Raw genomic sequence first — 461,373 nt, forward strand, 5'->3', positions numbered from 1 at the left:
TGATCCCTTCCCGAACTCAGAAGTGAAACATCGTAGCGCCAATGGTAGTGTGGTTCGCCCATGTGAGAGTAGGTCATCGTCAGCTCTCTATTCTAGATAAAGCCCCCAACGCTAACGCGTTGGGGGCTTTTCTTTGTGCGTAGTTTATTATTCCTGATGACCTACGTAGTAAATCCTATTTAAAGGTGAGTAAAGAGTAATGACTGTCTGGGAGACAGTCGTCCGTAGCGCAAGGCCTCAACGGCGCTCTTCTCGTTCGTCAGCTCTCTATACTTAGATAAAGCCCCCAACGCTCAAGCAAAGGGGGCTTTTCTTTGGCTAACATTAAGAATTATTTTGCCAATGCTACAACGTATATGCGAACCTTACTACTTACAGAATCACAGATATTTTCATTACGTATGTACTATTTTAAAGTTAAACCCGTGCCCTAAGACAAAAGGAATATCTATCATCAGGCAAGACTATGCTGTTGAATCTAACCAAATGTATTAGATTATACCTAGCCAGTAGAGTTTATAAGCGATAAACGACACCACAATATCCGTTTCTACCTTTTAGTATGATAAAGGAGAGAGTCGTGAGGTATTAGGCATTGATATTGGGAAAAGTACCCTTTACTGCGAGTGATGCGGTATCTTAATTATTTAGCTGAGTGATAGTGTCATCTTTTGAGTAACTCAAATGGAATGAGAAAACTCGCTAAAGATTGAATGGAGGTCTATATCAAGGATGAATCTTGTAGCTTACTTAATCGTATGCTATCTAACGAGCGTAAGCGAATCGAGGGCTTAATCATTTTCTAATGAAGCTGAAATGGAAGAGCTATATTGGTAGTAAATCTATAAGCCATAGCAGTTTCTAGAATGAGCGTAAACCCATTCTAGAAACTATTTACTAACTATTAACTGTCTGTTGTGCTACTCAAAATTTACCTTAGAGTTTTTATTCTTCTTTGAATTTTGGCACACCTTTTTCCCAGACATCCCAGTTATCAACGATGTGATCGACAGTTTTCGATCCTACTAGCACGATATTTTCTACTGTTTCTGCAAAGCCACCAGCTGTTTCTCCTGGCGCTGGATCTAGATGTTGAAGCGTAGTCTCATTTGGATTACCTTGGTCAAAATTCACTGCACCACGTAAGCTCATTATGCGTTCAATACCTACCGTTCTGTTAAGTACTTGTGCTATTGCAGCGGCTTCCATTTCAGTGATAATGTAATCATCTGCATTATATAGTTCAGCTATATATTGAGCTTGTTTTGACAATCCTGGACCATGAAAGAAGGTATCTCCTGTCATATGAGTACCTACGGTGATAGTTGGGCTCCGTCGTGCTGCTGCATCAGGGTATTTCATTCGATATGCGCTGGCTTCTTTTGAATCTTTTAAAGCAACTGATTGGCTTAGATGTAGATTCCATTTTAGCAGTTCAGAGTTAAGTTGATAGCGGCGAATATCTTCATAGCCTTTGCGGGGTGTAAACGTAGGTGCGCCTTTTTCACCTTCTTCAGCTTTCCAGCGGTGACCTAAGTCGTAATCTACGAGCCAAGACGCCAAGCTCACATCACCTATCGTACCTTTACTCGGTGGTGTTCCTGCGACACCGCTTAGAACGAAGTAGCTTTTGCTAAAGTCAAATTTGGGAGAAAGTGTGATTGCTTGCATGGATGCTGAAGACCCTACTTTACCCATGCCTAATACTGAACCACAGACACCTTCGGAGTTACAATAAACTGGGCTATGAGCACCTTCTACTTTTATAGGCTTACTATCTGTAAAGTATTGATTATACCAATGCTGAAATTCGCCTGCTTTATCTCCACTATTTTCACCAATTTCAAACATCGCTGCGATAAATACCTTTACTTGGATTTTATCTTGATGAGTTTCAGCTTGCGCATTACTACAAAACATGAATATCATGGTAAAAATAGATAAATGAAAAAAATGTTTTTTTATAAACATATGGGACGCCTATTTAAAGTATTTGAGTCTGTATTTATAATTTAATTAGCAATAACTAAAAAATTTGCTAAAACTAAATAAATGCTTATATATATCCAATATAGAATAGCATAATCTGTAGATAGGCTGGAGCGTTCGGCCAGTGTAGAGGGTAGGTCAAAAGGTTTTGGTTGGAACAGATTTTCCTTTTTTACTGATTTTATTTAACAATTTATGCCGTGCAGTTAGTTTTCTAATAAAGCAATTCAGGTATAGTTTTATCTATGCATTACCAAATCTAAATGTTATTTGACTATACCTCGAACAGTAAAGTATTTGTCAGAAAGTAGCGTATATATTGAAATGAGGCTATAACATTCTTTCTAATAACCGACACACTTTAAAAGAAAGTTTGTCAGCTACCTAATACACTTAAATTAGTGTTAGGCTTAATAAAAAGGTGTTGTAAATGCTTGACAAAAAATTGACTATGACCTTGATTTTCCTTACGTTGATATCTTTGGCTATCGGAATGAAAACTGTAGATAGTAACGGCTATGGAAGTATGATTAACTCTTTGAGTGTAGGCTTCGTAGTTAGTTCTATATTTTATTTTCTTGTAGTATATATGCCTGAATACAAGCGTAGGAATATGGCTCGTGAGCGCCTTGAAGACGAATACATACGTTTTAAAATGTCGTGTATTAATACTTTTCTAATACTTAGTGATTCTCAAGAGTATTCTAATAAAGAAAAACTCCTTAATTTATCTGAATTTCGTTGTTATTTTAAAATGGAGAATAGACGAGGAGAGAAACGCTGGGATGCTATAGCTAATTCTCTTGAGGGTAATGAGTATTATCTCAAAGAGGTTATCTACCATCTTCGAATGTTGAATGAAGAAATAAGATATACTCGTAATGCTACGAACCTAAATGATCCAGAAGTGTTTGATTTTCTTAATCGACTTTCACAGATTATTGTAAGAATGGAACTAACAGAAAAAGAGTATGACGATGTAAAATCGCTATGCAGATTTCTTTGGGCAATTTTTACAGGGTGGGACTTGGCTAAAGGTTACAGTGATTCTGATATAGTAAAAGATATGATAGGGCGTACTAATAAAACGTAATAGATTATTCAAAAAAGAGAACCCTCATGACCACATCAAAAGTAACCTACCAAGGTGATTTACGCACCCAAGCCATTCATTTGCAGTCGAATAATCAAATCATCACTGATGCGCCAACGGACAATCATGGTAAGGGCGAAGCGTTTTCTCCGACGGATTTGCTAGCGACCAGTTTGGGCAGTTGTATCTTAACGATTATCGGTATCAAAGCCGAAGCGATGGACATCGATATCTCAGGTACGACCGCAGAAGTTACCAAAGTCATGGCTGCCAAACCAAGGCGTGTGAGTGAAATACATGTCGTGGTCAATTTTTCAAAAGCATTGGATGAGAGTACCTTAAAGCGATTTTATAAAACTGCGTTGACCTGTCCAGTAGGCAATAGCTTGGATCCTGCTATCACTCAAAACTTAGTGTTTAACAATGGTACAGAAGCCTAGTATGTCTACTAAGACTTTACTCATCGTCGCTCATGCGCCATCGCCTAATACTCAGAAATTGGCGCAGGCAGCTTATGACGGTGCCAATCATCCTGATATAGATATCACTGTCATTTTGAAATCACCGCAGGATACGCAGTCTGAGGATGTATTGGCTGCTGATGCGTTACTGCTAGGTACGACTGAAAATCTAGCGTATATGGCAGGGCTGACCAAGGACTTTTTTGATCGTTGCTATTATCCCGTGCTAGAAGAAAAGCAAGGCATGCCATTTGCGGTATATATACGCGCAGGGCATGATGGTACAGGTACCAAGCTTGCGCTCAAAACGATTACGACGGGGCTACGTTGGTCATGGATTCAAGAGGCGCTGTTACTACAAGGCGATTGGCAAGATAGCTTTGCTGAGCAAGTAGAAGAGTTTGCTATGACATTGGCTGCTGGAGTAGAGGCAGGGATTTACTAGTAGTCAGTTGTTTGGTGGCCACTAAGGTAGTATTAGACAGTGCTTGTTAATCTACTGCTATTAATACTGAGAGCATAACAAACGGTCTGGGAGGATGGTGATGCATGACGATAATCTGGATAGTGATAATCCAAATAATAAAGTAGATATTTCTGCATTGCCGTTTTCTCAAGCGTGTGAAAATAATAAGCAGCCTATTCTAGAAATACTTCAAACAGAGCTACAAGGCTTTAGTCATGTATTAGAGATTGGCTCTGGGACAGGTCAGCATAGTGTTTATTTTGCGCCTAACTTACCTGAGATACAGTGGCAAACTAGCGATGTCACTAGTAATCATCGCCATATAATCGCTTGGCACAATGCGTATTCTGCATCTAACCTATATTTGCCATTAGCGTTTGATTTGGCGCAAGACTCTGTACCTGTTGGTGGTCATTTAGATAGTGATCATTTAAATAGCAGTGATATAGCCAAACCTTATGATGTGATATTTACAGCCAATACTTTGCACATCATTAGCTGGGCTCTAGTTGAGCGGTTATTTACATTGGCTAGTGAGGCATTACCTGTTGACGGTAAGCTGATTATATATGGCCCATTTAACGAGAATGGTAACTATACCAGTGAGGGGAATCAGCGATTTGATGTGATGTTGAGAGCAAGTAATTCTGACAGCGGCATTCGTGATAAAGAAGATGTCGTTAGTTTAGCAAATGCTCACCATCTACAACTCTCTAAAACGTATGCAATGCCTGCTAATAATCAGCTATTGGTATTTCAAAAAATATAAATGTTTAAGGTTGTATAAAAAAGACACCTTAATGGATCATTATCAGATCTTAATTGAGGTGTCTTTTTATTTGGGTTTGCTTAAATTGTTGCTGATATTGTTATTTGTACTGTTTCTCTACCACTAGTCTATTTATATTCTTCTGCTAAAAAATCTAAGTAGCGTTTCCAAGAGCGCTCATCGGCGCGGGCATCATATCTATCGCTGCCAAATACGCTAAAGGCATGTGGCGCGCCGCTATAGGTAACCATCTCGTGAGGGATTTTGGCTGCTTCTAATGTCTTGCCCAAAGTGGCAAAGCTCTCTAAAGAGACAGATTCATCAGCAGAGCCATGGAATACTAGGATTTCTCCCGTAGTTTTGTCATAGCTTTGACCAGTTGGAATATCGAAGGCGCCGTGGAAGGGTACAAAGGCTTTTTGTTCAAAGCCTGAACGTGCTAGCTCTAACGCGACCGTACCACCGAAACAGTAGCCCATAGTCGTGCCTTTACGCACATCATTGCCTTGTAGTTGTCCTGCCGTTAATGCCCCTGCCAATATGCGACGCATTTTATTACGGTCATCATATAGCTCCCCAGTTAGGCGTTTATTTTCTTCGATAGAAGTAGGGCGAATGCCTTGTCCAAACATATCGGCCGCCAATACGTTGTAGCCTTCAGCCGCTAACATATCAGCACGTTTGCGCTCATAGTCAGTTAGACCATCCCAATCATGAATCAATAAGATAAAAGGTGCATTAGCTTTGTCCGCCTTGGCGTAATAGCCTTCGTACGCTTGGTCATCGACCGTGTAGGTCACGTTTTTGGTCGTGATAGCAGCAGCCGTTTGACTGAACGTTAATGCCATTAGACCCATTGACGCGCCTACTAGCAATGAGTGATAAGGTTTTTTAGTCGGGGAGCTTAGAGTTGGTAACATGGTAGGTAGCCTTATAGTTATATAAAAAATAGTCGCATCGTCAAGTCCACATAAACCCGCTACATCGTCATCCTCGCTAACCATACCAATGTATAGCTTACGCTCGGTTCTCTTGTAACGAAATTATCTGAATTCAATAATATAAAAAAGATAAATATAAGGCTAAAACCCTGCCAATTTATTTATCAATAGTCTCTAGTACTGCATAAAAAGCATACCTTAAAGAATAACTACATTACAAGATTCTATTGTTAACGTTTATGCGCCTTTAAGACCATCTAAAGTAGTCGCTTTATAGCATCTATAAACGTTAACTAAATATCAACAAGGTTTACTATATACGCAACTATATTTGACTTATTTTTTGGGTAGTATAACTCCTAAGCCTATTATTCCTTTACGAATTTTAGTGCGGTATCAATTTAACGCTCGGCAATGCTGGAAACACAGACAAATAAATGACAGATGAAGTCACCACGATCTCAAAGGATATCAAACCTGTGTAGGCACTCTTTTAATGATTTAAAAGAGCACTCTCAATCTATTAGCTAGGACTTTTTATGAATAATAATATCGATCATACGGACCCCGCCAAAGACATGAATACGGAACGTGGCAATGGTGGCGAAACCCATCAGCGTGCAGGCGACGACACTAAAGTATTAACCACGCAACAAGGTGTGGCCATCGCTGATAATCAAAACTCTCTAAAAGCAGGCTCACGTGGGCCGACGCTATTAGAGGATTTTGTATTACGTGAAAAAATCAATCATTTTGACCATGAGCGTATCCCTGAGCGTATCGTCCATGCTCGTGGTAGCGCAGCACACGGTTATTTTGAGCTGACAGAGTCATTAGAAGAATATACGACTGCCAAAGTATTGACCGAAACAGGTAAGCAAACGCCATTGTTTACGCGTTTCTCAACAGTAGCGGGTAACAAAGGCTCAAAAGATACGCCACGTGATGTGCGCGGTTTTGCTGTGAAAATATATACAGAAGAAGGTAACTGGGACATTGTTGGTAACAACATGCCTATCTTCTTTATTCAAGACGCGATGAAGTTTCCAGATTTGATTCATGCGGTAAAACCAGAACCAGATCGTGGTTTCCCGCAAGCGGCATCTGCTCATGATACGTTTTGGGATTTTGTCTCACTAAGTCCTGAAACCATGCACAATCTAATTTGGCTGATGAGTGATCGCGGTCTGCCACGTAGCCTACGCATGATGGAAGGCTTCGGTATTCATAGCTATCGCTTAATCAATAAAGAAGGCAAGAGTACCTTTGTACGTTTCCATTGGAAGCCAGTATTGGGCGTACAGTCAACCACATGGGATGAGGCAGTGAAAATCTCAGGTGCGGATCCTGATTATCATCGTCGTGACTTATTTGAGTCAATCAACAACGGTGACTATCCTGAATGGGAGTTTGGCGTACAGTTATTTACTGAAGAAGAAGCCAACCAATTCCCATTTGATCATCTCGATGCGACCAAGCTGATTCCAGAAGAATTGGTACCAGTAAAAGTCGTGGGTAAGATGGTATTGAACCGCTATCCAGATAATTTCTTTGCAGAGACTGAGCAGGTAGCATTCTGCCCATCGCATCTGCCACCGGGTGTTGACTTTAGTAACGACCCACTATTACAAGGTCGTCTGTTCAGCTATCTAGACACGCAGCTATCACGTTTAGGGTCGCCAAACTTTGCTCAGATTCCTATCAATGCGCCAAAATGTCCGTTTGCCAACAATCAGCAAGATGGTCATATGCAAATGCAAGTGCCTAAGACGCGTGTACTTTATGAGCCACAAAGCCTAGATCCAACTCGTCCTCGTGAAAGCGCTAAACGTGGATTCAATTCATTCCATGAGCAGCTAGATGATGGCGTAAAAGGTCGCGTACGTGACGAGAGCTTTGCCGATCATTATAGCCAGCCACGTATGTTCTACCGTAGTCAGACAGCAACTGAACAAGCACATATCGCAACCGCTTATGCGTTTGAGCTAGGTAAAGTAGATACAGCCCATGTGCGTACGCGTATGCTTAGCCATTTGATTCATATTGACGAAGACTTGGCCAATCGCGTAGCAACGGCACTGGGTATGGAACTACCAGAGCCAGCGGATGCGGCAGCACCTGTCCAAGACTTGGGAACATCTAAAGCGGTACAAACTATTGGCTTAACGCCTGATAGCCTAAAAGGTCGCATGATTGGTATCTTAGTCGCAGAAGGCTCTAATAGTAGTGAAGTTAAAAAGTTCGAAGATGCTGCCAAAGCGCAGGGTGCTAGCGTCAAAATCGTAGCGCCTAATAAAGAAGTCGTATTGGATGATGGTACACGCATACAAGCTGATGAGCGCCTCGCTGGTGGTCCGTCAGTGATGTTTGATGCCGTCGTTAGTATCATCATGCCTGACCAAGCTAAAAAGCTGGCCATGGACAGCTCTGCGTTAGATTGGTTCAATGATGCGTACAATCATTGCAAAGCCATCGCATATTGCGGCGCGACTGATGAATTTATCCTAAGTAAACTACCAGTTGAAAAAGATAAATTTGTCACGCCTTTGGCTGAGTTAGATGCCTTTATTAGTAATGCTAAGTCTCGTCTATGGGAACGTGAGCCAAAGGTTCGTGACCTTGCATAGTCGATAAGTAGGTAATTTACAAATTATCTAAGATAGCAAATAAGATATTAAGCGTTTCCTTAAACCCAGCCTAAGTGCTGGGTTTTTGCTTTTTATTAATAAGGTGAGAATTGCCACGTATAAAACTATGTATACAGGTTCTAATCATTCTTTATTAATAATTATTAGTTGCACCGTCTGTGTGTGTTGCATCGCTTCTATATATAGTCACAGGCGTTCACTCAAAGTCGTTTTATTTGTGGTGACGGGCGCTATACTAAAGATTGGCTATAAAACTGAACAAAAGCCTCACAATAATAACGACGAATGAGGTAGGGAACACCAATGAGTCTATGTGAAATTGTACGTTTAGAAGGATATATCCAGAGTAGCTATCTGGCAGTATATCCAGAGAAAATAATGCTGTTAGATGGCTGTTGCCGTGCTGATGTGCCGATGGTGCTCAACTATATCAAGTCGACGTTAAAACGACCCGTCACCGACCTAAAAGTAGTGGTGGTCACGCATATGCATCCGGATCATGCAGGCGGCGCGCATAAGTTTCGAGAAAAGACGGGCTGTCTAATTGTCTCAGCTGATAAAAAAAAGCAGTGGTATAGCGGTATTGGCGGGCGCACGATGCACTTCGTAGATATACATCTAGGATATTATGTGGCCAGACGTCAAGGCCGCCCATTTAAAAACCTATACTATTCGGCAAGTCTGAAACCGGACATCACCGTCACAGATGGTGAGCTTGTGCCACACTTTGATGAATGGCAAGTACTAGAGACACCAGGTCATACGGATCGTGATTTGTCTTTGTTTCACCTGCCCAGTCGCGAAGTATACACTGCTGATTTAATCATTAAGTTGCGCCATAAGTTCGTAGCGCCATTTCCTGTCTATTACCCTAAAGCTTATGTTCAATCGTTAAAAAAAATCAGGGCATTGCAACCGTCAATGGTGATGATGGCACATGGTCGAGAGCTAGCGATGAGTGAGGCAGAGTTTGATGAGTTTATCGCTCATGCGCCTAAGCATCCACGTACCATCAAAGATACGATCAGACATAAACTACTATGGCGCAAGAGAGATAACTTTAGACTGTTTAAACGCAAGCATAATAAATAGAGGTATATAAAAGCTAAGAAACTAATAGCTAAAAAACAACATTTAATTTAAAAAGCCCAGACGAAAAAAAGCCCAGTTACTAAGATAGTAACTGGGCTTTCTAAATATGGTGGGCTGTCCGCGACTCGAACGCGGGACCAATTGATTAAAAGTCAACTGCTCTACCAACTGAGCTAACAGCCCTGAAGAGTATATAAAAAAGCGATACTTTTTAACTCTGCAAGAGAAAATTCTAACTAAAGAACTTTCTAAAACTAAACATCTTAACGATGTCTTTTAAACTTATCTTTATTAGTCTACTACCGGATAGGGCAGAACGATTAATAAAGATTAAACTAAATATGGTGGGCTGTCCGCGACTCGAACGCGGGACCAATTGATTAAAAGTCAACTGCTCTACCAACTGAGCTAACAGCCCTAACGTTTAAAGTGTTTGTATCCCTAAACGTGAGAGCACATTATATATATTATTATGACAATTACAACCCCACATGATAAAAAAAGTGTAATTCTCTTATAAAATTACCAATTTATTCCAGTTTCTTTAATTTTTTGCCATTATATTGATATTGACTGCTCTATTTTTGGCTAAAGCGAGTCAATAATCGGTTATTAGTCTCGAGAAAGTGCTTCAACAGGATCTAATTTGGCAGCATTACGCGCTGGCAAGAATCCAAATACTACGCCAATTAACGTCGAACAAACAAAAGCGGCAATAATAGAGGTTGATGAATAGATAACTTTGAAATTATCACCGCCCACGCTATTAATCAGCTCACCAATGGCAAAGGCCAGTCCAATACCAATCAGCCCCCCTAAGATACAGACCAGAACGGCCTCAATGAGGAACTGCTGCATGATATCGCTCTGACGCGCGCCCACTGCCATACGTACGCCAATCTCGTTGGTACGTTCGGTGACAGAGACTAGCATGATGTTCATCACCCCAATACCGCCGACGATCAATGAAATGACCGCGACTGATGAAATAAGCAGGGTCATCGTACCTGTCGTCGATTCGATCGTTTGACGAATAGAGTCTGAATTGCGCAGCTCAAAGTCATCTTTACCATGGCGACTCTCTATTAAATCAGAGATGGCCGTCTCTGCGGCACTAGAAGATATACTGTCATCTAACAACGCTACAAAGCGGTCGATATTGGTACTACCAGTGACGCGCGACATCACCGTTGTATAAGGCATATAGATGGTAGGCGTCGTCACACTGGGACCAAAGCCACCATCGCTCTCTTCGAGTACGCCAATCACGCGTCCAGGCACACTACCAACCAATATCACTTCGCCAACAGGATTATCAATATCTGAGAAAAAGGTCTGCTTAGCATTGTCATCAATGATGATATCTTGACTACGTAATGTGACGCTTTTTGCATCAAACCCTTGACCCAATGCTAATGTCTCACCAGTAACGGTTAGATAGTCTTCGCCAACACCGTTGACGGTAGCGTCCTCCTGTATACTACGATAGCGCACGCTAGAGTTGGCATTCACTTGAGGGCTAACGCTGATAATATAGGGCTGATTGCCGACCGCTTCGGCGTCTTCTGGCGTCAAGTTGTCATCATTATAGCGGCGTCTAGGGTCGCCTCTAGGGTAGCCATCATTGACGGTAATGGTATTAGTACCTAACGAGCTGATATTAGCGAGGATTTGCTGCTGAGAGCCTTGTCCAAGACCTACGATAGATACAACCGCAGCGATACCGATGATAATGCCGAGCATAGTCAGTAGGGTACGCATCTTATGCGCGCGCATGGCAAGCAAAGACATTTTAAATGCTTCAAGCAGTCGATCAATAAAGCTACCAAAAGCACTTTTTCGATGTTCACCAAGGATAGACTCTGGTTTTTTGTCGGTGTGCTTATAATGCTCAGTTTGATAGTCAGCGATGACATAGCCATCTTTTAGCTCAATCACACGCTCCGCTTGTGCCGCTAGCTTTGGGTCATGAGTGACCATGATAATGGTATGACCTTGTGCGCTGAGGTCATGCAAAATTGCCATGACGTCTTCGCCAGACTTGCTGTCTAGAGCACCAGTTGGCTCATCTGCCAAGATCACGTCACCACCATTCATCAGTGCACGAGCAACAGAAACACGCTGCTGCTGTCCACCTGAGAGCTGATTGGGACGGTTATTGACCTTATTGCCAAGGCCCAAATCCGTTAATAGCTTCTCAGCACGATTGGTACGTGCCTCGGTATCCATGCCCGCATACACGGCGGGGACGGCGACGTTGTCTTTGGCACTGATATCCCCAAGCAAATGGTAGCGCTGAAAAATAAAACCAAAGTGCTCACGGCGCAGTTCGGCCAATTGATCGGCATCAAGCTTACGAGCGGATTGACCATAAATCTTATAATCGCCAGCCGTGGCTTGATCTAAACAACCTAAGATATTCATCAAGGTGGACTTACCAGAGCCTGACTGTCCAATGATAGCAACCATCTCACCTTGATTGATAGTTAGATTGATATCATGCAAGACGCGAATGGTTTGCTCACCAGCAGGGAACTCTCTGATAATGCCAGACAACTCCATAATAGGCTTGCCTGGTGCAGGGTGATTAACGGTATTGGTTTTTGCTGAATTATTTAAGTTATCTGAGCTGTCTAAGTTATTTAAGTTATTCAAATTGTCTGAGTTGTTTGAAGGGTTAGCAGAAGTGTGTGACCCTAAGTTTTGAGCCGTGCTACTTTCAGAGCTATCTTCAGTCGACGGTTTAGGAGATTGAGATATAGTCATAGCAGTGTCTTTAATAAAGGCTAATAAGCGTTATAGTGTTGTTATGAAAGGGCTGATATGTTTAACAAGCCCTTTTTTATTCAACATAGTCAAAGAACAAGTTACATTCGAGGTCCACCAGGGATACGGCCGCTACCTGATTTCTTACCGCTCTCTTCACTGATAATTACTTCTTCCCCTTCTTTCAAACCGCTTAAGATTTGCGCGTTTACTCGGTTATCGATACCGACTTCTACAGTACGCTCTTCTACGGTTCCGTCCTCTTTTAATACACGTACAAACTTGCCAGTGGCCGCTTTGCCTTTTTCTTTACCTTTAGAGCGTTTTTCTTGTATCACTGTTGACGGTACTAACAGGGCGTTTTTGGCTTCGTTAACAATAATATAAATCTGCGCTGTCATATCAATGCGGAATAAGCGGTCAGGGTTTGGTACTTCTACGTAGCCGACATAATAGATAGCAGCGTCTGTTGAGCTGGTACTACTAATTTGCTCTGGGGCAGGCTCGATAGCAGTCAACGTCGCATCATACTGCTGATCTGGATTACCAATGATATTGAAATAAGCGGGCATACCAGCATTAACATTGATAACGTCAGCTTCCGAGATTTGCGCGTTGATACGTACGGTCGATAAATCCGCTAACGTCACCAATGTGGGCGCTGTTTGGTTGGCGTTGACCGTAGTGCCTTGCTCAGTGGTAATAGAAACAACGGTACCTGATATCGGGGCGCGAATCGTGGTATAGCTCAAATCTTCTTCAGCAGTACTCACATTGGTTCGTGATTTGCGTAGCGCCGCTTGCTGACTGTTGATATTGGCTTCGGTGGTTGCAATCGCGGCTTTTGCTGTATCGATAGCCGCACGTGCATTGGCAACGGCTGCTTTTGCGGTCTCGACACTGGTCGCTTGCGTATCATATTCTTGTTGCGAGATAGCATCGATAGCGACTAAGTCTTGCAAACGCGCAAAATCAGACTGTGCTTGTTTGAGCTCAGACTGACGGCTGGCAAGATCGGCATAGGCACTTTTTAGGCTGGCTTGTTTGCTCAACGATTCTGCTTGCGCACTTTGTAGCGCGGCTTCGCTTTGTTCAAGACTGGCTTGTTCATTGCTCAGGCTGTTCTTCTGAGTCACTTGATCAATCTGCGCAATCAAATCGCCTTGCTTGACTTCGTCGCCGACTTCAACGTATAGGCGTTTTACCTCACCAGATACCTGTGCCCCTACATCGACGGTATTCAACGCTTTTACTTTACCAGACGCCATGACATTGTTTTCAATATCACCGACTTCAACGGTTGCGGTTAAATAGTTAGGTGTGGTTTCTTCTGGTTTTAAAAAAGTATAGGCCAAAGCCCCTAATGCTACGATAATTAAGGCAATAACACCCCATTTTATAGCAGACTTTTTGCTTATTTTGCGCATGACAACAATCCAATCACAATTAAATCAAGTGTAGATATAGTAGAGACTTCACCTACAAAAGGGAATGGAAATTAGTTTACGAAAGGTTAAGGTAGTCAGGAATAGAGATAGGTACAGAAAAGAAACGCTTACTAAAAATCAATAAAACGGAGATTATAGGAGAACAAGATAGGGTAGTAGAATCTGGATTTACAGCGTTTAAATGTATAAATCAGTAAGAGAAGAGATGGATAACTTGTTAATAGTAGAAACAATAAAAGGTGGTGACAAGCGGATCAGTCTTAGCGCATAGCAAATAAACGCTTACCTGCTAGCTCCAGTGCCGCTTGCAATAATAATTCCCATGCTGGCTGACGAATAAGACCTTTGATAGCTTGGTCACAGCGGTAAAGCAGGGCAGGCCATTCGCTCGTTTGTTGTTTTGACTGACGACGGCAGGCTTGTTGGTATAACCCTTGCTTACTACGCCAAATGCCTAATGCTTGAGGGTCTTGACCGTCCATAAGCTGGATAATTTGACGCATGTCTTTGCTAATAGCCCAGAGTACTAAAGTAGTGGGCTCATCGGTCGACTTTAGCTGAAACATGATCTTGGCAACCTGCGTACTATTACCCGCGAGCATCGCATCAGACAAATCAAACACACTAAACTGAGCGTCGCTCACTAACGCTGCTTGTAGGTCTGCAATATCCAATGCCACATTATTCGCAGGTTGTGAAAAGCTATTAGATAGCTCGGCAATTGTGTCAGTAGCACTATTTTCACTAGTACTGTTATTAATAACTAGCTGCGGTGCAAACAAATAGGACAGTCGCCATAGGGTTTGATAAGCACTTAGCAAATGATGCTCAGTGTGTGACATGAGTAGCTGCCATGCTTCTTGAGACAGTCGTAAGCCAAACTTCTGAGCTTGTATTTGTAGTAGCTGTTGGCGCTGCTGCTCATTGTATAAATTGCAATCAATGACATTGCCATATTGCGCAAAAGGAGCAAACCATTTGCTGCTCTGGCTGCGTTTGTCTTGCTTAGGTGTGAGCCACAACACACTATGACCATGTGTGCCCGCTTGCGCCTCGACCGCAAAACGTTCCAATTCAGCGATAACTGCTTTGTCGGGTTTATGGTTGCCCGTCACGATTAAGGCACTGGCGTCATCAAATAAAGACTGGCTGCCAAGCTCGGACAGTACTTCTTGCCAACTCTTGACAGAAATCAGCTCTATACGTTTGATTGCATAGTTCTGCGCGCGCCAATGTGGACGCAGCGCATCTATCAACCATTGACTCAGTAGTGGCTCGTCACCGTGCGCCAGCCACAAACCCGCTACCGCAACGGAAGGCTGCAGTAGTTTTGGATAGGCTTTTATGAAAGTATCTTGCATAGCGTGGTGTTACACAGGTTGATGAGCAGGTAATACCAATTCCAAAAATATGCTTAACAGTATTAATCTAGCTCAGCCTACTTAAAGTAGTACTTACGCTCGCTTAGTTTGCTACTCATATTTCTAGAAATGGTAACGTTTGATAATCAGAACGACTAACTATTCCGGTTGTGGTACGACGACAACGGTTGGTGTCACACCTTTATTCATTTGCAAAGACTGCTTGGCAGCAGGTGCGACTTTTGGAAGCGAGATAGCAACGTACTGGTCAGTGATACGGCGAGCTAAAGTATCATAGAGCCAATCACGAGTCTGATCGCCTTGTTGATCGTCAGTACTAACAGACGCTTCGTTGTACTGGTAGCTTCGCTCGACCTGAATGGGGTTGCTTAGTGTTACAGGCTTACCATTTTCCATCGTTTGATAGCTGACATCTGCTGATAGTACTAAGCGAATCTCTGTTAATACCCCAACCAATTCGTAACGCTTAAAACGTACATTACGGATATCGATAGCGGCAATAGACTCAGCCCCTGCTTGTTGGTTATTACGAGCAACTTCTTCTGAGCGCATATTATCAATAACATCGACACCTAATGTCTTTAGGCGACGCGTCAATGGCAGTTTCAGCGGGAATGAGGTGCGATTGTCTTCGATAATGACCGCTGTTTTTTCGACGTCAAGCAGCATCGCTGAGTCGTAGCCACGTAGCTGGAAGCCACAGCCGCTAAGAGCCGCCGCTGCACCTACCACGGCAAACATTGGCAGCGTAGCAAGTAAGACTGCTCCGAGCTTTTGGCCATGGGACTTTTTGTTAGCTAGGCTGTGTGCGCTTAATTCTGGCTGCGCCTGCTCAGCTCGATGCTTGTACGACATAAACGCTATCCTCATATGATAAGAAGGCTTAGAGCACTAAGCCTAAAATACTTAGCTCAAGATACCTCAGCCTACAACCACGATGTTAACCAGTTTGTTAGGAACGACGATTTCTTTTTTGATCTCGCCCGTGATGAATTTTGCCACACTTTCCATAGTACGAGCTTGCTCTTTTAGCTGCTCAGGATCGCTGTTTGGTGCGACATCCATCTTACCACGCATCTTACCATTGACCTGTACCACCATCGTGATCATGTCCTGTACCAGCGCACTTTCGTCCACGGTTGGGTAGTCTAAGGTTAAGGTGTCAAGACCTAACTGCTCAAGCAGATGCTCGCCAACGTGCGGCGCATATACAGATAGCATAATCAGCAGATTGGTCAATGCTTCGTGTTTGACGTGCAGCTCTTGCTCATTACTCGCGTTAAAGCCAGTCAGCTCATTAGCAAGTTCCATCAGGCTTGATACTGGCGTGTTCAATGCCAGACGATCACCCAAGTCACTGTCGATCTTAGCAATCGTTTCGTGCGTTTTACGGCGTAAGTTTTTGGCTTCTTTGCTTAGACCGTCTGTGTTCAAGGTAGCACTGTTAAGCGTAACAATGCTGATATTGGCGGCCGTTAGCGCTTGCATATGGTCGGTTGCAATACGCCATACTTTTTTCACAAAGTTATAAGGGCCTTTTAGCGCGTCGTCTGACCATTCAAGCGTTTGATCCGCAGGCGCAGTAAATAGCGTATATAGACGAACCGTATCAGCACCATATTTATCAATGGTTAGCTGTGGATCTACGCCATTGTTTTTTGACTTAGACATTTTTTCGATTTTACCAATCGTCACTGGCTGGCCGTCTGACTTCAAGATAGCTTTGATTGGTTGACCGCGTTCGTTGAAGTCAATATCGATATCTTCTGCAAAATAGTAAGTCGTACTGCCATCAGCGTTGACGCGGTAGAATGTACCAGCAAGCACCATGCCTTGGGTCATTAGATTGGCAAATGGCTCGTCGCCTGTGACTAAGTTTTCGTCACGCATCAGCTTGTGGAAGAAACGCGCATACAACAGATGCATTACCGCATGCTCGACACCGCCAACGTATTGATCGACTGGCAACCATTTATTGGCAGCAGACTTGTTGACCATGTTTTGCGCGTCATTTGGGCTAGCAAAGCGTGCATAGTACCAGCTAGATTCGACAAAAGTATCAAAGGTATCCGTCTCACGCTCAGCAGGATTACCACACTTAGGACAAGTGGTATTGACAAATTCTGGGATGTTCTTGAGTGGGTTACCGCGACCATCAGGTACAACGTCGGTTGGCAATACAACTGGTAGGTCTTGCTCTTCAACAGGTACCGTACCACAATGCTCACAGTTGATCATTGGGATAGGGCAACCCCAATAGCGCTGGCGAGAGACACCCCAATCACGTAGGCGATACTGGATCTTTTTCTTAGCAAGCTCTTTTGGCTCAAGTTTAGCAAGCATTGCTTCAAACGCTTGCTCAAAGTCTAGACCATCAAACTCACCTGAGTTGACCAAAGTGTTGCGCTCGGTATAGGCAAGATTGACCTCAGTATTAACATCAGTATCGTTCGCTTTGGCATCTGCTTTTAGCTCATCAAAATAGCCATTAGGCACATTGATGACTTGCTTGATTGGTAGGTCGTACTTAACCGCAAACTCATAATCACGCTCATCATGAGCAGGTACTGCCATGACTGCGCCTGAGCCGTAGCTCATCAGTACGTAGTTGGCAACCCACACTGGGACTTCTTCACCAGTCAGAGGATGCGTTACAGTGAGACCTGTATCCATACCGATTTTTTCGGCTTTGGCCAAATCTGCTTCAGCGACAGAGCCTTTTTTACAAAGCGCACAGAATTGAGCGATTGCGTCATCTTGCTCAGAGGCGTACTGTGCAAGTGGATGCTCTGCGGCAACAGCGACATAAGTCACACCCATCAACGTATCAGGACGAGTGGTGAACACATCTAAGGTGTTTTCTTCACCAGCAAGCTCATAAGGGAAGTGCACTTCCATACCAGCACTACGACCAATCCAGTTACGCTGCATGGTTAGTACTTCAGATGGCCAATGACCTTCTAGCTGATCCAAATCATCTAATAGCTCATCAGCATAGTCAGTGATGTTGAAGTAATACATTGGGATGTCGCGTTTTTCGACCGCAGCACCACTACGCCAACCTTTGCCATCAATGACTTGTTCGTTTGCTAAGACAGTGTTGTCAACAGGATCCCAATTGACCGTCGATAGCTTTTTGTAGACTAGGCCTTTTTTGTATAATTGCAAAAATAACCACTGCTCCCACTGATAATACTCAGGGCTACAAGTGGCAAACTCACGCGACCAGTCAATAGACAGGCCTAGCAATTTAAGCTGCGCGCGCATGCTGTCAATATTGGCAAATGTCCATGCAGCGGGTGGAGTCTGGTTAGCAATTGCTGCGTTTTCAGCTGGCAAGCCAAAACCATCCCAGCCCATTGGCTGCATGACTTCATAGCCTTTTAGACGATAATAACGGCTCAATACGTCAGAAATCGTGTAGTTACGGACGTGGCCCATATGCAGCTTGCCACTTGGATAAGGGAACATCGACAGCATGTAACGACTTGGCTTGTCGCTTGGCTCATTGCTTACTTCAAAGCGCTTGTCAGTTGCCCATTTGGTCTGCTGCGCGGCTTCTATCGCTTGTGGGTTATAATAGTTGTTTTCTGCTTGGTCTGCTGTCACGGCGTTGCTCATAGTCGGCTCGAAATTGGTTGATACTGATTTATTTAATACGGATTTGTTTAATACTGATCAAAATAGGTGGAATTTGACAATGCCATAGCATAGCGTAATTTGGCGAAAATTGCGACGATATGATGCAGTTGCTTACTAGGTTTGACGATTAAAAGTAATGCATTCTCTATATCCAGTCGGCCTTAGGTATAATAGATAAGTTAATACATATTTATGAGGATTTATCATGACCATCACCATTTACGGTATCAAGTCTTGTAGCACGATGAAAAAAGCGTTTACTAAGCTAGACGAATTAGATATCAGCTACGATTTTCACGATTATAAGAAACAAGGTATTGATAAAGAAACGGTACAGCGCTGGGTAAATGAGCTAGGTATCGACAAAGTGCTCAATAAGCGTGGTACGACATGGCGTAAGCTAGATGATAGTCAAAAGCACGCAGCTGATGCTAGTGTAGACAACGCGATAGATTTACTCGTGGAAAATACCAGTATGATTAAACGTCCGATTGTAGAAGGTCAGTTAGCAAATAAAGATCAAGCAGTATTACTATGCGGCTTCGATGAAGCGGAGTTTGATAAATTTTTTTCGTAAAATTAATTTATAAAAATTAAGCCAGTTTCATTATTAAAGATAAAGCTGCACAAAAAAGCCCGAGCATTTATATCAGCTCGGGCTTTTCTACATTTAGCTTTTTCACATTTAGCATCGCTATATTTTGCTAGCTCAATGATGAATCTATTTCTCGACTGATGAGCGTACCAACCCCTTCGTTGGTAAAAATCTCAAGTAAGGTCGCATGAGGGACACGGCCATCAACGATTACCGCACTTTTGACGCCGCTACGTACCGCATCAAGCGCACATTGAATTTTAGGAATCATACCGCCTGAAATAGTGCCATCTTCGATTAAGCTATCGACTTTCTTTGGCGTGAGTCCAGTTACCACTTCGCCATCACGGCCCAATACGCCTTTGATGTTGGTTAATAGCATCAGTTTCTCTGCTTGTAAAAACTCTGCCACTTTACCTGCGACCAAATCCGCATTAATGTTATAAGTATTGCCTTCAGCGTCAACGCCAAGTGGCGCGATTACAGGGATAAAATCTGAGGCAATTAACATGTTGATCACGTCTTTATTGACGCTTACCACATCACCGACGAATCCTAAATCAACTGGTACAGCGATACCATCTGCGCCAATTTTTTCCATCATCAGTTTTTTGGCTTGAATCAAGTTGGCATCTTTACCTGTAAGACCAATCGCGCGACCGCCATGTTTATTAATCAGGCTAACAATCGATTTGTTGACGCTACCGCCCAAGACCATCTCTACGATATCCATGGTGCTTTTGTCAGTGACGCGCATGCCATCGATACGGTCTGATTGACGGCCAAGCTCTTTTAGGAGATTGTCAACTTGCGGGCCACCACCATGTACGACTACTGGATGCATACCGACTGTCTTTAACAAAACGATATCGCGAGCAAATGAGCTCTCAAGCTCAGGGTCGGTCATGGCGTTGCCGCCGTATTTTACGACGATGAGTTTATCAACAAAACGCTGGATATAAGGCAGAGCAGTGGTCAATACTTCAGCGGTGTTTTTGGCATCATCTAAATTAAGCGTCATTACAAACTCCTAAGGGCCGGGTTTAAATTGGTTGTTTTTCTATTATGTTTAATGAGACAGCTATATGTTTTATGAGGCTACTCCACAGGAATAGCAAGAATCTGTTCAGCTAGCGCTGCGTTAAATGGTCGGCATAAAGCGGCAAATGTCGCCTGAATATTTTTTAGGTCATCTATACTGTCACCCGCAAAGCGCGCGGTCAGGCTATTGCTGGTATTTGATTGGCGCAGTACCCCAAAACCATGCGCAAAATCCAAGCGCACACCATCGATACAGCTCAGTTTAGTTCCCATAGGTAATAATTCATGCGTCTGTTTTAATGCTATTTGCGTCTTCGCAGTAGCGCAAGTACACGCTGATGACTTGCATGTCGTAGCGGGCAAGCAAGTATCTTTTAACTGCTGACTAGATGAAGAATCAGTATGAGTAGACATATCTACTAGATACTGCAAGTAATGACAAAATCTCGTTAATTGTTCTACGAGAGAGCAGTCGTTAGTAGCGGTCTGCGGCATTGGCAAGTAATGGTCAGCAGTACTGACTATAATGGGCAAGCTTTGGATAATATCTGCTAGTGGTTTATTATTAATACCATCATGAACTTGGTCAAGCCAATGCAGCAACCGTAATGCGGCATACATCGCATCATCATAAGGGATAAAGCGGCTGTCATTAAAGATAAAATGCCCTGATAATTCACCAGCAAAGACAATCTGATTGTCAGGATGCTGTACCTGTTGGCGCATAAAGCTGCTGCCAGTCTTGCTAATCACAGGTGTAGCGCCCAGCTCAGACAAGAGTGTCGGTAAGTGATGAGAGCATTTGATATCAAACAGGACTTGAGATGGTACTCGCGATTCTAGGGGCTCTGTAGGGTGTAAAGTGGCAGGGTGTTCGGTCAGCGCTACTTGTGCTAATAAATAGAGCAAATGATCGGGCGTAACTATTTTGCCGTTATTATCAACGATCATCAAACGATCGCCATCGCCATCAAACGCCAAGCCTATATCTGCTGCGTGCAAAACAATGGCTTGTTGCAATTCGTTTAGGCGATTTGGTTCGGTAGGGTCTGGATTACCAAGGGGAAAGTTGCCATCAGGTATATCATTAAGAAAAATGACCTGTTGGCAAAAACGTTCGAACAAGCGTTGAGCAATGCTACCAGTTGCACCGTGCATACAGTCAATAACCACGATCAAATCAAGTTTATAAGCGCTTTTCTGATTGGCTTCAGTCGTGGGTTGATTACGCTGAAATAACTGTTCAAATACCTGCGCAATAGCATCTATATAGACGTTTGCTACCTGATGAGTAGGTAGTTGCTCAAGCAAATCAATTGGTAATTCTGAATCGTGGCTACTCTTAATATTTTTAATGCCTTCTGAAAACCAGATAGGATTGTTAGCTTGATTATCGGGATAGATGTGACAATTATGATGCTCGGTTAGTTGATGATAGAGCGTCTGTATCTCGGAGCTACTAGGGGACTTGTTATTCACCAACCATTTTATACCTAATATGTCTTTGGCAGAGTGGCTAGCAGTTACGACAATGCCATGACCTTGATATTGCATTGCCCAAAATGCCATCATCGGCGTAGTAACCAGACCTAACTGGATTACGCGTAAACCCTGCTGAGCTAGTACAGTAGAGAGCGTACGTGCAATAGCCTCACTACCAATGCGCATATCACAACCAATAACGACAACATTCTGCTTAGTCTCAACAGAGGTACTAGCATTGATATTTCGAGACGGTTGGCTGTTCTGCGCATTATAGAGAGTAGCAAAAGCATCGCCTAACGCGTGTATAAAACTGCTAGTAAAATACTGGTTGGCACCGCGAATATCATAAGCACGGAATAAGGATTGCTGCGCCGCAAAAGGTGGCATTGCTTATTCTCCTTATAACCGTAATAGATGTTCAATGATAAATAAAAATGAGTAGCGAAAGGTTTTAGATATAGCTTAAGCAAAATCTTAAACGCTATCTAAAAATTACTAGCAAGATTGACCGTCAAAATAGCTACTACTGACGACCTGAATGTCCAAACCCGCCTGCACCGCGTACGCTTTCATCACTGAATTCTGCAACCACTTCAAACTCAGGACGCGCAACAGGTACCACGATGTACTGTGCCATACGCTCAGCTGGATTAAGAACAAAGTCATCCCCACTGCGGTTCCAAATACTAACCATCAGCTCGCCCTGATAGTCGGCATCGATTAGCCCAACTAAGTTACCCAAGACGATACCGTGCTTATGGCCAAGACCTGAACGCGGTAAAATCATACCTGCATAGTTAGGGTCTTGAATATAAACCGCAAGGCCTGTGCCAATTAAATGGGTTTCACCTGCTTTAATCGTTAATGGCTCATCGATGCAAGCACGCAAATCAATACCTGCACTGCCATCGGTGGCACGAGTTGGTAGAGAAAATGCTTCGTCTTCAGTAATTTTAGGGTTTACCACTTTAACTTGTACAGCTTGCATAACACACTCACTTAACGATTTGATGGTTTTTAAATTATGATTTAAAACTAGGGCCTTGAACTAAGGCCTAAATAAATCTTATTCGAAATTTTTATATAAATAACAATTCTATATTTTAATTATTCAGCAATTCAGCAATTCAGCAATTCAGCAATTCAGCAATTCAGCAATTCAGCAATTCAGCAATTCAGCAATTCAGCAATTCAGCAATCAGCTAGAGTATCAATACGCTGGCCAATCCTAAAAATGACATAAAGCCGACGATATCCGTGACGGTCGTTAGGATAACCGAAGCAGATAGAGCAGGGTCGATATTCATGCGCTTTAGCATCAGCGGTATACTGATACCAGAGACATTAGCTGCCGTCATGTTGATGGCAATGGCAAAGCCAATGACGGCGCTGATCTTAATGTCATGAAACCATAACTGAGCAATAAACGCCATAATTATCGCCCAGATGATACCGTTTATCGCACCTACCCACAGCTCTTTATTCAACAACCAGACACGGTTAGAACCACCGATTTGACCCATCGCCATCCCGCGAATCACGACTGTCAATGTCTGAGAGCCAGCAATACCGCCCATACTCGCGACCACAGGCATGAGTATCGCGAGCGCCACGACTTGTGCTAGTACTTCCTCAAACTGCCCAATCACCGCAGCGGCCAACAGCGCGGTACATAAATTGATACCCAACCAAACACTACGGCTTTTGGCACTGGTCAGGATGGGGGCAAACAGTTCTTCATCTTGACTGACACCAGCTAGGTTTTTCATGGTGCTGTCGACATCGTCTTGGATAATCTCCATGATGTCCTCGCCATTTAGCTGACCGACCAGCTCGCCGTGGCTATTGATAACAGGGGCAAAGCGAATGTCTTCTGAACGAAAAATCGCCGCCGCATCTTGGATATCCAAGCGATCATTAATCGTAATGGCGGTGTCAATCAGCTCTGACACTAATGTATTCTGTTTATGCTTAATTAAGTCTACTAGACTCAATAGACCGAGTAGTTGCTGGCTTTGATCAACAACTAATAGCTCTTGGCTCTCGTCATCGAGCAGGTCGTCGTTTTCACGCAGCCAGTTTTGTACCTCAGCCAGATGGATGTCATCTCTTATTTGGATGATATCGGGATCCATATAGCTGCCCACTTCCCAATCCTCATAAGTATCAAGCTTATTAACCTGTACGCGGGTCTCTTCGTCTAGCGTTGCCATGACAGAGGTACGGACGCTCTCAGTCACAGTATCCAAAATCTCAGAGATGTCTTGAGCATCGAGGTCTTGGGTAAACAAGGAAATCTCTTGAGAGGAGATATTCTCCATTAATGGCTGGCGTGTATCAACATCTAGCTCAGCCAGCACCTCACCCTTGAGGTTCTCTGGTACTTGCTCCCAAATCAGTAAGCGGTTTTGAGTCGGGAAAGACTCTAATAGGTTGGCAATCTCATATTCTGACTGCTTTTCTAAAAACTCAGTAATGGCCTCATAGGCTTTATCAGCAACCAAACCTTGCAAGTACAGCAGTTTATACTCGGCATTATATTCAGCCGGATTATACTCTCCTGGTAGCACAGATGGTCGTTCCTGATTGGGCGTGGAGGTAGACATAAAAATTCCAAGTTTCTTATAAATTATAAACAACAGTGATGTCAAAGTTGCTGAGTTATTGCTAGCTCAGCAAATGCTTCTTTGCAACCATCAATTTTGTCGCCATCAGTGCTATATCGTTAGCGCTTACCTAGCAACGCCCGAATATTGGCCAGATATTCATCAGCAACAGCTTCTGGGTCTTTGGTCGCTTTTTTCTTTTTCGCTTTGGCAGGCCAGTCAATATGATCTTCAGGCAGCTCATCCAAAAATCTTGATTCTGAGGTAACGCGCATCTGACCACCGGCACGGCGCTGGGTCGCGAGCGTCAATGTCAGCTCACGGCGCGCACGGGTAATGCCCACGTACATCAGACGGCGCTCTTCTTCGACCGTCTCACTCATGATAGAGTTGCGATGCGGTAACATCTCTTCCTCAAGACCCATAATATAAACAAAATCAAACTCCAAACCTTTTGCCGCATGTAAGGTCATCAAGTTGACTTTGTTAGTGTTCTCTTCTTCTTGTTGCTGTTCGAGCATATCAAGCAAAACCAGTTTACGAATGATGGTATCAATCGTCCGATCTTCGTCTTCTTCAGCACGATTAATCAACGACTGAATACTGGTGTAGAGCATATCGATATTATCAATACGGTTTTTTTCTTGTTGTGGCGTTTTGGCATCGCTACGTACAAAGTCAATATAACCTGTCTCATCAATCATCTGGCGTACGATAGGTACAGGGTCTGGGTGTTGATCCAGCTCACGCGTATAGTGCTCAATGAATTCACCAAACTCTTTTATCGTACCATAAGCCTTTGATGGCAATACATGAGTCAGACCAGCGTGGGTACAAGAGGCCAGTAGCGATATGCTGTGCTCTTGCGCAAACAAACCGAGTTTTTCTAGCGTTGCTGGTCCCATACCGCGCTTAGGTGTATTGATAATACGTAAAAACGCGCTGTCATCTTCAGGGTTCAAAATCAGGCGTAGATAGCCCATGATGTCTTTGATTTCACTACGCGCAAAGAATGATTGACCACCCGATAACTTATAAGGTACTTGCAACTGGCGTAATTGTGCCTCTAGCATACGTGCCTGAAAGTTACTGCGGTACAGTACGGCATACTGTTCCCACTCATTGCCGAAACGCAGCTTATGCGTGACAATTTCTTTGGCCACACGCTCTGATTCATCATCGTCATTACGGCAGTTAATGATGCGGATTTTTTCGCCTTGGCCTTTATCTGACCACAGTTTCTTTTCGAATAAATGCTCGTTATTTAGAATGACGGCGTTGGCAGAGGTCAAGATACGTGTGGTTGAGCGGTAATTTTGCTCAAGCATAACGATTTTTAGTTTTGGAAAATCTTCTTTTAGCAGTGCCATGTTTTCGGGCTTTGCCCCGCGCCATGCATAGATAGATTGGTCATCATCACCTACCACGGTGAAGCGACCTTGTGGACCAACCAAGTATTTAATCATCTCATACTGGGCAGTGTTGGTATCTTGATACTCATCGACCAATAGATAGCGAATACGGTTTTGCCATTTGTCCCGCAGCTCTCTATTTTCGCGCAATATCTTGGTTGGCAAGACAATCAAGTCATCAAAATCGACGGCATTATAAGCGCGCAAGTTACGCTCATAAAGCGCATATAACGTGGCAAAAATCATGTCTTCTGGATCGTCTAGCGTTTCCATCGCCTTATCAGGCTCGACCAAGTCATTTTTCCAATCAGAAATCATTTTGATGGCTTTACCGACCAACTCACGGCTTTCAGCGCCACTCAAGTTGTCGCGCATCATCAGCTCCATCAGCAAGCGCTTACTGTCATCGCTGTCCATGATGGAAAAGTTGCCTTTTAGCGGAGTATGAATCAGCTCATAGCGCAAAAACTGTAGACCAAATTGGTGAAATGTCGACACCGTCAGCCCGCGCATTTTTTCGCTTGGTAGCAGTTTACTGACACGTGCTTTCATTTCACGTGCTGCTTTATTGGTAAAGGTTACGGCGGTGATACGCTCAGCTGGCATGTCGCATTCTTGGATTAGGTAAGCAATCTTACGCGTGATCACAGAGGTCTTGCCGGAGCCAGCACCTGCAAGTACAAGTAAGGGACCAGATACGTAGAGCATGGCTTCTTGTTGTTTGGGATTGAGTTGACTCATAACGTGACCTGTAAGACAAAAGCAAAAAAGAGGGTAGCGCTGATATGACAAAGATAGATAAACGCAGCGCGCATCATCAAAATTCGTATCGTTGCGATATTTTAATAATCTTTATTATAAGAATAATAGAATTTAAGGTTTGATGATGGCATATCATAAAAATCTGGTGGGTCATTATAAAGCAAAAATGCTCACTTTGGGGGAGGACTTGGGTGATGAAAGTGGGGTATTCGGACACTTGATTTTTGACAAATAGCGTGGCAGTGTTTGCTCATAGCCAAAAGTACGGATTTGGGGTTAATATAAGGTAAGGTCTATATCATAATTCATAGTAAAAAAAACACATTTTTTTTACACAGAAAGTGACCGTTCAATACAGTTAAAAACTAGCTTTTAGGCACTGATATGCGTATAGTACGTAAATAATTTATGCCAGTTGTCACGTCATTGTTGACCACGTGTAATGAGCTATTAAATCAATTAAGTAAGCAGTCAGATATGATATTGATTTAATACGTTGATCTTACGTTGTTAGAAGATGCGTTGGGCGACCAGCCTTTATCCGCGCGCATACCGGAATCTCTACAGTTGGTCACGTCTGACATCGTCGTCAATAAGCTTGATAATTGGTTGTTACCAGCAAAATACCTAACATGTGACTCAATGACAGTTACTTAAACACAGTGACAGTTACTGAAGTGCAGTGACAATTACTTAAATAAAGTCACTTTGTGTTTTCGTCTGCGTTATACCTGTCGCAACATGGCCTGAGTGGGTCAGTGCTTGCGCTGTGTCTAACACTCGATTGGGTGAGGAGCACGTATTATCATGTCTGCTTTTAATTGGTCAGCCATTGCTTTTATCTTAGCCGCCATTGGGCTAGTTGTCTTTATGCTGGTCGTACCGCGCTTACTTGGCGGTCGCTCTCAAGGCTCACAAAAGGAAGAAGTATTTGAAGCGGGTGTTGTCGGATCTGGCAACGCCCGTATTCGTTTGTCTGCCAAATTTTATTTGGTCGCAATCTTCTTTGTGATTTTTGATTTAGAGGCGCTATATCTCTACGCTTATGCTGTGTCAGTACGCGAGGCGGGTTGGCTTGGCTTTGCCGCCGCTGGCACGTTTATCACTATTCTGATTATCGGTTTGATTTATGAGCTGAGCTTGGGTGCGATGAACTGGGCACCTGCTGACAAGCTACGCAAAAAAGCACGCTTATATGCGGCGCCTGCAGGCTTTAATTTGGCAGACATCACCAAGTTTGATGGTGCTCATGAGCTAATGGTCGATCCGACAGGTAAAGTACCCGCGCAGTCATCCGGTCAAATCAATGTCTCAAACAATATTGAGACCAATCGTCGTCATCTACAAAACATCGATCATATTAATACCACGGGTAACGTTACTTCTGTGGATTTTGCGACGTCTGCTCAGCAGGACAAAACTGAACGTTAATAGCAGTTGATGCTCAGCTTATAGCGTTTGCAAAAACGAGCAGCAAAGCATGAAAGCGTCAGTTCTGTTTGTATTAATGATCGCTGATGATTAGCCACTTATTTATCATAAAAGTTATGGTGACAGCGCGAGCAAGATGATTGCCACGCCAAGCCTAATATGAAGGTTGTATGTTATGAAATACACATTAACAAAAGCCAACCCCGATGCAGATACCTATCCTGCACAGACCAGTCAAACGGTCAACGATCCTATCGAAGATGAAGTGAATAAAAATGTCTTTATGGGTCGTCTCGAAGACCTCGTTCATTCAACAGCAAACTGGGGGCGTAAGAACTCACTTTGGCCATTTAACTTTGGTACCTCTTGCTGTTATGTCGAATACGCTACTACCTTAACCGCCGTTCATGATTTGTCACGTTTTGGGGCAGAGGTTATTCGTGCCTCGCCTCGTCAGGCGGACGTCATGATCGTCGCGGGTACTTGTTTTGTCAAAATGGCCCCTGTTATCCAGCGTCTTTATGAGCAAATGCTTGAGCCAAAATGGGTCATCTCAATGGGTGCCTGTGCCAACTCAGGCGGCATGTATGATATTTATTCTGTCGTACAAGGCGTCGATAAGATTATCCCTGTTGATGTCTATGTGCCAGGTTGTCCGCCGCGTCCAGAAGCGCTTATTCAGGGTTTGATGTTGTTACAAGAGTCTATTACTAAAGAGCGTCGTCCGCTGGGTATCCATGTCAATGAGCAGGGTATCTATCAGCCGCAAATGACGCCTGAGCGTGACCGCAAGCAGGCAGATCGTATCGCTGTCAAAAACTTGCGTAGCCCAGACAGTATTTAAGTTTCAAACAGCATTTAGACTTGTAGCAACAGTTTCAATATTTTATGCGCTTATCATAGTTCGGTTATGATTAACATAACTCAGTTATGGTTGACATAGTTCGGTTATGACTAACATAGTTCAGTTATGATTAATGAAGGAATACATCATTCATGGTCACGGTAGTCGAAAACATAGATCCTAAGATCAAGCCCGTCCCAGCAGTCATCACAGAGCTGGAGCAAAAGTATGCTGGTAAATTTGTCGTGCAGCAGACTGTGGATGAGATTCCAACGGTTTGGGTGGCGCGTGCCGATTTATTAGATATTCTTTTATTCTTGCGCAAACTGCCTAAGCCTTATGTCATGCTATTTGACTTGTCAGCGATAGATGAGCGTTTACGCCAGCATCGCGCAGGGTTACCTGACAGTGACTTTACGGTGTTTTATCACCTAATGTCGCTTGAGCGCAATAGCGATGTACGTATCAAAGTCGCGCTGAGCGAAGACGATGTCAATGTACCGAGCGCCACCAATATTTGGCCAAATGCCAACTGGTATGAGCGTGAAGTATGGGACATGTTCGGTATTGTCTTTACTGGACATCCGCATTTGACCCGTATTTTATTACCGAAATACTGGGAAGGTCATCCACTGCGTAAAGAGTACCATGCGCGTGCGACGGAATTTACTCCATACTTCTTGAATACGGCCAAGCAACAGTACGAGCAAGAGAACCTGCGTTTTGTCCCAGAAGAATGGGGCATGAAGCGTTCAGGTCGTGACGAAGACTTTATGTTCTTGAACATCGGTCCTAACCATCCCTCTGCTCATGGTGCGTTCCGTTTGGTATTACAGCTAGATGGTGAAGAAGTCGTCGACTGTATCCCTGATATCGGCTATCACCATCGCGGCGCAGAAAAAATGGCTGAGCGTCAAACATGGCACTCATTTATTCCTTATACCGACCGTATTGATTATCTCGGCGGTGTGATGAATGAGCTGCCGTACATCATGTCGGTCGAAAAGCTTGCAGGAATTACTATTCCTCCACGCGCTGAAACCATTCGCGTGATGATGAGTGAGTTTTTCCGTATTACCAATAACTTACTATTCGTCGGTACGTTCATTCAGGATGCGGGTGGTATGACCCCTGTATTCTATATGTTTACCGATCGCCAAAAAGCCTATGATGTCATCGAAGCCGTGACTGGCTATCGTATGCATCCTGCTTGGTTCCGTATTGGCGGTACAGCTGCTGATCTACCACGTGGTTGGCAGCGTCTGGTTCGTGAGTTCTTAGATTGGATGCCAAAACGCTTGGACGAATATGTCAAAGCAGCATTACAAAACAGCGTGCTCAAAGGCCGTACTCAAGGGGTTGCTCAGTATAATGCTAAGCAAGCACTTGCTTGGGGCGTCACGGGTGCAGGTCTGCGTGCGACTGGCGTTGACTTTGATTTACGTAAAGCACGTCCATACATGGGCTATGAGAATTACGACTTTGAAGTGCCAGTCGGTTACAACGGTGATGCTTATGACCGCTGTATGGTAAAAGTCGAAGAGATGCGTCAGTCATTGCGTATTATTCGCCAGTGCATGGACAATATGCCACAAGGCCCTTATAAAGCGGATCATCCACTGGCTGTACCACCGCCAAAAGACCGTACATTAAATGATATCGAAACGCTTATTAATCACTTTATCTCGGTATCTTGGGGTCCTGTGATGCCAGCGGGCGAATGTACGACGATCGTTGAGGCGACTAAAGGTCTGAACAGTTATTACATTACCTCAGACAAGGCCACGATGAGCTATCGTACCCGTATCCGTACACCGACATTTGCGCATTTACAGCAGATGCCATCGGTCATCAATGGCTCGCTGGTTTCTGATGCCATTATGTACCTAGCATCGATTGATATTGTGATGGCGGATTGTGATCGTTAGAGCCGCTGCTTCAAAAGTATTTGTTCATCAATATATTATTGCCTGATGGCACACCAAAATGCTGTCACTTGTCGATATAACCACAGTTTCAATCAGACTGATATTGGCTTGTGATAGAGCAGGATGAGTGAGGAAAGACAGAAGATTATGAAAATTGTTTCCGACAAAATGCCAAAAGTAGATGTGGAAAGCATTCTCACTAGTGATGAAATTGCTGCCATTCATGAGTTTATGCACCATTACCCACAGGCGCGTGCTGCCTCATTAGATGCGCTAAAAATCGTGCAAAAGCGTAACGGCTGGGTCGATGATGCGCAAGCAAATGCCATTGCCAACATCCTAGATATCCCGATGTCAGACATGGACGGAGTTGCGACTTTCTTTAACCGTATTTATCGCCAGCCTGTCGGTCGCCATGTGATTCTCATATGTGACTCCGTGGCTTGTTATTTGACAGGTTATGAAGCGCTGTCAGCTGAGATTAGATCACAGCTGGGTATTGAGTATGGTCAGACAACTGCTGACGGACGTTTTACCCTATTGCCAATTTGCTGCTTGGGCAACTGTGATAAGGGACCAGCGGTACTGATTGATGAAGACACTTACGGCCCTGTCCAGCCATCTGAGGTCGCGCAATTATTGGAGCTATACGCATGAGTTTAACGATTTCAGAGCAAATTGCTCGTCGCGGTCAAGGCCAAGCGCCAAGCCAGCTAAATGCACAGCGTGTTCCAATTTATGGTGATAAAGCGACAGCCACTAGCGAAACCAAGCCTTTGACTTGGCGTTTGGCGCATCATGATGCTGTGCTTGATTTAGCCACTTATGAGTCTCTAAAAGGCTTTACTGGTCTAAAAGAAGCGCTATCCAAATCGCCTAAAGACGTTGGTAATATGATTAAAGCGGCCAATGTTCGAGGTCGCGGTGGTGCAGGTTTTAACGCTGGTCTTAAATGGTCGTTTATGTCGCCGCCGGATGGTTTGCCGCGTTATCTGATCTGTAACGCTGATGAAATGGAGCCGGGCACATTCAAAGACCGTTTGCTCATGGAGCGTCTACCGTTTCAACTAATCGAAGGTATGCTAATTACCGCTCATGCGATTGGCGCCACTGACGGTTATATCTTTATCCGCGGTGAGTATATCTTGGCCGCTGAGCGTTTGGTCGCTGCTATCGAAGAGTGCTTGGCAAATAATCTCATGGGCGACAATATTTTAGGCTCAGATTTTAGTTTTAATCTGCATGTGCATACGGGCGCTGGACGTTATATCTGCGGTGAAGAAACAGCGCTAATTAACTGTCTAGAAGGTCGCCGTGCTAACCCACGTACTAAGCCGCCGTTTCCGCAAATCTCTGGTGCATGGGGTCGTCCAACCGTTGTTAATAACGTTGAGACTTTGTGTAATATGCCAGCGATTTTGAATCATGGTGTTGAATGGTATCAGTCGTTATCTGAAATTAAAGGCAAAAGTAAAACGCCAGGCACCAAACTATTCGGCTGCTCAGGATTGGTCAATGATCCAGGCCTTTGGGAATTACCGTTTGGTTATACAGCTCGCGAAATCATTGAAGATTTAGCCGGTGGTATGAAAGATGGTAAAACGCTGAAAGCATGGTTACCGGGCGGCGCCTCGACTGACTTTTTGACCGCAGAACATTTGGATGTGGTGGTAGATTTTGACACCATTCAAAACGCTGGTAGCCGTATGGGTACTGGTCTAATTATGGTCGTCGATGAATCACAAGACATGGTGCCATTACTGCGCAACCTTGAGATTTTCTTTCAGCGCGAGTCATGTGGTTGGTGTACACCATGCCGTGATGGTCTGCCATGGGGCGTTAAACTGCTTACCGCCATCAATGATGGTGAAGGGCAAGTGGGCGATGTAGAAAAACTAGAAGGCCTGACGCGTGACTTATGGATTGGTAAAACATTCTGTGCGCATGCTCCAGGTGCGATGGAACCACTAATGAGTGCGATTAAATATTTCCGTCCAGAGTTTGATCAAAAAATCGCGCAGGCGGTTGGTGTCGATGTTATTGATGCTGCAGCCAACCAACAGCCAGTAGTGAAATAAGGAGAGCGGCATGGCAGTCATACATATTGATGGAACCACTGTCGAAGTAGATAGCGCAGATAACTTGCTACAAGCCTGCTTATCACTCGGCATTGATGTGCCGTATTTTTGTTATCATCCAGCCCTTGGCTCAGTAGGCTCATGCCGTCAGTGCGCGGTCAAGCAATTCCAAAATAAAGAAGATATGGAAGCGGGTCGCGGTCGCCTTGTGATGTCTTGTATGGTCGCTCCTGGCGATGATATGTACATCTCGGTCACTGACGATGAAGCCAAAGCATTCCGCAAGTCGATGGTTGAGCTACTCATGACCAACCATCCACATGACTGTCCAACTTGTGAAGAAGGTGGACATTGTCATTTGCAGGACATGACATATATGTCAGGTCACAGCCGCCGTCGCTATCGCTTTACCAAACGCACGCATCATAACCAAGAGCTTGGTCCATTCATCGCGCATGAAATGAACCGTTGTATCGCTTGCTATCGCTGTGTACGTTTCTATAAAGACTATGCGGGCGGTGAAGATTTGGGTGTTTATGGCTCAAACAATCGCGTTTACTTTGGCCGTGATAAAGATGGTCAGTTTGAAAGCGAATTCTCAGGCAACTTAACTGAAGTATGCCCAACCGGTGTATTTACTGACAAAACACATTCTGAACGTTATAACCGTAAATGGGACATGCAGTATGCGCCAAGCATCTGTCATGGCTGCTCGGCTGGTTGTAATATCTCACCGGGCGAGCGTTATGGTGAATTACGTCGTATCGAAAACCGCTATAACGGCGAAGTAAACCGCTATTTCTTATGTGACCGTGGCCGTTTTGGTTATGGCTATGTGAATCGTGATGATCGTCCAACTCAAGCGCTTGAACGTATCAATGATAAGCATGTCAAAATCAATATTGACTATGCACTTGATGAAACCATTAAGCGTATCAAAGATAAAAAAGTCATCGGGATTGGCTCACCGCGTGCCAGTTTAGAGACCAACTTTGCGCTAAAAAATCTCGTTGGCTTTGATAACTTTTCAACAGGTCTGAATCATCAGCAGCAAGCACTGGTCAATAAATGCATCGAAGTGCTTAGCACGGAAGGCATTTATAACCCTAGCATGACCGATATCGAAACGCATGATGCAGTGTTGGTATTAGGTGAAGACATCACGCAAACTTCATCACGTGTCGCCCTGTCAGTACGTCAAGCGGCAAAAAATGAAGGCTTGAAAATGGCGGCGGCGCTGCAAACACAACCTTGGCTTGCTGAACCAGTTAAGCGTATCGCTCAAGATGCGCTAAGCCCAATCTATGTCATTGATGTAACGCAAACTAAGTTAGAAGATATCAGTAAAGTGAGCGTAGTGGCGACCCCTGAAGACATCACTAAACTTGGCTTCAAGGTGGCTGATGAGATTGCTAATTTCGCTGATGATTTAGCAGACATAGCAGATCCACAAGCAGCTGATGCCAGTACTGAAACTGATGGTATGCAAGCATTGGCACAGCAAATCGCTTATGACTTGATTCAAGCTGATAAGCCTTTAGTTGTTTCGGGTAGTAGCTTATCTTCTACCGCATTGATAGAAGCAGCGGCGCAGATTACCCAGGCATTGACCCAAAAACGCGCGGCTATTAAAGCGACTGAGCAACAGCAGGTCGAGGCACATAATGCCAAAGTACAGGCAGCGCAAGCAAAAGCGGCTAATGATCAGCCTGAAGAAGACCAAGATTTATCTGCTAAGCCAAACAAACCTGAAACAGGTGTAAATACAGAAGCTCAGGATGATGTCGAGCGTGAGCCTGCTGAAAAACTTGAACTAAAAGGAATTAATGATAAATATCAAGCACAAGCAGGTATCTATCTAACGGTTCCTGATGCCAATAGCATAGGCGTTTGTATGCTTAGCGGTCAGTCAGTTGAAGAACTGCTAGCGACTGATTACGATGTGGTTGTGGTTGCAGAAAACCAGCTAACAGATGCGATTGATGCCAATAAATTGACGCAGCTACTGACTGATAAAACGGTCATTGCGTTAGATCATCAGCTCCTTGATTGGCACAAAGATGTCGATATCGTATTGCCAGCGGCTAGCTTTGCAGAAGCAGATGGTACATTGATATCAGCTGAAGGCCGTGCGCAGCGTTTCTTCCAAGTTTACGATAACGAATACTACCATCCGATGAGCAGTATCAAAGAAGGTTGGCGCTGGATACATGCTGTGCATAGCAGCATTGAAGGTCGTGATGTCGACTGGACGCAGTTGGATGATGTCATCAATGCATTGATTGCCACCCATCCTAAACTTTCGGGTATTAAAGGCGCTGCACCTGATGCTGATTACCGTATAACGGGTCTGAAAATCGCGCGTCAACCGCGTCGTTATTCAGGTCGTACTGCTATGCGTGCGCCAATCTCAGTGCACGAGCCAATGCAGCCAAAAGATTTGGACACTGGTCTAACTTTCTCAATGGAAGGTTATAGCGGTAAAGAAACGCCAAGCTCGATGATTCCTTTTGCCAATGCGGCAGGTTGGAACTCACCGCAAGCGTGGAATAAATACCAAGACAAAGTCGGCGGTCATCTGAAAAATGGTGATCCAGGTGTGCGTTTGTTCGATCAGCTAGAGCGCCTAGCCACTCGTCAATATGTGGCGCCAGAAGCGATGTCTTCGAATACAACTGACTTGCAGCAAGGCCAAGCGAAACTGGTACCGATTCATAATATCTATGCCAGCTCAATGATGGCATCACGTAGCCCAATTGTCGCAGAGCAACTACCCGTTGCTGCATGGCGTATCGGTATAGACGATGCCAAAGACTGGAATATTGCTGCTGGTGACTACTTGGCGGTTGAAATTGACAAGCAACAAATCACCTTGCCCGTACAGCTGGTCGGTTATTTGGCAGAAGGCTGTATCGGTTACCCCGTTGGGCAGGTGAGTATCATTCACCCATCAATGCCAGCATCGGTACGTAAAGTGGATGCACCAGTGACGATGATGGGTAGCATGGCTAATGACATGATTAATGATAATGACACAGCGCAAATAAACGCAGCGCCGACTACCACACAGGAGGTGTAATATGCAAGTTACCCGTATTATCCCTGATGTGCCAAGCTTTTTGGCCAATAGCATGAGCTTTGATACTTGGTCTATTCTGTTTTTGGTGGGTCAATCACTAGTCATCTTTTTAGTCGTGGTATTGGTTGCCGCAATGATGATTATCTATGAGCGCCGTATGCTGGCCTTGTGGCAAGATCGTTATGGTCCAAACCGCGTCGGGCCTTTTGGTTCATTGCAGTTGGTCGCCGATATGCTAAAAATCTTCTTTAAAGAAGATTGGACACCAAACTTTACCGATAAGTTTATGTTCACGTTGGCACCTGCGGTCGCAATGTTTACTGCCTTAGCTTCATTTGCCATTATTCCTATCTCGCCAACGCTTGGCGTGGTTGATTGGGATATTGGTATTCTGTTCTTCTTTGCCATGGCTGGTATTGCTGTTTACGCGGTGATGTTCGGTGGTTGGGCATCTGCTAATAAGTTCTCGCTACTTGGTGGTTTGCGTTCAGCTGCACAGACGATCAGTTACGAAGTGTTTTTGGGTTTGTCGTTGATGGGCGTTGTTGCCTTGACCGGCTCATTTAACTTGCGCGCTATTGTTGAAGCGCAAGCGGATGGCTGGTATATCATTCCGCAGTTTTTTGGCTTTTTGACTTTTGTGGTGGCTGGTGTTGCCGTTACGCATAGACATCCATTTGACCAACCAGAAGCAGAGCAAGAACTGGCTGAAGGTTATCATGTCGAATATTCTGGCATGAAGTTCGGTATGTTCTTCATTGGTGAGTATGTCAACGTTGTCTTAATTTCTGCCTTGATGACTTGCTTGTTCTTTGGTGGTTGGCTGGCACCTTTTAATTTAGATATTCCATTTATTCCACCAGCTTTTTGGTTCATGATTAAAACGCTGTTCTTTATGACCATGTTTGTTTTGGCTCGAGGCTCACTCATGCGTCCGCGTTATGATCAGGTGATGAACTTTGGCTGGAAAGTATGTCTGCCCGTAACCTTGATCAATTTGTTGATTACTGCTGCGGTCATTTTGATCTTTTCCCCAACGTTATAGTCATTACTAGCCATCACTGATGAACTAGGGTAAAGCTGATAAGGATAATAATCCCATGTTTACTACCATAAAAAAGACCGTCATTGGTATATTTACCATTGTCCGCAGCATGTGGATGGTCAATAGTCATGCGCTCAGACCGCGTGACACCATCCTTTATCCTGAAGAGCCGGTACCTGTACCGCCGCGTTTTCGTGGACGTATTGTCCTAACGCGTGATCCTGATGGAGACGAGCGCTGTGTCGCTTGTAACTTGTGTGCGGTGGCCTGTCCGGTAGGGTGTATCTCATTACAAAAAGCCGAGCGTGAAGATGGTCGCTGGTATCCAGAGTTTTTTAGAATTAACTTCTCACGCTGTATCTTTTGCGGTTTGTGTGAAGAGGCCTGTCCAACGACAGCGATTCAAATGACCCCAGATTTTGAATTGGGTGAATATAAGCGCCAAGATTTGGTCTATGAAAAAGAGCATTTGCTCATTTCAGGACCAGGTAAATACCCTGATTATAACTATTATCGTGTGACAGGTATGGCGGTAGCAGATAAACCAAAAGGCGCAGCACAAAATGAGTCTGCACCGATTGATCTAAGGAGCTTGCTACCATGATGAATATTTTGAACCATCCTGAATTGGCTGGGTTTTATTCGCTGGCGGCAGTGGCAATATTTGCCAGTCTGCGCGTAGTGACTCAGGCCAATCCAGTGCATGCTATCTTATCGATGATTGTATCGTTGCTAGCAATTGCTGGGATATTTTTTGTATTAGGAGCGCCGTTTGCGGGTGCGCTAGAGATTGTTGTCTATGCCGGTGCCATCATGGTGCTATTCGTTTTCGTTATCATGATGCTTAATTTGGGCATGAGTAATGACGAGCGCGAAGAGCGTTGGCTCGATGCAGGCACTTGGGCAATACCAACAGGATTGACGATAATCATTGCCGTTGTGCTTTACGCGATGATTGGTCTTAATCACGATGAAGCTGTCATGATGGGTGGCACGACTATCTCTGCCAAAGCAGTCGGTACGGTGCTATTTACCAAATACATTATGCTGGTTGAAGTAGCAGCATTGCTATTATTAGCAGCCTTGGTCGCCGCTTATCATTTAGGTAAGGAGACAGTCGACGATGAGGTTGTCGGTAACGATAGCCAAAATTTCAAGCCAAGCGTAGGTAGTATCAAACAATACGACAATGATAGTACGCTTACACAGCATGATGGCGTAGAAATGGCTAAGCCTTACGAATATAAAGATGTTGATCCGCATGACTATGTTGGTATGAAGGTAGGTACGAGGGCAGGCAGTCAAGTAGGTGCGAATAAAGTTACGCGCAAGGAGTCAGACTAATGGTACTAGCAGCAAGCGTGGCACAAGATGTGTCAAACGTGCCGTTTGCCCACGAGGTGGCAGGCTTAGTACAGCCAGTTGCTGAGGCGCAAAATGTACTGGGTATGATACCCATGAGCCATGGACTGATTTTGGCAGGTATTTTATTTGCTATCGGTCTGTGCGGCGTCATGGTACGACGTAACTTCTTATTTATGCTAATGAGTCTTGAGATCATGATGAACGCGGCAGCACTAGCATTTGTAGTAGCAGGCAGTCGCTGGGTCGATCCAGACGGACAGATTATGTTTATCTTTATTTTGACCTTGGCCGCGGCTGAAGCGTCAATTGGTCTGGCAATATTATTGCGTTTTTATCATCAGCGTGGGCATCTCGATGTCGATAGCGCCAATGAGATGAAAGGATGATGTCATGAGTTTATTACCATTAACCTTTATATTCCCGCTCATTGGCTTTTTGATTTTAGCCTTTATGCGCGACAAATTATCAGAAACGGTCGCGGCGATTGTTGGCGTGGGTAGCATGCTGCTCTCAGCATTATGCACGCTAGTGGTTAGCTATACCTTTTTGACCACCAACCCAGCTGGAACGGTAATTGAAGTTCCGCTGTGGACTTGGTTCCAAGTTGGCGATTTTGCCCCACATTTCGGTTTGAGCTTTGATGGTCTTGCATTGACCATGACAGGTGTTATCACTGGGATTGGCTTTTTAATTCATCTGTTTGCCTCTTGGTATATGAAAGGCGACACTGGCTTTGCTCGTTTTTTTAGCTATATGAACTTGTTTGTGGCCAGTATGTTGTTACTGGTACTCGCAGATGATTTGTTCTTGCTATATCTCGGTTGGGAAGGCGTAGGTATCTGTTCGTACCTATTGATTGGTTATTATTACCATGATAGAGCCAACGGCCGTGCCGCGATGAAAGCCTTTACCGTCACACGTGTCGGCGATGTGTTCTTAGCCTTTGGTTTGTTTTTATTATTCCGCGAGTTCGGTACGCTTAATATTCAAGAGATTATTACGCGTGCGCCAGAAGTATTCGATGTTAATAACCCAACGATGATGCTAACGACTATGATGTTGGTCGGCGGCGCGATGGGTAAGTCAGCCCAGTTGCCACTACATACATGGCTTGCTGATGCGATGGCAGGCCCAACACCAGTATCGGCATTGATTCACGCCGCGACGATGGTGACGGCAGGGGTTTATTTGATTGCTCGTTTACATCCATTGTTTGAGCTGACTCCAGGTATCTTATTGTATTGGGTTGGCGGCGTAGGGGCGTTGACATTGGTCGTTGCTGGATTCTGTGCACTCGCGCAAACAGACATCAAACGTATTCTTGCGTATTCGACCATGAGTCAAATTGGCTATATGTTCTTAGCGCTTGGCGTGGGCGCGTGGCAAGGGGCAATCTTCCATTTGATGACGCACGCTTTCTTTAAAGCCTTGCTGTTCTTATCATCAGGTGCGGTTATCCTTGCGGTACATCACGAGCAAGACATCTTTAAAATGGGTGGTCTGCGCAAAAAGATCCCATTGGTATTTTGGTGTTATATCGTCGGTGGCGGTGCACTCGCTGCCATACCTTGGGTTACCGTTGGTTTCTATTCTAAAGAAGCAATTCTTTGGGAGACCTATGCAACAGGCCACTTAGTACTATTCTATATGGGTGTATTCGGTGCATTCTTAACCGCGATTTATACATTCCGTATGATTTGGATCATATTCTTTGGCGAAGAAAAAACGCATGCGCACAAGCTATCAGGCGTGTCGTATTGGTTGCCTTTGACCGTGTTACTAGTACTATCTACTGCCGTTGGTGCTTGGATTACGCCACCATTAGATGGTGTATTACCAGAGAGCGTTGGCCATCTATTAGAAGTTGCTGGTCAAGCGCATGCTAAGCACACCGCAGAGTATATCGCGATGGGTGCAATGGCAGCAGGTTTGATATTGGCCGCACTGTTGTATGTCGTCAACAAAGGTCGCTTGCTTACTAGCTTTAAGCGCTCACGTATTGGTGGGGCGCTATATCACTGGTGCTATCATGGCCTAGGTTTCGACGCGCTATATGATGTAATTTTTGTGAAACCCTTTTTATTCATCGGCCGCTTACTTAAAGCCGACCCTATCGATAAAACGTGGTTGCTGTTACCTAAGCTGGCCTCAGCAGGTAATAAAGTATTGTCTGCGACGCAAACAGGGTCTCTTCGAGGTTATGCCACAAGCTTTGGCTTGGGTATGGCTGTATTGCTGGTGCTGGTAATGATGACGGTGGTGTAAAAGATGATTGAGTTACAACAAACGTGGATGCTACCAGCATTAATCGCAATTCCTTTTATTGCAGGATTGCTATGCTGGGTGGTAGAGCGATTTAATAAACGTCTGCCGCGCTGGATTGCCTTGATCGGTATGACGTTGACCTTTGCTTTGTCGTTGGTACTTTGGCAGCAAGGTGATTTTAGCGGTATGAGTAAGCAGGTCATTGCACCAGATGCTGCAGTGCCTTGGGTAGCAGAATTTAGTGTGCCGTGGATACCAAGTTTTGGTATTAGCTTTCACTTAGCACTAGATGGTTTGTCATTGATGATGGTAGCTCTCACAGGCTTACTTGGTGTGGCAGCTGTTGCTTGTTCGTGGAATGAGATTCAGCGCCGCGTTGGTTTCTTCCACCTGAACTTGCTATGGAGTTTGGGCGGCGTCATCGGTGTTTTCTTATCGATTGATTTGTTCTTATTCTTCTTCTTTTGGGAGATGATGCTGGTTCCTATCTACTTCTTGATCGCGATTTGGGGTCATGATGTGGTTGGCAAAACCAAAGAATACGCGGCCACCAAGTTCTTTATTTATACCCAAGCGTCTGGGCTTATCATGCTCATCGGTATTTTGGTATTGGTCATTATCAGCTACGCCCAAAAAGGGGTAGTGAGCTTTAACTATAATGACCTGCTCGGTACGTCACTTGGCGGCTGGGAATATCCAATCATGCTGTGCTTCTTCATTGGTTTTGCGGTGAAGTTGCCAATCATTCCTTTCCACGGCTGGTTGCCAGATGCGCATGCGCAGGCACCAACGGCAGGTTCGGTGGATTTGGCGGGTGTACTAATTAAGACTGCTGCATATGGCTTGATTCGTTTTGTGTTGCCGCTATTTCCAGCAGCGTCACAAGAGTTTGCGCCGATAGCGATTACCCTAGGTACGATTGGTATCTTCTACGGTGCATGGCTAGCGTTTATGCAAACCGACATGAAGCGTTTGCTGGCGTATACCAGTATCTCGCACATGGGTTTTGTGGTACTAGCAATTTATGCTGGAACATTACTCAGCTTGCAAGGTCTGATGATTCAGATGCTTGCTCATGGTTTGAGTTCAGCAGCACTATTCATTATGGCAGGACAGCTATATGAGCGTCTGCATACACGCGATTTGACCTTGATGGGTGGTATGTGGGGGCAGTTCCGCTATTACGCACCGATATTGATGTTCTTCTGTGCCGCGCTGCTAGGTATTCCTGGTACGGGTAACTTCATTGGCGAGTTCATGATTTTATTTGGCTCATTTGCTCAGTATCCAGTATTCGTTATTTTTGCAACATTCAGTTTGGTATTAGCAGGTCTTTATTCGTTGATTTTGATTCATCGCGCACTATTTGGTGAAAACAATATCGCCGCATTAGCAGAGCGAGAGACTAAGTCACATGGCTTACCTGCACGTAAATTAAAAGACTTGGGCAAGCGCGAGCTGTCATTACTACTGATGTTAGCCGCTGGTTTGGTATGGCTAGGACTTTACCCACAGCCATTTCTTGATACCTCAAGTCACGCTATGCAGTGGATCAATAACGCATATATATACAGTCAAGTGACACAGGTAGATGCGTCGCAGCTACTTGATGTAATGGAGGCACGTTAAGTCATGAATGATATTACGATGAATGATTTGATAGGATTGTTGCCTTACGCGCCGATTATCGCCGTAGTGATTACGGTACTGACGGTTATGATCGCGATTACCTTTAAACGCTCGCACATGGTCACTGGTACGATTACGGTGGCAGGCTTAAATATTGGTCTATTTACCCTTATCGGGCAAATGATCGGTGTGATTGACAGCGGATCTATCGCACCAAACGCTGAGCAGTTATTTGTTATTGATAACTTTGCTCAGTTTAATATGGTGGTGATTTTTATCTGTGCCTTGGCTTGCTGTACGCTGTCTTATGCGTATTTAGCTAACCTCAAAGACAATAAAGAAGAGCTGTATTTGCTCATGCTGCTATCGACCATTGGTGCATTACTCATGGTAAGCGCGCAGCATATGGCGTCATTCTTTTTGAGCCTAGAGATGCTGTCAGTACCACTATATGGTTTGCTCGCTTATACTTATATGCGCAACCAGTCACTTGAGTCGGGATTGAAGTATTTGGTATTGTCGGCGACTGCATCAGCGACGTTGCTGATGGGTATGGCTTTTATCTATGCAGAAGTAGGCTCACTAGCATTTAAGCCAATCAGCATGGTGCTAGGCAATATCTTTGAGTCGCCATTACTGATATTGGGCGCGGCAATGATGATGTTTGGTATCGCCTTTAAACTCTCGGCTGCTCCTTTCCACATGTGGACGCCAGATGTTTACGAAGGTGCACCAGCGCCTATCGCTACCTTTTTAGCATCAGTATCAAAAGTGGCGATGATGGCACTGGCCGTGCGCTTCTTAATCGATACTGCTTTGCTGGCATTGCCATCAGTGCAAATGCTATTGATGGTCATGGCAACGTTATCTATCTTGGTAGGTAACTTGTTGGCAGTACGTCAAACCAGTCTCAAGCGTCTACTCGGTTACTCATCTATTGCCCATATGGGTTATGTGATGATCGTGATTGTCAGCATTGGCTCGGCCGCTGATAGTATCTCTAGTATGTATATGGCAGTCTATGCCTTTACTTCTATCGGTGCCTTTGGCGTAGTAACGTTGATGTCGAGTCCGTATCGCTTATCTGGTGAAGCCGATGAGTTGACGCATTATCAAGGGCTATTCTGGCGTCGTCCAGTATTGACTGCTGTCATGACTATCATGATGTTGTCATTGGCTGGTATTCCGTTGACGGCAGGCTTTATCACTAAGCTATTTGCTATCTTAGCTGCGGTACAAGGCACCAACTGGTTCTTGGCTGCGATGATTATCTTAGGTAGTGCGATAGGTCTATTCTACTACTTACGTGTTTTACTCACGCTGTTCAAACGTCCTAAGCAGTTCATCGAGTTTGACGTGTCTGGGCAGTGGGGTATTCGTACCGGCGGTATCATGGTCATTGCTGTGACTGCGATTATTCTATTCTTTGGTATCTTGCCAAATAGTATGATTGAGTGGGCAAGTTTGGCTCGCATTTGGTAATGTCGCTGAGTCAATACGGCAGATAAGTCGCTACGATCTATCTGTTGTTACGGTTAAAAAACCAAGATGCGCCAGCTTTATGATAAGCTTGGCGCATCTTTTTTTATGCTTACCTTTTTGGCATTTATCTTCTTTTGCCTATCAAAGATATCTTATAAAAATACAGTTTAATAAAGTATAAGTGACGAATAATTATGAGTGATAATATTCAAACCGTAACGGTGCTCAGCAAAACCACATGGACGCCAAATTTATTTAGCTTTACCGTCGGCCGTCCCGATAGTTTTAAGTTTACAGCGGGGCAGTTTGTACGCTTGGGCGTCAATCCTAGTCAATTAAAATATTATCAACAGACTGAGATAAGTGATGACACTGCTGATACCGCATTGAATGAATATGTTTTTCGCGCGTATTCGATAGTCTCTTCGCCATTTGATGAGGTGATAGAGTTTTTCTCTATCGTGATTCCTGACGGTGCATTTACCTCGCAATTACAGCATTTACAAGTGGGCGATGAGCTACTGCTTAATACCATACCATTTGGGTTTTTGACGTTAGCACGCTACCAAAAACCATTGCCAAAAGACTTATGGCTGCTAGCAACAGGCACTGGCTTAGCACCGTTTTTGTCGATGCTGCAAGATTTAAAGACATGGGAAGATTACGAGCACATTGTACTGGCTTATAGTGCCCGTTCGACGGAAGAACTTGCGTACGTTGAAAAAATCGAGAGCCTACAAGAAGACTTCGGTACGCTGGTTGATAATCCAGCAAAGCTTATCTTTATCCCAATCGTCACTCGTGAGCCTGTCGAAGGCACGTTGTCAGAGCGTCTGCCGAAGCTACTGCTAGAGGGTACGTTACAAGCGCGCGCGGGTATCGAATTAGATATTGATACTACGCATGTCATGCTATGCGGTAATCCAGATATGGTAGAAGATACCAAAGAGGCGTTAAAGACGTTGGGACTGGTAATGAATCGTCGCGGTGAAGGTAATATTGCTGTAGAGAACTACTGGTAGTTATCGACTTTCATAAAAAAACGCTGCATTTATAAGGCGATAACCTTTAAGATGCAGCGTTTTTTATAAGATAAAGCATTAGAGAGCTATTCTTGGCTTGGCTCAGTCGCATCGTCTATAGGGTTAATAGGGCCTTGCATCAATTCAGGATCGTCATCATCACCAATGATATCTTCGTTACTGCTGGCCGCCAGTAAATCACGATAGTTGATTTGAGCCTTCAAAATCATTTGCTCTTCTTCTAGCTCGCCATAATTTATCTGCACCTTATGCAAAGTACTCATGATTTTCTTGTTGTTTTTTAACCAACGATGGATATCGAGATAAATCACTTCATCTTTTGCGCGAGCAATATTGACGTACGACAGAATAAATCCTAAAGGGTCTTTTTTGAGGACGCTATGATAAAACCAAATCGCCATTTTGACACCTTGACGTTTGATAAAAGATTCGCAGCGCAGATTTAATATATCGGTATAAGTTTGCTGACCAAATACAAAGCGTTGCACATTGCGATCGAGTTGGACGTGAACTAAGCTAAAGTTACTTGCCACCTCAGCATAGATGCCGCCTGCATTGACAGTGCAGTACAAACGAAACCAATCATCATGCATCTCGACGCGTAGCTCTAAAATGGCTTTTACATTGTCGGTGACGAATGTTTGTAGTGCATCATTAACGTAAGTCTGTGCCACTGGCAATGACAACTCATCTTCGAACTTGTCCGTCGTCTTATTATAGATATCTTTAACCGATTGGGCGATACGCTCCCAACCACTGCCGAATGACTCGTCAAAACGATAGCCAATACTCTCGAAGAACTCATCAAAATTGTCTGAATTATTCACGTTATCAAAGTCACTCAAACTTATTATCCTTATAGGGCGCGTCATTCAATCGGTGACGTAAAAATGGCTAAACAAACTTTGCAGGCTATCATTAATTTAAACGAACGCTAATCATCTATAATTTCTGAATATCTACGACCATTAGTAATTTTTATACTGATAGGTAGCAAAAGCGAAAAACTGACCTCTGATACTAGTGAACAGTAAATCCGCACTTACTGTGCTGCTTGATCATCTACTATGCCTAATTAAGACGATGCACAGTTCTAATTGTTGCAAAGTATCGTGCTACTAATTCTATTGTGCTAAAGCAGTATATAACAAATACAGTGGCTTCAAAATGAACACATGCGTTTTATAGCAATTCATTTGGTATAAGCAGTGTTTCGTCTACCTTATATATTCTCAAATGTATGTTTTTCAATCAGCGGATAAGGTTACCAATACTGTATGGCAGATGTCAAAATGCCGTCTCAGTGCTTATACTGGCGACATAATTCTATGTCATGTTATGATAGCGCCAGTATAAATCATGCCTATCGTTACAACACTTATTAAATAGTGCTTTGTACTGATGTGCTCACAAGCTGAGATTCATTGTGGCCTATATAAAAGACTCACAGAGCTATCATTTTTCCGCGCAAGCGCCCAAGCGCGATATAAGTTTGCCTGTCGCTATTGTTATTGCGGTGGCTGTTCATGTGCTGATTATTTTCGGGATTAGCTTTTCTATGGGAAAAGACCCAGCTGCTATGATGCAAGATGTGGCAAAGGCGCTGACCGACAATATGCAGCCCAATGAAGATGCGCACTTTATTGCCAATGCTTCACAAGAGGGCGGCGGTACAATAGAAGAGCAGCTCAGACAAGAGAACAATCAGCTAAGTGCAATGTCTGCTGAGCAAATGAGTGAGACTCAAGACATCGTTAACTTACAGCGCAAAGTGCGTCAGCAGCGCTATCAAGAAAGCTACCTACGCACGACGTTAAGTTGGCGTCAGGCCACTGTAGAGTCGGATAATGATAGCGAGCAAGCGCAAGATGATGCGATGGCACAAGAAGAGCGGCTACGTAAGCAGATTGCAACCTTAGAAGCTCAGCTATCTCAGCGTCAGCAGGTCTACGCGACCAAATCCAAAGTCGTGACGATGGATAGTAATTCGACCACACGGGGTGCGGCAGCAGACTATATCAATACATTCCGTGAGCATGTCGAGCGAGTGGGTAACTTGCATTATCCCGTGCAAGCGCGTGCTCAAGGCATTACGGGTGAAGTACGGCTTATGGTTATCATCAGTAACGACGGCAATATCAAGGCCATACGTTTGCTTGAAAGCTCGAACTCTACGATATTGGATGAAGCGGCCAAGCAGTCGGTACGACAAGCTGCACCCTTTGGTAAGTTCACCGAAGACATGAGCGATATCGTCGAGCTGCGCTTGATACGTACTTACCGCTATAGTGATACAGTCGAAGTAACGTACTAAGGTTAACGTATTCATGCACTAAGAAGATAGGTGCTAAGAAGACAAGCACTAAGAAAAAAGCTACTGAAAATAAAGTTGCTGAAAAAAATGTCACTGAAGACACAACTGCTAAGAATAACGTTCAACGCACTATTTTTTATCATTAAAGATACGCAAGTTCATAACACACAGCTATAAAATAAAGAGTCAGTATGGAATTTTTAGGTTTTACCGTCGATGTCGCTACCTTAACGAGCAACGCCCTAGAGCTGGTCATTAAGGTCGCTTTAGCAATACTTATATTTATCGTTGGACGTTGGCTTGCCAAAAAGGCAGTCGCTTTTTCCGATCGCCTGATGACGCGTAGCCATCTGGACGAGACAGTTGCTAGTTTTTTAAGTCGTCTATTGTATGGCGTGCTACTGGTCGTAGTGATTTTAGCTGCACTTAGCAAAGTCGGTGTACAGACTACGTCTGTCGTCGCGATCTTAGGTGGTGCCGCTGTTGCCGTTGGTTTGTCACTAAAAGACCAGCTATCAAATTTTGCCGCTGGTATTATGATTGTGACATTTCGCCCGTTTGTACGCGGTGATTACGTACAGATTAGTAGCTACACAGGTACGGTGACTGAGATTACTTTGGTTAATACCCATCTGACGACCATTAACAATCACGATATCATCATTCCTAATAGCGATATCACGACTTCACCTGTGGTCAATTATACAGCGCTACCCAATCGGCGCGTCGATATCACTGTCGGTATTGGCTATGATGCTGATATCAAAACGGCTAAAGACGTGATGTTAAGTCTGGCAAGAAATAACCCATTGGCTTTTACTGATCCTGAGCCTATCGTACGAGTGACCAATCTAGGCGATAACTCAGTAGATCTTACCCTAAACGTTTGGACAACCAATGCCGACTGGTGGTCGATGCAATGCGAGCTACTAGAGCAATTCAAGCAAGCTCTAGATGATGAGAAAATCGAGATTCCATTCCCGCAGCGCAGTGTCCATGTTAAAGGCTTAGACCATATGATCAACCAAATGGGTCAAGCGCAAAAGCTACCATTAACTAAAGATTAATGAGTAGCTGTCTAAGAGTTAAAAGACTGTTTAATAAAGCAGTGCTAGTTTAAATATAAGGATTTGGTAGGTTTAGACATGCCAAAATCTCAATTTCAAAGTACTCCATCTCATCTTGCTCAGCTTGTCCGAGCTCATGATCAAAACCTAGTAGGTGTAGCACGCCATGCACTAGCAAATGGCTGATGTGCTGCGCCACGGTTTTGTCCTGTTCAGCCGCTTCACGTACCATCACTTCATGACAGATAATCAGCTCTCCAAGAGGCAATGTTGGCATCAGCTCAATGACGGCTGCAGGTAATTCGCTTGGATAAGACAAAATATTGGTCGCATAGTCTTTACCACGTGCTTCTAGATTTAGAGCACGGCCTTCGACGTCATCAGTGATATATATATCTAGAGTTTTAGATTTTTCCTGCCATAGCTCAGGATCGATATCTGCAAAATAGGGTAGGGTCAGACCATTATTAATACGACCATCTATATAATCTAAAGTCGCCATCATGACTGATAGTAAATCCTCGCGATTATAAAAAGTATCTAATATTTCATCATCAATACTGTCGGTCGCACTGATATCAAGTGCTGCTAAGCTAGCATGGTTGCTAGCAATCTTGTCATCGAAATTAGTATTGTCAGGTTGGCTCATATTGCTATCCTTTTTATTATAAATAAATGCGTTTCTAATGCTGCAGTGTCTAGGTTTTTTATTTGCCAGTTTTTTACCGTAAAAGTAGTTCAATCACTGTTTATCTCATCGCTAAATTTTTGGCTAATAAAGAGAGGCCAATGTATAGAATATATAGAGGCTACTATAGCTAAGTTACTGGTAAGCGACTAGTAGCGAAAGAGCTAAATTCAATAAACTGTCGGTAAGAAAAAACCGGACTACTTTTAGTAATCCGGTTTTCTTATGCAAGATAAATGCTTATAGCAAATGATTGCAATTCAGTGATTAGCTTGATTATTACAGATTGGCTGCTGCATTAGCGACGGCTTGTCTACGCTCTTGTTCTTTAATACGTTCAAACTTACGTTTTTCTTCTAAAGCCATTTGCTCTTCATCAAATACGTCATAGGCTTCAACAATTTGCTGTACCAATTGATGTCGTACGACGTCTTTTGAATCAAACTTTGTGATATGAATCTCTTCAATATCTTTTAGAATATCCATCGCTTGTGCCAAGCCTGACTTATGACCACGTGGCAAATCGACCTGAGTAATATCCCCAGTAATGACGGCACGTGAGCCAAAGCCCAAGCGGGTTAAAAACATTTTCATCTGTTCAGGCGTGGTATTTTGCGCTTCATCGAGAATGACAAACGAGTTATTCAAAGTACGACCACGCATATAGGCCAGCGGCGCCACTTCAATAATCTGACGCTCAATCATTTTACCGACTTTTTCAAAGCCTATCATCTCATAGAGTGCGTCATATAGCGGGCGTAAGTACGGATCGATTTTTTGGGTCAAATCACCTGGCAAGAAGCCCAGTTTTTCGCCAGCTTCTACCGCTGGACGCACTAGCAAAATACGCTCAATCTCATTACGCTCAAGCATATCGACGGCACATGCCACTGCTAGATACGTTTTACCCGTACCAGCTGGCCCAATACCAAACGATACATCAGAGCTCAGGACGTTTTTTACGTAGCGCTGTTGGTTGCCACCACGCGGAACGATGCGGCCTTTACGTGTACGTAAACTGATGGGCGTAAACTCGCTAGCCTCATCCAAATCTTCATCATATTCCATGTCATCATGGTCTTGTTCGTCTTCTTCGATGTCTTCATCACGAGAGAGGCTAGATTGGATGATAAGGTGCAGCTCTTCTGCACTGATGTCTTTGGTGTTCTGTGCTTCATCTACCATTTTGTAGATAATACGTTCACCGCGTTCGACATTGGTCACATCGCCACTCAGGCAAAAATCACCTTGGCGCTGCATGATTTTAATATCGAGGCGTTCTTGAATATATTTCATGTGATTGTTGTATTCACCAAGCACGGTCTTTAGCTGTGCTGGGGTCAATGATTCAAACTTTATACGGCGGCTCATGGAATCAGTCAAGCGATTATCCTTTTATTGTGTACCCGACGCTATGATTTGGTTTTAATTGCGTGACGGGTTGCAGAAATAAAATAGTTAGTGGTGTTACAGTGTTTAGGTGATAAAAAGATTATAGATGATAAAAATGACGGCGATATTATTGTTGTTTTTGTGGAAGGTGGTAAATGAAAGTAATGAAAAGTCTTGCCTTCATTATGGTAGAGAATTTTTAAATTTCAAGCCATACATCAGATAGATAACGCTGTTTTTGTATGCGGATTGCAAATACTTCAGCGATTTTCTATAGATTGATTCGATGTTGCTATCAGTTCTATATAATTCATCGCTACCCACCATATGATAATGCTTTAATAAGATTAAGATATTTGAGTTTTATAAATATAAACCTCGTTTATGATGAGAGTAAAGAAACGATTTGTCTACGGTTAAGACCACGGCATAATAGACAATTTGTGGTAATCTATGGGCGATACCATAGGTTGCTGCAACCTATCTAATAACAGCAGCGACATGATAAAAATTATAAAATAACGTTAGTGACGAGCGGCTATCTATCATTAATAAATAGCTTGTCCAAAAGATTATACTAGGAAAATAACGATGCAAGATACTGATTCACATTTATCCAATGCTAACAGCATACCTAAAAAGTTCGACAGCATCTCTAAAAACAAAGAAGCGATAACTGACCAGCAAGTACTTATCGCAGGTGGTGGTCATGTTGGTTTGTCTTTTGCATTGCTATTGGCCCATCACGGTATTGCGAGCACCTTATTAGAAAAAAACAGCTATCCAACCATCAGTCCAACGGATGACAGTACTCGCAGCCATTATTTAGACAGTCGCAATACGGCGTTATCACGGCGCACGGTACAGATCTATCAAGAGGTTGGACTGTGGGATGAATTACAGAGCCATGCCTGCCGTATCGACACTGTACAGATTAGTGAGCAAGGCAGCTTTGGGCGTGCGCAGCTGAATAAAGCAGAGGAAAAGGTCGAATCATTTGGACAAGTTATCGAAAATGCTTGGCTGGGTCGTAAGCTTTTATTAGCCGCACAGCAAGAGCCACTAATTACCTTGATAGATAATGCCAATGTGACGACTGTCCAGCAGCAGGCCGATAGTGTGACACTTAGCTTTAATTATAACGATGAAGCCGAAAACGAGCAGCAGCTACAAGCTAGCGTATTAGTTGCCTGTGATGGGCGCGACTCTACGGTACGACAATTGCTAGATATCGGTACAACTACGTATGACTATCAGCAAACGGCCATCGTCGGCGTAGTAGAGACAGATACACCACACGAGCATGCAGCGATTGAGCGTTTTAGTCCAGCAGGCCCACTTGCTGTGCTCCCACTGACTGATCCAAAGGGCGATGGCAATGATGAGTATCAACAAGGCTACAGACGCTCTGTCGTGTGGGTATGCCCAACAGGTGAAGAAACCAGATACTTAGAAGACGATGCCCATTTCTTGCAAACGCTACAACAAGCCTTTGGTCAACGCGCTGGCAAGTTCACCACTGCGGGTCGCCGCGGCGCCTATCCATTGACCCGCGTACTAGCAGATAAGCAAGTAGAAGGGCGCTGCGTTATTATGGGCAATGCCGCTCATACCTTACACCCTGTCGCCGGTCAAGGCTTTAATCTCTGTATGCGAGATGCACATGTGCTGGCACAAATGCTAAATGCACAAGTGCTCAAAGGCGCAGATATCGGTGATGCAAACCTATTAAAGCGTTATGAAAAAGCACGTCAAACTGACCAGAAGCGAGTGATTCGTTTCTGTGATGCGGTAGTACACGGCTTCACGCATCCTAACCCAGCGATTAAGCTGGCACGAAATATGGCGTTGTTGGCCTTTGATAAATTGCCAAATATCAAGCCACTAGTCGCCACTTATGCGATGGGTCTAAAATCATAGCGCTATAGTTAAATCCTCTTTAAAAGAGTGACAGCGTTAACCTCGCTTGAAGTATTGCCTATACAATCTGCACTCGGTTGCCTTGTCTTTCTTTTAAACTGAATCAACTAACTGTAATTAAGATTGATAATCATCATTCTAATATTGAGCAATATTGAGAGACACCTTATGAAAAACAACCATACGTTGATTATCGGTAGCGGTATCGTTGGGGCAACGCTTGCTCTAAAGTTGGCGCAAGATAAAATGCCAGTGACGTTGATTGATGCCCGTCCTGAGCGTGATGAGTCAGTTTGGCAACATGTACTTAGCAAACGTGATGCACGTGTCTATGCACTCAGTATGGCCAGTATTAATCTGCTCAATGACATTGGCGCGTGGCAAAAGATTGCCGCCTCTAAACGCAAAGCAGACTACTCGCAAATGCAGGTATGGCAGCTAAATGGGATGGGTGAGTTATTATTTGGCGAAAGTGAAGGTATTGGCGCCGAGGATAATAGTAGTAAAACTAATGAGCCTACATTATTAGGCAGTATGGTCGAGCCTGCTGTTATCGAGCACGCACTATGGCAACGCTTGCATGAAGCTGATGTCAGTGACTATCTGACCCTTATCGCTGGTCATAAAGTTGTCAATATGGATTGGCTAGGTGCACAGCAAGGCTACCGTGTAACTCTGGACAATGGCGAAGCGATTGATGCGCGTCTATTAGTTGGCGCTGATGGGCGCGGTTCATTTGTCCGTCAGCAAGTAGGGATTGGCGTAGATACGCTTGACTATAATCAAACGGCGATTTGCTGTGCGATTCAGACTGAGAAACCGCATCAGGCAACGGCACGCCAAGCTATGCTACCGACGGGTACGTTGGCACTATTGCCGCTAGCTGATATAACCGATGTTGATAAGACAAATCCGCAGCATTGGCAGTCGATCGTATGGACATTGCCGCGCAATCAAGCATTAGCATTGATAGAGGAAGAAGATCGTTTTATCGCTTATAAGTTAGCAGCTGCTAGCAATTACGAGCTGGGTGCGATTAATCAGATTGAGTCTATCGCTAGTTTTCCATTAGCGGCACAGCAAGCGAAAAGCTACGTCGCTGATAACTTGGTACTTATTGGCGATGCAGCTCATGGCGTACATCCGCTGGCGGGTCAAGGGTTGAACCTCGGTATGCTGGACGTGCAAGTATTATGTGAGCAGCTAAAGCATGACTTTACCCGTAGTGGCGGTACGCTTTGGGGAAGTAATCAAACGCTACGTCATTATGAGCGTTCGCGCCGTCCGCATAATAGCCTAATGATGCATAGCTTTTCTGCGCTTAACTGGTTATTTGCAGGGTCGCTTGCACAAATGCGTCCTGTGCAGCAAATCCGTAATGAAGGTATGTACCGAGTCAGCAAAATCAAGCCATTGATGCGCTTATTTGCTAAGCAGGCGAGTGGGGTTTAGACGACTACCCAAGCGCCGAAAAGAACACCATAAGTACTGGTGAGACAATATTAATAAGGAAGCCAAAGCTAATCGCTAGTGGCACGACTTTTAGACCACCTGACTGCTGAATGATAGGCAAGGTAAAGTCTAAGCTGGTCGCGCCGCCAAGCCCAACCGCGGCAGAAGGGTATTTGCGCATAAATACTGGAATAAAGATTAATGCAAAGAACTCACGTACCAAGTCATTAAACAACGCGACACTGCCCCAAACCGCGCCATAAGCATCGGTCATGACAATCGCTGACAGCGAGTACCAACCAAACCCTGACGATAATGCTAAGCCTTTCGTCCATGACACATCCGTAAATAGTAGCGCGAAAATAAGCCCGCCTGCCAATACCGCTAGCGTAAAGATGACACTCATTTCTACGCCGCGTTTATTCAGTAATACTTCTTTTAAGGTGATGCCCGAGCCTTTTAAGCCTATACCGACCAGTAATATCAAAATCATTAGCATGACGGTCATAGAGTTTTCAGGCGGCATATAACCAGCAGGCAAGAAATAGCCAATCACCATCCCAATCACCACACAAACCACTTGTGCCAAGCTACCGCGAATGCTCACCCGATGCTCTTTAGATTTTACGCTTGGTTTTTTGGCATGCCACGGACGCAGATGGTCAAACAGCATAAGCGCAAACAATCCCGTACCAATTGTCAGTATTGATAATACAGTGACATAAAGCGCAATTTCACCCAGCTGATTACCTAGACCTTCTACCTGAGACAGCTCAATGCCGATCAACGCTAGGATGACAAATACCAGGTATGATAGACCTTTGTCGGCCACTTTTGTCATAGTAGGGTTAGAAGGAATGGCAAAGCCAATAAACATTGGCATTAATACCAGAACAAGGGTGACTAGGCTTTGCATGATGACGGGCTCGCAGCATTTTTAATAAGGCGTTTTTAAGAAGCTGAAGATTGTACCATATCAGGCTAGCAATACTGATACTGATATGAGTCACTGAGATTCATTGCAAATCATCGCTCATTGTTGACTAAAATGGAAAAAACTGGGCGATTATAATGATGTTAATAAATATCTTTTTCAAAATATTTGAACGTTTTTGAGCGCTTTGTAATTCTTTACCTTATAAACTTTTGTTGCTACATTAAAGTACTGAAAACATTTGGCTAGACTCATGTCGCTATATCAGCTCAAAACTCAGTTTCAAAATCAACTACGCCCGATGAGTAATGCGCTGGTTGAGCAAAATGTTACCGCTAATCAAGTGACAGTATCCGCTGTTTTATTAAGTATCGGTACTGCCTATATCATTGCCAAACCAGCGGCTGAACAGCAGCGGCTGTGGCTTTTACTGCCTTCATCATTGTTTGTACGTATGGCACTCAATGCCATCGATGGCATGATGGCGCGTGAGCATGGACAGGCCTCAAGGCTAGGAGCCGTATTAAACGAGGTAGGTGATATGGTTGCCGATACGGCGCTATTAGCGAGCCTGGCCCCTCATATTCTGACCCATCATATCAATGATAAAGAGCGGCAGACGTTAATAGCCAATTTGCCAACGAACATATCAATTTATCAGTATCATATCACTGCTCTGATCGCGCTTAGTATTGGCACCGAGCTGTTAGGTGTTACTAGTAATACCATGTTAGGTGTTCGTTCTAATCAAGGGCCTTTGGGTAAAAGCGATCGTGCCTTCTTATTAGGTATGCTTGGTGCGTTTATGGGCATTAGAGCCAAAGCGCCAGTAAGTACTAAAACGCAGGTGGCTTTACCTGCTATCAAAATGGGTCAATTATTTATACTAACAGAGATAATGCTATTAAAGACTTGTCTTAATCGACTACGTTATATGACAGAGTTATACTTAATGCGTAACCCACCTGAGCTGCGATCCGTACTGGGTGAGTCAACAAACAACTCACTATCTCTTACTGTTGTTTTGCCAAATACTTCTACTGATAACGCTCGCCCATTGGAGTTCAAAGAAATGCCAACCACAACCGTTGATAGTCAAAAATTCGAAGAACAGGCCAGTGTTGGTTTTGACTTGTCTGCATCTACAATCATCAATGGTGAAAGCTGTTATAACGCTTACGACGGCACGGCTATTTATTATCGCTATTGGCTAACGATGCCTTTAAACGATATTAAGCAAGCCAACCAAACGTTGTGCCAAGTTATCTTATTACATCGAGGTCATGAGCATTCGGGACGATTGGCAGAGCTAGGAGAGCAGTTTGCAACAGCTGGCTATCAGGTGTTTGCTTGGGATGCGCGCGGTAATGGGCGCTCAGGGGGTATAAAAGATCATGCAGAGAGCGTCACGGAGCTTGAGCGAGATTTAGAGGGTTTCGTCCAGTTGGTGATTGGGCAAACAGGCATTGCTATCGAGGATACATTGATTGTCGCCAGTAGTATCGGCGCGGTATTGGCAGCAGCATGGGTACACGATTATGCGCCTAATATTCGCGGCATGATACTTGGCACGCCTGCGCTCAGTATTCGTCTATATCTGCCCTTTGCTATACCATCGCTAAAGGTGGCGCGTACGCTAGGTCTGATGTCACGTGTCAGCAGCTATGTCAAAGCACAAGTTTTGACCCATGATAAAGACGCGCAGCAAGCCTACAATGCTGATCCGTTAATCTCCAACAGTATCTCGACCGACTTACTCATCGACACTCATGCAACGGGTCAGCGTTTACTTGATGATGCAGGTGCCATTACCGTACCGACGTTCGTCTTGTGTGCGGGCAAGGATTATGTGGTCGATAAGCAGGCTGAGCGCACGTTTTATGAAGCGATTAACACACCGATCAAACGCTGGCAGTTGTATCCAGACAGCTATCATGCAATCTTTCATGAGACCAATAAAACCGATGTATTCGCGGACTGTATTGAGTTTGCTGAGCAAGTATTTAGCGCACCAGTCCAAGCACCTGATTTGAGTACCGCTCACTTAAACAGTGCTAGTAAGGATAAAGTGGATCGTTTGGCGATTAAACCATTCAATCCAAACTTTGCAATTACCCGTTTTGCGATGCAAAAGTTCGGTCATGTCAGCGATGCGATTGCCACAGGGCTGGAGCATGGATTTGATTCAGGTCATTCGCTAGATCATGTCTATTACAACAAGCCCAGCGGTCAGAATAAATTTGGACAGGCAGTCGATAAGTTTTATTTAAATAATATTGGCTGGCAAGGTATTCGTATTCGCCGCGAGCACATATTGGAATTGGCACGCTTAGCACTCGCAGATATCGAAGATAAAAATCAAAGCAGCAATAAATCATACCAACCAAAACTGTTAGATATCGCTAGTGGACATGGTTTTTATGCGTTTGATCTGCTGACAGAATTTACAGAATTACATGCTGAGCTACGTGATTATGAAATGCATAATATTCAAGCAATGCAAGCAAAGGCGGAGCATTTGGCCATAAGCAGTCGAGTCGTGACCAGTCAAAAGGACGCCTTTGATCCTACTAGTTATATTAATGCACATACGAATGACACTAGTACCGATACTAAAAAATCAAATCTTGCTATTGCTTCAGGGTTGTTTGAGTTGTTCTCTGATAATGCGCTACCAGCGACAGCCTTAGCGGGTATTTATGACAGTTTAAAATCGGGCGGTTATCTGATTTATACCAACCAACCTTGGCACCCTGAGCAGGAGTTTATCAGTAAAACATTGAACAATCACCGCGGTAGCAGTTGGGTGATGCGCTGTCGCTCGCAAGCGGAGATGGATCAACTGGTTGAGCGTGCAGGCTTTAAGAAAGTCACGATGCGTATCGATCGCTTTGGTATTTTTACCGTGTCATTAGCGATTAAAACTGCACAAACTGATGATGAGTGATAGATGAACAATGAGCAGGTTAAACCTTATGAACGTGTTCAGCTGTTTTCAGGGGGAGGGTCACGTTTCGGTTACTATTTGGGCAGTTATGCAGCCTTAGTGTCTCATGATTTAGCGCCAGATATTATCGTCGGTACTTGCGGTGGTAGTTTGTCTGCTTACTTAGTACAACTTGCGCCTGACCCCAAGGATTTGCAAGCGCTGATGTGTAGTCGTGAGTTGTATCGTGTCATCACTGCCATCAGACATGTCGCGCCAGAGGAAGCTAATAAACGTCTAAAGCTGCGCTATATGACCCATGCACTCAAACGTTGGCGGTTATCAAAGCAAAAGGATAATGGACAAAGACAACGTCAAGCAGACAGCTACGAGCGACTGTTAAATGAGTTACAGCAGTTAGCGATGTTTCGTATCGATAACGAACAGTATTGGCTAGATGAGCTGTCGCGGTTCGCTGCTAGTAATCATGATATTAGCAATACTGATAAAGCAACGCCAGAGATAGCCATCATTGCCAGTCGGTTGTATCAAGCACCTGCTAAGGGTTTGTATAATGAAAAAATCGCACTGCAAGAGTTGTTATTTGCGCCGACGTGCTTAGCAAATTTACCAAATTTCGTATCAGGTCTGGCTGACGAACAAATAACGTCACCAGCGTATACGTTAGCTAATGGGCGCATCCATCCATCTGTAAAGGTGCAGACGGCATGGGATTTTGCCCCAGTGATTCGCGCTTCTATGGCAGACATGTACTATCTACCGCCCACACATATCACAGAGCTTGGCTGGTGCTTGGGAGGTGTGATCAATCTGACACCGATTGAGCTAGCCTGTCAGTTAGGTGAGACGGTATTTGCAGAGACTAAGGCAGGCTACGATTCATGGCTGGCTGCTCCAGCGATTCAGCGCGTCTTTGGTTTTGATCCCAATGAGCGTTTAGCAGCAGTACACGGTTATCAACCAATCAGCGTGTCGCCGGCCACTGAAACCACTAATAAAAACCGTCAGCTACATTGGTTACCATTTGCAGACAACGAGCAGCAACTGAGAGGGCAAAATGTGCAAAAGCGTTTTAACCTAAGGCAAATGACCGTTGAGCTAATACATAGCGACTATGACGGTTTTGTGCAGCAAATGCAGGCGCAATGGCAATATGGCTATCAGCGTACGGCCAGTTATATACAGCAGCATAACTTATGAAGGCTCTCGTAGAAGACACTACTAGAAACTATGCACCGCATATTATTATTGTTGGTGGTACGAGTGGCCTTGGCTTGGCATTGGCGTTGCATCATAAGACGCTTGGCTGGCAGGTGAGCGTTGTTGGTAGTAGCATAGAAAAGATAGCTGATATCAACAGACAGCATCCTGCTATCGTGGCTTATGTGTGTGATTTAACTGACTCAAGTCAAACGCAGACGCTATTAGACAATTTATCAGGTATTCCATTTCAAAGGCTGATCTATAGTGCTGGTAGCTATACCAATGAGCGTATCCATCACTTAAATCAAGCAGATAGCGACCAAATGCTAGCGATTAACTTGCAGGCGTTTGAGCAAGTTTTTAGATGGGCAAGTAGTCAGTTAAAGCAGCAGTTAAAACAATCCCATCAGGCGTTAGATATGACTGGAGGTGACAGACCAAGCCTCATCTGTATTGCCTCTATCGCAGGTACGATAGATTATCCTTATGCCAGCCTTTATGCCAAAAGCAAGCGCGCAATGATTGCGACTGCCAGCGCGTATCGAGCAGCACTTATACCTTATGATATCCAAGTGAACTGTATTGCCTCAGGCTATATTGATACTCAAGCGTTACGTGATTTAAACGATGGCGATGCTAGCCATAAGCCATTTATCATGAGCACGCAAGCCGCGGTTGATCATATTATGCAAGCGATTGACGATGACGTAGAACTGGCGATATTTCCACGCTCGATGCGCTATATCACGAGTGCTTTAAATCATTTACCAAAGCTTGTGCTCAATTGGATATTGCGCAGTAAACTAGATAAAGCCAAATGATTTTGCCATCTGTGTTTTTACTAGGTTTAACCAAATAACCAGTACAGTAGGGTAAATACTGGCACTCCAATCAGCAAACTGTCTATCCGATCTAATACCCCACCATGACCAGCGAGCATCGTTCCGGTGTCTTTCACCCCATGTTGACGCTTAAATGCTGATTCCAACAAGTCTCCAAATATACCGCTTACAGCCAAGCCATAGGCAGCTAATAGACAGACCCACCAATCAAAAGGGGTGAGCCAAAGACCTAGTGCTGTTGCCAAGATTGCCGCAACGAAACTGCCAAAGATAGCACCTTCAATGCTTTTATTCGGGCTAATAGTCGGCGCTAGACCTCGTTTAAACAGCTTACGTCCAAGCAGTCTTCCGCATAGATATTGGGTAATATCATTAAACTGACTGGCAAATAATACGAAGAGTAAAACACCATATTGTTCGCGTTGCCAGGTCAATTGCTGTAAGGCGACAAGGCTAATGATGAGTGAGATGAATACAATACTCAGTAGCAGGTCTAAGTAATTAAGCCGTGTATAGTGTTGAGTCAGATTGAGAGAGGTCTTCGGTAGTAGGAGCGTACTTGGCTGTAAGCCTTGCGCTTGGAGTTTATGAATGAGTACGGCTTTACTGCGCAAACACCATAGGCGTTTAATCTCGTAGCTGCCGCGTAGACCAATTAATATAAAAAATAAAATGAGCAGCCATTGATAGGCATATACTTGCAAATGAGAACCTTGCGTATCGTTTGCTATTTTTGCAATCACATAGCAAGTGCAGAGCGCGGCGAGCATCAACCACCACGAGCGGGCTATTAGGTAGATTTTTGGCAAACGTTTGCGCAGACGAGGTACGGCAAGTACACTCCAAGCCAAACTGACGATTATCATCAGGGCAATCACAAACACAATATCAGAAGCCATACCATGGACACTCAAAGAAGAGGTAATATTTTAAGCCTATCCATAATGATAGCTTAAATGCTTCTTTAACTATAGTGTTAGATATCCTCTTGATGGGTTTGGCTATTATCTGTCGTAGGCTTAAATATGGTCAGTAATAGGTATCGGATAACGCTCGTCTTCTATAACGTGCGAAAAGGAGTTAAGCGTAGTTTTTCTTAATGGCAAAATGATACTGGTCAAAGACGTTTCAGCTAAGTTAGGATAATCCTCGCGATAATGCCCACCGCGACTCTCAAAACGTTGATAAGCCGATTGGACAATTATCGTTGCTAACGCTAATTGCCTCGCCAATTGAAAAATGGCAAGCTCACTGTCAGTAGTAGGGGCTTTACTGCTCATATCAGATAGCATGGTTTTATTATATTCGATTGACTCTTGCCACTGCTCAACTTGTCGCAATGCTTGCTCTAATTGTTTGGCACTACGTGTAATGCCCATATTTGCTGTCAAAAGAGCTTTCAATGCTATAGTTATCTCTGCACTATCTACGTCAGAATGAAACGCTTTATCAGCCTTATAAGTTGGGAATGATGACTGCTTGGAAGAGGGCAAGATAACAAATTGTGTGTTTTGTAGTGTCGGAGATTGCCACATATCGGCAGCTAACTGATGCAGTTCATAATAGGCAGTCGTGTGTGGCTGCGCCATTTTTTCTAAAGCTTCAGCCGTTTTCTCTAAAGCCTCTAAGTTCTTTAAGCGATCCAATTTTGTTAAGTAACGTGGCAAATTAGCGGCAATGTTGCGACCAACCACCACACACTCCAACAATGAATTACTTGCTAAACGATTGGCTCCATGTAGCCCTGTATAAGCAACTTCGCCTGCTGCATATAGGCCTGCGACGTCGGTCAAACCATTGGCGCAAGTCACCACGCCACCACAACTATAGTGGGCAGTCGGAGCGACCGGAATAGGGTCTGTGGTCATATCGATGCCGAGTGTTAGCAGCGTCTGATAAATCTGCGGGAAATGCGCCTTTATAAATGCGGCTGGCAAGTGACTGACATCAAGATGTACGTAGCCAAGTCCGTTACTACTAATCTGATTGGCTATTGCCCGAGCGACGATATCGCGTGGCGCTAATTCAGCGCGCTCATCAACGTCTAGCATAAAGCGCGTACCAGTCTGTGGGCAATAGAGTCGTCCCCCTTCACCGCGTAACGCTTCAGATATCAGAAAGCTGCTGTCATCTAATGCCAGACCCGTTGGGTGAAATTGCACAAATTCTAAATTTGCCAAACGACAGCCTGCTTGCCAAGCCATCATGACACCATCACCAACACAGACGTTAGGCGCGCTGGCACGCTTAAATAACTGACCTAAGCCACCACTAGCGAGTACAACAGCCGCACTATGAATGGTGAGTTGGCGCTCATTGATATGATCAAAGACCAGCGCCCCTCGGCAATGTTTAATCTCGCTATCGTTCATGCTAAAAGAGGAGCTGCTAATCATAGGTGAAGTTAGTAATTCCAATGCTTCATGATACGGTAATATCGCGATATTACTTGCAGCATGTGCCTTTATAATCAAGGCTTCCATCACATGTCGACCCGTTGCGTCATCAGCATGGGCCACTCGTCTGCAGCCATGGCCACCTTCTTTAGTCAAATGTAAGTCACTGGTTTTTAAGACTGCAAAATCAGGTGTATTATCATTTTCTTTAGTTAAGGTAGATTGAGTAAATGGCACACCTTGTTCGCATAGCCACTGCACCGCTTGCTGTCCAGCACCCAAGATACGAGCAGTATTGTCCGTCGCACACAATCCTGCACCAGCAATTAAGGTGTCAGCGACATGATCAGTCACAGAGTCCGCCGTGTCTAAGCTGGCTGCGATACCACCTTGAGCGTAGTGACTTGAGCAAACCTCAAGTGCCGCTTTGCTTAAAACAGTGATATTCAGCGATTTTGGCAGAGATAGCGCGGTGCTCAAGCCTGCCAGACCAGCCCCAATGATAAGAACATCAGTTTTTATAATATTACTCATATCACTGCTGCTCCTGTTATTTATATAGCTAGTGGTGCTGGAACGATCAACTGAATGCGACTGACTCATGCTAGGCTGCACCAACGTTAGCGAACAGCGTACGGTCTTTTACTATGTCGCCACTGGCGGCCACGCGTTGCTTTTGTGCTTCAGCAAAATCGAGCATCCGTTGTAAAGGTTTCTTTGCTGCAGTCGCTAGCTCAGGTGTCATTAGCACTTCACCGCTTTGATTGGTTAAGCACTGTTCAATCCCTTTTAAACCGTTCATTGCCATCCAAGGACAAAACGCACAGCTTTTACAGCTTGCACTCTCACCAGCAGTTGGTGCGGCCAAGAATCGCTTGTTTGGTGAGCGTTTTTGCATCTCGTGCAATATACCCAAATCAGTAGCGACGATAAAGGTATCAGCATCCATCTCATACGTTGATTGCAAAAGTTTGCTAGTCGAGCCGACCACATCAGCGAGTGCCACCACGCTATCAGGTGACTCAGGATGTACCAAGACTTTGGCCTCTGGGTGCTCCTCTTTCAGTTGCAGGAGTTCAGTGGCTTTAAATTCGTTATGTACCAAACAAGACCCTTGCCAGAGCAACATGTCTGCGCCAGTCTCACGAGCGATATATTTACCCAAATGACGGTCAGGCCCCCAAATAATCGGCTCACCTTGGGCATGTAAATGACGAACGATGTCGATACCGACAGATGAGGTCACTACCCAATCAGCTCTCGCTTTTACTGCGGCGCTGGTATTGGCGTAGACGACAACAGTACGCTCAGGATGGGCATCACAAAATGCTGAAAACTCGTCAGCAGGACAGCCTAAATCGAGCGAGCATTCGGCTTCTAAATCTGGCATTAGGACGGTCTTTTCCATGCTCAGTATCTTTGCTGATTCACCCATGAAGCGCACACCAGCGACGACCAATGTTTGGGCGCTATGAGCTTGTCCAAACCGAGCCATTTCAAGTGAGTCACCGACACAGCCACCGGTTGCCAATGCCAAGTCTTGGATAAAAGGGTCGACATAGTAGTGTGCTACTAGTACGGCATTATTCTCTTTCAGTAGCTTCTTGATATTTTCTTCGACCACGATGCGTTCAGCGCGAGGCAAATCTGCTGGCATTTTAGCCTTGGCGTATTCAATGTTCATCTGAGTGGCGATGCGATTGTCCGTACTCATGATAGGTGCGTCGTAAGGATATTTTTTCATAATGGCAGCCTTTGTTGGTGCGATAACGATAAATGTATGAGCTAAAAATAGGTAGTTGGACATAACAAATTTATAAGTTGTCTTAATTATGCTCATTTTGAGCATAATTACAAGTGGTTTTTTATGCCTAAGAAGTCAAAAGATTAGGTTTTAGTGCCCAAAGTGATGTGCAGTTAAGTCGTACTAAGCTTAAGAATGGTGCGAATTTATGCCTCTTATGACTATTTATCGCCATTGATTTTTCATACTTACAACCACAGACTATGATAGTTTTAGATTCGAGCTATACTAAGCCATACAACGGCTATTAGTCCCAATAGCCTTTTACATTTAAGAGAAAAAGGATAATTCCCAAAGCCATGACGTTGTCTTATTCACACGCGCACCAGCAAGGTAGCGGCACGACAGAAGTGGTCGCCGTATTGGTCGCTATCACAGATCATATTGCGCGCGTTCTAACCGTTGACCAAGGCAAGCTGTTGCCAAATGGGCCACTTATGCCGTTACATCGCTCGTTGCAAGCGGGCGTACGCCAATGGGTAGAGGAGCAGACGCAGCAACCGCTCGGATATTTGGAGCAGTTATATACCTTTGTCGATACCAACAGACGCAACATCGATGGACATGCGTTGGTGTATGTGAGTTATTTGGGTTTGGTGCAAGAGACGCAAACGCAGGCACTCCAAAGCAAAGCACTCTGGCGAGATTGGTATGATTATTTCCCGTGGGAAAATCATTTGGACGGTATGCCTAGTATTATTATGGACTTCATTGTGCCTGCGCTACTTGAATGGGCCAATACTGCCAATGACTCAATCGTTCAACAGCGCAGGCGTCAGCGCATTGGCTTATGTTGGGGGCTGGACGAAGCGTTTTTAGCAAGTGGTAAACTCACTGACAGTCAATCCGTCAACGAACACGATAATGAAAGTAGAGAATGGATTGCAGAGCATGTATTACTACGTTATGAAATGCTTTATGAAGCAGGTCTGATACCCGAAGCCCCTAATTATCCGCCCAATTATCAGGCTGTTGCCTTGCCAGAGGACTGGTCACAACGCATAGGTGTACCCATGTATTACGATCACCGTCGCGTGATTGCTACTGCTATCTCAAGACTGCGCGCGAAGATTGAATATAGACCGCTTATTTTTGGTCTGATGCCAGACGTCTTCACTTTATCGCAGTTGCAGCAAAGTGTTGAGGCGTTATCAGGAGTGCGCTTGCACAAGCAAAACTTCCGTCGGTTGCTTGATTCACAAAACTTAGTAATGGAGACAGGAGAGAGTAGTACTGCTCAGCGCGGTCGTCCTGCCAAGCTATATCGCTTCCGTCATGACATTGAATTACAAAGTTTATTGATGGATAGTAAGCTTCCTAAGCGCAAATAGTCATTTCAAGCCAGTCTGTTTTACCTCTAAATCGGTTTGTAAGACGAAAAATTTGTCACCTTTCCTTGCAGGGCCGCTAACTTTGCGCTATATTTATGCTCATTTTGAGTTTAAATAACGAGCAGTTTCTATCAATATCATGCCTAGATAAGGGTCAAAGATGACAATTGAAAAAGAGCCAGCATTAGATGACGTATTGCTCAAGCCATTGGTTGAGAATGCACTAACTGAAGATTTGGGTAGGCGTGGTGATGTAACCTCACAAGCGACTATCCCAGCCGATATGCAAGCGCAGCTACAGATCAAGGCGCGCCAAACAGGCGTAATATGTGGTATTGATTTGGCACGTTTGTCTTTTGCCTTAGTCGATGCGCAAATTGAGTTTATTGCACAAGTACAGGATGGCGAAACAGTAGAGGCTGGCGCAGTGTTAGCGACCGTAAAAGGTAACGCGCGTCACTTATTGACAGCAGAACGCACGGCACTGAACTTTATGACCCATCTTAGTGGTATTGCGACAGCGACCCGTCAGATAGTCGATAGTGTGGCGCAATATCCTGCGCAAATTACTTGTACACGCAAGACCATTCCAGGCTTACGTATCGTACAAAAATACGCCGTACGCTGCGGCGGCGGACGTAATCATCGCTTGGGGTTGGATGATGCGATTTTAATTAAAGACAATCATATCGCCATTGCGGGTGACATCAAAACGGCCATTCAGCAAGCACAGAAGTTTGCTGGGCATCTGATTCCGATTGAGGTCGAAGTCGATACGCTAGAGCAATTAGAGCAAGCACTCGATGCAGGTGTGAGTTTAGTGCTATTAGACAATATGTCGCCTGAAACATTGTCGCAAGCGGTTACTATGTGTCAGGGCCGAGCAAAGACTGAAGCCTCAGGTGGTATTACGCCTGAAACGGTACAAGCGGCAGCAAGTACGGGAGTTGATTTTATCGCCATGGGTTATTTGACGCACAGTACGACAGCCTTGGATATTGGGCTAGATTTTAGTGCATAAGTGCAGACGTAACAAAGGCTAGTAGCACTACATGCGCTTGATTTTATGACCAGGGTTATCACAGAGTTAGTAAAATGGTAATTTATACTGATAGCTTGTACTGATTATCTGTTAAATGTTTGTTTTTACACTGAAGCTTTACTAAGGTGACATGTAGGCGTAACGGCGCAAAGTTAATGATTTTATTAGCTTATCTGCCTATGCTACAATGCTATTTTTAGTTGCCTATTGGGTCATCGTTGCACTCGCACGATGACCTTATCTTTTTGCACAAGCGGTATCAATAGACAAGCGAGCGCTCAGTGAATACTGAAATTATCAAGATAATCCTAGCCTTTATGGTATTGATCAATCCATTCAGCGCATTGACGTTATTTTTAGATTTGACTCGCGGCTATTCGATGAACAATCGACGTAAGGTCGCACGCGTTGCTTGTTTGACCATTTTTATCACCATCAGCTTTTTCACGATTGCAGGTGAGACGCTACTAAAAACCCTTGGTATTTCTATCGGCTCGTTCCAATTGGCAGGCGGCATATTGGTGTTTTTAATTGCGCTAAATATGATGAATGGAGAGGGTAACCCTGTTAAACCTGATCAAGAGAACTTCGATGTTGATCATGTGAAAGACGCGCCAGTCTCGATGGCAGCTGCCGTGGTTCCCCTCGCGATTCCAATGATGATTGGGCCTGGTGGTATCTCCACGGTTATCATTTACTCTTCACAAGTATCAGGTATTTTGCAGGTATCCGCTATTTTGATTGCTGGCTTATTCATCAGTCTGTTTTGCTATTTGGCATTGATGGCGGCAGGTCGTATCAGTCGCTTACTAGGCGATACTGGCTTGAACATCATGAGTCGAATCATGGGTATGCTATTGGCAGCCGTTTCTATCGAAATTATCGTTAATGGACTGCGTACGCTCTTTCCTAGCTTGATGTAAATGATCAATACAATATTATCGCTAACCATATATATTTATACAGTGGTTAGCGGATATCGACCTGATTCAGTATTATCCAATACGTCGTTTACTTAATATTCAGTTTATTCAACACTCAGCTTATCTATCATTTCCTAGTTATATTTCTATCAGCTTTGATACAAATGCCACGCCAGATACAGCATTAACAACCCTACCAAAGCATCTAGTATGTTCCATGCCTTAGGCTTTTCAAATAGAGGCCTGAGTAATCGCGCACCATACCCAAGCGCAAAGAAGAAGAAGAACGAAGCACTAATTGCACCTGCGGCAAATGTCAATTTACTGCTTGCACCCGTAGAAACCATGCCGACGAGTACCAATGTGTCTAGATAGACGTGCGGGTTTAACCAAGTAAAGCCAAAGCATAGTAATAAGGCTTTTTTTAAGCTAGTCACGACTTGTCCTTCGACAGTCAAAGCATGTGACACGCGTACGCTGGCATACAAACTCTGTAAGCCATATCCTAATAAAAATATAACGCCTGCTATTTTTGCGATATCTATAACGTGAGGATAGCGGGCCGTAACTGCACCAAAACCACCAACACCTGCTGAGATTAAAAACGCATCGCTCACCGCACAAAATAAACAAACAAAAAATATGTGTTCGCGTTTGAGACCTTGTTTGAGTACAAAGGCGTTTTGGGAACCAATAGCAATGATGAGAGATAGCCCAAGTAGGAAACCAGAAATATAATCAGGAGCATTCATAATACGGTGCTTAACGGTTGGAGTGTAGGAATGGTGACATTTTGCTTACTGGCAGGCCAGCAAAAACCTGCTAAGATACGCTATTGAATGAATGTATGCAATATACGCGCAATGTGAGTGTAATAGACGAGGGGCAGAGCAAGTCATGGTAGTCAGTTTGACAAGAATGCTACAGTCATTTGGGCAAGCTCAAGATGACCTACCGACATTGGCAGCAAAGAATGCTCAGGAGATGAGCGTCAATCATGAACAGGATGCTGCTGCCAATATTGATAGCAATCACGCAGTACATGAGCGTTCTACACTAACTCCGCCTGAACGTGTAAACCGTATATGTGATGCGTTGGCACAAGTCAGTGATAGCCAATCATCCACGCCTTTGACTGATCGCTATCTGAGTAATCGTGCTCAAATGCGCCCAACCAATAGACCGCCTTTTGACCCAGATACTTTGTGGTATCTCAAACATGGACGTTGTCCGATTATGACTGAGCTTGTTGATGTGGTCGATGAGGCCACCCTAAATGCCATGCCTATCGAGGCCGTTGCGATATTAGATCGTATCAACGGTAAGCTAAAGCGTTACCGTGAGTGGAGTAGTGAGCTGAACGAGCAGCAACAGCAGCAGCATAATGAGCGTCAGTTCGTCATCGATAAATTAGTGTCCGAAAGTATCCCTGAAGCATTACATCATTATGAGCAGCTACAACGCTTTAGTCCGCATCGCACCAAAAATAATATGGTGCAGGGCAAGATGACGGCTGGTGATATGCTCACAGATTTGTTTTTAGAGATTGATTATGAGCTTGACGAATTATTAGATGAATTGCATCAGACAGTTTTGAACCGCCTTGCCTCAACCCACCGCTATGTTAAGAGCCGTACGCAAAGTTAAATGTTCTTTGATGACACTTTCTCTCGTACATTTGCAAAGGTTAAGTATTATCAAAAAACACAATCGACCCAGTGCATAACAATATAGGGCTTTAATAGAGCCTTATTTTTTTGTTTAATGATATCAACCATAAAAAATCAGCCACGACATTCTGATAAGTAATAAGGACAATATAATGACCCAAATGACTGCGATGTTCGTAATGTTTGTTTTGTATGGGCTGTTGCCAGCGGCTGGGTTATATCTAGGTTATCGTGGCATTAAAAAAGTCACAGCGCCCAAAATGCTCGAATATAAGGCGATGCCGCAACTGGGTTATATACCTGAAAAAAGCCTACCCGTCGACGTTAAAACTGCTTTGGAGCAAATTAATACAAAGGGTGAAAAGCTGCGTGTCATGTATGGCGATACCAATAATGATGGCAAGATTGATGATAAAGATACCGTCAATGAAACTTATATTATGATTCAAAACTTAATGGATAGGCACGTGCCACAAGCAGTCGCTGACTATCGCCGCTTGCATGATTTAGATGTGACGGATAGTGCGCTTGCTGATACTACCAAAATTAAGCATTCTAATGCCACTGGCAAAGAAGCCTTGTTAGATGTGCTTAAGACAATTAACACACAGTTCGATGATCTGCTCAACGCGTCATATCATCAAGACGGTCAAAAACTACTCGCGACCAATCGCTATCTCCAAAAACGTTTTGACAATCCTGCTAGCAATACAGAGTTTCAAAAGCCTGATAGCAATGTCAGTAGTGATGCCAATAATAATGCTAGCAGTGAGGTAAATATCCAAGCGATTGAAAGCCCAACTGGTGAAAATGTGAGTGCTAAAGACATTAAGTTATAAACACAAAGTGGAACGGTGAAAGGATAAAGAGCAAGCGTATATGAGTATCTTAATAGGCATCGGTATTGTAACGACCGTCACTACCTTTTATCTAGGTAGAAAAGGCTGGCAGGCTTTTCATAAAGCCGTCGGTATCTCACCTGGCGTACTCATTTATCAGGATTACGATGCGCCTTTGTCATTAGCCACATTAAGCTTGCAGCAGTTAACGTTAAATAAACAGCACTTAAAAAACTTGTCTGAGCAGCAACTGCGTCAGCTAAAACGTATCGATGAAAAAGTAAGTAGCTATCAAACCTATCAAGCAGCTCAACATGCTCAATATAAGACGACAGCTATAACAGAAGCACAGTTTGTATTGAATAAAATGCTGCAAACACGGTTACCTGAAATGCTAGCCACTCATTACCAATTAACAAATATAAACGTCACTAATGAGAATAGCGAAAAGAGGTTAGAGGCTAGTGAGTTATTGCAGAGTGTTTTAGATAATATCGAACAGCGTTTGGATAGACTCCTGGCACAAATGGACGAGGAGCAGCTAAAAGAGCTGCGAGTCATGAAACACTATATTAATAGCCATGATAGCTGAGCCGCTATATCTATACTGAGCAACTGTGACTTCTGTAAACTGTGACGCCTGTAAAAAGGCACAAAAAAGCGGTCAATGACTATTTATCATTGACCGCTTTTTTATGTTTATCCCAAATCTGTTTAAGACTTAGGGTAATGTTAAACCAACTTAACTAGCGCTTGTCATTGCGATCACGGGTGTTACGTGTACCGCGGCTAGCAGGGCTAGCACTACTTTTAGGTTTCGCGCTGCTGTTACGGTTATCGCTACGAGTATCAGTGCGACGCGCTTTAAGCGGCTTGTTTCTGATACGCTCTTGTTTTTCTTTGGCTGCGCCATGTAGACCCGTGCCATAACGTGGGCGTAAGCTGACCAAATCCGTCAACGTGTTGATTTCTTTTTTATCAAGCTCTAAGAAACGACCAGTACGTAGCTCTTTTGGTAGAACAATCGTGCCATAGCGTGTACGTAGTAGACGACTAACTTTTAGACCTTGTGATTCAAACAAACGACGTACTTCGCGGTTACGGCCTTCTTTTAGCTGGACGTGATACCACTTGTTGACGCCTTCGCCGCCGCCTTCTTTGATGTCTTCAAATTTTGCAAGGCCATCTTCTAGCATGACACCAGCGGTCAATGCACGAGCGATATCAGGCGTTACTTCACCCAATACACGTACGGCATATTCACGAGTAACTTCACCAGATGGATGCATCAAGCGATGCGCCATTTCGCCATCATTAGTAAATAACAATAGGCCAGTTGAGTTAATGTCCAAACGTCCAACCATTACCCAGCGGTCATGCGTTAGCTTTGGCAAACGTTCAAAGACAGTTGGGCGACCTTCTGGATCTTTAGCCGAGCAAACTTCGCCTTCAGGCTTGTAGTAAGCGATAACACGGCGACGCTTCTCGTTTTCAGAAGTGTATTTGATTTGACGGCCATCAACGCGAATCTCATCACCTTGCGAGACGCGATCACCGATGGTCGCAGGACTGTTGTTAACCGTTACGCGACCAGATTTGATAACTTCTTCCATTTGACGGCGTGAACCAAGTCCCATACGGGCGAGTGCTTTCTGTAATTTTTCGTCTTTCATCATAATATCCTTGAGTCGGTGGGTTTACATTTCTCAATGTAAAAAATTGGATTGACTATTCTACGCTATTTTAACAAATTTAGCACGTAAACCAATACCTTACTGGTTATTAATGTATAAACAAATATAGTGCTAATCAATAAAAGTTTATTAGTCGTATGCAAAATATAGACTCGAAGACTCTCAGTGAGTAACTATATAAGTTAATACATAGATACAAACACTTACACTACTTCGGCATTAGAAGGATAGTTCCAATCATAAATGCAATCGAAACAAGCCTTCATTAAGTTAGATTTCTTCAAATTAAAAATAAAAATTTTATTTATGATGAAGCTGTTTTCACTTGCATTTTTTTATCGCTAAATAATCTAAAAGTTGATATCAATTTTCGTAATTAGCCGTAAATAAAGGGCTTGATAAGCAATTGCAAAATAATAACTTAATTATTTTATGACAGATTATATTTATTGCACTGAATATAATTTAGGTGTATATTTATTAAATATATTCTTTTTTACGAATATAAATGCTGTGGTGAGGTTTCTTGGTTTGATTCACAAATATAAATATGAGTAACTGTTATGGTTAATAAATATTTCATTTTTGTACACAAACGATTCTTGGTAATGAGTATATTTTGCTTATTTCTAATGGGGTTGTTTAGTGGCTGTACGATCAACTCAGGACTTCAGTCAGGAAATCTTCCTGAATCTGGCACCTTTACTGCAGAAAACGGTCTTCAATTTCATATTCAGCCTTTAAGTCTGGCAACTTTACCGCGTACAGCGCCGCCTACTGTGACTCAAGATCTCTCTCATTTGATCAAAACCTCTGGACGCGTCAATTACGGCATTGCGAAAGGGGACATGCTGAATATCATCCTTACCAATTATCCGGATATTAATGCGTCAACTGCTAGCTTAACGGTAGATCAACAAGGGTATATACAGTTTCCATTGATAGGTAGAGTTCAAGCCAGTGGGCTGAGCGTGCCGCAGTTCACCGCTACGTTGCAAAGCAAATTACAGCGATATCTCAAGTACTCAGATCCTCAAGTCAAAATCATCAATTACCGTGGTAGCAAGTTTTTCGTAGATGGTGCGGTGAAGCAGTCTGGCGAGTTTGCTATAGCTGATGTGCCAGTGTCGGTATATGGGGCTATCTCTATGGCAGGTGGTACCACTGAGACTGGCGATTCAAATAACATTGTGCTAAATCGTCAGGGCAACAGCTATCGCTTAGGAGTGCAGTCACTACAAAGAATGGGGCTGTCTGCCAATCAAATCTATCTGCGGGATGGTGACTCTATCCACGTCAATAGCCAAAGCCGCAATAAGGTCTACGTATTGGGTGAATTTGGCAAGATTGAGCCAGTGGCGATTCCAGAACAGGGGCTGAGCTTAGCGCATGTATTGGGCGAGTCAAATGGGCTAAATTCCAATACGGCTAACGCAGCCAAAGTATATATCGTGCGCGACAACCCTCAGTACCAGTACACCAATATCTATTACGTCGACATGCAGAGCATCACAAGCTTGGCATTAGCCAGTCGCTTTGACATGCAAGCCAATGACATTCTTTATGTGGATCCAACAGGCTTGGCCCGCTGGAATCGTGTGATTAGTGCGATATTACCGTCAACCTCTGCCATCAACGTGATATCAGGGTTATAAATGATAGCTAGTGAAAATACTGGATGTGCTTTGAATTTTGATACTGAGATTAAGTGAGATAAGACTAGGAATTAGAGTGATAGATTTTATAAGGTGCGATGAGGCAGAGAGCAATCTAACTGCAATCTAACTGCATTCAAGGGCAGTCAAGGGCAGTCAGGGTCTTGGAGCTAAGCGAAAGCTATTAAGCGATTAACATTGAATAATGGGTATATGGTTATGAATAATATAGATTCAAAAGACCTATCGACACCTAAGGGTGACAACGACAATGACAACATCGACTTAACGGCGCTGGTTTTGGTTTTGTTGCGTGGCTGGAAAGTCATAGCGCTCATGGCAGCAGTCGGACTCTTAATAGGATTTTTCTATACGCGCTATATTAATCCAACCTTCAAGTCTGATGCGCTGATCCAAATTGAAGAAAACTCCCAAGGAGTCGATGCGCTTGGGGCAAACATCTCAGAGTTGGTCGGAGAAGAAGTGAGCAAGGCTGAGGCAGAAGCCGAGCTCATACGGTCTCGGATGATACTAGAGCCAGTCGTCGATATGCTACATCTAGACATCAAACTAACCGATCCTAATATTGGCTATCTCGATAAAATAACAAACGACCGCATTAACACTCAGTTGAACACGAATGATGGTGTGTCTTTGAGCACAAAAAACGGGATCGTACAAATTAATCAGTTCGATGTGTCACCAGCATATTTAAACCAGTCTTTTACGCTATCACAGTCTGACACAGGATTTGTCTTAAGCAATGGATTAGATGATTTCAAAGGACAATTGGGGCAGCCGCATCAGTTTAATGGGGTAAACGGTGAGATTAATATTACAGTGACTGAGCTACCTACAGACGGTTACCCCATTGGTATCACTAAGCAGACCTTAAAGACCACGACAGATGCGATTAACAGCGCATTGTCTGTGGAAGAAAAAGGCGATAAAACCAATATTATTCAGCTGTCGATGACAGGCACAAACCAACAGCAAATCACGACCACACTTGATCAGATAGTCCAATCTTATATCGATCAAAACCAATCTCGGGGTACGGAAGAAACCACCAAAACATTGGCTTTCATGGAAACGCAGATTCCAGCGTTAAAAGAAAAATTAGACGCCTCTGAAGCTCAGTTCAATGAATTTCGTAAAAAGCACGGCACCATCGATGTAGGTAAAGAAGCTGAGCTATTACTAAATGAAAAGTCTCGAATCGATGAGCAGCTCAATGATCTCAAATTAAAGAGAGCAGATCTAACGACTTACTATACCAATGAGCACCCACTCGTTATCCAGATAAATGAGCAACTAAAAGTCCTCAACAGTCGAATAGGAGCGATAGGTAGCACCGTTGCAGGACTGCCTGAAATACAGCGAGAGTTCTTAAAGCTATCAGAAGATACAGCTATTAATAGAGAGATTTACCTCACACTGCTCAAAAATTATGAACAATTAAAAATCGTTAGAGCTGGTCAGGTTGGTTATGCCCGTATTCTAGATAGACCGACCAGTACCTTCGATGCCATTGCACCAAACAAATTCCAAATTATGCTGCTGGCGCTACTCGTAGGTACTGTACTTGGGGTAATGCTGGTTTTAATCAGAAACTTAATTAGAAATGTCGTAAAAGATCCAGAGCATCTAGAATCTAAAACAGGAATCCCTGTTATTGCAACGATTCCACGTTCGACCTCGATATCTAAGCTAGGTAGGAACAAAAAAAATACTGGTCGAATGCTTGCGCACGTTGATCACAATGGCTTGAGCTATGAAGCAATTAAAAATTTACGGACAAACCTTTTATTTGGTAAGACAACGAAGACAGTAGATGAAAAGTCTGCTCAGACCATATTAATCACTGGAGAAAGCCCAGGTGTCGGTAAGTCTTTTATTACGGCCAATTTATCCGAAGTATTTGCACAGCTTGACAAAAAAGTACTGATTATCGATGGAGATATGCGTTTAGGGGAGCTGCATAAAATGTTTGGTATGAATCCAGACAGTGGTCTCACAGACTACTTACTGCAAGATAAAGATAGCTCTCTAACAGATAATGAGCCTCGATTAGATAGTGACATGGCTAAGTTAAATCTTGAAAGTTTTATCCAGCCGACTGGTATGGAGTATATCGACCTTATATCACGGGGACAACCGTCGCATAATCCGACTTCGTTATTGATAGGAGAGAGGTTTAATCATTTGATGGCAGCGCTCAAAACGAAGTACGACTATATCGTTATCGATGCGCCTCCTATATTGGCTGCATCAGACGCCATGGTATTGGCACAACACGCAGACAAAGTACTGATCGTTACCAAATTTGATCATTCAGTAGAAGGCCAGTTGGTCTATGCCATCAAACAGATGAGTAAAGCCAACGTACAAGTCGATGGCATCATCTTAAATGACATACAGCAAAGTATTCTGAATAGGTACAGCTATCACTACCATTATGCTTATGGACACAATTCGTAGTTAGCTACTGTCCATGGCAAACGAGCGACATAACTTAAGTAGGTGGATCTTATGTTTATAAAAACAGAGTCTAACAATGCTTATCAAACGCCAAGCGATATCAATCGATGGTCGAAGCGTATGACGCTGTTTTTATTAGCCTTACCACGCTTTGCGAAATGCTCTATCTTATTTGGTATAGATTTTTCGGTTGCTGTCCTTTGCTTGGTAGTGGCATTGGCACTGCGTCAAGGTTATGTCGATGATCAAATCGGCCTTACGGTATTAGCTTTTTATGCATTGATACCTGTCGTCAGCTTATATCTGATTGGCTTTTATAGAGGCGCCTCTAGAGGTTTTTTCGATGCTGCGATGGGTCGAGTATTACAGTCATTTTTATTACTTATTATCGTTTATCAGTTCATCATTTATGTGAACCCAGTATCAATGATGCCGCGCTCAGCGCCAATTATATTCCTATTCTTATTCTTTATTTGGTTGTGGAACAGTCGGCTAATGATTCGCGGGTTGCTGAATCGATTACAGAAACCAGACAATCAAGGTCGCCTAGATAGTTGCTGCGATAACGTGATTATTTATGGCGCAGGATCGGCTGGTAGAGAGCTATTAGAGAGCTTGAGACATTCTCATAAATACAATGTAGTGGCATATATCGATGATGATCCGCAGCTGATAGGGGCTTATCTACATGGTAAAAAAACATATGCTGCTCATGCGTTACCTTGGTTAATAGAAAAATTAAATGTCGCGCAAGTGATTTTGGCAATGCCTTCTATGAGCCGTGGTCGTAAAAAACAGATTATGGATAGCCTGTCAGGCGTTTCTGTCAAATTAAAAGATTTACCGAGCTTACGAGAGCTTGCTGATGAGATCGTAACAGTCAGCCATATACGGCCAGTCGATATATTAGATGTGCTGGAAAGAGAGACTGTCGAACCAGTTGCTGAGCTCCTCCAAAAAAATATTACGGGTAAAAACGTACTCGTGACAGGCGCAGGTGGCTCTATTGGGAGTGAGCTGTGTAGACAAATCATGAAAAACAAACCTGCATGTTTGGTGTTATACGAGCAGTCTGAATATGCTTTGTACACAATCGATCAGGAACTTAGAAGCCTTGTCGCTAGTAATGTCATTAGCAATATTGAATATCAAAGTATCGAGATTGTTAGCATCATTGGAAGCGTGGGCAACGAAAAAAAATTAATCAATATATTCGAAAAACACCATATAAAAACGATTTATCACGCTGCAGCGTATAAACATGTACCGATTGTCGAGTCCAATCCATTTGAAGGCACGATTAACAACACTAAAGGCACCTACCATTGTGCTTGTGCCGCAATAAAAGCTCATGTTGATACGTTTGTACTGATCTCTACTGACAAAGCAGTGCGACCGACCAACGTGATGGGAGCCTCCAAACGCTTGGCTGAAATCGTCTGCCAAGGACTGAGCCAAAGCAACAGTCATACGTGTTTTAGTATGGTGCGTTTCGGCAACGTTTTGGGTTCATCGGGCTCTGTAGTGCCACTTTTTACCAGACAAATTGAGCAGGGTGGTCCGATTACCATCACCCATCCAGACATCACGCGCTACTTTATGACCATACCAGAAGCGGCCAGTTTGGTTATCCAAGCAGGGGCTATGGCGTTCGGTGGTGAAGTATTTGTACTTGATATGGGTGCACCCGTCAAAATCGTGGATCTCGCCAAACGTATGATTCGTCTGACAGGGTGTGAGCTAAAAGATGCGAGCAATCCTAATGGTGATATCGAGATTGTGTTTACTGGATTGAGACCAGGTGAAAAACTCTATGAAGAGTTAATCATTGGTGCCGACAACATAGAGACCACGTTTCATCCACTCATTATGCAAGCAATGGAGCATAGTTTTCCATTGGAAGATATCGAAGCTATCTTGTTTGAGTTTATTGAAAGATCAAAGCGGCACGATACTGAATGGTTGAAAGCACAGTTTAGGACCTTCGTTGAAGGCTACCGAGAAGGCGATGAAACTGATGTCGAAAAGATAGATGTAGAACTGATGGACGTAGTGAGTTAATAGAATAAAAAATTGAAGTAAGTAAACTAATAGAGTGGTTAAAAGTATGCTGCGATTAGCCAAAGAATTGTTTGCCCTGTTAACTGTAGATCAGCGACGACGTTATTTGTCTTTGCAGATCATGATGGTGTTCATGGCATTTATGGAGTTGCTAGGAATTGCTTCTATAGGGCCCTTTATGGCCTTAGTGGCTGATATGCAGCTGCTTGAAACCAATGCAATTCTTAATCGTATATATGTAGCTAGCGGTGTGAGTACACATACAGATTTTTTATTTATAACGGGTCTGTTTGTACTGTTGATGCTTAGTTTAGCGTCTATTTTGTCGATGATTACGACATGGCGTTTGTCTTTATTTGCTTATTCTGTTGGTACAGAGATTAGTGATCGTTTGTATCATTATTATTTGCAAAAAGACTGGTTGTTCCATGCCAGTGGAAGCAGCGCTCAATTGACGAAGCAAATTGCAACTGAGGCATTAAGAGTAACAAACTTTATCATTTTACCGTTTATACAGATGAATGCTCGTCTAGTATTAGCAGTATTTATCTCAGTTAGTATCTTTATTTATAACCCATTGATAGCAACCGTAGGGGTTGTATTGTTTGCTAGCGGTTACGTAATTATATACAGAATGATTCGTAAGCGTATCGCCTTGTATGGAGAGTACGTTTCTACTACCTCAACTAATCGATTTCGTTTAATGAATGAGGGCTTTGGGGGGATCAAAGATGTACTACTCTACAATCGTAGACATGATTTTGTACATCAGTTTGAGACAAGTGGAAAGTTATTTGCGCATGCTCAAGGAGTAAATACAGCATTAAGCCAAGCACCTAGATATTTAATGGAGTTATTAGCTTTTGGTGCAATGATTGGGCTAGTTTTAGTTTTGCTGACAACACGCGAAAGGAATTTGAGCCAAGTATTACCTATATTAACCGTTTATGCTCTTGCTGGTTTTAAGTTATTACCTGCTTTGCAGCAAATATACCATAGCGTTGCTACGATTAGAGGTAATACGGCTGCTTTTGATTCTATAAAAGAAGACTTGCTAGCATCATTGACCGTAGATAGTGTGCAGGGTGCTGCTTCAGATATTGCGAGCGGTCAAACAATTGATTTAGCAAAAATCGAGACTATACGACTGAATAGGGTTAGCTTCACCTATCCTAATAAAGTAATGCCAGCATTAGATAATATAAATCTAAATATACCTATCAATTCTACAGTTGGTTTTGTCGGTGAGTCGGGGTCTGGTAAATCTACAGCTATCGATCTATTACTAGGTCTTATTGCACCAACTACCGGACAGCTAATGCTTGATGACTTAATTATCGATGAAAAAAACAAGCAGGCTTGGCAGCAATACATAGGTTTCGTACCGCAGAGTATATTTTTGAGTGAAGGTAGTATCGCTGAAAACGTCGCTTTTGGCATATGTCGTAAAGATATTGACTTAGTAAGAGTAAAACAGGCAATTAAGCTTGCCCATCTAGAGTTCTTAGTAGACAGTTTATCTGAAGGTTTAAATACTAAAGTCGGTGAACGAGGCGTACAACTATCTGGAGGACAGCGACAGCGTATTGGCATAGCTAGAGCTTTATACAATCAAGCTGATGTATTGGTGTTTGATGAAGCAACAAGTGCCTTAGACGGTATTACTGAAAAAGTCATAATGGACGCTATTCAAGAGCTAAGTGGGCAGAAGACCATCGTAATGATAGCCCATCGTCTAAAAACAGTAAAAAATTGCGATATTATTTATTTTATGGAAAAAGGTAAAGTGATTGAACAAGGCACTTATCAACAGTTAATAAATAATAACCCAACGTTCGAAAAAATGGCTATGTATTCATAGTTAAAATAATAAAAAGTTATTTTTATAAATCACCATTTTCTATGGTAAGTAACGATTATGAAGTTTTAATAATGAACGCAATAGGATGCATGGGTTTATTTGAGAGATAAAAATATGAAAAATATATGCTTTCTTATAGGTAATCTTAATCACGCTGGCGGTACTGAAAGAGTAACCAGTTTAATTGCGAATGGGTTTGCCGAAAGAAGTTATAACATCTCAATTTTAAGCCTTGTAGGAGGCGACAATCCTTTTTTTAATCTAAATGATAATATAGAAAATCACTTTTTATACTCTAAGAGTGTGTCTTTTAAAAAGAGAATTTTGCAAGCAATTTATAAGTTACGTCAATTTGTAAAAAAACAAAAAATTGATACGCTCGTTGTGGTTGATAGTATTTCATGCATATTTACAGTACCTGCGCTAGTGGGTTTAAAGGTCAATCATGTTTGCTGGGAGCATTTTAATTTTAAAAATGACTTAGGAAAACCTGTTAGAAGGTTAGCTCGTCAATTAGCCGCACGATATTGTGATGCAGTAGTGACTTTGACAGAAAGAGATAAGCAGTACTGGTTAGATGGCACATATCATAGGTCTCAAATAGTAGCAATACCTAACCCTTGCCCATTTCCACCGCAGACATATATCAAAAAAGAAAACACCAAAATCGTATTGGCAGTTGGTGGGTTGACTCAAATAAAAGGCTTTGACATGTTACTTGAGGCTTGGGTGCAGATAAATAGCTCTATGCCTGATTGGAAGCTAGTCATAGTTGGGGAGGGAGAAGATAGAAAAAAAATAACAGGGTTTATCGAAAGAGCCAAGTTGACAGAAAGCGTGTGCCTAGTAGGTAATACCTCTCATATAAGTAGATATTATGAACAAGCGGAAATATTTTGCTTAAGCTCTCGTTTTGAAGGTTTTCCAATGGTATTGCTAGAGACGCTGGCTTTTGGACTACCTGTTGTTAGCTTTGATTGTGATACAGGCCCTGCAGAAATATTAAAAGGTACGGGTTCTCTCTTAGTGCCAAAAAATAATACTAAGCAACTGGCTTCAGCATTGATAAAGCTCATGAATAATAAAGAAGATCGAAAAATAATTGGCATAAAAAGCAGGGGTAAATCTGAAAAATATCAACCTAAAGAAATAATAAACCAGTGGGTTCTTTTATTGGAAGGTTTAAAAAAATAAAATTATTTTTTATATGTTTATATTAATTCAGATAAGAAATCAAGTATTTTTTGTGCGGGTAATAATTATCAAATATAGTTTTAGTATAAACAGTAATAGTATGAGATATGATCAATATTTAGCTTGCGCATATTCATAAAAGCTACTTATATGAAATCCATTTATGTTATAGCCTTTAGAGATAAATAATAAGGAGAGCGACATGAAAGTTCTAATAGTAATTAGTAGTGTCAATAGCTCGGGCGGTACTGAGCGAGTAGGATGTATGCTTGCGAATAGCTTATCTGAAGTAGGGTATGAAGTAATGCTAGCTAGCATATCCTATGGAGATAAACCTTTTTTTCCTATAAATAAAGAAATAAAACTAGTTTCTCTAATGAGTTTTTCAGACCATAGGTTGCTCCGTATTCCTAATACTATTTATAAATTAAGGAAGCTACTAAAAGAAGAGGGGATTGATGCATTGATAGTAGTAGAGACGTTATGCTCTCAATTTACTATACCTGCCACCATTGGCTTACCGGTCAAGCATATATGTTGGGAGCACTTGAATTTTAATCACGATTTAGGAGTTAGAAGTAGAAGAGTCGCTCGTCAACTAGCAGCACGATATTGTGATTCAGTAGTGACTTTAACGGAAAGAGATAAGCAGTATTGGTTAGACGGCACGCATCATAAATCACAAATCTTAGCAATAGAAAATGCTTGTCCATTCCCACCACAAGACTATATCAAGCGAGAAAACACAAAAACCGTATTGGCAGTAGGTAGGTTGATTCAGGTGAAAGGTTTCGACATGTTGCTTGAGGCTTGGGTTAAGGTAAGTGACTTTATGCCAGACTGGAAACTAGTCATAGTTGGCGAAGGCAAAGAGAGAAACAAACTCACAAAATTTATTGAAAAGAATGAGTTAACTGAAAAAGTGAGCTTGGTGGGTAAGACTTCGGATGTAAGTAAATACTATAAAGAAGCAGAAATATTTTGTTTAAGCTCTCGTTTTGAAGGTTTTCCAATGGTGCTGCTTGAGGCGTTAGCTTTTGGACTACCTATTGTTAGTTTTGATTGTGATACAGGCCCTGCAGAAATATTAAAAGGTACAGGTTCAATTTTAGTACCGAAAAACAATATCGATGAGCTTGCTTCAGCCTTGATAGAACTGATGGATAATAAAGAAGATCGAAAAATAATTGGCTTACGAGGAAAAGAGAAATCTAAAAAATATCAACCTAAAGAAATAATAGGGCAGTGGATTGAACTATTAGAAAAGAGTGACTAATTATAGAATAAAAATAATAAAAATAATGGATGTATGCCTACTCATATAACAATTTTATAGCTATAGGATAACAATGAAAATACTATATGTTATTACAGGCTTAGGACAAGGAGGCGCTGAACGAGTTGTTTGTGACTTGGCGGATGCCATGGTCCAAAAAGGGCATCAAGTTAGAATTGTGTATTTTGTAGGTGAGGTACTTACTAGACCAACATGTGAAGGTATTGAGTTAGTGAAAGTTAGCTTGACCACTCTAATCTCTCTACCTGCTGCATATATTTTGCTATCAAAAATAATTAAAAGTTATCAGCCTGACGTTGTGCACTCGCATATGGTCCATGCAAACATTTTGACGCGCTTAGTTAAAATAGTAACTCCAATAAATAGATTGATATCCACCGCCCACAGTAGCAATGAGGGCGGTGCACTACGTATGCTAGCTTATCGACTGACCAACCGCTTGGCCGATGTAAGCACCAATGTCAGCAACACGGCAGTTGCCTCTTTTGAATCAAGATATGCAGTACCAAAAAAAGGAATGAAAGCTATATATAACGGAGTGAATTTTGATGACTTTAGTTATAGTACGCAGGCAAAAATTGCAATAAAGGATGAGCTCGGGCTAGATAAGAACTGCAAGGTAATCTTAGCAGTTGGTAGGTTTAATAAAGCGAAGAACTACCTTAATCTCTTGAGGTCCATAAGATTTTTAAAAAACGCTAATTCTATTCCTTTTGTACTGATTATTGCAGGTGATGGTGAATTAAGGACAGAAATCGAAAGGCATATTATAGAGTTAGAGTTAGATAAAGAAGTTATTTTGTTAGGTAGAAGGAGTGATATATCAACGTTGATGAGTGCTTGTGATACGTTCGTTTTATCATCTGATTATGAGGGGCTGCCGACAGTATTGATTGAAGCTTTAGCTTGTCAAGCAAACGTCGTTTCTACTGATGTTAGCGGCGCCCGTGAGATATTAGACGGTTATGGAAGTATCGTACCTATTCGTAAGCCTGAAGCTTTAGCAAAGGCCATCGAAGCTAATTTATTAATTGAACAGAAGAACATTCTAGGTCGACAATATGCCAAAGAAAAATTTGATATAAAGATTATTTCTGATGAATGGGTGGAAATATACTATGAGAAATAATCGGCAATTATTTGAGAGATTTTCTAACTCTAATATATTTTTATTAGTTACTGCTATCTTTTTCTCAAAAATAATTGCATTTGTACTGATGGAATACGATATTTTAATAATAAACTTGGGCGGTGGCAGCGATGCTAATTACTATAACTCTTATGCTGAAGGCTTTACAGATACCGCAGTAAATATTTGGCCAGTATTACTAAGGTGGTTAAACGATTATGGCTTGTATTCGCGTGATTTGACTACTTATTTCTTATTTTTTTTAAGTTTAATAGCCATTCCTATTATGGTAGTTAGACTTTCAGGCATAACGTTCAAAAGAAATCAAAAATACTATTTATACGCTCTTTTAGTTTGCTTAATTCATCCAACGATATTCTTTTTTTCAACAGATATATTTCGCGATATATTTATGGCTTTTAGTTTTCTATTAGGATGTCTGACAGTAAAGTGGTTTTTAAATAGTCATAGTGTTTTTGGTGCTGTCTGTTATTTTTTATTATCTGTGGCAATTGGATTTTTCTTAATAGAGATAAGACCTTATTTAGGGTATGCATACTTGCTTAGTCTACTTTTCTTAAAAATAAAATTTACTAAAAGTAGAGCTTTTTATTTAGGTCTTCTCTATCTTGGACTTCTGTTTGCAGTAAACTATTTAGGCGTTTTGGACTTGCTAACTGAGTATCGGTCTGGATTTGAAGAGTCGGAAGGTGGCTCAACTCTAGGTCTCAGCTTTTCTAATCCTATACTATTTATACCTAATTTTATAATTAGCTTTTTGGGGCAGATGCTGGGCTTGTACATTACTAACCCGCTAGCGCTTGTATTATTTGTACTCGAAACCGTTCCTTTCTTTTTCATGCTCATATATGTATTAAAGAATATTAAGTTAGCAGACAGCTTTGTACGTTTTCTCATTATATTTTTCGTGTTCTACGGCAGTGTTTGGTTGATCGGAAACGATAATTTAGGCACCGCAGTACGTCTAAGGATATACAACTATTTGGCTATATATATCAGTTTTTTTTATATCTTAAGGCTTAAAAGATCGTCTTTTAGAAAGTCCTCCTCAAATAGAGTATAGGTGGTGAATGGATGAAAATAATTATTTTAGGCACCATTGCTTATAGTTTTTATGGCTTTCGCGCTGACCTTATTCAGGAGCTGGTCAAACAGCAGCATACTGTCTATGCGTTTACTTCTGAATATACTCAAGATGAGCTAAAGAAAATAGAGAGGTTGGGTGCCATACCTGTAACCTATAGTCTAAATCGAGGGGGCTTAAATCCTTTAGCGGATATCACAGCAGCTTATCATCTGTCCAAAGTTATTAAGAAAATAGCGCCAGATGTTGTGTTCTCTTACTTTTCTAAACCCGTCATCTTTGGCACGTTAGCAGCAAAAATAGCAAAGGTTCCACAGGTTGTAGGTATGCTCGAAGGATTGGGTTATTGTTTTACAGATCAACCTGAAGGCCTCAGCAAGAAGGTAAAAGTGATTAAAGGTATCCAGGTCTTATTGTATAAAATTGCTTTGCCACGGTTAAATCGTCTTATATTTTTAAATACTGATGATCCTAATGATTTATTGAAGCGGTATAAAATACAAGTGAAACAGGTAAATGTGCTAGGTGGTATTGGTTTAAATCTAAGCCAGTACAAATATCAGTCCATAGTGAATATCGAAGAACCTATCAAATTTTTATTTATTGGTCGCTTATTGAAAGAAAAAGGTATCCATGATCTTATTTCGGCTATAAAAATAGTAAAGAAAATATATCCTGAAGCATATTTTACTATTTTAGGAGAGATAGATGCTTCTAATATGGGTGCATTGCAGAAATCAGAGTTAGATGAGTTGATTGCATTGAACATCGTAAACTATCCTGGTCATGTTGATAATGTAAAAGACTGGATTGCAAATCATCACGTATTTGTACTGCCGTCTTATCGTGAAGGTGTGCCGCGCAGCACTCAAGAAGCGATGGCAATTGGAAGACCTATTATCACTACTGATGTACCTGGTTGCCGTGAAACGGTTGTTGATGGAGTAAATGGGTTTTTAGTAGAGAAATGGAATCCGAAAGCTTTGGCAGAGAAAATGATTTACTTTATAGAACATCCTGAAAAAATTGAAAAGATGGGTGATGAAAGCTACAAGCTAGCACAAAAGAAATTTGATGCAGATAAAGTCAATAAACGACTAATAAATATGTTGGGCTTATAAATGATAAAACGACTATTTGACATTGTAGGTGCAACGACAGCATTAGTAGTGCTATCTCCTGTCTACATTGCAACTGCATACAAGGTGAGTAAGAATCTTGGCGCGCCTGTTCTATTTCGTCAGATTCGTCCAGGTCTGTATGGCAAGCCATTTGAAATGATAAAGTTTCGCTCAATGAAGAATGATATAGACGCAGATGGCAACCCTTTGGAAGATGGCGAGCGATTGACATCGTTTGGTAAAGCGCTGCGTAACACCAGCCTTGATGAGCTACCTGAGCTTTGGAATGTCATAAAAGGCGATATGAGTCTAGTGGGCCCGCGACCATTATTAATGGAATATCTACCATTATATAATGATGAGCAAGCGCGCCGACACGACGTCCGCCCAGGTATTACAGGTTATGCTCAAGTTAATGGTCGCAACGCTATCGGGTGGGACGAGAGGTTTGCACTGGATACATGGTATGTTGACAATCAGTCGCTGTGGCTGGATATCAAGATTTTATTTAAAACAGTGAAAAAAGTTATTGTTAAAGATGGTATCAGTGCTGAGGGCGAAGCAACTATGAGTAAATTCATGGGCAATAGTATTAATGAAGAAATGCTTTAAAAAAAGTGCTTTTCTGATAGCAATACAGTTAATCAAAAGACATTAAGTATTAGAAAAATCATAAGATATAAAAGGTTAATAACATAGTGAGCAGTTTATCGTAGAGCGTGACACAATATTAGACATAAGTACCATAGAGGAACATATGCTAAATACCCCTTTTTCACCTTGGCCAAAATTCACGCAACATGAGGCTGATGCTGTCAGTCGAGTGCTACTATCTAATAAAGTCAATTATTGGACAGGCGAAGAATGTCGTCAGTTTGAGCGAGAGTTTGCTGACTGGGTAGGTAGTAAGTACGCAATAGCATTGGGTAATGGCACCTTGGCATTGGATGTCGCGTTACAAGCACTCGATATAGGTGCAGGTGATGAGGTCATTGTCACACCGCGTACCTTTATCGCTAGTATCTCATCAATTGTCAATGCAGGTGCGATCCCCATCTTTGCAGACGTTGATAAAGCAACTGGCAATATTACCGCTGAGACTATCACAGCTGTACTAAGCGACAAGACGAAAAGTATCGTGTGCGTCCATCTGGCTGGCTGGCCATGTGATATGGACAGCATTATGGCATTGGCAGATGAGCATGGCCTATATGTCATTGAAGATTGCGCACAAGCTCATGGCGCACGATATAAAGGGCGAAGTGTTGGCAGTATTGGTCATGTTGGGGCATGGAGTTTTTGCCAAGATAAAATTATGACCACAGGAGGTGAGGGCGGTATGGTCACCACCGATAGCGAACTGCTATGGCGAAAAATGTGGGCGTATAAGGATCATGGTAAGAGCTATGCGGCAGTCTATGAAACGGAGCAATCACCTGGCTACAACTGGCTGCATGAAAGCTTTGGCACCAATTGGCGTATGACTGAGATGCAAGGCGTTTTGGGGCGTATTCAACTGGAAAAAATGAGTGAGTGGACAGCCAAACGGACTACTAATGCGCAAGCCATACTAGAGGCCTGTAGCAAATGGGAGTCCAAAGGTTATCTTCTCGTGCCGAGACTAGAGCATTTAGCGGAGTTCTCAAATACGAACCACGCCTACTACAAAGTATATGTCTATATACAGTCCGATAATCTACCTGATGGCTGGACACGTGACCGCATTATTGAAGCAATTAATAATCAAGGTGTGCCTTGCTTCTCTGGATCTGCGTCAGAAGTCTATTTGGAGAAGGCCTTTGATAACACTGGATTGCGTCCAAGGATTAGATTACCAATGGCAAAGCAGCTAGGAGAGAGTAGTCTCATGTTTCTAGTGCATCCTACGCTGACGGCGGCTGAAATTAAACTGACGATACAGGCGATCGATAGCGTATTTGGTTCGATGGTCGAATAAGACGATAATTAATGATTATTTTTAGAAATTCATCCCTCAGTCGACGCTATTCTTGATGAAAGCACAAGATGCATTTGCCTATATATAAGCAATACTCTTTAATTAACTTATTATAAAAAATTATCAGTGCGCAGGCTTTATCTTACGCTAGGATTTTGTAGCGTACACAGGTACAATAATACTCTTAGTCAAAGATTGACGAACCAAAGGACAGGCATGCAAAGTATTTGCGCGCGCTGTCTTTATTTTTTATATCGTACCCTCTATTGGAGTTACTATGTCTACTGCCCAAGAATCCGCCACCGTTTTGGACGGCAAAGCACTTGCCAAACAAATAGAACAGGATCTGCGCACGCGCGTAGATACGATTAAGGAAAAGACTGGCCGCACCCCAAGCTTAGCGACGATATTGGTTGGTGATGATCCGGCCTCTGCCACTTATGTTCGTATGAAAGGCAACGCTTGTAAGCGTGTTGGTATGGACTCTATACGCGTTGAGATGCCGAGTGTCACGACCACTGAGCAGCTCATGGCAAAGATAGATGAGTTAAATAGCAATCCAGATGTACACGGCATTTTGCTACAGCATCCTGTTCCTGAGCATATTGATGAGCGTGCTTGTTTTGAGCAGATTGACTTAGCAAAAGACGTCGATGGTGTGACTTGCCTTGGTTTTGGTCGTATGGCGATGCAGCAGTCAGCTTATGGCTCATGCACACCGCAGGGCATCATGCATTTGTTAGAGCATTATGATATCGAGCTATCGGGTAAAGAAGCAGTGGTCGTAGGGCGTAGTGCTATCTTAGGTAAGCCAATGGCGATGATGCTATTGAATGCTAACTGTACGGTGACAATCTGCCATTCAAGAACTCAAGATTTGGCGGCGCATATTAAGCGTGCAGATATTGTGGTTGGTGCAGTAGGTGTACCTGAGCTGATTAAAGCGGAGTGGATCAAAGCAGGAGCGGTTGTCGTTGATGCAGGCTTCCATCCTACAGATGATGGCGGTGTTGGTGATATCGAAATGAAAGGCATGGAAAACATTGCCAGCGCTTATACGCCAGTACCAGGCGGCGTTGGACCGATGACTATCAACACGCTTATTCGCCAAACGGTCGATGCTGCTGAAAAGTCAGCAGGTTTGAATAACGGCTAAAAAAATAGTCATACGAATACTGATTGCCGATATATAAGGGGCCTGAGGTAACATAGACTCAGGCTAAATCAACCACATTTCAGTTGATAGGACCTAAACATGGCTAAAAAAAACGTAGGTGTCCATGAGCGACTACAAAGTATTGGTAGAGAGTTTGTCGATGTCTGTCATTACGTTATTTTATTTCTAATCAGTGTGGTTGTCGTTTGGACTGCAGGTAAGGAGTTTATTTATATTGTCCAAAAGGGTTCAGCGGATCTAAAAGACATATTGATGTTATTTATTTACCTTGAGCTACTGGCTATGATAGGTATCTACTTTAAAACCCACCGACTGCCAGTACAGTTTTTGATATTTATTGCCATAACAGCATTGTCACGACATTTGGTGGTTGATGTACAGGCAGTTTCAGACTATTTCCATTTATGGCTGCTAGCGACAATTTCCGTGGCCATCATGTTATTGAGCGGCTCTATTGTAATCCTGACTTGGACAGCAAAAACGTTTGGTCGCCCAGAGGATAATCTTGATAAGCAGCATGCAAACCTAACGGTTAAAGCGCTATTGCCTGATAATGCTCAAGCGCCCGATAGCCATACTAAGCATCGCCGTGAATAATTAGATAGCAACAAAAAAAAGAGCGACCAGTGGTTGCTCTTTTTTTATGCCTAGCGTTTGGTATTACAACCATTTCAATCTTTTAAAATTGTAGTACAGATAGCTACATAAGGCGATAATTATGGCCATAATAACAAGGTAAGAATACTTCCAATGTAGCTCAGGCATAAAGTCAAAGTTCATGCCATAAATACCAGCGATAGCTGTCGGCACTGCCAGAATACCTGCCCATGCAGCGAGCTTACGCACCACTTCATTCTGACCCATATTGACCATCGCCATATAGGTATTCATCACCACGCTCAGCATTTCATTAAGACCATTAATAGCATCTAGTGAGTGTAAGAGGTGATCGTTAACATCGCGAAAATACGGCTTAGCGGCTTGAGAAAACCCAGAGACAATCTCACTTTTTTTATGATTGATAAAAAAGCTACAGATATCTTGCACAGGTAAGATAATGGCACGCATATGTACCAGTTGCGATTTAAGCTCGTAGAGATTTTTTAGCGTGCCCTTATCAAACTCAGAAGTAAATACGTAGCGCTCTTGCTCGCGCAAGTAACGGCCCAATCGATCGGTAATCGGCATATAGTTATCAACGATAAAATCGAGGATAGCATGCAGTACAAATATAGGACCCATACGCAGCTTTTCGGGACGACGATGACAATGCTCACGTACTGGCGCATAAGAGTTTGACGGACCATTGCGAATCGTAATGAGGTAGTTTTTACCCATAAATATCGCAGTAGTACCATAACGAATGACATTGTCTTCGAGCTTGGCCGTACGTAGCACCACAAAGACCATATCATTATCATAGTTTTCGACCTTGGCACGTTGATGATCAGCAAAGGCGTCTTCAATCGCTAGCTCATGCAAGTCAAAGGCTTCTTTTACTTTGACCATGGTTTCTAAGCTTGGATCATATAGCCCAAGCCAAATAAATTGACCGTTGTTCCCTAGCGTACGACTCACATCATTGAGCGCCACTCTATTAAGGTTCTCACCTGTTTTACGTGAGTAAGCGTAGCAATTGACCACTTCGCCTGCACTTGATGAATCAATATCTTCATAGCGTTCAGAGTCAGGATCGTAGACCGTCATGGTCTCAATAGTATCTTCAGTAGTGGCGTCCACATCACCATAGATATAACTATCATCATCGTCTAAATAGAGATGCTTGTCATTCATATTGGCGTAGATATGATTCATATTGGAATCAGGCGCAATATGAGCTGTTTTTTTAATCAATTGATTATTATCATTTTCCATATACTTTCCTGTCATATAATAAAAAACTTCAATAATCCAAATATACTGTGAACGCTGCTATGGTTTTATCGTATGCCAATACTATCTATAGGGCATAGCTTTTTAGCGTATCGATATCTACCAATGCCAATAGACTCTCGTGACACGCTTCTAGTTTAATTTGCGGTGCGATATCAAAGTCCAATGCTTCAACCCAACGTAGCGCGCAGATGCACCAGTAGTCACCAGGTTTGAGACCAGGAAAGTTGTATTCAGGTAGCGGGGTAATCAGGTCGTTACCGCGACTGGCAGAGAAGTTTAAAAACTCGCTGGTCATCTTGGCGCAGACGGTATGTTGACCAACATCATGGTTGCCAGTATGGCAAAAACCATTGCGATAATAGCCAGTGATTGGATCGAAACAACAGCTGGCAAGTGCGGTGCCTAAGACATTGGTTTGGTTGATGGCAGGGTTTGGGTGGTAATCAGATGACATAAGGCTTCCGAGATAAAAATATGTGTTAGTGTATCATGAGTCGGTGTTGATGACGCTGCCGTAATCGCGCTCATTATCTTATGGTTAACAAAAAATAAACCTCTCTGCTATTCGCCCAATATTGAGCCAAATACATCAATGATGACTGTTACATCTGCTAAGCTAATAAGCAGCAATTGAACTGTAATTAGATAGTGATTGTAGCTAATTGTCACTAGGCGAACCTTGAGTGCTATGCTAAACTAAAGCATAAAGTGCCTTGATTATTTGTCGCAATTTTTTAGCGCATAAAGATACTCGTCTTATCATTCTAAATTATACTTATTATTCACCCTTTTGCGGTTACCTGGTTTGTTTATAAATAATTGGGTCAATGATGTTGCGCGTTAAAAATAAATACACACAGCGTCAATACCCGGCAAATCACCCTTTAAGTACCGCATCAGTACCGCGTTTTTGGTAAGCGATACGCCAAACAAGGATTTATTGTGTCTGTTAGTTCTGATTCTGCAAAACCTGCCCAGCCAAATTCTACCAATGAAACAGTGTCTCAGCCTGCCGAAAACAGTGCTGCACCCAATCGTATGCCATATTTGAGTAACTTTGGCAGTGATGTTGCCAATAGTTGGCTATTGCCTGATGGGGTGGTTGATGTCCTGTTTGAAGATGCGCATAAGCAAGAAGTGCTTAGACATCAGTTAATTGAGCAGCTTATTACTCATGGTTATCAGCTGGTTTGCCCACCGATGATCGAGTTTACTGAGTCTTTGCTAAGTGATGCGTCAGAAGATCTGAAACGTCAAACCTTTAAGATTATCGATCAGTTGACCGGTCGCCTAATGGGCGTACGCGCTGATATCACCCCGCAGATTTTGCGTATAGATGCGCATCATGGCGGTACGGGTATTGCACGTTATTGCTATGTGGGTGATGTGATCCATACCTTGCCATCAGGTCTGTTTGGTTCACGTACGCCGCTACAGTTAGGTGCTGAGATATTTGGCTGTGCGTCACTAGCGGCAGATATTGAGCTGATAGACGTGCTGTTTACGATGGTAAATAAACTCAATATGAGTGCAGCGCTCCATATCGATTTGGGTCACGTAGCGATATTCAAACGTTTGGCTGAATTGGCTGAATTGTCAGACAGTGATACTGAGCAATTGATGTACTTATATGCCAATAAAAACCTACCAGAGCTCAAGCGTGTTTGCCGTGCTTTGCCAATGGGTGATGATTTTTATGTATTGGCACGCTTTGGTCATGATATTGCAAACCTATTAGCCAAATTATCAGATACGGCGCAGCAAGACAGCCAAATCGCAACGGCGATCGATGAGCTACAGCGTCTGAAAAACTATCTACAAGACCAATGGCAGTGCCCAGTCAGTATCGATGTGACTGAGCTATCAGGTTATCACTATCATACTGGCATCGTCTTCAATGGTTATATCAATAGTGAAACGCAGCCACTAGTACGTGGTGGCCGTTTTGATGGTATGCAAAGCCAGACGCAAGCGTTACGTGCAGCCACGGGGTTTAGTATGGATGTCAGCCGATTGCTGGCTCATACACAGTTAGATGCGCCAACCGTTGTCTTGGTTGATTTTGCCGCTTTGACCAATGCAAATACAGATGAGATGCAGACGCTACTGCAGCAAGTAGAGAGTCTACGTCAGCAAGGCTATCGCGTCACTATGCCGTTAGATGCACAGGACAGTCCAGATGATGTGACGCATCGTTTGAGCATGTCTGATGACAGTCAATGGCAGCTACAGACTGTTTAACTGTTTGACAGTAGGCTATTGAATGGCGCACGCAGCCAAAATTATTCAGTACAGATTACGAGAACGTAAAATTATTTGTTAGATATCTCAGTGTTTCTATTTCATGAAGCACTGAGATAAAAAGATATAGCTAAGAAAATCATTTTAATTTTCAGCTTTTATTGCACACACCTCAATACATAAAGGTAAGGATTGATCATGGGTAAGAATGTTGTAGTTTTGGGTAGCCAATGGGGCGACGAAGGTAAGGGTAAAATCGTTGATTTACTTACCGAAAAAGCCTCAGCAGTAGCCCGCTTCCAAGGCGGTCATAATGCTGGTCACACGTTGGTTGTCGATGGCAAAACCACTGTCTTGCATTTGATTCCATCAGGTATCTTGCGTGAAGGCGTTACTTGCTTTATCGGTAATGGCGTGGTGTTAGCACCTGACGCATTACTAAAAGAGATGAAAGAGTTAGAAGACAACAACGTACCAGTACGTGAGCGTCTACGTATCTCTCCTAACTGCCCACTTATCATGCCTTACCATGTGGCACTTGACCAAGCGCGTGAAGCCAAGCGTGGCAGCGGCAAAATCGGTACAACAGGTCGCGGCATTGGTCCTGCCTACGAAGACAAAGTCGCTCGCCGTGCGATCAAGCTTGCTGACTTGTTCCGTGAAGATCTAGAAGAAAAACTACGTAACTTAATCGAATATCACAACTTCCAACTGACTGAGTATTATAAAGTTGAAGCGATTGATTTTGATGAAACGTACAAGCTTTGCCAAGAGTGGAAAGAAGAGATTAAAGGCATGGTTACTGATGTAACTGAAGACCTAAATCAATTGCGTTTGGCTGGCAAAAACCTCATGTTTGAAGGTGCTCAAGGTACACTACTTGACATCGACCATGGTACTTATCCGTTTGTGACCAGCTCAAGCGTAACTGCTGGTGGCGTATCAACGGGTACCGGTATCGGTCCATTGTATTTAGACTACGTACTTGGTATCACTAAAGCATACACCACGCGCGTTGGTAGTGGTCCATTCCCAACTGAATTGTTCGATGATGTTGGTGCTCACTTAGCCAAAGTCGGCCATGAGTTTGGTGCAACGACTGGTCGTGCGCGCCGCTGTGGTTGGTTCGATGCTGAAGCATTACGCCGTGCAGTGGTACTCAACTCTATGTCAGGTATCTGCTTAACTAAGCTTGACGTACTAGATGGTCTTGAAGAGTTGCTAATCGGTGTGGGTTACAACCTACCTGAGACTGAGTGTGCAGGCGCACATGATGCTGAATTCTATGAGTCAGTAACGCCTAAGTACGAAACGATGCAAGGCTGGAGCGAGTCTACCGTTGGTATTACTAATTATGATGACTTACCAGAGAATGCGAAAAAATATATCAAACGTATCGAAGATTTGATTGGCTGTCCTGTTGACATCATCTCAACTGGTCCTGATCGTGAAGAGACTATCGTATTGCGTGATCCGTACGACGCTTAATTTGTACTACAAACTTGATTAAATAGTTTTGAGTATTAATAAAAAACCCCGATGCTGAGCGTTGGGGTTTTTGCTTTTGTTAGAACTTATAGCATTATCAACGACTAATGCACAATAAATTTACTTTTATGCAAGGTATGGTCATAAATTAACCCTATCATTTATGGTCTTAATCATTATAATAGGCAGCAATCCGATGTTGGCGCTTATGGTTATACACTGATATACCATGAGTTGTGTAAAACAGTCCAAGTCAACATTGTGGCTAAAGCTAAAACAACGCATTAATTTTTCATATTTTATTGAATTTATCATTTATTAGGAGCTTCTCATGGCTAACGAACGTACTTTATCTATCATCAAACCTGACGCAGTTGCTGGCAACCACATCGGCGCTATCTATAGCCGTTTCGAACAAGCTGGTCTAAAAATTGTTGCAGCCAAAATGCTACAACTTGATGATGAAAAAGCAGGCGGTTTTTATGCTGAGCACGCTGAGCGTCCATTTTACAACGACCTAAAATCTTTCATGATGTCAGGTCCAGTATTGGTATCAGTACTAGAAGGCGAAAACGCTATCGCTCAGCATCGTGAAATCATGGGTGCAACTAACCCAAAAGAAGCTGCTGAAGGCACTATCCGTGCTGACTTCGCTAGCAGCATCGACGAAAACGCAGTACATGGTTCAGATTCAGCTGAATCAGCAGCACGTGAAATCAGCTACTTCTTCAGCGATGATGAAGTTTGTGCACGTACACGCTAATATAGTAAATCAGCGATAAGCTTTTACGGCATTCGATTTGTTTGAGGTAACTGTTATAATAAGACGGCTACGATTTAGACTGATCTTACCTGTATGAGTTTTATACTTGATTGACTATAGACAAATTATTTACAACATTGATTGTTTATAATTGGTTTGCGAGACGGCTTATATCTTATGGGTATAGGCCGTTTTAGCTATTATAATAATCCTATAGTCCAAGAATTACTAAACTGCTAGGGTGTTACCCTCCTTAGATGTACTACTTGTACAATATGCAGTCGGCTGCCTTGTATCTGCTTTAGAGTTCTGTGATTATATTATTCATTGAAATTCTTAGTAACTTGCCTCATTATTAATTTTACTTAGCGTTATCAATCCCTTATCAGCATGTTTTCATTAATTCGAAAAACTGCGCTCATAGCGGATTGCTCATGCACTCACGTATGTATGGCAAAACCCATATAAATAATTGCACCGCTTATCTAAGCTCCTGCAAAAAGGTTACCTATTATGTCAACTGTTCAAGCACCTACTCAGCACGTACCTGCTAAGATTACTGATAGCATTAAGCTAGTAGATGAGGCACATGCCAAAACCAATTTATTGGGTATGACGCAAGCGCAACTGGCTGATTACTTCAAGAGTATTGGCGAAAAGCCATTTCGATCTACTCAGGTGATTAAGTGGATTTATCAGCATGGCGTGACCGATTTTGAGCAAATGACCAATTTGAGTAAGTCATTACGAGATAAATTATCGCTTAATGCTTGTGTGGTACCGCCCAAAGTGATTCATCGTCAATATAGTGATGATGGTACGCGTAAGTGGGTATTTGAAGTCACTGGTGGCTCGTTAGTTGAGACAGTGCTTATCCCTGCAGATGATAGCAAGTTAAATGGCCGTAAGACATTATGCGTGTCTTCGCAAGTAGGCTGTGCACTAGATTGTAGCTTCTGTAGTACGGGCAAACAAGGGTTTGAGCGTGACTTGAGCGCGGCTGAAATTATCGGTCAGTTATGGGTCGCTAATGCGTCATATATGACAGATGAAAATGAAAGTTTAGAAAACGTCGATCATAGTCTATGGGAAAATAACGTCACCAACGTGGTGATGATGGGCATGGGTGAGCCGCTATTGAACTATAAACCTGTAGTAGGTTCAATGGAGTTGATGCTAAGCGATCATGCTTATGGATTGTCAAAGCGTCGCGTCACGTTATCGACTTCTGGTGTCGTCCCGAAAATGTATCAGCTAGCGCAAGACATTGATGTGGCATTGGCTATTTCACTGCATGCGCCAAATGATGAGCTGCGTAATGAGTTGGTACCAATTAACAAAAAATATCCATTAGAAGAGCTGATTGCAGCGGCAAAAAACTATGTTTATGATGTCAATCCACGTCATAAGAAGCACGTTACAATCGAGTATGTGATGCTTGATGGCGTCAATGACAGTAATGAGCATGCCCATCAGTTGGTTGCGCTATTAGAAGGGTTACCAAGTAAGATTAACCTTATTCCGTTCAACCCATTCCCACATGCACCGTATGATAAATCAAGCAATAACCGTATTCATGCGTTTAGTAATATATTGAGCGAAGCAGGTTTTGTTTGTACGATTCGTCAAACACGTGGTGATGACATCGATGCCGCTTGTGGTCAGTTGGTTGGACAAGTTGCCGATCGTACCAGACGCTCAGCCGCGTGGCAACAGAGCATTAAAGATCGTGAAAGCGTTTAGTAGTCTTTGAGAAGATAAACGTTATATTCGACTGGTATAGCGCTTTAGCTGTCTTTTGTCTGTCGGAATGGTAAGAAAATGTAGCAATGACTGTCAAGATTGCAGAACGTGGCAATTAATAACAACTAAATTGTACTTATAGGGGTTAAATCTATTAAACTGAGGCCTCGAAGATCGAACGCATTGAATCCCAGTTTTATGATGGCGGCTATGATGACTTCTAAAAATTCTTGTCAGTTTAAATATCAAAAATCATTTTCTAAACTTTATCAGCAATTGAGTATCAGTGCTGCGCAAACAGCTTTGCCAAAGCGTGCAGTGCTGTCGGCAGTGTTTGGCGTCCTTATATTAAGTGGCTGTCAGACCACACCGACTAATGATTTGCTAGGCAACTCTCCTTATCAAACATCTACGCGTGCTAGCAGCGATCGAAATTTAGATCAGCAGGAAATCGCCCGTGTGCGTACCTCACTTGCCGCGCAATACATCCGAAAAAATGAGCTTGATACTGCGCAGCAGCAGCTCGAAAAAGCCTTTGCTGCCGATAGCCGTTATGCGCCAGCCTATGATATGATGGGCGTTTTGTTGCAGCAAGAAGGCAGCCGTATCAATCTAGCCAAAGCTGATGAGTACTTCAAAAAAGCAATCGCGCTAGATAAAGATTTTGTACAAGCGCACAATAATTATGGCGTGTATCTGTCACAGACAAAGCGTTACCGTGAAGCAGCAGAACAGTTTGAGATTGCAGGGGCGTCGCTAGGCTATGAAGGCCGTATTGGCGCGCTAGAAAACCTAGGTCGTACTTATCTACAGTTAGGCGATAATAGTGCCGCTTCAAAAGCATTTTTACGGGCACTCGATGGCAATCGTAATAGTATTATTGCTCATATCGAATTGGTAGATTTATTGCTCGACCAACAGCGTGTACCGCAGGCACAGAGACTGTATGATGAGACGCTGATATTGGTGCAGGGGCAGGGTATTAGCCCGCGCTTGCTCTTACAAGGTATCAAGCTTGCAGCAGCACAAAATAATATAACAACGCGCCAGCAATTGGCACAGCAGCTTTTATCCGCTTATCCGCTAAGTGATGAAGCAAAACAACTTAAGACTTGGCTTAACAATCCAGAGGCACCATGGAAATGATCACCCCATCATCTAACACTCAATCTAACGCTCAGGGATCATTTGGTGCCGTGTTGCAGCAAGCCCGTAAAAATAAGCAAGTAACTTTAGAAGCAGCGGCGGCTGAGCTGTTCATTCTAAAGCGTCATCTAGAAGCGCTAGAAAGCGAAAACTTCGCTGAGCTACCACAGGCTGCGTTTGCTCGTGGTTTTGCGATTAACTATGCTAAATATTTGGGCTTAGATTCAGCAAAAATCGCTAGTAGCTTCGATGCCGCTTATCCCAATGAGCTAAAGGCCAAATCAGCCAGCAATATCGATACGCCACTGCGCCCAATGGGGACTTTGCAGCGTGATACTCATAACCGCATCCGCTTTAACCCGCTATTGATCATAGGCGTTATCGGATTGATTATCTTGGCGGTGTTCCTATTCCGTATGGTGAGTAACGCTAGCAAAGAAAACACCCAAGAGCCTGTATCAGCTGTTGAAGACATGTCAGCGATAGAGCAAGCCCAAGGTGCCGCCATCAATAGTGACGCGAGTGGCGTTGGTGCTTCTGGCTCTGCATTGAATCTAGGTGATGCTGCAGCAACGGCTAACCTAAACCTTGTATTGACAAGCGACGCTGTGGTTAGTATCACGGATGCTTCTGGAAACAGTCTGATAAATGGTTCTCAGTCTGCAGGTAACTATGACTTGTCAGGTATGCCACCGTTTAATGTGCAAATTGATAATATCGATAATGTTAGCTTGATGCTCAATCAACAACCAGTTGCGTTAGATACGTATGCAACAGATAAGCAAGCTACTTTTGAATTGACACCATAGTCAGTTGCATAAGCACCAAATTTGAATAAAGCACTCATATGTTTGGATGAAGCAGCCATGTGTTTGAATAAAGCGAATATGTGTTTGTCGATTTAGCTGGTTTATATTATATGTACAAAGGCCTAGGGCTTTTCTATTTTTGATTCAAGGATTTATGTATGTCAATGCCATCGCCTATTAATCGTCGTCTGACCAAAAAAATCTATGTCGGTGATGTCGCGGTTGGTGGTGATGCACCAATTAGCGTACAGAGCATGACCAACACTGACACCTGTGATGTAGCAGCGACTGTTGCCCAAATCGAGCGTTGTGTCGAAGCAGGTGCTGATTTGATGCGCGTATCAACGCCAACAATGGATACGGTCAAAGCTTTTGGCGAAATTCGTAAACTGGTAAGCGTGCCTTTGATCGCTGATGTGCATTTTGATCATAAAATCGCTTTGGCAGTCGCTGAAGCGGGCGCTGACTGTTTACGTATCAATCCTGGTAACATTGGTAGCGATGCCAAAGTACGTGAAGTGGTCGCTTGTGCCAAATATCATAACATCCCGATTCGTATTGGCGTCAACGCTGGCTCTTTAGAAAAAGACATCCAGCGTAAGTATACTGAGCCAACTGGCGAGGCAATGCTAGAGTCGGCAATGCGCCATATTGATATTTTAGAGCGTCTTAATTTTGACCAGTACAAAGTATCTGTCAAAGCCAGTAACGTGTTTTTGACATTGGATGCTTATCGTTTAATATCAGCGCAAATTGATAATCCATTACATTTGGGCGTGACGGAAGCGGGTGTCTACCGTACGGGCGCTGTCAAATCTGCCATTGCGCTAGGTGGATTATTGCTAGATGGTATTGGTGATACTATTCGTATCTCGTTAGCCGCCGAGCCTGAAGAAGAGATTAAGATCGGTTTTGATATCTTAAAATCGCTTAATATTCGTTCGAACGGTGTAAATTTTATCGCCTGTCCAAGCTGCTCGCGTCAAGAGTTTGATGTAATTAAAGTAATGACAGCGTTAGAGTCTCGCTTAGAAGATATTCGTGAACCGATGAACCTATCTGTGATTGGGTGCAAGGTGAATGGTCCAGGAGAAGCAAAAGAGGCCGATATCGGTATCGTTGGTGCTGCCCCTAGATCACTGGTCTATCGTATGGGTGAAAAAAGCCACCTTATCGATACAGGCAATCTGGTTGATGAGATCGAAGGTATGGTTCGCGCCCATGCAGAAGACTTGGCGAAAAAACGTGAAAATGAAATCATTCGCGTAAAGTAAGTCATAGAATAGATTGATACGCTAGGCTATACCGTCACAGTATCAATCACATATAGCGCTTATTTGAATATATAGAAAACAATAATAGAATACTTGTTAAACATTTAAGGATACGACCGTACCATGATCAAAGCTATCAAAGGTTTTAATGATATTTTGCCTGACCAATCAGCAAAGTGGTTGCATTTAGAAGCGATATTGGCTGATGTACTTGGTAGGTACGGTTACGAGCATATTCGCTTGCCTATCGTTGAACAAACGGATCTGTTTGCCCGTGCTATTGGCGGCGCGACTGACATCGTCGAAAAAGAAATGTACAGCTTTACGGATAAATCTGAGCCACCAACGCCATTGGCGTTACGTCCTGAAGGAACGGCTGGAGCAGTACGCGCAGTTATCGAGCATAACTTGCTACGTGGTGACACGCCCAAGCTTTGGTACATCGGCCCAATGTTCCGCTACGAGCGTCCGCAAAAAGGCCGCTATCGCCAGTTTCATCAGTTAGGTGTCGAGAGCTTCGGTAGCGCACTACCGGATGCTGATGCTGAGCTGATTGCGATGACTCATTTGATGTGGCAAGAGCTAGGTCTCAACAATGAGATGCGTTTGCAACTAAACAGTTTGGGTGAGCTAGATGAGCGCTATGCTTATCGCGAAGCATTGGTTGCCTATTTGACTGATAAAAAAGATCAGCTAGACGAAGACAGCAAACGTCGCCTAACGACTAACCCTTTACGTATCTTGGATAGTAAAGAGGCGAGCACGCAAGCAGTATTGGCAAATGCGCCAAAGCTTGCTGACTTCTTGGGTGAAGAGAGTGTGGCGCATTTTGAGCAGGTCAAAGCCTATCTGACTGCGCTTAATATCGATTTTGAAATCAATCCGCACTTAGTACGTGGCCTTGATTATTATAATAAAACGGTATTTGAGTGGGTAACAGATAAGCTTGGAAGCCAAGCTACCGTTTGTGCTGGTGGTCGTTATGACGGGCTAGTAGGGCAATTAAAATCAATCGGTACAGATGGCAGTAAACCAGTAAAATCTGAGCCTGGTGTTGGTTTTGCAATGGGGCTTGAGCGTTTATTGCTACTCATAGAAGCGGTTGCGCCGATTGCTGACATACCTGCTTGTGATGTATTCGTGGTGGCCCATCCTGAGGTATATAGTGCTGGTATAAGCTATGCACAGAACTTGCGTCACAGTCGTCCAGATGTACGAGTAAAGATGGCCAGTGCCACGAGTCTAAAAGCGCAAATGAAAAAGGCGGACAAGTCAGGCGCGGCATTGACAGTCATCATCGCACAGCAAGAGTTGGATGATAATACGATTAGTATTAAAGATATGCAGACAGGTGAGCAAAAGACGGTCGCACAAGATTGGCTATCAAATAAAGATAACTTCTCTCGTCGCTAATCGACTTTGACTAATCAGATTTGTTTGTCGCACCAGCAATTTAATGTAAATTTTATCAGGTAAATATATATGGCTCTGACACCTAATTCGCCGAATGCAGATAACTCCATGCAAGCGTTAAAGCAATATGGTAGTTATATCGTCACTGCGATTTTGTTAGCACTGGCCGCCTATTTTGGTTGGACGTACTGGCAAAACAACCATGCGCGAGTAGATACCGTCGCCGCCGATCAATATGCTGATATTCAGCAGCTAAACGAAGAGGTCAAACTGGCCTCGCAAAACCCAGATTTAGAAGCAGAAGCTCAAGAAGCACTTACCCAAAGTCGTAGCCAACTAGACAAAGATATTGATACTTTGGTCAGCACGCACGGTGAGTCGGTTTATGCATGGCAAGCGCTAATGATAAAGGCACGTCAACAAGTAGACAGTGATGACTTTGCAGCAGCGACTGAGACATTCAAAAAAGCATTGGCCATCGATTTAGGTGATGCTGGTCTAGAGGCGATTACTCGTTTACGCTATGCAAAAACGCTGTTGGCCGCAGGTGATACAGATGCTGCACTGTCAGAAGCAAACAATGACATGCCAAGCTCGTTTGAAGCAAGTCAGCAGGAGCTACTAGGGGATATTTACTTAGCGCAAGACAATAAAGATTCAGCGATTAAATCTTATAGCAATGCGTGGGAGCTATTACGTAGCCGTCAAGAAACGCGTGCAGTATTGGCATTAAAGATGGAAAGCTTAGGTATCACGGCTGAGCCGATTGCTGAGCAAACCAGTCTTATTCAAGAGCCATCTGCTCCTGAGCCATCGCTAGTGATGGATACCTCGAATGAAGTCGCTGTCGAAGCAGGGCAGTAAGTCAGTAGGATAGTATTGAGAGTTGGTAATCAGCCAAAGCTCTTTTTTAATATAACCTAATGATTACTAATTTGCCGTTGGCCAATTTACCAATTAATAATAATTTATCTGTAGTGAGAACATACAATGACTCAATCTATTCGCTCTAGCAAAATGTTAAACACCAAGACTATCAAAAAGACAGTCATGCATGTGGCCGTACTGGCAGTAATGAGCACGGCAGTGATTGGATGTAATCGCGGTATTAAGCCTGTGGTTAATGATCCGGTAAAATTGGTACAAATCGCTCAGCCGATTAGCGTACTACAGCCTGTTTTTAGTACCGATGTTGGCAACAAAAAGGCCAGCAAAAAAGATCCGCTAGATTTGCAAGTTGGCTATGCCAATGGTCAAACCGTTACTGCATCACGCGGTGGTGAGCTGTCAGGGTTTAATAGTGCAGGCGAGCGCGTATGGTCAATCAATGTTGACGACCAAATCACCGGCGGTGTTGCAGTAGATGCATTGAGCCAGACAGCTATTGTTAGTACTCGTGGTGGCAAGGTCATGGCGTTTGATAGCACGACTGGTGCAAAGCGTTGGCAGCAGCAGTTGTCAGGTTCGGTTTTGACGCCAGCACTGATTACCAATAATCGTGTGGTATTGTCAGCGAATGATGGTTTCTTACATGGTCTATCGCTGCAAACTGGACAATCAGTATGGCAGTTCGCAACTCAAGTACCTGCTATCAGCGTTCGCGGTAGCGCTGCGCCAACTTTATTAGACAATGAGACGGCACTTTTGGCGACAGCTGATGGTCGTTTGCACGCAATTACTGTCGATAATGGTCTTCCGCTATGGTCAAGACGTGTTGGTGTAGGCGCTGGTAGTAGTGAAGTTGAGCGCATGAGCGATGTCGATGGTAAACCTATCGTAGATAAAAATCAGTTGTTTGCGATCAGCTATAGTGGTCAGCTATTAGGTATTGATTTGGCCTCGCGTCAGGTGATGTTCGTCAATGAAATTGCGAGTCTCAAATCACTGGCGGTAAATACTCAGCAAGTCATCGCTACCAGTCTAGATGGCAAAGTAGTTGCTTATGATCGCAACAGTGGCGAGACACTCTGGGAAAGTGATGAATTGGCTTATCGTGATCTCACCAATCCTGTGATGATTGGCAACTATATTGCCATTGGTGATTTCGATGGCGTAGTGCATTTGTTTAACCCTGCTACGGGTAGCATCGTTAGTCGTGTAGAGACAAAAGGGGCGTTGACCAACTTGCAAGTCCAAGGTAGCCGTTTAATGACTCAAAGTACGTCAGGACAAGTTGCTATTTGGCAATTAGTGCGCTAATAGCTATACGGATAGCTGCTTATCGGTGATTAACGAAGTGTAATATTTTACTATAGCCCTTAAGCCTATTCTTGATTATCATTTATAAAACACAAACGCTGCTTAGTCAGCGTTTAGTGCTTTGTGTAAATTGCTTGTTTAAACACAGGCTTTCGCGTACTCTATGCGACCGATGTGCTATCCATATATACTACTTATTTATGTATAATAGGTATAATGAAGCCATCCTATATACTATTTTTAATCGTAAAATAGCCATCTATTATTTTTGCTATTGTTCTATCATTCATTTTAATTCACGGTCAATTGCAGCATATCTATTACTATTTTTATGTCACTGGTTATAAGAATAACTGTACTGCCCGTCATTGTGCCTTTCACTGAGAGTAACCCATGAGTATCAAGCCTGTGGTCGCCTTAATTGGTCGTCCAAACGTCGGTAAATCCACCTTATTTAATCAGTTCACAAAAAGTCGGCAGGCATTAGTCGCTGACCTTTCAGGATTGACTCGTGACCGTCAGTACGGTGATGCAACTTATGAAGATAAATCTTTTATCGTTGTAGATACGGGTGGTATCGGTGAAGCTGATGACGGTAGCGGTAATATTGATGACTATATGTCTGAGCAGTCTCATACAGCAATTCATGAAGCAGACATCATCGTATTCGTCGTTGACGCTCGTGCCGGTATGATTGGCGCTGATGCTGAAATTGGCAAGTTTTTGCATACATTAGGCAAGCCTGTCTATGTTGTTGCCAATAAAGTCGACGGTGTACATGATGCAGCGCCTGCTGAGTTTTATGCACTAGGCTTGGGTGAGCCGTATCCGATGGCAGCCAGTCATGGTCGCGGTGTGGGTAACTTGCTTGAAGTGCTAACAGCTGATATGCCTGAGCAAGAAAACATAGTAGAGCCAAGAGGCTTGAAGCTTGCCATTATCGGCCGTCCAAACGTTGGTAAATCGACGCTCGTAAACCGCCTGCTTGGCGAAGACCGAGTAGTAGTATTTGATATGCCAGGCACGACGCGTGATAGTATTTATATTCCTTATCAGCGTGAAGGTCGAGACTATGTCTTAATCGACACCGCTGGTGTACGTCGCCGTGGTAAAATCGATGAAAAAGTAGAAAAATTCTCTGTCATCAAGACCTTGCAAGCGATTGAAGACTCTAATGTAACTGTGATTGTCATTGATGCTCACGAAGGTATCGTGGATCAAGATTTGCATATGATTGGTTATGCACTTGACGCTGGACGAGCGTTAGTCGTTGCGATCAACAAATGGGATGGTCTAACGCAAGATCAAAGAGACTATATCAAGCTTGAAATGGATCGCCGTTTTAGCTTTATTCCTTATGTAAAAATACATTTGATTTCAGCACTGCATGGCACAGGTGTCGGTAATTTATATCCGTCTATCTTACGTGCGTACAAATCTTCGATGTTTGAAGTATCGACCAACCGTTTGACCCAGATTTTGCAAGATGCGGTGACGGCAAATCCACCACCAACCGTTGCTGGTCGTCGTATCAAGTTGCGTTATGCGCATATTGGTGGCCACAATCCACCCGTTATTGTTATTCATGGTAACCAAACCAGTGCGCTTCCTAAGAGCTATCAGCGTTATCTAGAGAATCAATTCCGTCAAGTGTTTAAGCTAGAAGGCACACCGCTTAACGTTATCTTGAAGCAAAACGATAACCCATATGCGAATAAGAGCGACACACCGACTAAGGCAAAAGCCCAGCAATTGCGTCAACGTGAGCGTAATAGATCACAGAAATTTACTACCAAAGATAAAAAGCCTCGTTAATCCTCGTATTTTAGGCTTTATATCTTTAGCTTTATGATTAATGTCATCGCGTTCGATAGCGCGATGACATTTTTCTATTAATACGCTATAGTTTGAGCTCATAAATAGCTATCTTAATGCGTCAAAAAATACTCAAATGTTTTACTTATCACATCTTTAAAATACCTGTACTATAAATGAAAGCTGCCCGCGACTCAGTAGAGTGATATGAACAACCGTTCGTCTCAAACCATTCCCGTACTTATCTGGCGTTCTGTCATACAAGCTGTCGTATTGGCAGTGTTGGCAGGTTTTTTATTGCCTTTTATTTATGGCTTAGTGCATCACTATCAAGAAAAAGAACAGCATATTCAACAACTGGCATCGCTACTAACGATTAGTGCATCGACCGCAGATGGCGCTGATGTTGTGGCTGAACAAGTTAATATCTTGTTAGAAAATGAGCCGACTATTCAAAGTATTGTTTTCTATTCCACCTCTGAGCCAATTGAAGATATAGACCAGTCGCTTGCTGATTGGAAAAATGCGTTATTTGCGCATACGGTCAGTTTCAACTATCCAGTGATTAGTAAAGACCTTGATGCCAGTAGTATCGCGTCCAATAAGTCCGATTCCAATCAACAGTTAGCACTGACTTTATCAAACATTATGAGCGAATCGTCAGCGCCAGATGAGGCGACTGATACAGTTACCGAAAATAGCACATTGATTGGTTATATCAATATTACGATGGACGTAGAGTTGCTACGGTTACATTGGTTCCAAAATATCCTGTGGTTATGGCTAACAACAGTGGTACTGATTGTTATGTTTGCCTTATACATTTTTAGGAAGCTTAATTGGCCAGTCAAAGATATCGAAGCATTGACCGATGTTTGTGACATTGTCATAGACAACGCAAATCTAGAGCAACTGCCAGTCATTCCGCAGCAATTTAATTTCCAAGAACTGACCCAAATCAAAAAAGCATTAATTGTGCTATTTAATCGTTTACAAGAAGCACGGCAAGGTTATGAAACCCTTGCGGCCTTTGAACAGCAATTGCACAATAAAGATGTGTCACTTGATGTACAGTTGCATAATTTTCAAAGCATGATTTCTCATGAGTTAAAAACGTCATTGAATGCAATTGTAGGTGGTTTACAACTATTGGATCATGAGGCGCTCAACAGAGAGCAAAAAGACGCGGTAGAGATTATCAGTAGTGGTAGTGATAAATTGGTATTGTCGTTAGATCATATTATACAGTTGAACCAAATCCAAAAGGGCCAGATAAGAATTCATAAAAATGAGTTTAACCCATTACAGCTAATCGCCGATTTGCTTGCCAAGTTTGAAAATACGGCTACTCAAAAAGGGCTAGAGCTGATTAGTAATATTCATCATATAGACTATAGCCTATACGGTGATTCAGAAAAAATACATCAGATACTATCGATACTACTCAATAACGCAATTAAGTTCACGCCTGTCGGAAAAATCACGATTACGTCGCAACTGACACATTTTAATAAAAGTAATCGTTGGCAGATTAGCGTGAAAGATACGGGTATTGGTATCGATAATGAGCACCTAGACGATATATTTAATCCGTTCTTTCAGGTAGATTCTTCGCAAACTCGCCAGTACGAAGGCTCAGGGGTTGGCTTACCGATTGTTAGACAAATGGCGCAGCTTATGGGTGCTACTATAGATGTAGATAGTGTACTTGGCGTAGGTACACAGTTTACGCTGACCATAGCGATGCCCAATCAACAGCAATCAAAACAGCAGCGCTTATTGTCTGGCCTAACGATTATTTATTATTACTATCATGAGACAGGCTCCTTGTTAGAGGAACTGGAATACCTAGGTGCTACGATTATTTGTCGCCAAGGTAACCAACTCGTCATAGAGGAGATGCGTAAGCAGAAAATTGACATGGTGATGTTTGGTGAAGATGTTTTCCCAGAAAAAGCTGCGATGCTAGCCAAACGTATCCGTCAGTATGAAAGCGATGAGGGTAGTAAGAGCGAGCATCGTGCGTTATTGGTATATTGGTATCCGCAGCATCGGGCGCGCTATGTAGGCAGTTTTGAGTATGGTTTAAAAGCAGCTGGCATTGACTATTGTCATATTGCTACTTATAAGGACAAAGCGTTAAGCGACCTATTAAAACAATGGTTGGTTTAGACGTAGTACTGTCTTACTAAATCCGTGTTCCTAGTTAGGTTTATTTTATTAGGTAGCATTTTTCGACTTTTCAGTATCAAAGCATTTCTAAATTACAGTAGGTATAAAAAAAGACGCCCATTTTAAGGCGTCTTTTTTTAAACAGTTTTTAGCTAGAATTGCTTTCTAAAATTTTCTATTAGAGAAGATTCTTTACCCAGCGTACGATATGTTCCCACGTACGGCTCATGAAGCCTGACTGTTCGATATCATTGGTTGCGATAATTGGAACTGAGGCTACCGCTTTACCATCGATGACAGCCATCATTTTACCAACTTCCTGACCTTTCTTGATCGGTGCTTCTAAACTCTCAGGAATATCGACCACTGTGGTGATTTTGTTTTTCTGTGTTTTGCTGGTTAGAATTTGCAAGTTGTCGCCAGTTGCCAGTTCTACCTCGTCAGCTTCTCCAAACCATACTGGAAGCTTACTAACGAACTGTCCAGCAGGCGCCTTGGTAACCGTTGTAAAGTGACCGAAACCCCAGTTAAGTAGTTCGCGTGACTGATCAGCGCGAGCTTGTTGGCTCTTGGTACCCATAATGACAGAGATTAGGCGCATGCCTTCACGGTTGCTTGATGCAACCAAGCAGTAGCCTGCTGCATCAGTGTGGCCCGTTTTTAGGCCATCAACGGTTGGGTCAGTAATCAGCAGAGCATTACGGTTACCTTGGGTAATACCGTTATAAGTAAACTCTTTTTCTGCGTAGATACTATAGTAGTCGCCGCTGTTTTTGATAATAGCGCGAGCAAGTTTAGACAAATCCAAAGCAGATGCTAAATGACCTTCATCAGGCATACCCGTGGCATTGACAAAGTTAGAGTTCTCCATGCCAATCTTTTGTGCTTGTTCGTTCATCAATATTGCAAACGAGGCTTCACTGCCAGCAATATGTTCAGCCATGGCTTTTGACGCATCATTACCTGATTGAATGATAATACCACGTAGCATATCGATGACGCTGGCGGTTTTGTTCACAGGCACATACATACAAGATTGGCTGCTACTACCACGGCACCACGCGTTTGGACTCATCAATACCTGTTCATCTTCTTTCAGGTCACCTGATGCTAAGCGTTGCTCAATGATATAACTGGTCATCATCTTAGTCAGAGATGCTGGCGGCAGCGCCTCATTGGCGTTTTTTTGAGCCAAAATTTCGCCAGTGTTATAGTCCATCAACACATAGGCAGTATTGTCCATTTCAGGTGGTTGAATGGCTGCGTTTGCCACTACTGCACTCATCGAGATACTTACACCAACTACCAGCTGCACCAGCTGATTTTTTACACGCTTTACTGTCATATATCATTACACCGCATCATGGAACCAAATGTATCTATCGCTTATGTTTGTACCTATTTCCATACATTATTTTAAGCAGCATGTCTTAAATGCAGTGTTTAAAATAATGTATCGACGGAAATAGTAACGCCTACACAATAGACATAAAATTAACGCCTTATCTTAGCAAAATGACTACCGATGGGGAATCAATAAATGCAAAAATAAGGCAAGTTTGAAAAGAAAAATGAAGGCCTATCATATATTTGTTCTGACTATCATCTGACCAGTCTCTGTAATAAAAATTTAACGCTCACAAAAAAGCCTGCTGCACTGCTTGTGAATAACAAGTAAAGTGACAGCAAGCTTTGATGCTACAGATACCTAAACAATCAGTTGATAATATTTGCTTAACCGATGTTATAAAGAGTACATAGCTTTTATTTTATTATCATTGATACCAATACTATTAACAAGTTAAGTAGATGACGTTAGTCGTTGAGTCAAACTAACGAGTCTTCTAGTAATCTGCATTTGCCAAATCTTCACATAGTGCTTTGTTTTCTTGCTTTGAGAATCCCATCGTCCAACTACGAATACCTTGTAGTATCTGGCGATAGTCTTGCTGTGTAGATAAGTATTGAATAGCCGCTTTTGGATCTTCTAGAGAAGGCATTAGCTCATGCAGCTGTACAGTGTACGACTTATAGAACCGCTGCTTTTGCTTACCATTAAGCATTGGTGGGCATATCTCTGATAGTACTTGCATCACCGCAATTTCGTGCTTAGTAATGTTGATGCCAGACATGTCTAGCGGAATGGTAGTGCCAGAGTTATTCGCAGCATTAGAAGCTTGAGACAGCATAGCAACAGACGTTATCAGTCCTGCAATCCCAACTTTTGAGGCAGTATTTGCTATCACAGAAGCTATAGATAATATCGATTGTTTATTCATTCAGTATTACACTCGCTCGTCTTTATTTAATGGTCATATGTTAATCGGTAAAAAAACAAAAGTCACATAAAATATTGATTTATGTGTAGATATCTTGTGAGCCAAAACCATTTTTTAGCAACATATCAGTAGCATACCCTAATGACGTTACTTCAGTATCAGTACATCGGTTTGTATTGTTGTGGGGTGTTGCGTATTGTAACGCGATGCTTAATCGACTGGTTATCATTCGTTTGATACAGATCTTGTTACGCTATTTTTCTCATATAATCATTAGTATGAGATGAGAGTGATACTTTGCTAAAGACAGGGTTCGTGTCTTTATATTATTCAGTTATAATCGCCCATGCTATTAAAACGATACTTTTTCGTTAGACTGAGACGTCATATCATTGAAGAATTAGAGTATCATGTTTTCATTTTAAATATGAGCATCGTATTTTTATGCCATATCTTGAACAGACATGGCACGACAGCAGAATTATCAAGTAGAGATGTAGAAAAATCGGCAATAAAATATTAACCATATACTGAGCAGAAATGAGATTTTTAATTAGTAATGATGACGGTGTGTATGCGCCAGGATTATTGGCACTATCTCAGGCATTATCGACTATCGGAGAAGTGGTCGTCGTTGCTCCCAATGATGAACAAAGCGGCTATGCCAGCGCGCTGAGTGTTTCAAGACCATTGCATACGCATCAGCTGCCTTCTGGATTTATAGCGGTAAATGGCTCACCAGCTGATTGTGTATATCTAGCAATCCATGAATTATATCGTGATAGTGACTTTGATTGCGTGATTACAGGCATTAACTCAGGGGCTAACCTTGGACAGGATGTGATGTTCTCTGGTACGTTCGGTGCTGCATTGACCGCGCAACTATCTGGTATTCCTGCTATAGCAACGTCTTTGGTAGGCGGGGGTGTCAAAAACGGCGGGCAAGAATCAGCCAGTGATTATCAAGTGGCCGCACATGAAATCGTCAAACTGCTTACTGAGACTTCGATTTTAGAGATGCTCAAAAGTTTGCCCTATCATGTATTAAACGTTAATATTCCTGATGTGCAGCATGCCGATGATATCAATGGTCGAAAAATAACCTCACTAGGCCATAAGCAGGCTGCTCAGCCAGTACGTCATATGATAGACCCACGCGGCCGAGATGCATATTGGTTGTCTCTACGAAAAGGTAAAAATGAGCGACCATCAGAGACGTCAATCGATGCGTTACAAGCGAAGCAGGATATGATGACAGATTATCAAGCCGTAGCAGCAGGGTATGTCAGTTTATCACCAGTACGCCTGCATCATACGCCAACGGCAGCGCTGGATAGATTATCAACACTCACGCTATAAATTCTATAAGATATAACCCATACCGGCTTATTAAACACTGACGTGTTATGAGAATATCAGAGGACTCTTGTATGGCATTGAGAGCTTTTGAATGATTAAACAATGAATGAGCAACACAAAGAATAGGAACCTTGTATGAAAAAAATCATAGCTGGATCGCACCTTGTTAAAGCCGCGTTGATTGGTACTATGGCAGTCGCTACTCTATCTGTCGTTGGCTGTGCAACTAAACCTACCTATCAGTCAGCAAACCAAGCAGGTCCTAAGATTATTACTAACGCGCAAGGCGTCCCTAACTATCACCGTGTACAACGCGGCGATACGGTTAGCCAGATTGCAGCGCGCTATCGTCTGAACTACCGCCAAATCGGAGCGATGAACAATCTAGATAGTAAATACACCATCTATAGTGGGCAATGGCTCAAGCTATGGCAAGGCAATGCGGTAACCACTGCAAGTAACAATAGCTATAGTGCTCCAGTTCAAACGCAACCAACTTATACGCCACCTGTGACCCAATCTCAAACACCAGCTTATGAAGCCACTGCCAACTCTACCTCTGGTTATGATTATCCTACGCGCAACCCAGTAACTCGTAATATTGACCCTGCTGCGGGCAATATGGGAATGTGGTTTGCAGGCAAAGTTGGTGATCCAGTACTTGCCAGCCAATCAGGAACTGTGCTTTACTCAGGCAACGGTCTGCCAGAGTATGGCAATCTAATTATGATTCGTCATAGTGATAACTACATCACAGCCTACGCTCACAATAGCCAGTTGTTGGTGCAAGAGGGTGATACAGTACAGCGTGGCCAACGTATTGCTAGTATGGGCAGTAGTGGTCAGACCAATGAGATAGGCTTAGAGTTTCAAGTTCGCTTAAATGGTAATCCTATTGACCCACGTAGCGTACTTGGGCGTTAGACTTAAATAATAGCTACGGATAGCTTGGCCACTGTGAGCCATTTTATTTATTCATGTTTGAGATTTTTTATGAGATTAAAAAAGCAATACCTCACCCTTATGCCAGCATTAGTGATGGTCGGGTGTACAAGCCAGCAGGCAATGCAAAGTAAGCCTGTTCGTCAAGGCGGCGTTGAGATTACTCAAACCCAAACCGTTCAGGTCAAACCAACACCTGCACCAGTCGTAAAACCGCAGCCTGCGCCCAAGCCTAGCTATAGTAGCTTTTCTGATTGGAAGTCAGACTTTTCTATGCGGGCCATATCGTCAGGCTATGATGCCCAAGTTATTGGTCGATTGCTTGACTCTGCTTACCTAAATCAGCAAGTCATCTCATTAGATTCAGGTCAGCCTGAGTTTTCTAAGATGCCGTGGGAATACGTAGATTCTGCGGTATCAAGTGGACGTGTCAGTGTAGGGAAGCGCAAATTTGCTGAGCAGCGTGCTTATTTGTCTCAGCTAGAGTCTCAGTATGGGGTTAATGCAGAGATTATCGCTGCGATATGGGGTATGGAGTCATCGTATGGCGCTGTGACTGGTAATAGTGATTTGCCAAGTTCGCTTGCCAGCCTTGCTTATGATGGTCGTCGTCAAGAATTCGCTGAAACGCAGTTGCTATCGTTAGCGACCTTGCTACAACGCGGTGACGTATCATGGTCACAGTTGGACGGTTCTTGGGCAGGTGGTATGGGACAAACCCAGTTTATCCCTGAGACTTGGCTCAAACAAGGGGTTGATGGTGATGGTAATGGACATCGTAATCCTTGGGCGACTGGTGATGCGCTAGCCTCGACGGCCAACTATCTTAGTAACTCAGGTTGGGTTCGTGGCTTAGCACCGTTTTATGAAGCAACGGTGCCAGCATCGTTTGATTACTCAGTGGTTGGTAGCAAACAACCTGCCGCTAGATGGGCTGCGATGGGTGTCGATACGATAGCGGACGTTTACTTAGATGCCAATACTCAGATGGAGCTATGGTTACCCGCTGGTAAAGACGGTCCAGTATTATTGCTGAGCCCAAACTTCGATGTGATTAAAGTCTATAACAACTCATCAAGTTATGCATTGGGCGTTAGTCTGCTAGGCAAAACGATTAATGGACAAAGCGGTTTGCAAAAATCTTGGCCTCGTTATGAGCGTCCATTATCGACCACGCAAGTGACTAACCTACAGCGTCGGTTGACTAGTATGGGTTATGATACCAAAGGTGCTGATGGTATCGTGGGTACCAATACTCGTATGGCATTCCAGCGCTGGCAAGCAGATAACGGCCAAACACCAGATGGCTTCATTACTCAAAACAGTGCGTCTTCATTGGCTGGATGGTGAGGTAAACTGACGGTATTTATACACTGTATAAAAGTGGCTCTTTTTAATCGTACTTAGCCATTATGAATTAGTCACTAGTCATCAAACGATAATTTACTTTGTTCTACAAAAAGCACCTTGCCAAGGTGCTTTTTTTGTCTCAATCTATGTCTGATTTTGCTGACATCTTTAACACCACGGACAATGCAATAAATATCAAATATTAAGACCAGTGTAATCTGGCTTTATTCAAAACTTATCAGGACAAGGTTAATACAAGAAAGTTGATACTTTGAATGATAGACTCTAGATAATGTGTTTTTTAACGATGACTTTTACTCATAGTTTTAAGTGACAGTTTTCAATGACCATTTTTAATAACAGTTTCGATTACAAACAATTAGAACGACAGTAATTAGAACGACAGAAAGAGCGTGACCTTATGATTACCATGGAAGAATTACAAGCTGCGATACAGCAACGGATAGATAATTATCATATTACTGACTTTCCGCTACAAAAAAGAGCCGTTAACACTCTAGAGTTGCTAGACAGTCTAAACCATATACTGGCTCAAGATATAGGTTCGCCCTTTGATGTACCGCGGCAAAATCTATCTGCAATGGATGGTTATGCGATTGCCAAAGGTAGTGAGTTATCAGAAAACAGTACTATCGAGATCGTTGGTGAGTCGCAAGCTGGCAGTGCTTATACTGGTAAGACAGCAGCAGGGCAAGGGGCGCGGATTTTTACGGGTGCAGTCGTACCAGATTGCTGTGATACGGTCATTATGCAAGAGAATACAAACTTTGCAGATATCAAAGCGACCGTTGATAAATCTCGACCTTATAACATTACGCTCACGCAAACCGCCAAAGTTGACGATAATATCCGCTCACAAGGCGAAGAGATTGAGTCTGGCGAAGCCGTTTTGAAAATCGGTAAACGACTCAATTCTGCAGATATTAGCTTACTCGCCAACCTTGGTATTAGCCAAGTGAACGTGTTCCAGCCGCTTGTCGTAGGCGTGTTGGCAACAGGTGATGAGCTCGTGGCTATTGGCAATGAGCTACAAAGCCTAGCCCAAATATATAATTCTAATACTCCAACGCTCAAAAGCTTGCTATCAGATCTGCCTATCACTATTCGTGATTATGGCATTATTCCTGATAACCTAGAGCAGACGACTATCGCAGTCAATGAGGCCATGCAGGACTGTGATGTACTGATATCGACAGCAGGTGTCTCAGTTGGTGACTATGATTTTTTGACCACTGTGATCGAAACATTAGGTCAGATTAACCATTATAAAGTGGCGATGAAGCCTGGTAAGCCTTTTGTATTTGGTGAATTGAATAAAAATCTCGATAAGCCAGTACTGTATTTTGGCCTACCGGGCAATCCGCTCTCTACGGTTGTGGGGACGCTACAGTTTGTGATACCTGCGTTGTGGCAAATGTCAGGTGCTAGCGTATTAGAGCAGCCGATGCCGCTAACTATCAAAGCCAAACTGATCAGTGACATCAGAAAATCCCCCGGCCGCAAAGACTTTCAGCGTGGCGTATTGTCACGAGATGAGACAGGTCATTATCAAGTTGAGTGCTTTTCAAGACAGCAGTCACATAGAATCAAACAGCTGAGCCGCGCCAATTGCTTTATTGTATTGGACAAAGACAGTGGGAACGTAGCAGCTGGTAATGACGTCGTTGTACAACCGTTTCCTTGGCTACATCGCTAATTCATCGTTTGCCAATTTATTGTAAGGTGGTCGCACAGAGCTAGAGAGCAACCTTACACTGGTATGCTAAACACGAATAATAAAGTAGTGCTTATAGTAAGCAGTACTGATGGCAGTAACATATGATTGATGACAACATAGATGACAAACACAAAATAGACAGCTCGCAACTGTATTCGTCGAGCTTGGCACCGGCAATGTCTGATGGCTACATAGAGCCTGCTTTAGTCATGCCCACTGAGCAGATGAGTGACTATCACCAGCCACTAACCGATGGGTTTGCACGGCGTCTGACTTACTTGCGTCTGTCTATTACTGACTTTTGTAATTTTCGCTGTGAGTATTGCTTGCCAAATGGCTATCAAGGTAAGCGCCCTGATGATGAGCTGAGTATCTCTGAAATTGCGACCTTGGTGCGCGGCTTTGCTCAAGTAGGTACCAAAAAAGTTAGAATTACAGGTGGTGAGCCTTCTATTCGTCGTGATGTTGTCGAAATCATCGAAACGATCAAGCAAACTGACGGTATTGAGACAGTTGCGATGACCAGTAACGGTTATAAATTGGGTAAACATATAGCCAACTGGCAAGCTGCTGGACTTGACCAGCTCAATATCAGTATGGACAGTTTTGATGCCGCTACCTTTCATAAAATGACAGGCTTTGATACCTTGCCGCAGATATTGGCTGACATGGATATATTGTTAGAAACGACTGATATCAAACTGAAAATAAATAGTGTCTTGATGGCAGAGACTGCTTTTGAGAATTTAATCACGGCGATCGACTATGTCAAAGATAGACAAGTGACTTATCGCTTTATTGAATTTATGCAGACCAGTGATAATAGCGATTTGTTTTTTGCTCAGCATGCTCAGTCTGATATTATCACTGATTACTTGTTAGAAAATGGCTGGCAGCCGCATGAGCGCGGTAGTGCCGATGGTCCAGCAGTAGAATACAGCCACCCTGATTATGTTGGTCGTATCGGTATGATTGCCCCATATGCGGCGCACTTCTGTGATACCTGTAACCGCTTGCGTGTAAGCAGCCAAGGCAAGGTGCATTTGTGTCTGTTTGATCAAGGCAACTATGATATCCGTCCATACTTACAGCAAGACGATATCCAAGGACTGGTGAACACTTTACATAGCTTTATGCCGATTAAGCCTGAGCATCATCATCTGCATGACTCTAACAGTGGCATCATGCACAATCTATCGATAATCGGCGGATAGAAGTTTTTGAACCTGTAATTATGACGCTGATAGAGACTGTTTTCCAACGCAATCGTTTTTCAATATAGTTTTTTTTGATACAACGGATATTTAATACAATTATAAAATGACATCTATAAAGGATTATTTATGAGTAAGCCTGCTGCACAATTTACACCGCTTAATATTGCTGTATTGACCGTTTCTGATAGCCGTACGCTAGCAGAGGATACGTCAGGCCAGTACTTAGTAGATAGTTTGACCGAAGCAGGGCATCATTTAGCAGATCGTCAATTAATCACCGACGATATTTACCAGATTCGCGCAGTCATCAGTGGTTGGATTGCTAGTCCAGACGTTCATGCGGTTATTACAACTGGCGGTACAGGGTTCTTCATTAGAGATAGCATGCCAGAAGCTGTGAGTGTGCTGTTTGATAAATCAATCGATGGTTTTGGTGAAATGTTCCGTTTGATCTCAAAAGATGAAATTGGTATGTCTACCGTACAATCACGAGCAGTTGCTGGCATGGCCAATGGTACGGGTATATTCTGTCTACCAGGATCTTCTGGTGCTTGCCGTACGGGTTGGGAAAATATCTTAAAGGATCAGTTTGATAGCCGTACTCGTCCATGCAATTTTGTGCCGCATTTTTTGGCACAAAACCCTAGCCATGATTGAGTTATAAATAATTGAGCTATGAGTGATATACAATCAAATCTGAAAGGTAATAGCGTAATAACAGATTGCTCAAATAATCTGGATGGTTTGGCAGGTGTGGTTATCTTGGCAGGCGGGGCATCCAAGCGCATGGGAACGGCTAAAGCGATGCTGACACTACCGTCAGGTGAGCAGCTGCTAGACTATCACGTTCGTCATGCGAGCAAGTTACAGGTTCCTATATTGATTGCAGATAATGGTCGCGGCTTTCAAGCTGGTTTAGATGTCCATTCAGAAAAACCTAATGCGCCTGTTATTCACATTGCTGATTATGGTACTGATGTTGACTCTAATAAACATGATGAGCAGATCAAGACTGGCGGCGCTTTGGTCGCTATCGAATCAGCCTTACAAACATTGAACGATTTGAATGATTCAGGCGTATCAAAAAACGTACAAGCATCGTGGTTACTGGTTATCAGCTGTGATAGCTTAATACCAGCAACTGACTTGTGGCAGAAATTACAATGTGAAATAAGCCTTGCTGCCGATAAAAAAGTAATTTGCTTAAAAGATGACAGTCACCTATATCCATTGTTAGGGCTGTATCAGTTAAGCATCGAGCCTAATTTGAAAAGCTATATAGATAGCAGACAGCGTAGAGTGATGCAGTTTATTGAGCCATTAGTGCAAGCTGTACCATTTAGCAAAGAGTGGCAAAAGTTGACCAACTTTAATACGCCTGAAGATTTTAAGCAGGCATGTGCTGCTCTATCAAAATAATAAAAATATCACATAAGAAAGGTTATATAAATGAGTGACAGCGTTCAGATAAATCAGCAATCTACTTTATCTCACTTGGATAGTGATGGTGATATTACCATGGTCGATGTTAGTGGTAAGACAGCAACGACGCGAGAAGCCAATGCCTCTGGGCAAGTTCGTTTTCCCAGTGAAATTTATACGCAGATTAAAGCGGCTGATGGGATGACCAAAAAAGGCAGCATCACGCAAACGGCTCATATCGCTGGTATCATGGCGGCCAAACGTACTCATGATCTGATACCGCTTTGTCATCCACTACCGCTAGACAAGATAGGCTTAAGCTTTGAGTACAACGACGCGCTCAACAGTATCACGGTTAGTGCTGTAGTCAAGGTTACGCATAAGACAGGGGTTGAGATGGAGGCACTAACAGCGGTCAGCGTTGCTTGCTTGACTATCTATGATATGACTAAAGCACTATCGCATGACATCGTTATAGATGATATTCATCTGGTTAAAAAGACAGGTGGCAAGTCAGATTACAGTCATGCTTAAAGTGACGAAATTGCAGAGTACGTCATCAATTAATTAATAAAGATATGCTAAATGCCAAGCAAGGAAGCTTGCATAAGAGGGAGAGGTTTATGAGTGCTATCGATATGACAACTGATATCGAATTAACGATGAATATTAATGTCATGTATTTTGCCAGTTTGGCTGACGAGGCCAATTGTCAGCAAGAGACAGTAAGCGTACAGCAGGGTACGTCATTAACTGAACTATATGAACAGCTTAGTCAAAAGCATCGTTTTAGCCGTCCGCAGTCGGAGCTACGCGTTGCAGTAAATGACTACTTTGCTAAATGGACTGACCAGATAGACGATGGTGATAGCGTAGTTTTCATCACGCCAGTCGCTGGTGGTTAGACAAGCATTTACTAATGTCCATTTTATCAGTGGCTATTCAGTGGTTACAAAGAAAAAATAATAAATAGAGAAGAAAAATGACTGATAACGTCCACGATCATTCAATGAGCATCAAACGTAGTGCTGATGAGGCTTACCTTATCGCTGAGCGTGATGGTTTTGCGCTACTAGATATTGCGATTGACGAAGATAGGCTAAAAAGTACGTTAGATAATGACAGCTGCGGCGCGTTTGTTTGTTTTGAAGGGCGAGTGCGCAACCATAATAATGCCACGAGCGTTGATCGTCTTACCTATTATGGTTATGAGGATTTGGCAATCAATCAAGGTCGCGTCATTATAGAAGAAGCCAAAAAGCGTTTTGAAATTACGCATGCTATTGCGATACATCGTATCGGTGCGTTAGAAATTGGTGATGTTGCCGTATGGGTTGGGGTAGTGTCAGCGCATCGTTATCCAGCATTTGATGCGTGTCGCTGGATATTAGATACCATCAAAGCAGACATTCCTGTGTGGAAGCAAGAATACTACGAAGACGACTCGTCTAAATGGCTTAGCAATAATGGGTAAGTTAACAGCTATTGTTGGTGTGTCTGGGTGTTTGCTATTGTCACTGAATGCTTGTACGCAAGACAAAGACGCTAATACGACGCTTGCTGCTGATACCACTGAACCAGCCCAGACTTTGCGTATTGCTGCAGCTGCTAACTTATCTGATGTACTCCCTCATATTATTGATAGCTATCAGGCTGATAACAACTCATCTGTCCAAAATGTTTCAAGTATCTCAGATATTGAAGTTACTTATGCCTCTTCTGGCAAATTATATGCGCAAATCAAAGCAGGGGCACCGTATGATATATTCTTGTCTGCCAATCAAGATTTCCCTGCTAAATTGGCTGATGAAAATTCAGCTAGTGTTATTAACGAAGATAATAAGCTAACCAAGCCTTTTACGTATACGAGAGGTCAATTAGCGCTCTATAGTATCGCTAAACCTTTACATGGTTTTACGCCAACGTCGCTGGATGATGTGTTTACCAATGCTGACTTTACTCAGGACAGCAAGGTAGCTATCGCTAACCCTGACCTTGCTCCCTATGGTGCCTCTGCAAAAGCCTATCTGCAATCACAAAATATGTATGATAAGTTAAATGCTCAGAAAAGCTTGATACAGTCAGAGAATATCGGTCAAGCGTTTCAATATGCACATACGGGTAGTGTGGACTATGGTTTTGTAGCACAGTCTCAGCTTGTTGCGATTAAAGCCAAGCCTGAGCAGTTTATTACCTTGTTGCCAGCATCTTATCCAGCTATATTACAAGATGGCATAATTATCAATAACACCGCCCCAGCAGCAGACTTCACCGACTACCTGCGCTCAAAAGCAGGGCAGCAACACTTCTTGCAAGCAGGCTATCTGGCCGTCCAGTAATACGTTAGACTAACCCCTCTCATCATAGAACGAGCAGTGACATTATATGATCGACCAGTCTCTTATGTCAGATATGCTCAGTCCATTTTGGGTGAGCATCAAGCTCGCTTGCGTGACTACCTTATGTCTATTGCTATTTGCAACGCCTATCGCTTACTGGTTGGCTAAGCCGAGCCGTATAAAAGTAATAGGACGTCTTAAGGTACTGCTCATGGGCATCATTGCGATGCCTCTGGTGCTACCACCTACCGTGATTGGTTTTTATCTATTGTTACTGCTCAGTCCTAGTGTGGGTATCGGTAAATGGTTGAGCGAACATAATATTAGCCCGTTGATTTTTACCTTTGAAGGTCTGGTCATTGGTTCCATTATTTACTCATTACCGTTCTATATACAGCCAGTTTACGCACAGTTTTTGCGTATTCCACAAAGTGTCACAGAAGTTGCTCATCTCTTAGAACCAAGTCGTATGCGACGGTTTATGAAAGTGGCTTTACCGCAAGCGCGGGTGGGTATTATTTTGGGTAGTTTGGTAAGCTTTGCTCATACCATTGGGGAGTTTGGGGTTGTACTGATGATAGGGGGTAGCATCTCAGGCGAAACTAAAGTGGTATCGATTGCTATATATGAGCAGGTAGAAGCACTCAATTATGAGGCGGCTCATATGATGTCTGGTATTTTAATTATCATGGGTGTAGTGATGGTAGCGTTAATCGCTAGCGTAAGCCGAATAAGTCAACGTCCATAGCACTGGAACATTTGTATGCGAGTTAAGGAGTGTTAGGTAGCATAGTAGCTATATAAACAATGTCTAAACAAAATCTACAGACACAAAAAAACCTCAAACAATCTAATGCTTGAGGCGAAACTTGCTTAAACTCAAAGGTTTAAATTCGTTTTAAATATGGCGCAGCGGACGGGACTCGAACCCGCGACCCCCGGCGTGACAGGCCGGTATTCTAACCAACTGAACTACCGCTGCTTAGGTCTTTTAGCTTGTTTAGCCACTTGCTAAGAAGTGGTGGGTGATGACGGATTCGAACCGCCGACATTCTGCGTGTAAGGCAGACGCTCTACCAACTGAGCTAATCACCCTTCGAACAATTGCTAGGCAATTTATTCAACATCAACTGAGCCCTACGTTTGTCACTAAGCTCCGTTGCTGTGGGTGTGTATTATATAGATTTACTGTTGGGTGTCAAATATTATTTTAATGTTTTTAGAAAATAATTATAAATCGGACTTGTAGTCTATCAAAAATAGCACTCAAAGCCATGTATTATATAGCATTTCTAAAAATTTACTTATTATCATTATTTGTTGTTTGGCGGTGAAAAGCTACTATACTATGGATGCTTTATTCGTTGAACACGGTTGATGGAGGCCAATATAAACACTTTTACTATTAAAGATACTTTTACCAGCTGGACTTGGGGAGACTTAGCGGGTCTGGGTTTGGTGCTGCATATTGTACTTATGATAGTAATGACGCTGCGAGTGGTTTCTGTGCAGCGAAATATTGGTGTGTCTATTGCTTGGGTTGCTGTGCTTTACACATTGCCAGTATTTGGTTTTGTGGCGTACATCCTGCTCGGTGAGCCGATGATTGGACGGCGCTATCGTGAACGCGTAGATCAAGCCAGCATCTTGATGAATGATATGGCAAGGCGTGAGCATCTGATTTTTGACAAAGGGCAGGACTTATTGCCAGCTAACTACCGCGGTGTTAGCCAAATAGGAACGCGCTGGACCGGGTTTGGTGTATTTCCTAACCATCAAATGCAGCTGTTGACGGATCCTGCTTCGATTTTTCAGCGTTTGATTGAAGATATCCATGCCGCCCAGCGTATTGTCCTCATGGAATTTTATATTGTCTATCCAAAAGGACAGGTGTTAGAGGTTATAGAAGCGCTATCTGTAGCGGCTCAGCGCGGCGTAGAGTGTCATATATTGGCTGATAGTGTGGGCAGCTTTAGCTTTGTTAATAGTATCGTGCACCGTAAATTAGAAAAAGCAGGAGTTTATGTCCATCAGTCATTGCCAGTAGGACTATTTAAGACATTATTTAAACGCTCTGATTTGCGTAATCATCGTAAAATGGTGGTTATTGATGAACATATCGGCTATATCGGCAGCTTCAATCTGGTTGATCCAAGGTTTTTTAAGCAAAATAAAAACGTTGGTCAATGGATTGATGTGGCGCTACGAACGACTAGCCAGCACTCGATTAGTATCAATACAGCGATGGCCAAGGTAATTGTTACCGACATCGGTGCTGAAAGTAATGACAATCTTGCTGAGCTGCATCAACGGGTTAACAACTACACCCGTAAGTTATATGTGATGCATCCGACCATCAATGATCTAAATAGCCGGGTGAAGGTATTGGCGGATACGGTTGATGATCATGAGCAGCCAGATATAGGCGCCACCTCGATTGTCGTACCAAAGATGCCTGTCGTGGACAAAGTCTTAGCGCAGCTAATACCTTCAGCACCGCAGCTAACGGCTCATGTGATTTATAATACGTTAGTTACCGTGATTCATCGCGCTAATAAGCGCATCCGTATTACCACGCCTTATTTTGTCCCTGATGAGTCCCTATCGGGTGCGCTAACGATAGCGGCTAAGCGCGGCGTTGATGTGACGATTATTGTTCCTGAAAAGGTGGATTCGTTTCTGGTACAGCATGCCTCTCAAGCTTATTATCAAGAGTTATTGGATGCTGGAGTGACGATTGCCTTGTTTAGAGGTGGTTTGCTACACGCAAAAACAGTGGTTATCGATGATGACTACTGTCTATTTGGCACCGTCAATATTGATATGCGCAGCTTTTATTTAAATATGGAAGTCAGTTTGGCGATTTATACGCCAGAAATGGTCGCCCAAGTAGCGGACTGTCAGGAAGTCTATTTAGAAAACTGCCGAATCCTAGATAGTGATGAGTGGCAACAGCGTCACGGATCAAAACGCTTGTTTGACAATGTCGTGCGCTTGTTCAGTCCTTTATTGTAGCACTCGAACTTTTAAGGTAAGGTAATCTACCAGTATCGCTCTATTATTTTAGTAGTATTAGCACTTTTATAGCCTATGCTTTTTTGGTTTATCTATCTGCAAAGAGGTCACTTCCGTCTATGTCTGCATCACCTTTAACACCACTGGACTATATTGCAGAAGGCTACTGGCAAGATTTCTTAGCTGGGCGTCCTATTGCGGGCGGTATCGCCTACGAAACTGAGCTGCGCGCTTGTATGCTAGACGAGTCGCTTGAGAGTTTACAGCGTATCGATACGCTATTGTCCCAAGTACGCCGAGATATGATCAAGAGCGGTATATGGGATGAGACGACACTGCTGGTCGATGAACGCTATCGTAATTTTATGATGTTTTTGGCGTTTTATGCCGGTCGTGTATTGGCGCAGCAGTGGCAAAGCAAGCCACATTGGTACGGTCAGTTTGAGCTGCGTAAACGTTACCCTGAGCTAGCATTGGTCACCGATGATTTTTATCAGCATATGGCAGTCGGTTATGATGATAGCGTAGGTAAAGAGCGTCTATTTTTTGCACTAGAGCCAATAGGTTTACGTCTGTTTGGTCATATTGATCGGCAGTTTGACGCGGTACAAGGCGGGCAAGTAGAGAGCGGGTTATATCAAGCGGTTAGCCTTAAACTACCAACTATTCTAAGTAACGATGTTCATTCAGTGTCCGAATTAACAGCGCATAAAGTAACAACACATAAAGCAACCACTCATCAAGTCACTGAAAGTATCGCTCCGAGCGCAGATTTAAATACGCATGTTGGTACTAGTCAATTAAATGTTCCTCTTAACAAGCCAGAGGAAGTATCGATAGGAGCTGAGCATAACCAAGCAAACGTAGTACCTCCTGAGTCTGAGAGCTCGATAAAGCCTGAGCTGACTAAAGTAGCGCAACCAACGGCTAAGCCTACGTCACCTGTAAAAAACACATCAACGCCAGAGATGTTTACGCAGCTGCTCGTAGAGTTAGATGAGATAACGGTGCCACAACCAACGGGTGATATGCAATATCAGCAAGCGCGCAAAGTATTAGATCAGTTCGAGCAGCATATTGCCAAGCAGAACAAATCTCGTCGCCAAGTTATATTTTCAGATGATCATATTGCGGCAAAAAACAAAGCGCTGCTATTACTACAAGCGGCTGCTGAAGATGGTAATACGGCTGCAATGTTACGTTTGGCCATGTATGAATTGTTAGGTGAAGGTTTGACAGCGGACAGTGACAATCAAAAAAAATCGGGCGTAGAATGGGTTAATCAAGCCGCTAGTAAAAACGACAGCCGTGCTCAGCGTCTACTCAGTAAAATGTATTACCAAGGAGTAGGGGTATCCCAAGATATAGATAGCGGTAAATACTGGTTAGAGCAGGCAGCGGATAATGGTCATACAGAAGCGGCCAATCTGGTTCAGCAATGGCAGCAAGCAGAAATGCTGCTGACCACACAGAAGCAAGAGCAGCATAGCACCAAGCGTTATCAGCTGTTAATTGGCGCAATCATCGCAGTCGCTTTATTGATAATAATCATTATCTAACAATCGTTATCTAATAACTATTTACTCAGTAACTTTTTAAAAGCTTATTGTTACAGCTTAAATTCAGGTAGAATTGGCGCGCTCTACATTTACCCTTTTATTGTTTGATTCATAACTAATTTGGGCTGTTCCATGCCATCATCTAATACCCCGTCTGACCACTCTGCAAATCCAATTAACCCTGTATCATCACCTAATCGTGAGGTACACGAGACACCTTTATATTATCAGTCTCTTATTGGGCTGCTAAAGCCACTATATCGTCTGCAAGTATGGCGTCGATCTCATAAAAACGATAACTATCAACAAGAAATCGATCAGCGTTTTGGTAAGCAGTACCCACCGCGCCCAACGGTCGATGCTAATAGCAATAAAGGGGTGATTTGGTGCCACGCAGTCTCATTAGGTGAGACCAATACGGTCGCGCCTTTATTAGATATGTTATTGGCTAATGGCTACCAGATATGGTTGACCAATACGACTCAGACAGGTTTTGCTCGTGGTGCCAGTCGTTTTGCAGAACAGATAGCTCAGGGTCAGATGAGTCATAGCTATGTGCCAGTCGACAGCCCTGCTGTAATCGAGACTTTCTTAACGCATGTACATCCGATCGCTGCACTGTTTGTAGAAACAGAGCTGTGGGCAAATATCTTGACCAAACTATCTCAGCACCGTATTCCAAGTATTCTAGTCAACGGTCGATTATCGGCTTCTTCTTTTCAGAGCTATCAAAAAATTGGTGCAGTCAGTGCCAGTATGATGAAAAACCTCTCCTTAATTATTGCGCAAGACAGTGACTCTGCTAAACGCTTTAGGCAACTAGGGGCTAGTAGCGCCCAAATTCGTGTGGCAGGCTCATTAAAGTGGGTAATTAATGCGTCCAAAGCTGATGACAAAGCGGTAGAAGATAACCGTATTTATAATAAGAAAGCTGATCTGCGAGCAGATTTTGGTATAGCAGATCGTCCTGTGTGGGTAGCTGCGAGTACTCATGATGGCGAAGAGGCAGCAGCGTTGTCATTGCAGCAGCAACTACTGTCTCAAGCCACATTAGCAGATACATTGCTTGTTATTGTCCCTAGACATCCTGAGCGTTTTGACGCAGTAGCAGAACTCATTCAGAAAACTGGGTTAAATATGGCTCGGCGCAGTGATGGAGACGTGCTTGATGCAGATACGCAAGTCTATCTAGCAGATAGCATGGGTGAGATGATGACTTGGTATACATTGGCAAATGTAGCATTTGTGGGCGGCTCACTGGTAGATATTGGCGGGCATAATCCAGTGGAGCCTGCTAGTGTGGCCACGCCTGTACTGATGGGACGTTATACTCAGTCTTGTCAAAGCGTGATAGACAAACTGGCTAGCGTAGGCGCTGTATATCAGCCAAGTAATGATTTTTATTGTCCAGTCGAGTCAAATAACTCAAGTAGTTGGGATGCACAGATAGTTAGTGATGATCAGTTAAAGGCGAACAAAAAATCCTCTCGCAAGAAAACAGCTTATAATCGTGAAGAGGCTGTTAGCATTTATACGCAGCTAGAGACTTGGCTGCGCAATTTGCCATTGGCCGCGCAGGCAGGGCAAGCTGGCGAGCAAATGACGATACAGCAGCAAGCGGTATTGACCCGCCAATTTACTATGATTGAAGACGCAATCGAGATGTCTTCTAACCAAGATAGCTTATGAACTGTATATTATTGCCCGCTGAAAATTTCTCAGCAAACGCAGCAAAAATCGATGCCTTGTCTCAAGTCAGCCATGTGACTAAAGTGCTAGACGCAAAAGTCGGTGATACGCTTAAAATTGGCCAAATAGGCGGTAACCTTGGTACGGCTGTTATCGAAGATATTACCTCTGACAGCATTCAGCTAGGTAACGTCCAGCTGAATACTGTGCCGCCTGCCAAATTGGATCTGACTGTTATTTTGGCGTTACCGCGTCCTAAAGTGCTACGGCGATTGATCATGGATATGACGGCGCTTGGTGTACGCGATATCATTCTTATCAATAGCTACCGTACTCAAAAAAGCTATTGGCAAAGTCCCATGCTTGAGCGGATTGACGAGTTTGTATTAGAAGGTCTGCAGCAAAGCATCGATACGATCGCTCCTAGTATTACGCTACAAAAACGTTTTAAGCCATTTGTTGAAGATTCACTTGCAAGCCTAATAAGCAATCGAGCGATTGTCGCGCATCCTTATAGTCAGCAGTCATTTTCTGAGTTTTTACCACAGCAACCATCACGAGAGCTACCGAGTATAGTCTGCATAGGCGCTGAAGGTGGCTGGATCGACTATGAAATAGAGCTGTTGTCAGCACAAGGCTGCACACCTGTACATATAGGTTCTCGTATCTTGCGAACGGAAGCTGCGGTCAATGCAATCTTAGGGCAATGGTTGCTTTAGATGGACACTAAAACGCGTCGCTAGACCAAACTATTGAAAGAGCTGGTGAAAAATAGTTCTTAAAAATCAATGCTAAAGACTCATCACAGGTATATTTGCCAGTTAAACAAATGTATTGATAATTAATCTCACTTCCATTAGTATGTTGCTTTGATATATTATGGCCTGATTACTGCTAACGCTTAGCAAGTCATCGTTATAATCACTGTTATTTTGTCTCACCATCCGTCTTACTTTTTTTATAGCATTACTATGGGGAAAACCATGTCATTGAACGCTATCAGCGCTAACCTAACCTCTACGAAGCTTATCCTACCTGCAGCCGTATTTGGCATGATGTTGGGTTTGGCAGGTTGTAGTAATTCTTCAACCACAGAAGAAAGCGTAGAAGTAGAGTCAACAGAAACAGGTGCTGAGCAGCAAGCAGCAACTGACGAAGCTACGACTGCTGATGGTCAGACGATTACTATCTACTCATCACGTAATGAGCAGCTGATTAAGCCATTGTTAGATCGCTATACTGAGCAAACAGGCGTAAAAGTTGAACTGGTTACAGACCAAACTGGGCCTTTGATGGCGCGTCTAAAAGCTGAAGGTCAGAATACTCCAGCTGATATGCTATTGACGGTTGATGCTGGTAACTTATGGCAGGCTGCAGAGCAAGGACTATTACAGCCAGTATCGTCTACTGTGTTAGAGGCCAACGTCCCTGCAAAATACCGTGATCCAAAAGGTCAGTGGACAGGTCTGTCACTACGTGCACGTACTATCTTTTATGATCCAAGCAAAGTCACTGCCGACCAGTTGTCTACTTATGCAGATTTGGCCGATCCAAAATGGAAAGGCAAACTATGCTTACGCACCTCTAAAAAGGTCTATAACCAATCGCTTGTAGCTAGCATGATGGAGCATTTGGGCGAAGAGAAGACCGAAGCGGTTATCAAAGGGTGGGTTGATAACCTAGCGACTGATGTGTTCAGTGATGACGTTGCGATGTTAGAAGCTATCGCTGCTGGTCAGTGTGAAGTGGGTATCGCTAATAGCTACTACTATGGTCGTCTATTGGACGAAAAACCAAACTTCCCTGTGAAGATATTCTGGGCAAACCAAGATACGACTGGTACGCACGTAAACATCTCAGGCGCTGGTGTGGTTGCAGGTTCAGACAATCCAGATGGCACGCTTAAACTGATAGAGTGGTTGTCATCTGATGAGGCACAAGGTCTTTATGCCAGCTCTGACAAAGAATTCCCAGTAAAAGTAGGTATCGATGAGTCAGACATGCTCAGATCATGGGGCGAGTTCAAAAAAGACGATATCAATGTACAGAAATTCGGTGAACTACAAACTCAAGCTATCCAAATGATGGATAAAGCGGGTTATAAATAAGGGATCGCCAATAATACTGATACCAATCTTAAAACCATAACTTTTAGACAATAGTTCTCAAAACAGTAGCTTTTAAACAACAGCTTTTAAAGAATGGGTTCAAAGGTTAGTCGTTACAGATGAGTTATTCAAGTAACGACGATTTTGAGGTTGGTATAAGCTTACAAGGTCTCTATACGTATGACACGGTAATGATAATATGATCACAACGCCAGATGCGTCTGTTAGTCAAAATGATACTGTCAATGATACTGTCAATGACGGTGTTAATGACCAGCAGACTGTCAGCCAAGACCACGCCCTTCGTAAACGTATTATCTCGAAATCAGTCTTAGGGCTGATTTCGTTGTTTATGCTAGTACCGATTTTAATCGTGCTGCTGTCGTGGACTCAGCCAGTGGCAGAGATTTGGACACACATGGCAGACTATGTACTGCCGCAAGTGCTCAAAAACACGGCGATTTTACTGCTAATGGTGACTGTCGTTTCAGGTACTATTGGTACTGCTCTGGCTTGGGTTACTAGTATGTATCGTTTCCCTGGTCAGCGTTTCTTTTCATGGGCGTTGATGTTGCCACTTGCCATCCCTGCTTATGTATTGGCATTTGTCACTATCGGCATTGTTGATTTCAGTGGGCCGTTACAGACAGCTTTACGCGATTCCGGTATTAGTACTGCCATACCATCGATAAGGAATGTATGGGGTGCAGGCTTGGTATTATCGCTAGCGTTTTATCCTTATGTATATTTGCTAGCGCGTCAGGCATTTTTGTCACAAGGCAGGCGAGCGATAGAAGCGGGGCAGATGCTTGGTTTGAGTCGTAGCCGTGTGTTCTTTCGACTGGCTCTACCACAAGCACTGCCGTGGATCATTGGCGGCTTGTTGCTAGCCAGTATGGAAGCCTTAGCGGATTTTGGTGCAGTATCCGTATTCAATGTCGATACTTTTACTACCGCCATTTATAAGGCGTGGTTTGGTTTCTTTAGTTTGACCACAGCGGCTCAGTTAGCGGCCTTGCTCATTGGTGTGATATTTATCGTGGTATTGTTTGAGCAGTATTGGCAAGCTAAGCGTGGTAGTTCACTTACCCAAGGTAGTAGTCAACGTTTTGATGCTAGCAAACCTGCCAAACTCGCCATGACACTGCTGTGTATGCTGATCTTTTTAGTTGCCTTTTTAATTCCTTTCTTACAGCTCATCTATTGGACAGCACTGAATTTTCGCCAAGATTTTGATGCGCGTTACATTGATTTTGTCATCAACAGCCTCATGATTGCTAGTATGACCACGCTATTTATTGCCTTTTTGGCCATTATTATTGCGTGGATCAAACGGCAGTATCCTGATAAATCGACTAAGCTAATGACCACTTTAGCCAATTTAGGCTATGTCGTACCGGGGACTGTGTTGGCGGTAGGGATATTTATACCTATTGCGTGGCTTGATAATCAAATGATTGCGTTTGGTATTACCTCACAGCAAGTGCTCTCTGGCAGTGTTATTGTTATGTTACTGGCGTTATCGACGCGTTTTATGACGGTGAGTTTTCAGCCAGTTGATAGACAGTTGCAACGATTGACTGTCAATCAAGAGGCTGCTGCAAAATTACTTAGCGACAGTCCTTATCAGCGCTGGCGTCATGTGATGCTGCCTGTACTTAGCCCTGGCGTATTGACTGCATTATTGATGGGTTTTGTCGAAGTGATGAAAGAGATGCCCATTACGCTGATGACACGGCGTCAAGGCTGGGATACGCTTGCAGTACGAGTATTTGAAATGACGAGCGAAGGTATGTGGGGACGAGCCGCATTACCGAGTTTGCTAATCGTGCTGGTTGGCTTGCTCCCTGTTTGGATATTACTGCGTCAAAGTGACAAACATAGCTAATAGCAACAAAGTTAATAGCAATAATTTGACATAGGTTAAACAGCACACTCGTAGTGTCAGCTATATTATAATTTGCCCTGTTTTATCGATGGTTTTACTTACTAATAGCGAACTGGTACCGTTTATGTACACTGATTCAATGAACGACTCTACAAATTCTAAGTCAGAAAAGGCTCGGGCTAGCCATACGCCTGTAGCAAAATCACCACTGTCACAAAATAGAATTAATCCAGTTCAGCCGAATAAAACTGTAGAACAAAGCAATACCTCACAACAAAATACTGAGAAATATATCGCGACAGATCCTTACTTTAGTGTGCAAAATCTCATTGTAGGCTATGACGATACTATCGTCGTTAATGGTCTATCGTTGATGTTGGATCAAGGCGAGATTGGTTGCTTCTTAGGTTATAGCGGCTGCGGGAAGACCACAGCGCTTCGAGCAATCGCGGGACTGGAGCAAAGTCGCGGCGGTACTATCTATCTAAATAATCAGCGCCTAACTGAAAAAAATGCTCGCCAATCATTTGCAGTGGCGCCAGCCAAGCGTGGTATGGGCATGGTGTTTCAAGACTATGCTCTGTTTGGTCATTTAAGCGTGGCAAAGAATATTGCCTTTGGTCTTAATAAATGGTCATCTGCTGACAAAAAAGCTCGAGTGGCTGAGATGCTAAGCTTAGTTGAATTGACTGAGCATGCAGACAAACGTCCTAATGAACTCTCTGGTGGTCAACAGCAGCGTGTAGCTCTCGCAAGAGCACTAGCCCCCAAACCAAAACTACTATTACTTGATGAGCCCTTCTCTAATCTAGATGTGGTGCTGCGTGAGTCATTGGCAATGAATGTCCGTGATATCCTCAAACGTACTAATACCACAGCGATTTTGGTCACTCATGATCAAAATGAAGCGTTTGCGTTAGCGGATAAAGTAGGGGTAATGGATAAAGGGCGATTGGTACAGTGGGCGCGACCAAGCGAGCTGTATCATGAGCCTGTCAGTCCTTTTGTCGCTGAATTCGTAGGCGAAGGCGCGATGATAGACGGCATTATCAAAGAAGGTCATGTTGAGACGGCACTGGGGAATATCTATCGCCGTATGGAAGTCTATGATGAATCAGGACAACCACAGTACTGCGAATATGATTATCCAAATGGTACACCGATCAAAGTACTTGTGCGCCCTGATGATATTATTCATGATGATGACAGTACGCAGACAGCTTTGGTTATCGGGCGTGTGTTTCGCGGTGCTAACTACTTGTACCGTCTGCAGTTAGATGACGGACAAACTGTCTTATCCTTGGTTGCGAGCCATCATAATCATGCAATCGGCTCGCATATTGGCATTCTGCCTTTGCTAGAGCATGTCGTAGTCTTCGATGAAAAAGACATCAATGCCACTACTTGGTCAGAATACGATAGGTCATCGAGAATGGATGAAGAGGTTTAGTAGCTTTCATCATTCTTGGGCAATCGTCTAAATTTACCGTTTAGCTAGAATATGTAAATAACGGCCAAGCCATTTGTACGGCTCTAATTGTGAGTAGCGTAACTCCATTCTGATCACTGCATCTGGGTCGTTGTGACCGCCACGTTTGAGCGGTGCATAATCATGAAACACTCGTAAACCACTGCTACGTACCGTCTGATAATCATGCGCTTTGAGCCAAGACTCAACTTCTTCTTTGGCCACGGGATGGTTGGGGGTTAGACTTTTCTTATTGTCTGCCTTATAGTTTGTATTATCGAGTAGATTAAAATTTCCCATGATAAGGTTACGATAATCAAAGCTTGCAGGATTATAGAAGCAGACGGATAGCGCGCCACCATCTATTAAGTGCTTATCAAAAAAGTCCATGACGGCAGCGGGCTCTGCCAACCATTCGAGTAGCGCGTGCGACATAATCAAATCAAATTTTTCTGTCTCTGTCTGAGCCAGTTTTTCTTCAAGCGCTTGATAAGGGCAAACATACCAAGTGATGTCTAGCTTTTTATCAACTTTTTCTGCGCTCGCTTTTGCCTTCTCAAGCATATTCGCTGATATGTCATTGATGACTACGCTGTGACCTTGAGCAGCCAGTTCTATCGCAATTTGCGCAAGCCCTGCACCCACATCCAAGATACGTAAAGGTCGCCCAAGCGCCTCACTCATTTGTGCGCTATATTCGAAAATATCACGGCGTAATACGGCCAATCGAATCTCGCCTTTTAAACCACCATACACTTTCTTTTCAAAATGATCGGCGATAGCATCGAAGCTACGATCTGCTCGCTCGTTTTCTGCTGGTATAGAAAGGTTTGAGTCAGGCTGGCTATCTTGATGTTTAATTGTCATAAGGTATTTAGATCAATAAGTAAGAGGGTCAAATTAATAAAACTATTCAGTATTAACTAGCGTTTCAAACGTCTGTTAATTACCCATTTAAAAACGACCTTCGCTAATACAATAACGACAAATACCACGATAACAAACACCCACATACCATTGCCTTGTAGATTTTCTTGATAGGCTTTTGACAAGTATGCTGATAAAGCCATCGCGGCTAAAAGTGCTCCCCAACGGACATAAGGGACAGCGCGATTGTTATGGTTAGGAAAGCTAGCAACATAATCGCTCGAAAAGCTGTATAGCACCATTGCTAAAATCCAAACAATTGCAAGAATGATATCCATAATAAAAGTAGCCTGTTAGGTCGTTATGTAAGTGCTATAAAAGATGAGGTAGTGTAGCGTTTAGAAATTTTTTGTCCAGTATCACTAAAAAATAACCGCATCAAAGTGGTTTAAATCACCATGTGCTCATTAAAATAATATGATTTTGAAAGCTATTAGCTCATGACAAAGCAAGTTGTATGCATCGTTGGACTAGCTAAATATTCTAAGCATCTTAGTTGTTTGCCAATAGAGCTTATATGCAAACCACGTATGAGCTCTATGCTCAAGATTTTAGCGTTAAATTAAATGTCGTGTTGAACTGTAGATAGAAATATAAGTATTCACTCAATTAGTCAAAATAAATCTTGTCGAGCTGTAGCTAATGAGTATAGTATTTTTCTATTTAATATCCATCAGATATGGAGAATAAACAATGAAATCAATCAGCACAGCGCTACTCGCCCTAGTATTTGCCTTCACATCTATGAGCCAAGCCCAAGCTCGAAATACGCCTTGTTCGGGTAAAATGGGCGGGGTGTCTCATTGCTCAGCAGGTGGTAAGTTCGTCTGTAAAAATGGCAAAATCAGCCAATCAAAAAAAACCTGTCATTAGAATTATTTTAGCGTGTACGGGTAATTCAAAATATCACTGCAAATGAACCGCCTAGCTTGATTTTAATGGTACTCAGAACCCCCTAAATCAGCAAATTTGTGCTAAAATAGCTTCTTTTATTAAACATTAAAACTATCGCTATTTTCCTATTGTTTTGCACGTGTAGCAGTGTTTTTTTATGGTGTCTATTTTGGTCATGACTGCCCATTTATGTGGCAGTATTTTTATATGATCTATGGGTGCCATAAGCGATGTGTCAACGTTAGAAAAAAATGTGAGTGAAGGAGTGTATATGAGCGAATCGGTCAGTCCTATTGGCATCGTAGATGAACTAAAGCAGTCGTATTTGGATTATGCGATGAGCGTGATCGTCTCGCGTGCGCTGCCTGATGTGCGTGATGGGTTCAAACCTGTACACCGCCGCGTGATGTATGCCATGCACGTGCTATCAAACGATTATAATAAACCGTATAAAAAATCAGCACGTGTGGTCGGTGATGTTATCGGTAAGTACCATCCACATGGCGATAGTGCCGTCTATGATGCCATCGTACGTATGGCGCAGGATTTCAGCTTGCGCTATCCAATGGTTGACGGTCAAGGTAACTTTGGCTCGATCGATGATGATCCTCCGGCAGCGATGCGTTATACCGAAGTACGTATGACCAAGCTGACCCACCAAATGCTTGCTGATTTGGACAAAGATACGGTCGATTGGGAAGACAACTACGACGGCTCTGAGCGCATGCCAAGCGTGATGCCAGCGCGTATTCCTAACCTATTGGTCAATGGTGCGACGGGTATTGCTGTTGGTATGGCGACCAATATGGCCCCGCATAATCTGACCGAAGTGATCAATGCTTGTCTGGCCTATGCTGAAAACCCACAAGTTTCAGCCGAAGAGCTAATGTCGCATATCTCAGGTCCTGATTTCCCTACAGGTGGTATTATCTATGGTCGCGCGGGCATTTTAGATGCTTATCGTACGGGTAAAGGCCGTTTGCATATTCGTGGTCGTTATCATATCGAGCCGATGAGCAATTCTGGCGTTAACCGTGATCGTGAGCGCATCGTATTTACCGAAGTACCTTATCAGGCTAACAAAGCCAAGCTGATCGAGCGTATCGCAGAGCTGGTTCGTGATAAAAAAATCGAAGGCATTAGCGAGATTCGTGATGAGTCTGATAAAGACGGTATGCGTATCGCTATTGATTTGCGTCGCGGTGAGACGGCTGAAGTTATCGTTAATAACCTATTTCTACAAACGCCACTAGAGTCTAGCTTTAGTATCAATATGGTGGCGTTAGATAATGGTCAGCCAAAACTATTGACCTTGCGTCAGCTTATCGCTGCATTTGTTCGTCATCGTCAAGAGGTGGTGACGCGCCGTACGATTTATGAGTTGAACAAAGCCCGCGTTCGTGGTCATTTGCTAGAAGGTCTAACGGTCGCTCTAGCCAATATCGATGAGATTATTGCGACGATTAAAGCCTCTGCAAACCGTGGCCTAGCACGCGAAAGCCTGTTAAACAACACATGGGGTTCAGGTAGCGTCGTTGCGATGCTTACAGCTGCTGGTAGTCAGTCAGTGCGTCCTGAGTTTATCGATGGCGAAGATCCTAAAGCGCCGTTTGGTCTGATCGAAGGTGAAGAGCGTTATCGCTTGTCACTTGAGCAGGTCAATGCGATTTTAGATATGCAATTGCATCGTTTGACGGGTCTTGAGCAAGATAAATTGACCGAAGAATACCAAGACTTACTGCGTGAAATCGCACACTTAGAGTCTATTCTTGGCGATTTTGATAAGCTGATGGCGATTATCTCTAATGAAATGATCGAGATTCGTGATAACTTTGGTGATGAGCGCCGTACCGATATCATCGATTCACGTATGGACTTTAGTCGCGAAGATCTTATCCCTGAGCAAACGGTCGTCATGACAGTATCGCGTACTGGCTACGCCAAAACTCAGCCGATTGATGATTATGTTGCACAAAAACGTGGCGGTAAAGGTAAGTCTGCTACGGCAATGAAAGAAGACGATGTAATCGATCATTTAGTCGTGACATCAACGCATTCTACGGTACTGTGTTTCACTGATAGTGGACGTGTCTTTAGCTTACGTGGTTTTGAAGTACCAATTGCCAGTCGCGGTGCTCGTGGTCGTCCATTGGTCAATCTAATTGGTCTAAATAGCGACGAAACTGTTACAACCATACTACCAATTCCAAAAATTGTGGAAGATACATCAATAGTAAGTGAAGTGTCAGAAGTAAGCAATGATGACGATTCGGTAGAAGATAGCAACCAAGCAGAGCCACCTTTTGTATTCTTTGCTACTGCCAATGGTACAGTGAAGCGGGTAGAGCTGAAGCAGTTTGCCAATATTCGCTCGAACGGTTTGATTGCAGTTGGATTAGAAGACGGTGATAAATTGGTCAGCGCTCGTATTACTAATGGTAGCCAAGAAGTGATGTTGTTCGCTTCAAGTGGTAAAGCGATTCGTTTTGATGAGAATGATGCACGTGCGATGGGTCGTACGGCTAAAGGCGTCCGCGGTATGCGTCTGGCTACTGACGAATTTATCAAGTCATTAGTCGTTATCGAAGATGATGTACGTGAAATTCTGATTGCTTGTGAAAACGGCTTTGGTAAACGTACCTTCATTGATGAGTTCAATACACAAAATCGTGGCGGTGGCGGTGTGATCGCTATCAAGACTAGTGAACGTAATGGCGCACTAGTACGAGCGACCAAGGTTGACTCTACCGATGATATTATTCTAATCTCTGATAAAGGCACATTGGTTCGTACCCCAGTTGAGCATGTCGCTAGCTCTGGTCGTAATACGCAAGGCGTAACATTGATTCGTCTGTCAAAAGATGAAAAACTGGTTGCTATGGCGCGTGTTGAGCACGAAGAGAGCGATGATGAGCTTATCGATGCCATGAGAGAAGACGGTACGTTTGAGGTAGAAGGTCAAGAGCAGATAGATATTGATGCGACAACTGACAATGCTGCAACTACTGACGTCGATGATGTGATTGATATTGCAAACGATCATAAACCAAATGACAATCTATAATAGACTAACTATGCATAAGACGATGACGAGTAATAGTCTTGGTAGTTAGCTTTTCAGTCTAGTCTCTTAGCATTTTTCTAGAAAAAAGCCTCTGACGTTATCGTCGGAGGCTTTTGTTTTTTAATTATCATTTTTTCAATACTGTAAATAAGGTTCTATTTTTTAAGGCTGTTGTTATGCTTACGACCAATCAAACTTTTCAGGGAACTGTTGCTTCGGTATCATCGAGCTTTTTATTCTCGATGATGTTTTTGTTTGGACTGTTTATGCTGCCCTTAACAGGGACGCAGGTAGCATCATGGCGTGTGCTCATGATGTTGCTCAGTTTGGTGATATTGGTCAGTTTGACTAAGCAGTGGCAACGTGTTTTTGATTATATAAAGACGCTAAAGACAATCAAGGAGTGGCTAATATTTATACTGCCAGCGCCAATCCTAGGTGGGCAGATTTGGTTATTTATGTGGGCACCGGTCAATGGGTTTGGTCTCGATGTTACCTTGGGTTATTTCTTATTGCCGCTAGTGATGATTGTGCTTGGTCGATTCTTTTACCATGAGTATATGAGCATCTTGCAATGGGTTGCCGCGATATTTGCAGCACTCGGTATCGGTTACGATATTGTGCAATATGGATCGGTATCTTGGGTGACACTGTTTGTATGCTTGGGTTATCCACCGTATTATCTGCTACGGCGCACCCTTTCTGTACCGCCCATTACGGGGTTGTTGTTTGATTTGACGCTGTTGACACCAGTCGTGCTCATCGTGCTCTACATGACAGGCGGTTTTGATGTTGCGGCGCAAGACATGAAGTTTTGGTATCTGTTGCCGCTGCTTGGTGCTTTTAGTGCGCTTGCGATGTCGCTGACGATGATTGCCAGTAGCAAGTTGCCAGTATCACTATTTGGGGCGCTAAGTTATATCGAGCCGATGCTGTTATTCGTATTGTCTATTACTATTTTGAGTCAAAGCCTTGAAGAAGGTGGTTCACTCTTTATGTACGGCATGATTACGCTTGCGCTACTGGTCATGATGGCTGATAGCGTAAAAGGCTATCTCGTTCGTCAGCGTAATGACCGCTTGCACGGCTATAGAGAGCTTCAAATTGGCGGCTTTCCACCGCGTCGTCATTTTATCAATCAGCGTATCGATGGCGTGCTAAAAGCCCATCGTTTTCGTAAGATTCGTCGTTATCAAAAGAAGATGGATAAGATACAGCAAAAAATCCAACAACTTGATGCAAAATAAGCACTTACCTGTATTAAATTTACTCAATTTAAAAGTTTAGACACTAGATGAACAGTGGCATTGCTTATTCATTCTGACTTTGACATAATGCCGACCATGATGTAAGCCTAATACATCAAAAGCGTTCAACTTAGATTGCGCGACGACCTTATATGCAAAAGCCTCAGACGTTCTCGTCTGAGGCTTTTGTTTTTTTTAAAAATTGCCATGGATGTGCCCCAATCTTTAAAGGCTGTTGTGATGCTGACTACTAACCAAACCTCGCAGGGTACAATCACTGCTGTCGCTGCAAATTTTTTATACTCATTGCTGTTCTTATTTGGTCTACTGCTGCAACCATTATCAGGTACGCAAGTCGCTTCGTGGCGCGTGCTGACAATGTTTTTTAGTCTAGTACTGCTGGTCAGCGTACTAAAGCAGTGGCAGCACATTTTTGATTATCTAAAAACACTAAAGAACGCAAAAGAATGGTTTTTATTTATACTACCCACACCGATTTTGGGCGCGCAAATCTGGATATTTATGTGGGCGCCAGTCAATGGCTTAGGGCTTGAGGTAACGTTGGGTTATTTCCTATATCCGATGATTATGATCGTTGTTGGCAGGTTCTTTTACAACGAAGACATGAGCTTACTTCAGTGGGCTGCTATCGTATGTGCAGGTCTTGGTATCGCTTACGATATTTTTGAGTATGGTGCTATTTCTTGGGCGACTTTATTTGTTTGCTTGGGTTATCCTCCTTATTATCTACTACGCCGTAAGCTTGCAGTACCGCCTATTACTGGTTTGATTTCAGACCTTGTATTGTTATTGCCAGTGGTATTGGTCGCGCTGTATATGAATGGCGGTTTTGAAGTAGCACTCACCAACCACAAGCTTTGGTATCTGCTGCCGTTATTAGGCATTATCAGTACCGCTGCGATGTCATTGACGATGGTAGCGAGTCAGAAGCTGCCTGTCTCACTATTTGGGACTTTATGCTACCTTGAGCCAATATTCTTGTTCATATTCTCAATCGCAATTTTAGATCGTAACTTACATGATGGTGGCTCCATGCTGATGTACAGCATGATCTTTATCGCACTGCTGATTATGATTGCTGATAGCGCGCTGGGCTATATGGCGCGTAAACGTGAAGACCGCTTACATGGCTACAATGAGCCACAAGTAGGCAGTTTTCCACCACGTCGCCGCCTGAAAAATCGCCGTATCAAAGGCGTGCTAATCGCGCATCGATTTCGTCAGATCAAAAAATATCAGCAAAAGATAGATAAAATGACGCGCAAGATTGAAGCATTGCATTTAGATTGATGCCAAAGAGTACACCGTCTGAGATAGTATCTATTCGGTAGGCATTGTTTTCCAGTATGTCTGCCAACTCACAGTATTAAAGAAGTACAAATTACGCTATTATCGAGAGCAGTAGTGCCACGATCGAGTGAACGTATGGCGCTATATCTGAGATATTATGGCTGATTTACTACAATATATAACTAGGACGGTTTATGTTACATCTTCATCATTTAGCAAACTCGCGCTCGTTTCGTATTATCTGGCTGTTAGAAGAGCTCGGCGCCGATTATAAACTGACTTGCTATGAGCGCAACAAGGCATACCGTGCTCCTGATAGCTTAAAGCAAGTGCATCCAATTGGTAATGCACCGATATTAGAAGCGGACGATCGTGTGCTGATTGAATCAGGATTCATTATTGAATATCTGATTAAGCATTACGACAAAGAAAAGCAGTTCAAACCTGATGATAATAACGAAGCAGCGTGGGAAGCCTATACGTTTTGGTTACACTTTGCAGAGGCTTCATTGATGCCATTGTTGGTCATGCGCTTGGTATTCACAAAAGTGGTGTCTCAGTCGCCAATGCTAATCAAACCTATCAGCAAAAAAATCCAAGGTCAGATTGAAAAAAACATGATCAGTAGCGGTTTGGAGAAGATGCTAGATATGATGGAGCGTCATCTACATGAAAATCACTGGTTTGCAGGTAGTGAATTTAGCGCCGCTGATATTCAAATGCATCTTGCGGTCCTGGGTGCCAATGCTGGTGCAGGTTTAGATCAGAGTAAATATACCAATCTTTTGAACTGGCTCAAACGCTGCGAAGAAAGAGATGCCTTTAAGCGAGCAGAAAAAAAGGGCGGCCGTCTGAATTTTTAGAGGATACTGTTATAATCATCTCTCAACGCTTAAGTAGCCATGTAGACCAAAGGCTTTGTTTATGAATAAACAAAGCCTTTTTTAGGATAATGTTATGACAGATCTAAACACCTCGAATAAAGACCATCTGAAGCAAGATAGCCTAGATAAAGATGACAATCGGTCAGTAACTCAAACGTCACTTAATAAGCAAGATACCAGTATGCAAGAAAATAATAGACAACAGATTAATAGTCAGCAAGTCTCTATCAAGTCGTGGTCACAGAAAATTCTAGTGGTCATTCTGTGTGCAGCGAGCTTTTATGGTGGCTGGAAATCTTACGAATCAAATATGGTAAATGAGTGCACCGCCAATGGTGGACAAATGGTTGAAGGTCAAAAGACCATGATATGCCAACTGTCATAGCTAGGACATACTCTTCGTTTATTTTATTTCTGTTATTGATTTAGGATGAAGAGATGCTCTCGTACCTCTGAGCCAGTACTCCTGATAAATAAAAGGCAACATTATGCTAAAGCTAACCTTTTTGGGTACGTCCGCGGGTGTACCGACCAAACAGCGTAATGTGACTGCACTGGCAATAGAGTGTCTGAATCCGCATACCTCTGGCGTACAGCAAGGAAGTCGTCAACAGAACACTCAGAGTAAGAAGTCGCGTCCATGGGTGCTGATTGATTGTGGTGAAGGCACACAGCAGCAATTGCTACATACCAAGCTCTCCTTACATCAATTGGCTGCTATTTGCATCACCCATGTGCATGGTGACCATTGCTACGGTCTGCCAGGGCTATTAGCAAGCGCTGCTATGTCAGGACGTCGTGAGCCATTAACTTTGATTGCCCCAAAAGCGATTGCTACTTTGCTTGATGCCATTACCGCCACTACAGAGCTGTATCTACCTTTTGCTCTCGATTTTATAGCGATTGAAGAGGTGTTAGCTGAGCAAGGTGATACGAACAAGGTTAACATTAGCTTAAGCGACCAACATCAGCTTGATATTGATATCACGCTGCTCTCACATCGGGTTGCTTCTCATGCCTTTGGTATTACTCAGACTATTAGCCACCGCATCCTTAATACAGATAAGCTTGTGGCAGATGGTATTCCAGCAAGTGCACTATGGGGCAAGTTACAGCAAGGCGAAGATGTCACGACTGAGGATAATAGACAATTGTACTCAGTAGATTATGTTGACAATGAGATACAGCGGACGCGAATAGTGGTGGCAGGAGACAATGATACGCCAAATTTGTTAAGCGAAGCCGTTGTCGATGCGGATTTATTGGTGCATGAAGCCACTTATACGCATGAGGTCATGATGGCTATTCAAGCCAGAAACCCTGACTATGACCCAATGCATAGCAGTGCGCATGTGGTGGGCATATTCGCGCAAAAGATGAAACTGAAAAACATCATTTTGACCCACTTTAGCGCTCGCTATCAGAACTTTGATAATACAGATAGCGAAACGCCAAATATGGCATATATTCGCTTAGATACGCAAAGTGTCTATCAAGGCAATCTATGGCTGGCAGAAGATTTTGACCAATATATGGTCAATGGTGCTGTTGAATTGGCAGATAATCAAAAGGACTGTCAAGAAGAGAATCGCGTGCAGTATATAGGCTCTGCACGCAGTGATTAGACATGGCTAAGCTTAGATATGATTTAGCGTTAAATATGACCTAGCGCTTACTGTCTTCGATAGCCAATTGTGTTTTACCACTCCAAAAGCGGCTGAACTGGTAAGCGACTCGTCCTGAGCGACCACCACGTTCTGAGGCCCAACGTAGCGCATCCTTTCTGATCTTATCAGGCATAGACTGACTTTCCAAAATGTCCTTAGCATCACTATCCATATCAGCTGAGATTTTTTGCTGCTCTAAATTTAGATAGTGCTGAACAATATGCAGATAAGTCTGCTGATCCATAGGATGGAAGGTGAGGGACAAACCGAACCGATCTGACAATGATACGGTCTCATCAATGGCCTCATAAGGATTGACTTCATCCGTCTGCCCATTGTAGATATCGACATTGTCTTTCATCATCTGCGGTAGCAAGCGACGGCGATTACTGGTGGCGTAGACCAGTAGTTTGTCTTGCTCAGAGTCTAGCGAGCCATCGAGCACGCTCTTTAGCGCACGATAGCTTTCGTCTTGACCATTAAAAGCGAGGTCATCACAGTATACGATATAGCGGCAATGACAATCTGCTGGTAGGGCATTAATGGCAGCACGAATCTTATCCAATACTTGCAGATCATCGCGGGCAACCTCAATAATACGCAAGCCTTCACTATGGTGAGCTTGTAGCAAAGCGCGAATCAATGATGATTTACCGGCACCGCGTGTACCTGACATCAATACATGGTTGGCAGGGTAACCTTTAATAAACTGACGGGTGTTCTGTACCAACTTTGATTTTTGCGTATCGATACCATGCAAGTCATCTAAGCTCAAAAACAGGTTGACTGATAAAGCTTGCAGGTGACCAGTGCGTCCACCAACCCAGCGATAAGCAAGCTGGCTCGGATCGATTTCAATAGTTGGTGTGACTCGCTCTTGTATGTACTGACTGAGTAAGTCTAACAAAGGTGCGGGTAGGGCATAAGTGGGTTGATCAGATGGCGTGGTTGGGATAGTTGGTTGTGACATAGTGGCTCTAGCATTAAGGTTGTCTTTAATACCATACCCAAAAATACAATCAACGCTGCTGAAATTTCAGTGCCTACAATCTTAGTACCTATTAATCGTAGTACTTGTAATCATTATTCGCGTTATTATTATCTTTGGAAATGATACGAATGAGAAGGCTGTAATCTCACTATATTATGAGAAACAATACCATGGAAAATAGTGCCAGTAATCCGTCTATTACGCAAGCCTTGCAAGCGCAGGCGATGCAGCTATTGCCCATTATTACCCAAGAACTGGACGCACAATATTTTAGGGAGATAGTGCATCAACGTATTGCTCAGCAAAGCACAGAACAAACGCAAGATATCAAAACGCAACATATCGATAAGACTTACTTCCAAGGGCTAACACGTGCCCAGCATCCGCAATTTGGTAGCGTGATGATTAAATGGCAGTTGAGTGATGGCGCTTATCCTATCGCTTCTGATTTAACTCATGAAGCGGATGTTTTAGCTGCTGTAAATGCTTCATTAAAAATCAAAGATAATGCTATCGCACCGCCGCTATTGGCGCATCATTGTCTAAAAGTCCAAATACTAGAGAAGTTGCAACACCTAGTTATAGTGGTCATGCCTTATTATACTAATGGTAGCTTGGCGAGTCAGCTGACCGCTTCAAAACACCTGTCATTGATAACGTCACAAAAGCATCATTTCATCACTCGGGCTGCATACTTGATAGCCAATTTGCATCAGGCTGGCTGGCTACATAATGATATTAAACCTAGTAATATTTTGCTTGAAGGTTTTGACGATGAGTGGCCAGCAGATACTATGAGTAACGATCTGGCCCCTAGATTATTACTTACTGATTTTGCTTTATCACAATGTATGACGGTGGCTAATAGCCAACCAAATCCTGCTGGCACACCAGCGTATCTTGCACCTGAGCGTTGGCAAGGTCAGAGTGCAACTATACAGAGTGATATCTACGCGTTTGGCGTAATGATGGTTGAGATACTAACAGGCAAGCGCCCGTTTCAGCTAAGCGCCAATAGCAATGATAAATTAAGAGTGTGGGCGATTCAGCATTGCCAACAACCTATTCCAACGTTGTCAGCAGAATATAGTCACTATCAATGTATTGTTGACAAAGTATTGACGAAGCGGGAAGAGAGACGATATCAGGACATAGATAAGATATTGATAGATTTGAAGTTATTAGACAACAGCTGAATTTATTATTTTATTTTAAAAAGTGATTGTTTGTAGTATTCACATATTACCTAGTCGTTGTTTTTTATGTTTGAATGGATATTCAGGCTCATTTTAAGCGAAGTCGCTATAAACTAATTTGGGTTCCCATATTTCATTACAATACAGTGAGAATATCATGGCTAAAGTACTTATCATTACCGGTGATTTTGTTGAAGACTATGAAAACATGGTTCCGTTCCAAGCACTACTAGCAATGGGGCATGAGGTTGATGCGGTATGCCCAGATAAAGTGGCAGGTGATAGCATTGCTACCTCAATACACGACTTCGAAGGTGATCAAACTTATACCGAAAAACGCGGTCATAATTTTGTCCTTAATGCATCTTTTGCCGATATCAATGTAGAAGACTACGATGCTTTGTATTTACCAGGTGGACGTGCACCAGAATACTTGCGCTTGAATGCTAAGGTCATTGCAATGATTCAGCATTTCGCAAATACTGATAAACCGATTGCCTCAGTTTGCCATGGGCCACAAATGCTGACGGCTGCTGGCGTATTGAAGGGTAAAAAAGTATCTGCTTATCCTGCGTGTCAGCCAGAAATAGAAATGGCTGGCGCTGAGTATATCGAGTTACCTATGGATGGCGCTATTACAGATGGCCAACTGGTAACGGCACCTGCATGGCCCGCCCACCCAGCGATGCTAAAGCAGTTTGTTGCCTTGCTATAAGCGTTAATTCGGGTCTGTTGAACGTTCAATAGACCCTAGTATCGAGAGAGGATGTATATATGTGCCAACTTTTTATTAGTGCTGACGACAGCTTGTGGAGCTCTAAAACCAAATCACTTCGAATTCAGGGCGTTGTCACTTCAATTCGTTTAGAAATGTTTTTTTGGGATATATTAGAAGAGTTGTCATTTCGCGATCAAATGACAGTCAATCAGCTGATTACCAAGCTATACCTTGAATCTCTCGATGCTGATCATGACATTGGCAATTTCACCTCTTTTTTAAGAGTTTGTTGTTCTCGTTATTTATCTTTAATAGCAGATGGCGATCTTTCCCGCGAAACAAGATTACCTTTAGAAAAAGTCGATGCGAAAAATATCATTGAACGTGAAACCCTTCGTAAAAATCAACGTAGTGCTTTATTCAATGATAGTGAGGAAAACCTTTCTATTAATTAGTTCTGTCTATGGCAAGTACATTAAAGCATTGATGCAGCGGGTAAGTAAGTGCCATCAGAGTATGGAGGAAGTGTTAAAGGATTTAGAAAAGAAGATTAATGCTCTTGATGAGGTATTTTATAGTTTTAATACCAAATTCCAGACACAAAAAAACCTGCTAAAAGCAGGTTTTGATATTTGGTCTAAGATGTACTATCCGAAAATGGTGGGGCTGGAGAGACTCGAACTCTCACACCTTGCGGCGCCAGAACCTAAATCTGGTGCGTCTACCAATTCCGCCACAGCCCCATTTTCGTTACTCTATCATCAAAAGCTATGTAGATAGTTAACTGATTCGGTAGTGCGTCTCAGTGGTTGGCTATTATATAGAGTTTTAATTGTTTGGCAACCCCTATTTGCAATTATTTTTAATTATTTATCATTTATTTTCGATATTAATTTTAAGTAATTGATATTAATAATAATTTATTATCGTGTTTTATGCGTTTCTTTATTCTTTAGTTGGTACTCTAGGGGCAGAAATATCCAACTGCTGCAATTTGCGCGTCAGAGTATTGCGTCCCCAACCAAGTAAGCTCGCTGCCTCTATCTTTTTGCCGCCGCTATGATTGAGTGCTGCTGTTAATAAAACGCGCTCAAACTCAGGGGTTGCTGTTTGCAAAATATCAGTTTCACCCATGCTTAACGACTGCTCAGCCCAATCAGCCAATGCTTGCTGCCAACTTTGGTTTTTAGGCAACGGGCTACTTTGCCCATTTTGATGACTGTTTAACGAACTGCCATTTAATACATCGCCATTTTGTACCAAATGCTTTTGAGCCTCTTCTTCTGCTGCGACGTGCTCTTCATAAAGCACCGTATTAGGTGAGATGTTTTCAAGTAGCTCTGGTGGCAAGTCTGTCGCCATCACCGTATCACCAGTGGCCATCACCGTGAGCCACAAGCAGACGTTTTCTAATTGACGTACATTACCGCGCCAGTCGAATGTCTGCATGATTTGCAATGCGGCAGGATGGAGATGCTTCGGGGTGGTACTCATTTGCTCTGCGGCAGACTGCATAAAGTAAAGGGCTAATGCAGGAATGTCTTCGGGGCGTGTACGTAGTGGTGGTAGGGGTAACCGAATAACATTGAGGCGATAAAACAAATCTTCGCGGAATCGGCTCTGTTTTACCAGCTCTTCTAAGTTTTGGTGGGTGGCTGCGATGATACGCACGTCGACCTTGATTGGCTGCTGACCACCAACACGATAAAACTCACCATTGGCCAGTACGCGTAACAGCCGTGTCTGAGTGCTAAAAGGCATGTCACCGATTTCATCTAGAAATAGAGTACCGCCGTCTGCCTGCTCAAAACGGCCTTGACGCATCGTTGTTGCACCAGTGAACGCGCCTTTTTCATGACCGAATAGCTCAGACTCGATCAAGTCATGTGGTATGGCTGCCATATTGAGGGCAATAAACGGTTGCTGTTTACGCGGGGAGTGTTGATGTAAAGCACTGGCCACCAACTCTTTACCTGTTCCAGACTCTCCAGTGATTAAGACGGAAATGGGAGATTGTGCCAACCTGCCAATAGCACGAAACACCGTTTGCATGGCTGGAGACTGTCCAATGATGCCGCTAGGGTTCCCATTATCTTTGGTTACGCCGGCGCCTTTGTTCTTATTTTCTTTAGTTGTCTTACTAGAAGATGCTGCTTTAGGTTTTATCAGGTCTTCGGTAGACGTGTCAGACGTTGTATTGGTATTGGGTTTCTCTGAAAAGGGAACAGAAGTTGTTTCTAAATTGGGCTGATAATTGATGGCTTTATAAATCGTTGCAACCGCATCATCTAAGTCAAAAGGCTTGGGTAGGTATTCAAAAGCACCAGTCTGATAGCTATTGATAGCAGAGGTCAGGTCTGAATGTGCCGTCATAATTACGATTGGCATTTTAGGGAAATGCTGATGGACCCAGTCGCTAAAAGACAATCCATCCATCATTGGCATACGAATATCGGTCAATATGACGTCTGGTAATTGCTCGGCTGACTCTTGCTGTTTTAAAACATCATTAAGGCGAGTCCATGCTGCTTGTGCTTGAGTAAAACTGATAACGGTCAATCCAGCATCTTCAAACGTGTCGGCCAACACCATACGTAGGGCTGCATCGTCATCGATTAACCACAATGTTGCAGGGTGGTCGCTGGGTGCATTATTCACAGTTACTATTTGTGATTGTGTTGATTGATCATCGCTTTTAGGTTGGAGGTCGTCGCTATATTCAGTCATGTATTGGGCCTAATCAGCAATTATTGATGGTAAGTTGGGGATTGGGAGTTGAGTGTTATGAAATTTAGCAGCTTTTAATTCATAAATTCATAATTTGTTTTATGTCTCAGTGATGGGTTGAGTAAATGGTAGGTATAACGTAAATCGGGTTTGCTTATCTTCTTGCTCTTTTGTCGAGCTCACATCAATCATACCATGATGATGACTGATAATATCTTGGACGATGGATAATCCAAGACCTGTACCGGCTGCACGGCTAGTGACCATCGGGAAAAATATCTGACCAATCAGGGCTGGGTCAATACCTGAGCCATTATCAGTAATAGTGATTTGCATCACTTGCTTGTGCTGCTGTCCGACGATTGTATGCTGAAAGGCAACCCGCGTTTGGATATGCAATGTCGGTTGATAGTCAGAATTGCTCTCAGTTTGCATAGTAGCTTGTGCTGATTCTTGAGACTCTGAGATTTTATTCTGTTGTAGTGTTTGTTCGAACTCAGTCATCGACTCACAGGCATTATTAATAAGGTTTAAAAACACTTGAATCAGCTGATCTTTGTCAGCGCACAACTCTGGCAATGATAAATCATAATCACGCTGTAACACTACCTGTGGATACTGATTGGTCACTAAGGTTAAGACATGCTCTAGGGGCTCGTGGATATTAAGCGTTTGCCAGTTTGGTAGTTGATTGGAACCCAGAAGCTGCCCAATAAGATGGGTCAATCGATCAGTTTCTGAAATAATAATGTCCGTATAGTTGCGCAGCTTTTGATTCATTTTTTGCAAATCATGCTGCGTATCAATGTTAGTAGTTGTCAAAGCATTATCAACACTAGAGGTGCTAGTAGTAGATGCGTCACTGAATTTAATAAACTGCCGTTGCAACAGCTGTGCTGCCCCGCGAATACCAGCAAGAGGGTTTTTTATTTCATGTGCCACCGATCGCAGCATATGACGGGCCACTGTATACTGCTGTTGCTGGCGCTGCTCCTCAGAGATACGACTTTGACGATCTTTGCCCCACATCTCGATAATAAAATAAGGCTGCTGTTCATAGATGACTGGCGTGACGCTATAGTCGACTGACAATGATAAATTACCGTTTAGCGGTGTTTTTATGATGTGGTCATGATCGATAAAAGGCTGTTGGTAGTTCTGCGCTTGCACAAAACGCTCGGTCAAAGAGTAAGCTGGCTCGCTTAAAGGCTCATTTTCATTTATATCACCACTATCATTATTGAGAGATGCAATATCTTTAGTCTTCAATTCATCGGGTGCTAGCAGTGTCAAGATTGATTGATTGATTAGTCTACCGCTACTAATGGCAAGTAGCTGCTCGGCTTGAGCATTCAACCGTGTGATTGATAGCTCATCGTTGACCCATAAAATAGCGGTGAATAAATGCTGAGATATAAATGCGAGGTCGGGGGTTGTTTTGGCGGTTATAAAATCAGCGTTCATCAGTAGGGCCCAAAAAAGTCAGATGCTTGAGATAATATTTAACCACAAATCAAGACTATAGAGCGGCAAAACTGGTGATTTTTGCAAAAAAAACGTACAATGCGCTCAGCCAATTTATCTCTAGCAAGGTCAGCCATGTCCAAAACTTCTACCGAGTCAGTGAATACGACAGCAACAGCTCCTCTATCTGCCGTAAAAGACACTGCCACTATCTTCAATCCTGCCGCGCCTACCATAGTACAAGCGCAGAGTCAGGCAGATGCCAGTCAAACAGATACTAAACAACCTTACCATCATAAAGCCAACCACAACCAAAACCGTAGTGTAGCCCAAAGCAGCGATGTTACGACTGCCAATGCGACTGCTACGATGCCAGTTAGTGCAGCGCCAAAGATTGGTTTTGTGTCACTAGGTTGTCCAAAAGCATTGGTGGATAGTGAGCGTATTATCACTGAGCTAAGCCGTGACGGCTATCAAGTAGCCAGCGATTATGACGGTGCTGACCTGGTCGTGGTAAACACTTGCGGCTTTATTGAGTCAGCGGTACAAGAGTCGCTCGATGCGATCGGCGAGGCCATTAGCAAAAACGGTAAAGTGATTGTCACTGGCTGCTTAGGTAAAGAAGCGGACAAAATCCGCGAGATGCATCCAGCTGTATTAGCAGTGACGGGCGCGCATGCCTATGACGAAGTGATTACCGCAGTATCGCAGCACGTGCCTAAGCCAAATCGCAGTCAGGACGCCAACTATGATCCAAAAATAGATTTGATTAATGAAGCGGGTATCAAACTGACCCCAAGTCATTATGCTTATCTAAAGATATCAGAAGGCTGTAATCACCGTTGTACGTTTTGCATTATCCCAAGCTTGCGCGGTGATTTGGTATCGCGCCCGATTGATAATGTGATGAACGAAGCACTGGCACTCAAAAAAGCTGGCGTGAAAGAATTACTTATCATCTCGCAAGATACCTCGGCATATGGTCTTGACCTAAAGTATAAAACCAGTTTTTGGAATGGCATGCCGCTCAAGTCTAAGTTTTATGACTTATGCCAAGCATTGAACGATTTGGGCATTTGGGTTCGCTTGCATTATGTCTATCCGTATCCACATGTAGACAAAGTCGTTGAGTTGATGGGTGAGAAGAAACTGCTTCCTTATCTAGATATTCCGTTCCAGCATGCTAGTCATCGTATCCTAAAAGCGATGAAACGTCCTGCGCATAGCGAAAACACTTTGGCCCGTATCAAAGCGTGGCGTGATATCTGTCCTGATATCGTGATTCGTTCGACCTTTGTGGTTGGCTTCCCTGGCGAGACAGAAGAAGATTTTCAGTGCTTGCTTGATTGGTTAGTTGAAGCACGTCTCGATCGCGTGGGCGCATTTACTTATTCAGAAGTAGAAGGCGCAGTGGCCAACGACTTGCCTGATCATGTGCCTGAAGACGTCAAGCAGTCTCGCTATGAGCGACTAATGGCGCTACAGCAAGATATTTCAGCGCAAAAGCTACAAGAAAAAGTCGGTAAAACCTTAACGGTATTGGTCGATGAAATTGATAGCGATGAAAATATTGCTATCTGCCGTAGTTATGCTGATGCACCTGAAATTGATGGTCATGTCTATGTTGATGACATCAACGCTCAAGTTAAAGTAGGGCAGTTCTTAACCGTGACTATCGATGATGCTAGCGAATACGATCTATTCGCCAGTTATCAAGGCTAGATATCCAATAAGATATGCGAGTGAAAATTGCCCAATGGCGGGCAGTTTTTGCTACAATTAGCGCAATTTAGCCTTTTTAATACGCTTAGCTGTAAGTGTGGCGTTGTGGGCAAACTCGATTTGTATTTTACCGATAATTTTCTTTATAATTTCATGATAACAAGGTGACCTCATGTCTGACAAAAACCCGCGTTACGCTCGTATCTTGCTGAAACTCTCCGGTGAAGCCTTAGCTGGTAGTAAAGACATGGGTATTGATACCGAAGTGCTTGATAAAATGAGCTTGTCTATCGCTCACTTGCGTGGACTTGGTGTCCAAGTTGGTATCGTGGTCGGCGGTGGTAACTTATATCGCGGTGCGCAGTTGCAAAAAGAAGGTCTGGTTGGCCGTGTTACTGGTGATCAGATGGGCATGTTAGCAACCGTTATGAACGGACTGGCAATGCGTGATGCGCTTGAGCGTCGCAACATAAAAACGCGCTTGATGTCTGCATTGCCAATTGGTGAAGTCACCGAAAGCTATAGCAGTCGTAATGCCATTCGTTATCTAAAAAACGGCGAAGTTTGTATCTTTGTCGCAGGTACGGGTAACCCATTCTTCACCACTGACACCGCTGCATGTTTGCGCGGTATCGAAATCGAAGCTGGTTTGATTTTAAAAGCAACTAAGGTCGATGGCGTTTATGACAAAGACCCAAGTCTACACGATGATGCAGTCAAGTATGACGGTCTGACTTTTGATGAAGTACTAGAGCAAAAGCTAGGCGTCATGGATCTAACGGCTATCGCTTTATGCCGTGAGCATAACGTACCGCTACAAGTATTTGACATGACTAAGCCTAATGCATTGTTGAATGTCATTATGGGTGAAAATGAAGGAACACGAGTTTTTCATTAATTGATGCAATACTGGCAACTAACGTCAGTAAATAGCTAACGATTAGCAACACATAATTAATATCCCAATAGCAAATAAAAGATTTGTCGGTAACGATAAATAAGGATACACAATGATTAAAGAGATTAAGCAAGACGGCGAAGCACGCATGCAAAAAACGTTGGAAGCGCTTGAAAGCACTTTCAGTAAAGTTCGTACTGGCCGTGCGCATCCAGGTATGTTGTCAGGTGTGATGGTCAGCTACTACGGTTCTGATACACCATTGAACCAAGTGGCAAGCGTGAACGTTGAAGACTCACGTACCTTATTGGTTCAACCGTTTGACCGTACAATGGTACAAGCAGTAGATAAAGCCATTCGGGAAGCAGATTTGGGTCTAAACCCAATGTCTGCTGATGTGATTCGCGTGCCGATGCCAGCATTAACAGAAGATACCCGTCGCGATATGCAAAAACTTGCACGTGGTGAAGCTGAGAGCAGCCGAGTTTCTATCCGTAATATTCGTCGTGACATGATGAACGATATCAAAGACTTGGCAAAAGAAAAAGAAATCTCAGAAGATGACGAGCGCCGCGCTAGTGATGATATTCAAAAAATCACTGACAAGTATATCGAAACAATCGATGCTCGCTTGAGTAAGAAAGAAAGCGATTTGATGGAAGTTTAGTACTGATATACTTGCCATTTATAGCAAGAATTAGTTCGGAAGATTATCTGTAATTGAGCAGCCAATACTTTATAGCTATTGGCTGTTTATCATTATGTAGACTGATATAGTCAATCCTTTATAAAAGAGCTACAGAGTTAACCTCGCTTGAAGTATCACAGTTACATCTGCACTCGGTTGGCCTGTCTCTCTTTTAAACTGAATCAACTATATCAAGCCATATCTAAAGCAGGCCAAAGGTGTGGTTGATTGAACTGGATTCATCGCATTCTGAACGCTAAAAACTAACGACACAATTGTGATAAGTTAGTGAATTATATAAATGACGCTTTTTAATCGCCGTTGCACACGTTATTATTATTTTACCTCAACAATAAGCAAGTCCGCCTATGTCCATTTCAGCCGTTTTGGCGCCCGCTATTCTTCCTCGTCATATCGCCATCATTATGGATGGTAACAATCGCTATGGTAAGGCCAATGATTTGGGCCACGGTCAAGGACATGTGGCTGGCAAAAATGCGCTTGATCCTATCGTTGAGTATTGTGTCAATACAGGCATTGAAGTGCTGACCGTCTTTGCGTTTTCTAGCGAAAATTGGCAGAGACCGCCTAGTGAGGTAGCATTGTTGATGCAGCTACTCACATCGACGATTCATGAGCAAATGCCGCGCATGAATGAGTATCGTATTCGCTTGCGTTTCATCGGTGATCGCAGCCAGCTTAGTGAGTCATTACAAACGCTCATGGCTGACGCAGAAGAAAAAACGGCAAAGTTTGATGCGATGACGCTGGTGATTGCGATTAGTTACGGTGGGCAGTGGGATATCGCAAACGCAGCACAACAGCTGGCTCAGCAAGTGCAAGCTGGCGAATTAAAAGCTGAAGATGTCAGCGAAGAGTTGTTAGGTAACTACGTGCAATTAGCTGACACACCAGCAGTAGATATGCTGGTACGTACGGGCGGCGAGTATCGTATTTCTAATTTCTTATTGTGGCAATCTGCTTATGCTGAGCTGTTTTTCACTCCTACATTATGGCCAAATTTTGCAGCAGAAGAGCTGGCTTCGATGATCGCAGAGTTTGCTAAACGTCAACGTCGCTTTGGCAAAACCAGCGAGCAGGTAGTGATAGAGCAGCAAGGTCACTGAGCAGTGAGCTGATAGATAAGTTTAGTCGGCTCAGTTCAGTTAGTATTGTATAACTGGTCAATAGGGTCGGTTTATGCAATGATAAACGGCTTGAATTAGTATTGAATGCTATCACTAGGCCATCGTTAGTTAGCTGCTATAATGCATTGTTTGACCATCTGTTCTTCATTATTATAAGGCTCGATAAGTATGTGGCAACGAATTAAGACGGCAATTATTCTCGTTATTATCGTTGGTATTGCAATGTTTGCGAGCCAAACACCTATTTTATTTGCACCACTGTTGGCCATTGGGGTCATTATCGCCGCTCATGAGTGGGCTAAATTGATGCCTAAATGGCGCCAGCCTGTGGTATTCGTTCTATTGATTTTAGCGCTTACTATATTCTCACTGATGTTCAAGGTAACTTGGTTTTTTTGGTGGGTGGCGTCACTCATTATATGGCTGATGGCGCTGTCTTGGGTTCGAGTCTTCCCAACACAAACAAGGTGGTACGGCAACCAATTGGCAATGATGGGCGCGGTTATTTTGACGGCGTCTATTACGGCGATGTTCTATCTCTGGCAATTGTCGGCGTGGTGGCTGCTGTATGTGTTCTTATTAGTATGGTGTGCAGATAGTGGCGCATATTTCGTTGGACGCAAGCTTGGTCGCCGAAAAATGGCACCCAATGTTTCGCCCAATAAGAGCATGGAAGGGTTGGCTGGTGGCCTCGTTACAGGGCTGTTAGTTGTGGTGGCTATTAGCGTCTTTAAATTACAGTTGACCGGTGTACCGTTAATCGCATTTGTAGCGTTATCGGCCATCACTATTCTTGCCTCTGTACTTGGAGACTTGTTTGAGTCAATGCTCAAGCGCCGTGCTGATGTAAAAGATTCAGGCACTATCTTGCCAGGTCACGGTGGTATCCTTGACCGTATCGATTCTCTGTTGTCTGCTACACCGATATTTGCACTGGGTTTTTGGGCGATACAGCAGCTTGGCTTGATAGTGGTGTAAGATTATATAGCAGCACTTTTCTATTTGAACCTGTTCTGTAGTCAGTTCACCATAATATTGGTATAAGTCAGCCGAGAGCGAACAATGCATTGGTATGGCAAGCGTGGCTACTAGCATGACAATTTTATAGTTAACAGACAATATTCTATTTTTATTACTTTTAAGTATTATGGGCATTGATGGTTATGACGCAACGCATCGCCGTACTAGGCGCGACAGGCTCGATTGGCGATAGCACCTTAGCAATATTAGCGGCGCAACCGCACACTTATGAAGTCTATGCTTTATCAGGCTATCATCGCTTAGATAAGCTATTTGCACTTTGTCAGCAGTTTTTGCCGAAACGCGTCAGTGTGCCAATGTCAGCCATGGATGATTTTGCTAACAGGCTCAAAGCCGCAGGGATTGATAGTGATGTCGTAGGGGGCGAGGCAGGATTGGTAGATATCGCCACTGACTCACAGACTGATACGGTTGTAGCGGCGATTGTAGGGGCGGCAGGGTTGCCGTCTACATTGGCAGCAGCACGTGCAGGTAAGCGTATCTTATTGGCCAACAAAGAAGCTTTAGTTATGGCAGGTAAGGTCATGATTGATGCGGTCAAGACGCACAAAGCTACTTTGCTGCCGCTGGACTCTGAACACAATGCCATTTTTCAATGCTTGCCACTCGCTATTCAGCAAGACAATACACAAATTCATCAGCCAAATCATGGTGTCCGTAAACTATGGTTGACAGCCTCTGGCGGGCCATTTTTGCAGCAGTCGTTTGAGCAAATGCAGCAGGCAAGCGTCGCAGAAGCGGTCAAACACCCGAATTGGTCAATGGGTCAAAAAATATCTGTCGATTCGGCGACGATGATGAACAAGGGGCTTGAGCTGATAGAAGCCTGTCACTTATTTGATTTGCCTGAAGATAAGATAAATGTGGTCATTCATCCACAAAGTATCATTCACTCAATGGTAGAATATAGCGATGGCAGCTTTTTAGCGCAGCTGGGCAGTCCCGATATGAAAACGCCCATTGCGCACGCGCTTAGCTACCCTGATCGGATTGATAGTGGCTCGCAGCCGTTAGATTTATTTGCACTTAGTGGTTTGGAGTTTATTGAGCCAGATCTACAAAAATTCGCCTGTTTGCGTTTGGCTCGCCAAGCCATGCAAGCCGGAACGCAAGCCACAATTGTGCTTAATGCGGCAAATGAAATTGCAGTGGCGGCGTTCCTCGATGGTAAAATTCGTTTGACGGACATTGCTAATATTAATGAACAGGCTTTAAATGACATACAGCTGCCACCATTGAACGAAACTGCTGACATAGAAGATATCTTGGCAATCGATAAGATTGCACGCCACTTGACTGATAAGTTGGTAGCAAAGCTGACATAATCGTAGCAAGCGTCTCTGAGCTGATATATGACATTAATAAACGATATTAGCGAAAATGTTAATAAAAATGCTGAGAGACAATACTGAGAAAAAATCATGACGTTTTTACTAACACTTCTTGCCGCCATATTTGTCTTAGGCCCGCTTATTGCCTTACACGAATGGGGGCATTATATTGTGGCGCGGCTTTGCGGTGTCAAAGTGCTAACGTACTCTATCGGTTTTGGCCCTAAAGTTTTTGGTTGGACTAGCAAAAAGAGCGGTATCGACTATCGTATCTCAGCATTGCCACTCGGCGGTTATGTAAAGATGCTAGATGAGCGTGAAGGTAATGTCGCAAAAGATGAGCAGCCTCTTGCATTTAATCGGCAACATCCGCTTAAGAAAATTGCTATCGTTGCAGCTGGCCCTATCATGAATTTTGTTATCGCTATCGCGCTATTTTGGGTACTATTTATGACCCCATCTGAGCAGTTGGCGACTAAGATTGGACAGGTATTACCAGAAACACCTGCTGCAATAGCACAGCTGCCAGTCGGTGACAAAATCGTTGCGATTGATGGACATGATGTGCAGACATGGGAAGGTATTAACTATCGCCTTGCAGGACGTATGGGTGAGACGGATAATGTTAGCATTACCTTGCAGTCAGACGCCCAAACCGATCAGTCGACTAAGACCTATCAAGCACCAGTTACGCAGTTTATGCAAGGTGAGGCTCAAGGCAAAGACGCATTGACCAGCTTTGGTATGTTGCCATGGCAACCGCAGATTGCGCCGATTGTAGGCGGTTTGGCTCCCGATGGTGCCGCTAGCCGACAAGGGCTGAAAGTTGGCGATCGCATTACCGCTATTAATGATACAGCGATCGAAGATTGGATTACTGCCACGCGTATCATTCGTGATAATCCTGAAACGCTATTGAACTTTACGGTGTTGCGTGATGATAAGTCTGTACAGTTGCAGATTATGCCTCAAGGTAAAAAAGATAACTTGGGTAATGATTACGGACAGATTGGTGCAATGGTGGATCAGACTGAGATTGTTATCCCTGACGATTACAAGACCACTGTGGTCTACGGTCCTAGTGAGTCGTTAGTTAAGTCATTTGAAAAGACTGAGCAGCTAGCAGTAATGACCGTAAGCTCGATGGGAAAAATGCTATCAGGTATGATTGGCTTAGACAATTTATCAGGGCCAATTACCATTGCCAAAGTCGCCAAACAAAGCTTTGATATCAGTTGGCAGATGGTATTGTCGACAGCGGCGCTTATTAGCCTGAGTCTTGCTGTCTTAAACCTTTTGCCGATTCCAGTATTAGACGGTGGTCATATTGTCTATCATTTTATCGAGCTGATTCGTGGTAAGCCACTGTCTGAAGGTGTGCAAATGGTCGGTCTAAATATCGGTTTACTCTTGCTGGCAGGTTTCATGGTGTTAGCAATTGGTAATGACATCAGCCGGCTATTTTGATCGGCGGATGAGCAATATGGCTGATAAAGCACGATATACTAATGGTTTTACGCCTATTATTGGCTGATTATTGTTATGATAGGCATGCTACTCTATGTCGCAGCCTCTGTACTAATCGTAATTTTTAGTTTATTTTGTGATGCAATTTATATAAAGTGTTCTGAGTTACCCTTGCATGGGTTTATAACCTTATGCGCACGGGTTAGACAATACGTGCCTTTTAACTTAACTTAAGCAATTTTTTTATTGACGGATAGTGTTTATGCGTACGCCTTTAATTATGAGCGCGGCTGGGTTGCCGTTAGTTGTAGCGATGATGAGTATGCCAGTACAGGCTGCAGAATTTGTAGTAACTGACATCGGTTTTAATGGCTTACAACGCCTAACCCCTGATAGCCTCTATCCGGTCTTACCTGTTACGGTAGGCGATACGGTGAATGATAGTAGCTTAGCTGCCAGTATTAAGGCGCTATATGCAACTGAGAACTTTGCTGATATTCAAAGCCGTGTCGAAGGTGGCAAGCTAAGATTTGACGTCATTGAGCGTCCAACGATCGCTGAAGTTACCTTTGAAGGTAACAAGCTCATTCCAAAAGAAGGACTTGAGCAGGGACTGAAGAATGCTGGTCTTTCTGCTGGTGACGTGCTTAAGCAGTCTACTTTGCAAGGTGTGGCCAATGAGCTACAACAGCAATATATTAGCCAAGGTTACTACAATAGTAATATCGAAGTAGATCAAAAGGTCCTTGATGGTAACCGCGTAAAACTTGACGTGCGCTTTGTAGAAGGCAAGCCTGCAAAAGTTGTTGATATCAATATCATTGGTAACAAGCATTTTAGTGATGAAGAGATCAAAGACGTTTTTGCGGTAAAAGAATCTTCATGGACGCGTCTACTGTCTAAGTCTGATCGTTACGCTCAAGAAAAACTGGCCGCCAGTTTAGAGAGTTTAAAGGCGCTATACCAGAACGATGGTTATGTGCGTTTTTCAGTCGATAATGCTGTATTGAACATCAGCGAAGACAAGAGTAGCGTGTTTATCGAAGTTAGCCTAAGCGAAGGCGAGCAATACCAGTTTGGCGAAGTGAACTTTTTAGGTAAACCTACCTTTGAGAACAGTGAGCTAAAAGAGCTGGTGAGCTTTGCATCTAATGAGAAATACTCGCAAGCAAAACTGGACGAAACCACTGCTTCTCTTAAAAGACGCTATGGTAACGAAGGCTACTACTTAGCTCAAATCAGACCAGTACCACGTATCAATGACGATACTAAAACGGTCGATGTTGATTACTATATCGACCCTGCACGTCCTATCTACGTTCGCCGTATTAACTTTACGGGTAATATCAAAACGCAAGACGAAGTGTTACGTCGTGAGATGCGTCAGTTAGAAGGTACGCTGTCGTCCAATGACAAAATTCAGCTGTCACGCACGCGTTTGATGCGTACTGGCTTCTTTAAAAATGTCACTGTCGATGTTAAGCCCGTACCTAACCAGCCGGATCAAGTCGATGTGAACTATGTGGTTGAAGAGCAGCCTTCTGGTAGCTCAACGATTGCAGCGGGTTACTCACAAAGTGGTGGTGTGACTTTCCAGTTGGATTTGACTCAAAACAACTTTATGGGTACCGGTAACCGCGTCAAGGCTGCGCTTTCTCGTTCAGAGACACGTGATTCTTATAGCCTAGGTTATACCGATCCGTACTTTACAGAAAATGGTGTTTCTCAAGGTATCAGCGGTTATTATCGCAAAACCAAATATGACGACGACAACGTTAGTAACTATGTGACCGATTCATATGGTGCAACGCTGAACTATAGTTATCCTATTGATGAAACCAAACGCCTGAGTGCTGGTCTGAATGTAGACAACACAAAGGTTCGTGGTGGTCGTTACCTAGGTATATCTAATGTTCAGGAAATTCTAGACGAGGGCGGTACGAAAACGCCTGAAGTTGATACTGATGGTGTTGCCACCTTCAAGAATGATTATCAGACTTACAATCTATTATTTGGTTGGGACTACAGTACTTTAGACCGTCCAGTATTCCCTACCAAAGGGATGAGCCATGCGATTGATGCAACCATCGGTCTTGGCGATGCCAATTACCAAAAGCTAACTTATAGCGGCAATATATATTACCCTATTTATAAAGACGTGATCGCGCGTGGTTATACCAAGCTTGGTTATGGTAATGATTTACCGTTCTATGAAAACTTCTATGCTGGTGGTTATGGCTCAGTACGTGGTTATGAATCATCTACTCTAGGACCTAAATCACAAGTTTATCTTGATGCAGTCAATGATCCAGACAACCAAACCTTTACCGCAGAAGAGGTTGGTGGTAATGCACTAGCAACGTTTGGTGCTGAATTGATTTTGCCAATGCCGTTTAAAGGCGATTGGGCAGATCAGGTACGTCCAGTATTGTTTGCTGAAGGTGGTCAGGTCTTTGACACGTCTGATAAAGAAGATCGCACTTTTAACGATTCAGATGTTCCATTACTGACCCAAGATAATGACTTCCGCTACAGTGCGGGTGCTGGTATCACTTGGTATACACCAATTGGTCCAATCTCACTTAGCTATGCGGTGCCATTTGGTGACAAAGAAGGTGATGAGACTGAAAAAGTCCAGTTCCAGATTGGTAATACATTCTAAATTAATGACATTACTCTCATCTATTTGAGCAGTTTCAAAGATTGTCTCAAATAGACGGAAATATCATTAGAGCTTAGTAGGTCGTCAAAACGCATTGTTATTTTGGCGACCGTTTCATTTATAACCATATTTTATTAATAGTCATTATGATAACGATTGAGCAACTCATTACTCGAATTGAGCAGCGTCAGCCTATTATTAATAAGGCTGAGATTGATACTGAGCAATTGTGTCAACCATTCAGTAGCGTCGGTAGTTTGACGACGGCCAGTCAGCAGCAGTTAAGCTTTTTGGCAGATCCTCACTATATCTCTAGCTTGGCTAGCAGTGACGCAGGCGCGTTGTTGGTGACGGAAGCATATCGTGACCAAGTGCCTACCTCAGCGATAGCGCTAGTCGTCTCAAATCCATATTTGGCTTATGCCAGTGCCAGTCAGCTGTTTGCACGTCATTCTTTATCTAACGGGATTCATCCTAGCGCTGTGATTGCAGACAGTGCTGTTATTGGTGAGCAAGTCAATATTGGCCCTTTTTGCGTGATTGGTGACAATGTGCAAATAGGGGCGCGTAGCTCTCTCGATGCTCATGTCGTGGTTGAGGCCAATACTAGTATCGGTACCGACTGTGTGATTAAGTCGCAAGTCGTTGTCGGGCCTGAGTGTGTCATTGGCAATCACGTCAGATTGCATGCAGGGGTAAGCATCGGATCTGAAGGGTTCGGGTTTGCGCCTACTAAAGATCCTAGTAACGCAGGTTGGGAGCGCATTGCTCAGTTAGGTCGTGTCATTATTGGTGATCATGTACGAGTTGGTAGCCAGACGTGTATCGATCGTGGCGCTATCGATGATACCGTTATTGGCAATCACGTGATTATTGATAATCTGGTACAAGTTGCCCACAACGTTCGTATTGGTGACGGTACTGCTATTGCTGCTCAAACGGGTATTGCGGGTAGTACTACGATAGGTAAGCGCTGTATAATAGGCGGCGCTGTCGGTATCACAGGTCATATTGAGATTACAGACGATGTTGTTTTATCTGGTATGACCATGGTAACCAAATCCATTAAAACCGCTGGCTCATATTCATCTGGTACGGCTGCAATGCCAACTGCTAATTGGCGACGTGCTGCTGTACGTTTTCGTCAGCTAGGCAATAACTAATGCAAACACAAACAAATAATAGATATTCAAAACACAGCAAGGAAGCGTCATTATGAGCAATAACAATATAGATATCCCAACTGATGAAGACGTTAAAAGCTTAGCTGAGCAAGGTCTTACGCTACCATTGACGTATCATACGATTAAGCATTACTTACCGCATCGTTATCCTTTTATGCTGGTAGATCGTATTGTAGCTTGTACGCCAGGCGAGTGTATTACTGGTATCAAAAACGTGACTATTAATGAAGAGTTTTTTAATGGTCACTTTCCTGATGAGCCGATTATGCCAGGGGTATTGATGGTGGAGTCAATGGCACAGGTGTCAGGTGTGCTTGGTTTTATCAGTGCAGGGCTGACGGCAGAAGACGGTTACCTCTATCTATTTGCAGGTGTGGATAAAGTCCGTTTTAAACGCCGTGTGATTCCTGGTGATCAGCTTATCATTCGTGCAAAAACCGTGATGCAAAGACATGGCATCTATAAATTTGATTGTACTGTCCATGTCGAAGATGAACTGGCGGCTAGTGCGCAAATTATGATTGCACGCCAAGAGCAGCAAAAACCTGCTAATGTGAAGGGTGCTTAAGTTTTCAATAAGCCATACTGTACAAAGGGCGATATTAATTCGCTCACTATAACTGAAACAAATATCTATATGTAAACTCAACAACGCAACTGGTATTAGCTTCGTTAGTAACACTGAAATAGCGATACTTTTTTATTATTTACTCGCATCAAATGATACAAGGGCCCATCTTATGAGTCAGATTCATCCTACAGCACTCATCTCACCGTCTGCGCAGATTGACGAGACTGCTATCATCGGGCCCTACTGTATCGTTGGTGATGAAGTATCAATTGGTGCGCATACGGTTTTGCATAGACATGTCGTTGTGACTAAGCTGACTCGCATTGGCCAACATAATGAGTTTTATCAGTTTGCGAGTATTGGTGAAGATCCTCAAGATTTGAAATATGCAGGTGAGCGCACTTGGCTTGAAATCGGCGATCATAATACGATTCGTGAAGCCTGTAGCTTACATCGCGGTACAGCGCAAGATGGCGAGCTGACTAAAATTGGTAGTCATAATCTACTGATGGTAAACACCCATGTCGCACACGACTGTGTCATTGGCGATCATAACGTACTGGCTAACAATGTCGGTGTGGCGGGGCATGTGACTATTGGCGACCATACCATCATCGGTGGTAACTCAGGCATACATCAGTTTTGTACAGTAGATGACTATAGCTTGATTGGCGGAGCCAGCCTTATTCTAAAAGATGTGGCTGCGTTTACGATGGTATCTGGCAATCCAGCAAAGGCTCATGGACTCAATATCGAAGGTATGCGCCGTAAAGGTTGGTCAAAAGAAACTATTAATGTTTTACGTCAAGCGTATCGTACGATTTTCAGATCAGGTTTGACCACTGCACAAGCGTTGGAAGTCTTACATAATGAGCTATTGGCTAAAGAGCCAAAAATTCAGCTACTTATTGATTCCTTACAAAATAGCAGCCGCGGTGTTGTACGCTAAAGAAAGCATAACACGATTAAAGCATAACTCGATTAATGATTAGTTTGATACTTTTAATAAGCTAAATTCTTATGGAATGAAGGCGAATTAGATGAAAGCCATAACTATTTGTTATGGCTTTTTATATTTATGAGCACTTGACTTTTTTGGTCGCTTAGCAGAAACTGAGCGTTTACGATATTGTAATCAATTCTTTCTTAATGTTGCTGGGCGTTTTACATCGAAGCGTTTACTAAATAGCTCAACGGTAAGGCCGACTATTTATGTTGATCAAGGAAGATTATCAGTAACGTTAATTGAAGCACGAGGACGGAAAAAATGGCTATCAATAAACAAGAACATGCCCAATGGAGCTCAAGCTTTGGCTTCGTATTGGCAGCAGTAGGCTCAGCAGTTGGTTTAGGAAACATATGGAAATTTCCATACATGGTTGGCGAAAGCGGTGGTTCGGCTTTCGTTATTGCTTATTTGTTCTGTATCGCGCTGGTCGGTTTTCCGATATTAGTTGCTGAATGGTTAATTGGTCGACGTGGTCAAAAAAATCCAGTCAATACTTTTTCAGACGTAGCAGCGACTGAAGGTAAGTCACGTAGCTGGAGCATCGTTGGGGCTACTGGTATCTTAGGTGGCTTCTTAATTCTATCGTTCTATAGTGTGATCGGTGGTTGGGCGCTTAATTATATCACTAAAGTTGCAACAGGTAGTTTTGCTGGTCAAGACAGTGATTCTGTTGCGGCAACCTTTGATGCTATGCTTGCATCAGCTGGTACATTGACGATCTGGCATACGGTATTTATGATTTTAACCGCTGTCATCGTTGGTATTGGTGTGACAAGTGGTATCGAAAAAACAGCTAAGATTTTGATGCCATTATTGGGTGTGATTCTGTTCGTTATCGTTGGTTATAACGTGATGAACGGTGGATTTGGTGAAGCAGTTGCTTACCTATTTACGCCAGATCTTAGCAAACTAACGGCTGATGTTATGCTTGCAGCATTAGGTCATGCATTCTTCACCCTATCAATTGGTATGGGTATCATGGTCGCTTATGGTTCGTATTTGGGCCGTGAAGTGAACTTGCTAAAAACAGCACGTACCGTTGTTATTTTGGATACGGTTATTGCGTTGGCTGCTGGTCTTGCCATCTTCCCAATTATCTTCAGCAATGGTCTAGATCCTGCATCAGGTCCTGGTCTTATCTTTGTAAGTTTACCAATTGCTTTCGGTAGCATGGGTGCGGGTACTATCATTGGCGCATTGTTCTTCTTACTTATTACTTTTGCCGCTATTACCTCATCTATCTCGTTACTTGAGCCAACCGTTGAGTTGTTAGAAGAGCGTACGTCGATGAGTCGTACTGTATCGACTATCGTGGCAAGTACAGTAATCTGGTTGTTAGGTATTGCAGCATTGCTATCGTTCAATCTATGGTCTGACTTTACTATCATGGGTAACGGTATCTTTGATGCATTAGATAAGCTTACTAGTAAGTTCCTATTGCCTCTAACAGGTCTGGCTGCGATTGTATTTGTTGGTTGGAAAATGGATCAACGTAACATTCAGCAAGAGCTGGGTTTATCTAATGGTACATGGCAGCTGTGGCAAATTGTTGCAAAATTCATCGCACCAATCGCTGTTATTGTAGTATTTGTGACATCATTGATGGGATAGTAGTCAAAATGGACACTATTCGAATCATTAGGTGATAAAAGCAGCATAGAAAAAGGGCTTAAGATTATTCTTAAGCCCTTTTTTATTTAAACAGATTTAGATAACAAGTAGTAAATATTAAACAGGATTAACGCAAGTTTAACTCAGGAACCGTTTGACCGCGTTTGGCATAAAACTCACTGACAAACTCATCAAATTTATCTTGTTCGATAGCATCTCTGATACCTTGCATCAAACGTTGGTAATAGCGCAAATTATGAATGGTGGCTAACTGAGCACCTAGCATCTCTTTGCACTTATTAAGATGGTACAGATAAGCACGGCTAAAGTTTTGGCAAGTATAGCAGTCACATTCAGGATCTAATGGGCCTTCATCATTGCGATATTGGCTATTACGGATACGTACCACACCAGCATTGTCTGCATCGCCCGTCACAAAGTAATGGCCGTTACGCGCGTTACGCGTTGGCATCACACAGTCGAACATATCTACACCGCGGCGTACACCTTCAACTAAATCCTCAGGCTTACCAACACCCATAAGATAGCGTGGCTTATCTGCTGGCATATCATCAGGCAGGTAGTCTAGGACGTCTATCATCTCTTCTTTAGGCTCGCCAACTGATAGACCGCCAATAGCATAACCATCGAAGCCAATCTCTAACAGGCCTTCAAGTGATTGCTGACGCAAATCAGGATACATGCTGCCTTGTACAATACCGAATAATGCGTTGGTACTGCCCAGTCTGTTGTGCTCATCGATACAGCGCTGTCCCCAACGTAACGATAGCTCTAACGACTTTTTCGCTTCATCATGAGTGGCTGGATAAGGCGTACACTCATCGAACTGCATGACGATGTCTGAGTTCAAGCTGTACTGAATTTGCATGGATTTTTCTGGTGAGAGAAATACCTTTGCGCCATCGATAGGAGATTTAAAATTTACGCCTTCTTCGGTAATTTTACGCATTGCGCCGAGGCTGAATACTTGGAAACCGCCTGAATCGGTCAAGATAGGCTTGTCCCAATGCATAAACTTATGTAAGCCACCAAATTTATCAATGACTTCAGTACCCGGACGTAACCAGAGATGGAAGGTATTGCCCAAAATAATATCAGCACCAATGGCTTCGATATCACGTGGCAGCATGCCTTTGACCGTACCATAAGTACCAACAGGCATAAAAGCAGGCGTTTGCACGTCGCCATGATTGAGATGAACCGTACCACGGCGTGCACGCGTTGCACCGCTGGCCGTTTTATGTAAGACAAATTGCATATGATAACCGCTATTTAAGCTATGAAAATGACGCTAATTATAGCATTGTTAGCGGTTTTTTGGACATATAGTCAGAGAATCACTGAACTACTACGGCGTTACTCTCCCTAAATATACTACTTGTATAATTTTTAGTCGGCTACCTTGTACCCGTTTTAGCGTTCTCTAACTATAAATACTAGGTGTTATCGATATACGCGCAATATACACTTTGGTCAATATTGATTTACCATAACCAAAAAACACAGATAGCACGCCAAAAGACACAGACAGTGCTAGAGGTCTATTGATACAGTAGAAGTTATACAGGTGAGGTAGTAATCATTGCCACACCATGCTTTTAGATGCTGGAGACATGATATGAAAAAGACAGGTTATTTATTATTAATGGGCGGATTATTGTTGATATCAGGAGGGGCTATGGCTACCGAAGAGCCGAAATATACGGTGTTGACCCAAGTAGATGACTTTGAGCTGCGTCGCTATGATGAGCAGCTAGTAGCGCAAACGTGGGTGAGTGGTGACCAAGACTCAGCAAGTCGCGAAGGATTTAAGATCTTAGCGGACTATATTTTTGGTAATAACACAGCACCAAGTGGAGACAGTAGTAAAATCAGTATGACGGCACCTGTTACGATGCAAGCTGATAATAAAGAAAGTGATAATGAGTCACAGAAAATTGCCATGACAGCACCAGTCAGTATGCAACAAGACGATGGTAAGTGGCGCGTACAATTTACGATGCCTAGTAAATATACGATGCAAACACTGCCTAAGCCAAATAATCCAAACGTTGAGATTATAGAAATGCCTGCACAGACGTACGGTGTGATTAAGTTCTCTTGGCTCGCAGGAGAAGATAAAGTAGCGGAAAAAACCGAAGCGTTGCAAACATGGATGCAAGACCAAAATTTGACGCCTACAGGCGAGCCTGAATTGGCCCGTTATAACCCACCTTGGACGCTACCATTTTTACGTCGTAATGAGGTGATGATTGCTTATCGATCTAAATAGTAATCAGCACATAAAAAAAGACAGCAATCGCTGTCTTTTTCGTGCTTTATTTAAGGTATCTGAGTTAGACGTTTTGCTCACGGATGATATTAAGCATACGACGTAATGGCTCTGCTGCGCCCCATAACAACTGATCACCAACGGTAAATGCGCCTAGATACTCAGGGCCCATATTAAGCTTACGCAAGCGACCTAGCGCAACAGTTAAGGTGCCAGTCACTGCCACTGGCGTTAGGCGATTCATAGTAGCTTCTTTATCATCTTCGACCAAGTCCAACCACTCGTTGCCACTGTTTTTGAGTGCAGCTTCGATTTCTTCTAGAGGAATGTCTTTTTTCAGTTTGATCGTTAGGCCTTGAGCATGACAACGCATAGCGCCGACACGTACACACATCCCATCAATAGGAATCGTACTGGCTTCATCGTTACCCAAGATCTTATTGGTCTCGACGCCGCCTTTCCATTCCTCTTTTGACTGTTTGTTTTCTAGCTGCGCATCGATATAAGGAATCAAGCTACCTGCCAGTGGTACACCGAAGTATTGTGTAGGGAAGTCTGCTGAGCGCTGAGTCTGAGCGATTTTTTTATCAATCTCAAGAATAGCACTAGCAGGGTCAGCCAATTCGTCTTGGACGGCATCACGTAACACACCCATACCGTTGATGAGCTCGCGCATGTTGTTTGCGCCAGAGCCACTAGCAGCTTGATATGTCATCGCGCTGACCCATTCGACCCAACCTTTATTAAACAGCTCACCGATAGCCATCAGCATCAATGATACGGTACAGTTGCCACCGATAAAGTCTTTTTTGCCGTTGGCTAGGGCACTATCAATAACGTTACGGTTGACTGGATCAAGAATGATGATGCTGTCATCTTTCATTCGCAGCGTACTTGCCGCATCAACCCAATAGCCGTTCCAACCACTATCACGCAATGGTTGATGGACTTTTGACGTATAGTCACCACCTTGGCAAGTAATAACGACATCACAGGCAGCAAGTGCTTCAATATCATGAGCGTCTTTTAGTTGGCCGGTTTCAATACCATCGAATTTTGGTGCATCACCACCAGCATTACTGGTAGAAAAAAACACCGGTGTAATACCGTTGAAGTCATTTTCTTCCTGCATACGTTGTATTAATACTGACCCTACCATACCGCGCCAGCCTACCAAACCTACTGTTAAATCACTCATGAAGTTCAATCCTATTTACAATTATTTGTTGCATCGTCAACCGATAACAATGCCGTGAATGGCGCGAAAAAGCAAGGCGTTTTGGCTATTATTTGGCCGTTTTCCATACACTATTAACTATGTCGACTATAACTTTAAGTTATTACTATTGAAGAGGTACTTGGCTATCTTGCGACCTCAAAAATATAGTGTTTAATAAATCATGCATTACATTGAATGAGCCAATATTGTAACGTTTTATGATAGTTGTCGCATAATTGAGACTCACCAGTAGGCGAGAATCTTCTGAAATGCTAAAGTAAGTCTCAAACACAATTACTCGACGTTAGTTATTTGATGTCAGGTGAGTTACAACCACGATATTTCTTATCAAATAAAAGCTTAACCAATATACATCATCGGCTCTATCAAAATTTCAATCAACGGTTAGTACCTACTTATGGATCTCTCACTATTATATTACGCCTTACAAGGTCTAGCAGGATTCATCGCCTTTGTCACAATCTGGGGCTGGTTGCCGCTGGATAACTGGTGGGTGCGCGGTGTTGAGTTTCCACGTATTCAAATAATGGTGCTTGGTATTATCGCTTGGTTTGGCATGTTAGTGTTTTTCTCAGAGTGGGAGTTATGGCAGTGGATATTGTTTGTTGTATTGAGCGGTACGTTAGCATTTCAGCTGAGAATGGTACTGCCGTATACTAAGCTGTGGAAAAAAGAAGTTCAAAAGGCAAAAGATAAGCCAGAAGGGCAAGCGCATCAGATAAAAATCATGGTATCAAACGTATTGACACCCAATGACGAAACGCAAAAACTGGTCGATTTGGTTAAGCAAAAGCAGCCTGATATCTTAATTACATTAGAGAGTGACAAGAAATGGGAGCAAGCCTTACAGCAAGTCGAGTCTGACTATCCCTACACCGTGAAAGTGCCACTAGATAATCTATATGGCATGCACTTGTATTCTAAGCTTGAGCTGATTGATCCTGAAGTTAAGTACTTGATGATTGATGATATACCGTCTATTCATACTCAATTGCGTTTGCAAGGAGGCCGCGTCATTTGGTTATATTGCTTGCATCCCATGCCGCCTAGCCCAACCGAAGCTGATAAATCCACCACGCGTGATGCTGAGCTACTCATGGTAGGTAAACACATAAAAGAAAACGATCAAACGGCGATACTGGCAGGTGATCTTAATGATGTCGCATGGTCAAAAACCACGCGCCGTTTCCAACGTATCTCTGGTCTGCTAGATCCTCGTATTGGTCGACATTTCATTAATACCTTTCATGTTAAATATCCATTTCTGCGATGGGCTTTAGATCATATCTTTCATAGTGCCTGTTTTACAGTAGTTGATATTCAGCGTATGCCATCCGTAGGATCTGACCACTTTCCTGTGATGACTACCTTGCAATATGAGCCAGAAGAGGCAAGCAAGCAAGAAGGCAATGCGCCTACTGCACAAGCAGAAGATATCCAAGAAACTGATAACAAAATCGAAGAAGGCAAGAAAGAAGGCGAAAAAGTGTCAGAAGAGCATAGACAAGAGCAGCGCAGTTTTAATTAATAAAATAGGCTGTTTATTAGCTGTAATACATAGAGATAATGTAAGCATATGCTTACGCAAAATAGAGTCTTTAGCTTCTATCGGCACCAAATCCATTGGCCTATAATACATCCATCAACACAAGGATACGCATGGATGTAGTGTTGAGACAGTATCAATAAAAGCACAGGTCAGCCCGCTGTCTTATATAATACTGTTAAATGACTTAGGATGAGTCAGCACGGAAGAGAGATAATAACAATAACACGAAGTATTGAAACCCTGAACCAATCGCCCTAGGTTCGGGGTTTTTCTTTGCATATAGATTTTGGTTTATCAAGATTTAAACTATTTAACTTTGATATCTCTTTTAAAGCTTCCAGTTAAATGTTTAATTGCGCACACAAAGAAGGGTATATGCCATTGCATATACCCTTTTTTATTTAAATCGTTTCAATATTCTAGCTAACTTAATACTATTAGCTTATTACAACATATTAGCCAAGTATCTGAATATAAGCGCCAGCACGTAGCTCTTGTAACCAGTCTTCTTGAGCTTGTGGTGCTAGGCGTTGATACAGTGCTTGACGTGCCATATTGCGACGATATTGCTCGCTAATATCTTGATCGCGCTTACCATCAACTTTTAGGATATGCCAACCAAACTGTGTCTTAAATGGCGCAGAGTAGTCGCCAACTGCCGTATTTTTCATTGTGGCTTCAAATGGACCAACCATATCTTCTTCGCTAACCCAATCAAGATCACCGCCACGTCCCGCAGAACCTGGATCATCTGAATACGTTGAGGCCAGGCTAGCAAAGTCAGCGCCGCCACGAAGTTGCTCGTATAGATCATTGATTTTCTGTTCAGCAAGCGCGTCAGTCTGTAAATCATCGACTTTAACTAGGATATGGCGAGTATGCCACTGTGGTATCAGCATCGTATTGCTGGCTTTTTTATCAGCAAGCTTTATGATGTCAATCCCTTCAGGAGTCAATAATGGCTCGCTTACGGTACCAACGTCTAACTTGGTAATTTTGCTAGACAGCTCTGTCGGTAAAGAAGCTGCCTTGTGAAAGCCCATATCTCCACCTTGCAATGGAATCGGATAGCTACCTTGGCTAGCAGCAACGGCTTCAGCGACGTTGACATTTGGCTCAAGCAAACGCGTACGTAATGCTTGCGCCACTTTTAATGCTTCTTCACGTTGAGCGGCTGATAGGCGACTATAGTCATCTATATAAGGCACACGTACGTGAATGGTTTGATATTCGCTTTGATTCAGACGTTTGGCTTCAGGGGAGGCCAAAAATGCATCAATGTCTTGCTCGCTAATACGTACTCGGCGAGTAATTTGACGCTGCTGAAGCGCTTGGATAGAAGCCTCTTCGATCAGTTTGGCGCGTAGATTGGCATAACTACCAGGTTGCGCTGCATCTAGACGTTGCTGCAATGCTGCGATGCTATTAAGGCCTTCAGCTTGAGCGATTTGACCAAGACGTTGATTAATCTCTGCTTCATCGGCAGACAGTCCCGCGCGTTTGACCATAGACAGTTGCAGTTCACGCAAAATAAGTGCGTTTAGCACTTCAGACTGTAGTTGTGCTGAGTTTGCAATAGGCTCACCAGCAGCTTTGGCACGTGCTTGAGTTTGCTCGATAGCATCAACCAGTTCGCTTTTTAAGATAGCATTTTCATTGACTAGGGCAATAATACCGTCTGTGCTGTTGGCTGGCGTCAAGCGATCAACTGAGCTTTGCGCAGCAGAAGTGGAAGCTTGAGCCGTTGCAGGTTTGACAGTAGCAGCGTTGGCACTTAACGTAAGCGTAAGGCCTGCCATAGATAGCAATACTGCTCTGCTAGTCTGACGTAAAGAAAAAAATCTCATGATGCTCCTCATCAATGTCATTGCATCGGATGGTAGTCGGTCAACTCTATCCAATACTCTTAATAATAAAATATTCGACAGCGTTTCCCATAATAGGGGTTCAAATAGTGTCTTATAAATATTTACGTAAATAACTCTAATCTAGCAAAAAACTGGTTAGTCTTTCCATGCCGTCTGTACAGGTTCGAAGCCCAAAATCTTATCAGCAAGTAATCGTGTCAAGCGGCTACTACCACTGCCAAGACCGTTTAATCTAACTTCTGCCATAATAGCTTGTGTTGGCTCGTCTTTTACGTTTAGGTCATTGTAATAGCGGCGTCCATAAACAGCAAAGCCGAAACAGCAATCTTCGTAATCAACACCGATGAGTGAATCAAGCATCTTGTTACGATTATAATCGTACTGACCCTGAGCCAATATACGCCAGCTGTTATTGATAGGGAAAACAGCAGAAGCGGTAAATGCAGATAATGGCAACTGATCGGTATTATCATCACGCTGACGCTTAACATAACCCACATTAAATAAGCTGTTGTCTGACGGCTGATAACGCAGCTCAGTCGTAATGTAGTTCAAATCATAATTACTGGTTAGTGCACCGCTAACATCAACCCAAAAATTATTGTAAGGTTGAGTGCTGGTATCCCATACCATACCTGAAGAAGACGAGGTAAATACTGGCTGATCGTCGTCAAGTGTTACACGTCCATCATCTAGATAGAATTGTTCTGCAATGCTACCATCAAAACGTGTCACACCCGTTGCATCGATGTAACGATAATTGACGCCAGGTGTAATAGAGTGCAAATCCTGCAAACGATCATGACCTAGAAACCAACTGTCCGAAAACAGCTGCTCATAGTTAATAGAGGCAATACGCGTATTAAAGTTAGGAATGTCGTTTTGGTTCTTATACGGTGAATACGTATATTTTACGCGTGGGCTAAGTAAACGATAGCCACCCATCGTATCGTCAAACGCACCAAATGGTGAGCCCGCTTGATAGAAGTGTAGACCTGCATCGATACTGGCTTGTGGGACAAACACGGACTGACTGCCATCTTCTTCACTAAGCTGATTATCTTCTAAACTATCTTCATCATATGACGTATATAGATGCTGCAAGCTAAGCTTAGGTTTGACATAACCCCAAGAGGTCTCCATCGGATAGGCGGCGCTCAGTTTATTATAAATACGTGCGCCACTTTTTTCGTTTTCAGAACCATCATCGATAGATTTTTTGAAGTATGCAGAATCATGAATACCAGTGATATCGAAGCGCTCAGCCCAAGGCAGGCGATAATTTAATTTGAGCTGTGGCAAGCGTGAGTACGGCTTGTCTTTGTCTTCTAACGCCTCACCACTATCAGTGAAAGCATCTAAAGTCTGGAAGGTTTCGACTTTTAGTTCACCATCGACATAATCATTGTAGTAATTGACGCGGGCACGACGTGGCAAGTTTATAGTGCTATCTGACAAGCCCAACGTATCAAAATCATTCAGGTAATCGGCATCTGATACATAGTTGTATTCGGCGTCAGCGCTTAATCGTGGAATGCTTTTCGACGACCAAGTGTGGTCATAAAACAAGCTGGTACGATCTTCGTCGTCATACTCTTTGTCGTTAGGTAAGTATGAACCGTTTAAAATACCTTCCCCATAATTCTCAGTCAGATAGCGGAACTCACCTGATAGCATAGGGTTACGGTCAGTATAAATATGCGTGTTAAGGGTGGCATCATAGTTAGGTGCTAAGTTGAAATAATACGGGATATCAACTTCAAGACCGCTTTCACTACTGACGCTGGCACTTGGTAATAAAAACCCACTACTACGGCGACTGTCTATCGGGAAGTTAAAGTAGGGGAGATAAAATACAGGTATGTCAGCAACACGGAAAGTGGTGTTATACGCTTCGCCGCGCCCTGTATCAGTATTTAGATCGATACTTTTGGCTTCAAACTGCCATTTGCGGTTGGTAGGTGGACAGGTACTAAACATAACCTGATCCAGCTCGTATTCACTCTCATTAGGTTTGTTTAAGCGTTTGGCATAGCCGTGCGCTTGTAGTCCAACACTAGCAAATGCCACATCATTGGCCGTTGATTGACCAGTCTCAGTATTGTAATTCAAGCTATCTGCAACGCCAATTAGGCCGCCTTGTGCCGCTCTATCATTAAAGCTGGCTTGGCCGCTCTTTGTAGAGACGTTGTTTGTAGCGGCATTGCTTGTACCCTGTCCAGTCGCATTATCTGTAAACATGACTCTACCTTGAGCCGCCGCAACGCCATTGCTCAAGTCAATCATGACTTTTTCTGCTTCGATATGCTGAGTGCCTTGGTCAATTTTTACATTGCCAGATAGCTCAGCGTAATTCACGTTATTGTAATAACCGTAATCAGACTCGGTAAATAAAGGGGCTTGATTGTTCGGAACGCTAGCCACATTTGGTACTGGTTGTCCGTTTGCTGTACCAGCTTCATTCACAGCGCGTTGATAGTTGGGGTTACTCTGCGGATATACCCATTGACCTTCGCAGCGTTGAGCACTGTCCACAGCATTTGGCAGTAGACGTAAATCTCTACCGACCTTTGGAATCGTCTGTGCGGCAGGCATCGCATTATTATGAGAATTGTCCGCCTCAGTGCTGATAGCCTCATTATTTAATGTTGAAGCATCGGTATCTGGCGTTAGCTCATAAAACTCTGCTAAGCGCATTAAGCTGGCTTGAATACTCTCATCATTAAGATCTAGCTTGCCATTATCTGTTGTTATCGCTTTAGGGACAAAGGCATTGCTATCTGGTGTATTACTGCTTGGTTGGTTGCTGGTTTCTGTATTTAGATTAGCAGCATTAGAAACTTCATTGCTAAAAGCTTCAGAGTCAGCAGCCTCATTAATCTCTGTAATATCTAGGTCATTGTTTTCAGAGAATCTGCTATTTAACGCAGTATCATTCGATAAAGTAGCGTTATTCGTATTAGCAGAATTAGTATTCTCTGGATAGCTGTCATTTAGAATATCTGCTTCTTGATAGCCATCATTACTTTGAGTACGACTAATACTATTGGCGTCAGTCGCCACACTATTAGAAGCATAGCTGCCTGTACTATCCGTAGTGAGTGGTTCAGTTTTTTGCGTATTGGCATCACCAATGGCAGCACTGACAGTTAGGCTAGACAAGCCTAAGGCACCAAATAAGATCAAGCGGATGCTTTGGTAAAGCGGAGAATATAACAAGGGCACACCTATGATTGCAGAGCTTATTGGATTGCATGACTGAGTTTAGTAGCGGTTTCACTGAACGACACAAAGCAGTGAACGTGCGACTAAAATATGACTAATGTATTCTCAAAAATTTGGATGTTTTACATATAATGACGACTAATCATAGTCAAAAAAAACCAAATCAGCTACACTATTTACCAAAATTTATAATATAGCCATGCTGATTTTTAAGTAGCGATAGCGATTCTATCTGACATCAAGTATTGAATGATATAGCAATACGTCTGTGGCAGCTTGTATAGCACCGACACGTAACGCTATTTTAGCAAGTATTTGTCCGACTTATCACTACTTTAATTATTTATGACTTATATTTAACCAGCGATGCCCAATATGACTGACAAAACGACTTTAGAGACTGATATGATCGATGAAAATAACAACCGCCAACAGCAATTAGAACAATGGTTACAGCAAGTATTTTTAGGTCAAACCTTTAGTCTAGACAGCTTACCTGGTGACGCTAGTGCCCGCCGATATCATCGTATCGAACTATCAGAGACAGACAATAGCGCCAATAAACATTATATCGTCATGGACTCCGCTGACGAGCAAGATGCGATGCTGCAGTTTATCAATGTCGCTAAGCTGATGGCACCTGCTGTCAACGTGCCGACTCTGACTGCACAAAATGTAGAAAAAGGATTCTTGGTATTACAAGATTTTGGCACAGTAGAATTTGCTCATTTGCTTGTCGATGCCACCGCAGACCAAATCAATGACTACTATCAACTAGCAATGCAGACACTAGTCGCGCTACAAACGGTACCAGTAGAAACGGCAAAGTCGCAACACCAGCTGCCAGATTATGACACAGCACTATTAGACCGCGAGATGGATTTATTTAGCGAATGGTTTATGCCTTATATTGGTGTCGCGCTAAATGATCAGGTCTGGGGAAACCTAAAAACAGCACTAATGAATGAGATTTTACGACAGCCACAAGTGGTGGTTCATCGTGATTATCACAGCCGCAACCTCATGCAAGATCAAGCAGATAAATCAAAGTTGGGCGTGATTGACTTTCAAGATGCCGTCATTGGTTCGTATGCTTATGACTTAGTGTCGTTAGTACGCGATGCTTATGTTGAATGGTCAGAGAACCATATATCTGCATGGATTAATGACTTTTGGCAGCTACAAAAACAAAAATCACTAACCAGTGCTGATAGCGCGGTGCAGTTTGAAAACGATGTAAATGTCATAGGCGTACAACGTCACCTAAAGGTATTAGGGATTTTTATTCGTTTGTCTGAGCGTGATGGCAAAGACCGCTATTTGGCGGATATCCCTAAAGTTATGCGTGATTTGATTATTGAATTAAACTGGCTTGCCGAACATGGCAACGATGAACTAAAGCAATCAGTTATACTGTTTAATCAATGGCTACAAGAGGCAGTGCTACCTGCTTATAAAGAGAAGTTTGCTTCAGCGTAGATGACGCTCAGCTAAATTAATTTAAATAATAAAGATAGGAGCGCAGATGTCTACCTCTACGATTACACAAGCCATGATTTTGGCAGCGGGCAAGGGCACACGCCTACGTCCATTAACGCTTGAGACGCCCAAGCCTTTGGTTGAAGTCGCAGGTCAACCACTTATTGTATGGCATATTAAAGCACTACAAGCAGCAGGCATCACCGATATCACGGTCAATGCCTCATGGTTAGCGGACAAGCTAATGGACGCATTAGGTGACGGTTCACAGTATGGCGTAAATCTGCATTGGTCAGTAGAAGACGATGAACCACTTGAGACCGCAGGTGGCATTTTTCAGGCATTACAATCAGGTAAACTAAAGGATGAACCGTTTATTCTGGTCAATTCTGACGTCTGGACTACCTATGATTTCTCTCAATTAACAGACTATACATTGGGAGCGGATCAGCGCGCCCATTTATTATTGATTGATAATCCAGAACACAATAATGGCGGCGATTTCGCTATTAATAACGGCCTTGCTAGTGAACAGCCGGTGGGCGATGCAGATAAGTATACCTTCGCGGGTATTAGCGTAATGTCACCCAAATTGGTAGAAGGGTTGGTATCAGGACAGCCTGCTGCATTAGCACCACTACTAAAGCAAGCAATGATAAAGTTTCAGATTACCGCTGAAGTGACGACAGATAATTGGATAGACGTGGGGACACCAGAGCGTCTAACACAGGTTAATGAGTTTATCGAACAGCATGATATCGAGCATGCAGGTAAGCCAAGCTGATAAATTTAAGACAAATAAAAAGCAGCGTCGATTATTCAACGCTGCTTTTTTTATGCATATAGAAATATTTTTTACGACATGTCTACAGGGTATATAGGCAAGACAAAAATGCAAATGTAGCATCTAGCAAGCTACTCATTAGCTAACTAGCACTCAATCGTATGATTAGGCAATGATACTAAACACCCATGGCCAGTTTAATTAGCTGAGCAATGGTAAATACCACTAAAAACCCTGCCAAATATAGACCCACGAACCATGCCCATTGCGATTGTTTTTTACTGAACTTTTTCATAGAGATCTCCTGATTAGCGTATGAAGTGTGACTACCATCTGTAAACGATGATAGACATCCTCTTTAGCTGATCCGTTGCCCGCCGCGATTAGCGACTAGTACATCGGATTGTGATCAGATTTACCTTTGAAGGTGTAGTAAGCAAATGCTGTATAGCTCAAGATAATCGGTAACATGATACAGGCGCCAATCAGCATAAATGATAACGAAGTATCGGCAGCCGCCGCTTCATAAATCGTCATTTGATACGGTACGATATAAGGGAATAGGGCGAAACAAACGCCGATGTAACCCATTAAAAATAAGGCAACCGTTAGTAAAAATGGACGATACTCACGCTCAGTTTTTAAATCTTTACGCATGATAAAGAATAAGAGCATGACAATGATAGGCATAGGAGCAAGGTATAATAAATCTGGGAAACTAAACCAGCCTTCTAATGCGTCGATGTCTGAGAAGTACATAAACGCTGTGACCACAACCATCGCCACTAGTAATGCAGTAAGCATCCATCTAGAAACTTGGCGCGCCCACACTTGCAACGTGTGTTCTGTTTTTATGATGAGCCACGTTGAACCAAGTAAGGCATAGCCGATAATCATGGCAAATCCGCACACAATTGAGAAAGGCGTGAGCCAATCAAATGGGCCACCAGTATATAGACGGTTACTGGCTTCTAACCCTTGTACTAACGCCCCAAGCATAATGCCTTGAGAGAAAGTGGCGACGACTGAACCGACAAAGAAAAAGGTATCCCATACATGTCGGCGCGAAGACGATTTGAAGCGAAATTCAAACGCCACGCCGCGCATGATAAGACCGAACAACATGGCAGTCACGGGCAAATATAGACCTGTCATGATGATGCCATAAGCAACAGGGAATGCTGCGAATAAACCACCACCACCTAGCACTAGCCATGTCTCGTTACCGTCCCAAAATGGGGCGATAGAGTTCATCATGCGGCTACGGTTTTTATCTGATCCTGCAAATGGGAACAAAATACCGCAGCCCAAATCAAAGCCATCAAGCAGTACATAGACAAAGACAGACAAAGCAATCAAACCGCCCCAAATGAGAGGTAAATCTAATACATCACCGAAGTTAAACATTAGCGTAATCCTCCATCATCGACATCGTTTGCAGGCTCATCCAAGCCTTCTTCAGTACCTTTGGCAGGATTATTATCACCACTTAACGCGCGGCCTTGACTCTCGGTCACTGAGTGCTCATAGAAGTTATCTTCTGCAGGATCTGTATAAGGTTTCGGCCCTTGAGCAATCAAGCGCAAGATATAAAAACTGCCTGCACCAAAGACAAATATGTACAGTACGATAAAGCCAATCAATGTAGTCGCTACTTGCTGTGCTGCAAGCGGAGACATACTTTCAGCAGTACGAATGACCCCATAAACCGTCCAAGGCTGACGTCCTGTCTCGGTTACGAACCAACCTGATAATAAGGCGATAAAACCAAGCGGAGTCATCATCATCCAAGCACGGTGGAACCACACACTGTCAGTATTGAACTGCTGTTTTTTGAAGTATTTGTATAGACTGAATAGGCCGACCAGTACCATAAGCATGCCAATACCAACCATGATACGAAACGCCCAAAACACGATAATGACGGGTGGTTGATCTTCAGGTGCCCAGTTTTTGAGCCCTTTAACTTCACCATCTAACGAGTGGGTTAGGATTAAACCGGTCACATAAGGAATTTTTACTTCGTACTTATTGGTCTGGTTTTCTTGGTCAGGAATCGCAAAGAGACGTAGTGCGGCACCGCGCTCATCTTCCCAGAGCCCTTCCATCGCAGCCACTTTAGCAGGTTGATGCTCAAGAGTATTTAGACCATGCTCATCACCAATCAATACCTGCGCTGGCGCAACAAAGATGGCCATAATCATCGCCATACCTAGCATCACACGACCATGCGCGCGGTGTTCGACGTGCTTTTTAGATTGAATATAATATGCGCCGATACCACCAATGACAAAGGCAGTAGTCAGAAATGCTGCAGTCATCATATGAGCATAACGGTAAGGGAACGAGGGGTTGAAAATAATTTCAAGCCAGTCAGTAGGATAGAGTAGGCCATCTGCACCCATCATAAAACCTTGAGGAGTCTGCATAAAGCTGTTGGCGGCCAATATCCAAAAACCTGAAATCAAGGTACCGATAGCAACAATGGCGGTTGAAGCAAAATGCATGCGTTTGCTCACGCGACCCCACCCAAATAGCATAATACCTAAGAAAGACGCCTCTAAAAAGAACGCTGTCAATACTTCGTAGGCAAGTAATGGGCCTAGAACGTTACCAGCCTTATCAGAGAATACTGCCCAGTTGGTACCAAACTGGTAGGACATCACCACGCCTGATACCACGCCTAAACCAAAGACGACAGCAAATATTTTGACCCAATGCTTGTAGACTTCAGCATAGATAGGTTCACCAGTTCTTAACCAGCGGAATTCAAGCACCGCAAGCCAGCTGGCAAGACCGATAGAAAAGGCGGGAAAGACGATATGAAACGAGATAACAAAAGCGAATTGGATACGCGCAAGCATCAGCGCATCGAGCTGGTCAATCATAAATGTAGCGAACATAAACGGTTACTCTCATCTGTTAGCTGAATAGCGCTGACTTCCATACAACGCTCAAGTAACTGTCCGTAACTATCCATTGATAAAAGTGGCAAGCATTACGGGCAATAGCTCAGTGACGTGGACTTAGCTCCATTAGACATAAATTGTGGCTAAGTTTGCGACTCACTGTTTAGCTGAATTGAATAATTTATGTCCTTATAAATTTACATATTACTGTCATGTGCTATAGATATATTATGCGCTCACCTAGATATACACGCAAGCAACCCAGTCTGTCTGTTGCAGACCTAAGAGTCATCAAAATAACATAATTCAAACATTGAAAAATAAAATTAATATTATTAAAAACAAAGTAGTATGCGTGAACATACTGCTTATTTGAAACCTATGACTGATATTTAAAGGTTGCGATTTATGCGCCAAAAACTTTGTAAAATAACAAAAATCTACATCATTCTTGTAGCTGCTTATGCAAAATTCTTCGCAATGTCAAAATGGTCTGCGGATTGCTCTGAATACTATGACCGCCATTGATAATTGTCTCAGACGCGGCGCCGTCGAGATGGGCACTGTTATAAGGAACGATACCATCTGACAAACGCTCGGTCAGTGCTTGACTGATATCATCATTGACTGTCACAGCAGCAACAAGCGGCTCAGGTGGTAACTGTGATGTCTCAGTATTGTCGCTGACATCAACACTCGCCGATTCACCTCTAGAATTATCTTCTACGGCTTGTGACAAATCAATCTTGGCACCGTTTGGTTGCGTTTGTGCCAGTCCTTTAGTGATATCGGCATCATTATTGGCAATGATTGAATGGTAAGTAATACGCTCATTAATAGTGATGTCTTTGGTTAATTCTATAAAAGAAGACTTATCACTTAACTGGCTGGCACCGTTCTGCAAATATAACGCGCCTAGTGGGTTTTGTGCCAAGTCGCCTTGTGTGGCAATGGTCGCTAAGTTATCCGTGAATGTCTTGACCAAACCTACAGGTAAGTAAACGATGCGGCGTAGCGCACGGGTGAACCAGCGATCTGCATAATCGGTACCACGGAAAGGTGCAGATAGAAAAACAGCGGTGTCTACTTGCGGCAATGCCTGTAGCTCAAAACGCTTCTTTAACTCATCTTCATCAAAAGAAGTCTTGAGCGCGTTACGGATTTGCTGCTTTTCATTGCTAGAGAGGATATCTTTGTCATTAAGCTTATCTAAATCATCGACTAAATTTTCATCAGATAGCATCATACGAGCGATAATGGCACCCATACTATGACTGATAATCACACTGTTTTGACTGGCACGATTTTGTCCATTGGGATCAGTCTGCTGGTAGGTGCTGTTGATTAACTGCTGAATCTGGTAGCGATTTTCTAAAATAGGCAGATTGGTTGGATAGAATATTTGCCAAACTTGGTAATTATCACGCAGCTTGTCATCATTAAGAATATCGTTGGTCAGATTGACCCATGTGGCCGGACTAGAAGCTAGCCCGTGCAACATAATCAACACGCGTTTATCAGGATCATAAGGTTCAAGCATGAAGAGTTTGGGTAGCTGAGCATCTGGTTGGCGAGTAATCAAGTTTAAATAACCCACACCATCTAACTGGTTCTCTGATAACCATAAACCATATCCCGCCGAAAAGTTGGCTGCCAGTGGGTAGTCATTATTGAGAATATTAACGGATTCGGTTTGGTACGGGTTGTATAAATGAATATCAAGCTTACGACTGCCTAGCGCATCTAATACGCTATTGCCATCTGGCTTAATCAATCCAGTTAGTAAAAGATGTCCCGTCGGATAAATACGTGAGCTTGGCTCGCTGTCGTCCGTATTTTTATCCTCATTTGTTAGACGACCAGATAAGGAGGCGACCAATAATTGACGGATTGTGGTTGTATAGCGATCATCCAACGATGCTACCAAACTGATACCTAATCCAGGGCGTTTGCTCACAGAATTGAGACCAGTTAGTCGCAGCTCATAAGTAGATGATAAGTCTGCTAAAGCAGACGTTTGTTTATGAGCGTTTTGCAGATAGTTGTTTTCGTTGGGCAAATAAATATCAAGATTGTAGTTATCTACGGTCACTTTCATGACTTTAACTTGGTCTGTTGCTTTGCCCTTTAGCGGTGGTCGATTGGCAACCGCTGCTTCATCCGTGTTATCACGCTTGGTAGAGGTTATTGGCAAATACTCTACTGTCGTATCACCCATCAATTTATTGGCATTTTCAGTCGACTGATAAATTTGAGTAATAACGTCGTTACTGGCAGCGTTATAAATATCTTGGGTTTGGATGTCATTGTCATTTGGAATACGGTTTTGCGCACGAGTGCTATTGCTGTTTTGCTCTGCACCTTCAAAGTCATGGGTCAAGCTGTCATAAAATAGGTAGGTATAGCTGTATTTGACGGCATCAAACAACCTTGATTGATAATCGGTCAAACACAGGTCGGTTTCTTTTTGCTGTGTTTTTGCATCATTATCACTTAATGGCGCGTTGGCGTAATACGGATCAAGTGGCGGGCGTGCAAGCGCATTACGACAGTTTTTTGAGTCAGATAGTTGACGCGCTTTTGCATAGTGCAGTTCTGCAAAAATAGCTAAGGCAGGGCGATAGTGCCTGTTAAGCATACTATCAGAGAGCTGAGTCAAGCATAAGTCGAATTGCTGCATACAGGCTTGCTCATTCAGTCCTGCTGATAACAAAGCAGATGCTGTGTCGCTGCTTAGCGCGTTGTCAGTGACGATGTTGCCGCGCTGTGCTGAGATGGTCTTGGCCGAGGCTTGTTTATCGACCGTCACCGTACTACATGCTGGTAGCAATACTGCTGCCGCCAAAAGCATAAGTGACGTAATGGGCAGGTTTTTTTTATTCATATGCATTACTGTCTGTTTGCTAAAGCCAGCGAAAGTCATAAGTCAGTCCAATAAACGGTAGTTATGAGAGATGAGTAATGAAGGTAGCAATTGATAATGAGTGTAGCGCAACTTTTGACGTTAGACTATTTATTTGCAATTCTACAAAAGCGTGTTTTAAAACGAATGGGTTTCTACCAGTCGAAAAAAAGCGCTTTTGTCTTATAGATATAAAACAAAAGCGCTTGGTATTTGAAGCTTAGATTATTTATTAGAGATTTGACCTAGTGAAGGTCTTATTAAACAAATATCTTATGAATCAAACCCTCAATAGCTAATCTCAACAAGTATAAAATTTCTAGGCACCTGGTTTTACACTGATGTCAGGGGCAGGAATATCCCAAATGTAGAATTTGCCTTCTTCAACGAGTTTGATTTGTTGAGGAATAACAGTATTGTTAGGGTATTGCCCTTCAAGACGACGTAGGCGTTCTAACGCATTAGCACGGCGGTCACTAAGTAGATCTGACTGTGCCAAGCTTTGTTCTGCTTCGGTGTACCCTAAAGCGACAGCGCGATCTAGATACTTCTGACCTTCTTTGAAACCGCCACCTTCTGATAGCATCATACCGTATAAAAAGTTAGCCTCACCACTATCAGGTTGCAGCTTGATAGCGCGATCGACATACTGGCCACCACGTACCGTGTAGTCTGAACCCAAGTCTAGGTTACGACCCATGCCGTTTAGCTTAGCGGCACGAAGCAATACATCAAAAGACGCGTCTGGCGACTTGGCGTACGGTTCGATCCAATCCGCTAATACTTTGATTTTTTCACGTGTGTAATGGCGCTGTGAGCGGTTAGGGAAGTTTGGTGGATAGTGACGCGCGTTAGGGGACACGTCAGCGATGAAATCATCTAATAAACTGACATCAAGTTTATCAGTACCTAGCCCTTTTTGTTGCGGAATCAATACGGTTTTGACAAAGCTCATGTCTGATAGTTGTACTTGCGGTGTAGGAATATTCGGAAGTTGTCCGCTACGCAGGTCGATACCAGTAGCTGTCATTGGACCAGGCTCATAGACACGAGTAGTGCCATTCATGACAGGTGCAGCAGCAGGCGACATCATTTGCGGTGTTTGAGGTTGAGCAGTGCTAACAGATGCATTGTTTTGCAGAGTGCCGCTTAGTTGCATGTTAGTTGTTTGCGCATTAGTCGGCTGGCTGTTGCTCGCAGGTGTTGCTGGCGAGCTTGTTTGAGCGGCATTGGCTTGAGCAGGACTGATAGCTGCATTAGGACGAGCAAGACGAATCACACGTTTGCTTGAGTCCATTGCACTAGGTACAGCCGTTGAGGTAGCATCAGTTTCTGCAGCGTTCACAGGTGCAGATAACAGCATGGCACAGGTTGCAGCCATGACGGTCAACGTCGCAAACTTTGGTGACTTAATAGAGTGGCTATTAGAGAAAATCGCTTTCATAAAAATCGTTACCTTGTTTAATTTATTTGGTTGTTATTCATTGATTGGACGGTAATATAAATAGCGCATTGCTGCAAAATCGTACAAATTTTTAATACCGTAGCAAATTAAGCTTCACGCTATCTGTGGTAGGATTGTTAATCACTAGAATTAAGCAAACCTACGTAAATCTGTGCAGACGTTGATAAGTAAGAAAATCGACAACAACAGCTAATAACAGTATCTGTAACCATAAGCTATAAGTGATAAGCGGTATCTTTCATGCGATTTGCCATCCATCGCATGGTCCGACGTACTGCAGGAGATAAAGCAGCGCCGCCACTTGCAAGTGCTAGCTCGCGATGATGCAGCTCCTCTTTATCCATTTGTGCCAGTATTTCTTTGGAACGCTGATCATGTTCAGGTAATTGCTTGATATGATCCTGTAGATGCTCGCTGACCTGCGCTTCTGTCTCCGCTACAAACCCTAGACTAAACTCATTTGAGATCGCGCCTGCGACTGCACCGAGTCCAAAAGACATACCGTACCAAAGCGGCGTAAATACGCTGGCATGGCTACCAAGCTCGCTTAGACGAGTCTCGCACCAGACCAAGTGATCGACTTCTTCTTCGGCGGATTGTTGCATGGCTTGTTTGACACCACTATCTTTTGCGGCAAACGCTTGGCCATGGTATAGACCTTGCGCACATACTTCACCTGTATGATTGATACGCATAAGACCTGAAACGTGCCGCGCCTCTGTGATGGTCAGCTCAGGAATCTCATCGCTACTGACGGGCAACGGACGCGTGCTTGGATTGGAATGTGGCACGACAGCTCGTAATGCCTTATCTACCCCAAGTAACAACTGGTCAATTTTAGATAAAGGACGCAGGGTCATAACTCACTCCTGATGGTGTTAAAAACTGTCAATAAAATAAAATGTATTACCGTTTAAACGCAACGGCATAATGCGTATTACTATAGCAAACAATCTAAATTATCGGCTCGAATATTACTGTCTAGGTAGCTCATAAATAACTTGTAGATAGTTCGTAGGTTGCTATAGCAATAAAAGCAACGAAGTCATCAGCCCAACATTAGACTACATCTATGGAGCCAAACTTATTTAAGGCGCTATACCATCGTTGGTTTGGATAACGGCATGCTTAATATGTTTATTGAGTTTGATGTATAAAAACGCACCAAAAACTATATTCAATAGCCCTGTCACCAAAAATAGCTGCGGTAGCGTAAACCCTAAAACATTTAAGATAACAATCGCAAAAATCGCTGAAGTAACCATAAATATCGCGTTAAAAATGTTATTTGCGCCGACGATGCGTGCTCGATGACTCTTAGGGGCGTAGGCTTGCATAGAAGCATATAGCGGTACGATATACAAACCACCACTGAACCCTAATAAGAATAAATCTGCAAATACCCGCCAGCTACCACTTATATTAAACAAATCACCAATGCCAAGTAATGTGTCATTATTCACATTTATATCTAAACCTGAAAGTGAAAAATACAAATCAATAGCAAAGATACTTAATCCAGCAATACCAAAAGGCAATAGACGCAAGCTGACTTTATTTTTGGTCAACGTTTTGCACAGCACTGAACCGATCGACACACCAACAGAAAACAATGTGAGTAAGAAAATAACGACTGACTCATCACCAAGCAAAATCACCTTGCTGAACTCTGGAACTTGGGTCAAAAACGTCGCCCCATAAAACCAAAACCAGCTGTTACCAAGAATGATAAAGAATAAAAAAGGCAGAGAGTATAAGTAACGAACCGTGGCTAAGCTGGTTGTAATAATATTCCAGTTAATCTTCAGGTCAGGCTGCATCGCTGGCATATTAGGGATATAGCGCGCAGCTAGATATCCTAAAACAGCGACAACCAACACTGTGGCACTAATCCAATATAATGATTGTGATAGCTGAGTCAAAATACCAGCGACAATCATCCCGACCAAAATAGCCAGCGAAGTACCCATCTGAAAAAGGCCGTTGGCGCCGACCAGTTCATCCTCTTTCATCGCTTGTGGCAGATAAGCGTATTTAATCGGTCCAAAGAAGGTCGAATGTGTGCCCATCAAAAACAACGCGACAAATAGTAGTGCATACCATTCAAAGACAAAGCCTACCGCGGCAACCGCCATAATGACCAGCTCAAGGAGTTTAATAAACTGCGTGAGCTTTGACTTTTCATACTTATCAGCAATCTGGCCTGCCAAAGCAGAAAACAAAAAGTAGGGCAGGATGAATAACATGGCTGCCAAGTTATTAAGGATGCTGACCTCTACGCCCAATTTACTGGCGGCAGTATAAGTCAGCACCAGTATGAGCGCCTGCTTAAAAATATTGTCATTGAATGCGCCCAAAAACTGGGTGAAAAACATAGCGCTAAAACGACGACGCTTGAATAACTGAAACTGGTTGGACATGGACATTCCTACAGATAAATCGCGACTGATAGAGAAAAGAGCGGCGCTGAACGACAATTTTTTTATGATAATAATCGTAAATTTTATTAAAAACTATATCAAGATATAGCATAGGTTTTATCAATATTAAGCCGTATAATAGCAAGGCTTCGGTGAAAATACATGTAGTCAATGCTATGATTCGATATTTAACTAAGTTATGATTTATAAATTTTATGTGATTGCATTTTAGGGTATAAATAGTAGTGAAAACAAAGGCTGCTACCCATCAATGCTATCTATAAGCTAGTAGTCTTTTCTAAGCTAGTAGACCTATAAGGCTGTAGACACAGAGTGCTAAAGCCGACACTATAGATAACCAGTCATAAAATTAAAGTAGTAAACCATTAATTGCAGATAACTGCTATAAGTTTATTCACCGGTCAGACTTGACGATCGTTATCGTTGATAAGATTGTGCCGCGTGAGCTGATAGGACGTAAAGATGATAAAGCAGCCTTCAACTCGAGCATTCAAGGGTCTCATGATGCAGCGTGACACAGCCATAATCCAAAACGATAGTAATAACCCAAGTACATATCCAGCAACGCCGCGTAAAAATTTTAGACGTTCAGCACTGTGCACTGCGCTTGCGACCAGTTTGTTCGGTATGGCACCTGCGGCAATGGCAGATACCATTAATAATGTAAACGATACGGCTGTCACCAACTCATCTGCTACTGAGCAAACTGACGGTAATCAAACGCTTAGTAACCAGACTAACAATAGTCAAACTGCGAATGATCAGGCATCTATCAAGCAGTCAGCTACATTGTCCGATGACGACACTCAGCTAGATATGGCTTTAGATGCGCTACGTCTAAAAAAAGCAGTAGAGCAAGGCATCATCGATCAGTCAGTATTGGACGACTATAGCGAACAGAGCTTGGGCATTAAAAAGCCTAACTCGACAAAATCGGGCTCTCAAAACGCAACTTCTCAAAACAAAAATACTCAAAATCTAGAGAGTTTCCCTGATAGTCCAAGTACTTCATATAATCCAAATAACGCTCAATCAATCGCTTCCAATGATGACCTGTTGCAACAAGCAACCGAGATACAGCAGCAAGGCTATCAAATGATGACGCCTGAGCAGATCGATCGTGAGCTAGCGGCAATGGATGCGCAGAATGCTCAAGATATTGATAGTATCAATATTAGCAATAATGACAGTGACTTTGATGCGCCAATCGCTACGTTAGATGACACAACATCACCAATTGGTCTCGATGTAGAGCTAGATGCGACAAACTTGCCCGCGCCTAGCAATCTTGATACGTTGGGTAGAAATGAAACAACGCAAGAACAGGCGAGCACAGCTGAAGGGATGTCACGTCCGATTGAGGTAAGTGGCGCTGTTAGCAATGAAGATGTCGCTAGGAATGAAGCTACTGTTAAGAATGAAAATAGCCTGACGACTGACGATAGTAGTGATGAGGTGATAGCTGGTACGAATGCGCCTGCCAATATAGAAGGTGCGACAACAGATATTATCAATCCTAATGACTATCTACCAGGTTATCAGAATGATACTCAGGCCGTCGATCAAAGTATCGAACAAGCCAATAGACCACGGCCACGCGCGCGCAATAGAGGTAATATCGTGACGCGTCTTTACAATCGTTTTTTCAACGACGGTGGCGTGGTTGCTTTGCCAAATGTAGAAACAACTATTTATCTAGAGCAAGTATCCGCTGAAGACTCTCCTAACGGTAAGGCTCAACTGATTGAAGCTGATAATGATATTCAGCCGATGAAAAACATCAAAGCAGCACTGGATGATACTTCCGTTCAGTCGGTTATTGACTTTACTGCGGCATTGCCACGTTTGCGCGAAACAGCACAGAATGCTGCTAAAGCCGTTGGTTACTATGAGGTCGAGCTGCGTTTGACCCAGCCTGATCGCGATACAGTCAATGTGGTGATTGAAGAGCTAGGCGAGCCGGTACTGGTAGATAGCCGTATTATTGAGATTCGCGGTGAGGGCAGTGAGCAGGAAGAGTTTGCATCGCTTGAGGCAGACTTGCTGCCGCAAGAAGGTGATATTTTTAATCACCGTGTCTACAAGAGCAGTAAAGCGGCTTTAGAGGCCTTGAGTAATACCTACGGCTACTTTGACCAGTATTGGCTGAACAAATCTGTTGATATCATCTTGCCGGACAATAAAGCAGATGTCTCGTTGGTTTATAACACGGGTGATCGTTACGAGTTTGACGATGTGGTGTTTTTTACCTACGACAAAGAAACCAATACGCTGACCCAAGACCCCGACAAGCTACCAGTAGAGCTTTCATTATTACAACAGCTCTATGGCTTTACGCCGGGTGAGCCGTTTTATCGTCCAGCAGTTACGAAGTTTAGTAACGACTTATCGGCAACTCGTTACTTTAATACGGTCAACGTCGAGTCGATACTACCACCAACTGATAGTAGTGAAGCTGGCACCTTAGCGTTTGACAATGCTGCTACCGAGGGTAACGACACATTAGATGACGACATTAACAATGTAGACAATGATAGCGTCGCAGATCTGAGTAGCAATGATGGCGCAGCTGCCTTAAATGTAACTGCTAGCACTGAAGATACGGTCAATGATAATAGCGACATAGGTGCAGAGAGCGATAATGCTCTGACTGCTAATAGTGGCGAGACGGTCAATGAAGCGGATATCGCTGCTATTGATTTCGAAGCTGATGAAGCCACCCTTGATAAGCTGCAAGCTATCAGACAAAAAGCAGAACGACTAAGTCGCTTGCCAAATGATCGCGTGCTCGATGAAAAAGATCAGGAAGCTGATAATTTATTGGGCAAAATTAGTGATTCAATTAGCAATGTTGCACAAAAGATATTCCCCGACGAAAAGAGTCTGATTGCTGATGAAAACTTTGTACCGCCAACGCTAGCAGGACGTAAAACGCCGCAAGACGTTGCAGAAAGCAAAAAAGTACCTTTATATGTGTTTGTATACGCGGATAAACCACGTGATGCTCAAGTTGGTCTGGGTTATGGAACAGATACAGGCGTTCGCGCCACCGCAAAAATAGACTATAACTTGCTCAATCGCCAAGGCTACCAAGCAGGGGCAGAAACAGAAGTATCGAGAATCAGCAAAAACGTGGCTGTGTATGCCAGTCGACCATGGAATCATCCGCTCAATGATAAATTAGATGCACGTCTTACTTATGAAGAGGAAGTGATTGACCAAGGCGAAGGCAACTTTGATCTGTCGACCACAACGCTAAAAGCGGCTTTGGCACGTAACATTCGTAGTGACACTGGTTGGAATCGCAGCTACTCTGTGCGTTACCGCTTGGATGAGCTTGAGACGGGGGTTGATGGAGCAGCACTAGATGATCTGCCTATCCGCTTTACCTCTTCAAGTCCGAAACAGCGCGCGCTATTGTTTGGCTATGGTATGAATAAAACAGATACTGACAATGCTACCAATCCAACGCAAGGTATGCGCCAGTACTACTCAATCGAGGCTGGCACTGATAGCGCATTCAGTGATACCGATATGGCGATTATTCGCGCAGGCGTTAGTGGTATCTATAGCTTTGGCGAAGACAAAAAACATCAAGTCTTAGGTAGTGCCAATGCAGGTTATATCTGGGCGGATGATTTTTACGATGTGCCTTATAAGTTGCGTTTCTTTGCAGGTGGCGATCAGAGTATCCGCGGTTATGACTACGAGAGCTTGTCACCATTAGACAAAGGCTATCTAACGGGCGGGCAGGTGCTAGCGGTCGGTAGTGCTGAGTATAACTATGAATTTAAACCAGGTTTCCGTGGCGCATTCTTCACTGATGTCGGTAATGCCTATGACAAAGATTTTGATACTGAGACAAAAGTCGGCGTTGGTGTCGGTATCCGCTGGGCATCGCCTGTAGGAATGGTGCGCGTCGATGTGGCTGCTGGCGTAACCGAGGAAAGCATTCCAGTACGACTACACTTCTTTATTGGTTCACCGTTATAATCGCTTAATGTAGTAGTTCCAAATGTTTAGTAGCTCCAAATGTTCTAATTATCACTTATCGTACCGATTGCTGGTCTTCATTTTTTAACGTAGTTGAGTGTCATGCTGACAGAAAATACCCCGCCTAATAATGCCCCAGATGAAGATCCAGCACAGCGTGATGCCCGTGCCGTTAGGCGTTGGTATCCGTTGTCATTTCTGCTCAAACTGCTGGTGTTGGTGCTTATCGTACTAGCAATTATGTTTGCCATATTCTTTTATGCAGCAGGGACTGACGCTGGTACGAAGTTTATATTAGAAAAAATCAGTGTTGAGACAGGTATTGATTTCAAATACGGACGCGGTAACTTGCGCGATGGTATTTGGGTCACTGATATCGATATTGAAGCGACTGAAGATCTTGAAATATTGGTAGATAAAGCCTATGTAAAAATAGGCTGGCGTGCAGTATTTGCAAAAGAAGTGCATTTAAGCGATGCAGACATTCAAACCATAGAGATCATCAATAAAAAACCGCCTACTGGTGAACCGTTTGATTATAAAACTTTAAAGTTGCCAGTAAACTTGCGTTTTGATCAAGCAAAAATTAAGAAAATTACTTATAAGCAAGTAACCAAAGATCCTATCGTTATTCAAGATATAACGGCACGTGATCTAACGTGGGTAGGTAGTACGGTAACCGTTGGCCGTGGTGACTTGCAGTATGCTGATATCGTGAAAGTCAGTGCCTTACAAGGAGAGATTGACCTACAGGGCGACTATCCATTAGATTTGAGTGCGATTGCGGAAGTCAGCGCCCTTGAAAAAGCCTATATCGACCCGTTGAATATCTCTGCAACGGGAACGCTTAAACGTACTGTTGGTAAAGTACGCAGTCGTTATAACGATAGCGATGTGAGAGGCGACTTTGTAGTGCAAGGGTTGGATGCGGGTGCGCCGTTTGATGCAAAGCTACAGTGGGATGATATTCTTATCCCTTACGCTGATAGTCAAAACATTCGCCTACAAAGCGGTACAGCCACAGCTTCTGGTGTCATCTCTGAGATACGGCTGCGTATCAATACTGAATTGACCGCCAAAGATATTCCATCAGGTCATTACCAAGGCCGCGCTGTTATCGCCAACAGTCAGCTACGTATAGATCGCCTAGATGCTGACGTGCCAGCGGGACGTTTGGCATTACAAGGTATTTTAGATTGGAAAGACAGCTTTGAGGCCACAGTGCGTGCGACGGGTAGCAACTTTAATATTCGCCAAGCTATTCCGGCTGAGTATACTGACTTTAAAGCTTATGCCCCGCAAACTCTAAACGGTAGGCTGTCATTGCGTTATCAGCAGCAGAATGCTACTGGTAATACGCAGATCGATGCAGATTTGCGTCAGCGCGATGGTGAGCATATCAATGCCAATATGGTCCGTGGTAAAACCTCTGCTAAATCTAAGCAAGTCGCGCCTTGGTATATCGATACTAACTGGAAAAACTTAACCCGCCGCAACGTACCCAATATTGGCAATATCGACAGTCCTAGTGGGCAGGCAGACGTTATCGTTCGTGGTTCGACCTTATCAGTCGATGCCAATGCCGTTATTAATGAGCTAAATGCTGCCCCCAAGGGCAACTATGATCTACGTATACGTAAGGCTGGTGATGTCATAGATATCAATCGTCTTAATTATAACGGCATTGTAGGAGACTTATCCGGCACAGGACAGATTCAGTTAGCGAGCAAACAGCGTCCACTGACATGGCAGATTGATGCCAGTACCAAAGGTCTACTCCCTAAGAAATATCGTAGCGATTTACCGCTTGAGCGCCTAACAGGTAGTATAAGTGCGCGTGGTCGACTGCTAAACATCACTAAAAATGGTGTCAGCGGACAGCGTCATGTGATTACTTTAAACAATACAGATATGCAAGCGCAGCTCGATGCGACGCAAGCAGATCGTGCTATCGGTATTACTGGTGCTGGCGATGCCAGTGTCGATATCGTAGGTGGTGAGCTGTCGGTGTTCGATGCGCGTTTTGATGGTCGGATTGATACAGCAGATGTACCACAAGGCCGTCTGTCTATCGATGCTGCGGGTACGCCAAAGCTGATTAGTATTCGTAAGCTAAACTATAAAGGTGAAGCGGGCGCAGTTGATGCGAAAGGGGTCATAGACTTACGCAAAAATATCGGCTGGAATATAGATGGTCGTTTTGACCAGTTCAACTTGGGTTATTTTTTACCCAATAATCCAGCGATAATCGCAGGCGATCTAAAAACCAGTGGCGAGTGGCAAAATGCGCCAAAAAACAGCAAAAACACCGCAGGGACATTGCAACGCTTTGCCGTAAATTTCAACGGCATATTGGATGCTGAGCAATTGCCAGCAGGTAAGCTGAATATAGAAGCCAGTGGTGACAGTCAGCTGATCCGTATCAATCGTTTCCGTCATGTGGGTGCGGCAGGTAGTATCGATGCCAGCGGTACCGTTGATGTGCGTCAAGGCATTGCGTGGGATATCAAGGCAGTGATGGATCGTTTTAACATTGGTTATTTCCTAAAAGATACCCCAAGCCTTATCACTGGTACGATTGATACAGATGGCCGCTGGAGTGACACACAGCAGATTGTCAATATTAAACAAGTCAATCTGAATGGCATGCTAAAAGGTCAGCAACTGAGTGCCAAAGGCAGCCTATCAGCGAAGATGCGTTTGCCTAAAGATTTAGCAAGTTACTTCAAACAACTTCAGACCCAAGATGCCCAAGCGCAATACAAGCAAGTAAATGCTTTGATTGATAGCCTAAATGCTAATAACCTTGTGCTGCGTTGGGGTGACAACTATGTCACAGCTAACGGCAATGCCAAGCAGCTACAAACCAAAATTAATATCACCAGTCTAGACCAACTATCTAGCCAACTGGCTGGTAAAGTCACTGGCGGTGCCACGCTGTCTCAACCGGCTGGACAAGCACTGCCTACTATTTATATTGATTTGGTCGGTGAAAGACTCGCGCTACCTGGCTTTATATTGCGTCAAGGCCGTGTACGCGGCAAGTTAGTCAACTTAGCCAATAGCCCAAGCCAGTTAATCGTGACGGCTGAAGGTCTAGATGCTGCTGGTCAAAGTTTCGATAGTGTTAAAGCGTCTTTTAATGGTACCGAAAAGTCTCATGTGGTCGATCTAAATGTGGCCAATAAGCAACTCGATGTTGGTGCTAGGCTAAAAGGTGGTTTTGATCGAGACAGGCTAAGCTGGTCAGGTGTCATTGGAAAAGGCCGCATTAAATCTAAATATGCGACTTTGAATCAATTGCAACCTGCACAGCTGATTGTGAATTTACCTTACAATCAGGGTGGTGAGAACCGTGATCTAAAAGTACAGCTTGCCGCTCACTGCTGGCAGGCCACGGATCAAACCGGCAAGCTTTGTCTACGTGAAAAACTAGTAGCATCGCCGGACCAAGGTGAAGTCAATGTAGCGTTGCAGAATTTAGATACGTCGTTATTCTCAGTGTTCTTGCCAGAAGATATTGACTGGAATGGTAAGATTAATGGTAAAGCAATCGTCGGATGGCAACGTGGTCGTCCGCCAACTATCAATACCACGCTATATTCAGATAACGGCAAGATTGGCCTCGTTCAAGATGGCGAGAGCACATCAATGACTTTGCCATACAAGCGTGTCTCTCTCATTGCTCTGTCTGTACCTGAGGGTATCAAGCTGCGTACCGATATCAATACTGGACGCGGTGCGCGTGGCTATGCTGAAGTGATCGTTGATCCTTATAAAGACCCTAAACCAATCTCCGGTGCATTGGTACTGAACGAGCTTGATCTTGCGATATTTAAGCCATTCTTCCCTGGTATGCGCGTCCTAAGAGGTAACGTCACAATGGCGGGTGGCCTAGGTGGCACCTTAACCAAACCACAGTTCTATGGCGACGTAAAACTCTCTGACGGCCGTATAGCCATGCTTGATTTGCCAGTAAATCTGTCCAAAGTAAATGCGGCAGCCAAAATCCGCGGCACGCAAGCGACCATTGATGGCACATTCAATAGTGGTACAGGTGAAGGTGAATTGTCAGGGACAGTCAATTGGCAGCAAAAACTGCAGGCCAAATTAAGTATCGTCGGTGAAGGCCTAGTCATTACTCAGCCGCCATTACTGGTTGCTGAAATTGATCCTGATATCGATATTATCGTGCGCCCAGGCGACCGTTATGTTGATATAAAAGGGGCGATCAGTGTGCCGTCTGCGACCATTCGTCCGCCTGAAGCCAGCGAAGATATCATCACTCAAACTGAAGATGCAGTGGTACTAGATCGTCGTTTGATTGGTAATATCGATGAAGTACTGGCTATCTCAAAACCTTGGTCAATCAATGCTGATATCGGTGTTGATTTGGGCGATGATATCAACTTCCGTGGTTTTGGCGCCGTCATTCCATTGGCAGGTGCGATTAATGTTACGCAGAATGGTACAGGTATCATGCGTGCCAGAGGTGTTGTACAGGTCTCACGCCGTACCAATATCAATGCCTTTGGCCAAAGCCTAGAGCTGAATTATGGTCAAGTGCGTTTCAATGGCGATGTGATGAAGCCGAGCTTGAGTATTGAAGCGGCAAAAACAATTAATGGCAAAACAGTTGGTCTGCGTGTCAAAGGAACGACTGAAAGCCCCAATATTATCGTCTTTAACAATGCAGGACTGACCCAACAACAAGCTATGAACGCGTTGGTGACAGGTCGCATCGATAATAAGAGTGCGACGCAAATCAGTGAGCAAGGGTTTAAGTCGCAAGTGACCAATAATCTGGCTGCTGCTGGTTTAAGCTTCGGTCTGAGTGGCACTCGTAGCCTGACCAATCAAATCGGGCAAGCGTTCGGTTTGCAGAGCCTGACAGTCGATGCCTCAGGTAGCAGCGAAGATACTAATGTCAACGTCACAGGTTATGTGACCCCTGATTTATACATTCGCTATGGTGTGGGTGTTTTCAATGCGCAAAACAGCCTTTCTGTTCGTTATCAATTGACACGCCGCATCTATGTGGAAGCAAGCTCAGCAGCTGAAAATGCAGTAGATGTGGTCTATAGTTGGCAGTTCTAAATTGTTTATTTAGAGGACGACTGTTTTCTAATTGATGTCAGCTGAGAGAGCTTTTGAAATTATTTTTAAGTTGTATAACCTATAAAAAAACGCCTTCATTATGAGGCGTTTTTTTATAGAAGGATTGAAAAAGGTGTCACTGAAATAGACGTTACTTGGTTAGAATCAAGCGATTGTTGCGAGTTAGGCGTAGTCGATACTCTTCGCCTTCATGCTCGATACGTACCTCTTTGGTTAGTGCAAATAGATGTTGTGATTGCAAAGTAGGTAGACGGTTTTCACGACAGTTTAAATAACGAGAGATGACCATGCTCATAGTAAATTCCTTTTGAAAAAAAGTGGCTTAAAAAATTGGCTAACCATAGCGTAATTGTTTTTAACGATAATAATTATCATTTAGATTTGATAAATTTGCAAGGCAATTGATAAAATAAAATGCAGTTATTATGTAAACTTATCTAAGTTCACTGTCATAAATCATCTCGAATGAGTATTTTATCTATATAAATTAATAAGTTAGGTAATAAATTTAAATAAATCATCTAGCCTATAAAAACTATTAAATTATCAAAAATAATCAGAGTAAATACCGAAATAAAGGATATAAGTATGTTGAATGGGTCAAATCAACAATCAGAGACGAAGCCGGAAAGTAAGACAAATAGTAAGGAGAAAACTAACAAACCTAGCATTGTAAATGTTGCAGTGGCTGTCATTCATTATAAAAATCAGTATTTGCTTGGGTTTCGAGATGCTACTCAGCATCAGGGAAATCGTTATGAGTTCGTCGGCGGAAAGATAGAGGCGAATGAGTCAGCAGCGCAGGCGTTGATAAGAGAAGTGGCGGAAGAGACGGGTATCCTGTTTGATGATAATACTATCGTTAAGCTTGGGCGTTTGCATCATGATTATGGCGATAAGCAGGTCAGCTTACAGGTTTATAAGATTGAGCTGACAGCAGAGCAGTACGAGCAGCATAGACACTGTGAACAAGGTTTAGAAGGGCAGGCATTAACTTGGGTAAGCAAATCACAGCTTTTAGCAGGAGCGTATCATCTGCCCGCTGCTAATAAGACAATACTTGAATGGTTGAAGCTCCCATCGAAGATAACGATTACTTATCCTCTAGCACATTTTGGCACATACACTGATGCAGCAGCGGCATGGCTACAGTATCACCAAGAAAATTTAGCATCAGAGTCGTGGGTATATATCCGCTTGAAGGACATAAATTCTAAGCATCTTGCTGAACAATTGATAACGACACGTCCAGATATTTTAGCGATTTTACCTAATGGTAATGAGCAACTTTTAGATGTTGAGGGCTCACTAACCGCTAATGAGACAGAGATTAGCCAGCAAATAGTTGCTAAGCATTTAACACAAACGGCACTGATGCAATGCTTTGATGAGGATGGCAGTTCTACAGCTCTTATACAGTCGTTATCTAAAGACTATCCGCTTATCGTCAGCTGCCATGACATCGCGAGTATAACGGCAGCCAACAAACTTGCTAGCATGCGCATACAGAATGCATTACCACCAGTGATTGGTACTTTCGTATCGCCTGTGCTCGCTACCCAAACGCATCCTGACGATACACCGCTTGGTTGGGAAGCATGGTCAGCATTAGCAGAGTTAGCGGATATGCCTGTCATTGGGTTAGGTGGTCTGGAGCCTGCTATGCTCAATCAAGCATTACAGTATGGCGGTATCAGTGTGGCAGGCATTCGTCAGTTTATATAATCCGCATGACTCAAGGAGTCTATCTACAATCTATAGTTTCATTTGCCTGAATGTGACCCGTATTAGACGTGCGTATTAAGCTTAGTAAGTTCAAATAACTGATTTTTAACTTAGTTATCCAGCAAGTAACTGTGTGGTTATGATGTGTTCAAACAACACTCAAACCCCATAGTTACTTACAAACCGTTGCGTTTTCCTACATTGCACTACTGTTTTAATAGTCCAGTTGTCCTTAATATATATTGCATATCTACGATACGTTGATCTTATTTCTATAGACGAGTGACTGATCAAAAGTAATGCTCAAAATACAATAATAAAAAAGCTTTTGTAGAGTCAAGTTTTGCATAAATAACTTATACCAAAGCAAATGGCTTTTAGAAAACGAGACCAAATAGATGCCGTACATACAGCCTTTTTAACAATCACTATTTAAGAATGGTACTCCTATGAAAACCAATAAGTTACCTGAGTCAGCATGGACTGATTCACAGGCAGCTGGTTCTCAACTTCAGCAGCCTAAGCAATCGCTCAATGACAATGAATATGGCGATGATACACAACAGACAAACCAAGCTAGTAACGATGCTAGCTATAATCACGACAGCTCGAATGGCGAATATTCGCACCATCTGGCAAAAAACACGTCTTCGCAAGACAGCTATTTTGGATACAAAAGCGCCGACAAAAGCCTTAGGGCAAAAGAGTCAGCTATGAGTAACAATGAGATAAGCAAAGATCTAAAAAATAGCAATGAGGACAATCATGACGTGGCTGGTGGCTACAGATCATCTGGCTATAAGTCAGCGCGAAATAAGCAGCCACAAAAGCTAAATGAAGATGAACCATTAATGTCGGGACTGTTAGAGGATCAAATAGATAATCTAAACAGTGGTTCTGAACAGGCTGTCGACGCTGAGAAAATCAATGATACATCAGCAAATAATTCATCCTACAAAGAAATACCGGAGCGCATATTTATGAATGGACTGATCAAACATACAGGCATTGCCTTAGCGATTATTATACCGTTAGCAGCGTTCTCAGCCTATGCGGCCACGCCGCCAGTGAACATGGCAACCAACAACACGGCAACTAATGAAATGTCTGATGATGCGATGAGTGAGAAGACCACGACCGATATGCTATCGGTTAAGCCAAATGATATTATTCATAAATCTGCAAGTACGCCAACTACTGTAGATAGCGTAGATCTAAATACCTATGCAGGTACTTGGTATGAAATTGGCCGTTTGCCGATGTATTTCCAGCGCAAGTGTGCTGGTGATGTGACAGCCAATTATGCTCAAAAAGATGACGGCTCAGGAATCACGGTGACTAACAAATGTGTGAGCGAGGACGGTTCAACTATTGTCGCAGAAGGTTTGGCTAAGCCAGTCGATGAAAGCGGCAGCAAACTAAAAGTGACGTTCTTACCGAAGTGGATTCGCTGGATTCCAGTCGGCCGTGCTGATTATTGGGTGCTGGCACGTGATGCAGATTACAAAACCGCGCTAGTAGGGACACCTGATAAAAAATACTTATGGTTACTAGCACGCTCGCCAAATATCAGTCAGGAAACGTATACTAAGTATCGTCAAATTGCTCAGCAGCAAGGTTATGACTTAAAAGAGTTTACATTGACGTCGCAGAGTAATCAAACGGTGAATCTAGCACCATAATAGATGTAACTGAATTTACTGCTTTAATTAAACCATATAGCGATTAGTATTTTATTACGTCTCGAATAAGGCAGCATATATAGCTGCCTTTATTTTTATTACTAGCTGTACATGAGAACTATATATAAGAGCTATATACGAGAGTAAAACCTATTATGCACGCTAGCTAATCGGTTACTACTGGCAAAATGAGGCGTTTTAGGCTAAAATCTAGGCGATTCAAATACTCTAGCTTTAATGACCCATATTGATAGTGGTTGATTATCATATTAGAGTCACCATTTAGAGCATACACGACCTATCTATTTTACACTTCTTCATATTTTATTGATCATACATTACTGACCATAAGGATGTTTCTCGTGAGCAACGCTGATACCTTACGCCAATTACATCAAGACCACTTGAACAACTACAACAATCAAGAGCAACAAGCGATTGAGCTTATGGGGCTACTAAACAAGCTCTATAACAAGCAAGACGTACAAGTGACTTTGTTTGGCGAAACGCTAGACTCTACCTCAGTTGGTCAAATACTTGCTTTACATCAAAAAGTAGCGCTACGCGACCATGGTGCCAAAGCTATCGATATCGCTGATACTCTAGCAATGGTAAAAGTTATCTCAGAAAACACTGATATCCAAGCCACTCGTATCGATGTTGGTCAATTGATTGCTAATGATACGGACTTACAAACCGCTCTACAGTCTATCAACAGCGCTGGTGCTGTAAATGGCGCGACAGATGTTGTGCTGTATGGTTTTGGCCGTATCGGTCGTATTTTGACTCGTCTGCTATTGTCACAAACGTCAAGTGCGAAAGGTCTACAACTAAAAGCGATCGTTGTACGTCCAGCCGCTGCTGGTGACTTGGCTAAACGTATTTCATTGCTTGAGCGTGACTCAATCCATGGTAGATTCTTAGGCGGCATCAGCATCGATGATGATAATAACGGCATGATCGTTAATGGTCGTTTTGTACAAGTTATCTATGCCAAAGACCCAAGCGAAATCGACTATACTGCTTATGGTATCGACAATGCTCTTGTTATTGATAACACAGGTATCTGGAAAGATGAAGCGGGCCTTGGTAAGCACTTACAGTCTACTGGCGTGAAAAAAGTGCTACTAACAGCACCTGCTGGTGGTGATATCAAAAACGTCGTTTATGGCGTGAACAATGACACCGTTGGTGATGATACGATCGTTAGTGCTGCTAGCTGTACGACCAATGCAATTACGCCAACGCTGAATGTACTGAATGATGAGTACGGTATTGTAAATGGTCATGTAGAGACTATTCACTCATTTACCAATGATCAGAACTTGGTTGATAACTATCATAAAGCTGATCGCCGTGGTCGTAGTGCTGTGATGAACATGGTTATTACCAGTACTGGTGCTGCAAAAGCCGTTGGTAAAGCATTGCCAGAATTAAATGGTAAGCTAACGGGTAACGCTATTCGTGTACCAACACCAAACGTCAGCCTAGCAATATTGAACGTGAATCTGAAAACTGCTCCAGCAAGCGCTGATGCGTTAAATGAGTTCTTGCGTAAAATGGCTAACAGCAGTACTTGGCAGTCGCAGATTGCTTATACAGATTCTACAGAAGCGGTGTCAACGGATTTCGTTGGTACGACTCATGTTGGTATTATCGATGCTCAAGCCACTATTTTGACTGACAACCAAGCTATCGTATATGTTTGGTATGACAACGAAGTAGGTTATAGTACTCAGGTATTGCGTTTGGCGACGCAAATGGCTGGAATCAGCTACGCTCAGATTCCAGCATAGATTACTAAATACAGTAGAGCAATAACGTCATACCAAGTATAGTAGCGCTATCGTGTCATAAAAATGGCACTGTAGCAGATGCTACTTTAAATAGCTTGGTAGGACTTTAACTGTCATACTTAAACACCCGATAGTCCGATTGATTATCGGGTGTTATTGTCATAATGGGTACTAAGTAAAAGTAGTCTTTATACAGTGTTCATTTTGACGCAACAACATAGCAAAACCCCAAAATACAACCGTTGGTTGTAACCAGTTTATAGACTGGATTGTGAATTAAGGAACGTAAGATGCGATTTATTGATGAAGCCGTCGTAACGGTAAAAGCAGGTGACGGTGGTAACGGAATCGCCAGTTTTCGCCGAGAGAAGTATGTCCCACGTGGTGGACCTGATGGTGGTGATGGCGGCAAGGGCGGAGATGTGTATGTCATTGCAGAAGACAACACCAACACCTTAGTTGACTATCGTTATACGCGTCGTCATGACGCCATGCGTGCTGAGAACGGCCATAGTAGAAACTGTTCAGGTAAAGGGTCTGATGATCTTTATTTACCAGTACCGGTTGGTACGACGGTAGTTGATACCGAGACAGACGAAGTATTGGGCGATTTGATTGAGATTGGCCAGACACTACTGATTGCCAAAGGTGGTGACGGTGGCCTGGGTAATACCCATTTCAAAAGCTCGACCAACCAAGCGCCGCGTAAAGCGACGTCAGGTTTTGAAGGTGAGCTAAAAGTTCTTAAGTTTGAGCTAAAAGTAGTCGCTGATGTTGGTTTGATTGGTTTGCCGAATGCTGGTAAATCGACCTTTATCCGTCAAGTCTCTGCTGCTAGACCAAAAGTGGCTGATTATCCGTTTACCACGCTAGTACCAAACTTGGGTGTGGTCGATATTGGTCGTCATCGCTCATTTGTGATGGCAGATATTCCTGGTCTTATTGAAGGTGCATCAGAAGGTGCCGGACTTGGTATTCGCTTCTTAAAACATGTTGCGCGTACACGTCGTCTGCTACACTTAGTTGATGTCAAGCCTGTCGATGGTAGCGATCCAGTCGAAAATGCTCGCGTTATCTTAAACGAGCTTGAGCGTTTTTCTCCTGAATTAGCCAACTTACCGCAGATTTTGGTATTAAACAAAATCGATCAGGTCAATGATGAAGATTTGAATGCGCTTTGTACTCATATTGTCGCAGAGCTTGGTTGGACTGGTATGGTCTTCCGTACGGCAACGCTAACTGGTGAAGGCGTTGATGCGGTCAAATATCATCTAATGAATGATATCGAACTTGAGCGTGAGCGTGAAATAGAAGATCCTATCTTCGCTGAAGCACAAAAAGAACGTTTCGAGCGTTTAGAAGCTGAAGTACGTCTTAACACTGAAGCACAGCGTGAAGCATATCGTGCAGCTCGTAAAGCAGCACGTGAAGGCTTGGATGCGTCTGATTTTGACGACGATGACGATGGCGTTGAGGTAATGTACGTTCCTTAAGCTAGTATGCTTGAGCAGTTATACTTGAATTGTGAATTTAATCCCTACAATCAATTTATATGAAAAAAAGGAGTTTATATGGCAGATGACATAGCAAACACGATGGAAGAAGCAAGATTTGTTAAGCAAACTCGAAACTTTGATATTCAGCGCGTTATTGTCAAAATTGGTTCATCATTATTAACCAATAACGGTCGAGGGCTGGATCGTACTGCCATATATGAGTGGGCAAAGCAAATTGCTAAGCTACACAAAAAAGGCGTTGAGGTACTGCTAGTATCATCAGGTGCCGTTGCTGAAGGTGTGGTACGTATGAACCTTGAGGAACGTCCTAAGAAACTAGCAGCACTACAAGCCTGTGCTTCTATTGGTCAAATGGGCTTGATTGAAACATGGTGGTCAGCTTTGATTCAGCATGGCATTCAAAGCTCGCAGCTACTGCTAACTCACGATGATTTGTCTAATCGTAGCCGTTATCTTAATACCACTGGTGCGCTGACACAGTTATTAGAGTGGCGCGTACTACCTGTTATCAACGAAAACGATACCATCACGATTGATGAGATTAAATTTGGCGATAACGATACCTTGGGTGCGATGGCAGCCGCGATGGTTAATGCTGATTTGTACATTATCTTAACCGATCAAGAAGGTGTCTTCACTGATAACCCACGTGATAATCCTGATGCTAAGATGATTCGTCAAGAGCGTGCAATGGCGGATTATTTATTTGATATTGCAGGAGACGGCGGTAAGCTTGGACGCGGTGGTATGTTGACCAAAATCCGTGCTGGACGCCTTGCTGCAATGGGTGGCTGTCCTACCGTTATCGTCAGTGGTGCTATCGATGATGTTATTACTCGTGTGGTATCAGGCGAAGCCGTAGGTACATTGCTAACGACTAATGACGAAGATAAAATCATCGCACGTAAACAGTGGCTAGCAGCGCATCTACGTATGTCAGGTAGCTTAGTCGTCGATGCAGGTGCTGCAAGAGCATTGACTGAGCACAATAGAAGTTTATTGCCAGTGGGTGTTGTAGAAGTGCAGGGCGGATTTGATGAAGGTGATGTGGTAGAAATCATCCATCAAGATACTGGCGAACGTATTGCCGTTGGGCAGGTAAACTTCTCATCGAATGATGCGCGCCGCGTCGCTCGTGAGCGTACTGAACAGTTCGATAAGATTTTTGGCAGTAGCGAAGAACGTGTCGTCATGGTACATCGCGACAATCTTGCATTAACTGTATAGCGCTTTCATATAACCTTTTTTATTCAACTTATTTTATCCAGCATAATATCCATTTATAAATATGGATATTATGCTGTTTTGGAGATTTGTACATGAGTGCTTCAGACGGTAGTAACTCGGTTCAGCAACAGTTTGCACCTTTAAAAAATGATAGATTGCTACGTGCATTACGTTTTGAGCCCATCGATACCACACCGGTATGGATGATGCGCCAAGCTGGTCGCTATTTGCCAGAATATAAGGCCACTCGTGCTGAAGCGGGTGACTTTATGAGCCTGTGCAAAGATACAGACCGTGCTACTGAAGTGACTCTACAGCCATTGCGTCGCTATGACTTAGATGCTGCTATTTTGTTTAGTGATATTCTAACTATCCCTGATGCGATGGGACTAGGCTTGTATTTCGAAACAGGTGAAGGCCCTAAGTTCAAACATCCTATTCGTGAGCAGGCTGATCTTGATAGATTGCCAGTGCTTGAGCCAAACGACTCTCTAGATTATGTCATGCGTGCTGTAACCAGCATTCGTAAAGCATTGAACGGTCAAGTTCCACTATTCGGTTTTTCTGGTAGTCCGTGGACATTGGCTACTTATATGATAGAAGGCGGTAGCTCGAAGGATTATCGTTATACCAAAGGCTTCTTATATAGTAACCCTGATTTTTTACATCAGTTATTAGATAAGCTTGCGACGTCAGTTATTGACTATTTAGATGCCCAAATCGTCGCTGGCGCTCAAATTGTTCAGATATTTGATAGTTGGGGTGGGGCGTTAGGTCATCGTCAATTTATCGAATTTTCACATATTTATAATAAACGTATTGTCGCCGAACTAAAGGAACGTCATCCACAAGTACCTGTAGTGCTATTCACTAAAGGTGGTGGGTTATGGCTTGATATTCAGGCTGACAGCGAAGCAGATGTGCTAGGTCTAGACTGGACGATGCCGATTGATCGTGCGCGTCAAATATTGACTGAGAGTCAGCGTCAGTTGACCAAAAAGCATAAAAAATTGCAAAGCAGCAAAGCCATTCAGGGTAACTTAGATCCAGCGACGTTATACGGGTCGCCTGCAACTATTCGTTCGGAAGTGAACGCCATGCTTGACCGTGCTTACGCTGATGGTGAAAAGACTGGTTACATAGCAAACTTAGGTCATGGTATCACCCAATGGGTTAATCCTGACAATGCCAAAGTGTTTGTGGATGCAGTACACGATTATAAAATTTAACAGTCAGAATATTTAGAGACTGATTCTGTATTTGTGGAGTTGAAAGATTTGTAGAACTGCATGAGTTACAAGCAAATATAGAATCTATCAGTGCATATTTAGTATTTACCAAGAAAAGGGTGTTTTATGATTTCAGCAGCGATCGTCGGTGGTACAGGCTATACGGGTATTGAGCTCATTCGCTTATTATCTGCTCATCCTGAGGTTTCTATTGATTTATTAACTTCTCGTAGCGAAGCTGGCACTCGTGCTGATGAAATCTTCCCAAGCTTACGCGGTGTGTCTGACATCGTTTTTAGCGACTTGGGTGATAATACGCTTGCTGCACTGCAAAAATGTGATGTTGTGTTTTTTGCGACGCCACATGGCGTAGCAATGAAGCAAGCTGAAGCGCTTACCCAAGCTGGCGTTAAGGTCATCGATTTGGCTGCTGACTTTCGTTTGCAGTCATTGACTGACTTTGAGCACTGGTACAAACAGTCACATACTTGTCCTGAATTGTTGAAAACAGCAGTCTACGGCCTACCAGAAATCAATCGTGACAAGCTTGCGAATGCGTTACTAGTAGGCAACCCAGGCTGTTATCCAACCACTGCGATTTTGGGTTTAAAACCAATTATCGAAGCTCAGAATAAGCAAGCAGAGCGTTTGATCGAATCTCGTATTGTAATTGACGCAAAATCTGGTGTATCTGGCGCAGGTCGTCAAGCATCACTTGCACTTAACTATGCTGAGACAACGGATAGCTTTAAAGCTTATAGCGTCGAAGGCCATCGTCATTTACCTGAGATTGAGCAGGGTGTTGCACAGTTATTAGACAGTCAGTTCACGCATCGTATTCGTTTTTTGCCGCATTTAGTACCGATGATTCGTGGCATGCTAAGCTCTATTCATATGGAGCTGACCGATGCTGGTGCTGCTATCGATTGGCAGCAAGCGTTTGAAAATAGCTATGCGTCAGAGTTGTTTGTTGATGTCATGCCAAAGGGGCTTTATCCCGATACGCGTAGTGTTCGCGCTAGTAACCGTCTACGCATTGCGGTACATCAGGACAATGAGCACGCTGAGCTAACGGTTATTGTCGTTCAAGATAATTTAGTCAAAGGTGCTGCTGGGCAGGCTGTGCAAAACATGAATGTGATGTTTGGTTTTGATGAGTCAATGGGGCTGAACTTTGCACCGATTGTTCCTTAATATCAACGACTTCATATTCCAATCATTCACATTTACGGTGCTAGGTATTGATTATAAATTCGGCTATAATGACTTGCCCTTACCCTTAAGAGATACTGTCTAAATGCGTGTTCAGCTCGTACTACGCTTTTGCTCACAGCCAGCACGTCTATCGTGCAAAGACTCGGTTATAGATAGCTTGGAGCGCAAACAGCATTCCTTTAGAAATAATAATGTCCCTATAAGTGGTATTGCTAGCTCACAACGCGGCGCTTCTACATTGGTATTGGCACTGTTCGTTGTAGCCGTATTAGTGACAGCGGTGGTTGGGCTGGTATTCGGTCATAAACTTGGTTACCAACGTGGCCTCCATTCGATGGAAACAGAAGCCAAGCAAGCAATCATCGATAGCACTGAAGCGACACAAGTACTAGAAGATTTGCGCCTTAGCAATAAGATAGCCACTAACCAAGCGGCAACTGCCAAACAAGAACTGGCTATCAGTTTGGCTAATTTAAAAGAACTGCGTGAGAGCCAGCAAGAATTAACAGTAGAAAATAAGCAAGTGTCACAGCTCAATGAGCTATATTCAGATGTCATCCGTGAGAAAGGTGGTATGCCTTTACAGGTATTAGGTGCCAAAATTTCGCCACTACCTGAAAATGCTTTTGAGTATGGTTTTGATATTGGGATGCTCAGTAGCGATGGTCAAGCCAAACGCTTAAGGCCTGTATTGACGCTACTTAACAATGATGACCTTGTAGAGGTGCCACTTGACCCTGCATACCATATGATCGAAGGTATCGTTCGGATACGTGGCCGCTTTGTAATGCCATCAGGCTTTAGACCATTGCAAGCCAAACTGACTTTGCAAGCTGGTGGTCAGAAAGTAGAGCAGTTGTATGACTGGAAGCTCGGTGATAGTGTGGATAACATGCTACCATCGCTCCTAGATTTACCAGAAGTTGATGAAAGTCCTATCGTACCTTAATTACCTCATGTCTTAATGAAATACTCAGTGACGATGCTGTGGTTGAAATCAAAGCACAATGACCTTAATCAGTGGTTGTGCTTTATACCATGCCTCATCGCCTGCCTTAACAACCTCTATCTTAAACTTACCTTATAATTATATTTTGATTATGATGAAAAAAATGATATCACAAGCCACGCCAACGGTTGCTGATTGGCACTTTCCCAATATGCCTGCTTATCGTGCACAAGACGGTGATACCGATGGTGAAACCCCACCGCAAGCAGATGTATTGGTCGCAGAGCCTGAAGTAGCCAAACCGCCCATGTATGCGGTCGTTATGTACAATGACAACTACACGCCGATGGAGTTTGTTGTATACATATTGCAGTCAGAATTTCGTCATAGTATGGATTCTGCGGTCGAGATTATGCTGACTATTCATAATAGCAGCAAAGGTATTGCTGGCATTTATCCCAAAGATATCGCCGAGACTAAGGCCAAAAAAGTAAATAGTCTGGCACATCGTGAAGGTTATCCGTTATTAACTCAAATCGAACCGCATCAAGGCGAGTAAAGCAATTTATTAATTTCTTATACTGATATATGGCTCTATTAAAGCTTTACCTACTGTTCTTTATTTCTAAGTAATCCTTCTCAAAGCTCACCTGTATAGTGAGCTTTTTCGACTTTTCAGTCACCTCTCTTATATATGAACTTTGCCTCTTAAAATAGTTTTATTATCCATAGAGTCTTGATTTTTATAATAAATAACCCTATCTATTAAAATAGCCTGTCCAATAGGCTTAGACTAAGTATCTAAGTTAAACTTGCTAAAACTCTGTTATTTCTAGCTTCTAAGATATCAACTTCTCCTTCTATTTAACCAGTTTTTCAACATTTAATATTCGTTATTAAGGTTGTCGCTACTAGCTTGTAGCACGCTTTGATACATTTTAGTCTGTGTTAATGGATTGACTCCGTCGAAGTATCGTGTTGATATAAAGAAAAGCGGCCATGGATAGTTGTGATTACTGTTGGCTGATAGCGAGATTATAGTATCTAATAAATAGTCTACCGCTCACCTCATTTATTCATGACTTCTAATAATACGAATATAGCCCTTGAACAATACATCTACCGCCCTGATTTACTTACTAACTCATTCATAAAACTATCAATTATAAAGATAGATATAACCGTAGGAAGTTGTTATGTTAAGTCGTCATCTTGAAGTTTCTCTACGTTTAGCAATGACGCTTGCGCGCCAAAAATCGCATGAGTATCTCACTGTTGAACACTTGCTTTTGGCCTTATTAGAAAACACTCATGCTGCCAATACGTTGACTGCTTGTAATGCTAATGTCTCGGCGTTGCGTACTGAGCTTGAGGTTTATATTAATAAACACACGCCAACCATCGATGCTGATACAGAACAGTCACCGCAGCCGACTCAAAGCTTTGATCGTATTTTGCAGCGTGCTATTTTTCACGTGCAGTCGATCGGTGGTGGTCGTTTGGTAGAAGGGTCTGATATTTTGGTCTCTATGTTTTCAGAACATGATACCTATGCTGTCTACCTGCTTAAAAAACAAGGTATCAGTCGCCTTGAGCTAACCCAGTATTTATCACACGGCCAAGATAAAGAAGAGCCTTCTGAATCACGCGGTTCTGCAGGTACTGAGCGCCGTAGTGCCTCTGAAAAGACCAGCAAAGATCCATTGGTTGAATTTGCGACCAATCTAAACCAGCGAGCTGCCGAAGGTAAAACCGATCCTTTGATTGGTCGTGCTTCTGAAATTGAACGTGCTGCCCAAGTACTGTGCCGCCGTCGTAAAAACAACCCATTGCTAGTAGGTGAGCCTGGTGTCGGTAAAACCTCTATTGCTGAAGGTTTGGCATGGTTAATCATTAACGACAAAGCACCGAAGCCACTTAACGGTTGCGTGATTTATAGCCTTGATATCGGTTCACTGATTGCGGGAACTAAGTATCGCGGTGACTTTGAAAAACGCATGAAGTCATTGCTTGATGCACTAAAGAAAAAACCAAATGCTATTCTTTTCATCGATGAGATTCATATGATTATTGGTGCTGGTTCGTCTATGAGCAGCAATATGGATGTGTCTAATTTGATTAAGCCTGCACTTGCCAACGGTGAGCTACGTTGTATCGGTTCAACCACATTTACTGAGTATCGCCAAGTATTTGAAAAAGACCATGCATTGTCGCGTCGTTTCCAAAAAATCGATGTCAAAGAACCAAGCGTGGATGACACCATCGATATCCTACGCGGTCTGAAACCTCGTTATGAAGAATTCCATAATGTTGAGTATACGGATGAAGCGTTGGTCACAGCGGTACAGTTGTCAGCCAAACATATTCATGAGCGTTTTTTACCTGACAAAGCCATTGACGTGATTGACGAAGCAGGTGCGTATAAGCGCTTAGGTGTGGTACCTGATGTCGATGATATCGAAGCGGAAGAAAGTTTCATTGCTGATTTAGAGCAAGATTTTGATGCGCAGATTGATGCTGATATCGATGGTGATACAGATAATGAAATGCAGGATGAAGCAGCGACTGCGAAAGCAAGCGATAGTGCCAAATCAGCAGATGGTGTGAAATTATCAAAAGGTCAAAAGCCACCGATGAAAATCGATGTGGCTGATATTGAAGCTATTATTGCTAAACTAGCACGTATTCCACCCAAATCTGTATCGAGTGATGACAAGAGTATCCTTGAACACTTAGATCGAGATCTAAAGCACTTGGTATTTGGTCAAGATGAGGCGATTGCTACGTTGGCCGATGCTATCAAGCTATCACGTGCAGGATTAAAAGCGCCAGATAAGCCAATCGGTTCATTTATGTTTGCAGGTCCAACTGGTGTGGGTAAAACAGAAGTATCACGTCAGCTAGCGAACCTGTTAGGTGTAGAATTGGTACGCTTTGATATGTCAGAGTACATGGAAGCGCACACGGCATCACGCTTGATTGGCGCGCCTCCAGGTTATGTTGGCTATGATCAAGGTGGTTTGCTCACCGAAAAAATCAATCAGCATCCACATTGTGTGTTGTTGCTTGATGAGATTGAAAAGGCGCATCCAGATGTCTTCAACTTGTTACTACAAGTAATGGATCATGGTACATTGACCGATAACAATGGTCGTGTAGCAATCTTTAAGCAAGTCATCGTTATTATGACAACGAACGTTGGTGCTGATAGTATCAGTCGCTCGTCAATGGGCTTTACTCAACAAGACCATAGTCGTGATAATACAGAATCACTGAAACGTGTCTTCACGCCAGAGTTCCGTAATCGCTTAGACGCTATAATTCAGTTCAACCCTCTAGATACGTCAGTTGTTGTATCAGTTGTCGATAAGTTCTTGGTTGAATTACAAGTACAGCTTGATGATAAGCAAGTAACGTTAGAGATTGATGATGATGTACGTGATTACTTGGCGGATAAAGGCTATGACCGTCTAATGGGTGCACGTCCAATGCAGCGTCTGATTCAAGATGAAATCAAAAAACCATTGGCAAGTATGATTTTGTTTGGTGATTTGGTTAATGGCGGTGTCGTACATCTGACTTTAGAGCCTAAAGTCGATGATTCTCAAGATAATGATACGATGAAGCTCGATAAGGTGTCAGACAAAGGCTCAGCTGATAGTCGTATTATTCTGACAGTCGTTGAAACTCACGAACCACATCCTGATTCTGAGTCTCTAGCCAGCTAAGTTGTTGGTGTTAATATGACAAAAACGGCTACTGTATTACTGCGGTAGCCGTTTTTTTATTGCTATAATTCATCAACAAAGCTCATATCATTTTTTGTTAGTATGATTATTTACAGTAAGCTGGCTTTAACAAAACTATTGAACTTATAACAAGATAAAAAGTATAAAAAGGACACACTATGGAACTGTTTGATGAACCGACAACCAAGACTCCAGAACAAAAACAAGCAATTTTAGACAATGTCCGTTTACCAGAAGATTGGAAAACAGCGTTAGCAGATGAATTAACGTCTGAGAATATGGACAATCTACGCGCATTTTTAAAGGAAGCCTATCAGTCCGATGATAGTATTTATCCGCCTGCACCATTGATGTTCAATGCGCTTAATCTTACGCCATTATCACAAGTCAAAGTGGTAATCTTAGGCCAAGATCCTTATCATCGTCCAGGTCAGGCTATGGGATTATCATTTTCTGTTCCTAAAGCCATTCCTAAGCCCCCATCACTAAATAACTTGCTCAAAGAAATGGCAGATGACATTGGTATTCGCCCTTCAGCGCATGGCGATTTGACATACTGGGCGCAGCAAGGCGTTCTACTGCTTAATAGCTCACTAACTGTGCGAGAAGGCGAGCCAAACAGTCATCAGAATAAAGGTTGGGAGCAGTTTACTGACGCTGTCATCGATGCCGTCAATGAACAGACAAAGCATACCGTGTTTATTTTGTGGGGTAGTAAAGCCCAGAAGAAAGGTAAGTATATCGATACCGATAAGCATTTGATTCTGACAGCGGTACATCCATCACCACTGGCGGCAAATCGTGGCGGTTTCTTTGGCACTAAACCTTTTTCTAAAACAAATGATTACTTGGTGCAGTATGGCCAAACTCCAATTGACTGGCAATTACCACAATAAATGCAAAATATACAGAATATAAGCTTAATGCCGTATCAACCCTTAAATATGCAGGCCAGCACCTTTTGGTTAGCTGAAGATGCTAAGTGGATGCAACAAGCAATTCAACTTGCTAAGCAAGGTGCTGAGCGTGGAGAGGTGCCGGTAGGTGCGGTATTGGTACATGATCAGCAAGTTATCGGCCAAGGGTTTAATCAACCTATTAGTAGCCATGATGCTACTGCTCATGCAGAGATAGTTGCATTAAGAGACGCTTGTACGCGTTTAGAAAATTATCGACTGCCGCTACAGACTATTTTATACGTCACTCTAGAGCCTTGTACGATGTGTATCGGTGCTCTAATCCATGCGCGTGTAAACAAGTTGGTGTACGCAGCGAGCGAACCGCGTGCTGGGATGGTTGGTAGTCAAATGGACTTATCATTACAACCTTTCTACAACCATAGTATACAGGCGTATAGTGGACTATGCAGCGAGCATAGTAGTCAAATACTAAAGACATTTTTTCGTGAGCGTAGGCAAGCGGCGAAAAAGAATAAGGCCACTATGTAAACTCAAAATACTAATAAACAAGATATCAGTCTTGGTGCTAGTGGTCACGATGATTTTTTGCTATAATATTGCCCTATTTGATAGCACCCATCTTAATAGGCTATTAAAGACTTAACATACGAATAAATATCGTTTTATTAATGACATACGATAAGCGATATAAGTAACGCATATTATTGAGTAAGTATTATGACTAGTTCTACACCTGATAATGTTTTACTCAATACAGAGAATAGCCACACCTCATCAGTGCGCTATCCTGTTGTTTGTATCGATGGTCCCAGTGGCGCTGGTAAAGGTACGGTCACATGGCGTCTAGCACAAGTGTTAGGCTATCAGTTGTTAGACTCTGGTGCGCTTTATAGGATTGTTGGGTTAAAAGCCTTTGAAGCGGGTTTAATCAGCGCAGATGCTAGCCAACCAATTGATGAAAATGCTGTATTAGCATTGACTGAAAGCTTAGAGATAGCGTTTGTACCAAACAATGACTCAGGGCGTGTAGATATCATTGTTAATGGACAAGCAGTAGGTGAGCAAGTACGCAATGAAACGGTTGGAGGCTATGCATCACAGATAGCGGTCTTTCCACAGGTTCGCCAAGCGTTGCTAAAGCTACAACAAGATATGGCCACTCGTTCAGGTTTGGTTGCTGATGGTCGCGATATGGGTACGGTCGTTTTTCCAGATGCTGATGTTAAGGTGTTTTTGACGGCTAGTGCTGAAGCACGTGCAGAGCGCCGTGTGACTCAGTTGTTAGACGCTGGTCAGACAGCAGATTTTGAGGCGATTTTAGCGACAATAAAAGAGCGTGATGACCGTGATGAAAATCGTAGTACAGCGCCATCTAAGCCTGCGGCAGATGCATTATTACTTGATAGTTCAGCGCTGAATGCTGATGCAGTATATGAGCAAGTCAAAAAGCATTGCCAAGATAAAGGTGTGTTTTTCACTAGTTAGTCATTTAATAGCTAGTAAAAACAACATACTAAGTACTAAAAAGTTTCCTATTAATCATTGTTTTAGTATAAAATAATACGGTTAAGTTAAATTTTATTAAAGCAGTAAGAAAAACTTAGTTTATTCAAGATATTGCATTCGATATAAGACAGTTGTTGTTAGTCAGTTTTAATTACGATGAGCTCGCTATCAACAAACGTTTTTTTATATGATTGCATGGGATATAAAACCAGTATTTCGTTCTATACAATCATAAATTTGATCCGTACTGTGCTGGACAGGATACGGCTATACAAAGGTAGACATAATGGAATCATTTGCTGAACTATTTGAAGCGAGCATTGAAGAGCAGGGCCTAGATATCGAGCGTGGCTCGGTTATTACAGGTGCTGTTGTGGCCATCGATAGCGATTGGATCACAGTAGATACTGGTCTTAAATCTGAAGGTATCGTCGCTCGTGAAGAGTTTTTAAGCGAAGAAGGCGAACTTGAAGTTGAAGTTGGCGATAGCGTTGATGTCGTAGTTGAAGCGGTTGATAACGGCATGGGTCAAACCTTGCTGTCACGTGAGAAAGCTAAACGTGTTGAAACTTGGAACTTCCTTGAAAAAATCGCTGATAACGATGAAATCGTTAAAGGTATTATCTCAAGCAAAGTTAAAGGCGGTTTCACTGTAGATATCGGTTCAGTACGCGCGTTCTTACCAGGTTCATTGGTAGATGTACGTCCTATCCGTGATACAACGCATCTTGAAGGCAAAGAGCTAGAATTCAAAGTCATCAAACTTGACCAGAAACGCAACAACGTTGTTGTTAGCCGTCGTGCGGTTATGGAAGCTGAAAACTCAGCTGAGCGCGAAGAGCTATTGAACAAGCTTGAAGAAGGCATCGAGATCGAAGGTATCGTTAAGAACCTTACTGATTACGGTGCGTTCGTTGATCTAGGTGGTATCGATGGTCTATTGCACATCACTGACATGGCATGGCGCCGTATCAAGCACCCATCTGAAGTTGTTGAAGTTGGCCAAGACCTAAAAGTTAAAGTATTGAAGTTTGACCGTGAACGCAACCGCGTTAGCCTAGGTCTAAAACAACTTGGTACTGATCCTTGGGATAACGTTGGCGGCACTTACCCAGTAGGTAGTGTTGTAAAAGCTCGCGTAACCAACTTGACTGACTATGGTTGTTTCGCTGAGATTTCTGAAGGTATCGAAGGTCTAGTACACGTATCAGAAATGGATCATACCAACAAAAACATCCACCCATCTAAAGTGGTTCAAGTGGGCGATGAAGTTGAAGTAATGATTCTTGATATCGATGAAGAACGTCGTCGTATCAGCTTAGGTATCAAACAAACTCTAGCTAACCCATGGGATGAGTTTGATAAGAAACATGAGCGCGGTGATAAAATCACTGGTACTATCAAATCAATCACTGACTTCGGTATCTTTATCGGTCTAGACGGTGGTATTGATGGTCTTGTTCATCTATCTGATATCTCTTGGAACGAAACTGGCGAAGATGCTATCCGTAACTACAACAAAGGTGACACCGTTGAAGCAATGGTATTGTCTGTAGATGCAGAAGCCAACCGTATCAGCCTAGGCGTTAAGCAGTTAAGCTCTGATCCATTCAACGAATACCTAGTCAACAATGACCGTGGTGCTATCGTTAATGGTAAAGTAAAAGAAGTAGACGCTAAAGGCGCTACTATCGAACTTGCTGACGAAGTTGAAGCTTATCTACGTGCTTCTGAAATCCAACGTGACCGCGTTGAAGATGCAACTAAGCATCTGACTGTTGGTGATGACGTTGAAGCGAAAATCATCAGTGTTGATCGTAAAACACGCAACATCAACTTGTCTATCAAAGCGAAAGACGAAGCTGAAGAGCGTCAAGCGATTAAAGATCTTGGTAGCACGAACACTACTGCTGCTCCAGGTTCTGATGCACAGCCAAAAACTATTGGTGATTTGATCAAAGAGCAAATGCAGTAAGCTGCAAACTATTGATATAAAAGTAATATAAAAAAAGCGACTTCGGTCGCTTTTTTTTATGATTAGATTTTATTAACACAGTTAGTAATAGAGGTTTTTAGCCAAATGGGCAAACTCTTATTCCCATTTACGCTAATATCCGCTATCATTTGCACCATTGAGTAACGAGATGATAGTTATAAGCTTTTTATAGTCATAATACGATTCTGAATGTTAGTTTTCAAAGATTCAGTATATATAGTTTAATTATCCAAACGCATTTACGTACTATAGAGCGTTGACTTATCATCAGCTTATCCATCAATCAATAAGGCAAGCGTAATAATGCAGCAAGCGATTAACAAATCCGAATTTATTAGTAATTTGAGTGCAAACTGTGACAACATGGCAGATACCGTGGTTGATGACGCAGTGCGTGAAATCTTAAACTTGATGACCCATACTTTAGCCAATGATGGCCGAGTCGAAGTTCGCGGATTCGGTAGTTTTTGTCTACATCATCGCCGTGCCCGTATGGGACGTAATCCTAAGACAGGTGAAAGCGTACCTGTACCGGCTAAAGCGATTCCGCATTTTAAGCCAGGTAAGGCTCTACGCGAAGCAGTAAATGATACGGTAGCAAACAGTTAGTTAAATCAGCACTGACTATCGAACCGTCAAAATTTATCATTCCAAACAGAGGTAACTGTCTCATGCGCTTTCTACTATTTGTATTGCTGTTTTTGAGCTTTGCCTATTCACTTGGTTTGGTATTGGCAAATAATACTGAGGTCGGAGTCAATCTGCTGTTTTCACAAGCGCCTACGATGAATCTAGGGTTGCTACTTATTTTGTGTTTGATGCTAGGTATTGTTATTGGTATTTTACTGGCATTGCTTATCTTTCGTGTGCTGCAAAATAAGTGGGAAATCTCACGTCTGCAAAAAGCAAACGCAAATCTACAAGAGCAATTGACTCAAGCCAATACAGTTATCGATCGTCAAGCAAGCGCGCCGACAGTAGATGAAGCTGTTTATGGTGCTTCTGCTACCAATGTGCAAAGTACTGACGCAACTAGCCTAACTGAAGGCTCTACTCTGTCTAAGCGTAGACGAGATTAAGTCGTTAAGTGATTTTTTATGTGATCTGCTAGGTGATAGCTTAACGATCGCAGTACTGACCTCAAATACAATACTTTGATAACTTCAAAATATATGGTAAAACCATGAATAATGTAATTAACTCTCCAGTTATCGTCGCTCTAGACAATATGACGGTAGAGGCTTCTTTAGCGTTAGCTGACCAGTTAGATCCAACCCAATGTCGATTGAAAGTCGGTAAAGAGCTGTTTACGCGTTGTGGCCCTGATATCATCAAGGCATTACATCAACGTGATTTTGAAGTGTTCTTAGACTTAAAATTCCATGACATTCCTAATACTACTGCTCAAGCAGTATTGGCTGCCGCTGAACTTGGTGTATGGATGGTGAATGTCCATGCAAGCGCAGGTCTAGAGGCCATGTCGTTGGCGAAACAGCGCTTGCTAGATAGAGATCTTGATACCTTGCTCATCGCAGTTACCGTATTGACCTCTATGGATAGTGAAGCGTTGATGCAAACAGGCATCACTGATAGCTTAGATACCCAAGTGAGCCGACTAGCACAACTGACTAAGCAAGCTGGTCTCGATGGCGTGGTTTGCTCGGCTCAAGAAGCAAAGGCACTTAAAGCATTATGTGGTCAAGACTTTAAACTGGTGACGCCTGGTATTCGCCTAGCTGAAGACAATGCAGATGATCAAAAACGTATCTGTACACCAAGTCAGGCATTAATAGACGGTTCTGATTATTTAGTCATTGGTCGTTCGATCACTCAAGCTTCAGACCCTGCTGCTAAACTACAGACAATACTTCAAAGTATTTAAGTTTGAATAGATGTTAAGAAAAAGAGACAGCCTAAATGGCTGTCTTTTTACTTTTTGATGGTATAGAAAAAGCTGCTACACTACTTAAATTTATTCTTACAACCTTTCTAAAATATAATAACTATATTGACAACGCTCATGTAGCTAAATATCAGTAGTACTGCTATGAGCGTTTATCGCTAATTAGATTTTTAATAATAACGCCACTAAGTGATGTTGGATAATATGAAATTACAGATATTGAGTGACTTACATATTGATAGTTATGCACGTCAATCGCACCCCGTTGGACATATTCCTAAAACCGATGCAGATTTAGTATTAGTAGCAGGGGATACTGCTAATAGCGATAAAGGTATGCCGTGGCTGCAAGAACAAGCGGCGCGCTTAGAAGTTCCCCTGATTACTATCGCTGGTAATCATGAATACTTTGATGAAGATGTGTTGAGCTTTGACCATAAACTGGCAACTTGGGATAATTATGATGCTGCGTCTAAAAAAGGTATTCGCGTATTACAATGTCAGCATATCGATATTGGTGATATACGCCTTTTAGGTTGTACGCTTTGGACTGATTATCAGTATCATGCCAATGAAGACACTATGGCCGCTGCTCGTCATTTTATGCGTGACTACAAGCAAATCTATGCAGGCAATGAATTGTTTTCACCTGAAGTATCTATGCAGATTCATGCCAAGCATCGTCAATGGCTACAGCAAGCATTGATTGAATCTCATAAACTTGGTAAAAAAACAGTAGTCATGAGTCATCACAGCGTCAGTGCACTATCGGTATCTGAAAAATATGCCAATCTACCGAGTAATGCGGCTTTCGTCAGTGACTTGTCAGGATGGATGCACGAAGATTGGGCTCCGATGCTATGGGTACACGGACATACTCATGAAGCATTTGATTATAAAATTGGTAATACGCGAGTGATTGTCAATCCACGAGCCTATCCTAATGAGGTCAGTAGTACCGCATTAGAGTTCGCGTGGGACAAAGTCATTGATATTGACTAGGACCGTGTGTAAATATCTTGTAAATCTTCATTTATTGTAGGCATAGACTCTTTTGAATAAAGCATTTTTTTAAAAAAGTGCAGAGTATTTATAAGATATATTGCAACTAGATTTGTCTGTGGTTCATTCCTGATAAGAAATCTGCTAGGCTTGCTGTCATGAGTAAATATCTGAATAATACCCTGTCCAAAATATCTGCTGACAAGCTTGCGAGTCACACACCAAGCGCGCCTGCACCTTCGCACCTACCAGATAGTATGATTTCCTCCGTTAGCCTATTGCCTGAAAATAAGCGGCTGATTCTATTTACTAGGCACTCTTTACGCGAGCGTTCTGATGGTAATGGCTTTGCTAGCTATCAGCTATCGTTGACTCCTAAAGGCCGTATACTGGCAAAGTCTTGGGGTCGTTGGTTATCAGGTCATCTACCATATTCGCTCGACGTCGATAGTATCTCCAGCCCGATTGGGCGTTGTATTGATACCGCGCAGTTGATGCAAGAGGGAGCTGGACTAAAACGTGATATTGCACATCAGTCGCTGTTGGTTGAGCCTGGCAGTCTCGTCACTGAGCCTGAAATAGCCAACCCTGTGTTCAAAGAAATTGGCGTGCTGAACTTTATCAATCGCTTTTTGCAAGGCAATCTCGAAGGGACCAAAAACACCTATCAAGGCGGTTTGGATATTCTGTCGCTTTTTTATCAGAATCAGCCGCAGCATGGCCATCTGATGCTCGCTGTGAGTCATGATACGTTGCTATCTGCGTTCTTAGCCGTTATGTTCGATGTAGTAGAGATTGATTGGAATGATTGGCCAAAGATGATGGAAGGCGTGTTCTTATGGTTTGATGATAAGCCATTTGATCAAGCAAGCGCGCATTTTATTTGGAGGGGTCAGGTATATACCCGGCCGATCAGTTCATTATTAGACGGCTACCGTGCAGCTGGTTACCATCCTAGCAAGTTGCTATTGCCGCCAGAAGTGCAGTGGAATTGATGTTTTGTTCAAACATTGAATGAGTTGATATAGCAACTATTCGTTGAATACGTTTTGAATAGGCATAAAAAAACCTTGCCACGGTATTAGAACCAGTGACAAGGTTTTAGTCATTACGCTATAAAAGCGAAATGCGGTCTAACCAATACAAATCTTAAGCTTGTAGGCCTTTGATTGTTTTGTTTAGGCGGCTCTTACGACGAGCAGCTTTATTCTTATGAATAATACCTTTGTCAGCCATACGATCAAGAACTGGTACCGCTTTTTTGTAAGCTTCGGTAGCCGCGTCATAATCTTTAGCTGCGATAGCCGCATCAACACGTTTTAAGTAAGTACGAACCATAGAGCGTTGTGACGCAGAGTTCTGACGACGTTTGGTGTTTTGACGGGCGCGTTTACGAGCTTGTGCAGTATTAGCCACGCGTATCTCCTTGATAAAGATAGATAAAAATATGAATGTTGATTGCAATAATGGGTTTAACAATCATCGGTGACGAGCAGCCGTCTCGTCAAATATGATGTCGATGTCTGATATTAAAGTATCTAATATGAATAGATCATCGTAAGCGCCAGAGCTGTTTGGAATAATTAAACAGCGTTGACGTGTAAAGCCGATTATCTTAGCAAATTATTGAACTAAGGACAATATATTTGATGATTAATGCTCAAAGAAGTTACGTAATATCATCGAATTTGGGTCATTCTAGTAACTAAATCAATAGTAAGCGCTGACAGACATAGAGGGTTGATAAAATCTCTTACAATATATCCTATATAATAGCGTCAGTTATTGAGGAATTTAGGTATGATATTCTAACGATAGGCCTTGATATAGGTATTTTCTCATCAATATAGTTCATCTAATGTTATATAAGTGGATAGGGTATGCAGCGAAAAGCAATTGTGATTGGCGCAACGGGGTTAGTAGGGCAGCATTTGGTAAAGCAACTGAGTGAGCTTTATGACACATTGATTGTGATTGCTCGTCGCCCGCCACGCTACATTAATGCCAGCATGCGTTTTTATCAAATCAATGATTTTGATAATCTCTCTGAAGTGTTTGCAAGTGTTGGTGCCGATCGAACCACGGATGCTTTTAGTTGTTTAGGTACGACAAAAAAGCAGGCTGGTAGTGATGAGGCTTTTCGCAAGGTAGATCGAGACTACAACGTAAACTTTGCTAAGTTGTGTCGTGATAAAGGGGTAGAGAATTTCTTTTTACTCTCTTCAATGAATGCAGATATTGACAGTCGTTTTTTATACAATCGAGTTAAGGCTGAGACAGAGCAGGCTATTATGGCATTAGATTTTGGCCAATTGGTCGTCTTCCGTCCGTCATTATTACTTGGTAAGCATAAAGGTCGTCCGCTTGAGAGCCTTGGTCAAAAAGCCTTTAAACTCATTTCGCCGCTCGTGTCAGAGTCACTATCGTTACATCCTATTTCTGCTAAACGCGTTGCCAGTGCTATGGCCATGAATGCTCATGATATCTACCATCGTAGTAAATATCGTACTGAACCTCAAATTAAGCATATCGACATTATCGAAAACAAACAGATGCTAGCGATGACCCGTGTCAAAAAATAAAGTACATTTTTTCTAGTGACAGTCTCAGTCTCACAACTGGAAAGCTACAGATACCGATTGTTAATTGCATTGGGACAAAATTGCATTAGAACAAGAATATAAGAGTAAAAAATACAATAACTATTAACTATTAACTATTAACTATTATCAAAGCATCAATAAGTATTGAAACACCAGTCAGTTGAATCACTAAAACAAGGAGCATGAGCAATGTCAGAATCGATACGAATGGATAGAGGGAATTTTGTCACTTGTGATCTATTGGATGCCAATCCTGAGTCTCAAGTATGCTTACCAAATATCGAAGGTAAGTCATTCCGTCAGTTTGGTGCAAAAGACAAATTCTGCGGTGAAATCGTGACGGTTAAATGCTTTGAAGACAATAGTCGTGTCAAATCTCTATTGAATAGCGATGGCAAAGACAAAGAAGGCAATGGCAAAGTATTGGTCGTTGATGGCGGCGGCTCTATGCGCTGTGCATTACTAGGCGATATGATTGCACAATCAGCTATCGACAACGGCTGGGCTGGAGTTATTGTATATGGTTGTGTCCGCGATGTTGATGACATGGCAGAGATGGATCTTGGGGTGATGGCGCTTGGTTGTATCCCGCGTAAATCGACCCGCCGTGATGAAGGTCAAACGGATATCGAAATCAGCTTCGGTGATTTGACGTTGAATTCTGGTATGTTCATTTATGCTGATAACAATGGCATTATTGCTAGCGATAAACCACTTATCAGCTGAAGTTTTAGGCTTGGCTTGATTAGCAAAAACGAAAACCTCAGCTGATAAGTTGGGGTTTTTTATTGTGTAATGACAGTTAAAGCGCAATAATCGTTGTTAACCCTCAATCGTTAATGAGTAAACTCTTAAGTGACAAACCGTTACGGCATAAGTTTTGGTAATTGCTCAAATATTCGTATAATAGCTTTCTGACTCCTTAACTTTGATCCTATTCTTTATGCCTATTACTGCTTTGACTGACGCGTTTGACCCTATTAACCAGCAGTTGTTTCCTATCCAAAATGCTGAGCGGCGTTGGCTAGCGCCTGTCCATGGTGCGGTCAGCAGTTTATGGTTGGCAAGCTTGGTGCAAACACCTATGTGGAATGTTGCCGAGCGCCTAAAAGTTGTGGTGGCACGTGACCAAAACCAACTCAATCAAATAGAGACTGAGCTGGCATTTTGTGGAGTCGATGCTTATGTGTTCCCTGACTGGGAGACACTGACTTATGATGAGCTATCTCCGCATCAAGACATCGTCAGTGAGCGTATCAATCTGTTGACGGATATGCCGAAATCGGGCGTGCTGCTTATTTCGATACAAGCCCTCATGCATCGCGTCGCACCGCCAAGCTGGTTAATTGGTCAGCATTTTGATTTAAGTGTTGGTGATCGGTTTGATATCAATACCCAACGTGGGCTTTTGGCAAAAGCAGGTTACCGAGCGGTTGAAAACGTTTTTGAGCCAGGTGAGTTTGCAGTACGTGGCAGTATCATTGATATTTTTGCCATGGGTCAGCCTTTTCCGCTACGTTTAGACTTGTTCGATGACGAAATTGAAACCATTCGATTTTTTCATCCTCAAACGCAGCGTACATTGACTGCTGATGATTTGAAGGCGATGTTAACGGGCAACGATACCAGTATGGCGAAAGAGTCATTGTCACTACTGCATAAGATGCCAGATATCTCTAAACCTATCGAACAATTTCAAATCTTGCCTGCCAAAGAGTTTCCGCTCGATGAAGGGCGTGAGACCTTCCGCACGAACTTTGCTGCGCTGTTCCCTAATACCAGCAGCCGAAAGTCTGAGCTGCACAAAGACGTAATGGCAGGAATTGCTAGTAGCGGATTAGAGTATTATCAACCGCTATTTTTTGACTTAAAAGACTGGGAGGCGGAGAGTAGTTTATTTTCCTATTTACCAAGCGATGCGTTGTTTATCACCGATGAATTAATTAATGAAAAACAAGCCGATTACTGGTCACAAATCCAGCGCCGCTACGAAGAGCGTCGCCATGACATTGATAAGCCTATCGTAGAGCCAGCAATGCTGTATCTATTATCTAACGCGCTTAACGAACAGCTAAACCAGTATCCAAGAGTAATATTAAGTGCTCGTGATGAACTGGCTACGATGAATGATGTGGGAGTGCCAGAAAGTATAGATGCCTCACAAATACCATTGCCATTGAGTGTCACTAAACAACAAGGACTGGTGACATTAAGTGCTCAAGAACCGCCACAATTAGCAGTCAATCATCAAAAATCTGAACCATTATCCGAATTGCTCGACTTCTTGGATACGCAATCAAAGACTTCGACACCCGTACTAATCGTTGCAGAAACCGCAGGCCGTCGCGAGATTCTCATTGAACTGTTCAAAGGCAAGATTGGTATCAAAGCGTATGATAGCTTTGAGGCATTTTTAGCCGCAGATAAAACCAGCGCTATTAATAATAGTCATTTACCACATGTCGGTCTGACCGTAGCGCCAATTGAGCGCGGTGTCTATGTGCCTGAACGTTTGGTGTTGATTAGTGAGACACAGCTGTTCGGTCGTCAAGTCTTACAGACGCGCCGTCGTCGCCAAAGCGGTGTGTCAGAAGAGTTCTTGGTTAAGAGCGTCACTGAAATAACAGATGGCAGTCCAGTAGTGCATATCGAGCATGGTATCGGTCGTTATAATGGCTTGATTACCTTAGATGTGGGCGATGGTGAGCAAGAATTTATCCATTTAAAATATTCTGATGACGCTAGTATCTATGTGCCAGTAGCCAATCTGCAAATGATTAGTCGTTATAGCGGCGGCGATCCAGCGTTAGCCCCGTTACATAAGATTGGTAGTGGCAAATGGGATCGAGCCAAGCAAAAAGCATTGGAGCAAATTCATGATGTCGCTGCTGAATTGCTCAATATGCAGGCAAGACGTGAGGCCAAAGTTGGCATTCATTTTAAGATAGACCCATCGCAGTATGAGCTATTTGCCAGTCAGTTTGCCTTTGAAGAAACCGCTGACCAAGCTAATGCCATTCATGCGGTAATGGAAGACATGAGACAAAACCAGCCGATGGATCGTCTTATTTGCGGTGACGTTGGTTTTGGTAAAACAGAAGTCGCGATGCGAGCCGCCTTTATTGCCGTTAGTGCTGGCTATCAGGTTGCCGTACTGGTTCCTACCACATTGCTTGCTGGTCAGCATGAAGACAACTTCCGCGATCGTTTTGCCGATTGGCCAGTTCGCATTGAAAGCTTGTCGCGCTTTGGCGGCAAAAAACATCAAGAAATGGTATTGGCTGATTTGGCTGCTGGCAAAGTGGACATTGTGATTGGTACTCATAAACTGCTACAACCAGATGTGAAATTTGCCAACCTTGGACTGATGATTGTTGATGAAGAGCATCGCTTTGGAGTGCGTCATAAAGAGCGTATCAAGGCCATTCAGACAGATGTCGATAGCATGTCTATGACGGCGACTCCGATCCCTAGAACGCTAAATATGGCGCTCTCAGGTATGCGCGATATGTCGATTATCGCCACACCGCCTGCCCGTCGTCTTGCCATCAAGACCTTTGTGATGCAAAAGACAGAAGCATTGATGAAAGAAGCCATATTGCGTGAGCTTCTGCGTGGTGGGCAGGTCTATCTTCTACATAATGATGTTGCCAGTATTGAGCGTATGGCAGAGACTATTCGTGACCTAGTGCCAGAAGCACGAGTAGGAGTAGCTCATGGGCAAATGCAAGAACGCCAACTTGAGCAGATCATGCAGCAGTTTTATCATAAAAAATTCAATGTGTTGGTTTGCTCTACCATTATCGAGACGGGCATTGATGTGCCCAATGCCAATACGATCATCATTGAGCGTGCAGATAAGTTTGGTCTTGCGCAATTACATCAGCTGCGTGGCCGAGTAGGACGTAGTCATCATCAAGCATATTGCTACTTACTAGTGCCTTCTCTGAAAGGCCTCAAAGGTGATGCCAAACGCCGTTTGCATGCGATTGAGCGCGCCAATACGTTAGGTGCAGGTTTTATGCTGGCAAGTGAAGATTTAGAGATTCGCGGTGCAGGTGAGATACTAGGCAAGCAGCAAAGTGGTAATATGCAGGCGATTGGCTTTAGCTTGTATATGGATATGCTTGAGCGTGCGACTAAAGCCATCAAAGCTGGCAAGGAGCCTGATTTAAATACACCATTGTCGTTGACCAGTGAAATCAACCTACATAGCTCTGCTCTTATTCCAGAAGAGTATCTACATGACGTGCATCAGCGCTTATTGTTCTATAAGCGTATTAGTAATACCGATGATAAAGAGGCGTTGACGGATATTCGTACGGAAATGATAGATCGCTTTGGGGCACTGCCAGATCAAACCAAGCAGCTATTCGCTATTCATGGATTACGCTTACAAGCAGAGCCGCTCAAAATCAATAAAATCGATGCCAATAGTAGTAGTATGACGCTGGAATTTGCGCCTGATACTCCAGTTGATGCGTTAGCGATTATTAAATTGATCCAATCAAATGGTCAGCATTATCGTATGAATGGCGCATCTGGCATCCGTTACCAAAATAGCGATAAACTGGCCACACCGCAACAGCGAGTGACAGTTATACAAGAACTGCTGCGCTATTTTAGCGAGCACATGGTGACAGAGCCTGCTTAGTACATAGCTGGATATCAAGTAGATTAGGTAGTCACTCCAAGACAATAAATCATGGTGCTATTTTATCAACCCGATAACTGATAAAATAGCCGAACTAATTTTTTAACCTTCTGTATTTTATTTGCATTAAACAACAAGAGAACCGTCATTATGTTCCAACTTCATCATAAACTTGCTGCTGATAGTTTTTTAGTGGGGGATTTCCCATTATCCACTTGTCGTTTAATCAATGACTGCCAATTTCCTTGGCTGATATTAGTGCCGCGTGTCTCAGGTATCAAAGAGTTATATGAATTGTCTGAGGCAGACCAAACACAGTTCTTACGAGAGTCCAGCTGGTTATCGAGCCAGTTAGCTAAAACCTTTCAAGCCGATAAAATGAATGTAGCCGCTCTTGGTAATCAAGTGCCACAGCTTCATTTTCATCACATTGTCCGTTATCAAAATGACATGCAATGGCCAAACCCAGTATGGGGAGTGCCAGCTGTTCCATATACTAAAGAAGTGTTGGCGCAAATGCAGCAAACATTGATGATGGCATTACGTGGTCATCACCAAATGCCGTTTGATTGGCAAATGTAATTATCATTCTATCCTGCATTTAATAAGAGTAGATTGAATTTAAATTCTATATGTAAAAAGAGAGGCCAGATACTTAAATGTATCTGGTCTCTCTTTTTATTTAAATTTGAATAAAAGTGTAATGGAGGGAATAAACTAGACAAAAGGTCGCCTTTTAATCATCAGTAACCTTGTTTTACCTTATTTCAAAAGTATAATATATTATTAGATATATCTTATGATAAATCGTCATAAGGGCAAATGATGCACATGTGCTAGTGTAGTATGCCTTTGTCTCTCAGATAGCTCACCTTATTTAAGTGAAACTCATATGACCTTCTCAGAGACATTCAAACCAATGACGCCGTTAAAGGACACCGGGGCATGTCGTTTTGACTATCCAGAAGTGTTCGTGTTAATACTGACGGTTGTATTGCGTGCTATATACTACGACTTCCGCTCTATCTCAATGGCACTATTGGTTATTATTACATTGCCAAGCCTCATGATCCTGATATATAACTACCGACGCCAGACCAGCTTTTGGACGTCTAATATCGTTATTATTCTATTATCGGTTGTCATCGGCTCACTACAATGCTGTACGGTGATATCAATCAGCTTGGCTGCTTTGATTGGTGTGCGTATCATTCTTAGCCGACCTGAGAATCACCTCAGACTGTTATCTGTATCTGTTGTGACGATAATTGCGTTTTTTTACGTTAGCATAGTCCTAGATGCGAATAGTATGGGCTTTGATGAAGGCTTATTACCATTGATAGTAATGGTGGCAAGTTTAGGCGTTATTTTGTATCAGTTCTGGCGTATATATCAAGAATACATTGGTTATAAGGTTTCTGCACATAAGGCAGGGGGACGCCTAAGTACAATGGTATCGGTGATCAATAAGCTAACCCGTTTTGTACCACCACAAATTTGGGAGCCTATTGTCAAATCGGATAGCCCCGTTAGTGTTTCTAATAAACGCGCGAAAATAACTATTATGTTTTCAGATATTGTCGGCTTTACCGAACTGTCTGATAGTTTAAGCTCTGACAACTTGTCAGACATTCTCAATACTTATATGCATTGCATGACGTCAATCGCTGATAAGCATGGTGCAGTGCTTGATAAGTTTATTGGTGACGGCATGGTATGTTTCTTTGGTGAACCGAATAGCCGCGGCTCGCGTCAAGATGCACTAGATTGTGTGGCGATGGCAATTGATATGCGCCGAGAAATGCGCACCTTACGTCAGAAATGGCGGTTAATGGGGTTTGAAGGCTTGTATATACGTGTTGGTATCACCACTGGCTACTGTCACGTTGGTAATTTTGGTAGTAATAGTCGATTAAGCTATACCATCATTGGCAAAGAAGCCAACCTAGCTTCTAGGCTTGAGTCCTGCGCGGGGAAAGATCAGATATTGGTCAGTGAAAGCACTTACGATTATATTTGCCATAACTATGAATGTGAGCACGTTGCCGCATTTTGCGTGAAGGGTATTGATGAAAAGGTCGATGCATGGCAAGTACTTGACCCTAGTGCCAGTACAGGTCATTTATCTAAATGGGTCGACCACACATTGCCTGGTTTCAATTTGCATTTAAATTTTAAAGATATGAAAGACAATGATTATCAAGATATTAGAGCTCGTTTAAATTTTGCGTTGGAACGCATCGAGCAAGAGGAAGAAAAAGTAGCAAAGGGCATAGCTGCAGAAAGTAAACGTGAGAATGCCAATCGCAAGTAAGCGTTTCAAGTTTAATATCTCAAATTCATATATAGAAAAAGGCCAGCTATCACATAGCTGGCCTTTTTTAATCTTAACTAGAAAGTATCATCAGCGTTTAATGGTTTTCTTTAGCGTGATTGAGGGTATATTTAGGGACTTCGATGGTCAAATCCTCGTCATCAAGCATGACCTGACAAGATAAACGTGAGTCAGGCTCTAGTCCCCAAGCACGATCAAGTAGATCCGCCTCGATATCATCCATCTCATCTAGACTGTTGAAACCCTTGCGTACTACAACATGACAAGTGGTACAAGCTTTTGACATCTCACAAGCATGCTCAATTTTAATGCCTTTTTCTAATAGTGCTTTGCATAAGTTTTCACCAGCTTGCAACTCAACTTCTGCGCCTTCAGGGCAAATTTCGTGGTGGGGTAGTACGGTAACTTTTGGCATAAATTATCTGTCCGATGCTAATCAATTTAAAAAATATTAGAAATTAGCTTAATATATTAACTAAGCTATATTTGTCGATGTATTTATTACCAGTCTTTGGCACTAGTACCGGCCATACTGGTCTTGACGCTTTGATTCATAATACGTGCAGCAAAGGCATCACTATGTGGCTTAAGCTGTGCTTGTTGCGTTTCAATAAGCGCTAAATCATTAGTGCTAAGAGAGTTACGTAACGCTTGTATATGCTCTGCTAGTGACTGTTGTTCTTCAGTAGAAAGCAACGCCGCAAATTCTTTAAGTGCCGACTCTAGGGCAAGTACTTCACGTTCCGCTTCTACTTTTGTCTCAATTAAAGAACGCGCATTTTTGTCTTCTTCTGCGTGTTTAAACCCTGCAACAAGCAACTGTTCTTTTTGCTCATCTGATAGACCATAAGAAGGCACAATCTCGATTTTGCTTTCTGTTTTGGTCGTAGTTTCTTGTGCACTGACAGTAAGCTGACCGTTGGCATCAATACTAAAGGTGACTTCAATACGAGCAAACCCAGCTTTCATTGGCGGGATACCATACAACTCAAAACGTCCAAGAGAACGACAGTTTTCTACCGTCTCACGCTCACCTTGTACCACGTGAATCACCATGCCAGTTTGACCATCTTGATAAGTAGTAAACACCTGACGTTTCTTCACAGGGATAGGCGTATTACGTGGTATCAGTACTTCAACCAAACCACCCATGGTTTCAAGACCTAATGATAATGGCGTCACATCCAATAATAATAAATTGTTGTCACTATCACCATTAACCAATTGATGAGCAGTCTGAGCAGCACCTAAAGCAACAACTTCATCTGGATTCAGACGGCAAAGTGGCTGCTTAGCAAAAAATTCAGTCACGACTTGCTGCACTGCAGGCATACGAGTCGAGCCGCCCACTAAGATAACTTCATCTAGATCTGTAGTAGACAGCTTGGCATCACGTAGGACTTGTTCGCACACGCTTAGCGTACGGCGACTGACAGGTTCTACGATAGTTAGCACATCTGTACGGCTTAATACGCCTTGATAAGACTGACCATTGACAACCACATTGATATCTACTTGTTCAGCATCAGTCAGCGCTTGCTTATAAGCTTTGGCTTGTTGAGCTAGTATTGATTTGTCATGTAGGCTTACGTCTTTTGGATCGATATTTAATTGTTTAATGATCCAATTGGTAATAAGACGATCAATATCATCGCCGCCTAGGGCGCTATTACCACCAGTTGCCAATACTTCAAAGACACCATCGGTAAGTTTTAAGATAGAGACGTCAAAAGTACCACCGCCCAAATCATAGATTAAGTAATAGCTTTCTTTTTTACTGTCTTCTGATGATTGGTCAAGCCCATAAGCGACCGCAGCGGCCGTTGGTTCATTGAGTAAACGCAGTACGTTGATACCCGCTGCTTGAGCGGCATCTTTGGTTGCTTGACGCTGTGCCTCATCAAAATAAGCTGGCACGGTAATCACGGCGCCTTCAATGCTATCTGCAGGTAAGGCACTCGCTGCACGTTGCTCAAGAGCGGCTAAGATACGCGCTGATACTGCAACAGGGGAAACCTCACCTTGAGCCGTTACAAAGGCAGGCATATCATCTTTATTACCAGATAACTCATAAGGATGAGAGAATTTGATATCAGCTTGACTACGACCCATAAAACGCTTAGCCGAGACGATCGTATTTTTTGGATCATCCGCTAAATGCGCTAGGGCATCATAGCCAACCAATGGCGTACCAGTCGCTGGATAATAGACAACAGACGGTAATAATGTATCTGTCTCTGACCCTGCCTCTAAGACTTGTGCCTTACCTGAACGCACCACAGCAACCAACGAGCGTGTAGTGCCAAGGTCAATGCCCAAGCCAAATTTATGTTGGTGAGGTTGAGCGCTTTGATTGGGTTCAGCAATTTGCATTAAAGACATAAGGATAACTCAGAAATAAAATGAATAAGTGAAATGGAGCAAATATAGCATATGTAGTACGAAAGCTTAACGTCGGTAATCTCACTCCATGGAATACAGATTCTGACAGTTTGACGCGCTTAGGCTCAAAGATTATACGGTATCACGGTCACTATTTTAACCAAATATATAGAATTTAGCTTATTAGTGAGAGCCATAACCACAGACGTTTAGACGTATAGGTCATCGTCATCTGAATGCGATGAATTTGCGACATCATCAAGCCCAGTCGTCACATCAGCATTTAGCTTAACCAAAAATTTTAGTTTCTGTGTCGCATCAATCGCTGTTTGCCAATCTTGATTTTGATAAGCGTTGCTAAAGCGTTCAGATTGATTTGCTAGACGCTCTGTAATTTGAGGATGTAATTGCTGCAAGGCTGCAAGATTTTTGTCTTCGATAGCATCATCTAGATCCATACGCATCTGCATCGCATCTTCCAAAAAGTCTAAATCTGCGATTGAATGCTCTATGTTTTGTGCTTGATCCGCCATGTCTAGTAAATAACCAGCACGACTATCAGGAGCGCTTAGCGTTTGATACGCTTGATTGATTAAAGCCGATGCTTTTTCAGACTGCAACTGTGCTTGAACCATATCGGTCTGATTTTTGGTGACATTATCAGGATGAAAGCGTTTCTGCAGCAATCGCAAACGTTGCTCTAGATTACTTTGGTTGATTTCAAATTGTACAGGCTGCTCAAATAGGGCAAAGAAGTTATCAAACTGTGGTTCTGAAGTAATATCTGTCATAATCTGATGCCTTGCTTTTTTATTTATTTTTGAAGTCACGACCTAGCTAAGAATATCTGAATCGCTTGGGTACTTAATTACATTAGCCATTTTTCATAGCTATAGCAGAGATACCGTATTATTCTTATGAAAGTTTATTGAAGCATAAATCTATCAGTTTTCAGCTATTAAACAATTAAACTGTAAACGACTCACCGCAACCACATTCACCTTTCTGGTTAGGGTTGGTGAATTTAAAGCCTTCGTTTAAACCTTCTTTTTCATAATCCATCAACAAGCCGTCTAAATATACGAGGCTTTTAGGATCAATAAAGATGCTAACGCCGCGACTTTCATAACGCGTGTCGTTTTCATCAGGGGTATCTACAAACTCTAAAACGTAAGCCAAGCCCGAACAACCCGCCGTACGGATACCAACTCGAATGCCTTCGCCTTTGCCGCGATTGTCCAAAAAGTCTCGAACATGCTGAGCGGCGCGTTCTGTCATTTCAATCATGCCAACTCCCATTGACTATTAATCATAAATATCAATAAAAAAATCTAGATAAACTGACAATCAGAATTACAAGATTGCCAAAACAATAGGCTTACAACTATTAGAAAACAAAAGGTGACAATTACATAAGTGTCATTGTCACCTCTTTAGCGTCAGTAGCGATTACACATTGCTACTTTAGCGTTGCTAGTACAACGTAGCGCATACGCTAGCAGGCTTAGCCTAGCTTAACTTAGATCGCAGCTTCTTCTGCTGGAGCGGCTACGCCATGTTTACCTTTATAGTCGCTAATAGCGGCTTTAATAGCGTCTTCTGCAAGTACAGAGCAATGCACTTTTACTGGTGGTAATGCTAGCTCTTGAGCGATATCGTTGTTTTTGATTTCGCCAGCTTGATCCAAGCTTTTGCCTTTTAGCCACTCAGTAACAAGCGAGCTTGAAGCGATCGCTGAACCGCAGCCATAAGTCTTGAAACGTGCATCTTCGATAATACCATTATCGTCGACTTGGATTTGTAGACGCATTACATCGCCACATGCTGGGGCACCGACCATGCCGGTACCAACGTTCTTGGCGTTTTTGTCAAGATTACCAACGTTGCGTGGGTTTTCGTAATGATCAATAACTTGGTCACTATAGGCCATGGGGTTTTCTCCTAGTTAGATGATGAGTAGTCGTTTATCAACTTTAAATGTCTAACTACTCATCGATAATTGGGGTCAAACGCTTAATTTAATTGTCTGATCAATTGTTTAATAAATATATTTGAAGCTATATTACTGTCTGTGCTTGATTTTAGTGTTCAGCCCATTCGACTGAATTCAAATCGACACCTTCTTGGTACATATCCCAAAGTGGTGATAGGGCACGTAGTTTATCAACAGCTTCATGCATCTGTTTGATAACGGTATCGATATCTTCGTCAGTAGTATAACGGCCGAAGCTAAAGCGGATTGAGCTATGTGCCAATTCATCTGGACGACCGATTGCACGTAGTACATACGATGGCTCAAGCGTTGCTGACGTACAGGCTGAACCTGATGATACCGCTAAATCTTTAAGTGACATCATCAATGACTCGCCTTCAACGAAGTTAAAGCTGATGTTTACAATGTTTGGTACGCTATTCTCAAGGTCACCATTTAAGTAAATCTCTTCGATATCTTGTAGACCATTCCAAAGTTTTTGACGTAGTTTGGCTGCATGTGCATGGTCGGCTTCATAGCTTTCATTAGCTAAAGCAAATGCTGCGCCTAAGCCAACAATCTGATGCGTTGGTAGTGTACCTGAACGCATACCGCGCTCATGACCACCGCCGTGTTGCTCAGCTTTCAAGCGGATACGTGGCTTACGACGAACAAACAATGCGCCGATACCTTTAGGGCCGTATGCTTTATGACCTGAGAAGCTCATCAAATCAATTTTCATTTCTTCAAGATTGATTTTTACTTTACCAACAGACTGTGCGCCATCAACATGGAAAACTACGCCAGCTTCGCGAGTGATTTCACCAATCGCTGCAACATCAGTAATAGTACCAAGCTCATTGTTTACCATCATAAGTGATACTAAAATCGTATCATCACGTAGTGCTTCTTTTACTTGCTCTGGCAAGATAAGGCCTGTGCTTGGCTGTGGCTCAAGATACGTAATCTCAAAACCTTCTTGCTCAAGCTCACGGCAGGTATCTAATACAGCTTTGTGCTCAATTTTACTGGTAATGATATGTTTACCACGAGACTGATAAAAATGTGCTGCACCTTTAATGGCTAGGTTGTCAGACTCAGTCGCGCCAGAAGTAAATACGATTTCGCGTGGATCAGCTTTGATAACTTCAGCAACTTGACCGCGAGCAGTTTCTACTGCTTCTTCCGCTTGCCAGCCGTAACCATGTGAGCGTGAAGCTGGGTTACCAAAGACACCATCTACAGTCAAATACTCGCTCATTTTAGCAGCTACTGATTTAGCAACTGGGGTAGTGGCGGCATAATCTAAGTATATAAGGTTGTTATGTTGGCTCATGCTGGGTTTGCCTCGCTGTTCGATAGAGTAATAGTATTAATGTCTTTTATAGAAATATCTTTTGTAGAGGTGTGCTGACGCTCTGAGACTGACTGCACGTTTTCCATATCTAATAATTGCGCTAATGTTATATTTTTCAAGTACTGTTCGATATGATTTGATAGTGCACACCACAGATCGTGAGTTAGGCACATTGTACCACCTTGACAGTCACCGCGTCCTTCACACTGCATCGCGTTTACTGACTCATCAACTGCAGATATGATGCTCATCACATCTATCTCATTCAATGGCTTAGCTAGATGGTAACCACCTGCCGCACCGCGAATACTCGTGACAAGGCCGCGTTTGCGGAGTTTAGAAAATAACTGTTCAAGATACGAGATTGAAATCGATTGCCGTTTGGCGATATCGGATAATGATACAGCACTGTCTTGTTGGCTGGTCTGTAATGCCAAATCTAATAATGCGGTAACAGCGTATCTGCCCCGAGTAGTCAAACGCATGTGTTATCTCCAAACTTGATGTCATTTATGTTTAACAACGATCTTAGCCAAAAGTTTTAATAAGTACTCATAAGATAAAAAGAGCAACTAATAATACGTCAGCTAAGTTTTGTCTTATCGTTATTGAACAACAGATGATTAACCCGATGTGTGCAACGATTAAGGTAATTATACTTAATCCTGAGTAATTTAGTCAAGATTAAAGTGTGGTTCAATGGTTAATCAAGCTTATTGCTGTAATTGATAAAAACAATGATGTTTAGAAGAGATATATGTGTGAGACATAAGCAGCTTAGTTTGTCTGCTACAGATATATTTAACGAAGTAAAAAAATAAGCGTTCAATATCTATAGAAGACATTGAACGCTTATTTATAGGTAACCCAACGAACCAAAACTAATTCATCAGTAGTGCGATGACTGAGCCGATCATAATGACAAGGGCGACAACAGTGATAATCATCAACGTTTTTTGCTTGCTCTGAAGCTCTCTTACGGTTGTTTCAAGTTCACGGTTTTTAATGGTCAAGGTATTAATCTGTGTTTGCTGTTCTTTAATACGAAGTTTGTAGTTGTTCTTTTTTTCTTCCAGATCAGCTTCTGTAGGTTTGGTTTTGGCTTTACCACCCTTTATCTTTTTGATCAGCCCCTGAATCAAGCTGCCAAGCCCAAGTTGCATAATAAACTGTTTAACCAGTTGTACTTGAATCGACTCACCGCGCATCTGTAGCTTTTCAGTGGTTTCGCTATCATGAGTGGTGATGGCGTTAATAACTTGAATGCTGTAGGCATTGATAACCACGTCAGGCTCACTACGACCAATCGGCAGCTGAGCATCTAGTAACACGCCTTTGGTACTAAAGGTGGCAAATACTTCTACATGCGGTAAATACAGGCGAAGCGCCACCACGGTGCCTTGCTTGGCGAGCGGATAAGCGGCCTTACGCAGTTCAGGATCCAAACGTAACAGTAATGTCAGCGCCGACTCGATAAATACTAAAATGATATTAAGAAAAGAGTGAGACAACGTAGAACGCTTCATGTAAGTAATCCGTTTTTTATTTAGCAAGTTTTAGATATTGAGCAAACAGAAGTCTGTATTTGCCCAAGACTTGCAGTGATATTTTGCTTATAGTAACGTCTTTATAATAAAAAGTAACGCTAGTTTCTGTAGTGGCTAAACTATTACATTACAATTTAGCAGTCAATAAAGACACTCTTATTTATGACTAGCAATATACAAACTTAATGTATAGCAATGCACAGACGGCAATTGACAAATCTGTCAAAGCGTAGAAAATAGGAAAGCCAATCGTCTCAGTTATGCAGAGCCACTTATATATAAATTCCTAACGCTTTGCGTAACATTAGGTGTCAAATACGTAGTGTAGAGCACAAAAATATGTAAAATCGCTTGCGCTCCTTATGCTGCCTTGATATAAAGACGATAACAAAGAAGAACCTGTTAATGCGCCAGTTAGGTAGTTTTTATTGCGTAAGCACCATGAGAGCGTTACAATACTTGGCGTGAGCATTTATTACCCCCTTAAACTTGAAGGAAATTTTATGAATAAGTCAGAATTAATTGATAGCATCGCAGACAAAAGTGGTCTAAATAAAACCCAAGCTGGTGATGCACTAAACGCTGTTATGGAAAGTGTTGGCGAAGCGCTAGAAGCTGGCGATAGCATCTCATTAGTTGGCTTTGGTACTTTCAGTGTGAAAGACCGTAAAGCACGCACTGGTCGCAACCCTAAGACTGGCGAAGAGCTAAGCATTCCAGCAAGCAAAGTACCAAGCTTCAAAGCTGGTAAAAACTTAAAAGAGCGCTTGAACTAAGCCGATTTTTTAAGCATAAAATGATAGTCGGTGGTCTATAGCTGAAGTAATGAGCTAACCATCGAAGAGAGCACCTAATATTTAGGTGCTTTTTTTATCGCTATAGTTTTTATCATGCGTCGTGAATATTTTGAGTCTGCATGAAAAATCACGTATCATAGGGCGCGCGATAGGTGTGTCATTTAAGTCAGATTTCTTTAGTAAATTTTGTTTTTTACTATAAAATGCATACGCTCTTACTCTTACCATTGCGAGCTTAGATAGCACTGATATTGGCAGGTTGCACTCAACAGCTCCCAACAGTATTACAATGGTTTTTCATCAATATAGGTTAATAAAGCAGAGATAACTATGGATAAATTGCGCGATTTCTTAAAAAGCTGGCCAGGTCGCATTTTATTGATTTTATGCCTATCGCCGCTCGCTCTCTTGGGTGTCGAAAGCTATTTTGGCGGCAACGTCGATCCTAACCAGATTGCGCAGGTAGGTGAGGCAAGCGTAGGACTGTCCGAGTATCAAGCTGCTGTCAATAGCCGTCGTTCTGAAGTACTAGAGCAAGTCGAAGATGCCAGCTTATTGAATGAAGATGTGCTTCATGAGCAAGTATTAAAGGGTCTAATCGACCGTACGTTGTTAGAGCAGCAAGCAGGCAAGCTTGGTATGACAGTCTCTGATGACACGATCAATCGTCTGCTGCGTCAAGAAGAAATATTCCAAGATGCAGAAGGTAACTTTTCAAACGATCAGTTCTCAAACTTCTTGCGTCAGCGCGGCATGACCAAAAATCAGCTATTTGCAGAATTTCGCAATCAGTTAAGCCTGGATCAACTAAACGCTAGTATCGTTGGTACGGCTGTCTATCCTATGCAAGCTGTTAGTCAATTGATTGACTTGCAACTTGAGTCGCGCAACGTTTGGGTGCATCGTTTTAATTGGCAAGATTATGCTGACAAAGTTAAGCTTAGCAAAGCAGATATTCAGTCCTACTATGATGCCAACAAAGACACATTGAAAAGTGCAGCGATGGTTGACTTGGCTTATATTCAGCTCAGCCCGCAAACTATCAAGGTTGATGAAGTAACGGCAGAAGAGTTGCAGCAGCAGTATGAAGCATATAAGCAGAGCATTGCGGCTACTGATGAGCGTAAAGTCAGTCAGATTCTGTTTACTGGTAAAGACGCTAAGACACGAGCCGATAAAGTGAAAGCACGTCTGAATAAAGGTGAAGCGTTTGCTGCGCTTGCTAAAGCAGAGTCGGACGATCCATCAGGTGAAACAGGTGGTGATATCGGACGCTTTAATCCGTCAGTGTTTGGCAGTGATGCAGATACTGTACAAGAGGCACTAGAAGGGTTGAGTGTTGGTGATGTGACTGCACCTATTAAAACTAGCTTTGGTTATCAGATATTTACGGTTACTGAAGACAATGGCAAAAAGACTCCAAGTCTAGACAGTATGCGTGAAGAGTTGACTGCGAAAGCAAAAGAGTATAAACGTCAGGAAATCTATGCTGATAAAGTAACATCAATCAATGATTTGGCAGCAGATGGTTTCAGTATTGAAGATATTGCACAGCAAGAAAACGTCAGTCTAAAGCGTATCAAAGATTATCGTAAAGTGAATAACAAGTCTGCACTGCCGCAACCAGCAGTGGTTAAACAGGCATTTGATGAGTTTACTATTCAAGATCAAGCGGTAACGGCGGGCGTGGAAGTTGGTAATGGTACCGTATGGTTACAGCCAAGCAATTATCGTCCTACTAAGACGCTTGCTTTGGCAAATGCAACTCCAAGAATCACTCAAATACTTCGTCAGCAGAAAGCGACAGCATTAGCTTTAAAAGATGCTAAAGCATTGGCTGCTGGTATCAAGACGCCAGCTGATATCAGTAAGCAATCGGTTAGTTTCCAAGCACTGGGTGAGATTAATCGTCAAACGACGCAGCTAACGGACAAAGAGCGTGGGTTAGCCTTTAGCCAACAAGCTGCTGATAATGGTGTCGTAGCGATTGCTAGTGAGACTGAAATGGGTGCAACGCTACTGGTTGGAGACCGTATTAAAACTGAGCAGCAGTCACCACTGTCTGATATGCAAAGAGCGCAAACAGCCAGTATCATTCGTGACAATTTAGGCCAAGACCAGTTGCAAGACTATTTGGACTATCTACGTATGGTGTACACAGTTGAGATTAATGAAAGCAATATGGCAAACGCGCAAGGACGCTAAGTATTTGCTAGATTCTTATTTTTATTCTTATTTTTAGACGTAAAAAAGCCACCGTATCAATTGATACAGTGGCTTTTTTTTGGGAGATGCTTTAACGATAATTATCACGAATATTATATAGACTGAAAGTTAGTCGCATTAATAAATACAGCTGCTGCGACTAATTCCAGTCTTAAATTAATAGGTGGTTGTTTAATGACGGAAATGGCGCATGCCCGTGAATACCATCGCGATACCATGCTCATTAGCAGCAGCAATAGTTTCATCATCACGCATAGAACCACCTGGCTGAATGATAGCAGAGATACCTACTTCAGCAGCATTGTCGATGCCATCACGGAAAGGGAAGAACGCATCTGATGCCATAACAGCACCTTCAGTTGCTAGTCCAGCATGTTCTGCTTTGATAGCAGCAATACGTGCTGAGTTAACGCGGCTCATTTGGCCTGCGCCAACACCGATAGTACGTTGGCCTTTTGCATAGACAATGGCATTAGATTTGACGTATTTTGCCACGTTCCAGCTGAACAGTAGATCTGCCACTTGCGCTTCAGTTGGTTGTACATCAGTGACGATTTTTAGGTCGTTAGCAGTGATTAAGCCTAGATCTTGCTCTTGTACCAGTAGGCCACCGTTAACGCGCTTATAGTCAAGTTGGATATCGCGCTGATCTGGTGCTGGTAGCTCGCCGCATACTAATACGCGTACGTTTTTCTTAGTAGCTGTTGCTTCAAGTACACCGTTTTCGATACTAGGTGCAATGATTACTTCCACGAACTGATTGTCGATAATGGCTTTTGCCGCAGCAAGCGTCAACGGACGGTTGAATGCGATGATACCGCCAAAAGACGATTCAGGATCGGTGCTAAAAGCAGTACGATAAGCAGCTACTTGATCATTATCAACCGCGACACCACAAGGGTTGGCATGCTTAACGATAACGCAAGCAGGCGCGCTGAAAGCTTTAACACACTCAAGCGCAGCATCGGTATCAGCGATGTTGTTGTAAGACAATGCTTTGCCTTGTAACTGTTTAGCCGTCGCAATTGAAGCTTGTTTGCTTTTCAAAGGCTGGTTTTCAGTATAGAAAGCCGCGTGTTGATGCGGGTTTTCACCGTAGCGTAGGTCTTGTGCTTTTTCGAGCTGTACATTGAATGTACGTGGGAAGTTTTCTGGTTCTTGAGTTTCGTTGACACGGCTACCTAAGAAGTTTGCAATCATACCATCGTACTGTGCAGTATGCTCAAACGCCTTTACTGCCAAATCATAACGTAAAGCAGTCGTCAGTTCAGTACCACCGTCTAACGCGTTAAGTACACGGTCATAATCAGCTGGATCAGTGACGATACCCACATGAGCATGGTTTTTCGCCGCTGAACGCACCATGGTAGGGCCGCCAATATCGATGTTTTCGATAGCGTCGTTCATAGTCACGTCAGCACGTGCAATCGTTTCAGCAAACGGATATAAGTTCACGACGACCAAGTCGATACGTTCGATCGCATGATCACTCATTACTGCATCATCTGTACCACGGCGTCCTAGGATGCCACCATGAATCTTAGGATGTAGCGTTTTAACACGGCCATCCATCATTTCAGGAAAGCCTGTGTAATCTGATACTTCAGTCACGTCGACATTGTTTTCTGTGAGCAGACGATAAGTACCGCCAGTAGATAATAAACCAAAACCTGCTTTGAGAAGGCCTTGAGCAAACTCGACGATATTAGACTTATCGGAGACCGATAGTAGGGCAAGTGGGGTTGTACTCATAAGAAATTTTCCATAAAAAAAGCCTGACGTAAACGTCTGGCAAGGTGATGATGACAACGGTATGCCGTATCATGATAGATAAAGCGGGGAACATTTAATTGCCATACATAATGATAGTCAATGATGATGGGTAAACTCATATAACAATGCTACATTAAATCATAGGTTTTCATTTTTTTGCGCAAGGTGCCTCGATTTAGGCCTAATATCTGAGCACATTTGGTTTGGTTACCTCTTGTTTTTTCTAGGACGACAGATAAGAGAGGTTCTTCGACTTGCTTTAAAATCAGCTCATATAAATCAGTGGGCATCTCATCTCCTAGCATCGCAAAGTACTGACGTACCACACGCTCTACATGAACCCGTAGAGGTTGCTGCGCACTACTTATATAGTTTTGACTAGCAAAATCAAAGCCCTGCGTAGGCGGTTGGTATTCGTCTTTATTATAATCGGCAGGGTACTCAGAGCTTTTAGCAAAATGATTGGCATTATGCTGTGCATGAGGTGCCATAAAATAATATCCTTGAGATGAAGAAGAATTCTGATTGTAAGGGGTCAGAACCATAGTATATCAAATTAATATCGCCTAGCGCTGATAGATTCATCGTTATCTTGGCTATCACGGTTTAATTGAAAATGAATTTACGGTGTGTTTTCTACTCACACTTACCTATATATGACACTCTAATCTAATAAAGAGCGGTCATAGTAATGTCGAGGATCTGCGCGTTAGCCACAGGGATAGTAAATAATAGCTGTCTATCTGTACTGGCAGCTAACTGACTTTGCTTTCCTAATAAGTAATCGTTTGGATCTGCAATGAACTCTCCAATAAGCTCGTCTCTACCGTAAACATTTATTTTTATATTTGGATATAGTTGTGCTTGCGAGCTTCCATTACTTAGAGTAGCGCCTATATCGCTAAATGTACCAGTAGTTTTAATCTGACTGCTTCTATGAAAGGTATTGTTGATGGTAAGCGCTGATAAGTCTGCACTGGGCAAGCTGCAGGCAGCGACAGAGCATATTGACTGGAGACGCTGAGCATAAGCTGGGCTTTTGACTAAGTTTTCTAAGTTAAAAATAACATACTGAGCCGCGAGTAGGAGTGCTAAGACCAAACAACCTAATATCCATAATAGTGATGCAATGGAACGTGTCGTTTGGGTTGGTGCAAATGGTAGCTGTGTTTTTCTTAAGCGATCGTCGGCAGCAGGGTCTTCATCTTTAACGGGTACTCCCATATCAGAGAGAAGCTGTGATAAGTCTGTATCATCTGGTGGTGTTTCTTCGTCTTGATTTTGTTCTTCTAATAGTTTTTGCAGCCATGAATTGTTATGAGTACTCTCAACATTGGCATGAATATCATTGGCCACTGCCGAGCTGAGCATGTCCTGTGTTGATGTTGATGTTGATGTTGATGTTGATATTGTACTAGTAGATGGTTTCTTGGTTGATGAATTAGAGCTTTTGATAGTTTCTTTAGAAAGGGGCGCTTTTGGTTTTTCTGTGGTAGCTACGCTAGGACTGGTATTACTGGCTTGGGTTAACCATGCATCCATGCTATCTAAAGAGTCATACTCTTGAACGTCTTCTTCTGGATCGTCTATATCCATATCATCATAGATTAAGTCGTCATGAATCAAAGTATCAGATGATTTTTTCTTATTGGTTGAAGATGTAGGGCGATTTGGCACATTCTGAAGTTTATGCTGATTGCTACTAGTATTCGCTTTTTGCTCATTTGATATTGGTTGAGTTTGAGCTTTTTGTTGAGCAGGAATATTTTTTTGTGGTGTTGGTTTCTGAATGACCTCAGAATTTACCACAAGATGTTTATTGACCAAAAAACTTTGCTGGCACCGCTCACAGCTGATGGTAGCATTGACTTGATTTAGTTGAGTTTGTTTAACGCTATAGCAAGCTTGGCAATGGGGGCATTGGGTTTTTATTGGCGTGGTCATAGAGGCGAATCCAAAAAAGTATGGTTATCAATACCGCTTAGCCACTCACCAATAGCTGCCCACAATACTCATTTTACTTATTTAATTTCGATGAATTATGGGCAAAGACAGAGTGGCGTCAAACACATAACATTTGACTGCCCTCTATCGTAACAGATGTAATTAAATGTTGCTAGCTAGTAAATGTACCTGATAAACGTTGCCAATGTTGGTCTTCTTGCGCAGTAAAAGCATGCTTAGGATCGAGTGCAAAATATGGCTGATAAGCTTCAGTGACTTGCTCGGTTTGCGACTCAATCAAACCTGCTAATACGATACGGCCCTTTGGCGCAATGAGTGTCGCAAAGTAAGGTGCTAAACCAATAAGCGGCTTTGCTAAAATATTGGCAACAATCACTTCTACAGGCAACACATCATTTTGCGAGCAGTACTCTGTAAATTCTTCTGGTAGAAATGCCTGTAAACGATCGCCCACATTGTTACGTACCGCATTCTGATTGGTAGCAAGTACCGCCTGCGGGTCGATGTCGACTGCATATACCTGATGTGCATCTAAAAGCAAAGCAGCAATCCCTAGAATGCCTGAACCACAACCATAATCGATAACCACTTTGTCCGTTAAGTCTTGCTCTGTTAGCCAGTCTAGGCACAGGCGAGTCGTAGCATGATAGCCAGTACCAAATGCCAAGCCTGGATCCATAATGATATTGGTGGCTTCAGGGTTAGGCGGCGTTAGCCAGTCAGGCACAATCCATAAGTCATTAGCACATTCGATAGGATGATAGTTGCTCATCCACTCGCGCTCCCAATCCTTATCATCAACAGCCGTTAGCCAAATACGAGTAGCCTGTACTTGTGCAGCAATTTCATGACTTAATTGCTCAACCGCTTGACGACTGCCTGCATCAGTAGTCGCATCAAATAGCCCTGTTAGTATCACCTCATCCCAAAGCGGTGATTCACCTGGAAGTGGCTCAAACAGAGGTTGATCGCCAGCATCGTCTAAAGCTATTGATAATGCACCTGCCTCTAATAGAAGCGCTTCAGCCAAGTCGACGTTTGATTTTTCACATTGTAAATGCAGTTGTTGCCATGCCATAAAGATAACCTTAAGCGGGAATAAAAATAAGTGTAGGTGCTAGGGGTTGCCCTAGATAAGTCTACATACAATGAAATGCATAATGTATATAGATGTTTTAACTAATGAGTCTAAAATGTATAAATACTCAGTTATTAGCGTAGTGCTTGTTTTGCTTCATTGACCACGCGTGAGTTACCTTGAGCTTGTCCTGATTGCAATATAACCTGCCATAGTGCTCGTCTACGATTGCTGTCTTGAGAGACGCTAAGACCACGGCGTGCCATCGCTTCTGCCTTACGAGGCTGGTTCTTTTTTAATGCTACTTGTGCCAAATAAAAATATACCGCCGATGATTTGGGCGCTAGACGCTGCGCACGGGTAAAGCTGCTCTCGGCATTGGTGAGATTACCCGCTTTCAACTGACTGATACCTACTTGCATCAAATTGCGAAATGCAGGCAGATTGCTATTATTGCTGGCAGATTGTTGAGTACGTTGCTGCGAGTTTCTTCGAGCATGTTCAAGTAGCTCATTATGCGACGGTACCGATGGCTCAGAGATTATATAGTCGTTACGAGAAGGCGCAATGACAACAGGATCAGGCTGCGTTATTTCTGGAACAGGAGCCGTAAATACAGGTGTCTCTTGCGTTAATGGATTTGGTGTTTCGGACTGTTCAACTGCATCGTAAGGCTCGGTTGGATAGTTGCTTTGATCATTTGCTTCCGTGATAGGTGCTGGAGCAGTTGTCGTTGATGGCACGGTCGATTGTGCCGTTGGTAATGTTTGAGCAGGCGTAGTTTGCACTGTAGTCGACGTGCTAGGTGCCGTTTGACAAGCACTTAGGCTTAGCATGCCAATGATCGCGCTACCTGCAAGTAAGGTATTGCTTGACGTAATTTTATTACGCCATAGCACTATGGTTTGTTTTACTGAAGTAGTTGTCCGTAAAGATGACACCATCATGTTAAAACCTTTTTTAAATATTAAAAGCTAAATATCAAAAACACTATTAGAGCCATTCAACAGCTAGAACCACTCAATAGCTAGAACCATTCAACAGCACGGTCATACCAAGTATCAGCACGGTCTTCATCACCTTCACTTTGCTCGCTGCTACCTGCTGCATCATCAGATTCAACAGCTTCACCATTTGGAATCTCTAAACCTTCGCGGCGACGTTGTTGATTGATATCACCTTGCTGGTTCTGAAACTGTGTCTGTTCACGAGCACGATCTTGCTGATACAGGCTTAGCGCACAACTGCTGGCTTCTTCTGGTAGATGAGCTGACATTACTGGTAAGTAGCGAGCGTTTGCACAGCGTTCATTAGACAGTTTGCCTGAGTTGTTCTCTAGCCATAACCACTCGATACCTTCTGGCTCTGGTAGAGCAACCGGAGTCAGTTTTAGACGTTTCATATAATCTACCCAAACTGGTAAGGCACCAGTACCACCACTCAAACCAATCGGTTTATTATCATCACGGCCAACCCAAACGACACTCACATAGTTGCCACTATAGCCTGCAAACCAAGCATCGCGGTAGTCGTTTGTTGTACCTGTTTTTCCAGCTAGGTTTAAATTACTGCCGAGTGATTGGGCGCGTCTGGCCGTACCATTTGAGACGACTTGCTGTAATGCATAGTTGGTCAAAAAGTTGGTTTCAGGCGGAATGCTACGCTGAGTGTTAAGCCCAGTACGCTGTAAAATACGGCCGCGATCATCAATGACCGTACGGATACTATGAATAGGCGTACGGAAGCCACCAGTGGCAAATACTTGATAAATGCCAAGCATATCCATCGGACTCAAATTAACCGAGCCTAGTAACGCTGATGGGTAAGGTGGAATTTTTTCTTTGATACCCATGCGCTGTAATTGCTTAGCAAAGGTATTAACACCGAACTCCATACCTAAGCGTACTGCCGCTTGGTTGTAGGATTGAGACAATGCCGTGGTAAATGGTACATAACCATGATCACGATTGTCGTAGTTTTTAGGGTTCCAGTCAGTACCGTCGTTTAGATTGACCGTAATAGGGGAGTCATCTACTGAACTGGCCAAGTTATAACGACCGCTCTCAAGCGCAGTCATATAAATGATAGGCTTCAGCAACGAGCCAACTTGGCGTTTGGCATCGACCGCGCGGTTAAACCCTGTAAATTCACTGCCACTACCGACCACAGACACTAGCTCGCCAGTCTCAGGATTGGCACTCACTAATGCGCCTTGTAAATCCTTAGTTTTGCTACTATTACGACGCAGCTCACCAAGTTTTCTATCAACGGCTTTATCTGCTGCCAATTGAGCGATAGGGTCTAGAGTACTGATAATAATCAGACCTTCGTTTTTGAGGTCGTCAGAATAATAAACGGTATTTAGCTCACGTTTAACAATATCTAAGAAGTCAGGGAACTGACTTTTGCCTTCAGCAGGCTTATCCACAATGCCAAGCGGTTGCTTTAAGGCTTTGTCGTAGTCTTCCTGGCTCAGTGTACCCATGGTCAGCATGTTGTTAAGTACCACGTCACGGCGTGCTTTTGAATCGTTTGGATTGCGACGTGGGTTATAGATACTTGGACCTTTTGCCATACCAACCAGCATCGCTTGCTGATCTAAGCGCAGCTCATTAAGAGGTTTGTCAAAATAAAACTGTGATGCCAAACCAAAACCATTGATAGAGCGGTTGCCGTTTTGACCCAGATAAATCTCATTCAAATAGGTCTGTAAAATCTCATCTTTGCTGTAATGCAGCTCAAGTAGCACGGCCATCAATGCTTCATTGGCTTTACGTTTGATAGTGCGATCTGAGTTGAGATAAAAGTTTTTGATCAGCTGCTGGGTGATGGTCGAGCCACCTTGTCTGGCACCACCAGTAAAGTTATTGATTACGGCACGGGCGATACCACGTACCGATACCCCTTTATGCTCATAAAACGCGCGATCTTCGGTAGCGATAAGGGCATCAATCAACGGCTGAGGCACTTCGTCCAAAGACACAACCATCCGATCTTCATTACTGTCTGGATAGATACCACCGATATTGACAGGCTCTAAACGAATGATGCCGCTTTTGGCAGGCAGAGTACTCTGGATAGATTCTACTTTATTGCCAGAAATCGTCATTTTGATGACTTGCTCGGCATCTTTATCATTGGCGCTATACGTAAAGCCGCGCGTGTGAATAAAGTAAGTATTACCTGTCCGATGATAGGTACCCGTGCGATCATAAGCTTTGTTGCTTTGATAGTTAAGCAACTCTAGCCATGTCTTCATTGTATCTCTATCGACATTAGCGCCTTGATACAGCTCAAGCGGCTGCGAATACACTTTGGCTGGAATGTCCCAGCGCTTACCCTCAAACTTATGAGTAATGGTGCGATCAAGCTTGATCAAATATAGCGCCAACAGCACCATGCCTGCGATGATAATAATTAATAGCAGACTACTAAAAACCAATCCGCGCTGCTGCGAGGGTAGCGTGTGCATAGCAGACTTAGATGACGCTGATAACTTGGTATTTGGTAACTTGTAATTAGGTTTTTGCACGGATGTCGCACCATTTTTAGATAAAAAACTGCCTCATAATGACGCAAATTGACAAATTTTTCAATCTATCATCGTCAACGCGGGCATTTATTGGTCGTAGACCATGAGCGATGGTACTGCTCATAGCGATGGCTTATAGTATAATCTCTATTAAAATACCGATACTTGTAATAAAGCGTCAGTCACTTTCAATCTGGTAGATAAACGCCATATAAGATAACAATTTACGATTACCCTCACGATGTATTTTGTATGAATTCGCTGTTGCCAATTATTTGCTATTAGCCGTTTGTTATGAATACTGTGCCACTAGCGGTGGTGATATTCATGTGATTAAAAACGGCTTTGCTGCACCACGTACAGTACAGTCAATAAGAGCAAGCTTGCTTTAAGTGAATGCATTTTAAGCAAGCCTGTCAAAGGAAGTAAGCGCGACTATGTCTAGTATCCCATCATCAGTATCATCTGCTACCAATCATTCTTATGAAGACAATTCTATCATCGAAGGATTAGTGCTCCCGCTGGCTGACCACTGTTTTCACTGTGGTGACCCCGTACCTCAGCCACCGTTTCATGCTGAGATATTAGGTCAGTCACGAGAGATGTGTTGTATGGGCTGTCAGTTAGCTGTCCAAAGCATTGTAGAGGCTGGTCTTGAGCAATACTATCTTGACCGTTCAGAGATTAACCGTACGGCAAGTTTGCCAACTCAGCTGACGCGTCTCGAAGTCTATGATCATGACGAGATAAAATCACAGTTCGTTTACGCGCAAGATGGCATGTCAGTAGCAGAGCTGTCTGTTAATAACTTACGCTGTGCTGCCTGTACTTGGCTGATTGAGTCGCGTCTCGATGAGCTAGAGGGTATTGGTAAGTGTCAGGTAAATTTGACCAACCAACGTATGCGGGTCATTTGGGATGAGAACAAATTACCCATCAGTCGCATTTTAGCGGTCATCAATGAAATCGGCTATGAAGCCAAGCCTTATCGGCAAGATACTCATGAAGCCATGCTGGCACGTCATAATAATCAAATGCTATTGCGTCTCGGCATCGCTGCACTAGGTTCGATGCAAGCGATGATGTATGCCGTTGCGCTTTATTTTGGTGAATATAGCGACATGTTGATATTCCAACGTGACTTTTTGCGTTGGGTGTCTTTATTTGTGAGCACGCCTGTTTTTTTCTATGCTGGTATTCCTTTTTTTACCTCTGCATGGTCAGCAATTCGTGCGCGCCAAGTCAATATGGATGTGCCTGTTAGTCTTGCCTTGATTATCACCTTCTTTGCCAGTCTATACGCCACCATTACTGGACAAGGGGAGACATACTATGACTCGGTCAGCATGTTTATTTTCTTTTTGCTGGCAGGGCGTTATATCGAGCACAATGCACGTCTAAAAGCCGCAACTATGGCTAATGATTTGGTCGTGGTTGAGCCGGTATTGGTACAAAAAGTCGCTGAAGACAAATCAGCTGCCGAGCATATTTTACAACTGCTAAAAGAAAATACGTCTCAACAAGATGAGCTTATTAAAAGTGAGCTTACTGAAAATGAAACTACTAAAGGTGAGTCGGCTACAGTAGAGCCGATGCCTGATTTTATGCAGCGTATGGATGCCAATGTTTATCAGCTCACATCACGTATTGCTCAAGACTGGCAGCAGTCACGCAACCAACAGAATGCGCAATCACAGCCCGAAGGCGATATAGAGTCAAAGCAAATGGTCACCGCTCATAGTTTACAAGTGGGCGACATCATTTTGGTTGAAGCGGGTTCTGAGATTATCAGTGATGGCATCTTGCTAAGTTCTACTGCAACGGTGTCACAAAGTCTACTGACCGGTGAAGGTGATTTAATCATCAAATCCCAGGGTGATTACATCGTCGGCGGTGCGCAAAATGACAGCCAGCCGTTTGAGATGCTAGTCACAGCATTGCCAAAAGACAGCCAGATAGGCTTAATTGATCGATTGATGAATCGTGCCATGAGCGAAAAACCCAAATTGGCGCAGCAAGCAGATAAGCTAGCACGTTGGTTTGTCGCGCGCATTTTGGTTTTATCCGTCTTGGTATTTGTCGGCTGGTATATCGTTGATCCAAGCCAAGCGATTTGGGCAACCGTGGCAGTCTTGGTCGCTACTTGTCCTTGTGCTCTGTCGTTAGCGACGCCGATTGCCTTAACCGTCTCAACCAATCGTTTGGCAAGTTATGGTTTTTTAACGACCCGTGGGCATACACTACAGACGTTGGCTGAAATCACGCATGTTGCTTTTGATAAGACTGGCACGCTGACTTATGGCAAACCAAATTTGTTAAATATTGAGTTAATCACACCAAAAAGCCAGACCGAAACTGACGATTTGTCATTAATAGCGCAAAAAGATACGCTGTTGGCAATTGCAGCTGCACTAGAAGTAGGGAGTCGTCATCCAATTGCCCATGCGTTACTGACGGCAGCCTATCAGTTACACTTGCCATCGACACAAGCCGTACAACATTACCCAGCGGGTGGTGTAGAAGCGATAATTGATGGTACTGTATATCGAATCGGTCATAAGGACTTTGCGCTAGATAAAACAGATAATAGCGCCAATGATATAGATACAAACGATGATTTAACCATCGATCTAGTAGCTCAGCGAGCCAGCTCAGCAGTGGTATTGTCTTATCAAAACACTGATAGCAAAACATGGCAGGCACTGGCATGTTTTTATTTCAATGACAAGGTACGTGATAGTGCGCAGTCGATGCTCGATACGCTCAAAGAGCTAGGTATCGAGTCTGTTATGTTGACAGGTGATCCAAGCCCACAAGCGCTAGTCATGGCTGAGAGTTTAGGTATGCAAGCAGCATACAACGGACTATCACCGACTGATAAGGTCAATCATATTCAGCAGCTGCAAGCCAACGGTGCCGTGGTATTGATGGTAGGTGATGGTATCAACGATGCACCAGTATTAGCAGCCGCAGACGTCTCGACTTCGATTGCAGGTGCGGCAGACTTAGCACAAGTATCTAGTGATAGTATTATCTTAAATGGACAAATCGAAGCTATCACTGCGGCTAAACGCATCTCTGATAAGACGGAACGTATTATCAAGCAAAACTTCCGCTGGGCACTCGCTTATAATAGTATCGTCCTGATACCAGCGGCTTTAGGCTATGTACCACCTTGGCTTGCTGCAATTGGTATGTCGCTCAGTTCGCTATTTGTCGTATTAAATGCATTGCGCTTAAAACGCGCTTAGCCTCTTTAAAAAGCATTTAATACAAATAGGTCTGTAAAGTTTGCCCATAAAAAAACCGCCTTCCATCAAATGGAAGGCGGTTTTTTCTATACAGAGATACTGTTAGGTCGCTCTTACAATTAGTCTTGTAGATAGCTTAATAGACGCATAAATTCGATATACATCCAAACTAAGGTCGCAAGAATACCAATACTGAACAACCACTCGTAATCTTCAGAAACACCCATCGCAACACCGCGATCAATATTATCGAAATCTAATAGTAGAGTGAAAGAAGCGATAACGATGACAAATAAGCTAAAGCCAATAGCGATAGCGCCACCTTCAAATAGGAACGGCAATGATGAGCCAAACGCTAGAGAAAGTACCCACTGTGCTACATAAACAAGCATAATGGCAATAACCGCCGAGGTCACGATAGAGCGGAACTTTTCAGTAACCTTAACTAGACCTGAACGATATAGACCAAGCATAACTGCAGCTGTGACAAAAGTTGCGCACATTGCAGTAACTGGTACCGTTGGATACATTCTCATGAAAAATAATGAGATACCGCCCAAAAAGATACCTTCTAACAAGGCATAAGGAACTGCCAAAGTCTTGGCTTTTTGCGGCTTGAAGGTAATAAAAAGAGCCAGAACAAACGCAGCAATCATGCTACCAAAGGCTGCCATCGTAATAAAACCTTGCGATAAACCTGCCATAAGCGCATAAAAGAAAAAGCCCACACCAGTAATGGCTGATAAACCAAGTAACAAGCTGGTCTTTTGAATTACGCCCTTGACCGTCATTGGATTACCGCCGATCGCAAGTTCTGCGCGACTGACAATAGGATTGGCCATACATAAGTCCTTAATAATAAAATATAAAAATAGTGATGTTAGTTACTTTAGCAAAACCGCCATTATTGTCAACTGTGTTTGCGTGACAACTGCTGCGGTGCAACCTCAGGCTGCTCATTGGCTAGCGCATCGGGCTACAGTATCGCTCAATACGCTAATTGAAAAACTGAACAGAAAGATCTGACTAAGTAAAACATTCGATAGCTTTTATATGGGGTCAGTTACGACAGTTAACAACGATAATTCATAAACATGCTAGTCTAAGCGCGCATTTATCGCTATCATTACCTTGTACTTCACCGTTATACCGAGTCGTTTTATGGAAAACTCAGCGCAGTCAGCAAGATTGCCACACTTACATGAATCAGAGCTATTCCACGCTATTAAAAACCCCGCCTTTAGGCGTATTGGTCTAATGGGCCGTGCTGGTAAACGTAGTGTTACTCAAAGCTTGGTACAGATTGCCCAAACCGTCAATGATATGAATTTGACGTTAATAATGGATGTACAAACGGCCAATTTACCAACGCTTGACCTCACAGACATAGAAAGAGTCAAAATCGTCAAACGTGGTTTGATTGGTGAGATTTGTGATTTGGTTATTGTGGTTGGCGGTGATGGTTCGATACTACATGCCGCTGAGGCGTTAGCACGCTACCGTGTACCTGTACTAGGGGTAAACCGTGGTCGTTTAGGATTTTTAGCAGATGTAAAACCTGATGAAGCTGCCTTCAAGTTGCGCCAAGTATTGATGGGAGACTATCAACTGGACCATCGGTTTTTATTGACGATGGAGATACGAGAAGGGCGCAAAATTATCCATGAAGATATGGCGCTGAACGACATCGTACTGCATGCTGGTAAATCGGTACATATGATTGATTTTCAGATGAAAATTGATGGTCACGACGTTTATAGACAGCATAGTGATGGCTTGATAGCAGCAACACCGACTGGCTCTACCGCTTATGCCTTATCAGGTGGCGGTCCAATTATTCATCCGAGTATGGACGCTATTTGTCTGGTGCCGATGCATCCTCATACATTATCTAGCAGACCGATTGTGGTCAGCGGTAATAGTGAGGTCTGTATTCGTATTCATGAAGACAATCGTACTCAGCCGATGGTGAGTGCGGACGGTAAGCCAAGCGTGCCACTTGAGCAAGAGCAACGCTTACATATTCGTAAGCATCCGGATAAGCTTACCTTGTTGCACCCACCTGGGTTTGACTTTTATGAGGCATGCCGTACAAAGCTGCACTGGAACGTACATGCCGAAGAATTCAGTCTTGATGTCGATGATGATATTATAGACGATGAATAAGCGTATCTATTAGACCCAAATATGATACAAAAAATAGTAGTGGAGAGTAGGCAAGATGGATAAACAAACAATACTAGCAAGTCTAACGCCCGAAGTGGTTGATAAATTTCGTATGGCGATTGAACTAGGCAAATGGCCTGACGGTCGTAAGATTACCGCTGAGCAGCGAGAGACTTGTATGCAAGCAGTGATGGTATGGGAGCATGAGCACCTACCGCCAGCCGAGCGTACAGGTTATATTCATAAACCCGTAAAAGATGATGGCTCTGTCGTTGGTGCTGAATGTGACGTCGAGCACGAGCATCACTATCCTAATATGCCAAATCCTAAAGGCGCGGTACAGCCTGTTAAGTTTCGTGATAAATAGATCTATAAAAAGTCTATAATAGTTGTTATAAAAAAAATTATCATAAAAAAGCCACGCTATATAGCGTGGCTTTTTTTACTTTACCGATAATTAAATTATCAGAAATAGCTTAATCATTATAAATGATTAAATAGCAGTCGTATCGACACTAGGACGAACCGTTAGCGGGTTCTTTTGCATCAAAAATCCTTGCCAGCCCCAATGTAAAAAATTGCGGATATTGGCATGATCGGTACCGTTAGGCGTTGCTTGTACCTTGGCATAATGTTCGCCAAATAGTTTAAGCGTGTCCAATTGGTTCAGGCCATGGTGCTTAGCAAAACCAAAAATCTTTGCGCTACCTTCGTTCTCACCGGCTGCATTATGTACCATTCCATTTACGAAAGGGGCAGGCGCATAGCGATAAAAATCATCGATAAAGCTGATGACATCATTGAATCCAATGGCTTTTTTGTTCAAACCATTAAGTAATGCCGATACATCTGATTGGCGGATACTCATAAATAAATGACCTCAGAGCAGATTAAAAAAAACAATATAATATTTATGTGTGCTCAATGATGATAGTAGCCGTTGAGCGTTCAGCATTATAATTTAGCTAGCTTAGCGATTAAAGTAATCTTCGTCATCAAACGAAGGCGAAAAGTTGCCTTGCTCAAGATGCTGCATTTGCGACTGTACAGAACGCTCATGCTGAATACGTTGATAAATCTCTTCGCGGTGTACTGCAATATCTTTAGGTGCGTTTACACCGATACGTACTTGATTGCCTTTGACGCCTAGAACCGTCACACTTACTTCGTCGCCAATCATTAGCGTTTCGCCCACGCGGCGTGTCAAAATTAACATGCGTCACACTCCTTATGTCGCATCAACAAATTATTACTCATCAGATTACTTCTCAATTGCAGAACATTACCGCAGCACCAAACATGTAATATAACCATTATCACGATGCTCGATATCGTGCCAATAGCGGTAATGATAGGTAGATTCATTTAGCCCAAATGAAAGCCCCATTATAGGCGGCATAACAGATACTGTCACGGTTTTTCACAAAACTATTAGGTAAATGCTCATTTCAACTATGCTAAAAAATAAAAATAGGACCTAAAAAGATCCTATTTTATTTAAGTACTGTTTTTATTTAGATACTATTAATTCAAACCTATTAATTTAAATGCTGTTTATCTACATACTATATAAAGGCATTAATAGCAGTTAATAGATAACCATCAATGCTAATGCTATATTTTAACAGTTTTTATGTCTTATAGCCCAGCGATTTTGCTTTCACCGTCTTCACGATCTAGGCCAAATGCCGTGTGTAATGACTTGACGGCTTTTTCTAAGTGTTGATCTTGAATCAGAACCGACACTTTGATTTCGCTGGTTGAAATCATTTGGATATTGATATTGTTTTCAGCCAGTGTTTGGAACATAAGACTCGCAACACCTGCGTGTGAGCGCATGCCAACACCAACCAATGAAACTTTAACAACTTCACTGTTACCCAATATTTCTTTGGCGCCAATTTCATCTTTTACTTCTTCGTTAAGCACTTTTAGCGTTTTATCTAAATCAGTGCGGTTAACCGTAAAAGTAAAGTCAGTAGTACCGTTATCCGAAAGGTTTTGTACAATCATATCGATTTCGATATTGGCACGACCAATTGGGCTTAAGATAGCAGAGGCGATACCAGGATGGTCAGGCACGCCGCGTACTAAGATTTTTGCTTCGTCTCTGTTGAACGCGATACCTGAGATGATTGCCTGTTCCATATTGTCTCCTTCGTCTATCGTAATTAGGGTACCCACGTTGTCTTGAAATTCTTGGTCAAAGCTACCGTCTGTGTTTTCATCAAAGCTAGAAAGTACACGCAGCGGCACGCCATATTTACCAGCGAATTCTACTGAGCGAATCTGTAGAATTTTAGAACCAAGACTTGCCATTTCAAGCATTTCTTCAAACGTAATTTTTTCAAGCTTTTTGGCTTTTGAGGTCACACGAGGGTCAGTGGTATAAACGCCATCGACATCGGTATAAATTTGACACTCGTCAGCGCCTAAGGCCGCAGCAATCGCCACACCTGTGGTATCAGAACCGCCGCGCCCTAATGTGGTCGCGTTGCCTTCTTCATCGATACCTTGGAAACCTGCCACAATAACGATATTGCCAGCATCTAATTGCTCACGTATGTTTTTGTCATCGATGCTTTCGATACGGGCTTTATTATGGGCGTTGTCGGTTTTAATCGCGACTTGGCGACCAGTCATTGAACGGGCACCAATACCAAGCTCTTTAATCGCCATAGCGAGTAGTGAGATAGAAACCTGCTCACCTGTTGAGACCATCTGATCGTATTCGCGAGGATCAGGCTGTGTGCTAATTTGGCGAGCTAGATCAATCAAACGGTTGGTTTCGCCGCTCATGGCTGAGACCACGACGACCACTTGATGACCATTGTCATGCCAGCGTTTGACTCGTTTGGCGACGTTTTTGATGCGGTCGATACTGCCCATCGAGGTGCCGCCGTATTTCTGTACTATTAACGCCATAAAAATCTACCTATTTATTCAATAATGACTTTTTATTGTCATTGATGAGAGTCAATGTGATGCTCGTCAATGCTTGTATAGATAAAGCCAGATGATAAGAGTTATGCCTTTAGGTCTTTCATTCTTCTAATGGTATATATCAACCTGATGGAATGAACAATATGCCCAAACGTTGACCTTTATACCATATCTACCGCATAACTTTAAGCCTCAGGAGCGCTTAGATGTATGGCGATTGGTTATAGTAGTTATAACCAATCACGTATTCTATGCGTAGTGGAGTAAAGCTATGCGATAAATATAAGGGACATTGTGACGCGCTAAACCAATGTATTCGCGAGTTTAATATGCGCTAGCTTAGCTAAGCTGGGTTTCAATCCAAGCAGGTAGAGCGCTGATAACCGCTGCACTGTTACCAGACTTCGGTGCGCCGCCTTGTGCGTAGTCAGGCTTACCGCCACCTTTACCACCAAGCTCACCTGCCAAATGACGAATAATATCACCAGCCTTCACTTTGGCAGTGACAGATTTTGCGACGCTCGCTGCGAGTGCTAATTGGTCATCTTTATCACCAATCAATACAATCACGCTATCAGGCAGTTTTGATTTGATATCGTCCATCAGCGTACGGATAGATTTACCATCGATACCGCTTAAAGTACTGATAAGAACTGGGGTACCTGCGATCGTTTGTACATCGTCAAGCAAATTGGCTGCTTGAGCACTGGCGATTTTTTGTTGCAAGCGCTCTAGTTGTTTTTCTAGGTCGCGTTGCTTATCAGCCATAGTACGGACACGCTGCGCCACTTCAGGACGTTTTACTTTTAGCTGACTTGCGAGCTCGCTCAGTTGTTGCTCGCTTTGCTGAATATTTTTAACCGCGTTCATGCCAGTGACAGCTTCAACTCGGCGGATACCAGCCGCAATACCAGACTCACTGGTGATTTTTAGCACACCGATATCGCCCGTACGCTGTACATGCAAGCCACCACATAGCTCGATAGAAAAAGGCTTGCGCTGACCATCGACGATACGGTCTGTACCCATGGTCAGGACTCGAACGTCACTACCGTACTTTTCGCCAAACAGTGCCATAGCGCCTTGATTCATCGCTTCGTCAATCGACATGTGCTCGATGCGGGCAGGAGTGTTGGCTTGGATTTGCTCATTAACGAGACGTTCGACACGCATGATTTCAGCGGCGCTGACAGGTTTGTCATAAGCAAAGTCAAAACGTAGCACTTCGCTTGAGACTAGTGAGCCTTTTTGCGTGACCGTATCGCCTAGCACTTCTCTTAGCGCTGCATGCAATAGGTGAGTGGCTGAGTGGTTTTTGGCACTGGCTGCACGTATGCTGGACAGTACTTGCGCTTCAGCGGTTTGCTTAGTGCTGATATCGCCCATGGTGACAACACCATAATGGATAATCGCTTGACCAGATTTTTTGGTATCTTGTACTTCAAAGACGCCAGATGCCGTACGGATTTCACCAAGCTCACCAACTTGACCGCCGCCTTCAGCATAAAATGGGGTGCGATCTAATACCACAACGCCTTCCATACCTTCTGTTAAGCTGTCTGCCGGGTTGCCGTCTTGATAAAGTGCATCAATAGTTACGCCGTCTTCTTCAAGCTGCTCATAGCCGATAAATGTCGTTGGCGTTTCTACTTGGATGACACTGCTGTAATCGACGTCAAACTTGCCAGCATCACGCGCACGCTCACGTTGTGCCTGCATATGCTCATCAAATTCGGCTTCATCAATAGCAATACCACGCTCACGAGTGATATCGGCGGTCAAATCAAGTGGGAAACCATAGGTATCATAAAGCTTAAATGCCGCTTCACCAGATAGCGTATCGCCATCTTGTAAGCCTTCAAGTTCGCTGGCAAGTAAACGTAAGCCTTGGGCCAATGTTTTAGCAAACTGTGCTTCTTCTTTTTGAATGGCACTTTCGATGACGCTTTGTTTGTCTTGTAGCTCAGGATAGGCACTGCCCATTTCAGCGACAAGCGGCGCAACCATCTTATAGAAAAACTCACTATCAGCGCCAAGCTTGTTGCCATGGCGTACGGCACGACGAATGACACGGCGCAATACATAGCCGCGACCTTCATTACTTGGCGTGACACCATCAGCAATCAAAAATGCTACCGCACGAATATGGTCGGCGATGACTTTTAGTGATGATTGTTGCTCATTATTGATCTCTAAGATGTCAGCTGCTGCATCCATCAAATGGACAAACAAATCGATCTCGTAGTTGCCATGAACGCCTTGCATGATGGCACTAATACGCTCAAGCCCCATGCCTGTATCGACGCTAGGTGCAGGCAGTGGTAATAGTGTGCCGTCCTTTTGACGATTGAACTGCATGAATACGCAGTTCCAAATCTCAATATAGCGATCGCCGTCTTCTTCTGGCGTACCTGGCAAACCGCCTTCGATATCGGCGCCATGGTCATAAAAGACTTCGGTGCAAGGACCACAAGGACCAGTGTCACCCATTGTCCAAAAGTTATCAGAAGCGTAAGGAGCACCTTTGTTATCACCAATACGAATGATGCGCTCACTTGGAATGCCGATGTTTTTATTCCAAATCTCAAAAGCTTCATCATCAGTCTCATAGATAGTCACATAAAGACGATTTTTATCAATCGCTAACCACTTATCTGAGGTCAAAAACTCCCAGATATACTCGATGCCTGCTTGCTTGAAGTAATCACCGAATGAAAAGTTACCAAGCATTTCAAAGAAAGTATGATGACGTGCGGTATAGCCGACATTATCCAAATCATTATGTTTGCCGCCAGCACGTACGCACTTTTGCGAGGTTACCGCACGTGTATAGTCACGTGGTTCCATACCCAAAAAGGTTTCTTTAAACTGATTCATACCGGCATTGGTAAATAGCAATGTCGGATCATTGTGTGGAATCAAGCTAGACGATGAAACTTGGGTGTGCTGCTTGCTTATGAAAAAATCGATAAAGGCTTGGCGAATATCGGCTGAGCGAAATGGCTGGCTCACAGCGGCTCCTTACTGACGGATAGAATTGAGTAAATGACATAAAATAATTTTGCAAGCGATTTTAGCACAAACGCCCAAGCTCTTGGTACAAGAGTTATAACTACTAGGTTATTATACGTGTGCTAGTCATCGCCTAATTTGTAGAGTATTAAGATTAATTGGTCAAAATGGCCGCATCCGTTTCATCTAATTTGTCTTGTGTGGTTGGATTGGACTCGATTACTTGCACAGGCAAATAACGTAGTTGAAGCTTGATTGGCAAGTACTCTGGGAAATTCTCTGCCATATCATTAGTGATGAGTGTCTCAATCTGGCGTACGTCATATGAGCTCGGTAAAGTCTCTCCACGCACGATTGCTCGCACCACTTGGTTCTCTTCTGAGGTATCAAACTGCGTATTGGTCAATACATTGCCTTGATCGATAAAGTAGTTGTTGATGGCTTCTTTGACACTACTCTCAAATACTTGCTGCTTGGCATTGGTCTGTAGGTTGATGGTTAAGTAGGCACCTAAGCCACCAAGTAGTAATAAAGTCACGGCGTTCCGCTGCAAAAAAGTCAGATACGTATTAGATTTATAGTCGTCATCGACCAAACGACGGAACCCTAAAACCCACAAGACAAGCGCATTGGTAAACTGAATAGCAAGAATGTTGGTCGCTGCCAATAACAGCGCACCAAGCCCAAGTTGCATCTCACCATTGGCGAGCAAGATACCACTAGCTGCCAGTGGTGGTACTAAGGCTGTGGCAACCGCAACGCCGACAACGGCAACCGAGAGATGCGGAGATACCATCGCGTACGCGCCAGCTGTACCACCTGCTAAGGCAATCATCAGATCCATGGAAGTAGGCTGGGTACGTGATAGGATTTCTGCCGTTAGCGGTTGGTCTTTATGTAGCCAACCAACGATAAAGCCGACCAGCACCACCAATGAGACACCGATAATGACGGTCAAGAGCGACTTACGCAGTAAGGGCATACGGTGATCGATAATTGCTAGCGCTATACCCGTGATAGGGCCTAGCATCATCGCAACCAACATGGCTCCGATGACTACGGCTGCTGAATTGGTAACTAGCCCATAACTGGCAATGATGGCAGATAAGATGTTCATGATGAAGTACATCTTGCTAGGCAGTGCGTTCGCCTCAATCCTAACCCGTACTTCTGGGTAATCTACTTTTTGATTGCTAAATTGCTCGGCGACAAACTGCTTATAAGACTCAAGTTTGGCTTCTTTTTCCTCTTGAACCTCATCCTCGTCACTTTCATCTTGAGCCTTTTGAGCGTCGCTGTCTTCTACATCGGTGTCTTTATTTTGGCTTTTATCTTCTGAGTCATTATTTTGATGGTCATTATTGCGACTAGATGCATTTTTTGTTTTTTGTTGATTGGCTGTTTTATTATCTGATGACTGTGCTGCGATGTTTGTGTCATCGGCAGGGTCGTCTTCTGCTTTTACCGTTACTTCAGCATCACTATCGTCTTGAACACTTTTTTCTGTTGTTTCTGCCGTATCAGACTGAAAGAAATCGGATTTTTCTTTCGCTTCTATAGATTCTGATTCTGCAACCTCAGATGCTTCAGTATTTGACTGTGACTCAGGTTCTGTCGACTCCAATGTTGCTACAACCACATCGTCACTGATGGTTTCCATCGTTATTTCGGCGTCAGGTGGCTGCGCACACTCAGTGTCTACTTCGGAGTCTATTTCGTCATTTGTATCAGTCGATTGCTTGTGTTGATTGTCTTCGCTTTCATCACTGTCTAAAGCATCATCAACTACTGGTTCAATTGTCACGTCTTGATTGTGAGAAGCGTCAGTAGTGGCTGACGAATCGTTTTGATCCATTGAATTAGACGCAGTGTTTTTTTCAGATGAGGACATAGCAGATAGCGTTCTTAGTAGATAAAGAAAGTCATTATTGTAATGATAAATAGATAAAGATATAGGAGATTCTTGAAAATATAAAAAAGAGTAGAGAGGAGATGGAAGTAGGAACTGGTGTTTCTTATGATTAAGTCTAAAACCTTAATAATAGCATGGTTTTTATTCTAAAGTCATTCAATATAGATGCTACAAGGGTTCACGGTAAATACTTACTTTTTTTGTGGAATTAAGGTTAAATATATTATATCCACAATAAAGATAAGGAATAACTTATGAACTGGCCATTATTTTCTGTCATCTACTCAATGACAGCCACCGTGACTATCGGACTTTTTATGATCGGCGCTCTCATTACAGGGTTCGATGAGATATTGCATATTCAGATAGCGGTTGGATTGGGCGTTCTAGCTTCGATACCTGCAGGGTTATTCTTTACCAAAAAAATTGGCAGTATTACTGGGAATGAGGAAGGTTATAAGACATAAAGGCGAACAGTAAAACATAAAGACAAGCAGTGTTATCGATGTGAAGTGGAACCGCCCATCAACAAACAAAAAAAGACCTCAATATTGAGGTCTTTTTTATCATCGTTAGAATTATTTACTAACTAGCATCGAAGCTAGATTTAATACAGTTCCATTTATTGAAGTTCGACAACCGCGCCATTTTCGATATTGGCATATACTTCTAACACATCCCAGTTGGTCAAACGAACACAACCTGCTGAGCCTTGACGGCTGATACCTTCAGGTACTGGTGAGCCATGTAAACCGTAAGAAGGCTTAGATAATCCCATCCAAACGACACCGACTGGGTTGTTTGGTCCTGGTGCTATCATATGAACTTTCTTTTGAGCGCCTTCACCAACGGTTGATTTATACCAAGGCATTTTCACTTTATTGATGATTTTGAACGTGCCTTTTGGAGATGGTGTGGCATCGCTACCGACGGTCGTCGGATAAGTAGCAACCAATTTGTCACCATTGTAGGCATACAATGTTTTGTCGGCTTTGTTGGCAACCACGCGATTGATACGTTGGTTCAGCTTGTCACGAGTATTTAGTACTGTGATAGTCTCGCCAACAGCGTACTTTTTATTTTTGTTGAGTTTGTCTAAGTAACGTACATCCATATGGAAACGTTCACCTAGCATCTCTTTGATATCTTGATAATAAAGACCTTTCATTTTTGACTTCGCTTCTGAACCAGAAGGAGTAGTCGCAAAATTGGTATTGATATCGTCTGCGGTCAACGTATAAGTGACAAGGACAGGTTTATTCGCAGGGATATTTTTAACCAAGGCATCCCAAGTTTTTTGGTCCATTTTACCAGTCGCTGGCAATCCTTTCATCGTTTGGAAGTTAACAAGGGCTTTTTTGCTGTTCATACCCCAACCGCCATCGATAGGGCCAGGAGAAGCATGGTTCCAATCGAGCAGCGCCTGCATTTTGATCGTCATCGCTGAGTTGACTTTCATATTAGGTGACCAGACAGCACCATTCACTTGCTTAGCATAGTTCGACAAGTTCAACGTTGTGTGCTTCTTACCATCTTTGTCTTCGATGTTTTTGATGGTTGGATCATCGCTAAAGTCTTGACGCTTCTCACTCTCTGGTAACTCAAAAGCGAGTGGATCAGACGAGTCGATAGATGATAGGTCGCTAGGCGCAGCAACAGCTTGACCTTCACTAATGTCATCATTGCGGTCAGCTTGCTCATCTTTGCGCGTCAGTTCTGCTGCACTCATATTGTCAGCAGCTGGGGCTGGCACGTTTTGGTTGGCTTCTTGCTTGTTATTGATAAGCTGGTTCATGCTGTCGACTGGTTTCGCTTTCTCTGTATTTAACTGTACAGTAGCAGCGCCATCTGAGCGACTACGGTTCTCTTGCACATTAAGGCTAACCTTTTTGGCAAGACCCGGCATAGCGTCAGCCGTGCGTACTGGCAATGTGCGAGTACTATCGGCAGGTGCAGCAATTGCGGCTACACTGGCACTTACAGCTGCGATAGATATGGCAGTAATAATTGGCTTTATTTTCATCATATTGAGTCACTTGTGGTTGCTACTAATGCGGCTATTATGCGCATAATTTGATTGCATCGCAAACTTTTGACACATCTTTTTGCATTTAAGACTTGCCAAACGTCAACTGCTGACGTATTCGCTACAGTTGGGTAATAATTTAACCAAGGTGTGTATGGCGTCGTGCTCGATTCTTACGCAAACTGTTTATTATTCGCACTATTTTTTGTGCAAGTAAAAATGACAGTTATTGGCGCTACTAGAGGTTTACGTCTATAATGTATGACTGAATTTTATTTAATATAACGATTTTTAGCAAAAAGCAATTTAACCCGCTAGCAGTTAATCCACAAGGTGCGATATGTCAGAAGACCAAACAATGAGTGCAGAAGAGTTTCAAAACCAATACTTCAATGATGAGTCTGAGGGCTTAGACGGTGAGATGGAGTATGATTTAGAGACTGGACTTCTTGGTGAGCACGATGAATTTGCTAACTTACATGCAGAGCTAAACGAAGCACGTGAGCAGCTCGTCAGTATTCGCGACTTTATTCGTTTTTCAGTCACGCAGCTGCGTAATTATGACGTCGTTGTCGCACAAGGCACGACCGATGAGTTTGCAGAAGCGTCAGCCATTGTCCTGCATTCTTTGTCTCTCGATTGGTCTGCTAATGAGCAGATTCTTGATTGTCGTTTGACCACGTCTGAGAAGCAGTTAGTGCTAGGACTGTTAGAAGAACGTATCGCTGAACGTAAGCCACTCAGTTATTTGATTAACTTGTCGTACTTCTGCGATTTGCCTTTTTATGTCGATGAGCGTGTGCTTATTCCTCGTTCACCGATCGCAGAATTGATTCGTCAGCAGTTCCATCCGTACTTTGAAGTTACCGAATTGGCTAAACCACTGGGTATCAGTCCGAACGAAAAGTCAGCGGTATTTTATGACCACGGCCTAGATGTGAAGCAGTTGTCGCAGCCTGAGCGTATTTTAGATTTGTGTACTGGCTCTGGTTGTATCGCGATCGCGCTTGCTACCCGTTTCGTTGATGCGTTGGTCGATGCCGTTGATATTGATAAAGGCGCATTGGAAGTGGCAATGGTCAACGTAGATCATCATGACCTTGGCCATCAAGTAAACGTAATCGAGTCTGATTTGTTTGCCAAGATACCTGCTGAGAACCAGTATGAGCTTATCGTCACCAATCCACCATATGTAGACGCTGCTATCATGGCAGATTTGCCGCCTGAGTTCTTATATGAGCCTGAGCATGCACTTGCAGCTGGCCAAGACGGCTTAGATTTGGTACATCGTATCTTATTTGAAGCGCCAGATTACCTTAGCCCAGATGGTTTGCTGATCTGTGAAGTAGGTGACAGCGAATGGGCCCTAAAACAAGCCTATCCTGAAATCCAATTTGATTGGTTGAAGTTTGCACATGGCGGGCATGGTGTCTTTGCGATTACCTATGATGAGCTAATTTCAAACCGTCAATTGTTTGCCTCTTATGTTCAGCTATTAGATAGCCTTCAATAGACAGATATTAGGTTAAATAGACGTCGGCTTCATGAGCCGAAACTATAAGCAACAATACAATCACTCATTATAAGCAACACAAGCAATCATCATAAGTGGCATGAGTGATTGGTCAAATAGTCATCAGTAGCGTTTACTTGTTTAAGGACAGTTATGGCAGGCAATAGTATTGGGCAGGTTTTTACAGTCACCACCTGCGGTGAGTCGCATGGGGCAGGCCTTATGGCCATCGTTGATGGCGTACCACCAGGTTTAGCATTATCTGCAGACGACCTACAAGTAGATTTGGATCGTCGCAAACCGGGTACGTCTAAGTATTCAACCCAGCGCCGTGAATCTGATGAAGTTGAGATTATCTCTGGCGTATTTGAAGGCAAAACCACAGGTACGTCTATCGGTTTATTGATTCGCAATACCAATCAAAAATCCAAAGACTATAGCGATATCAAAGACACTTTCCGTCCTGGACACGCTGACTATACTTATAGTATGAAATATGGCTTCCGTGACTATCGTGGTGGTGGTCGTTCTTCAGCGCGTGAAACGGCCATGCGAGTGGCGGCTGGTGCTATCGCCAAGAAATACTTGCAAGAACGTCTGGGCGTACAAATTCGTGGTCACGTGACTCAAATCGGCAATGAGCATAGTAATGTCTTAGACCCAAGCCAAATTGACTGGGAGTTTGTAAACAGTAATCCGTTCTTTTGTGCAGACAAAGAAGCGATTGGCCGTTTTGAAACCTTGATTGATAACTTGCGCCGTGAAGGGACTAGTTGCGGCGCGCGCCTTGAAGTTATCGCAAGCGGTGTACCCGTAGGTTTAGGTGAGCCAGTGTTTGATCGTTTAGATGCGGATATCGCTCATGCGATGATGAGTATCAATGCGGTCAAAGGCGTCGAGATTGGCGATGGGATGGCGGTAGCAGGTCAATTCGGACATAGCGCTCGTGACGAGCTGACCCCAGATGGGTTTGCAGCCAACCATGCTGGCGGTGTCTTGGGTGGTATCTCATCAGGTCAAGATATCCGTGTGAGTATTGCGCTAAAACCAACCTCTAGCATTACCACTGCTGGCAAGAGCATCAATACTCATGGTAAAGCAGTCGATATGCTGACTAAGGGTCGTCATGATCCTTGCGTTGGTGTGCGTGCTACGCCCATTGCCGAAGCGATGCTAGCGATTGTAGTGCTTGATCACTATCTGCGTCACCGTGGTCAAAACGCTGATGTGAAGCCGCCAGTACAATCGATTACTTAGCATTTTTTAACGTAATTAGCCCTTTATCGTTTCCAGTAGTTTAATACTAGAAATGATAAAGGGCTTTTTATATCCCAATAAAATACAGGTATCACCTAAAAACAATCAACGCGTTGAGCTAGCAAGGTTTTAGGCTGCCAGTTGATACTCATCGATAGCCACACACTGCTGATGCCGAAACACCAACAATAACCGCTGACTAGGAATCGCTAGCCAATGTCCAAACTCAATACTATCGACACCTTGGTTCAATAAAGTTTGTGCGCAGTGATGACGGCTCAGGCCGATTAGATTCTTGATGATAGGGTTATCAGTTAATTGATGTGACATGGATTTTCTACTCCTAATGTGCTTTACGAATTTGACGGTTTAACAGATCCTAGTGCTATCGTAAAATAAAGAAGTAGAAATCCTGTGCAGCCATGATGGAAAATTGATGAACTGTTATAAATGTTTATTCTCAAGCTAGTGGCAGGGTAATACTAACCATCACACCAGAACGCTGATTTTTACCAGTATCAGTTTTATCAGCGCCAATTTTATTATCATTAGCATGGACATTATCAATAGTTACCTGACCGCCATGGTGCTCAATGACTTGCTTCACTAAGGTGAGTCCAAGACCAGTACCTTTTTTGAGAATACTATCGGACTGTTTGGATTCAGCTTTGTGATGTGCTGAACCTGTATCTAGCGCATAGGTTGTACTCTGATTTTTCACTTGGTGAACAGACTGACTTTGATGAGATAGGCTAAAATAACGCTCAAAAGCTTTTTCAATAGCATAATCAGGCAATAGCTTTCCATCATTAAATATATCGATGATTACCGTTCGCGCTGTGCTATGCAAGGAGATGTCAACAGTGCTATCAGCGAAATGAATGGCATTATCCAGCACGTTTTGTAGGACTTGTATTAACCAAAATTGGTCAGCAAACACACTGGTAGAGGTCAACAATTCTGCTGGCAAGTTTGTAGTGTTTGTCATGTGCTGATCATCGATGTATATATCGATAGGTTGTAGATTCTGCTGTTGCTGCTTGGCAGTATTGTCTTTTATTAGACTCTGTAATAATGGCAGTAGCGGCGTTAGCTGACGATTGAGCTTAAAAGTAGGCTGTTCAACTTTCGCCAGCAACAGAAGTCGGTCGATGAGCTGTTGCATCTTTACGCTTTGCTCACCAACCGTCTCAATAAGTATCTGCCGATCTTCATTATCCAGTTTATTGTCATCTAATCCATCATCTTCTAACAGCTCACTACTGGCGCGAATGGCTGTTAAAGGGCTTTTTAGCTCATGGGTCAAAGTATGGACATAATCAGTGACGTAAGCACGGTTTTCGAGTCGATGCTTCATGGTCTCGATAGTATCTGTCAGGCTATTTAATTCATGACCTAGATAGAAATAGGGCTTTTTGGTGTCTTCTGCCAACGCACTGGTATATTGAGTCACCAAGGTAATGCTCTGCTTAAGCCACCATGCTACTAGACCTGCCAGTATAAGGGCGGCGATACTGATAAGTAGTGCGGTGATAAGCATGCGGTTACGCGTATCATCTAAATAAGGCAATACGCTAGCGACAGGCTTACCGACACTGACTACGCCAATGATATCTCCAGACGGATTTTTGATGGGCTGAGCCACATACATGACTGAACCATCACGTCGCTGATAATCTCGCAGTGTGCTTCTTGCGCCGTATTGTCCCTTTAAGGTGAGATAGACATCATTCCAGCGTCCATAGTTCTGCCCTTCGTTATTCTCAGGTTTGGGCAGGGAGTCGTAAATGACTATGCCGCTACTGTCTGTCACATATACGCGAAAGCTACTGTAGCTTTTGGTTTGATCGACAGGACTGAGTATTTCATCCATCGCTGGCATGCCGACAAATGCAGCATCAAGTTGCGCTTGATATTCCTCGTCATATAACTGTCCTGTAGATAACGGCACCTGTAGACTGGCCGCGAGTAATTTACTGGTGTCTAGGAGCGTGTCTTCGATGACTTGCTGCGCGGTTGGCTTGACGTAGCCAAATAACTGAGTAAACACGACCACGCCGCATATGACGAGCACCAACGCAACGGCTAGCCAAATTCTAAAAAATATACTTAAATTGAGCAGTCGTTTACGTTTAGGAGCTTGCTGAGCAGTACCAATAGGGTGCAGTTTGGCATACCAATTGCTTTGGTCATTATGAATATCATTTTCAGCAGGATTGGTTTTATTATTCATAAACTAGCAGCCACTATTAAGCTGGACATAGTGCATAACCCAGTCCACGATGCGTATGGATGACATCGACATTAGCATCTACCATAGCGAGCTGTTTACGAATTGATTTGATATGGCTATCTATCGTTCGCGCCAAGCGGTGATCAGGATAGTCGCTTACTGCGCTAAGCAATTGCTCACGGCTAAAGACTTGATGCGGTGCTTGTAATAACGTCAGCAAAATTTTGCGTTCTGTATTGCTAAGCTCAAGCTTTTGCTCTTGCCACGTTAATGAATAGTTGAGCGGTTGATAATGCCAAACGCCAGATTGGTTTTCAAACGTTAATGCTTGTCCTGATAGATTATTCGAGGAAGCACTTTCAGTACTGTTATCTGAGTTTATGGTATGAGAGCCTGACTGTTGAATTAGCTGCTCACGTCGCCAAATGGCTTTTAAACGTGCGACCAATTCACGTGGACTAAAGGGTTTGGCGCAATAATCATCACCGCCCATCTCCAATCCTAGAATACGATCGACCTCATCGCTACGTGCGGTCAAAAACACGATAGGCAAATCTTTTAAAGCGTCGATATCAGGTGTATGACGTATTTGTTGACATAGGCTTAAGCCGTCACCGTCTGGCAGACCGACATCCATAATGATCGCCGATAGATCTTGTGCTTCATGACTATGCAGCATGGGTAACACACTACTGGCATTATCCAACCAAGTTATCTGCCAACCTTCGCGCTTGCAGGTAACCTTAAGCGACATCGCGATCGCAGGATCATCTTCTACCAGTAAAATATGGGTCATAGTCTCTACATCGTCTTATAAGCTTAGTAAATTATCGTAGCACAAAACAGCAGACTGCTTTTGCTGCCACGAGTTAAATGGTGTGAAAAGTTAATGGAAAAGTAAGATGCTCAGTAGATAGTGTGCGATGTAGTTATTTTGATACATTTAACAAAAAGGCCAGCTCAATAAATAAGCTGGCCTTGGTAACGAAGATTAAGCATGATTGTTTATTAATAGACTAAGCGAAAATCTATTTAAGACCTTTGCAGTTGGCATAGTAGCTCACTGTAGCGGGCCAATCTGAAAAAATACCTTGAACACCGACGTCCTGCGCTAGTACGTCAATATAATTCATCATATCACCATCATTGTTGATAGCATCACCAAGACCGCTATAGTACCAATCGCCACCATCGGTTAATGGCCCTGAACGCTCTATCGACCAAGTAATGATTTTTAGACCATTGGCTTTGGCTTGTTTTGCGTATTCTGATGGTTGCATATTCCCCTTATCATCAGTAGTGACTAACAACCAAAGTGCTGGGGCAATGGTGTTGATGCCACGTGCTTTGATATCAGCCAATGAGTGCTTCCATGTGCTTGCGTCATCTTTATCAAATGTTTTATCCTTAGCGGTCTCATTGCTGTCATCAATAAGATAAACGGCATTAGCCCCATAAGCTGGCTCGTTTTTGATCCAGTAATCCAGATCTTCTATATTAAATGACTGGGCAAATACATCGCTTGCAGGTACATCTGCTGCCTTATAAGTATCTATCAGCTGTTGGCGGTAATCGTCCAAACGATAGTCGTTAAACGGCATGGTCACTGCAGGTGCTTTTAGCTCAGGCGTGTGCTTCATACCTAGCTTGCGTGCCAACGCGATATGCTCTTTTAACGTCATTACCTGACCATTTTGTGAATACAAATCCGTTCGCCAAGGCGCGGTTGCATTCATATATTCACTAATGCTGGTTGCATTTTTATTGGCAGCATCCATCTTACCCGTCAAGGTTTTAAACTGAGCAGCACTGATATCTGAGGTGCGACATTCGATACTGTCGGCATTGGTAAGTTTGCCTTTAGCATCCAACATGGGCGGTACAGTGCATTGCTTGGCGAGCGGCGTGGTTAATATATTAGTAGTGGTGTGCAAGTCGTTTTGGGCATGACGACAGACAAGCTCACCGTCATTGGTAAAAGCGACATCACATTCTAAGATGCCAGCGCCCATTTGTGCTGACGCCACGTAGCTATCATAAGTATGTTCAGGCAGCTGTAATGGCGCACCTCGATGCGCAATAGAGAAGTCTGTCTTACTTGGCAGTTGTCCTCTGCATGCCTGTAGCTCTTCTTTTAGTGGTCCCTCATCCATATCATTTATCAAATAAAACGGACGCACTCCATAGGTATATGCGACAGGTGAGGAAAGTTGTGGCTGTGATTGCGGTTGCGCTGTCGATAAAGGAGCTTTTGATGTGAGCATTGAGCGGCTATCGGTAGTGCAGCCTACTATCAATAATGAGCTGATCAGCGTTAAAGGTAAGGCGAGATTAATCTTATTAACTTTAGCCAGCGTCTGCTTACTCAGCTCAAGCGCTGATTTATTAGAAATTGTCATGTAAAATGTTCCTGCAAAATTATAAAAAAATCCCATCGGACGTATGGATAGGAATTGAAAAATTAACGTTTGACTATTGGTTGCTACTTGCCAAAAGAAGCTAAGGGTCGTGCATTCTTGTAAAAGCTTAGCCTTGTAAGAATTTAGCCTTGTAAGAACTTAGCATTAATGCGGATACAGTTGTAGGCACATGTACTAAAGAATAGACAGCTGACAGTATTTGAGATTGATAGTTTTAAGCTTAATAGTATTGAGCTTATCGGTCGTAACATCATACGTGTCTTCTTATACTATTCTCATTTTTGCTATTGTCCCTTTAGTATCTCACTATTGACCATACTCTCAAACTAACAGATGATATTGACCATATAATGACACATACATTATTTTGGCAAAAAATATAGAAATGCTTAGGGCATATCTCATTACATTATTAAGGATAACTATGAGTAACTATTTAGACGCAGTCGTCGTTGAGCACAATCCCTCTCAAAAAAAGATAGATCGCGCGGTGATTTGGCTTCACGGTTTAGGTGCTAGCGGTCATGATTTTGAGCCAGTGGTACCGCAACTTGGCTTGGCTGATGATATGGCAGTACGTTTTATCTTCCCACATGCACCTAAACGCCCAGTCACGGTAAATGGCGGCATGGTGATGCCAGCATGGTACGACATCATAGAGATGAGTCTGGAGCGTAAAGTAGATGTGGCTCAGATTGAAGAGTCTGCTCAGCAAATACAAGATTTGATCAGTCGTGAGATAGAGCGCGGTGTCTTACCAGAGCATATCGTCATCGCAGGGTTTTCGCAGGGCGGGGCAGTTGCGTATCATGTGGCACTTGGCTATCCAAAACGTTTGGCTGGCTTGATGACGCTCTCTACCTACTTAGCGACCAACGATAATATTGAGTATAGTGCTGCTAATAAAGACATGCCGATTTTGATTGAGCATGGTTCTCATGATCCAGTCGTGCCTGTCATCCTAGGTGAGCAAGCACAGCAATTATTGTCAGCAAAGGACTATAATGTGTCTTACAATACGTATCCGATGGCACATCAAGTCTGCATGCCGCAGATCCAAAATATCGGCAAATGGTTAAACACTGTTTTGGCATAATCTATTAAGCTGTAACGTAATGTAATGCAGGCTACTTATAGGTTGAAACATAACCGATATCTCCTATATAATAGCCAGTCTTATTGGGGATGTTCTGGCTTCGACGCTGGTGATGAAACTCAATGATGCATGTCGAGAGTGTATGTCCTCTCGTTAATCAAACATATATTGTTATAGTCGCAAACGACGAAACTTACGCTCTAGCAGCTTAAACCCTGCTTACTTAGTTGCTGATCACCTACAGTTGGTTAACTAAGTTGAAGCGTCCGCATGTAGGCTCGCCACAAGTGATTGTCTCAATTGCTTGGGTTCAAAAGTAGAGAATCGTCCAATCCATCCTGACTGTCGGATCGGTGCGGATTAAATTTAAAGACAGAAACTAAACATGTAGATTCATGAGCGTAATGCTGGCGGACGCGGGTTCAACTCCCGCCATCTCCACCAAACACTGATAAAGGGCTGACCGTCATAGACTGTTAGCCCTTTATTTTGGGCGTTTTTTGGGTTTTCACTACCTCGTAGGGGTATGGCGAACCATATAGAATGTTGGTATTATTGTTGGTATTAGAGTTTATACACACTCTCAATACCAACAAAGGATAGCCCAATGCCCTTAACTCATACCGTCATCAATAAGCTACAGCCTAGTAGCACCTCAATTGATACAAAGCGACCTGACAAGCATAGTGACGGTAACGGGCTGCAATTATGGGTGCGTTATACGGGCGTTAAGTCATGGATCAGCGCATACCGTTGGCAAGGTAAACAGCAAACCCTCACTATTGGCACTTATCCAGTTATGAGCTTGCAGAACGCAAGGCAGCGCAATATTGAGATCAAACGCTTAATAGCTGATGGTGTGAATCCTAAAGATCATAAAAAAGAGCAGCAAGCCAGCCAAGACGGTTTAAATGTTTTCGATAACATAGCCCAGTCATGGTATGCAGAACGCAAAACCTACCTAGCAGACAGCACCTTTACCCGTAACTATTCCGCCTACATGCGCGATGTTAAGCCCTCCATTGGTCAAAAGAACATCAACGACATAACCGCGCCTGATATATTAGCCATTGGCAAAGCAGTAGAAAACCGTGGTGCTAATGAAATGGCAAGGCGTACCATTAGAGAAATAGGACAAATATTTAAGCACGCTATCCGCAATGGACTAGCCACGCATAACCCAGCCACCGACCTAGCCGAAGCAATCAAACCACACAAAACGATCAACCACCACCGCATTACTAGCCAGCAACTGCCAAAGCTACTAACAGACATCAATGCTTATCAAGGTGATGTACTGGTGAAGCTAGGCTTATGGTTTTTATGCTATACGTTTGTGCGTACCAATGAATTACGCTTTATGGAATGGTCAGAGATTGACTACAAACACGGCTTATGGCGAATACCAGCCGATAAGATGAAAGCCAAGCGTTTGCACATTGTGCCACTAGCACCACAAGCAATGGCGATACTGGAACAGATCAAAGAGCTAGGTTTTTCGGATCAGTACGTTTTCTTTAATACCTCAACTCGTAAGCCATACAGTCAAAGCGCATTTATTAATGCCCTATGGAATATGGGCTATAAAGGTAAGATGACTGGTCACGGTTTCCGTGGGCTTGCCAGTACCACGCTACATGAAAAAGAGTTTATGCACGAAGCAATAGAGCTACAGCTAGCACATGACAGAGAAAACAAGATAAGCGCAGCATACAACGGAGCGCAGCACCTACCATACAGAATAGACATGATGAACCAGTGGGCAAATTTCATTGATGATGCTTACGCTGGCAAATTAGACAACGTGATCCGTGCAGACTTCAAACAACACAAACAAAAGCATGGCTAACATCATGCTGTAACGACTATGCAAGGCTAGGACTAATTACCCGAACGACAGCTATTTACACACCCTTGTGCTGTCACTGCCTTGCACCTATTTTGAATAAAGGGTGTAGGGGTGTGAGTATGCAAGCTAGTTCATCATTTACAGAACTCCATGAGATAATAGAGTATGCCGAAAGCAATGCTGATACCATTTTAAATATAGATGAAAGGTTAAGTTTCTATTTAAAGGCGCTTGAAGTTAGTACTAAAATTAATATGCTTGGAATGCATCACATATCTACAGGTTATCCACCTGAAATCCGAAATCTGCTAGGAAGAGCTTCGGAGGTAGAAGGCGCAATATTCCACAGCTGTATAGCACGGGATTATGGCTTCACATATTCTCAGCCACGCCTAGTAGATTTCCACAAGGCTAGGTTATTTGTCACAAGCTTTTTTATAGAAAATTACAAAATAATGGATAGATTTGCACTATGTGAACAACTATACAAAGTCAATAAAGATAAGAATTTTTTAGGTGTGTTAGCTGAAAATAAGAATGTTTCTTTTCAACCAATTATTATATTTAAGGCGTTGTATAACTCGATATTGGCTCAGCTTTATATATTAGCTGACAGAGAAAACGATGCTCTTAGCAGCCTAATGAATGCATCATTTTTCTATGGTGCTAATATACAATTCAGTGCGCCAATAACAGAACAGCAAGCACAAAGCTTAATTGAAATTGATATTAGCAGACGAACTCAAAAAGCTAATGAGGCTAGATGGCAAGGTCATGTGGAGCAGCAAAGACGAAAATATTTAGAGTTGGATAAGCAGCGTCAAAGTGAACTAAGCAAAAAGCTGAGCATCAAAGACGTAGCAATGTGGATTTATAACAACCGTAACGAGTTTGAAGTAGAGTATGAAACGATTAGAGATCATCTAAGTAAAGCACGCAAAGGAGAATTTACTAACAATTAAAAGTATGGTTTGCATTGCATACACTACTATTTGCAGCGTAAGCAATGGTGGTTACGCTGCACAACTATTCTACACTTTACTACTACCCCATAAGATAGCCCTTGTAAGCCGTAGCGTACTGTTACGGCTCTATACAATACATGGAGCTATGAACATGGCACACCCAACCCAAAACACGCCAGTAATTCCTTTTACTGGTGATACCTCGAACGATACCGAACCAGCCAACGCAAACAGTCCAGCTATGCAACTGCCTACTACCGGCATGGGCAGAGCAAAGGACATTTTGCCGTTTCTACCATTTAGTAAAACCACCTTGTTTGAATGGTCAAAAGATGGACGTTTCCCAGCTGGTAGAAAGCTAAGCCCTACCATGACAGCATGGAGCTATGCAGACGTTCACGAATGGCTTAACTCTCACACCTCAAACACAAGCGAGGTGTAGATCATGAACACACGGCAAACAAAGCAGAAGTATAAGCAAATCATTCTCAATCACCTGTTAGCAGGCAAGACTCTATCCACCTATGAAGCATACGATCTGTACAACATAACGTGCTTTTTACAGCGTATCAGTGAGTTAAGAGATCAAGGCATAACTATTCAAGATGAATGGGTAAAGAATAACGGTAAACGCTTTAAACGCTACTGGATAGATCAGCCGACAAATAACAACAATAACGCTAGTGAGGTGCAATCATGAGCCAATCAAACGATAGACTATTACATATAGCGGACACGCTCGAGCATATCAACGATGAGCTAATTTCATTATCAATTGACACTGAACGCTATGCAATGGCATTGCAGGCGGTGAAGACAGATGACCCCGTATCTCAAGGCGTTATTCAAGCAGTCATTGATGCATTGTCTAATGACTCATTTTTTGCCGCCGATGCCAGCGCACATATGGATAGAGTTTTATCAATGCCTGAAATGGAGGTTACGCGCTATGAGTGATAATCATACCAAAACCAATTTAAAAGCCCATGACGGTGCGCACAAACGCAAGCAGCCACATAAGCGCGGCTTACTACTTAGCTTTATCACATTCATGGCATGGGTAGCAGGCATTGGCTTGCTACTGTCACTAATCGCGTGCCAGCCAGTACAATCAAAACCGATTGCAACCAATACTAACAATGGTTACTATATAGACCTCTCAAAACTTACTAGCGGACAAGCCAGCCGTGACATCTTGGCTTTTTTTGTGCCTGTCATTGGTATGGACTCTCAATCCTCAACCAAACAAACAGACACAGCCCCACAAGCGTACTCAAGCGCCACAAGGGGGCAAACCATCATATCTATAGCAAATCACTTGCTAACCGACTATGACGGGTTGACGTTGCAAAATAAAATAGCCGAAAGGCGAATATGCAGGGCGGTTTCTAGTAAGACCGAGAGTAAGACCCGTCACCCTATATCTTTACTGTATAGCGTGGCATTAACTCAAAACTTACTAGGAGCTATCCATCATGGGTAATTCAATCCGTACGACCTCAAACACTCAAACCACTACTAACAGTACATTAGCGCATCAAGTCCTTAACGGCTCGCATGATGACGGCTTGTCTATTGTTAAAAACAAACACCATAAAGTTATAGATATAACCGAAGCAGACGACAAAGAAGCTATCTTGATACCGTCTATTATGTTGTCTGATATTGCTTGTGATCTTACAGGCGCTATCACTACATTAAATGATATTGGTGCACTGTTACACCTGATCTATGAGCAAAAAATAACACCCCATCAAGCTATATCAATGGCGCGTCTGTCACATGATGCAGCCGACACATGGGCAAACCTACTATGCAGTCAGTTAAATATCATCAATGAACCTTTAGCAGTGACTCGTTACGGTAAGGAGGTAGTACAGTGAAAACCTACCCTCCAAAACAGAGCCGTAAGCACGCCAAGCGCAAAAGCTACTACAAGAAGTATAGAGCCACGCGCCAGCCTAAACAGTCACAAGCAAGGGGGAACAGATGACCACTACACCAACAGCCACCCATGAAAAAGCCCGTGCATTTAGCACAGGCTTTAAGGAATTGCTGAATAGTTTTGATGCAGCCACACGGCAAGGGCTAGCAGATGATTATCTATTGATTAAACTATTGCAGCTATTACCGCCTAACAGTCTAATAAATATTACAGATGATCTTACTACAGATGACGCGCAAATAGTAGCAACCGCTGGCACGATAGCCTTACGTTTGACCGATAAGCAAGGCGATATAGTAGGCGCGGTATTCTACACACCAAACAGCAAAGCAAAGCCCATTGTCATTGATCCTACAGGGTATGGCGCTATCGTCATTGGTGAGCCAAACAAAGCCAATGAGATAATAGCTTTTAATGACCTTGATAGCGGTATTGATGTTTACAGCTACCTGATGGGCAGCGATAAAACAATCATTGTTAGCTCTCACAAAACAAAGCAATGTCTTAAAAAGATGGTGCAACACTGGAGCAGCGGATCACAAGTAACTGTACCTATGACGCTTGATGACAAGGGCTTGATAAACCTATTGGCAGGTGTGAGGGCGCAAGCATTAGTTACAGTGGCTCATATCGTCACTATGCTACAACATGATAGCTATGAAGCCATAATATCCGCTGATGACACCCAGCTAGTTAATTTACAAGATACTGCCTATTATCCTGAATGGCGCGATGATCCCCAGCTGAATGAACCGATGACCTACAGTGATGGGCGTTTTGAGCTTTACCACGATGGGCTGTTTTTCGTGAAGTATAACGATGATGACCCAGCAAACATTACTTTCAAGTTTAAGGCGTTTGTTTGTTCACCTATAGAAGTTATCGCTAAGACAAGGGACACAAGTAGCGGTACATGGGGGCGATTATTACAGTGGCGCGATGATGATGGTGTGTTGCATACGTGGTCAATGCCGTTATCACTACTGCAAGGCGATGCAAGAGAATACCGCAAAGAGCTTGCCAGTCAAGGCTTGAACATTACCACCAACCCCAAACAGCGCAATTACTTAGACACCTATATTCAAAACTACCCTATTCACAAACGGGCGTTATGCGTGGATAAGTTGGGCTGGCACGATAAGCAATATATATTACCTGATAGAGCCATAGGCAGCGATGGTAAGCAGCTTATCGTCTATCAGTCTGCAAATAGCATTAATAGCACACTAGACCAGCAAGGAGAGCTAGCCCAGTGGCGTGATAACTTATGCAAACCACTAGCAGAGCAAAGCCGTTTTGTTTTCTCTATTGCTTGCGCGTTCGCAGGTCAATTACTGGAGTTATTAGAGTATGACGGGGGCGGTTTTCACCTCTTAGGATCATCAAGCATGGGTAAGTCCCTATCGCTTAAATTGGCTGCTAGTGTATGGGGCAACCCTGACAGGTACGTTAAGACATGGCGCAGCACTGATAACGCCCTAGAGGGCACAGCAAGCGAGCACAACGACAGTTTTCTGCCACTTGATGAGATCAGCGAGTGTGATCCAAAAATAGTCGGTAAAACCGTTTACATGCTGGCTAATGGTCAAGGTAAAGGGCGCAGCACCACCACGGGACACAATCGTATAGCCAAAACATGGCGCATTATCTTTTTGTCTAATGGTGAGGAGTCGCTACAAAACTTTATGGCGCAAGCAGGACAGAAAACGAATGCAGGTATTGAGGTTCGAGTGGCGCATATAGATGCTGACGCTGGCAAAGGGTTAAAGACCTTTGATAGTTTGGTACTGGCAAAAACAAGCGAAGCACAAGCCGATAGGATCAAAGAGCTGTCACACGCTTACTATGGATCAGCTGGCATTGCATGGCTAGAACATATCACCAGTGACAAGGCAGCAACCACCGTCACCGCTGGGCAGCTTGTCAGTGACTTTATGAGTGAGTACAGCGACCTAACAGCACAAGCGCATAGAGTGGCTAAAAGGTTCGCTATCGTGAGCGCAGCTGGAGAGCTAGCAACACAGGCAGGTATAACAGGCTGGCAAGTAGGACAAGCAACCACAGCCGTTATGACATGCTTAGATAATTGGCTTGATAACTATGGGCGTGATGGTGAACATGAGCAGCGCCAAATCATAGATCATATCAAGGCATTTATTGAACAGCACGGATCAAGTCGTTTTCAACCTTGTCATATTCACACGTACCAAGACTTTGAACCCAAGATAACCAACCGTGCTGGCTATCACAATTACGACACAGGGGAATATTATTTCTCTACCAGTACCTTTGATGAAGTCTGTTCACCATTTAACAAAAGCAAAGTCCTACAAGTGTTAGATGAAGCTGGATTGTTGAATGTGACTGAGAATGACCGTAAAACGTGTAGAGTCCCTTTACCATTCAAAAAGAACCGCCAGCGTGTTTATGCGGTCAAAGGTGAGATATTAAGTTGTGAAACTACAAAAAGCACTGGGACAGCTGGGACAACTGGGACAACCCATACATCGCAAGGTCTAGAACCTGTCCCAATCATTAAAACACCACTGGGACAGCTGGGACAAAATAGCTCAATTTGTTAATCTGTCCCAAGTGTCCCAAAGACTAAAAAAGGGCTGGGACAGCTAAAAGCCAGTAAGTACGGGCGCTGTCCCATTGTCCCAAGTGTCCCAAGCAAAAAAGCAGATGCAGACAAAAATATTCTAAGGTGGGCATTTATCGTCTGCCTTTTTTTGTGCCTGATATTTATAAATGTTTATCGTGAGATCAGGTTAATGACTAACCTGTATTAAGTACTCCATGCTAACGTGAGCAGCTCAAATAGGAAGTACTAAAGATATCGAAGTCAGTTTAATTCATTGAATTAAGTTCTTTATAGCATGCTAGGTAATTCATTGAAGTAAACTCTTCTACCGCTTGTTGCTTATCGTCTTCACTACTGTAACGAGGCTCATTGAAAGCTAAGCTAATTAATTCAATTGCGAGGGCATCTTCATCTCCGAATGCCTTTTCTGCTGCATTTATTAAAGTCGATGCAGCCATACCATTTTGTCTTGCAGCCATTATAAACCCTGCACTTTCTGAAACAGTTTCACAAATATCATCTTCAGCTTGTGCAAAAATAGAAACAACTGATAAGCCAATCGTTAGAAGTATTTTTTTCAAAGTTTATTCTCCCTAATAAAAAAGAAATATAGCTGACAAATAATTTAATATAATCAATAGCGGATTATAGATAAAATCAGTTTTGAGACTATCACTTGCTAAAAACAGTCTTAGACACGTTAGGCGATTACTGCCAAGCCTTTTTTATAATGTAAAAAAACTAAGGTTTCCCTAATTTTCTTACATTATAAAAATATAGAAAAGTCGCAAGGTTCTTAAAAGACCTTTGCGACTCAAAAAGACTAAATTAAACTTCTTACTTAATGACAGTGATAAGTACCTCGTTTGGTGTCATTGTGGCAACCTGATGCATCAGTTCCACCACCATGAGCGAAAGCAGCTGAAGCGAATGTTACTGTGAAAAGTACTACTAGTAGCTTTTTCATAAAATTATCCCACTATAGTTGATTAATATAGATTCTACTATATGTAAAAATACGAAGTATTGATACTTAATAAACTATTACAATATTGGTTTTATCATTAGTTTTTCTAAATTTTGAGCTGATATTATCTCAATATGAGAATTGTTATGTCTGAATCAGTATTGGCACGCATCGTAGCAATGAGATATGTATAATTTTCGAACTCGTTAAAACCTGACAAAACCTTACATTCAAAACCAATTTGCATGTTGTCATTTGTTAACATTGGCAGACAGTACCGACTTAATAAAACTTAACATTGAGAACCTCATAAAACCTTACATTGAAAACCAAATCACACACCGCGCAATGCTGGCTTGAACCTTGCCTTTACCTAGTTTTCGGAGTCCATAAAAGGGGCAATTTACGGACATCATAAGCAGGGTTGAAAAGGAGTTTATGGAACAGTACGCACACGCGCGAAGCAAACACCAGTTACAGGGTTTTTGCGCGATATAAAAGGGGTAGTTTCTTAACAAGTACGAGGTAGGTTGTTGGACACGTTAGAGTTATGGGCAGAGTACGCGCACAGGTGCAGCTTATGTCAATGCTGGCTAGTTTTCGGACATCTTAGAGGGCAATCAAAATAATACTTTGAGTCCATAAAAAGGGGGGCTTTCTGGACAGGTATCGAGGGGGGTATTGTTTTGAGTGTTGAGCGTATCGACAAAGGACACCGCCACCATTCACACGCACAAAATAAAAACCGTTTCAAAAAGAGGTTAAAGGTAGTTTTGCGACAAGTATCGTAAGCGTATGACTTACAGCGATAATTATCAGGTTAAAGCCATGTTAAAAGTTAAAGCACACTGTTTGTCAGTCATGCTAAGGTATAGTGTATTGAATGGACACCAGTGGACGAATAGATGAACAAGTTAATCCCTATAATCTTATTATCACTGACAGCTTGCCAGCCCAGTAAAAATACGATTGATAATGTTGATGATGCTATAACTGTTCATGATTTATATTGGTCAGGTTATGGCAATGTTGAGCCATACCCGTTTACTACTGAGTATGGTCATATTGCTTGCAGCTTAAACGAAGTAACATATTATCCTGATGATACGATCAATGATGAGTCGCAAGTAGGCTTGCCATTGAACAAACTAGCTCAACAAAGACAAGATGAAAGCGGTATAACAGCAACCGTACCAAACGCCATAAAGCCTAATGCTGATTTGTCCGAAGCTATTAGAATGGGGCTAGATAGGTGCAAGCAGGTACAACAGCAATTAGATAAACTTAGATCAGAAAGCGGTATGTAAAAAGTCAATGAGCTAAACTTTTAATTTCACCACAAATCACCCCCTAAGCCGCAATGACTTCTAAGAGAGTCTTTTAATATTTTAACTTGTTCGGTTTTCACCTCTAAAGCCTCTCCTACATTACCTATGTGTTCTTGGCATGAGCTGCTATACCAATCATCAGGCGAGCAGTAATAATTTACATCTAATGTTTCGTACTCATAGGGTTCAGTCTCGAGCTCATAGTAACTTATAGCTTCTTCTATATAAGCACGGCAGTTAATAGGTAGGTTAGAATCTGCGCCATATTCGGGCTTACTATTAGAGTCGCTGCATGCAGTTAGAAATATTGCAGTAAGTACGATAAAAAGCTTATTCATCATAATTGTACCGATAGTTAAAATATCCTTTAATAGTATAATAATCATTAATTACAAATAATACTCAATTAATTATCAGCCAGCCAAAAAAGAGTATTATCAAAAACGATTGTTGGTATTATGGTTGGTATTGTCTATTTTTAAATTAATAATTTTATTTATTATCAGGTACTTATATATATAGTTTAGTTTCCGCCATCTCCACCAAACATTAAAAATCCGATCACTTAGGTGGTCGGATTTTTTTTGTCTAAATTTTATGGTTAATTAAAGAAACAATGATACCAATGAACTTTTGATGAGAAAGTAAAAACTATCTATATGGATTAATCATCAGGTCTTTAAAGTTGAATCGCAATTTTTTGTTGCCTATGGAGAACATAATATTAACTTGTCTTAAAGAATAATTCTGATTATTCTTAGTTGAGGTCTATTCTTAGTATCAGACGATGCAGTAGCAAGAATAAGCGGACTTTCAAATAACTACAGGGAATGTATTATGTTAGGAAAAATGATGTATCAGCCATTGCTGATCAGTGGTCTAATCGAACACGCTGCCCGTTATCATGGTGATACGGCGGTTTTGTCCAAAGAAGTCGATGGACAGATGACTCATACCAATTGGCGTACTGTCTCAGATAACTCAAAACGATTGGCCAATGCGTTGGCTACACTGGGACTTAAATCATCAGAACGTATAGCAACTTTGGCTTGGAATAATCGTCGTCATTTAGAAGCTTGGTATGCGATTTCAGGTAGTGGCATGGTTTGCCATACTATCAATCCACGTTTGTTCCCCGAGCAGCTTAGCTACATTATCAATGACGCTGATGATCGTGTGCTATTTTTTGATACTACTTTCCTACCGCTAATTATGGCAATTAAAGAGCATATCAAAGGTGTTGAACACTTCATTTGTCTCGGTGATCGAGATGATAGTATTGTAGAAAAACTGCCTAATGTACTGTTCTTTGATGAGCTATTAGCAGAAAACTCGACTGACTTTGACTGGCCTCAATTCGATGAAGCAACAGCTAGCTCTTTATGCTATACATCCGGAACTACCGGTAACCCTAAAGGGATTTTATATACACATCGCTCTTCTGTGCTGCATGCTATGGCATTGTGCATGCCTGATGTCTCCGCGCTCTCTGCACAAGATGTTTTGTTACCCGTGGTACCGATGTTCCATGTCAATGCGTGGGGCACACCTTACGCGGCTGCCTTGACTGGTTGCTCTCTCATACTTCCTGGTCCAAATCTCGATGGTGATAGTCTGGTATCTCTCATCGATGATTGTCATGTCACAGTTGCTCTAGGGGTTCCAACGATTTGGCAAAGTCTATTGACTGCTGCCAAAGCCAGAGGTAGCAAGCTTGATAGCATGACGCGTACCATCGTTGGAGGAGCCGCATGTCCACCATCGGTCATCAAAACGTTTAGAGAGGATTTTAATTGTGATGCAGTACATGGTTGGGGCATGACAGAAACCAGCCCACTTGGAACGATGAATCAGATAAAAGCCAAGCATAAATCGCTGAGTAAAGATGAGATTAATGAGTTGCGTAACTCTCAAGGTCGTCCGCCCTACGGCGTTCAGCTACGTCTCATAGATACTGACGAGCCGCTACAGCGAGTCGAAGAAGATGGTATGTCTCAAGGTCGTTTACAGATCAAAGGGCATTGGATCATCAATGATTATTACACAGAAAATCCTGACGCGATAACTGAAGATGGTTGGTTCGACACAGGCGATATTGCAACCATTGATGCCGATGGCTATATGAATATTCGGGATCGCTCAAAAGATTTGATCAAGTCTGGTGGAGAATGGATATCGTCAGTAGAGCTGGAAAACATCGCAGTCGCCCATCCGCAGATAAGAATGGCGGCCGCTATTGCTGCAAAGCATAAAAAATGGAGCGAACGTCCAGTACTAATTGTGGTGAAAGAACCAGACTCAGAAATCGACGAGTCGCAAGTACTGAGCTTTTACGAAGGTAAAATCGCCAGCTGGCAAATACCCGACAAAGTCATATTTGTAGATAATATCGTCCTAAATGGCGCTGGGAAAATGGTCAAAAAGGATTTGCGTGATGACTATGGCAACGTATTGTTGGATAGCTGATTTAGCTGTTAAAAGTGAAGACTGATAATACCATTTGAAGAGCTTGGTATATAAGTTAGATAAATTTCTTAAAGTTAGCATATGGTCTTAAATATTACACAGCCTCTAATATTAGGGGCTGTGCTGTTTTACAAACTCGCATAATATTATGTAATGTCACTTTAAGTAGATAGGAGTGACAAAAATAAGAGTGATATAAAAAATTATCAGGATCGAATAATGGATCGACAGTCAGATAGCTGCTTGTATAGACTGAAGCTATCTAACAGTTTGGACTGTACAGAGTAAGGCAGTTTGTTTTTTTGTCAGGATTTAATTGCTTCACAAGTGTAACTAGGTTGCCTTTATTCTTCGCTTGAAGTATGCCTCAAAATTACCCATGCAGCATACTATAGAACAGCTAATCTAATTGACTGCTAAACATTGAAAACACAAATATTAATAGTTTACATGAACCGTTACCGTATCAGAGTAGCTATCTGGGATGAAGTCGGCGCTAGGCACAATAACGTATATGTTTTTTGTTTTAACTTCGCCAGTACCAACATCTACTGCCCAATTTCCTTTTCCATCGCCCCAAGGTATGCGTCCACTTTCACTATCCCGCTGCAGTTGATAGGGTACTTGGTCGGGATTGTTACCGGTGCCACTCATGAAGCTCCTCCCATCATTATTTCCGGCAGCGTTGAAAAGAGTCAAGCCGATTGTATAGGGAGCAGTATTTGTACAGGTCACACCGATACTACTACTACCCTCGATATTAAGCTTGTTTGCTGGGACATTTCCCAAGTTGACATTGGCGGGAGGGGTAGTGATTTTACATTCATTAACAACATTGGCTTCAACGGTAAATGAGAAGGAACTGGTTCCTTGGGGTTCTGATAAGCATTGTTTTGTGTCACTACTAGAATCAACGGTTACGTATGTCAATGCTGCATTACTACCCGTAAAAGCGGCAGTGTAGTCATCTGCTTTGGCAGCATTATTGTTATATAGCAGAGATACCCTAACAACGGTTGTTTTAATGGTTGGTGTAGTAGTACCTGGCGCTACGCTGAAGAAATCAATAAACTCCGTATCACCCACGATGCGATTGCCCCAAGTAGCATTACTCATATCATTAAGTGTCATGTCAAAATTTAAATTTGAACCATCACGCCCAGTCATATGACGTGGACTGATTTGAGAAGTATTATTGGTACCACCATCAACACCAATACAGACGGATGCCCACTGGGTGACATCAGACGTATTAGTGCAACTGTAAGTCAGTGTTTGCTCGACGCTTGCATTGTTGGCATTGCCAAGAGTAATCGTACCAAGATTGGGTGAGACAAAGCTGTCTACTTGGCAAGTAAGTGCTTGCGCATTTGATGGGAGCCACAACGCAACTGGCAGCAATAACAAACCGTAACGCCATTGAAGTAATTTCATCATGGTTGTACCTTTTGACAAATGAGGGGGCCGATGAGTGGAATCTCATCACCCTGCTTGGAATAATCAAAGCTAACCGTGCAAACCTCACCCGAGGGAGTAGTTACCTCAAGCGTATTGTGTTCATCAAGCGTGTCGAGATATACCTCACCATCAAAGCCAATGATGGTCGATGGCACTTCCTTATTACTAAGCTGACGTACTTGACTGCCAAGCGAGAGCGGTTGTTTATTACTATCTGTTAGGATAACTGACGCCGAACGTACGGGCGTGATATCAAAACCGACAAGAATACCAGCAAGCTCGGTCGGTGTGGCATTTATGTCTACTTTGTCAATACGCAGGTCTGCTGGCAGTTGCATAGGGTCAATGCCAATCTTATTTTCTTGATAGGCATTCAATGGTGTTACCAACAATAGACCTTTACTATTGGTCGTGCCGATGGGACTGTTCTGTAAAGAGACAGGTATATCGGCGATACCATTTGTAGAAACTACGGCAAAGCCATTGTTTATCTGTCGAGCAGCAAACAAGCCACCGCCCATCGCAACTACGGCGCCTGTAGCACTTGCATAGCTTGCGTAGTCACCATTGTTGCTACTGATACCCGCTCGTATTTGACCGTAGCGCCCAAGGTAATTCAGCTCGGCAAGACCGCTAGTGTCATCCTTTCTATCCATACTACCTTCTAGGCTATGACGTGCTTGCGCCCGCCACCCAATACCACCTGCATTCGAAGCAGGTCGCGAAACATCAGATGAGAAAACGGTACTATTATCGGTGTGCTGTACACTGTTGCTCAGCGAAATATTGCGATCCAGTGATAAGGATGCGCTAAGAGAGGCGCTGTTATTAGCAGAATCATTAATGTCATGATTGTAGTTGGCGCTTAAACTTAATCTGCGACCAAAGGATTTAGACCAGTAGGCGCTAGCAAATTGTGTGGTTTCATGCTCAGCCTGCGATACCTGATTATAACTCACACCAAAACGGCCTAAAGACTTTGTACTATAACCTGTTGAGACTTGCTCACTTCGACGAGCAGGGGCAGAGCCGTATTGTGTGCCTACATCGCGGTAATCGTCAATAGTACCCATGGCATTGATACCAATATTGAAGCGACTGTTATTCCATGAGTAGTTTGTACTGTATTGTATGCCATCTTGACCTTGGCTCTCGCTACCTGCTAATGAGGCGAATAATATACCGCCTGATCTACCAAGCAGCAACGTGCCACCAACACCCGCATTACTGAGGCCATTGGTGACTTCAGCATGAGCTTCTACAGTAAAGCGGTCATTCATGCCATAACGCCACGTTCCACTAGCAGCAACATTGCTACCATAATGAAAAGAATGAATGCCATAGTTTTCTCGCACTGCGCCAAGCTCTATGGACCAGTCAGACAGGCCGGGCTGTAGTAACCGATGCGCATCATATAAAGAAAAATTAAGTGTCGTGCTTTGCCCTAATACATCGGTTATTACCAGCTGGGCAGTGCCTGAACCACTGAAGCTTGGCGCTGTATCAAGCTCGAATGGTCCAGCAGGTACATCACCACTGTATTGTTTGAGACCATTGACATAAAGCTCTACCGCTGAGGGTAGGGTGGCTGTGCCAAAAAATGAAGGCAATGGTGTGGTTGATCTATACGGTTGAAGGGAGAAATTGGTACCAATTTGTAGACCACCGAAGCGCGTAGGTCGTGTCCATGACAACGCACCCGTGAGAATATCGCCTGCACGAACCGTAATTAGCTTATCTGGAAATGACTGACTCCAGCTAGTATCCAAACGTACGCTACGACTATCCCAGTCATTGCTATCAGTATAACTATTCGCGTTAGTCAAAGCAGTAGAGCTGAGTACACCAAGCGTGTTAAACGCGCGCAGTTCAGTATAAACGCTTAAATTTCTCGCGCTATTTTGAGTTTGGGTGCCGTAAACATTATAGTTTAGCAACATGCCAGAAGATGATGTGGGCTGAGGGCGCTTGTTGGTACGCGTGTTACGGACAGTGGTGTCTAAATTGAGCATACTTAGAGGCGCGATAAGTCGCAAGGATTGCTGCCGAGCATCATAATCAATATTGAGATCAAGTAAGCTATTCAGGAGTATGGCGTCAGTCGTATCGGCAGGTACTATAAAGCCAAGCTGTTGTAGAATGGTCTTACTAGCCCAGAGTTGTTCGTCACGGTAGTAGAAATGCGTCAAGCCTGCACCGGCACCATTTAAAGTAGTATCCAGATACAGATCTAACCCCGATTCAGCATCGTCGGAGGTGTAGCTGTCTAGATTTAGATTGGCAAGTTCGGTGTCCCCAGCGTCTGTAGGAGTGATGCCACTGAGTTCTACGGCGTGACTGGCTGATACTGCCACGCACTGTAGAAAAACTGCTTTAGCGAATGGATGTGTCCATCGTGACGTTTGGTGTCGTCTGAGTGCCATTCATCATAACCTTGAATTTACCACCTGTCGTTATTACAGAGGGCGGTATTTTCAGCGTCCAGTTCATAGTCGCACCGGGTAAGACATACCCTAGCAGCCCTGGATTGATCACCGTGCTATTACCGGCTGTATCCACAAAGCTGAGTCCGGCCAATTGGGCATGACCATTGCCACTGTTGCTGACGCGGAGTTTTATCGCTTTGCCATCTGGTTGCAGATGTGTACTCCACTGCAACTGTGGACTGGTTTTGGCGACATTAAGCGGCTGCACAAATACTGGTAGAGAGTAGGTGAGTGAAAATTGTATGCCACTCTGTTGAGTGGCAGATTTAATCGGCAGCTCATTAACCACAATACGATAAGTGTCTTCGACTGCGCCTGTACCTTGCGGTGGTGCCTTTGCGCGGATGACTCGGATAAGTTGGTTTTCACCCGGTTTTAGCTCAATCATTGGTGGACTGGCCAACAGTCCTCGCGACGGCGTGAGCCGATCGCCCTGTTCATCCTGTAGCCACTGATACACGCGCACTTGCGCATGTACCACATTGTCACCGGAGTTACTGAGCGTCAGGCCACTGGCATTTTCTCTCGCTTGTAAGCTTAAGGAGATGGGAGAAACTTGCAAGCCACTCGCCATCGCTACCCCAGAAGACAGTAGCAAGCTGGCAAAAACTGCAGGTCTCGCAACACGGCGTAACCAGAGACTTAACATATATATTAGTAGCCTACAGAAACGGCAACGGTATCGGTATAAGTATCCGGTTTAGCATTTCTAGAATCTGCTGTTAGATTTACGAATACAGTATATGGTGTGGCAGCAGCTTCGAAACCTGCTCCTAGCATTCCAGTCTTATACGTGGCATCCCAAACTGCGCCACCTGCAGTGTCAGACAAGGTATACGCTAATTTCCGTTCATCTTCTGCAGTGTGACCTGCTCCTGTCAATACGCCAGCTCCAGAGTCAGATGTGCCGCTTGTTGGCGACATTGTAATACTATAAGGCGTACCTTGAGAGCAAGCTACGTTAAAAGTGGTGGACTTAGCAGTTGCGTTTACATTAGTAGCAGTAGGGTTTAAGCTAATGTTACCTGCTGTCGTTACTGTACAGAGTTTCTGAACTGTCATTCCAACTTCAAAAGTGCTGCCAGCAGTTTCAGCATTCGCAGAAACAGCAGCAAATCCACCAACGGTAAGTAGCGCAGCAGTCATTAGGGTTTTATTAAATTGCATGGTAATTCTCCAGAAAATATAAGTGCTTTTAGTACTTCAATAAGTCAGGGGTAATACCAAATAGATATATAGCTTATATTTCATAAAGTATTGGAAGTTATAAACCTTCACAATTTACTAAAGTTAGGTTTTTATAGGAACTTACTCAACAATAGCCAATAAAAATATAAACCGTTTATCTCTAAATATATACCACCTGTCATTTTTTGTAATCGCATTGTAATACAGTTCTCATAATAATGCACGTTAAATGTTTGATTAACATTATAATTTATCAGATTTTACCAATATGCAATTAATTTTACCTTCATACTGACCTTACTTAATTTTATCTAAACTTATCCTTTAGAATTATAGTAATTACAAACAAAATTTCTATATTACATCCTAGTACCTGAATATAGATTTTAGTTGTATCTAAATGAGTGCTAGTTGGCTAAATATTCTTAACAGTTGAAAACGATAAATATTAATAGCAGTCAATAAAAAGCTTTACATAATGCATAGTGCAATTGGTTTAGAATAAATCTTCAAGAAAAGATAATAATGTTTTATCAAAGCATTTAAGGTATATAGCTGACCTAGAAAAGTAACTATTTATTTAGCACTTTTTATAACTGCTACTAGGGCCAATAGTTGGAGTGTATGGGGGAGCGATAAGAACATAGGATGTAGTAACTGTAGAGGACGGAAAACTTTATTAACTTACAAAATAGATAATTGTGAAAAACTTGAGTCAATAGAACATAGTCTGTCGGTCTGTATATCAATCATATTCTGTAGATGTTAAATATTAAGGGTATTAGCTGTCATACTCATCTTAGTCGCTGTGCAATTTATAAAATAATTAATGGAAATTCAGATCGTAGCGAGCCAGTTTTACTTAAAAAAGTACAGTTTACGAAGGTGAGGGTAGTGTGGAGTGAATTAGAAGATAGGTTTAGTATTAAGATTGAGATAAGGTAGGCTGAGCAAAAAAGATAGCCGTATTACTTTTAAGTAATGCGGCTATCTTTTTTATAAGGTTTAGTGATTCTATATATTGTATCGACTGAATTTAACTAGTCGTATTAGCTAGCTAAAGAAAGCTTAATGCTATATTTTGAGTGTAAACTAGTCACTCTTATTTATCTATATTTCAGATACAACAAAGCCCCTGATATCAGGGGCTTTAGCTGTTCTATAAGATAGTATAGGACTATGTAATGGTACCCGGAGCCGGACTTGAACCGGCACGCTATTGCTAGCGAGGGATTTTAAATCCCTTGTGTCTACCAATTTCACCACCCGGGCAAAACTTGTTTTATCTAAAATGTAAACTAGCTGATAGACCATCTAGTTACTAGATAAGTGGTCGCTATTATAATCGGTTGTGATAATAATGCAAGCCAAAATTAACGTAAAATTAATAAATAATTGGAGGCTGGAGTCGGAATCGAACCGGCGTTAACGGAGTTGCAGTCCGCTGCATGACCACTCTGCCATCCAGCCAATCAAGGTCGCCTATATTAGCAAAAATATAGTAAATTACAAGTCCTTTTTTCATTAAAAACAGCTTATTTACTATCTTGTCTATATTTAGCCCCAATTTAGGAGCGTTTATACTGTTAATAAGCTTTTTCAAACCATCAGCAAACCAGCGTTTAATGATGATGGTTTAAAATATAGTGCGCTAAACAATATCTCTATTGTCACGTTTGGCACTTTTCACATCTCGATAAGTGGCCGTGCAAATTAATACGAGTACGCCAAGAGTAATGGCAGGCCAAATTAAGATATATAAGCCATAAATAAAAACGTTGTCCATGATATCTCCTTATAATATTGCTAAGTAAGTAGCGATTAGCCAAATACTACTGGCCAATCGGCACTCGGATAAAGCGACTTTGGTTTAAGATTTAAGTGACGATGGTATTTCCGATTTTTTATCGTAATTGCCCACACGCTGCTTAATTAAATCGAAGTCGAAGTGTTCGTCTCCCATCAGGCTGATAATCACACAGACGACGGTACTAGCGCCATAAGCGGTTAGAGAGGCTAGTAGAACCATATATTGACGTAAGAAGCCAGTAGCGAAGATAAGCATCAGCACAAGCGTGATAGCTGCGGCGACCATGCCAATCTTACGACCTAAGAACCCAAAGACCATTAGCCCAATAACAACCGCTGCACCGACACTGGCCAGTATTTCAAAGAATAGGGCAGTGACACCAGTGATTGGAAGTAATTCGAAACGGGCAACGCAAAATAAGAGCAGTCCGATGATCACTGCTGAGGTAAAGGCAGTATTGGTGACGCGATTCCAAAACACACTGGCAATTACAGGGAAGACAATAGCACCCCATAGTGCCCCAACGAACACTAGCATGACGAGAATATCAAGCTTAAAGCTCGCAAAAATTAGTCCAGCTGCTGTCGCAACAATCATCGTGCTGCGACCAATTAGCATCATCGTTTTAGGTTTAACATGGCCTTTTTTGGCGATGTTTTTACCGTAGACATCTGCCATCATAATGGTCGATAGCGCTGATAAATCTGAGTCAGCGGTCGAGGACAATGACCCAATCACTAAAATAAAGAATAAGGCGATAAAGACGGGATGCAGATAAGTACTGACCATTTGAGGGATGAGGTTATTCATATTGCCATCGAGTGGCTCGACGCCTATCGTCACAGCCATTAGTCCAATCATACCAAGACCAATAACGATACCAGCGTAGCCTACTGTAGCAGTGATAAACGTCGCTTTAATCTTGGTTTTATCAATCGCAAATAGGCGCTGAGTGATGGTTTGGTTACCGATAGCATATGCTAATACAGCGACAAAGTAAGGCGCACCTTGTTGAAAAAATGCCTCAGAGGAGAAGAAGTTCTGCTGTTCTAACGTCAGGTTCGACAGCCCGCTAACCATAACCTCAGGGCCACCCATGGCAAATAACACGGCGGGGATAATAACAATACCAATGGCCATTAGAGCGACCAATTGGGCAAAATCCGTAAAGACGGAAGCTCTAAACCCTGATGTCAATGTATAGCTCAGTACACCGATACCTGCGATCATTACCCCTGTTTGGAACGATAATGGCGACAGGACTGACACCAATGCTCCAGCAGCGGTAAAGTTGACCATCAAGCTAATTAAACTGCCCATAATATTGGATATGGCTAAGATTAATTGGCTTGATGAACCGTGGCGGGCATGAATCAGTTCACCTAGTGTATGACCGTCTGGTGCCAATTCACGAAAGCGCATACCGAAAGGGTAGATGAACAAAATCATCAATGCACCCCAAAACCCATAGTGTATAGGCCCTGATACGCCGTATTTATAGCCAGAGGTAGCAGCAGCATAAAATGAGGCCGCCCAAATCCAAGTGGCGGTCATGCTGGCTGCACCCATACCGAAGCCAACACCGTGACCTGCGACCATAAACCCAGAAGTTGTCTCTTTATCTTTTTTGATTAATAAGGACAGCAAATAGGTGCCGCCATAAAATGCTAATAATAATAAAATAATCGTTAATGATGAAAATTGGAACAATGACTCAGTTTTCAAACTCAGACCTCGCAATTGTTAATTGATGAATAAAGTTCGGTAAAAATGAAAGATACCAAACCATTAGGAATACAGCATAGCCTACACAGCCCTCATACCGAACGTATGTGGCTAATATGAATAGCGAAAATACCAACTGTAGTGGTAAGCAAATGCTAAGTGTCACGCCCAAATCTTAATGAGACAAATAGTGTCAAATCAAAAAGACAGGGACTACTTTCAATAGGCGTCAGTTAATGGGTAAACCGTCAGGCTATTAATAGGCATACACAAAGGTAGCTACATGCTAAAGAAAACTCATGTGATGAGTGTCTATAGCGGAATTACGAATAAGCACTAAGCCATGATTGCATGACCCGAACTCGATTTAGACAGCCTTATCAGCTGTAATAAGCAATAGGTAGGAAATCTCTACTTATCTATTGCGATTGATGTGTTACTAAGTGACATTAATAAATAAAACTACATATTTGTTAAGTACCTGTAACATATTTGCGCGGTAAGAGTAACCTATTATGTCACCAACCTCAAACATTATCCGATATTTACCAGACAATGACCGAAGATGATATATAAGTAGTTATTTAAAGAGATTTAATAAGATATTTAATAAAGCATTGAAAGATAGGGCTTTATTATGAGCAGAATCGAATGATATATCGCTATGAGCTAAGTTATAAGTATGAGTAAGTAACTGAAACTTTCATTAGAAAAAAATAGATAATGAGCGATAGATGGGTGCTCTCAATGAACAAATAGAAGTGAATTTTTATATATTATCTTGTTTTGTATAGTAAGTGACTCGGTTATCACGTAAAAATCCAGCCAATCCAAGTCCGTAACGCTCAGCCACGCGCACCGCTGTACTGGTAGGTGCTGACATGCCAACTAGCCACGGGATTTGACTTCGAATGGACTTTTGAACCAGCTCAATAGAGAGACGCGAGGTCATAAGCACACAGCTAACGTCTGCTTTCTGGCGTAATTGCCAACCGATAAGTTTATCGAGTGCATTATGGCGGCCTACATCCTCAAATAAGTATAGCTGCTGATTATGTATCGTTGCTGCGGCGTGTACTGCACCTGTCAGTTGATGTGTATGCTGCGCAGCATCCACTTGTTGACGCAGTGCCAATAGGTAGTCAAGACTTGGAACAGTCGTCTTAGCACTATCGTTGCTTGTCGATTGATTATGGTCGGACTGTAGACTGCTTTGAGAGTAAGCACTTAAATCAGGCAAAGCTTGTGTTAATCCAGTAATACCGCACATACCGCAGCCTGTACGCCCTGCTAGCTGACGTTTCTGCGATTGGATACGTTGATGGCAGCGTTGGCTCAATACCAACTCCACGACATAGATATCGTAATCTTGAAATTGTTCTAAGCTTTGCTCAATTGATACTGAGTCAAGGCTTTCATCATTCGATTCTTGAGCAAACTGCTGATAGCTAGCGATATCTGCAAGATGAGTCACTTCCCAGTCGAGTAGCTCGTGACTGTACTGAATTAATCCTTCGCTAAATAAGAACCCAACCGCTAAATACTCTAACTGATGAGGACTGGCCATCAGCACAGCATAATGAATCCCATTAATGATGATAGAGACCGCAGCTTCGACTACTAAGCTAGTGTTCTGAGGTTCAATTTGAAGGTGAGAGTCATGATTAGGATTATTGTTAATTGACGAATAATGATGCTTGTGTGCAAAATGACCACGAGCGAGTGGTGTCTCTGACAACATATCATCGTTAGACAGCTCAGGTGTAACTATCTTAGTGCTAGTTGAATTATCTATCATAGTAGGGTCAATAAAAGCATCACTTTGCTCAGCGTTATCTTCAATGGTTATCACGATTTATTATGGCCTAAAATTATGAGCGTGCTTATGGTCATTTAGAGGAGTAGCCAATAAAAAAGTCATTCTCATTGGCTCTTCGCAGTATGATTTACGCAGGCGTAGTGATCGACGTATTTGCCTCTACGCGCTCTAAAATGACAGTGGTCGATTTGTACGCTGGGATATGAGAATCTGGCGCATGTGTCTCTAAATCAAAGAGATCATTGCACTCAGGATAGTAAGCGGCAACAGCGTTAGAGGCAATATCCATCTCGCTTAATACCAATGGGCCTAATACGCGTGGTTGCTCTAGGCTATCTTTAGCACGCTGGCGAGTGACCATAACACGGTCACCTTTTTGCCAACCTAAACGACTTATTTCATCAGGATGCATGAATAGCACGTCACGGCGATCCGTTTGACGATAGCGGTCTTTAAACCCAAAAATCATAGTGTTGAATTGATCGTGGCTACGGACACTGGTCAATTGCCAAACCTTTTGCGCTGTATTTTCGATATCATCGATATCGTTTGCAGCTGCCATTTGTGCGGCGACAAAAGTAATCGGATATTGTGGTACTTCAAACTGAGCTTTGCCGCTCTCGGTATTCCATACACGATGACGCGCCGCATGATACAAATGAAAGCCACGCTCAGAGGTGCGAATACGCTGATTAAAGTCTTCAAATCCATTAATGGCTTGAGCGATATAGTTTCGAATAATATCGAAATCCTCACTCATCGCAAGCCAAGGAATAGACGTATCGGCGCCGAGTACATGGGTCGCAATATCCGCTACGATTTGCGCTTCAGATTTTAAAGTGTCGCTAACAGGTTTGAGCTTACCTTGAGTAGGTACGATCTGACACATAGAGTCTTCGATAGTGGCAAACTGCTCACCCTTTGTTGTGACAATACGTTCGGTACGGCCTAAGCAAGGTAGGATCAAATTGTTTGCACCGGGGTATAGCATAGTTTCATTGAGCTTAGTACCGACAAATATATTAAGCTGAGTAGTGGTTAAGGCTTGCTCAATAGCGCTGGTATCAGGGGCGGCCACTGCATAGTTACCACCCATGCCCATAAAGACTTTTAACTTACCTGCGATAAGAGCCTTGGCACCTGTGACGACATCGTAGCCATGCTCTTGCGGCATAGGATGCTCAAACACGTGCTCTAAACTGTCTAGTAAGCTTTTGCTAGGGCGTTCATGGATACCCATGGTGCGATCGCCCTGTACGTTGGAGTGCCCACGCACTGGAGATGCACCAGCACCGTCGATACCAATCATGCCCATCAGCAGGAGCAAGTTGGTAATCATCGCGACATTGTCATCACCTTGCACATGCTGAGTAATGCCCATGCCCCACGTGCAAATCGTTGCTGGACTATCAGCCACTAGCTCAGCGAGATTGATAATATCTGTCTGAGAAATACCGCAGCCAAGTGTGATATCTGACCATGATTGCTCTGTTAGCCACTGTGTGAGAGGTTCAAAGCCTGAGGTATGAGTAGTAATAAAATCATGATTGATTTTATCGTTTTCAATTAACCACTTGGCAATGCCCGTCAATAACGCTGCATCACCGCCGATTTGAATTTGAATAACGTCATCGACCATATCAGCACTTTGACCAGCTGCCATGTGCGTTGGTTTTTGTGGATTTCTAAATTTACTCAGGCCTTGCTCACGCATCGGGTTAATTGAGATGATTCGACAGCCTTGCTCATGAGCATGGGCGAGCATCTCTAACATACGTGGATGGTTAGTCGCTGGGTTTTGCCCAAACATTAATATCAGCTTGGCTTGCTCGAAATCTTCTAGCATCACGGTCGCTTTACCAATACCTAGTTGTCTGCTTAGCATTACTGAGGTTGGCTCGTGACACATGTTTGAGCAATCAGGCAAATTATTGGTACCAAAGCAGCGTACGAACAATTGAAATAAGAAGGCAGGCTCGTTAGTCACACGGCCTGATGTATAAAATAGCGCCTCATCAGGTGAATCAAGCTGTCCTAACTGCTCAGCGATTAAGCTGTAAGCAGCTTCCCAAGGGATAGGAACATAGCGATCTTGCGCCGCATCGTAATACATCGGCTCTGATAAACGTCCACTGTGTTCCAGCTCGTAACCAGTCCATCCCTGTAGTTCAGTGACAGTATGTCTTGCAAAAAACTCGGCATCTGCTTTGTGGGTCATGGTCTCACTGGCAATGACTTTAATGCCGTTTTCACAGACATCGATGGCTTTGTGTGACTTATGGTCAGGCCAAGCACAACCTGGGCAGTCAAATCCGCCTTGCGGCTGATTGCTTTTAAATACACTTATACCGCCGCGCAAAAATGTCTTATAGTCCATTAGCTTTTGGGTAGATGAGATCAGCGCAGGCCAACCAGCAGCAGGGTGGGAGTAAATAGGGATTTTGCGCATGACAGACCTCATAGATAGATGACAATAGCGAAGCTTTAATAGACGATAACTATATAATGGTCAGTGAAAAGTTCATATGATCATTAACTATAGATAACAAAAAACCTCCAAGAAAAATCAATTCTCTTGAAGGTCTTAGAAGTTGTCGGACATGGTTATATTCGACAGGTACAAATTTATAAGTCGTAAGTTATTAGCAGTATAAGCTCAAAACTTAGCTTAAAATCAGGCTATCGTCTTCAACTTTTTCGCCACGTGTTTGCTCAAACATATCGAGTAGATCATGTACGGTCATGCCTTTACGTATGTCACCAGCCACATCTAATACGACTTGACCCTGATGCAGCATAACGGTGCGTGTGCCATGTGCCAATGCTTGTTGCATTGAGTGGGTGACCATCATCGTGGTTAGCTTATTGTCCGTGACAATCTTATCAGTCAATTCTAAGACAAACGCTGCAGTCTTAGGATCGAGAGCTGCAGTATGCTCATCAAGCAGCAAAATCTTAGATGGCTGCAATGATGCCATTAGCAGACTTACTGCCTGACGTTGACCACCAGAGAGCAGACCCATACGATCGGTTAGACGATTTTCTAAACCTAATTTTAAAACGGATAGTTTTTCTCGGAACAAATCACGGTTGTTCTGGTTCAATGCAAACTTCAGACCGCGATTACCGCCACGTTTGTAGGCCAAAGCCATATTTTCTTCAATCGTGAGCGCTTCACAAGTACCGGCCATCGGATCCTGAAAGACACGAGCAACCCAATGCGCACGTTGATGAGCAGATTTCTTAGTTACATCAATGCCATTTAGCAAGATTGAGCCACTATCGACGCGCGTCGTACCGCTTACTGCATTCAAAAAAGTAGATTTACCTGCGCCATTGGTACCAATGACAGTGACAAATTCACCGTCAGCAATGTTTAAGCTGATACCACGTAGGGCAGGGTTTTCGATAGGTGTGCCTGGGTTAAAGGTCAACCGTAAATCAGTGGCTTGCATCATAATCGTTATTCCTTATTGTCTCTTCAAGCGTCGCAAGTGTTATAAATACCTGCTTTAACTGTCATTAGGCGCGAACCTTACGTGATAAAAACTTGGTTTTCGCTTTTGGCAATACTAAGGCTAGTACCACGAGCAATGCGGTAATCAAGTTCAAATCTTGTGGTCCAAAGCCGATACTACGTAGCGTATCGCTTGATAATGCGACCTGAATAAACAGTTTGTACAATACCGCGCCGACAACAACGGCAAAGGTAATCAGCCAAATACGCTTGGCAGGAATGATGGTCTCACCGATGATGACTGCTGCTAGACCGATAACAATCGTGCCGATACCAATCGAGATATCTGCGCCACCCTGAGTCTGAACAAACAGCGCACCTGCTAGAGCAATCAAACCGTTAGAAATAGCCATACCGATGATGGTCATCCAAGAAGTATTGATACCTTGCGCCTGTGCCATTCTTAGGTTTGAGCCAGTAGCGCGCATCGACAGACCTGTCTCGGTGCTATAGAACCAGTTCAAAAATAACATAGCAGCTGCGACAACGACACCGATAATCAGGCAACGCATCCAATAACCATTACCATCAGTCACCAAGGTGCTAAACACTGTGGTTTCACCAAGGAGTGGTAGGTTTGGCGCGCCCATAATGCGTAGGTTGACAGAATATAAGGCAACCATGACCAAAATACTGGCAAGCAGTTGCAAGATGCCAAGTTTGACATGTAGCCATGCAGTGACGATACCAGCGACTGAACCTGCTAACATCCCAAAAGCACAGGCCAACCATGGGTTGATACCAGCGATGATAGAAATACCAGCGACTGCGCCACCTAACGGAAAACTACCGTCAGCGGTCAAATCAGGGAAGTCGAGCGTACGAAATGAGATAAGCACACCGAGTGCTACTAGGCCATAAATCAGACCACTTTCAAGCGCACCAAAAAAAGCAATTAAAGACATAAGAGATCAGTAAGTCATAACCAAGTGTCTAGCGTATGGTACCAAGATAAGTAAATGGCAATTGCCAAAATCATCTACCTGCTAAACAGCTAAGCGGTGAATTTAACAGATTAAGCAATCTGCGGTTAGGGTAAACCAAAACATATCACGATTAACAGCGATCATAAGCTACCTTGGTTTGAAGCGATGGTTAAAGGCACTGCAATGCAACCAATAGACCTATCCTCTACTTAACAAGTATCAGATAAATGGCCAGACAAATACAGCACTATTAAACATGCTTGCAAAAAAGACTCTGTTTAGACAAGAAGCCCAGCCTAATGACTCATAGCTGGGTTTCTTATTTAATCATTAGCCGTATATTTAAGGTATGCAACACAGTATTAAGTAGTGTCGCTTTCCTATTTATACCTGCTATTGTGAGCCAAATACAAAGGTGCGTTATTCTACCACTTCTTTAGCTTTATCGATAACCGCTTGTGGCAATGTGATGCCTTCTTCTTTAGCGTGTTTTGGACTGACGTATAGATCAAGCGCTTGTGGAGTATAAACAGGGATAGCGCCTGCTTTTTCACCGTTTAAGATACGTACGACAATTTTACCAGTTTCGCGGCCAAGCTCATAGTAGTTCACGCCTAAGGCAGCAACAGCACCGCGCTCAACTGAGCTAGTGTCTGAGGCAATGAGAGGAATCTTACTTTGTTTAGCGATTTGATAAAGTGACTCGTACGCTGATACCACGTTGTTGTCAGTTGAAGTGTAGATCATATCGACCTTACCTTCGAGACTACGCGCTGCCATCGCAATATCATTACTACGCTGTGCAGGCGCTTCTAATACATTGATACCGAGTGGTGTTAGCTTCTCTTTTAGATTTTTTAAGATAATCGTTGAGTTGACTTCACCTGGGCTATAGACATAGCCGACGTTCTTTAGTGATGGAATGATTTGACGCATCAAATCAATCTGTGGCTCATACGGTAGGGCATCTGATGCGCCTGTCACATTGGTGCCAGAACCATCTAACTTAGGTACCAGTTTTGCGGCTACTGGATCAGTAACTGCTGAGAATACCAATGGAATGCTGCTAGTAGAAGCGGCAACAGACTGCGCAGACGGTGTTGCAATAGCGACGATAACGTCTGGCGCATCAGCGACAAATTGCTTGGCAATCTGACCAGCAGTAGCAGTGTTTCCTTGCGCGCTTTGGAAGTTAACCGTTAAGTTTTCACCGTCTTTAAATCCTGCTTCGTTTAGCTCGTCGATGACACCTTTACGTACATCATCAAGCGCTGGATGTTCAACGATAGCGGTAATAGCAACGGTCTTCATAGCTGTCGCTGCATCACCACTAGCGGCAGCATCAGTGGAGCCATCATCTTGCGCTGATTGGTTACAACCAGTCAAGATAGCCGTACATACACCGCCTAATAATAAAGCCTTACCGAAATTAAAACGACCAAAACGATTTTGAGACAACATGGGTCTTACTCCTAAAATAATAGTGTGTCCGTACACTATATAAATAATTGACGAGCTAATAGATAGCTTACTACTTTTTATTTGGTTTCGGCATCAATATCAACATTGATGGCGTTTTTTAGTAACTCTGCTGGCAAACTGACACCTTGTGTTTTGGCATGCTTAGGACTGACATATAAGGTCAGATCATTCATGACTTCAGGTTTGATGGTGTTAACCGCTTCGCCATTTAACACGCGATATACCATCTTGCCAGTAGTACGACCAAAATCATAGTCATTAACACCAAGCGCAGCAGTCGCGCCGCGTTTTACACTGAATTCATCAGACGCGATAATCGGTAACTTGAGCTCATTTGCTGCTTGGGTCATGGCCTCAAAGGCAGAGGCAACATTGTTGTCAAATGAGGTGTAGATGATATCGGCACGTCCTTGCAAACTGCGCGTCGCCATACCGATGTCCGTTGGACGATTGGCAGGAATGTCTAATAGTGACAGACCTCGTGCTGGCAGAGCTTGTTTTAGGTTCTCACGCAATGACACTGAGTTTGCTTCGCCTGGGCTATAGACATAACCGATGGTCTTTAAGTCAGGCTTTATCTGCTGTAACAAATCCAATTGCGGCTCTAATGGCAGCTGGCTTGATAGTCCAGTCAAATTGCTTTGAAAAGGCTTGCCATCTGCTGTGATGAGCTTGGCACCTAGCGGATCTGATACAGCGGTGTAAATAATAGGGATAGTGGTGGTCGCGGCTACCACTGACTGCGCAGAAGGTGTTGAGATTGCTACGATCGCATCAGGATTGTCTCCTGCAAATTGCTTGGCAATCTGTCCTGCAGTCGCTGTGTTTCCTTGCGCACTTTGAAAGTTAACAGTTAGGTTTTGACCTTCGACATAACCGTTATCAGCCAACTCATCAATAATACCACGGCGCATATCATCTAATGATGGATGCTCAACGATTTGAGTAATGGCAATAGATTTGGCAGGTTTGTCTGTAGCCGTGCTATTTTCAGCAGTCGCTGCGGTCTCAGTAGAGGAGTTTGAGCAGCCGATTAGTCCAAGTGTGCTAATGGCACTAAGAGCAACGCCATATAGGCTTAAGCGTAGAGTAGAAGCGATAGTCATTATTAGGTTAACTCATAGGTTATATCAATCGCGAAAACCAAGTAGATACGGCCAGACTGACTAAGCCTACTAACTTATATAGTAGTGATTTTGCTCATCTGTCTGGTGTACTTTGGTTTTTTACCATGATATTGAAGAATGCAGATTAGCCAAGTCAATGCTATGTTGATGCTGAGATAGCAGGCTAACAATTAAATAAAGTAATCGTTCCATCGATTATTATGTTCATATTATGACAGTAATGTAAGTTATCGCAATAAGAAATTAATGTGTAGCGGTCATGGTGATGGATAATAAAAAAATCATCACTTCTTTTTATCTTATCAAGACGCGTGAGGCATTGAAGCTCTTATGTAGATCTGAATATAACGGATGCCACTAGGGTACTTTTGTTTGCTCAAACCATATGCAAAAGGCTTACATCCTAGCAACGCATCTATTACGTACTCACTTCATAATTAACGTAAGCTAATTTTCATACGAGAAACATGATAATTCTAAGGATAATCCAGTCATTTTGGTGACATTGTGCTGCCATAGTGGATATGAAATAGTCCTATAACTTATCTAACTTTTTCGAATGACTATTTTAAGGATAATATTATGAACACTGCTAATCTCAAATTATTAACCATCGCCGGTATCACTGCTACTTCTTTGATTGGATTGCCTGCTATGGCAAAAGATGGTCATGGAAACGGGCACGGTAACGGACATGGTAATAGCAAAGGTAACTCTGCGCATGTCAGTAAAAATTATAAGCATAATGGTAATGCCCACCCAAGTATCAACGCTTATCGCAATGCTAGCCCGAATGCTTCGTTCAAGCGTGATCTTGATAGATACGGTTATAGAGTAGTCGGCAAGATTGATAGAAGGGATTATGACCGTTCTGTCGTTTTAGACCGTTATGATGACCGTTACGTTCGTATTCGTACGCCAGAAAATAACATTGTGACGGTGATTAATGATACGTTGCAGATTATCGATATTTTGAGTAGATAAGGATTTTGAGCAGATAAATACAAGGCTTGGTTTTTAGTCATTTGCTAAATCAATCATAAAAAAAGATGCCACTTAGGGCATCTTTCTTTTATTTTTTAATGTTAAAAATAACCGTTAAGCCAATACGTTGCCAACAACACAAGCATCCGGTAAGGTAACGACTGTTAAGCCTGTCTTTGGCTCGCCAGTTGACAATACCATACCTTCTGATATGCCAAATTTCATCTTACGCGGGGCAAGGTTGGTCACGCAAATGACTTTCTTATTAATCAATTGCTCAGGCTCATAAAACTTACGAATACCGCTAAACACGTTGCGTGGTTTGTCTTCACCAACATCTAGCGTGAACTGTAGTAACTTATCAGCACCTTCTACATGGTTACACTCTAAAACGTGTGCGACTTTCATCTCGACTTTGGCAAAGTCTTCGATACCAATATAGTCAGTTTGCTCAGCATCCGCATTTGTTGCAGGTGCTTTTTCTTTTGCGGCAGGCTTGCTATTGTCAGGCACAGCAGGAGCATCTGCTTGAGTTAAGGATGCTTTAGAATCTTCTACCATTGCTTCAATATCTTTTTCTTCGATACGCTGCATCAGTGGTTTGAACTTATTGATTTTATGACCTAGTAACCACTCATTACGACTGGCAAAACTTAAATCATCAAGGTTCAAAAACTCTTTAGCATTATTAGTCAGCTCAGGTAATACTGGCGCAAGATAGACCATCAATTGACGGAAAATATTGATAGCGACCGAGCAGACGTCTTGAACTTCTTGCTCAGTACCCTCCAATTTCGCTAGTGACCATGGTTTTTTGGCATCGATATATTCGTTAGCTTTGTCCGCACATTGCATGATTAGGCGCATAGCACGCGAGAATTCACGATTCTCATAAGCAGCAGCAATCTCATCGCCCGTTTTGGTGATGTCTTCTAACAGCTCTGACTCGACGCAAACTTCTGACAGCATACCGTCGTACTTCTTAACCAAGAATCCTGCACTACGACTGGCGATATTGACGACTTTGCCAACCAAGTCAGAGTTGACCTTTTGCATAAAGTCTTCTAAATCTAAGTTGATGTCTTCAACTTTATCAGACAGTTTACTGGCGAAATAATAACGCAGGTATTCAGGATGTAAGTGCTCAGCATACGTCTCGGCCTTAATGAAAGTACCGCGTGACTTACTCATTTTTTCACCATTGACCATCAAGAAGCCATGGGCAAAGACGCCAGTCGGTGTACGGTATTCGCTACCAGCTAGCATAGCTGGCCAAAACAAGGCATGGAAGTAAACGATGTCTTTACCGATAAAGTGATAAACTTCGGTTTTGTGCTCGTTTTCTTGTGCCCAGTAGCGGTCAAAATCAAGCGCTTGGTCTGTCCCTGCACGCTTATCACATAGGTTTTTAAAGCTTGCCATGTAGCCAACTGGCGCATCTAGCCACACATAAAAGTATTTGTCTGGCTCATCACTTGGGGTATCTGGAATTTGGAAACCGAAGTAGGGGGCGTCACGCGAGATATCCCAGCTGGCAAGTCCTGCCTCAAACCATTCTTGCAGTTTATTAGCGACTGAGGTTTGCAAACGGTTGTCACTGCGCGTCCAGTCTTTTAGGAACTGTTCAAACTCTGGCAAATTAAAGAAATAATGCTTAGAGGTTTTGAGCACAGGCGTTGCATTAGACAGTGTCGAGTGCGGGTCTTTTAGATCCGTTGCATCGTAAGTGGTGCCACATACTTCACAGTTATCGCCGTACTGGTCTGGTGAATCACACTCTGGGCAAGTCCCTTTGACAAAGCGATCCGCTAAGAATAATTGCTTTTCAGGATCAAACAGCTGCTCGACATCTTTTGTGCTGATATGACCAGCATCATTTAGACGACGATAAATCAGCTCAGAAAACTGTTTGTTTTCTTCTGAATGAGTGCTGTGGTAATTATCAAAGTTGATAAGGAATTTTGAGAAATCCGCTTCATGTGAGGCTTTAACTGAGGCAATTTGTTCCTCTGGTGTTACGCCATTGGCCTCTGCTTTGAGCATGATTGCCGTACCGTGTGCATCATCCGCGCAGACATAGGTGACCTGATGGCCTTGCGCTTTCATCGCACGCACCCAAATGTCGGTCTGAATATACTCTACAAGATGCCCCAAATGGATATAGCCATTGGCGTAGGGCAGCGCACTGGTTACTAGAATCTCACGCACAAAATCACCTATATTTTTATATAAACGGGTTAGTTATCGAATATCGCAAGCGGTTCATCGCTCATCGATGCGACATCGTTAATGCTAAAAACTTCTAAAAATAATAAAAATTCAAAAAGTGTGCCTATGATACCGTAAATCAAATAAATTTGTGATATTCCTTGGTAATTACTTCTCATTTGGCAGGCATTTATTAACCATAAACAATAGCCTTACATTAAATCTGATGGTTATAGAATGGTTATCAATCGACCATGAAAAAACCCACCAAGCAGTATGCCGAGTGGGTTTTTTACTTATCCATTATTCGCTTAGATACCAGTAGTTAGTCATAATAAATAGCTAAGTGACTAAATGATTAAATGATTAAATGACTAAGCTAACTTAGAATGAACCGAACATCGTACCTAAAATAATAACAGCGACCACAGCGACCAATGGAATGACCATTGTAACCATCGCCAAGTTCAAATAAGACTGCTTATGGGTCAGACCACAAATCGCTAGCAAGGTGATGACAGCGCCACTGTGCGGAAGCGTATCGAGACCACCTGCCGCCATGACGGCTACGCGGTGCATAAGCTCAGGGTCGATACCGGCATTGACCGCCATTCTTAGATAATCTTCACCTAATGTCGACAGCGCAATACTCAAACCACCAGAAGATGAACCTGTGATACCAGCGAGCGTGGTCATAGCGACCGCTTCCGAGATCAAAGGGTTGTCAGGGTTTAGGTTTAGGATGCTATCACGAATGATAAGGAAGCCTGCGAGCGACGCGATAACCGCACCGTAACCCACTTCTGATGCAGTATTAAAAATCGGCAACATAGAATCATAAGTACCACGGTTAATGGTTTTTTGTAGATTATTCCAATGTCCGATACGCAGCAGGATTAACACCACACAAGCCACGACCAACGAGATAATAATTGACCATAACCCAAGTGAGCCTGCGATATTCAAGTCTGGGAACTGAGTTTGTAGACTGCTGAAATCTATCGATGGGAATACCACATAGGTCAATAGAGCGTTCAAGCCAATGACCAATACAAGTGGAATCATTGCAATGGTAAAAGAAGTATGGTGAGTGTTTAATACCTCAGCTTCTTTTGCCGTTGCGCCAACGCCGCCTACATCCTCTTCGTCATGCTGACCATAACCTTCGCCCGCTGCATTGGCTTTTCTGGCGCGTGACTGAAGCCACATCCAACCACAGACAAACATGATCGTACCACCGATGATGCCCAAAATAGGCGCGGCAAATACGTTGGTGTTGTAGTAAGGAATTGGAATAGCGTTCTGGATAGCTGGCGTGCCTGGCAGTGCAGTCATCGTAAACGTAAATGACCCTAAGGCAATCGCTGCTGGAATCAAACGTTTTGGAATATCTGCTGCTCTAAACAAGTCCTTAGCGATTGGATAGATGGCAAAAGCTACAACGAATAACGATACGCCGCCATAGGTCAAAATAGCACAGACCAAAATCACCGCAAGGATGGCTTTGCTAGCACCGAGTTTTTCGACGACCGTATTGGCAATGGCAGTTGCTGCGCCAGAATCTGCCATTAGGCGTCCAAATAGTGCGCCTAGCAAGAATATCGGGAAGAATTTAAGTAAGAATCCACTCAACGCGCCCATAAAGACATCGGTATAAGCGGGAATGGTGCTTAAGAAGTCACCTGACAGTAAGACTGCTAGTGTCGCCATAATCGGTGCTAGGATCAGCACAGAATAACCGCGATAAGCAAAGAACATGAGTAATAATAGGGTAATGACAATAGCAAGTGTACTAAACATGACGGCCCTCCTTGGCAAAAAAATAAGGCAGCGAGTATGCCGTGCTTGTCGATGTAGGTCAATAAAATTAATCAAAATAAGCCTATTTCGTCTGTTTTATCAAACATAAATCTAGACTTATAGACTGCTAACCATTAATATCTCGACAATTTAACTCCTACACAGCCTTGACTCACATGCGCTGATGGTTATTTTCTAGTCGCTACGAAAATAATATGTTAAGTTAGCACAAGTGTTTCACGCATGATATAGCGAGATAGAATGTATTGTTATGAATGCTAATATAAAATATAATGCTTGCCCTATTCAGATGTGGTGGCAATAACCGCCCTTAAATCTGATAAGCGTTTAACAAGGCGCTAATAACAACTCTTAAAACCAAACATCAAATTTACAAGGAATGTGAATATGTTTAGTGCCATCACTAATATGAGCGTGCAGTTAGTCAATCGCTATCTACCATCCCCATTCGTATTTTCGATCGTTTTGACCCTTATCGCGTTTGCTGTAGGACTGGCTACTACTGGCCAAAACATGATTGCTATGGCAGGGCACTGGGGCAATGGACTGTGGTCATTACATAGCTTTGCCATGCAAATGGCGTTGGTTCTAGTGACCGGTTATGCCTTTGCTAGCGCTCCATTTATTCAGCGCTTATTGGACAATCTCGCTAGTAGAGTACACTCTCCTACGACCGCCATTATCGTATCAACCTTGGTTGGGCTGGTCGGCTCATGGATAAACTGGGGCTTTGGTTTAATCATCGGGGCAATCTTTGCAAAGGCACTGGCCAGAAAAGTCGCTAACGTCGACTATCCTTTGCTTGTCGCGGCTGCCTATTCAGGCTTTGTAATTTGGCATGGTGGGTTTTCAGGTTCGATACCCCTGACACTTAGCTCGGGCGGTGATACGCTACTGACGTTGTCAGGCAACACTATGACAGAAGCAGTGCCTTTATCGCAAACGGTATTTGCAGGCTACAACATGCTGCTAGTAGGTTTGCTCATCATTATTTTGCCACTCGTCAATCGCTTTATGCATCCTAAAAATCCTACGGTTATTGATCCTAAACTGATCAAAGAAGAGATCTACGTCGCACCCCAAAGAGATACGCCTGCACAAAAGCTAGATGATAGCCGTATTATCGCTGTTATCTTATTGGCCTTAGCACTGATGTACTATATTAGCGAGTTTGGTAGTAACGGTTTTAACCTAGGGCTAAACATCGTCATTGGGCTATTCTTGTTCATAGGTTTGCTATCGCATGGTACGCTAGAGCGTTATTATCGTGCCGTACACTCAGGAATAGGTGGCATCACAGGTATTGTGCTATTGTTCCCGTTCTATGGCGGCATCATGGGTATCATGACGGGTGCAAATGCGGATGGTATCTCTATCAGTACGCAAGTGACCGAGTTTTTTGTCAATTCCGCTTCCGCAGACAGTTTTCCGATTTTTGCATTTTTAAGTGCTGGCTTGGTCAACGTCTTTGTACCGTCTGGCGGTGGACAGTTTGCGGTACAGGGCCCTGTTATGATTCCTGCTGGCATTGAGCTAGGTGTTAGTCCAGCCATTACTGCGATGGCAATCGCGTGGGGTGATGCATGGACCAATATGATTCAACCGTTTTGGGCCTTGCCATTGCTGGGTATCGCAGGTTTGGATGCGCGCGCCATTATGGGTTACTGTCTGATAGTACTGGCAGTCTCTGGTGCTATTATCATGAGCGTGTTTTGGCTATTGGTATAGTCATTCCACTATAAAAGTATTACTGCGTTAACCTCGCTTGAAGTATTTAATATACATCTACATTCGGTTGCCTTGTACTATTTTTAAATTGAATTGACTATACAAGGTTATAACGCGCAAAAGAAAAACAAGCATGATGAATTTTCACTGTTAGGTTTTATTAAAAGCAACAATCAAACGGATAATTGAGACACTTAATTCAGCATTAGTTTATGCAAGGATTAAAAATACAAATAACAGTCATAGGAGACAAGCATGAGTCAATCAAAAGTATATAGCAGTGCCGAAGAAGCGCTAAAAGGCGTCGTCAGTGATGGGCAAACGCTCGCGATCGGTGGCTTCGGTCTATGCGGTATTCCAGAAGCATTAATTGCAGCATTGCGCGATAGCAAAGTTAAAGAGCTGACCTGTATTAGTAATAACGCTGGTGTCGATGACTTCGGTCTAGGGCTATTGCTACAGACACGTCAAATCAAAAAAATGATTTCATCTTATGTGGGTGAAAACAAAGAGTTTGAGCGCCAGTATTTGGCAGGCGAGCTAGAGGTTGAGTTGACACCGCAAGGGACATTGGCTGAAAAACTGCGCTCAGGCGGTGCTGGTATCCCTGCGTTTTATACTGCAACAGGCGTAGGTACATTAGTTGCTGAAGGTAAAGAAACTCGTGATTTTGATGGTCGTACTTATGTGCTAGAGCATTCGTTACGTGCTGATGTCGCTCTAATTAAAGCGCAAAAAGCTGACAAAGCGGGCAACCTAATCTTTAATAAAACCGCTCGTAACTTCAACCCAGACTGCGCGATGGCCGGTAAAACCACGATCGTCGAAGTCGAAGAAATCGTCGAGACAGGTACGTTTGATCCAGATGAAGTGCATCTACCAGGTATTTTTGTTCAGCGTATTGTATTGAATGCTAGCCCTGAAAAACGTATCGAAAAAACCACGACCAAAGCCGTAGAAGGCGCATAAATAAACACGTGGTCGATACTTAATCGTACGTGAAATCAATAGTCAATTTTAGATTGATAACAGTTTAGACAGCCAATTGATTAAATAACTGGCTGTCTAAATGAATAAAAATAGAATATCGCAAAAAATAAGGAAATCAGCATGGCATGGACAAGAGAGCAAATGGCGCAACGCGCTGCAAAAGAGCTACAAGATGGCTACTATGTGAACCTAGGCATCGGTCTCCCAACGTTGGTCGCCAACTACATTCCTGAAGGCGTAGACGTATGGCTACAATCAGAGAATGGCTTGCTAGGTATTGGTGAGTTCCCTACAGCAGAAAACGTCGATGCCGACTTGATTAATGCGGGCAAGCAAACAGTAACCGCAGAGGCAGGAGCCAGTTATTTTAGTAGCTCAGAGTCTTTTTCAATGATTCGTGGTGGTCATGTCAACTTGGCCATATTGGGCGCAATGGAAGTCTCAGAAAAAGGCGACCTTGCTAACTGGATGATTCCCAAAAAGATGGTCAAAGGTATGGGCGGGGCGATGGATTTGGTCGCAGGCGTGCAGCGCGTGATTGTATTGATGGAGCAAGTTAATAAACACGGCGATCCAAAAATCTTGGCAAACTGTGAGCTACCATTGACGGGTAAAGGCGTGGTTGATCGTATCATTACTGAGCTTGCTGTATTAGATGTTACTGATGAAGGCCTCAAACTGGTTGAGTTAGCAGATGGTGTAAGCTTTGACGAACTACAAGAAAAAACACCAGTAAGTATTATTCAGTAAACTTTGTACAGTAAAGTGACTGTCGTAAGATTAATATGTTTTATCCCGTAAATAAATACGCCACTATGATTATAGTGGCGTATTTGTTCAGTTCAATTTCATAAAAACTAATAATATTTTAGACCATGATAAGGAATATGTATGGCGACCCAATTAGAACAAGATTTGACAGGCAAAGTAGCATTGGTCACTGGCTCTGCAAGTGGTATCGGACGTGACATCGCTGAAACTTATGCAAAAGCAGGCGCAGCGGTTGGTATTGCCGATATCAACCTTGAAGCGGCACAAAAAACCGTTGATGCTATTGAAGCTGCTGGTGGACGTGCTCTGGCGATTGCTATGGATGTTACCTCAGAAGAGGCGGTAAACGATGGTGTACAGCAGCTAGTCGATACTTTTGGTAGTATTGATATTTTGGTTTCTAATGCTGGTATTCAGATCATTGACCCTATCGATAAAATGGCGTTTAGCGATTGGAAAAAAATGCTGAACATCCACTTAGATGGCGCTTTTTTGACCACTAAAGCCGCGATTAAGCACATGTATAAAGGTGATAAGGGCGGCACAGTTATTTATATGGGCTCTGCGCACTCACATGAGGCCTCATTATATAAAGCCCCTTACGTGACTGCTAAGCATGGACTACTAGGACTGTGCCGTGTATTGGCCAAAGAAGGTGCAGCGCACAAAGTACGCTCGCATGTGATTTGTCCAGGGTTTGTCAAAACGCCATTGGTAGAAAAACAAATCCCAGAGCAAGCAGCTGAAAAAGGCATCAGTGAAGAGTCGGTTATTAACGATATCATGCTGGTCAATACCGTAGATAAAGAATTTACGACAGTAGAAGATATTGCCCAATTGGCGCTATTTTTAGCGGCGTTCCCAACCAATGTATTCACTGGACAATCTATCGTGGCCAGTCATGGTTGGTTTATGAATTAATATATATACAATTTGCATATACCACAACGTCAGACCTACTGGCGTTGTGGTTTTTTTATACGTCCAATTCAGCTACACTGTCACGATAGAAGGTTTGGCAAATGTACTTATTAACGCTATCGGTTGTAATATGCGCAATGAGACGGCTTGAGCAATTTGCCAGATCTACCCACTTGTATAGGCCATAATAGTAGCTATGTTTAACTTTATGAAGAAAAAAACCACAAAAACCGAAACGCCTCAGCAGCAGGCAGAGCGTGATAGTGCCGTCGACAAAGTCCTACTTGGATATGAAATAGGTGCTGTCAGTATTGCCACGATGGTCACAGGGCTTGAGCGTGATGGCGAAGCACTTACCTTAGACCTACGTTTGCCAAAAGATAGCAATCCTGAAGTTATCCAGCAGGAGCTTGGACAGTTGCTACATCCGCATGGTATTACCACGATTCATATGAATGTGCGTCTGCCTGCGCCAGAAAAAGGTTCAGGCTCGAGCTTACCAAAGCAGATGCCAAAGACAACCAATGCGATGGAATCTCAGTCTTCATCTGGCACTGATAACAATGCTAGTAACACTAACGCTGAGCCACCGATTACGAAAGCTGCACCTACGCAAGCATCGTTGGCCGCGCATCCTCGTATCCGTCATATTATTGTCGTGGCATCAGGTAAGGGCGGTGTTGGCAAATCAACCACCACGGTCAATATCGCTTTAGCGTTACAGAAGCTTGGCAATCGCGTTGGTGTGCTAGATGCCGATATCTATGGTCCTAGTATGCCAACGATGTTGGGCGTTGCTGATGTGAAGCCGCAACTAGAAAACGAGCAATTTGTGCCAGTTGATGCGCATGGTATGGCAATGCTCTCTATCGGTAGCTTACTCGATGGAGATAATACGCCGGTTGCATGGCGTGGACCAAAAGCCACGGGTGCATTGATGCAGCTATATAATCAAACCAACTGGCCGCAGCTAGACTATCTAGTAATTGATATGCCGCCAGGTACGGGTGATATACAGCTGACATTGGCACAGCGTATTCCAGTCACGGGTGCTGTCATTGTCACGACACCGCAGCATGTTGCCTTGCTCGATGCGCAAAAAGGCGTTGAGATGTTCAATAAAACCAATATACCTGTGCTTGGTGTGGTTGAAAACATGGCGCTACACACTTGTAGCAACTGTAACCACACCGAAGCAATCTTTGGTACGGGTGGCGGTGAGTTTATCGCTGAGCAGTATCATGTACCACTATTGGGTCAGCTACCACTTGCCAGTGGTATTCGTGCACAAGTTGATAAAGGCGTGCCAAGCGTATTGGCTGATGATGAGTTTGCACAGTATTATCTAGATATTGCCAAAAATATCGAAACCAATATTAATAAATTCGCAAAGCCTGTCGATGATAAGCGGATTTTTTGATGATGGAGAAGTAGCCTAAGCTGGCGACTTTTAAAGTGAATGTATCGTCTAAAAAGAGAATATCTTGAACTTATCTACTTATCAAAGCCATTTAGACAATACTCTCAAGCAGTATAGAGTCTTACGATTATTTCGACCGCCGATATACATCATTGAACTCTCAAACAATCAGTTGATTGCCGTTTGCTACTATAAAGATGGTAGTAGCAAACGCTATCAGATTAATGCTGACTTTAGCAATCGCCGAATGGTAATTGCCGATTTTAACAAATTCGCAAAGGCTCTCGCTGAGCTGTTAAAAAAGTTTCCAAGACACTTTTTATGGGTGAGTGCGCTTGCATCAATCAATGTTACAGAAACACTAGCAGATGGATTAACCAATATTGAAGTTAAGGTGATAACTGAAGCGTTTTTTGTGGGTGCTGTACAGGCAGAAAGAAGAATTTCACATAGCACCGTGAGCTATCAAGGACAGATAGTACCTTTAGAAAAATTTGGCTAGGATGCCGATATCATGAATAAAAGCCACGACAAACTGTATACTGCCGCCAACTTAAAACTGGAAAATCTCGAATATCTTATCCAAAATGGTCAGCCTACCTTTGGTGTTTTCTCCCAAGTCAAAAGTATCAATTACTTAGACTATCATAGTCATCTCATTTCACAAAAATCCTTACCTAACTGGCGTAAAGAACTAAAAGCCAACCAATTCTGCTTCATTCAGATACTCCAGCCCCCTTATCGAGTGTGCCTCGCGCTCGCAACGATTAAGCTTGCGACTAGTGCTTTCGTTTACATTTATAATGAGGATACTCAGCAGCTGGAAGTCTGTGAGGCGCTACAGCCTTTGACGCATCATACGCACTTAGACGGTGATGGTTATCAAGGGCAGATGGCATTTACACATACAAAGCTCAGCGTCACCTTGGATTTTAGTCCTGCTCAGATGAATATTGCGCTCGACAGTCAGTATGTTGCAATAACGGCAGCGTTAGCACGAAGCGCACAACCGTTAGCCATATGTACGCCGACTGGTAGGCGTGGCTGGACGTTTACGCAAAAAGAGCCGTTGACCGCACTATCTGGGCATTTACTCATTAAAGCCAACTCAGCATTTAATACTCCTGACGCTCAACCTCAAAAAATAACTTTCACCGATGCTACTATTGCCAATCTAGATTGGACGCTCGGCTATATGCGTCATGAGACCAATTGGTTTTGGAGCTGTATCACTAGCTATTTGTCAGATGGCCGTCACTTTTTGCTCAATCTGTCTATGGGTGTCAATGAGACAGGAGCCAGTGAAAATGCTTGCTGGTTTGATGGGCAGATATTTTATTTACCACCCGTTATGTTTGCTCGTGAGGATTCAAATATTCGATCAAGTCAGCCAGACAGTCTTGAGCCAATTATAGGAAGTGTAGAAAGTGATGCTAGCATATCAAAGCCATGGCGTATCTATCATCAAAATCTAGGGTGGAGCAATGTCGATATTGATTTGAGCTTCACACCGATTACCGTCTATAAAAAGACTGATGATTTTGGTGTGATAGCCAGTATCTTTGAGCAGTGGATAGGGTTTTATAATGGTGAAATTCGAATAAGAGATGAAGTCATTAGGCTTGATAATGTCATGGGGCTCGCAGAAGATCATTTTGCCAAATGGTAGCTTCTAAGATATAACATGGGAGTAAATGAGATTATTGGTTGTATTCAGTTTTAAGTAGCCGCTCCTCTATAAATTTTGCTGTCAATTCCGTATAATCGTCGCTATCAAAATACTGTTATCATAACCGCTATTAAATATTTGCTAAGGAACAACAATGTCTATCAAGTCTGACCGCTGGATTCGTAAAATGGCCGAAGAGCATGGCATGATTGAACCATTTGAGGCGGGTCAAGTGCGCTTCAACGATGCAGGCGAGCGTTTGGTGAGCTACGGCACCTCAAGCTATGGTTATGACGTGCGCTGTGCCCCTGAGTTTAAAGTATTCACCAACGTACACTCAGTCGTCGTTGATCCCAAAAACTTCGATGATAAAAGCTTTATCGATATCGTTGGTGATGAGTGCATCATTCCACCTAACTCGTTTGCTTTAGCACGTACTATGGAGTACTTCCGTATTCCACGTGATGTATTGACTATTTGCCTAGGTAAGTCAACTTACGCGCGCTGCGGTATTATTGTCAACGTAACGCCGCTTGAGCCTGAGTGGGAAGGGCACGTCACTTTAGAGTTTAGTAATACGACTAATTTACCAGCCCGTATCTATGCTGGTGAAGGCGTTGCGCAAATGTTGTTTTTCCAAAGTGATGCTGATGATGTCTGTGAGACCAGTTATAAAGATCGCGGTGGTAAATACCAAGGTCAACGCGGTGTGACACTGCCAAGAACCTAATCAGTAGGCGTCCGTTTAAAAGCTTATCAATTATAGAAAGTTAATAAGCCTTTAAATAGTTAATAAAAAAGCTAGTCATATTAAATATGGCTAGCTTTTTTATTGTGTTAAAGAGAACTGGTCTAAGGTTCTATTTATTTCAAGACTTTCTACTTTAAAACCTTTAAACCCGCTTTATTATCGCGCTTTGGCTTAGGCGCTTTAGCAGGGCTATTGTTAGACGTTGGCGCTGAGTCGTCTTCTGGCTGATAGTTATCATATTCTTTTGGATCAAAGAACATCCCTTGCGAGTTCTCTTTAGCGTAGATACCCATCACCGCAGTAAGTGGCACCCAGATTTCTTGTGATACACCACCGAAGCGCGCACTAAAGTGAATATAGTCGTTTTCCATGCTCATGTTACCAGTAGCACGGCTGGCGATATTTAATACGATACGACCGTCTTGTACATGCTCGATTGGTATTTGCACATTGTCAGCAGTGGCATCAACCATCAAGTATGGCGTCAGAGCGTTGTCTTCTATCCATTGATATAGTGCACGTACCATATAAGGGCGGGTAGGTGTAATAGAGGTGGTTTCGCTCATTTAATGATTTCCTATACTAATAATTTTTGATAATGAAAAATATCTCGTTCAGCAATTTATCAAATGACAGATGCTAATTAACGTCTATCTTATTTATACTTTATTTTAGGACAGCTTTTGATACTTGTCTAATCAACGCACACTTTTTTGGAAGCTACTGCGCTCAAACACTCTCGTTTGGTATTCAAACAATGGACGGCTGATTGCACGTGGCAGCTCAATACCCATCTCATCTAATCGCCATAATAATGGTGCTAATAACACGTCACACCAACCAAACTCATCAGCCATAAAATAAGGCTTATGAGCAAACAGCGGTGACAGAGTAATTAACGAATCACTGAGCTGTTTTTTGGCAACGGCAGCCTGTGCTTTATTAAAGCTATCTGGATGCGTCAACAAGCGCTTGCCAAGTACTAGCCAATCACGCTGAATGCGCCAAGCCAATTGGCGAAACTGTGCACGCTCTTGCGGTGTTTCAGGGAGCAATTTATTTGTGTGATAACGCTCTTCAAGGTACTCAAAAATGACGTTAATCTCATAAAGCGCAATCTCACGCTGCTGTAATACAGGCAAGGTATGATAAGGGTTTAGCTCAGTCAAATCTTCAGGGCGCTCAGAATGTAAGCGAGACAAATAGTAAGCGAGCTTTTTTTCTTCAAGTAATAGGCGTACCACATGACTGTCGTAGCCGTCATCAGCATACAAAATTAGCTGACTACTTGGAATGTCATTCGCATCAATCATGAAAGCCTAATGTTAATAGTGAAGGTTGTCATCGTAAACAAACTCGCAACGTTTATCAAGGTAGAGTACGTAAACATTAGCGCTGAGCGACTTATTTTCCGGCATATCTAGTATTTATGCTCTATATCAAGGTACAAAAAAGCACTACCGAAGTAGTGCCTTTTTTATTTCTAAAAACTAACTGCTGACTATGACTTATTTGACATCTTTCCAGAATTCTTTATTCAATAAGTAAACTGGGATGAGCAGTACTAATAAGAATAGAATTACAAAGAAACCAATTACTTGACGGTCGTGACGAGCAGGTTCACCCATCCACGCCATAAAGTTAACCAAGTCACCAACTTCAGATTCAAACTCTTCTTGGCTCAACTCTTCTTGCATATTATGCAATACGTGAGGCATCGCTGCATTGGCCAGTACTAAGTTGTTTGCACCCCAAGGACGGCTTGGATCTTCATAGAACGACAGTAGGTAAGTATATACCCAATCATCGCCACGTAGACGTGTCTCAAGTGATAGATCAGGCGGCGCTGCGCCAAACCAAGACGCTTGAATCTCAGGATCGATTTCAGCAGTAATGTGGTCACCAATTTGATCAGTGGTAACCATCAAATACTTTTCAACCAACTCAGGCGGTATCTCTAAATCTTTCGCAATGCGTGAGTGACGAACATACTTGGCTGAGTGACACCCAGCACAGTAGTTCATAAAGATTTTTGCACCGTTTTGTAGCGAGCCCTTATTGGTAAAATCAATAGGGGCAGTGCTACAAGCCAAATGCTCTTCAACACCTTCAGCGTTAGTAAATGTGCCACATCCGTGACCACCAGCCGCCATTGCCGTACCAGCAGTCAACGTCAATGCCGCGCCTAAGCCTAGACCAGCTAGGGATTTAATTAGCGTGCTCATTAGTGACCTCCGGTAACGCGTTCTGGTGGCTGTTTACACTTCTCAATGGCAGTGTAGAACGGCATCAGTAAGAAGAACAAGAAATATAGAATCGTGAATACACGAGCCATGATAGTTGCCGTTGGTGTCGCAGGCGTCGCACCTAAGTAGCCCAATACAACAAAGCTAATAGCAAATACAGTAAGCGCGATTTTAGACAAGATACCTTTGTAACGCATAGAGCGTACAGGCGATCTATCAAGCCATGGAATCAAGAACAATACAGCAATTGCAGCACCCATTGCGATAACACCACCAAGCTTATCAGGAACAGCACGCAAGATAGCGTAGAAAGGCGTGTAGTACCATACTGGTGCAATATGCGCTGGTGTTTTCAGTGAGTTCGCTGTCTCAAAGTTTGGTGGCTCAAGGAAGAAACCGCCGCCTTCTGGGAAGAAGAATACCACTGCAAAGAAACAGATAAAGAATACTACGATACCAACCATGTCATGCACAGTGTAGTACGGATGGAATTCGATACCGTCTAAAGGCACACCATTTTTGTCTTTTAGCTTTTTGATGTCGATACCATCAGGGTTGTTCGAACCCACATGGTGCAACGCCACAATATGCATAAATACTAGGCCCACGAGTACTAATGGAATAGCAACAACGTGTAGAGCAAAGAAGCGGTTTAGGGTAATACCAGAGATGATATAGTCACCACGTACCCATTCAGCAAGGCCATCACCAATCACTGGTAACGCCGCAGGTAAGTTCAAGATAACCTGTGCACCCCAGAATGACATGTTGCCCCAAGGGAGTAGGTAACCGAAGAAACCTTCTGCCATAAGTGCTAGGTAGATACCCATACCGATGAGCCAGATAAGCTCACGAGGTTTTTGGTATGAACCGTATAGCAAGGCTCTAAACATATGCAGATATACAACGACGAAAAACGCAGATGCGCCGGTTGAGTGCATATAGCGAATGAGCCAACCACCTTTTACGTCACGCATGATATATTCAACAGACGCAAATGCCCCTTCGGCACTTGGGTTGTACATCATCGTAAGCCATATACCAGTCACCAATTGGTTAACCAGTACAATCATTGATAGCACGCCAAAGAAGTACCAAAAGTTAAAGTTCTTTGGTGCGTAGTACTTTGACATATGGTATTCATAGGTTTCGGTCGCTGGAAAACGCGCGTCCACCCAATGCATTAACTTTTTACCCATACTCATATTAAGCCTCCCCAACCGTCAAGATGGTACCATCCATACCATATTCTGGAACGGGTAAATTAAGTGGTGCAGGGACGCCGCTATACACGCGACCTGCTAAGTCATATTTTGACCCGTGACACGGACAGAAAAATCCGCCGTACCAATCATTACCACCTAAATCCACCGCGCCCACATCAGGACGGTAGTTTGGTGCACAGCCCAAATGTGTGCAAACGCCTTCGACAACCAATACGGTTGGATCTAAAGAGCGAGTAGGATTTTTGCAATATTCAGGTTGTAGAGACGCATCAGACTCAGGATCAGATAATAGAGGTTTGACTGACTCTAGTCCTGCAACCATGTCTTCGGTACGCTTAACCACATAAATAGGTTTACCACGGTATTTGACGACGATCATTTGTCCATCTTCGATAGAACCAATGTCTTGGGTCACTGCAGCCCCTGCAGCCTCAGCTTTAGCGCTTGGGTACCAAGAACGGACAAAAGGTGTCGCCACGGCAGCTACCCCAGCTGCACCAATCGCGGCAGTTGAGGCAATAAGAACTCTACGGCGTTGTACATTAACGCCTTCGGCTTGGCTCATTAATACTTCCTCCAGGTGAATGAAATGGGATTATCCCACACTGGGTTTGTGGCTTAGAAAATATACAATATCAAGCCACTTTAGCTGTGCCTAATTTTGCTAATTGTTGCTATTCTAAGCTATTTCGGTGATAAAATAAATTATTGCGTTAAAAATAAAGCAACCTCAATAGGACATATTAGAAGGTTGAATATGACAATCAAACCAAAACAGTTGGATTATCAACGTTTAACGCTAACTTTGCTTTAAAAAGGATTATGATGTGATGACCTTATAAATAATAAGGATTTTCAGCAATAGCGAATGATACTTGAAATTAAGGTAATGTTCACTAACTTTCACCATCTAACTACTTTGTAAGTTGCTGTAAAACAAATATCACCACTCTATATAATAAAGTGGTGATGTCTTTATAATAATTAATAATATTTTGTCAGGCTATCAGAAACTTGTTTATCGAAATACGCAATGCACAGTACATGTGCGATATTCCAATAAACTCAGCTAGAGAGTTGCTAATACTAGCCTTCAAGCTCACTCCAACGTTCAAGCTTATGCATCATCTCATCTTCGATGGTTAAGAGACGCTCACTAGCAGCTGTCGCCGCATCAAAGTCAGTATTAAACCAAGAGCCATCGGCCAGCTTTTCTTGCAATTGAACTTGTTCGGCTTCGAGTGCAGCGATTTCTTTTGGCAAGTTATCCAGTTCACGTTGATCATTATAATTTAGCTTTTTGGCTGCCTTATTTGGTTTCGCTGCTGTGCCAGACTTGTTTGTCGCTTTATTGCTTGCTGCATTGTTGGCAGGTGCTTTGGCAGCACGGGATGCTTCTTCACGGTTCTTTTGTACGAGGTACTCTTGATAACCACCTACATACTCACTGACCACTCCTTTGCCATTTTCATCTTCGCCAAACACCCACGTAGAGGTGACGACGTTGTCCATGAATGAGCGATCATGACTGATTAGCAAAATCGTACCACCAAAGCTGGCGACTGATTCTTCTAATAGCTCAAGTGTTGCCATATCCAAATCGTTGGTCGGCTCATCGAGTACCAAAATATTGGCAGGTTTCAATAACTGCTTGGCCAGTAGTACTCGGTTACGCTCACCACCAGACAATGCTTTCACTGGTGTACGTGCACGCTCTGGGGCAAATAAGAAATCTTGCAAGTAGCTCATGATATGCGTCTTACGGCCGCCAACTTCTACAAAGTCAGAACCTTCCGAAACGTTTTGCGCAACGCTTGCTTCAAGATCCAATTGATCACGCAGCTGATCGAAAAAGGCAATTTTCAGATTGGTACCTAATTCGACACTACCAGACTTGGTCACTTCATCATCAGACATATCGAGTAGGGCTTTAATAAGCGTCGTTTTGCCAGCACCGTTAGGGCCGACAATACCAATCTTATCGCCACGCATAATAGTGGTCGTAAAATCATCTACTAGTACGTTACCGTCATATTCAAGATGTAAGTTTTTAACTTTACAGACAAGCTTACCGCTTTTCTCGCCTTGACCCATGGTGATGTTTACATTGCCCACTTGCTCACGGCGATCGCTACGCTCTTCACGTAAGGCTTTTAATTCACGGACACGGCCTTCGTTACGGGTACGACGTGCTTTGATACCTTGGCGAATCCAAACTTCTTCTTGTGCCAGTTTTTTATCAAAGTTGGCATTGTTCTTTTCTTCAGCCTGTAACTGTAGTTCTTTTAGCTCTTGATAGCGCGCGTAACCACCTTCGCCTTGCGTCACGTCATAGCTGGTCAATTGGCCACGGTCAAGCTCAATAATGCGAGTCGATAATTTATTCACGAACGCTCTATCATGAGTCACGAACAACAACGTCAGACCTTGCCAGTCAAGCAAAAAGCGCTCTAACCATTCGATACTTTCAACATCTAAATGGTTGGTTGGCTCATCTAGAAGTAGCACATCAGGCTTGGTAACTAGCGCACGAGCAAGTAACACGCGGCGTTTACGACCACCAGATAGGGATGATAAGTCGTCTTCTGGATTAAGGCCCATGGTCGTAATCAGACGCATGGCATCGCGTTCTAAGTCCCAGCCATGTACCGCATCGATATCATGCTGTAGGGTCGCCATATGCTCACAGGCATCCATATCACCATTCGCGCACATATCGACTTGCTTATTATAGTTAATGAGCAAATCAGCCGTGCGACGACTGCCGCCCATAACGATGTCTAATATGCGACCGCTGGTCTCAGGAACGTCTTGCTCTAGCATCGCTACACGCATGCTACTGTTGGTAATAATCTCGCCACTGTCAGGCTGCAATGAGCCATTGATCAGTTTAAACAAAGTGGATTTACCTTCGCCGTTGCGGCCAATCAAGCACACACGCTCGCCTGTATTGATAGAAAAATCAATACCATCAAGAACAGGCGCGACGCCAAAGGCTAAGTGAATGTCTTTTAAATGAATCAGTGCCATAGAGTATCTTAAGCTTATATAATAGTGAGGTAGGGGTTGTTGCAAAATTGCCTGCAGTATAACATGCCACCGCGTCACTGTAGTGCGAGTAAATAGTTTTATCAGTACTATTTATTGCTTTTACTAACTGCTGCTAGTCAATGACTATGTTTGTAGATTTATCGCTAATCTATAGCACTATTCAAACTCCTTTCAATTTAATACTTACTATAATTTAGAGAAAAATATGAACCAATCTAAAACTACAGACGATACTTCTGATATTCAAAATGATTTGCAAGCTCAAGTAGTCGATCTGCAAATGAGCCTTGCGCATCTTGAAGTAACTGTCGAACGACTGGATGATGTAATTACGCGACAAGACAGAGATATTCATACGCTGCAACGTCAACTACAGCTAATCTATAAACAGATTGAAGGTCAAGATACAGAAAGTGGTATTGCACCATTCGATGTAATGGCAGACAGACCGCCACATTATTAATAAGTAGAATTTGGAAAGAAAGCATCTAATAGCGGAAAATATATACGTATTTTTATATATAGATACTGTCTGATGACTATGTGGTCATAACATAGAAATAATGTGTTTTTGTAGTTGTTTTAGTGTTAAAAAGTCTTTACTATCTTCCACCTCGGATGCTGATTACCTATTAATTAATACTTGGTAAAACAGTAAAACAATGCGGATGTTTGGAGATATAAAATGCGCCACACCTTTCATTTAAAAACTCTTGCAGTAGCTGTTGCTACTCTTTCTGTTGCTAGCATCGCTAGTGCTGCTGGTCTTGATCGCTCAGGCCAAGATATCACCGCATTCCTACAAGACGGCACTTATGCAGAAGCTGTCTACACTTATATCGATGCTGATGTTACTGGTAAAGATACCTCAGGCAATAAAATCGATGACATCGCAGAGTCTTATGATTTTTTCCGTTACGGTGTAAAAGCAGATATCAACGAAACCTTTAGCATTGGTGTTTTATATGATGAGCCTTTTGGTGCTGCCGCTGACTACGTTGGCGAAAACAATTTCGTAGATCAAAATCCTGCTTCACCTAGAAATGGTGAAGGTACTAATGTAGAAGTACGCACTGAAAGCATTACAGGTATCCTAGGCGCTAAATTTGGCGAGAATAAGAACTTCCAAGTATATGGCGGCCCAGTCGCTCAGCGCGTTGAAGCTGATGTAAAGCTACGTGGTCCAGCTTATAGTATTGCTAATGGTTATACCGCTCACATCAGTGCTGATCAAGAATATGGTTACCTTGCTGGTATTGCATATAGCAAGCCTGAGATCGCATTGAAAGCTGCTTTAACTTACCGCTCAGAAATTGAACATAATGCGCAATCAGCTGAAGTTTATCCAAACGCTGTTCTTTTTGGACTTCCAACAAATAGCGGTGAAAGTATTGAGGTTACTACACCCAAGTCAGTAAACTTCGATTTCCAGACAGGTATCAACTCAACAACCTTAGCGACTGCCAAAGTACGTTGGGTACCATGGAGTGACTTTGCGATTACTCCATCATCGTACAACAATGTTAGTCAAGTATTGGCAACATTACCTCAAGGCGCTGGTATTCCTGCTGAAGGCTTAGATTTGGTTAGCTATGATGATGACCAATGGCAAGTAGAGCTAGGTCTTGCTAAGCGCCTAGCGCCAGCACTAGCAGTAAGTGGAACTGTTGGTTGGGATAGTGGTGCTGGTAATCCTGTTACCTCACTTGGGCCTACGGAAGGCTACTACAGTGCAGGCTTAGGCGCTAAATATAACGTTACTGAAAACTGGGCAATCTCAGCTGGTGGTAAATATTTATGGCTTGGTGATGCTGATGGTCAAATCCCAAGTAAAACAGTTGTGAGTGATTTTGAGAGCAACGACGGATTTGTACTTGGTGTAAAAGTTTCTTACCAAGCTCAGTAATTCATAGCTTAGTTATACAGCAAATATTTTAAATGTTATTGATAAAAAAGCGATCCTTTAAGGGTCGCTTTTTTTGTAGGCATTATTATAGTCATAGTGAACCCGTTTTATCCTGATGAAAAACTCTGCTATAAAAAAATATTTTTTAGGAAATTCATATTTAAAAGTAGAAGTAAACGGAATTGTTTTATTTATATCTTATTTGTACTGTTCAGTCATAATTGAGAAATAAAGCACTTTAATTGTTGTTTTAGTGTCAAAAAGCTATTAGTATTCAACTTAGGACACGACTTTGATACTTTCAATGTTAAGCGCAGCAATGCTATATATTGATTATCAAGGTAGTAATACAACAAGGACCGTTGGAGATACACAATGCGCACTACCTTTCACTTGAAAACCCTTGCAGTAGCAATCGCTACTCTCTCTGTCGCTAGCATGACTAATGCTGCTGGTCTTGATCGTTCAGGCCAAGATGTCACTGCTTTCTTTCAAGATGGTACCTATGCAGAAGCCGTCTATACTTATATTGATGCTGATGTAAGTGGTTATGATAGTGCTAACACTAACCCTTCTCAAAATGACTACGTACGTGGTGATAAGACAGGTGATATCGCTGAGTCTTATGATTTTTTCCGCTATGGCGTAAAAGCTGACATTAACGATACCTTTAGTGTAGGTATCTTATATGACGAGCCTTTCGGTGCAGCTGCTGAATACACTCAAAGTAACTTCGTGTCACAAGGAGATGTTGACGCTTCTATCGCTTCTATTACTAATGGCGCAGCGCCAAGCCTTGCAGCGGCTCAGGCTGGAATTGGTGCTCTGGCTGCAGGAGAAACAGCGGGTGTTTTGACTCCAGCACAGCAGGCTCAGTTAGATGGATTGCGTGGAGCAGTAGCAGTAGCACAAGCTGAAGCAGGTACCGCGGGCGAAAATACTAATGTAGAAGTTCGTAGCCAAAGCCTAACAGGGATTTTGGGTATGAAGTTTGGTGCCAACAAAAACTTCCAAATTTATGGTGGTCCAGTTGCACAGCGTACTCAGTCTGAAACCAAATTACGCGGTTTAGCTTATGGACCTGCGAGCGGTTACACGTCAAACAGTAATCCTGATATGGACTATGGTTATATAGCAGGTATTGCTTATAGTAAGCCTGAAATCGCATTAAAAGCTGCTTTAACTTATCGTTCTGAAATCGATCATGATATACAAATATCTGAGTCATATCCGTTAGTCGCTATTAGAGCTACAGCAGCAGGAGCTACTCCAGAACAAGCGGCTGCAGCAGCAAATAGAAACAGCAAATACGAAATTACTACTCCTAAATCAGTCAACTTTGATTTCCAAACAGGTATCAACCCTACAACACTAGCAACAGCAAAAGTACGCTGGGTACCGTGGAGTGATTTCATCATTACACCACCACTTTATAACGATACTAGTAAAATCAGTTATGGTCCTGATGGATTAAACTTGGTGGAATACAAAGATGACCAGTGGCAAGTGGAACTAGGCTTAGCGAAACGTTTAGCGCCAGCATTGGCAGTAAGTGGTACCGTTGGTTGGGATAGTGGTGCTGGTAACCCTGTAACTTCGTTAGGCCCGGTCGAAGGCTATTATAGTGTTGGTCTTGGTGCCAAATATAACGTCACGGAAAACTGGGCAGTATCTGTAGGTGGTAAATACCTGTGGTTCGGTGATGCCCAAGGTCAATTACCAACAGGCAAAATCGTTGCCGATTTTGAAGACAATGATGGTTATATCGCTGGTGTGAAGGTATCTTATCAAGCAAGGTAATTTGGTTTAATACTTATTATGTATTAAAAAAGCGACCTATGATGGGTCGCTTTTTTTATGAACTTTCTATTAAATATTTGATTGTTAGTTCTCAAGTATAGGTAGAACAGCAAAGATAATCTTTATAGTATTAATTTATATAGCAGGACTATATTTTATTTGCTTAGTTTAGCTTCCTATCCATACACAACGAATATTTTTTGCATAAGAGTAGATATGCACTTATACCTGATCGAACATCTAGTAAGTAAGTTGCTAATAACTTAGCACACTTGAGGTATATAACGATGTATAAGCAGGTAGCCAAATACGGCGCTAAATAGAAACAATTGTCTTAATAAAGGTCCACCATTCAAGGGTGGGTAGCAGTTGGACTGCCAAATAGGCTAGGATAATCTAGCGTAGTATATCCATCACAGAGCTGCTAGATACTACTATCGCTGTCCATACACTGTCTCACTTGCCGTAAGTTCTCTTGGTTCGATACTGTAATAGGTTAAATATACTAAATCGTTACTCATAAAAAAACCTCGCCAATAATGACGAGGTTTTTTATAACAATAATCTTAAGATTTTACGTAAACTTATTTGTTTAAGTTTAGCTCCATCTCTTTGTATTTAGCAGAAACTGAAGGTCTTGGGCCACCAGTCATGATACTAACGGCAAAGATGGCGATAGTACTTAAGATAAAGCCTGGAACGATAGCATATAACCAGCTATTTAGTGCCATACCATCTACTTGGAAAGGACCATAAATCCATAGGATAACAGTCAAAGCACCGACAACCATACCAGCAACAGCACCATTACGGTTCATGCCGCGCCATGTTAGGCTGAAGATAACCAATGGACCAAACGCTGCACCGAATCCTGCCCATGCGTTAGAAACTAGGTTCAATACTGAACTATCTGGGTTAGATGCTAGCATAATGGCAACGATAGCAACGATAATAACTGAGATACGACCAACCAATACCTGGCGAGCTTCTGGTGCGTCTTTATCAAAGAATAGTTTGTATACATCTTTGGTTAGAGAGCTTGATACAACCAATAGCTGTGATGAGATAGTACTCATAATTGCCGCTAAAATAGCTGCTAATAGGAAACCTGAAACCAATGGATGAAACAAGAACTGAGTGAATACTAAGAAGATAGTCTCAGGATCGTCCAATGTCATCGCAGTTTTTTGTACGTAGGCACGACCAGCAAAACCAGTCATTAGTGAACCAATAAGACTCACAACCATCCAGCTCATACCGATATTACGTGCGGTTGGTACATCTCTAACTGAACGAATTGCCATAAAACGTACGATAATATGCGGCTGGCCAAAGTAACCTAAGCCCCATGCCATTAACGAAATAATACCGATGACACTCATACCGCTAGTAACATCTAAAAGGGTTGGATCAATGTTTCTAACCGCTTCTGTCGTAGCTGAAATACCACCAAGATCAGTAAAGGCAACGACAGGTACGATTACCATGGCAAACAGCATGATGACGCCCTGTACGAAATCGGTCATAGATACTGCTAAGAAACCACCGAATAGCGTATAAGCCACAACCACACCAGCAGTAACCCATAGGCCAGTACTATACGATAGATTTAGCGAGCTTTCGAAGAGTTTACCACCACCTACAAGACTTGCAGCGGTATAGACGGTAAAGAATAGAATGATGACCACTGCTGAGATGACGCGTAGCATGTGCGACTTGTCTTCAAAGCGGTTGGCGAAATAATCAGGTAGGGTGATAGCGTTGTCAGCCACTTCGGTATAAACACGAAGGCGAGGTGCTACGATGAGATAGTTTAGTAATGCACCTAATGTCAAACCTAGCGCAATCCAAATACTGACCACACCATCGGCAAACATATAACCAGGTAAGCCAAGTAGTAACCAACCTGACATATCTGATGCACCTGCAGAAAGTGCGGTTACTGCTGGGCCTAAGTTACGACCCCCTAACATATAGCCTTCAGTATCATTGGCTTGCTTAAAATAAGCGTAAACACCAATCCCAATCATCACTAAGAAATAGGCGCCGAGTGATATCAGCACGCCACTAGAAACTCCGTTCATATAAATTGTCCTTAACCAACATGGTTGGCTGTAATTATTTTTTAACTATAAAAGTTCTGTCCTACAAGGCGATGTCCAAAACAATATTTAAAGACAAAAAAAGCCATTAATTAAGACATAATGGCTTTTTTCAGTATCTTCTGTAGTTATATATGATTGATGTCGTTCTATGGCTAGCACTCATATAGAGATAGAGAACAATGGGAATTTCGCATTCCACTTATCTATTGTTATTGCTCGCATCTGCTATTTGTATATGAGTATTAGCAACCTACACAATCAACCAAAACCATTAAACCTACTGTTAACCATCATATCTTACTAGAAGTATTCAATATATGACTATCAGTGTCCTTGTGGTAAATTTTTGTTATACAAACAACGTCAAGCGTATTATAACGCATGAGAGATACAAATGCGAATAGGTTGAATTTATATATTATTATAGTCAGCGAGTCTTATTCAATAGGAGCCAGTAAATCTAAGAGCGCGGTGACACTGCTAGATTGCGTAAGCTTTGGATTAATGACTACACCTAGATAACGCTGTAGCTCAATATTGTCTGCCATATCAATACGTTCCAAATCTTGACTGACCATCGTTTGAGGCAGTACTGACCAGCCAAGACCGACTGACACCAGCATCCGAATAGACTCAAGCGGGTTGGTACTCATCGTGGCATAAGGCTTTAGGTTGTGCTTGGCAAATTCGGCCAAAGTAATCTGACTGGTAAAGGTATTGGCAGACGGTAGAATAGCAGGATATCGGGCTAGCTGCTCTAAAGTGACATTTGATTTGGTTGCCAACGCTGATAGCGTACCAGTCATGAAGTAGAGAGGGTCTGACCATAACGTATGGTAGGTTAGCCGCTTATCGTAGACAGGTGGAAGCGTAACAAAGGCTAGAGATAAATCACCATCCAATACGGCTTTGTGCGCTTTTTCAGAATCTACGAAGTGTACTTCTAACTGAACAGCTGGATAAGCTTGAATGAAGTGTTTCAGGACAGGTGCTAAATGATGTAGGCCAATATGATGGCTAGTACCAATGACTAATTTGCCAGAGACAATGTGCTGAGAATGCTGCAAGTTGATTTTAAAATTTTCATAGTCTTCTAGCCAACGCTTGGCATGAGGTAGCATTTCACTAGCCGCTTGAGTAGGTACAATCCCGCGTCCTACCGTATCAAACAAGGTAATGTTAAACTCGTCTTCTAAGTTTTTGATACGTTTGCTGACAGCAGGCTGCGTGATAAACAGCTTTTCTGCGGCGCCTGAAATACTGCCAGTGTGCATAACGGTAACGAATGTCGTCAAGTTTGTGGTGTTCAAACGAATGTCCTTAGCTACTTTACGAGCTATAAATAAAAGTTGGCTGACCCAATCACAACGTATTAGAAATAAAAGTTTGCGTCTGGTTAAAAATCATCAATTATTATTATAGGATTTGCCTGCTATAATCACAAGACATCGAGGCGTATTGTGACATATTTATTCTAAAAAATTGGCTATTTGCCATTTAAAACGTATTTTAAGCGTTAATTTTAGTCATATGTTGGGTCTCATAAAGAAATAATATTTAAATCTTAGATACGACAGTAATTATTAAACATTATAGATAGACATAGCATTTACATAGAATCTTAGCTTGGCAGTATGCAAGTAAGTAAAAAATTAAGTAATTAGTAACCTATAAAGGATAGCAACATGGCTGGTCAAACGTTATATGACAAACTTTGGAACGCTCACGAAGTCACTAAGCGCGACGATGGTTCGAGCCTGATTTATATCGACCGCCACCTGTTGCACGAAGTGACGAGTCCACAAGCATTTGAAGGGTTGGAATTAGCAAACAGAGCGCCATGGCGTTTATCGGCTAATATTGCCAGTCCAGATCATAATGTGCCGACCGTTACCAAAGAGCGCCTAGAAGGGGTGCCGGGGATTAAAGACAAGGTATCACGCTTGCAGGTTGTCACTTTGGACGATAATTGCACCAAGTTTGATATTGCTGAATTTACTATCAATGATGCCCGTCAAGGAATTTTGCACGTGGTCGGTCCTGAGCAAGGTTTGGTCTTGCCAGGTATGACGGTTGTTTGCGGTGACTCGCATACAGCGACTCATGGGGCGCTTGGCTGTTTGGCTCATGGTATCGGAACCTCCGAAGTTGAGCATGTATTGGCAACGCAGTGTTTGATTCAGAAGAAATCAAAAAATATGCAAATCCGTGTCACTGGTCAACTTGGTGCTGGCGTCACTTCAAAAGATGTGGTATTAGCTATTATTGCGAAGATTGGTACAGCAGGTGGAACAGGACACGCGATTGAATTTGCAGGTCAAGTGTTCGAAGACATGAGTATGGAAGGTCGCATGACCGTCTGTAACATGGCGATCGAAGCAGGTGCGCGTGTTGGTATGGTTGCGGTAGATGACACGACGATTGACTATGTTAAAGGTCGTCCATATGCGCCAAGCGAAGCACAATGGGAACAAGCGGAAGCCTACTGGCGTACACTGTATTCAGACGATGACGCGGTATTTGATACTGTAGTAGAAATCGACGGTAGTCAGATTGCACCGCAGGTGTCTTGGGGTACATCGCCTGAGATGGTGGTAGATATCACGCAATCTGTACCGACACCAGATCAAGCCATTGATGAAGCTCAAGAAGAGGGCTGGTTACGCGCTTATACCTACATGGGGCTAGAAGCTGGTCAGAAAATTACGGATATCCAACTTGATCGTATATTTATCGGTTCATGTACCAATTCACGAATCGAAGATTTACGTGATGCGGCAGCGGTAATCAAAGGTCGCAAAGTTGCTGATAACGTAAAAGAAGCGATCGTTGTTGCAGGTTCTGGCCAAGTGAAGCTGCAAGCAGAGGCTGAAGGTTTGGATACGTTATTTACTGAAGCTGGTTTTGAATGGCGTGAGCCGGGCTGCTCGATGTGTCTTGCGATGAATGCAGACAAACTTGAGCCGCAAGAGCACTGTGCCTCAACGTCTAATCGTAATTTTGAAGGTCGTCAGGGTAATGGTGGTCGTACGCATTTGGTAAGCCCAGCAATGGCAGCTGCTGCCGCGTTGGCAGGTCATTTTGTAGACGTTCGTACGTTTTAAGTCTGATAATAAGTAACTGACATCATGCTTGTATGAAATATAAATATATGAGCATGCGGTCAAAGATGGTAAAAACTTATTTACTGTTTAGTATGCTTATCAAGATCATCAGCCAGCAAAAATATAATTGATAGGAAATTTTATGCAAGCTTATAACATCCAAACAGGTATCGTTTGCCCGTTAGATCGCGCAAACGTCGATACCGACCAAATTATCGCAAAACAGTTTTTAAAGTCTATTAAACGTACAGGTTTTGGCGTGAATCTATTTGACGATTGGCGCTATCTCGACGAAGGTTATCCTGGCCAAGACAACAGCACACGAGTCATCAATCCAGACTTTGTATTAAACAAACCACGTTATCAAGGTGCTACTATCTTACTAGCACGTAGAAATTTTGGTTGTGGCTCTAGCCGTGAGCATGCACCTTGGGCGTTATCAGAGTATGGTTTCCGTACGGTAATTGCGCCTAGTTTTGCTGATATTTTCTACAATAATTGCTTTAAAAATGGCATGTTGCCGATTGTGTTGGATGAAGCGATTGTAGATACGTTAATGAAAGCAACGTTCGATAATGAAGGCTATGAATTGACCGCTGATCTTGAGCGTCAAGTCGTTATTACACCAACTGGCGAAGAGTATGCCTTTGAAGTAGATGCCTTTCGCAAACATTGCTTGTTAAACGGACTGGATGATATTGGTCTAACTTTGCAGCAAAGTGATGCTATCAAAGATTATGAGCAACAAATGATGCAAAAAACACCGTGGATATTTAACGACGTAAGAGCATAGAGGGTCATTTTATAATCTACTGCTTATAAAACTGCGAGTAGTCGCGACGCAGCGTTGAGTTATGGCGGTGAACTGTCTAAAATGAAGAATAGTTTTTCACTACATTTTATTATCTCTCTTGAATAGTAGCCGCCATTATGAATACAAAACGTTATGCTCTATGGACAAGTACAATTGTTGCTGCAAGCTTATTATTGTCAGGCTGTCAGCTATTGACGGGCTATCAAAAAATAGATGAAGCAGAGAGTGCTGAAGCATGGGTGGGTAAAATCAAACCTATCGCTGGTGAAGTAAATATTGCATGTGTGGGTACATATCATTGTGAAATTGTGCAGATAGATAAAACACTCATTATCGCGCCCAACAGTCACGAGCCAATCAGTCCTCAGATTATGACAGCTTTACCACGTCAAGAAGGCACGGCAAAAACATCGATGAACATGGATATGACACCACTCGTCAATAAAAATGCCATAAAAGTTGTGCCGTTAGCGCCTTCGAGTATGCCAGGATTGACCAACTACTATGCACGGGTCATGCCTGCCAAACACGAGGTACATGTTAATTTTTATCCAGAAAATAACATGGGCTATGTTGAGCGTTTTGCGATGATTCATGACTTTACTGAAGCGGGTACCTATCAGCTGCGCGCTTATCAGAAGAAGAACAGCGAAAAATCAGGCAGTCTATTAGACACAGCATCACCTGAGCCTTTATGCATTGAGCTATTGCAAGGTACGAAAGTACAGCGCCGATTCTGCAAGCAACTAGACGCTGAGCATCAAGGCGAGTTTGTAGAGACGGGTATGGATAAAGCAGTAACATCAGCACCCAAAGCCAAAAAAATGGCAGCATAAAATATGAGACTGAAAAGCTCAAAAATATAACCAACCAATAAAAACATTCCAAAAGGATCAGTATGGCAACGATTTTAACATTAGCGGGTGATGGTATTGGCCCTGAAATTATGACCCAAGCCATTGACGTGCTCAAGGCTGTCAATGATAAGTTTTCACTTGATTTAACACTTGAGTCTGGATTGATTGGCGGTGTGGCTATTGATGCAACTGGTGAGCCTTTGCCAGATGAGACATTGGCTCGTGCTCGCGCCGCAGATGCCGTATTACTAGGTGCAGTTGGTGGTCCTAAATGGGATGCAATCGAGCGTAGTAAACGCCCTGAGCGCGGTCTATTGAAAATCCGCGGTGAGCTTGGTTTATTTGCTAACCTACGCGTAGCCAAGCTCTATCCACAGTTGGCTAATGCCTCAAGTATCAAACCTGAAATTATCTCAGGCCTAGATTTATTGATCGTTCGTGAACTGACAGGCGGTATCTATTTTGGTGAGCCTCGTGGTATCCGCACACTAGAAAACGGTGAGCAGCAGGGCTATAACACGATGGTGTATAGTACAAGTGAGATTCAGCGTATTGGTAAAGTTGCCTTTGAATTGGCAAAAACGCGTGCGCAAGCAGCGGGCACAGCAGCTAAGGTATGTTCAGTTGATAAAGCCAATGTATTAGAAGTCACCGAGCTGTGGAAACAGACGATGATCGAAATGCAACAAGCTGACTATAGCGATGTGATGTTATCACATATGTATGCTGACAACGCTTGCATGCAGTTGATTAAAGATCCTAAGCAGTTCGATGTCATGGTGACAGGTAATATGTTTGGCGATATCCTATCTGATGAAGCTGCGATGTTGACAGGCTCTATCGGTATGTTGCCATCAGCGAGCTTAGATGAGTCAGGTAAGGGCATGTATGAGCCGTGTCATGGTTCAGCACCTGATATCGCAGGACAGGATAAAGCCAACCCATTAGCGACTATCTTGTCTGTTGCTATGATGCTGCGTTACACCTTCAAGCAAGAAGAAGCGGCACAAGCAATTGAGCAGGCAGTCAGTGATGTACTTGATGATGGTCTACGTACGTTAGATATTTTAGATAGCAGTGAAGCTGGACTTAAGCAGGTAGGCTGTAAGGAAATGGGTCAAGCAGTCTTGGCCAAACTGATATAAGTCAACTTGCGCTTAAAGGCTATTCCTATATAGCATTTTCCACAGTCTTATTTTGCGTGTTATATACCCATAAGCTACCCATAAGCTACCAAGCGGCTTATGGGTTTTTTATCGTTCATCTGTTAGCCAAGCTTATTTATAAGCATTGTATTAACAGAGACGCTGTACAACGAAGCTCCTTTTAACACAAAGCTGTTATATGCTCACAGGGTAATATGACAATATTAATAGCTTATAAAGAAGCTAAAATATTTTGCTTTTAGCAGAAATATAATAGTAAACGCAAGATTAACAAAAGCAAGTTGTATAGAATTTAAAAACTGTAGTATTTGAAAACTGAAAATAATAATAGAATTTACTAAATGAGGAGTGTTACATGTATCAATTAACAAGAATCAGTAAAGCATTGACAGTGGTTAGTCTCTCTAGCTTACTATTCATGGGGCAAAGCATCGCAGCAGAGACAACGGATAGTGTGAACTCAAGTAATAGCGTCAAAGTTCCGGCAGAAGTCAGTCCGGTGACTAATGGCGTAAGTCAAAAGTTAACAGGAGATAGTAAAGCTGCGACTTCATTGAATAAGCTACTGCCTACGATTAAATACACAACTGAGAACCTATCTGACAATGCAAAAAAGATAAACAATGTCACTTGGACGGCAAATGCAGATATTGATCGTAATATAGGAACAAAGCTGCAGGCTCTATTAAACTGGCATCATAACGGAGTAGGGCCTGTCGATGGCTACTGGGGCAAAAATACTCGCAAGGCCATGCAAGCGTTTCAAAAAGCGAATGGTTTAGACGTAACCGATACGCTAAACGCTGAGACGTGGCAAGCACTGATTAAAAATGAGAAGCTCACGACTCAACCAGTACTAGTCAGTTATCAGCTTACTGAAGCAGACGTGAATGTCAAAACCACAACCATACCTGCTGATTCTGTTGCCAAATCCAAGCTTGAAGGAATGTACTACGAAAGTCTTACTGAGGCGTTGGCAGAGAAGTTTCATATTAGTGAAAAATATTTAAAGTCGCTTAATCCTGATGCTAGTTTTACTGCTGGTGAAATTATCACGGTATATAACCCTGGTAACCCTAATACCAAGCCGGTGCATCGCGTTGTCGCTGATAAAGCCACTGAAACACTCTACGCATATGATGAGAACAACAATTTGATTGCTAGCTATCCGACGACAGTGGGCAGTACAGCGACACCATCACCAACAGGTACGCATACTGTCAAGGTAAAGGTGCATGAGCCCAACTATACTTATACGGCCAATGACGGTAGCAAGTCTATCATTCCACCAGGTCCTAACAATCCAGTTGGTTCGGTATGGATTGGGCTTAGCAAACCAACTTATGGTATTCATGGGTCACCAGATCCTTCTCGTATCAGTCGTCAGGCATCAGCAGGTTGTGTGCGTTTGACCAATTGGGACGCGCTTAGTTTGCTCGGAGTCATAAAAAACGGTGCGACTGTTGAATTTAGTTAAATGCAGCAGTACTAAATCATAAAAAATGGACAAAAAAATACCGCTAAAATCTAGCGGTATTTTTTATGGTAAGTAGAAACAGTCAATACTAAATAACTAAAATATTGATAGGCAATAATGAGCAGATTAGCATTTTCATTATTATTATCAGTTTCACTACCCAAGCGTCATATCAGCTATCAGCGATAACGTAGCTATTCGGCTATTGGCTGTATCTTACCAATGCTAATACTTTCATAACCATATTGGTCAGTCAGTATTTAGTTTTTACCACGGTAGGTAATACGGCCTTTAGATAAGTCATAAGGTGTCATTTCAACTTTAACCTTATCACCTGTCAAGATACGAATATAATGCTTACGCATCTTACCAGAGATATGCGCGATGATTTCGTGCCCGTTTTCTAAACGAACTTTGAACAAAGTATTAGGAAGGGTATCAATGACTTCGCCTTCAAATTCAATAATATCGTCTTTTGCCATAATTTGTATCAATCAATTAAAAAATAAGCCCATATTATACGTAAGTTAGCGGATTAAAGCAATACGAACCTGCTTTTGACTTGACAGCATGTAAGTGATATGTATGCCAAACCATAACGTTTAATCAGGTAGATTTAACCAAACAGGTGTTAGCGGTGCATCTGGCAATAAGCTTTGAAAACGCTCAGGATAATAAGCATTGATAAAATACAATCCATCACCTGAAGCAGTAGGTGGTGCAATCGTTCGGTCTTTTTTATGCAGAATATTTAAAAAATCTGCTGGCTCTAGCTCATGTCTACCAATGGCATACAATGTGCCCATCAAATTGCGAACCATATGATGCAAAAACCCATCTGCTTGTATATCAAAAACGATAAATTGACCATGAGCAAAAAGGTTGGCATGGCTAATCGTGCGCACTGGCTGATTGGACTGACAGGCCGCAGCACGATAACTGCTAAAATCATGTGTACCGACGATATCATCTGCTGCTTGCTGCATGGCTTTCAAATCAAGCGGCTCATAGATATGAGTTACTTGATGATTTAGTATGGCAGGGCGCTGTGCTTGGTTGAGCGTAATATAACGATAGCGACGAGCAATAGCACCAAAACGCGCGTGAAAATCAGCTGGCATGGGTTGTATCCAGCGTAGAGCAATATCATCGGGAAGTAGGCTGTTCACACCGCGCAACCAATTATGAGTAGGGCGATACGCATGAGTTGTAAAATGGGCAATCATATTGCTCGCATGTACACTAGCATCAGTACGCCCAGCTGCGATGACTTCTACAGGCTCATTGGCAACTTTGCCGATAGCTGTTTCTAGGGCTTCTTGTACACCCAAAACCTCTCGTTGCCGTTGCCAGCCATGATAATGAGTTCCTAAGAACTCAATAGCAATCGCTAAAGTGTAGGTTGGTTCAGTTTCAATAATTTCAGTCTCAGACATTAGGGTTTCTAAACTTATAAAATGGGAATTAATTAAAAGTCGCTTAGCGCTTTTTGATGCTAGTGCCAGTTTGATTGACATTATTCAACCAACGCTGTCTACGTCTGGCAGGACTGTCATAGCGAAGTAGCAACCATAGTAATCGGGCATAAATAGCAGGTATGGTCAAACGTCCACCAGAAATGACATGATGCTCGTACTGCCAACTGCCCGCCGCATAGCTATCGCTGACGCCGCCAAACGGACATTGACTGGCTGATATCACCATATGTCCACGCTCATGAGCAAGGGACAGTGTTTCTGCTAGTGCAGCTGAATAAGGGATGTTACCGGCGCCAAACCCTAATAGAATGATGCCACATGGTGGCTGCGACAATAAAGCTTGTAGCTGGTTGTTTATCATCGAAACATCGTTAGGTAGGCAATATAGCGCATGAACACTCGCGTTTTCAGCGCGTGTTTTAATACTGGGTAGCAAGTCTTGTTGGTCATCGAGCCAATGCTGTCTACGAGTGTCAGGTAGATTTTTTATATAGCTATTGGCTGGGTAAGCGGCGCGAGAATGACCAGTAAATGCCATCAGATCATGACTGTGAATTTTCTGTACCGTTTGAGCAGGCCATGCTTCCCCGCCAAAACTAATTTTCACGCCTGATTCACCAGCAGCGGCTAGTTTTAATGAGTCGTTTAGATTGCCCCAAGCATCGCTATGTTTATCGATGTTATAGGAATGTAATATCTCACTGTCTAATAATGGACGCATACTTGCGGTCAGAACAATACAAATATCACTACCTGCAAAAGCTTCTGCTAAAAATGCGCCTAAGTAACTCAACGTATCCGTGCCAGTGATGAGTACAAAGCGTCTATCACCTTTGGCATAAGCATTTAGTAGTAGTTGATAGAAATGCGTAAAGTCGCTAGGAGTAAGCTGGCTACTGTCTTTGATCAGGGCGTTTTCTAACCATGAAACTGTTGGTAAATTGTTTGTACTGTCTTGCGCAGATAAAAGTTTTTGTAGAGTGGGCAAAAACACTTCTGCTGATAGTGGCGCTAAAGGTCTGCCATAGCTACCAAAGGTACCGCCAGCATAAATCAGTTGAATAGGATTGGATAGATTTTTGAGCATAACAGAAGATGGCATAGTATCAACACAGTAAACAATTATGGAAGAAAAGAGGCGCTAGAGGATTGAGCAACGATGGTTGAAGGGTTCAATAATAGATAGTATTAGAGTTAAATGCAAAAAAATCAGCAAGCATCCCGTGATTAGGAAGTACTTGCTGATAAGAGACTAGACTATTAGCTACGCAGTACGTTCAAGTAGTAACTGTGCTTGTTGTTTCTGTTCACTATTACCTTGAGCTATCACCTCATTGAGTAGACGCTTTGCACTGTCATATTCACCCAGCTGTAAATATTGATCTGCCAAGTCTAACGTCACTTGATTACTGTCTAATGACTTTACGAAATCAAAATCTGCTGCGAAACGTGATGAAAAATCTTCTGCTGATTCAGTTTCTTGAGGCGTGATAGAAGTGTCACTCTCAACTGGCGCAGCTGTAGAGACTGGGGTAGTGGTCGACGGAGCGTCAAATAGAGAATTAGCATCATCAATATTAAAATCATCGTCTATCAGCGTATTGTCATCGAATCTCAATGGCGCAGCAGGTGTGATATTCGATTCTTCGACAACGCTAACATCATTAACCTCGATATCATCATTGAGTAATGGTTCCTCAAGATTAATATTTACAAAGTTATCTTCTTCAAGGATCGTGCTCTCAGAAGCATTGTTTCCAAAATCAGTATTTTCCAGAATAAAATTGTCGAAATCATTGTCGTTTTCAGTCGTAGATAGGTCATCATTGGAAATAGTATCGATATCATCTAATGTATCTAGACTGCCCAAAGATAAGGTAAAGTCATCTTCACCGCTTTGGATAGTATCAACAGAGTGTTGTTCTGAATTCGTAGATACGTCATTAGTGACGACATTGTCTTTGTCTGAATCGGCTGATAGATCGTCGAAGTCTAAGATAAAATCTTCTTCTTCTAGTACTGCTTTCTCATTGTCATTATGTGAGAGATTAGTGTCTATAGTTGATTCATTCGAAGTATCATCAAATGAATCAAAGTCAAACTCAAAGTCACTGAGTTCATCATCTTCATTATTACTAATATTATCGTTAGCAGAAGTCTCTAAAACGTTGTCGTTTACGTTGTCCAATGGTATGACAGGCGTTTCACTTGTCGTATTAGGCGCATCGAAATCATTCTCTAGATCGCTGAGCGTCAGATCAAAGCTATCATTCAGATTTTCGGTAATAGGATTAAAACTGTCAATTTCGTCTGACACTTCTAAGCTGTCGATAGGCTCATTTATTGCAGTATTGTTAGTGCTTTCAACAACTGAACGACTAGACATTACATCGGTATCAACTTTACTCGGCGGCAAATCAAAGTCTATACTTTCAAAGTTAGTCGTATTTTCTACTGGTAGTTCTTGAGCGACTACTGGATTCTGTTCTTCGAAATATAAACTCTTTAGTTCATCAGCATGAGTAATAGTACTCTCATCATTGTACGTTTTTATAGACGCATAAACATTATCAAAGTCTTCTGGCTGATTTATCGTAGCGTATACGCTTAGTAACTTAAGAGAAAGTGCTCCATCATTAGGTTTGTCACTTAAACCGCGTTTGAGAGTTTCAATTGCTTTATCATAGCGTTGCTGATCCATAAAACGCTGAGCAATGGTAACATGATCAAATTTGTTCTCATCATTTGTAATATTTTGGGTAGGAGCACCATAATCTACTTTTGACGTTGGGGTAATTGTGTTTTTTTCTGAATTTGTAGGCAGTTGTTCTGAAGGTTTTTGAGCTTTATTTTTGCGTAATAAAAAACCAGCTACTAATAAAATAAGTACCAATCCAGCGATGATATATAGCATATTGTCCATAGTTACTCCTACGCCTGTGATCACAATCTATTGTGTTGATCAACCAGACAATTATTGATTACGTAATTTTTTAAGACGAGCTTGTAGCTCAGCCAGTTTTTGATTCTGTAGTTGAAGCTTTTTAGTATAACTATTAAGAGTGCTACTCGTACTTGATAAACGCTGGGCTTGTGCTGCAGTTTTCTGCCTTGTGGCTTTAAGAGTTGCCAGTATGTCGGTACTCAAACCACTCCCAGTATTTGAAGCTGATTTCGTTTGAGTTCCGTCTGCATTACCATCTCGCCCGGGCGCAAGCACAGAAAACTGCGCTTTTGGTAATACTTGCGTTTTAGTAATCACTACTTTCTTAGGACGTTTGGCCTTGACTGCTTGAGTGCTTTTGGATGGTTTCTTAATAGATTTTTGAACGGTTTTTTGCATCGCCGCTGTATTTGCTCTACGAATATATTGTCTTTGTGCATCGATGGCCGCTTCTAGATTTTTCTGTGACGGTATGACATCGTAACTGGGTAGACTGAGCTTAGCATCTGCTTTTAATTGGTCTGCATCTCTATTGATAAATGCATCAGGGTTTTGTGTTTGAATTTGCTTCATCACAGTTGAAGTATCTAGGTTATTTTCTTGCGCTATCTGTTGGGCAATGATCCATAGACTATCGTTACGTTGTACTTGGTATTGATTAACTGACGAACTATCTATTGCTATGTCATTTGAAGACGTATTGTTAATAGCGCTATTAGGGGTTTTCGACGTTGTATTGCCAATAGAAGTTGCCACGACGCTAGTAGTCGGAGTAGATACGGGTGATGTGTCAGTATCTGTTTTTTTACGACTCGGCTGTATCTGCCGTGTGACTTGAATATTTAGAGTATCGAGTGGTTTATCAATAAATACTTTACCTAAAATTGGAGTGTTTTTAATACTTGCTTTGGCGTTATCATTAGCAATAACTTTCTTAGTTTCAGTGATATCATTTGCATTTAAAAAACTACTATCTAAACGGTTCGCTGAACTAAGGCCGTTATCAGTCTTCTTTGCATTACTGCTAGAATTTTTTATATCAGAGCCGCTATTTAAGCGCCCATTATCAAGACGACTAGGCGCGTAAGTAAGATTGCTAGTCTGCGAAGTAGCTGTCACTGTCGGTGCTTGTATGTTAGACACTGCTCTAGAAATAGAAGAATCAACTGTTGCTATGTTTGCTAGAGTTGGTTTATTTGCAGCAGCGTTAGATACCGATATTAATGGCGGCGGTGCACCTTTTCTTACGGTTAACGGTTTTGCAGCACTTGCAGAAACACTTGGTAAATTAAGTTTCTGAGTGCCTTTGACACTATTTTTGGAAGCATTATTAATCGGTAGACTATCGTTTAACGGCATTAATAATGTTTTTGGTACAACATTTTGCTGCCCATTATCATTGATCGATAACACCAAATCAGCAAAAGGCTTGGACACAGGCTGTGATGTGCTGATTAATACCTGACCACTGGTCGCAGAAGTTGCTTGAAAGTGCACCTGCATTGAGTCAGTCGGTGTCAAGCCCATCTGTTGATAAATAACTGGATTGGCCAAGCTCGCTGAAAAATCAGCCGCTCGTATGTCGGTGACCACGATACTTGCGCTCAAAGGTTCATGCTGAGCTGAACTAACGACTGTCTTACCGATAGTTGCCGCTTGTACGCTTGGAATAATAGCGGCCAAACCTACAGAATAAAGTAATGCTATCGATACCGCGCGATGTACAGGAGTCAAGCGACGAGATAAATGACAAGACATGAGCAGTCCTTTACAAAATAAGTTATCTTTGCTGTTATAACAAAGTACGGTTTAGTTTACCAGTTTATTTCACAACTGTTGCGTCCAATGCATAAATGTTTATTTAATGTTCAGCTTATTTTCTTGTCAAGTAACATAGCATCACCATAACTAAAGAATCGATATTCTTTTTTAATAGCATGTTGATAGGCATGTTCAATCGATGCTTTGCCAGAAAAAGCTGATACCAACATTAGCAACGTCGATTTGGGTAAATGAAAGTTTGTTAACAGTCGATCAATGACACCAAATTTAAATCCTGGATAAATAAAGATGTCCGTGTCGCCTGACCAGCTAGAGAGTGCTTGCCCATTGATAGCCGTTTTTTGATACGCCGTTTCAAGGACGCGAGTCACTGTGGTACCAATCGCGATGACCTTATTACCATTTGCATGCGTTTTATTAATCAGCTCAGCAGTTGCTTGTGGTAGATGTGCATACTCACTGTGCATAGTATGATTGAGTAGGTTGTCTGTTTTAACTGGTGCAAAGGTACCAGCGCCAACATGCAATGTCACAAAAGCAGTATTGATGCCTTTTTCTGAAAGTTTATTAAGCACCAATTCATCGAAATGCAAACTTGCTGTCGGTGCAGCGACACTTGCAAGCTTAGCAGGATCATGAAACACCGTCTGATAACGAGTATTATCAGTGTCATCGGCATGACGTTCAAAGTAAGGCGGAATAGGTAGCTCGCCGTAGAGTTCTAAATCAGGCAAAATTGGTGCATCAAAGGCTAAGATAAATAAGTTGTCCTGACGACCAATCATCGCGCCACTCATATGACCATCAGCAAGTTGAAAACGTTGACCAAGTTTCAGTGCTTTGCTGGCTTTTACATGGCAAAGGGCAATATGTTCTTGGTTGACTGACTCATTATCTGAATCTTCTAAATGCAGTGTTGCTATATCTAAGTCTGAGACATTAACCAATCGCTCAATCAAGACCTCAAGTTTACCGCCAGTGTCTTTTTGACCGAATAGGCGTGCCTTCATCACCTTTGTATCATTAAATACAATCAGGTCTCCAGCGTCTAATAATTCAGGCAATTCAGAAAACAAACAGTCTTTTATAGGCGTAGCATTTGTGTCAGTGTGAGCAGGCAAGTATAAAAGTTTTGAAGCAGAACGCTGCGCTAATGGATATCGCGCAATCAAACTATCTGGTAGGTCATAGTCGTAATCTTCCACGCTTAGATAATCTAAGACGTCACTGTTGTGATTGGTATCAAGCAGGGCATTAGAATCGGAAGATGCAGTGTGAGCGTTGGTCATAATCAGTCTTTAAATGGATAGAAATTTTGGCATAATTGTAGCAGAAATACTGCTATAAAAGGTTGCTTTACTAAGTAGTCACCGTGCACAAAACATATTTGAATAGCCTAAGCAAAAGTAATAGTTTTCAACTGTTCTAATGTTTATTACGTTAGCCTTCACTTATTTTACTCAAATAAATTTAATTGAGGCAATAATTGGGTTGCAGGTGTCAATGACGAAAAAGTGACCCCGACTAATCGGATAGGGAGCTGGCGAGGAATATCTAAGAATAACTTATCTAACCAGTAATGTGCAGATTCAGCGCTACTAAAAGCGGTGGTTAGCGTGTGCGTACGGGTAATCTGAGTGAAATCGGCATACTTAACCTTGAGCGTTATAGTATGAGCGATGAGACTTTTTTTGTGCAGTTGCGCGAAGGCATCCGCATTTTGTTCATAGATTTGTACACGTAATGCCGTGTCATCGTTTAGGTTTTCTCTAAAAGTAGTCTCCGAACCAACAGACTTATGCAGGCGCTCAGATTTGACAGCGCGTTCATCCCGACCATGAGCGATATCATGATAAAACTGTCCTCGCTTACCAAACTCATTAACCAATACTTCGGCTGACATACGGCGTAGATCAGCACCGTTAGTCACGCCCATCGCATGTAATCGCCTTGCCGTTGCTTTACCTATTCCATGAAATCGTTCAATAGGTAGTGTGCTGATAAAAGCATCAGCGTCTTTCGGCGTGATAATAGCGGTGCCGTTAGGCTTATTGGTGTCAGAGGCAATCTTGGCCAACATCTTGTTGAAGGACACGCCAGCAGAAGCAGTCAATCCTGTATGTTGCAATATTTGTGTTCTTAACCAATTGGCCATCAATGTCGCTGAGCCTTTATGTACCGTGAGACCAGTGACATCAAGATAAGCCTCATCTAGCGATAATGGCTCAACATGAGGCGTTAAGCTGTACATAATATTGCGAATATCGCTGCTAACAGCTCGATATACTTCAAAACGTGGTCTGACAAATATGACTTCTGGACAACGTTTGCGAGCCTCATAACAAGACATGGCTGAGCGCACCCCAAACTGACGTACCTCATAGCTAGCTGCTGCTACAACACCGCGACCACTTGGATCTCCGCCAACCACTAGTGGCTTGCCCTGTAATTCTGGGAAGTCACGTTGTTCTACACTGGCATAAAACGCATCCATATCTATATGAATGATTTTACGTGGACTGGATGCTGTAGGCGTTTTCATTATTAATATTTTACATCACTCAATACTTTTATTTCAGTATCGATTATTAAACGGTAAAGGTTTTTTTCGAATATAGAACCATAAAAATATGGCAATATGTGAATAATCTATATATCAATAATTAAATATAGTGTAAGGTTAATAGTCAGAGATATATGGCGTTAAAACACTAGCAAATTTAATATAGTTAACATATGTTCACTAATAGATATTCAGTATGGTGTATACCTTAAGTTTTTCAGATTTTCTATACCGCCTGTCTGAATATTATTGCCTTCCATCATGAATATTATAGTTATATGTTACAGTTCTAATGCTATCGTTTTACAATATATTAACCACGATAATCAATAGTTATGAAAGTAATAAATGGTCTTTTATAGGAGTTGTATTTACCTGATAAGACATTGTTTATAGCTCATACCAAACTTATAAATTGAGTACTGGTAAATTAACTTTCTAAAAAAATAGTAATGAGAAAGTTCAAGATAATTAAGGAGCTGATGATGAGTCATGAATTAAAAGGGAGTGATTTGACACGAGCAATGCTAGCGCGGGGTGATAAAAAAATATGGTGCGCAGTGTGTGATGAAAGCGATGAACAAGCGATGATGGATCAGTGTGGTAATGATTTTACAGCCTATATTGTGTCATTTAATGATGGATATTTTTATTGTAGTGCTGGCATGCCATGGAGTTATGCGGTACCGATTAAGATAAGCGCTGTCATGCCATTTGAAGTATCGATATAAATAAATTAAGAGTTTGATAGGGCGAATATAATAAGCACAAAAAAACCTCCGATAAAGGAGGCTAGTTTGTACTAAATATTGGTACCAGTGGTCGGACTCGAACCGACACGCTTTTAAAGGCAACGGATTTTGAATCCGTCATGTCTACCAATTCCATCACACTGGCATGTTAGGTGATAATAATTATTAACTAAATATTACCGAATTGGGTTACAGTGTTGACTGTATAGGCTGCGTATTATAGCAGCCTATTTACATGCGTCAAGTATTATTTTATACAATTTTTCATTTATTCTAATGATGCTAAATAGCATCATTCTAACCGACAAAGGCACGCTCAACTGCGTAATCTGCTTGCACACCCATACGTGGTGAAACAGTCAGGCCGAAGTCATCTAGAATAGCAGAAACCTCAGCATTAAATGGCATACTGCCACAAAGCATGACACGGTCGTCGTCCTTATTCATTGGCGGTAAACCAATATCTTCGAACAATTTGCCAGATTTCATCAAATCAGTGACACGACCTTGGTTTCTGAATTCTTCACGCGTAACGGTTGGATAATAGATGAATTTTTCGCGATACCATTCACCAAAGATTTCATCATTAGGCAGCTCGTTTTCAAACATCTCACGATAAGCCAAATCATGAACATGACGTACGCCATGTACTAAGATAATTTTGTCAAAACGCTCATACACTTCAGGATCACGTGCTAGTGATAAGAATGGAGCAAGACCAGTACCAGTAGAGAGCATGTAAAGGTTCTTACCTGGTAGCAGATCGTCCAATACTAGTGTGCCCGTCGGCTTTTTACTGACTAACAGCTCATCACCTACTTTGATATGCTGTAAGCGTGAAGTTAATGGACCATCTTGAACTTTGATAGAGAAGAATTCTAAATGATCTTCATAGTTAGGGCTGGCAATTGAATAAGCGCGTAGTAGTGGCTTGCCATCAACAACAAGTCCAATCATCGCAAATTCGCCATTACGAAAGCGCAAGCCATCGTCACGAGTGGTTTTGATACTAAATAGAGAGTCATTCCAGTGATGAACCTCTGTGACCGTTTCGGTGCGAAGTTTTGACATAAAGTCCTCGTTAATAAGTTGTTATTTGTGTATTAAGTTTGAATAAGTATTAAATCAGAATTTTCAATGTTAGATTGAACATTATAAAAACGTATCAGTCTTTTAATCGTTGTCGAAACTGCTATTTTTATGAACGAGTAAATGATGAGTAAGCGCAATAGAACTGGTTTATCAGCTTATATACAACCAACTATTACGTCATTAGACATAGTAAATTTGCGTCAACGATGACAGTATTACCGGTCATATCATCCAAATGTAAATGACTCTCATCAAATTTCTTGCTCATAATACCAAACTTTAAAATAAAAATCCGTCTAGCAGTGATTGTCTAGCATGATAAAATGGAATATCGTTAGTGAGTAATTTTGTATCATTTGGCAAAACTGCCTTATCAAGGTGGTTTTGCATTACTGGAGTTAGTCTATGCTTGATGAGAATTCCCTGTTAGATAACTACCATCAAGCTCCTGTTGTTGGCTATCACCGTGCTCCGCTTTCACAAAAATTCGGTGCGCCGCGCCAGCCAAACCTGGTTGCCCTGACTAGTGTCATTGAGATGTTAGCGCCATATGATACGCCAGCTGCATTTGATGGTTTGGATAAGTTTAGTCATATATGGGTGAGTTGGCAGTTTCATCATAATTATAGATATAAAAACAACAATGAAACCAGTAGTGACTTTCGCGCTCAAGTACGCCCACCAAGATTGGGCGGTAATCAAAAAATAGGGGTGTTTGCCAGTCGAAGTATGTATCGGCCTTCAGGGCTAGGCCTATCTGTCGTCAAGCTCGAACAAGTCAAAATAGTTCAAGGTCGTGTATTATTGATTATCAAAGGTGCTGATATGATAGACGGCACGCCAATCATCGATATAAAGCCGTATGTGGCCTATAGTGATGCGCTGATTCAGACGGAAAATGGTTTTGCACCAACTGCTCCAGAATTATTAAACGTGACCGTGACCGATGCTGCTAACGAACAGTTTATGATGCTAGTAAGCACAGGATATACTAGAAGTACTCATAATAATGATACAAGTATCAAAGACGTAAACACTGGATTAATTAATGCGACAGTTGCGTCTACGATTCATCGTATACAAAATCAATTGATAACCTCAGATATGAGTATTATTAAAGAATTAATTGCCCAAGACCCGCGTCCAGCTTATCGACGGATAGAGATAGCCACGCCATTTGTTATGCGTTATAAATCGGTTGATGTGAGTTTTCAGTTGATAGAATCAGGACAGCTACAGATAATCACTGTGGTTACGGTGTAGCTGGCTTGCATCGATATCGTTTTTAACAACACGTTTTAAAATAATAGAAGAAGAGAGATATGTCTGCTCAACAGTACTCGATAGTGATTGATTTGCGTTGGTGTCTAGATGAGCTATTGGCAGATAAAGTGATTGACCAACGCGGCTATAACTTAGTCATTACTAGCCGTCGCGACAAAGCGCAGCACCCTCTACTAACGATTAGTGAATTTGGCTTGCCTAATGGCCATGCGACGGACATTAGCGCTGAAAATAAGTTAACTTTGGCTTGGCTCAACCAATGGTTGGCGGCTAAAGCAGACATGTCTCTCGTTCGTATTGACCCTCTAAAAGTTGATGTCCCTGCGGTCACACAATTGATGTCATTTGAATATGCACGTTCACAGCATATTTTACCGATTGAGGTCGCTGTAGACGAAGTGATTATTGGAACGGATCAGCCTTTTTATACTGACTGGCACTCAAGTATTGAAAAATTGATCAAATCAAAAAGCTATCGTACGGTCTATATCAACCCTGAGCAGATCAAACGCTACCGGCAGGAGTTCTATCAAGTCACCCAAGCGATCGCAGGCGCAAATAGTGTCCATAAGCGTGCAGCTGCCGATGTGACCAATGTCGAAGCATTATTGCAATTGGGTGATAATACTAATCCTGATGCCAATGACCAGCATATTGTTAGAGTTGTTGATTGGCTGTTGCAATATGCCTTTGAGCAACGAGCTAGTGATATCCATTTAGAGCCACGTCGTGAGACAGGTAAGGTTCGCTTCCGAATTGATGGTGTACTCCATACGGTGTATGAAATGCCATTGGCAATCATCGTCGCGGTGACCGCACGTATCAAAATTCTAGGGCGACTAAACGTGGCAGAAAAGCGTAAACCACAGGATGGCCGTTTAAAGACGCGAACGCCGAAGGGATTAGAGACAGAACTTCGTTTATCGACTATGCCAACCGCTTTTGGTGAAAAGTTGGTCATGCGGGTGTTTGATCCTGAAGTACTGGTGCGTTCCTTTGCTCAGCTTGGTCTATCGGGTAAGCAGCTTGAAACGTGGCATGAATTGACTGCTCATCCAAACGGGATTATTTTGGTCACTGGGCCTACAGGTTCGGGTAAGACCACGACCTTGTATAGTACTCTCAAGCAGTTAGCGACTGAACAAGTCAATGTCTGTACCATTGAAGATCCTATTGAAATGATTGAACCTGCATTTAACCAAATGCAAGTGAATCCAGGTGTCGATTTAAACTTTGCTGACGGCATTCGCTCTTTGATGCGTCAAGATCCTGATATTATTATGGTGGGGGAGATTCGTGATGCTGAAACAGCCAATATGGCAGTACAAGCCTCATTGACAGGGCATTTAGTGCTCTCGACACTACATACTAACGATGCGCCAAGTTCAATCACTCGTTTGCATGATTTGGGTATTCAGCCATTTTTGACATCAGCGACTATCTTAGGTGTAATGGCACAGCGCTTGTTACGTACGCTATGCCCGCATTGCAAAAAAGCGGTAGACGTTGTGCCAGACAGCGAGGTTGCCATTCAATGGCAGGAGTTGGTACAACCTTGGCGCGCACCTGCCCCAGCACAAATTTATATGGCTCAAGGCTGCGAGCATTGTCGACACACTGGTTATCAGGGACGAGTCGGCCTATACGAGATTATGCCGTTGTCTAACGAATTAAAAAAACTGGTCGCAGCCGATACAAACTTAGATGTACTCAAACAACAAGCCTATCGAGAAGGTCTACAGCCATTGCGTTTATCAGGGGCAAAACGTATTAGTGAAGGTGTGACAACCATAGAAGAGGTGATGCGAGTCGTGCCTCTTAATTAACTATTGTATTTGAAGTCGTGTTTAGCGTTCCCAACGTACGTTTTGGCGAATGATTTTTGCTGGTGTGCCTGCTACCATACAGTTTGGTATAGTGACTGGTTTATTGACGAAGGCACCTGCTGCGATGATACATCCATCAGCGATAGAGACGTTTTTTGAAATAGTTACATTAGCCGCAATCCAAATATGATTTCCTAGAATGACATCAGAATGTGCTGTGTTCACTCGTACGTTAGTATCTATATCGTAGACCTTGTGCACATCGGTAGCGCGAATTTCAATACCACGCGATATCATGCAAGACTTACCAATAGTCACACTCTTGTCACGTGCCAAGATATAGCAATCAATGGCAGTGGTATGCTCACCAATATGAATGCGTAAATGATTACCAACGACTAATAATTGACCAGAGAATTTAACATGTTCTGCGATAGTGACTTGATTGTGATTACCATTAATGTCGATTTTTAGTTTATTAAGTTTCCCATGACTACCAATGGTAATTCGATTGTTATCACCTTTACGAATAGTAATTGTGGAGTTGCCAATGATACGTACGTCGTTAGCTATTTCAATGTAATTACTATGGCCTTTATCTTGTAGTAAAAACCGTTGTCTATATAGTTGCTTCGGTAACAGTGTTTTGAAGATAGGGGGTAAAGTGATAGTTTTTTTATGGTTCATAGTATGGCACTTATGAGAGGTAATAAAGGTTTTGAAGTTTAGGCTTTTAAAAGATTGTCATGATGTATCGACTAAGTTCGTATCATCCATTTATTTAGAATAAATTCTATTTAGAGTATTTTTGATAGCCATTTAAGGTAGTGTACCGTTAAACAATACTTGAAAACAGCTTCCTTCACAGCAATCAATGCAAACAAGATTCAAATTTTTAATTCCCAGACTTTTAATTGATAAGTTTTTAACAACGAGATTATTTATGTTTACAGATACTCATTGTCACCTCAACCGTTTAGATCTAACAAAATACGATGGTAAATTATCTGGCGCGATTGATGCCATGAAAACTGCTAATGTTACTCGTGCGATGGCAATCATGTGTGATTTTGCAGAATATGACGAGATTGCTAATATTGTAAGCACTTACGGTGATGAGACACTAAATCTAGGGATGAGTGTAGGGATTCATCCTTGTGAAGATATTGATGTACTGAAATCAGCGACGATTGAGCGTCTGATAGAGACTGCTGATAAAGAGCATGTATGGGCAATAGGCGAGACGGGGCTAGATTACTACTGGTCTACAGAAAATAAAAAAGAGCAGCAAGCCAGTCTTGCACGCCATATCCATGCCAGTCAGCAACTAAGAAAACCGCTTGTCATACATATGCGAGATGCAAAAGAAGATACGATCGATATCTTAAAAAGTGAAGGCGCTGAGCATGGTATTATCCATTGCTTCACTGAAGATTGGGAGACCGCAAAACGTGCTTTAGATTTAGGATTTTATATCTCCTTCTCAGGCATTGTCAGTTTTAAAAGCGCCCAAAATATCCAAGATGCTGCAAGGCACATGCCTAGAGACAGAATCTTGATTGAGACCGACAGTCCATATTTGGCGCCTGTGCCTAAGCGTGGTCGCCCCAATGAGCCTGCCTACGTACCTTACGTCGCGAGCTTTATCGCAGATATGTACGGTTGTGATAGTAACGAGGTCGGAGCATTAACCGCAAAAAACTTTGAAAATTTACTGGCACAGTATCGCTAAAATGGTTATGCTATGACCAGTCAGTCATTTATGTGATAGTCTTATAGTTTAATCCCCTTTAGTATTTGATTTACTAAATGTAACTATATGATTATCAATGACTATTTGTAAATCTAAGCATATCCCTTTTATGGTATTTCAGCAGTTCTTGTATAGTTTTATACGCTCATTGCCAAATGTACGCACATAATTGATGGTCATATGCTTAATCTTGTCATGTTTTAGGAGAGATTATGAGTCGTCAGCACCAGTTCAAGGCACGAGAAGAGAACATCTTAGCGATGGCAGAACAATTGCTACTTGAGTCAGGCGATGGTGATATCACTTTAGACAGTTTGGCAGATCAGCTCGATTTGGCTAAAGGCACCCTGTACAAGCATTTCTCCAGTAAAGATGAGCTTTATCTGCGTATTATTATTCGTTACGAAGAGCAATTGTTTGAGATTAACCGTATCGATGACTGCCCGTCGGCAGGCGTTGCCCGTATGATTTTCCAGCAATTATTCAACCCGCAAAAAGCCATGCTATTGAACCAAATCGAAGAGCGTCTGGCAGCATCAGTGACAGGTCTCAATCGTTTATTTGGTGAGTTATACGATATCCGTCGCCAGCGCATGAAGCGTTTGATTGATATCATCAGCGCATATCTAAAAGATGAGCACAGTAATTTGAGTACTCGTGATTATCTATCGTCTATTTGGGCGATTGGTCAGGGCGGTGCAGGGCTATTAAATTCAAGCTTTTACCAACGCTACTTAGGACGCCGTGATACGCTGCGTTATGCCTTTGTTCAGCAAGTGCTAGAGTTGCCAAGTCATTATCCTGCTGACGATGAAGAGGTCATGGATGAGGATATGCAAGAGCTGGTAGAGCAAATCGATACTGAATCAGAAGAGCACCGCAATACCAATTACTAAAGTAGCAAGTAATTTTGGGTTTTGAACCTTTCTTGGCTTTGATAAATCGTGTTGTAATGCTTACTATTGCAGCACGAATTCATATATCTTCTAATATTCTTCAAAAACTTTTTCTCATTCTGCGACAATTAAAATTGGGCTTATAGGTGCAATATGCCGGTCAGTGTTAAGACGCAGTCCAGTTCAGCGGCTACTTGCTCTTTTACTTTAATTAGTCAAACGTCTCAGTCAAGATACTTAGATACAAGACCGACAGACCATTGTCACAACTGCGCCTGCATATCAACTGATACTCATCTCTTATCATCAGTCTCACCAATAAACAGTCGGACACAGGCTGGTTTTACATTGGTGGAAATCGTGGTGGTAGTCGTTATCTTATCTATATTTGCTGGCATAATGAGCTTGTCTGTCGGTAGTAGTGAGTCCCGCAAAAACCGCGCTTTTTATGAGCATTTGACTGATTCGTTGAGCTACGTTCGCCTATTATCGGCTGAACGTATGCAGCCGATGGGTTTGCGTATGCAGGCAGATAAGCAAGGTCAAGTAGAGCCAGTCATTGTTACCCTATCAAATCCATATGTCGCGTACCAGACAACAGAGATGATGTCAGATAGCACCGACAGTCAGCCTAAGAATGCTATGGAGCTGTCGGCAGAGGTAGCTGGTTTATCAAGCTCTAATGATGAGCAAAAACCAATGCCAAGTTGGGAGGTTGAGTCAGGTGTTAGCTTGCCTGAGCTGCCTACTGGCGTAAGTATTAGAGTTCAAAGTTTGGATTCTAGTAGTTTACAAAATACGGGACGAACCCGAACGTTACAGCCTTGGTTTAGCGATCAAAACGTACCCCAAGTATTATGGTTTGGTACGGGACAAGCAACGCCTGTCACCATTGAAGTACTTCACGATTCGCGTCTAGTGGGTGAGGTGATTACGATAATGCCAGATGGCAGCATGCGAATCGGACAGGGAATATAGTGACTAAATTATATAAACCTCCTATGACAAGCCAGCCTATGTCACCAAAATCTATATCACTCAAGCCTAGGCGCGAGAGCGGCTTTACCCTTATCGAAGTGATGGTTGCTTTGGCTATTTTGGCAGTGGTAGCCGTCGCGGCGAGCCGTGCTAGTAGTGCGTATCTGAGCTCGGTTGATATATTGCGTACTCGTACGCTTGCTCACTTCGTTGCCCAAAATGCCGCCGCTGATTTACGTATTCAAGAGACGTGGCTGACAGCCAACCGCACCCAAACTGTTAATGCTCAAGGGCGTGATTGGCAAATAGCAATGACAGTCGGTGACGCTATCACACCTGCCTTAAAAGAAGTAAATATCGCAGTTGCGCCTATTATAGATGGACAGACTCGCACAACGGTTACTGATATCACTGTGATGCTAAGTAATGCTGAGCAAGATACGGGCAGTTTGGATTTAAGTGGTCTAAACATGATGGGTAATAGCGAGCAGGCCGGGGGCGGTCTGTGAGGCATCAGCGTGGTTTTACACTGCTTGAGCTAATGGTTGCAATGGCAATATTTGCGATGTTAGCCGTTGCAGGCTGGCAAGTGTTTGATGGGGTCAATCGTGCTCGTGAGCGTGCACAATTTCATGCTGACAATCTGGCTGTCCTGCAGTACGCTTATTTACAGTTACAGCAAGATATGGGTCAAATTATCCCTTATCAAGCGGCGACCCAAAGTGTCAGTGCAGCGAATAACAGTCCAAACGATAGTGGTAATGCGAACAACAAACCCCAATCAAGCGAGCAAATAAACGGACAAATAAACAAAATAGCGCCTGAGCCTTTTATGAGCTTAGATGGCGAGCATATCAGCTTTGTACGCTTTGCCGATTCTGATCCACGATATCAGAGTAGCAATAGCCTCCAACGTATCGAATATATTTTTGCGGATGAGCGTTTGATACGTCGCCAGTATACCAGTATGGAAGGCGGGCGTGACAGCGTTAGCTTGGACAGCGTATTGCTCGAAGGTGTCACAGCAGGGAGTTGGCAAGCCTATCTACCAGAGCTAAATACCAAGTTTCCGAGCGATGACGCTAACAGTGGCGGTAGTATAAATACAGCGGTGAGACGATCAGCGAATACAGCGAGTCCTAAGCCCACATCTGGTTTATTACCGAAAGGAGTCGCGGTTAGCTTTACATATCAAGACATGCCAATCACTTGGCAATGGGCATTCGCCCCGCAACCGATATCGCATAGCAATAGTCAAAGCACAGCCAATGATACAGGTGGTGGTAGCAATGATAATGCCAATAATGACAACAGTGGTAATGATGGTAGTGACAATAATAGCAGTGCGAGAACGAATAATTGAGAAGGTAGTGGTTAAAATGCATCAATTGCTCAACAACAAAGGCTATGTATGTCGATGACTGCAAACTCTCAACGCGGTGTTGCACTGCTGACTATCTTATTATTGGTAGTCAGTATTACTGTGGTTGCAGGGTCGATGCTTGCTAGCCAAAAAATTGCAATTAGGCGTAGTGGTCTGTTGTTCGATCAAAATCAGTTGCTGCAAGATATCGATGCAGGTCAACAGTTAGCAGTGACGATGATTCGCGCTGATAGCAACCTCAATGATACGGATAGTGCGCAAGATATCTGGGCGCAGCCAATACCACCTTATACATTGGCTAGTCATAGTGTCAGCATCGAGCTACGCGATGAGTCTGGTCGTTTTAACATTAATAACTTGTATCAAGATGGGTCGGCCAACACCACTGCTTTAGCAGTATTCCAACGACTACTCACGCAACTAAGTCTAGAGCCTGATATTGCTATTGCTATACTTGATTGGCAAGATGCAGACGGCGAGGTATATCAAGATGGCGGTGATGAAAGTACGGTATATGTGCAGCAGCCAAGCGCTGTAGCAACAGATGCTCTGCCAAATCAGCCTTTTGTCAGTATCGATCAGCTACTAGAAGTGACAGGGGTGAGCGCTGAAACATTAGCAGTATTACGGCCTTATCTTACCGCAGTGCCTTATTATGTGCCTATTAATATCAATACTGCCAGTCCTGTATTGTTAGCCGCACTAATTGATGGTGCTAACAGCCAACAAATGCAAGCACTGGTCGATATGCGCGCGCAGCAGGCGCTGGCGTCTATTGATGCAGTATGGCAGTTACCGATATTTGGCAGTGTGAATGATGAGCAGCGAAAGGCTTTAACACCCATGCTCGCCGTTGATAGCCAAGCATTTATGGCGCTTATCACAGCGACTGATAACGCAACTGTCGGTCAAGCGAGAGAGCGTTTTGCCACAGTCTTGATTAGTAAAACTGTCGTTGATAATAATCAAGTAGTTAATAGTAGTGAGGCTGCTAGTAATAATCAGGCGAGTAACAGTAGTGAGGTAGACGGTAAAATGCCCAAGGAAGTCAAAGTAGTAACACAGCGACTATGGGCATTTCGTCCGAGCTTTTAGCAGAGGGTATAGAGATCGTATCTAGTCTTTGAGGCGTGTTTCTTCGCTAGACTTCCAATTATAAGCCCCGTAAAAAAGCATCTGTGCTTGACGAGTGCAGTTGTGTAGCATTAGCTGTTTGTTTTCTTCGATTTCGTTTAGATCAATCTCATCATCATGATCTTCTGTATAGGTCAGCTCTAGCCAATCAATAATCCAAGAAAAGAACATATTTACGCCAGCCTCAGCCAATAAGCGACGGTCATAAGCATTGATATGGGTAAACGCTGGCTGCAACGCTAAGTCGTCTGCCAAACCTTGAGCGTGTATCTTAATCAACTCATTAATGGCTTTGCGTACTGCTTCTGACCCACCATAACGCTCACTGACCAAAAACTGCCAGTAATAAGGCTGATCGCTGACCATATACAAGAATAGCTGAATACTTTTTGCGATTTGACGATCAAAGCTACGTTTGCGCCCAATCTGCAGGCTATCACTTAACGTGGCTAACGTGCCGCCCAATTCCTCAATGACCAAAGCGCGCCCGAGTGACTCCATATCATCAAAATGGCGATAAAACGCAGTCGGCACAACGCCAACCTCGCGTGTTACTTGTCTGAGACTGATAGAGCTAAAAGATTGCCCTGTCATACATAAATCGAGCACAGCATTAAAAAAGGCGTGCCGAGTTTGAAGTTTCTTTTGTTCGCGACTGCTCATAATATTTCAAAATTGTCCGGTAGGTGTTTATCATACTCATTTCAACGCATAAATACGACTGAAATACGCCATTCGTGTTAATTTACTAAACCTGTACTGGTCTTTTAAACCACTGTACCCCAATGACCCTGCAGTTCTTGCGCCAGTCGATAAGCTTCATGGTCATTCATACCTGTAATAAAATCCAAAATATTTAAGACATTATGATAGATATCGTCAGACAAGATGCGGCGATGTTCGTCAAGATGGGGCTGTAGCAATCTTAACAGACGTTGCTGCTCAAAAGACATCGGCGGCTGCATAGTAGCAGATTGAGACCCTGTCCAAGCGAGCGGCATAAAGGCATTTAATAGGCTATGCAGGCATTGATTGGCCATTAGCTCCATTCTTACTTTGCTCGGATGATTAAATATTTTTTCGCGTGCCAGTTGCTTAGCTTGATTGATACCATTTTGTACGCTGGTATCGCAATGGGCAAACAGGCTGCCTGGTAATGTACCAGCTAGCAATGCATCACTGTTGGCTACAAAAGCATCGGTGACGGTATTGACCAACCGCATCATGGCTCGTGCCCGTAGGGAGGCGAGGCTTTGTCTGACAGACATATGCGCTGGCAAGTTTACGCTGCTTGAACGCTCACCAATCAGCTCATAAAATATTGTGGCAACTTCGCTATAGGTTAGCATATTCAGATTGATGCCATCTTCTAAATCGATTAGCGCATAACAGATATCATCTGCCGCTTCTAACAGGTAAGCCAATGGATGGCGCGCAAAGCCATCGTGTTGCTCCGAGCGTGGTAAGTGCAAGCACGCCGCTAACTCTTCTAATTGAGACGCCTCACTATAAAAGCAGCCAAATTTTTGCACATTATAATGGTTGTCATTGACATCGTTACTGTGAGTTGCCAACCACGGATATTTCATAAAGGCGCCTAGCGTGGCACAGGTGAGCCGCATACCACCCTTGTCAGGATGATGCTCATTACGTGCCAATAGGCGAAAGCCTTGAGCATTACCCTCGTATGCCAGTAAGTCTAGTCGCTCATTGCTGCTTAAATTTTGCAAAATCGCTTGCGGTTCAGGTTGTCTAAACCAATCACGAATCGCATACTCTCCAGCATGGCCAAAAGGCGGATTACCAATGTCATGAGCGAGACAAGCCGCTTGTACGATCACGCCGACATCTGCTGGTGAGACTCCTGTTGGTAAACCGCTACCTAATGCATCATGGATTTTTTCGGCAGCCATCATTCCCAAAGAGCGACCAATAGAAGACACTTCTAGCGAGTGAGTCAGGCGCGTATGAATACCGAGCTGATTGGTCAATGGATGGACTTGGGTTTTTTGATTTAACTGGCGAAAAGAGTGAGAAAATACCAGTCTGTCATAGTCTTTGTGAAACTGAGAACGAGTACTGGTATTGGCGTTAAATTTTTTGGAAGCACCAAGACGTTGTGAGTTGAGAAGATGTGACCATTGTGTGGTAGGGGACGACAAAGAGGTTGGTGTACTTAGCATATTGAAACATCCGGAACCAAGGGAGCCTCTAGCATAGCAAAATAGCGCCCTTGGTACAGCTATATAGTCAGAGAACTACTAAACGGCTACGGCGTTCCCCTCCTTAGAGCTAATATTTGTACAATCTGCCATCGGCTGCCTTGTACTCGTTTTAGACTTCTTTGCCTAGAGTTGATGCCCTATAAATTAGATACGGTGTCAGTCTTGCTTAGCCTGCTATTGGTATTGCTTTCACTCGCCTTGCTTGTATCCAAATTATATTGAATAAACTATATTAAGACTTTTGACAGTCAAAAAGTAGGTCTTCCTTGTCGATAGCTACATCGCTGTCCAGTGTCTTATTAAGCAATGTCGCTTTGTCTCCATTTACTTGCCATATGATGCCGTGGGTATTGTCTAATCCGATATCGCTGGTATAGATTCCCTTATCAGCATCAGTTTCACTATTAGCAATAGCTGTTAAATCGTATTCGATACCATCGATGAGCAAATGCGCTGTCTGTGGTGTACTGTCGCTATGATAAGAAACGCCGATAGTAGCAGTAGGCTCACAAGAGAAAGGAGTGCTGTTGCTGGCATGATCGTGACCTGCGTGCGTATGTTCTTCGTGGCTATGACTCTCATGATCGTATCCTTCATGATTAGGCCCTTCATGACCGTGTTCCATATCATTATGCCCTTCGTGGCCGTGATCTTCATGCTCTTTATCATCATGCATCTCATGACCTTGTTCATGTTCGGCATGATTATCTACAGGCGCCTCTTCAGATACCGCTGCATCGGTATTGTTGTTCGGCTGACAGCCTAGTAGAGAGCCTGCCATCACACTACCTAGTATAGTAATACCTGCAAGTTTAGAAAAATAATTAGTCAAAATATAAGTCCTCAAGTAAGCAAGATAAAGATATGTTATAATATAACAATAAATAGGTAAAATAAAGCCGATGATGGAGAATATCCAACATCGGCTAATTAACTTTAAACAAGCTATACTATTTAAAGTTATACGTTAAATCTAAAGTGCATCACGTCGCCATCTTGCACAATGTAAGTTTTACCTTCTAAACGTGATTTACCAGCAGCAGCAGCACCTTTCTCACCGTTATATTCGATAAAGTCATCATACGCAATGACTTCAGCACGAATAAATCCGCGCTCAAAATCAGTATGAATCACGCCAGCTGCTTGCGGCGCTGTCGCACCAATAGCGACAGTCCAAGCACGTACTTCCTTTACGCCAGCGGTAAAGTAAGTCTGCATATCAAGTAAGTCATAGCCACCGCGAATGACTTGATCAAGACCGGCCTCGAGCATGTCCATTTCAGCTAGGAAGTCTTTTTTATCGTCTTCATCGAGCTGAGCGATTTCAGATTCGATCTGGTTGCATAGCGCGATGACGATAGAGTCTTCACCAGTGGCATAGTCACGAACAGCGTCAAGGTATGGGTTGTTTTCAAAACCATCTTCAGAGACGTTAGCGATATACATGGTTGGCTTTAGCGTAATTAAACCATAACTTCTGATTAGTTTTTTCTCATCAGCGTCTAGGTTAGCTGCACGAGCCGCTTTGCCTTCTGCTAGTAATGGTTCAACTTTTTTGAACACATCAAGCAATGCTTGCGCGTCCTTATCACCACCTTTAGCCTTTTTGGTTTGGTTGTGGATTGCGCGCTCAACAGCTTCTAAATCTGCAAGTGCCAGTTCAGTGTTGATGGTTTCGATATCATCAATCGGGCTAACGCGTCCATCAACGTGTACCACATTGTCATCATCAAAACAGCGTACCACATGAGCAATCGCATCGGTCTCACGGATGTTGGCTAGGAATTGGTTACCCATGCCTTCGCCTTTTGACGCGCCTGCGACCAAACCTGCGATATCGACAAACTCCATGGTCGTTGGTAGAACGCGTTCAGGATTGACGATATCAGCCAGTTGCTTTAGACGTGGATCTGGTACTGGCACGATACCCGTGTTGGGATCTTTGGTACAAAATGGAAAGTTTTCAGCGGCGATACCCGCTTTGGTCAACGCATTAAACAAGGTGGATTTACCCACGTTTGGTAGGCCGACGATGCCGCAATTAAAACCCATAACATTCTCTCAATGTATTAATAAAATCAGTTGGTATAAAGTTTGGTTAAATGATAAATCAAAATTGGGCACATTGTAGCAAATTTACCTGAATAGGGGTGAGGTTGTTACGGTATATGCTCAGGTTTTTACCTGATAATGATAAGCAGCTTTATGACAAAAGCAGGTCATATTAGAGGCTTGAAAATGAACAAGGCGAATCAATACGAGTGACACATGGTTTATGTGAGCCGATAAACCCTATTTTTTAATATGCTAAACTGTCACGTATAGATAAGGGCTTAAAGTTCACCGAAAATTCAGCACATATATTCTGTCAATTTTAGCAAATCATACTTATTCTAAAGCTATAAACAGTCAGACATAAGCTGATAATATCGCCAAAATAAAATGTAAGGCAATTGTAGACAATGACAACCTCGATTTTTGACACACGCCACTATAAATACCCGCAGAACTTCCTTGAGATGAAGCCTAAACTGACTCGACTTGAACAGGCTATTAAAAAGTTAGAGGCAAATTTAATTGATACGGCTGAGACGAAAAACCTCAAGTTATTAAAGCAGGGGCTAGATAGTGGTTTGGGGTTAAAGGTCGATTATGCCAGTGAATTAAATCCCGATCAGTTAATGGCTGCGACTACTATCGACGGCAAGGTATTGGTCATTGCTGGTGCAGGTTCGGGCAAGACCAAAACTTTGACCTATCGCACCAGTTATCTATTGGAAAACGGGGTGTCGCCTAAAGAGATTCTACTACTGACCTTTACGCGTAAAGCCGCGAATGAAATAAAAGATCGAGCTAAGTCCTTGCTGGCAAGCAGTCTTTCAAATCAAAAGCTATCAGACGAAGAGCTGGCTGAGGATAGGCTGCCAACTGATAAGGCATTAAATAGCATCACTAGTGGTACTTTTCACTCGTTTTGTAATATGTTACTACGTCAATATTCAGGGCTGCTTGGTATCAATCCGCGATTTACGATTTTGGATACTGGTGATAGTGAGGATGCTATCGACTTGGTGCATAAAGAAAAAAAGTATCCTACTCAAACCAAGTCACAGGCTTTTCCACGCAAAAAAACGCTGCAAAATATCATATCGACGTCTAGAAATAGACGTATACAAATTCGCGACTTAATCGAAAGTAGTTACCCCGATATTGCCGTGCATATTACTATCATCGAGCAGCTGGCAGTTGACTTTCATGAGTATAAGCGCGCCAATCACTTATACGATTTCGATGACATCATCAGCCAAGTCGTACGTCATTTGAAGACTAATGATACCTTTCGACAGCTGCTGCAAAGCCAGTATCGCTATATTATGGTTGATGAATACCAAGACACCAATATTCCGCAAAAGCAGCTAATCGACCTAATATGTGAGCCTGAGTCGGTATCGCTGATGGTAGTGGGTGACGACAATCAAAGCATCTATGCCTTTCGCGGTGCCAATTATGAAAACATTCTTCTATTCGGTGAGACTTATCCTCATGCCAAACTTATTAAGCTTGAACAAAATTATCGCAGCTCGCCATCCGTTTTAACCTATATCAATGCGTTGTCAGCACAAATCACGCTAGGCTATCAAAAGCAGCTGTATTCTGATGCGCCGATAGAAGGACACAAACCAGTATTTCGACGACTCAGTGATGAGCCAAAAGAAGCGGGCTATATCACTGATAAAATTGTCGCGCTAAAGCCAGAGTATGACTACAACGACTTTGCTGTCTTATGCCGTACGTCATTTCAGTCCAATTACGTACAGCTAGAATTTATGGCGCGCAATATTCCCTTTATCGTTGTGGGTGGTATCAAGTTCATTGAAAGACGTCATATCAAAGATGTGTTGGCCTTTGTCAAAATACTCTATAACCCAAATGACACGATTGCTTGGCATCGAATTTTAACTTTGTTTAAAGGGGTGGGTGCAGTGACGGCGACGCGCTTAACCCAAGCTATTACTGCTGACGATAATCTGTTTGAATCCCTACTGGCAGCACCCTTTGCAAAAAAAAGCGAGCAGTTAGAACCTCTATATCATGCGCTTACCAAGGCACAGCAAGCTGAATCGGTCGAGACAGCTATTGAACGTATTCTTGAGTTTTATATCCCAGTATTAAAGCTGATTGAAGAAAATTGGCGTGAGCGTACCGAAGACTTTCGGGTATTAAAGAATTTAGCGACAGAGCACACAAGTCTTGATAGCTTTTTAGAAAATCTCGCTTTAGACCCACCTAATGATTCAGTTGCCGTGATGGGCAATTCAGATAGTGGTCAAGACAGTAGCAATGACAAAGTCACTATCTCGACCATTCATAGTGCTAAGGGGCTTGAGTGGCCAGTAGTGTTTGTCAACTCATTGGTAGATGGCATCACGCCGCATCATCGTTCTTTAGATGACTTTGAAGCATCAGAAGAAGAGCGTAAGCTGTTTTATGTTGCCTGTAGTCGTGCAAAGACACAGTTGTATCTGACAGCACCAAATTACTTTTCTAGTTATTCTGGATACTTTGACAAACCGTCACGTTTTATCGCTGAGCTATCTGCGGATGAGGTAACGGTTGAGACGACAAGGCGGACCATGATAGAAGACGATGACCCAATTTGGTGGTAATACGCTATGTTTAGGTGATTATCCAATCAATTAAACATAAGCTAATAAGGCTATTCAGTAATATAGATAAGTGAGCTGTCGAATACTTGAGCGTTTTATAACCAAAAACATTAGATAATTTGCCGCGATTCTCACTAAAATTGTTGCTAGATTATTGCTCAAGGCCAGTATTATTCCTATCAAAAATACCTTCTCAAAAACCCCATAACCAAAAGTATGTGACGCGAAAATATTTCTCAGATAAGGGTTTCAAATTTATCCTAATGCGTTACTATTACCACCTAATTCTGTTAGACCCTTATATTTGATACTCTGTATTAACACCCTAAGAAAAGGATAAGTTATGCGCTACGAAGTTATCGTTATCGGTGCAGGTATGGTTGGCACGTCAATCGCGTGGCATCTACAAAAAAATAACTCAAATGTATTATTGTTAGACAAAAAATTGCCAGGGTCAGAGACCTCATATGGCAATGCAGGATTGATTCAGCGCGAAGCCATTCATACACATCCTTTTCCTCGTCAGCTGACAGAAATGATCAGAGTGTTGCCAAACCAAGGTACCGATATTCGCTATCGTATTCCGGCCATTTTACGTTATCACCAAGCGCTGCTTCAGTACTGGAAATACTCTACGCCGGCTTCAGTCAAAAAAATTGAATCAGAGTGGCAGACGCTGATTGAGCATTGTACTAGTGAGCACCAAACCATGATTAGCGCTTCTGGTGCTGACGAGCTCATTACTCGTGATGGTTGGTTGCAATTGCATCGCTCAGAAGAGACGTTTAAAGAAGCTCAAGTATCAGCTATCGATGCGCGTAACCAAGGTGTTGAGCATAACGTACTAAACCTTGAAGCGCTAAAAGCAATGGAACCTAGTGCCAATTTTGAAGGTTTCGTTGGCGCAATTCATTGGAAAAACTCTTGGCAAGTATCAAACCCAAGCTCGCTCGTGAAAGCTTATGCAAAAAACTTCCAAGATATGCAGGGTACGATTAAAGAAAGCGATGTAAAAGAAATCGTAAAAGACGGCGAAGGCTGGAAAGTTATCACTGATAACGATACCTACTATAGTGACAAATTGGTTATCGCAGCAGGCCCATGGTCTAATGATTTGATCAGACCACTTGGCTATAACCTGCCACTATTCCCAATGCGCGGCTATCATCAGCATTTCAAAGTGACAGAAAAGAACACCATCAATCACAGTATGTTTGATATGGACAAAGGCTTTGTGATGGGGCCAATGCAGCAGGGTATCCGTATCACCACTGGTGCTGAGATGACCACGATGAATGCGCCAAAAAACTTTGGTCAGTTAAAAACCGTATTGAAGCTGGCTAAAAAAATCTTGCCATTAGAAGATGCGGTTGAGAGTGAAGCATGGGCAGGCTCACGTCCTTGTATGCCTGATATGAAGCCAGTCATCGGCCCTGCAGACAAGCATGACAAACTATGGTTCGCATTTGGTCACAGCCATCAAGGCTTCACTTTAGGGCCAATGACAGGTCGTCTGGTTGAAGAGATGATTCACGATAAGCCTACATTGGTCGATCTTGCACCCTTTAGTGCCCAGCGTTTTTCTAACTAAGCGTGCATCTGATATATAATTGATCCAATTTAAGAGCGGTACAAGGCAACCGAGTGCAGATGTATATGTCATACTTCAAGTGAGGTTAACGCTGTAACGCTTTTATAGTGAATTGACTATAGTTAGCACAGACTTAAATTAATAAATGAAAGGTATAGACATGATTAAGAAGCTACACAGCAATCAACGTATGAGCAAAACCGTAATTCATAACCAAACTATCTATTTGTGTGGTCAGGTCGGCAATGCAGAAGACGATATCAAAGCGCAAACATTGACTTGTCTAGAAAAAATTCAAACGTTGCTAGAAGAGGTAGGTAGTGATAAATCAAAGCTACTATCAGTCACGGTTTGGATCAAAGACATGGCTGACTTTGCTGCTATGAATGAAGTTTATGACCAGTGGTTTGAAGGTATTCAGCCACCGGCTCGCGCTTGTGGTGAGTCAGCTTTAGCACGTCCTGAGCTATTGGTTGAAATGATCGCTATCGCTGCTGAGTAAAGACTGCTCATAGTACCTACAGCACCTGTATTAAATAGAAATGAAAAAGGCCATGATAATGATATCGTGGCCTTTTTTATGCTTGGCAATAAGCAAATTTAATTAATGCAAATCGGTATGCTAGTTTTCTGAACTAAGCATATTCTGTATGATATCAGCTAAGCAATATAATGATTATTATTATAGGAGTTAGCACCCTTTCCATACCGCTCGGCGCTTCTCAATAAATGCATCAATCCCTTCGCCCACATCGTCTGCCATCATATTGCATGTCATCACTTCACTGGCATAGTCATACGCGTCTTCGATGTTCATATCCAGTTGTTTATAAAACATATCTTTGCCAGTTCTTACTGCTACTGGAGACTTGGCAGTAATCGCCGTTATCAATGACTGTAGTGTTTGATCAAGTTGCTCTGCTGGCGCAACTCGATTGATCAAGCCATATTGCAAGGCAGTATGCGCATCGATAAATTCACCTGTGATTAGCATTTCAAACGCTTGCTTACGAGGTAGATTACGGCTGACGGCTACAGCAGGTGTGGAGCAGAACAGTCCAACGTTTATCCCAGAAGTAGCAAATTTTGCATTATCAGCGGCAACGGCTAAGTCACAAGCGGCGACCAGTTGAGATCCTGCGGCTGTGGCAATGCCTTGTACTTTTGCAATGACGACTTGTGGCATATGGTTGATGGCAAGCATCATTTTGCTACATTGCTGGAATAGAGCGCGGTGAAATGCTGCATCTGTGTGCGCGCGCATTTGTTTTAGATTATGACCAGCACAGAATGCCTTGCCTGTCGCTTGAATAACCACGACTCTGATCGTATCGTCTTGAGCGATATTATCCAGTTCTGCTTGCATGGCAGATAGTACTTCAACGGACAGGGCATTGAATTGTTTGGGTTGGTTTAAGGTGAGCGTGACGACGCCACTGTCTTTATCGTCTTCTCTAATAACCAGAAGGTCGTCTATGTCTAGAGTAATGTCAGATTGAGTCATTGATCATCCTTGATAATGGGTTGGTTTATAGTTTTATATATAGCTGACTAAATAGTAGCATGGCTCACATTCTATACAATAGATGGAGCACATAGAAAGCGCACGAAAAAATAGCGCACTCAGATGATGAGTACGCTATTGGTTTTTCAATCAGATATAAGCTAACTCTATACTAACTTAAATTTATACTAAGCTGTATTCATACTGAACTTAGTATGCGCCTTCGCTATAGATAAGCTCATAGCTATGGCTGTATATCTCGACGATGTTACCGAACGGGTCTTCCATATAGATCATGCGATAAGGTTTTTCGCCAGGGTAGTAGTAGCGTGGTTTTTCCATACGCTTTTTACCACCTGCTGCAACCATACGCTCAGCCAGTTCTTCAACGTTTGGATCTTGGACGCAGAAGTGAAAGATACCTGTTTTCCAGTATTCAAAGTTGTTTTCAGGGTTTTCTTGGTTTTTGAATTCAAAAATCTCGACGCCGATACGGTCACCAGTCGACAGGTGAGCAATACGAAAGCTGCCCCAACCAGCACCAAATACTTCGGTACACATCTCACCAATGGCGCTGTCATCTTCGACAATCTCAGTTGGTTCCATGATGGTGTACCAACCCATCACTTCAGTATAAAATTTTACGGCTGCATCTAGGTCAGGGACTGAAAGACCGATGTGCGAAAAGCTTCTTGGATAAACGTTGTTCATAATTTGTGCTCCTGTTTGCTGTACTCTTGTTTAACGTGAGGCCAGTATACAAATGCACTTTCATTATGTAAAATTATCAAATATTATATAAATAAGTATAAAACGTAATGATTAATATTACATGGCTACGAACTTTCTGTACGCTTGCTGAAGTTGGGCACTTTACTCGCACAGCTGAACGTCTATATATGACGCAGTCCGGTGTGAGCCAACACATAAGTAAGTTAGAAGAGCAACTAGATACGGACTTGTTGATTCGACAAGGAAAGCAGTTTTCATTGACCAATGCAGGTGAGCAGCTTTATAAAGAAGCAGGCGAGATATTGCAGCGCTTATCAAATTTAGAACAGCGCATCGGTGAAGATCCTCCTTATGAAGGATTAGTGCGGTTGATGTCACCAGGTAGTGTGGGACTTAAACTATATCCGCAGCTTTTGACATTACAGCAGCAGCATCCAAAACTAGTGATTGATTACCGTTTCGCACCCAATTCTGATATAGAGCGAGCACTGGCTAATCACGAGATTGATATTGGCTTTATGACGGATATCTCAGACGATGAAACAGTTAGCTGCAAGCCTATGGCGCAAGAAGCATTGATACTAGTAACCCCTGCGACTTCAGTGGAGCCTAGTTGGGAGCAGCTTATCGAGCTTGGATTTATCGATCATCCAGATGGAACCCATCATGCAGGCATGCTACTAACTGCCAATTATGAGCAATTTCAGCATATCAATGATTTTGAGAAAAAAGGCTTTTCGAATCAGATAGGGTTAATTTTAGAGCCCGTCAGCAGAGGAATAGGTTTTACTGTTTTGCCAGCACATGCAGTGGCTGCCTATCCAAAGCCTGAGCTGATTAACAGTCATCATTTACCATTTGCCGTTAGCGAGACGCTATATCTGGCAGTCAGAAGACAGCAGGTACTCTCTAATAGAATGCATACGGTCATTGACGAAGTAAAAAAATGGTTATAGATATGTTGAGAGTGATAAATGCACAGCTGACAAAGGGTTAATAAAAAGCTTAATAGCTGTGCATTTAGTGGAGGAGGTTCATTGATAGATTGCGACTATAAAAGATTGCATCTATTTTAAAGTCTGACCAAGTTTGATACTTGCAGCGATATTAGCAGCAGTAGTCTCAATATTGTTATAAGCAGAGCCTAACACGTTATCAATCGTGTCTACTTTTTGGATACTCGGCATGACCACCTCGAACTGGCTGGTCTGAGCAGGTTTTAGCGCATCGACGCTGCCGCAGATAGCGATAACAGGTGTACGGCTGGCGTTAGCGATTTGGCTGATACCGCCTGCCACTTTACCCATGGCTGTTTGTGCATCTAGTTTACCTTCGCCAGTGATGACAAGATCAGCCTCTGCGATATGCTGTGACAGGTGAGCCACTTCAGCAACCGTATCAAAGCCTGACTTTAGCTGAGCTTGAAAGAACGTCATCATCGCATAACCAAGACCGCCAGCAGCGCCAGCGCCTTCGACGTGTTGACAGTCTTCATAGCCCTGCTTTCCACATACGGTAGCAAAGTGACTGAGTGCCTTGTCCAAGGTATTGACTTGCTCTGGACAGGCGCCTTTTTGTGGCCCAAATACTGCGCTTGCACCCAGCAGACCGCATAATGGATTGGTCACATCACAAGCAACTTCAAATACCGTGTCTGATATCTTTGCATGCAGGCTAGTGTTATCGAGCTTATGTAAGCTGGCAAGTGCGCCACCACCATGAGTGAGTAGGCTATCATTAATGTCATGAAATGTTATGCCTAGCGCCATTAGCATACCAAGTCCTGCATCATTGGTTGCGCTACCACCTAGACCGATAACGATACGTTTAGCACCTTCTGCTAACGCATCTTCGATCAGCTCCCCAACACCATAACTACTCGCAATAACGGGATTACGCTCATCAGCTGTTAGTAGGTGCAATCCGCACGCTTGAGCCACTTCGATAACAGCAGTCGCATCAGGCAATAACAGATACTTTGCCGTAATCGGTCTCATCAATGGGTCATGTACTCTGACTTCTTTCCAGCGCCCGCCCAATACATAAGACAATACCGCTGAGGTGCCTTCACCGCCATCGGCCATTGGCAACAGCTTGTAGTCAGCATCTGGAAACACTTGGCTAAAGCCAGATTGAATAGCATGGCACACGTCCAGTGCTTCTAAACTTTCTTTAAACGAGTCAGGGGCGATCAAAATTTTCATACGGCTCTCTTTGAATATCTTAATGACACGATCATTGCGATAATGTCATGTTTTAAAACGTTTATTTAACGATCATTAAATAAACGTATATAGAAATACCCAATTTCATGAACTAGATAAACACTAGAGTCAACAACCAGATAAATACGATGCTAGTCACACCTTGGATACCAGTAGCCATTGAATGAGCCTTGTACGCCTGTGCGACACTCATGCGACTAAACTGGCTAACAATCCAAAAGAAGCTGTCATTGGCATGTGAGATGGTCATGGCACCGGCACCAATTGCCATCACGCAGAACACGCGTCCAAGTTCGCTGTCTAGGCCAATCTGGCTTAATAGTGGGGCAACCATAGCAGAAGTAGTAACCAATGCGACTGTGGTTGAGCCTTGTGCTGTTTTTAGCGCAGCAGAGACGATAAATGGCATGAAGATACCTAAACCCAAAGCAGATAGCGTCGAACCTAAGTAATCGCCAATCGGTGTCACTTTCAGCATGGCACCAAACGCGCCACCAGCACCAGTAATCAGTAGGATAGGGGCTGCTACTACCAAGCCTTGCGAGATACTATCGCTGATTTCTTGCGTTTTTTGGCTCGATTTAATCAGGAAGAACGATAAGAACAAACCGATAAGTAACGCAGTCAATGGATTACCAATGAATATCAAAATCTCCGCTACCATGCTACTGCCAAATGGTGCACTTGGGAAGTTAGCAACCGAAGACAGGCAGATTAATATGATAGGAACGATAATCGGCAAGAAAGCCATCGTTGCTGAAGGCAAATGGCTGTAATCGTCACGAGTTTTCATTCCTTCAGGCATTGCTGCTGGAGCATCTGCCGCATTGATATTGTCAGGAATGGCGTTAAGGAAGCGATTAGACCACCACCAGCCAGCCAATACCGCAACTGCTGTCACGACCACACCGACCATAATGACCAAACCTAAGTTGGACTCTAGACCTAAGTTACCTGCTGCTGCGATTGGGCCTGGCGTAGGCGGGACAAAGGTATGGGTAGCGTATAGACCAGTGGCCAAGGCAATACTCATCGCGACACTTGATACATGTAAGCGCTCAGCCAAAGACTCTTTTAGAGAGTTCAAGATAATATAGCCAGAGTCACAAAATACAGGTATAGAAACGACTGCACCGACGATAGACATGGTCAAAGTAGGGAAGCGTGGCCCCAATACTTTAATAACGGACTCTGCCATTACGATAGCAGCACCCGTTTTTTCAAGGATTAAGCCAATAATCGTACCAAATACAATCACAAGACCGATATAGCCTAAGATACCACCGAAACCATCAGAGATCGTTTTGGCCACAGTATTAAGTGGTACTTGATAAAATAGCGCGACCAAAAAAGCGGATAAAATCAACACTAAAAAAGGATGCCACTTTAATTTTGCGGTAGCGAAAATAATAAAAAGAATGGTCAGCACAAGCCAAAATACAATCATCACTGTCTCAATATGGTTTATATCTTAATTGATTACCAATGCAATCTAGCCAATTATATCGAGATTAAACACGGTATATATCGTGCTAAGTCTATTCTGTGTAGTACTTTCACACGCTTTTACCATGGCTACATTTAAACGATATCAGACCAACTATCTGCATCACTAACGATACGAAATTTTAAAGGGGCATATTTTATAGCAAATAGACGCCGCTAGGAAATAGATTCGTTAAATAGTTGGCGCTGTTGACAAAAAATCGAGAGAGACTTAGTTTTGTAATGACGGAAATTAGTAAGAAAACGTCGAAGACGTGTGTGAAAATACTTTTATAACTAGCAATTGCTAATACTCCAAACCAAAAAAACTGGCCATCTATAATGACCAGTTTTTGTCTAAACAATATTTACCTACCAGAGTAATAATTATTTTTAAGATCAGCACTTCTAAAAAGTGCCCTGATTGACAATTAAGCAATCTTATCAAAGAAAGCTTTGTTATTGGTAGCAGTTGCAGTATCAAAGCTGACGTAAATGCCTTGATCGTCCAACGTGGCATACCAATGATCATCATTGCCACTGGTCAGCAGCTGAAAGTATTTGTCATTGACTATTCTGCCAACTGTATACACCTCTCCTTCGGAGTAGTATGCATTACCTTGAGTACAGATAAGCTTGTCATTGGTATGGATGTTATTATTGTCTTTCATGTTCTTGCGCCCTATTAGTACATTAGATAGCAGTAGATTATCAATTCTGCTAATAGCAATAAAGATGATTATATAGGCAGTATCTTGTTGTTTGGTATAGTATTTTTAAGGTAGTTGTTGCATTTAGTTACTACAACATTGCATAGATAACACCGCTATCATAGCAATAGATTTTTTGAGAATCCTAAGCTGTTTAGGAATATATAAAATCCTAATTTATCGAGATAAAGGAGTGCAAGTTAGCGATATAAATAGTCTAAATACATAAACTCTAATGTCAAAAATGACGCACGTAAAAAAGCCAGCAACCTAAGTTGCTGGCTTTTTGCAGACTGAGTCTAACTACATAGAAGATTACTCTTCAGAATAGTCTTCTTCAGCAGCTTCTTCGTCAGCTGAATCTTCGTTGTTACCATCTTCAGAAAGAATAGTAACTAAGATGCTAGCAGTAACGTCATGGTGTAGCTGAATATCAACATTGTATTCGCCAACTTGACGTAGAGTGCCTTCAGGTAGCTTGATTTCAGCACGGTCTACTTCTAGACCTGAGTTAGTCAATGCTTCAGCGATATCGCGAGTACCGATAGAGCCGAATAGCTTGCCTTCGTCACCTGATTTAGCACGCATGATAACATTAACGTCAGTCAATGCATCAGCACGCTCTTGAGCAACAGCGATCTCTTTTGCTTCTTCAGCTTCAAGTTCAGCACGACGTGCTTCGAACTTTTCAATGTTAGCTTTAGTAGCAGGTAGCGCTTTGCCCTGAGGGATAAGAAAGTTACGTCCGTAACCTGGTTTTACATCGACAGTTTCACCGAGTTTACCAAGGTTGACGATACGCTGTAACAAAATAATTTGCATGAGTCATTCCTAGTTAGCGGTTAACCTTGATGGTTATCAGTGTATGGAAGTAGCGATAAGTAACGAGCTTGCTTGATAGCAGTCGCTAATTGACGCTGATATTTAGTAGATGTACCAGTAATACGGCTTGGTACGATTTTACCATTATCACTAATATACTGTTTTAGCAATTCAACATCTTTATAGTCGATGTGAGTGATGCCTTCAGCAGTGAAACGGCAGAATTTGCGACGGCGATAGAAACGTGCCATGAGTATTCTCCTTTAATTAGTCTTCACTGTTGTCGTTGTCGTCATTATCGTTTTCACGATTGTCTGGACGACGAGTAGTTGCTTTGCGTGCGCGTTTTTCATCGGCATTCTTGGCTAACTGCGACTCTTCAGTGACAGCTTCGTCACGGCGCATAACTAGACTACGAATGATCGCGTCGTTATAACGGAATAATTCTTCAAGTTCAGCTAAAGTTTCACCGTCAGTTTCAATGTTGAAAAGAACGTAATGAGCTTTGTGAATCTTGTTGATTGGATAAGCCAGTTGACGACGGCCCCAATCTTCTAAACGATGGATAACACCGTTGTTGTCTTGAACTAACTTGATGTAGCGCTCAACCATGCCGACCACTTGGTCGCTTTGGTCTGGGTGTACAAGTAACACCAGTTCGTAATGTCGCATTATGACTCCTTACGGATTAGTAGCTATTAACCCTATGTTAATAGCAAGGAGATTTATAAGGTAAGCCCAATTCTAATCATATTTTATAAAAAACAATCAAGAATAAGCTTAGTTTATAAAGCGCCGTATTATAACAGTACTTGGCAACTAACACAAAGGTTAATCACCAAGCTACTGTCAATAAAATATAAAAAGAGGCTAAATAAGCTTTGCTAAATAAAAAAGCCGCGATAGTACGCAGCTTTTTTGAGTATAACGAGCTATAAAACCAATAACTAAACCAAAATACTGTTATTCAGATTTTGACTTCTTTGCCAATTGGCTACTGTCTGCTTTTACCACTAAGGTTTTGGCAAGTTTGTCATGCCAACCAATATTTTCAGGGCTTTTAGATGCCATGTAGTAATGAATAGCAATAATCACAAAACCTAAAAAGCTGGTAAACGAAAATAGCAGGTTATAGATAATAAATAACAATAACGTACGTGTACCGATAAGCTTAATAAATGAAGGTAGGCGATGCGTGGTTTGATCCACAACACGAATACCAGTGATCAGCTTGCCTAGCGATTGACCACGCATGGTAATAAATACCAATTGCAAGGCAAATAGCCCAAAGACCATCACCTGTGACATCATCAATGTGCTACTAGGAAGGCTTTCCATTAGCGTCATTGAATATTGATAGGCGGCGTCCATGTCTTGAATGTTTTGGAACTTGGTATAGTCCACATCCATCTTAGTCAATGCCATTACTAGCGGCAGTATAGCCAATATATAAAGTAGGCCATTCAATGCAGTCGCCAATACGCGTGACATGATTGGCGCAAGTACCACGTTGCCGACGACTTTATCATTGTCTGCAACAGCTTTTTTGAGAGTAGACTTGTTTAATGAGACATTGTTGTGCGGCGTTTGATGACGATTGGTCGTCATATCAGCTTTCACGTTTTTAGGACGTTCAGGCTTGCCATATAGTCTATCTAACGATACTGACTTATCATCTTTCGCTTTATTGGTATCTTCAGGGAAGACGGTCACGTTATTGATGATGGAGTCGTTTACTTCAGGCGTGTTAGCACCGGTCGGGCGATAAACCGTTTGGTTATTGGTAAGATCACCTACGCGCTGCCACTGAGCTAAGCCTTCATGCCACATCAAATCATCAAGCAATACTTCACCAGATGCCAGCATGATATTCAGCTGCTCCAACTGATATGGGCCAGCTTGTACGTTATTTCGAGCAAGGAAAATCTGCATAATTGCCTGCATAGTTAGTCATGTCTTAGGACATTATATTAGGGTCTATTTGAAAAAATCAAATAGACCCTAATAGTGGTATCTTTAATGACTGTGTGAATGACCGCCGTAATTAAACGCAGCGGTTTACTTCGCTTCTTCACCAGCTAAGAAGAACCAAGTATCTAGTACTGAGTCTGGGTTCAATGACACTGAGCTAATACCTTGCTCCATCAACCAGAACGCTAGATCTGGATGGTCTGATGGACCTTGACCACAGATGCCGACATACTTACCAGCTTTGCGGCAAGCTTCGATAGCCATAGACAATAGTTTCTTAACAGCAGGATCACGCTCATCAAATAGATGTGAGACGATACCTGAGTCACGGTCAAGACCAAGTGTTAACTGAGTCAAATCGTTAGAACCGATTGAGAAACCATCGAAATGCTCTAGGAACTCTTCTGCTAATAGGGCGTTGGTTGGTAACTCACACATCATGATGACGCGTAGACCATTTTCGCCACGTTTTAGACCATTTTTCTCAAGTAATTCGATGACTTCTTTGGCTTCGCCAACAGTACGTACGAATGGAATCATGATCTCAACGTTGGTCAAGCCCATGTCATCACGTACACGTTTTAGTGCTTTACACTCAAGCTCAAAACAGTCACGGAAGTTATCAGACACATAACGGCTAGCACCGCGGAAACCAAGCATTGGGTTCTCTTCTGATGGCTCGTATAACTTACCACCAAGCAGGTTAGCGTATTCGTTTGATTTGAAATCTGACATACGAACGATCACTGGCTGATCCATAAAGGCAACAGCTAGCGTTGAGATACCTTCAACCAATTTATCAACATAGAAGTCAACAGGCGACGCATAGCCTGCGATACGCTCTTGGATTGCTTGCGCAATTTCACGTGGCAAGCTGTTCATGTTTAGCAAAGCTTTTGGATGGACACCAATCATACGGTTGATGATGAACTCTAGACGTGCAAGACCGATACCTTCGTTTGGCATTTGGGTAAATGAGAATGCACGATCTGGGTTACCAACGTTCATCATCACTTTGAATGCTAGCTCTGGCATAGATTCAACAGAGTTAGTCTGTACTTCAAAATCAATCTGGCTTTCGTAGATGAAACCAGTATCACCTTCAGCACAAGAAGCCGTTACGTCTTGACCATCAACCAATAGCTCAGTTGCGTTACCACAACCAACGATAGCTGGCACACCTAGCTCACGCGCGATAATAGCAGCGTGACAAGTACGACCACCACGGTTGGTGATGATAGCAGAAGCGCGCTTCATAACTGGTTCCCAATCCGGATCAGTCATGTCTGATACGAGTACGTCGCCTTCTTCTACTTTGTCCATCTCGTTTAGGTTGCTAACGATACGCACTTTACCTGAACCGATACGCTGACCGATTGAACGACCTTCACACAATACTTTTGCGCCAGTCGTGTCGATGACATAACGTTCCATCACGTTGCTGTCTTGACGGCTCTTCACAGTCTCAGGACGTGCTTGAACGATAAAGATTTCGTTAGTATCGCCGTCTTTTGCCCACTCGATATCCATCGCTTGGCCATAATGCTGCTCGATCGTTACCGCTTGCTTGGCAAGTGAGGTTAGCTCTTCAGTAGATAAAGAGAACTGCATGCGATCTTGTTTTTCAACATCAACGGTTTTAACTGATTTAGCCGTGCTGCCTTCATCACCATAAACCATTTTCTTATGCTTGCTACCTAGGTTACGACGGATAACTGATGGCTTACCATTGGCTAGCAATTTTTTAGAGATATAGAACTCATCTGGGTTAACCGCACCCTGTACAACCATTTCGCCTAGGCCGTAGCTTGAGGTGATGAATACCACTTGATCAAAGCCGCTTTCGGTATCTAGCGTGAACATAACACCAGCAGCACCAGTCTCTGAACGTACCATACGCTGTACGGCAGCAGATAGTGCAACACCTTCGTGCTCAAAACCTTTGTGTACACGGTAAGAAATTGCACGGTCGTTATATAGAGAGGCAAATACTTCTTTAATAGCAATTAGGACGTTATCAATACCGCGAATGTTCAAGAAAGTTTCTTGTTGACCAGCAAATGACGCATCTGGCAAATCTTCAGCAGTCGCAGAAGAACGTACAGCAACAGCGATATCTTCGCCGCCACTCATGGTTTCAAATGATTGACGTACTTCTTGCTCAAGATCTTTTGGCAGTTCTTGTTCAATAATCCAAGTACGAATCTTTTTACCAGTCGCCGCAAGCTTATTAACATCGTTTACGTCTAGTGTTTTTAGCTCGCTGTTAATTTTGTCAAGCAAGCCTGTTTCAGTCAAAAAGCGGTTGAATGCATTTGAAGTGGTGGCAAAGCCGCCTGGAACACTAACGCCTAAATCAGAAAGATGGCTGATCATTTCGCCAAGCGAAGCGTTCTTACCACCAACCATTTCGATGTCGTCTTTTCCTAGCTGATCAAGATTGATTACAAGTGCTGTAGATTGCGCTGCCATGATAACTCCAGAAAATAAGGTTATTTAGTAAAGATTATAACGGTGAATTATACCGCCATATTAGGACAATTTCGAGGGTTTTCACCAAAAAACTTGTTAAAAATATACAAATTGTGGGGTTTGCTACATAAATTAGGGTCAGTTCGAACAGGTTTCGTATTTACTCAGATGAAAAATATCATCGCTAGTGATGATGTTATGCGCTTTCAAAAGCCATTTACTGCATAAAATAGGTATATTTAAATAAGCCACATTCAGAGTATTTCCATAATTTATGTTTCAATCTTATGTATCTGTATAAACAAAGCATAATAGAAAAAGCATAAGAAATGTCTTAATAAGAGGTGAATTAACTATAACGACAAGATGAAAAACAATGTTGGTGCTAAGTGTACGCCTGTAACATTGATTTCTATTAAGAAGCTAATATGCGTATAATGTAGCGCATAGATAGTTGATGCACATTGCATGATAAATGTGCGGTATAAGTACTGAAAAAGGCTCCTTTTAAGAAGGTAGTTATAAAACCTAGTTATACGAGTTATAAAGGCAACTGTAAAAATCTAAGTAAAAGCCACACTATTAATGATAGTCAAAGTAATGCTATTAATAGTCAATAACTGCTAAACGTTTACCAAGTCTGAACTATTACTAAGATCTATACCAAAAATTAAATGAAGGTCACTATTGAGTTTTCAACCGAGGTGTCAACGATATGTACTCAAGCATTCCATCTGAACAAGTTAAGTCCACTATCCAAAATCGCCACGCGCTAAACTTGGACAGCTCACAGGCGATTAGAACGGCGTTTTTTATCTCAGATGGCACAGCGATTACGGCTGAGACACTTGGACGCGCTATTTTGAGTCAGTTTGCCTCAGTTCCTTTTGAGACAAGAGTATTGCCATATGTCGATAGCTTAGAGCGTGCAGAAGATGCGGTTGAACAAATCAATATGGCGTATCAGCGCGATGGTTCGTTGCCATTGGTTTTCGATACGATCGTCAATCCTGAGATTCGTGAAAAGATTAACTCAGCGCATAGCTGTAACTTGGATATGTATGAAGGTCTGATTGGCCGTGTTGCAGAAGAGACAGGTGTGGAGCCAGATGGTCATTCAGGCCATGCACATGATGATGTTGATTCTGAAACCTATAAAGAGCGGATCGATGCAGTGCATTTTGCTTTAGACAATGATGATGGCGCGCGTACTCGTCACTATAATGCCGCAGATATTATTTTGGTGGGTGTATCACGCTCAGGTAAGACGCCGACTTCTTTATATTTAGCATTACAATTCGGTATTCGAGCGGCTAACTATCCTTTAACTGAAGATGATTTGTACGACAATCAGTTGCCGAAAGCATTACGTGAGCACAAAGACAAGCTGTTTGGTTTGCTTATTGATACTGATCGCTTAGTAAAAATCCGTCAAGAGCGCCGTGCAGGCAGTCGTTATTCTAGCTATCAGCAATGTCAGCAAGAACAGCGCGCGATTCAGGGTATTTATATCACGCACGGTATCCCAAGCTTAGATGTATCAGAGATGTCTGTTGAAGAGATTGCCACACGTATTTTGCAGATGACAGGTCTCAAACGCCGTATTGGATAATGAATGTCAGCTTAAACAGTATCTGTTCAATCGGTATCAATCAGTGTTTAGGCAGCTTTAATAAATGCGTAAAAAACACTAATAAACATACATCATTTCATCCTAGATAATTATCATATAGAGAATATTATGATTTCAGCCTATCAATCTATAAAGCCATCGTTGTTGCTGGCAGGTTTAATCAGTGCAGCGACTTTACTGAGTGCTTGTCAAACATCTCCATTTGCAAAGGATCCAGTACCTGAGCCGCGCTATATTCCAAGTATCGTATTGGGAGAAGCACAGACACTGACCGTCATGCCAAACCGTGTGGCTTGTGCTTCAGAACTGCCAATGCAATGCCTACTTGCTAAGTCTAAAGACGGTAGCGTGTTTCAGATTCCTTATGACTGGATCGATGACTTCAAACCAACCCTTGGTACAGAGTACATCATTAGCGCCCGCCCGCAGATTGATGAAGGGCAACAGAGCGCTACTGGTCACTGGACATTGCAAAACATATTGTCACAACGTATGGTGGGCATGCCTTAGTAGGGCGGTATTCATTTATCTACATGATACAAACTCATCTACATATTGATTCATTTATATCTCAAACATTTACTCGATAAATAAATATAAAGAGGACATCATGGTAAGTAAAAGTGCAAGCGACGAGACCAACGATACTGGTAAAGATATTCATACCGAAGTATCAAATAAATCTAGCGGACACGTGCCAAGCCCTGAACATACCGAAGGTAAGAACAAAAAAGAAAAGATAGAGCAGACTCACGAGCAAGTGACTGATGATGTCATGCATCATCCTGATTTAGTGAATCCGCTCGATGACACACGAATCGATATTAAATCTGGCTTTACCAAAGACTCTCGCCGTCTAAAAAGTGACGATCATGAGTATGAGTATGACGCAGTTGTTTTAGGGGCGGGACCTGCTGGTGAAGCCGCTGCCATGAAGCTGACTAAATCTGGTAAAAGAGTGGTCGTCGTCGATCCGCGTGATCAAGTAGGGGGTAACTCTACTCACGTCGGTACAATTCCAAGTAAAGCATTGCGCCAATCTGTATTTAACTTGATTAACTTCCGCCGCGATCCAATGTTTACCAAGGCGATGGAATATAAGCAAGTACCGCTAAATGAAGTACTCGCCAAAGCGCGTCAAGTTATTCGTCGTCAAGTCAGTACTCATACACGTTTTTATGAGCGCAACCGTATTGAAGTCATCCAAGGCTGGGCAAGTTTCATTGACGCCCATACGCTACGTATTGAAGTCGATGAAAATGTGTACGAAACCATCACTTTCAATAAAGCCATCATTACTGTCGGTAGTCGTCCTTACCGTCCTGAGATTTTAGACTTTAACCATCCACGCGTTTTTGACTCTGATAAAATCTTGCAAATGGATTATGTGGTCAAAAAAATCATCATTTATGGTGCAGGGGTGATTGGCTGTGAGTACGCGTCTATCTTTACTGGTCTTGGCTACAAAGTTGATCTAATCAATAACCAAGACCAATTGCTCAACTACTTAGACAGCGAAATCAGTGATGCCATCGCGCATGACTTTAGACAGTTCGGTGTGCTTATCCGTAGTAATGAAGAGATTGATCATCTTGAGACTCATGATGATTATGTGGTTTTGCATTTAAAGAGCGGCAAGCGCATCAAATCTGATGCCATTCTTTGGTCAAATGGTCGCTCAGGTAACACCGAAGGCCTGAATTTAGAAGCCATTGGGCTAAAAGCAAACGGCCGTGGTCAGTTAAAAGTAGATGATACTTACTGTACGGACGTCGACAATATCTATGCTGCTGGTGACGTAATCGGTTGGCCATCACTAGCTTCTGCTGCCTATGACCAAGGTCGCTGTGCCGCTGCTTTTATGGTTGGTGATAGTGATGCTGAGCCAGTATCTAGTGTACCGACTGGTATTTATACGATTCCTGAAATCTCTTGTATCGGTAAGACAGAGCAAGAGCTCACGGATGAAAAAGTTCCGTATGAAGTCGGTCAGGCGTTCTTTAAACATCTGGCACGTGCCCAAATCATTGGTGAACGTTCGGGCGTATTAAAGATATTGTTCCATCGTGATACGTTAGAAATTCTAGGCATCCATTGCTACGGTAACCACGCTTCAGAAATTATTCACATCGGTCAAGCAGTGATGAAGTGCAAGAGCAATAACACGCTTGAGTACTTTGTAAATACGACTTTCAACTATCCAACGATGGCAGAAGCGTATCGTGTGGCAGCATTGAATGGTTTGAACCGAGTGTTTTAAACCACCGCTATTTATATCGTATAAATAAAAAAGCGCCTACTAATATTAGCAGGCGCTTTTTTTATGCTCATAGATTTCATTAATTTGAAGATTTATAAGTAGGCTTTTCACTGTGGAATACGCTTGCGTAAAAATAGCAATAAAACAAAATAGAGCAACCATAAGCCAGCTAATGCGTAAAATCCTATAGCGACTTGAGAGACACTGGCACCCATTTGGTTAAGCTGCACAGAGGTATTGATTGCAGGCGTGGTCGGTACCAGCCAACGTATTACTTGTAATACTTGAGGCAATTGGTCTGCTGGCCAAGGATAGCCGCTTAAAAAAAATATCGGTAAGGAGATAAAAATTAAGATCTGCATACTGCGCTCACGCTGCCGGAACCATAATCCGAGCACACAGCCGAGCGTTGCGACTGTCGGACAAAATAGTGCCAAAAACAGCAGCGTACCAAGCATGTTTTGTCCGCGTGGATAATGATGTAGCTCAAACGCCCACCCATAATAAAAGCAGCCAACGATAAAGCTAAGTGAGCTTAGCGCTCCAATACGTCCTAGCCAGCCACGTACACTCGTACTGTGACGGCGCTGCTCATACCATGTGCCAATCAGCATCGCAGTCGCCATTAAAAGTGTCTGCTGTAAGATAATAACAGAGACAGCAGGTACGACATAAGCACCATAGCCTTCGGTTTGGTTATACAGTGGCATAATCCGTAGCGGTACAGCTTGCGTGTTCTGTGCTGCGGTAGATGCATAAGCGCCTTTCGCAATACTTTTCTTTACCTTGATACCAGCCGATACTGTACCCACTGCTTGAGAGAACCCCAGTTGGACGTTTTTATTTAAAATAAAATAACCGCCGTTACCCAGTACGCTGACGTGCGCTTGCTCTCCGGACTGAACTTGTTCTTCAAGACCAGTTGGAATCACCATATAGCCTGCAATTTGATCTGACCATATGGCTTCTTTGGCAGCCTGCTCATTGATAAATCGTTCAGTATTTAGATATGGACTAGCACTCGCATAGCGCACGAGAGTACGCGATAAGTTACTGTTGTCATGATCAATGATACCTACTGGCACATGATTGACCACCTCAGACGAGTAAGGCCAAGGATAGAAAAAACCATAGATAATAGGGGCAATAATCAACATCAAAAGTACGCCTTTATCACTAAAGACGTCTTTGAAAGTTTGAATAAAGCTGGTCCAAAAACTTTGCGAAGCCGGAGTGTCGGTTAAATTAGCTTTTGAGTGTATATTATTTGATTGTGCAGACATTAGCGTGCTCCCCAACGTTCAGGATGCGCCAATGCGCGTTTGGTTAATAGTGCTGCAAGTAGGAGCGCTATTATGACCGCAAGCATGAGGCCATAGACGATAGGTAGAGAGATGGCGATCGGTGCTTGCATTTGTAACTGTGCAATATGGAGCTTTAAATAATGCGTTAGCGGCAGGGCATTTGACCAATATTGCGCGCTATCACTAATCGCAATATAAGGAAAAGTAACACCGGCGAAGGCGTAAGAAGGCGCTGAAATAAATCCCGTAGTCGATAGACCCATACGTAATGAAAAAGAATTCAAAGTAAAAATAGCACCTAGCCAAAACGACAATACCATTAGGCACAGAAACCCAGCATAGACTGCCATGAGAGACATGATGTTGATATTCTGATTGGACGTTGCCAGCCACAATATCAACGCTGACCACAAGCTATATGCCAGTATTGGCCAAAAGTATTTACCTAATAAGCCAAATACTAAAACTGATAAGCTGACCGAATGGGGCATTTTTGCATTCAATGATGCTTTGTTATCGCTGCTATCTTGTTTGGTTGATAGCGAAGATGACGTTTTTGAAGCTCTGGATAACGTTAAATGAGGCTTTCCTGTATCAATGAAACGGTACCAGCGACCGATATTCTTATCACGTAACTCGCGGCCAATCGTGGTTGCGCCAATGACCATTGCCAATATATGTAATAAGGCAGGTATGACGGTCGATGCCAAAAACTGCTGATAATTGGTCGCAGCATTGAATAAGCTAATACGCTGCACACTGATAGGCGCATAAGCCGTCATCGCTTGTGATGGCGCTACGCCTTGTTTGACCAATCGCTTGATCTCTACACCTGCGGATAATGTACTAGCGACCGCTTGGACACCTGCCTGAATAATACCAGAGTGCGTACCGTACTGTGCATTGACTTGTAGAGTCAACGGAGCAGGCTGGCTCGATAATATATTACGAGAAAAGTCCTCTGGGATAATGACGACAGCGTAAATGTCACGCTGTAAAATGGCAGCCTCTGCATCCGCTTGGGAGTAATACAGCTGTCTGACCGTCAAAGTAGGACTGGCCTCTAAGTAACGGACGGCAGTATTGGCAACAGCGCTATTGTCTTGATCGATGACTCCGATAGGCAAATCGGTAATTTGAGTCTGTGAAAATATCCACCATATTAGCAGCACTGTTGCCAGTGGTATCCATACCACCATGCTAAAGTCCCAATGATTTTTTGCCAAAAAACGGCGCTCGTAGGCTGCACTGCGTAAAAAAGCCTCACTTAACTTAGTCAAGTGCATGGCTTACTCTTGGTTCTGATTGACAGGAGTAGGGTTGATACGTACGACTACACTCATACCTGAGCGGATACGGGCATCGGGCTTAGAGGGTCGTGCTTTCACCTCAAAAGTACGCACATCAAAACCATCATCATTATTGGTCGGACGCCAAGTGGCAAAGTCTGATAGGGTCGATGTCGCATAGACGGTAAACTGTTTCGTATAAGGTTTATCCGCTGATGACAGCGCTGGAATAGTACCGGTAAATGTTTGACCAATAGCAAATTGATTTAAATAAGACTCAGTGACGTTAAGTACCACCCATTGGTCATTGGTATCCACCAACGTCAGGAGCGGAACCCCTTGACCGATGACTTCTCCAGCACTCACGATGACATTATCGACGATACCAGCGATAGGACTTCTTAGGTTCGCTTCCTCTTTTGCTACTAGCGCTTCATCTAGTTTTGCATCGACCTGTGCAACTTGTGCAGTGGCCGCTGACTTATCTTCAGTACGTGCGCCTTCTAACGCCAGATCATACTGCAAGCGGGCTGCTTCGGTTTGGTCTTGAGTAGCAAGATATTGGGCATATGCCTCATCGCGCTTTTGTCGCGCCATCAATCCTTCTTCGTAAAGGCGATTGACACGCTGATAGGTGTTTTCTGCCAAGTCAGACGCGGCTTTATTGGCTTGCCAAGCGGCTTTTGCTTGGGCGATTTCTTGCGGACGCGCACCATTTTCTGCTTTGTCTAATTGGCTTTGCGCGATTTGCTTACCAGCACGTGCTTGATTAATCTTGGCATTAATCTCAGGCGAATCCATCTCAACCAGTTGCTGACCTGCCGTTACCGTATCACCCTCTGTCACCATAATCTGGGCAATACGCCCTGGTACTTTTGCAGCGATAGACGTTTGCTGCATTTGCATTTGCCCTTGCAGCGTAATAACTTCGGGCTCGCTATGTGCATTACTTTTGTATAGGCCGTACGCAATCGTACCGAGGACAATCAGTATGAATAGTGCAAGTAATCCTTTTTTCATACGCGCAGATTTGTCAGTTTTAGAGGCGTCACGATTATAAGCAGGTGTCGGTTGCTCTGGTTCAATATCAGACACGTTTTCTACAGGATCGACTGAATTTTGTGTATCTTGAGAGGTCACTGACTCGGTTGCATCAGCTGATTTATTTGAGTCGTCTGATTCGCGTGGTAATTCTGTCATGACAATGAGATTCCTAAAGCAACAAAGTTGAAAATAAAGGGTTTATTACTAGTACACTCGAAACGCATAAGGCTTGGCGTTGTCTATGGTTTCAGAATTAAAAATAGCACCAAGAGCGACGATAAATGCTGAATAATAGAGCCATAGCATAATGACTACGGCAGCTGAAAGCGCGCCAAACTCAGCACTATAATTATTAAAATTTTGCACATAAATTGAAAATAAGATGGACAATATAATCCATAAAACAGTTGCTAACGCAGCGCCCGGCATCAGTTTCTTAAGGGCGACGGCATCACGATTTGGGGCTAGGCGATAAAGACCCAAAAAGCTTAAGAATATGATACCTGTCAATATTGGCCACCTGCTCCAAAGCGCAATCGTCTTTGCTATCTGAGGGAAAGGGAAGTAGGCGGCTCCCAAGGGAATAATCGCGATAGAAGAGACCGCTATAATCAATACGACTACTGCTGCAAAGGTCAAACCAACTGCGCGAATCGTGCTTTGTACAAAACTACGCTCCTGCGTAATATGAAACGCAAGGTTGATAAGAATAATTAAGGACTTAATACCTTTAGAGCCCGCATAAAGTGCGAGCAAGGACGATATAAGCAAGCTGAAAGTCAGAGCAGACGTAGTCGTAGAAACCAACTCGCTCAGACGGGAGTTGAGCACTTCATATACTGTATCAGGTATAAATTGACTCAAAAGCGCGATTTGCTCTTGCATCTCGGCAGGAGAAAACGCAAGACCATAAAGTAGGACAAACACAGCCATCACTGGAAAAATTGATAAGAATCCAAAGAAACCTACGCTTGCGCAATGCGCCCAAACATTAGAGTTATTGGCAATACGCCACGTTTCTAGTAACGTCTGTAGCCAGTTTTTTATCGATTTAGAGGTCAATTTTTTCATAAAAGCAGCTGTTCGTAATAGGGTTGGTAATAGTAATTTCGATGTCGGCTTTATAGTAATACAAAGCGTTTATCAGCATGACTTATGGCTTCTCACGTTGCATCATTGCTCAGTATATAAAGTAGGCAATTGAATATCAGCGGCATTGAGATAAGCATTAAAAGCAAGTGGCGTACCACAGCTTTGCATAAGGGCAGCCAGTGACTGTACATAGTCATTAGCAGCTTGCGCTTGCTCAGTACGTGCCTTAAGTGATTGCGTCTGTGCTTGCACTACGTCAACGGTGGTATTTACACCTTCTTGTAATCCTAAGCGTCGTAGTCGCAATACTTCTGCTGCCAAATCAACATTACTTTGCAATGCCTGATAGCGTGATTGGGCATTATTGACATCGTGCCAGTTTTTTTCTACGAGTAGCAATAAATTGTCACTGACTTCAATCTCAGAGAGATCGGCCTGACGTATTTTGGCACTACTGGATGCTAGTGATGCGGCTTTATCGAGTCCACCCCATAGCTTCCAACTGGCAGATATACCAGCGACCCAGCTTGGATCTTTCTCTACCTGACCATAACCGTATAGCAATACCGTAGGCTTGTAGCCCGTATCTGATAGCGCATGTAACTGCTGAGCCTGTGCCCGCTTGGCTGCAACTTTTTGCAGTCCGGGATGGTTATTTAGTGCCAAGTCCTGAAAGTAGCTCACATCTGGTAGGGGGCGACTAGAGACAAACAACGGCGTGGTTGGTTTGATACGGTAGTCGGTACGTAGTAGACGCTGTAGCGCAATCATAGCTAGGCGCGCGTCATTATTGGCATTAACGGAATCACTCTTGGCATCCGCAAGCGCAGACTGTGCTTCTAGTCTATCGACACGTGAGATAAAACCTTCTTCAAACAGACGCTCGGCCATATGGTCGGTCTGCTGCAATGTATCGTAAGCGTCTTCTCGTAAGTAAGCGGCGATAATCGCTAACTGTGCCTTAAAATAACGCTCAATTAACGTATTATAAAGCTCATTTTTATCCAGCACGCTATCAGCCATCGCTTCTTGCGTACGTGCATCCGAGGCGCCAGTCAGTGCGTCTGTGCGCCCAGCAGTATAAATAGGCCAAACGACTCCAAGACCTGCACCCGACGTAGAGCCTGAGCGCTTGAGGTTATAAGAGTCGGGAATACGCTCACCGACCAGCTCACCAAAGTCTGGTAGATCTGCTGTAGGAGGGACGATGTTATCTACGCCATTATTTACTTCGTTGACGATACCACTTCTGAGAGAAGATAAATCTATATCCTCATCTAAATGATAGGCACTAGCAGATACTCGAGCAAATACGAGCGGGTTGTCGATAGTTCTGAGTGCGTCAGTTTGGTATTCGCTAGCGGCAATCGCTGCTTGATTGGCAGCAATTTTAGGTGATACTTGTACCAGCAGCTTCTGCGCTTGCTCTAAGCTCAAAAAGCTTGAGACGTCTAGTGCGTAGCTGTTATCGACGGCTTTATGTGTAATAGGGTCAACAAGCGTAGACAGTGCCTGCGACTCAGCGTCTTGAGGTTTTGGTACTGTATGAAAAGGCGCTATAGCTGGCTTATCATTATCAGTTGGACTATCAGCATCTATGATTTGTGTCACAGCCACTGGTGTAATATCATCTGACGCTTCTATACTGTCAGTGCTCGCGTAAGTCATGACAGGCACGCTCATGACTGCAACTGTCATCATAGCAGTCGGTAGCGCTGATAAAATGAATTTCATAAGTCACATAAGCCATTAATTAGAATGTAAGGTATTATAAAATAAGGAACAGCACCGATAGATTTTATTGCTCAGGATATAAAGTTGCTGAACTATTATAGACTATTTGCTAGCTAGCGAAAAAATGATGCTCAAATAAATCATTCATATTCTAATATAAAAATATGTCTATATTAAAAGCGCTAAAAAGCGGTCATTCGTCATAAGAGGTACACTGTAGAGCCACAATGGTGACGGGTCAATGCTCAGTATTTTGCCATTTTCTATTGTGTGACCAGTAGCGGTATGATAGAGGATTGATTTAATTTTTAAATATCTGTTTATAAGTAACAACATAGCCAATAAGACGCTTTAAATTTAAGCGATTTATTTTTAGATAGACTTTGTTTTTAATCTTATTATGAAAGCATTTAGGTAGTAATTAACAAATAGAAAATGCTCAATCAGTAGCAATTAATAAGTAGCAGTCAATGAATAGTCACTAAATGGCTATCAAACAGAATAAATAATATTAGCAGAGGGTGTGTCATGGCAGGGTATATTTTAGCGTTGGATCAAGGGACCACATCGAGTCGAGCAATATTGTACGATGATCATGCGCGTCCTATCAAAATGGTACAACAGCCAACGACGCTGCAAACACCAAGAGCTGGGTTCGTTGAACAAGATGCACAGCAAATTTGGCAAACTCAGATTAGCTGTGCACATGATGTTATTAATCGGGCAGGACTGCTTGCCACCGATGTTACCAGTATCGCTATTACCAATCAGCGTGAGTCGATTGTGATGTGGGATAAGCAAACTGGTAAGCCACTGGCTCCCGCCATCATTTGGCAAGACAGGCGTACCGCAAATTATTGTAAGACGCTTGCTGCTGAAAGTGCTAGCAATAGTATGAATGACCCTGTGCATCCGGGTGTTGATAGCGTCAACATGGCACATGAAGTACAGCGTATTACAGGTCTGCGTTTAGACCCGTATTTTAGTGCCAGTAAGATTGCTTGGTTACTCGAAAACAATCCAAAGCTTAGTGTACGAGCCAGCAAAGGTGAAATAGCGGTTGGCACGATTGATAGTTGGCTGATTTATAAGCTTACAGGCGGGGAGCATGTCATTGATGTGACCAATGCTTCTCGCACATTGTTATTTGATATCCATAAGCTGGCATGGTCAGAGACACTTTGTGACCGATTTGCTATACCTATGCATATATTACCTAAAGTACTACCATCCGACGGTGACTTTGGCAAAACCAAAAAAGGCCTGTTTGCAAAGCAAATACCCATTCAAGCAGTATTGGGTGACCAGCAAGCAGCGCTCTTTGGGCAAGGTTGTCTTGATGCAGGTATGGCTAAGAACACTTACGGTACAGGCTGTTTTATGCTGATGAATATTGGCCAACAGCCAAAACTGAGTGAGCATAAACTGCTAACCACCATCGCATGGCAACGTAAAACGTCACCAATTCGTCCAGACAATTTGTCATTTGATCAAATTGTACAGTCAGGCAAACGCATGCTACAACCGCCTAAAAAGGAAGTCACTTATGCACTAGAGGGCAGTGTCTTTATGGCAGGGGCTATTGTTCAATGGCTGCGTGATAATTTGGGTATGATTCAGCAGAGTAGTGATGTCGAAGACCTAGCCCGTCAAGTAGACAGTAGCGAAGATGTCGTTCTATTACCTGCTTTTACTGGATTGGGCGCGCCTTACTGGCGTTCGGATATTAGCGCTAGCATCACTGGTATGAGCCGCGGCACTACTAAGGCACATATTGCTCGCGCTGCATTGGAGGCCGTTGCTTATCAAACCTATGATGTACTTATCGCTATGCAAAAGGATAGCCCTCATCCTTTGACTGAGCTGAGGGTAGATGGCGGCGCTGCAAATAATGATTTACTCATGCAGTTCCAAGCAGATTTGCTAGGTGTTCCGGTATTACGTCCTAGAGATACAGAGATTACAGCGAAGGGCGCGGCACTACTCGCAGGTTTAAAGACTGGGCTGTATGACGAATCGACCATGAAAGCTTCATGGCAAGTAGATCGCGTGTTTGAACCAAGTATGTCGGCTGATACTCGTGAGCAGCATCTGGCTAAATGGCAACAAGCTATCAAAAGGTCTTTGATGCCGTTATAAGATTGATTTATTTAATAAATTTATTGTGATCGTCCATTTATAATTACTCAAAGTATGAGGCTGCCGTACACAAATGTGATAAAGATACAGGCTGTAACGCAAGATAATCGCAATACGGACACAGTTTACATAATCGGCCTATCTGTCCTTACCTATAAGTTTTTATACTTCAATTGGATTTTGTAAGACCGCTAATAACTAGCAAATAAATAATTCAATAAATAATAAATAATTTAAGGACAATACTATGAGTAACCATGATGCTATCGATCGCAGTGAAGTAAAACATATGTCAAAAGAGACAAAAGAAGATTTAAACGCAGATATCATTACCGGTGAGCCAGGTTCACATCCAGTAGGTACAGGTATCGGCGGTGTAGGCGGTGCAGCAGCAGGTGCAGCAATTGGCACGATGGCAGGTCCACTAGGTACGCTAATCGGTGGTGCTATTGGTGCTATCGTTGGTGGCGGCGCAGGTCATGCAGCAGCCGAAGCCATTGATCCAACTCACGAAGAAGCGTACTGGCGTGCAGAGTATGCAAACGCTGACTACCATAGAGAAGAATATGATTTCGACCGTGATTTACATCCAGCATATGCAGTTGGTTATGCGAACCGTGCTCGTTATCCAGTAGATGCTCGTTTTGAAGATCATGAAGCAGATTTAGAACGTTCATGGCACGAAGTAAAAGGTGAGTCTCGCATGGAATGGAATGAAGCGCGTCAAGCATCACGTGATGCATGGAACCGCGTATCATAAGAGAATTTAGGCAACTAATAGAGCGGTTAGGCAGACAGTTCACCTAGTAATTAGCTAGTATCAGGGGTTGCTATACCATTACTTAAAATAGATTAATTGTATGTCTAGTTCTATTAGTAAATCTACTTATCAGCATTTATGCTATTTTAAAACTTCCAAGGTTTAACTTTGGGAGTTTTTTTAGGCATAAAATTTGCAGCGTATACACATACGTGAATATTATGTACTATAATAATGAGAACGATGGGGAATATATGAGTAATAATACTGAAGGCAATAAACAGTTTTATATCGCAACGGCAAACCTGCTGAACTTTGCGAACCCTAATCGAACTTATTATGAAAATGCGCCAGCTTACGACGATAAAGCCTATGAACATAAACTGCGAGGTCTTACAGATTTATTGGCTAAAGCGCATGCTGACATTATCGCAGTACAAGAGGTTTGGGATAGTGATGCATTAGAAGCGCTGGCTGTTTCACTAGGTTTCAAGCCTGAGCATGCGGTCATTCCACTTGCAAGTAACGATAGCGCGAGCATATATACCAAAGGCATGGGTGCACAGAATACACCTGCTGTCGGTATTATCAGCCGATTTGAGCAGTTAGAAACCAGTTTGCTAGAAGATATAGCACCAAAAGCCATTATTGATGTACCTGATATCGGTCCTTATCAACGCTTTAACCGTCCTCCATTAGTGTTACGTGTTGACGCGTACGGGCAGCCCATTACTATTATTACAGCGCATCTAAAAAGCAAACGTGCTTTTTTCTTACGCGACGAAAATGGTGACCTATTAGAAGACATGGACGATCCAAATATTCGAGTTCGCGCCAAGCTTCGTAGTTTATGTATGCGCGCGGCAGAAGCGGCCTCTATCCGTATGTCTATCATAGAACGATTGCAACATACCCGTGAACCATTAATTCTATTGGGCGATATGAATGATGTCACAGGTAGCGTGACTACTCAGTTGATGACAGAAACTGGGGAGGTTAATTACGATAAAAGTATGCGTGATGTTGCACTTTTTGATGCTGCTCGTATTCAAGCACGATATGGCTGGATGAAAGATGTTGCCTATACCCATATATATCAAGGCATGCCAGAAGTTATCGACCAGTTATTTGTTTCAGAAGAGTTTTTGCCTGATAGTAAGTTTTCGCTCGGTTATGTCGAACGAGTCGATTATTTTAATGATCATTTGAAGTGGGACTATGCCGATAGGGTCACTGATCATGGTATTATAAGGGCGAAAATAAAACTTAATGATTAACTTTATAAAATTAGACGGTTAGCTCTATTAAATTGCTGATCGTAGTATTGTTTTTTAACCTATTCATGTCCCTTGCTTGATAATGTGTAAGCGTTTATGATGCCTCTGCATTGAACATAGTAGTGACCATATAGGCTTTATATTTTAGCCAACAGTCAACCATCCTTTATCTAAGGATAACTACTATTCAATGAAGATTATATTTATAAAATAGGGCGCAACATTAAGAGATTCACAATGAGTGATAACAAAGACGAAAAGATTGAAGATGTGTTGGTAGATTCGGAATTGGCAAAAAAGCTTGTACCTAATAAGTTTAAGTTTACTAGCCAACAAGGCCGTGCACGTCGTCAAAAACTATTGGCTGGTGCCAAAAAATTGAGCGAAACACATGCTATTAACGATATTACGTTAGCGGCTGTGTGTGAAGAAGCGGGCATACCAAGAGCGTCTGCTTACCATTTTTTCCCCAATATTGAAGCAATATTTTTAGCATTACGTTTTTTGAATGCGATTGAAATATTAGAGATGGTAGAGACGGTTGATATTGGCAACTATGATAGATGGCAAGGGTATTTAACGGCGCTTATCGATCGTTGTATTACGATATTCCATAACGATGAGACCAAAGCCAAGCTTATCTATGACACCAATACACCTGATTTTGAAGGTGACAGCTTCGGTGAAGATATGGATCATCAAATCGTTGATCTAGTCTATAAGCGTTTGTCAGAGCGTTATGAGATGCCAAACTTCCATGATATTCAAGATACCTTGTTGATTGCTTATAGCATCGTAAATGCTATCTTTACGTTGTCTTATCGCCGTCATCAGAGTATTACTGACGAGTATATCCAAGAAGCAAATACAGCATTTATTGCTTATTTACGTTGTTACCTACCAGAAAAGTTGCCACGTAAAAACCGCTAATTGAACTTGAGTTAAACATAAAAAAGCCGACAAGTATGTCGGCTTTTTTATGTTTAGTTTTTAGTGTAGGATTGGAAATAATACAGATTAATATCTCTAATAAAACAGCGACTATTCTAACGGTTAGACGTCAAATCTTGTCCACGGCAAGTATCATCGCTCGCATCTAAAGGCGAGTACTGCTTATGATAACTGACTATTGACTTCTCTAGCGCTACATTGGTCTGTGAGTCATTTGCATTGACATAAGCTTCGCGAGCTTGTTCAAGCCAGCGATCAGCCATGCGAAAATGCATACCAGATTCGCGCCAGCCTCGTGCGCATTGATTGGTCGCAGCCCAAATTAAAGCCACTTCACTAAATGCCATCTCACGTGGTGCTGATGTTATAGCGTTGCCGTCTTTAAGCGCGCTTAAAGTTGCCCATAGATCAGGACGCATCAAGGCAGAGGTAGACGGAATATCTTGATGCAAGCCCAAGTCTTGTACCGTGTCATTATCTAGCGCTTGCAATATAGGCTCTGCCATTTCTAACGCAACTTGACCCGCGGATGAGCGGCTATTCATACTGTCTTGATGAATAGCATAGTTCAACCACGCGTGCGCTTTATATGCGAAATACTGTTGAGCTGCTGTCTTGTCTTTTTGTTGATAAGGTTTTAACTGCGTGACCATACAATTTAACAGGCGCTGTTGTTCGCTTTGATATCTATAAGAGCGTAATTGAGTCTGACTATCATTGCGGCAGTATTTAGCCATGCTAGTTGAGTTAGCCACTTGGACAGTCTCACTCTTAGCTAAAGCTGGCTGCATAAAGGTTAACGAGAATAAAGCTGATAGTGTAACGCATACTGAGCGCTTGAAAGGTGCTGCTTTGATGGCTGAATCAAACATGGTGTAAACCTTATGTTAAGGTAATAAACGTTGGTATTATTTACCATTACTAGGGCGGACTTAATTGTTGAATGACAAAATAATTCATCATAAGACAATCATGATACTGTCATAAGGATGTACTTACGACAGTATCATTAGTATCAAACAATTAAAATGCAGAATTGCTGCTTAGACGTTGGTTCTTACGTGGGTCTTCACGTTTGAATAAGTCTTCATCGAACTTAAAGCGCAATCTAAAGTAGGCACCTTGCTGAGTACTGTCGTCATAAGCAATATCTTCATCTTCAAAGCCCATGAAGTTATAACCAAGTGATAACCAAAGGTTGGTCATTGGGCTATAACCCACTTCTGCACCAAGCATATAAGCCAAGTCATTTGCCTGATCATTCCAGTAAGTACCTGCTTGTAATCCAATATCCCAGCGCTCACTGATGTCATAAAGACCGCGGCCATAAACAGCGTGAGCCGTATTATTGCTGGTTAAGCTATCTGCTTCGTATTCTGTATACTTACCAGCATAACGTCCAGACAACGTCAACGGACGCGTAGGATGGTAATTACCATTCCATGACCAAACCATAGTGTCTTTTTGATAAGCGTCATCGCCAGTATTATTATCATCCAAACGATATTCGAATTTTGCAAGCATATCTAACTGATTACTATCGTAGTCACGATACGCAGCACCTAGCTGAAAACGATTGATAGTGCGATCGCCATCACTATAGTCAGTGCGTGAGTAGATGTCTTTGGCTAAGAAGGTAACCTCATCGGTATAGCGATAGGCGATACCAGCGCTACCAAGTAGCGTATCACTTGTTTCACCCCAACGTTTTTCAAAACGTCCTGATGCTTTATAATTCTCTTTGGCAAGATATTCAACACCGATACCTGCCGCTGTTGCAGTGTTACTTTCTTCACCTTCCAGAGACTCGACACGCTCAAATAAAGTATTTAAAGTTAGACCTTCTTGAACATACCACTTATTTTTTAGACCAATGGCTGCTTCTGCTTCGCGTGCACTGATGGCATCGCGCATACGGTATTCGCTATAAACCTTACCATCTTTCATGTAAGTCGCGTCAAAACCAAAAACAGTACGTTGACGCTCATCTGTATCATCAAGACCATAAGTACCAGATAGGCTATTAATCAAATCATGACGTGCGTATAGTCGACCTAGATTTCCGAGCGGTGTCTCACCACCGATAGAAGTTGCATTACGTGAGCTATTTTCGATATCTTGCTCATACTCCGCAAATACCAAGCTATCATTCAACTTAGGTAAACGAGAGGTAATACGAGCACGAACAGTCGTGCCTTCAATATCTTCTTCAGCGTTACTAACACTACTTAACGCTGACTGATTGATGATGTCATCATTAAACAGAGTGTCGTCTGTAATATCTACAACGTCTGTCGCGGCTTGAGTATTACGTGAGGCAGCAGTCGCGTCTTGTTTGTAATAACGAACCCCAATTTCACCAACGATGTTTTCACTTAAACGATGCTCAACGCTTGCTTGCACGCCTTCGCGGCTAGCGTCAGTAGTATGCTCTTCTGTGCGTATGCCTTCTAACTTAAGAGCAGTCTGCTTATCATTTAGAGTATGAGTAACCTCTACACCAGACTCAGTACGTCCAGCAGTAAGTGGTGATGCACCAGTGACAAAACCTTCGTCAGCATCATTGTAATAAGCTTTAGCTCGCGTATTTTTCTTATTATCAAAATCAAGTTCAATACGTAGTGCGCTACCTTCAACATCACTATCAGTCAATTCTGTCGCGTTGATTTGATTACTTGACTGAAAATTTGGGTTCTCAGCTTTGTTCATCGCATATTCAGCGACCAGCTTTAGCTTATCATTGAATTTAACAACACTATTAACACTAGCCAACTCTTCTTTGTTCAGTGGGTCATCGCTATTCACATAGCTACCACCGATGGCGACTTTGTTCGTTAGTTGCTGCTTCGCTGCAATACCACCGACCAAATAATCTTCACCACCTTCATCAACTTCTACAGTGACACGGATATAGATAGGATTGCCTTCGATATCTTGACTAGCAATCGGTGCCGTCAAGAATAAGCTACGGCTGATAGGGTCAATCTCATAATCAGCAAAGCGAGTAAGCGTCTCACGATTGATAATAAGCCCAGGGTTGTTGGCATCACGAGTAATAACTTCAACCGTTTCAGAGTTTTCTAATACCGCATCGAAGTTCTCAGCCAATGGATATGGGCCTGAAATGCCTAAACCGCGAGTCTCATTTACCCGTTGGCTAGTACTGGTTTCTGCTAAAAAGGCAGTAACACGAGTATTGCTATCTTCAAATTGAGCTTTTAGACCAGTTAATGTACGGTTGTATTGACCAAGCTTGATACCTTCGTCGTTATCAATCTGAGTTTTTAAATCACCATACATAGCGAACGAACGACCTTTATCAAGGCGCACGTAAAGCTTGCTAGTAGACTGCGCATCGAAGCCTTTAGCTGATGAGTCGCCATAGACAGGATAATATTCGCCAGGCTCTATATCACGGAACAAACGCTCGCCTTTTTTATCACTATCATATGCAAGCGTAAGCAGATAGTCGCCGCGTACTTTTCCTTTGAGAAACATTGCGGCACGACCAGAAGCTGTGTAATCATCATTACCAGCAAAGTCATTTAGCTCTTGCTCAAATGCACCTTGAGCATCGGTAATGCTGCTACCGTCAAAGTCTTTTAGTGAAATAGCACCTTCTACAATACCAACAGCAAGTAGTGGACGTAGTTGAGCAGTAAACTGTAACGGAATGATTTGTTTGCTACTACCAGTGTCAATTACTAGCTCGCCCTTACCTGGTACGCTAGGTGCAGTTACAGGTATTAATAGCTCACCACCAGATACAGTCACTTGGGTGCCAGCTTGATCTTTGCTGCTGTCTTCCAAATTAATACGACCGATATTAGTATCAAGCGTAAGAGAAGTAGTACCAATATAAGGACGATTATCGCGATCTTTTAGGCTGATGACGACTTGGTATTCACTAATACCATCAGCTGGTACTAACTGTGCTTGAGTACGGTAATCGATAGCTTGTAAGCTATCAGGCGTTAATACCTTAATCGTCTGCTCAGAGATGATCTGACCATTTATATCAGTCGCAACACCGCGTAAGGTGTTCTTGCCGCGCTGTAAATCAACAGCATAGTAATCGAAAGCCGTTACATTCTGTTTTTCTTGTTCAGCAGTTTTACCTATTTTTTGTTCTGATACAGCTTTGCCATTGGCATATAGTGTGAACAAAGATCCAAGCGGTGCCTGAACCTGGACCATTTGTTTATAAGTGCTAAGCTGCTGACCCTCGTTTAGGTTGATGAAGGCAACATCATTACTCGCCACTTCTTTTAAGTATTCTTCGAGCTCTTTTTCTACTGGCGGAGCAACAGTGGTCACCGTCATATCAACACGGCTATCTGATGAATTAACCATGTCATTAACGATAGCTGAATCACAGCTGTTGCCGAGATCTAAGTCGCCATTAATATTACAGCCACTAGCATCTACATTGTCAGTAGTATCGGTATCATAATCAGGATCTAAAGTCAGCTCGGTTTTTACCGCTTGCTCTAACGTGTCATTTTTAGCTTCTACTAATTTTCTACGAGCAATTAGCTCAGCGTTTAAGCGCTCAGTGCTATCTGCCATGCCACCAACGATTGCAAAATCTGCACGATGTAATTCGCCGTATTTCAAATCAACAAAACGACTACCGGCATCACCAGCATTGCGATTACTTTGAGTAACTAGTTCAGTTTCTCTAGGAATAGTAGTACGATCGACCTTTAGTACGTGTGTTTTGGCACTGATACCATAGAAGTTATATTTACCTTCAGGATCAGTCACGATGAAGTTGCCGTTCTCCATGTAGATACGTACACCAGCGACACCAAGCTCGCCGTCTTCTTTTTGCTGAATACCATCGCGATTGATATCATGATAGACCTTACCGACGATAATACCATCAGTATTTATAACGCCGCGTTCTACATCAATCTTCCACTGCGCTTCTCTTGAGCTTACGCTTTGACCTTGTTCATTTCTAGCAATTGCGGTGGCGCGGTTAATACCATCGCCGCCTAGCGATGACGCACCGATGAGCACACGATAAGTAACTTTTTTACTTTCGCCAACTGCCATGTTTCCTAGGCTCAATACCTGATATTTACCATCAGCTTTAAACTCAGTAGTCTGCGATTGGTTGATATCAATATCAGTCGTTGGACTAACACGTACACTATTCTCAACGTATTCAAAACCACGCGGTAAAGCGTCTTTTAGTTGTACATCGTAAGCAGACGATTTGCCGTTATTAGTAATATCGATGGTATAGCTTACATAATCACCAAGCTCTGCAGTTTTGACATCGCTTTCTTTAGTGACGACTAGGCTTGCATTATTATCGATGATGTTTACTTGAGAGCTCAATTTATCGATACGGATAGTAAGATCGCTATCATTTGGTAGCTGATCAGCACCTGTGCCAACAGAAGGATCGATACAAGCTGTTAACTCAGCAGTCAACGTATCATCGACCAATGTTTGAATCAGTTTATCATCAATAGCATTGGCATTATTCTGTGTTGGTGCAGATAGGTGATACTTACCTGTGTTGTTGCCAGTCTCGATTCCTTTGAAAGAGTAGGTATCACCAGTCATTGGTGATTTAACAGTAATCCATACTTGATCAGGTGTATCAGATTGCACGTTACACTGCGCGTAACTGACATCAATATAAACGTTGTCACCAATTTGTGAGTCAGCTTTAGTACCATCGAACTGAGAAGTACTAAATTTAATGCTAGACTCAATAACTATTAAGCTATCAGTTACATTAACGCTCGTCACTGACGGATCTTCCAGTACAACCGCACCAATTTTGATGTCAGCAGTGTCCCCATCTTTACCGTTAGCATCTGATAACGCTTGTACGATAAGCTGAATACTCTCACTCTGACCAAGTTTGATCTGAGCGCTCAGGTTATCGAGCATGATTTGTCGATCTTCTGAATCGACTTCTCCATTATTATTAAGATCTTGATAGACCTTTAAGTTAGATACAGTTGGCGATATATCAAATATTAGTTCAACAGTTTGATCGCTGTAGCTTGTGTTGCTCAGTACGTTGACCCAACTTACTTCTGTATTGGGCGCGACAGTGCGTAATGATTGTTGAGTTAAGCTAATACCGTATTCAGGAAGGGCGGATGCTTTGACTTGTACTTGATTTGAGGTAGTAGTTATCGTTACGTCAGTGTCTTTATTGATATTATAATTGGCTTGCGCAGTGTTATTAATTAATTGTATCAATGAATCAGGTGCAGCAAATGCGGTATTTGATTGCATAAGCAACATTGCCAATGACAGCGCAGAGATCTTCGCTGTACACAATGCATTACGATTAGACGGTGTCATGGTAGATAAAGTCATATGTCGCTTATCCAATAAAACATGAAGAGGTAGGGTAGCAACTCTCTGGCTTGGCTAATCGTAATAGATTAGGTCAAGCTAGAGAGTTGATCTATAAGCGTCTTCTGAAACTTATAGTTTTAAAAATAATACGTTTAGGTGAAATGGATTTAACTATTAGTCTTAATTTTGACTTTAAACTGCATAGTTGCAGTTCCTTGAGGTGCCAAAGTAGCAACAGTAGTTGTAATCGCGGTACCATTATTAGAAGCTGTATAACTACCGCCAGCACTGGCAGTGGTTGTCGCACTACCATCGATATAGTCAGCGTTGGCTGAGAATTTAGCCAATTCATCTGAAATTATGACATCAGTAATTTCAAAGCCTGATTCAACCTTAAAATTATTTTTAGCTTGGATTTTGTAAATAATACATTCACCAGGATTTGCCTTATCAAGGTCGGCCTTTGTAAATGCAATGTCATTATCCGTTGATGAAATCGTACCGTCACAATTTCTATCCAAAGCTTGGAGTTTTTCTAAAGTCAAGCCTTTCACAGTAGTGATATCCGTCACAGTTAATTGGGCAGGGGCGCCTTCTAGTTTCGGTATTAAGGTAACGATGGTATCTTCATATGTAGAATTGGTAGTGTTTAAAGGTGTGAAAAGTGGGGCGTTGAGTGATGACACATTATAGTTAATAGTAACTGTGCCATTAGGCGCTATGCCACCAGGTAGAGCACTGAAGAGGTCATAAACTCCACTAACAGCTGTAATAGCTTTAGGTGATTGAGCACCAGTATTATCTTTTGGATCATAAACAATGGTTACGCTTGTAGGAACGATGTTAATCGCATCTGGCGTGTTACCGTCATTGTCAGTAATAGTGAAGGTCAATTCGCCAGCTTTGCTACCTTCAATGTCTTTACCAGTATTGGTAATAATTGTTTGATGAGTTACTTGTCCCTTAGTGCCTGAGGTAGGTGCAATCTCTCTGGTAGTAGGATTAGTAAGACTTAGAGAACGCTTGATAGTCAATATCGGTAACGTAGAGTCATCACCTGGATTCACAGGAGTCTGGCCATTGACAAAGTTATTTTCGGTGCCTGTATAAAAAGTCCTAACATTTAGCTCTCTCCCTGTGTCTGTACTATCAACAAGCGTATTGTCAGTTAAAGCATTGTTGTCTAGGTCATCAGTCACTGTCACATGGTTGATTGCGGTCTCAGGGACAAGTGTGCCCGTACCACCTTGTTTAACATTAAAGGTGATAGTTACGTTTTGACCTACTGGTATATTGACACCAGTAATTCTAAAGCCGTTACTTCCTGCAGTACCGGTACCAGAGGTGATAGAACCTGATGTAGCATTACCGCTGACCTTTATGTTAGTAGAGGTTAAGTTTGTTGCCATTACTAGACCAGGTGGTAAAAAGTCTTCGATAGCAATATCTTTGGCATCAGTACTAAACGAGGTATTACCATCATTTGTTACCACAATTTGATAGGTGGCAGTATCGCTAGAGTCGTTAAGATCTAAAGCATTGGTGATTGTCTTGACAATATTAAAGGTAGGAAGCTTTGTGAATGAAGTATTAGTGTTATTAAGAGTTTTACTTGTGCCTAACAGCGTACTAACAGCAGAAATTGGTAATGATTGTGTAGTACCACCTTTATTACCTGTTGTTTTGGCTTTGATGACGAAACTAATATAATGACCTTTTTCTAATGGGAATACTCTTCCACTAGAGGCACCATAAGGCGCGTCGTTTACAGTACGAGTTTCATCTGCGACTCCATCTGCGTTATATATTTTATACGAAACAGTAGAAGCGGCTGTATCAAAATTTGCAGGAGCTGAAGGTGTCGTAACAGCATATGTATCTGTACGGTTACCAGTATTTTTTAGTGTGTGTCTAAATAAAACGAATCCATCAGGAGCTACTTCTGCTCGAATATTAGATGCATCAAACTGCGTACCTCCTTCAGCTGTATCATCATTATCAGCACTCAATGAGAACGATACCTGCTCTGATACTGTGATTTTGACTATGTTGGACTTAACATCAGGCTGAGTTTCACCACTAACTTTATAGGTTGCGCTAGCTTGGTTAGTGATATCTACGCTCGTTGTTGTTGAACCTGATTGTGCAGGATCTACTGCGTTGGCAGTCGAACTGATACTGAGTGCAGCAGCGATACCGACAGCCAAGAAGCTATAATTAAAAGCATTCGATTTCATGTATTATCCCGGAAATGATGATAAAAGTTTAAATAAAAGAGTGGAACGTTAAAAGAAAGAAGGTTTAATATCTACTGAACTAATTAACTGTAGTATTAAGGGAAACAGCAGCTGATTTTTTTGCTGGTAGTAGTTTGATATTCCAACGAAGAGTACGGTATTCAGCATATGGAATCTTGACCATTTTGCCATCGACCTTTCTCATCAAAGGCATATCAGCATAGTTCTTACCGTCAGTACTGGCTTGTGCGCTTGCAGGCATCGCATCGCCAGTAAAGGTCATATTTGCAGGAATAGGTAGAGTTACCATTAAATCGTTAATATCTTTATTGACAGTATTGTTATAGGTTGCCTTATACTGAATGACAGAGCCTGCTGGGGCTGTGCGTACTGGTGTATAAACAGCTTTTCCTTCCGCATTCTTTATGACTTGATTAGCTGTAAGCTCCATTTTTAGAGCGTCATTAGCATGTGCCATATTTAATAAGCAAGTAGAAGCTATTGTAGCTAACAGAACATTGTGCAAAAATTTAAAACGTTTCATATAAAACCCTTTCTTATACCCTTACTATCATTAGGTATTAATGTTTTGGGGCATATTTAATCATCTACAGTCTAATCTTAGTATTACCTGTAGATAACCTATACTTCCCCTTTATTCTATTGTCACGTAAACAATACAAATATTCATTACAAAGACGACAAATGGTAATTCAAGGTATCCAAACGGTAAAAGAGCCTTGTCTAGATCGACAAGGCTCTTTAAAAAATATAATAATAACTTAGAGTTACAAAATAAAATGGCTACTGAGCATTCGTAATATTACCGTACTTGGTATTAAAGCGAATAGCTTGGCGACGAGCGTCGGTGGTAGTACCTAAGGAAAAAGTGTTGGTTACAATTTGACCGTTACTACCAATAGGTACTGAACTCGTTGGAAAGGAAGGTACACCGCTGTTCTCTCCAATAGGTGTGGGACTGACTAAGGTAGAGGTGACAAGTGAATTATTAGAATCGCCTTTCTTCTGTAGAGTGTCTCTAATAATAATATCTGATAAAGAAACATTACCGCGATTTATAGCTTCAATTCTATAAGCGATACATTGTCCAGGGATAATGTTAGATATTGGTTTTGTACTATACGCACTACTAGCACTACCGTCATAATTAACACCAATTGTGGCAAGGTAATTTAGGCTACAGTCATGGACATACTGACTTTTGATTAATACCAACGCAGCATTTTCTTGAATAACATCACCGAAATCATTGCTAGGGTAGTTGTATTTACTGTTAGTAATGTCTATTTGTAGGACATTGCTCGTAGTATCTACAGAATATGTATAGTTGCTAGGCTCATTTTGAGTAACGCAAAGCCTTGTATAACTACCTACTTGTGCTGGCGTCAAGATAAAACTATAGGTTCCATCATTACCAATGTTTACCGTCTGAGGTGAGAACGTACCACTATCACCTGTACATTTATTTAGAGTAACGGTATGACCTGTAGTAAAGGGAATACCAGATTCAGTTGGTGAATCGTATTTGCCATTGAAATAAAGGCTATTATTTAGGTATTTGCTAGATATATCATCTTTAGATGGACTTAAAACATTACCGTTATCATTAAATACGGTGCCTGAAAATACATAATTAGATCTGTCATTTGTGATTGTACATGTCCAACTATCTCCGTACGTAAGCTTTAGATTCTTTGGATCTAAAGTAGTAACGGTTGTACCATCCGATCTTCTACATGCATATAACGCAGTATAATCTACTAGGTTGGTCGTTCCTGAGACCGCTTCTGTCAATGTATAGGTCTTGGCAGGACTCACCTTGAAGGTTCCTGTAGTACCTGTGCCCGTAGTAACTGTATTACCTGAACCCGTTGTAGTAACTGAGTTAATACCACTGGTAACGACTGAGTTATCTGTATTGTCCTTTATTTGAACAGTGAATTGATCGGTATTTGTTTTACGAGAAGAAGAGAGCACTTTAGTATATGTTAGGCGCGGCTGTGGCAGGTAGCAGTAACCATCAAATACAATGTTGATCAGCTGATCACCAGGGTTACCAACAGTGCCAGTGGTATTATCGTAGTATTCTAGGTTAGGGTTATTGCCATAAGACACATCCACTCTAACGATAGGTTGATTAAAAGCAACGGATACTTTACATCTTTCGTCTACAGAGTCTGTACTACACAAAACGCTACTGGTAGTAGTGGTTTGACGATAGGGTGCCGTAGTCGTTATTCCGGTGCCTCTATATATTAAAGTTGGCGTCACACTAGTACCTGCACTAGTAAAACCAGTAATGGTCACTTGGTCGGAAAACTCGAAATACCTAGTATTTAGTGTTGTTCCTCCGTTTCCTGTACCTGCACCTAGATAGTTCACATCTATATCATAAATACTTAAGCTGACATTGGTAAGGGCTTGAGACTCGTTGGTAAAACTGTTTTTAAAAGTATATGAGGCCGTACGAGATGATGCCTTGTTAGTAAAATCCTGAAAAAATTCAAACGATTGAAGGTTGCCCGCTAGCGTTTTAGGTCTATAAAAGTTTGAGCCACCTGCATCTAAACTGCCAGTAGTAATCAAACTGTTAGAAGCAACAGTGTAACTTTCACTTTTAAGACCATTTAAAAGTTGGTTTACACCAAGAATAGGTGGTGATGCTGTCGATCCTAAGTTGCTGTAATCAACGCTTGAAAACTCATCAGAAATGTATCCAGCAGGACATGTTGTTATTGCTGCAAAAGCTAAGTAATTAGGCAGCAGTATTAATAAAGATGGTAGAGCTATCCAACACGTTACTCTTGACTTTAGAGTTGATAGTCTAATAGACGAGTTCATAATAGCTCCGTGAACAAAGATAAAATATAAGTATAGCTTTGTAATAAGAGTAATACTTAAATCACAAGTAATATACAAAAATGAGACGAATGTCTATTTATAAGGTATGAGTAACAAGAAGCGTATTTCCGATTAGTGTATTTATTAATTAGAAAAGCAGATACCTACCGATATGGACGGTAAATCTCATCTACCTATTACTAAAATCTTGGTATCAATGGAATAATGGTTAATAATATTTACCTAACAACTAATCATTATTTATTTAAAAAATACTTGTTATTTCATCATTTCTCTACAGCCATAAACAACCAACGCGTAAACGCTTATAATGGAATGTCATAGTAATTAACATTTGAATAGAATATTCATAGCATTATGACGGTTTGGCAGATGTGTTGATTTGATGCATTTGTCGATATGAGTAATACTATTTTTATAATCAAGCTGTATATCATCGCACAAAACAATGGAATGCTTGGACGTAGCAAGGATGTCATAAGTAAACCAATCTCTCATCATGCATTTTTCAATGAAGCCCTGCCATTAGGTAGGTATGACTGATATAAAAGGATTAACAAGAATGAATTATTATAAGGATGCTGATAGCACCGAAACTCAGGAATGGCTGGCAGCCTTTGAGTCTGTGGTTAAACACGCAGACAAAGACCGTGCTCAGTTTCTCCTAAAAGCCTTATACAATATGGCGGTTCAAGAAGGTCTTCCGTTCAACAGACTAGACACTGCGTACGTCAATAGTATCGCTGTTGAAGACGAGCCAATGTACCCAGGCGATCTAGGCATGGAGCGTAAGATACGTGCGCTAATTCGCTACAACGCACTTGCCATGGTCATGCGTGCCAATAAAAACGACGATGATTTGGGTGGTCACTTGGCGACATTCGCCTCTAGTGCGACACTTTATGAAACGGGTTTTAACCATTTCTTCCGCGCCGCTAGCGATCACTTCGGTGGTGACATGATCTATTATCAAGGTCACTCAGCACCAGGTATCTATGCCCGTTCTTATTTAGAAGGTCGTTTGACCGAAGACCAGCTTGATAATTTCCGTCGTGAAGTAGGCGGCAAAGGTCTATCAAGCTATCCGCATCCATATCTCATGCCTGATTACTGGCAGTTCCCAACCGTATCAATGGGACTTGGCCCAATCATGTCTATCTATCACGCCCATGTACATCGTTATATGGAAAATCGTGGATTGCTAGAAAAAGAAGGTCGTAAGATTTGGACATTCTTGGGTGATGGTGAAACGGATGAGCCAGAAAGCTTAGGGGCAATTTCTCTCGCTGGTCGTGAGAAGTTGGACAACCTAATATGGGTAGTTAACTGTAACTTGCAGCGTCTTGATGGTCCAGTCCGTGGTAACGGTAAAATTATTCAAGAGCTAGAGTCAGTATTCCGCGGCGCAGGCTGGCGAGTCATCAAAGTCATTTGGGGTGGTAACTGGGATTCATTGCTTGGTAAAGATCATACGGGTGTCCTTAAACAACGTATGGAAGAAGTGGTGGATGGTGAGTATCAGCTATATGAAGCTCGTACGCCTGAATTTACCCGCAAAGAGTTCTTTGGTAAATATCCAGAGCTAGAAGAGATGGCAGATGCGTTGACTGACGAAGAAATCTCACGTCTGAACCGTGGTGGTCATGATCCAGTTAAAGTTTACGCTGCCTTTAGCGAAGCTATGAAAACCAAAGGCCAACCGACGGTTATTTTGGTTAAAACCGTTAAAGGTTATGGCTTATCTGCACAAACGCAAGCAGTCAACAAATCGCATCAGGTGAAGAAGCTTGATCAAGAAGCGTTGATGTATTTCCGTGATCGTTTTGATTTGCCATTTACTGATGAGCAGTTAGAGACCCTACCATTCTATCGCCCTGAAGAAGGTTCGGCGGAGATGAAGTATCTCAAAGGTCGTCGCGAGTCGTTAGGTGGTCATTTGCCAAACCGTCGTAGTGGTCATATTCCACTGAATATCCCTGAACTATCAATGTTCGATCGGGTATTAAAAGGCAGTAACGGTAAAGAGCAATCTACGACGATGGTATTTGTACGCTTACTATCTGCGATGCTAAAAAACAAAGACATCCAAGATCGTGTCGTACCAATCGTACCTGACGAAGCGCGTACGTTTGGTCTAGAAGGTATGTTCCGTCAATTGGGTATTTACTCGGCTGTTGGCCAAAAATATACGCCAGAAGACAGTGAAGCGCTGATGGGCTATAAAGAAGCTATCGATGGTCACATGTTAGAAGAAGGTATCAACGAAGCAGGCGCAATGAGTACTTGGATTGCATTGGCAACCAGTTATTCTGTCAACGCGCTACCGATGATTCCGATGTATATCTACTACTCAATGTTCGGTTTCCAACGTGTGGGCGATTTGGCTTGGGCGGCAGGTGATTGTCAAGCACAAGGCTTCTTGTTAGGCGCAACTGCTGGTCGTACAACGCTTAATGGCGAAGGCTTGCAGCATCAAGATGGTCATTCACAGATTCTATTCAATGTCGTGCCAAACTGCGTCAGCTACGATCCTTGCTTTGGTTATGAGCTAGCTGTGGTCATGCATGATGGTCTACGCCGTATGTATGGTGAAGGCGAGCGCGTTTACTATTACTTGACGTTGATGAATGAAAACTACGAGCAACCTGCTATGCCAGAAGGTGCAGAGGAAGGTATCAAACGTGGTATGTACTTGCTTGAAGACAATGGTTCAACACAAGTACAGCTATTAGGTTCTGGTGTTATCTTACGCGAAGTACAAAAAGCATCACAAATACTAAAAGACGAGTTCAATATTACGTCTAACGTCTGGAGCGTAACCAGCTTTAACGAGCTGACTCGCGATGGTATGGTTTGTGATGACTACAATCGTCTACATCCAATGGACGAAGAGAAAGTACCTTGGGTTACTGAGCAATTAGCACCGCACGAAGGTATTGTGGTTGCAGCGACAGATTATATGCGTAACTACTCAGAGCAAATCCGTGCTTGGTTACCAGATAACCGTCCTTATACGACTCTGGGTACCGATGGTTATGGCCGTTCTGATACGCGCGAAAATCTACGTAGTTTCTTCAACGTTGATGCTGCGCATATCGTTGTGGCAACGCTTAAACGCCTAGCCGATGAAGGCGAAGTTGAGATGCGTTTGGTTAAAGACGCGATTTCAAGCTTAGGTATCGATGTGGATCATCCACCTGCATGGCAGCAGCAGTCTTACTATGATCAGTCTCCAGATGCACCAGCGCCAGGTAACGTAAATCCAAATCCTGTACCTGAATTTATCGCTGAAGACGATGATGAAATCAGTAATGAAGGCCTTGCTGAAGATCAAGCAGATGCAAATGTACTTGATGATAAAGATGTCAAATAATAATAACCATAAGACGAGGAAATAAATCATGGACATTAAAGCCCCCGATTTAGGTGTGGATAGCGCCGAAGTCAGCGAGATTATGGTAGAAATTGGTGATGTCATCGCAAAAGACGACAACATCGTATTATTAGAATCTGACAAAGCATCGGTTGAAGTACCAAGCTCTGCTGCTGGTAAAGTGACTAAGATTAGCGTTGCTATCGGTGATCAAGTCAGCGAAGGTATGGTGCTAATTGAGCTTGAAAGCGCAGAGGATAGCGCAGAAAGCAACGATGACAGTGCTGCTGCTGAAGAGCAAGAAGCGAACAGCACAGACGATGTTAAATCAGAATCAAAACCTGAACCTGCTGCAACTGAATCAAAGCAATCAGAGTCTGCTGCCAAGCCAGCCGCTAATGCAGGTAAAGCAACTACTCATGCATTACCTGACTTAGGTGTTGATGAGGCACAAGTTTCTGAAATTATGGTTAGTGTTGGTGATACTGTTAGCGCTGAGCAGTCGATTTTGCTAATCGAATCAGATAAAGCTTCGGTTGAAGTACCAGCGCCAGTTGCCGGTAAGATTGAGAAAATCTTGGTTGAAGCAGGTGATATGGTTGCTAACGGTCAGGACTTTATCGTTATCATGGAAAGTAGTACAGATGATGCTAGTGATAGTGAATCTGAGACGCCTAAGCCACAAGAGTCAGCACCAGCCAAAACAGAAGATAAACCAGCTGCTAAAACTACTGGTGAGCCAAAACAAGCGGCCAAACCGACCAATACTGATACAGCTGCTAGCAAAACAGAGGGTAAATTAACTGAAGCACAAGTCAATGAAAAATTGGTTGATGTGTATGCAGGTCCTGCTGTTCGCAAGCTAGCGCGTCAGTTAGGTGTTGATATCACACAAGTGAATGGTTCAGCTCTAAATGATCGCATTCTAAAAGAAGACTTGTTTGCCCATGTTAAAAGCAGTCTAACCAAGCAAAAAGCGGCACCTATGAGCGGCAATCCTGTTAGCTCAGGTCTACCGAAACTGCCTGACATGAGTAATGCTGAGATCTGGGGTGAGATAGAAACACAAGACCTCAGCCGCTTGCAGAAAGTCTCGATACCACAGCTCAACTACAATACTTTGCTACCGCAAGTAACGCAGTTCGATCTCTCTGATATCACCGAGACTGAAAAACTACGTGGTGAGCTAAAAGGTGGCATGAAAGCTGAAGGTGTTGGCTTTACTATCTTGGCATTCGTGGTTAAAGCAACTGCTTATGCGTTGACCCAGCATCCACGATTCAACAGTCATTTGAGCGATGACAATACTCAGGTCATATTGCGCAAAAGTGTCAATATGGGTATCGCAGTGGCAACAGATGATGGTCTTATCGTACCGGTTATCAAAAACGTACAAGATAAAGGCCTGAAGCAAATCGCGATTGAGATCGGCGAGCTTGCAGTAAAAGCTCGTGATAAGAAGCTCAGTACCAAAGATTTGCAAGGGGCAAGCTTTACCATATCTAGCCAAGGTAACTTGGGTGGTACCGCCTTTACGCCGTTAGTTAACTGGCCACAAGTTGGTATTTTAGGTGTTTCTGAAGCAAGTATGCAGCCGCGCTGGGATGCTAAAACAGAAAGCTTTGAGCCACGTTTGATGCTGCCACTGTCTTTGTCTTATGATCACCGTGTGATCAATGGCGCAGACGCTGCTGTATTTACTCGTTATATTGCAACGCTATTAGCGGACCCACGTCGTATCTTGATCTAAAACTAGCTAGCAATTAAAAAAGACTGCCTACGGGTGGTCTTTTTTTATGAAGATTATTTGTTCTTGTAGGTTGCTAGCCGCTTTTATAAATAATTGCTTAATAACTAGAGTAGAGGGTAATATCCATAATTAATAAGCACAAAAAAGCCAGCTATAAAGCTGGCTCTTATTACGCATTATATTTTACTAATTTAGAACTGTTTAACGAATGCTACGCCATATACCCAAGGGCTAATATCAACTTCACCGATATCAGTACCGTTTAGGCTTGCATCTGTTTTGATGTCCATATAACGGGCATCAATACGGAAAGATTCAGTTGGAGCAAAAGGAATATCAAGACCAACATGGCCAGCTACACCAACGCTATCATCAAGTTCTAAATCATTACCGTTACCAAGGTAGATTCTTTCTTTGAAAAATGTTGTGTAGTTCACACCAACACCAACAAAAGGCTTCACATTCATAGGTAAGTCATAACCATCGAAGTGATACTGTACAGATAGAGTAGGTGGTAGGTGCTGAGTTTCTGCATCAATTTCGTTACCAGCATTATCTGTTAGGGTAATGTCATGATGAAATGGAATAGCAGCTAGCAGTTCGATACCAACGTTGTTAGCGATGAAGTACTCACCACTGATAGTTGGACGTACATCGCCATCAACATCAACAGATAAACCGTTATCTAGAGTACCGTTGTCGCTTTTAGGATCAACATAATGTGCGCCAGCAGCAACAGACCAAGTACCAGCAGGGACTGCAAAAGCAGTTGTCATTGTAAGTGCAGCAGCAGTCGCTAAAACTAGGGATTTTAGTTTCATCATTTCATTCCTTAACGTAATAAAAAATTATCAGCAGTTTTCTAATGAGGGATGGCATTAGCTACTGATACATAATGTCATGATTAAAGTCTAATCTGTAACATTTAATCTCTATTATAATACGAAAATCATTATTATTGGTAAGGTTTTGAGCATAAATTAGCAATATTTCTGCAATAAATTACATTTATGTGTAATTCAATTGTCTACAGTCTATAATTAAACACAACAAAAGCTGCTTTTTAAGTAAGTGTCATTGACGTGAGTCGGTATCTCTTATTTATGATTCAACAAGAGGTGCAATATATTATGCTTGGCTATTGCAGTAACTCCCCTCTACGCTGTACGAATGCGCGTACTATGAAAATATTGAATCAGGTAGACTCTTGCTGTCCTGAATGTCACTTGTTTTTGATACCTGCGCAAGATATTAGCCAGCAGCTTCGCGCTGACGAACAGTTCTTAAGGTTCTCTATCCTACTAATTGTGTTTATACTGCTGGTATCGGTCTATATTTATTACCTGCATTTTGTATAGCCGATAGTCATGGCTGATAATGGACATGCCAGTACTTAAAATAAGCGTTGTTGATAAAAATCACGGATGATTGCTGCAAATATATCCTATGTTCCGTGATGAAAGTTTGGTTTTTATTGTTTGACTGTTGTTTTATTCTATTAATATCAAATCGGTATTTCACCGCATAGGGCTGGCATGTTATTCCAATCTATACGGCGCTTGCGTCATTTTGTTTATGATATTTTACAAAATGAAGAACATGACACGTTATTTAGCCGTTACGTTGATTATTTTCTTATATTTTTGATTATGACTAACGTAGCGGCTGTGATAGCAGAGTCTGTCGATCAGTGGTATTACCCTTATCAAGATTACTTCACATTATTTGAAAACTTCTCTATCGTTGTCTTTTCTATTGAGTACTTATTGCGTCTGTGGAGTGTGGCTGAAGCCAAACCTGATAACACAACATGGAAACAGCGATGGGATTGGCTTAGAAGCCCATCCGCATTGATTGATTTAGTAGCCATCGTGCCCGCCTTTTTGAATTTCTTTGTCAACATTGATTTGCGTTTCTTACGTATTTTACGTTTGTTTCGAATCCTAAAATTGACGCGTTATTTTGCCTCAATGCGTATCTTGCTAGTCGTGATTAGCAAGGAGCGAGGCTCATTTCAGGCTGTTATCTTTATTCTTATCATTATGATTGTGACCGCCTCTAGCGGTATTTATCTAGTGGAGAATCACGCACAGCCAGACGAGTTTGAGTCTATACCTAAAGCGATGTGGTGGGCTGTGGTGACACTGACAACCGTAGGCTATGGAGATGTCACGCCAATTACTAATGCTGGCAAAATATTGGGTGCGGTCATTACGATATTGGGTGTGGGTCTTGCCGCACTGCCGGCTGGTATTCTAGCGACGGGATTGGCGAATGAATTGGCTCAGCGTCGTGAAGAGCTTGAACAGCATTTTCGTGAGCAGCTCATTGATAGCGACTTTGATCTGGTACAGAATCAGATGATGATTGATAAAATTCGTCGAGAGCTAGGCTTAGATAAAGAGCAGGCACAAAATATCGTCTTACAGGTACTGCGAGAGCAAGAGCTTGAACGACGTGAAAAAGAAGTTGAAACGCGCCAAAAGAACTTCTGTCCGCATTGCGGTGAAGTTTTATAGGCAAGTATTAAATGATTTATGAGAGATAGGTTTTTAGCAGTTAATCGTAGTTAATATTTTGACCATAAAAAGAGGTCTTGTGTTTACATAGCACAAGACCTCTTTTATATTCGATGACCAGTTGCTCTTATATACCCTGAGGAATGGGCAGTGCACGTGCTAACTCATGAGCCACTTCTTGTGCCGCATCTGCTAGACCTTCTGCAGTGAGTGGTAAGTTTTGCAATGTTAAGTGCCAGTCGTCAACAGATCGACGCAAATGTGCTACCCATAGCGTGGTGCAGTCGCGTGGGAGCTGCTTAAGGTTGACTTCAAAACAACGGTTTCCTTCATCGTCACTCAGATGAATCTCGCCTTTTTTCACTCTAGAGAACGAATGACCGTGATATGAGTTGGCGATCAAACCAATATGATTAATATGAGCGGGTATTTTCTCAAGCTCCAATCTGATTTGCTCTTGATCAAGGGGGGCAAGATACATGGCTTGTTCACCGCGATCCTTACCATTTAAGCTGTCTCCTTGATGCTTGACCGATTCAGCTTTATCTCGTAGTTGCTTAAACCAAACGATGTCACTGATGACGCAATTGTCATCGTACAACACACAAGCCAGATCAATATCCATCGCGCTTTGATTTTTTTTGAAGCGCTTAAACATGCCTTTTGGCTCAATTTTGGTAAATTCATAATTGAGCGCAAAGAACAAAGTCCCTGCGTCTAGTCCCAGTCCTCGTAAACTATCTGACAACAGTGGTGATGGGGCAGTGGTCGACATAACTTTCCTTTTTTATTCTTAGTTTTTAACCGTTATCTAGATTTAGTGTTTGCTTACTTAAGGTGTGCGGATGTTAGCCTATCTCAGGTCAGTGATGTCACTCACTGATTGCTGTCGAAGACTTATCTAATACTGCTTGATAGAGCAGCTCAGGCTTAGCATCTAATAACCCACTACCAAATCCACGTAGCCACCAGACCAGCTGCGAGGTTAAATTAACAGTGGCTTTTACAGTAAGGGTATTATCCTCATTTAGCGTAACGGTTTGATCGTCATTAAGCTTACTTTCGGTCAGACTCTTACCTGCTTGCCTAGTAAATCTAAGCTCAACAGCGGTATTCTTACCACGCTCATCCAATTCGCCAAACAGTGGGTGACTAAAGCCCATGCTACCTTCATCCAAATAGGTATCGAGTTGAAAGTTTTCTGGCGTTTTTGCAGCGGTTTCGAGAATCTCAACACTATCAAAACGATGTAAAGCAAAAGTGCGAATAATGGCTTCTGGATCGTCAGTACGAGTTGCCAGTAGATAGATAATCACGCCGCGCTGGATAATTGCGATTGGATTTAGGATATATTCGCTGGCTTGTAATTTGTTGCTACGAGTATAACAAGCATGAATTTGCAGCTGATAAAATAGCGCATGGTAAATATTGTCTTTACTGTCCAAATCTATATCTGGTGCAATAAGCGGCTGCGTGGCAGGCTCGATACGCACTCTGTCTATCCAAGAGTGGGTTACTTTGCTGTTTTTGAGCTGTCGCCGTGCTAAGTCAAACCAAGGAAATAATTCATCTAAGATAACAGGTGGCAGTAACTGGGTCAGATTGGCCTCGACCATATTAAAAGCAACCGCTTGTGATAAGTTCATATGCGGCAAGCTTTGTAATGGGGCGTCTTCTTTCCAGCGCCAACCTTGAGGATTGGCATTGTTTTTTTCGATAGGGAAGCGTTTCGCAAGGGCATTCAAATCACGTTGGACAGTACGTAGGCTGATATCAAAGCCTGCCATCATCAGCTGCTCATAAATATGCGTTGTGCCTACCCAGCGATTGCGCTGTAGTTGTGATAGTACCTGCCATTGCCGAGCAGTCGTTGCCGCACCATGTCGGTTGTCATTAATATTGGCGGCATTGGCCTCTTTCGAGGTACCAGTGTCTACAGCTGCAAGCGCACCTGCCGGCTCACTAGGATTGGACTGAGCTTGGATGTTATCAGCATCAGTAGGATGTACAGTCATTAAGAGATACCCTTTATGAAGTTACAAGTCGGTTTCTGGCACGATATTGCTCGATCAGGAACCGTTAATCATCGCAGAAAAGCAGCGTAGCGTCTAGCGACGTTCATGCATGCGTATGTTCATTTGATGGTTACTATTCGATGATAGCTGCTCGATCTAGCCATAGACATAACAATGAATCTAGTCGAACAGCAATGTGCGTACGTATCAGCAATACCGTTCAAATTTTAATTGCCATCCTCATCGATAGCTGTTGTCTCGCTATCATTTAGGGCGTCATCAATAGGCTTAGCATCGCTTTGCTTGCTACTTTTTTCGCTATTTTTCTCATTGCTTTTCTCATCTTTACACTTTTCTTTTACTCTTTTACCTTCTTTCTTTTGACGTTTTTCTTTACGCTTTTTCTTCGCTTTCTTTTTTGACTTTTCATCATCGATGTCATCAGTGCTTTCTTGATTTTCATCCCATAGCATCAGACGGCTTAATACTTTGCCAAATAAAGTATCTTTGCGATAACGGCCTTTTTTATTCATGGTGTCGATGGGCAAACCAGTCATCAGCGTCAGGGCCTCACTTAGAGTATAGACGCCATAAATATGAAATTTGCCTCTATTTACTGCATCGATAATGTCGTCACGTAGCATCAGTTGTTTGACATTGGCCATCGGAATGACGACGCCTTGATCGCCTGTTAGCTCTTGCTCGCGGCAAGCGTCGAAGAAACCTGCGATTTTAGCATTGATGCCACCAACTGCCTGTACTTCGCCTAGCTGGTTCATTGATCCAGTAATCGCGAGAGACTGATTGATAGGCACGTTTGCTAATGCGGATAGCAATGCACAGCCTTCGCTCACAGTGGCACTATCGCCATCGATTTGCGCGTAGCTTTGCTCGAACGCCAGTGAGGCACTAAAATTCAGCGCATGATGTTGACTAAACAACGCGCGCAAATAGCTGGTCATAATCAGCATACCTTTGGCGTGTAAACTACCGCCCAAGTCTACATCACGCTCAATATCAAGAATTTCACCTGTGCCAATATTGGGCTGAATGACCGCAGTAAGCCGTGCTGGCATGCCAAACTCACTATCAGCATAACTGACTACGGTCAAAGCATTAACTTGTCCAATAGCATCGCCTTGCGTTTGGATAAGTTGCTGGCCGTTTTTAAGCTCATCCCAGTACAGATCGCGCAAATACCCTGAACGCTCATCCATGTCATCGATTGCCTGAGTGACATGATCTGCCGTTACCATATTCTCATTATTTAAGCGAGCGTGACGGTTTGATTCATGCAAAAGTTTAATCAATAAGTCACTGTGTAGGCTTAAGCGATCTTGTTCTTCAGCTTGTAAGCTTAGATGTTCAAGTAGCGTGGCCTGTGCACTGCTATCAAACGGATAAAGGTCGGCATAGTCGATGATATCGGCCATTTTTGCGACCAATGCCAATTCATGCTTAGTGGTACGAGGCACATCGTCATGAAAGTCAGCTCGGACTTTGAATACTGCATCAAATTCAGGCTCAAGCTCTAGCAGCTCATAATATAAATCTGCTTCACCTAACAATATAACCTTGATATCTAAATCAATAGGCGCGGGTGAGAGAGACAAGCTACCGGTTAGCGTCAGCATTTGCTCTAGACTTGATAGTTTGATTTTTCGTGATTGTAAAGCGCGCTTTAAGCCTTGCCATGCATAAGGATGCTCCAGTACGTGGCTGGCTTCTAACAGTAAATAGCCGCCATTAGCGCGATGTAGAGCACCCGCACGAATCATACTCACGTCAGTGGTTACTGTGCCTAATTGGGTGATCTGCTCGACATGTCCCAATAAATTGAGATGGGTTGGCAAATCCTCAAAAACCACGGGTGCGCCACTGTCAAGTGTATGACTGACAATAACATTGACCGCATAACGACTGGGCGTCGTAGCTAGCACTGCCGTCAAAAACTCCTCATCATCGCCATTGACGATACGCTCTATGTGAGTGACCATATCATTGAATACAGCCTTGAGATATTCTACGACAAGTGGGTGAGTCGCAAACTGCTCATAAATAGGGGTAAATAGCGGCTGTAGAGCACGTTGCGCAATACTACGATGTAACGCCTCTATCTCATCGTTGGCTTCGTCTTCTAATTGCTCTAAGGCGATAGTCAATTGACTAAGGCGCTTTTGCATATGGTTCTTTTGCACGAAGTTATTCAGCTCAGCTTCATACTCATTATTGCCATATGTAGAGTCTTGGCTTTCTTTATTTTCAGTGTTTTCATCGCCCAAAATGTTAACTTTTTCGCTACCATCGAGCTTTTCTGAATTTTTATGATTGCTAGGTATTTTTACTTGCTTGTCATCATCGCTATTGCTTTCTGTAGGCAGCTGACTAGGATGAACAAATACGGCTTTATTATCAAACGAGCGAAACGTCAATGCTAGGTCATATTGTTTGCCTTCAGCATTAAGCGCGTCATAGGCATGACTTTCTTTTTGATGAGTACTATTTTTGATGGCTTCGATTTTGCTTTGGTATTGATCGCTACGAAAGCGTTGGCTTAGACGCTTTTTTGCTTGCTGCCATAAGTTATTAACTTGCTGTTGTAATAGCGAGGCTTGACCAGCTGGTAGACGCAGCGCCAATGGTGTGCGTGGATCGGTAAAGTTATGCACGTATACCCAATCATCTGGCGTCGGCGCGTCAGCAGCGATACGCGTTAACAGACGACTAATCACAGTACGCTTGCCCAAACCGTTTTCACCAGCGGCAAACACATGGTAACCACTGGCTTTAATATCCAGCGCTGTATGTAATGCTTTAAGCGCGCGTTGTTGACCGAAGCCAACATCTAGGTCAGGCGCAGTACGTGTGTCTGTAGGCAATTCATCAGGGTCGCTATAGCGTTTTAATTGCTCAGCAGAAATGCGACAATTTTGCTGAACTTCTATGAAGATAGGGTTTGGGGTATCAGGTGCTGTGTGCTTAGTATTTTTTGAGTCGGTAGTAGGTACTACCATATTGTTAGCGTCTTTTGATACTTGCGATATAGGGGTGTAGGGTTGTTCTGTCATAGGCGTTTGAAAAATCATCTTAAAAAGTATTAAAGGAATATGAGAAGTGATTGGTTTTATCTGTTCATGCGTATTCTGAGTTTTTATAATCAATCATGACATCTTACAAGATATAGTCACCTATTAGCGAAGTCATTAAGCGCAGTTTTGTATCATATTCAGGCAAATGCTTGAGCGTAAACAGTAAAAAACGAATGACTTAATCAGCGAATTGGAGGCAATCAAAGCAGAATAACGCCTCATGATCAGCGTAGATAGTATAAGATGTCCCACATTGGCGCAATCTGCAACTATTCAATGGGCAGACTGCATGATAAAATAAACGGTTCACAAGTCAAAACTGGATAACTCGTTGTATGTCAGCTTCCGCTAAAAACTCTTCATCGTCTGCTAGTATGGATACTATCAATATTGATCCGACTGGTTTCGTAAAGCTTGGTGCGCAACTGCCAAAGCTGGCCAACATCTTGGTGCAAGCGATAAATGAGCTGGGTCTGCCGTTAAGTGAAACGCAGCAGCGCACGTTATTATTGTATTTAGACCAGCTTTTACTATGGAATAAAGCGTATAATCTGACCGCGATCACTGATCCAGAAGAAGCGCTGATTAAGCATGTGATAGATTGTCTGTCTATTATAACGCATTTACCCGCCGGATCGTTGCTAGATATCGGCACGGGAGCAGGATTGCCGGCAGTGATTATTGCCATTTGCCAGCCTGAGCGTCAGTGTACTGCGCTTGATAGCAACCAGAAGAAAATTCGCTTTATTAAGCAAATCAGCAGCGAGCTTGGTTTGAGTAATATGCAGCCGATTGCATCGCGTATTGAAGCGCATGAAGCAAGTTATGCGGTGGTGACATCACGAGCGTTTGCCAGTTTGATAGATTTTGTAGAAGTAGCGCAGCCTAGATTAGTAGATGGCGGCTTCTTATGTGCTATGAAAGGCAAAGTGCCGAGTGAGGAAGAGCTGCAAGCACTTGATAGTGACTGGCATATCAAAACCATTAAGCTAACGGTGCCACGTTTGCACGACAGTCGTCATTTAATTGAAATGTCCGCCAAAGATAGCTAAAGCATAAACACTTCGCAGTCATGAAACAGGCACTATTTTTTGTGAAACACAGTTTACGTCTGTATCTAAATGACATAGTATTTAAAAGCATTTAAAATGCTCGACCGCAAACTGAGCATTTTAGAGCGTAAATTGCTTATTTTTAAATGCTGAGCGAGTATCGTTGTACAAGATTGAATAAAAAAATAATCGTACCAACCGAGTCAAAAGTAATAGACCCTAATAAAATTGAGTGAGTGTATGGAAATCATAGCAATTGCGAATCAAAAAGGCGGTGTGGGTAAAACCACAACGGCAGTAAATTTGACCGCCAGCTTGGCTGCTAAACGCAAGCATGTACTGCTGATTGACTTAGACCCACAAGGTAATGCGACCAGTGGCACAGGTGTTGATAAAAACGAGTTGGATCTTACCATAGCGGACGTTTTGCTAGATGGTGTCGCGTTGTCTGAAGCAATTGTTACTAGTCCTGCAGGGTTCAATGTCATCGGTGCCAATCGAGATTTGGCTGGCATGGACATTACCTTAATGAGCAAGACCGATAGTCATGAGCTGTTTAAAACTGCGATGGCTGAATTGGTTAAAGATCAGGTATCTACGAAAAAACAGCCATATGATTATGTGATTATAGATTGTGCGCCTAGTTTGAATCTACTGACGATTAATGCGTTGGTTGCTACGGATAGTGTGATTATCCCTATGCAGTGTGAGTACTATGCACTAGAAGGGTTGGCTGACTTATCACAAACGATTGAACGCCTTACAGAGTTGAACCCTAAGCTTTATATACGTGGTGTGGTCAGAACGCTATTTGATGCGCGTAATACGCTTGCCCGTGATGTCTCCACTGAACTAGAAGCGCATTTTGGCGATATCATGTACAAGACCCATATTCCAAGAAATATTCGCTTGGCAGAAGCTCCTGCACACGGCCTACCAGTTATTGCGTATGAGAGATGGTCAAAAGGTGCACGCGCGTATCAAAAGTTAGCTGCTGAAGTGATGAAACAAAGCAACTAATTTTTATCTAAAGTTCTTACAAAGGGTTTTTAGATAAAAAGTGTCACTGATCAAGACAGTAAATGAATAGCATAAGTATAGAACACTTAACATTGTATTTAGTAAGCCGCATCAGTAATCAATTGGCTTTTATTTTAGCGTTAGAGGATAGGTAATCATGGCGAAGAAAAGAGGGTTGGCTGCTAATCGGGGCTTAGATGCCTTATTAGGGTCAATCAAAAAAGAAAAGCAAATTACCGCCTCTGCCTTGCAAGACGACATGGTGGCGCGTGAAAATGCTGCGCCAGATATTAATGTGCCTGTAGAGACTAATGCGCCTGTAGATATTGTATCCACAGATATAGCGCCTGATATCACTCCGACAAAAGCCAGTAAAAAATCATCTGCGAAGACTACTGATAACGATGCTGCTAGTGAGAGTAGTACTCGCGCGCCACGTTCATCTCGTGCTACTAGTAAGGCGTCGCTCAACAAATCACGTGGCAATAGTGCAGATACGAGCGCAACCGAAGATCAGATTAGCCTTGTACAGATTGATGTCACACGCTTGCAAGCAGGTAAGTACCAGCCTCGTCGTGATATGAGTGAGACAGCACTTGCAGAGTTGGCGTCTTCTATCGAGCAGCATGGCGTGATGCAGCCTATCGTTATCCGCCCACTATTGGCAAATGAAGATAAAAGTGAAGCATTTGTCACTCACGAAATTATCGCTGGTGAACGCCGTTGGCGCGCTGCAAAAATGGCAGGAAAAGCGGTCATCCCCGCGATTGAGCGCGCCTTATCTGATGAGTTGGCAATTGCATTAGCACTGATTGAAAATATTCAGCGCGAAGACTTATCAGTGATTGAGCAGGCAGCAGCATTGCAACGTTTTCATACCGAATTTGGTATGAGTCATGCCATGATCGCTGAAGTCGTTGGCAAGGCGCGTACAACAGTATCGAACTTACTTCGTTTAAATCAGCTCCATGATACAGTAAAAGACCATTTGGCCAACAGTGCGCTAGATATGGGTCATGCTCGTACACTTTTGGCGTTGTCCTCTGAACAGCAACCTATCATCGCGCAAAAGATTATCGATGGCGGTATGACCGTGCGAGAAGCTGAAAAGTTGGTCAAATCAATCTTGCAGCCAGCACCCAAAATCAATCGTGCTGAACAAGCACAGTCTCGTGATGTAGAGCGTTTAACCCAAAGATTAACAGACATGCTTGGTGCTGAAGTCAAACTAAAGCATAAAAAAGATGGTCAAGGTAGTGTTGAGATATTTTTCCACAATCAAGACCAATTAGCTGCGTTGATCAAACATATAGAAGCTCAGGCTTAATAACGTTTGCGAGTTAGCTGTATCTATCCAAACGCTAAATCGCCTCTGCAATAATTATTTTTGCAAAAATATGGAAGAGAGTGAGTATGTGGGAATTGGTAAAAGCAGGTGGCTGGCTAATGACACCTATCGTGGTCTGTTCTATATTGGCTTTGGTTATCATCATTGAACGTAGCCATACGCTACAGTTTAATAAAGTCGCCCCTAGCAGGTTGCGCGAACAGCTAATAACTCGTTTACGTGAAAATGGCGATATTGGTCGTACACAATTGATGAATGTAAAAGAAAAGACGGCGCTTGGCGATATCTTGGCAACGGGTTTGCTATATCGTCAGTATGGGCTAGAATCGATGACAATGCACATGCAAAATCGTGCCAGCGTCCAAGTTCATCAGTTAGAAAAAAACATCAATATGCTAGGTACTATCGGTGCGATAGCGCCGTTGCTTGGCCTATTAGGTACGGTACTAGGAATCATCTCTTCATTCTTAGCGATTACCGATGGCGCAATGCAAGATCCGACGATGCTAGCCGCTGGTGTATCACAGGCACTAATCACTACCGCTGCTGGTATGATTGTTGCTATCCCTGCGCTGGTTGCTTATCGCTATTTTCAGCGCCGTATCATTGATATTAATGCTCAGTTTGAGACTCAAGCAGGGCTTATGATTCAAGAGTTGTATGATTATCACTTGCTTGCTAGTACGCAGCCATCTACATCTTCTAGCCGTACGTCAATAGAAGATAGTATTGTGCAAGAACATTCATTCGGTGGGTTAGATTCGGATAAGCCTAGTATAGCAGCAGTGTAGTAAATATGATTTTAAAGAATAGAAATCTTAAGCCTATAAATGGTAGCTGAACTAAAGAGATTGATATGCGTTTTAGAAAACCAACGGTTGAACCGCTTGAAATTAATCTGACACCGATGATTGATTGTTTACTGTTTTTGATTGTGTTTTTATTACTGGCTACCTCATTCAATCACTTTAGTCGTTTAAATATTATTCTTCCGGAAGCGGAAGGTGTCGCACTGACAGAACAAAACAACAGTATCGAGGTAGCTGTGCAAGAGGATGGTAGCTATTTGGTCAACGGCATTACACTTGCTAGTAGCAATGAGGCTGAACTGACCAGCATGTTACAGCAAGAGGCGGGCAGCAATCGCGATATGCTATTTGTTATTGCAGCGGATGCCAATGCAACTCATCAGTCTGTGGTACGAGTGATGGATATCGCTGGAAAGCTCGGATTTTTGAATTTAAACATCAGTACAGTGGTACCACTTGGCCAAACGCTGCCGCAATAACATATATAGTCTTACCATCATAAAACTGTGTGACACACAGCCTATTCATACCACGATACCCAAATTGAGGCTTTTATGAGCCAAGCTTATTTACCTGACTCTAAAAAATCTTCTGCTAAAAATGCATCGGCAGTATCGCCTGTTACCCCTAAGAGTAAGACGTTATTACGCCTACTAAGGTATTTAAAGCCTTATTGGTGGGCGTTGCTATTGACGGCGTTAGGTTTTGCAATTAATGCAGGGACAGAGATTTGGACCGCCAAGCTTCTACAATATATTACTGATGCTATCAATCAGAATGATCGAAGCAAACAAACCTTATTTCCGCTATTGATTATATTGCTATTCTTTGTGCGCGGGATTGGTAGTTTTTTGGGTAACTATTACTCTGCATTGGTCTCACGCAACTTGGTCTATGAGCTACGTGTAGAAGTTTTCAATAAATTACTGCGCTTGCCTAGCTCGTTTTATTTGGCCAATCCAGCCGGTACGATTTCATCGAAATTGATATTTGATGTTGAACAGGTTACGGCCGCCAGTACAGACTCAATGAAGACTTTGCTGCGTGATGGTTTGACCGTTGTCGCATTGATCGGTTTTTTGTTTTATAGCAATTGGCGTCTAACGCTTATTTTATTTGTGGTATTGCCACCAATACTATGGCTGGTACGCATTGCATCAAAGCGCTATCTTAAGCTTTCAAAAGGTATCCAAGAGACGATGGGTAATGTCAGTCACATTACCAATGAAGTCATCGGCGGCTATCAAGTGGTCAAAAACTACGGCGGTCAATCATACGAGTCAGCACGTTTTGACAAAACATCTAAGAAAAACCTACGCCAAGGTATGAAGGTAGTTGTTACCAATAGTATTAATACGCCAGCCGTACAGCTGTTGATGGCGATTGCGATGGCCGTTGTCGTCTGGCTTGCACTGCGACCTGCAGTAATAGATGATATCTCAGCAGGTGAGTTCATCTCCTACATTGCAGCCGCAGGTTTATTGAGTAAGCCAGTACGTTCACTAACTGATATTAATCAGAAGCTGCAAAAAGGTCTGGCTGCTGGTGAGTCGATTTTTGCGCTACTTGATGAGCCAGAAGAGGAAGATACAGGCACAATCAGTAAAGCGCTATCAGGGCAAATGTTGTTAGACAATATCAGCTTGGTTTATCCAGATTCGACGGTGGCTCTACGTGACTTTACCTTGAATATCAAAGCAGGTGAGACAGTTGCACTAGTAGGACGAAGTGGTGCGGGCAAGTCGTCATTGGTTAATTTATTAACACGAACTCTAGAGACCTCTTCAGGGCAGATCACATTGGATGGTATGCCAATTGAAGACATTAAGCTAGAGAGTCTGCGCGCCCAGATTGCAATGGTGAACCAGCAGGTAGTATTGTTTAATACCACCGTATTTAATAATATTGCTTATGGTGGCTTAGCTGATAAGACTCAAGCTGAGGTTGAACAAGCAGCAAAAGATGCTTTCGCTCATGACTTTATTATGAAAATGCCAAACGGCTATCAAAGCGAAATTGGTGCTGAAGGGTTGCAATTATCTGGTGGTCAGCGTCAGCGACTATCGATTGCTCGTGCGCTATTAAAGGATGCACCGATTCTAATTTTAGATGAAGCCACTAGCGCGCTTGATAATGAGTCTGAGTATTATATCCAGCAAGCGCTAGATAATGTGATGAAAGACCGTACCACATTGGTTATTGCCCATCGACTGACGACTATTGAATCAGCGGATCGTATTGCCGTAATGGATGGTGGTCAGATTGTTGAGTTAGGAACGCACAATGAGCTGATGCAGCTACAAGGCCACTATGCGCAAATGTATGCTCGAGATTTTGAGTAGTCAGTTTAGAAGTTTTTAGCCAATTTTCACGCAGCCATGAACCAATAAGATAAGCGATATTGATTAATGAGTATTGAGACGACAATCACCCGCGCATGGCAACGTCAAGCTGTTTGGTTGTGGTTGTTGCTGCCTATCAGTTGGTTATACGGTTTCATCATCTTATTGCGTCGTCAGGCTTATAAGGCTGGGCTATTATCAAGCTATCGAGCACCTATTCCTGTGATGGTCATTGGTAATATCAGTGTGGGCGGTAGTGGTAAGACGCCGTTGATTATTGCTCTGGTCACCTATCTGCAAAAGAAAGGTGTAGACGTAGGGGTAATCAGTCGTGGGTATGGCGGTGATACGAGTCACATGCCTGCATTGGTCAGTGCTATCAGTTTACCTCATGTAGTCGGGGATGAGCCTTGTTTGATTGCTCATATGACAGGCGCTGCTATGGCAGTGTGTCCCAATCGTCAACAAGCGATTGCCACTCTATTAAAGGCAGAGCCTAATTTGCAATTGATTATTGCAGATGATGGTTTGCAGCACTATGCACTACAGCGCGATATCGAATGGATTGTGGTAGATGCCGCCCGTGGGTTTGGTAATAAGCAGCTATTACCAACAGGTTTTTTGCGTGAGCCGGTGTCACGATTAGAGGGTGCAAATGTTATTTATCATGAAAAGCCAAGTACAGATTTAACTCGGACTTCTAGAAGTGGTAATAAGATACAGTCTACTGACCGTTTGACCATGCATTTGCAAGCTGATGAGTTACAGCGCCTATGGAATTCTACATCGAGTGCAGCTCAACTAAATAGTGTTAAGCCTACTAATAACAGCCGCGTCCATGCGGTCAGTGGTATTGGTTATCCACAGCGGTTTTTTGATACCTTAGAATCTATTGGCTTTGAGGTCATAGGGCATCCTTACTCTGATCACTATGATTTTAGTTTGGCTGAGCTTTTACAGTATGGTGATTATCCTATCATCGTAACCAGTAAAGATGCGGTAAAAATCAGCGCATTATTGGCAGACTATACAGCGACACAAGCACTCAATGATGAGTATGTAGAACTTGTTAGTAGACTATGGGTGTTGCCAGTGACGGCTGTATTATCAGAGAATAGTTATCATAATCTAGATGCGCAGCTAAAGGCGCTAGGGATTCGTATCGACCATGATATGAGCACCTCAGCCTCATTATAAATATCAGCTAATATTTTAAATCCCCGTATAATTTTTATAGGAATACGCCATGTCGTTCGCCATCACACCTGCCAAAACTCATATCGTGATTCCTGCACGTTTCAAGAGTACGCGCTTACCTGGTAAGCCATTGCTAGCTATTCATGGTAAGCCGATGATACTTTGGGTAGCAGAAAAAGCGCAGACAGCAAATTTTGCTGATGACATGTGTATAGCGACTGATGATGAGCAAATTGCAAAAGTTTGCACCGATGCAGGTTTTGATGTGGTTATGACCAGTAGCGAGCATGCTTCAGGGACGGATCGTTTGGCAGAGGTAGCAGCTATCAAAGGTTGGGCTGAGCATGATATCGTGGTGAACATGCAAGGCGATGAGCCCCTTGTACCGCCATTGCTTTTGGAGCAAGTACAGGCGCTTTTGGTAGCGGATGAGGATAGCGTGATGGCCACACTTTGTGAGCCTATTAATGACTATGATACGTTCCAAAAACCATCGGTAGTAAAAGTAGTCAGCCAATCTGCTAATAACTTACAGCGTGCGCTCTATTTCAGCCGTGCACCGATTCCTTGTGACCGTGACGTCGTATTAGCTGATAATAATCAGACGCAACCACCAAAGAACGCCTATCGCCATTTGGGTTTATACGCTTATCGTGTCAGTCTATTACAGCAGTTCGTAAACTGGCCACAAACACCACTTGAGATACTCGAAAGTTTAGAGCAATTACGTGTTTTAGAAAATGGTCAGCATATCGCAATCGCAGAAGCCGCCTGTCAGCTACCAGCTGGCGTCGATACACAAGAAGATTTAGACCGTCTAAACGCGATGAGCTTAGATAACTTTCATAACTCTCATAAGTAATAGTCTGAGCAAAGTTGCGTGCGATTCTAAGTTTTCTACAACGCTAAAGTATCGTTGTCGTGGCTATACCTGAAATACCTAATCAATGTGATAGAGCCATAACCATGAATAATTTGACAGGAAATATGGACGCATTAGATAACACAGACCGTATATATTTTGCGCCACTATTGCCATGGCAAAAAGTACTGTGGTTACAGTTGACCAAGCGCGTACTTAAGCAGCAGTCTTTGCCGCATGCATTGCTCGCTGCTGGTATGCAAGGTATGGGCAAACGCGCCTTTGTATGGCGATTGGTCGCTTGGCTATTATGCCGTGAGCGTGGCGCACACCCACTAGGTGCTTGTGAAGTGTGTGAGAGCTGTCAATGGCTCAAGTCGGGAACTCATCCGAGCCTACAAGTATTACCACTCGTTAGTATGCCTATCAGTGCCGAGAGCGATGCGCTTCAAGAAAAATCAAGTAGCACAAAAGATAAAAAAGGCGCTAAAGCTACTAGCAACAGCGCACTTAAGATCAAAGTAGATGATATTCGTGCTTTGCAGCCTTTTATTTATCAAGGCGGGCAAGGGATGCGTATCTGTGTATTAGATCACGCTGAAAAAATGACGGTGGCCGCTGCCAATGCGCTGCTTAAAACATTGGAAGAGCCACAAGCGCAGGTGCATCTATTTTTGATTAGTGATACGCCTGCTCAGCTATTGCCAACGATTAAGAGTCGTGTTCAACAGTTAGCATTACAGACAATTGAGCTGACTGTTGCTGTCGATCATGTGACGCAGGCGTTAGGTCACACGATTAACCGCGAAGCTGTCGGTACCGCTGCGATTGAGCAGTTGATACAACTAGCCAATGGTGCACCATTAGCTTCTATCGCCTTAGCGCAAGCACCGTGGTATAGCAAGCGCAGCTTATGGCTGACCACATGGCAGGCGCTACGTAGTGGTAAACGTAGTGGCGTGGCGGCAAGTGATTATTGGCAAGGTCAGCTTAATATTAAAGAATTTATACAGCTGTCTGAGCTGATGCTCCTTGATATACGCCGTGTCTGTTTGGGCCTTGTTGAACTACAAAAGGATGTCAATCTATCAACGATATTGGCTGCTTATCAGCCTACTGATAGCGGGTTAGAGGCATTTGCTAACAGCGTGCAGCAGACCAAAATTGCACTGCAACAAAATGTGCAAGAAAAATTTGCCTATGATAAGCTAATGCAAGAGTTGGCAAGCTTATAGAGCCATGCTTGAGCGCTTAATTATTGTTCGAAAATTTGCAATTGTTCTTAACTATATACTATCAGTTATTTATATAAACATATTAAACCCAGTTGATGAAGGAAGCTGACTATGGCAATGCCAGGACGTGGCGGGATTTTAACCTGTCATTATGAAAGTATCGAAATGTTATATGCCAGCTATTTGTCATTTGTCAGTAATGGCGCTTTGTTTGTACCGTCTGACAAACCTCAGCAATTGGGTGATGAAGTGTTTATTGCCATTACGCTACCCAACTCTAGTGAACGCCTACCAATGAATGGTAAGGTTGTTTGGATTAACTCTAAGAGTCAAGGCAGTCGACCTGCAGGGTTTGCTGTGCAAATTGGTAGTGATGTCTCTGGCCAAAGAATTAAGAATGAGGTTGAGCGCCTACTCGCGGGAAAAATCGATAGCTTGCAATCGACTTATACTATGTAGTATCTAGAAATCACATTTGTATCTTTAATGAGTTTGGCTGTAGTTTTTAACTTATTAATATAAAAAAAGCAGCCTTATTACTTAGTAAGGCTGCTTTTTTCGATCAATTTTATTTAGTTTTTTATAGTAGTAGGCGTTAGTAGCTTAATAACGAGGCGGCACATACATATCATCGGGAATAGGTTCGCGGTAATATTCATCATCGCGTTTGCGATTGGGTAACTCAATTTCGTCACGAGGCACTTCTTTGTAAGGGATTTGGTCGAGCAAATGGGCAATACAGTTCAGCCTAGCACGTTTTTTATTATTGCCTTCGACAACCCACCAGGGTGCTTCAGGAATATGAGTACGCTCAAACATAGTTTCTTTTGCTTTGGTGTAATCTTCCCAGCGTCGGCGCGACTGTAGGTCCATTGGTGAGAGTTTCCATTGCTTAAGCGGATCATATATTCGGCTCATAAATCGAGCATGTTGCTCATCATCAGTGATAGAAAACCAGTATTTTACTAAGCGAATGCCTGAGCGCACGAGCATACGCTCAAACTCTGGTACTGATTGAAAAAATTCCTCATATTGTGCGTCAGTACAAAACCCCATGACACGCTCAACGCCTCCGCGGTTGTACCAACTACGGTCAAACAATACGATTTCGCCTGCTGCAGGCAAGTGGGCCACGTAACGTTGGAAGTACCACTGCGTTTGCTCGCGCTCAGTGGGAGCCGGTAGGGCAGCTACCCTGCAAACGCGTGGGTTTAATCGTTGGGTAATGCGTTTAATGGCGCCACCTTTACCAGCAGAATCCCGCCCTTCAAAGATAACGACGATACGCTCACCGCGATCAACGACCCAGTCTTGTAGTTTTATCAGTTCTCGCTGTAGTCGTACCAACTCTTGAAAGTAGGTGCGTCGGTCCAGTTTTTCTTGCTCGCTCATCTCACGTCCGTTAAAACGAAAGTCACGTGCATAGTCATCTATTTCATTTTCTAGTTCTTCATCATATGTATCGATTAAGTCTTGGTGCATTTTTCGACGTAAATCATCATCAAGAATGTCTTTTTCGATGCGTTCAGTAAGAATGGCTTGTTCCTGATGGTACCGATCTACATCCTCCTCAGTCGTTAGAGATTGAAAATCAGCGGTTGCAAGCGGTTCTGTCATCACCAGTTTTTCAGAGCCAAAAATGACTTGCCTCATTTTTCTTAATAAAATTTTTGTCTTACCCATAAATATTACCTTTGTTTTGCGTATCGGCTTTTTTAAGAGGCTACTATCTAGGTCGTTTCTATCATAGCAAAGTACAGACAATAAAAAATGCCCTTTAAATAAATTAAAGGGCATTTTTTATTGATAGATATGTACTGATTAAACTAATAAGTCAGCGTATCTTTTTCACTTAAAAGTGACCAAGCTTATTTTTCTAGGATACAAGTCACGCCTTGACCACCTGCTGCGCAGATAGAGATAAGTGCACGGCCTGAACCTTTTTGATCCAATAATTTAGCAGCAGTAGCTAAAATACGACCACCAGTTGCCGCAAATGGATGACCTGCCGCTAGTGATGAACCGTTTACGTTTAATTTGCTACGATCAATGGACCCTAGCGGGGCATCTAAGCCTAAGCGCTCTTCACAGAATTTCTCATCTTCCCAAGCAGCTAGGGTTGATAGTACTTGTGAAGCGAAGGCTTCATGAATCTCATAAAAGTCAAAGTCTTGTAGAGTCAGACCAGCGCGCTCAAGCATACGTGGTACCGCATAAGCTGGTGCCATTAGTAAGCCTTCTGTAGTACCAGATTTACCAATGAAATCTACCGCTGCGGTTTCTTGATGGACGATATAAGCAAGTGGTTTTAGCCCGTGCTCTTTTGCCCACTCATCAGTACCCAATAGCACACAAGAAGCACCATCAGTAAGCGGCGTAGAGTTGGCAGCTGTCATCGTTGGATTGGCATTTTTTCTACCAAAAACTGGCTTTAATTTGCCCAGTTTTTCTAATGTAGTATCTGGACGCAAGTTGTTATCACGAGTTAGGCCTTTGTATGGCGTGATCAAGTCGTCAAAGAAACCTTCGTCATAAGCGCGTGCTAGGTTTTGATGGCTGTTAAATGCAAGCTCATCCTGCGCTTCACGGCTGATATTCCACTCAAGCGTGGTAATCGCTTGATGATCGCCCATTGATAGGCCAGTACGTGGCTCACCGTTTTGTGGTGAATCGATTAAGTCTTTTGGATTGAGACCCATTAGTGCTTTTAGACGTTGTTTGTTATCTTTTGCTGCACCAAGTTTGATCAGTACTTTACGCAAGCCATCGCCGACAGCGATAGGAGCGTCAGAAGTAGTATCTACACCGCCAGTGATTGCCGAGTCGATCAGACCAAGTGCAATCTTGTTAGCAGAAGCAAATGTCGCTTGTAAGCCAGTACCGCAAGCTTGTGAGATATCATAAGTTGGCGTATGTGGGTTCAGCGCGGTATTCAATGTCGCTTCACGAGTAAGGTTGATATCACGGCTAAGTTTCATAACTGCGCCAGATACCACTTCACCTACGGTTTCGCCTTGTAGGTTATAACGCTCAACCAAACCGTCCAATGCAGCGGTTAGCATGTCTGTGTTGCTAACATCAGCGTATGTTCCATTTGAGCGTGCGAATGGAATACGGTTACCACCTAAAATAGCAACACGATTCAGGTTTGAAGCTGGTTTGGTTGTGCTGGCTTTTTTAGCTGGAGCAGGTTTTTTGGCAGTAGTGGTTTCTACTTTTTCATCGCCCGCTTTTTTGCTAGCAGTATCTTTAGCGCTAGTATCTTTAGCGCTATTGTCTTTAGTCGAGGCGTTTTTTGCAGCGGTTTCTTTTTTTGCTGTATCTGATTTTGTATCCGTTGCTTTAACAACTGTACTTTCAACAACAGGGCTATCTGGATGATTGTTTTTATTACTCATAATATTATCCTTAAAAAGTATGGGTAGAAGTAAAAAGTGATAGGTAACAATAAAAAATAGTTAAGTTATTTTATACAAGCAAATATTATCATTTATTACGCAATACAGCTGTTTATCATAAGGCGTTTTTTATTCACTTAATGTATCTCTTTAGCAAACTATGTGACGCTTGTATGAGGTCGGTAGTAGATTCATGACCATGACGCATCGCTCTAATAGACTGACTAGTAAGAAATATTAGCATTGCATAACAGTACGTTTGATAATATATTGTTATCAATAATTAAGTATGCCATAACCTATAGGTCAGATTTTAACATGTTATAGTGGCGCTTAACGCTGCTAAAAACGACTGGCTTGTATACTGACTTGTTTACAGATTGTTGTAGACATTATCTGTTTTTGGACTTGTTTATAAGGGAAGTGTATAGTTAGGCTAGTTTTGAGGCGATTTACTAAATTTAAATAATTACGATGTCAATGTCTCTATATAATAGATTCATTGCATTTTTTATTATTATACGAATCATTAATTATAAGGATTATATTATGTCAGACCGTTACGGTGATTTTGTTCAATCTTCTATTGGCAAAAAGGTAGCAAAAAACTTAGGTTTGCCGATGCCAACGACGCTTGATCGTTTCGAAAGCGGTGAGCGTTTGGTGCGTGGTAGCGTATTGGTTGGCCGTGCTACTGGTGATGACAAGAGCGTCAGTGAATCTGTTGCCCGTATCCTGTCAGACGTCCATGCCGAAGTATATGTAAACAGCAGTGATGACATTAAAGACGCACTTGCTGATGCAGGCGTAGAGGCAAAAGCCAACACGGGCGGCGATGATCAATTCAAAGTACTGCTTTTTGATGCCAGTAATATCAGCAATGCTGAACAGCTAAAAGAGCTTTATGAGTTTTTCCATACAGTTGCACGCCGCGTAGAAAAGTCAGGCCGTGTGGTTGTGGTTGGTCGTACGCCAGAGAACATCACTGATATTGAATCTGCAATGGCTCAACGCTCGCTTGAGGGTTTTGTGAAATCAGTGGGTAAAGAGTTTAAGCGCGGTATTACAGCGCAGCTGATTTATGTTGAAGAAGGCGCAGAGCAAAACCTAGATTCAACCTTACGCTTTTTTACCTCAGCTCGTTCAGCTTATGTATCAGGACAAGTAGTACGTGTCAGTAAAGGCAGCTCAGTCGACGTTGACTGGAACCAGCCTTTAGGCGGCAAAACTATGCTAGTGACTGGCGCAAGTCGCGGTATTGGCGAAGCTATCGCTCGTGTATTGGCTCGTGAAGGGGCTCATGTTATCTGTTTAGATGTACCACAGCAGCAAGCTGACCTACAAAAAGTTGCTAGCGAAATCAGTGGCTCTGCTTTGACAGTAGATATCACTAGTGAAGACGCTGGTGCAGAAATCGCTGACGCTGCCCAAAAACGTGGTGGCTTAGATTCAATCATCCATAATGCTGGCGTGACTCGTGATAAGACGTTGGCTAAGATGGATGAGAAAAAATGGAACATGGTCATTGATATCAACTTGGGCAGTATCGCTAGATTGAACCGCTACTTGTTAGATAACGATGTGTTGAAAGAAAACGCACGTATCGTATGTGTGTCATCAATTTCAGGTATCGCGGGCAACATGGGTCAGACCAACTATGCCACTTCTAAAGCCGGTGTAATTGGTTTGGTTAACGCAACTGCCAAGCAATTAGAAAACAATGCTAAAGGCATGACGATCAATGCAGTCGCTCCTGGTTTCATCGAAACCCAAATGACAGAAGCCATTCCATTTGCTATTCGTGAAGCTGGTCGCCGCATGAACTCAATGAGCCAAGGTGGCTTGCCAGTAGATGTGGCTGAGACTATCGCATGGTTCGCGTCACCTGCGTCTGGCGGTCTAAATGGCAACACGGTTCGCGTCTGTGGTCAAAGCTTACTTGGTGCATAATGTTGATTAATTGATAAGTATATGTGAGAAATAAGGTATAGATAGAGACAGTAGTTGTATCATATGAGCTATTATTTCTCGTTTGTATCACATATGCTTACGAAATAATCTCTGATAAAGTGTAATAAAGCTGCCCAAGGGTGGCTTTTTTATGATAAAAACACAAGAACCAATAGCCAAACTATTTTTTGCTATTAAAGATACTCATGAGGTTGATTAAATTTAATGCTTATTAGATGATTTAATAGTAGGCTTTAGTCAATGACTGCAGATTGTCTTTATATACGTTAAAGAACTTGTTCAAGCCACACTTAGGATGTACTTATGTCAGACAAACATTATGATGCGTTGCCAAAAGCGCACACCACTTACGCCAATATTGTCAAAAGCTTATTGCCTATCGGTAATGGTGGCAAGGTCAGTAGAGACCAGTTGCCACAATCTACTTACTATGTAGACGACTTGCATATCGATCAAGAAAACCTAGATGATTATCGCAAAATTTGCGGTTTTGCTGATGATGGCAAAGTGCCAGCGACTTACTTCTCGGTACTGTCACAGACGCTGCAGATGAACATGATGGTCAAAGAGCCATTCCCATTTGCCATGTTAGGTCTTGTTCACGTCGATAATAGCGTCACCCAGTATCGCCCGATTGGAGAGCGTGAAACGGTAGCAATGTCGGTCACTTTTGATAACCTACGCGATCATGCCCAAGGTCAGCAGTTTGACTTTGTCACTATCGTAAAGTCAGAAGATGAAGTCATCTGGGAAGGTACATCGACTTATTTATCACGTAGCAAAAAACCTAGCAGTAAAGATAAAAAGAGCGCGCCGCGTCCAGTCATGGTCAAGCCTGAAGTAAACGAAGCAGGTGTTCATAGCATTTTTGAAGTACCAGAAGATATCGGTCGTCGTTATGCTTTTGTCTCAGGTGACTTTAACTTGATTCATTTGCATCCACTATCAGCACGCGCGTTTGGTTTCCCTAAAGCGATTGCACATGGTATGTGGTCAAAGGCTAAGTGCCTTGCTCTAATGGGTGACTTGCCTGATGCTTACACAATTGACGTTTCATTTAAGCTGCCTATCTTTTTACCAGCTGAAGTAGAGCTGATTGCTGAGCCAGTAGCCCAGCTTACAAATGTAGATGATACTTGTGAGTTTGGACTGTATAGCTCTAAAAACAATAAACCGCATTTGGCGGGTGTTGTAACCTCAAAGAGCGACAGCAAGTAGAGTAAGTATCATAAAGCTTCTATTTTAACAGCCATATTTAACGTACATATTTATTATTATGACTTCACAAAACATGCCTTCAGAAGAAAACGCGATAGACGTAGATCAAACAGATAGCTCGATAGCAACCGATAAGGTCGCCGCTAATGATAGCGGCGCTAACATGCATATTAGTGCCGATAATGGCGTTGATTTGGCCGATATCTTTGAGCCTTATTTTCGTCCAGATGCAAACACTATCGTGTGCGGTGCATTAGATGACGAAAAAGTTGCGGCTTTAGCGAAAGCGGGCGTCGAGCTGGTCATCAACTTGCAGCCTGATGACGAGTTAAGCTTTGATGAGGCATCAGCAGTTGAGCAAGCAGGTATGCACTACGAACAGCTGCCTATCAGCGGTGCTAAAGAGCTAAAGCAGCTTAAGATATTGGCATTTGATAATGTATTGCGCCAGCACCATGGCAAAAAAGTCGCTATGCATTGTGGGTCGGGTAATAGAGTAGGAGCTGCAATAGCGCTGCGGGCAGGATGGTTGCGTGGACGTAAGATGGATACAGCGATGGAACGTGGTCGCAGTCATGGTTTGACCAAGCTTGAACAAGAAGTTCATAATCGCTTGCTAGTACCGCGTTAACTAAATTTACAGTACTGCATTTCAATGCTGTCTTAGACGTGAGTAAACTCTAAAAATAACATCAAAATAAATAATAAAAAAGGCGACCAATGGGTGGCCTTTTTTATTGGCTCACAATTCATTTATACTGGTTCAAATATTTTATATAGCTTGTGTATTGCTATCATCTTAAAAATAGAATAATTCATATCACTGGAGCAAGGTAATAATAATGGATCATAATACAGAAAATTCTAATACATCTATAAATGCTGACTTTCAAAAAAAATTACAGCAATTATTGACAGATTTACAGCTTGATGATGTACCTGCTGGCGGGGCTGTGGCCGTGTATCAGGCAGGTCAGTGTATCGCGCAAGTCAGTACAGGTATGGCGCGTCCCGATATGCCGTGGCAGCCTGATACGTTGGCCATTAATTTTTCTACTGGTAAAGGAGTATTGGCAACGTTGGTTCATGTGCTGGTTTCGCAGCAACTGATCGAATATGACAAACCTATTGCCCATTATTGGACAGAATTTGCTGCAAACGGTAAAGACCAAATTACGTTGCGACAAATCATGTCACATCAAGCCGATTTGTTTTCGATCCAAAGTATTGATGTCGATAGCGAGACAGTACTCGATTGGGATACGATGCTGCACCACATTGCAGCGATGCCCATTACTTCTCCCGAAGATGCGACCAAATATGACAGCGCCTATAGTGCATTGGTCTATGGTTGGATATTGGGCGGCTTAGTAGAGGCGGTCACGAATCTATCGTTTGCTGAAGCACTGCGCCAGTATCTAACGAAGCCTCTGGGTATCGCCGACAGCTGCTATTTTGGTGTGCCAGATAGCAAAGTAGATCAGGTAGCAAAATTGGCCAAAAATTTTGAAGAATCAGAGGATACGAGTGCTCAATTAAAATCGAGACGTCAAAAACCAACCTTAAAAGTAGACTCTAAAGAGACTTTACGTACTTATGCAAGCTTACCTAGCTATCATTACTGGCAACAGAAAATGCTAAATGACAAGCGTGCAGCTGAGACGCAAAATAGCCTTGATGACAGCCTTGATGAAAATCTAAATAGCCCTGATACTGACAGCGTGCAATCTATCTTGAATACTGCGCGTATTAATAGCTTATATTTCAATACCAGTCAGCTCAATCTAAAAAACTATAAGGCGGCGCTGATACCTGCTGGCAAACATGCCCTTGACTATTATAATCGTCAGACACTACAGGCGGTCATTCCAGCGGCAAATGGGGTCGCTTCCGCTAAAGCACTGGCAACGATTTACGCAATGCTCGCTAATGGCGGTATATGGCAAGGAAAAATACTGATCGATAGTGCTACTTTTGAGCAGTTATCTACTCCGCAGGTTGAGGGTTTAGATGCGGTTATGCCAGCGGCTATGAAATGGCGATTGGGCTATCATAGATTATTTAGCTTGTATGCTAACAACGATGATGCGGATAAGAGAGTGAGCCCTGCATTATCAGGATTTGGGCATATGGGATATAACGGTTCGGTTGCTTGGTGCGACCCTGAGCGCCAATTGTCATTCGCTTTTATTCATAATTTTGATACCACCATGCTCAATGACGTTCGTCAGTTTGCATTGACAGAAGCCGTCTTAAGCTGGGTAGAAGAGATATTTTAACAATGCTAGTTTTAATCGCGAATTGATTCTGTTTTAAATATAAGCAGCATTAATTTTAATGCTGCTTATTTGGTGTCATTTTGAGCAATCTTGATGCACTGAGACCATGGATAAAGATAGAAGTCAAAATGACAATCGAACAAACAATCCACAATTTAAGCGCATCCTCATCTGCGAAGAAACCTTGATTGAGCGCATAGGATAGATAATACAAAGTACCGATACCACGAATACCTAAAGCTGATATCGCGTATTTCTCGGTATGAGGTAAGTTCAATCCTGATAAGGCAATAAATCCACCAATCGGTCGTATGAGTAGTAGGAAGGTAAAGCTTACGATATAGACGCGCCATGTCAGCTCGACACCTGCTTGCAACCCTTGACCGAGGAACATGCCGAAGATAACTAGCACTAATGACATTAGTAAGCCTTCTGATTGCTCAGCGAAATCATGCAGTTTTTGGTGATAAGTATGCTCACATTCTGAGCGACGAAACGCAAATGCGGCCACGAATACAGCGATAAAGCCATAACTATGTACATACTCTGCAAGTCCATAGGCTAGTAGCGTCAACGCAATAACCACATAGCCTTGCGAGATGGTAGTCTCACGAGTGTGTTTAGAAAACACGACTTTGGCCAATATTTTACCAACCAGTACACCCACCACTACGCCTGCGCCAATCTTCCATAAGACATCATGAGTAAACCATGACCATAGCATATCGTAAGTAAAGGCTTTGCCTTCACTGAACGCTTCTGCAATCTTAATCGCTAGGTACACAAACGGAAAAGCCAAACCGTCGTTCAACCCTGCCTCTGACGTTAAAGTAAAGCGCGGTGTGTCTTCTCCTCCTGTATTGGGAGGTCCCACCTGAATGCTCGAAGCTAACACGGGATCAGTAGGCGCTAGTACCGCACCTAATAAAATAGCTGCACCAAGGCTTAAACCAAACGCGTAATACCCCAAGACTGCCATCGCAAAAATACCAATAGGCATGGTGATGAGTAGTAGCCTTACCGTTGGTCGCCACAGTCGCCAAGACAACTCAGTATCGATTTTAATACCAGCACCAACCAATGAGACCAATACAACAATCTCAGTCAGTTTCTCGATGAGTAAACCGTTATCAAGTGGGTCTAAAAAGGACAAAGACGTCCACCAGTAGCCCATCATCAGACCGAAGCTGACTTGGAGCATCGGTAAAGAGATAGAGGTGCGCTTAAAAATAACAGGAAATAAGGCTCCTAGTAGAAAGGCAATCCCGCAGATTAATAAGAATAAGTTGTATTTTTCAATCATAAGGTTTACGCACGTCGTTATGTTTTAAGGGTCGATTTTAAGAGGGTAATTTTAGATATTGATGACAATTCACAGCAATAGTTGATAGTCAGTCACTGATACTCTTTATCATGACGTCAAAATAAAATAATTACCGCAAAAAATAGTTATCAAAACGACAGCTACGTTGTTTTTTGGTGAAAAAAAAGCCTGCGTTGCGCAGGCTTAATACATTTTTATCAGTATGTTTGTATCATCAATAGCTTATAGACTAGCGTTCGACTTGACTCACATCACGGACGGCACCAGTATCAGCACTGGTGGTCATAGCCGCATAAGCACGTAATGCTGGCGAGACATGACGATCACGGTTGACAGGTTTCCATGCATCACGTCCACGCGCTTCCATGGCTTCTCGGCGAGCAGCTAAGTCTGCATCACTCACTTGCATGTTGATGGTACGATTTGGGATATCGATATGAATGCTATCGCCTTCTTCGACCAAACCAATCGCCCCACCTTCAGCAGCTTCTGGGCTAGCATGACCAATTGATAGACCTGATGTACCACCAGAGAAGCGACCATCAGTCAGTAGGGCGCATTCTTTACCCAATCCTTTTGACTTCAGATAAGTCGTTGGGTACAGCATCTCTTGCATACCAGGGCCGCCTTTAGGGCCTTCGTAGCGAATGATGACGACATCGCCTGCAACGATTTGATCAGCCAATACCGCAGCAACCGCATCATCTTGTGATTCAAATAGACGCGCGCGACCAGTAAAGGTCAAGATGCTTTCGTCGACGCCTGCGGTTTTGACCACACAGCCGCGCTCAGCGATATTGCCATATAGTACGGCTAAGCCGCCATCTGTAGAGTAGGCGTGTTTGGCACTACGGATACAGCCTGACTCACGGTTGACGTCGAGGTTTGACCACTCTTTTGATTGTGAAAACGCCTCTGTGGTACGTACGCCACCAGGTGCTGCAAGGAAGCGTGCGCGAGCCTCATGATTGTCAGGGTTCATGATGTCCCACTTATCGATGGCTTCTTTCATCGTTGCGCTATGGATAGTTGGCACATCAGTTTTTAATAACTCAGCGCGATCAAGCTCAGCGAGTAATGCAAAGACACCGCCAGCACGATGCACGTCTTCCATATGGTACTTCTGTGAGGCAGGGGCTACTTTTGCAAGACAAGGCACACCGCGACTTAGACGGTCAATATCAGCCATCTTAAAATCGATCTCTGCTTCATTGGCAGCAGCAAGTAAATGCAAGATGGTATTGGTTGAGCCACCCATGGCGATATCTAAGCTCATAGCATTTTCAAAAGCAGCTTTGGTAGCGATAGAGCGTGGTAGCACAGAGTCATCATCCTGCTCATAGCGACGCTTGGCAAGCGACACGATTGTACGACCCGCTTCTAAAAATAGCTCGCGGCGCAATGAGTGAGTAGCTAGTAGTGAGCCGTTCCCTGGTAAGGCTAAGCCTAAAGCTTCGGTCAAGCAGTTCATCGAGTTGGCGGTAAACATACCAGAGCACGAACCACAAGTAGGGCAGGCTGAAGCTTCGATAGCGGCGACGTCTTCATCACTGATGCTATCATCAGCAGCGTCCATCATCGCATCGACAAGGTCAAGCTTGCGAACAGCGCTACTGTCACTACTATCCGTATTATGGCTCTTACCAACGGTACTGGCTAAGATTTTGCCCGCTTCCATTGGACCACCTGAGATAAATACCACTGGAATGTTAAGGCGCATGGCGGCCATCAACATACCCGGAGTGATTTTGTCACAGTTAGAAATACAAACTAGCGCATCTGCACAGTGGGCATTGACCATATACTCGACAGAATCAGCGATCAAATCGCGGCTTGGTAGCGAGTACAACATACCGCTATGGCCCATCGCAATACCATCATCGACCGCAATGGTATTGAACTCTTTTGCAACGCCGCCTGCTTGCTCAATCTCACGGGCGACCAGTTGTCCAAGGTCTTTTAGATGCACATGGCCGGGTACAAACTGGGTAAAAGAGTTAGCAATCGCAATGATTGGCTTGCCAAAGTCGCCGTCAGTCATGCCGGTTGCACGCCATAATGCGCGCGCGCCTGCCATATTACGACCGCCGGTAGAGGTTTTTGAGCGATAATCCATGTGATATTCCTTACAAATAGGCGGGGTTGTTAAAATGTGCACCCTTAGTTTTAATAGGGATAGTGTGCTTTTTATAGAGAGTGAGTACTAGTGAATAATACTAATTCGTTACCATACCATTAGATATGAATAATTAAAAACAATATGCTAATAACAGTGAATTAATAATCATAAGCGATGAGCGAAAAAACCGTTATTCAAAATATCTATTCAATACGTTCTAATATGGCTTTTTCAAACCAAGGAAGATCAGCTTTGTCTGCTTCTAATTTCACAATGGCTGCAAGCGCATGAGTAGCCAGTAGCTGTTGATAATCACTACTAGCTTCAATCGTCAACAGTGACTCGGCAGGTAGTGCTTGCGTATTGGGGTTTTGCTCGTCAATACTAATTAATATTTGTTTATTATTTTTATAAAGGACGTCTACACGACCAAAAAACTGCCAGTCTTTGAACGCTGCCGTAATTGCATCTGCAGCATCCTTGGTATATACCTGCTGCGTCTCTTTACCCGTATTGGTCCAGTGTAGTCGTACGGCCAATTGCAATGCCTCACTAAATACGACCAACGAGCCGATAATTTTCACATGCCAAGGACTGGTCAGCAGCTCATCGTCAATACCAATTAACTTGGCAGCCTCATGAGCCGACATAGGTGTGTTAAATTGAAGCAGTAACTCAGGAGTGAGCGGGTGCGTTTGTTTGATCGCATCATCTAAACTGTCATAGTGATACAAAAAGGGCAGTGGCAAATCTTGTGTGACAGTTTTCTTTATAATTTTACAATTGTGTATCTGCCAGCTGATGGCTTTATCAGTCAATGCTTCTGCTAATATGATAGCGTTCGGATCGATGGTTTGAGTACCACTTTCACTCTCAATATCAGAGTGTTCCCCCTTATTATCAAGGGTTGCAGCAGTATTATCTATATCTGGTTGAGTTGGCAAAGTAGGCAAATCCATAAACATAGCGTTATTAAAATAGAGGGTTAATATAACATTTTAAAGGCATGACTCGCCAATAAATTAGTGAGCTAGCATGGTTGGAATATGGCTTGTTATTTTTCAAATTCGATTGTCATACTGACTTGTACTAAAACTATATTTCGTCCACTATATGACAGATACTTTTATCTATTTTGGATAGCTATTAAGCTATTAATTAACTAATAATAAAACTTTTAAAGGAAGAAATAATGACTGAATTGAATCAACAGACTACTTACGACGACAATAATATTTTTGCCAAAATGTTAGATGGTGATATCCCGTATCATAAAGTATATGAAGATGATAAAACGCTCGCCTTTATGGACATCATGCCGCAAGCAGAAGGCCATGTATTGGTGATACCGAAGCAAAAAGCGGTAGATTTGGCCGATCTTGAGCCAGAGTATGCTGCTGCGGTATTAATGACGTCTAAAAAGGTTATGCAAGCCCAGCGTCAAGTGTTTGAGCGTGAAGGCGTTATCCAAATGCAGTTGAATGGCTCACAAGCAGGTCAAACAGTCTTTCATTATCATGTACATCTCATTCCATCAAGTATCCATGAATTGGGTCGTCATGCAGTAACCCAAGCTGATAATAATGATTTGGCAAATATTGCGCAGAAGTTGGCGGCAGTGATTGATGCATAGTTAGAAAGCGACATGATTTTAATATAGGTAAAAAATATTAGCACCTATGAATTAACGAGCATTTATAGGTTATAAACCACTAAAAAAATACATATACAATCAAAAGGTAGCTAGCAAGCTGCCTTTTTTATTTTCTTGGTAATAGTCATGTAACATTCGTTAAAGTCGTGTTACGAGTTGAACGCTTGTCTAGGGTTTTGGAAAAGAGTGTGATAATTATTATAACCATTCACACACATTTTCTAATCTTTGCCTTAATTAAAAATTTTCATAAAAAGGCATCGTCAACTTTTGAGGATATTGTCTTTCATGAGTAAATTACCTCGTTCGACTATTTTATTACCAGTCTTTGTACCTGCAGCAATTATTATGCTGCTATTGGTCATTGGTACGGCGATTAATCCTGAAGCAGCGGGTGCTCTGTTTAGTGATGTGCTTAGTTTTACGACTGAGACATTCGGCTGGTTTTATATGCTGGCAGTGGCACTGTTTTTGATGTTCATTATTGTACTGGCGTTTTCGTCTTATGGCAGTATCAAGCTGGGTCCTGATCATGCTGAGGCGGAGTACGGATTCCTTGAATGGTTTGCCATGCTGTTTTCGGCAGGTTACGGGATTGCGCTACTGTTTTATGGGGTAGCGGAACCAGTGATGCACTTTTCTAGTCCGCCAATGTCGGATCCGCAAACTATTGCTGCGGCAAAAGAAGCGATGCAAATTGCGTATTTTCATTGGGGTTTTCATATTTGGGCGATTTATGGTGTCGTTGGTTTATCACTAGCGTATTTTGCGTTTCGTCATGGTCTACCACTATCAATACGCTCGACGCTGTATCCGATTATTGGTGACAGGATTCATGGCCCTATCGGTCATACAGTCGATGTGTTTGCGATATTAGGTACGATGTTTGGTATTGCTACCAGTCTTGGCTTGTCGGTGTCGCAAATCAATGCGGGACTCAATTATCTATTGCCAGATATCATTCCAGTGAATACGACCGTACAGGTGATAGCCATTGCCTTGGTGACCGCCGCGGCATTGGTATCGGTATTGGCAGGTATGGATAAGGGTGTAAAACGCTTATCTATTTTAAATATGCTATTAGCAACTGCGTTGATGCTGTTCGTATTTGTTGTCGGTCCGACCATTTTTATCTTGAACGCCTTTATGGAAAATACGGGTAGCTATTTGGGTAATATCGTTGAACGTACCTTTAGCTTGCAGGCATACGAGAATAGCAATTGGATCGGTAGCTGGACCTTGTTTATTTTTGCATGGACAATTGCATGGGCACCATTTGTTGGCTTGTTTATCGCCAAGATCAGCCGTGGCCGTACCATTCGCGAGTTCGTATTGGGTGTGATGCTGGTACCGACCTTCTTTACGTTCTTTTGGTTTTCGGTGTTTGGTGATACCGCGCTACACATGATTATGGTCGATGGTTATACCTCATTAATCAGTGAAGTACAAAACAACCAAGCGATTGCTTTGTTTAAACTGTTAGAGAATCTACCGTTTACTGAATTTGTATCGTCGTTGACCATTTTATTGATTATTACCTTTTTTGTGACGTCTTCGGATTCTGGCTCATTGGTAATCGACTCGTTAGCGGCAGGTGGTCGCAGTGATACACCATGGTGGCAGCGTAGCTTTTGGGTAGTGACTGAAGGTGCTGTCGCAGCAGTATTGCTACTTGCAGGTGGTTTAGAAGCCCTACAAACAGCGGCTATCGTTAGTGCGTTACCATTTGCGATTATTATTCTGATCTCTATGTTTGGTATGTGGCGTGCGCTGCGTATCGAAGGACATCGTAATCAAAGCCTTGGTAATGACAACAGACTGCCGCCGCATTTACTCAAACCGTCTGCATGGCGCGAGCGTATTGATTATATGACCGATAAGCCAACGCGTGAAAAGGTTCTTAGCTATATCAAAGAAGTGGTTATGCCTTCGATGATGGAGGTGTCGTCTAAATTTGCAGAAACTGGCTGGACGACTGAGGTCAACTATGACGCAGCCAATAACCGTGCGGTGCTTGAGTTGCAACGTGGTGACGATGTCGAGTTTTGGTATGAAGTGCGCCTATCTGAGCATGATGCGCCCGATTATTATACGGAAGACAGCGCAGATACTTTACCGCAAGAGCACCATCATCGCGCTGAGGTGTATCTACGCCGTGGTGGTCAGACCTATGACTTATATGGCTACAAATCTGAATCAGTGATTAATGACATCATTGATCAGTTTGAGAAGTATTTACATTTCCTCAATGTATCGCCTGATAGTCTGCCATGGCGCATGCAAGAGCATGATGACGACATCACGCTAGAGCAGGGCAGTGTGCTTGATAAATAATGCATGGGATGCATCAAAAACGAGTAATGCTTATGCAAGCTATTCGCGTTAATCGCTTGCAATAAGTGCAAGAATCCTTAGAATAACGGCTTGTTTTCCTTACAAATCAAGCCGTTTTTTATGTCTATTGATTCTCCCATTTTACCTTCGTCCTCGACTTTGTCTGATCATCCGCTATTACAGCCATTAAATATCGGTGGCCTGACGATTGAAAACCGTTTAATGGTCGCACCAATGGCAGGCGTGACGGATAATCCTTTCCGCCGACTGTGCAAGTCATTTGGCGCAGGTCATGCGGTCAGCGAGATGATCATCGCTGATACCGCTCTTTATGCACGCAAAAAATCCTTGTACCGTGCCAATTTTGACAATGAGATTGCCCCTATTTCTGCACAGATAGCAGGTGCAGAGCCGGACAAACTGGCTGAAGCGGCACGATATCAGATTGATAATGGTGCACAGATTATCGATATCAATATGGGCTGTCCGGCCAAAAAAGTCTGTCGTAAGCTGGCAGGCTCTGCATTGTTGCAAGACGAAGATTTGGTCGCGCGATTGCTAGATGCAACGGTCAATGCCGTTGATGCACCTGTCACGCTAAAGACACGTCTAGGCTTTGAAAACGGTCGTGAAAATATCTTACGAGTCGCCAAGCGTGCTGAGCAGGCAGGCATTGCAGCGATTGCTATTCATGGCCGTACGCGTGAAGACATGTATACAGGCAATGCACGCTATGAGCTAATACGCGAAGTCAAAGAAAGTATCAGCATTCCTGTCATTGCCAATGGTGATATCGATAGCGCACAAAAAGCTCAACACGTCTATGAGATGACAGGCTGTGATGCGGTGATGATTGGGCGTGCTGCACAAGGGCAACCATGGATATTTCGCGATATTGAGCACTTTTTGCGTACTGGCGAGCGTCTAGAGGCACCGAGCGTTAGTGAGATAAAAGAGATCGTACTGGCTCATTTGCAAGAGCTTTATGATTTCTACGGCGAGTATTCAGGCTGCCGTATCGCTCGCAAACATATTGCATGGTATACGACAGGCATTCCAAATTCTAACGCCTTTAGACAGGCGATGTATGGTGAAGAGAGCACGGCTGGGCAATTCAAAGTGGTCGAGACTTTTTTACAGGCGCATGAGTAGCAATCGCTTAAATCTTGTTTTGTAAACTCGTGCTAATTACTTTTCATAGTACTTTTTACGTCTTGCCTTTTGATAGCTCTTGTATCTAACAGCTATGCTTTATCAATTGGCACAGTATGATTGTCAGTATCAGACGGTTTATCAGGCGCAGGCTTTCTATTTTGCCAAGGGAATCGACCTTCTAATTCAACCTGTAACGATAAGCTTAAAAAGGTTCGAATCAGTACGATAAAACCTAGCACCAGTACGCTGCGTAGCGATGGCTCGGTGACGACAGTAGCCACGATATCAGCGGCGATTAGCACCTCTAACCCCAACAATATAGACTTGCCTACGGTCTGTCTGATTTCAACATAAGTATCATTATTAAAATGCCCCGACGATCGAAAAGCCCTATATAAAGCAAGAAATAGCCCAAAAAACATAATGAGGACGCCAATGACTTCGATCATTTTGGCAATTAAGTCGATATAGTGAGTTAGTGTGTCTATCAAAGTAGATACTCCTCGTAATTGATCAGAAAAAAGCTTAGCACTTAACACTTAGTACTTAGCACTTAGTAATTAACAACAAGCTAAAAATGTATTTATAAATATTTATGTCGACGAAATTTGTAAAAGTCCCGTTAGCTAACGCCCACTATGGTTTTGTTCACTCCATACGACATTTTTTGCTATGCTATAACCGAATACCAATAACTATAGAATAAACGAAAAGGACTTTTTATGGCCAATCTCTCGAAAAAAGCAATCACCAAAGCCGTCAAAGGCAAGAATATTATCATCACAGGCGCTTCAAGTGGTATCGGCGAGCGTACGGCTTTTTTGCTCAGTGAATGCGGCGCGCATGTTATTTTGCTGGCCCGTACTGAAGATAAGCTAAAAATGGTCAAAGAAAATATTGAAACGCTTGGCGGCGCGGCCAGCTACTATCCATGCGACCTGACCAATATGGATGAGATTGAAAAAACCAGTGAAAAGATTTTGGCTGACTTTAAGCATGTCGATGTACTAGTCAACAATGCGGGTCGTTCGATTCGCCGTTCAGTGCATGAGTCGGTCAACCGTTTTCATGATTTTGAACGTACCATGGAGATTAATTATTTTGGCGCGGTCAAAATCATTCTTGGTTTCTTGCCAACGATGATTGGTCGCCAGACCGGTCAAATCGTGAACATATCTTCAATTGGGGTATTGGCAAACAGTCCGCGCTTTTCAGCGTATGTCGCGTCAAAAGCTGCCTTAGACGCATTTAGTCGCTGTTTGGCTGCTGAAGTCAAAGGCGATAATATCAAAGTGACCAATATCTTTATGCCACTTGTGCGTACCCCGATGATTGCGCCAACCAAGCTATATCGTTATATGCCAGCACTGATGCCTGACGAAGCAGCGATGATGGTCGCAAAAGCCATCGTTCATAAGCCAAATAGCATCGCTAGTAATATGGGTAAATTTGCCTCGGCGACTTATTCACTGGTACCAGCCTTTAACGTTGGTGTCCAGTCCATTGGTTATCGCATTTTCCCAAGTTCGACCGCCGCACAAACGACTGATAGCAAGCCTAACCTTGCTCAGCGTGCCTTTGCCAAAATTCTTCCTGGTGAGCATCACTAGAATCGATGTGTTATCAGGCTCGAATTTGAATAAAAAGGATACTACGGTATCCTTTTTTTATGCCTCAAATACTCTTAAGCAGTATAAAAGCCTTCTTCGCCGCCAGTATGTTAAAGGCTTAGTTATACGTTAAGTGAACTCTTAAAACTTCCGCTGTTCAATTTCCTATGTATCTTTAATTCTAAGAAAGATGAATAAAATTCATCTTATGTTTAAATTGTATCGTTTTTATTCATGTTTAGATTTCGGTATGATTCACCTCATACACAGATTTGGTTTTATCTCAGATAAATAAGGTAGCGGATCACCATGAGTAAAGAATTCAATTGTTCAATTAAGCACATTCGTTTTGACGAAAACTATCAGCCTGCAGATAGCACGCGTTTGACGACTAACTTTGCAAATTTGGCACGCGGCGAGCACCGCCAAGAGAACTTACGCAAAACGTTAATCATGATCAATAACCGCTTTAATGCATTGGCGCATTGGGATAATCTGACGGCAGATCGTTATTCTGTTGAAGTTGATATCATCTCTGTCGATCTAGATGTTAAAGGCAATGGTCAGACATTCCCTATTATCGAAACGCTAAAAACCACGATTGTGGATCACAAAGAAAACAAGCGTATCGACGGCATGGTTGGCAACAGTTTCTCCTCTTATGTGCGTGACTATGACTTTAGTATTGTGTTACCAGAGCATCGTGATAAGAATTTAGCATCAATCACGCCAGATAATTTTGGTGAGTTGCACGGCAAGCTGTTTCAATACTTATTGAATTCAGAAGCTTACAATGCCCATTTTCACAAAAAACCTGTGATTTGCCTGAGCGTTTCAACCAGCAAGACTTACTACCGTACTGTCAATCAGCATCCTGTATTGGGCATTGAGTACAAGCAAGATGAATACTCGTTGACCGACGACTACTTTCATAAAATGGGCTTAACGGTACGTTATTTTAAGCCTGAAGGTAGCGCCGCGCCATTAGCATTTTATTTTGCAGGGGACTTGCTCAGTGATTACACCGATCTTGAGCTTATTAGTGCAATCAGTACTATGGAGACCTTTCAGAAGATTTACCGTCCTGAGATTTACAATGCCAACTCAAGCGCTGGACAAGTGTATCAACCTAGCCTGAACTACCAAGATTATTCATTGACTCAAGTGGTCTATGACCGTGCCGAACGCAGTCAGATGGCAGTGACCCAAGGCAGATTTACTGAGACGCATTTTATTAAGCCGTATCAAACAATCCTTGAGGAATGGGCTGCAAACTATGATGTAACAGGCGATACTGCTCAAAAAGAAGCTGCTGAAAAAGAAACGGCTAGGAAGCAAGCCGCTTAACTGAGTATTACTCATCAACATAATAAAAAATAAATTAATTAGAAGATAAATCGTATGAAACTACTATTACCAACGTCTACCGCTGGCAGCTTACCAAAACCTTCTTGGCTAGCAGAACCCGAGAAAATTTGGTCACCTTGGGCGTTAGAAGGCGAGCAGTTGCTTGAAGCCAAGCAAGATGCGCTACGTGTATCATTGCAAGAACAACAGCATGCAGGCATTGATATTGTGAGTGATGGCGAGCAGACCCGTCAGCACTTTGTGACTACGTTCATCGAGCACCTTGATGGTGTTGACTTTGAGAAGCGCGAAACGGTCAAAATCCGTAATCGTTATGATGCGAGCGTGCCGTCAGTTGTTGGTGCGGTGAGCCGTCCAAAGTCCGTATTCGTTGATGATGCCAAGTTTTTACGTCAGCAAACCGATCAGCCAATCAAATGGGCTTTGCCAGGGCCGATGACGATGATTGATACGTTATATGACGGTCATTATAAAAGCCGTGAAAAATTGGCTTGGGAATTTGCTAAAATCCTGAACCAAGAAGCAAAAGAGTTAGAAGCGGCTGGTGTTGATATTATCCAGTTTGATGAGCCCGCATTTAACGTATTCTTTGATGATGTGAACGACTGGGGTATTGCAACTTTAGAGCGTGCCATTGAAGGCCTAAAATGTGAGACAGCTGTCCATATTTGCTACGGCTATGGCATCAAAGCCAATACTGATTGGAAAAAGACACTGGGCTCAGAGTGGCGCGAATACGAAAAAGCGTTCCCTAAACTGCAACAGTCGAAAATCGATATTGTCTCACTTGAGTGTCAAAACTCACGTGTACCTATGGATCTGATTGAGCTGATTCGCGGTAAGAAGGTGATGGTCGGTGCCATTGATGTGGCAACCAACACTATTGAGACACCAGAAGAGGTGGCAGATACGCTACGCAAAGCGCTACAATTTGTCGATGCCGATAAGCTGTATCCTGCCACTAACTGCGGCATGGCACCTTTGTCTCGCCAAGTCGCACGTGGTAAGCTCGCGGCATTAAGCGCTGGTGCTCAAATCGTTCGTCAAGAACTAACTGCTTAGAGTTTAGCCGTTTAGGAAATTCTATTTAAAGAATTTCCCTTGCAAAACTAAAATTGAAGCACAATTTTTTAACGTTATTTTTAACGTTTCTCGGGATTGAAGCAATGATTAAAGATAGGATTGACGCGACCGACTTTAGAGATGCTATGTCTTTGCTAACGACTGCGGTCAATGTGGTGACCACATCAGGCGCGACGGGCATGCATGGGTTTACAGCATCGGCAGTATGTAGTGTCACAGATACACCGCCGACCTTGCTCGTCTGTATGAATCAAACGTCTCGGTCACATGGCTACTTTCTGGAAAGTAAGATTTTAAGTGTGAATGTGTTAGGCGCGCAACATGAGCAGCTGTCCAATGCTTTTGCCTCTAAATTGTGTTCAGAAGAACGGTTTGAATATGGTTCTTGGACACAATTACAAACAGGTGCTCCTGTGTTAGAAGATGCCTTGGTCAGCTTTGATTGTGAGATTGAACAAATTCAAGAAGTCGGCACACATAGCGTCTTTATGTGCCGCGTTGTCGCCATCAATCAGGCTGAGCCACAAGGCGGAACTGATGAAGGGTTGGTTTACTTTAACCGTGCCTATTCTAGAGTAGGGCAAGTGGAGCTTATTTAATCCAATACCTATAATCCAACACCTAAGCCTATGGGCTATTGCTCGTTCAATATTGAGCAGTCGTTTAACTATAATTATCATCTCATTAAATCTAAATAAGAAGTAACTATCCTGTGGAATTAATAACTTTTCTAATAATAGGGGCGCTAGCAGGATTTGCTGCGGGGCTATTTGGAGTGGGCGGTGGCACTATTATCGTACCACTGCTATTTATCGTTTTTACGCAAATGGGTTACAGTCCTGACACTATTATGCACTTGGCCTTGGGTACTTCACTGGCGACTATTATCGTTACATCCATAAGCTCGCTCATGGCGCACAACAAAAAGGGCGCAGTCATGTGGCCTGTCTTTAAAAATCTGACGCCAGGCTTAGCAATAGGCTGCTTTTTAGGGGCAGGGATAGCAGGACAGATATCTGGGTTGTATCTGCAGTTGATTGTAGGTGTGTTTTTGCTTTGGGTCGCTTATAAAATGTTTATGGGTGGTAAAAAGAAAGCAAATAGCGATGCTGGTAATGTTCATATAGCTTTACCTTCAAAGCCTAAGCAACTAGCAGCAGGGGCTGGTATCGGTATCGCTTCTGCTATTTTTGGGATTGGCGGTGGTAGCTTAACCGTACCTTATCTCACACGTTACGGTGTGGTGATACAAAAAGCCGTTGGAACCTCAGCCGCTTGTGGTTTACCTATCGCCATTGCAGGTGCGCTAGGATTTATGTTCTTTGGCATGCAAGCTCAAGTCGACGTGCCCAATACGATTGGCTTTGTTCACATCTATGCTTTTTTGGGCATTAGCATCATGAGCTTTTTCACCGCCAAGCTAGGCGCAAAAGTCGCTCACGCATTATCGCCGCAGTTGCTGAAAAAATGCTTTGCAGTACTGTTGACCGTCGTAGGCTGTTACTTCTTATATAAAGGATTGCTCTAAATAATTTGAGATTAATGGACGCTTGAAAGGATTCAAGGGCAGGTTTTCAATTAGCATACCGACTAGCTACATTCTTAAATTGTAGCTAGCCGGTATGCAGTTTTGTAGAAGGTATGTTTATTCAGTCCTTTATTTAGCTAAATCACTTAACCAAATACTCGCCATAATATCCAAAATATTCCTATCATCAAGACAGCGATTACTAGCAATCGTTTTAGCCAATAAGGCAGTAGAGGTTTCTTGTAGCCTAAGTCATTTAACTGACTATCGACACCATCTTGCAGCCCCTTAAACCCTTGGCTCTGCTTAGTCGTTTTAACACGATTTTTTACCAATGGCCCAGGCTCGTCTTCTTCTTGCTCTCTATCAAAGCTGATGGCTTGATTTGGAATGCCTTGTTTACTAGCGATAGTATTGAGCTTCTGTTGTTGCTTTACTTTTAGCTGGGTCTCATAAGCATCAATTCTACTTTTGGCTTCATCCATACTGATGTTTTCGTCTGCCGCCAAAGTTTTAATAGCCATTACTAGGTTGTTTTTTTCGACCATCATAATGACGTCTCTTGGCAACTTGGTATTGACCGGTTTTGCGCTAGGGTCGGGGTTAAACATGACTGTCCTTATTACGGCGTATAAGTGCGAATGAGTTATATGCTCATTATAACCATGTTAGATAAGTAATGTTCAAGCAAAAAAATACCGCGGCCACTATGGTGACTGCGGTATTTTATTATTTATCGTTATTTGCATTTTTGCCAATATTTGATAATTATAGATCTTTCCAGCGTTGGATAGACTCTTTGATAACTTCTTTCGCTTCTGCAACATCACCCCAAGATTCAACAACCGTCGTACCAGCTTTTTTCAGGTCTTTATAATGACTGAAATGGAACTCTAACTGGTTGATCAACTGCTTTGGTAGGTCTTCTAAGCTGTTGTAAGCATTGCCTGTGTCACGGTCGTCAGCAGGGACAACAACGATTTTGTCATCTACTTCGCCATCATCAACAAACTTCATCACACCGATAACTTTGGCTTTTAAGAAAATACCAGTCGGTAGTGGCTGCTCAGTCAATAGCAATACGTCAAGCTCATCACCATCTTCGTCAAGTGTTTGCGGGATAAAACCATAGTTACAAGGTTTGGCAAAAATCTGTGGGTCAATACGGTCAAGCTCAAATACTGCTAATTCGCGATTCCACTCAATTTTATGGCTGCTACCAGCTGGGATCTCTACTACTACGTTGATGATGCCGCCGTCTACGTCGCCTGCGTCCAAAATTTTGTTAAAATCTGCCATAAAATGCTCCAATTTGCTTTTGTTTTAAATGTTTGAATAAGGGGTTGAGCTAGGGATACAGCAAGGATAGTTGCTGCGTCCGATTTGTACTGCATGCGATTATAGCAAGTTTGTACTGAATTTTCTCTTAATGCTTAAGTCTAAGCGTGCAAGATATTATGCAAAAAAAGATTATGCAAAAACGGGCTCAAAACTTACTTGGGTGCGATAGCTCGCAACTCAATCAGCCCAGCATGACGCTTGGCGATGTTATCGATAAGTTTTTGAGTGACTGTCTCATAGCTGAATGAATCGCTCATTTGCTGCTCGGTCTGCGCTTCTGGCTCTGTTTGCTCTGAATCTGTCTGCATGGCTACAAAATCAGACAATCGCAACATTTGCATGCCAGCATAGCCACAAGGATTGATAGCGTTAAATGAAGACAAGTCACAATTTAGATTAATCGCAATACCATGGTAGCTAAAGCCATGCTTAATCTTAAAGCCTAGCGAGGCCATTTTGCCAAGCATAATCTTATTATCAAGAGAGTTATCATCTGTAGAGGTGCTGTCATCTGTTGCAGCAGTATTTGCATATAAGTAGACACCTGGGGCATCGCGGCGTGCATGAGCACTGATGTTGTCGCTACTAGATGGTGAGCTACGCAAACAGTCATTAATAACGTCTTCTATCGCTTGCTCAGCATGGGAGACGAGATTGCGCACACTCCATTTGAGACTGTCCAAGTCAAACAACCAATAGATAACCAACTGCCCATGACCATGCCATGTCACCTGACCACCGCGATCGGTCTTGATGATAGGCGTGTCAGTGCGCTGTAATATGTGCTCTTCTTTGCCTGCCTGTCCAAGCGTGTAGACATCGTTATGATCGACAATCCATAATTCATCAGGCGTACGCAGCCCTTGTTGCTTTTTTAGATCGATACGTTCGAGGGTGCGTGCCAGCATCGCATCGAGAGTAGGGACATAATCGGCCGCTGAGAGAGATTTGCTGACAAGCGTATCATTGAGGGGTTGTGTGTCATTTTGCATGAGAGTATCTGTCTTATTATTATCGAGTTTAAAATAAATAATGCTCATCAGTAGTGTAGCAGTTTTGGCGACCATCGCCCAAAGATATATACTGTCGCAATGTCTGTAAGTGGCGTAAATGCTAATAGCAAACAGCTAGCAATGGCTGACGAAATAATAGGTATAGAACCGTGGCAAGTCGCTTATAAAGGTACTGCTAGTACAGACGCAGTAGTCAACCAAAGGTGCTGTTCATTGCTCAGTCGATGCGCTACATTAAAGTGTGATGAATGGAATCTGATGAAATTTATAGTCAGAGTAGGTTATCAAAGAGTGCACCTGACTAGAAAGATAGAGCCTCTAACCCAATATAATGTAGTGACTACAAACCTTATGACTATTACAAGGAAGACAAATGACAGATAGCAACCAAAGCGCCCATGAGCAGCCAGTGACCGAGACCGGTTTTGCGCTGCAGCGTGTGCCTGAAGCACTAAGTACGGCGACGACTATCGATGAGATGAAAGCGCAATTTTCACGCTTGCAAATGTTAAGCCGTACCCAACCAATCAACGATTGGGGCACTCGTACGACGCAGCTAGACAATCTAGAAGTGATGCTTAGTGACAACCAAGAGAGTTTTGCAAAGGCAATTAGTGCAGACTTTGGCTATCGTAGCCAGTCAGAGACGCAGTTTGCTGAGTTATTTCCTAGCTTTACCGGTATCAGTCACGCCAAGAAACACGGCAAAAAGTGGATGAAAGCACATCGTGCGCCTATTTCAGCGCTATATATGCCAGCTCATAATGAAATTCAGCCGCAGCCATTGGGTGTGGTCGGTATCATGGTGCCTTGGAACTATCCGTTATTTTTAGCAATCGGCCCGATGATTGATGCAATCACCGCAGGCAACCGCATTATGGTCAAGATGAGTGAAGCCGCGCCGCAATTTGCTCAGACATTTGCTGATGCTATTGCTCGTTATTTTTCGCCAGATATGATCTGTGTGGTGCTCGGTGAGGTTGAGATTGCCGCCGCCTTTAGTAAGCTACCATTTGACCATCTGCTATATACCGGATCGACTGCGGTGGGCAAAAAGGTCATGGCTGCCGCTGCGCCTAATCTAACACCAGTGACGCTTGAGCTTGGTGGCAAATCACCAGTGATCGTACTAGATGATGCCAATTTAGAGTCTGTCGTCAATCGAGTGATGATGGGTAAAACATTAAATGCGGGACAGACGTGTATTGCGCCAGACTATGTTTTGATTCAGCGTCAATACCATGACCAGTTTATCCAACTCGCAAAAGAGTGGATGACCAAGCATTATCCTGATATCGAAGAAAACCCAGATTACTCTCGCATTATTAATGGTGAGCAGTTCAAACGGGTAAAAGGCTATCTAGATGCGCTAACAGGTGGCGAGGTACATGCGTTAACTGGCGCCGAACCCAATATAGAAACCCGTCTAATGCCACCAGTCATCGTCAGCGAACCTGCGCCTGACAGCGACCTTATGCAAAACGAGATTTTTGCCCCGATTTTGCCGCTAATGCATTATGAGACGCTTGATGATGCCATTTACTTTGTGAACTCGCGTCCACGGCCATTGGCACTATATGTGTTTAGTGACAACTACAGCAGTATCGAAAACGTGCGTAATAATACGGTCTCGGGTGGCTTATGTATCAACGAAGTTTTGATACATGTCGCTCAGCATGACTTGCCGTTTGGTGGTGTGGGTGACTCTGGTACTGGCGCATACCATGGTAAGGCCGGCTTTGAACGTCTAAGCCATATGAAGCCGATTTTTGTCCAAACCAAGCTCAATGGTCTGAATTTATTATTGCCGCCGTATGGTGGACTGTTTAAAAAGGCGATGGCGCTGTTTTTAAAATAACAATTCTTGAGTTAGAAATTTTATAGTAGCTATAGAAATTAATAGTGACCTTTTTTAATCGATACCATCACCAATAGCACCTATCCAGATAGGTGCTATTTTTTTTGTCTAAAATATGACTTCTCAAATATAGATTTCTAAAATTAAGAGCGACTTGTCATAAGAGCTTTATCAAAATTATCGTAAATTTATATACTGCGTTAATCGACAAATAAGCGTTTGTCATCACTTCTATAAATCGCTACACTTTGTAGTAAGTCTAAACAACAGTAGATAGTAGCTGAATGGTCTATGGCTAGCCTTGGTAAACTTGTTATAGCGACGTTCAGCTTTTTTTAGTTCTGTTGTTTTGATAGTGATTTCATGCCGATACAACATAATAATAGGAAAGAGTATGCGCCAATGGATTGCATTAAGCTTACTGTGGATGAGCGCGATACTATTGCCTGTATCGGCGTCAGCGGCGTGTGAATCACCGATTAAATTTGGGGCGCTAACCTGGGAGAGTGGGCAATTTACCTCCGGCGTACTCAGACATATCGTAGAAGACGGGTACGGCTGCACAGTAGAAGAAGTACCAGGAGCAGGGCCTGCACTTGATACAGCACTATCACAGAATGACATTCAGGTCATCGGGGAGCAGTGGGTTGGCCGTTCGCCAATCATGGAAAAAGCCATTGAGCAAAATAAAGTAGCCATCATCGGCGATACGCTAAAAGGCGGTGCAACTCAAGGCTGGTATGTCCCGCGATACGTCTTGGAAGAGAATCCAGGACTACGCAGCTATCAAGATTTGCCTAAATATACGGAGCTATTTAAAGACCCTGAAGATCCTGGTAGATCACGCTTTATGAACTGTCCCTCTGGTTGGACGTGTGAGATTTTTAACACACGTTTGCTAAAAACCACCGGCCTAGACAGTCTTTTTAACAACGCCTACCCTGGTACAGGTGCTGCTCTCGATGCCGAAATCGCCTCCGCTTTTGAACAGCACAAGCCACTGTTGTTTTACTACTGGCAACCCACTGGGCTAATGGCAAAATATGACCTTGCGCCACTAGAGTTTCCAGCTTATGAGGATGCTTGTTGGCAAAATCTGCTGCTCGCTGATGGTAAGATGGATTGCGTGTCAGGATTTCCAGTATCACCGTTAGGTATTGCCGTTTCTACTCCGTTTGTCGAATCCAATCCTGAACTAGCAGCTGTCTTTGAAAAGGTGCAATTTACCTCTGATGAGCTCAACGGTGCTATTTTGGAGATGAGCGAAAGCAAGCGCACTGGCGATGAGCAAGCCATGGTGTTTTTGCGTGACAACCCAGAGGTTTGGCAAGCATGGTTATCCGATGAGGCTGCTACCAATCTCGCTACCAAGTTAGGTCTTAGCCCAACGGGTGCTATCTCTACAGAAGCAACTACATCTAGTATCAATGTGTCAGCGCTCTCATCAAGCTTTCCTTCATGGTCGCTTGAGACCCCACTCAATAACGCTTTAGCAAACGTCGTTCAAACCTATGGCGATGTATTTCGTACTATTAGCACGATGGCCCTTACTTATCTGCTATTACCTATTGAACGATTATTAACGGTTATCCCGCCTTGGCTTATTATTGCATTTGTGACTGTACTTGGCTGGTTTGGTGTTCGCAAGATTTGGTTTGCGCTGGCATGTGGTGCAGGGCTGTTTTTGATTGGTGCTTTTGGTTTATGGGGCGCATTGATCGATACTTTAGCGCTGCTTATCGTATCGGTACTGGTCACGGTCGTGATTGGTATTCCTATTGGTATCGCTATGTCAGGTAGCAAACTGCTACGCAAGATAGTGACGCCAGTGCTAGATATCATGCAGACGATGCCGAGTTTCGTATATCTCATACCAGTGCTGATGTTGTTTGGTATTGGTAAAGTACCTGCGTTATTTGCGACCGTGATTTATGCACTGCCACCCTTGATTCGTCTGACGACGTTAGGGATTACACAAGTCAATCATGAAATGGTCGAAGCAGGACGCTCCTTTGGTAGTACGCATTTACAGCTACTTCTCTGGATTAAATTGCCACAAGCGTTGCCTAGTATTATGGCAGGTATCAATCAGGCTGTGATGATGTCACTTGCCATGGTGGTATTGGCCTCAATGATTGGTGCTCCTGGGCTTGGTGAAGATGTATTGCAGTCTATCCAAACGCTCAATATCGGTCAGGGTCTACAAGCAGGTACGGCCATCGTTATCGTTGCCATTATCATTGACCGTATTACGCAAGCATTTGGTCAAGGTAAGCGTACCCGTCAAAAAACCATCGAAGCAGGCAGACGTCCGATTGGATAAAAAATTATCTGGTGGCATATGACTGAACCCATGGTAATCGACCGAAGCCATAATGATAAAAACCAAGTGAATAGTGAGAGCACCGATGAATCATATCCAATTAAAAAATATCAGTAAGATTTACAATGCCAGTAGCACGCAAGCACAGTCTGCATTGGCATTGCTGGCTGAGGGTATGGATAGCATCAAGGTAAAAGAGCAAACGGGCTATTCAGTAGGTCTTTATGATATCAATCTAGATATCAAGGCAGGCGAGTTGCATTGCATCATGGGTCTGTCAGGCTCGGGCAAGTCAACGCTGATACGCCATATTAATCGTTTGATAGATCCAACCAGTGGCGAGATATGGGTAGATACTGCTCTGAATAGAGAACATGCGACTCACACAATGACTGATAGGCAATCAGCGACAGATAATACAAGTACGGTAGTAGAAGAAAGCTCTGCTATGGCTATTAATATTTTAGCGCTCAATGATAAGCAGTTGCAGCATTATCGTCAGCAGACCGTCAGTATGGTTTTTCAGCATTTCGGCTTAGTGCCGCACATGACGGTCATACAAAACGTCGCTTATGGGCTGCGTGTTCGAAAAATGAGCGCAAACGAGCGACATGAAACGGCTCGACATTGGCTCAATGAAGTAGGGCTATCGAATTTGGAAAACAGCTACCCTGATGAGCTATCAGGCGGTATGCAGCAGCGTGTTGGTTTGGCTCGTGCTTTAGCAACGAACAATCCAATTTTACTAATGGATGAAGCGTTCTCTGCACTTGATCCGCTCATTCGCGCTCAACTGCAAGACCAACTACTTGAATTGCAAGAGCGATTGAACAAAACCATTGTATTTATTACCCATGATATCGATGAAGCTGTCAAAGTAGGTCAGCGTATCAGTATGCTAAATGGCGGTCGACTCATACAAACAGGGACGCCAAGCGAGTTGCGGCACAATCCTGCTGATGATTATGTGGAGCAGTTTATGAGTGCAAAAGCGTAAGCTGTAATAACCATCTATGAATGGATTGTCTGGATAGAATTATACGATGTTTTTATGAATGGTCTGAGTAATCGTTTTATTGGCATTTCACTGTCATTTCACGGTAATCAAAAGTGAACTCTGAAATAAATACCAAACTTCGTTATACTGAACGGTTTATCGATGGCTCATAATGAATGAGCGTGTATTGTTTATCGTCCACATATGATGTCGCTTTGTCTATCAAATGACGTTTGTTTCTTATTTTGCACTTTTAAGGCCATAGCATGACCGTTTCTTATGCACCTATTATTACTTCATTGCTTGATAATGATTTGTACAAATTTACGATGTTACAAGCCATGCTGCATCAGTTTCCGCAAACCCATGGTGTTTATCGCTTTCGCTGCCGTAATAATAAAGATGCAGCCTATCCATTGGCTGATATCCAAAAAGATCTAGAGCAGCAACTAGACAGCTTATGTGAATTGCGCTTTTTGCCAGATGAGCTCGAGTACTTGCGTAGCTTACGCTTTATTCGCTCAGATTTCGTTGATTATCTAGAATTGTTTAAGCTAAAACGCCGCTTTATTACGGTAAGTACAGACGATAAAGGTCGCCTGTTTATCGATATCGAAGGGCCAATGATTCAAGCGATGTTCTTTGAAGTATTTGTACTAGCCATTGTCAATGAGCTGTATTTTAATGCGCTATCTAATGACAGCGTGATAGAAGAAGGGCAACGTCGCCTCGATGCAAAAGTAGCGCTATTACATCAGTATGCCGAAGAGCAAACTCAGTACGGTCAGGATACACCGCCATTTATCATTGCGGATTTTGGCACGCGTAGACGCTTTAGTCGACGCTGGCAAGCACACGTAGTGGAGACGTTACATAAAGCCGAGCCAAAGATAGTTGGTGGTACATCAAACGTGTATTTGGCCAAGCAGTTAGGAATGACGCCAATAGGTACCATGGCGCACGAGTTTATGCAGGCGTTTCAGGCATTAGATGTGCGTCTGCGTGATTCACAAAAGGCCGCGCTTGAAGCATGGGTGCATGAGTACCGTGGCGATTTGGGTATTGCATTGACAGACGTAGTCGGCATGGATGCGTTCTTACGTGATTTCGACTTGTATTTTGCTAAGCTATTCGACGGTCTACGTCATGATAGCGGCGACCCTTATATTTGGGGCGATAAGGCGATTGCACATTATGATAAGTTAAAAATAGACCCGAAAACCAAAATTCTAACTTTTAGCGATGGGTTAAATTTAGAAAAGGCGTGGGAGCTGCATCAATATTTCAAAGGGCGCATTAGAACCAGTTTCGGTATTGGCACCAATCTGACCAATGATATGGGCATTACGCCGATTAATATCGTGCTTAAATTGGTAGAGTGCAATGGTCAGCCAGTCGCCAAGCTGTCTGACAGCCCAGGCAAGACCATGATCAATAACGACACGTATCTTGCCTATCTGCGCCAAGTCTTTGAGGTTGACGAACCAGAGTAAACAGAATATCAAACTGTTGCGTTGCCAAATGTGCCAAATGAGATTGATACGCTTGGCTTGACCAAACAGCTGCTATCTAGTGGCTGTTTTTCATTTAACCATCAACACTGCTGGTAGATTTTTCTTCGGCAAAGGCGGCATCCAATGCTTGCTGTACAGCATTGATACGAGTCTCGCAAACGCGATAAGCGGCAATAGATTCTTCGACCGTTGTCATTAGATTATCAATATCAGGCTCATCCTGTTGCTGTAGTTCAGCTGCATTGGTTTTTAAGATATCGTAAGCCGCCTTAAAGGTTTTTGGGGCGGCTTTTTTGCGTCGGCGAGTAGGGGTTGTCATAAAGTTTCCTAATTTTTAAAGATAAGTTGATAAGTAATCGTTAGATATTATTATGTGGTTAAGTTGGATCGCCTGAGGTTTCTGTCGCTTCTTTATCCATAGTGACATCGATAATCTGCGCTTTTGCGTTGCCATCTTTCAAAATGATATTAACGGTTTGCTCAGGATACAGTTGGATACTACTAGTGAGTGTTTGCTTGTTTTGAGCATCCGTGAGCATGGTGTAGCCTTGCTTGAGCACGCGAGAGGGGCGATGTAATAGCACGATGTCACGTAAATGTTCGCTATCGCGCTGTGCTTGCACAATTTGCTGCTGCGCATTTTGCATGATTGATTCTTGATAACTTTTGCTATTGGTAGCGACTTTTGCGAGCTGTTGATGCGCTAAGGTTTGCGTTTGTGTGTATCGCTCAGCCGTCAGTCTGACTGCTTGCTTTACTTGGCGCTGGGCACTTTGTTGAATACTGCGCCATGCATAGTCACTGTCTTTTCGTAGAGCGGTGAGCTGCCCAATCGTTTGCGACTGTATTTGGCTTAACTGTCGCGCAGTTTGTTGCTCAGCAGTATTCAATTGACGCTGAGCCGCTTGCTTAATTTGTGCTTGATATTGTAGCGTTTGAGTGACGAGCTGGGCCAAGTGGCCATGGATAGCAGCAATCACCTTTGAGGGTGTATCAAAGCTGGTATGCGCCACTTCATCTAAGATGACTTTGTCACGTTCATGACCGATGCCCACCCAGACAGGGACAGGCTGCTCGGCAACCAAAGCTGCCAGCTCATAATCATTGAGATAAGCCAAGTCACCAACCGCACCGCCGCCACGAATAATGACCAACAAGTCTGGTAGACGCTGATGAGTATCGTAAAACTGCTGCTGGGCGCTAACGATGGCTTGACGGATTTCAGCGGGCGCATGATTGCCTTGAAAAGTCGCATTATGATAGTGGAACTGACACGCACCTGTACTGGCTAAGCGATCGGCATCTGCTTGAAAGTCACCCAATCCGGCCGCCTTTTCAGGGGCGATGACTAGCACATGCTCAATATCAAAAGGGGCAGGTAGCTGTTGATTAAGATGTAATAACCCTTCACCTGTTAGGCGGTCAACCATTTCTGCATATTGCCGTGCCAAGTCGCCTAGGGTATAACTGGGATCGATATCTTCAATCGTGATTGAAAAGCCGTACTGGGCATGGAACCCTGCCGATACTTTAAGGAGTACGGTCAAATCACGCTCAAGCGGCATACCAGTCGCACGTTCAAACTTAGCTAATACACGAGCAGCTTTGAAACGCCAGAGATTGCCACGGCAGCTGGCGACCACTTTGCCATCGTCATCTTTTTCTGCCAGTTCAAAGTAGTAATGACCACCTTTACTCGACAGATTACGAATTTCAGCTTTTACCCATACACGGTGGTCAAAAGTTTGTTTGATGACCATCTCAACCGCTGACAAGTAATCACTTAGGCGTAGGACCGTATCCTCTAGATGGTCTTCCTGCTCAGCGAGTTCCGCTTCCAAGGTAGCCAAATCTTTGGCAGGTGCTAATACTTTGGCCTGTTTAATATTTGAAAGATTGGGTTTGCGCATAATATTAGACCAAAGATAATGAAAATATAAAGACTGACGAGGATGTGCTGAATACGATAGCGGATAGTTTAACTTAAAAAGAAGAGCACAAAAAGCGAAGCCAACAAGCTTTGATTGATATATTATCTATATCGCAGTTTGTTGGCTGTTTAATCAGAGAAGAATTGTATGTCAATTAATGTTAGCGGTTAGATCGTAAACCTGTTTGCGTCTAAAAGAAGTTGTCGTGTAGAGAAAAGTAGATAGATATTTTTAGCTAGATATAGTCGGTTCAAGATAATATAGATACAAGGAAGGCAAGCGAAAGTGCTACAAATAGTAGACTGAGTGAGCCTGACACTGTATCTGATTTATATGGTATTGACGATATTTATTGGCAACGGAAGTTAATGGTGTATTCGTAATCATCACTACGTGACAAATCTGGTGTACCCGTGCCAAATATCGAGCCGACGACAGCACCTACTTGACCAACCATACGACCAGTACGTTCGTTTAAAATACCATTATATTTTACATTATCATCCACGATAATCACTTGCTTGCTTCGACAGGTTTTTTGAGCACTATCGATTGCATTTTGCTGTGCTTTGACTTTGGTATCAGCGATACCGGTTGTCTCATAGATAGAGTTGGCACGCTGGATAACTGGTGAGGAAGGCGTACTTTGACAGGCGCTCAAAGCAAGTACAGCCGCTAACGTTGCCGTCAAACTGGCAGTTTTATTAAAAGTATTCATAAATAATTCCTGATTTATATAAGCAGAACGTCTTAGCTATAGGCAAAGCTTTATGAATGTAGCTTATCTAGATATTACCTGTCTAGACAGTTATTGTGTGCTGTATTACCGGTATATTGCCGATGAACCATGCACTAGATATAGACCAGTTTAATATCTTAAGAACAGCAATATTTCAAAACTACAGACAACCGTTATTGACCAAAAATAAAACAAGTCGCGTCCGTACACAGCAAATCACTTGAAATATAAATTGTATCTAGGATAATTGAGCCATTCATTTTTTATTAATAAGTAATATTATGCAATTGATTCCTGCTCCTGCTGGCGTGCTCGAGGTTGACGCACTGTGGCAAAATGACAATCCTAATGATCCAAATACAGACACGGTGGCGCTGCTGTGCCATCCCAATCCGTTGTTTGATGGTACGATGAATAATAAAGTGGTCACCACCATGTATCGCTTTGCCCGTGATAATAGTATGCATGTGGTGCGCTTTAATTTTCGCGGCGTTGGTCAATCGACAGGCGAGCATGATTATGCGGAAGGTGAAGTGGTCGATGCAATGACCGTGCTACAATGGATTGCTGAACAAACTAATGCTCGAAAGCTATGGCTAGGTGGTTTTTCTTTTGGTGGTTATGTCACGGCACGTGTGGCTGAGCAAGTGCTTGAAGCCGCACATATATGGGGATTGGGTGACTTTGAAGTAACGAAAATCGCCCTTATCGCACCATCAGTCGAAAAAAACGACAGTACTGATATTAGTCTGCCTGCGGATAGAACTTTTGAGATTTATGGTAATGCGGATGAGGTGATTGAACCTGATAATATGCAGGCATTTGCAGACCGATTAGGTATTGAAGTCAGCGTGGTTGATGGCGCGGGTCATTTCTTCCATGGTCGCTTATCAGAGCTCAAAGGCTTATTAGACAAGCATAGCTTTGGACAGGACAGCTAAGTTTATTCATAGCTAACTCAGCTTGATGGTTTTCGTTTTGATATGGTTTAGCATGGCTTGCTTGGTAGCACCAGCATTATGCTAAATTATCCTATTATTTTGATATTTATTTAATCCAACGATGAGTCGTATTATGAGTTTATCTCCATTGCAACGTTACGAGAAAGCCGTCAGTACAGATGAGTTTACTCGGGATGAGCAGCAATTTCAGGCCATGAGCTATCTTGATGAGATATACCATCAGCTCATCAATAGTGCACCGCAAAAGAAAGGTTTTTTTGGCTTTTTGAAATCCAAGCCAGTCGCGCCAACGGGTCTTTATATGTGGGGCGGTGTCGGCCGCGGTAAAACGTGGATGATGGACATGTTTTATGACTCGTTGACCATCGAGCGCAAGATGCGTCTGCATTTTCATCATTTTATGCAGCGTGTTCATAGAGAGCTTAACAAACTACAAGGTGAGAGCGATCCACTCGAAAAAGTCGCTGATATTATCTATAAAGAAGCGGTAATTATCTGTTTTGACGAGTTTTTTGTTTCTAATGTCTCTGATGCCATGATATTAGGTGATTTGTTCACTATGCTGTTCAATCGCGGTATAACTTTGGTTGCTACTTCAAATATTGAGCCAGCTGGATTGTATAAAGATGGCTTACATCGTGACCGTTTTATGCCTGCCATTGCGGAAGTTGAGCGTCATACCACGGTAATGAATATCGACTCGGGAATTGATTATCGTCTGCGCGTATTACAGCAAGCTGAGCTATACGAAGCGCCGCTTACTAAGGCGAACTACCATTGGTTAGCCAACCGTTTTGCGAGCTTATCTAATAATCAGAAAATTAGCAAAGAGCCCATTACTATCAATGGACGAGAAGTAAAAATCAACGCTTGTACCGAAGATATCTTATTCTGTGACTTCCGTCATCTCTGTATGGCGCCGCGATCAGCCGCTGATTTTATTGAGCTTGCCAAACGATTTAGCACTGTTTTAGTTGACTCTGTGCCAGCACTAGATGACGACTTACGTGATCCAACGCGCCGTTTTATTTATCTCGTCGATGAATTTTATGATCGCCGTGTAAAACTATTGGTACGGGCAGAGCAGCCGATTCTAGACTTATATCAAGGAGAGAAGTTGGCGTTTGAGATTGAACGTACTCGTTCACGTCTGCTTGAAATGCAGTCGGAGGACTATCTACGCATGGATCATCGAGTCGAAGATGTTGCGTAGTTTATCGCTGAGTTGAGACTGCCTATGTGTAGCTCTCAACTGCTCTATAGCTGTTAAAAAATAAGAAAATGATATTATAAATAATAAGTAGTGATAGATAATAATAAATTAAGGATAAAACAATGACTACAACTGACAATGCTGATAATGAAAGCCAAGAAATAGAAGACAAAAAACTGTCTGTGAAGAACGTAGCAGCGAATGATATCTCATCTACCAGTGACGAGCTGATAGGTTGGATCAATTCAAGACGCAGTATGGGCAATCTAGATGAGCCAGCCCCGACGCGTGCGCAGATTGAGTCTGCCATTGAGTGTGCGGCAACTGCGCCAGATCATAAAAAATTACGTCCTTGGCGGTTTATTGTGACGCAAGGTGAGGCGCGCCATGAATTAGGCCGTGCCTTGCTCGAAGCTGCCCAAGCAAAAGCGCTACAAGATGGCGAAGAGTTGTCTGAAAAAACTATCATTAAAACTCAAAATATGCCGCTGCGAGCGCCGCTAATCATAACGGCTGTAACTCAAATGCAAGAACACAAAAAAGTGCCACCTTTTGAGCAGATGTTAAGTGCGGGTGCTGCTGTACAAAATCTAATCTTGGCATTAAAAGCTCAAGGGTTTAGTACGGTTTGGCGCACTGGGCTGCTGTGTAATGAGCCTGCAGTAAAAGCGTATTTTGGCGTAGGTGCAGATGATTATGTGACCGCTTTTGTTTATACTGGCACAAGTCCCAAGGACGAGTCCAAACGCAAACCTATTGATATCGAGCCGCTAGTTCGCTTCAAGTCGTAATGTGGCTTAGTACTGTTTATTTATAAGATTATAATTGCACAAAGTTGTAATTCAAAGATAATAAGGTCAGTAGCTGAGCCCGATAGATTCTATTGATAATACGTCAGTCAACACGGATAAAAGAACATGACAAGCCCTAACAATAGTAATAAAAATAACACCAGTGCTAATAATGAAACGGACAAAGAGTCGTCTGAAAAGCAGAATGGTATGCTTGCAGGTATTTTTGAGCGGGCAACCAAATCAGGCCTAGGCCGTAAAAAGTCAAATCCTAGCCCTGTTGAATCAGCTGTTGCAAAAGATATGGCCGACATTCATAGCAATCCAACCAAGCTGCGTTTGGCGTTTTTAGGTGGTGGTAGCTTCGGTACGGCAATGGCAAATTTAGCCGCACGTAATGGCTGTGATACCACGCTGTGGGTACGTAATAAGCGTACCGTAAAAGCGATGGCCAAAACACAGACCAATAAAAAGTATCTACCAGGCTATAAGCTTGATGATCGACTGAAATACAGCCATGATTTGGCGGCAAGCGTCAAAGATAAAGACATTATTTTTATTGCTGTGCCAGGTTTGGCCTTTCGTGAAACGCTAAAGAATATTGCGCCTTTTATCAGTGGTCAGTCCATTGTATCGTTGACTAAAGGTATGGAAAAAGACACCTTTGCGATGATGAGTGATATCATCAAAGAAGTGTTGCCAGAAGTGAACTTTGGCGTCATGTCAGGGCCGAACCTCGCTATAGAAATCATGAAAAACATGCCGTCTGCTACGGTTATCGCAAGTGAGTCGGAACCGTTGCGTCATGCCGTGCAAGCCGCATTACACAGTGCCTTCTTTAGAGTATTTGCTAGTGATGATATACGCGGCGTCGAGCTTGGCGGTGCGCTTAAAAACATCTACGCAATTGCCATGGGTATGGCAGCCGCTTATGAAGTAGGTGAGAATACTAAAGCGATGATTCTTACTCGTGCTTTGGCAGAAATGAGTCGTTTTGGTGTTGAAGAAGGCGCCAATCCGCTCACTTTCTTGGGCTTATCTGGCGTAGGCGATTTATATGCTACTTGTAGCTCAGAGCTAAGTCGTAACTATCGTATCGGTAATATGCTCGGTCGTGGTATGAGCATTGATGCCGCGGTCAAAAAGCTTGGCCAAACTGCTGAAGGGGTAAATACCATTCAGCAAGTACATGAAAAAGCGACCAAAGCGGGTATCTATATGCCAATTACTCATGCGCTCTATGCGGTCATTTATGAAGACAAGGCTGCTCTAGGTGTTGCGTTACATCTAATGGAAGCAGGATTCCGTAGCGATGTTGAGTTTGTCATGGCACATGATCATAGCAATGCAGCACTTACCGCTCATATGAAAACCTCTGGTAGCAATACCAAAAGCAAAGACGGCGAT

Annotated in this window: 360 protein-coding genes, 8 tRNA genes, 1 rRNA gene, 1 other RNA gene and 1 pseudogene (1 of these 371 only partly in view); 222 read left to right on the forward strand and 149 right to left on the reverse strand. The window is 42.8% G+C overall.

The window, feature by feature from the left end; genetic code table 11:
• A 5S ribosomal RNA gene (rrf, locus tag ACQKCP_RS00005) occupies window positions 1-85 on the forward strand; the annotation flags it as partial.
• An 860-nt stretch (window positions 86-945) separates the two neighbouring features.
• Here rrf and ACQKCP_RS00010 read toward each other — a convergent pair.
• Window positions 946-1,971 carry a purine-nucleoside phosphorylase gene (locus ACQKCP_RS00010; protein ID WP_427610819.1) on the reverse strand — a complete coding sequence of 342 codons (1,026 nt, stop codon included), beginning with the start codon at window positions 1,969-1,971 and terminating at the stop codon, window positions 946-948.
• Window positions 1,972-2,419: 448 nt separating this feature from the next.
• Here ACQKCP_RS00010 and ACQKCP_RS00015 point away from each other — a divergent pair, with 448 nt between their 5' ends.
• The 4 genes from ACQKCP_RS00015 to ACQKCP_RS00030 all read left to right on the forward strand — a co-directional run bounded on the left by ACQKCP_RS00015 (window position 2,420) and on the right by ACQKCP_RS00030 (window position 4,778).
• A complete protein-coding gene (locus ACQKCP_RS00015; RefSeq protein WP_427610820.1) occupies window positions 2,420-3,082 on the forward strand; it encodes a hypothetical protein in 663 nt (220 codons plus the stop codon).
• Window positions 3,083-3,108: 26 nt separating this feature from the next.
• Entirely contained in the window at window positions 3,109-3,522 is a 414-nt protein-coding gene (locus ACQKCP_RS00020) for an OsmC family protein (RefSeq protein WP_427610821.1), read from the forward strand.
• A 1-nt stretch (window position 3,523) separates the two neighbouring features.
• On the forward strand, window positions 3,524-3,988 hold the full coding sequence (locus ACQKCP_RS00025) for a flavodoxin family protein (RefSeq protein WP_427610822.1): 465 nt from the start codon (window positions 3,524-3,526) through the stop codon (window positions 3,986-3,988).
• A gap of 100 nt (window positions 3,989-4,088) precedes the next feature.
• Window positions 4,089-4,778: a DUF938 domain-containing protein gene (locus tag ACQKCP_RS00030; protein ID WP_427610823.1), complete on the forward strand. Its 690-nt coding sequence runs from the start codon at window positions 4,089-4,091 to the stop codon at window positions 4,776-4,778.
• 128 nt (window positions 4,779-4,906) lie between these two features.
• Here ACQKCP_RS00030 and ACQKCP_RS00035 read toward each other — a convergent pair whose 3' ends face one another.
• Window positions 4,907-5,698 carry a dienelactone hydrolase family protein gene (locus ACQKCP_RS00035; protein ID WP_427610824.1) on the reverse strand — a complete coding sequence of 264 codons (792 nt, stop codon included), beginning with the start codon at window positions 5,696-5,698 and terminating at the stop codon, window positions 4,907-4,909.
• A 560-nt stretch (window positions 5,699-6,258) separates the two neighbouring features.
• Between ACQKCP_RS00035 and ACQKCP_RS00040 the strand changes: the two genes are divergently transcribed.
• Complete coding sequence (locus tag ACQKCP_RS00040; RefSeq protein WP_427610825.1) at window positions 6,259-8,346, forward strand: catalase; 2,088 nt, start codon at window positions 6,259-6,261, stop codon at window positions 8,344-8,346.
• Between the two features lie 324 nt (window positions 8,347-8,670).
• Window positions 8,671-9,459, forward strand: coding sequence for an MBL fold metallo-hydrolase (locus ACQKCP_RS00045; RefSeq protein WP_427610826.1), 789 nt, complete (start codon window positions 8,671-8,673; stop codon window positions 9,457-9,459).
• A 107-nt stretch (window positions 9,460-9,566) separates the two neighbouring features.
• Here ACQKCP_RS00045 and ACQKCP_RS00050 read toward each other — a convergent pair.
• The 7 genes from ACQKCP_RS00050 to leuS form a co-directional block, all read right to left on the reverse strand.
• Window positions 9,567-9,642: transfer RNA gene (locus ACQKCP_RS00050), tRNA-Lys, on the reverse strand.
• A gap of 159 nt (window positions 9,643-9,801) precedes the next feature.
• Window positions 9,802-9,877 (reverse strand) — tRNA-Lys (locus ACQKCP_RS00055).
• A 194-nt stretch (window positions 9,878-10,071) separates the two neighbouring features.
• On the reverse strand, window positions 10,072-12,021 hold the full coding sequence (locus ACQKCP_RS00060) for a MacB family efflux pump subunit (protein WP_198327634.1): 1,950 nt from the start codon (window positions 12,019-12,021) through the stop codon (window positions 10,072-10,074).
• Window positions 12,022-12,326: 305 nt separating this feature from the next.
• Window positions 12,327-13,652 carry an efflux RND transporter periplasmic adaptor subunit gene (locus ACQKCP_RS00065; RefSeq protein WP_201547608.1) on the reverse strand — a complete coding sequence of 442 codons (1,326 nt, stop codon included), beginning with the start codon at window positions 13,650-13,652 and terminating at the stop codon, window positions 12,327-12,329.
• Window positions 13,653-13,933: 281 nt separating this feature from the next.
• Window positions 13,934-15,034 (reverse strand): DNA polymerase III subunit delta, encoded by a 1,101-nt coding sequence (holA, locus tag ACQKCP_RS00070; RefSeq protein WP_427610827.1) that lies wholly within the window; start codon window positions 15,032-15,034, stop codon window positions 13,934-13,936.
• Window positions 15,035-15,193: 159 nt separating this feature from the next.
• Complete coding sequence (locus tag ACQKCP_RS00075) at window positions 15,194-15,910, reverse strand: hypothetical protein (RefSeq protein ID WP_427610828.1); 717 nt, start codon at window positions 15,908-15,910, stop codon at window positions 15,194-15,196.
• A gap of 66 nt (window positions 15,911-15,976) precedes the next feature.
• The gene (leuS, locus tag ACQKCP_RS00080; protein WP_427610829.1) at window positions 15,977-18,676 is read right to left on the reverse strand and encodes a leucine--tRNA ligase; all 2,700 of its coding nucleotides are present in this window, start codon (window positions 18,674-18,676) and stop codon (window positions 15,977-15,979) included.
• Between the two features lie 226 nt (window positions 18,677-18,902).
• On the opposite strand from leuS, the gene ACQKCP_RS00085 reads away from it, so the two are divergent.
• Window positions 18,903-19,274, forward strand: coding sequence for a Spx/MgsR family RNA polymerase-binding regulatory protein (locus ACQKCP_RS00085; protein WP_427610830.1), 372 nt, complete (start codon window positions 18,903-18,905; stop codon window positions 19,272-19,274).
• A 127-nt stretch (window positions 19,275-19,401) separates the two neighbouring features.
• Here ACQKCP_RS00085 and argB read toward each other — a convergent pair whose 3' ends face one another.
• The 5 genes from argB to ACQKCP_RS00110 form a co-directional block, all read right to left on the reverse strand.
• Entirely contained in the window at window positions 19,402-20,313 is a 912-nt protein-coding gene (gene argB / locus ACQKCP_RS00090; RefSeq protein WP_057758912.1) for an acetylglutamate kinase, read from the reverse strand.
• A 77-nt stretch (window positions 20,314-20,390) separates the two neighbouring features.
• Window positions 20,391-22,205 (reverse strand): phosphomannomutase, encoded by a 1,815-nt coding sequence (locus ACQKCP_RS00095; RefSeq protein WP_427610831.1) that lies wholly within the window; start codon window positions 22,203-22,205, stop codon window positions 20,391-20,393.
• Window positions 22,206-22,341: 136 nt separating this feature from the next.
• The gene (dut, locus tag ACQKCP_RS00100; RefSeq protein WP_201580448.1) at window positions 22,342-22,806 is read right to left on the reverse strand and encodes a dUTP diphosphatase; all 465 of its coding nucleotides are present in this window, start codon (window positions 22,804-22,806) and stop codon (window positions 22,342-22,344) included.
• Window positions 22,807-23,020: 214 nt separating this feature from the next.
• Window positions 23,021-24,424 carry a magnesium transporter gene (gene mgtE, locus ACQKCP_RS00105; protein WP_427610832.1) on the reverse strand — a complete coding sequence of 468 codons (1,404 nt, stop codon included), beginning with the start codon at window positions 24,422-24,424 and terminating at the stop codon, window positions 23,021-23,023.
• 119 nt (window positions 24,425-24,543) lie between these two features.
• Window positions 24,544-26,577, reverse strand: coding sequence for a UvrD-helicase domain-containing protein (locus tag ACQKCP_RS00110; protein ID WP_114700718.1), 2,034 nt, complete (start codon window positions 26,575-26,577; stop codon window positions 24,544-24,546).
• Between the two features lie 828 nt (window positions 26,578-27,405).
• On the opposite strand from ACQKCP_RS00110, the gene ndhC reads away from it, so the two are divergent.
• From ndhC to ACQKCP_RS00180, 14 genes are all read left to right on the forward strand, one after another.
• A complete protein-coding gene (ndhC, locus tag ACQKCP_RS00115; protein WP_102091044.1) occupies window positions 27,406-28,029 on the forward strand; it encodes an NADH-quinone oxidoreductase subunit A in 624 nt (207 codons plus the stop codon).
• A 175-nt stretch (window positions 28,030-28,204) separates the two neighbouring features.
• Entirely contained in the window at window positions 28,205-28,873 is a 669-nt protein-coding gene (locus ACQKCP_RS00120; protein ID WP_101206265.1) for a NuoB/complex I 20 kDa subunit family protein, read from the forward strand.
• A 152-nt stretch (window positions 28,874-29,025) separates the two neighbouring features.
• Window positions 29,026-30,801, forward strand: coding sequence for an NADH-quinone oxidoreductase subunit C/D (gene nuoC, locus ACQKCP_RS00125; RefSeq protein ID WP_057758925.1), 1,776 nt, complete (start codon window positions 29,026-29,028; stop codon window positions 30,799-30,801).
• A 147-nt stretch (window positions 30,802-30,948) separates the two neighbouring features.
• Complete coding sequence (gene nuoE / locus ACQKCP_RS00130; protein WP_057758927.1) at window positions 30,949-31,458, forward strand: NADH-quinone oxidoreductase subunit NuoE; 510 nt, start codon at window positions 30,949-30,951, stop codon at window positions 31,456-31,458.
• Window positions 31,455-32,879 carry an NADH-quinone oxidoreductase subunit NuoF gene (gene nuoF / locus ACQKCP_RS00135; RefSeq protein ID WP_114700720.1) on the forward strand — a complete coding sequence of 475 codons (1,425 nt, stop codon included), beginning with the start codon at window positions 31,455-31,457 and terminating at the stop codon, window positions 32,877-32,879. Before nuoE ends, nuoF begins: the two co-directional genes overlap by 4 nt.
• A 10-nt stretch (window positions 32,880-32,889) precedes the next feature.
• On the forward strand, window positions 32,890-35,958 hold the full coding sequence (nuoG, locus tag ACQKCP_RS00140) for an NADH-quinone oxidoreductase subunit NuoG (protein ID WP_427610833.1): 3,069 nt from the start codon (window positions 32,890-32,892) through the stop codon (window positions 35,956-35,958).
• A 52-nt stretch (window positions 35,959-36,010) separates the two neighbouring features.
• Window positions 36,011-37,003, forward strand: a complete 993-nt coding sequence (gene nuoH, locus ACQKCP_RS00145) for an NADH-quinone oxidoreductase subunit NuoH (protein ID WP_179798733.1) — start codon at window positions 36,011-36,013, stop codon at window positions 37,001-37,003.
• Between the two features lie 55 nt (window positions 37,004-37,058).
• On the forward strand, window positions 37,059-37,607 hold the full coding sequence (nuoI, locus tag ACQKCP_RS00150) for an NADH-quinone oxidoreductase subunit NuoI (RefSeq protein ID WP_010198902.1): 549 nt from the start codon (window positions 37,059-37,061) through the stop codon (window positions 37,605-37,607).
• Window positions 37,604-38,347 (forward strand): NADH-quinone oxidoreductase subunit J, encoded by a 744-nt coding sequence (nuoJ, locus tag ACQKCP_RS00155; RefSeq protein ID WP_427610834.1) that lies wholly within the window; start codon window positions 37,604-37,606, stop codon window positions 38,345-38,347. Before nuoI ends, nuoJ begins: the two co-directional genes overlap by 4 nt.
• A 98-nt stretch (window positions 38,348-38,445) precedes the next feature.
• Window positions 38,446-38,754 carry an NADH-quinone oxidoreductase subunit NuoK gene (nuoK, locus tag ACQKCP_RS00160; RefSeq protein WP_025653102.1) on the forward strand — a complete coding sequence of 103 codons (309 nt, stop codon included), beginning with the start codon at window positions 38,446-38,448 and terminating at the stop codon, window positions 38,752-38,754.
• A 4-nt stretch (window positions 38,755-38,758) separates the two neighbouring features.
• Window positions 38,759-40,633 carry an NADH-quinone oxidoreductase subunit L gene (nuoL, locus tag ACQKCP_RS00165; RefSeq protein WP_427610835.1) on the forward strand — a complete coding sequence of 625 codons (1,875 nt, stop codon included), beginning with the start codon at window positions 38,759-38,761 and terminating at the stop codon, window positions 40,631-40,633.
• Between the two features lie 3 nt (window positions 40,634-40,636).
• Window positions 40,637-42,262: an NADH-quinone oxidoreductase subunit M gene (nuoM, locus tag ACQKCP_RS00170; protein ID WP_427610836.1), complete on the forward strand. Its 1,626-nt coding sequence runs from the start codon at window positions 40,637-40,639 to the stop codon at window positions 42,260-42,262.
• Window positions 42,263-42,265: 3 nt separating this feature from the next.
• Window positions 42,266-43,744 carry an NADH-quinone oxidoreductase subunit N gene (locus ACQKCP_RS00175; protein ID WP_427610837.1) on the forward strand — a complete coding sequence of 493 codons (1,479 nt, stop codon included), beginning with the start codon at window positions 42,266-42,268 and terminating at the stop codon, window positions 43,742-43,744.
• A 194-nt stretch (window positions 43,745-43,938) separates the two neighbouring features.
• Window positions 43,939-44,766 (forward strand): ferredoxin--NADP reductase, encoded by an 828-nt coding sequence (locus ACQKCP_RS00180; RefSeq protein ID WP_427610838.1) that lies wholly within the window; start codon window positions 43,939-43,941, stop codon window positions 44,764-44,766.
• An 86-nt stretch (window positions 44,767-44,852) separates the two neighbouring features.
• Here ACQKCP_RS00180 and ACQKCP_RS00185 read toward each other — a convergent pair whose 3' ends face one another.
• On the reverse strand, window positions 44,853-45,632 hold the full coding sequence (locus ACQKCP_RS00185) for a hypothetical protein (protein ID WP_427610839.1): 780 nt from the start codon (window positions 45,630-45,632) through the stop codon (window positions 44,853-44,855).
• 581 nt (window positions 45,633-46,213) lie between these two features.
• Here ACQKCP_RS00185 and ACQKCP_RS00190 point away from each other — a divergent pair.
• Entirely contained in the window at window positions 46,214-47,101 is an 888-nt protein-coding gene (locus ACQKCP_RS00190; protein ID WP_201567158.1) for a TonB family protein, read from the forward strand.
• 191 nt (window positions 47,102-47,292) lie between these two features.
• On the forward strand, window positions 47,293-48,168 hold the full coding sequence (locus ACQKCP_RS00195; RefSeq protein ID WP_101206253.1) for a mechanosensitive ion channel family protein: 876 nt from the start codon (window positions 47,293-47,295) through the stop codon (window positions 48,166-48,168).
• A 49-nt stretch (window positions 48,169-48,217) separates the two neighbouring features.
• Here ACQKCP_RS00195 and ybeY read toward each other — a convergent pair whose 3' ends face one another.
• Together ybeY and ACQKCP_RS00205 are read right to left on the reverse strand one after the other, a co-directional pair.
• Window positions 48,218-48,817: an rRNA maturation RNase YbeY gene (gene ybeY / locus ACQKCP_RS00200; protein ID WP_427610840.1), complete on the reverse strand. Its 600-nt coding sequence runs from the start codon at window positions 48,815-48,817 to the stop codon at window positions 48,218-48,220.
• Between the two features lie 318 nt (window positions 48,818-49,135).
• A complete protein-coding gene (locus tag ACQKCP_RS00205) occupies window positions 49,136-50,239 on the reverse strand; it encodes a PhoH family protein (protein ID WP_179798643.1) in 1,104 nt (367 codons plus the stop codon).
• A gap of 600 nt (window positions 50,240-50,839) precedes the next feature.
• Between ACQKCP_RS00205 and ACQKCP_RS00210 the strand changes: the two genes are divergently transcribed.
• On the forward strand, window positions 50,840-52,168 hold the full coding sequence (locus ACQKCP_RS00210) for a UbiH/UbiF/VisC/COQ6 family ubiquinone biosynthesis hydroxylase (protein WP_427610841.1): 1,329 nt from the start codon (window positions 50,840-50,842) through the stop codon (window positions 52,166-52,168).
• A gap of 168 nt (window positions 52,169-52,336) precedes the next feature.
• Complete coding sequence (locus ACQKCP_RS00215; protein ID WP_427610842.1) at window positions 52,337-53,620, forward strand: FAD-dependent monooxygenase; 1,284 nt, start codon at window positions 52,337-52,339, stop codon at window positions 53,618-53,620.
• 4 nt (window positions 53,621-53,624) lie between these two features.
• On the opposite strand, the gene ACQKCP_RS00220 is transcribed toward ACQKCP_RS00215, so the two are convergent.
• Window positions 53,625-54,536: a lysine exporter LysO family protein gene (locus tag ACQKCP_RS00220; RefSeq protein ID WP_427610843.1), complete on the reverse strand. Its 912-nt coding sequence runs from the start codon at window positions 54,534-54,536 to the stop codon at window positions 53,625-53,627.
• A gap of 271 nt (window positions 54,537-54,807) precedes the next feature.
• On the opposite strand from ACQKCP_RS00220, the gene ACQKCP_RS00225 reads away from it, so the two are divergent.
• From ACQKCP_RS00225 to ACQKCP_RS00235, 3 genes are read left to right on the forward strand one after another with little or no spacing between them, the layout of a single operon-like run.
• The gene (locus ACQKCP_RS00225; protein ID WP_427610844.1) at window positions 54,808-57,501 is read left to right on the forward strand and encodes an alpha/beta fold hydrolase; all 2,694 of its coding nucleotides are present in this window, start codon (window positions 54,808-54,810) and stop codon (window positions 57,499-57,501) included.
• Window positions 57,502-57,504: 3 nt separating this feature from the next.
• Window positions 57,505-58,701, forward strand: coding sequence for a patatin-like phospholipase family protein (locus tag ACQKCP_RS00230; RefSeq protein WP_427610845.1), 1,197 nt, complete (start codon window positions 57,505-57,507; stop codon window positions 58,699-58,701).
• Window positions 58,698-59,525: an SDR family NAD(P)-dependent oxidoreductase gene (locus ACQKCP_RS00235; RefSeq protein ID WP_427610846.1), complete on the forward strand. Its 828-nt coding sequence runs from the start codon at window positions 58,698-58,700 to the stop codon at window positions 59,523-59,525. The genes ACQKCP_RS00230 and ACQKCP_RS00235 overlap by 4 nt, the downstream gene beginning before the upstream one ends.
• Before the next feature lie 26 nt (window positions 59,526-59,551).
• Here ACQKCP_RS00235 and ACQKCP_RS00240 read toward each other — a convergent pair whose 3' ends face one another.
• From ACQKCP_RS00240 to nadA, 3 genes are all read right to left on the reverse strand, one after another.
• On the reverse strand, window positions 59,552-60,445 hold the full coding sequence (locus ACQKCP_RS00240; protein ID WP_427610847.1) for a phosphatidate cytidylyltransferase: 894 nt from the start codon (window positions 60,443-60,445) through the stop codon (window positions 59,552-59,554).
• Between the two features lie 120 nt (window positions 60,446-60,565).
• Window positions 60,566-62,476 (reverse strand): L-aspartate oxidase, encoded by a 1,911-nt coding sequence (gene nadB / locus ACQKCP_RS00245; RefSeq protein ID WP_427610848.1) that lies wholly within the window; start codon window positions 62,474-62,476, stop codon window positions 60,566-60,568.
• A gap of 70 nt (window positions 62,477-62,546) precedes the next feature.
• Complete coding sequence (gene nadA / locus ACQKCP_RS00250) at window positions 62,547-63,686, reverse strand: quinolinate synthase NadA (protein ID WP_427610849.1); 1,140 nt, start codon at window positions 63,684-63,686, stop codon at window positions 62,547-62,549.
• A 359-nt stretch (window positions 63,687-64,045) separates the two neighbouring features.
• Here nadA and ACQKCP_RS00255 point away from each other — a divergent pair, with 359 nt between their 5' ends.
• The 3 genes from ACQKCP_RS00255 (at window position 64,046) to ACQKCP_RS00265 (ending at window position 67,042) form a co-directional block, all read left to right on the forward strand.
• Entirely contained in the window at window positions 64,046-65,077 is a 1,032-nt protein-coding gene (locus ACQKCP_RS00255; protein ID WP_101206240.1) for an NUDIX hydrolase, read from the forward strand.
• Between the two features lie 160 nt (window positions 65,078-65,237).
• Window positions 65,238-66,098, forward strand: a complete 861-nt coding sequence (gene nadC / locus ACQKCP_RS00260) for a carboxylating nicotinate-nucleotide diphosphorylase (protein WP_427610850.1) — start codon at window positions 65,238-65,240, stop codon at window positions 66,096-66,098.
• Window positions 66,099-66,400: 302 nt separating this feature from the next.
• Complete coding sequence (locus tag ACQKCP_RS00265; RefSeq protein WP_082624565.1) at window positions 66,401-67,042, forward strand: MarC family protein; 642 nt, start codon at window positions 66,401-66,403, stop codon at window positions 67,040-67,042.
• A 149-nt stretch (window positions 67,043-67,191) separates the two neighbouring features.
• Here ACQKCP_RS00265 and ACQKCP_RS00270 read toward each other — a convergent pair whose 3' ends face one another.
• Window positions 67,192-67,794, reverse strand: a complete 603-nt coding sequence (locus tag ACQKCP_RS00270) for a LysE/ArgO family amino acid transporter (RefSeq protein WP_101206238.1) — start codon at window positions 67,792-67,794, stop codon at window positions 67,192-67,194.
• 91 nt (window positions 67,795-67,885) lie between these two features.
• Between ACQKCP_RS00270 and ACQKCP_RS00275 the strand changes: the two genes are divergently transcribed.
• From ACQKCP_RS00275 to ACQKCP_RS00285, 3 genes are all read left to right on the forward strand, one after another.
• Window positions 67,886-68,689, forward strand: coding sequence for a hypothetical protein (locus ACQKCP_RS00275; RefSeq protein ID WP_427610851.1), 804 nt, complete (start codon window positions 67,886-67,888; stop codon window positions 68,687-68,689).
• 175 nt (window positions 68,690-68,864) lie between these two features.
• Window positions 68,865-69,551, forward strand: coding sequence for a hypothetical protein (locus ACQKCP_RS00280; protein ID WP_427610852.1), 687 nt, complete (start codon window positions 68,865-68,867; stop codon window positions 69,549-69,551).
• A 40-nt stretch (window positions 69,552-69,591) separates the two neighbouring features.
• Window positions 69,592-70,143 carry a hypothetical protein gene (locus ACQKCP_RS00285; RefSeq protein ID WP_427610853.1) on the forward strand — a complete coding sequence of 184 codons (552 nt, stop codon included), beginning with the start codon at window positions 69,592-69,594 and terminating at the stop codon, window positions 70,141-70,143.
• Window positions 70,144-70,297: 154 nt separating this feature from the next.
• Here ACQKCP_RS00285 and rluB read toward each other — a convergent pair whose 3' ends face one another.
• Complete coding sequence (gene rluB / locus ACQKCP_RS00290; protein ID WP_427610854.1) at window positions 70,298-71,224, reverse strand: 23S rRNA pseudouridine(2605) synthase RluB; 927 nt, start codon at window positions 71,222-71,224, stop codon at window positions 70,298-70,300.
• 629 nt (window positions 71,225-71,853) lie between these two features.
• Here rluB and ACQKCP_RS00295 point away from each other — a divergent pair.
• The 13 genes from ACQKCP_RS00295 to ACQKCP_RS00355 all read left to right on the forward strand — a co-directional run bounded on the left by ACQKCP_RS00295 (window position 71,854) and on the right by ACQKCP_RS00355 (window position 88,880).
• A complete protein-coding gene (locus tag ACQKCP_RS00295) occupies window positions 71,854-72,900 on the forward strand; it encodes a polysaccharide biosynthesis/export family protein (protein ID WP_427610855.1) in 1,047 nt (348 codons plus the stop codon).
• A gap of 219 nt (window positions 72,901-73,119) precedes the next feature.
• Window positions 73,120-75,381: a polysaccharide biosynthesis tyrosine autokinase gene (locus ACQKCP_RS00300; protein ID WP_427610856.1), complete on the forward strand. Its 2,262-nt coding sequence runs from the start codon at window positions 73,120-73,122 to the stop codon at window positions 75,379-75,381.
• A gap of 51 nt (window positions 75,382-75,432) precedes the next feature.
• Window positions 75,433-77,442, forward strand: coding sequence for a polysaccharide biosynthesis protein (locus ACQKCP_RS00305; protein WP_427610857.1), 2,010 nt, complete (start codon window positions 75,433-75,435; stop codon window positions 77,440-77,442).
• Between the two features lie 196 nt (window positions 77,443-77,638).
• On the forward strand, window positions 77,639-79,303 hold the full coding sequence (locus tag ACQKCP_RS00310; protein WP_427610858.1) for an ABC transporter ATP-binding protein: 1,665 nt from the start codon (window positions 77,639-77,641) through the stop codon (window positions 79,301-79,303).
• Between the two features lie 99 nt (window positions 79,304-79,402).
• On the forward strand, window positions 79,403-80,497 hold the full coding sequence (locus tag ACQKCP_RS00315; RefSeq protein ID WP_427610859.1) for a glycosyltransferase family 4 protein: 1,095 nt from the start codon (window positions 79,403-79,405) through the stop codon (window positions 80,495-80,497).
• A gap of 202 nt (window positions 80,498-80,699) precedes the next feature.
• A complete protein-coding gene (locus tag ACQKCP_RS00320; RefSeq protein WP_427610860.1) occupies window positions 80,700-81,773 on the forward strand; it encodes a glycosyltransferase family 4 protein in 1,074 nt (357 codons plus the stop codon).
• Window positions 81,774-81,846: 73 nt separating this feature from the next.
• Window positions 81,847-82,923, forward strand: coding sequence for a glycosyltransferase (locus tag ACQKCP_RS00325; RefSeq protein ID WP_427610861.1), 1,077 nt, complete (start codon window positions 81,847-81,849; stop codon window positions 82,921-82,923).
• Entirely contained in the window at window positions 82,913-84,007 is a 1,095-nt protein-coding gene (locus tag ACQKCP_RS00330; RefSeq protein WP_427610862.1) for a hypothetical protein, read from the forward strand. Before ACQKCP_RS00325 ends, ACQKCP_RS00330 begins: the two co-directional genes overlap by 11 nt.
• An 11-nt stretch (window positions 84,008-84,018) precedes the next feature.
• Window positions 84,019-85,149 carry a glycosyltransferase family 4 protein gene (locus ACQKCP_RS00335; RefSeq protein ID WP_427610863.1) on the forward strand — a complete coding sequence of 377 codons (1,131 nt, stop codon included), beginning with the start codon at window positions 84,019-84,021 and terminating at the stop codon, window positions 85,147-85,149.
• Window positions 85,150-85,761 (forward strand): sugar transferase, encoded by a 612-nt coding sequence (locus tag ACQKCP_RS00340; RefSeq protein WP_427610864.1) that lies wholly within the window; start codon window positions 85,150-85,152, stop codon window positions 85,759-85,761.
• 145 nt (window positions 85,762-85,906) lie between these two features.
• Window positions 85,907-87,106, forward strand: coding sequence for a DegT/DnrJ/EryC1/StrS family aminotransferase (locus ACQKCP_RS00345; RefSeq protein WP_427610865.1), 1,200 nt, complete (start codon window positions 85,907-85,909; stop codon window positions 87,104-87,106).
• A 277-nt stretch (window positions 87,107-87,383) separates the two neighbouring features.
• The gene (gene folD / locus ACQKCP_RS00350; RefSeq protein ID WP_427610866.1) at window positions 87,384-88,262 is read left to right on the forward strand and encodes a bifunctional methylenetetrahydrofolate dehydrogenase/methenyltetrahydrofolate cyclohydrolase FolD; all 879 of its coding nucleotides are present in this window, start codon (window positions 87,384-87,386) and stop codon (window positions 88,260-88,262) included.
• Window positions 88,263-88,361: 99 nt separating this feature from the next.
• Window positions 88,362-88,880, forward strand: coding sequence for a phosphate-starvation-inducible protein PsiE (locus tag ACQKCP_RS00355; RefSeq protein WP_057759021.1), 519 nt, complete (start codon window positions 88,362-88,364; stop codon window positions 88,878-88,880).
• 63 nt (window positions 88,881-88,943) lie between these two features.
• Here ACQKCP_RS00355 and corA read toward each other — a convergent pair whose 3' ends face one another.
• Both corA and ACQKCP_RS00365 read right to left on the reverse strand, forming a co-directional pair.
• Window positions 88,944-90,098 carry a magnesium/cobalt transporter CorA gene (gene corA, locus ACQKCP_RS00360; protein ID WP_371546973.1) on the reverse strand — a complete coding sequence of 385 codons (1,155 nt, stop codon included), beginning with the start codon at window positions 90,096-90,098 and terminating at the stop codon, window positions 88,944-88,946.
• A gap of 145 nt (window positions 90,099-90,243) precedes the next feature.
• A complete protein-coding gene (locus tag ACQKCP_RS00365; RefSeq protein WP_057759025.1) occupies window positions 90,244-90,633 on the reverse strand; it encodes a DUF2237 family protein in 390 nt (129 codons plus the stop codon).
• Window positions 90,634-91,121: 488 nt separating this feature from the next.
• Between ACQKCP_RS00365 and ACQKCP_RS00370 the strand changes: the two genes are divergently transcribed.
• The 12 genes from ACQKCP_RS00370 (at window position 91,122) to ACQKCP_RS00425 (ending at window position 107,242) form a co-directional block, all read left to right on the forward strand.
• Window positions 91,122-92,420 (forward strand): ATP phosphoribosyltransferase regulatory subunit, encoded by a 1,299-nt coding sequence (locus tag ACQKCP_RS00370; protein WP_427610867.1) that lies wholly within the window; start codon window positions 91,122-91,124, stop codon window positions 92,418-92,420.
• A gap of 198 nt (window positions 92,421-92,618) precedes the next feature.
• Window positions 92,619-93,908, forward strand: a complete 1,290-nt coding sequence (locus ACQKCP_RS00375) for an adenylosuccinate synthase (RefSeq protein ID WP_075106326.1) — start codon at window positions 92,619-92,621, stop codon at window positions 93,906-93,908.
• Between the two features lie 331 nt (window positions 93,909-94,239).
• On the forward strand, window positions 94,240-94,671 hold the full coding sequence (ndk, locus tag ACQKCP_RS00380; protein ID WP_057759031.1) for a nucleoside-diphosphate kinase: 432 nt from the start codon (window positions 94,240-94,242) through the stop codon (window positions 94,669-94,671).
• A 513-nt stretch (window positions 94,672-95,184) separates the two neighbouring features.
• The gene (gene rlmN, locus ACQKCP_RS00385; RefSeq protein ID WP_057759033.1) at window positions 95,185-96,414 is read left to right on the forward strand and encodes a 23S rRNA (adenine(2503)-C(2))-methyltransferase RlmN; all 1,230 of its coding nucleotides are present in this window, start codon (window positions 95,185-95,187) and stop codon (window positions 96,412-96,414) included.
• 213 nt (window positions 96,415-96,627) lie between these two features.
• Window positions 96,628-97,560: a type IV pilus biogenesis/stability protein PilW gene (gene pilW, locus ACQKCP_RS00390; protein WP_427610868.1), complete on the forward strand. Its 933-nt coding sequence runs from the start codon at window positions 96,628-96,630 to the stop codon at window positions 97,558-97,560.
• Window positions 97,557-98,369 carry a helix-turn-helix domain-containing protein gene (locus ACQKCP_RS00395; protein WP_371546970.1) on the forward strand — a complete coding sequence of 271 codons (813 nt, stop codon included), beginning with the start codon at window positions 97,557-97,559 and terminating at the stop codon, window positions 98,367-98,369. The genes pilW and ACQKCP_RS00395 overlap by 4 nt, the downstream gene beginning before the upstream one ends.
• Window positions 98,370-98,527: 158 nt before the next feature.
• The gene (gene ispG / locus ACQKCP_RS00400; RefSeq protein ID WP_057759039.1) at window positions 98,528-99,643 is read left to right on the forward strand and encodes a flavodoxin-dependent (E)-4-hydroxy-3-methylbut-2-enyl-diphosphate synthase; all 1,116 of its coding nucleotides are present in this window, start codon (window positions 98,528-98,530) and stop codon (window positions 99,641-99,643) included.
• A 123-nt stretch (window positions 99,644-99,766) separates the two neighbouring features.
• Complete coding sequence (gene hisS / locus ACQKCP_RS00405) at window positions 99,767-101,056, forward strand: histidine--tRNA ligase (RefSeq protein ID WP_427610869.1); 1,290 nt, start codon at window positions 99,767-99,769, stop codon at window positions 101,054-101,056.
• Window positions 101,057-101,125: 69 nt separating this feature from the next.
• Entirely contained in the window at window positions 101,126-101,920 is a 795-nt protein-coding gene (locus ACQKCP_RS00410) for a YfgM family protein (protein WP_427610870.1), read from the forward strand.
• Between the two features lie 126 nt (window positions 101,921-102,046).
• On the forward strand, window positions 102,047-103,255 hold the full coding sequence (gene bamB / locus ACQKCP_RS00415; protein WP_427610871.1) for an outer membrane protein assembly factor BamB: 1,209 nt from the start codon (window positions 102,047-102,049) through the stop codon (window positions 103,253-103,255).
• 393 nt (window positions 103,256-103,648) lie between these two features.
• Window positions 103,649-105,070 carry a ribosome biogenesis GTPase Der gene (gene der / locus ACQKCP_RS00420; RefSeq protein ID WP_057759046.1) on the forward strand — a complete coding sequence of 474 codons (1,422 nt, stop codon included), beginning with the start codon at window positions 103,649-103,651 and terminating at the stop codon, window positions 105,068-105,070.
• 207 nt (window positions 105,071-105,277) lie between these two features.
• Window positions 105,278-107,242: a sensor histidine kinase gene (locus tag ACQKCP_RS00425; RefSeq protein WP_427610872.1), complete on the forward strand. Its 1,965-nt coding sequence runs from the start codon at window positions 105,278-105,280 to the stop codon at window positions 107,240-107,242.
• Between the two features lie 178 nt (window positions 107,243-107,420).
• Here ACQKCP_RS00425 and ACQKCP_RS00430 read toward each other — a convergent pair whose 3' ends face one another.
• Together ACQKCP_RS00430 and ACQKCP_RS00435 are read right to left on the reverse strand one after the other, a co-directional pair.
• The gene (locus tag ACQKCP_RS00430; RefSeq protein ID WP_201579371.1) at window positions 107,421-108,587 is read right to left on the reverse strand and encodes a D-alanyl-D-alanine carboxypeptidase family protein; all 1,167 of its coding nucleotides are present in this window, start codon (window positions 108,585-108,587) and stop codon (window positions 107,421-107,423) included.
• Window positions 108,588-109,086: 499 nt separating this feature from the next.
• On the reverse strand, window positions 109,087-109,521 hold the full coding sequence (locus tag ACQKCP_RS00435) for an MCR_0457 family protein (RefSeq protein WP_057759051.1): 435 nt from the start codon (window positions 109,519-109,521) through the stop codon (window positions 109,087-109,089).
• A 540-nt stretch (window positions 109,522-110,061) separates the two neighbouring features.
• Between ACQKCP_RS00435 and surE the strand changes: the two genes are divergently transcribed.
• The 12 genes from surE (at window position 110,062) to modB (ending at window position 120,636) form a co-directional block, all read left to right on the forward strand.
• A complete protein-coding gene (gene surE, locus ACQKCP_RS00440) occupies window positions 110,062-110,880 on the forward strand; it encodes a 5'/3'-nucleotidase SurE (RefSeq protein ID WP_427610873.1) in 819 nt (272 codons plus the stop codon).
• A gap of 135 nt (window positions 110,881-111,015) precedes the next feature.
• A complete protein-coding gene (locus ACQKCP_RS00445; protein ID WP_427610874.1) occupies window positions 111,016-111,804 on the forward strand; it encodes a peptidoglycan DD-metalloendopeptidase family protein in 789 nt (262 codons plus the stop codon).
• 69 nt (window positions 111,805-111,873) lie between these two features.
• Window positions 111,874-113,172, forward strand: coding sequence for a lytic murein transglycosylase (locus ACQKCP_RS00450; RefSeq protein WP_101206205.1), 1,299 nt, complete (start codon window positions 111,874-111,876; stop codon window positions 113,170-113,172).
• Between the two features lie 421 nt (window positions 113,173-113,593).
• Entirely contained in the window at window positions 113,594-114,889 is a 1,296-nt protein-coding gene (locus tag ACQKCP_RS00455; protein ID WP_427610875.1) for a molybdopterin molybdotransferase MoeA, read from the forward strand.
• Between the two features lie 197 nt (window positions 114,890-115,086).
• Complete coding sequence (gene moaA / locus ACQKCP_RS00460) at window positions 115,087-116,124, forward strand: GTP 3',8-cyclase MoaA (protein WP_427611648.1); 1,038 nt, start codon at window positions 115,087-115,089, stop codon at window positions 116,122-116,124.
• 129 nt (window positions 116,125-116,253) lie between these two features.
• Window positions 116,254-116,784 (forward strand): molybdenum cofactor biosynthesis protein B, encoded by a 531-nt coding sequence (gene moaB / locus ACQKCP_RS00465; RefSeq protein WP_102078147.1) that lies wholly within the window; start codon window positions 116,254-116,256, stop codon window positions 116,782-116,784.
• Between the two features lie 18 nt (window positions 116,785-116,802).
• The gene (gene mobA, locus ACQKCP_RS00470; protein ID WP_427610876.1) at window positions 116,803-117,546 is read left to right on the forward strand and encodes a molybdenum cofactor guanylyltransferase; all 744 of its coding nucleotides are present in this window, start codon (window positions 116,803-116,805) and stop codon (window positions 117,544-117,546) included.
• A 30-nt stretch (window positions 117,547-117,576) separates the two neighbouring features.
• On the forward strand, window positions 117,577-118,083 hold the full coding sequence (gene moaC / locus ACQKCP_RS00475) for a cyclic pyranopterin monophosphate synthase MoaC (RefSeq protein ID WP_427610877.1): 507 nt from the start codon (window positions 117,577-117,579) through the stop codon (window positions 118,081-118,083).
• A gap of 89 nt (window positions 118,084-118,172) precedes the next feature.
• Window positions 118,173-118,454, forward strand: a complete 282-nt coding sequence (locus tag ACQKCP_RS00480) for a MoaD/ThiS family protein (RefSeq protein ID WP_427610878.1) — start codon at window positions 118,173-118,175, stop codon at window positions 118,452-118,454.
• A 77-nt stretch (window positions 118,455-118,531) separates the two neighbouring features.
• Window positions 118,532-119,023, forward strand: coding sequence for a molybdenum cofactor biosynthesis protein MoaE (locus ACQKCP_RS00485; protein WP_427610879.1), 492 nt, complete (start codon window positions 118,532-118,534; stop codon window positions 119,021-119,023).
• On the forward strand, window positions 119,016-119,888 hold the full coding sequence (gene modA / locus ACQKCP_RS00490; protein ID WP_427610880.1) for a molybdate ABC transporter substrate-binding protein: 873 nt from the start codon (window positions 119,016-119,018) through the stop codon (window positions 119,886-119,888). The genes ACQKCP_RS00485 and modA overlap by 8 nt, the downstream gene beginning before the upstream one ends.
• Before the next feature lie 46 nt (window positions 119,889-119,934).
• Complete coding sequence (modB, locus tag ACQKCP_RS00495) at window positions 119,935-120,636, forward strand: molybdate ABC transporter permease subunit (RefSeq protein WP_201555886.1); 702 nt, start codon at window positions 119,935-119,937, stop codon at window positions 120,634-120,636.
• A gap of 157 nt (window positions 120,637-120,793) precedes the next feature.
• On the opposite strand, the gene ACQKCP_RS00500 is transcribed toward modB, so the two are convergent.
• Together ACQKCP_RS00500 and ACQKCP_RS00505 are read right to left on the reverse strand one after the other, a co-directional pair.
• Window positions 120,794-120,870 (reverse strand) — tRNA-Asp (locus tag ACQKCP_RS00500).
• Between the two features lie 37 nt (window positions 120,871-120,907).
• Window positions 120,908-120,983, reverse strand: a tRNA-Val gene (locus ACQKCP_RS00505).
• 282 nt (window positions 120,984-121,265) lie between these two features.
• Here ACQKCP_RS00505 and ACQKCP_RS00510 point away from each other — a divergent pair.
• From ACQKCP_RS00510 to ACQKCP_RS00540, 7 genes are all read left to right on the forward strand, one after another.
• A complete protein-coding gene (locus tag ACQKCP_RS00510; RefSeq protein WP_427610881.1) occupies window positions 121,266-122,903 on the forward strand; it encodes a cardiolipin synthase in 1,638 nt (545 codons plus the stop codon).
• 119 nt (window positions 122,904-123,022) lie between these two features.
• On the forward strand, window positions 123,023-124,462 hold the full coding sequence (locus tag ACQKCP_RS00515; protein WP_427610882.1) for a tetratricopeptide repeat protein: 1,440 nt from the start codon (window positions 123,023-123,025) through the stop codon (window positions 124,460-124,462).
• 132 nt (window positions 124,463-124,594) lie between these two features.
• Window positions 124,595-126,151, forward strand: coding sequence for a 3-deoxy-D-manno-octulosonic acid transferase (locus tag ACQKCP_RS00520; protein ID WP_427610883.1), 1,557 nt, complete (start codon window positions 124,595-124,597; stop codon window positions 126,149-126,151).
• Complete coding sequence (locus ACQKCP_RS00525; RefSeq protein ID WP_427610884.1) at window positions 126,148-126,870, forward strand: 16S rRNA (uracil(1498)-N(3))-methyltransferase; 723 nt, start codon at window positions 126,148-126,150, stop codon at window positions 126,868-126,870. The genes ACQKCP_RS00520 and ACQKCP_RS00525 overlap by 4 nt, the downstream gene beginning before the upstream one ends.
• 264 nt (window positions 126,871-127,134) lie before the next feature.
• The gene (locus ACQKCP_RS00530) at window positions 127,135-128,259 is read left to right on the forward strand and encodes an extracellular solute-binding protein (RefSeq protein ID WP_191114888.1); all 1,125 of its coding nucleotides are present in this window, start codon (window positions 127,135-127,137) and stop codon (window positions 128,257-128,259) included.
• Window positions 128,260-128,458: 199 nt separating this feature from the next.
• Entirely contained in the window at window positions 128,459-130,147 is a 1,689-nt protein-coding gene (locus ACQKCP_RS00535; RefSeq protein ID WP_427610885.1) for an ABC transporter permease, read from the forward strand.
• Between the two features lie 124 nt (window positions 130,148-130,271).
• Window positions 130,272-131,597, forward strand: coding sequence for an ABC transporter ATP-binding protein (locus tag ACQKCP_RS00540; protein WP_427610886.1), 1,326 nt, complete (start codon window positions 130,272-130,274; stop codon window positions 131,595-131,597).
• Window positions 131,598-131,630: 33 nt separating this feature from the next.
• On the opposite strand, the gene ACQKCP_RS00545 is transcribed toward ACQKCP_RS00540, so the two are convergent.
• Together ACQKCP_RS00545 and ACQKCP_RS00550 are read right to left on the reverse strand one after the other, a co-directional pair.
• Complete coding sequence (locus ACQKCP_RS00545; RefSeq protein ID WP_427610887.1) at window positions 131,631-132,482, reverse strand: methyltransferase domain-containing protein; 852 nt, start codon at window positions 132,480-132,482, stop codon at window positions 131,631-131,633.
• 56 nt (window positions 132,483-132,538) lie between these two features.
• Window positions 132,539-132,820 (reverse strand): hypothetical protein, encoded by a 282-nt coding sequence (locus tag ACQKCP_RS00550; protein WP_165598548.1) that lies wholly within the window; start codon window positions 132,818-132,820, stop codon window positions 132,539-132,541.
• Between the two features lie 415 nt (window positions 132,821-133,235).
• Between ACQKCP_RS00550 and ACQKCP_RS00555 the strand changes: the two genes are divergently transcribed.
• From ACQKCP_RS00555 to ACQKCP_RS00585, 7 genes are all read left to right on the forward strand, one after another.
• The gene (locus ACQKCP_RS00555; protein WP_427610888.1) at window positions 133,236-133,415 is read left to right on the forward strand and encodes a hypothetical protein; all 180 of its coding nucleotides are present in this window, start codon (window positions 133,236-133,238) and stop codon (window positions 133,413-133,415) included.
• A 292-nt stretch (window positions 133,416-133,707) separates the two neighbouring features.
• A complete protein-coding gene (gyrA, locus tag ACQKCP_RS00560) occupies window positions 133,708-136,500 on the forward strand; it encodes a DNA gyrase subunit A (RefSeq protein ID WP_427610889.1) in 2,793 nt (930 codons plus the stop codon).
• 176 nt (window positions 136,501-136,676) lie between these two features.
• Window positions 136,677-137,747, forward strand: a complete 1,071-nt coding sequence (gene rarD, locus ACQKCP_RS00565) for an EamA family transporter RarD (RefSeq protein ID WP_427610890.1) — start codon at window positions 136,677-136,679, stop codon at window positions 137,745-137,747.
• 240 nt (window positions 137,748-137,987) lie between these two features.
• The gene (rarD, locus tag ACQKCP_RS00570) at window positions 137,988-139,058 is read left to right on the forward strand and encodes an EamA family transporter RarD (protein ID WP_427610891.1); all 1,071 of its coding nucleotides are present in this window, start codon (window positions 137,988-137,990) and stop codon (window positions 139,056-139,058) included.
• Window positions 139,059-139,252: 194 nt separating this feature from the next.
• Window positions 139,253-139,921 (forward strand): glutathione S-transferase, encoded by a 669-nt coding sequence (locus tag ACQKCP_RS00575; protein ID WP_057759100.1) that lies wholly within the window; start codon window positions 139,253-139,255, stop codon window positions 139,919-139,921.
• 94 nt (window positions 139,922-140,015) lie between these two features.
• Window positions 140,016-140,327 carry a hypothetical protein gene (locus ACQKCP_RS00580; RefSeq protein WP_427610892.1) on the forward strand — a complete coding sequence of 104 codons (312 nt, stop codon included), beginning with the start codon at window positions 140,016-140,018 and terminating at the stop codon, window positions 140,325-140,327.
• Window positions 140,328-140,430: 103 nt separating this feature from the next.
• Complete coding sequence (locus tag ACQKCP_RS00585; RefSeq protein WP_427610893.1) at window positions 140,431-141,567, forward strand: ribonuclease Z; 1,137 nt, start codon at window positions 140,431-140,433, stop codon at window positions 141,565-141,567.
• Window positions 141,568-141,607: 40 nt separating this feature from the next.
• Here the strand turns inward: ACQKCP_RS00585 and ACQKCP_RS00590 are convergent, their stop codons facing one another.
• Window positions 141,608-142,579: an ATP-binding protein gene (locus ACQKCP_RS00590; RefSeq protein ID WP_427610894.1), complete on the reverse strand. Its 972-nt coding sequence runs from the start codon at window positions 142,577-142,579 to the stop codon at window positions 141,608-141,610.
• Window positions 142,580-142,770: 191 nt separating this feature from the next.
• Between ACQKCP_RS00590 and ACQKCP_RS00595 the strand changes: the two genes are divergently transcribed.
• The 3 genes from ACQKCP_RS00595 (at window position 142,771) to ACQKCP_RS00605 (ending at window position 144,969) form a co-directional block, all read left to right on the forward strand.
• Window positions 142,771-143,796, forward strand: coding sequence for a serine/threonine protein kinase (locus ACQKCP_RS00595; RefSeq protein ID WP_427610895.1), 1,026 nt, complete (start codon window positions 142,771-142,773; stop codon window positions 143,794-143,796).
• A gap of 154 nt (window positions 143,797-143,950) precedes the next feature.
• Window positions 143,951-144,511 (forward strand): DJ-1/PfpI family protein, encoded by a 561-nt coding sequence (locus tag ACQKCP_RS00600; protein ID WP_427611649.1) that lies wholly within the window; start codon window positions 143,951-143,953, stop codon window positions 144,509-144,511.
• 59 nt (window positions 144,512-144,570) lie between these two features.
• Entirely contained in the window at window positions 144,571-144,969 is a 399-nt protein-coding gene (locus tag ACQKCP_RS00605; RefSeq protein ID WP_427610896.1) for a ribbon-helix-helix domain-containing protein, read from the forward strand.
• 203 nt (window positions 144,970-145,172) lie between these two features.
• Here ACQKCP_RS00605 and ACQKCP_RS00610 read toward each other — a convergent pair.
• The 3 genes from ACQKCP_RS00610 to ACQKCP_RS00620 all read right to left on the reverse strand — a co-directional run bounded on the left by ACQKCP_RS00610 (window position 145,173) and on the right by ACQKCP_RS00620 (window position 148,705).
• Window positions 145,173-145,257, reverse strand: a tRNA-Leu gene (locus tag ACQKCP_RS00610).
• Between the two features lie 202 nt (window positions 145,258-145,459).
• Window positions 145,460-147,241 carry a sigma 54-interacting transcriptional regulator gene (locus ACQKCP_RS00615; RefSeq protein WP_427610897.1) on the reverse strand — a complete coding sequence of 594 codons (1,782 nt, stop codon included), beginning with the start codon at window positions 147,239-147,241 and terminating at the stop codon, window positions 145,460-145,462.
• A gap of 99 nt (window positions 147,242-147,340) precedes the next feature.
• Window positions 147,341-148,705: a two-component system sensor histidine kinase NtrB gene (locus ACQKCP_RS00620; RefSeq protein WP_427610898.1), complete on the reverse strand. Its 1,365-nt coding sequence runs from the start codon at window positions 148,703-148,705 to the stop codon at window positions 147,341-147,343.
• A 135-nt stretch (window positions 148,706-148,840) separates the two neighbouring features.
• On the opposite strand from ACQKCP_RS00620, the gene rimO reads away from it, so the two are divergent.
• The 12 genes from rimO (at window position 148,841) to ACQKCP_RS00680 (ending at window position 164,037) form a co-directional block, all read left to right on the forward strand.
• Window positions 148,841-150,427 carry a 30S ribosomal protein S12 methylthiotransferase RimO gene (gene rimO / locus ACQKCP_RS00625; RefSeq protein WP_427610899.1) on the forward strand — a complete coding sequence of 529 codons (1,587 nt, stop codon included), beginning with the start codon at window positions 148,841-148,843 and terminating at the stop codon, window positions 150,425-150,427.
• A 172-nt stretch (window positions 150,428-150,599) separates the two neighbouring features.
• Complete coding sequence (gene pyrH / locus ACQKCP_RS00630) at window positions 150,600-151,325, forward strand: UMP kinase (RefSeq protein WP_057759121.1); 726 nt, start codon at window positions 150,600-150,602, stop codon at window positions 151,323-151,325.
• Window positions 151,326-151,437: 112 nt separating this feature from the next.
• On the forward strand, window positions 151,438-151,992 hold the full coding sequence (frr, locus tag ACQKCP_RS00635; RefSeq protein ID WP_057759123.1) for a ribosome recycling factor: 555 nt from the start codon (window positions 151,438-151,440) through the stop codon (window positions 151,990-151,992).
• 389 nt (window positions 151,993-152,381) lie between these two features.
• Window positions 152,382-153,140, forward strand: a complete 759-nt coding sequence (uppS, locus tag ACQKCP_RS00640; RefSeq protein WP_427610900.1) for a polyprenyl diphosphate synthase — start codon at window positions 152,382-152,384, stop codon at window positions 153,138-153,140.
• Window positions 153,141-153,329: 189 nt separating this feature from the next.
• The gene (locus tag ACQKCP_RS00645) at window positions 153,330-154,139 is read left to right on the forward strand and encodes a phosphatidate cytidylyltransferase (RefSeq protein WP_427610901.1); all 810 of its coding nucleotides are present in this window, start codon (window positions 153,330-153,332) and stop codon (window positions 154,137-154,139) included.
• A gap of 179 nt (window positions 154,140-154,318) precedes the next feature.
• Window positions 154,319-155,527: a 1-deoxy-D-xylulose-5-phosphate reductoisomerase gene (gene ispC, locus ACQKCP_RS00650; protein WP_427610902.1), complete on the forward strand. Its 1,209-nt coding sequence runs from the start codon at window positions 154,319-154,321 to the stop codon at window positions 155,525-155,527.
• Window positions 155,528-155,623: 96 nt separating this feature from the next.
• Entirely contained in the window at window positions 155,624-157,000 is a 1,377-nt protein-coding gene (gene rseP, locus ACQKCP_RS00655) for an RIP metalloprotease RseP (protein WP_427610903.1), read from the forward strand.
• Window positions 157,001-157,262: 262 nt separating this feature from the next.
• Complete coding sequence (gene bamA, locus ACQKCP_RS00660) at window positions 157,263-159,662, forward strand: outer membrane protein assembly factor BamA (RefSeq protein ID WP_427610904.1); 2,400 nt, start codon at window positions 157,263-157,265, stop codon at window positions 159,660-159,662.
• Window positions 159,663-159,808: 146 nt separating this feature from the next.
• Complete coding sequence (gene lpxD, locus ACQKCP_RS00665; protein WP_427610905.1) at window positions 159,809-160,825, forward strand: UDP-3-O-(3-hydroxymyristoyl)glucosamine N-acyltransferase; 1,017 nt, start codon at window positions 159,809-159,811, stop codon at window positions 160,823-160,825.
• 52 nt (window positions 160,826-160,877) lie between these two features.
• Window positions 160,878-161,414 (forward strand): 3-hydroxyacyl-ACP dehydratase FabZ, encoded by a 537-nt coding sequence (gene fabZ / locus ACQKCP_RS00670; protein WP_238068215.1) that lies wholly within the window; start codon window positions 160,878-160,880, stop codon window positions 161,412-161,414.
• Between the two features lie 172 nt (window positions 161,415-161,586).
• On the forward strand, window positions 161,587-162,366 hold the full coding sequence (gene lpxA / locus ACQKCP_RS00675) for an acyl-ACP--UDP-N-acetylglucosamine O-acyltransferase (protein WP_201579408.1): 780 nt from the start codon (window positions 161,587-161,589) through the stop codon (window positions 162,364-162,366).
• 318 nt (window positions 162,367-162,684) lie between these two features.
• Window positions 162,685-164,037: a sodium-dependent transporter gene (locus ACQKCP_RS00680; RefSeq protein WP_427610906.1), complete on the forward strand. Its 1,353-nt coding sequence runs from the start codon at window positions 162,685-162,687 to the stop codon at window positions 164,035-164,037.
• 127 nt (window positions 164,038-164,164) lie between these two features.
• Here ACQKCP_RS00680 and tgt read toward each other — a convergent pair whose 3' ends face one another.
• Entirely contained in the window at window positions 164,165-165,316 is a 1,152-nt protein-coding gene (tgt, locus tag ACQKCP_RS00685) for a tRNA guanosine(34) transglycosylase Tgt (protein WP_057759140.1), read from the reverse strand.
• A 360-nt stretch (window positions 165,317-165,676) separates the two neighbouring features.
• Here tgt and ACQKCP_RS00690 point away from each other — a divergent pair, with 360 nt between their 5' ends.
• Window positions 165,677-166,330 carry an SOUL family heme-binding protein gene (locus ACQKCP_RS00690; protein ID WP_427610907.1) on the forward strand — a complete coding sequence of 218 codons (654 nt, stop codon included), beginning with the start codon at window positions 165,677-165,679 and terminating at the stop codon, window positions 166,328-166,330.
• A 64-nt stretch (window positions 166,331-166,394) separates the two neighbouring features.
• On the opposite strand, the gene asd is transcribed toward ACQKCP_RS00690, so the two are convergent.
• Complete coding sequence (gene asd, locus ACQKCP_RS00695) at window positions 166,395-167,528, reverse strand: aspartate-semialdehyde dehydrogenase (RefSeq protein WP_397476877.1); 1,134 nt, start codon at window positions 167,526-167,528, stop codon at window positions 166,395-166,397.
• 439 nt (window positions 167,529-167,967) lie between these two features.
• On the opposite strand from asd, the gene ACQKCP_RS00700 reads away from it, so the two are divergent.
• Window positions 167,968-169,098, forward strand: coding sequence for an endonuclease/exonuclease/phosphatase family protein (locus ACQKCP_RS00700; RefSeq protein WP_427610908.1), 1,131 nt, complete (start codon window positions 167,968-167,970; stop codon window positions 169,096-169,098).
• Between the two features lie 476 nt (window positions 169,099-169,574).
• On the opposite strand, the gene ACQKCP_RS00705 is transcribed toward ACQKCP_RS00700, so the two are convergent.
• Window positions 169,575-170,966 (reverse strand): peptidylprolyl isomerase, encoded by a 1,392-nt coding sequence (locus tag ACQKCP_RS00705; RefSeq protein ID WP_427610909.1) that lies wholly within the window; start codon window positions 170,964-170,966, stop codon window positions 169,575-169,577.
• Between the two features lie 156 nt (window positions 170,967-171,122).
• On the reverse strand, window positions 171,123-174,206 hold the full coding sequence (locus ACQKCP_RS00710; RefSeq protein ID WP_427610910.1) for an LPS-assembly protein LptD: 3,084 nt from the start codon (window positions 174,204-174,206) through the stop codon (window positions 171,123-171,125).
• A gap of 381 nt (window positions 174,207-174,587) precedes the next feature.
• Between ACQKCP_RS00710 and ACQKCP_RS00715 the strand changes: the two genes are divergently transcribed.
• Together ACQKCP_RS00715 and murU are read left to right on the forward strand one after the other, a co-directional pair.
• Entirely contained in the window at window positions 174,588-175,691 is a 1,104-nt protein-coding gene (locus ACQKCP_RS00715; RefSeq protein WP_427610911.1) for an aminoglycoside phosphotransferase family protein, read from the forward strand.
• A gap of 46 nt (window positions 175,692-175,737) precedes the next feature.
• A complete protein-coding gene (murU, locus tag ACQKCP_RS00720; protein ID WP_427610912.1) occupies window positions 175,738-176,475 on the forward strand; it encodes an N-acetylmuramate alpha-1-phosphate uridylyltransferase MurU in 738 nt (245 codons plus the stop codon).
• A gap of 178 nt (window positions 176,476-176,653) precedes the next feature.
• Here the strand turns inward: murU and ACQKCP_RS00725 are convergent, their stop codons facing one another.
• The 7 genes from ACQKCP_RS00725 to ACQKCP_RS00755 all read right to left on the reverse strand — a co-directional run bounded on the left by ACQKCP_RS00725 (window position 176,654) and on the right by ACQKCP_RS00755 (window position 186,171).
• The gene (locus ACQKCP_RS00725; RefSeq protein ID WP_101206161.1) at window positions 176,654-176,770 is read right to left on the reverse strand and encodes a DUF2474 domain-containing protein; all 117 of its coding nucleotides are present in this window, start codon (window positions 176,768-176,770) and stop codon (window positions 176,654-176,656) included.
• Window positions 176,771-176,865: 95 nt separating this feature from the next.
• Window positions 176,866-177,882 (reverse strand): cytochrome d ubiquinol oxidase subunit II, encoded by a 1,017-nt coding sequence (cydB, locus tag ACQKCP_RS00730; protein WP_057759155.1) that lies wholly within the window; start codon window positions 177,880-177,882, stop codon window positions 176,866-176,868.
• Entirely contained in the window at window positions 177,882-179,378 is a 1,497-nt protein-coding gene (locus ACQKCP_RS00735) for a cytochrome ubiquinol oxidase subunit I (RefSeq protein ID WP_427610913.1), read from the reverse strand. Before ACQKCP_RS00735 ends, cydB begins: the two co-directional genes overlap by 1 nt.
• Before the next feature lie 451 nt (window positions 179,379-179,829).
• A complete protein-coding gene (locus ACQKCP_RS00740; RefSeq protein WP_427610914.1) occupies window positions 179,830-182,307 on the reverse strand; it encodes an esterase/lipase family protein in 2,478 nt (825 codons plus the stop codon).
• 298 nt (window positions 182,308-182,605) lie between these two features.
• On the reverse strand, window positions 182,606-183,730 hold the full coding sequence (locus ACQKCP_RS00745) for a hypothetical protein (protein ID WP_427610915.1): 1,125 nt from the start codon (window positions 183,728-183,730) through the stop codon (window positions 182,606-182,608).
• Between the two features lie 236 nt (window positions 183,731-183,966).
• Window positions 183,967-184,611 carry a 2-polyprenyl-3-methyl-6-methoxy-1,4-benzoquinone monooxygenase gene (gene coq7, locus ACQKCP_RS00750; protein WP_057759163.1) on the reverse strand — a complete coding sequence of 215 codons (645 nt, stop codon included), beginning with the start codon at window positions 184,609-184,611 and terminating at the stop codon, window positions 183,967-183,969.
• Window positions 184,612-184,839: 228 nt separating this feature from the next.
• Window positions 184,840-186,171 carry an MFS transporter gene (locus ACQKCP_RS00755; protein WP_427610916.1) on the reverse strand — a complete coding sequence of 444 codons (1,332 nt, stop codon included), beginning with the start codon at window positions 186,169-186,171 and terminating at the stop codon, window positions 184,840-184,842.
• Between the two features lie 483 nt (window positions 186,172-186,654).
• On the opposite strand from ACQKCP_RS00755, the gene ACQKCP_RS00760 reads away from it, so the two are divergent.
• Both ACQKCP_RS00760 and ACQKCP_RS00765 read left to right on the forward strand, forming a co-directional pair.
• Entirely contained in the window at window positions 186,655-190,185 is a 3,531-nt protein-coding gene (locus ACQKCP_RS00760; RefSeq protein ID WP_427610917.1) for an autotransporter assembly complex protein TamA, read from the forward strand.
• A 102-nt stretch (window positions 190,186-190,287) separates the two neighbouring features.
• Window positions 190,288-195,282: a translocation/assembly module TamB domain-containing protein gene (locus tag ACQKCP_RS00765; RefSeq protein WP_427610918.1), complete on the forward strand. Its 4,995-nt coding sequence runs from the start codon at window positions 190,288-190,290 to the stop codon at window positions 195,280-195,282.
• A 151-nt stretch (window positions 195,283-195,433) separates the two neighbouring features.
• On the opposite strand, the gene hemP is transcribed toward ACQKCP_RS00765, so the two are convergent.
• Window positions 195,434-195,592, reverse strand: a complete 159-nt coding sequence (gene hemP, locus ACQKCP_RS00770) for a hemin uptake protein HemP (RefSeq protein ID WP_227672156.1) — start codon at window positions 195,590-195,592, stop codon at window positions 195,434-195,436.
• Window positions 195,593-195,891: 299 nt separating this feature from the next.
• Between hemP and ACQKCP_RS00775 the strand changes: the two genes are divergently transcribed.
• The 19 genes from ACQKCP_RS00775 (at window position 195,892) to ACQKCP_RS00865 (ending at window position 218,714) form a co-directional block, all read left to right on the forward strand.
• Complete coding sequence (locus ACQKCP_RS00775) at window positions 195,892-197,028, forward strand: NUDIX domain-containing protein (protein ID WP_427610919.1); 1,137 nt, start codon at window positions 195,892-195,894, stop codon at window positions 197,026-197,028.
• A gap of 449 nt (window positions 197,029-197,477) precedes the next feature.
• The gene (locus ACQKCP_RS00780; RefSeq protein ID WP_427610920.1) at window positions 197,478-198,710 is read left to right on the forward strand and encodes a lipocalin family protein; all 1,233 of its coding nucleotides are present in this window, start codon (window positions 197,478-197,480) and stop codon (window positions 198,708-198,710) included.
• A 353-nt stretch (window positions 198,711-199,063) separates the two neighbouring features.
• Window positions 199,064-200,506, forward strand: coding sequence for a glyceraldehyde-3-phosphate dehydrogenase (locus tag ACQKCP_RS00785; RefSeq protein ID WP_427610921.1), 1,443 nt, complete (start codon window positions 199,064-199,066; stop codon window positions 200,504-200,506).
• Window positions 200,507-200,796: 290 nt separating this feature from the next.
• Window positions 200,797-201,999, forward strand: coding sequence for an Obg family GTPase CgtA (cgtA, locus tag ACQKCP_RS00790; protein WP_427610922.1), 1,203 nt, complete (start codon window positions 200,797-200,799; stop codon window positions 201,997-201,999).
• A gap of 78 nt (window positions 202,000-202,077) precedes the next feature.
• Window positions 202,078-203,250 (forward strand): glutamate 5-kinase, encoded by a 1,173-nt coding sequence (proB, locus tag ACQKCP_RS00795; RefSeq protein ID WP_057759177.1) that lies wholly within the window; start codon window positions 202,078-202,080, stop codon window positions 203,248-203,250.
• A 92-nt stretch (window positions 203,251-203,342) separates the two neighbouring features.
• Entirely contained in the window at window positions 203,343-204,479 is a 1,137-nt protein-coding gene (gene hemE, locus ACQKCP_RS00800) for a uroporphyrinogen decarboxylase (RefSeq protein WP_427610923.1), read from the forward strand.
• 126 nt (window positions 204,480-204,605) lie between these two features.
• On the forward strand, window positions 204,606-205,673 hold the full coding sequence (gene argC, locus ACQKCP_RS00805) for an N-acetyl-gamma-glutamyl-phosphate reductase (RefSeq protein ID WP_427610924.1): 1,068 nt from the start codon (window positions 204,606-204,608) through the stop codon (window positions 205,671-205,673).
• Window positions 205,674-205,776: 103 nt separating this feature from the next.
• Entirely contained in the window at window positions 205,777-206,643 is an 867-nt protein-coding gene (locus ACQKCP_RS00810) for a hypothetical protein (protein WP_427610925.1), read from the forward strand.
• A 163-nt stretch (window positions 206,644-206,806) separates the two neighbouring features.
• Window positions 206,807-207,202 (forward strand): ATP-dependent Clp protease adaptor ClpS, encoded by a 396-nt coding sequence (locus ACQKCP_RS00815; RefSeq protein WP_427610926.1) that lies wholly within the window; start codon window positions 206,807-206,809, stop codon window positions 207,200-207,202.
• A gap of 637 nt (window positions 207,203-207,839) precedes the next feature.
• Window positions 207,840-210,371 carry an ATP-dependent Clp protease ATP-binding subunit ClpA gene (gene clpA, locus ACQKCP_RS00820; RefSeq protein WP_427610927.1) on the forward strand — a complete coding sequence of 844 codons (2,532 nt, stop codon included), beginning with the start codon at window positions 207,840-207,842 and terminating at the stop codon, window positions 210,369-210,371.
• Window positions 210,372-210,550: 179 nt separating this feature from the next.
• Window positions 210,551-211,288, forward strand: coding sequence for a uracil-DNA glycosylase (locus ACQKCP_RS00825; RefSeq protein WP_201605546.1), 738 nt, complete (start codon window positions 210,551-210,553; stop codon window positions 211,286-211,288).
• A gap of 27 nt (window positions 211,289-211,315) precedes the next feature.
• On the forward strand, window positions 211,316-211,840 hold the full coding sequence (gene tadA, locus ACQKCP_RS00830) for a tRNA adenosine(34) deaminase TadA (protein WP_427610928.1): 525 nt from the start codon (window positions 211,316-211,318) through the stop codon (window positions 211,838-211,840).
• Between the two features lie 189 nt (window positions 211,841-212,029).
• On the forward strand, window positions 212,030-212,797 hold the full coding sequence (gene cmk / locus ACQKCP_RS00835; protein WP_427610929.1) for a (d)CMP kinase: 768 nt from the start codon (window positions 212,030-212,032) through the stop codon (window positions 212,795-212,797).
• A 307-nt stretch (window positions 212,798-213,104) separates the two neighbouring features.
• Complete coding sequence (rpsA, locus tag ACQKCP_RS00840) at window positions 213,105-214,793, forward strand: 30S ribosomal protein S1 (protein WP_057759193.1); 1,689 nt, start codon at window positions 213,105-213,107, stop codon at window positions 214,791-214,793.
• 324 nt (window positions 214,794-215,117) lie between these two features.
• Entirely contained in the window at window positions 215,118-215,423 is a 306-nt protein-coding gene (locus ACQKCP_RS00845; RefSeq protein ID WP_101206143.1) for an integration host factor subunit beta, read from the forward strand.
• 62 nt (window positions 215,424-215,485) lie between these two features.
• Window positions 215,486-215,893 (forward strand): lipopolysaccharide assembly protein LapA domain-containing protein, encoded by a 408-nt coding sequence (locus tag ACQKCP_RS00850; protein ID WP_427610930.1) that lies wholly within the window; start codon window positions 215,486-215,488, stop codon window positions 215,891-215,893.
• A gap of 104 nt (window positions 215,894-215,997) precedes the next feature.
• Window positions 215,998-216,696, forward strand: coding sequence for an orotidine-5'-phosphate decarboxylase (gene pyrF / locus ACQKCP_RS00855; RefSeq protein WP_427610931.1), 699 nt, complete (start codon window positions 215,998-216,000; stop codon window positions 216,694-216,696).
• Window positions 216,697-216,921: 225 nt separating this feature from the next.
• Entirely contained in the window at window positions 216,922-217,719 is a 798-nt protein-coding gene (locus ACQKCP_RS00860) for a metallophosphoesterase (RefSeq protein WP_427610932.1), read from the forward strand.
• Between the two features lie 158 nt (window positions 217,720-217,877).
• A complete protein-coding gene (locus ACQKCP_RS00865; protein WP_427610933.1) occupies window positions 217,878-218,714 on the forward strand; it encodes a histidine phosphatase family protein in 837 nt (278 codons plus the stop codon).
• 154 nt (window positions 218,715-218,868) lie between these two features.
• Here the strand turns inward: ACQKCP_RS00865 and rpsT are convergent, their stop codons facing one another.
• Complete coding sequence (rpsT, locus tag ACQKCP_RS00870) at window positions 218,869-219,135, reverse strand: 30S ribosomal protein S20 (protein ID WP_010200097.1); 267 nt, start codon at window positions 219,133-219,135, stop codon at window positions 218,869-218,871.
• 464 nt (window positions 219,136-219,599) lie between these two features.
• Between rpsT and ACQKCP_RS00875 the strand changes: the two genes are divergently transcribed.
• The 5 genes from ACQKCP_RS00875 (at window position 219,600) to ACQKCP_RS00895 (ending at window position 227,290) form a co-directional block, all read left to right on the forward strand.
• A complete protein-coding gene (locus ACQKCP_RS00875) occupies window positions 219,600-220,301 on the forward strand; it encodes an NAD-dependent epimerase/dehydratase family protein (RefSeq protein WP_427610934.1) in 702 nt (233 codons plus the stop codon).
• A 210-nt stretch (window positions 220,302-220,511) separates the two neighbouring features.
• Window positions 220,512-221,048 (forward strand): ribonuclease E activity regulator RraA, encoded by a 537-nt coding sequence (gene rraA, locus ACQKCP_RS00880; RefSeq protein WP_427610935.1) that lies wholly within the window; start codon window positions 220,512-220,514, stop codon window positions 221,046-221,048.
• 217 nt (window positions 221,049-221,265) lie between these two features.
• Window positions 221,266-224,976, forward strand: coding sequence for a transcription-repair coupling factor (mfd, locus tag ACQKCP_RS00885; protein ID WP_427610936.1), 3,711 nt, complete (start codon window positions 221,266-221,268; stop codon window positions 224,974-224,976).
• 150 nt (window positions 224,977-225,126) lie between these two features.
• Complete coding sequence (locus tag ACQKCP_RS00890; protein ID WP_057759208.1) at window positions 225,127-225,558, forward strand: HIT domain-containing protein; 432 nt, start codon at window positions 225,127-225,129, stop codon at window positions 225,556-225,558.
• Window positions 225,559-225,868: 310 nt separating this feature from the next.
• Window positions 225,869-227,290 carry an adenylate/guanylate cyclase domain-containing protein gene (locus tag ACQKCP_RS00895; protein ID WP_427610937.1) on the forward strand — a complete coding sequence of 474 codons (1,422 nt, stop codon included), beginning with the start codon at window positions 225,869-225,871 and terminating at the stop codon, window positions 227,288-227,290.
• Between the two features lie 97 nt (window positions 227,291-227,387).
• On the opposite strand, the gene fdx is transcribed toward ACQKCP_RS00895, so the two are convergent.
• From fdx to ACQKCP_RS00935, 8 genes are all read right to left on the reverse strand, one after another.
• Window positions 227,388-227,726: an ISC system 2Fe-2S type ferredoxin gene (gene fdx, locus ACQKCP_RS00900; protein ID WP_101206134.1), complete on the reverse strand. Its 339-nt coding sequence runs from the start codon at window positions 227,724-227,726 to the stop codon at window positions 227,388-227,390.
• A gap of 86 nt (window positions 227,727-227,812) precedes the next feature.
• On the reverse strand, window positions 227,813-229,693 hold the full coding sequence (hscA, locus tag ACQKCP_RS00905) for a Fe-S protein assembly chaperone HscA (protein ID WP_427610938.1): 1,881 nt from the start codon (window positions 229,691-229,693) through the stop codon (window positions 227,813-227,815).
• 209 nt (window positions 229,694-229,902) lie between these two features.
• Entirely contained in the window at window positions 229,903-230,484 is a 582-nt protein-coding gene (gene hscB / locus ACQKCP_RS00910) for a Fe-S protein assembly co-chaperone HscB (RefSeq protein WP_427610939.1), read from the reverse strand.
• A gap of 175 nt (window positions 230,485-230,659) precedes the next feature.
• Window positions 230,660-230,980, reverse strand: coding sequence for an iron-sulfur cluster assembly protein IscA (gene iscA / locus ACQKCP_RS00915; protein ID WP_021814983.1), 321 nt, complete (start codon window positions 230,978-230,980; stop codon window positions 230,660-230,662).
• Window positions 230,981-231,212: 232 nt separating this feature from the next.
• Complete coding sequence (gene iscU, locus ACQKCP_RS00920; RefSeq protein ID WP_057759218.1) at window positions 231,213-231,623, reverse strand: Fe-S cluster assembly scaffold IscU; 411 nt, start codon at window positions 231,621-231,623, stop codon at window positions 231,213-231,215.
• Between the two features lie 151 nt (window positions 231,624-231,774).
• On the reverse strand, window positions 231,775-233,001 hold the full coding sequence (locus tag ACQKCP_RS00925) for an IscS subfamily cysteine desulfurase (protein ID WP_427610940.1): 1,227 nt from the start codon (window positions 232,999-233,001) through the stop codon (window positions 231,775-231,777).
• Window positions 232,998-233,507 carry an Rrf2 family transcriptional regulator gene (locus ACQKCP_RS00930; RefSeq protein ID WP_057759222.1) on the reverse strand — a complete coding sequence of 170 codons (510 nt, stop codon included), beginning with the start codon at window positions 233,505-233,507 and terminating at the stop codon, window positions 232,998-233,000. Before ACQKCP_RS00930 ends, ACQKCP_RS00925 begins: the two co-directional genes overlap by 4 nt.
• 396 nt (window positions 233,508-233,903) lie before the next feature.
• Window positions 233,904-234,548 carry a hypothetical protein gene (locus ACQKCP_RS00935; protein WP_427610941.1) on the reverse strand — a complete coding sequence of 215 codons (645 nt, stop codon included), beginning with the start codon at window positions 234,546-234,548 and terminating at the stop codon, window positions 233,904-233,906.
• A gap of 524 nt (window positions 234,549-235,072) precedes the next feature.
• Between ACQKCP_RS00935 and ACQKCP_RS00940 the strand changes: the two genes are divergently transcribed.
• On the forward strand, window positions 235,073-235,345 hold the full coding sequence (locus tag ACQKCP_RS00940) for an HU family DNA-binding protein (protein WP_045445077.1): 273 nt from the start codon (window positions 235,073-235,075) through the stop codon (window positions 235,343-235,345).
• A 351-nt stretch (window positions 235,346-235,696) separates the two neighbouring features.
• Window positions 235,697-237,571, forward strand: coding sequence for a SurA N-terminal domain-containing protein (locus ACQKCP_RS00945; protein ID WP_427610942.1), 1,875 nt, complete (start codon window positions 235,697-235,699; stop codon window positions 237,569-237,571).
• 192 nt (window positions 237,572-237,763) lie between these two features.
• On the opposite strand, the gene purH is transcribed toward ACQKCP_RS00945, so the two are convergent.
• The 6 genes from purH to mrcB form a co-directional block, all read right to left on the reverse strand.
• Window positions 237,764-239,344, reverse strand: a complete 1,581-nt coding sequence (purH, locus tag ACQKCP_RS00950) for a bifunctional phosphoribosylaminoimidazolecarboxamide formyltransferase/IMP cyclohydrolase (RefSeq protein WP_427610943.1) — start codon at window positions 239,342-239,344, stop codon at window positions 237,764-237,766.
• A 149-nt stretch (window positions 239,345-239,493) separates the two neighbouring features.
• Window positions 239,494-239,733 (reverse strand): DNA-binding transcriptional regulator Fis, encoded by a 240-nt coding sequence (fis, locus tag ACQKCP_RS00955; RefSeq protein WP_427611650.1) that lies wholly within the window; start codon window positions 239,731-239,733, stop codon window positions 239,494-239,496.
• A gap of 301 nt (window positions 239,734-240,034) precedes the next feature.
• A complete protein-coding gene (locus ACQKCP_RS00960) occupies window positions 240,035-241,309 on the reverse strand; it encodes a DUF3426 domain-containing protein (protein ID WP_427610944.1) in 1,275 nt (424 codons plus the stop codon).
• A 172-nt stretch (window positions 241,310-241,481) separates the two neighbouring features.
• Window positions 241,482-242,408: a 50S ribosomal protein L11 methyltransferase gene (gene prmA / locus ACQKCP_RS00965; protein ID WP_427610945.1), complete on the reverse strand. Its 927-nt coding sequence runs from the start codon at window positions 242,406-242,408 to the stop codon at window positions 241,482-241,484.
• 134 nt (window positions 242,409-242,542) lie between these two features.
• Window positions 242,543-243,355, reverse strand: coding sequence for a tetratricopeptide repeat protein (locus ACQKCP_RS00970; RefSeq protein ID WP_427610946.1), 813 nt, complete (start codon window positions 243,353-243,355; stop codon window positions 242,543-242,545).
• A gap of 80 nt (window positions 243,356-243,435) precedes the next feature.
• Entirely contained in the window at window positions 243,436-245,940 is a 2,505-nt protein-coding gene (gene mrcB, locus ACQKCP_RS00975; RefSeq protein WP_413775346.1) for a penicillin-binding protein 1B, read from the reverse strand.
• Window positions 245,941-246,188: 248 nt separating this feature from the next.
• Here mrcB and ACQKCP_RS00980 point away from each other — a divergent pair, with 248 nt between their 5' ends.
• On the forward strand, window positions 246,189-246,332 hold the full coding sequence (locus ACQKCP_RS00980; RefSeq protein WP_427610947.1) for a hypothetical protein: 144 nt from the start codon (window positions 246,189-246,191) through the stop codon (window positions 246,330-246,332).
• 45 nt (window positions 246,333-246,377) lie between these two features.
• Complete coding sequence (locus tag ACQKCP_RS00985; protein WP_427610948.1) at window positions 246,378-249,191, forward strand: heavy metal translocating P-type ATPase; 2,814 nt, start codon at window positions 246,378-246,380, stop codon at window positions 249,189-249,191.
• Window positions 249,192-249,310: 119 nt separating this feature from the next.
• Here the strand turns inward: ACQKCP_RS00985 and ACQKCP_RS00990 are convergent, their stop codons facing one another.
• A complete protein-coding gene (locus tag ACQKCP_RS00990) occupies window positions 249,311-250,033 on the reverse strand; it encodes a Bax inhibitor-1/YccA family protein (RefSeq protein WP_057759239.1) in 723 nt (240 codons plus the stop codon).
• A gap of 319 nt (window positions 250,034-250,352) precedes the next feature.
• Between ACQKCP_RS00990 and ACQKCP_RS00995 the strand changes: the two genes are divergently transcribed.
• Window positions 250,353-251,357 (forward strand): NAD(+) kinase, encoded by a 1,005-nt coding sequence (locus ACQKCP_RS00995; RefSeq protein ID WP_179798759.1) that lies wholly within the window; start codon window positions 250,353-250,355, stop codon window positions 251,355-251,357.
• A gap of 55 nt (window positions 251,358-251,412) precedes the next feature.
• Window positions 251,413-251,724: a YeaC family protein gene (locus tag ACQKCP_RS01000; protein WP_057759241.1), complete on the forward strand. Its 312-nt coding sequence runs from the start codon at window positions 251,413-251,415 to the stop codon at window positions 251,722-251,724.
• A 126-nt stretch (window positions 251,725-251,850) separates the two neighbouring features.
• Here ACQKCP_RS01000 and ACQKCP_RS01005 read toward each other — a convergent pair whose 3' ends face one another.
• The 5 genes and pseudogenes from ACQKCP_RS01005 to ACQKCP_RS01025 all read right to left on the reverse strand — a co-directional run bounded on the left by ACQKCP_RS01005 (window position 251,851) and on the right by ACQKCP_RS01025 (window position 259,203).
• On the reverse strand, window positions 251,851-252,225 hold the full coding sequence (locus tag ACQKCP_RS01005) for a HopJ type III effector protein (protein WP_057759243.1): 375 nt from the start codon (window positions 252,223-252,225) through the stop codon (window positions 251,851-251,853).
• A 180-nt stretch (window positions 252,226-252,405) separates the two neighbouring features.
• A pseudogene (gene csrA / locus ACQKCP_RS01010) lies at window positions 252,406-252,573 on the reverse strand (carbon storage regulator CsrA); the annotation flags it as partial.
• A 422-nt stretch (window positions 252,574-252,995) separates the two neighbouring features.
• Window positions 252,996-254,282: an aspartate kinase gene (locus ACQKCP_RS01015; RefSeq protein ID WP_057759246.1), complete on the reverse strand. Its 1,287-nt coding sequence runs from the start codon at window positions 254,280-254,282 to the stop codon at window positions 252,996-252,998.
• A 357-nt stretch (window positions 254,283-254,639) separates the two neighbouring features.
• Entirely contained in the window at window positions 254,640-257,312 is a 2,673-nt protein-coding gene (gene alaS / locus ACQKCP_RS01020; protein ID WP_427610949.1) for an alanine--tRNA ligase, read from the reverse strand.
• Between the two features lie 154 nt (window positions 257,313-257,466).
• A complete protein-coding gene (locus ACQKCP_RS01025) occupies window positions 257,467-259,203 on the reverse strand; it encodes a TIGR00341 family protein (RefSeq protein ID WP_427610950.1) in 1,737 nt (578 codons plus the stop codon).
• A 275-nt stretch (window positions 259,204-259,478) separates the two neighbouring features.
• On the opposite strand from ACQKCP_RS01025, the gene ACQKCP_RS01030 reads away from it, so the two are divergent.
• Window positions 259,479-259,691, forward strand: a complete 213-nt coding sequence (locus tag ACQKCP_RS01030) for a hypothetical protein (RefSeq protein WP_201566955.1) — start codon at window positions 259,479-259,481, stop codon at window positions 259,689-259,691.
• Window positions 259,692-259,846: 155 nt separating this feature from the next.
• On the opposite strand, the gene ACQKCP_RS01035 is transcribed toward ACQKCP_RS01030, so the two are convergent.
• Window positions 259,847-261,250: a L,D-transpeptidase family protein gene (locus tag ACQKCP_RS01035; RefSeq protein WP_427610951.1), complete on the reverse strand. Its 1,404-nt coding sequence runs from the start codon at window positions 261,248-261,250 to the stop codon at window positions 259,847-259,849.
• Between the two features lie 340 nt (window positions 261,251-261,590).
• Here ACQKCP_RS01035 and prmB point away from each other — a divergent pair, with 340 nt between their 5' ends.
• Both prmB and aroC read left to right on the forward strand, forming a co-directional pair.
• Window positions 261,591-262,763 carry a 50S ribosomal protein L3 N(5)-glutamine methyltransferase gene (gene prmB / locus ACQKCP_RS01040; RefSeq protein ID WP_427610952.1) on the forward strand — a complete coding sequence of 391 codons (1,173 nt, stop codon included), beginning with the start codon at window positions 261,591-261,593 and terminating at the stop codon, window positions 262,761-262,763.
• Window positions 262,764-262,916: 153 nt separating this feature from the next.
• Window positions 262,917-264,020, forward strand: a complete 1,104-nt coding sequence (gene aroC / locus ACQKCP_RS01045; RefSeq protein ID WP_427610953.1) for a chorismate synthase — start codon at window positions 262,917-262,919, stop codon at window positions 264,018-264,020.
• A 129-nt stretch (window positions 264,021-264,149) separates the two neighbouring features.
• Here aroC and ACQKCP_RS01050 read toward each other — a convergent pair whose 3' ends face one another.
• The 4 genes from ACQKCP_RS01050 to ACQKCP_RS01065 all read right to left on the reverse strand — a co-directional run bounded on the left by ACQKCP_RS01050 (window position 264,150) and on the right by ACQKCP_RS01065 (window position 268,652).
• Window positions 264,150-264,350, reverse strand: coding sequence for a hypothetical protein (locus tag ACQKCP_RS01050; RefSeq protein ID WP_427610954.1), 201 nt, complete (start codon window positions 264,348-264,350; stop codon window positions 264,150-264,152).
• Window positions 264,351-264,480: 130 nt separating this feature from the next.
• Window positions 264,481-266,253: a two-component system sensor histidine kinase CreC gene (gene creC, locus ACQKCP_RS01055; RefSeq protein WP_427610955.1), complete on the reverse strand. Its 1,773-nt coding sequence runs from the start codon at window positions 266,251-266,253 to the stop codon at window positions 264,481-264,483.
• A 16-nt stretch (window positions 266,254-266,269) separates the two neighbouring features.
• Entirely contained in the window at window positions 266,270-267,049 is a 780-nt protein-coding gene (locus ACQKCP_RS01060) for a response regulator (RefSeq protein WP_427610956.1), read from the reverse strand.
• A gap of 232 nt (window positions 267,050-267,281) precedes the next feature.
• A complete protein-coding gene (locus ACQKCP_RS01065; protein ID WP_427610957.1) occupies window positions 267,282-268,652 on the reverse strand; it encodes a glycerophosphodiester phosphodiesterase family protein in 1,371 nt (456 codons plus the stop codon).
• Window positions 268,653-269,097: 445 nt separating this feature from the next.
• Between ACQKCP_RS01065 and ACQKCP_RS01070 the strand changes: the two genes are divergently transcribed.
• The 10 genes from ACQKCP_RS01070 (at window position 269,098) to ACQKCP_RS01115 (ending at window position 277,110) form a co-directional block, all read left to right on the forward strand.
• Window positions 269,098-269,769 carry an alpha/beta hydrolase gene (locus ACQKCP_RS01070; protein ID WP_341608929.1) on the forward strand — a complete coding sequence of 224 codons (672 nt, stop codon included), beginning with the start codon at window positions 269,098-269,100 and terminating at the stop codon, window positions 269,767-269,769.
• Window positions 269,770-269,854: 85 nt separating this feature from the next.
• Window positions 269,855-270,213, forward strand: a transfer-messenger RNA (tmRNA) gene (gene ssrA, locus ACQKCP_RS01075).
• A 163-nt stretch (window positions 270,214-270,376) separates the two neighbouring features.
• Window positions 270,377-271,618: a tyrosine-type recombinase/integrase gene (locus ACQKCP_RS01080; protein ID WP_427610958.1), complete on the forward strand. Its 1,242-nt coding sequence runs from the start codon at window positions 270,377-270,379 to the stop codon at window positions 271,616-271,618.
• A 119-nt stretch (window positions 271,619-271,737) separates the two neighbouring features.
• Entirely contained in the window at window positions 271,738-272,580 is an 843-nt protein-coding gene (locus ACQKCP_RS01085; protein ID WP_427610959.1) for a hypothetical protein, read from the forward strand.
• Window positions 272,581-272,734: 154 nt separating this feature from the next.
• Window positions 272,735-273,025 (forward strand): helix-turn-helix transcriptional regulator, encoded by a 291-nt coding sequence (locus ACQKCP_RS01090; protein ID WP_427610960.1) that lies wholly within the window; start codon window positions 272,735-272,737, stop codon window positions 273,023-273,025.
• A 3-nt stretch (window positions 273,026-273,028) separates the two neighbouring features.
• Entirely contained in the window at window positions 273,029-273,283 is a 255-nt protein-coding gene (locus ACQKCP_RS01095) for a helix-turn-helix domain-containing protein (RefSeq protein ID WP_427610961.1), read from the forward strand.
• Window positions 273,280-273,540 (forward strand): hypothetical protein, encoded by a 261-nt coding sequence (locus tag ACQKCP_RS01100; RefSeq protein ID WP_427610962.1) that lies wholly within the window; start codon window positions 273,280-273,282, stop codon window positions 273,538-273,540. The genes ACQKCP_RS01095 and ACQKCP_RS01100 overlap by 4 nt, the downstream gene beginning before the upstream one ends.
• On the forward strand, window positions 273,533-274,066 hold the full coding sequence (locus ACQKCP_RS01105; RefSeq protein WP_427610963.1) for a hypothetical protein: 534 nt from the start codon (window positions 273,533-273,535) through the stop codon (window positions 274,064-274,066). Before ACQKCP_RS01100 ends, ACQKCP_RS01105 begins: the two co-directional genes overlap by 8 nt.
• Window positions 274,059-274,466, forward strand: a complete 408-nt coding sequence (locus tag ACQKCP_RS01110) for a hypothetical protein (RefSeq protein ID WP_427610964.1) — start codon at window positions 274,059-274,061, stop codon at window positions 274,464-274,466. The genes ACQKCP_RS01105 and ACQKCP_RS01110 overlap by 8 nt, the downstream gene beginning before the upstream one ends.
• A gap of 106 nt (window positions 274,467-274,572) precedes the next feature.
• A complete protein-coding gene (locus tag ACQKCP_RS01115) occupies window positions 274,573-277,110 on the forward strand; it encodes a DUF927 domain-containing protein (RefSeq protein WP_427610965.1) in 2,538 nt (845 codons plus the stop codon).
• A gap of 268 nt (window positions 277,111-277,378) precedes the next feature.
• Here ACQKCP_RS01115 and ACQKCP_RS01120 read toward each other — a convergent pair whose 3' ends face one another.
• A complete protein-coding gene (locus ACQKCP_RS01120) occupies window positions 277,379-277,693 on the reverse strand; it encodes a hypothetical protein (RefSeq protein WP_427610966.1) in 315 nt (104 codons plus the stop codon).
• Window positions 277,694-277,953: 260 nt separating this feature from the next.
• Window positions 277,954-278,079 carry a YHYH domain-containing protein gene (locus tag ACQKCP_RS01125; protein WP_370587730.1) on the reverse strand — a complete coding sequence of 42 codons (126 nt, stop codon included), beginning with the start codon at window positions 278,077-278,079 and terminating at the stop codon, window positions 277,954-277,956.
• 905 nt (window positions 278,080-278,984) lie between these two features.
• On the opposite strand from ACQKCP_RS01125, the gene ACQKCP_RS01130 reads away from it, so the two are divergent.
• Together ACQKCP_RS01130 and ACQKCP_RS01135 are read left to right on the forward strand one after the other, a co-directional pair.
• Window positions 278,985-279,386 carry a hypothetical protein gene (locus ACQKCP_RS01130; RefSeq protein ID WP_427610967.1) on the forward strand — a complete coding sequence of 134 codons (402 nt, stop codon included), beginning with the start codon at window positions 278,985-278,987 and terminating at the stop codon, window positions 279,384-279,386.
• A gap of 858 nt (window positions 279,387-280,244) precedes the next feature.
• Window positions 280,245-281,873, forward strand: a complete 1,629-nt coding sequence (locus ACQKCP_RS01135; RefSeq protein WP_427610968.1) for a long-chain-fatty-acid--CoA ligase — start codon at window positions 280,245-280,247, stop codon at window positions 281,871-281,873.
• Between the two features lie 438 nt (window positions 281,874-282,311).
• On the opposite strand, the gene ACQKCP_RS01140 is transcribed toward ACQKCP_RS01135, so the two are convergent.
• From ACQKCP_RS01140 to ACQKCP_RS01205, 14 genes are all read right to left on the reverse strand, one after another.
• Entirely contained in the window at window positions 282,312-283,310 is a 999-nt protein-coding gene (locus tag ACQKCP_RS01140) for a Csu type fimbrial protein (protein ID WP_427610969.1), read from the reverse strand.
• Window positions 283,307-285,754 (reverse strand): fimbria/pilus outer membrane usher protein, encoded by a 2,448-nt coding sequence (locus tag ACQKCP_RS01145; protein ID WP_427610970.1) that lies wholly within the window; start codon window positions 285,752-285,754, stop codon window positions 283,307-283,309. The genes ACQKCP_RS01140 and ACQKCP_RS01145 overlap by 4 nt, the downstream gene beginning before the upstream one ends.
• Window positions 285,705-286,466 (reverse strand): fimbrial biogenesis chaperone, encoded by a 762-nt coding sequence (locus tag ACQKCP_RS01150; protein ID WP_427610971.1) that lies wholly within the window; start codon window positions 286,464-286,466, stop codon window positions 285,705-285,707. The genes ACQKCP_RS01145 and ACQKCP_RS01150 overlap by 50 nt, the downstream gene beginning before the upstream one ends.
• Before the next feature lie 5 nt (window positions 286,467-286,471).
• Window positions 286,472-286,984: a spore coat protein U domain-containing protein gene (locus ACQKCP_RS01155; RefSeq protein WP_427610972.1), complete on the reverse strand. Its 513-nt coding sequence runs from the start codon at window positions 286,982-286,984 to the stop codon at window positions 286,472-286,474.
• Window positions 286,985-288,190: 1,206 nt separating this feature from the next.
• A tRNA-Leu gene (locus tag ACQKCP_RS01160) sits at window positions 288,191-288,277 on the reverse strand.
• Between the two features lie 124 nt (window positions 288,278-288,401).
• A tRNA-Cys gene (locus ACQKCP_RS01165) sits at window positions 288,402-288,475 on the reverse strand.
• Between the two features lie 181 nt (window positions 288,476-288,656).
• Window positions 288,657-288,791 carry a putative transporter small subunit gene (locus ACQKCP_RS01170; RefSeq protein WP_211181310.1) on the reverse strand — a complete coding sequence of 45 codons (135 nt, stop codon included), beginning with the start codon at window positions 288,789-288,791 and terminating at the stop codon, window positions 288,657-288,659.
• An 84-nt stretch (window positions 288,792-288,875) separates the two neighbouring features.
• Window positions 288,876-290,525, reverse strand: coding sequence for a sodium:solute symporter family protein (locus ACQKCP_RS01175; protein WP_427611651.1), 1,650 nt, complete (start codon window positions 290,523-290,525; stop codon window positions 288,876-288,878).
• Window positions 290,526-291,309: 784 nt separating this feature from the next.
• Window positions 291,310-292,392 (reverse strand): formate dehydrogenase accessory sulfurtransferase FdhD, encoded by a 1,083-nt coding sequence (gene fdhD / locus ACQKCP_RS01180; protein ID WP_427610973.1) that lies wholly within the window; start codon window positions 292,390-292,392, stop codon window positions 291,310-291,312.
• 94 nt (window positions 292,393-292,486) lie between these two features.
• The gene (locus ACQKCP_RS01185; protein WP_427610974.1) at window positions 292,487-294,808 is read right to left on the reverse strand and encodes an FdhF/YdeP family oxidoreductase; all 2,322 of its coding nucleotides are present in this window, start codon (window positions 294,806-294,808) and stop codon (window positions 292,487-292,489) included.
• Window positions 294,809-295,022: 214 nt separating this feature from the next.
• On the reverse strand, window positions 295,023-295,817 hold the full coding sequence (locus tag ACQKCP_RS01190; protein WP_057759272.1) for an ABC transporter ATP-binding protein: 795 nt from the start codon (window positions 295,815-295,817) through the stop codon (window positions 295,023-295,025).
• Between the two features lie 64 nt (window positions 295,818-295,881).
• Window positions 295,882-296,781 (reverse strand): ABC transporter permease, encoded by a 900-nt coding sequence (locus ACQKCP_RS01195; RefSeq protein WP_101204314.1) that lies wholly within the window; start codon window positions 296,779-296,781, stop codon window positions 295,882-295,884.
• Between the two features lie 441 nt (window positions 296,782-297,222).
• The gene (locus ACQKCP_RS01200) at window positions 297,223-298,263 is read right to left on the reverse strand and encodes an ABC transporter substrate-binding protein (RefSeq protein WP_160020900.1); all 1,041 of its coding nucleotides are present in this window, start codon (window positions 298,261-298,263) and stop codon (window positions 297,223-297,225) included.
• Between the two features lie 77 nt (window positions 298,264-298,340).
• A complete protein-coding gene (locus ACQKCP_RS01205) occupies window positions 298,341-299,390 on the reverse strand; it encodes an ABC transporter substrate-binding protein (protein ID WP_102094939.1) in 1,050 nt (349 codons plus the stop codon).
• Between the two features lie 603 nt (window positions 299,391-299,993).
• Here ACQKCP_RS01205 and ACQKCP_RS01210 point away from each other — a divergent pair.
• A complete protein-coding gene (locus tag ACQKCP_RS01210) occupies window positions 299,994-300,395 on the forward strand; it encodes a hypothetical protein (protein ID WP_102094938.1) in 402 nt (133 codons plus the stop codon).
• 114 nt (window positions 300,396-300,509) lie between these two features.
• On the opposite strand, the gene metG is transcribed toward ACQKCP_RS01210, so the two are convergent.
• Both metG and ACQKCP_RS01220 read right to left on the reverse strand, forming a co-directional pair.
• Window positions 300,510-302,603: a methionine--tRNA ligase gene (metG, locus tag ACQKCP_RS01215; protein WP_427610975.1), complete on the reverse strand. Its 2,094-nt coding sequence runs from the start codon at window positions 302,601-302,603 to the stop codon at window positions 300,510-300,512.
• A 384-nt stretch (window positions 302,604-302,987) separates the two neighbouring features.
• Window positions 302,988-304,403, reverse strand: a complete 1,416-nt coding sequence (locus ACQKCP_RS01220) for a GntP family permease (RefSeq protein WP_394124235.1) — start codon at window positions 304,401-304,403, stop codon at window positions 302,988-302,990.
• Window positions 304,404-304,811: 408 nt separating this feature from the next.
• On the opposite strand from ACQKCP_RS01220, the gene ACQKCP_RS01225 reads away from it, so the two are divergent.
• From ACQKCP_RS01225 to dcd, 8 genes are all read left to right on the forward strand, one after another.
• Complete coding sequence (locus ACQKCP_RS01225) at window positions 304,812-306,152, forward strand: short-chain fatty acid transporter (protein WP_427610976.1); 1,341 nt, start codon at window positions 304,812-304,814, stop codon at window positions 306,150-306,152.
• Window positions 306,153-306,407: 255 nt separating this feature from the next.
• The gene (locus tag ACQKCP_RS01230) at window positions 306,408-307,121 is read left to right on the forward strand and encodes a CoA transferase subunit A (RefSeq protein WP_427610977.1); all 714 of its coding nucleotides are present in this window, start codon (window positions 306,408-306,410) and stop codon (window positions 307,119-307,121) included.
• A 141-nt stretch (window positions 307,122-307,262) separates the two neighbouring features.
• Window positions 307,263-307,892, forward strand: coding sequence for a 3-oxoacid CoA-transferase subunit B (locus ACQKCP_RS01235; protein WP_057759289.1), 630 nt, complete (start codon window positions 307,263-307,265; stop codon window positions 307,890-307,892).
• A gap of 141 nt (window positions 307,893-308,033) precedes the next feature.
• Entirely contained in the window at window positions 308,034-308,834 is an 801-nt protein-coding gene (locus tag ACQKCP_RS01240; RefSeq protein WP_427610978.1) for a 3-hydroxybutyrate dehydrogenase, read from the forward strand.
• 196 nt (window positions 308,835-309,030) lie between these two features.
• Window positions 309,031-310,254: an iron-sulfur cluster carrier protein ApbC gene (gene apbC / locus ACQKCP_RS01245; RefSeq protein ID WP_427610979.1), complete on the forward strand. Its 1,224-nt coding sequence runs from the start codon at window positions 309,031-309,033 to the stop codon at window positions 310,252-310,254.
• A 64-nt stretch (window positions 310,255-310,318) separates the two neighbouring features.
• On the forward strand, window positions 310,319-310,756 hold the full coding sequence (locus tag ACQKCP_RS01250) for a hypothetical protein (protein WP_427610980.1): 438 nt from the start codon (window positions 310,319-310,321) through the stop codon (window positions 310,754-310,756).
• Window positions 310,757-310,768: 12 nt separating this feature from the next.
• Window positions 310,769-311,923 carry a DUF2804 domain-containing protein gene (locus ACQKCP_RS01255; RefSeq protein WP_427610981.1) on the forward strand — a complete coding sequence of 385 codons (1,155 nt, stop codon included), beginning with the start codon at window positions 310,769-310,771 and terminating at the stop codon, window positions 311,921-311,923.
• A gap of 154 nt (window positions 311,924-312,077) precedes the next feature.
• Window positions 312,078-312,653 carry a dCTP deaminase gene (dcd, locus tag ACQKCP_RS01260; protein ID WP_057759295.1) on the forward strand — a complete coding sequence of 192 codons (576 nt, stop codon included), beginning with the start codon at window positions 312,078-312,080 and terminating at the stop codon, window positions 312,651-312,653.
• Between the two features lie 149 nt (window positions 312,654-312,802).
• Here the strand turns inward: dcd and ACQKCP_RS01265 are convergent, their stop codons facing one another.
• The 6 genes from ACQKCP_RS01265 to ACQKCP_RS01290 form a co-directional block, all read right to left on the reverse strand.
• Window positions 312,803-313,240: a ClpXP protease specificity-enhancing factor gene (locus ACQKCP_RS01265; RefSeq protein ID WP_427610982.1), complete on the reverse strand. Its 438-nt coding sequence runs from the start codon at window positions 313,238-313,240 to the stop codon at window positions 312,803-312,805.
• Between the two features lie 132 nt (window positions 313,241-313,372).
• Complete coding sequence (locus ACQKCP_RS01270; RefSeq protein WP_058024136.1) at window positions 313,373-313,987, reverse strand: glutathione S-transferase N-terminal domain-containing protein; 615 nt, start codon at window positions 313,985-313,987, stop codon at window positions 313,373-313,375.
• A 195-nt stretch (window positions 313,988-314,182) separates the two neighbouring features.
• Window positions 314,183-314,899, reverse strand: a complete 717-nt coding sequence (locus ACQKCP_RS01275) for a cytochrome c1 (protein ID WP_298807958.1) — start codon at window positions 314,897-314,899, stop codon at window positions 314,183-314,185.
• Window positions 314,899-316,104, reverse strand: a complete 1,206-nt coding sequence (locus ACQKCP_RS01280) for a cytochrome b (protein WP_178379291.1) — start codon at window positions 316,102-316,104, stop codon at window positions 314,899-314,901. Before ACQKCP_RS01280 ends, ACQKCP_RS01275 begins: the two co-directional genes overlap by 1 nt.
• 22 nt (window positions 316,105-316,126) lie before the next feature.
• On the reverse strand, window positions 316,127-316,711 hold the full coding sequence (gene petA / locus ACQKCP_RS01285; RefSeq protein WP_057759305.1) for a ubiquinol-cytochrome c reductase iron-sulfur subunit: 585 nt from the start codon (window positions 316,709-316,711) through the stop codon (window positions 316,127-316,129).
• A gap of 521 nt (window positions 316,712-317,232) precedes the next feature.
• On the reverse strand, window positions 317,233-319,176 hold the full coding sequence (locus ACQKCP_RS01290) for an ATP-binding cassette domain-containing protein (protein WP_427610983.1): 1,944 nt from the start codon (window positions 319,174-319,176) through the stop codon (window positions 317,233-317,235).
• Between the two features lie 226 nt (window positions 319,177-319,402).
• Between ACQKCP_RS01290 and ACQKCP_RS01295 the strand changes: the two genes are divergently transcribed.
• The 3 genes from ACQKCP_RS01295 to ACQKCP_RS01305 all read left to right on the forward strand — a co-directional run bounded on the left by ACQKCP_RS01295 (window position 319,403) and on the right by ACQKCP_RS01305 (window position 322,903).
• Complete coding sequence (locus ACQKCP_RS01295; RefSeq protein ID WP_201547976.1) at window positions 319,403-319,660, forward strand: SlyX family protein; 258 nt, start codon at window positions 319,403-319,405, stop codon at window positions 319,658-319,660.
• 222 nt (window positions 319,661-319,882) lie between these two features.
• Window positions 319,883-321,103: an OmpP1/FadL family transporter gene (locus ACQKCP_RS01300; protein ID WP_397476937.1), complete on the forward strand. Its 1,221-nt coding sequence runs from the start codon at window positions 319,883-319,885 to the stop codon at window positions 321,101-321,103.
• Window positions 321,104-321,478: 375 nt separating this feature from the next.
• Window positions 321,479-322,903: an outer membrane protein transport protein gene (locus ACQKCP_RS01305; RefSeq protein ID WP_427610984.1), complete on the forward strand. Its 1,425-nt coding sequence runs from the start codon at window positions 321,479-321,481 to the stop codon at window positions 322,901-322,903.
• 584 nt (window positions 322,904-323,487) lie between these two features.
• Here the strand turns inward: ACQKCP_RS01305 and putP are convergent.
• On the reverse strand, window positions 323,488-324,987 hold the full coding sequence (gene putP / locus ACQKCP_RS01310) for a sodium/proline symporter PutP (protein WP_160020915.1): 1,500 nt from the start codon (window positions 324,985-324,987) through the stop codon (window positions 323,488-323,490).
• Window positions 324,988-325,445: 458 nt separating this feature from the next.
• Window positions 325,446-326,318, reverse strand: coding sequence for a LysR family transcriptional regulator (locus ACQKCP_RS01315; protein ID WP_057759318.1), 873 nt, complete (start codon window positions 326,316-326,318; stop codon window positions 325,446-325,448).
• 375 nt (window positions 326,319-326,693) lie between these two features.
• Here ACQKCP_RS01315 and leuC point away from each other — a divergent pair, with 375 nt between their 5' ends.
• The 5 genes from leuC to ACQKCP_RS01340 all read left to right on the forward strand — a co-directional run bounded on the left by leuC (window position 326,694) and on the right by ACQKCP_RS01340 (window position 332,426).
• Window positions 326,694-328,112 (forward strand): 3-isopropylmalate dehydratase large subunit, encoded by a 1,419-nt coding sequence (leuC, locus tag ACQKCP_RS01320; RefSeq protein ID WP_057759320.1) that lies wholly within the window; start codon window positions 326,694-326,696, stop codon window positions 328,110-328,112.
• 142 nt (window positions 328,113-328,254) lie between these two features.
• Window positions 328,255-328,905: a 3-isopropylmalate dehydratase small subunit gene (leuD, locus tag ACQKCP_RS01325; RefSeq protein ID WP_379544034.1), complete on the forward strand. Its 651-nt coding sequence runs from the start codon at window positions 328,255-328,257 to the stop codon at window positions 328,903-328,905.
• A 137-nt stretch (window positions 328,906-329,042) separates the two neighbouring features.
• Window positions 329,043-329,762, forward strand: coding sequence for a hypothetical protein (locus ACQKCP_RS01330; protein WP_427610985.1), 720 nt, complete (start codon window positions 329,043-329,045; stop codon window positions 329,760-329,762).
• Window positions 329,763-329,824: 62 nt separating this feature from the next.
• Window positions 329,825-330,928: a 3-isopropylmalate dehydrogenase gene (gene leuB, locus ACQKCP_RS01335; RefSeq protein WP_427610986.1), complete on the forward strand. Its 1,104-nt coding sequence runs from the start codon at window positions 329,825-329,827 to the stop codon at window positions 330,926-330,928.
• A gap of 376 nt (window positions 330,929-331,304) precedes the next feature.
• A complete protein-coding gene (locus tag ACQKCP_RS01340; protein ID WP_427610987.1) occupies window positions 331,305-332,426 on the forward strand; it encodes a L,D-transpeptidase family protein in 1,122 nt (373 codons plus the stop codon).
• 260 nt (window positions 332,427-332,686) lie between these two features.
• On the opposite strand, the gene infA is transcribed toward ACQKCP_RS01340, so the two are convergent.
• The 7 genes from infA to dinB form a co-directional block, all read right to left on the reverse strand.
• Window positions 332,687-332,908, reverse strand: a complete 222-nt coding sequence (infA, locus tag ACQKCP_RS01345; protein WP_021814850.1) for a translation initiation factor IF-1 — start codon at window positions 332,906-332,908, stop codon at window positions 332,687-332,689.
• A 120-nt stretch (window positions 332,909-333,028) separates the two neighbouring features.
• The gene (gene truA / locus ACQKCP_RS01350; RefSeq protein ID WP_427610988.1) at window positions 333,029-333,862 is read right to left on the reverse strand and encodes a tRNA pseudouridine(38-40) synthase TruA; all 834 of its coding nucleotides are present in this window, start codon (window positions 333,860-333,862) and stop codon (window positions 333,029-333,031) included.
• Between the two features lie 43 nt (window positions 333,863-333,905).
• Window positions 333,906-335,006 carry an asparaginase gene (locus tag ACQKCP_RS01355; RefSeq protein WP_427610989.1) on the reverse strand — a complete coding sequence of 367 codons (1,101 nt, stop codon included), beginning with the start codon at window positions 335,004-335,006 and terminating at the stop codon, window positions 333,906-333,908.
• A gap of 162 nt (window positions 335,007-335,168) precedes the next feature.
• Window positions 335,169-336,827 carry a FimV/HubP family polar landmark protein gene (locus ACQKCP_RS01360; RefSeq protein ID WP_427610990.1) on the reverse strand — a complete coding sequence of 553 codons (1,659 nt, stop codon included), beginning with the start codon at window positions 336,825-336,827 and terminating at the stop codon, window positions 335,169-335,171.
• A gap of 51 nt (window positions 336,828-336,878) precedes the next feature.
• Window positions 336,879-338,606, reverse strand: a complete 1,728-nt coding sequence (locus tag ACQKCP_RS01365) for a peptigoglycan-binding protein LysM (protein WP_427610991.1) — start codon at window positions 338,604-338,606, stop codon at window positions 336,879-336,881.
• Between the two features lie 110 nt (window positions 338,607-338,716).
• Entirely contained in the window at window positions 338,717-339,919 is a 1,203-nt protein-coding gene (gene queA / locus ACQKCP_RS01370; protein ID WP_427610992.1) for a tRNA preQ1(34) S-adenosylmethionine ribosyltransferase-isomerase QueA, read from the reverse strand.
• 167 nt (window positions 339,920-340,086) lie between these two features.
• Entirely contained in the window at window positions 340,087-341,172 is a 1,086-nt protein-coding gene (gene dinB / locus ACQKCP_RS01375) for a DNA polymerase IV (RefSeq protein ID WP_427610993.1), read from the reverse strand.
• 506 nt (window positions 341,173-341,678) lie between these two features.
• On the opposite strand from dinB, the gene ACQKCP_RS01380 reads away from it, so the two are divergent.
• The gene (locus ACQKCP_RS01380; RefSeq protein ID WP_201572470.1) at window positions 341,679-341,924 is read left to right on the forward strand and encodes a hypothetical protein; all 246 of its coding nucleotides are present in this window, start codon (window positions 341,679-341,681) and stop codon (window positions 341,922-341,924) included.
• A 79-nt stretch (window positions 341,925-342,003) separates the two neighbouring features.
• On the opposite strand, the gene ACQKCP_RS01385 is transcribed toward ACQKCP_RS01380, so the two are convergent.
• Window positions 342,004-342,090, reverse strand: a tRNA-Leu gene (locus tag ACQKCP_RS01385).
• 152 nt (window positions 342,091-342,242) lie between these two features.
• Window positions 342,243-343,016: a ferredoxin--NADP reductase gene (locus ACQKCP_RS01390; RefSeq protein WP_101205461.1), complete on the reverse strand. Its 774-nt coding sequence runs from the start codon at window positions 343,014-343,016 to the stop codon at window positions 342,243-342,245.
• A 426-nt stretch (window positions 343,017-343,442) separates the two neighbouring features.
• On the opposite strand from ACQKCP_RS01390, the gene tsaA reads away from it, so the two are divergent.
• Both tsaA and ACQKCP_RS01400 read left to right on the forward strand, forming a co-directional pair.
• On the forward strand, window positions 343,443-344,300 hold the full coding sequence (gene tsaA / locus ACQKCP_RS01395) for a tRNA (N6-threonylcarbamoyladenosine(37)-N6)-methyltransferase TrmO (protein WP_427610994.1): 858 nt from the start codon (window positions 343,443-343,445) through the stop codon (window positions 344,298-344,300).
• A 59-nt stretch (window positions 344,301-344,359) separates the two neighbouring features.
• The gene (locus ACQKCP_RS01400) at window positions 344,360-346,147 is read left to right on the forward strand and encodes a GspE/PulE family protein (RefSeq protein WP_427610995.1); all 1,788 of its coding nucleotides are present in this window, start codon (window positions 344,360-344,362) and stop codon (window positions 346,145-346,147) included.
• Window positions 346,148-346,168: 21 nt separating this feature from the next.
• Here the strand turns inward: ACQKCP_RS01400 and ACQKCP_RS01405 are convergent, their stop codons facing one another.
• On the reverse strand, window positions 346,169-346,834 hold the full coding sequence (locus tag ACQKCP_RS01405) for an acyltransferase (protein WP_427610996.1): 666 nt from the start codon (window positions 346,832-346,834) through the stop codon (window positions 346,169-346,171).
• A gap of 256 nt (window positions 346,835-347,090) precedes the next feature.
• On the opposite strand from ACQKCP_RS01405, the gene ACQKCP_RS01410 reads away from it, so the two are divergent.
• The 6 genes from ACQKCP_RS01410 to gspK all read left to right on the forward strand — a co-directional run bounded on the left by ACQKCP_RS01410 (window position 347,091) and on the right by gspK (window position 352,253).
• Window positions 347,091-347,879 (forward strand): TatD family hydrolase, encoded by a 789-nt coding sequence (locus ACQKCP_RS01410; protein ID WP_427610997.1) that lies wholly within the window; start codon window positions 347,091-347,093, stop codon window positions 347,877-347,879.
• A gap of 233 nt (window positions 347,880-348,112) precedes the next feature.
• Entirely contained in the window at window positions 348,113-348,796 is a 684-nt protein-coding gene (locus ACQKCP_RS01415; protein WP_057759351.1) for a TetR/AcrR family transcriptional regulator, read from the forward strand.
• 351 nt (window positions 348,797-349,147) lie between these two features.
• Window positions 349,148-349,774 (forward strand): prepilin-type N-terminal cleavage/methylation domain-containing protein, encoded by a 627-nt coding sequence (locus ACQKCP_RS01420; protein WP_427610998.1) that lies wholly within the window; start codon window positions 349,148-349,150, stop codon window positions 349,772-349,774.
• Window positions 349,775-349,812: 38 nt separating this feature from the next.
• Window positions 349,813-350,283 (forward strand): type II secretion system minor pseudopilin GspI, encoded by a 471-nt coding sequence (gspI, locus tag ACQKCP_RS01425; RefSeq protein ID WP_427610999.1) that lies wholly within the window; start codon window positions 349,813-349,815, stop codon window positions 350,281-350,283.
• The gene (gene gspJ / locus ACQKCP_RS01430; RefSeq protein WP_427611000.1) at window positions 350,280-351,137 is read left to right on the forward strand and encodes a type II secretion system minor pseudopilin GspJ; all 858 of its coding nucleotides are present in this window, start codon (window positions 350,280-350,282) and stop codon (window positions 351,135-351,137) included. Before gspI ends, gspJ begins: the two co-directional genes overlap by 4 nt.
• A gap of 48 nt (window positions 351,138-351,185) precedes the next feature.
• On the forward strand, window positions 351,186-352,253 hold the full coding sequence (gspK, locus tag ACQKCP_RS01435) for a type II secretion system minor pseudopilin GspK (RefSeq protein WP_427611001.1): 1,068 nt from the start codon (window positions 351,186-351,188) through the stop codon (window positions 352,251-352,253).
• Window positions 352,254-352,274: 21 nt separating this feature from the next.
• Here the strand turns inward: gspK and ACQKCP_RS01440 are convergent, their stop codons facing one another.
• The 4 genes from ACQKCP_RS01440 to ychF form a co-directional block, all read right to left on the reverse strand.
• Window positions 352,275-352,955 carry a TetR family transcriptional regulator gene (locus tag ACQKCP_RS01440; RefSeq protein WP_057759356.1) on the reverse strand — a complete coding sequence of 227 codons (681 nt, stop codon included), beginning with the start codon at window positions 352,953-352,955 and terminating at the stop codon, window positions 352,275-352,277.
• Between the two features lie 104 nt (window positions 352,956-353,059).
• Window positions 353,060-354,475, reverse strand: a complete 1,416-nt coding sequence (locus tag ACQKCP_RS01445) for a deoxyguanosinetriphosphate triphosphohydrolase (protein ID WP_427611002.1) — start codon at window positions 354,473-354,475, stop codon at window positions 353,060-353,062.
• A 274-nt stretch (window positions 354,476-354,749) separates the two neighbouring features.
• Window positions 354,750-355,349 carry a hypothetical protein gene (locus ACQKCP_RS01450; RefSeq protein ID WP_427611003.1) on the reverse strand — a complete coding sequence of 200 codons (600 nt, stop codon included), beginning with the start codon at window positions 355,347-355,349 and terminating at the stop codon, window positions 354,750-354,752.
• Window positions 355,350-355,477: 128 nt separating this feature from the next.
• Window positions 355,478-356,569, reverse strand: coding sequence for a redox-regulated ATPase YchF (ychF, locus tag ACQKCP_RS01455; protein WP_427611004.1), 1,092 nt, complete (start codon window positions 356,567-356,569; stop codon window positions 355,478-355,480).
• A 410-nt stretch (window positions 356,570-356,979) separates the two neighbouring features.
• Here ychF and ACQKCP_RS01460 point away from each other — a divergent pair, with 410 nt between their 5' ends.
• The 3 genes from ACQKCP_RS01460 to ACQKCP_RS01470 all read left to right on the forward strand — a co-directional run bounded on the left by ACQKCP_RS01460 (window position 356,980) and on the right by ACQKCP_RS01470 (window position 361,277).
• Complete coding sequence (locus ACQKCP_RS01460; RefSeq protein WP_427611005.1) at window positions 356,980-359,184, forward strand: ATP-dependent helicase; 2,205 nt, start codon at window positions 356,980-356,982, stop codon at window positions 359,182-359,184.
• 343 nt (window positions 359,185-359,527) lie between these two features.
• Window positions 359,528-360,775, forward strand: a complete 1,248-nt coding sequence (locus tag ACQKCP_RS01465) for an NAD(P)/FAD-dependent oxidoreductase (protein WP_427611006.1) — start codon at window positions 359,528-359,530, stop codon at window positions 360,773-360,775.
• 163 nt (window positions 360,776-360,938) lie between these two features.
• Complete coding sequence (locus ACQKCP_RS01470; RefSeq protein ID WP_055124581.1) at window positions 360,939-361,277, forward strand: RidA family protein; 339 nt, start codon at window positions 360,939-360,941, stop codon at window positions 361,275-361,277.
• 189 nt (window positions 361,278-361,466) lie between these two features.
• Here ACQKCP_RS01470 and ACQKCP_RS01475 read toward each other — a convergent pair whose 3' ends face one another.
• Complete coding sequence (locus ACQKCP_RS01475; protein WP_427611007.1) at window positions 361,467-362,279, reverse strand: enoyl-CoA hydratase; 813 nt, start codon at window positions 362,277-362,279, stop codon at window positions 361,467-361,469.
• A 210-nt stretch (window positions 362,280-362,489) separates the two neighbouring features.
• Complete coding sequence (locus tag ACQKCP_RS01480; RefSeq protein ID WP_057759368.1) at window positions 362,490-362,990, reverse strand: lactoylglutathione lyase family protein; 501 nt, start codon at window positions 362,988-362,990, stop codon at window positions 362,490-362,492.
• Between the two features lie 107 nt (window positions 362,991-363,097).
• On the opposite strand from ACQKCP_RS01480, the gene ACQKCP_RS01485 reads away from it, so the two are divergent.
• Window positions 363,098-363,967 carry a LysR family transcriptional regulator gene (locus ACQKCP_RS01485; RefSeq protein WP_427611008.1) on the forward strand — a complete coding sequence of 290 codons (870 nt, stop codon included), beginning with the start codon at window positions 363,098-363,100 and terminating at the stop codon, window positions 363,965-363,967.
• Between the two features lie 111 nt (window positions 363,968-364,078).
• On the opposite strand, the gene ACQKCP_RS01490 is transcribed toward ACQKCP_RS01485, so the two are convergent.
• From ACQKCP_RS01490 to ppsA, 8 genes are all read right to left on the reverse strand, one after another.
• Window positions 364,079-365,215, reverse strand: coding sequence for a glycerate kinase (locus ACQKCP_RS01490; RefSeq protein ID WP_427611009.1), 1,137 nt, complete (start codon window positions 365,213-365,215; stop codon window positions 364,079-364,081).
• Window positions 365,216-365,327: 112 nt separating this feature from the next.
• Window positions 365,328-366,683: a GntP family permease gene (locus ACQKCP_RS01495; RefSeq protein WP_427611010.1), complete on the reverse strand. Its 1,356-nt coding sequence runs from the start codon at window positions 366,681-366,683 to the stop codon at window positions 365,328-365,330.
• A 469-nt stretch (window positions 366,684-367,152) separates the two neighbouring features.
• Window positions 367,153-367,392 carry a hypothetical protein gene (locus ACQKCP_RS01500; RefSeq protein ID WP_057759376.1) on the reverse strand — a complete coding sequence of 80 codons (240 nt, stop codon included), beginning with the start codon at window positions 367,390-367,392 and terminating at the stop codon, window positions 367,153-367,155.
• A gap of 354 nt (window positions 367,393-367,746) precedes the next feature.
• Complete coding sequence (gene rplI, locus ACQKCP_RS01505; RefSeq protein WP_057759378.1) at window positions 367,747-368,253, reverse strand: 50S ribosomal protein L9; 507 nt, start codon at window positions 368,251-368,253, stop codon at window positions 367,747-367,749.
• Between the two features lie 20 nt (window positions 368,254-368,273).
• Complete coding sequence (gene rpsR / locus ACQKCP_RS01510; protein ID WP_010198808.1) at window positions 368,274-368,504, reverse strand: 30S ribosomal protein S18; 231 nt, start codon at window positions 368,502-368,504, stop codon at window positions 368,274-368,276.
• A gap of 16 nt (window positions 368,505-368,520) precedes the next feature.
• Window positions 368,521-368,925 (reverse strand): 30S ribosomal protein S6, encoded by a 405-nt coding sequence (gene rpsF / locus ACQKCP_RS01515; RefSeq protein ID WP_101205443.1) that lies wholly within the window; start codon window positions 368,923-368,925, stop codon window positions 368,521-368,523.
• Between the two features lie 291 nt (window positions 368,926-369,216).
• Window positions 369,217-370,197 carry an RDD family protein gene (locus tag ACQKCP_RS01520; RefSeq protein ID WP_427611011.1) on the reverse strand — a complete coding sequence of 327 codons (981 nt, stop codon included), beginning with the start codon at window positions 370,195-370,197 and terminating at the stop codon, window positions 369,217-369,219.
• A 114-nt stretch (window positions 370,198-370,311) separates the two neighbouring features.
• Window positions 370,312-372,696 (reverse strand): phosphoenolpyruvate synthase, encoded by a 2,385-nt coding sequence (ppsA, locus tag ACQKCP_RS01525; RefSeq protein WP_191115062.1) that lies wholly within the window; start codon window positions 372,694-372,696, stop codon window positions 370,312-370,314.
• 715 nt (window positions 372,697-373,411) lie between these two features.
• Here ppsA and ppsR point away from each other — a divergent pair.
• The 3 genes from ppsR to sthA all read left to right on the forward strand — a co-directional run bounded on the left by ppsR (window position 373,412) and on the right by sthA (window position 376,589).
• Window positions 373,412-374,308, forward strand: a complete 897-nt coding sequence (ppsR, locus tag ACQKCP_RS01530) for a posphoenolpyruvate synthetase regulatory kinase/phosphorylase PpsR (RefSeq protein ID WP_427611012.1) — start codon at window positions 373,412-373,414, stop codon at window positions 374,306-374,308.
• A gap of 129 nt (window positions 374,309-374,437) precedes the next feature.
• A complete protein-coding gene (locus ACQKCP_RS01535; RefSeq protein WP_101205439.1) occupies window positions 374,438-374,839 on the forward strand; it encodes a DUF4377 domain-containing protein in 402 nt (133 codons plus the stop codon).
• A 100-nt stretch (window positions 374,840-374,939) separates the two neighbouring features.
• Window positions 374,940-376,589 carry a Si-specific NAD(P)(+) transhydrogenase gene (gene sthA / locus ACQKCP_RS01540; RefSeq protein ID WP_057759390.1) on the forward strand — a complete coding sequence of 550 codons (1,650 nt, stop codon included), beginning with the start codon at window positions 374,940-374,942 and terminating at the stop codon, window positions 376,587-376,589.
• Window positions 376,590-376,696: 107 nt separating this feature from the next.
• Here sthA and ACQKCP_RS01545 read toward each other — a convergent pair whose 3' ends face one another.
• From ACQKCP_RS01545 to ACQKCP_RS01565, 5 genes are all read right to left on the reverse strand, one after another.
• Entirely contained in the window at window positions 376,697-377,872 is a 1,176-nt protein-coding gene (locus ACQKCP_RS01545; RefSeq protein ID WP_427611013.1) for an ABC transporter permease, read from the reverse strand.
• Complete coding sequence (locus ACQKCP_RS01550; protein ID WP_427611014.1) at window positions 377,872-379,179, reverse strand: ABC transporter permease; 1,308 nt, start codon at window positions 379,177-379,179, stop codon at window positions 377,872-377,874. Before ACQKCP_RS01550 ends, ACQKCP_RS01545 begins: the two co-directional genes overlap by 1 nt.
• A gap of 3 nt (window positions 379,180-379,182) precedes the next feature.
• Window positions 379,183-380,382, reverse strand: coding sequence for an HlyD family secretion protein (locus tag ACQKCP_RS01555; RefSeq protein WP_427611015.1), 1,200 nt, complete (start codon window positions 380,380-380,382; stop codon window positions 379,183-379,185).
• A 48-nt stretch (window positions 380,383-380,430) separates the two neighbouring features.
• Window positions 380,431-381,297 carry a YihY/virulence factor BrkB family protein gene (locus ACQKCP_RS01560; RefSeq protein ID WP_160020943.1) on the reverse strand — a complete coding sequence of 289 codons (867 nt, stop codon included), beginning with the start codon at window positions 381,295-381,297 and terminating at the stop codon, window positions 380,431-380,433.
• Window positions 381,298-381,399: 102 nt separating this feature from the next.
• On the reverse strand, window positions 381,400-383,052 hold the full coding sequence (locus tag ACQKCP_RS01565; protein ID WP_427611016.1) for a TolC family protein: 1,653 nt from the start codon (window positions 383,050-383,052) through the stop codon (window positions 381,400-381,402).
• A gap of 528 nt (window positions 383,053-383,580) precedes the next feature.
• Here ACQKCP_RS01565 and glpK point away from each other — a divergent pair.
• The 4 genes from glpK to ACQKCP_RS01585 all read left to right on the forward strand — a co-directional run bounded on the left by glpK (window position 383,581) and on the right by ACQKCP_RS01585 (window position 388,158).
• A complete protein-coding gene (gene glpK / locus ACQKCP_RS01570; RefSeq protein WP_427611017.1) occupies window positions 383,581-385,191 on the forward strand; it encodes a glycerol kinase GlpK in 1,611 nt (536 codons plus the stop codon).
• 247 nt (window positions 385,192-385,438) lie between these two features.
• Window positions 385,439-385,951, forward strand: a complete 513-nt coding sequence (locus ACQKCP_RS01575; RefSeq protein WP_057759401.1) for a hypothetical protein — start codon at window positions 385,439-385,441, stop codon at window positions 385,949-385,951.
• Between the two features lie 254 nt (window positions 385,952-386,205).
• A complete protein-coding gene (locus ACQKCP_RS01580; RefSeq protein ID WP_427611018.1) occupies window positions 386,206-387,228 on the forward strand; it encodes an endonuclease/exonuclease/phosphatase family protein in 1,023 nt (340 codons plus the stop codon).
• Between the two features lie 237 nt (window positions 387,229-387,465).
• On the forward strand, window positions 387,466-388,158 hold the full coding sequence (locus tag ACQKCP_RS01585) for a TetR/AcrR family transcriptional regulator (RefSeq protein WP_427611019.1): 693 nt from the start codon (window positions 387,466-387,468) through the stop codon (window positions 388,156-388,158).
• Between the two features lie 116 nt (window positions 388,159-388,274).
• On the opposite strand, the gene ACQKCP_RS01590 is transcribed toward ACQKCP_RS01585, so the two are convergent.
• The 5 genes from ACQKCP_RS01590 to ACQKCP_RS01610 form a co-directional block, all read right to left on the reverse strand.
• Window positions 388,275-389,051 carry a hypothetical protein gene (locus ACQKCP_RS01590; protein WP_427611020.1) on the reverse strand — a complete coding sequence of 259 codons (777 nt, stop codon included), beginning with the start codon at window positions 389,049-389,051 and terminating at the stop codon, window positions 388,275-388,277.
• A gap of 151 nt (window positions 389,052-389,202) precedes the next feature.
• Window positions 389,203-394,530 carry a hypothetical protein gene (locus tag ACQKCP_RS01595; protein WP_427611021.1) on the reverse strand — a complete coding sequence of 1,776 codons (5,328 nt, stop codon included), beginning with the start codon at window positions 394,528-394,530 and terminating at the stop codon, window positions 389,203-389,205.
• Between the two features lie 149 nt (window positions 394,531-394,679).
• Window positions 394,680-396,749, reverse strand: a complete 2,070-nt coding sequence (locus ACQKCP_RS01600; protein ID WP_427611022.1) for a hypothetical protein — start codon at window positions 396,747-396,749, stop codon at window positions 394,680-394,682.
• 79 nt (window positions 396,750-396,828) lie between these two features.
• The gene (locus ACQKCP_RS01605; RefSeq protein ID WP_427611023.1) at window positions 396,829-397,293 is read right to left on the reverse strand and encodes a hypothetical protein; all 465 of its coding nucleotides are present in this window, start codon (window positions 397,291-397,293) and stop codon (window positions 396,829-396,831) included.
• A 260-nt stretch (window positions 397,294-397,553) separates the two neighbouring features.
• Window positions 397,554-399,611, reverse strand: a complete 2,058-nt coding sequence (locus tag ACQKCP_RS01610) for a hypothetical protein (RefSeq protein ID WP_427611024.1) — start codon at window positions 399,609-399,611, stop codon at window positions 397,554-397,556.
• Window positions 399,612-400,194: 583 nt separating this feature from the next.
• Between ACQKCP_RS01610 and aceE the strand changes: the two genes are divergently transcribed.
• Together aceE and ACQKCP_RS01620 are read left to right on the forward strand one after the other, a co-directional pair.
• Window positions 400,195-403,005, forward strand: a complete 2,811-nt coding sequence (gene aceE, locus ACQKCP_RS01615) for a pyruvate dehydrogenase (acetyl-transferring), homodimeric type (RefSeq protein ID WP_427611025.1) — start codon at window positions 400,195-400,197, stop codon at window positions 403,003-403,005.
• A gap of 28 nt (window positions 403,006-403,033) precedes the next feature.
• Window positions 403,034-404,755 carry a 2-oxo acid dehydrogenase subunit E2 gene (locus tag ACQKCP_RS01620; protein WP_427611026.1) on the forward strand — a complete coding sequence of 574 codons (1,722 nt, stop codon included), beginning with the start codon at window positions 403,034-403,036 and terminating at the stop codon, window positions 404,753-404,755.
• 191 nt (window positions 404,756-404,946) lie between these two features.
• Here ACQKCP_RS01620 and ACQKCP_RS01625 read toward each other — a convergent pair whose 3' ends face one another.
• A complete protein-coding gene (locus ACQKCP_RS01625; protein ID WP_427611027.1) occupies window positions 404,947-405,576 on the reverse strand; it encodes an OmpW/AlkL family protein in 630 nt (209 codons plus the stop codon).
• A 714-nt stretch (window positions 405,577-406,290) separates the two neighbouring features.
• On the opposite strand from ACQKCP_RS01625, the gene ACQKCP_RS01630 reads away from it, so the two are divergent.
• Window positions 406,291-407,274, forward strand: coding sequence for an ion transporter (locus ACQKCP_RS01630; protein ID WP_057759421.1), 984 nt, complete (start codon window positions 406,291-406,293; stop codon window positions 407,272-407,274).
• A 127-nt stretch (window positions 407,275-407,401) separates the two neighbouring features.
• Here ACQKCP_RS01630 and ACQKCP_RS01635 read toward each other — a convergent pair whose 3' ends face one another.
• The 3 genes from ACQKCP_RS01635 to ACQKCP_RS01645 form a co-directional block, all read right to left on the reverse strand.
• A complete protein-coding gene (locus ACQKCP_RS01635) occupies window positions 407,402-408,049 on the reverse strand; it encodes a TerD family protein (RefSeq protein ID WP_427611028.1) in 648 nt (215 codons plus the stop codon).
• A gap of 97 nt (window positions 408,050-408,146) precedes the next feature.
• Window positions 408,147-409,289 carry a helix-turn-helix transcriptional regulator gene (locus ACQKCP_RS01640; RefSeq protein WP_427611029.1) on the reverse strand — a complete coding sequence of 381 codons (1,143 nt, stop codon included), beginning with the start codon at window positions 409,287-409,289 and terminating at the stop codon, window positions 408,147-408,149.
• A gap of 227 nt (window positions 409,290-409,516) precedes the next feature.
• Window positions 409,517-412,357, reverse strand: coding sequence for an AAA family ATPase (locus tag ACQKCP_RS01645; protein WP_427611030.1), 2,841 nt, complete (start codon window positions 412,355-412,357; stop codon window positions 409,517-409,519).
• 356 nt (window positions 412,358-412,713) lie between these two features.
• On the opposite strand from ACQKCP_RS01645, the gene rsmG reads away from it, so the two are divergent.
• From rsmG to ACQKCP_RS01695, 10 genes are all read left to right on the forward strand, one after another.
• Entirely contained in the window at window positions 412,714-413,430 is a 717-nt protein-coding gene (gene rsmG / locus ACQKCP_RS01650) for a 16S rRNA (guanine(527)-N(7))-methyltransferase RsmG (RefSeq protein ID WP_427611031.1), read from the forward strand.
• Window positions 413,431-413,670: 240 nt separating this feature from the next.
• Window positions 413,671-414,450: a ParA family protein gene (locus ACQKCP_RS01655; RefSeq protein ID WP_427611032.1), complete on the forward strand. Its 780-nt coding sequence runs from the start codon at window positions 413,671-413,673 to the stop codon at window positions 414,448-414,450.
• Between the two features lie 157 nt (window positions 414,451-414,607).
• A complete protein-coding gene (locus ACQKCP_RS01660; protein ID WP_427611033.1) occupies window positions 414,608-415,777 on the forward strand; it encodes a ParB/RepB/Spo0J family partition protein in 1,170 nt (389 codons plus the stop codon).
• A gap of 86 nt (window positions 415,778-415,863) precedes the next feature.
• Complete coding sequence (locus ACQKCP_RS01665; protein ID WP_347162028.1) at window positions 415,864-416,589, forward strand: MotA/TolQ/ExbB proton channel family protein; 726 nt, start codon at window positions 415,864-415,866, stop codon at window positions 416,587-416,589.
• 65 nt (window positions 416,590-416,654) lie between these two features.
• A complete protein-coding gene (locus tag ACQKCP_RS01670; RefSeq protein ID WP_057759437.1) occupies window positions 416,655-417,086 on the forward strand; it encodes an ExbD/TolR family protein in 432 nt (143 codons plus the stop codon).
• A 75-nt stretch (window positions 417,087-417,161) separates the two neighbouring features.
• Window positions 417,162-418,949, forward strand: a complete 1,788-nt coding sequence (gene msbA / locus ACQKCP_RS01675; protein ID WP_427611034.1) for a lipid A export permease/ATP-binding protein MsbA — start codon at window positions 417,162-417,164, stop codon at window positions 418,947-418,949.
• 66 nt (window positions 418,950-419,015) lie between these two features.
• Window positions 419,016-420,146, forward strand: coding sequence for a tetraacyldisaccharide 4'-kinase (gene lpxK, locus ACQKCP_RS01680; RefSeq protein ID WP_427611035.1), 1,131 nt, complete (start codon window positions 419,016-419,018; stop codon window positions 420,144-420,146).
• A 49-nt stretch (window positions 420,147-420,195) separates the two neighbouring features.
• A complete protein-coding gene (kdsB, locus tag ACQKCP_RS01685; protein ID WP_427611036.1) occupies window positions 420,196-421,008 on the forward strand; it encodes a 3-deoxy-manno-octulosonate cytidylyltransferase in 813 nt (270 codons plus the stop codon).
• Window positions 421,009-421,112: 104 nt separating this feature from the next.
• Entirely contained in the window at window positions 421,113-422,243 is a 1,131-nt protein-coding gene (locus ACQKCP_RS01690; RefSeq protein WP_427611037.1) for a DNA polymerase III subunit delta', read from the forward strand.
• A gap of 111 nt (window positions 422,244-422,354) precedes the next feature.
• The gene (locus ACQKCP_RS01695) at window positions 422,355-422,702 is read left to right on the forward strand and encodes a PilZ domain-containing protein (protein WP_101205408.1); all 348 of its coding nucleotides are present in this window, start codon (window positions 422,355-422,357) and stop codon (window positions 422,700-422,702) included.
• A gap of 144 nt (window positions 422,703-422,846) precedes the next feature.
• Here ACQKCP_RS01695 and ppk2 read toward each other — a convergent pair whose 3' ends face one another.
• Window positions 422,847-423,926 (reverse strand): polyphosphate kinase 2, encoded by a 1,080-nt coding sequence (ppk2, locus tag ACQKCP_RS01700; protein WP_238053100.1) that lies wholly within the window; start codon window positions 423,924-423,926, stop codon window positions 422,847-422,849.
• Between the two features lie 185 nt (window positions 423,927-424,111).
• Window positions 424,112-425,641, reverse strand: coding sequence for an acetyl-CoA C-acetyltransferase (locus ACQKCP_RS01705; protein WP_427611038.1), 1,530 nt, complete (start codon window positions 425,639-425,641; stop codon window positions 424,112-424,114).
• Window positions 425,642-426,190: 549 nt separating this feature from the next.
• Here ACQKCP_RS01705 and ACQKCP_RS01710 point away from each other — a divergent pair.
• The 4 genes from ACQKCP_RS01710 (at window position 426,191) to ACQKCP_RS01725 (ending at window position 431,109) form a co-directional block, all read left to right on the forward strand.
• Window positions 426,191-427,591, forward strand: coding sequence for a 3-oxoacyl-ACP reductase (locus tag ACQKCP_RS01710; protein WP_427611039.1), 1,401 nt, complete (start codon window positions 426,191-426,193; stop codon window positions 427,589-427,591).
• A 324-nt stretch (window positions 427,592-427,915) separates the two neighbouring features.
• Window positions 427,916-428,830: a MaoC family dehydratase gene (locus tag ACQKCP_RS01715; protein ID WP_427611040.1), complete on the forward strand. Its 915-nt coding sequence runs from the start codon at window positions 427,916-427,918 to the stop codon at window positions 428,828-428,830.
• A gap of 58 nt (window positions 428,831-428,888) precedes the next feature.
• Window positions 428,889-429,461, forward strand: coding sequence for a beta-lactamase hydrolase domain-containing protein (locus tag ACQKCP_RS01720; protein ID WP_427611042.1), 573 nt, complete (start codon window positions 428,889-428,891; stop codon window positions 429,459-429,461).
• Between the two features lie 211 nt (window positions 429,462-429,672).
• Entirely contained in the window at window positions 429,673-431,109 is a 1,437-nt protein-coding gene (locus ACQKCP_RS01725; protein WP_427611043.1) for a serine hydrolase domain-containing protein, read from the forward strand.
• 55 nt (window positions 431,110-431,164) lie between these two features.
• On the opposite strand, the gene ACQKCP_RS01730 is transcribed toward ACQKCP_RS01725, so the two are convergent.
• The 3 genes from ACQKCP_RS01730 to ACQKCP_RS01740 all read right to left on the reverse strand — a co-directional run bounded on the left by ACQKCP_RS01730 (window position 431,165) and on the right by ACQKCP_RS01740 (window position 435,511).
• The gene (locus ACQKCP_RS01730; RefSeq protein ID WP_427611044.1) at window positions 431,165-432,412 is read right to left on the reverse strand and encodes a cation:proton antiporter; all 1,248 of its coding nucleotides are present in this window, start codon (window positions 432,410-432,412) and stop codon (window positions 431,165-431,167) included.
• A gap of 250 nt (window positions 432,413-432,662) precedes the next feature.
• Complete coding sequence (gene ilvD, locus ACQKCP_RS01735) at window positions 432,663-434,549, reverse strand: dihydroxy-acid dehydratase (protein WP_057759459.1); 1,887 nt, start codon at window positions 434,547-434,549, stop codon at window positions 432,663-432,665.
• A gap of 206 nt (window positions 434,550-434,755) precedes the next feature.
• Complete coding sequence (locus ACQKCP_RS01740; RefSeq protein WP_427611045.1) at window positions 434,756-435,511, reverse strand: hypothetical protein; 756 nt, start codon at window positions 435,509-435,511, stop codon at window positions 434,756-434,758.
• 233 nt (window positions 435,512-435,744) lie between these two features.
• On the opposite strand from ACQKCP_RS01740, the gene ACQKCP_RS01745 reads away from it, so the two are divergent.
• The 3 genes from ACQKCP_RS01745 to dusB all read left to right on the forward strand — a co-directional run bounded on the left by ACQKCP_RS01745 (window position 435,745) and on the right by dusB (window position 439,692).
• Complete coding sequence (locus ACQKCP_RS01745) at window positions 435,745-436,185, forward strand: HIT family protein (protein ID WP_427611046.1); 441 nt, start codon at window positions 435,745-435,747, stop codon at window positions 436,183-436,185.
• 309 nt (window positions 436,186-436,494) lie between these two features.
• On the forward strand, window positions 436,495-438,540 hold the full coding sequence (locus ACQKCP_RS01750) for a BCCT family transporter (RefSeq protein WP_427611047.1): 2,046 nt from the start codon (window positions 436,495-436,497) through the stop codon (window positions 438,538-438,540).
• Between the two features lie 120 nt (window positions 438,541-438,660).
• A complete protein-coding gene (gene dusB / locus ACQKCP_RS01755; RefSeq protein WP_201547384.1) occupies window positions 438,661-439,692 on the forward strand; it encodes a tRNA dihydrouridine synthase DusB in 1,032 nt (343 codons plus the stop codon).
• Window positions 439,693-439,784: 92 nt separating this feature from the next.
• On the opposite strand, the gene ACQKCP_RS01760 is transcribed toward dusB, so the two are convergent.
• On the reverse strand, window positions 439,785-440,186 hold the full coding sequence (locus ACQKCP_RS01760) for a DUF1622 domain-containing protein (protein ID WP_427611048.1): 402 nt from the start codon (window positions 440,184-440,186) through the stop codon (window positions 439,785-439,787).
• A 231-nt stretch (window positions 440,187-440,417) separates the two neighbouring features.
• On the opposite strand from ACQKCP_RS01760, the gene ACQKCP_RS01765 reads away from it, so the two are divergent.
• The 5 genes from ACQKCP_RS01765 (at window position 440,418) to ACQKCP_RS01785 (ending at window position 445,284) form a co-directional block, all read left to right on the forward strand.
• A complete protein-coding gene (locus ACQKCP_RS01765; RefSeq protein ID WP_057759469.1) occupies window positions 440,418-441,305 on the forward strand; it encodes an SDR family NAD(P)-dependent oxidoreductase in 888 nt (295 codons plus the stop codon).
• Window positions 441,306-441,614: 309 nt separating this feature from the next.
• The gene (locus tag ACQKCP_RS01770; RefSeq protein WP_427611049.1) at window positions 441,615-442,652 is read left to right on the forward strand and encodes a DUF1852 domain-containing protein; all 1,038 of its coding nucleotides are present in this window, start codon (window positions 441,615-441,617) and stop codon (window positions 442,650-442,652) included.
• A 54-nt stretch (window positions 442,653-442,706) separates the two neighbouring features.
• The gene (locus tag ACQKCP_RS01775) at window positions 442,707-443,735 is read left to right on the forward strand and encodes a methionine synthase (protein ID WP_201572630.1); all 1,029 of its coding nucleotides are present in this window, start codon (window positions 442,707-442,709) and stop codon (window positions 443,733-443,735) included.
• Between the two features lie 104 nt (window positions 443,736-443,839).
• Window positions 443,840-444,355: a flavin reductase gene (locus ACQKCP_RS01780; RefSeq protein WP_427611050.1), complete on the forward strand. Its 516-nt coding sequence runs from the start codon at window positions 443,840-443,842 to the stop codon at window positions 444,353-444,355.
• 113 nt (window positions 444,356-444,468) lie between these two features.
• A complete protein-coding gene (locus ACQKCP_RS01785; RefSeq protein ID WP_427611051.1) occupies window positions 444,469-445,284 on the forward strand; it encodes a sulfite exporter TauE/SafE family protein in 816 nt (271 codons plus the stop codon).
• Between the two features lie 146 nt (window positions 445,285-445,430).
• Here the strand turns inward: ACQKCP_RS01785 and ACQKCP_RS01790 are convergent, their stop codons facing one another.
• The 3 genes from ACQKCP_RS01790 to lipB all read right to left on the reverse strand — a co-directional run bounded on the left by ACQKCP_RS01790 (window position 445,431) and on the right by lipB (window position 447,617).
• Entirely contained in the window at window positions 445,431-445,895 is a 465-nt protein-coding gene (locus ACQKCP_RS01790; protein WP_101205393.1) for a hypothetical protein, read from the reverse strand.
• Window positions 445,896-446,052: 157 nt separating this feature from the next.
• Window positions 446,053-446,583, reverse strand: a complete 531-nt coding sequence (locus ACQKCP_RS01795; RefSeq protein ID WP_057759479.1) for an inorganic diphosphatase — start codon at window positions 446,581-446,583, stop codon at window positions 446,053-446,055.
• A gap of 194 nt (window positions 446,584-446,777) precedes the next feature.
• Window positions 446,778-447,617, reverse strand: a complete 840-nt coding sequence (gene lipB / locus ACQKCP_RS01800) for a lipoyl(octanoyl) transferase LipB (RefSeq protein WP_427611052.1) — start codon at window positions 447,615-447,617, stop codon at window positions 446,778-446,780.
• 394 nt (window positions 447,618-448,011) lie between these two features.
• On the opposite strand from lipB, the gene ACQKCP_RS01805 reads away from it, so the two are divergent.
• The 4 genes from ACQKCP_RS01805 to pncB all read left to right on the forward strand — a co-directional run bounded on the left by ACQKCP_RS01805 (window position 448,012) and on the right by pncB (window position 454,309).
• A complete protein-coding gene (locus ACQKCP_RS01805) occupies window positions 448,012-449,496 on the forward strand; it encodes a coniferyl aldehyde dehydrogenase (RefSeq protein WP_427611053.1) in 1,485 nt (494 codons plus the stop codon).
• A 394-nt stretch (window positions 449,497-449,890) separates the two neighbouring features.
• Window positions 449,891-451,819: a glycine betaine ABC transporter substrate-binding protein gene (locus tag ACQKCP_RS01810; RefSeq protein ID WP_427611054.1), complete on the forward strand. Its 1,929-nt coding sequence runs from the start codon at window positions 449,891-449,893 to the stop codon at window positions 451,817-451,819.
• 85 nt (window positions 451,820-451,904) lie between these two features.
• On the forward strand, window positions 451,905-452,816 hold the full coding sequence (locus tag ACQKCP_RS01815) for an ATP-binding cassette domain-containing protein (RefSeq protein WP_427611055.1): 912 nt from the start codon (window positions 451,905-451,907) through the stop codon (window positions 452,814-452,816).
• A 266-nt stretch (window positions 452,817-453,082) separates the two neighbouring features.
• Window positions 453,083-454,309 (forward strand): nicotinate phosphoribosyltransferase, encoded by a 1,227-nt coding sequence (pncB, locus tag ACQKCP_RS01820; RefSeq protein WP_427611056.1) that lies wholly within the window; start codon window positions 453,083-453,085, stop codon window positions 454,307-454,309.
• A 94-nt stretch (window positions 454,310-454,403) separates the two neighbouring features.
• Here pncB and xseB read toward each other — a convergent pair whose 3' ends face one another.
• The 3 genes from xseB to ACQKCP_RS01835 all read right to left on the reverse strand — a co-directional run bounded on the left by xseB (window position 454,404) and on the right by ACQKCP_RS01835 (window position 456,979).
• A complete protein-coding gene (gene xseB / locus ACQKCP_RS01825) occupies window positions 454,404-454,649 on the reverse strand; it encodes an exodeoxyribonuclease VII small subunit (protein ID WP_427611057.1) in 246 nt (81 codons plus the stop codon).
• Window positions 454,650-454,707: 58 nt separating this feature from the next.
• Entirely contained in the window at window positions 454,708-456,240 is a 1,533-nt protein-coding gene (gene xseA / locus ACQKCP_RS01830; RefSeq protein WP_427611058.1) for an exodeoxyribonuclease VII large subunit, read from the reverse strand.
• 370 nt (window positions 456,241-456,610) lie between these two features.
• Window positions 456,611-456,979 carry a hypothetical protein gene (locus tag ACQKCP_RS01835; RefSeq protein WP_165597309.1) on the reverse strand — a complete coding sequence of 123 codons (369 nt, stop codon included), beginning with the start codon at window positions 456,977-456,979 and terminating at the stop codon, window positions 456,611-456,613.
• Between the two features lie 302 nt (window positions 456,980-457,281).
• On the opposite strand from ACQKCP_RS01835, the gene ACQKCP_RS01840 reads away from it, so the two are divergent.
• The 4 genes from ACQKCP_RS01840 to ACQKCP_RS01855 all read left to right on the forward strand — a co-directional run.
• Window positions 457,282-457,941: an alpha/beta hydrolase gene (locus ACQKCP_RS01840; RefSeq protein WP_427611059.1), complete on the forward strand. Its 660-nt coding sequence runs from the start codon at window positions 457,282-457,284 to the stop codon at window positions 457,939-457,941.
• Between the two features lie 133 nt (window positions 457,942-458,074).
• Entirely contained in the window at window positions 458,075-459,175 is a 1,101-nt protein-coding gene (gene zapE, locus ACQKCP_RS01845) for a cell division protein ZapE (RefSeq protein WP_057759500.1), read from the forward strand.
• 122 nt (window positions 459,176-459,297) lie between these two features.
• A complete protein-coding gene (locus ACQKCP_RS01850; protein WP_427611060.1) occupies window positions 459,298-459,966 on the forward strand; it encodes a nitroreductase family protein in 669 nt (222 codons plus the stop codon).
• Window positions 459,967-460,092: 126 nt separating this feature from the next.
• On the forward strand, window positions 460,093-461,373 hold the 5' portion of the coding sequence (locus ACQKCP_RS01855) for an NAD(P)H-dependent glycerol-3-phosphate dehydrogenase (protein WP_427611061.1). 12 nt of this gene lie beyond the right edge of the window; only the first 1,281 of its 1,293 coding nucleotides appear in the window; it begins with the start codon at window positions 460,093-460,095; the stop codon falls past the right edge of the window.

It is taken from the genome of Psychrobacter sp. NPDC078631 (assembly GCF_050268165.1).
GTDB lineage: Bacteria > Pseudomonadota > Gammaproteobacteria > Pseudomonadales > Moraxellaceae > Psychrobacter.

Excerpts from the sequence above, each read along its gene's own strand:
- rlmN (WP_057759033.1), top strand. The coding sequence starts at position 95,185 with ATGTCAACTGTTCAAGCACCTACTCAGCACGTACCTGCTAAGATTACT.
- xseA (WP_427611058.1), bottom strand. The coding sequence starts at position 456,240 with ATGCGCAAACCCAATCTTTCAAATATTAAACAGGCCAAAGTATTAGCA.
- lipB (WP_427611052.1), bottom strand. The coding sequence starts at position 447,617 with ATGCAAAATGACACACAACCCCTCAATGATACGCTTGTCAGCAAATCT.
- ACQKCP_RS01790 (WP_101205393.1), bottom strand. The coding sequence starts at position 445,895 with ATGTTTAACCCCGACCCTAGCGCAAAACCGGTCAATACCAAGTTGCCA.
- ACQKCP_RS00890 (WP_057759208.1), top strand. The coding sequence starts at position 225,127 with ATGTTCCAACTTCATCATAAACTTGCTGCTGATAGTTTTTTAGTGGGG.
- ACQKCP_RS01555 (WP_427611015.1), bottom strand. The coding sequence starts at position 380,382 with ATGACAGAATTACCACGCGAATCAGACGACTCAAATAAATCAGCTGAT.
- coq7 (WP_057759163.1), bottom strand. The coding sequence starts at position 184,611 with ATGACCCTGCGTCCTTTATCTAAAATTGACCAGTTGTTACTTGGGGTA.
- ACQKCP_RS01100 (WP_427610962.1), top strand. The coding sequence starts at position 273,280 with ATGAGCCAATCAAACGATAGACTATTACATATAGCGGACACGCTCGAG.
- bamA (WP_427610904.1), top strand. The coding sequence starts at position 157,263 with ATGCGTACGCCTTTAATTATGAGCGCGGCTGGGTTGCCGTTAGTTGTA.
- rplI (WP_057759378.1), bottom strand. The coding sequence starts at position 368,253 with ATGCAAATTATTTTGTTACAGCGTATCGTCAACCTTGGTAAACTCGGT.
- ACQKCP_RS00195 (WP_101206253.1), top strand. The coding sequence starts at position 47,293 with ATGGAATTTTTAGGTTTTACCGTCGATGTCGCTACCTTAACGAGCAAC.
- ACQKCP_RS00690 (WP_427610907.1), top strand. The coding sequence starts at position 165,677 with ATGAAAAAGACAGGTTATTTATTATTAATGGGCGGATTATTGTTGATA.
- ACQKCP_RS01140 (WP_427610969.1), bottom strand. The coding sequence starts at position 283,310 with ATGATGAAATTACTTCAATGGCGTTACGGTTTGTTATTGCTGCCAGTT.
- ACQKCP_RS01690 (WP_427611037.1), top strand. The coding sequence starts at position 421,113 with ATGAATAATTTGACAGGAAATATGGACGCATTAGATAACACAGACCGT.
- nuoC (WP_057758925.1), top strand. The coding sequence starts at position 29,026 with ATGGTCACGGTAGTCGAAAACATAGATCCTAAGATCAAGCCCGTCCCA.
- ACQKCP_RS01360 (WP_427610990.1), bottom strand. The coding sequence starts at position 336,827 with ATGGACAATATGCTATATATCATCGCTGGATTGGTACTTATTTTATTA.
- ACQKCP_RS01495 (WP_427611010.1), bottom strand. The coding sequence starts at position 366,683 with ATGATTGTATTTTGGCTTGTGCTGACCATTCTTTTTATTATTTTCGCT.
- ACQKCP_RS01110 (WP_427610964.1), top strand. The coding sequence starts at position 274,059 with ATGGGTAATTCAATCCGTACGACCTCAAACACTCAAACCACTACTAAC.
- ACQKCP_RS00280 (WP_427610852.1), top strand. The coding sequence starts at position 68,865 with ATGACCCAAATGACTGCGATGTTCGTAATGTTTGTTTTGTATGGGCTG.
- purH (WP_427610943.1), bottom strand. The coding sequence starts at position 239,344 with ATGAGTACAACCCCACTTGCCCTACTATCGGTCTCCGATAAGTCTAAT.
- ACQKCP_RS01295 (WP_201547976.1), top strand. The coding sequence starts at position 319,403 with ATGAACCAATCTAAAACTACAGACGATACTTCTGATATTCAAAATGAT.
- prmB (WP_427610952.1), top strand. The coding sequence starts at position 261,591 with ATGTCAGAAGACCAAACAATGAGTGCAGAAGAGTTTCAAAACCAATAC.
- ACQKCP_RS01605 (WP_427611023.1), bottom strand. The coding sequence starts at position 397,293 with ATGAAACGTTTTAAATTTTTGCACAATGTTCTGTTAGCTACAATAGCT.
- ACQKCP_RS01340 (WP_427610987.1), top strand. The coding sequence starts at position 331,305 with ATGTATCAATTAACAAGAATCAGTAAAGCATTGACAGTGGTTAGTCTC.
- ACQKCP_RS00455 (WP_427610875.1), top strand. The coding sequence starts at position 113,594 with ATGATTACCATGGAAGAATTACAAGCTGCGATACAGCAACGGATAGAT.
- gspK (WP_427611001.1), top strand. The coding sequence starts at position 351,186 with ATGTCGATGACTGCAAACTCTCAACGCGGTGTTGCACTGCTGACTATC.
- ACQKCP_RS00585 (WP_427610893.1), top strand. The coding sequence starts at position 140,431 with ATGCTAAAGCTAACCTTTTTGGGTACGTCCGCGGGTGTACCGACCAAA.
- ACQKCP_RS00085 (WP_427610830.1), top strand. The coding sequence starts at position 18,903 with ATGACCATCACCATTTACGGTATCAAGTCTTGTAGCACGATGAAAAAA.
- ACQKCP_RS00295 (WP_427610855.1), top strand. The coding sequence starts at position 71,854 with ATGAGTATATTTTGCTTATTTCTAATGGGGTTGTTTAGTGGCTGTACG.
- ACQKCP_RS01190 (WP_057759272.1), bottom strand. The coding sequence starts at position 295,817 with ATGATGCAAGCCACTGATTTACGGTTGACCTTTAACCCAGGCACACCT.
- rraA (WP_427610935.1), top strand. The coding sequence starts at position 220,512 with ATGTCAGAATCGATACGAATGGATAGAGGGAATTTTGTCACTTGTGAT.
- ACQKCP_RS01475 (WP_427611007.1), bottom strand. The coding sequence starts at position 362,279 with ATGACTCAATCTGACATTACTCTAGACATAGACGACCTTCTGGTTATT.
- ACQKCP_RS01400 (WP_427610995.1), top strand. The coding sequence starts at position 344,360 with ATGTCTGCTCAACAGTACTCGATAGTGATTGATTTGCGTTGGTGTCTA.
- ACQKCP_RS01170 (WP_211181310.1), bottom strand. The coding sequence starts at position 288,791 with ATGGACAACGTTTTTATTTATGGCTTATATATCTTAATTTGGCCTGCC.
- ACQKCP_RS01640 (WP_427611029.1), bottom strand. The coding sequence starts at position 409,289 with ATGACTGTACATCCTACTGATGCTGATAACATCCAAGCTCAGTCCAAT.
- ACQKCP_RS00745 (WP_427610915.1), bottom strand. The coding sequence starts at position 183,730 with ATGAAAGCGATTTTCTCTAATAGCCACTCTATTAAGTCACCAAAGTTT.
- ACQKCP_RS00865 (WP_427610933.1), top strand. The coding sequence starts at position 217,878 with ATGAGTAAATATCTGAATAATACCCTGTCCAAAATATCTGCTGACAAG.
- nuoF (WP_114700720.1), top strand. The coding sequence starts at position 31,455 with ATGAGTTTAACGATTTCAGAGCAAATTGCTCGTCGCGGTCAAGGCCAA.
- ACQKCP_RS00580 (WP_427610892.1), top strand. The coding sequence starts at position 140,016 with ATGACAGATCTAAACACCTCGAATAAAGACCATCTGAAGCAAGATAGC.
- ACQKCP_RS00700 (WP_427610908.1), top strand. The coding sequence starts at position 167,968 with ATGGATCTCTCACTATTATATTACGCCTTACAAGGTCTAGCAGGATTC.
- ACQKCP_RS00300 (WP_427610856.1), top strand. The coding sequence starts at position 73,120 with ATGAATAATATAGATTCAAAAGACCTATCGACACCTAAGGGTGACAAC.
- tgt (WP_057759140.1), bottom strand. The coding sequence starts at position 165,316 with ATGCAATTTGTCTTACATAAAACGGCCAGCGGTGCAACGCGTGCACGC.
- ACQKCP_RS00535 (WP_427610885.1), top strand. The coding sequence starts at position 128,459 with ATGATCACAACGCCAGATGCGTCTGTTAGTCAAAATGATACTGTCAAT.
- ACQKCP_RS00275 (WP_427610851.1), top strand. The coding sequence starts at position 67,886 with ATGTATGCAATATACGCGCAATGTGAGTGTAATAGACGAGGGGCAGAG.
- ACQKCP_RS00410 (WP_427610870.1), top strand. The coding sequence starts at position 101,126 with ATGGCTCTGACACCTAATTCGCCGAATGCAGATAACTCCATGCAAGCG.
- ACQKCP_RS01195 (WP_101204314.1), bottom strand. The coding sequence starts at position 296,781 with ATGTCTTTAATTGCTTTTTTTGGTGCGCTTGAAAGTGGTCTGATTTAT.
- ACQKCP_RS01745 (WP_427611046.1), top strand. The coding sequence starts at position 435,745 with ATGACTGAATTGAATCAACAGACTACTTACGACGACAATAATATTTTT.
- ACQKCP_RS01775 (WP_201572630.1), top strand. The coding sequence starts at position 442,707 with ATGAAACTACTATTACCAACGTCTACCGCTGGCAGCTTACCAAAACCT.
- ACQKCP_RS01630 (WP_057759421.1), top strand. The coding sequence starts at position 406,291 with ATGTTATTCCAATCTATACGGCGCTTGCGTCATTTTGTTTATGATATT.
- ACQKCP_RS00940 (WP_045445077.1), top strand. The coding sequence starts at position 235,073 with ATGAATAAGTCAGAATTAATTGATAGCATCGCAGACAAAAGTGGTCTA.
- ACQKCP_RS01840 (WP_427611059.1), top strand. The coding sequence starts at position 457,282 with ATGCAATTGATTCCTGCTCCTGCTGGCGTGCTCGAGGTTGACGCACTG.
- murU (WP_427610912.1), top strand. The coding sequence starts at position 175,738 with ATGTCTACCTCTACGATTACACAAGCCATGATTTTGGCAGCGGGCAAG.
- cgtA (WP_427610922.1), top strand. The coding sequence starts at position 200,797 with ATGCGATTTATTGATGAAGCCGTCGTAACGGTAAAAGCAGGTGACGGT.
- ACQKCP_RS01765 (WP_057759469.1), top strand. The coding sequence starts at position 440,418 with ATGGCCAATCTCTCGAAAAAAGCAATCACCAAAGCCGTCAAAGGCAAG.
- rpsA (WP_057759193.1), top strand. The coding sequence starts at position 213,105 with ATGGAATCATTTGCTGAACTATTTGAAGCGAGCATTGAAGAGCAGGGC.
- ACQKCP_RS01365 (WP_427610991.1), bottom strand. The coding sequence starts at position 338,606 with ATGTCTTGTCATTTATCTCGTCGCTTGACTCCTGTACATCGCGCGGTA.
- ACQKCP_RS01705 (WP_427611038.1), bottom strand. The coding sequence starts at position 425,641 with ATGAGTAATAAAAACAATCATCCAGATAGCCCTGTTGTTGAAAGTACA.
- ACQKCP_RS01015 (WP_057759246.1), bottom strand. The coding sequence starts at position 254,282 with ATGGCGTTAATAGTACAGAAATACGGCGGCACCTCGATGGGCAGTATC.
- ppsR (WP_427611012.1), top strand. The coding sequence starts at position 373,412 with ATGTACTCAAGCATTCCATCTGAACAAGTTAAGTCCACTATCCAAAAT.
- ACQKCP_RS01275 (WP_298807958.1), bottom strand. The coding sequence starts at position 314,899 with ATGAGCACGCTAATTAAATCCCTAGCTGGTCTAGGCTTAGGCGCGGCA.
- sthA (WP_057759390.1), top strand. The coding sequence starts at position 374,940 with ATGGTAAGTAAAAGTGCAAGCGACGAGACCAACGATACTGGTAAAGAT.
- pyrF (WP_427610931.1), top strand. The coding sequence starts at position 215,998 with ATGAATAATGTAATTAACTCTCCAGTTATCGTCGCTCTAGACAATATG.
- ACQKCP_RS00615 (WP_427610897.1), bottom strand. The coding sequence starts at position 147,241 with ATGACTGAATATAGCGACGACCTCCAACCTAAAAGCGATGATCAATCA.
- ACQKCP_RS00555 (WP_427610888.1), top strand. The coding sequence starts at position 133,236 with ATGAAATCAATCAGCACAGCGCTACTCGCCCTAGTATTTGCCTTCACA.
- nuoL (WP_427610835.1), top strand. The coding sequence starts at position 38,759 with ATGAGTTTATTACCATTAACCTTTATATTCCCGCTCATTGGCTTTTTG.
- ACQKCP_RS01750 (WP_427611047.1), top strand. The coding sequence starts at position 436,495 with ATGAGTAAATTACCTCGTTCGACTATTTTATTACCAGTCTTTGTACCT.
- ACQKCP_RS00450 (WP_101206205.1), top strand. The coding sequence starts at position 111,874 with ATGAGATTAAAAAAGCAATACCTCACCCTTATGCCAGCATTAGTGATG.
- ACQKCP_RS00430 (WP_201579371.1), bottom strand. The coding sequence starts at position 108,587 with ATGACAGTAAAGCGTGTAAAAAATCAGCTGGTGCAGCTGGTAGTTGGT.
- ACQKCP_RS00060 (WP_198327634.1), bottom strand. The coding sequence starts at position 12,021 with ATGGAGTTGTCTGGCATTATCAGAGAGTTCCCTGCTGGTGAGCAAACC.
- ACQKCP_RS01715 (WP_427611040.1), top strand. The coding sequence starts at position 427,916 with ATGTCAGACAAACATTATGATGCGTTGCCAAAAGCGCACACCACTTAC.
- moaA (WP_427611648.1), top strand. The coding sequence starts at position 115,087 with ATGTCTGATGGCTACATAGAGCCTGCTTTAGTCATGCCCACTGAGCAG.
- dcd (WP_057759295.1), top strand. The coding sequence starts at position 312,078 with ATGTCTATCAAGTCTGACCGCTGGATTCGTAAAATGGCCGAAGAGCAT.
- argB (WP_057758912.1), bottom strand. The coding sequence starts at position 20,313 with ATGACGCTTAATTTAGATGATGCCAAAAACACCGCTGAAGTATTGACC.
- ACQKCP_RS01600 (WP_427611022.1), bottom strand. The coding sequence starts at position 396,749 with ATGAAATCGAATGCTTTTAATTATAGCTTCTTGGCTGTCGGTATCGCT.
- ACQKCP_RS00375 (WP_075106326.1), top strand. The coding sequence starts at position 92,619 with ATGGGTAAGAATGTTGTAGTTTTGGGTAGCCAATGGGGCGACGAAGGT.
- ACQKCP_RS00785 (WP_427610921.1), top strand. The coding sequence starts at position 199,064 with ATGTTTCTCGTGAGCAACGCTGATACCTTACGCCAATTACATCAAGAC.
- ACQKCP_RS00810 (WP_427610925.1), top strand. The coding sequence starts at position 205,777 with ATGCGTGTTCAGCTCGTACTACGCTTTTGCTCACAGCCAGCACGTCTA.
- ACQKCP_RS01225 (WP_427610976.1), top strand. The coding sequence starts at position 304,812 with ATGTTTAGTGCCATCACTAATATGAGCGTGCAGTTAGTCAATCGCTAT.
- ACQKCP_RS01595 (WP_427611021.1), bottom strand. The coding sequence starts at position 394,530 with ATGACTTTATCTACCATGACACCGTCTAATCGTAATGCATTGTGTACA.
- rarD (WP_427610891.1), top strand. The coding sequence starts at position 137,988 with ATGCTGACTACTAACCAAACCTCGCAGGGTACAATCACTGCTGTCGCT.
- modA (WP_427610880.1), top strand. The coding sequence starts at position 119,016 with ATGGGTAAGTTAACAGCTATTGTTGGTGTGTCTGGGTGTTTGCTATTG.
- ACQKCP_RS01355 (WP_427610989.1), bottom strand. The coding sequence starts at position 335,006 with ATGCCATCTTCTGTTATGCTCAAAAATCTATCCAATCCTATTCAACTG.
- ACQKCP_RS00305 (WP_427610857.1), top strand. The coding sequence starts at position 75,433 with ATGTTTATAAAAACAGAGTCTAACAATGCTTATCAAACGCCAAGCGAT.
- ACQKCP_RS01535 (WP_101205439.1), top strand. The coding sequence starts at position 374,438 with ATGATTTCAGCCTATCAATCTATAAAGCCATCGTTGTTGCTGGCAGGT.
- ACQKCP_RS00985 (WP_427610948.1), top strand. The coding sequence starts at position 246,378 with ATGTCTAGTATCCCATCATCAGTATCATCTGCTACCAATCATTCTTAT.
- hscA (WP_427610938.1), bottom strand. The coding sequence starts at position 229,693 with ATGTCTTTAATGCAAATTGCTGAACCCAATCAAAGCGCTCAACCTCAC.
- ACQKCP_RS00875 (WP_427610934.1), top strand. The coding sequence starts at position 219,600 with ATGCAGCGAAAAGCAATTGTGATTGGCGCAACGGGGTTAGTAGGGCAG.
- ACQKCP_RS01795 (WP_057759479.1), bottom strand. The coding sequence starts at position 446,583 with ATGGCAGATTTTAACAAAATTTTGGACGCAGGCGACGTAGACGGCGGC.
- ACQKCP_RS01085 (WP_427610959.1), top strand. The coding sequence starts at position 271,738 with ATGCAAGCTAGTTCATCATTTACAGAACTCCATGAGATAATAGAGTAT.
- ACQKCP_RS00755 (WP_427610916.1), bottom strand. The coding sequence starts at position 186,171 with ATGTCCAACCAGTTTCAGTTATTCAAGCGTCGTCGTTTTAGCGCTATG.
- truA (WP_427610988.1), bottom strand. The coding sequence starts at position 333,862 with ATGTCTGAGACTGAAATTATTGAAACTGAACCAACCTACACTTTAGCG.
- ACQKCP_RS00735 (WP_427610913.1), bottom strand. The coding sequence starts at position 179,378 with ATGTTCGCTACATTTATGATTGACCAGCTCGATGCGCTGATGCTTGCG.
- ACQKCP_RS01090 (WP_427610960.1), top strand. The coding sequence starts at position 272,735 with ATGGCACACCCAACCCAAAACACGCCAGTAATTCCTTTTACTGGTGAT.
- ACQKCP_RS00545 (WP_427610887.1), bottom strand. The coding sequence starts at position 132,482 with ATGACAATTAAACATCAAGATAGCCAGCCTGACTCAAACCTTTCTATA.
- ACQKCP_RS00365 (WP_057759025.1), bottom strand. The coding sequence starts at position 90,633 with ATGTCATCTGATTACCACCCAAACCCTGCCATCAACCAAACCAATGTC.
- ACQKCP_RS01805 (WP_427611053.1), top strand. The coding sequence starts at position 448,012 with ATGACAGATAGCAACCAAAGCGCCCATGAGCAGCCAGTGACCGAGACC.
- ACQKCP_RS01240 (WP_427610978.1), top strand. The coding sequence starts at position 308,034 with ATGGCGACCCAATTAGAACAAGATTTGACAGGCAAAGTAGCATTGGTC.
- ACQKCP_RS01230 (WP_427610977.1), top strand. The coding sequence starts at position 306,408 with ATGAGTCAATCAAAAGTATATAGCAGTGCCGAAGAAGCGCTAAAAGGC.
- mfd (WP_427610936.1), top strand. The coding sequence starts at position 221,266 with ATGCCTATTACTGCTTTGACTGACGCGTTTGACCCTATTAACCAGCAG.
- ACQKCP_RS01545 (WP_427611013.1), bottom strand. The coding sequence starts at position 377,872 with ATGTCTGCACAATCAAATAATATACACTCAAAAGCTAATTTAACCGAC.
- ACQKCP_RS01105 (WP_427610963.1), top strand. The coding sequence starts at position 273,533 with ATGAGTGATAATCATACCAAAACCAATTTAAAAGCCCATGACGGTGCG.
- cydB (WP_057759155.1), bottom strand. The coding sequence starts at position 177,882 with ATGTTTAACTTCGGTGATGTATTAGATTTACCTCTCATTTGGGGCGGT.
- ACQKCP_RS00345 (WP_427610865.1), top strand. The coding sequence starts at position 85,907 with ATGCTAAATACCCCTTTTTCACCTTGGCCAAAATTCACGCAACATGAG.
- apbC (WP_427610979.1), top strand. The coding sequence starts at position 309,031 with ATGTTTAACTTTATGAAGAAAAAAACCACAAAAACCGAAACGCCTCAG.
- ACQKCP_RS00725 (WP_101206161.1), bottom strand. The coding sequence starts at position 176,770 with ATGAAAAAGTTCAGTAAAAAACAATCGCAATGGGCATGGTTCGTGGGT.
- infA (WP_021814850.1), bottom strand. The coding sequence starts at position 332,908 with ATGGCAAAAGACGATATTATTGAATTTGAAGGCGAAGTCATTGATACC.
- ACQKCP_RS01060 (WP_427610956.1), bottom strand. The coding sequence starts at position 267,049 with ATGACCCATATTTTACTGGTAGAAGATGATCCTGCGATCGCGATGTCG.
- ACQKCP_RS01720 (WP_427611042.1), top strand. The coding sequence starts at position 428,889 with ATGACTTCACAAAACATGCCTTCAGAAGAAAACGCGATAGACGTAGAT.
- ACQKCP_RS01730 (WP_427611044.1), bottom strand. The coding sequence starts at position 432,412 with ATGATTGAAAAATACAACTTATTCTTATTAATCTGCGGGATTGCCTTT.
- ACQKCP_RS00895 (WP_427610937.1), top strand. The coding sequence starts at position 225,869 with ATGACCTTCTCAGAGACATTCAAACCAATGACGCCGTTAAAGGACACC.
- nuoJ (WP_427610834.1), top strand. The coding sequence starts at position 37,604 with ATGATGAATATTTTGAACCATCCTGAATTGGCTGGGTTTTATTCGCTG.
- ndhC (WP_102091044.1), top strand. The coding sequence starts at position 27,406 with ATGTCTGCTTTTAATTGGTCAGCCATTGCTTTTATCTTAGCCGCCATT.
- ACQKCP_RS01185 (WP_427610974.1), bottom strand. The coding sequence starts at position 294,808 with ATGCGCAAAATCCCTATTTACTCCCACCCTGCTGCTGGTTGGCCTGCG.
- putP (WP_160020915.1), bottom strand. The coding sequence starts at position 324,987 with ATGAACGGAGTTTCTAGTGGCGTGCTGATATCACTCGGCGCCTATTTC.
- ACQKCP_RS00325 (WP_427610861.1), top strand. The coding sequence starts at position 81,847 with ATGAAAATACTATATGTTATTACAGGCTTAGGACAAGGAGGCGCTGAA.
- ACQKCP_RS00860 (WP_427610932.1), top strand. The coding sequence starts at position 216,922 with ATGAAATTACAGATATTGAGTGACTTACATATTGATAGTTATGCACGT.
- ACQKCP_RS00335 (WP_427610863.1), top strand. The coding sequence starts at position 84,019 with ATGAAAATAATTATTTTAGGCACCATTGCTTATAGTTTTTATGGCTTT.
- ACQKCP_RS01660 (WP_427611033.1), top strand. The coding sequence starts at position 414,608 with ATGGCGAAGAAAAGAGGGTTGGCTGCTAATCGGGGCTTAGATGCCTTA.
- ACQKCP_RS01810 (WP_427611054.1), top strand. The coding sequence starts at position 449,891 with ATGCGCCAATGGATTGCATTAAGCTTACTGTGGATGAGCGCGATACTA.
- ispG (WP_057759039.1), top strand. The coding sequence starts at position 98,528 with ATGTCAATGCCATCGCCTATTAATCGTCGTCTGACCAAAAAAATCTAT.
- ACQKCP_RS01135 (WP_427610968.1), top strand. The coding sequence starts at position 280,245 with ATGTTAGGAAAAATGATGTATCAGCCATTGCTGATCAGTGGTCTAATC.
- ACQKCP_RS01035 (WP_427610951.1), bottom strand. The coding sequence starts at position 261,250 with ATGATGAAAATAAAGCCAATTATTACTGCCATATCTATCGCAGCTGTA.
- ACQKCP_RS00780 (WP_427610920.1), top strand. The coding sequence starts at position 197,478 with ATGAAAACCAATAAGTTACCTGAGTCAGCATGGACTGATTCACAGGCA.
- ACQKCP_RS00705 (WP_427610909.1), bottom strand. The coding sequence starts at position 170,966 with ATGAGATTTTTTTCTTTACGTCAGACTAGCAGAGCAGTATTGCTATCT.
- ACQKCP_RS01095 (WP_427610961.1), top strand. The coding sequence starts at position 273,029 with ATGAACACACGGCAAACAAAGCAGAAGTATAAGCAAATCATTCTCAAT.
- ACQKCP_RS00320 (WP_427610860.1), top strand. The coding sequence starts at position 80,700 with ATGAAAGTTCTAATAGTAATTAGTAGTGTCAATAGCTCGGGCGGTACT.
- modB (WP_201555886.1), top strand. The coding sequence starts at position 119,935 with ATGATCGACCAGTCTCTTATGTCAGATATGCTCAGTCCATTTTGGGTG.
- ACQKCP_RS01725 (WP_427611043.1), top strand. The coding sequence starts at position 429,673 with ATGGATCATAATACAGAAAATTCTAATACATCTATAAATGCTGACTTT.
- ACQKCP_RS00715 (WP_427610911.1), top strand. The coding sequence starts at position 174,588 with ATGACTGACAAAACGACTTTAGAGACTGATATGATCGATGAAAATAAC.
- ACQKCP_RS00225 (WP_427610844.1), top strand. The coding sequence starts at position 54,808 with ATGTCGCTATATCAGCTCAAAACTCAGTTTCAAAATCAACTACGCCCG.
- ACQKCP_RS01210 (WP_102094938.1), top strand. The coding sequence starts at position 299,994 with ATGAACACTGCTAATCTCAAATTATTAACCATCGCCGGTATCACTGCT.
- ACQKCP_RS00525 (WP_427610884.1), top strand. The coding sequence starts at position 126,148 with ATGAACTGTATATTATTGCCCGCTGAAAATTTCTCAGCAAACGCAGCA.
- ACQKCP_RS00945 (WP_427610942.1), top strand. The coding sequence starts at position 235,697 with ATGGATAAATTGCGCGATTTCTTAAAAAGCTGGCCAGGTCGCATTTTA.
- ACQKCP_RS00355 (WP_057759021.1), top strand. The coding sequence starts at position 88,362 with ATGGCTAAAAAAAACGTAGGTGTCCATGAGCGACTACAAAGTATTGGT.
- ACQKCP_RS00215 (WP_427610842.1), top strand. The coding sequence starts at position 52,337 with ATGAAAAACAACCATACGTTGATTATCGGTAGCGGTATCGTTGGGGCA.
- aceE (WP_427611025.1), top strand. The coding sequence starts at position 400,195 with ATGAATTATTATAAGGATGCTGATAGCACCGAAACTCAGGAATGGCTG.
- ACQKCP_RS00970 (WP_427610946.1), bottom strand. The coding sequence starts at position 243,355 with ATGATGGTGTCATCTTTACGGACAACTACTTCAGTAAAACAAACCATA.
- ACQKCP_RS01390 (WP_101205461.1), bottom strand. The coding sequence starts at position 343,016 with ATGTCAAAACTTCGCACCGAAACGGTCACAGAGGTTCATCACTGGAAT.
- tadA (WP_427610928.1), top strand. The coding sequence starts at position 211,316 with ATGCCGTATCAACCCTTAAATATGCAGGCCAGCACCTTTTGGTTAGCT.
- rarD (WP_427610890.1), top strand. The coding sequence starts at position 136,677 with ATGCTTACGACCAATCAAACTTTTCAGGGAACTGTTGCTTCGGTATCA.
- xseB (WP_427611057.1), bottom strand. The coding sequence starts at position 454,649 with ATGACAACCCCTACTCGCCGACGCAAAAAAGCCGCCCCAAAAACCTTT.
- clpA (WP_427610927.1), top strand. The coding sequence starts at position 207,840 with ATGTTAAGTCGTCATCTTGAAGTTTCTCTACGTTTAGCAATGACGCTT.
- ACQKCP_RS01145 (WP_427610970.1), bottom strand. The coding sequence starts at position 285,754 with ATGGCACTCAGACGACACCAAACGTCACGATGGACACATCCATTCGCT.
- leuC (WP_057759320.1), top strand. The coding sequence starts at position 326,694 with ATGGCTGGTCAAACGTTATATGACAAACTTTGGAACGCTCACGAAGTC.
- rpsF (WP_101205443.1), bottom strand. The coding sequence starts at position 368,925 with ATGCGACATTACGAACTGGTGTTACTTGTACACCCAGACCAAAGCGAC.
- nuoM (WP_427610836.1), top strand. The coding sequence starts at position 40,637 with ATGATTGAGTTACAACAAACGTGGATGCTACCAGCATTAATCGCAATT.
- ACQKCP_RS00020 (WP_427610821.1), top strand. The coding sequence starts at position 3,109 with ATGACCACATCAAAAGTAACCTACCAAGGTGATTTACGCACCCAAGCC.
- ACQKCP_RS01665 (WP_347162028.1), top strand. The coding sequence starts at position 415,864 with ATGTGGGAATTGGTAAAAGCAGGTGGCTGGCTAATGACACCTATCGTG.
- ACQKCP_RS01265 (WP_427610982.1), bottom strand. The coding sequence starts at position 313,240 with ATGAGCGAAACCACCTCTATTACACCTACCCGCCCTTATATGGTACGT.
- ACQKCP_RS00065 (WP_201547608.1), bottom strand. The coding sequence starts at position 13,652 with ATGCGCAAAATAAGCAAAAAGTCTGCTATAAAATGGGGTGTTATTGCC.
- ACQKCP_RS01290 (WP_427610983.1), bottom strand. The coding sequence starts at position 319,176 with ATGGCACTGATTCATTTAAAAGACATTCACTTAGCCTTTGGCGTCGCG.
- ACQKCP_RS01030 (WP_201566955.1), top strand. The coding sequence starts at position 259,479 with ATGAACTGGCCATTATTTTCTGTCATCTACTCAATGACAGCCACCGTG.
- ACQKCP_RS01415 (WP_057759351.1), top strand. The coding sequence starts at position 348,113 with ATGAGTCGTCAGCACCAGTTCAAGGCACGAGAAGAGAACATCTTAGCG.
- ACQKCP_RS01670 (WP_057759437.1), top strand. The coding sequence starts at position 416,655 with ATGCGTTTTAGAAAACCAACGGTTGAACCGCTTGAAATTAATCTGACA.
- rseP (WP_427610903.1), top strand. The coding sequence starts at position 155,624 with ATGACGTTTTTACTAACACTTCTTGCCGCCATATTTGTCTTAGGCCCG.
- folD (WP_427610866.1), top strand. The coding sequence starts at position 87,384 with ATGTCTACTGCCCAAGAATCCGCCACCGTTTTGGACGGCAAAGCACTT.
- ACQKCP_RS01405 (WP_427610996.1), bottom strand. The coding sequence starts at position 346,834 with ATGAACCATAAAAAAACTATCACTTTACCCCCTATCTTCAAAACACTG.
- ACQKCP_RS01460 (WP_427611005.1), top strand. The coding sequence starts at position 356,980 with ATGACAACCTCGATTTTTGACACACGCCACTATAAATACCCGCAGAAC.
- ACQKCP_RS00850 (WP_427610930.1), top strand. The coding sequence starts at position 215,486 with ATGCGCTTTCTACTATTTGTATTGCTGTTTTTGAGCTTTGCCTATTCA.
- ACQKCP_RS00845 (WP_101206143.1), top strand. The coding sequence starts at position 215,118 with ATGCAGCAAGCGATTAACAAATCCGAATTTATTAGTAATTTGAGTGCA.
- ybeY (WP_427610840.1), bottom strand. The coding sequence starts at position 48,817 with ATGAGCCAACCTGACAATACTAATTTCGATGACAAGATTGCTAGCAAC.
- ACQKCP_RS00595 (WP_427610895.1), top strand. The coding sequence starts at position 142,771 with ATGGAAAATAGTGCCAGTAATCCGTCTATTACGCAAGCCTTGCAAGCG.
- ACQKCP_RS01480 (WP_057759368.1), bottom strand. The coding sequence starts at position 362,990 with ATGAACAACGTTTATCCAAGAAGCTTTTCGCACATCGGTCTTTCAGTC.
- ACQKCP_RS00010 (WP_427610819.1), bottom strand. The coding sequence starts at position 1,971 with ATGTTTATAAAAAAACATTTTTTTCATTTATCTATTTTTACCATGATA.
- ACQKCP_RS00515 (WP_427610882.1), top strand. The coding sequence starts at position 123,023 with ATGTCTGCATCACCTTTAACACCACTGGACTATATTGCAGAAGGCTAC.
- ACQKCP_RS00995 (WP_179798759.1), top strand. The coding sequence starts at position 250,353 with ATGGAAAACTCAGCGCAGTCAGCAAGATTGCCACACTTACATGAATCA.
- ACQKCP_RS00480 (WP_427610878.1), top strand. The coding sequence starts at position 118,173 with ATGAGTGCTATCGATATGACAACTGATATCGAATTAACGATGAATATT.
- iscU (WP_057759218.1), bottom strand. The coding sequence starts at position 231,623 with ATGGCCTATAGTGACCAAGTTATTGATCATTACGAAAACCCACGCAAC.
- ACQKCP_RS01130 (WP_427610967.1), top strand. The coding sequence starts at position 278,985 with ATGAACAAGTTAATCCCTATAATCTTATTATCACTGACAGCTTGCCAG.
- hscB (WP_427610939.1), bottom strand. The coding sequence starts at position 230,484 with ATGACAGATATTACTTCAGAACCACAGTTTGATAACTTCTTTGCCCTA.
- ACQKCP_RS01150 (WP_427610971.1), bottom strand. The coding sequence starts at position 286,466 with ATGTTAAGTCTCTGGTTACGCCGTGTTGCGAGACCTGCAGTTTTTGCC.
- lpxD (WP_427610905.1), top strand. The coding sequence starts at position 159,809 with ATGATAACGATTGAGCAACTCATTACTCGAATTGAGCAGCGTCAGCCT.
- ACQKCP_RS01235 (WP_057759289.1), top strand. The coding sequence starts at position 307,263 with ATGGCATGGACAAGAGAGCAAATGGCGCAACGCGCTGCAAAAGAGCTA.
- ACQKCP_RS01620 (WP_427611026.1), top strand. The coding sequence starts at position 403,034 with ATGGACATTAAAGCCCCCGATTTAGGTGTGGATAGCGCCGAAGTCAGC.
- nuoE (WP_057758927.1), top strand. The coding sequence starts at position 30,949 with ATGAAAATTGTTTCCGACAAAATGCCAAAAGTAGATGTGGAAAGCATT.
- leuD (WP_379544034.1), top strand. The coding sequence starts at position 328,255 with ATGCAAGCTTATAACATCCAAACAGGTATCGTTTGCCCGTTAGATCGC.
- surE (WP_427610873.1), top strand. The coding sequence starts at position 110,062 with ATGAGATTTTTAATTAGTAATGATGACGGTGTGTATGCGCCAGGATTA.
- ACQKCP_RS00605 (WP_427610896.1), top strand. The coding sequence starts at position 144,571 with ATGTGCCAACTTTTTATTAGTGCTGACGACAGCTTGTGGAGCTCTAAA.
- ACQKCP_RS01070 (WP_341608929.1), top strand. The coding sequence starts at position 269,098 with ATGAGTAACTATTTAGACGCAGTCGTCGTTGAGCACAATCCCTCTCAA.
- ACQKCP_RS00620 (WP_427610898.1), bottom strand. The coding sequence starts at position 148,705 with ATGAACGCTGATTTTATAACCGCCAAAACAACCCCCGACCTCGCATTT.
- ACQKCP_RS01710 (WP_427611039.1), top strand. The coding sequence starts at position 426,191 with ATGTCAGACCGTTACGGTGATTTTGTTCAATCTTCTATTGGCAAAAAG.
- ACQKCP_RS01575 (WP_057759401.1), top strand. The coding sequence starts at position 385,439 with ATGAGTAACCATGATGCTATCGATCGCAGTGAAGTAAAACATATGTCA.
- ACQKCP_RS00445 (WP_427610874.1), top strand. The coding sequence starts at position 111,016 with ATGAAAAAAATCATAGCTGGATCGCACCTTGTTAAAGCCGCGTTGATT.
- ACQKCP_RS00025 (WP_427610822.1), top strand. The coding sequence starts at position 3,524 with ATGTCTACTAAGACTTTACTCATCGTCGCTCATGCGCCATCGCCTAAT.
- ACQKCP_RS00550 (WP_165598548.1), bottom strand. The coding sequence starts at position 132,820 with ATGGATATCATTCTTGCAATTGTTTGGATTTTAGCAATGGTGCTATAC.
- ACQKCP_RS01565 (WP_427611016.1), bottom strand. The coding sequence starts at position 383,052 with ATGAAATTCATTTTATCAGCGCTACCGACTGCTATGATGACAGTTGCA.
- ACQKCP_RS00035 (WP_427610824.1), bottom strand. The coding sequence starts at position 5,698 with ATGTTACCAACTCTAAGCTCCCCGACTAAAAAACCTTATCACTCATTG.
- ACQKCP_RS00255 (WP_101206240.1), top strand. The coding sequence starts at position 64,046 with ATGACGTTGTCTTATTCACACGCGCACCAGCAAGGTAGCGGCACGACA.
- frr (WP_057759123.1), top strand. The coding sequence starts at position 151,438 with ATGATTAAAGAGATTAAGCAAGACGGCGAAGCACGCATGCAAAAAACG.
- nadA (WP_427610849.1), bottom strand. The coding sequence starts at position 63,686 with ATGAAAAAATATCCTTACGACGCACCTATCATGAGTACGGACAATCGC.
- lpxA (WP_201579408.1), top strand. The coding sequence starts at position 161,587 with ATGAGTCAGATTCATCCTACAGCACTCATCTCACCGTCTGCGCAGATT.
- nuoH (WP_179798733.1), top strand. The coding sequence starts at position 36,011 with ATGAGCTTTGATACTTGGTCTATTCTGTTTTTGGTGGGTCAATCACTA.
- ACQKCP_RS00510 (WP_427610881.1), top strand. The coding sequence starts at position 121,266 with ATGGAGGCCAATATAAACACTTTTACTATTAAAGATACTTTTACCAGC.
- ACQKCP_RS00340 (WP_427610864.1), top strand. The coding sequence starts at position 85,150 with ATGATAAAACGACTATTTGACATTGTAGGTGCAACGACAGCATTAGTA.
- ACQKCP_RS01585 (WP_427611019.1), top strand. The coding sequence starts at position 387,466 with ATGAGTGATAACAAAGACGAAAAGATTGAAGATGTGTTGGTAGATTCG.
- asd (WP_397476877.1), bottom strand. The coding sequence starts at position 167,528 with ATGAGTGATTTAACAGTAGGTTTGGTAGGCTGGCGCGGTATGGTAGGG.
- ACQKCP_RS00395 (WP_371546970.1), top strand. The coding sequence starts at position 97,557 with ATGATCACCCCATCATCTAACACTCAATCTAACGCTCAGGGATCATTT.
- ACQKCP_RS01550 (WP_427611014.1), bottom strand. The coding sequence starts at position 379,179 with ATGCACTTGACTAAGTTAAGTGAGGCTTTTTTACGCAGTGCAGCCTAC.
- ACQKCP_RS01625 (WP_427611027.1), bottom strand. The coding sequence starts at position 405,576 with ATGAAACTAAAATCCCTAGTTTTAGCGACTGCTGCTGCACTTACAATG.
- ACQKCP_RS01520 (WP_427611011.1), bottom strand. The coding sequence starts at position 370,197 with ATGCAGGCAATTATGCAGATTTTCCTTGCTCGAAATAACGTACAAGCT.
- lpxK (WP_427611035.1), top strand. The coding sequence starts at position 419,016 with ATGAGTATTGAGACGACAATCACCCGCGCATGGCAACGTCAAGCTGTT.
- ACQKCP_RS01490 (WP_427611009.1), bottom strand. The coding sequence starts at position 365,215 with ATGAAAATTTTGATCGCCCCTGACTCGTTTAAAGAAAGTTTAGAAGCA.
- ACQKCP_RS00240 (WP_427610847.1), bottom strand. The coding sequence starts at position 60,445 with ATGGCTTCTGATATTGTGTTTGTGATTGCCCTGATGATAATCGTCAGT.
- ACQKCP_RS01255 (WP_427610981.1), top strand. The coding sequence starts at position 310,769 with ATGAATAAAAGCCACGACAAACTGTATACTGCCGCCAACTTAAAACTG.
- gyrA (WP_427610889.1), top strand. The coding sequence starts at position 133,708 with ATGAGCGAATCGGTCAGTCCTATTGGCATCGTAGATGAACTAAAGCAG.
- ACQKCP_RS01270 (WP_058024136.1), bottom strand. The coding sequence starts at position 313,987 with ATGATTGATGCGAATGACATTCCAAGTAGTCAGCTAATTTTGTATGCT.
- ilvD (WP_057759459.1), bottom strand. The coding sequence starts at position 434,549 with ATGGATTATCGCTCAAAAACCTCTACCGGCGGTCGTAATATGGCAGGC.
- iscA (WP_021814983.1), bottom strand. The coding sequence starts at position 230,980 with ATGATTGAAATGACAGAACGCGCCGCTCAGCATGTTCGAGACTTTTTG.
- ACQKCP_RS00175 (WP_427610837.1), top strand. The coding sequence starts at position 42,266 with ATGAATGATATTACGATGAATGATTTGATAGGATTGTTGCCTTACGCG.
- nadB (WP_427610848.1), bottom strand. The coding sequence starts at position 62,476 with ATGAGTAATATTATAAAAACTGATGTTCTTATCATTGGGGCTGGTCTG.
- ACQKCP_RS00530 (WP_191114888.1), top strand. The coding sequence starts at position 127,135 with ATGTCATTGAACGCTATCAGCGCTAACCTAACCTCTACGAAGCTTATC.
- nuoI (WP_010198902.1), top strand. The coding sequence starts at position 37,059 with ATGTTTACTACCATAAAAAAGACCGTCATTGGTATATTTACCATTGTC.
- ACQKCP_RS00015 (WP_427610820.1), top strand. The coding sequence starts at position 2,420 with ATGCTTGACAAAAAATTGACTATGACCTTGATTTTCCTTACGTTGATA.
- ACQKCP_RS00930 (WP_057759222.1), bottom strand. The coding sequence starts at position 233,507 with ATGCGTTTGACTACTCGGGGCAGATACGCTGTTACCGCATTATTAGAT.
- ACQKCP_RS01635 (WP_427611028.1), bottom strand. The coding sequence starts at position 408,049 with ATGTCGACCACTGCCCCATCACCACTGTTGTCAGATAGTTTACGAGGA.
- dusB (WP_201547384.1), top strand. The coding sequence starts at position 438,661 with ATGTCTATTGATTCTCCCATTTTACCTTCGTCCTCGACTTTGTCTGAT.
- ACQKCP_RS00935 (WP_427610941.1), bottom strand. The coding sequence starts at position 234,548 with ATGAAGCGTTCTACGTTGTCTCACTCTTTTCTTAATATCATTTTAGTA.
- ACQKCP_RS01655 (WP_427611032.1), top strand. The coding sequence starts at position 413,671 with ATGGAAATCATAGCAATTGCGAATCAAAAAGGCGGTGTGGGTAAAACC.
- ispC (WP_427610902.1), top strand. The coding sequence starts at position 154,319 with ATGGTTATGACGCAACGCATCGCCGTACTAGGCGCGACAGGCTCGATT.
- ACQKCP_RS00775 (WP_427610919.1), top strand. The coding sequence starts at position 195,892 with ATGTTGAATGGGTCAAATCAACAATCAGAGACGAAGCCGGAAAGTAAG.
- ACQKCP_RS00075 (WP_427610828.1), bottom strand. The coding sequence starts at position 15,910 with ATGTCGTACAAGCATCGAGCTGAGCAGGCGCAGCCAGAATTAAGCGCA.
- ACQKCP_RS01560 (WP_160020943.1), bottom strand. The coding sequence starts at position 381,297 with ATGAAAAAATTGACCTCTAAATCGATAAAAAACTGGCTACAGACGTTA.
- ACQKCP_RS01780 (WP_427611050.1), top strand. The coding sequence starts at position 443,840 with ATGATTAAAGATAGGATTGACGCGACCGACTTTAGAGATGCTATGTCT.
- ACQKCP_RS00760 (WP_427610917.1), top strand. The coding sequence starts at position 186,655 with ATGATAAAGCAGCCTTCAACTCGAGCATTCAAGGGTCTCATGATGCAG.
- ACQKCP_RS01005 (WP_057759243.1), bottom strand. The coding sequence starts at position 252,225 with ATGAGTATCCGCCAATCAGATGTATCGGCATTACTTAATGGTTTGAAC.
- pyrH (WP_057759121.1), top strand. The coding sequence starts at position 150,600 with ATGTCTGACAAAAACCCGCGTTACGCTCGTATCTTGCTGAAACTCTCC.
- ACQKCP_RS01200 (WP_160020900.1), bottom strand. The coding sequence starts at position 298,263 with ATGTTGTCTCAAAATCGTTTTGGTCGTTTTAATTTCGGTAAGGCTTTA.
- ACQKCP_RS01300 (WP_397476937.1), top strand. The coding sequence starts at position 319,883 with ATGCGCCACACCTTTCATTTAAAAACTCTTGCAGTAGCTGTTGCTACT.
- ACQKCP_RS01305 (WP_427610984.1), top strand. The coding sequence starts at position 321,479 with ATGCGCACTACCTTTCACTTGAAAACCCTTGCAGTAGCAATCGCTACT.
- ACQKCP_RS01835 (WP_165597309.1), bottom strand. The coding sequence starts at position 456,979 with ATGAATACTTTTAATAAAACTGCCAGTTTGACGGCAACGTTAGCGGCT.
- ACQKCP_RS00040 (WP_427610825.1), top strand. The coding sequence starts at position 6,259 with ATGAATAATAATATCGATCATACGGACCCCGCCAAAGACATGAATACG.
- ACQKCP_RS01330 (WP_427610985.1), top strand. The coding sequence starts at position 329,043 with ATGAATACAAAACGTTATGCTCTATGGACAAGTACAATTGTTGCTGCA.
- ACQKCP_RS00590 (WP_427610894.1), bottom strand. The coding sequence starts at position 142,579 with ATGTCACAACCAACTATCCCAACCACGCCATCTGATCAACCCACTTAT.
- ACQKCP_RS00485 (WP_427610879.1), top strand. The coding sequence starts at position 118,532 with ATGACTGATAACGTCCACGATCATTCAATGAGCATCAAACGTAGTGCT.
- ACQKCP_RS00540 (WP_427610886.1), top strand. The coding sequence starts at position 130,272 with ATGTACACTGATTCAATGAACGACTCTACAAATTCTAAGTCAGAAAAG.
- rsmG (WP_427611031.1), top strand. The coding sequence starts at position 412,714 with ATGTCAGCTTCCGCTAAAAACTCTTCATCGTCTGCTAGTATGGATACT.
- ACQKCP_RS00220 (WP_427610843.1), bottom strand. The coding sequence starts at position 54,536 with ATGCAAAGCCTAGTCACCCTTGTTCTGGTATTAATGCCAATGTTTATT.
- ACQKCP_RS01610 (WP_427611024.1), bottom strand. The coding sequence starts at position 399,611 with ATGAACTCGTCTATTAGACTATCAACTCTAAAGTCAAGAGTAACGTGT.
- ACQKCP_RS00330 (WP_427610862.1), top strand. The coding sequence starts at position 82,913 with ATGAGAAATAATCGGCAATTATTTGAGAGATTTTCTAACTCTAATATA.
- dinB (WP_427610993.1), bottom strand. The coding sequence starts at position 341,172 with ATGAAAACGCCTACAGCATCCAGTCCACGTAAAATCATTCATATAGAT.
- ACQKCP_RS01155 (WP_427610972.1), bottom strand. The coding sequence starts at position 286,984 with ATGCAATTTAATAAAACCCTAATGACTGCTGCGCTACTTACCGTTGGT.
- ACQKCP_RS00210 (WP_427610841.1), top strand. The coding sequence starts at position 50,840 with ATGCAAGATACTGATTCACATTTATCCAATGCTAACAGCATACCTAAA.
- ACQKCP_RS00095 (WP_427610831.1), bottom strand. The coding sequence starts at position 22,205 with ATGCCACCTTTTGCGGCGCAGCAATCCTTATTCCGTGCTTATGATATT.
- ACQKCP_RS01410 (WP_427610997.1), top strand. The coding sequence starts at position 347,091 with ATGTTTACAGATACTCATTGTCACCTCAACCGTTTAGATCTAACAAAA.
- ACQKCP_RS01440 (WP_057759356.1), bottom strand. The coding sequence starts at position 352,955 with ATGAGCAGTCGCGAACAAAAGAAACTTCAAACTCGGCACGCCTTTTTT.
- ACQKCP_RS01485 (WP_427611008.1), top strand. The coding sequence starts at position 363,098 with ATGATTAATATTACATGGCTACGAACTTTCTGTACGCTTGCTGAAGTT.
- argC (WP_427610924.1), top strand. The coding sequence starts at position 204,606 with ATGATTTCAGCAGCGATCGTCGGTGGTACAGGCTATACGGGTATTGAG.
- ACQKCP_RS00045 (WP_427610826.1), top strand. The coding sequence starts at position 8,671 with ATGAGTCTATGTGAAATTGTACGTTTAGAAGGATATATCCAGAGTAGC.
- holA (WP_427610827.1), bottom strand. The coding sequence starts at position 15,034 with ATGCAAGATACTTTCATAAAAGCCTATCCAAAACTACTGCAGCCTTCC.
- cmk (WP_427610929.1), top strand. The coding sequence starts at position 212,030 with ATGACTAGTTCTACACCTGATAATGTTTTACTCAATACAGAGAATAGC.
- leuB (WP_427610986.1), top strand. The coding sequence starts at position 329,825 with ATGGCAACGATTTTAACATTAGCGGGTGATGGTATTGGCCCTGAAATT.
- ACQKCP_RS01580 (WP_427611018.1), top strand. The coding sequence starts at position 386,206 with ATGAGTAATAATACTGAAGGCAATAAACAGTTTTATATCGCAACGGCA.
- leuS (WP_427610829.1), bottom strand. The coding sequence starts at position 18,676 with ATGAGCAACGCCGTGACAGCAGACCAAGCAGAAAACAACTATTATAAC.
- ppsA (WP_191115062.1), bottom strand. The coding sequence starts at position 372,696 with ATGGCAGCGCAATCTACAGCACTTGTAATCAATCTTGATCAGCTAGGA.
- ACQKCP_RS01025 (WP_427610950.1), bottom strand. The coding sequence starts at position 259,203 with ATGTCCTCATCTGAAAAAAACACTGCGTCTAATTCAATGGATCAAAAC.
- pncB (WP_427611056.1), top strand. The coding sequence starts at position 453,083 with ATGACCGTTTCTTATGCACCTATTATTACTTCATTGCTTGATAATGAT.
- ACQKCP_RS00575 (WP_057759100.1), top strand. The coding sequence starts at position 139,253 with ATGTTACATCTTCATCATTTAGCAAACTCGCGCTCGTTTCGTATTATC.
- fdx (WP_101206134.1), bottom strand. The coding sequence starts at position 227,726 with ATGCCAAAAGTTACCGTACTACCCCACCACGAAATTTGCCCTGAAGGC.
- ACQKCP_RS00230 (WP_427610845.1), top strand. The coding sequence starts at position 57,505 with ATGAACAATGAGCAGGTTAAACCTTATGAACGTGTTCAGCTGTTTTCA.
- kdsB (WP_427611036.1), top strand. The coding sequence starts at position 420,196 with ATGTCGTTCGCCATCACACCTGCCAAAACTCATATCGTGATTCCTGCA.
- hemE (WP_427610923.1), top strand. The coding sequence starts at position 203,343 with ATGAGTGCTTCAGACGGTAGTAACTCGGTTCAGCAACAGTTTGCACCT.
- ACQKCP_RS01205 (WP_102094939.1), bottom strand. The coding sequence starts at position 299,390 with ATGACTATCGCTTCTACTCTACGCTTAAGCCTATATGGCGTTGCTCTT.
- ACQKCP_RS00120 (WP_101206265.1), top strand. The coding sequence starts at position 28,205 with ATGAAATACACATTAACAAAAGCCAACCCCGATGCAGATACCTATCCT.
- bamB (WP_427610871.1), top strand. The coding sequence starts at position 102,047 with ATGACTCAATCTATTCGCTCTAGCAAAATGTTAAACACCAAGACTATC.
- proB (WP_057759177.1), top strand. The coding sequence starts at position 202,078 with ATGGCAGATGACATAGCAAACACGATGGAAGAAGCAAGATTTGTTAAG.
- ACQKCP_RS01590 (WP_427611020.1), bottom strand. The coding sequence starts at position 389,051 with ATGTTTGATTCAGCCATCAAAGCAGCACCTTTCAAGCGCTCAGTATGC.
- ACQKCP_RS00925 (WP_427610940.1), bottom strand. The coding sequence starts at position 233,001 with ATGAGCCAACATAACAACCTTATATACTTAGATTATGCCGCCACTACC.
- ACQKCP_RS01050 (WP_427610954.1), bottom strand. The coding sequence starts at position 264,350 with ATGTCACATCAATTAACTGATAACCCTATCATCAAGAATCTAATCGGC.
- ACQKCP_RS01850 (WP_427611060.1), top strand. The coding sequence starts at position 459,298 with ATGACTACAACTGACAATGCTGATAATGAAAGCCAAGAAATAGAAGAC.
- ACQKCP_RS00520 (WP_427610883.1), top strand. The coding sequence starts at position 124,595 with ATGCCATCATCTAATACCCCGTCTGACCACTCTGCAAATCCAATTAAC.
- rimO (WP_427610899.1), top strand. The coding sequence starts at position 148,841 with ATGTCCAAAACTTCTACCGAGTCAGTGAATACGACAGCAACAGCTCCT.
- hemP (WP_227672156.1), bottom strand. The coding sequence starts at position 195,592 with ATGGTCATCTCTCGTTATTTAAACTGTCGTGAAAACCGTCTACCTACT.
- mobA (WP_427610876.1), top strand. The coding sequence starts at position 116,803 with ATGAGTGATATACAATCAAATCTGAAAGGTAATAGCGTAATAACAGAT.
- pilW (WP_427610868.1), top strand. The coding sequence starts at position 96,628 with ATGACTTCTAAAAATTCTTGTCAGTTTAAATATCAAAAATCATTTTCT.
- ACQKCP_RS00825 (WP_201605546.1), top strand. The coding sequence starts at position 210,551 with ATGGAACTGTTTGATGAACCGACAACCAAGACTCCAGAACAAAAACAA.
- mgtE (WP_427610832.1), bottom strand. The coding sequence starts at position 24,424 with ATGTCTACCTCCACGCCCAATCAGGAACGACCATCTGTGCTACCAGGA.
- creC (WP_427610955.1), bottom strand. The coding sequence starts at position 266,253 with ATGAATAATAAAACCAATCCTGCTGAAAATGATATTCATAATGACCAA.
- ACQKCP_RS01065 (WP_427610957.1), bottom strand. The coding sequence starts at position 268,652 with ATGACAATTTCTAATAAATCAGCGCTTGAGCTGAGTAAGCAGACGCTG.
- ACQKCP_RS00960 (WP_427610944.1), bottom strand. The coding sequence starts at position 241,309 with ATGACCACGCCAATAAAAACCCAATGCCCCCATTGCCAAGCTTGCTAT.
- msbA (WP_427611034.1), top strand. The coding sequence starts at position 417,162 with ATGAGCCAAGCTTATTTACCTGACTCTAAAAAATCTTCTGCTAAAAAT.
- ACQKCP_RS01280 (WP_178379291.1), bottom strand. The coding sequence starts at position 316,104 with ATGCATTGGGTGGACGCGCGTTTTCCAGCGACCGAAACCTATGAATAC.
- ACQKCP_RS00110 (WP_114700718.1), bottom strand. The coding sequence starts at position 26,577 with ATGAGTCAACTCAATCCCAAACAACAAGAAGCCATGCTCTACGTATCT.
- ppk2 (WP_238053100.1), bottom strand. The coding sequence starts at position 423,926 with ATGGGTAAGACAAAAATTTTATTAAGAAAAATGAGGCAAGTCATTTTT.
- dut (WP_201580448.1), bottom strand. The coding sequence starts at position 22,806 with ATGCAAGCTGTACAAGTTAAAGTGGTAAACCCTAAAATTACTGAAGAC.
- der (WP_057759046.1), top strand. The coding sequence starts at position 103,649 with ATGAGTATCAAGCCTGTGGTCGCCTTAATTGGTCGTCCAAACGTCGGT.
- rluB (WP_427610854.1), bottom strand. The coding sequence starts at position 71,224 with ATGAAAGACGAAAAATTACAGAAAGCACTCGCCCGTATGGGACTTGGT.
- ACQKCP_RS01645 (WP_427611030.1), bottom strand. The coding sequence starts at position 412,357 with ATGACAGAACAACCCTACACCCCTATATCGCAAGTATCAAAAGACGCT.
- ACQKCP_RS01445 (WP_427611002.1), bottom strand. The coding sequence starts at position 354,475 with ATGCTAAGTACACCAACCTCTTTGTCGTCCCCTACCACACAATGGTCA.
- moaB (WP_102078147.1), top strand. The coding sequence starts at position 116,254 with ATGAGTAAGCCTGCTGCACAATTTACACCGCTTAATATTGCTGTATTG.
- ACQKCP_RS01815 (WP_427611055.1), top strand. The coding sequence starts at position 451,905 with ATGAATCATATCCAATTAAAAAATATCAGTAAGATTTACAATGCCAGT.
- ACQKCP_RS01380 (WP_201572470.1), top strand. The coding sequence starts at position 341,679 with ATGAGTCATGAATTAAAAGGGAGTGATTTGACACGAGCAATGCTAGCG.
- fabZ (WP_238068215.1), top strand. The coding sequence starts at position 160,878 with ATGAGCAATAACAATATAGATATCCCAACTGATGAAGACGTTAAAAGC.
- ACQKCP_RS01770 (WP_427611049.1), top strand. The coding sequence starts at position 441,615 with ATGAGTAAAGAATTCAATTGTTCAATTAAGCACATTCGTTTTGACGAA.
- petA (WP_057759305.1), bottom strand. The coding sequence starts at position 316,711 with ATGAGCCAAGCCGAAGGCGTTAATGTACAACGCCGTAGAGTTCTTATT.
- ACQKCP_RS00645 (WP_427610901.1), top strand. The coding sequence starts at position 153,330 with ATGTGGCAACGAATTAAGACGGCAATTATTCTCGTTATTATCGTTGGT.
- ACQKCP_RS00680 (WP_427610906.1), top strand. The coding sequence starts at position 162,685 with ATGGCTATCAATAAACAAGAACATGCCCAATGGAGCTCAAGCTTTGGC.
- gspI (WP_427610999.1), top strand. The coding sequence starts at position 349,813 with ATGTCACCAAAATCTATATCACTCAAGCCTAGGCGCGAGAGCGGCTTT.
- prmA (WP_427610945.1), bottom strand. The coding sequence starts at position 242,408 with ATGGCATGGCAACAACTGCATTTACAATGTGAAAAATCAAACGTCGAC.
- ACQKCP_RS01125 (WP_370587730.1), bottom strand. The coding sequence starts at position 278,079 with ATGAAAAAGCTACTAGTAGTACTTTTCACAGTAACATTCGCTTCAGCT.
- ACQKCP_RS00765 (WP_427610918.1), top strand. The coding sequence starts at position 190,288 with ATGCTGACAGAAAATACCCCGCCTAATAATGCCCCAGATGAAGATCCA.
- ACQKCP_RS00740 (WP_427610914.1), bottom strand. The coding sequence starts at position 182,307 with ATGACTTTCGCTGGCTTTAGCAAACAGACAGTAATGCATATGAATAAA.
- ACQKCP_RS01220 (WP_394124235.1), bottom strand. The coding sequence starts at position 304,403 with ATGTTTAGTACACTTGCTATTGTCATTACCCTATTATTACTCATGTTC.
- glpK (WP_427611017.1), top strand. The coding sequence starts at position 383,581 with ATGGCAGGGTATATTTTAGCGTTGGATCAAGGGACCACATCGAGTCGA.
- ACQKCP_RS01500 (WP_057759376.1), bottom strand. The coding sequence starts at position 367,392 with ATGAAAGACAATAATAACATCCATACCAATGACAAGCTTATCTGTACT.
- rpsR (WP_010198808.1), bottom strand. The coding sequence starts at position 368,504 with ATGGCACGTTTCTATCGCCGTCGCAAATTCTGCCGTTTCACTGCTGAA.
- tsaA (WP_427610994.1), top strand. The coding sequence starts at position 343,443 with ATGCTTGATGAGAATTCCCTGTTAGATAACTACCATCAAGCTCCTGTT.
- ACQKCP_RS01115 (WP_427610965.1), top strand. The coding sequence starts at position 274,573 with ATGACCACTACACCAACAGCCACCCATGAAAAAGCCCGTGCATTTAGC.
- ndk (WP_057759031.1), top strand. The coding sequence starts at position 94,240 with ATGGCTAACGAACGTACTTTATCTATCATCAAACCTGACGCAGTTGCT.
- nadC (WP_427610850.1), top strand. The coding sequence starts at position 65,238 with ATGACAATTGAAAAAGAGCCAGCATTAGATGACGTATTGCTCAAGCCA.
- ACQKCP_RS00030 (WP_427610823.1), top strand. The coding sequence starts at position 4,089 with ATGCATGACGATAATCTGGATAGTGATAATCCAAATAATAAAGTAGAT.
- ACQKCP_RS01000 (WP_057759241.1), top strand. The coding sequence starts at position 251,413 with ATGGATAAACAAACAATACTAGCAAGTCTAACGCCCGAAGTGGTTGAT.
- ACQKCP_RS01695 (WP_101205408.1), top strand. The coding sequence starts at position 422,355 with ATGGCAATGCCAGGACGTGGCGGGATTTTAACCTGTCATTATGAAAGT.
- ACQKCP_RS00815 (WP_427610926.1), top strand. The coding sequence starts at position 206,807 with ATGATATCACAAGCCACGCCAACGGTTGCTGATTGGCACTTTCCCAAT.
- ACQKCP_RS00235 (WP_427610846.1), top strand. The coding sequence starts at position 58,698 with ATGAAGGCTCTCGTAGAAGACACTACTAGAAACTATGCACCGCATATT.
- ACQKCP_RS00425 (WP_427610872.1), top strand. The coding sequence starts at position 105,278 with ATGAACAACCGTTCGTCTCAAACCATTCCCGTACTTATCTGGCGTTCT.
- queA (WP_427610992.1), bottom strand. The coding sequence starts at position 339,919 with ATGACCAACGCTCACACTGCATCTTCCGATTCTAATGCCCTGCTTGAT.
- moaC (WP_427610877.1), top strand. The coding sequence starts at position 117,577 with ATGAGTGACAGCGTTCAGATAAATCAGCAATCTACTTTATCTCACTTG.
- ACQKCP_RS00180 (WP_427610838.1), top strand. The coding sequence starts at position 43,939 with ATGAGTGATAATATTCAAACCGTAACGGTGCTCAGCAAAACCACATGG.
- ACQKCP_RS01740 (WP_427611045.1), bottom strand. The coding sequence starts at position 435,511 with ATGGATTTGCCTACTTTGCCAACTCAACCAGATATAGATAATACTGCT.
- ACQKCP_RS01080 (WP_427610958.1), top strand. The coding sequence starts at position 270,377 with ATGCCCTTAACTCATACCGTCATCAATAAGCTACAGCCTAGTAGCACC.
- zapE (WP_057759500.1), top strand. The coding sequence starts at position 458,075 with ATGAGTTTATCTCCATTGCAACGTTACGAGAAAGCCGTCAGTACAGAT.
- corA (WP_371546973.1), bottom strand. The coding sequence starts at position 90,098 with ATGAATCATATCTACGCCAATATGAATGACAAGCATCTCTATTTAGAC.
- uppS (WP_427610900.1), top strand. The coding sequence starts at position 152,382 with ATGTCCATTTCAGCCGTTTTGGCGCCCGCTATTCTTCCTCGTCATATC.
- ychF (WP_427611004.1), bottom strand. The coding sequence starts at position 356,569 with ATGGGTTTTAATTGCGGCATCGTCGGCCTACCAAACGTGGGTAAATCC.
- ACQKCP_RS00435 (WP_057759051.1), bottom strand. The coding sequence starts at position 109,521 with ATGAATAAACAATCGATATTATCTATAGCTTCTGTGATAGCAAATACT.
- hisS (WP_427610869.1), top strand. The coding sequence starts at position 99,767 with ATGATCAAAGCTATCAAAGGTTTTAATGATATTTTGCCTGACCAATCA.
- ACQKCP_RS00990 (WP_057759239.1), bottom strand. The coding sequence starts at position 250,033 with ATGGCCAATCCTATTGTCAGTCGCGCAGAACTTGCGATCGGCGGTAAT.
- ACQKCP_RS00285 (WP_427610853.1), top strand. The coding sequence starts at position 69,592 with ATGAGTATCTTAATAGGCATCGGTATTGTAACGACCGTCACTACCTTT.
- aroC (WP_427610953.1), top strand. The coding sequence starts at position 262,917 with ATGGCAGGCAATAGTATTGGGCAGGTTTTTACAGTCACCACCTGCGGT.
- ACQKCP_RS00310 (WP_427610858.1), top strand. The coding sequence starts at position 77,639 with ATGCAGCTGCTTGAAACCAATGCAATTCTTAATCGTATATATGTAGCT.
- ACQKCP_RS01465 (WP_427611006.1), top strand. The coding sequence starts at position 359,528 with ATGCGCTACGAAGTTATCGTTATCGGTGCAGGTATGGTTGGCACGTCA.
- ACQKCP_RS00270 (WP_101206238.1), bottom strand. The coding sequence starts at position 67,794 with ATGAATGCTCCTGATTATATTTCTGGTTTCCTACTTGGGCTATCTCTC.
- nuoG (WP_427610833.1), top strand. The coding sequence starts at position 32,890 with ATGGCAGTCATACATATTGATGGAACCACTGTCGAAGTAGATAGCGCA.